Genomic DNA, 452,388 nt, shown 5'->3' with positions numbered 1-452,388 from the left:
GCCGGCATTGCCCGCAAGGGGGGCGACCTGGAGGCGTCCACGGCTCAGCTGGCGTTCACCGAGCCCCAGGAATGGGCCCTGGTGCGGGAGCTGCTGAAGTTCGATGCGGTGATCGCGGAGGTGGAGGAGGAGTTACTGCCCAATCGTCTGTGCAGCTATCTGTTCGAGCTCAGCCAGGTGTTTAACCGCTTCTACGACCAGGTGTCTGTGCTGAAGGCGCCAACCGAGGCACTGCCGTCTCGGCTGGCCCTCTGCCGCCTGACCGCTGACACCCTCAGACTGGGGCTCGGACTGCTGGGCATCGCCACCCTGGATCGCATGTGAGTCAAGCCGAGCGCCGCTTCACGCCGGCCGGTGCCCCTGCGGCCCGTCCTGCCGTTGAAAACCTGAAGGGCTACAGCGCACCTCTGGAAGGACGTCGTGATCTCCTGCGACTGGATTTCAACGAGAACACCATCGGTCCCAGCCCGCTGGTGGCCCAGGTGCTGCGGAGTTTCAGCAGCGAGGAGATCGCTGTTTATCCCGAGTACGACGGGCTGCAGGAGGCGGTGGTCCGCAACCTGCTGGAGACCGGTTGCCGTGCCGGACTGCAGCCGCATCAAGTCGGCGTGTTCAACGGCGTTGATGCCGCGATTCATGCGGTGTTTCAGGCCTATGGCGATGCCGGAGACCGTCTGCTGACCACGGCTCCCACCTTCGGCTACTACAGCCCCTGTGCGCGCATGCAGGGGATGGAGATCGAGGCGATTCCCTACGACGGTGCGGGGTTCTCCTTTCCTCTGGAGATGATTCGTGAGGCTCTCGAGGCACGATCGCCGCGGCTGCTGCTGATCTGCAACCCCAACAACCCCACGGGAACACGTCTGGAGCCGCAGCGGATTCTTGAACTGGCGACCGCAGCCCCCACCACGCTGGTGGTGGTGGACGAGTTGTATGAGGCGTTCACCGGCGACAGTGTGCTGCCGTGCGCTGATTTCTCGGCCACGCCGAATGTGCTGGTGTTGCGCTCACTGGCCAAAACCGCCGGGCTGGCGGGTCTGCGCATCGGCTTTGCCATTGGTCATGCCGATGTCGTCGATCGGGTGAGCCGCGTCACGGGTCCGTACGACGTCAACAGCGTGGCTGTGGCTGCGGCATTCGCGGCGCTGGCGGATCAGTCCTACGTGGATGCCTACGTCGCCGAGGTGCTGCGCGCCCGCGCCTTGACCCTGGAGGGTCTGAAGGCTGCAGGACTCCGTCATCACTGCGACGGCGGAAACTATCTGCTGATCTGGCCGAAGCGTCCTCCCCTCGAGGTGGAGGCGGATCTGCGCGCAGCCGGAATCCTGGTGCGTTCGATGGCTGGCAAACCGCTGATCGATGGCTCCCTGCGCGTCAGCCTCGGCACAAGCAGTCAGATGCAGCGTTTCCTGGAGGCTTTCCTCGCCATCGACCCGTGACGCGTCTGCTGCTGCTGGCCACCGGTGGAACCATTGCCGGGCGTGCTGCCGAGGCGACCCAGCTCAATGCCTACACCGCCGGTGTCATGGCCGGAGACGACCTGCTGGCGGCGCTTCCGCAGTTGCAGGGGTTTGCGGATATCACGGTGGTGCAGATCGCCAATGTCGACAGCGCTGACCTGTTGTTTGACCATTGGCGCGCGTTGGTGGGGCGCATTCGTGATGCCTTTGCGGCAGATCCAGAGCTGGCCGGAGTGGTGATCACCCATGGCACCAACACGTTGGAAGAGACGGCCTGGCTGCTTCAACTGCTGATCGATGACCCTCGACCCGTCGTCCTGGTGGGAGCGATGCGTCCGGCCACGGCCCTCAGTGCCGATGGGCCGCTCAACCTGTTTCAAGGCGTGCAGGTGGCGTTGAGCCCCGAAGCCCATGGCCACGGCGTGCTGGTGGTGATGGATGGCCAGATCCATGGCGCCCAGCGGGTCACCAAGGTGGCCACCCAGGGGGTGGGAGCCTTTGCCAGTCCAGGCAGCGGACCGCTGGGCTGGGTGGATGATGTTGGCGTGCATCTGTCAACGGCGAGCGGATCACGGCAAGTGCCCTTTGCAGAGCTCGCTTTACCGGAGCAATGGCCGCAGGTGGCCATCTTTTACGGGTGTGTGGAGCCCGATGCTCGTGTGCTGACGGCATTGCTCGAGGCCGGTGTTGAGGGGCTGGTGTTCACCGGTACGGGTGCCGGCCAGTTGTCCGCCGCTGAGCGTTCGGCGCTTCAGGCTTGGCAAGGGAAGCGGCCGCTGATGCTGCGTGCCAACCGCTGTGGATCAGGGCCCGTGCATGGGTGCCCTGAGGATGAACGGCTGGGGCTGCTGGCGGCAGGCCACCTCAATCCCCAGAAAGCACGGGTGCTGGTGTTGTTGTGTGTTGTCGCGGGTTTCGATCGCGCAGCGCTATCGGCACGGTTGCTCAAGCTCGAACCAGTGAACTGATTGCCTTCAGCACAATCAGCTGCCTCACCGAAGCTTTTGGTTGATTTTCTGATTGCCGATGTGAATCAATTCTGCACTTCCATGACGTTCTTGTTGGGTGCTTTTAGTTTGAAGAAATTGAAATGATTTCATGAGCAACCAGACAAAGCGACGCTTGAGGGGTCAGGGAAAAAAGAACTACGACATCAAGCTTAGTTTTGCGAGCGTTGATCAAGCGGGTAATGAAGGGGTTGCGATTCGCGGTTTCATACCTCCGTCTGAGCAGACCATTCCGGCCCATCCCGTGAATCCACCAGCAGTGGCACCCATTGCTATAGATACAACGTCGGAGCTTCTCTTCAACTACCAGGTCGTTGGAGGTGTTCCCTATGAGTATGATATTGGTCAGTTTGAAATTACTGCAGCTCAGTATTGCGCGTTTCTCAATGCTGTCGATTCTAAGGGTGAGAATCCAAAGCAGCCGTGGACCAAGGTTAAGCTTTGGAATGAAAAAAATAACCCCTTGGTGAACCACTTTCAGGGCCAGATTTTATATGTAGATCACGCTGATGATGGCCAGCATTATGCCGTGGCTGATCCGGTGTGGGCGGATAAGCCGGTGATGATGATCAACGGATTTCAATTCGCGTATTTTATCAATTCTCTTGTTAATGGAGAAGCGGTAGGGCATAAGCAGTCCAAGCGAAAGAGTCCTCTCGGATTTGATGTTGACGTGACAGATCGTTATTATAAGTTTTCCGAGACGATTGATACTGGTTCTTATGATTTGAGTGATTCGAATTATGCATTTCTGGCCCGTCAGAATGTCGATGGTCTGTTTTTCCCTTCCCAGGATGAGTGGATCAAGGCTGCTTATTATGCGGGCGAGGAGACGGGAAACGGAACGAACTACTTCTATTTTCCAACCGTTAGCAACGAGGCCCCGATTCCCCTGTTTACTCAGGAAGGTAAAAGTCAGGATCTAGCAAAGGGGGAAGCTGCTGACAGCTCTTTTGCTCGAGTGAATGTCAGCGATACAGGTGAAGTTCAGACTGAAGATCTTGAATCAATTGTAAAGAGTAATCAGGGCTATTCCAATTATGATTTTGGTGTTTTCTGGCAGCCTTGGTATGCGCCAGCGGGTCAGACCTATGGGAACGCAAATGTTACGGATGTTGGCGGCTCCGATAGTCCATCTCCCTGGCTTGCTTACGACATGGGTGGAAACGTTGTCGAGTATACCGACACCATTGCTGGTGCATTGGATATCCCCCATCTCTCGGAAGATCTTCAGCAGCTGCCTGTTGGATTTCGGGCCCATGGCGGCATCGCTAACGCAACGGGGTATCAACTCTGGATCACCGCAACTGGCGCCGGAGATCCTTACGGACAGATCATTGGATCTGCCTATGAATACGGTGGAGCCCGGTTGAGCTTTCTTGGCGATGATCAGTCGAAGAACAGGACTAAGAACCTAAGGCTTTCCAGTCGAGCTGATGTGATTACTGGTCAGAAAGTGGTCACGCGAGCTGATTCGATCGCCACGTTTGACACCCACTATTCCAAGAGTTTGGGTGAGACGATCGCCTTGCTTTCTGAGGAAGATGCTGGTTATGTGTCGATGCCCAGCTCTTTTTTCAATGTGTCCAAAAAGGATGGCGGTCGAAACTATTATTCCATGACCCACGATGCCACTGGAACGAGCCGGATCGTGCGTGGAAAACAACGGGCGAAGGACATCATGAAGGCCGGTGGGTATTCAGATTCTGATAAAGCCTTTCGGGCACTGCCACCGATGGAAGGGGATGTTCAATTCGTTGGATATTTCAATCCCAACACTGGTGCTTATGGGTATTCAGAGTTAGAGGCAGATGCAGTTGGATTTGCCGAGTTGGGATACATCTCTCAAGGACCAGTTTGGTCGGTTTGAGTGGCTCCAGCTACTGCATCACCGTGATCACGGTGGTGTCGTCGAGGCTGCCCGGCAGGGTCTGCGACTGGCCGACACGGCGCACTGCGGTTCCGCCCATGGCATCGAGGAATGGCTGCACACCCCCTTGATCACAGCCTTCAGGGGCGTCGCCGTTGACGTACTGCACCGGAATCACGCGCTTGGGGTTCAACTGCTTCACCACTGCGGTGGCTTCTTCAGCGTTGAAGATCTTGCTGCCGCCGCCCACGCCGATGATCAGCACATCCGGCCGGCCCAGCAACACCCGGTCGGCCCCGCTGAGTGGACCTGCCGTGGCACCGAGATGGGCAAAGTTGAGTCCTCCCTGCTGCCAGCGCCAGATGGTGGAATCGCCGAAGCGGCGACCATCGATGCGGTCGTGGGGGCTGGCGAAGCCCTCCAGCACCAGCCCGCCGACGCGATAGGAGCCCGGCGCCACCAGAAACCGGCCGCTGGCAACCCCACGGGCCCCTTCATCAGCCAGTTCGGAACTGGCCAGAATCACCCCGGCGTTGACCCGTGGTTCTCCGAGGCCCGCAGCGCAGCCAACCGCCCGATAGGGATTCAGCAGCACAGACTGCCCTCCTCCTCGGATCAGCAGCGCCCGCTGTCCATAACTGCTGATGGTGACGCCGGTACCGGCAAGAGCTGAAGCCTGAAGCCCCAGAGCCAGTCCGGTTGCAGCCATCAGGGTGGTGCGCAGCACGGGCATCGGGAACGACATGTGGCCAAGGACGTTAACAGCGATGCCCCTCGGCCTCCCGCAGGAAATTGGCCAGCAGCTGATGGCCGGCCTCCGTGAGCACACTTTCGGGATGGAACTGCACGCCCTGCAGGTGAGGGTGGTTCCGATGCCGCAGCCCCATGATCGTTCCGTCTTCGAGCCAGGCCGTCACTTCAAGGCATTCGGGAAGACTGTCCCGCTCAGCGATCAGTGAGTGATAGCGGGTGGCGGTGAGGGGCTGAGGCAGCCCGGCGAAGACGCCTTCACCCCGGTGCAGAACGGCGGACGTCTTGCCGTGCATCTGTTCGACGGCACGGACCACGCGCCCGCCGTGCACCTGGGCGATGGCCTGGTGACCAAGACAGACCCCAAGGGTCGGAGTCGTTGGCGACAGCTCCCTGAGAATCTCGAGGCAGACGCCGGACTGGTCCGGATCCCCCGGGCCTGGGGACAGCAGGATCGCGTCGGGCATGAGCTCTCGGATCGCCGTTAGATCGAGTTCGTCATTGCGGTGCACCCTCAGGTCAGCTGCGATCGGGTGCTGCGGAGCGAGCTCCCCCAGGTACTGGACGAGGTTGAAGGTGAAACTGTCGTAGTTGTCGATGACCAGCAGCATCGTCTCAGGGGGTGGGGATCAGAGCCCCAGACGGAGCAGCAGGGGGGGAAGCAGCAGGAACAGGGCGATCAGCAGTGAACTGATCGCAGCCACCAGCACGGAAGCGGCGGCACAGTCCTTGGCGATGCGGGCCAGCGGGTGGTAGCGGCGGCCGATGGCCAGGTCGACCACGGCCTCGATCGCCGTGTTCAGCAGTTCGAGCACCAGCACGGCGGCCACCGTCAGCACCAGCACCGCCATCCGGATCAGATCCAGCTGCAGCCAGGTCCCGAGACCGAAGACCACCAATCCGATGATCACGTGGATCCGGAAGTTGCGCTGACTGACGAAGGCGTAACCCAGCCCCTGAGCTGCGTATCGGAAACTGGCCGGCAGATCTCCGGCGATGCGCCAGGATCCCCGCCGGACACCGCGCTGTCCTGTACCAGGCATGGCAGCGACCTCCTCAGGCACCGGGATGGGGGTGTCAGTGGGCATCTCGCAGGGGATCGGTGACCACCAGGCCTTCACCTCGGGGCTGAACACTACCGCCAATGTCCAGGAGATGCTCCTGCAGTGCCAGCATCGCCGCCAGGGATTGATCATCCGGATGATCCCAGCCCAGCAGGTGCAGCAGTCCATGGCTGACCAGCCAGCGCAGTTCGCGCTCCAGGCTGTGGCCCTGCTCCTCCGCCTGGCGCTCAGCCGTCTCAACGGAAACGACGATGTCGCCGAGCTCGAGGCAGGGGGTGTTGGGCCAGCCGTCGCTGGGATCCAGCGCTGCGAAGGAGAGCACATCGGTGCTTTCCGCCCGATCCCGCCAGTGCTCGTTCAGTCCGGCGATGGTGCTGTCATCGGTGAAGCGCAGCCCGAGGCTCACCTCCTCGGCGGTGCGCACCGGTGCCGGGCAGGTCAGCTGGGCATCGGTTCGGACCGCTTCGATCCAGCTGATCAGTTGTTCAGGCCAGGGAATCAGGCCCGTCTGAAGGCCTGGTCCGAGATCCAGGGCCAGGTCGAGGGAGATCACGGCTGGCTTCCGGTCAGTGCGGCAGGGTCGGACGCCCCAGCCAGGCCACCAGAACGATGAACCCGAGGAATCCAAAGGCGGTGAGGCCGAAATGCACCAGGCTCTGACGACCCTTGCGCACCATGTTGCGCATCGCCTGTTTGGTGAAGCTGGGGGGTGACGAGGTTTCCGTGGCCATCGGATTCAGCTGTCGGCATCGTCGCCGGGACGGTCAACACCCTGCCGCAGGGAGGCATCGATGAAGGGGTCGAGTGCGCCATCCATCACACCCTGCACATCGTTGGTCTCCTCACTGGTGCGCAGGTCTTTGACCATCTGATACGGATGGAACACGTAGTTGCGGATCTGGTTGCCCCAGGCCGCTTCCACGATGTCGCCACGGATGTCGGCGATCTCAGCGGCTCGCTGCTCCTGGGCGATCACCAGCAGCTTGGCCTTGAGCAGCGCCATCGCCTTCTCCTTGTTCTGGAGCTGGGAGCGTTCCTGGGTGCAGCGCACCGCCAGGCCGGTGGGGATGTGCAGGATCCGAACCGCCGTTTCCACCTTGTTCACGTTCTGCCCGCCGGCGCCGCCGGAACGACTGGTGGTGACCTCCAGATCCTTTTCGGGGATGTCGATGTCGACCTCCTCGTCGATCTTGGGCATCACCTCGATGCCGGCGAAGCTGGTCTGGCGCTTGTCGTTGGCGTTGAACGGTGAGATGCGCACCAGGCGATGGGTGCCTTTCTCGTTGCGCAGATAGCCGTAGGCGTAGCGCCCTTCCACTTCGATCGTGCAGCTCTTGATGCCCGCTTCCTCACCCTCGGAGAGTTCGTCCACGGTCACCTTCATGCCGTGGTCCTCGGCCCAGCGGGTGTACATGCGCAGCAGCATCTGAGCCCAGTCCTGGGCATCGGTGCCACCGGCGCCGGCATTGATGGTGAGAACAGCGCCCTCCTTGTCGTAGTCACCACTGAGCAGGCGCTCCAGCTCCCAGCGGTCCAGGCCCAGGCGAAGACCGTCCAGGCCCTGCTGGGCCTCCGCGAGCATGTCGTCGTCGGGCTCAAGGTCGTACAGCTCAAGAGTGGCCTGAGCGTCCTCGATCGACGCGCGCCAGTTCTGCAGTTGCTGCAGCTGTGCTTTCACCTCGTCGAGGTTGCGCATCTGCTTCTGGGCGTTCTGCTGGTCATCCCAGAAGTCGGGCTGGGCAGCCAGCTGCTCGAGATCTCTCTGCCTGGCGTTCAGTGCGGGGACGTCAAAGACAGTCCTGGGCATGGCCCAGGCGGTCAGTGAGCTCGGAGAGATCGCGCTTGAAGTCGGTGAGGTCCAGCAAGGACGGGTCCTTGATCAGGGATCGACGCTACCAGCGCCTTCGCTTCATAGAGTCCGGAGATCGGTGTCATTCGAGCCATGGCCAAGGTCGAGATCTACACGTGGCGCACCTGCCCGTTCTGCATCCGGGCAAAGCATCTGCTGGACAGCAAGCAGGTGTCGTACACGGAGTACGCCATCGACGGTGACAATGCCGCCCGCGATGCGATGGCCGAGCGCAGTGGAGGCCGCCGCAGCGTGCCCGAGATCTTCATCGATGACCGTCACATCGGAGGGTGCGATGAACTGCATGCGCTGGAGCGGGCCGGCGAGCTTGATCCTCTGCTCGCCGCCTGAGCCATGCGTCAGCTGTTCGTTCTGGATCCCCTGCAGCAGGTCCGTCCGGAGAAGGATTCGACGGCGGCGTTGATGCAGGCGGCCCAGCGGGCGGGCGATGACATCTGGGCCTGCACACCATCGGATCTGATTGCCCGGGGGGACGAGCCCCTGGCTGTGGCGCTGCCGGTGACACCGGACCCCTGGATCGGTGTCGGATCTCCGGAGCGTCAGTCGTTGTCTGGATTCGACGTGATCTGGATGCGCAAGGACCCGCCGGTGGATGAGGCCTACCTGTACGCCACCCATCTTCTGGAGGTGGCCGAGCGCGCCGGTGTGCGCGTGCTCAACCGCCCCAGTGCCCTCCGCGCCTGGAACGAGAAGCTCGGAGCTCTGCGCTTCAGTCGCTGGATGGCACCGACGCTGGTGGCCGGCCGTGTCAGCGAGTTGACCCGATTCGCGGAGGAGCAGGGTGAGGTCGTTCTCAAACCTCTCGGTGGTCGGGCCGGGCTTGGTGTGATCCGGGTGTCGGCCGATGCGCCCGGGCTCAAGGCCCTGCTCGATCTGGTCACCGATCAGGAGCGGCTGCCGGTGATGGCACAGCGGTTTCTTCCGGCTGTGATGGAGGGCGATAAGCGCATCCTGCTGGTGGACGGAGAGCCGCTTGGAGCGGTGAACCGGCGTCCCAGCGCCGGAGAGTTCCGCAGCAATCTGGCGGTAGGTGGTCAGGCCGAGGCGACGGTCCTGAGCGAGCGGGAACGTCGCATCTGCGAGGCGTTGACGCCATCCCTGCGCTCGGAAGGTCTCTTCTTCGTGGGCATCGATGTCATTGACGGCATGTTGAGCGAGATCAATGTCACCAGCCCGACGGGCATCCGCGAGGTGGAACGGCTGATGCAGCAGCCGCTTGCGGATCAGGTGATCGAGCGGCTGCGTGGACTGCTCTGAGCGTCGGAGCTCCAGTCGAGCTGGTCGGCGAGGACGGCCAGCTTCAGACCCACTTCCTGGAGTTCCCGCTCAGCGATCGATCCCCGCACCAAACCGGCACCGGCGGTGAGATCCAGACGCTGGCCGCGGGCATGGCCGCAGCGGATGGCCACACGCAGCTCGGCATCTCCGGCGCTGTCGATCCAGCCGAACGGAGCGGCGTAGCCCCCCCGTTCGAACGGTTCCAGGGTCCGAAGCCAGGCCATGGCCTCCCGACGCGGCAGACCCGCCACAGCAGGTGTCGGGTGGAGCTGGTCCGCCAGCGCCAGAGCGGAGAGGCCGCCGGTCTCCGCCGTGATCGGTGTGTGCAGATGGGTGAGGCGGCCATGGCGTGCCAGCTGAGGCTGACGCCGTCGCCATGGCGTCAGGCCCGCCTGGCGCAGTTGATCGGTGATCGTCTCCACCACCAGTTCATGTTCTCTGCGGTCCTTGTCGGACTGCAGCAGCTGTTGACCGTCATCGCCATGACCGGCGGTGCCGGCCAGGGCATCGCTGCGCAGGCAGCCTCCCCGAAGACTCAGCAACCGCTCCGGTGAGGCTCCAAAGAACACATTCCCGGCTTCCCGCTGCCACAGAAACCGGCAGCTGCCCGCCTGCTGCCGCCTCAGGCGGCTCAGCAGAGGTAGCGGATCGAAGGGCTGCGTCAGATCGATCGACTGGCGCACCGCCAGCACCAGCTTGTGCAGATCGCCGCCGTTGACCAGCTCAAGGGCACGGTGGAGTGCACCGCTGTACTGGTCCTGCCAGGGCAGTGCGGCATGCCGGCTCCAGAGAGGTTCGGCCTTGTCCACGGGCTCGGCTGGCCGGGACTCCTCCAGATCCGTTGCCTTCAGCCAGAGCCGTTCGGCCAGATGACGGGCATCGGCGGCATCGGTGACGACGCCGTTGATGCGCAGCCAGCCGCGGCGTCCCTGGCGGCTCAGTTGCCAGCAGGGCAGTACCGCCTGGACCGAGGGCACCGTCATCGGGTCCTGCTGATGTCCGGTGGTCTGATCGAAGAAGCTGAAGCTGAGCAGCACCCGCGGTCTGGCCTGGGGCGGGCAGTCGGGCCGACCATCCACCAGCCGCCCCAGCGTCAGATCGGAGAAGCGCTGGGCCAGTTCGAAGCGGCGGCTTCCCGCCAACTCCAGCTGCTGGCAACGCCCAGCTGCCGCCAGACTCAGCCCCGGTGCACAGTCCCACAGCATCCGGAAGGTCTGCTCGCCGGCCAGCCCCGTCAGCGCCCACATGGGGTCAATGCCGTCGAGAGGCAGCGCCAGGCTGAGCAGGCCATCGTCGCCGCTCCGGTCCCTCCATCCGGACTCGGCAGCACTCAGCAGGTCATAGAAGCGTGAGTCAGCCGGCATCCGCGGCGAAGGCTGTGCAGGGGGACTGCTCAAATGTATGGGTCATCATCCGGACCGAGGCGGTCCAGTCCATGCCAGAGCCTCAGGATGTCGCATCCCGTTACGACAAGCGCCGTCGTCTGTGGATGGCAGCGATCAAATGGCCGATGTACTCGGTCGCTGTCATGCCGGTGCTGCTGGCCGCCGGCTGGCGGCTCGGGGCCGGTCTTGGCCTGCGCTGGGATCAGCTGCTTGGTTTCCTGCTGGCGGCGATCCTGCTGCTGCTCTGGGAGAACCTCAGCAACGATCTCTTTGATGCCGACACCGGCATCGATGAGCGGGGGAAGCCCCACTCGGTGATCAATCTCACAGGTCGTCGCGACTGGGTGGCCCTGCTCTCCAGCACGGCACTGCTGCTCGGCCTGCTGTTGATGGGCTGGCTGGCTCTGCGCAGCAGTCCTGCCGTTCTGCCGCTGGTGCTGCTGTGCTGCGGCATCGGATACGCCTATCAGGGGCCACCGCTCCGCCTGGGGTATCGGGGTCTGGGGGAGCCCCTCTGCTGGCTGGCCTTCGGCCCCCTCGCCACGTCGGCTGCCCTGCTGGTGCTGGCTCCCGAGGGAACCGCCGCGATTCCCTGGCGCATCGCGCTGACCCTCAGCGCGGGGCCGGCGCTGGCGACCACGCTCGTTCTCTTCTGCTCCCATTTCCACCAGGTGGAGGAGGATGCAGCCCACGGCAAGCGATCGCCGGTGGTGCGTCTCGGCAGCGCCAGGGCAGCGGCTCTGGTCCCATGGTTCGTGGCCCTCACCCTGGCCTTGGAATGGATCCCCGTCCTGCGGGGGCAGTGGCCTCCGACCGTTCTGCTGGCCGGCATCGGTCTGCCGGCAGCCACGGCGTTGATCCGTCTGCTGCATCAGCACCATGACCAGCCTGAGCGGATCGTCGGCAGCAAGTTCCTGGCATTGCGCTTTCAGGCCCTCAACGGTCTTGGTCTGAGTGTGGGACTGGCCCTCTCGGCGGTCAGGCTCTATTGATGAAGCCATGGACCTTCAGCTGCAGATCCGACCGTTCCGGTTTGCGCTGATTCAGCCGCTGCGCACGGCTGCAGGGGTGCTGCGGGATCGTTCCGGCTGGCTGCTGCGGCTCGAGAGCAGGGGTGGCCGAATCGGCTGGGGGGAGGTCTCCCCGCTCGATCAGGCACTGCTGCCCCGCTGCCGGCGTGAGCTCGAGACGCTGCCCAGCCCTCTGACGCGGGAGACGCTCGAGCCGCTGTTGCCACGACTCAGCGGCGCCATCGGTTTCGGCCTCGGTGGTGCGCTGGCGGAACTGGATGGGCTGGTTGGAGATCGCGCCAGGCGCGGCTGGCTGATGGCACCACAAGGGGCGGAGCTGCTGCCGGCCGGAGGCCTGATGCTGCCGCATCTGGATCGTCTGCTGGAGCAGCGCGGACGCCGTCGGGCGCTGACGCTGAAATGGAAGGTCGCGGCAGAGGCAGACGGGCTGGAGCGCCGCTGGCTTGAGCAGTTGATGGAACGCCTTCCGTCGACGGCGCGTCTGCGGTTGGACGCGAACGGCGGTTGGGACCGAACGACAGCGCTGGCCTGGATGCGCTCGTTGGTGGGAGATGCACGCTTCGCCTGGCTGGAGCAGCCCCTGCCCCCGGACGATCGGGACGGACTGGAATCGCTGGCGGAGCAGGGGCCGGTGGCATTGGACGAGTCCCTGATGCGCGATCCCAGGCTGCGGGAGACCTGGCCCGGCTGGCAGGTGCGCCGCCCAGCCGTGGATGGTGATCCGCGTCTGCTGCTGCGGGATCTGCAGGAGGGCATGCCGCAGCGGATGGTGAGCACCGCTTTTGAAACAGGGATCGGCCGCCGTTGGTTGCATCACCTGGCAGCACTCCAGATGCAGGGTCCGACCCCGGCGGCCCCGGGGCTGGCTCCAGGCTGGTGTCCTGCCGGCCCGCTGTTCTGCGATGACCCGCAGGTGGTGTGGGAGGCGGCGACCTGATGGAGGCCTCTGCTCTGCTCAGCCGTCCCGGGGAGTCCGAATGGCTGCAGCTGGGAGACCCGCCAGTCCCGGAGCGATTGTTGCCGAAGGGGCCCGGAGTGGTGATCGGCAGCGGGGGCAGCACCGGTGGACGGCGCCTCTGCCTGCAGCCGGCGGCGCACCTGGATCGCTCCGCTGCCGCCACGGCGGATTGGCTGCGGAGCATCGGCATTGATCCGGCGGCCTGTCTGACGCTCAATCCCCTGCCGATGCATCACGTCAGCGGGTTGATGCCCTGGTGGCGCAGCCACTGCTGGGGAAGTCCGCACGCTCCGCTGGCTCCCGATCTGATGAAGCGCCCCGAAGCGTTGGTGCGTCATTGCAGCGACCTGCCGGACTGGCAGGGGCGTGTGCGGCTGCTCTCGCTGGTGCCGACCCAGCTCGCCAGGCTGATGGGGCAACCAGCCGCAGAGGCCTGGCTGCAGGGCTTTGCTGTGATCTGGGTGGGCGGCGCTGCGCTGCCGGCAACTCTGGCCGCGCGGGCCAGGGAGCGGGGCATCCGGCTGGCCCCCTGTTACGGCGCCACGGAGACGGCCGCGATGGTGGCGGCGCTTCCCCCGGATCGCTTCCTTGCCGGTGCAGCGGGCTGCGGTGATCCGCTCCCGGATGTGGATCTGCGTCTCACGGAAGCCGGCGGCCTGCAGGTCAGAACGGACCGTCTTGCCTGGGGCTGCTGGTGCCCTGATCAACCGGATCGGATCGCCCCGCTGGCCGATGCCGACGGCTGGTGGAGTTCCGGCGACAGGGCCGTCCTCGGAGAGGGGGGGGTGCAGCTGATCGGACGGCTCGATTCAGCCGTTCAGTCCGGCGGCGAGACGGTGTTCCCCGAGCAGCTCGAGCAACGTCTGATGGAGGCGGCCCGCAGGCAGCGTCTGCCGCTTGCGGCAGTGCTGCTGCTGGGCGTCGACGACGGTGAGTGGGGGGCGAGGCTGGTGGCGCTGATCCGGCCGCAGGCGGGCTGCTCCGAGGTGGACCTGCTGGCCTCTCTGCAGGCGGTCACGGTTGATTGGATGGCCGCGGAACGCCCAAGACGCTGGGTGCTCTGTGCGGACCTGGCGGTCAGTGATGCGGGCAAATGGCGCCGTGATCACTGGCGGCGTTGGCTAGAGCGGGTTGATGCGGCCGAGGCCTGAGGCCTCCAGCCAGCGGTCGACGCCCTCCGGCAGGTTGCAGCGCCGGCGGGTCGTCGCCTTGATCGCGACATGGCGGAGCAGGCCGCGGGCCACGCTGGAGCCGGCATGCAGAAAGTTGCTGCTCACCTCGAAACTGCCGGGATCCAGTCGCCTGGGCTCGAGCGTCACCACCAGACCATCGCCTGCGTGGACCGGTCCGAGGAAATCGGTGCTGCAGTGCACCACCGGCAGGGCCACATCGGGGAAGCTGTGCTGGCCGCGGCAGCCGGGAAACACGTCCGTTGGCTGCACACCGAAGGACTGCAGGCTCTCCTCCCAGCTTTCATGACACCAACGCAGCAGCTGGTGAAAATGCATCACACCAGCAGCATCGGTGTCGCCGAAGCGAACCGTCCGTTCCAGGGTCAGCCAGGGCGGGATGTCCAGAGGACTCAGCGATCCACGGACCCCATGATCACGTCGATGGAACCAAGGATGGCCATGATGTCGGCCACCTTGTGTCCCTTGAGGATGTGGGGAAGGATCTGAAGATTGTTGCTGTCAGCGGCTCGGATCTTGAAACGCCAGGGCGTGACATCGTTGTTGCCCTGGATGAAGATGCCGATCTCCCCTTTTCCTGATTCCAGACGGGTGTACAGCTCACCGTCAGGGATCTTGAAGGTGGGCGCAACTTTCTTGGCGACGTACTGGTAATCGAAGCCTGCGGCCTCGCTCCCCTTGCCTTCGTTGAGTCGTCGCGCCTCGAGATTCTCGGTGGGACCACCGGGGATCATGTCGCAGGCCTGACGCAGGATCTTGAGGGACTGGCGCATCTCCTCGATTCTCACGCGGTAGCGCGCGTAGCAATCACCTTCCTTCTCCCAAGCCACCTGCCAGTCGAAATCGTCGTAGCACTCGTAGTGGTCCACCTTGCGGAGGTCCCAGGGCACACCGGAGGCCCTCAGCATCGGGCCGGACAGGCTCCAGTTGATGGCGTCCTGCTCCTCGATCGTGCCGAGCCCTTCGATGCGGCGTCGGAAGATCGGGTTGTTGGTGATGAGTTTTTCGTATTCGTCGATCTTCGGAGCGAACCAGTCGCAGAAATCGCGACACTTCTCCAGCCATCCCCAGGGGAGATCGGCTGCGACACCGCCGATCCGGAAGTAGTTGTTGTTGATCAGGCGCTGACCGGTGGCCGCTTCCCAGAGGTCGTAGATCATCTCCCGCTCCCGGAAGATATAGAAGAAGGGCGTCTGGGCTCCCACGTCCGCCAGGAAGGGTCCAAGCCAGAGCAGGTGGTTGGCGATGCGGTTCAGCTCCAGCATCAGCACGCGGATGTAGCTGGCACGCTTCGGCACCGGGATGTCCGCCAGCTTTTCCGGAGCGTTGACCACCACCGCCTCGTAAAACATGCCGGCCGCGTAGTCCATGCGGCTCACGTAGGGCACGAACATCACGTTCGTGCGGTTCTCGGCGATCTTCTCCATGCCCCGGTGGAGGTAGCCGATCACCGGTTCGCAATCCACCACATCCTCACCATCGAGGGTCACCACCAGCCTCAACACCCCATGCATGGAGGGGTGGTGAGGCCCGAAGTTCACCACCATCGGCTCCGTGCGCGTTTCCAGCTGCGTCATGGGAGCCACGGATCGATCGATGAATCAATCTTAAGGAGTCCACCTCGGGTCGTTGCTTGCCGATCGCGCCTCAGTTCAGCCACGTGCCGGTGCTGGCGGATGCCGTTGTGGCAGCTGCGCAGCCTCTGGCGGAATCGGCCGGTCTGCTCATTGATGCCACCCTCGGTGGAGGCGGTCACAGCGCTCTGCTCCTGGAGCGGCATCCGGGGTGGCGGCTGATCGGTCTCGATCAGGACCCCACGGCTCGCGCAGCAGCGGCCGAGCGACTGGCTCCCTTCGGAGAGAGAGTTCAGATCGTCGCCACCAACTTCGCGGACTTCACCCCTGACGAACCGGCCCTGATGGTGCTTGCGGATCTGGGGGTGAGCAGTCCCCAGCTGGATGTGGCGGCGCGGGGATTCAGCTTCCGCCTGGATGGGCCTCTGGACATGAGAATGAACCCGGATCAGGGAACGGAGACGGCGGCGCAGCTGATCGGGAGGCTTGAGGAGGGCGAGCTGGCCGACCTCATCTACGCCTATGGAGAGGAGCGACTGTCGCGCCGTATCGCCCGCAGGATCAAGGCGGATCTGGCTGCGCAGGGGGCCTACAGCGGGACGGCCGCCCTGGCCTACGCCGTGGCCGGCTGCTATCCGCCGAAGGTGCGGCGGGGACGCATCCATCCCGCGACCCGCACCTTCCAGGCCCTGCGGATCGCCGTGAACGACGAGCTGGGTGTGCTGGACCGACTGCTTCAGCAGGCCCCGGACTGGCTGGAGCCCGCTGGGCGGCTGGGAATCATCAGCTTCCACTCCCTCGAGGATCGCCGCGTGAAGACGGCATTCCTGCGTGATGACCGGCTGGAAAGGCTCACCCGCAAGCCCGTCGTGGCCTCCGCGGAGGAACAGGACAGCAATCCCCGCAGCCGCAGTGCCAAGTGGCGACTGGCTCGGAGGATCGATGCCGGTTGATCCGATCTGGTGGCTGGCGCTGGCCCTCCAGCTGGTGGCCCTGCCGGGAACACTGCTGCCGGTGCTGCCGGGACTGCTCTGGCTGCCGGTCGGTGCCGGGCTCTGGTGCTGGCATGTCGGCTGGAGTGCCGGCTGGCCGCCGCTGCTGCTGGCCACGGTGACCTTCGGCTTGGGGCTGATCGCCGATCTGCTGGCGGTGAGCCTGGCCACAGCGAGGCTGCAGGCTGGTCGCTGGTCTGCTCCGGCAGCGGTTGTCGGGCTCGGTTTCGGTCTGTTGGCCGGTGGATTCGGGGTGCTGATCGGTCCCTGGTTGATGGCAACCGTCGTGGAGGCATGGTCGCTGCAAGAGCGCTCTCCGGAGCTCGGTTGGAATGCCCGCGCTGTCCGCTCGATGCGGGTCGGCCTGGCGGTTGTGGCCGGACTGCTCGTCAGCCAGGTGGCTCAGCTGCTGCTGGCCTTGATCGGAGCGGTGGGGTTCGTGCTGCTCACCGCCCTTTGAGGAAATCGGCCCGGTCGTCGGAGCCGAACAGCTGGCGGTAGGCGGCACCGGTGATGCAGAAGACGAGGGGAACCGCTGCCAGCAGACCCAGAACCATCAGCAGAACGCCGATCAGAAGGATGATCGTCTGCAGCACCAGCAGGCCCAGCACCGCCCACCACTGACCCTTCACACGTTCAAAGCCGCTGCGGATCGTCGTGATCGGGCCACGACCATCGAGAAGTGCGATGAAGCCCAGGAAGGACTGGTTCACCTGCACGTACACCGCCAGAACCCAGCCGCTCAGCAGCGCAATGAGGGCCACGGGGCTCTGCATGAGCTTCATGACCATCGTCTGATAGCCCGGGATCAGCACGTTGAGCTGCTGCGGATCGCTCAGATCGCTCGTGAAACTGAGATTCAGCAGCCGGGCGGCGGGCTGGATGGCCTCGGCGGCGGTCAGGGCAACCCCGATCACGATCAGAGCGATCGGCAACAGCAGCAGAGCCAGCACCAGCTGACTGCTGAACAACCGCCAGATCGCCGGACCGTTCAGGGCGGCGAGATCCGCGAAGGCCGGTTTTCTTCCGTCGAGCGCGATCCAGGCACCACGCACCAGCCCGATGCTGATCCAGAGATCGATCAGCGTTGTGGCCAGAAACCCGGCGATTCCGGGAAGCAGATCCACCAGCGACGACAGGATCGTCGCGACGACCGCGAAGCCGACGAAGCTCCACGGGGAAAGCAGGAAAGCCCTCCAGCCATCCCGGATCGCCAAGCCCGCATCGAGAGAGTGCCCCGGCGTGCTGGTCATCATCGGTTTCAGGGATCAGTCGGAAGGTACTGAGTTCAAGGGGTGAGCGCACGCACTGCCTGCGTGATCACACGGATCGCCTGCTCCACGTCCTGCTCGGTGGTGCTTCGTCCGAGGCTGAGCCGCAGGGAGGCTTCCGCCAGCTGTCGGCTGCGGCCGAGAGCCTGCAGCACATGGGAGGGTGAGCCGTTGCTGCAGGCGGATCCGCTGCTGCAGGTGAGTTCCGGACGCAGAGCCCGATGCAGGCGATTGCCATTGACCCCGGGGACGCTGATGTTGAGGTTGTGAGCCAGGCGTGGTGCCTGAGCTCCGTTGAGCAGGATCTGAGGAAGCTGTTCCTCCAGACCGCGGAGCAGGTGATCCCGCAGCTTTTGCAGTCGCGCGGAACGGGCATCCCGTTCCGAGACCGTCAGCCGTGCCGCGGCAGCGAACCCGACGATCAGGGGAGCCGGGAGGGTGCCGGGGCGCAGGCCCTGTTCCTGGCCGCCGCCCCACTGAAGAGGGGTGAGATCGATCCCCGGGCGGATCACCAGGGCTCCGATCCCTTTGGGGCCGTACAGCTTGTGGGCGCTGAGGCTGACCAGGTCCAGTCCCAGGGCATCCGGATCGAGGGGAATATGTCCAAAGGCCTGGGCCGCATCGCTGTGAACCGTGATGCCCCGTTGCCGGCAGATCGCGGAGAGTTCCGCCAGTGGTTGCAGCACTCCGATTTCATTGTTGGCCGCCATCACGCTCACCATCACCGTGTCAGCGGTGATCGCATCCCTGAGATCGTCCGGGCTGATCAGGCCATCGGGTCCAGGCTTCAGCAACGTCAGCTGGAATCCCTCGCGCTGAAGCTGATGGAGAGGGTCGAGAACGGCGTGGTGTTCTGTGACCACGCTGATGAGATGGCCCGGCCGGTCTCCCGAACGCCTCCGGGCTCTGGCGTGGCCAAGCAGGGCGAGGTTGTTGGCTTCGGTGGCCCCGCTGGTGAACACCACCCGTTCGGGTTCCACCGCCAGGCATTCCGCCAGCTGCCGTCGCGCCAGGGAGACCGCGGCGGCGGCACTGAGCCCGAGCCGATGCTGCCGGCTTGAGGGATTGCCCCACTGCTCGCACCAGTACGGCTCCATCGCCTCCACCACTTCGGCAGCACAGGGCGTGGTCGCCTGGTGATCAAAGGCAAGTGGTGACGAGGTCAGATCAGAGGCGCGGGTTCTTGTCACCATGGTGCGCAGATTTCCGCCGCAACGCGCATGCGTTCTGTGCTGTCCAGGCTGATGTTGTCCGCAGCCGTTGCCTTGCCTGTGCTGCTGTGCACTGCGCCGATCCGCGGGATCGATCGTCAGGAGGTGCTGGAGCAGATGAAGAAATCCAGGCCTCAGGATCTGAAGGTGCTGATCGAGGAGCCCGATGCCGGAGGCCCGCGCATCATCGGCATCTATGCGGTGAGGACGCCCTCGTCCACGGACACCATGCGGCGTTATCAGATCTGGGAGGAATCCCCTTCCGATCTGAACATCTACTTCGAGTCGGTCGACTGCAGCGCCTCCAGCCCGGTTCGCGTCAAACGCACCGCGACGGCGGTGTACGTGCGGACGATCAATCCCGGGGGTCCGGTGAACGACACCAACCGTGAGGATCATCTGGTCTGGTGGGCGGCCTGTGTTCCGGAGCTGGCGGGCACCGATCCGGTCACGCTGAGGGACAAGGCCCTGTCTCTGGGGTATTCGACCCTGATTCCCGAACGTCAGGAGCAGTTACCCGCACTGGCTCCCTGAGCTCGTGCTTCATACATTGAACTGAGTGCGAGCCAGCCATGAGCGACGCCCCCCCACCCAGCACAGACGAGCAGGAGGTTCCGGCGCCGAGGCTGCTGCTGGTTGACGATGAGCCCGGTCTGCGAACAGCGGTTCAGGCTTACCTCGAGGACGAGGGATTCGATGTGACCACGGCCGTGGATGGCGAGGAGGGCTTCGTGAAGGCGCAGCAGATGCTGCCGGATCTGGTGATCAGCGACGTGATGATGCCGAGACTCGATGGCTACGGCCTGCTGAAGAAGCTGCGGGCCGACGAGCGTTTGGGAGGAACCCCGGTGATCTTCCTCACGGCCAAGGGGATGACGGCGGACCGCACCCAGGGGTACATGGCCGGCGTGGATGACTACATCCCCAAGCCGTTCGACCCGGATGAACTGGTGGCGCGGGTGCGCAACGTGGCGCAGCGCCAGCAGCGGTTGCTGCAGGAGGCGGCCCGCTTCGCTGACACGGACATGGGTCAGATGGCCAAGCAGATCACCGAAATCCGCTCCCTGCTGGCCCAGGCGGAAGCTCTGCCCGCGAAAGAGCCGGTGGTGCACAGCTTCACGCCGCGGGAGGCGAGCGTGCTGCAACTGGTGGCCGAGGGGCTGATGAACAAGGAGATCGCCCGCCAGCTGGAGACCTCGATCCGCAACGTCGAGAAGTACGTGAGTCGGCTGTTCAACAAGACCGGCACGTCCAGCCGCACGGAACTGGTGCGCTATGCCCTGGAGCACCGTCTGGTGACTTGAGGGCTGGCTGGCGCGAGGCGGCGCTCAATCAGGGCTGGACGTATCGCGACCGGGTGCCGGCTGAAGCGGCCGGCTCGTCCTTGATCGACTGGTTGGCGCAGCTCTATCGCCATTCGGATGCCGAGATGTGGCGTCAGCGCATCACCGCTGGTGAGCTGGATTGCAATGGGCTGCGCTTGTTGGCAGATCGGCAACTGCAGGGCGGAGAGATCCTCTGTTGGCGTCGCCCGCCCTGGCGGGAGGAGGCGATTCCCGATCAATGGCAGACGATCCATGACGACGGCGATCTGTTGGTGATCAACAAGCCCTCGGGCTTGCCGGTGATGCCCGGTGGGGGCTTTCTGCGCCACACGCTCACGGCCTTGCTCGAACCCACAGGTGCGCGGCCGGTGCACCGCCTGGGGCGCTTCACCTCCGGTTTGCAGGTGTGTGCCCGCACGCCGCAAACCCGTGCTTTCTGGTCGAAACAGTTCCGGCCGGAGGGCGGTTGCCGCAAGGTGTATCAGGCCTGGAGTCAGCGGGTGCCGGCTTTGGAGCGGGGGCAGTGTTTGACGGTGACCAGTGATGTGGTGGAACGGCCGCATCCGATCCTGGGCTGGATCTGGGGGCCGGAACCGCACGACGATGCGCCGATCCGCAAACGCCTTTCGGCCCACTCTGAGCTGGAGCTGTTGGAGCGCACGGCTGAGGGCGATCGCTTGCAGGTGACGATCACCACCGGCCGGCCCCATCAGATCCGCATCCATCTGGCGCAGCTGGGCAGTCCGCTGCTGGGGGATCCGTTGTATTTGCCTCATCGCGAGATTTCAGCAACCGCAACCCCCGGGGATGGGGGCTATCGGTTGCATGCCTGGCGGTTGGAGGGACTTGGCCGCCGCTTTCAATGTGATAGCGAGCGAGAATCATTCTTATTGAAAATGTGATAGCGAGCGAGAATCATTCTTATTCTTTTTGGTCTCAATCTTTTTGTCTCTTGTTGAGTCGCGCCCGCCCGTTATCGTTAATATGTATCAATTGAAGATTGAAAACGTTGGATAAGAAAGAAGCCGGTGTACAGCATTTTTCCGGTTTCTTTGTTTATCGCTTCGCTACTGCTGGTCATAACCGTCGCTCAAGCGGCAAGTCTCTAAAACGCATTCAACGGCTTGGTTTTTTGATGTTTTTTGCTGCTTTGTCGCAGCAGTTTCTCCATCAGCCTGTTGTTGCAGGTGAAACGAGTCCGAGTGATAAGTCTCAGATCTGGTTTGGTGAAGTCTCCGAGTTTCGATGGAATCCAAGCACGGGTAATGGTGTAAGCGGTGCGGATCCACTGAAATGGATTCGTCTGAAAAGTCTTGGGTCGAGAGGGATTGATCCAAGCGATACGGCTGATGGACAGCGGATGCGCATGGGTTGGAGCAGGATCCAATTTGAGGCATCCGGTCTTCAGCTTCAGAATGTATCGGGCTTGGACTGGGCTACAGAGCTCTTGAAATCCGGGATTGCGGATCGCAAGTATTCCATCCCGTGGGCTGTCCCAGATAAAAAAGATGGCGATGATATTTACAGAAATTGTTCAAAGCCAAGTCAAGGCAGTCACTGCATCGATGCCCTCTTTCAGCTCAATTCCAGTGGGAACAAATTAAGCAGTGGTCAGCGATGGTTTTTCGCACGAGCTGGTAAAAACGGCAATACAGATAGGGGCGCTGTTCAATCCACCACCACCATTCCTGTGGATTGGTCGCGGTTGGCAACATGGGGCGCTTTTGAGGGCTGGAAACGTGCCAATCCCACCGTTACGGCGAAAACCATTCGACAAAATGGTTCATCCAATTGGTGGAACGGTCGGTTCGAATTTTCGGGGTTTCAAAATCCCTATTGCTTTAAAACATCTGGTGGTGAGGGATCTTCCAAAAATGTGTCGTCCGGTGGCGGCTGTGTCATCAACAGCTCGTCCACTGGCACCAAGCAATTGTCGTTGGCGTCCAATGCCTGGGTGGATGCCCACAAGCTTGGAACGGGTGCCTACAACATCACGCTGAACAGTGGATCAGTGTTTGATCTGCATAGCAAAAATCTCAACTTCAGTGCGTTATCCGGCTCGGGCAGCCTTCGCAATTTTGGCCTTCTCTCCAAAACGGCTTCCGGCACAGCGATCTATTCCGGTGATCTCAAAGGTTCGGGTCGCTTGGTGATCAATGGGGGTGGTACCCAGACCTTGGCTGGAAAGAATTCTTATACAGGCACAACAACCATCGACAAGGGCACACTCAAAGTCACAGGCTCACTGAGTGACTCCACAGCGGTCACTGTTGCCAAGGATGCCACCTACGACGTTGCTTCCACTGACACAATCGGCTCGATTGCTGGTGCTGGCTCTATTCAACTAACAAGCGGCAAAACACTCACAGCTGGCGGCAACAACAACTCAACAACTGTCTCTGGTGTCATTTCAGGTGCTGGTTCGTTCACCAAAGCAGGCACTGGTACAACAATATTCTCTGGTAATAACACCTATGAAGGCGCAACCACTGTGAAGAAGGGAACACTGAAGGCTGGAAGTGCCAATGCGTTGAGCAGTAGGTCTGAAACCACCGTCGAGGGTGGTGCCACTCTTGATCTGGGAGGGAAAACCCAGACCATCAACAAACTCACCGTGAACGGGTGGAAATCCAAGGTTGAAAATGGCACGTTGGTGAACCGCGATTTGACCAATGAGGGTCAAATCTCTCTCACAGGCTTGAGTCAATCCCAGGGATCGATTATCAATCCAGGTGAGATCAACTTGGGCTCGGGAAGCCTGCAGGCCACGCGCGTCACCAACTCAGGCACTCTCGATGTCAAAGGATCGGCAGAAGTCGAGTCCTTGGTCACCAGCGGTAATGCAACCTTTGTCGACTTGACAGTCGACCAGACAGTCTCCAATCACTCCATTGAGAATTCTGCCAATCTCACAATTTCAGGCTCCCTTGAGACAGATGATTCTGTGCTGACGCGTGGTAGTTCCACCACCACCATCACCGGTGTGGCTGGGCAGACATCTGCTCAGGTGAGGGGCCTGCTGGTGGGCCAGGAGAGCAATCAATCCGGCAGGAGCAGTTTCACGCTTCGCAAGGGCAACTTAGATTCCGATTTCATTCGGATTGGCTCGGAAAAGTCTTCGTCACCATCGAGCGTCACCTTGAACAACGGTGATGTGTTCTCTCACAGCATCACCATTCAATCTGGATCGAGCCTGGATGTTGAAGGCACGATTGATCTGTTTGAGCAAGACAATGCCAACGGTGGTTCGCTTGAGCTGCATGGCACGGCCAAGGCTGAGGTTCTGCAAGGAAGCGATGGAGATGATCAGGTCAACCTTGATGCGGGTTCCGATTTAACCCTGAGTGGGTCAACATCCACCAATCTGGGCCAATGCAGAGGTGGTGGCTGTGATGCAGCGATCAATCTGGGGTCTGGAAATGATCTCTTGGTCACCAATCAAGCCAAGGTGTCGATTTCCTCTGGTTCAGTGATTGATGGTGGTGATCTTGGCACCATCATCAACGGAGAATGGGTGGGTGAGATCAATGTCTATGAAAACGAGTCTCCGGATCAATCCCCTGGTTTTGAACGCAGTGCTTTGCGTAACTTTGCTCTGATCAATTACGACGGTGATTGGGAAACACCTCAAGGCCTAAAGGCTTGCAATTTTGATGGTGATGGCAATTTTTTAGTTGCCGAGGATCGTACTTGTTTGTTGTTGGAAGCAGAGTCACCCAGAGGCAATACGCTGTCAATCGACAATGGCGCCACCTTGCGTGCTGGTGTGATCAGCTTTGATGTCGATGGAGATACTCCGTCAGCTCTAGATAATGTCATTCGTCTTGAGAATGGCAATCTTTCCGCTGTTGTGGTTGAGGGGCGTTCGGATGTTGATGATGATTTTTTGCTTGGCTCTGACCAAGGTGAATCGGGTGCTTTGTCTGTTCAATTGCTCTCAGGTTTTGATCGCCTCAAACAGCAAGGTGGCACGTGGACCTACGACATTAAGGGCTACGATTTTGGGGATGACCCTCTGGAACTTCAGGTTCAATCCGGAGATGTGATGATTGATAGCACCGCTGATGCCAGTGGAGCCGCTACTGGTGAAGCTACGTTCTCCTCTATCGCAATTCTTGGTGGCCAGGAAACACAAATCACCAACAAAGGTGAGCTCGCCGTCACTGGAGAAAGAGGTTCGGGGATCACAGGCAATGCAGCGTTGCTGACGACATCTGGTTCAACAACCTGGTTGGGAGGGTCAAGTAACTACACCGGTGACACCGTCGTCGAGGATGGGGCGAGTCTCATCGCTTTGAATGAGTTTGCTTTGAGTGATGATTCTAGTCACACCATTCGTGGTTTTCTTGACTTGGGTGAAGGAGGCGGTCGACAGCTGGTCAAAAAGCTGAATCTCGAAGATGGTGTGATTTCTGAAGGAATCTTGTCCACGAAGGAGGGTGTGGATTCAAGTGTTGGACTGATATTTGCGAGTCTCACTGGCGCCTCGCCCTCGGCCGGGTTAACCACAAGTGGTGGAATGACTACACTCTCTGGAGCCAACACCTATACAGGTGCAACCAGTATTAACGAAGGAACACTCCAAGTTACAGGCACATTGAGTGATTCCACGGCAGTTTCTGTCGCTAAGGGTGCCACTTATGACGTTGATGCAACCGATTCGATCGGTTCTATTGCTGGTGCCGGTTTCATTGAACTGTCAGATGGTGTTGTGCTTAGAGCGGGTGGCGATGATTCATCTACAGAAGTCTCTGGTGTCATTTCAGGTGCTGGTTCGTTCACCAAAGCAGGCACTGGTACAACAATATTCTCTGGTAATAACACCTATGAAGGCGCAACCAACATCAACGGGGGCACACTCGAAGTCACAGGCTCACTGAGTGACTCCACAGCGGTCACTGTTGCCGAGGATGCCACCTACGACGTTGCTTCCACTGACACAATCGGCTCGATTGCTGGTGCTGGCTCTATTCAACTAACAAGCGGCAAAACACTCACAGCTGGCGGCAACAACAACTCAACAACTGTCTCTGGTGTCATTTCAGGTGCTGGTTCGTTCACCAAAGCAGGCACTGGTACAACAATATTCTCTGGTAATAACACCTATGAAGGCGCAACCAACATCAACGGGGGCACACTCGAAGTCACAGGCTCACTGAGTGACTCCACAGCGGTCACTGTTGCCGAGGATGCCACCTACGACGTTGCTTCCACTGACACGATCGGCTCGATTGCTGGTGCTGGCTCTATTCAACTAACAAGCGGCAAAACACTCACAGCTGGCGGCAACAACAACTCAACAACTGTCTCTGGTGTCATTTCAGGTGCTGGTTCGTTCACCAAAGCAGGCACTGGTACAACAATATTCTCTGGTAATAACACCTATGAAGGCGCAACCAACATCAACGGGGGCACACTCGAAGTCACAGGCTCACTGAGTGACTCCACAGCGGTCACTGTTGCCGAGGATGCCACCTACGACGTTGCTTCCACTGACACAATCGGCTCGATTGCTGGTGCCGGTTTCATTGAACTGTCAGATGGTGTTGTGCTTAGAGCGGGTGGCGATGATTCATCTACAGAAGTCTCTGGTGTGATTTCAGGTACTGCTTCTTTCGTTAAAGAAGGATCGGGTACAACAACGTTTTCTGGCAATAATACCTACACAGGCACAACTACGATCAACGCGGGCATACTCCAGGTAGGCAGAGCCAACGCCCTCAGTGCTTTTTCTGACACGACCGTTGAGAGTGGAGGCACCCTTGACCTGGGTAAAGAGAGCCATACCATCCATACCCTTACCACGGATGCAGGTGCAACTGTACAAGAAGGCACTTTGGTGAGCCGTAATTTGACCAATGAGGGACAAATCAATCTCACAGGTTTGAGTCAATCTGAAGGGTCAATTGAGAATTCCGGTGAGATCAACTTGGGTTCTGGAGGATTGCAGGCAACGCGGCTCACCAACTCCGGAAGTCTGAATATTAGTGGCAATGCCATCTTTGAAGATCTCAGCGTCAAGACAGCATCCCGATCCAATCAATCGATTGAGAGCTCTGGTGAACTCACAATCACCGGTTCTCTCGAAACCAGCGCGCCTATGTTGATGCGTGGTAATTCCATCACCACCATCACCGGTGTAGTAGGGCAGACATCTGCTCAGGTGAGGGGCTTGCTGGTAGGCCAGGAGAGCAATCAATCCGGCAGCAGCAGGTTCACCATCGAGAATGGCAGTTTAGATGCCGACTTCATTCGGATTGGCTCGGAAAAGTCCACATCGCCGTCGAGCGTTGCTTTGAACAATGGTGATGTGTTCTCCCACAGCATCGCCATTCAATTGGGTTCCAGCCTGGATGTGGGAGGCACGGTTGATCTGTTTGACCGAGACCATGCCGACGGCGGTTCGCTTGAGCTGCAAGGCACGGCCAAGGCCAAGGTTTTGCAGGGAAGCGATGGAGATGATCAGCTCACCCTTGATGCCGGTGCAGACTTAACCCTGAGCGGTTCAATGACCACCAAACTGGGCGAGTGTAGTGATGATGGTTGTCAAGCGGCGATCAACCTGGGCTTGGGAGATGATTTATTCGTTACGAACCAAGCCACGGTAGAGATTCCCGCTGGTTCAGTGATCGATGGTGGTGATATTGGTTCCTTCAATGGGCGTGAGTGGGTTGGTGAGATGAATGTCTATCAAAACCTAATGCCAGACCAATTGCCTGGCTTTGAGCGAAGCGCTCTGAAGAACTTTGCACTCATTAAATACAACGATGACTGGGAAACTTCTGAGGAGCTCGAAGGTTGTAATTTTGATCGAGATGGTAACTATTCGGTTTCTGCAGATAAAACCTGTTTGTTGTTGGAGAGCGCCGGGCTGCAGAGCAATAATTTGCAAGGCAACACACTATCGATCTCTGAAGGCACGTTTCGTGCTGGTGTGATCAGTTTCAACAGCATTGCACCGGTTGCTGATGGCAATAACGAACTTGCCAATCTCTTGGCTGAAGAGAATATCGTTTCCTTGCAAAATGGCAATCTCGCTGCAGTCGTTCTTGAAGGTTCCCAGAGCCTTGATGATCATCTTGTGCTCGGAACGTCAGTTCTTGATTCCGGATCATTTGCTGTCCAATCTCTCACTCGGTTCAACAGCCTGACTCAACAAGCAGGCACATGGACTTATGACATCAAGGGCTATGGCTTTGAAAATATTCCTCAGGAACTTCAGGTTCAGTCTGGGGATGTGATTATTGACAGTTCTGCTGCCAGGAGTGAAGCCGGTACTGGCGAGGCGACCTTCTCCTCCATCACAATTATGGGGACTAAGGGGGCTAAGGAAACACAAATCACCAACAAAGGTGAGCTCGCCGTCACTGGAGAAAGAGGTTCGGGGATCACAGGCAATGCAGCGTTGCGGACGACATCTGGTTCAACGACCCGGTTGGGAGGATCGAGTAACTACACCGGTGAAACAGTCATTGAGGATGGGGCCAGCCTCATCGCTATGAATCATTCTGCATTGAGTGAAGCATCCAGTCATACCATTCGTGGATTTTTTGAATTAGGCGATGGAGATTGGCATCAGCAGGTCAAAGCTTTGAATCTTGATGGTGGTGTGATTTCTGAAGGTATTTTGTCGACGGAGGGTGGTCTTTTTTCAAGTGGTGGTGAGATTTTTGCCAGCCTGACTGGTTCTGGTGGCTTGGTTGCGGAAGAGGGAATAACGACTCTTTATAGCACCGGTAGTGACTATTTCGGTGCCACGACTGTTGAGGAGGGTGCAACTCTACGGGGGGTATTGAATGAAGGATCCGAACACACGATTGTTGGAACTCTCGATTTAGGTGGTGAGAGGCAACATGTGAATACGTTGATTCTGGAAGGTGGATCAATTGAGACGGGTTCTTTATCGACAGGTGAGGATCTGCAGTCAAGAGGCGGCTCTATTCGAACCAAGCTCACTGGTGATGGTGGATTGGTCGCCAAAGCTGGAACAACGACCCTTCATGGCACCGATAGTGATTATTCCGGCCCTACGAATGTTATGGAGGATGCAGTTCTACGGGCCGGTGCTGAAGGTGCATTGAGTGCGAGTTCGGAGCATACGATTGTTGGAACTCTTGATTTAGGTGGTGAGAGGCAACATGTGAATTCGTTGATTCTGGAAGGTGGATCAATTGAGACGGGTTCTTTGTCGACAGGTAAGGATCTGCAGTCAAGAGGCGGCTCTATTCGAACCAAGCTCACTGGTGATGGTGGATTGGTCGCCAAAGCTGGAACAACGACCCTTCATGGCACCGATAGTGATTATTCCGGCCCTACGAATGTTATGGAGGATGCAGTTCTACGGGCCGGTGCTGAAGGTGCATTGAGTGCGAGTTCGGAGCATACGATTGTTGGAACTCTTGATTTAGGTGGTGAGAGGCAACATGTGAATTCGTTGATTCTGGAAGGTGGATCAATTGAGACGGGTTCTTTGTCGACAGGTAAGGATCTGCAGTCAAGAGGCGGCTCTATTCGAACCAAGCTCACTGGTGATGGTGGATTGGTCGCCAAAGCTGGAACAACGACCCTTTACGGCACCGGTAGTGATTATTCCGGTGCCACGACTGTTGAGGAGGGTGCAACTCTACGGGGGGTATTGAATGAAGTATCCGAACACACGATTGTTGGAACTCTCGATTTGGGTGGTGAAAGACAACACGTGAATAAGTTGATGCTTGAAGGTGGATCAATTGAGACGGGTTCTTTATCGACAGGTGAGGATCTGCAGTCAAGAGGTGGATCAATTAATGTCAAAGTCACTGGTGCAGGAGGCCTAATTGTAGAAGAAGGGGAGACGACAATGAGTGGTTCCTCTAGTGATTACAGCGGCAACACAGTTGTGCAGAAGGAGGCAAGACTTGCCGTCTTGAAAGAAAATGCACTAAGCAATCAATCCATGCATATTGTTCGTGGTGCACTTGAATTGGGTGATAGTTCCCAAAGTGTGAAGAGTCTGAGGCTTGAAGATGGTGTGATTTCTCAGGGTACTTTGGCTACAGAGGATGACGTCTTTGCAAGTGGCGGAGTTATTGATGCCAGCCTTACTGGTAAGGGTGGTCTTGTTATCGCGGAAAAGACAGCCTTAACTCTCAATAAGCCTAATGATTACAGTGGTCGCACAACGATTCAGCAAGGTGCCACTCTGAAGGCTGGAGTTGATGGTGCGTTGAGCTCTCAATCTGATACGACGTCTATTTCTCAAGATGGTGCTCTGGATTTGAATGGGACAAATCAATTTCTCCGACTGATCCGATTGAATGGAGGGTTGATTGAGGGAAATGATGGTGTTCTCAGTGCTGAGAAAATTATTTCAAAAGGTGGTTCTGTTAAGGATTTGGGCAAAGGCCCTGGAGAAGATTCAGTTAACGGTTCGATTGGAGAATTCAGTGTTCAGTCAGGCGTAACTGTATTCGCCGGTCGTAACTTCTTTGAAGGAGCGCTTGATGTGGTGGGAGGCGAAGTAAGAGCCAATAATGATTTTAGTTTTAGTCAAAATATTAAAACCACAGCATCACGCGATGGTGTCTTGAATTTTCTGGGATTTGAGCAGCGCATTGTGGATGTGGAGGTTTTCGAAGCTGGGCGGATGTACGTCGAGCAGGAGAAGCCGTTTGAAGCTGACTACATCAGGCTGCGTGCAGATGTGATTAACTCCGGGAGCCCTGGTGGCATTGTTGTGAACTTGCAAGATAAGGCCAAAAATGCGCCTATTAAGGTGAACGAAAAATTCATCTTTGAGAGCGGTAGCTTGGTTGTTACGGCTCCTTCGGCAGAAGAGCCTGAGGGCGAATGGAAGATTATTGATGGTGTTGTTGATAGCGCTAATCAGCTTGCGCAAAACACTTATTTGGTCATTGCTGGTGTTGGCCGAGCTGGTTTCGGATTTAAAGGGCTCGGCGAAGACAATGCTGTGATGGGTCCTGCTCTTTATAAGGGCTATCTGACCGAAGGCTCACTCAATCTCATGATTGAGCCGAAGACGCAGGAAGAGCTTTTTTGTGGTCTGCATCCTGGAGACCCTGATTGCGATGGCTTGGACCTCAACTATCCAAGTCCTGAGCTTGAATCGAGTTCGCTTCTGCCTATAGTCCCTTGTTCTGATGATGAGTTTTGTCTGATTGGAACTGAGCAGCCGGAAGGATCGTTTTGTCCAGAGGGTCAAAGCTTTGTCGATGGTGAATGCTCGAAGCCCGGTAATGACGAGCCTAATTTGATTGGTAACGAGTTGCCGGATCTGATCGGCAATGAGTTGCCGGATCTCATTGGCATCGACTTGCCGAATGTTGGCGAGTTGCCAGACACTGATGGTGACGGTCTGCCGGATTTGATCGATCCGAAGCCGGATAAGCCCTGTGAGGGAGATGACTGTTTGGTGGGGAATGAGTTGCCGGACACCGATGGTGATGGCCTGCCGGATTTGATCGACCCGAAGCCGGATAAGCCCTGTGAGGGAGATGACTGTTTGGTGGGGAATGAGTTGCCAGACACCGATGGTGACGGCCTGCCGGATTTGATCGACCCGAAGCCGGATAAGCCCTGTGAGGGAGATGACTGTTTGGTGGGGAACGAGTTGCCAGACACTGATGGTGATGGCCTGCCGGATTTGATCGACCCGAAGCCGGATAAGCCCTGTGAGGGAGATGACTGTTTGGTGGGGAATGAGTTGCCAGACACGGATGATGATGGCTTGCCCGATATCCTTGACCCTGATGACGACAACGACGGCATTCCTGATAAGACTGATCCAGACGCGGATGGTGATGGCGAGCTTGATCAACTTCCGGGTTGTGAAGTGGGCGACGATTTGTGCGATGTAATCAGTGATATTCCTGGCGATGAAGATGAAGCTTGGGATGCAGAAGAAGAGGCAGCGACTGAAATCATTGATGCCCTGTTGGATGGTCTGCAGGGTGAACAGATCGATCTGCTGCTTGGTTTTGACTACGGCGAGTTGTCTCGGTTGGTGGCCAGCGGCCTAGCTCCTCGGAATGTGGATGCAGCTGGTCGTGGCCTGGCGCTGCATAACAATTTGTTGGTGGATGCAGTGTTTGATCGTCAACCGCTGCGTCAGTTTGAGGAGTCGCTCGTGAGGGAATCGCTTGTTCAGGAGGAACCCGTCTTTGAGGAAGAAGCAGCGGTGGTGGACCTCGATGGCGTCAGTCTTGTTGATCAGCAAGACGACGAGTTGAATCTGTCTAAGCACGATGGCGTCAGCGCCTGGGTGAGGGGATTCGGTGGCAACAGCCGAGCTGACGACTCATCGAGTTTGTATAACGACTACGACCTGAGCGCCTACGGCACCAGCTTTGGTGTGGATGTGGCGCTGAGTGAGAGCTTCCAGATCGGTGCTTATGCCAATTATGGCGATCTGAATGTTCAGCACCGCAGCGGTGATACCGGTGGCGGCAGCTGGAGCCCCGAGGGATGGGGCGGCGGTATCACTGCCGAGTACTCAACTCGCCATTTCTATGTGCAGGGTCTACTTGGGGCGAGTGAATTCACCGGTGAGCAGTCACGCAACATTGTGCAGATCAACAATGATCTGGGCGGCAACACTGCAAGGGGTGACAAGAGCGTGACCAGTTACCTCGGGGCATTGCGGATTGGTGCACCATTCAAGACCGGTGGAGTGCTTCTGGAGCCGCAAGGCCAGGTTGTGTGGACCCGTAACTACGAACAACGCTTTTCAGAAAGCCACGGTAGTGATAAGAATCTGCGGTTGAAGTACAAGAGTCGCACGACAAACTTTGCAGAGACAGAGTTGGGGATGAAGCTGTCGGTACCGATCCGCATCGGTGAACGTGGCTTGTTGGTGCCGAGTGTGCGTGCTGCCTGGCTTTCGGACTGGAACATGGCGAACGAAGGACAGGAAATTGGTTACAAGTTCAGTAAGAAGATGGCAACATTTGATTCGCAGCTTGGAACAGAGAATGGTGCATTGATGGAGGCTGGATTGGATTACACGATTCAGAGCTTCGACAGCACTTTTGTGAAGCTGTACGGAAGGGGAGGTGTGGAGCTTTGGGACAGCGAGCGTGGCACAGTTTGGCGTGCGAGCGCCGGTGTGATCTTCCAGTTTTGAGTAGCTATTGGGGGCCTCCTTGTTCACTCCTTTTATTGCCAAAGGTCGTGGTTGAGTTTTCTCGATACCGTTTGATCTGATTGCCTATCCAGATGGAGCACATGAGATCTGGATGTGTTGAGCGAAGACTTTGACGGTATGGGGAGCGATGGTTTGCAGGTCAGATTGTTTGTCCCCCAATTGGGGGGTAGAGCAAGGCGTTGGCATCCCTCAGTTCGGGGATGCTGTTTTGCCACTTGTATGTTAGGGGCTGCATATTGGCTTAAATTTGTATCAAGTTCACTGGCGTTTCTCAGCCGTTTTTAAGAGACGGCGTTGCTTGATTTTTTAGCTTTGTAGGCGAGTTGAGCATTGTTGTTTTGGCGCTTCAAGCATCTGTTTCCGGCAACCTCTATTGGGGTGGTATGTCAGGCCAGTTGACCCTTACCAATACTGGCGATACCACTCTCACGGATTGGTCCTACACCTTTCGCACCAGTCAAATCGATGTTCAGGTTTGGTCGTCCAGCTATGACGTTGTTGATTTGGGTGATGGCACTTTTGAGGTGACCATTCGTCCCCCGAGTTGGGGCGCTTCGATTCCTGCAGGTGGCTCCTTGACCCTGAGTTTCAATGCCGTCAGTTCAGATCTTCCCAACAGCGGAACATTGACGGACGAGATGTTCTTTGTTGATTCAGCTGCGGAAAGCCCGGGCCCTGCGCCGGAGTCTGATCCTGAACCCCAGCCTGAGCAAGAGGTACAGCCTGAGGCTGAAACGCCGACAACTGATGCGCCAGCCCGCGTCTTCGAGGTGGATGTTTATTCAGGGGAGGTCACCGACTTCCGCCCTGGCATCGATCGTCTTGATTTTGGCGGTCAGTCGGTTCACAACCTGATTCTCGGCAAAACGGAAGAGGGCTACGTCACCTTCTTGAGCCCCTGGAATGACGCTCAGAAGATGACCCTGGTGGGGGTGACCTACGACCAGCTGGCCCTCGAGGATTACGGTGTCGTCGGCAACGAACACCTCCGCCAAGACCTAGGGGGCGTTGTGTCCTGGGAGTTGGGCGTTGGCGAGAGGGACCCCAACACCACCTACATCCGTTCCCATGAGTACGGCAGGGTCGAGACCATCACCGACTTTGATCCGACCACCGACAAGATCAGCTTTCTCTATTACGGCACCCGTGAGCGTCTCTCTGTGACGCAGGACGGTGCTGACTTGGTCATTGCGACCGAACCCACTGGTCAGACCTTCATCTTCCAGAACACCAGCCTGGATGACATTCCTGGGGCCAGCCTGGAATTTCATTTCGATCAGATCGTCGAAGACAACCTCGAGATTCCCTTTGGACGCTCAGTGGAGTCGTTGACGCTCAAGGACCGCACCGCTCTGCTGACCCCCGCAGCTCCTGAGGGTGAGCTGACGGATGGTTTCCAGACCCAGTCTGGAGATGCGGCGGTGAATGAGCAGCCCCCTCATGACAGCCATTCCATGGGCGACCACGGCTCCACGGACATGGAGCCAGAGATGGAGATGGATGGCGAGATGGGCATGGAGTCCGGCATGGACATGCCCGGCGATTCCGAGCCATCAAGTCCTGAGCCTTCTGTTGAGGTTGACCCCTCTGCTTCCGGCTTGGTGGTGTCCGCCACGATCACCGGTGGTTGGTCGGGGACCTTCGCTGGAACCCTCACGGTGACCAACACCACCGGCACTTCGGTCGGCACCGACTGGACGGTGAGCTTTGTCTCCGATGCGCCGTTGAAGAGCGTCAGCAACTTCGAGTTCACCAACACGCTCCGTGACGATGGTCGCTACGCCATCACCCTGGCGCCCAAGTCCTGGTCAGCCCCCTTGGCCGCGGGTTCGGCTCAGAGCTCCTACTACCAGGGCTCTGGCGACTTTGTTGATCCGAATCAGGTGTTCGATCTTGCTGCCACGAGCGCTGAGGTGGCTCAGCCGGAGGCTCCTCAACAACCGGACGCCAGTGATGCTGTGGAGACACCCGATGGTGAAGCCACTGCCGGTGAAGACAGCACTGTTGTTGAAGACAGCACTGTTGTTAACGACAGCACGGTCACGGAAGACAGCCCCGTGACAGAGGGCGGCACCGTCACCATCGACTACGAACGACCCAACGGCACCACAGACAAGCGGGTGGTGACCTACTTCGAGGAGTGGGGCATTTACAGCCGCGACGTCAATCTGTCGGATGTCGACGGCCAGTCGATGACCCACATGAATTACAGCTTCTTTGATGTGAAGGCGGATGGGTCGATCACCCTGTTCGACGAATTCGCAGCTCTGCAGAAACGCTTCTCCCAGTCCGATCAGGTCAGTCGCACCTTCACCGCCAGCGACTACGCCGCCATGGCACCAGAGCTGCTCGACATCTACGAAAACTCAGGGCGCTACACCGTCACCCAAACCGGTGATGCCATCACGGTGACGTCGGTTCCGGTGGGCTGGAACGGCGTTGGCACCAACGATGCCGGCAACTTCGAGCAGTTGCGTCGCTTCAAGGAACTCAATCCGGAGGTCAACCTCGGCTTTGCCCTGGGTGGTTGGACGCTGTCCGATGAGTTCAGCACCGCCTACGCCACGCAGGAGGGTCGCGACAAATTCGTCAGCGAGACCGTGCGCATTTTCGAGACCTACGACTTCTTCAACGTGGTCGATTTCGACTGGGAATACCCCGGTGGCGGCGGTAAGGCGGGCAATGCGGTTTCCGCCAGTGATGGGGCCAACTTCGAGCTGGTGTTGCGCGACCTGCGTACGGCTCTCGATGATCTCTCAGCCCGGACGGGGCGTGACTTTGAGGTGTCGATTGCCACGGCGGGTGGCCAAGAGAAGCTGGCCAACCTCAATCTCCAAGGCATCGACCCCTACGTCGACTTCTACAACGTGATGACCTACGACTTCCATGGCGGTTGGGAGAACGTCACGGGCCATCAGGCTGCGATGACCGGTGACGCCAACAACTACGACGTCACCGGGGCTGTTGATGTTTTTGAAACGGCGGGCATCGAGCTGAGCAAGGTCGTGATGGGAGCCCCGGCCTACACCCGCGCCTGGGGGAACGTCTCGGATGGTGGAACCTTCGGCTATCAACAACCCGGCTCCGGTCGTGATGCCACCGGTTCGTTCGAGGCTGGCGTTTACGACTACAAGGATGTCCTCAACGATGTGGTGACGGGTCGGCGCAATCTCTACTGGGACGACGACAACAAGGCGGCCTTCCTCTACGACGGTGATGAATGGAGCTCGATGGAAACCACCGCGACCATTGCCGGCAAGGCGGCCTATGTGGAGGAGAAGGGGTTGGGCGGAATGATGTTCTGGGCCCTCAGCAACGATGCGGCAGGCGAGGCGAGCCTGGTGGAGGCTGCCGATGATCTGCTTCGCAAAGGAGCGAGTTACGCCGAGGTGATCGAACGCGCCCCAGATTTCAGCGCCATCATTGGCGGCAATGGCGATTTCAGCCTGTCGGATTTCACCGGTCTGGTTTGATCAGGAACTCCCTCATCTGAGGGAGGATTTTGTTCGGAACAGTGATGCTCCGATGTGATCAGGACTTGCGGAACTCGATCAAGCGCGAGAAGTAGAAGGGGGCCTTGTTCAGGCTGCGGCGCACCAGCTGGAAACCGCAGGCTTCCGCCGCTTTGACGATGCCGTCTTCCTTGAGGGTGTAGGCCCGTGTGGTTTTGCTGGGGCCGGGGAACAGCTGGCCGATGCCCTTCAGCAGCGCCAGCAGCGGCGTGTACGGCGCAAAGCTCACGATCAGGCGCTGTTCGGTGAGGCTGCAGAGGTGCTTCACCATCTCCTCGGCCGGTTGCTGGGGGTAGTGGATGAACACATCCAGGCAGCACACCGTGTGGAACGAGCCGCTCAGGCTTTCCAGGTCGCTGGCGAAGAAATTCAGTTTGCCCATGTCCAGGCCCGCTTCGCGGGCGCGGCGCTCCGCCTCCTGAGCCATGGCTTCGGAGATGTCGCTGGCGCTGATCGAGCCGGCCCCCATCTCGGCCAGCGGCAGGCTGAGGCTGCCGACACCACAGCCGGCATCACAGAAGCTCACATCACTGAGCTCACCGCTGGCCTGGATCCAGGACAGCACTTCATCCACGGTTTTCTGGTGACCGATGCGGATGTTGCGCTGCACCTTGTTCACGTCATCGCTTTCGCTGTAGATGCGGTTCCAGCGATCGAAGCCCGTGGTTTCGAAGTAGCCCTTCACCTCCTGTTTCTCGGCCTGTTTCTGCTCCAGCAGTTGATCGGGGGCCATCGAAGCAGGGTCGTGTTCGGCGGGATCTTAAGCAGCGCAGCCCCAGTGGAGTTTCCCCTCGCGTTGGCTCCAGCGCAGCAGGTTCGTCAGCTGCTGGCCCACCAACGCGTCGTTCAACGTCACAGCGGTGCCGATCACCCGTCGTGGTGCGACCGTCGCTCCCCAGATCGCAGCGCCCGGCTGCCCGCACCAGCCGGCCAGCCGTCTGACGCCCTCCAGCTGGGGCAGGGTCACCCCTGCCAGGGTGCCGTCCTCCAGTCGGCAGGTGCCGTTCGTCACCAGCAGCACCCGCTCATCCCAACGGTGTTCTCCATCGGCAAGGCCATAAGGAGCCAGGGCATCGCTCACCAGCACGATCTGGTCCGGTGCCAGCCGTTGCAGCAGCACCGCCATGGTGGGATCCACATGCACCCCGTCGGCGATCAGTCCCAGGGCGATGCCGCCCCGCCGACAGGCTTCACCCAGGGGCCCCGGGGCCCGGTGATGCAGACCCGGCATCGCATTGAAGGCATGGGTGAGCATGCCCACCCCCTGATCAAACCCCACAGCGGCCTGGTCCGCCTTCGCGGCGCTGTGGCCGAGAGCCACCATGATTCCCAGTTCCCGGAGCCTGGCGATCACGGCGCTCGCACCCGGGAGTTCCGGAGCCAGCGTCATCAGGGCGATCTCCGTTTCGAACCCGCCGATGCGTTCATCGAGCGCCTCAAGGCTGGGAACCGCCAGGTGTTCCGGCGGGTGGGCGCCGCGGCGCTCATTCGCCAGAAAGGGTCCTTCCAGATGGGCTCCCAGCAGGCGGCAACGGCCGGCCTGTTCGTGGCGGCGAGCCTCCTGCAGAACGCTGAGGGCCTGCCGGAGTGGCGCAATGCCGCAGGTGACCAGCGTCGGAGCGATCGCCTCCACGCCATCGGCCCAGAGCTGGTCCAGCAGATCGATCAGACGCGGCAGATCGCTGGGCTTCAGTTCTGGGAAGGCCAGGCCCAGCCCACCGTTGATCTGCAGATCGATGCCGCGGGGACTCAGCCAGTCGCCGTTCCACGACTCACCGGCTGTGAGGTCTCCGGTCGCCATCGGCAGGATCTGCCGGATGATTCCTTCCGAAGTGATCTCCAGCTGGTGGAGCTGATCCAGCTCCCGATCGAGCGGGGCCGGCAGACGCACATCGATGATCCGTCGCATCGGGTCGGGCCTGGCAGGGTCGTGCGGGACGATGGCAGTCTCGCCGGAATGCCCTGTGACAGACGATCTCCCCCGCGTGGCCGTGGTGATGGGCAGCGATTCCGACCTGCCCACCATGGAGCCCGCAGCCGCGATCCTGCGGCAGCTTGGCGTTGAGGTTGAGGTTCGGGTGCTGTCGGCCCACCGCACCCCTCAGGCCATGATCGATTTCGCGGAAGGGGCCCGTGGGCGGGGCATCCGCGTCATCGTTGCCGGCGCCGGTGGTGCCGCCCATCTGCCGGGGATGGTGGCATCGCTCACGACCCTGCCGGTGATCGGAGTTCCGGTGCAGAGCAAAGCTCTCTCCGGCGTGGACTCCCTGCATTCGATCGTGCAGATGCCCGGCGGCATTCCCGTCGCCACGGTCGCCATCGGCGGAGGTCTCAATGGCGGTCTGCTCGCCGCTCAGATCCTTGCGGTTGAAGATGAGCAGCTCGCCATCCGGCTGGCGGATCACCGCCGCGGTCTGCACGATGCAGTGGTTGCCAAAGATGCCCGCCTTCAGGAGCAGGGCAGTGCGGCGTACCTGATGTCCATGAACCAGCCCTCGCCCTGAATGATGTCCTGGCCCGGTTGGTTGCGAGTCGGTCTTGCTCTGCCGCTGTTGGGCCTCAATGCCTTTGTGCTCAAACGGGTGCTGGTGCAGTTCGCCCCGTTTCCAGGTCTGTTTCTCACAGCGGCTCTGATCGCTTTTCTGCTGGATCTTCCCTGCCGCTGGTTGATGGCACGGGGCTTCAGTCGCAGCCTGTCGATCGCGGCGGTGGTGCTGGTCAGTGTCGGACTGCTCGTGTTTGCGGCCGTGGAGCTGGTGCCGCTGCTGATCGAGCAGCTGAGTCAGCTGATCAGTGCTGCGCCGTCCCTGTTGGCGGCGGCCGAACAACTGATCAACAGGGGCCAGGCCTGGGCGGTGGACCGCGGTCTGCCCGCTGATTTCGCGGATCTCAGCAGCGACCTTGTCACCCAGCTGAGTCGGGTGGTCACCCAGCTCAGCCAGCGTCTGCTGGCGATCCTCGGTGCCACGGTCGGCACGACCATCAACACCGTGATCGTTCTGGTGCTGGCTGTGTTTCTGCTGCTGGGGGGGGATTCGATCACCCAGGGGCTCGCCCGCTGGTTGCCGGAGCGCTGGCGTGATCTGGTGATCACGACCCTGGAGCGCACCTTCCGGGGCTACTTCGCCGGGCAGGTGGTCCTTGCCCTGATCCTCAGCGCCGGTCAGCTGGTGGTGTTTTCCGTGCTGAACATCCCCTACGGCGTGCTGTTCGCCGTGCTGATCGGTTTCACGACGCTGATCCCCTATGCCAGTGCGATCACGATCGTGCTGGTCAGCGCCATTCTCGGAATCCAGGATCCGCGCACCGGTCTGGAGCTGCTGGTTGCGGCGATCCTGGTGGGCCAGGTGGTGGATCAGGTGATCCAGCCGCGCTTGATGGGAAGCATCGTGGGGCTCCAGCCCGCCTGGCTGCTGATTTCGCTTCCCCTCGGAGCGCGCATCGGGGCCATCAACGGGCTGGGAGAACTGCTGGGATTGCTGTTGGCGGTTCCCGTCGCCAGTTGCATCAAATCGCTGGCTGATGCGATGCAACAGGAATCACCCCCCGCGACTGCAGGGCGTTGATCACCAGGGCGACGGACTGGGAGAGCTCCTGAGCACCGGTGTCGATGGTCAGTTCCGGATGTTCCGGGGCCTCGTAGGGGCTGGAGATTCCGGTGAACTCCTTGATCACCCCAGCGCGTGCCTTGGCATACAGGCCCTTGGGATCGCGGGATTCACACACGTCGAGGTCCGCTGCGCAGTGGATCTCGAAGAAATCTCCGTCCTCGACCAAGGCGCGGGCCTTGTCACGGTCAGCGCGGAAGGGGGAGACGAAGGCGGTCAGAACGATCACACCGGAGTCGAGAAACAGCTTGGCCACCTCGCCGATGCGGCGGATGTTCTCCTCACGGTCGGCATCGGAGAAGCCGAGGTCTTTGCACAATCCATGGCGCACGTTGTCTCCGTCGAGGACGTACGTGGCCAGCCCCTGTTCGAACAGAGCGGCATTCACCGCGTTGGCCAGGGTGCTCTTGCCCGACCCGGAGAGCCCTGTGAACCAGAGGATGGCGCTGCGGTGCCCCCGCTGTTCAGCCCGGGCTGAACGGTCCACCGACGCCTCGTGCCAGACGATGTTGGAGGCCTTGGGGGTAGCAGCGGTCATCACCACGGGCTCAAGTGGCGGCCATTCTCCCTTAACCCCCCGCCCGTTTCGGCCGGTAGCCCTCGGCCTTTAGCAAGTCCAGTGCCAGGTCCACCTGATCGCCCTGCAGTTCGATTACGCCGTCTCTTGCTGTGCCGCCGCTGCCGATGCGGGTCTTGAGCTTCTTCAGCAGTGCCTTGAGGCCGCTCGCGTCCAGCTCCAGACCGCGGATCATCGTCACCGTCTTGCCCCCCTTGCCGCCGCGGGTCGGCTGCACCCGCACCATCTGATCGGCTTTCGGCCGGGGCTCCGCCGACGGACCACTGGGCCGCTGCAGACTGTCGGCGCTGCTGAATTCCTGCCAGCCGCCCTTCGGCATCCGCCTTTCGCAATCGCTCTCATTGTCGATGACCAATGCCGCCGCCACTCCCCGCTGGGCGGACTCCAGCCGAGGGCTGGGCCGTTTGATCGAGCTGCTGATCGGGATCGGGTTGCTGCGCCGGCCGCTGTTCTTTCAGGCCCGCCAGCTGATCATCCGCACCGCCGAGCGTAGCGGCATTCCCTGGCGAGCCCGTCGCGAGGAGCTGCGTCAGGCCGCTGCACCGCTGCTGGAGTCGAGCACCACCACTGGTCTCACGCCACCGGCCTACTACCGCGCCCGGTTCCACGCTTACGAGCAGGGCAATCTCTGCTGGCAGGCCGCAGCGGAGGCGGAGCAGGCCACCGATGCCATGGCCCTGCGGGTCTGGCCCGATGACGATCTCACGCCAGCTCAGGCCCAGACGCGTCTGCGGGATGCCATCCATGCTGCTGTTCAGCCCTTGCTGCAGGGCCCGATCCGCCGAGTCGTGGATCTGGGCTGTTCTGTGGGGGTCAGCACCCAGGCGCTCGCCATCTGGCTGAATCAGCGGGCTGATGCCGCCGGGTTCGATCGCCCGACTGTGATCGGTCTGGATCTCTCACCCGACATGCTCGCGGTGGCCAGGGTGCGCGACAGCCAGGGACTGGTGGCCGAGTGGTGCCATGGCGCTGCCGAGAGCACCGGATTCGAATCGGGGTCCGTCGATCTGATCAGCCTGCAGTTCGTCTGCCATGAGCTGCCGCAGCAGGCGACCCACGCCGTCCTCGCCGAAGCAGGACGGCTGCTGCGTCCAGGCGGGGTGCTGGTGATGGTGGATCAGGATCCTGCCTCCTCTGTTCTTCAGCGGTTGCCGGCGCCGGTGGCCACGCTGTTGAAGAGCACGGAGCCTTACATCGAGCAATATTTCGCCCTCGATATGCCGGCGGCGTTGCAGCAGGCCGGGTTTCGGGATCAGAGCATCCGTGCCTGCGACCCGCGGCATCGCGTGATTGCCTGCTTACGCTGACCCCACGCTCCACCGTGGATCCGTGACCAGCACCCTGCCCCCCACCAGCACTCCGGATCCATCCAGCCTGCAGCCATCGGTGCGTCCCGGAGCCCACGGTCGATTCGGTCGTTTCGGTGGCCAGTACGTTCCCGAAACACTCATGCCTGCTCTGGCGGAGCTGGAGCAGGCGGCCGCCCAGGCCTGGAATGATCCCGCCTTCACCGCCGAGCTGAACCAGCTGCTGAAGAACTACGTCGGTCGGGCCACACCGCTGTACGAGGCCGAGCGTCTCACCGCCCACTACCGACGCAGTGACGGTGGCCCTCGCATCTGGCTGAAACGTGAGGACCTCAACCACACGGGTGCTCACAAGATCAACAACGCCCTGGGTCAGGCCCTGCTGGCCCTGCGCATGGGCAAGAAGCGGATCATCGCCGAAACAGGCGCCGGTCAGCATGGTGTGGCCACAGCCACCGTCTGCGCCCGCTTCGGCCTGGACTGCATCATCTACATGGGCGCGGAGGACATGCGCCGTCAGGCTCTGAACGTTTTCCGGATGCGTCTTCTGGGGGCCACGGTGCAACCGGTGACCGCTGGCACCGCCACGCTCAAGGACGCCACCAGCGAAGCGATCCGCGACTGGGTCACGAATGTGGAAACCACCCACTACATCCTCGGATCCGTCGCCGGTCCGCACCCCTACCCGATGCTGGTGCGTGATTTTCATGCGGTGATCGGTCAGGAGGCCAAGCAGCAGTGCCAGGAGGCCTTCGGTCGCCTTCCCGATGTGCTTCTGGCCTGCGTCGGTGGTGGCTCCAATGCGATGGGACTCTTCCACCCCTTTGTGCAGGACACCTCCGTTCGGTTGATCGGCGTGGAGGCCGCTGGTGATGGCGTCGACACCGGTCGTCACGCCGCCACCATCACCGAGGGGCGGGCGGGCGTGCTGCATGGCGCCATGAGTCTGCTGCTCCAGGACGGAGACGGACAGGTTCAGGAAGCCCACTCCATCAGTGCTGGACTGGATTACCCCGGTGTCGGCCCCGAGCACAGCTATCTGCGGGAGATCGGTCGGGCTGAGTACGGCGCCGTCACCGATCAGCAGGCGCTCGATGCCCTGCGTCTGGTCAGCGAACTGGAGGGCATCATTCCGGCCCTGGAGACCGCCCATGCCTTCGCCTGGCTGGAGACCCTCTGCCCCACGCTTCCCGAGGGCAGCGAGATCGTGATCAACTGCTCCGGTCGCGGCGACAAGGACGTCAACACCGTGGCGGAGAAGCTGGGGGACCAGCTCTGAGGCCGCGGTCGCTCAGCTGAGCAACAGCTCAAGGTGGCGTGCCACCCGCTGGACAGCAGCTTTCGCCGTGGCGTAGGCCATTCGCATCGGTCCCACCAGGGCCACCTGTCCGATGCCCTCGGATCCACATCGGTAGGGAGCCTGAACGACCGAGCAGGTCTGGAGAGCGGTATGGGGATGCTCCTCACCGATCCAGACCCGGGCCTGACTTCCCTGATTGACCAGCGCTTCGGGACGCTCATCGATCAGTTCCAGAAGCGGTCGCAGATCACTGGCGCTGTGGAATTCGGGTTCTGCCGCAAGGCGCGAAAATCCGTGCACCACCGTTGGTTCGCCGCCGGTCGGCGTGGGTTGATCCAGGGCGCTGCGCAGCACGCCTCCGCTTCGTTGCAGCTGTGGCGGCAAGGCATCCCAGTTCAGAGTCCCCTGTTCCAGCTGCCGATCGGTCCAGCGCTCCATCGCCGCCAGTTCCTCGGCAGCTCCATGGGGAAGCCTCAGGTTGAGGTGGCTGGCCCGGCCGCTGTCCTCCACCAGCAGCACCAGAAGCCTGTCTCCGCTCCTCACCAGCCGCACCGCTTCCAGCTGATTGCGGGGAGGGGCCGGCCGGGTGATCAGACTCATCAGCCCTGTGAAGTCCGTCAGTCGTCGCGCCAGTTGCAGCAGCAGATCGTCGAGGGCCGCCCAGCGCAGGCTGAGGCCCGCCAGCTCCCGTTCCAGTAGCTGCACCGCTGACCCGGGTTCCGGCAGCAGGCAGTCGACGTAGTGGCGGTAGCCCAGCGGGCTGGGAACCCGTCCGGCGGAGGTGTGCGGCTGCGTCAGCAGTCCGCGCTGCTCAAGAACGCCCATCGCGGACCGCACCGTGGCGGAGCTTGCGGGAATGCCGAAGCGTTGCACCAGGGTGCGGCTGCCAACGGGTTCGATCGTGTCCACATAGTGGTGGACCGTCGCCTGCAGCACCTGTCGTTGTCGGGCGGACAGGGGCTTCATCAGTAACGGGGCACCTGCGAATCCACCTGCACGCTCCAGGCGTCGATACCGCCCTCAAGGTTCCACACCTCTCCGTGCCTCTTCTGTTCCAACAGCCACAGGCCGAAATGCTGACTGCGCACACCGGCATGGCACAGCACCACCACAGGGCGGTCGGCCGGAAGTCGCGAAGGAACCGTGTCGAGCCAGTCCCCGGAACGGCTCAGCGGCAGATGAACCACCGCAGCCGGGAAAGGCGCGATGGCCAGTTCGGCGTCTTCCCGCACGTCCACCAGCTGCGGAGGGTTGTCGCCACTTTCGATCCATCGCTGCAGCTCCGCAGCGGTGATCGGTCGGGGATGAAGGTTTGCCATGGCGCCATTCTGCGGCGATGGACAAAGATGAAGTCACACGATGTTGCAGGCCCATGAAGGCCCGCCCCTTCCTGAGTGCGCTGATCGCAGTGCTGCTCTCCCTGCTGCTGATCACGCTTGGCGTGCTGTGGGCCATGGACCGCCGCAGCCCGCTCCGCTTGGCGGAGGCGTCGCCGGAGCTGCCTCGTGCTGCCAGGTTTGTGCCACGTCAGGCGGCTCTTTCCCTTCATTGGCTGGCGGATCCGTCCCGTCTGCCGGCCTATGTCCAGGCGGTGGCTCCCGCATCGGAACGACGACAGGCGCGAGACGCCGCGCGGCGCTGGCGCGAGGGCGTCTTCGCTCTGGCAGGACTGGATTACGACTCTGAGCTGGCCTCCTGGCTCGGCTCGGATGTCAGCCTCACCCTGCTGGATGCCGACGGATCCGGATCCGATCCCGGCTGGATCCTGGCTCTCTCCAGCCGCAGCAGCGATGGCGCCCGACTGTTTCTGCAGCGTTTCTGGCAAACCCGCAGCTTGGCCGGGACCGACCTGCAGGTGACCAGCTACCGCGGCATGGGTCTGATCAGTGGCCGTGGGGCTTTGCAGGGCAGGGCTCCGGTTCCTCTGGCCACGACGCTGATCGATGACGATCTGCTGCTGCTCGCGTCCGGTCGCGGCGTGCTGGAACAGGCCCTGGATGTGTCTCAACTGCAGGATCAGCACCAGCTGGGGGATGCGCAGTTGCAGCGTCAGCTGAAGGAGCTGGGTCAGGGGGTCGCCCTGATGACCGTGTCTCCCGCAGCTCTGCAGCACTGGTTCCAGCTGCCGGCGGCCCTTGCCGACCGGCCTGATCTGGAGGGGCTCGTGGCCCGGCTGCATCCGGACGGTCGTGATCTGGCGGTGGATGGTCTGCTGCGTTTCCGCGGCCCTCTGGACAGTGCCTCCTGGGCACCGGCCGATGGGCTGATTCCCGCAGCGGTCGGACGCCCCGTTTGGCTGGCGCAGCTGCAGGATCCTGGTCGTCTGATCCGTGCCGACGATGACCACCCCTTGGTGCAGTGGGTGGGTCCCCTGCTTCGGCACGTCCTCTCCGATCAGCCCGCGGCGGGTCAGATCGCTCGCCTTGATGACGGACCGCTGCTGTGGTTGCAGCAGGCGGAGAGCTGGCTGCTGGCCACCCGTCCTGGCCATCCGACCCGGTCATCGCTGAACGAGCGATTGCAGGAGGAGGGGCTGGCCCGCTCCGAGCTCTCCGGAGACGGCGAAACGCTGCAGGTCTGGACGCGGCTGGTGCGTCAGCGAGGACGCGGAGAGGGGCTGGATGCCCAGCTCGCCGTCGCCAGTGCCGGTGAGGCGGATCTCGACTGGTGGGGAGATTCCCTGGCCGCGCTGGAGCGTCGCAGGGAATCGCGAGGCATCTCGGATCGTCAGAACCAGTGGCATGCCCTTCAAGGGGCCGAAGCGGCCAGTCAGTCCTTGCTGCTGGCGGATCAACCGGCCCGCAGCCTGCTGGGCCGCTGGTACCCGTGGAGGCTGGTGCAGGCACTCTCGGGTGATCCGCTTCAGGCGAGGGTCAAAGGTCTCGCCCTGGCGCTCGAGAGTGATCACAACGATGGGAACCGCTCCGTGCTGCCGATGCATGCCCGCCTCGAACTCGGTTGAGCTGCTGCTGTTGCGGCATGGCATCGCTGAGGAGCGTCCCGGTGGGCTGGATCATCCGGATCGGGCTCTCACCGCCCGGGGGCGCCAGCGGACCCGGGCCGTCATCGACGCACTCGTGTCCCGCGGCCTCTGTGTTGAACGCTTGATCACCAGTCCTTACCGGCGGGCACTGGAGACCGCGCAGATCGCCTGCGATGCCGGCCTCAGCCCTCAGCTGGAGCCGCACCCCAGGCTTCAGCCCGGTGGTGCGGCCGCCTCTCTGGTGCAGGCCTTGAGCGGGCGGGTCGGCTTGGTGGGCCATGAGCCTGATCTCAGCGATCTGGCCTGCTCCCTGCTGGGTCTGGTGCCGGGCTCTCTGGCGCTGCGCAAGGCCGGAGTCATCCAACTGCGAGGTTCAGGCGGGAGCTGGCAGCTGCAGGCCCTGCTGCGGCCTGGACTGCTACTGGGCTCAGACGCTCCGGCTTAGGTTGCCAGCAGCGGCATCGAGGCGTTGGCACAGCAGCAGTCCGGCGAACTGCGCCATGCGCGCACCGGAATCGAACTTCGGCCCGGCCTGGACGGTGTTCCGGCCACCCAGTCCGCCATCTGCGACATCGATGGTCAGAAGGGCCTGCTCACCTACCGGGGGATCCCGGTGGATGACCTGGCGGCCAACAGCAGTTTTCTCGAAACCGCGTTCCTGTTGATCTGGGGTGAGCTGCCCACGCGCGATCAGCTCGAGGCCTTCGAGCACCAGGTGCAGATGCACCGGCGGGTGAGCTTCCGGGTGAGGGACATGATGAAGTGCTTCCCGGCCTCCGGCCATCCGATGGACGCGCTGCAGTCGAGCGCCGCCTCGTTGGGGCTGTTCTATTCCCGGCGGGCGATCGATGACCCGCAGTACATCTATGACGCCGTGGTCAGGCTGATCGCCAAGATCCCGACGATGGTGGCGGCTTTTCAGCTCATCCGGAAGGGTCAGGATCCGATCCAGCCCCGGGACGATCTGGCCTACTCCGCCAATTTCCTCTACATGCTCACGGAGCGGGAGCCGGACCCCCTGGCCGCCCGGATCTTCGATCGCTGCCTGATCCTGCACGCCGAGCACAGCCTCAACGCCAGCACCTTCAGCGCCCGTGTCACCGCCAGTACCCTCACCGACCCGTACGCCGTGGTGGCGTCTGCCGTGGGCACCTTGGCCGGCCCATTGCATGGAGGTGCCAACGAGGATGTGCTCGCCATGCTCGAGCAGATCGGCTCAGCGGAGAACGCCGGCGGCTACCTCGATGAGGCGATGGCCGCGAAGCGAAAGATCATGGGGTTCGGCCATCGTGAATACAGGGTGAAGGATCCCCGCGCCGTGATCCTCCAGGTTCTCGCTGAGGAGATGTTCGCCCGTTTCGGCCATGACGGCCTCTACGACGTGGCACGGGGGCTTGAGGTGGCGGCCGAGTCCCGACTGGGGGCCAAGGGCATTTACCCCAACGTCGATTTCTATTCCGGGCTTGTGTACCGCAAGCTCGGAATTCCCCGGGATCTGTTCACACCGGTGTTCGCTATCGCGCGGGTGGCAGGCTGGCTCGCCCACTGGCGTGAGCAACTCGGTGCCAACCGTATTTTCCGGCCCTCGCAGATCTATTCAGGCTCCGAACCACGCTCCTGGACGCCCATCAGTGAGCGTGAACCGGCTGCGGCCGCCTAAGTTGCAGGCACTTCCGACGACACCATGGTGAGCCCGGGACTGGACCTGGAATCGAGTTTCAGTCAGGCCCTCGAAGGCCTGGGACTCTCAGCGGACGTGGCCCGTCTGCTCTGGCTTCCTCTGCCGATGCTGCTGGTGCTGATCGCAGCGGTGGTCGGCGTGCTGGTGTCCGTCTGGCTGGAGCGCAAGATCTCCGCCGCCGTCCAGCAGCGCATCGGACCCGAGTACGCCGGTGCCCTCGGTGTTCTTCAGCCGCTGGCTGACGGCCTCAAGCTGCTGGTGAAGGAGGACATCATTCCGGCGCGGGCCGACAGTCTCCTGTTCACGCTTGGGCCAGTGCTGGTGGTGATCCCGGTGATCATCTCCTGGCTGATCATCCCCTTCGGCCAGAACCTGCTGATCAGCAACGTCGGCGTCGGCATTTTTCTCTGGATCGCCTTCAGCAGCATCCAACCCATCGGCCTGCTGATGAGTGGCTATGCCTCCAACAACAAGTACTCCCTGTTGGGTGGACTGCGCGCCGCCGCTCAGTCGATCAGCTACGAGATTCCCCTGGCATTGGCTGTGCTGGCCATCGTGATGATGAGCAACTCGCTCAGCACCGTTGACATCGTCAGTCAGCAGACGGGGGCTGGCATTCTCAGCTGGAACATCTGGCGTCAGCCGGTGGGCTTCCTGATCTTCTGGATCTGTGCCCTGGCCGAATGTGAGCGACTTCCCTTCGACCTTCCTGAAGCAGAGGAAGAACTGGTGGCGGGCTACCAGACCGAGTACGCCGGCATGAAATTCGCCCTCTTCTATCTGGCCGGTTACATCAACCTCGTGCTCTCGGCAGTGCTGGTTTCAGTGCTGTATCTGGGTGGTTGGGGTTTCCCGATCCCCGTGGAATGGCTGGCTGGTTGGCTCGGGCAATCCGTGGATGCACCGGTGGTTCAGGTGATCACCGGTTCCGTCGGCATCGTGATGACCGTGCTGAAGGCCTATCTGCTGGTGTTCGTGGCCATCCTCCTGCGTTGGACCACCCCTCGGGTCCGCATCGATCAGCTCCTGGATTTGGGCTGGAAGTTCCTCCTGCCTCTCGCTCTTGTGAACCTTCTGGTGACTGCCGCCCTCAAGCTGGCCTTCCCCGTCGCTTTCGGCGGCTGACCTGAACCTCCTTAAAGGTCCTGTGCCGTCATCATGGGCGCAGGCTTTTCACATCCTTCCTTTTCACCAGCCCTCGATCCATGTTCGGATTCCTCAGACAGGTCGGCGACTACACCCGGGATGCGGTGGATGCGGCCCGCAATCTGGCCCAGGGATTCGCGGTCACCTTCGATCACATGAAGCGCCGTCCGGTGACGGTGCAATACCCCTACGAGAAGTTGATCCCGTCCGAGCGTTATCGCGGACGGATCCACTACGAGTTCGACAAGTGCATCGCCTGTGAGGTGTGTGTCCGGGTCTGTCCGATCAACCTGCCGGTGGTCGACTGGGTGATGAACAAAGCCACCAAAAAGAAGGAGCTGCGGAACTATTCCATCGATTTCGGGGTCTGCATCTTCTGCGGCAACTGCGTTGAGTACTGTCCCACCAACTGCCTGTCGATGACCGAGGAGTACGAGCTGGCGGCTTTCGATCGCCACAGCCTCAACTACGACAACGTCGCGCTCGGCCGTCTGCCCACCAGCGTCACCACCGATCCTTCGGTCCAGCCGCTGCGCGAGCTGGCGTACCTGCCCGCCGGTGAAATGTCCCCTCACGGTGTGGCGGCGGATCGCCCCAGAGCCGGTCGTCTGCCTGCCGAAGTGCTCGAATCAATGGCACCGCCCGCAGGCGAGGATGCGGGAGAATCCTCCGTGGATGCCAAGCAGGGGGACGCATGACCATCGCCGGAACCACTGAGCTGATCTGTTTCCTGGCGTTGTCCGCCGTCGTTGTGATCGGTGCGGTCGGAGTCGTGCTGCTTAGCAACATCGTTTACTCAGCATTCCTGCTGGGGGGCGTGTTCATGGCGGTGGCAGGCCTGTATCTGCTGCTTAATGCCAGCTTCGTGGCCGCCGCACAGGTGCTGGTCTACGTCGGTGCGATCAATGTGCTGATCCTGTTCGCGATCATGCTCGTCAACAAGCGCGAGGATCTCAAGGCGATCGATCGACTGAATCTCCGTCGCCTTGTCTCCGGCGGTGTCTGCGCGGCTCTCCTGGCTCTGCTGGTTCGGGTTGTGGTCACCACTCCATGGTCTCTGCCCGGCCCGCCGGCGATCGGAGAGGAAGCGACCGCACGCATCGGCGAACACTTATTCACCGATTACCTGCTGCCCTTCGAACTGGCTTCAGTGCTGCTGCTGATGGCCATGATCGGCGCCATCGTTCTGGCTCGGCGTGATGTCCTCGCCACCGATGTCGCCACCGGTGAGGTGGCCGATCAAGGCCTGATCGAAAAGGCCCGTACACCACTGCTGCTTGAGCGGCGTTCCTCCCCCTGATCCGAACCGAATGATGTCCGAGCTGCTCAACGGATTGCCATCTCTTCAGGCCTATCTGCTGCTGGCCGCGATGCTGTTCTGCATCGGCGTCTGGGGCCTGATCAACAGCCGCAATGCTGTTCGGGTGCTGATGAGCATCGAGCTGATGCTCAATGCGGTCAACATCAACCTGATGGCCTTTTCCTCCTACGTCGACGGTGACCTCATTCGGGGTCAGGTGTTCGCCGTGTTCGTGATCACCGTGGCAGCGGCCGAGGCGGCCGTCGGTCTGGCGATTCTGCTGTCGCTTTACCGCAACAGGGTTACGGTTGATATGGAACAGTTCAATCTGCTCCGCTGGTAACGGCGGACCACCGGTTCGATGCGTCTCGAGCGGGTCTGGGTGATCTATCGGGCAGAGAGTCAGCCTGCTCAGAGGGAAGCCCGTCAGTGCGCCCGAGAGCTCAAGGAGATGGGTGTCGAGGTGGTGACCGCCATGTCGGGAGCCCGGGTGAATCCCTTCCCGGGCCTGCTGGCCATGGAGGAGCCGATGCCGGACCTGGCCGTGGTGCTCGGAGGAGATGGCACGGTGCTTGGGGCAGCCCGTCATCTTGCGGTGCATGAGATCCCGATTCTGTGCATCAATGTGGGCGGCCATCTGGGTTTCTTGACCCACGACCGCCGGGTTCTGCGTGGGGATGAGATCTGGCAGCGGCTGCTGAACGATCAATACGCCATCGAGCGCCGGATGATGCTCCAGGCGATGGTGGACCGTCGCTGCGCGGAGGAGCGAGCTGATTCCCCGGCTCCTCTGCTTCAGCCGGATCTGGAGGATGACGAAGAGCATCACTGGGCTCTCAATGATTTCTACCTGCGGGCCTACCGGGATGAGATCTCTCCCACATGCACCCTGGAGCTGGAGATCGATGGTGAGGTGGTCGATCAGATGCGCGGCGATGGGCTGATCCTCTCCACTCCCACAGGATCCACCGGCTATGCGCTCGCGGCCGGTGGACCGATCCTGCACCCAGGCATCGACGCCATCGTCGTGGCACCGATCTGCCCGATGAGCCTCTCCAGCCGCACGCTGGTGGTGCCTCCGAGAGCCAGGCTGGTGATCTGGCCGCTGGGCCACGCCGATCACCGCGTCAAACTCTGGAAGGACGGGGTCGGCTGCACCGTGATCGAACCGGGTGAATGCTGTGTGGTGCATCAGGCCCGGCACCATGCGCAGATGGTGCAGTTGGATCAGAGTCCCTCCTACTACCGCACCCTCGCCCGCAAGCTGCACTGGGCCAGCAGTCTCACGGCCTCGCAGCCATCGCAGAACTGATCATGGGTCTGGAGATCGAGCGCCGCTTTCTGGTCACGGATGATGGCTGGACATCCCACGCCGGGCCCCCTCAGCCTCTGCGGCAGGGATATCTGGCCTCCAGTGCCGAGGGCATCACGGTGCGCATGCGTCTGAGGGGTGAGGATCAGGCCTGGCTGACCCTCAAGGCTTCAGCGGATCCAAGTGGGATCGCGCGTCATGAATTTGAGTACGGCATCCCCGTCTCTGATGCCGAGGATCTGTGGCGGCTCGCGCCTCATCGGCTCGAAAAAATCCGGTATGCCCTCGATCTTCCAGGTGGGGAGTGGGTGGTCGACTGTTTTGCAGAAGCCAATGCCCCCCTGGTGCTGGCCGAAGTGGAGCTGACGCGGGCGGATGACGCTCTGGAGATCCCGGCCTGGTGCGGCAGGGAGGTGACGGGACAGGCCCGTTGGTCCAATGCCGTCCTCGCCAGCGACCCGCTGCAGAGTTGGGGTGCTGAGGAGAGGCAGCTCTGGGGATTCCGCTGAAGGTCCTGGAAGTTTCTTTGGATTTCCTTTAGGTTCAGGGGAATCCGGGCCGTGTCCATGGTGGGCCTCTACGACAGGCAAGGAATGCTCCGCTTCGTCGGCAGCAGCATCGATGCCTGCCTGGATTACGCGGCCCTGTTCGAGATCCCCCTGATCCCCTGCTCGCTGCAGTCCTTACCGGAGCCGATGATTCCTTCCGTCAGGATCCGAGGGACTCGGCATCTGGAAGGGCACAGCAATTGAATCCATCGCGGCAGATCTTGCCGTTGTCCATCGCCCAGTTCAGCAGCGCCACGCGGTTCTTGGATCCGGTCTTCGTGAAGACGTTGCTGACGTGGTTGTCGACCGTGCGTTTGCTGATCGTCAGTCGATCGGCGATTTCCTGGTTTGTCAGCCCTTCCGCCACCAGTTCAATGATTTCGATCTCCCGACCGGACAGGGCGATCTTGAGGGGATCCGTAGCGTCGGCGGATGACATGGTCCGGTCCCCCGTTTCCGCCATGTTAGGTCCGTGAAAGAACCTAATCCTGCATAGTGGGGCGCGGAAGCGGATCAAGGTTTGACGACGGCGCTGCAGCGCACGCTCCAAGCAGGGAATCTGGCGATCACCGCTGAGGTGATGCCTCCCCGCGGTGGGGATGCCTCTCACACGCTGGCCATGGCGGATTGCCTGAAAGGGCGGGTGCACGCTGTGAATGTCACCGACGGAAGCAGGGCGGTGATGCGGATGAGCAGCCTTGCCGTGTGCAGGCTGCTGCTGGAGAAAGGCCTGGAGCCTGTGCTCCAGCTGGCTTGCCGGGATCGCAACCGCATCGCTTTGCAGGGGGATCTGCTGGGGGCCCATGCCCTTGGGATCCACAACCTTCTCTGTCTCACCGGTGATCCGGTGCGGGCCGGCGACCAGGCCGATGCACGTCCGGTCAATGAGTTCGAGTCGGTGAAGCTGCTGCGTCAGGTGTCCGCCTTCAACAGCGGAGAGGATCCGGTCCAGGGAACCCTGGCGGATGGAGCCACCCAGCTGTTCGCGGGCTGTGCGGCCGACCCCCAGTCGCGCAGCTGGAGCGGGCTGCAGCGGAGGCTTCAGCGCAAGCACGATGCCGGTGCCCGCTTCGTTCAGACCCAGATGGTGATGGACGCAGCTGCGCTGGAGCGGTTCCAGCGGGAGCTGGCTGGTCCGTTGCAGTTGCCTGTCCTGGCCGGGGTTTTCCTGCTGAAGTCAGCCAAGAACGCCCGCTTCATCAACCGCGTCGTGCCAGGTGCCTGCATCCCGGACGATCTGATCGCTCGCCTCGAAGCGGCGGCTGATCCGGCGATGGAGGGGGTGGCGATCGCCGCCGAACAGGTGAAGCGTTATCTGGGCATCGTTCAGGGGGTCCACCTGATGGCGATCAAAGCCGAGCAGCGGATCCCGCTGATCCTTGATCAGGCCGGCATCAGCATCAGCTCGCTGCCGGGGTGAGGTCGGTTCCGAGCAGTTCCGCCATCGCTTTCTGCTGCGGGGAGGGCTCCACCAGGTCCTGTCGGCGGGCATCGGTGATCAACCAGTCCAGGGCTGCTTCCTGCAGATCGAAGTGGTTGCCGTCCTTGCCGACGCAATAACGACCGAACACCAGCTTTTCCAACAACTGCACCCCAGCTCCGATGCGGGAGTAATCAAAGATGATCGAGTTATCGACCACAGCGCCCTCGCAGATGTGGCAGCTGGGCCCGATCATCGACGGCCCGATGATCGTCGCGCCATCCTCGATCTTGGTCATGCCCCCCACATAGACGGGGCCCTGAACATGAATCTTGTCCCAGTTGGCCGCCACGTTGAGACCGGTGTAAACCCCTGGGCTGACTTCCTTTCCGGGGATGCCCACCTGACGCACTTCACCCAGCAGCACGCTGCGGATCGCCTGCCAGTAGTCGGGGACCTTGCCGATGTCCACCCATTCGAAGTCCATCGGGATCGCGTAGAACGGCGCTCCGATTTCGGCCAGTTTCGGGAACAGATCCGAGCCGATGTCGAAGGACACACCGGAGGGGATGTGTTCGAAGATCTGGGGCTCGAAAATGTAGATGCCGGTGTTGATGGTGTCGCTGAGGGCCTCCTCGACCTTCGGCTTCTCCTGGAAGTGTGAGATGCGGTCCTTCTCGTCCGTCACCACAACGCCGTAGCTGCTCACCTGGTCCTTCGGCACCCGCTTGGTCACCAGGCTGGCCAGCGCTCCTTTTTCACGATGCCGCCGAACCGCTTCAGTGAGGTCCAGGTCGATCAATGCATCCCCGCAGAGCACCACAAAGGTGTCATCAAAGAAGTTCTGGAAGTCCTGGATCTTCTTGAGTCCTCCGGCGGAGCCCATGGCGTTGCCGATCAGTTCGCCGTCCTCGATGCAGCCTTCAAAGCTGTACGCGATCTCCACCCCGAAGCGTTGACCGTCCCGGAAATAATTCTCGATCTCCTCGGCCAGGTGCGACACATTGACCATCACCTCCTTGAAACCGTGCTCCTTGAGCAGTTCAAGCAGAAACTCCATCACCGGCTTCTGCAGGATCGGGATCATCGGCTTCGGGATCACATGGGTGATCGGTTGAACCCTGGTTCCCTTGCCAGCCGCCAGGATCATCGCCTTCATCGGCGTCGCGGACATCACAGGATGCTGAAGATTAAACCGTGTGTCAGGCGGCCACGACACTCCGGGTCGGCGATGTGGCTGGCACCTCGAGTCGACTGAGGGGCAGCTGGGTCATGGAGCCCGGTTCCGGGATCCTCCGCAGCCGCAGCGGACCGTGCAGCCATCCCGTCTGCTCCAGTTCCACCTTGCCCTGAGAGGACAGAAACAGCAGCGCCCAGAACACGCCGACCCGATCCGTGTCGAGGTCCGCAGCGGCCACGTCGCCCCAGTGCTCCACCAGTCGATCGAAGTCGACCCAGGCCAGGCAACTCTCCCACTTCTGCAGGGCCATGCCGAGAGCAGCCGTGGTCTCCGGCAGCTTTTCGCGGTGGGCCAGGCTTGCCACCTGGGCGATGGCTTCACGGTTGCTGTAGCGCTTCTGACGTTGACGGCGGCGTTGCAGCAGGTCATCCGATTCCAGCTGCTCGGCGATCGTCTCCAGCTGTTCGATCAGCTCTCCGAGGGTGACGGGCCGGCGCAGCGGAGGCGGTGCCACGGGGCGGCGCTGCAGATGGCGCTCCGGCCGACGCGGCAGATTGAAGGATGGATCCAGCCAGCCTTGGTCCTCGAATTCCGCCTCGAAATGGTCCTCCACCTCGGGTGGTGGAGGCAGCATGCTGATTTCCAGCATTTCCGCTTTCAGTCCCACCAGCACGGAAGCGGCCAGGAATGCTTCGCTGCTGTCGGCCAGATCCCGTTCGTAACTTCCGCCCCGCCCTGCGATCACGGCGGCGACCTGTCCTGGCACCTCGATGCGTTGACGCAGTTGATCCAGAAAGCCGTCCACGACGGCGATCACATCAACATCCCAGGGATCGAGATCCCCCCGCTCAGCAGCGTCCTGCAGCAGTCGGATCGCCAGACGGGCACCGGCATCGGCTCCAGTGGTCGGTCCAACCTGGGACAACAGATCACGATCGCTGGTTGAACCGTATCGATCAGCTGCTGCTTAGGCCAGTGGGCAGCGGCGATTCGCCTCAATCGGCAACGCCGGGCTCATCGTCCTGGCTGCTGCTGCTCACGGTGGTGGCAGGCAGCAGACCCAGCTGTGTTTCCACTGTTGAGCGGTAGCGGTTCAGATCGGTTTCCAGTTCCTGGATGCGCACCTGCTGGGCTTCGAATTCGCTGGCCTTGCTGAACTGCTCCACGTTGTTGAGCATTCCGGTCCAGGCAGCGAAGAACCAGGCGGAGATCGCTCCGATTCCGGCCACGAGCAGCAGGAGCCCCGCCAGAGGCAGGGTGTGATTCACCCCTGGAAGGATGTGGACTGTTGTTGGCTCGGTGTTCTCCAGGGTGAAGAACACCATCAGCAGGCCAAAGGCGAAGATCAGGCCGAAATTGATCTGGCGCATGGCGAGCGTCTGGCGGTGAACGGTCAGAACTTACGGACTTCCGGCGTCAGTGGTGCAGTCCTCGACACTTGTTCACGCAGCAGGCAGGGCAGGGGCCTGCAGCCGCTCGCCACCCGCCATGGCCGGGACCGCCAGGGGCTGATTGCGGATCAGCGGAGCTGATGGCTGGCTGATCCGTTCCATGGCACCGAGATCCCGGCTCACGAGCGCTTCGATCGAGGTGCGGTAGCTGTCGGTCATCAGCCGTGGGTAGAGGCCGATGCCGATGATCGGCACCAGCAGGCAGCCGATGATGTACACCTCGCGGGGCTCTGCATCCACCAGGTTGGTGTGCGAGGTGAGTTCCTGCTTCTCCTTGCCGAAGAAGATCTCCCGCAGCATCGACAGCAGGTAGATCGGCGTCAGGATCACGCCCACGGCCGCCAGGCCGCAGATCACCACGCGGAAGGGCAGGGTGTAGGCCTCATCGGTGGCGAAGCCCGCGAAGACCATCAGTTCGCTGACGAAACCGCTCATGCCGGGTAGCGCCAGAGAGGCCAGTGCGCAGACGGTCCAGAGGGCGAACATGATGCGCATCTTCTGACCGATGCCGCCCATCTCATCCAGCTGAAGCGTATGGGTGCGGTCGTAGGTGGCGCCGACCAGGAAGAACAGGCTGGCACCGATCAGGCCATGGCTGATCATCTGCAGCATCGCGCCGCTGGTGCCGAGGGCACTGAAACTGCCGATGCCGATCAGCACGAACCCCATGTGACTGATGGAGCTGTACGCGATCTTTCGCTTCAGGTTCCGCTGGGCGAAGGAGGTCAGCGCCGCATAGATGATGTTGACCACCCCGAGCACGATCAGCAGTGGTGCGAACTGGGCGTGAGCGGCCGGCAGCAGCTCGCAGTTGAAGCGCAGCAGGGCGTAGCCGCCCATCTTCAGCAGGATGCCGGCCAGCAGCATGTGCACCGGAGCTGTGGCTTCGCCATGGGCATCCGGCAGCCAGGTGTGCAGGGGGACGATCGGCAGCTTGACGCCGAAGGCGATCAGCAGACCGGCGTAACAGAGCAACTGGAAACCGGTGCCGAACTCCTTGGCTGCCAGGGCTGTGTATTCGAAGCTGGGAGTGCCGCCGCCGAAAAAGCCCATGGCAAGAGCCGCGAGCAGGATGAACAGCGAGCTGCCTGCGGTGTAAAGGATGAACTTGGTGGCGGCGTACTGACGTTTCTTGCCGCCCCAGATGGCCAGAAGCAGATAGACGGGAATCAGCTCCAGCTCCCAGGCCAGGAAGAACAGCAGCATGTCCTGGACGGCGAAGACAGCGATCTGGCCGCCATCCATGGCCAGGAGCAGGAAATAGAACAGACGCGGCTTGAAGGTCACCGGCCAGGCCGCCAGACAGGCGAGCGAGGTGATGAAGCTGGTGAGCAGGATCAATGGCATGGAAAGGCCATCAGCGCCCACCGCCCAGGTGAGTCCGAGATCCGGAAGCCAGTTCACCCGTTCGGAGAGCTGCAGACCGCTGATGCTCGGGTCGTAGCCGTAGAGATAGGCAGCCACCGTGATCAGGAAGGTGATCAGGGTGATGCCCAGCGCGTACCAGCGCACCTGCTTGCCATCTCCGGCATCAGGGATGAACGGGACCAGCAGGGCTCCAACGATCGGGAAGAGAATCGACAGGCTGAGCCAAGGGACAGTCGCATTCACGGGGTCAGCCACCCCGGCGACAGCAAACTCGATCACGGGCGTCCAGGACCACCACTGGATGGACTGTAGAAATCACATCGGTGCTGTCATCACCTCGATAGGCGATGACACACACAGTGGGCTCCGGTTCGGGTCGCAGACTCAGGCCGTTGGAGCTCCGAGAACACCGAAAAGCACCACCAGGGCGATCACTCCGGCGAACACGATCAGGGCATAGAACTGAGCGCGGCCATTCTCGAGATACTTCAGTCCCTCACCACTGCCCAGGGTGAGCAGGCCGGTGAGGTTCACAACGCCGTCCACCACCTTGGCGTCCACTTCCAGCACCTCACGGGCCAGTTTTCGGCTCCCTCGCACGAACAACTTCTCGTTGATCGCATCGAGATACCACTTGTTGGCCAGGAAGGCATTGAGGCTGGGCACCCGCGCTGCAACAGCTGATCCGAGATCGATGCGGTGCAGGGCGTAAGCCAGCACGGCGATCGTGATGCCGGCCGCGGAGATCGCCACGGAGGCTCCTGCCAGAGGCAGGAATTCCTCCCAGCTGAACTGTTCGGCCATCTCGGCCGCTTCCTCGGGATTGAGCAGTCCGGCGAAGCGGCTGTTCCAGGGAGTGCCCACCAGTCCGATCACCACCGAGGGCACCGCGAGCACGGCCAGAGGCAGCGTCATCGACCAAGGGGACTCATGCAGGCTGCCCGCATGGTGAGCGTGGTCCGTATCGAGGGACTGACCAGCGGCCGCCATCAGCTCAGCCTGCAACTGCTGATCTTCCCCGCGGAACTCCCCCTCGAAGGTGAGGAAGTACAGCCGGAACATGTAGAAGGCGGTCATTCCAGCGGTCAGGAATCCCACCAGCCACAGCACTGGGTAGCTGTTGAAGGCCTGACCGAGGATCTCGTCCTTGCTCCAGAAGCCCGCCAGAGGCGGGATGCCGCTGATGGCGATGCAGCCGATCAGAAAGGTGATCGCCGTGATCGGCATCTTGCGGCGCAGTCCGCCCATCAGTCGCATGTCCTGCGCCAGGATCGGTTCGTGCCCGACCACGTCCTCCATGGCGTGGATCACGGAGCCTGAACCCAGGAACAGCATCGCCTTGAAGAAGGCGTGGGTCACCAGGTGGAACATGCCGGCCACAGGGGCGCCGCATCCCATCGCCAGCATCATGTAGCCCAGCTGGGACACGGTGCTGTAGGCCAGCCCTTTCTTGAGATCCATCTGGGTGAGGGCGATCGAAGCCCCCAGGAAGCAGGTGATCGTCCCGACCACTGCCACCACCAGCTGGACACTCGGGAACTGGATGTAGAGGGGTTCCAGTCGGGCCACAAGGAAGACGCCCGCTGCCACCATCGTCGCTGCATGGATCAGGGCCGAGATGGGAGTGGGTCCCTCCATGGCATCCGGCAGCCAGACGTGCAGTGGAAACTGCGCCGATTTGGCCATCGGCCCCATGAACACCAGCAGGCAGAGCAGCAGAGCAGCCCATGGGGCGACGCTGCCGTTGGCCAGTCCCTGTTGAAGACCATCGGCGATGCCCTGGAAATCGAAACTGCCGGTGGCCCAGAACAAGCCGAGGATCCCGAGCAACAGACCGAAGTCACCGACCCGGTTCACCACGAAGGCCTTCTGCGCGGCGTGGGCTGCACCGTCGCGGTCGTACCAGAACCCGACAAGCAGATAGGAACACATGCCCACCAGCTCCCAGAACACATAGATCTCCAGCAGGTTCGGGCTGATGATCAGCCCGAGCATCGAGCTGCTGAACAGGGCCAGGTAGGTGAAGAAGCGGACATAGCCCTTGTCGTGGGCCATGTAGCCATGGGAATAGACCATCACCAGCAGAGCGATGGTGGTCACCAGGGCCAGCATCACGGCGCCGAGCGAATCCACCACGTACCCCATCGGCAGGCTGAAGCTGCCGGCGCTGGCCCAGATGAAGAGATGTTCCACCGGAGCGGCACCGGCCAGCTGATCGGCGAGAACGGCATAGCTGAGGACTGCCGCTGCACCGACACAGCTGATCAGCAACAGTGCCACCGGCTTGCGCAGCCTGTTGATGGTGCGGTTGAAACTGATCAGTCCGAGACCGGTGATCACAGCCCCCAGCAGGGGCAGAACAGGGATCAGCCAGGCGAGTTCGGCGGCCGTGGACATCCGCTCCAGGCAGGAATGACCGGAGTGTAGGCAGCTCAGCCCAGCAGACTCTCGAGTGCTGAGTTGCGCACCGATGCCGCTGCCGTGGAGATGAAGCGGTGGGCCCACCAGAACACGCCTACCGCGATCACGATGCCGAGCTGCGCGGGGCGGAGAAATTCGCTCCAGGCCAGAGGCTGGCGTCCGTCCAGCACAGCCAGAAAAGGCACCACCGACGTGCTGGCCTTCAGCTCCTCGAACGCTTCGCCGAAGCGGGCGCGCAGACGGCGATCGCCGTGCCAGACGGCGAATAAATGATGTCCGATCAGCCCGACGCAGGTGACAAGCATGAAACTGCTGCCGATCCACAGGGCATGGGTCACGCACCAGAGGATCTGTCCCACCGCCTGGGGGTGCCGGGAGATGCGGATGATCCCTGTGGCGTAGAGGCGAACCTGCGGTTTCAGCACCGCCGGAATCTCCAGCAGGTTGTACGTCGCGGGGTAGAGAAACAGGAAGCTGATGGCCGTGCCGATCCACACCAGCGGGACCATTCCAGGGACCCCCTGAAGATTCCAGAGGCGGATGCCGTCGTAGCGATGCGCCAGGAACCAGCCGATCACCACCACGGCGGATGGAATGCTCACGGCCGCGAAGATCAATCGCCAGGCCCGGGCTCCGATGCGCTCTTCCGCCCGGCTGCGGAGCGCAGCGCCGCCACTGTGGATCAGGGCGAAGAGCAGCAGCAGCACCAGCATCACCAGGCTGCTGTGGTGATCGGTCATCGGATCAGGCCGAACGGTCAGCGTTGATTCTGTGGGGTGGCAGGGCCGCCCCTACAGTTCCACCGCCGTTATCGGGCCACCATGGCCGATCTGCCGTTCACGCTTGATCAGCTGCGCATCCTGCGGGCGATCGTCAGCGAGGGCAGCTTCAAGAAGGCCGCGGACAGTCTTTACGTCACGCAACCGGCTGTCAGCCTGCAGATTCAGAACCTCGAGAAGCAGCTGGAGGTGTCTCTGTTCGATCGGGGCGGACGCAAGGCCCAGCTCACCGAGGCCGGTCACCTGTTGCTGAGCTACTGCGATCGCATCCTCAGCCAGTGCCATGAGGCCTGCCGCGCCCTCGATGACCTCCACAACCTCAGGGGGGGGTCGCTGATCGTCGGCGCCAGCCAGACCACGGGGACCTATCTGATGCCGCGGATGATCGGTCTTTTCCGTCAGAAGTATCCCGATGTGGCGGTGCAGCTGCAGGTCCACAGCACCCGCCGCACCGGCTGGAGCGTGGCCAACGGTCAGATCGACCTGGCGATCATCGGCGGAGAGTTGCCGCCGGAACTGAACGAGCTGCTGCAGGTTGTGCCTTATGCCAGCGACGAGCTGGCGCTGGTGCTGCCGGTGAAGCACCCCCTGGCCCGTCTCGTGGAGCTCACCAAGGAAGATCTCTACCGCCTCGGGTTCGTGTGCCTGGATGCTCAGTCCACCACCCGAAAGATGGTGGATCAGCTGCTGGCCCGCTCAGGCCTCGATGTGCAGAGACTGCGGATTGAGATGGAGCTCAATTCACTGGAGGCGATCAAGAATGCCGTTCAGGCTGGTCTCGGCGCCGCCTTCGTGCCTGTGGTGTCGATCGAGCGGGAGCTCGCCGCCGGAACGATTCACCGTCCGGTGGTGGCCGATCTGCAGGTGCGCCGTCAGTTGAAGCTGATCAGCCATCCAGCCCGCTACTGCTCGCGTGCCTCTGCGGCCTTCCGGCAGGACGTGCTGCCCGTGTTCGCCAGTCCGGACAGCCCGCTGAGGCAGATCAAGCAGCCTGCTGTTCCGGTGGTTCAGAACTGATCCGCCTCGGGGGTCAAGCCGACCGTGTCATCCGCCACACCCTTGGTGAGGAAACGGTTCTGGCTGATGTCTGTCTGGTAGACGCAACGGACGATGGGCTTGTCCCTGACCGAGCCGATGTAGGCGAACGTGTTCATCCGTTGTTTGCACTCCCGCTCCTGGTCAGAGGTGATCGCTCCCTCCTTGCGCAGCACGGACCAGTTCTCCCGACGGATCACGCATCCGGGCTGCAGGGTCGGCTGGGTGACGAAGCTGCTGGATGGGTTGAGAGTCGTGTACATCTCGATATCCATCACGAAGGCGCTCGCACCCCACTGACGGCAGAACTCCGGATCGGGCACGGCCATGTCCAGCTGCTGACTGCTGGCGATGTTGCCCTGATCTCCCTGTGTGGTGCTGGTGACGGCACTGCCGATGCCGATGCCCACGATCAGCACCCCGGCCAGAACAGCCGCGGTGAGGGTGTTGAAACTGAAACCCGGACCGCCGCCTCCAGGGCCGCCTCCCGGAGCGGGCGGGCGCCCGTAGCCGGCTCGGTCACGAGCCCCAGGCGGATAGCGGTCGTAACGGCTGTCCCGTGGATCGCGACTGTCCCGTGGCCCCCTGTCGTAACGCGACCGGTTCACAGGAGTTCGGGCGTGCGGGGCAGGCCCATCGAATAGTTCGTCACGCGTCCATCCGGGTTGTAGCTGAGCTCTCCTGCCTGCAGCAGCCGTCGGATCTCACCCTCCAGTTCCGTTCCGATGCGGCGGAGGCTGTAGTCGCTGAGTTCTCCTCCGGCAGAGGCATCCACAAGCCCCTTGAACCGCTGTTGAACGCACGTGAGGGCGCTGTCGCTCCAGATGAATTCATTGTCCGGATCGAGATCGAGGGTGAGCTGCTCGGGATCCGGCACGAGATCGTCGTTCTCCACCCGGGCCGTGAACAGACGCACGTGACGGGTGGTGCACTTCAGCAGGGTGTCAGCCATGACGCGCCGTCGGGTGGCATGACTTTAGGAAGCGACTGGACCGTCGGCCCTCTTAAGGTTGGTTTCAACTTTGAACCAGCCGCATGCGCGTCGCTATCGCCGGAGCCGGTCTTGCGGGTCTGTCCTGCGCCAAATATCTGGCAGATGCTGGCCATACCCCGATCGTGGTCGAGGCCCGCGATGTGCTCGGTGGCAAGGTGGCGGCCTGGAAGGACGAGGACGGTGACTGGTACGAGACCGGCCTTCACATCTTCTTCGGCGCCTACCCGAACATGCTGCAGCTGTTCAAGGAGCTGAACATCGAAGACCGGCTGCAGTGGAAGAGCCACTCGATGATCTTCAATCAGCCCGAAGAGCCCGGGACCTACAGCCGATTCGACTTTCCCGATCTGCCGGCCCCGGTCAATGGTGTTGCCGCCATCCTCGGCAACAACGACATGCTCACCTGGCCGGAGAAGATCAGCTTCGGCCTGGGTCTGGTGCCGGCCATGCTGCGGGGCCAGGGCTATGTCGAGGAGTGCGACAAGTACTCCTGGACCGAGTGGCTGAAGATCCACAACATCCCTGAACGGGTGAACGATGAGGTGTTCATCGCCATGAGCAAGGCGCTGAATTTCATCGATCCCGATGAAATCTCCGCCACCGTGGTGCTCACGGCCCTGAACCGGTTCCTGCAGGAGAAGAACGGCTCGCAGATGGCGTTTCTGGATGGTGCTCCGCCGGAGCGTCTGTGCCAGCCGGTGGTCGATTACGTCGAGAACCTCGGGGGTGAGGTGCACCTCGACAGTCCGCTGCGGGAGATCAAGCTCAATGACGACGGCTCCGTGGCGGCCTTCCACATCGGCGGCGTGAAGGGCAAGGACAGTTTCGATCTCACGGCTGATGCCTATGTGAGCGCCCTGCCGGTTGATCCCTTCAAGCTGCTGCTGCCGGAGCCCTGGAGGCAGATGGAGGTCTTCCAGAAGCTTGATGGCCTTCGCGGTGTCCCCGTCATCAACCTGCATCTCTGGTTCGATCGCAAGCTCACCGACATCGACCACCTGCTGTTCAGCCGCTCGCCTCTGCTCAGCGTCTACGCCGACATGAGCATCACCTGCAAGGAGTACGAAGATCCTGATCAGTCCATGCTGGAGCTGGTGTTCGCTCCTGCGAAGGACTGGATCGGCCGGCCTGACGAGGAGATCATCGAAGCGACCATGGGCGAGCTTCAGAAGCTCTTCCCGATGCATTTCGGGGGCGACAACCCCGCCACGCTGCGCAAGTCCAAGGTCGTGAAGACACCGCTGTCGGTGTACAAGACAACTCCGGGCTGCCAGCAGCTGCGTCCGGACCAGACCACCCCGATCAGGAACTTCTTCCTGGCTGGCGATTACACGATGCAGCGCTACCTGGCATCGATGGAGGGGGCGGTGCTCAGCGGCAAGCTCTGTGCCGGTGCTGTGGACCGCAAGCAGGATCAGCTGGCATCATCAACCTCTGTCAGCGAGCCGGTCGCGGCCTGAGTCATGCCCCTCGCAGCTCCGGACCTCGACGCAGCCTTCGAGGCCTGTCGTCTGGAGACGGCCGAGTGGGCGAAGACCTTCTACATCGGCACCCTGCTTCTTCCGCCGGAGAAACGGCGCGCCATCTGGGCGATCTACGTGTGGTGTCGCCGCACGGACGAGCTGATGGACAGCCCTGAAGCCCAGTCCCGTCCCGTGGAGGAACTGGCTGAGCGCCTGGATCGGTGGGAGGAGAGGACCCGCGCCATGTTCAACGGGGAGATCCGGGATGATCTCGATGCCGTGATGTGCGACACCCTCGAACGCTTTCCTCAGGACATCCAGCCCTATCTGGACATGATCGAGGGGCAGCGGATGGATCTCACCTGGACCCGCTATCCCCGCTTCGAGGACCTCAAGCTCTACTGCTATCGGGTCGCCGGCACCGTCGGGTTGATGACCCAGGGGGTGATGGGCGTTGATGTGGCGTACACCTCGGCCCCCTGGAGCGATCGCCCGGACACTTCCGATGCAGCAGTGGCCCTCGGCATTGCCAATCAGCTCACCAACATCCTCAGGGATGTGGGGGAAGATCGCGGGAGGGGTCGCATCTATCTGCCGCAGGAGGACCTTGACCGTTTCGGTTACACCGAGGACGACCTGATGGCGGGACGCCTCAACAATGCCTGGCGCGAGCTGATGGGCTTTCAGCTGGCCCGCGCCCGTGACTGGTTCGCCCGTTCCGAATCAGGTGTGCGCTGGCTGTCCAGAGATGCCCGCTGGCCCGTCTGGACGTCGCTCAGGCTCTACAGGGGCATCCTGGATGCCATCGAGCGCATCGATTACGACGTGTTCAACAACCGCGCTTACGTGGGCAAGGTCAGCAAACTGCTTGATCTGCCGCGATCGTTCGTGCTGGCTCAGGCCCGCTGAATCGAAGGTCAACAAAAAGGCCCCGGAGTGATTCACCCCGGGGCTGCGAAGACTGTTGTGATCCTGCTTGTCGATCAGACCGCGGTCTTCTGATCAGCCAGCAGATCCTTGAGCTTCGACAGCTCACCGGCCCAGCGGGGATCGGGAGCTGCTTCGCCGGGGGCATCGCTGTGAACCACCTTGTTCACGGCCTTGCGGGCGACCTGGGGCTGGCCGTTGCCGCCGATTCCACCGGAATCGTTACGACGCCTGTTGCCACCGGTATTGCTTTCCCGGCGCTCGGAACGCTCAACCCGAAGAGCGCTGCCACCGAAATCCTTGCCGTTGAGTTGTTCGATCACAGCATCAGCGAGCTTCGGATCGTCGAGGTTCGCGAAGCCGAATCCGCGGCAGCTTCCCGTTTCACGATCCAGCACTGCTTTGAACCGGATCCCCTCCCCCACGCTCTTGAGAAGAGCATCCAGCTCCTGCTCTTCAAAGGTCTGCGGCAGGTTGCCGATGTACAGGCGGATGCTCATGAAGGAAGGTGAGTGCGATCTTTCGGTGTCTGACCGTCATCGTTGACACCTAGAGAGTTAATCACAAAGCACCGCCTTGATGGGACTGCCAGCGGTTGGCTTCTTCCAGAGCGGCGGTCCGCCCGGTGATCCGTCCGAAGGCCCGTTCATGGCGCAGATGCTCGAGAAGCCGTCCCAGCTCTGGGCCGGGAGTGATCCCCAGCTCCTGCTGCAGCACGGTGCCGTCGAGGGGAGCGGCCGGGTGGAAGAGGGGATCGTCCTGGTCGCGCCAGCGTTCGAGCCAAGGGCCGCGCAGCTGATGGGGCAGCTGCAGGATCAGGGCCGGCAGGTCGGCTTCCAGGTCCCGGTGGAGCTGCAGGCGGTTCTGCTCGGACAGGGTCGAGAGCTCATCGCTCTGGTCCTTCAGGTGGATGCTCCAGCGCCGCAGGTTCCTGCAGCGCTGGCGCAGCAGGCGGCTGGCCCGCAGCTGCTCCAGGCCCGGATCGCCGATCAGCGCTGTCAGCCTTGCCAGGGAGAGAGCGGTCTGACGTTCCACGATCGTCATCTCCGCAGCCGCCTTCGGATCCGGGACCGGTGGCGCTGAGCAGCTGGCATCACTCCAGGGAGCCAGCAGTTTCAGCCTCTGCAGGCAGTCGAGGGCGGCATCGGCGTGGGGTCCGGCGACCAGGCGCTGCAGCTCCGCCAGGATCCGCTCCGGTGCAGCGTCCGCCAGTCGCCCGCGGTGGCAGTGAATCCAGGAGGCCGTGCGGTCCTCCAGGGTCAGGGGGATCTCCGCCATCAACCGCAGACCCCGCAGCAATCGCAGCGGATCATCGATGAGATTTCGCTCCCGCACAGCTGTCAGCAGACCCGCCTCCAGATCGCGGCAGCCACCGGTGGGATCCAGCAGGTCCCCTGGTGGGTTCAGGGGAAGCGCCATGGCATTGATGCGGTAGTCGCGGCGCTGCAGGTCCTCCGTGAGCGTTGATCCCTCCTGACGGGCGAGATCGATCGTCCATGCCCCCAGCACCAGCCGGGCCATGTCCCGTTCGGCATCCAGCACGACGCAGGTGCCCCCGAGCTCCCTGGCCAGCTCCCGCGTTCGGATCAGAGCATCGCCGGGCACGACGAGATCCAGATCAGGCTGATCCCGCATCCGGCCCAGAAGTGCATCCCGAATGGCACCGCCCACCAGGGCGGTGCCATTCGGCAGGCGATGCGGCTGCAGCGGCCACCGCTGCGGTGCCAGCCGTTTCAGAATGGCGTCCGAGGAGATCCCGGAAGGCATGTGCATCTGCGTGGATTGCCGCTGGGTCGACCGTTGCCAGGCCTATCACGCGGTCGAACGTCAGCACGGTGCGGCGCATCTGACCACGGCGCCGGATTTCGAACCCCGAGGTCCCCGGATTCATGTGTCGGTCCTTGACCTCAAGGACGGCGGCAGCGGTGTCGAGTGGGATGTGCGCTCCTGTGAGAGCTTCGATGCGGACCCTGGGCGATGGGTTCGGTTGCGACCCGGTCATGCGGTACCCACATGAGTCGTCCTCTGCTGATGGCGCTGCACAGCTCTTCGGAGACCTTCGGGGTGGCGGTGCAGGACCCCCTGTTGCCGCAGGAAGGGCCACGGGTGGCGGTGTTCGACGACGGTCGTGCCCTCTCCAACACGCTGATCGGCCGGGTGGCTGCGCTGCTGCCGCAGGAGCGATGGTCCGATCTCGAGGGTCTCGCGGTGGCTACCGGTCCGGGCGGCTTCACCGGAACCCGTCTTTCCGTGGTGATGGCCCGCACCCTGGCTCAGCAGCTGAACTGTCGTCTGATCGGCGTGAGCAGCTATGCCCTGATGGCCGCGCGACTGGTGGAGCAACTGCCGCCGGAGCAGCGACGGTCACCGTTCTGGATTCAGCGGGAGCTGCCCCGGCGGGGCTGGGTCGCGGGCTGTTACCAGCGTGTGGATGGCCGCATCGAGGAGATCCGTGCTCCCCATCTGCTGCCCCCTGGGCAGCGGGTGGAACCGGTTCTCGCGGCTGAGGAGGACGTTGCCGCCGACGTGGAGCGTCTGCTCGCATTGCTGGGGCAGGCCCACAGCCTGGAAACGGCCGCACCCTGGCAGCCAGTGCTGCCCCTGTATCCCACCTCCCCTGTGGGGCCGGTCTGATGGCGGGGCTGCGGGCTGGACTTCTGCTCGGTTGCGGCGTGGCCGTCTGGCTGGTCAGCACCGGACCGCTGGCCCCCTTCCGGCGGGCGTTCCTGGATCGCAGCCCACCCCAGCTGGTGATGGTGCTCGGGGGGGATGTGGATCGCGAGCGGGTCGGAGCAAGACTCGCCCGCGAACTCGATCTGCCGCTTCTGGTGAGTGGCGGCAGCAATCCTGAATACGCCAGTTGGGTGATGCAGCAGGAGGGGCTTGCGCCGGAGCGGGTTCAGCTCGACTACCGGGCCCGCGACACCCTCGGAAATTTCACCTCCGTTGTGGATGAACTGCAGACCCGCGGCGTGCGACACGTGCTGATGGTCACCAGTGAGGACCATCTGCCGCGCTCCATGGCGATCGGACAGGTTGTCGCCGGCAGCCGCGGCATTCACCTGACCGGTGTCCCGGTCTCATGCCAGCCGGACTGCCTGGAGGAGGGGGCTCTCAAGCGCTTCAGCGACTGGCTGCGGGCGCTTGCCTGGGTTGCCACGGGACGCGATCTCAGGGACGCGGCCCTGCCTGATCCAGCAGTGCGTTGATCCGTCGCTGCAGTTCGGCGGTGGTGGCATCCAGATCAGCCCGGCGACGGCCAGTGGGGGGCGGCACGAGATCTCCGATGCGCAACTGGATCGGCACCAGCCGGGGCCAGGTTCGACCGGTTCCCAAGGCTCGATGGCTGTTCACGATGGCCACAGGCAGCAGCGGCGCCCCACTGCGGGCCGAGAGCAGGGCAGCACCAGCTAGAGGCTGGTTGACCCGCCCATCCGGTTGGCGGGTGCCGTCGAGGAACACCCCGGTGGCCCAGCCCTCCTGCAGACGTGCTGTCGCGGTGCGGATCGCTTCGCGATCACTCGCCCCCCGGCGCACGGGGTAGGCGCCGCAGGCTCGGATCAGCGGGCCGAGCAGAGGCACTTCGAACAGTTCCGCCTTGGCCATGAAGGCCACTGGCCTTCCGAGGGCGTGGCCGAGCAGCGGCGGGTCGAGGTGGGAGCCGTGATTCGCCACCACCACCAGGGGGCCTTGGGCTGGAACCCGCTCATTGCCCTCGGTCGACCCACGAAACAGGCCTCGGAACACCGGGAACACCAGCAGATTGCTGACCAGCCTGTAGGTCAGGCTCGGCTTCGGCGCCAGAACGATCGGTGCGGGATTGTCGGAATTCACAGTCCGAGATCACCCGCGCCGGCGATCTGGGAGAGGGTCACCCCATCCATGGAGCGCTTGGCCAACCCGCTGAGCACATTGCCCGGGCCGATCTCCACGACGGTGTCGATGCCTTGATTCCCCATTTCAGTCATCGTTTCCCGCCAGCGAACACCGGTGGTCATCTGCTGCATGAGGCGGGTCTTCAGCAGGTCCCCCTTCTGGGTGGGGATGGGGTCGCTGTTGCTCAGCACCGGGGTGCGGGCATCGCGGAACGGGGTCGCTTCCAGCTCTGCGGCAAATCCTGCAGCGGCCTCAGCCATGAACGGTGTGTGGAACGCCCCGGAGACGGCGAGGGGGATCGCCCGTTTGCAGGTCAGGGCTTCCGTGACTGCCTGCACCGCCTCGGGCTGCCCTGAGAGCACCACCTGGGCACTGCTGTTGTCATTGGCGATGAAGGCCCCTTCCGTGCCGGCCACCAGATCCTCCAGCTGGCCACGGTCGAAGCCGATCACAGCGGTCATCGCTCCACCACCAGCTGCGGCCATCGATTCGGACCGGCGCTTCATCAGCGTCAGGCCTGTTTCGAGATCGAAGACCCCAGCGGCATACAGCGCCACCAGTTCCCCAAGGCTGTGCCCTGCCACCAGAGAGGCTTCCCGGCCCTGACGGATCAGCTCATCCACCAGCAGCGACTCCACGACGAACAGCGCCGGCTGAGTGTTGCGGGTGTCGTTCAGATCGGTTGGACCATCGTTCGATTCCCCCTCCCCTCGGCAGATCGCCAGCAGGTCACGGCCGAGCACCTCAGAGGCCATCGCGAAGCGCTCCTCGGCACCGCGAAGGGTCATCAGCGGGTCCGCCATGCCCAGCTTCTGCGATCCCTGTCCAGGGAAGACCCAGGCAATCGCCATCGTTCGAGTGCAAGACGAGGCGGAGATTAGGCGGGCCCGCTCCAGCGCAGCAGCGCAGCCCCCCAGCTCAGGCCGGCGCCGAAGCCACTGCTGGCGATGCTGTGCCCTGGCTGGATCCGGCCGTCACGCACCGCTTCATCAAGCATCAGTGGAATCGTCGCCGCCGAGGTGTTGCCATAGGACGCCAGGTTGCTCAGCACCCTCTCCGAGGGAATCGCGAAGCGTTCGGCGACCGCGTCGAGGATGCGCTGATTGGCCTGGTGCAGCAAAAGCCAGTCCAGCTGGTCGGCGGCTGTCCCCGTCTGCGCGAGCAGGTTGTCAAGGATCGCAGGCACCTCCCGAACGGCGAACTTGTACACCTCCTGCCCGTTCATCCGGATCGGCTGGAAGCCCCCGCGCTGATGGCTGACCTGCCCCACCAGCGGTGCGCGGTCCTCCACCTGCGGCAGCTGCAGCACCTCTCCACGGCTGCCGTCGGAACGCAGCAGAAAGCCGCCGAGGTCGTCCTGATCGTTGTCACTGCCCTCCAGTACAAGGGCACCGGCGGCATCGCCGAACAGCACGCAGGAGCGGCGGTCGTCCCAGTCCACCCAGCGGCTGAGCTGATCGGCTCCGACCACCAGAATCCGGCGCATCGCTCCCGTGCGCAGGTACTGGGCCGCGGTGATCAGCGCGAACAGGAAACCGCTGCAGGCGGCCGTGAGATCGAAGGCCACGGCCCGCTGCGCTCCGAGCAGCGCCTGCAGGCGAGGGGCAGAGCCGAACAGATCGTCCGGAGTGGAGGTGGCCAGCAGGATCAGATCGAGGCTGTTGGCGTCCCAGCCGGCCATGTCGAGCGCCGCTCGGGCGGCGTCACAGCTCAGCTGAGACAGGGATTCATCAGCTCCCACCACCCGTCGCGCAGCAATGCCCGTGCGGCTTTTGATCCAGCTGTCGCTGGTCTCCACCCGTTGCCCGAGGTCCTCATTGCTGATCGATCGGGCTGGCGCGGCGCTGCCGCAACCCCTCAGCAGCACACCACCTGACCTGTGGGGCAGCTCGACCAAGGCGGTTGATCCCGGAAGTGGCGTCAGTCAATCACAGTCACTTCGCGCTGCCCCCGACCTTCGGCCGAACGCGGCTCTCGAGCTGTGCCAGATCGTCCATCACACCGTGACTCGCAGCGGAATGGGCGAGGCGCAGGGCACTGACCACCGAAAGGGCTTTGCTGCTGCCATGGCCGATCACACAGATGCCGTTGACGCCCAGCAGCAGGGCACCGCCGTGCTCGGCATGGTCAAGACGCTTCTTGATCCGCTTGAGATTGCTGCGCAGAAAGGCGGAGCCCACCTTGCCCCTCCGGCCGCGGGGCAGCTCTGCCCGCAGGACCCCGAGCAGGACGCTTCCGACCGATTCAAGGAACTTGAGCAGCACGTTGCCGGTGAAGCCGTCGCAGACCACCACATCGAAGGCGCCGGAGAGCACATCGCGGCCCTCGCAGTTGCCGGCGAAGTGCAGGCGCGTCTCCTTGCGCAGCAGCTCATGGGTGCGCTGAGCCAGTTCGTTGCCCTTGCACTCCTCCTCCCCGATGTTCAGAAGTCCGATGCGGGGGCGCTCCACCTGGAGCACATCACGGCTGTAGATGTTGCCGAGCAGGGCGAACTGGTGCAGATAGGCAGGCTTGCAGTCCATGTTGGCCCCCACGTCCAGCACCAGCACCGGTTGTCCGGGGTCCTTGGTGGGAAACAGCGCACCGATGGCGGGCCGATCGATCCCCTTGAGCCGCCCCAGCCGGAAGATCGCTGATGCCATCACTGCTCCGGAGTTGCCAGCGGAGTACACCGCCAGCGCCTCTCCGCGCTTCACCAGATCCATCGCCACATTGATGCTGGCGTCGCGCTTGCGACGCACCGCTGTGGCCTCTTCCCCCATCTCGATCGAGGGGCCGCTGGCCACCAGATCCAGATGGCCGGCGCTGACGGCGGCATTCACCTGGTCTCCCAGTTGCAGGGCCGCCGCCGCTGCCAGCACCCGGTCGGTTTCACCGATGAAGCGGATGCGCAGGGGGAGGCGTTCGATGGCCTGAAGACAGCCTTCCAGGATCGGCCCCGGAGCGTGGTCTCCCCCCATGCCGTCAACGGCGACCCAGAGCCGGTCGCGGTCTTCGATCTCCGCGGTGTCGTCACCCCCCTGCAGGCGTCTCAGCGGATCGAACACCAGAGGTTGCAGAACGCTGCTGGCCACCGTTCCGGCGACGTTGCCGGCAGCGCTGGCGGAGCTGGTGGCTCCGTCCACAAGCGTGGTAACGGCGGCATTGCGCCGGTACCAGATCACCAGACGGCGGATTGCCCGCGGCCGGCTGTTCTTACTCCTGGGCCCTTCGGCCGGGGAGGAATCAGGACCCTTCGGAGCCAACGGAGTCGATGATGCGTTGGAACAGATACCCGGTTCCCCGAGCTGTGAGGATCAGCTCGGGATTGGCGGGATCGTCTTCCAGTTTGGAACGCAGCCGGGAGATATGAACATCCACCACCCGGGTGTCCACATGCCGCTCCGGGGTGTATCCCCACACTTCCTTGAGGATCTCGCCGCGGTTGAAGGGTTCGCCGGACCGGCTCACCAGCAGTTCCAGCAGGCTGAACTCCATGCCGGTGAGGCGGATCCGCTCGTCCCCGCGGAACACCTGCCGCTTGTTGGTGTCGATGCGCAGATCAGCCACCTGGATCACGCCCGAGTTGGGAATGCCCGCCACCTGCTCCTTTTCAACCCGGCGCAGCACGCAGCGGATGCGAGCCTCCAGCTCCTTGGGGCTGAATGGCTTCACCACGTAGTCATCGGCTCCCAGCTCAAGGCCGGTGATGCGGTCGGCCACATCACCCAGGGCCGTCAGCATCACGATGGGCACATCCGATTCCTTGCGCAGCTCCTGGCAGACGCCGTAGCCGTCCAGCTTCGGCATCATCACGTCGAGCACCACCAGGTCGGGGATGCAGTTGTGGAACAGTTCGAGAGCTTCGGTGCCGTCACAGGCTGTGACGACGTTGTACCCGATCATCGACAGACGGGTTTCCAGAATCCTGCGGATGGAAGCCTCGTCGTCGACCACGAGGATTGTTTCCTTGGTGGGGGCCGTGGTCGTCATAACGCCAGGGGCGCTTAGTGCTTCTGGACACAGATAAAAGGGCACACCCCCAATCTGTTCACCCAACAGCAACTTTCTTCATAGTTCTCAGTGCCCCGATCCAGCTCGATCTACGTCTGTCAGGCCTGTGGCGCCAAGGCGCGTCAGTTCTTCGGGCGCTGCCCGGAGTGCGGCAGCTGGAACACCCTGGTGGAGCAGAACCAGCCCAGCGGCGATGGCCGCCGCCGCCGTCAGGGTCCCGATCCGAAGCAGGCACCGGCAGCGCGGCGCTCAACCGCCATGGCCAGTCTCGACGACCAGCCTCTGCAACGGCTCGCCACGGGATCTCTCGAATTCGACCGGGTGCTCGGAGGCGGCCTTGTGCCCGGCTCTCTCGTGCTCGTGGGTGGAGATCCCGGCATCGGCAAGAGCACCCTGCTGCTTCAGAGCGCGTCGGCGATGGCCGCCCACAGCTCCGTTCTCTACGTGAGTGCCGAGGAGTCAGCTCAGCAGGTGAAGCTGCGCTGGCAGCGACTGGCCGGTGGTGCCTCCGATCTGCAGCTGCTGGCGGAGACCGATCTGGATCTGGTTCTTCAGGAGCTGGAGGCACTGCAGCCGAAGGTGGCGATCATCGACAGCATCCAGGCTCTGCATGACGCCGATCTCAGCAGTGCTCCGGGCTCGGTGGGTCAGGTGCGTGAGTGCGCCGCGGCACTGCAGCGGCTTGCCAAACGCCAGACCACGGCGCTTCTGCTGGTGGGTCATGTGACCAAGGAGGGGATGCTGGCGGGCCCGAAGGTGCTGGAGCATCTGGTGGATGCCGTGCTCACCTTCGAGGGGGATCGCTTCGCCAGTCATCGGCTGCTGCGTGCGGTGAAGAACCGCTTCGGGGCCACCCATGAACTGGGACTGTTCGAGATGCAGGCTCAGGGACTGGCGGAGGTGGGCAACCCCAGCGAGTTGTTTCTGAGTGATGCCCGCGCGTCAGGCGTGGCGACGATCGTGGCCTGCGAAGGCACCCGCTCTCTGGTGGTCGATCTGCAGGCCCTGGTGAACGTCACCAGCTATGCCAGTCCGCGTCGCACCGCCACAGGCATCGGAACCAACCGCCTCCACCAGATCCTGGCTGTGCTTGAGAAGCACATGGGCCTGCCGCTGTCGCGCTTCGACTGCTATCTGGCCGTGGCGGGCGGCTTGGATGTGGAGGAGCCGGCGGCGGATCTCGGTGTGGCCGCGGCCGTTGTGGCCAGTTTCCGGGATCTGACCCTGCCGGCCGGCACGGTGCTGATCGGGGAACTCGGCCTCGGGGGCCAGCTCAGGCCTGTCGGTCAGCTGGAGCTGCGCCTCCAGGAGGCGGCTCGTCTCGGTTTCCGGCGCGCGGTGGTGCCGAAGGGCAGCGGCCTTGGCGGCCTCGCGGCGGGTCTTGATCTGGCTCTGCTCGAGGCCGAGGGCGTCACCGAAGCGCTGGTGCTGGCTCTGGGTGACGCCGTGCAATCGGATGAGGCGCCGCCTCAGAAATAGACATCCACATTGCTGCGGCCGGTGGATTTCAGCCAGTTCTCGATGTCCAGGTAGCCACCGGGATTCAGGCGCACCGCCTGGGTCCAGACATCAGCCGCTTCATCAAACCAGCGGTCGGCCTCGTCTCTGCGGCCGTCCTCCTCGGCGATGCGGCCGCGCTTCTCGTAGATCAGGCCCATGTTCTTCAGGCAGGACGGCTGCTTCGGGTTCTCACTGAGGGCCTGGCGGTACGTGTCGATCGCCCGTTCCTCCTCACCGTTGGACATGTAGATGATCGCCATGTTCTTGAGGGTCTCTCCCCGGTCGGTGGGGTTCTCCTCCAGCTTCAGGCTCTCCTCGTAGTTCTCGAGAGCCTCGGCGTAATCACCATCGTTCTGAGCCGACAGTCCGTCCCGGTAGTAGACGTAAGCCTCCTTGGACCTGGGGTTGATCGGCAGCAGCTTGACGATCAGGTCCGCCATCACCGTGAAGCTCTTGTCGATGAAGTTGTCGTTGCGGTTGCTGCGGGGCACGGTGCACCAGCGGATGGCGTCCATCCTGACCTCGCCCGTGACGGACTTAGCGTTGACGTAACGATCGACTGACTGTGGGTACAGCACATCAGACCGTCGTTCTCGACGTGGAGGGGATGAAATGCGGTGGATGCGTGCGTTCGGTGGAGCGCACGCTTCTGGATCAGCCTGGAGTGCAGCGGGCGGATGTGAACCTTGTGAGCCGCGCCGCCTGGCTTGACCTGGCGGAGTCTGAGGGCAGTGTCGAGGCGGTGCTTCAGGCTCTGGCCGATCGGGGTTTCCCGGCGAGGGAACGCTCTCTCAACCAGCCTCTTGAAACGCCTGGTTCTGACGACTCTGCAGGTCAGAGCTGGTGGCGTCAGTGGCGGCAGCTGATGGTGGCTCTGCTGCTGCTGCTTCTCTCGGTGCTTGGCCACCTGAGTGAGGCCGGCCGACTCTCGCTGCCGGTGATCGGCAGCCTGCCGTTCCATGCCGCCCTGGCGACGGTTTCCCTGATCGGGCCGGGTCGCCCCATCCTGGTCGGTGGCGTGCTGGCGGCCCGTTCCGGAGCCCCAAGCATGGACACCCTTGTGGGTCTGGGGGTCGGCAGTGCCTATCTGGCCAGCATCGTGGCTCTGTTCTGGCCGCAGGTGGGCTGGCCCTGCTTCTTCAATGAGCCTGTGATGCTGCTGGGCTTCGTGCTGCTGGGTCGCTTCCTTGAGGAGCGTGCCCGCTACCGCACCGGTCAGGCGTTGAAGCAACTGGCGCAACTTCAGCCTGAAACGGCACGGCTGCTGCTGGACGATGGCGCCATCCGCGAGGTGCGTGTCGGGGCCTTGCGCCCCGGTGAACGGGTGCAGTTGCTGCCGGGGGACCGGGTGCCTGTCGATGGCGTTGTGATGCAGGGCCACTCGGCAGTGGACGTGTCCAGCCTCACCGGCGAACCGCTGCCGCTGGAGGCGGAACCGGGCACGGAGCTCGCCTCCGGCAGCCTGAATCTCGAGGCACCTCTGGCCATGGAGGTGCAGCGGGTGGGTTCGGAGACGGCTCTTGCCCGGATCATCCAGCTGGTGGAGCAGGCCCAGGCACGACGTGCCCCCATCCAGGGTCTGGCGGACAGGGTCGCCGGTCGTTTTTGTTACTTCGTCATCGGTCTCGCCCTGTCCGCCTTCCTGTTCTGGTGGCTGATCGGTGCCGACCTCTGGCCACAGGTGCTGGAGGCTTCCGCGCCGGGGATGATGGCGCATCCCATGCACCATGCCGGTCTCGGCAGCGGTGCCGAGACTCCGATCGGTCTGGCGCTGCAACTGGCGATCGCCGTGTTGGTGGTGGCCTGCCCCTGTGCTCTCGGACTGGCGACACCGACTGTGATCACGGTGGCCACGGGTCTGGCGGCCCGGCGGGGTTGGCTGTTCCGAGGCGGCGATGTGCTCGAGACGGCAGCTGGCCTGGACCAGGTGGTGTTCGACAAAACCGGCACCCTCACCCTTGGACGCCCCCTGGTGACGGCCATCCGGGCGGACGATCCCGAGCGGCTGCTTCAGCTGGCCGCGAGTCTCGAGCAGACCAGTCGTCATCCGTTGGCCCATGCGCTTCTGCAGGAGGCTCAGCGCCGGGAGATCCCCCTCCTGCCCGTGTCGCAGGTGCGCAATGTCACCGGCGAAGGCCTGATCGGCCGGCTTGAAGCCTGCGGTACGGAGGTGCGGGTCGGCAAACCCGAATGGCTGCAGGGAACGGGACTCTCCTGGGGTGAGGCGTTCACGACCTGGCAGGCCAAGACCGAGGGAACCCTCGTGGCCGTGGCCGAGGCCGACCGACTGCTCGGCCTGGTGCAGATCGAGGATCAGCTGCGTTCCGATGTGCTCACTGCGCTGCAGCAGCTCAGGAAGCAGGGCCTTCAGTTGGCGATGTTCAGCGGGGATCGGGAAGTCGCCGTCCGGCGTCTGGGCCAGCAACTCGGTTTTGCGGAGAGTGAGCTGGGTTGGCAGATGCGTCCGGAGCAGAAGCTGGCGCGACTGGAGCAGCTGGGGCGTCAGCGGCAGGTGGCGATGGTGGGAGATGGCATCAATGACGCGCCGGCCCTGGCGGCTGCGGATCTCGGCATCGCGATCGGCACCGGCACCCAGATCGCTCAGGACACGGCCGATCTGGTGCTGCTCGGAGATCGGCTCGACAATCTGCCGGAAGCACTGCGTCTGGCACGACGCACCCTGGCGAAGGTGCGTCAGAACCTGACCTGGGCCTTCGGATACAACCTGATCGCTCTGCCGATCGCGGCCGGGGCTCTGCTTCCCAGTCACGGCCTGCTGCTCTCCCCTCCGCTGGCGGCGTTGCTGATGGCCCTGAGTTCCGTCACGGTTGTGGTCAACGCTCTGGCGCTGCGTCCGTGATGCGGGGGCGTTTCATCGTCCTCGACGGCCTGGATGGCTGCGGGAAATCAACGCAGATGCAACATCTGTCGCAGTGGTTGCCGGCCAGCGGGCTGATGCCACCCGGCGCCCGACTGATCGGCACCCGCGAGCCGGGTGGAACCGAGCTGGGCCGGGCGGTGCGGGAGCTGCTGCTGCAGACCTCCAGGGAGCGGGCTCCGGCTCCGACAGCGGAACTGCTGCTTTATGCGGCCGATCGTGCCCAGCATGTCGAGACTCTGATCCGACCTGCCCTCGAGCGGGGGGACTGGGTGCTCAGCGATCGCTTCAGCGGCTCGACCATGGCCTATCAGGGTTACGGCCGCGGCCTGGATCGCCGGTTGATCGAGCAACTAGAGGCGATCGCCACCACCGGCCTGCAGCCGGATCTCACGCTCTGGTTATCGCTTCCTCTGGCGCAGAGCATCCAACGACGGGAGGGATCCAGGCAGGACCGGATCGAAGCGGAAGGCCAGGCGTTTCTGGGCAGAGTCGCCGATGGATTCGCTGCGGTGGCCCGGCAGCGCGGCTGGAGTGCGGTGGCAGCCGACGGAACGGTGGAGCAGGTCAGCCGTTCCCTGGAACAGCTGTTGCAGGACCGGTTCGGGTGAACGGGTTGTTCCAGGATCTGATCGGACAGCCCTTGGCCGTCAACCTGCTCGCGTCAGCCCTGGCTCAGCAGCGGTTGGCGCCGGCATACCTGTTCGCAGGCCCCGATGGGGTGGGGCGTCGCCTGGCGGCCCTGCGATTCCTGGAGGGGATGCTTTCGGAAACGGGCTCCAGTCCTCGCCAGCGCCGCCGACTGGAGGAGCGCAACCATCCCGATCTTCTCTGGGTGGAGCCCACCTTCCAGCACCAGGGACGTCTGCTCACCCGGGCGGAGGCTGAGGAGGCAGGAATCGGCCGCCGGACACCGCCGCAGTTGCGTCTGGAGCAGATCCGTGGAGTCAGCCGCTTCCTGGCTCGTCAGCCGGTGGAGGCCAGCCGGGGCATGGTGGTGATCGAAACGGCGGAGGCCATGGCCGAATCCGCCGCGAACGCCCTGCTCAAGACGCTGGAGGAACCTGGCCACGGCCTGATGATCCTCTTGTCGGCAAGTCCGGAGCGGCTGCTGAGCACCATCCGCTCACGCTGTCAGCTGATCCGGTTTCTGCGCCTCGATTCGGAGGCATTGGATCAGGTTCTCCTGCGCTGTGATGCCGTGGCGGATGATCCGCCGGAAATTACGGCGATGGCGGCAGGGTCTCCCGGAGCCCTGCTTGAGCATCGTCGGCACTGGCAAGCGCTTCCGGATGAGCTGCGACAACGGTTGCAGAACCCGCCCGATCAAGCCATGGATGCCTTGGCCCTGGCGAGGGATCTCTCAGAAGCTCTGGATGGTGAACAGCAGCTCTGGCTGATCAACTGGTGGCAGCAGCGTCTCTGGCGCGACGGCCGTGGTGCCGAGTCACTCGAGCGACTGGAGCGACTGCGGCGGCAGCTGCTGTCGTTCGTTCAGCCACGGCTCGCATGGGAGGTGGCCCTGCTGGATCTCGTCCAGCGGGGACCACGGCCTCCGGGCTGACTCAGGCGCTGGCCCGATCGCTTTCCTTCTTGCGATCCTCGCGAGCCATTGAAATCACATCCTGGAGCCCATCCAGCTGGCCACCGGTGGGAAGCTCCAGGCAATACCCGGCCCCATAAACGGTTTTGATGAACCGGGGCTTGCGGGGGTCGGGCTCGAGCTTGGTGCGCAGATGACGCACGTGCACGCGGATGGTTTCGATGTCGTCATCCGGCTCGTAGCCCCAGACCTCCTTGAGGATCAGGGAGGGAGCAACGGTCTGACCATGCCGCTGAAGCAGGCAGTGGAGCAGTTCGAATTCGAGGTGGGTGAGACGCACCGGGCTGTCGAACCAGATCGCTTCGAAGCGCTCGGGCACCAGGGTCAGGGGGCCGTAACTGAGAATTTCGTGGTGGTTGCCAGAGCCCACCGGTGCCCTGTCGCTGCGGCGAAGCAGCGCTTTGACGCGTGCTTGCAGTTCTTCGAGGTCGAACGGCTTGGTCAGGTAGTCGTCAGCACCCGAGTTGAAACCGCTGACCTTGTCCTTGGTGCCGCCCAGGGCGGTGAGCATCAGGATCGGGATACCGGCGGTTCGATCGTCCCGACGCAATCTCTGGCAGAGCGTCAGACCGTCCACTTTGGGGAGCATCAGATCCAGAAGGATCAGATCCGGGGTGTACTGAAGGGCAAGGGCCTGGCCTTTGATGCCATCGTCGGCCCGCTGCACATCAAAGCCGCTGTGTTCCAGATGGCCGCTGACCAGATCACGCATGTCGCGGTCGTCTTCGATCAGCAGGATGCAGGGCTTCATCGATTCGGCGGCGGCGGACGGAGGAACTGGTCGAGCGTGGGTCGTCTGGATCAACGCTGCGCCGATTCTCTCAAGGTTTTGAGGTGTGTGCAGATTTTGAGCTTCGGTGGAAGATCGCGATGAAATCCTGAAACTCTTCGCCTCTACTGGCTTTCCAGGGCTATACGGCGCATTTTTCGGTTCCGGTCTATTCAGGAAGTCTTCCGGTTCGGGCAACCCCGCGTCACGAAATTTCTCTGATTGTCAATAAAAAAGCCACAGCAGATGCTGTGGCTTCAAAGCTCCCCGGGCGGGATTCGAACCTGCGACCAATCGATTAACAGTCGACCGCTCTACCGCTGAGCTACCGAGGAATGGCTCCAGAAGAACTTACCTGCCAGACCTCCCGCCCTGCAACCGTCTGCGCAGCTCCTGGCCGGATGTCCAGGGACCGATCCGCCCTGCGTCCATGCGGGCTGCCGCATCGCAATGATCCAGCTCCTCGAGGCGGTGGGTGATCCACAGAGCCGTCAGGGGTTCGGGGCTGGATCGGCACAGATGCTCAACAGTGGTCAGCACCGTGCGCTGGCTTTCGGGGTCGAGAAGTGCCGTCGGTTCGTCCAGCAACAGCAGTCCGGCATCGCTGGCAAGGGCTCCGGCGATGGCCAGGCGCTGCTTCTGTCCGCCGCTGAGGGTGTGAATCGGGCGTGTCTCCAGTTCGCTCAGCCCCATCAGGCGAAGCAGGGAGGCCGCTCGTCGACGCTGATCGGAGACGGACGCCCCGGTCCGCATTCCCAGCAGCAGATCACTGCCGCAGCTGGGCAGCAGCAATTGATGATCCGGGTTCTGAAACACGAGGGCAGCATGTCGACGTCGCATGATCCGACCGTCCTGCGGCTGCTGCAGCCCGGCGATCAGTCGGAACAATGTGCTCTTGCCGCTGCCGTTGCTGCCCACCAGCATCCACAGTCCCGGTCCGGGGATCGTGAGATTGCAGCTGTCAAGGGCGAGTTGTCCTCCTGGCCAGCGGTAGCTGACCTGATCGAGGACGAGTTCAGCGGTCGCCGGGTCAGGAATCAACGGAAAATCCCGGCCGTTTGCTGCCTCCGGTGGCCGACGCCTTCTCATAAAGCTGAACGGCGAGAACCTCACTGATCAGCACGGTCACTTTCTTCCCTTCCACTTTCTCGCAGGTGAGCTCCATCAAGCGGGGCTGACCCTGCTCAAGGGCCTGACGCACCTGCTGGTAGAGGGCTTCCGCATCGGCTTGTTCCTTGCGCTGCACCGAGACGGGGACGGGGCTCATGCGAAGAGCCAATTCAACGAGATACACGGGATTCGGGCAGGACGGACCGCCATCTTTGCGGACCAATGGCGCCTTGTGCTGCAACGGATTGGGTAGATCTACTCATCATTCGCGCTCTGGTTCGGAGAGCCGCCCCATTTCAGGAATCAGCCCCTAGGCTCGCTTTGTAACGCTCCATGAAGCAGATCTCATGACGATCGCTGTAGGACGCGCGCCTCAGCGGGGATGGTTTGACATCCTCGATGACTGGCTCAAGCGCGACCGCTTCGTTTTTGTCGGCTGGTCCGGCATTCTCCTCTTCCCAACGGCCTACATGGCCATCGGTGGCTGGCTGACAGGCACCACCTTCGTCACCTCCTGGTACACCCACGGCATCGCCTCCTCGTACCTGGAAGGCTGCAACTTCCTCACCGCAGCTGTCTCCACCCCCGCTGATGCGATGGGTCACAGCCTGCTGCTGCTCTGGGGCCCTGAGGCCCAGGGCGACTTCGTTCGCTGGTGTCAGCTCGGCGGCCTCTGGGCCTTCGTGGCCCTGCACGGTGCCTTCGCGCTGATCGGCTTCATGCTGCGTCAGTTCGAGATCGCCCGTCTGGTGGGCATCCGCCCCTACAACGCCATCGCCTTCTCCGGTCCGATCGCGGTGTTCGTCAGTGTCTTCCTGATGTACCCCCTCGGCCAGAGCAGCTGGTTCTTCGCGCCAAGCTTCGGCGTGGCGGCGATCTTCCGCTTCCTCCTCTTCCTTCAGGGCTTCCATAACTGGACCCTGAATCCTTTCCACATGATGGGCGTGGCCGGCATCCTCGGCGGCGCACTGCTCTGCGCCATCCATGGCGCCACCGTGGAAAACACCCTGTTTGAGGACGGCGAGCAGGCCAACACCTTCAAGGCGTTCGAGCCCACTCAGGAAGAAGAGACCTATTCCATGGTCACGGCCAACCGCTTCTGGAGTCAGATCTTCGGGATCGCCTTCTCCAACAAGCGCTGGCTGCACTTCTTCATGCTGTTCGTGCCTGTGATGGGCCTGTGGACCAGCTCCATCGGCATCATCGGCCTCGCCCTCAACCTGCGCGCCTACGACTTCGTGTCGCAGGAGATCCGCGCAGCAGAAGATCCCGAATTCGAGACCTTCTACACCAAGAACATCCTTCTGAATGAAGGTCTGCGTGCCTGGATGGCACCGGCTGACCAGCCGCACGAAAACTTCGTCTTCCCTGAAGAGGTTCTGCCCCGCGGCAACGCTCTCTGATTCGGTCAGGGTCGAAATCAAATCAAGTCAAAGGCGCCGCAAGGCGCCTTTTTTTGTGGGTGTGTCGTGCGTGCTGCCGCTGTGGAACTGGCTGCGCAAGCCGACTCGGAAGGTAAAAGAATGGTTAAATCCGGCTTAACGATTGATTAGGCCCTCTGCTTGGCAGTTTCCTCCTCTCGAGCGTCTGTTCGCCAGGCAGCGTCGAACTCAGCGGTGCCGTCGTCGCTCAGGGTGGAGGTCCTGGCTCGGGGGGCTGACGTTTTCGGTGGGCTGATCGGTGCGGTCTTGACCGTTCTTGGCCTTGTCAGCGCGGTTCAAGTTGTTCTTGGGCAGTCGTCGTTCTCTGGGCCGCAGTCCATGCAGGGATTGCTGGGGGTGGTTCTGTTGATGTCGGCGCTCCGGCGAAGCCTGTCGTCGTGGTTGCGCGATTTCAATCTTGATCCAAGTCGCTTCAGGAAGGTGTTCATGCTTCCGCTGGTGATGGCGCCTTGTTTGTTTGCCTATCGGGTGATTGTGCTGGATACAAAAAAAGAATTCCAGTCTTATCTCCGTACGATTTCTGAAGGAAGTGTTGTTGAGTGGGCTGGTTTTCTTCTGTTGATCGCATCGGCGTTCCTTGTGTGGAGAACGGCTTTGGCATGGGAACGCTCAACTGCGAAATGGGTCCTCTCGTCGCTGGCGGCAGGGTTGTTCTTGGTTGGAATGGAAGAGATGAGTTGGGGGCAGATGATCTTTAACTGGCAAACGCCGAAGCTCATGAGTGACGTCAATGTTCAGGGTGAAAGCAGCATCCATAATCTTTGGTTCATTCACCACCACACATGGTCGATCGCGGCTGTTGTGATGTCAGTGCTCTTCTGCCTTGCGATCATTGGGGCATGGGGGCGTCATTCCGGCTGGGTGCGTTCCCGCTCGCTGGCTGACATCCTGCTCCCTGTCTGGTGCACGGCCAGTTATTTCCTGATTGCTGCGATCATCTACTGGTGTGTTGTTGCTGCCAAGGCTGGGGTCGATTTCGAGTTTTTTCATACCCGTGAGCAGGAGCTGGGGGAATTGCTGTTCTATTCCGGGATCTTTGTTCATTCGGTGTATCTCTATCTCAAGCCCGGTGGTGTGAAGCCTTCTCGGGGCGTGATGCAAAGCCTGAGTTCCGAAGGCCAACGCTGACACGACCAGCCCTCCAGCAAAGCCTTATCAAGCAACTGTTGCTGAGCGTCGGTCGAAGAGCCCCAGCCTGGGTCGTTCGGGTTTAGCAGGATGATGTCAAATGTGGATTCAGAATCAGCGATTCCCGCTTTGTTCTTGGGAAATGCCACCCGTTCGCGCTGGCTGAGGTGGGGCACGATGTAACTGGTGGTCAACACCTCAGCTGAAGCAGGAATCCTGTTGATGGCGGCGTCGACGTCGGAAAGCATGGCCAGCCGGTTCAGATAAGGACCTGTGAAGAACCAGGGCTTGGCCAGGGCCAGCCAGCAGAGCACGACCCAGCCCAGGAGGAAGGCGCGTTGGCGTCGGCCGACCTGAGGTGCGTGCGGCTGCCGGCTCACCGTGGCATCGATGGCCGCGACCACAGCCACCACCGCCAGCGGAAGACTGTAGTGGTGCAGCAGGGTGCGATAGCTCGCAGACGCTGACAGCAGGTTGACCAGCACCAGGGGCATGCCGATCAGCAGCGTCGGCAGCGATCGCCGTCGCCAGAGCCAGATGCAGGGCAGGCAGAGCAGGAGCAGGTACTGGCTTCCTCCGCTCCAGTCGAGGCTCTGGAGAATCTGGAGGGGGCTGCCGCTGAGGTGGCTGAACATCCGGCCGGCGGCTTTGGGCCCTTCTCCATCGCGCAGCCATGGGTACAGCCAACGGCTCAACATCAACAACCAGGCGAGAGACAGGGCCGCTGCAGTACCGGCCCAGCGCCAGCGCCGGCGCCAGGCCAGGTCCAGGGCCATGCCACCGCTGATCAGCACGAGCCCATCACGGGCCCCGAGCATCAGCAGCAGCAGTGCCAGCCACAGGCGTGGCCGTTCCGCCCGTTCGGCCCAGAGCGCCATGGCGAAGGCGGGCATCACCCAGGTCTCCGGGTGGAAATCGAACAGGTTGGCGTTGAACACCACCGGTTGCAGCCACCAGAGGCCACAGATCAACCAGCAGCGCCGTTCCGGGAGGCCCGCCTGTCGGGCGAGCCACCAGATGGGCAGTGCCGTCAGGCTGAGCGCTAGGGCTTGACTGGCCAGCAACCACTGCACCGATGGCAGCAGGCGGTAGGCGCCACCGGCGATGTAGAGCATCCAGGCACCGTGGTCCGCCAGCACATGCACCTGCTCCATCGAGGAGATCGGCGGCAGTCCCCGGCTGATCAGCCAGGCCCACTGATCAAACAGACCCAGGTCATAGGCATTGCTTTGCAGGAGGCCATGGCGAGCCGCAGCGCTGAGCCAGAACAGCAATCCCACGCCAGTCGCCATCACCACGAGGCGGGATGGAACCCTTCTGCTGGATCCCGGGCCGGCTTCAGGGACTGGCGCTGATGGCATCAAGGGGGATCAGATAGGTCTGGCTGACGTCATCCACCCAGGCTTCCTGGCTGCCGGCAGCCAGGTTTCGCAGGGCACGCTGTCGGCCCTCCGACATCGGCCGGTACATTTTCTCCCAGCGGAAACTGCCCGCCAGGTGGCTGGCTCCCTGCTCCCGCCAGCTCTGAAGGCGTTCCGGATTCAGTTGTTTGCTGGAGATCAGCCAGCCCTGTCGTCTGGCCAGGTTCAGCAGTGTTGGATCGGTGCTGGTGACGCTCACGATCCGGCTGCCCTCGGGCAGTTCCTGACGGATCCTCATGGCCAGTGGCATCCAATCCTGAACCTGGCGTTGTTCCAGGGCCCAGTAATCAAAGGACAGAACCGCCAGGCTGATGGCGAGCCAGAGGCTGATCAAGGCGGATGATTGCCAGCGTCGGCATCGCTGCTGCCACCGGTGCCAGCCCAGTCCCATCAAGGGGCAGGCGAACAGCAGCAGTGGCAACTGGTAGTACTCGTGAACACTGCTGGAGCGCATCGTGGCCAGGGTGCAGAGCAGAACCCCCAGCAGTCCGCTGATCGCCGTGCGTCCGTCTGGGCTGCGCCAGCTCAGCCAGATGCCGCTGAACAGGAAGGGCACCCCGGCGATGGCCAGCAACCGCAGCGCCACGCGCAGGCTCAGGTTGAACCAGTTGCCTGGATCCAGCAGCAGGCTGAGGCTGCTGCGATCGCTGCCGCCACCCCAGAACCCGAAGCTGAAGCCGCTGGTCAGGCCAAGTTGGTAAGCATGGGCGTACCAGGTCGCGATGGCGGCGAGGCTGGCGCCGACGTACAACCAGAAGCCGGGTGAGCGCAGCAGGCCCTTGGTGCGTCGCAGGATGTTCGTCTGTGTGGCTGCCTCAAGCTGCGGCTTGACATTCAGCTGCACCATCAGCAGCGGCAGTCCGAGCCACAGCAGTGGGATCACCTTGATCAATCCTGCGCATGTGAAGCACAGCCAGCTCAGCAGCAATGCCCAGACGGGCCCCTGGCGCCGCCAGTGGCTGTGAGCCTCGAGGCAGCCCGCGCCGCAGAGCAACAGCAGGGCCTCGGCCTGAAAGGTGCGTCCGTAATAGACCCCGAGCGGGGCGATGGCGAAGAACAATCCACCCCACCAGCCCGCTCGGGCGCCGAACCAGCGCCGTCCCAGTCGGATCACGAGCCAGATGGTCAGAGCGCTGCAGAGCAGCGAAAGCCCGCGACCCAGCCATTCCTGAACTCCGAACAGCTGATAGAGACGACTCACCAAGAATGGAAACAGCGGGAATTCCGATTCCACATAGCCCTCAGCGGCGCCGGCCCAGTCGATCTGGGGCAGCCAGATCGGTGTGTCTGACAGGGCGAAGTGGCGGGCCATGGCCGCTGTATCGGCCTGGCGCCAGCTGTGGACGCCGACAATCGGCATCCACAACTGAATCAGCCGCAGCAGCACACCGACCGTGATGGGCAGCCAGATCACGGCGTGTTCCAGACGAAGCGGGAGGACGCCGCGTAATTCCAGACGTAAACCACCACGATTCCCGCGAGCTGTGCCCAGATGGCGTGCTCATTCACCAGCGTGTAGAAGCTGGTGGCCAAACCGACGTTGGCCAGGGCGGGCAGCGAGGCGACCAGCAGGAACTTGAGCAGGCCGCGCAGCAGCCGGGTTCCCCTCTGGCGACGGTCCCGGAAGGTGAGGGCGTTGTTGATCAGGTAGTTCGAGCTGGCGGCGGTGATCACGGCGATCGGGAGTGCCTGCTGAAAGCTGAGTCCCGGCAGGCTCATCAGCAGAGCGGTGGTGATCAGCTGGACCAGCACACCGCTGGCGCCCACCAGTCCGAAGCTGATGGCGCGGCGCGGCAGCAACCGGAGGCTGGCAGTGTGCAGCAGGGACACCAGAAAATCCCAGAGGATGGCGCTGTCCAGTTTTGAGCTGCCGTGGCGTCGGGGCTGGAAGATCAGCGGGATCTCCCCGACCTTCAACCGCCCTCGGCTGATGGCCAGCAGTTCGTAGAGGAACTTGAACCCGTTCACATCCACCTGGCGCACCAGCGGCAGGCAGCGGCTGAGATTCAGGGCCATGAAGCCGCTCATGTAATCGGTCAGATGGCGGTAGCTGGCGGGCAGGCTTCGGCGCGCGAGGGCGTTGGCCAGGCTCGAGCCGTCGGTGCGTCGATCGCTGAGGCCGCGGATCTCCGACTGATCAAGAAAGCGACTGCCGGCCACCAGATCGAGATGCTGCTGGTCGAGCATCCGCAAGGCATCCAGCACTGAGGCGGGCTCGTGCTGTCCATCGCTGTCCATCACGATCGCCCGCGGGTGAATCGCATCGATCAGGCCCTCTTTGATGGCGCTTGCCAGCCCTGAACGCCCCAGTCGATGGATGATGCGGATGCGTGGATCCCGCAGGGCCATGGCCCGGACCGTTTCCGTGGTGCCGTCGCTGGAGTCGTCATCCACGACCAGAATCTCCAGGGGCTCCTGTTCACTGAGCGTCAGCAGTGAACCGATCACCGAGGCGATCGAGTCTCCTTCGTTGAAGGTGGGCAGAACGATCGAGAGTCCGGCGGGCGACGTGGTCTCGACGGTCTGCTGCGTGGACGACACAACCCGATGCAATCAGGGTCAGGCTACCGGCAGCGCGCCAGGGCCCAGTCGCCATCTCTGAAGGAAACCACGCAGTTCCCGCGTGATTTCCGGGTGAGGATCCAACCCGCATCACCGTTGCGTCTCCGTCGGATCCGCTGGCGGGCGTACCAGTTCAAGCTCGGCCGTTCGTCATATCCCTGCAGCTGGACCGGTTGCCCCGGGCTGAGACGACTCAGGGCTGCCACGGGGCGGACGGACCAGGTCTCATTCAGTTCCCAGAGCCACAGCGGCGAGCTGAACAGCAGAGCCAGAGCGATCACGCTGCCGCTCACCAGGCTGATCAGGCCGTGTTGCCGTTGCTGCCGCTGGGCAGACTGCAGCCACCAACCGCCACATCCCCAGCCCAGACCGGCTGCGATGGCCAGACCGCGAAAGGGAGCCAGCCCGGCCCCTGCCGGCGTGAAGCTCACAGCCGTCGCCATCAGCAGCAGCAGGCCCAGCAGCATCCACATCGCTGGAATGCGCAGCAACAGCCGGCGGAGGGGAACCTGCTGATCGGTGCGCTCCACCAGCCAGGTGAGCAGGGGGGCACTGACCAGGGCGAAGGGCAGCCAGAGGGGATGGCTGTACCAGGGGAGCTGGGTTTTCAGCGGCAGGATCGCTCCGGCCAGAACCACAAGGGTGGTGAGACACCAGCGTCCCCAACGGCTGCGACGCTGTTGCCAGGCCCAGAGCAAGGCAGGCGGAAACAGCAGCAGCCAGGGCCAGCCTCCTTCCAGCAGTTCGATCAGCGGGACGCGCCAGCGCAGGTCGCTGCCCTCACCGGCGTCGAGCAGCACCCGGCCAGCGCCGTCGCCCCCCCACATCCAAAGGGCGAGGGCCCCGCGGTTGTGGGCATGCCAGAGATGCCAGGCGATGCCGGGGAGAAGGCCAGTGAGAAGGCCGGTGACGGCGGCCCCGACCCGACACTGACGCCATTCCATTCCCAGGGCCGCTGCTGCCAGGGCGGCGGCGGCCATCGGTATCAGCAGAGGTGCCTTCAACAGCAGCATGGCGCTGCCCATCAGTCCGGCGGTCAGTCCCCACCAGCGGTCGCCGCTGCGACCGTTCAGGCTGGCGAAGGCCAGCCAGAGCAGAGCCATCGCCGAGAGCTGGCTGCCATCGAGCATGGCCAGACGTCCGTGGCGAGCGATCGGCAGCAAGGTGAGCAGGAGAGCCCCAGTGGCCAGGGCACTGCCGCGATCACCGGGGCGCAAGCGCCACTGCAGCAGGCCGCCGAGGGGCACCACCAGGCTGGAGAGCAGGGCCGGCATCAGTCGCACCAGGCCTTCCGGGGGAAGCTGGTCCCCTGGAGTCGACAGCTGGATCACTGCGCCGATCAGGCTGTGCAGGCCAGGGGCCTTGTTGAGATAAGGCTCACCCCAGAGGGTCGGCAGCAGAGCAGCTTCTCCCTGGCCTTGGCTGAGTTCCAGGGCCACCCGCGCCACGGTGCCCTCGTCGAAATCCCGCAACGGCTGATCTCCCAGACCGATCAGGGCGAGGCCGGCTGCCACCAGGGCCATCGCCAGCAGGCCGGGCCAGGGAACGCGCACGGAATCAGGGCATGAACGCATCGTCGCCCCGATGACAGGCCGATCTGGTTATTGTCTCAATGTTCGGGGTGCAGCTCTGTGAATGTGTCGGTCCTCCTTGAGTGACAGGCGCGTTCGAAGGCAGAGCCGGCATTCACAATCCTTCAGGAGGAGGTGTCCATGAGTTCCAGTTGTTTGACCCAGGGTCTGCTGATCGCGGAGAACGCCGGCTGAACGGCACCGTCCTCTGACTGATCATCCGGTTTCGCGGCAAGAGCGGACCCGGCGAGAGCCCCCGACCGGTTCACCGGTCGGGGGCATCGTTTTTTCAGAGATCGCGAGGATCTGCGGGCATGGCCCGGGAGAGGCGCTTGTCCAGAGCGGTTTCAAGGTCGGCTCGGCGCTGACCGTGCCGTTCCAGAACGACGACGCCATCGCTCAGAGCCTGCACGGCATAGGACGCGCGGTGATCGCTGATCCAACGCCGGCTGTTGCGCAGCTGACGCCAGTCGCCCCTGAAGGCCACGCCGTACCGCTCGAGCAGATCCAGATCAACGGCGATCCAGTCCACCGGATGGGCTGTCCTGTCGCGATCGAGATAGTCCGTCGTGAAGGGAAAGCGCACCAGCACTTCGCGCCTGGCCAGCAACGGCACCAGGGGGGTATTGGCGGCGGCGGTTGCCTCCGGCGGGATCACAGCCACGGCGGCCCGGGCTGCGATGCCGTGACGCCACTGCTGCAGCGGAGAGCTGTAGATCCAGGGGTGAATGCTGTCTGGAATGGCGAAAGAGAGGCTGCGGTGAGGGTTGCTGCTGATCGTGAGCAGCAGCGAGAGCGCCAGGCAGCAGCCCCAGGCCAGGCGGGTGCGGCGACCAGGCACCGGATCTCGGCGCCGTTGCCACCAGAACATGGATCCGAGCGCAAACCCCGGTACCACCAGCAGGGTGTAGCGGATGGTGATCGACAGAGGGTCATTGGCGCCCTGAGCCAGGAACAATCCCAGCAAGCAGGGCCCGGCCAGCAGAACGGTGTCGAGGCTCAGCAACGGGACGAACAGAAACGGCAGCGCATGCCCCAGCAGATACAGCAGTGTCTGACCTGGAGGGTCGATCAGTTGCTGCAGGAGCAGCAACGGCTGGCTGATGATCCGCTGGGCCACGCCGAGACTGCTGCTGCCCTCGTTGGCGCTGTCGCCGAGGTACTGGCCGAAGTTCTCGACCATGAACCGTTTGGCGTTGTCGTCTGAGAACAACGGCATCAGAAGGTTGGTGCAGATCAGAACCCATCCGCCGCCCCAGATGATCAGCATCAGCGCCATCGGCCAGCGTCCGCGGTGCCGGATCAGCACCCAGAGGCCCACCGCCACGAGCAGAACGCCCGTGTCCTCACGGATCAGTGGAATCAGCAGGGCGGACGTCGCGATCAACCATCGGCGTCGCTCGAGCACGCCCAGCATCAGGGCGAAGACGGCCAGGGGCAGCTGGCACAGATCGGTGAAATTGCCGAGTGTTGGTCCGATCAGGGCGTTGCCGGCGAAGTAGCCGTAGCCGATCCAGTTGGCGGTGCGTTCCGGGAGCTGCCGGCAGGCGAGGCGATGCAGCACCAGTCCTGCCGCTGTGATCAGTCCCACCTGGACGATGGGAAGCGCGGCACCGCCGATCAGTCCGAGCAGAGGAGCCCACAACAGCAGCGTGGGGGTGAAGTGTTGTCCCAGCCGTTCGTAATCCACGGATGGCAGCTCCCCGCCTTGCCCGACGCTGGCTGACAACTGAGACGACAGCGTGCTTTCAAAGGGATGCCCTTGAAGGGTGTTCCACAGCACCTGCTGGAAGATGCCTTGGTCGTAGCTGGCCAGCAGCACCTGGGATCTCCAGCCCTGCAGGGCCAGGCAGAGGAGGGCGAACAGGCCGGCTGCGATCTGGATGGAGCGCAGTTTTCGGGAACGGTTGATGGTGTCAGCGGTGGATGACGTGATCAGAAAAGCTGAAACGCAGAGTTTGTCTGTTCCCTAACACAAACATTTGTGAAGTTTTTGGTAGCGTGACGAACCATTTTTCGCAATTTCGGTAGCCGATTGCACATGTCGGCGTAAAGACCGGCACATTGTTACGTGGTTAACGCGAGGTAAACGGCACCATCCGTTCGGGACATTGTCCCCTTTTCCGTGTGAGGACCCACCATGAAGCTTTTCCAGCAACTGCTGGTGGCTCCGGCAGCTCTCGGCCTTCTGGCCCCGGTTGCCGCCCATGCAGCAGATTTCGATCTGGCCGCTGTTGACAACTATTCCTCTTCCAAAAAGGAACAGGTCACCAGCGTCACCCAGTTTTCTGACGTTTACCCCACCGATTGGGCTTACCAGGCTCTGAGCAACCTGGTTGAGCAGTACGGCTGCGTCGCCGGCTACCCCAACGGCACCTTCCGTGGCAACCGTGCCATGACCCGCTACGAGGCTGCAGCGCTTCTGAACGCTTGCCTCGATCGCATCACTGAAATCACCGACGAGCTTCGTCGCCTGATGAAGGAGTTCGAGACCGAACTCGCCATCCTGCGCGGACGTGTCGACGGCCTTGAAGCCCGCGTCGGCGAACTGGAAGCCACCCAGTTCTCCACCACCACCAAACTGAAGGGTTCGACCCACTGGGTGTTCGGTGCAGCCAAGTACCACGGCAAGGGCAGTGACTTCGCAGCTGCCACCAACGGTGGTACCTCCTTCAGCTATGACCTGCGTCTGGCTCTGGAGACCAGCTTCACCGGCAAGGACAGCCTGGTGACGCGTTTGCGCTCCGGCAACATGGACAACATCTACGGCGGTAACGGCGTCGGTTTGTTCGGCCAGGAGTACGGCGTGAACACCGACAACGCTGTGTTCATCGACCGTTTGTTCTACAGCTTCCCCGTCGGCGAAGATTTCACCGTCGTGGCTGGCCCTCGCGTCCGTATGGACAACATGCTGCCGGTGTGGCCCAGTGCCTATCCGTCTGACATGACGATGGACTTCTTCACCTACGCCGGTGCACCGGGTGCCTACAACCTGGCTCTCGGCGCTGGTGCAGGTGTGTGGTGGAAGCCCGGAGACTTCAGCATCTCCACCAGCTACCTCTCGGCTAACGGCAACAAGAGCTGCCCGAACACCAACATCTGTGGTGATTCAGCTGGCGGTATCGGCACCGATGCTGCAGCCTTCAGTGCCACCACTCAGATTGCTTACGCACCTGAGAACTGGGGTGTTGCTGCTGCCTACACCAAGGCTTCCGGCACCAATGGTGTTGGCCTGTATTCCGGCAACGGAACCAGGGGTGCTGTTGCCCTGTCCCTCACCGACGGTCAGACCAACTCTTACGGTCTGAGCGCCTGGTGGATGCCTGAAGAGTCCGGCTGGATTCCTTCCATCAGCGCTGGCTGGGGCCTGACCGACATCTCTGACAGCCAACTCGGCTACGTCAAGAGTGCGACCACCCAGTCCTGGTATGTGGGTCTGGAGTGGAGCGATGTCTTCCTGGAGGGCAACTCCTTTGGTATCGCCACTGGTCAGCCCACCTTCATCACCGACATCGACGTCAACAACAAAGATGACGAAGATGACTACCTGGCAGGTGGCGGCTACGCCTGGGAATTCTTCTACAAGTTCCAGGTCACCGACAACATCACTGTGACTCCCGCGATTCACTACCTGAGCAAGCCGTACGCCAACACCCAGCGCGGCGACAATGGCCTCAACGCCATGAGCGGCCTTGTGAAGACCACCTTCAAGTTCTGATCCAACGTCGCTTGGAGCAGACCTGCAAGGTCAACCCCACCCACCGCTTCGGCGGTGGGTTTTTTATTGCCATACAGCCAGAGTTAAAGGGTTAAGAGGTAGTAATGGACACAAACTTTGGCGGCCTCCTGTTCAGAGTTTTCTCCCGCAAGTATTTTTTTGGAGGACTTCCTGTCCAAATCCCTCAATTTTGGTGTGAGGAATCTCATGAAACTCTTCCAGCAACTGCTGGTAGCGCCTGCCGCCCTCGGCCTTCTGGCCACTGGCGTCAACGCCGCCGACCTGAACATCAACGGTGTGTCCGACTACTCGGATACCGAAGAGCAGGTCACCAGCATCACCCAGTTCTCTGACGTTTATCCCACGGACTGGGCTTACCAGGCTCTGGCCAACCTGATCGAGCGTTACGGCTGCGTCGCCGGCTACCCCAACGGCACCTTCCGTGGCAACCGGGCGATGACCCGCTATGAGGCGGCTGCCCTGCTGAACGCCTGCCTCGATCGCATCACCGAGGTGACCGACGAGCTGCGTCGTCTGATCAAGGAATTCGAAAAAGAACTCGCCATCGTCCGTGGCCGCATCGACGGTCTTGAGGCCCGCGTCGGCGAACTGGAAGCCACCCAGTTCTCCACCACCACCAAGCTGAAAGGTAAGGCCAACTTCGTTCTGGGTGCCACCAAGGCCAAGGGCGACAACTTCAAGACGTCCAAGGGAGCCGAGTACGGCGAGCGTGATGCCTACAACGCTGAATACGGTGCGTTCTCCTTCTCCTATGACCTTCGTCTGGGCCTGAAGACCTCCTTCACCGGCAAGGATCTGCTGTTCACCCGCCTGCGCGCTGGTAACCAGGGCGACGACAGCGTCTGGGACGGCAATGGTGTTGCTCTGAACAAGCTCGACACGGCAGCCCCCGGCGGCAACATTGTTGAGATTGATCGCCTGTACTACCGCTTCCCCCTGGGCAGCAACTTCAAGATCCAGGTCGGTCCTCTGACCCGGAACACTGAGATGATGGGCTACAAGGCTTCTGCCTACGCCAAGGGTGGTCAGAAAGTTCTTGACTTCTTCGGCGGCTCCCTGGGTGTTCCCGGTGTGTGGAACAAGGAGACCGGTGGTGGCTTCGGTGCCATCTACACCAACAAGAAGCAGGTCGAGAAAGGCGACGCCTACTGGACCGTTGCTGCCAACTACGTGGCTGACTCCGGTGAGGCCAATGACAGCAACCCCAACTCGGGTGGCTTCATGACCGACAATTCCGAAGCCAACTTCACAGCACAGGTGGCCTACGGCCACAAGAAGTGGGGTGCAGCTCTCGGCTACCGCTACGGCCAGTGTGGTGCCAAGTTCCGCACGGCTACCGAGTTCACCAAGGGCGACAAGTTCGGCACCCCTTGCACCGTGGACGATGCTGACGGTGTTGAGGTGCGCTCCGAAGCTTCCAGCAACAGCTTCTCCTTCAACGCCTTCTGGCGTCCTGAAGAGTCCGGCTGGATTCCTTCCATCAGTGCCGGTGTCGGCAAATCCTGGCTCACCGGCAACGGCGACTGGGAAGACGCCCAAGCCAAGCGCCGTTTCGCCAGCTGGATGGTCGGTCTGACCTGGAACGACGTGTTCCTGATGAAGAACGCCCTCGGCTTCGCCGTTGGTCAGCCTCAGTTCACCTACGTGGTGGACTACGACAACGACGACGACTTCGTGGCTGATGGCGGCTACGCCATGGAACTCTGGTACAAGTTCCAGGTGACCGACAACATCTCCGTGACTCCCGCCGTTTACTGGCTGTCTCGCCCCTGGGGTGATGACACCCAGAACTACAACGGCGACTACAAGTCCCTGGGCGTCTTCGGTGGCCTGGTTCAGACCGTCTTCAAGTTCTGATTCGCCGGCCTGATCTCGATCAGGCCTCGAATCTCTCCTCACGCAACCCAGAGCCTCCCGCCAGGGGGGCTTTTTTTGTGTGCCGCTCCCGGGCAAGCTGCCGTTGTATGGCCATCGCCCCTGACATCACCGCCCTGATCGGCGGCACTCCGCTGGTGAGGCTCAACCGCCTTCCGGCGCAGTTCGGCTGTCGGGCTGAGCTGCTGGCCAAGCTGGAAAGCTTCAATCCTTCGGCGTCCGTCAAGGACCGCATCGCCAGCGCCATGGTGCTGGAGGCCGAAGCCAATGGCACGATCCAGCCCGGCTACACGGTGCTGGTGGAGCCCACCAGTGGCAACACCGGAATCGCCCTGGCGATGGTGGCTGCCGCGCGGGGCTACCGGCTCATCCTCACCATGCCGGATTCGATGAGCACCGAACGGCGGGCCATGCTGCGGGCCTACGGCGCAGAGCTGCAGCTCACCGATGGTGCCGAAGGCATGGCGGGTGCGATCGCCCTGGCCCGCGAGCTGGTGCAGGAGATTCCCGAGGCCTATCTGCTGCAGCAGTTCGACAATCCGGCCAATCCTGCAGTGCATGAACGCACCACTGCGGAGGAGATCTGGCACGACTGCGATGGTGTGATCGATGGCTTTGTGGCGGGGGTGGGCACCGGCGGCACGATCACCGGATGTGCACGCCTGCTCAAGCAGCGATCTCCGCAGCTGCGGGTGGTGGCGGTGGAACCGGCTGCCAGTCCGGTGCTCTCCGGTGGGCCTGCCGGCGCGCATCGCATTCAGGGCATCGGAGCGGGGTTCATCCCCGCGGTGCTCGAGCGCGAACGGATTGATGAGATCGTCACCGTCTCCGACGATGAGGCGATGGATGTCGGCCGTCGTCTGGCCCGCGAGGAGGGGCTCCTCTGCGGCATCAGCAGTGGTGCCGCCGTCGCCGCCGCTCTGCGCATCGGGGCGCGCTCCGACATGGTCGGTTGCCGGATCGTGGTGATGTTGGCCAGTTATGGCGAGCGTTATCTGTCCACGCCGATGTTCAGTTCCGGTTCGGTGCTGCCGGCGCGCCGGGATGGTCAGCTGTGAGAGATCCCTACGACGAGCTGGGGGTGAGCAGTCATGCGAGCGCCGAGGAGATCAAGGCTGCTTACCGGCAGCTCGTGAAGCAGCATCATCCGGATGCCGGTGGGGACGATCAGCGCATGCTGGCTCTCAATGCCGCCTGGGAAGTGCTCGGCGATGCGGAGCGGCGTCGGGCGTTCGACCGCAGTCGGGCGTCGCGAACGACGGCAGCGTCGCAGGATCTCAGCCAGGCCAGACGGGCCCATGGCCAGGGAGTCAGTGCCGATGATGCGCTTGTGGAATGGCTGCGACGGGTCTACAGCCCGATCGACCGTCTGCTTGGAGAGGTGATCAATCCCTTTCCGGCACAGCTCAAGGCCCTGGCAGCGGATCCCTATGACGACGCGTTGATGGAGGCCTTCTGCGCCTATCTGGAGCGCAGTGTTCAGAAGCTGGAACGGGTCAAGACGCTGTTCCAGACCCTGCCCACACCGGTGTCGGCGCGTGGGTTCGGCCTGAGTGTGTATCACTGCTTCTCCGAGGTGGAGGACGCTCTGCAGGAGCTGGAGCGCTACACGATGGGCTACGTGGACAGCTACCTGCGGGATGGTCGAGAGATGCTGCGCGAGGCGAAGCAGCGGCGCAAGCGGCTTCAGGATGAGCGCCGTCGGCTCGAGATTTCATGACGGTGCGCTGGCGTTTCTGGGCTGCGCTGCTTCTGATCTGGCTTCTGGCCACCGGTGCTGACCGCCTCTGGTGGGAGCTGCAGACCGGGCTTCCCGCATGGGATCAGGCCGACTATCTCAACAGCGCGCTGGATCACGGCCGTGCCATCGGGGTGCTTCCCGGCGGTGGTTGGCAGGGCTGGAATGCCTTGCTGGATCTCTCCCCCAAGATTCCGCCTCTGGCCTCTTTGGTGAACGGCAGTGTGATGGCCCTGAGTGGGGATGATCCCGCGGCTGCCGCCTGGAGCCTCAGCCTCTGGCATGGTCTGCTGTTGCTGGCGGTGGCCGGCTGGGGGCGCCGTTTGCAGGGCGACGGGCTGGCGTTGCTGGCCTGCGGCCTCACTGCGATCGCACCGGCTCTGCTGGATCTGCGCACGGATTATGTGCTGGAGATGCCCCTGGCAGCGATGGGGACCCTTGCGCTGTGGCGGCTGAGCTGCTGGTGTGATCCCAGGCGGGGTGGTCGCTGGGGCCAGGCGCTGCTGGCCACGGTCTGCGCGCTGGCGGCGGTGCTGATCAAGCAGAGCGCGTTGTTGCTGCTGGTACCGGCTGGTCTGTGGGCGGCCGGTGTCGCCGTTCGTCGCCGCGGGCGCTGGTTGCGTCAGGGGGTGCTGCTGCCCGTGCTGACGCTGCTGATGATCGGCCCCTGGTTGCGCCACAACTGGATCACCAGCCTCGGGGGGACGAACCGGGCGGTGTTCGAATCCGCTGCCCGGGAGGGGGATCCCAACCCCTTCTCGATGGAAAGCCTGTCGTTCTACCTGCGTCTGCTGCCGGAGCAGCTGGGTGTTGTTCTGTTGGTGGTGGGCCTGGCGGGGCTTGTGCTGTGGTGGCTTCAGCGCCATCGCTCTGCTGCCGATGAGGGTGGTGCGGATGACCCCTGGAGCTGGCGCTGGCTGGTGATCAATCTTGTGGCCGCCTGGCTGCTCACCAGCCTCAGTCCCAACAAGAGTGACCGCTACATCACGCCGCTGTTGCCCACCCTGCTGCTGCTGCTGGCCCGGGGCTGGTGGCAGTGGGGCCGGCTGCTGCGCCAACGCGCGTCCTGGGCGGCACCCGTGGCTCTGATCTCAGGGCTGCTCGCCTGCCTGCCGGCGGGCATGGCCTTTCAGCTGGATCGCTTCGAGGATCGGCCGCGGGGTCCGCTCGAGGCTCTCGTGCAGGCCGCGGGTGGCGGTGATCCAGCGCAGTCAGCGCGCACGTTGATCGTGGTGCCCAGCACCTCCGACCTGAACCAGCACAACGTGAGCTACTACGGCAGACGCCATGGCGGGCAGCTGGTGGGCCGGCAGATGGGCAGCAGCCGAGATGACGTGGGGCCAACCCTGCGGGCGGCGCAGTGGGTCGTGCTGGCGGAAGGGGGGCAGGGATCGGTGCGCAAGTCGGCCCGTCGCCTCGACGAAGCGGTGCGAACCAGTGGCGTGTTCAGGCAGGTGGGTGCATTCGAGCGGCCCAAGGGAGGTAGCTACTCCCTCTGGACACGGAGCAGCGATCGACCGGAGGGAGTCGGTTTCGCGGCACGCTTTCCAGCTCTCGCTGCGGGGCTGGCGGCCGGACCGGCCGGGCTGGAACCGGTGTTTGCCGCGGTGGGCCAGGAACACATGCTCGATGGCCATTTCAGTTACCGCGCCACGGTGCGCCGGCAGGCGGAACAGCAGCTGGCGCAGGATTCAAGCGATCCTCAACCCCACTGGAGCCTGGCGCTGCTGGCGGTGCTGGCCAACCGACCGCAGGAGGCGGCTGCTCATTTCGCGGCTCTTCAGACGTTGCTTCCCGAGAATCCATGGCCGGCTGCCTATCGCAGTGTGGTGCTGCTGGCCGGCTGGGATGCCTGGGCGGCGTCGTCTGTGGCGGATGCCGCCCATCAGCAGACACCGGATCCGTTGCTGCTTGCCCTGGGAGATCTCAGCGCCGTTCTTGGTGGGGCGGTGTGGCGTGCACCCGCTGCGATGCAGTCCCTGCCCGAGGCCATTGATCGCGTGGAAGACGCCCTGGCGCCTGTCGATCAGGAACAGGCCTCCAGCTGATCCATGCGCAGCCAGGTGTCGGGCACCGGGCGGTTCCAGCGCACCTGGCCATGATCACCTTTCACGAGCAGCAGTTCCCCCGGCCCTTCGAAGATGTAGTCGGGCGCAATGGGGTCGCTGGCAGCTGCTTCCAGGCTGCTGTCATAGGCCTTCCGGTTCACCCGCACCAGGGCTCCCTTACGCAGGGCCGCCGGCTTGGCCTTCGCAGGGGCGGCGTCGGTGTCAGCCATCGTGAAGAGCAATGCTTGTCCAAGGCTAGAGCCCGTTCCCGCCATCACTGACGCGGGTCGCCCCACCTAGCCTCGCCGGGTTTCTCGCACTGCACCATGCGCCTGCTGCTTCTCGGCTGCACCGGTCTCGTTGGCCGGGAACTGGTTCCGATGCTGCGCCAAGCCGGTCATCAGCTGACTCTGGTGAGTCGTCAACAGCGCCAGGAGCCTGCTGCGGAGTGGCTGCAGCTGGATCCCGCCGACCCTCGATCCTGGCAGGATCAGTCGCTTCTGCAGGCTCTGTCGCAGGCGGAGGGCGTGGTCAATCTCGCCGGGGAGCCGATCGCTGAGAAGCGCTGGACGCCGGCCCATCAGCGCATCCTGGAAACGAGCCGTCTGGAGACCACCAGGCTGCTGGTGGAGGCGATTCAGGCGTCTCCCACACCGCCGCAGGTGCTCGTGAATGCTTCGGCCATCGGCTACTACGGCACCAGTGTTTCGCAGCGATTCGTCGAATCCAGCCCGGCCGGTGACGACTTCCTCGCCTCCCTTTGTCGCCGCTGGGAGCAGGCCGCCCTGGCTGTTCCGGATGGAACCCGCGCGGTGACCGTTCGCATCGGCATCGTCGTGGCCCCCGATGGCGGTGCCCTCGGCAAGATGCTGCCGGTGTTCCGGGCCGGCTTCGGTGGACCGATCGGCAGCGGCCGTCAGTGGATGAGCTGGATTCACCGCAGTGATCTGTGCGCTCTGATCCTTCGGGCGCTTGAGGATCCGAACTGGACAGGTGCTGTCAACGGTGTGGCGCCCCAGCCGGTGTCGATGACGGAGTTCTGTCGTGAGCTGGGCCGCAGCCTCGGGCGTCCCAGCCTGTTGCCGGTGCCAGCTCCGGTTCTGCAGGTGTTGCTCGGAGACGGAGCCTCGGTGGTGCTGGAGGGTCAGCAGGTCGGCTCCGAACGCTTGGAGACCCTCGGCTTCAGTTTCCGTTACCCCGATCTGCCGTCTGCACTCGCCGCTGCCACCAGCTGACGATCCCACTGATCAGCGCCGCCATGATCAGCAGGCTGATGGCTGGCGTGAACAGCGGCTGCCAGAGCTGCTGGAACAGATCCATGGCCTGATCCCGTCCCTGGCTCTGGGCGACCACAGCCACGGTGAAGAAAACGGCCCCGGACGCCACCAGCAGCACATTCAGCATCAGCAGTCGGTCGAGCCAGCGTTTCCAGAGCGGTTCCGTTGGGGCACTCATGACAGCAGCGCACTGATGGCAGCTGCCATCCTCCGACCACCGCCGGCCGCACCGAGGCGCCGTTCGGCCTCCTGCCTGCACTGGCGCTGCAGCTGCTGATCCGAGCGGCAGCGTTCGAGCAACTGCAACGCCAGCTGCGCAGACGCCTGGAGGTTGCCAAGGCTGCCGGCGTCCCCGGGGGCACAGAACACGGTGGGGCCCAGCAGACGCCGCTGCGCCTCCGCGAAGGCTGCGGTGAACTGCGGGCCGCGGCCCGGCAGCTGCAGCACCGGCCGGCCGAGCCCGACCGCCTGTTCCGCGGCGGTGCCCGCCATGCAGATCAGCAGATCACTGCTCTGCAGCAGCGCCTGAAAGGCATCGCGCCGCACGTGGATGGTGGCGCCATCGCGATGGATCAGTCGATCGCCGCTCTGCTGCCAGCCGGCGGAATCGGCGAGCCGGCCCAGGGCGTCCGCCTCCAGACTCGGCACCAGGGCCAGGTCCAGACTCAGCTCCTCTGACACAGGCAGCTGTTCGGCGACTGCCAGCAGCAGCCGCAGGTTCTCCTCCAGCTCCGGCCGGCGACTGCCCGGCAGCAGGCCGATGCGTTGCATTGCAGCGGGCAGCGGCGGCACCGGGGTCAGCACCGGATCCATGAAGGGATTGCCGAGAAAGCGCACCGGTCGTCTCAGCTGCTGACTGAGATCATCCGCCGTGAGCTGATCGCGGCTGAACACGGCCAGGAATCGAGGGGTCGCCAGCAGTTCAGCGCAGGGCCAGGGCAGTCGCAGGCGTCCTTCGTAATGGCTGGAGTACGCCACCAGATAGGTCGCCGCCGGACGTCTGCACAGCCAGGAGGCGATCACTGGAATCACATCTCCCACCACCACGATCAGATCGAAGCGATGAGCCCGGCGCAGCAGCCGCACTAACTGCTCCAGCAGGTGGAACAGTTGTCCCTGCATCAGTTCCGTCAACCGTCCGCGCAGGCTGGTGTAGCCGATGCCGCCGGTGCTGAATTCGCGGGTGCGCCCCAGCAGGGGAATCCCTGCTGTTCGGTAGGAATTCCCCTGGCCAACCAGAGGCAGGGCCTGAACCTCATGGCCCTGCTCGGACAGAGCACGGCCCAGCAGAGCACCGGAGAGATCCTCGCCATGGCCGTTGCTGAGCAGAAGAAGACGCGCCATTCACCGCAACCAGCTGATGGGGACGGGGAGGTCGTGAGTCAGAGATTCAGCCAGGTCTTCACCTTCTCGAGGGAGGTCCAGTTCGGGCGACGCTGCAGGCCGTCGTCCAGGGCTGTTCTGAGCTCGTCCGAAATCTGCGGTGCCATCGTCAGCACCTGCTGCACCACCTGCACGTGCTCCCGCACGCCTTTGGATTCCGTCTCCAGCAGCGCCAGACTCAGATTCACCCGGGCCTGTGGGTCCTGAGGGTTGAGCTTCACGGCGAAGCGGGCTGAGCGCAGGGCGTCCTCCGGCAGGTCGCAGAGCAGCTGCAGCCAGGCCAGACAGGTCCAGCCAGCGGATTGACGGGGTGCCGCCTCGGTGATCCGGAGAAAGTCCGGCAGGATTTCCGCGGCGCTGGCCCCCGCCTGATATCGGGCCATCGCCTGCTCGAACAGACTCTCCTGGCTGGATTCCATCGACGGGCAGAGGGGTGGTCCTGTTCAGATTCCCATGCGGCTCAGACCGTTCGGCTCAAACGGCGAAGGAGCTGCCGCAACCGCAGGTCTGGGTGGCATTCGGATTGGTGAAATTGAAGCCTCCGCCGATCAGTGCGGTGCTGAAGTCGAGCTGCATGCCGTAGATGTAAAGCAGACTCTTGGGATCGCAGATCACCCGGAAGCTGTGGCCATCGGGGGTCTCGTAGTCGTAGGACTCGTCGTCCTCGAGGGTGTCGGAGGCGGGCACGAAATCCATCGTGTAACTCATGCCGCTGCAGCCGCCGGAGCGCACGCCCACCCGCAGCACCTTGTTGTCGCCCTGCTCTCCGCAGAGTCTCGCCAGCTGTTGCATGGCCGTCGCCGTGATCAGGATGCCCTTGCCGTCCCGGGCGGTGTGGGTCGGCGCATCGGTGGGGGTGGTGGTCATCATCGCCGCGGTCGCGTGCCCTCACTCTATGGAGCCTCATTCATAGAGTCGCTTCAGTTGCGCGCAACCAGGTGCAGGTCGCGATAGTCGGTTCCGGTCTCGCGGGCCTGTCCGCTGCGGTGGATCTTGTGGAGGCCGGCCATGAGGTGAACCTCTACGAGGCCAGACCGTTCATGGGCGGCAAGGTGGGCAGCTGGGTGGACGAGGGCGGCAACCACATCGAAATGGGGTTGCATGTGTTCTTCTTCAACTACGCCAATCTCTTCGCGCTGATGCGCAAGGTGGGCGCGTTTGACAACCTGCTGCCGAAGCAGCACACCCATCTGTTCGTGAACAAGGGCGGCGACCTGCGGGAGCTGGATTTCCGCTTCCCGATCGGTGCACCCTTCAACGGTCTGAAGGCTTTCTTCACCACCCCTCAGCTCAGCTGGATCGACAAACTGCGCAACGCCCTCGCACTCGGCACATCCCCGATCGTGCGTGGTCTGGTCGATTACGAGGGGGCGATGCGCACGATCCGTGCCCTCGACTCCGTGAGCTTCCAGGACTGGTTCGTCGGCCACGGCGGCAGCCCGGAGAGCATCCGCCGCATGTGGAATCCGATCGCTTACGCCCTGGGCTTCATCGACTGCGAAGCGATCTCGGCCCGCTGCATGCTGACCATCTTCATGATGTTCGCGGCCAAGACCGAGGCCTCCAAGCTGAACCTGCTCAAGGGGTCGCCGCATCGCTGGCTCACCGGTCCGATCCTGGAGTACATCGAGGCCCGAGGCGGCCGGCTGCATCTGCGTCATCGCGTCAAGCAGGTGATGTTCAGCGAGGCGGAGCATCCCGAAGTCACCGGCCTGCAGCTGGGCACTCCGGAGGGCGACATCACCGTCGAGGCGGATGCCTATCTGGCGGCCTGCGATGTGCCCGGAATTCAGAAGCTGCTCCCAGAGGCCTGGCGCCGCTTCCCTCAGTTCGAGGCGATCCACCAGCTTGAAGCGGTTCCGGTGGCCACCGTGCAGCTGCGCTACGACGGCTGGGTCACGGAACTGGGCGAGGAGCACGAGAGCCGCCGAAGGGATGTGGGCCAGCCGGCGGGCCTCAACAACCTCCTCTATACCGCCGATGCGGACTTCAGCTGTTTCGCCGACCTGGCCCTCGCCAGCCCCGAGGACTACCGCAAGGAGGGAGAGGGTTCCCTGCTCCAGTGCGTGCTCACGCCCGGTGATCCGTGGATCCCGAAGAGTGTTGAGGAGATCGTCGCCCACACCGACCGTCAGGTGAGGGAGCTGTTCCCTTCGGCTCGCCATCTCCAGCTCACCTGGAGCAACGTGGTGAAGCTGGCCCAATCGCTGTATCGCGAGGCCCCGGGGATGGAGCCCTACCGGCCTGAGCAGCGCACCCCGATCGGCAACTTTTTCCTGGCCGGCAGCTACACACGACAGGACTACATCGATTCGATGGAGGGGGCGACGATGAGCGGTCACCTGGCTGCCGCCGAGATTCTGCGCAGACCGGCGCAGCTGGCCACCAACGCAGCGGTGGCCTGACGATGGGACGCTGGCTGGAACACACCGTCACCACAGAGGTCCAGGCTCCAGTCGACCGGGTCTGGGCCGTGTGGAGTGATCTTGAGGCGATGCCGCGCTGGATGCGCTGGATCGAATCCGTGAAAACGCTGGATGATCCGGAGCTCACGGATTGGACCCTGGCGGCCCAGGGCTTTCGTTTTCACTGGAAGGCGCGCATCACCCAGCGGGTGGAGGCTCAGCAGCTTCACTGGGAATCCGTCGGTGGTCTGTCCACCAAGGGAGCGGTGCGCTTCTACCCGGAGTCCGTCGATCGCACCGTGGTGAAACTGAGCGTCACCTATGAGCTCCCGAGGGTCTTGGCACCGTTGATGGAGCCCAGCATCCTGGGGGGAATCGTCACCAAGGAGCTGCAGGCGAATCTTGACCGCTTCCGGGACCTGGTGGAAGACCGCGCCTGAGGTGAGAGCTCCTGGTGCTGCCGCCTGCCTGTTGATCGGCCTGGTGCTCACCGGTTGCGCTGGCGGAGAACCAGCCGACGTGTCTGTCTCCGAGCCCCCACGCCGACCCGCCCAGCCTGCGGTGGAACCGGATCCGCCGCGGTCGATCCCGGACCTCGGTCTGACACCGCTGCCGACGCCTCAGCAGGTTCAGGCTGCCGGTGGTGGCGGCCGGGTCGATCCCTTCGCAGCGTCGCTGGTTCCAGGGGCATCGGTTCAGTCAGGTCTTGGCACGGAGGCATCCGGTCTCTCGTCGGAGTCGGCGTCTGTCGATGCTTCCGGGAACAGCTCCGGAGTCACCCTCACCGGTGTGTTGCGGGTCGGTGGTCAGCAGCGGGCCCTGGCCCGGAGCGCTCTGGGAAGCGGTGTGCTCTGCATCGGCCGTGAGGGGCGTTGCGAGGGAGATCGCGGGTCGCTGCTGCCTCAGGGCTGGTCGGTGCTGGCCATCGACGTACAGCGGGGGTGCATCCGGCTGGCACGCAACGGCGAGCCTCAGGCCCCGCTCTGCATGGCCTGAGAACAGGCTTCCACCAGCCCTTCGAGGTCGTGGCGTGTTGCCTCGGCATCCACGCGCCCGAAGTGCTTGTGGCAGCTGAGGCTTGTCTGGGGGCCGATGGAAATCAGCTTCACACCGTCGAGATGCCGCAACCAGGCTGCCCCCAGGTGCTGCTCCAGCAGCCTGGCCGTGTGCTGAGCGGTTTTACCGCTGCTGAAGGCGATCACTCCCACGGCCTGCTCGGCCAGAGCCCGGGCGGTGATCTCCGGCATCGCCTCCGGGCAGCGGGATTCATAGGCGGCCACCTCGACCACCCGAACACCCGCCTCGCCGAAAGCCTCCGCCAGAACGGTGCGCCCACCGCTCTGAACTCTCGGCAACAGGATCCGCAGGCCGTAACCGGAGACGGGGAAGTGCTCGATCAGGCTGTCGGCCACGAACTGGGGTGGAACGAAGTCCGCCGTTGCGCCCAGCTCCTCCAGCACCCGGGCCGTCTTGCGCCCCACGGCGGCGAGTCGCAGGCCGTCCGGCCGTCGCGACAGGCTGCGACCCAGCCGCTGCAACCGCTGATCCACCGCCTGAACACCGTTGGCGCTGGAGAAAACGATCCAGTGAAAGTTCTCCAGATCGGCCAACGCGTCATCGAGGGGTCCCCAGTCGTCGGGAGGGCCGATCACCAGGGCCGGCAGGTCCAGCACCTGCGCGCCGGCGGCTTCCAGCAGCTGACGGGCTTCTCCCTGCTGTTCGGCCGCCCTCGTCACCACCACGGTGCATCCCTGGAGTGGATCGCTCACGGCACGGGCTCCGCATCCAGTTTCACGATCGCGGATGCTTTGTCCCTCAACGTGCTGGCCTCCTGGCTGCGGCCCTGGTCCTGCAGCAGCCTCACCGCCGTCCGGAAGCCGTTGCGTGCCCCCTCGATGTCGCCTCCCATCAGAAGTGCCACGGCATTGTTCTGGTGGCACTCGGCGTTGTCGGGATCCAGGCTCAGGGCACGGCGGTAGGCCTCGAGGGCCGAGCCGATGTCGCCTCGGCGGCGTTGCATCAGGCCGAGGTTGTACCAGCCCAGGGCCACTTCCGGAGCGCGCTGGGTGGCGGTCTGGGTGAGGCTGATCCCCTCTTCCAGGTCTCCCTGCTCCATCAGCCGTGCCGCCAGGTTGAGTCGGGCTCCGAGGCTGATGCGGGTGTCGAGAGGAATCGCGAGCGCTTCGCGGTAACAGGTGATGGCGCCCTCAGGATCCGACGGGGTGATGGCAAGGCCCAGGTGGACCAGCAGCTCGTAGCGCTCGGCATCCTGCACGCCCTCCTGCTCCAGGCCGCGGCGCAGCAGAGGGATCGCCTCCTCATGACGTCCTTCGCTGATCAGCAGGCCGCCGAGCTTGGCGCTGGCATACGGGTTGCCGGGGCTGGCGTCCAGTTCGTCCTGCATCGCCTGCCGCAGACGGTTGGCCTTGTCGGTGCCCGCCAGCAGCTCCGGGCGGTAACCGTCATGCAGGATGGCCGGCTCGCTGCAGTCAGCGACGCGCCACTGAGGCTCCTCCTCCAGCAGCCCCTTGACGCTGTCGTCGATCATCGAGTGGTACGGCCGACTCCAGCGGATGGCAGGGTGGCGGCGGAACAGGCGGCTGACGCTGGAGTAAGGGGCCATGGCGGCACCCAGCTCGTAGCGCAGCAGGTTGATCACCAGCACATCGGGCTGGGCCATCAGCGCCCTGAGGCTCGGAATGACTTCAGGTCTCAGCTGTTCGTCGGCGTCCAGCACCAGCACCCAGTCGCCTTTGAGAAACTCCAGGGCCCGGTTGCGGGCCGGGGCGAAGTCACCGGGCCAGTCGATCCGCTCCACCCTGGCACCGGCGGCCTCCGCGATGGCGATGGTGGCGTCGGTGGAGCCCGTATCCACCACCACCATCTCGTCGGCCAGAGCGCTCACGGATGCCAGGCAGGCCGCGAGTCGGGCCTCCTCGTTGCGCACGATCATCGAGAGGCTGAGCATCACCGGCGGTTCGCTTGGCGCGAGGTTAAGGCGCTCAGTCGGTGAAATCCGCGCTGAATCCAGCCGCTGATTCCGGCAGCAGTTGCCCGAGGGCCAGTCGTTGCGCCACAGGCATCTGCCCCGGGCTGTAAAGCGCGGGAATCGTGGAATTCAGCAGGGGCTTCAGTTCCTCCCACAGATACGGGCTGCCATAGATGAGCAGACCCGCCAGCCGCTTCAACCGCTGCAGCTGGAGAACGGCAGCCCCCCAGGGTTCGCGGCTGTCGCGATCGCCTCGGAAGGGATTGCCGCGCAGGAACAGCTGCAGGAGCACCGGGCCATCACCAAGCCGTTCCAGGGCAAGGGGGCTTTCCGGTTGATCCTGCCAGGGGGAGACACCCTGCCCGTGGATCAGCACCGGACGGAACCCATGCGCCAGGGGCTGTGTGATCGCCGGGGCGCTGCTGTCGAGAGGCGGGCAGGGCAGAACACCATCCACCCGGATCAGATTGAGCCCCGCGGCAGGGCTGATCTCCCGAGCTGACAGGCGGATCAGAGAGCTCTCCACCAGTTGCTCCTCCAGAGCGAGGTCTGCGGCCGTGACCAAGGGGCCCTCGGATTCATCGCCGGGGGACACCCTGGCCAGCGCGGACCGTCGTCGTCGGATGGCGTCCTCAAGCCGCTGGATCGGAATGCGACCGCTGCGCAGAGCCTCCACCAGTCCATCGATGGCGGCGGAGGCATCGGCCGGCATCAGGATCAGATCGGCTCCGGCGGCGAAGGCGAGCACTGCCGCTTCGGCTGCACCATGGCGGGCCGCGATCGCCTCCATCACCAGGGCATCGGTCACCACCAGTCCGTCGAATCCGAGATCACGGCGTAAAAGATCCGTGAGCACCGCTCCGGAGAGGGTGGCCGGTTGCTGCGGATCCAGCTCAGGCAGCAGCAGATGGGCTGTCATCACGGCATCGATGCCGGCGACGATCAGCCGTTGGAACGGCGGCAGCTCGATCGCGTCGAGGCGCTCTCGGTTGTGGGGGAGCACCGGCAGGTCCAGATGGGAATCGCTGCTGGTGTCGCCATGGCCAGGGAAGTGCTTGGCGCAGCCCAGAACGCCAGCCAGGCGCAGCCCGGCCTGGAAGGCCGCTGCCAGAAGTCCGGCGGTCTCCGGATCCTCACCCCAGGCCCGCACATTGATCACCGGATTGGCAGGGTTGTTGTTGACATCGCAGACAGGCCCCAACACCCAGTTGAGGCCGCAGCGTCGGGCCTGATCGCCGGTGCAGCGGCCGTAGCGTTCCGCCAGAGCCAGTGCCACTGACGGACGTCTCTGGTGCAGGCGCCCCAGGGCGAGAGGCGGCACCAGCCAGCTGGCTCCTTCGAAGCGCTGACCGACGCCCTCCTCCACATCGGCGCAGAGCAGCAGAGGCTGTGGTGCCCATGCCTGGAGCTGGTGGGTGCGCTGCCGCAGTTCGGCGGCGCTGCCTCCGAGCAGGATCACCCCTCCCACTCCCTGCTTCAGCAATCGCTGCAGGTCCGCATTGGTCAGTTCCCAGCGGGGGTAGCGGCGCTGGCGGTCCTCGAGGTGACCGCTGGCCCGCACCACCAGCAGCTCGGCGACTCGCCGCCGCAGTTCCGCCTCAGTCGGGCTGCTGTTCATCGCTTCCCGGAGGAATCTCGCCGCGTTCCTGACGTTCCCCCTCAAGGCGGTTCAGCAGGCCCAGCACGGAGGTGCCCTTCTCGATGCCGCGATCGAGCTGGAAGACCACCTCCGGCGACCGGCGCATCTGCAATCGTCGACCCAGCTCACCGCGCAGATAGCCGCTGGCGGCCTGCAGGCCTTCCAGCACCTGATGGCGGTCCTCCGGTTCGCCGAAGATGCTCACGAAGATCTTGCAGTGCTGGAGGTCGCCGGACACCTCCACTTCGGTGATGCTCACCATGCCCTGATGGACCCGTTCGTCACGGATCCCGTTGATCAGCAGTTCGCTGGTTTCTTTGCGGATCAGGGCCGCCACCCGTTCGACCCGCCGCCCCTGAGCCATCACGCAACCGGTGCTGCGTTCACCATGGCACGCAGCACCAGGGAGAGGGTGATGAAACCGCTGATCAGGGCTCCGATCAGAGAGACCGCAGTGACGGGATTGCTGCGGCGACGGGCCAGAGGCTCGGCCACGGAATTCATCACTCCGAGGGTGAAGGTCACCATGTAACGGGGATAGCGGGTGACGTTGAGAAAGAATTCCTTCATGCCGGAGTGAACGTGATGGCTCTGGAGAGAAACTGAACCGACATCAGTATTGAAACAGCCTTCGCCTCAGGCCGCAGCAGCGGTGGGCTCGGATGCCAATGGTTTGTGCATCTCCCGGATGGAGGTCTTGATTTCCAGGTATTCGGCAAGCTGCAGGAAATCGGTGCGAGGAACACTGCGTCCGAGCACTTCGTTGAAAGCCAGTCGCGGCATGCTGCCATCGACGATGTGATAACCCCAGTACAGAAGATTGTCATTGCGTCGGATGCGGGCGTCCTTTGGATCAATCAGCTGACAGTTGGAATCTTCCTTCTGGTAATCCCGGATGTGAGTCTCGAGGGCTGAAAGCAGCAATCGATTGCGTTTCGCGAAGGCGCCGTCATCGATGTAGCAATTGATCAGGGTGTGCAGGGCTGCGGTGTGGTTGATGCTTCGGATATGGCGGAAGGTGCGGGTGATCACATCGCCATTCTTGGCGATTCCAAGAGGGCTGAGAGTGGTGGGGATGAGGCAATGATCAAAGCGCCGGATGAATCGTGAAGGGTTCTCGCTGAGAACAGGTGAACAGTCACAGATCACGATTTTGACGTCCGGATATTGGCGTTCGTCCCATTCCTCAGCATTCAGCACGGTGATTGTGCTGCCGATGAAGCCTTTGCGATGGGCGGGAACATAGAGCGAAGCTGTTTCATCGTCAGATGTTTGATCTTCGATGAACAGCTTGCGCAGATTCCTGTCGGGATCCAGGTCCACCAGGATCACGTCGTAGCCCTGCAGAGCAAAGGCTCCTGCCAGGTGGGCCGCAACGGTGGTCTTGCCGACACCTCCTTTGCAGGTGAACACACCGATGTAGGTGATGGGCTGTTGCGAGTGGCAGTCGGAGAAGCCGAAGGATTCGTCGGCTGCCAGATCGTCTTCACCCAGAGGGTCGTAGTTCCAGCGGATGCCGTAGGGCGTTGATGTGCCCAGGCGCAGGTTGGAGGGGCGTTCGGTGCGAACGTGGGTGAGAGCGGGCTTGCTGAAGCCGCTCGTGGAAATCAGCCAGCCACCGCTGAGGTGAGAACACTGGTCGAGGTCCAGGAATTCAGTGAACTTGCAGACCTCGGCAATGTTCGTTTTGGCGCGGTGATTCTTGATCTGAACGGAGATATTCTCATCGTTTCGGTTGATTTCGAAGCCGTCAGTTTTGTTCTGATCTGATTGGCTTGAAATCGTATAACCCAACACATCGCATTGCTGAATGACGTGCTGACGCAGGCTCTCAATGTCTGCGAATTTTCCAGAACCTTCAGCCGCCATGAATTTGTGGCGATATCGAGGAAATATAAGGCGTTTTTTAAAGCTTGCGACCGTGGTCAGTCGTTTCGCTCAACGCATCCCGCGTGGTGCTGGCGAACATCGGAAGACACTGGCTACTGTGCCGACTCCTTCCGGTGGCCGCGATGCTGGAACTGCACCAATTCCGCCATTCCGCCTTTTGTCTGAAAGTGCGCATGGTGCTTCAGGCCAAGGGGCTCAGCTACCGCACCGTGGATGTCAGTCCCGGCATCGGTCAGCTGGCTGTGTTCCGCCTCTCCGGTCAGCGCCAGGTGCCGGTGCTTGTGGACGGCGACACGGTGCTGGCGGATTCCAGTGCCATCGCTCGGCACCTGGAGCAGCGCGATCCCGAACCGACTCTTCTCCCCTCCGATCCGCAGCTGGCAGCGCAGGTGCATCTGATCGAGGACTGGGCGGACACGACGCTGGCGGCTGCCGGCCGATCGGCGCTGGTTCAGGCCGCGGCTCTGGATCCGGAGCTGCGGGTGGCTCTGCTGCCAGACGATCTGCCCGATCCGGTGCGTTCCGCGATGGGGGTGATCCCAGGTGGCTGGGTGAGCACCGTTTCCGAACTGGTGAACCAGGGTGACCGGGCTGATCTGCTGTCCAGCCTTGAGCAGCTGTCCGCCGCCGTTCAGCACACTCCCTGGCTGGTGGGCACATCCATGACCCTGGCTGACCTGTCGGTGGCGGCTCAGTTGTCGTTGCTCTGTTTCCCGCCTTCCTCGGGCAGTCAGCTGGCCGGAAAGGGTGTTGCCGGGCTGCTGGACCATCCCAAGCTGCAGCCTCTGTTTCACTGGCGCGATCAGCTGGAGCTCAAGCTGATGGAGCGGACTCTGGAAGAGGTGTGAATCGGAGCTGGTAGTGGTGATGGGCAACAGCCTGATCGCGCAGGCTCTCTCCGGGAGAGGCGTATCGCCCTTGCCATTGTTCGGCGCAGATCTCATCTCCGCAGAGGTGATACCTGCTCAGGGTTTCAATCCGACTCAGTCGCGGAGGTCCCGGCGCATGAAGGATCTGCAGCACCAGCTCGTCCGCCAGAAATGACGTCTGATCAGGGGTTTCCTGGCGTCGGCCGGTCACCGTGGTTTCCAGCCTCAGGTCTCCCTTGAGCCAGGCGATCTGGCGGTTGGCCGACTCCGGGTCGTCCTCCACCCGCAGCAGCTGCTCGCCGAGCAGGGCCCGACCGATGGCCATGGCATTGAAGCTGCGATCCCCCACCAGCCGATCGCGGGCATCAGGTGCAAACAGGGCCTGGTGGATCAGCGGTTCGTCGGCAGGTGCATCCAGATCGCGGCTCTCCACCTGCCACAGCCCTGAAAACCAGTCCGGATAGATGAGGTCGTCGCGGTTCGAAGGACGCGACAAGGGAGCCGGCAGACTCCAGTCCGGCCAGCTGTGGAGCCGTTCGTCCAGCGGCGTGGCCCATGCGGGTGAGTCGCTGAGCAGGATGGTGATGGCGATGATCAGGGCCAGAAGTCTCCGCAAATGTCCGACCCCCTGATTCGTGCCTGTGATGACTATGTGGTGCTGGAACCGGGCCAGCCGGAACGATTGCTCAGCGCCGCCGACACCCTGACATGGCTCACGGGCTGGTTGCGGCAGCTGGAATCGCTGCCAGCCGATCTGGCAGACCGTCCCGATCCGGCGGCGGCGGCGCAACGCCTGCTGGATACGGCCTGTGATCTGGAGATCAGCCCGGGCATGACGCTGCAGTGGTTTGCGGTGCGGTTGGAGCCGCCGGAGCGTTGATTCAGTCGTTGGATCGCTGGGTTGGATCTCGCAGCAGGCTTGGCAGCAACTGAAGAATTCCGTCGGCCACCACATCGGGTGGCTCCTCATCGATCACCACGGTGAGGTCGGCTTCGGCGTACAGCGGGCGTCGTTCATTCAGCAGCGCATCCAGGGCAGCCTCCGGGTTGGGGCGCTGCAGCAGGGGCCTCACGGTTGTGTCAGCCCGAAGCCTTTTGAGCAGCTGTTCGCGGTCCACGTCCAGCCAGATCACGATGCCGCTGTGAAGCAGGCCCCAGTTCGGCGATTGCGTCACGACACCTCCACCTGTGGCCACCACGAGCGAGTGACGCTGACTGATGGCATTGAGCACCTGGGTCTCGATCGCGCGGAATCCCGATTCCCCGTCCTGTTCGAAGATTTCAGGAATGGTGCAGCCTGCGGCCTGTTCGATCACCGCGTCAGCATCCACGAATCCGTAGCCAAGGCGTTCGGCGAGCGGCCTGCCGGTGCTGGTCTTCCCGGATCCCATCATGCCCACGAGGTACAGGCTGCGGCCCCCAAGACGCTGCTTCAGAGAGGGGACGGATTCCGCCATGGCTCGATCAAGGGCATTAGCTCATTAGGATGCCCTGCGGCCGGAACGTCACATGACTGAAACGAAGTCACCTGCACGCCACGGCCAGGGTCGTGGTTGTGTGATCACGCGGAGGGCCTGCTTCAGTGCCAGCCACCGCTACTGGTTGCCCGAACTCTCGGCGGATGACAATGCGGCCCGGTTCGGACCCTGTGCCATCTCACCGGGCCATGGCCATAACTACGAGTTGATCGTTTCCATGGCCGGTGGCCTCGATGCCGACGGCATGGTGCTGAATCTCTCCGAGGTGAAGCACGCCATCCGCAGTGAGGTGACCGGTCAGCTGGACTTCCGCTTCCTCAACGAGGCCTGGCCGGAGTTCGATCTCTCAACCCCCTCCGGCTGTCTTCCCACCACCGAGGCGCTGGTGCGGGTGATCTGGCAGCGTCTCAGCTCCCACCTGCCGATCACGGCGCTGCGCCTCTACGAACAACCGGGCCTCTGGGCCGACTACCTCGGACATCCCATGGACGCCTTTCTGACCATTCGGACCCACTTCGCCGCTGCGCATCGTCTGGCCCGGCCGGAACTGAGCCAGGAGGAGAACGAGCGCATCTACGGCAAATGCGCCCGTCCCCATGGCCACGGCCACAACTATCTGGTGGATGTGACGGTGCGCGGTGCCATCGATCCCCGCACCGGCATGGTCTGCGATCTCTCAGCGTTGCAGCGGTTGGTGGACGATCTGGTGGTGGAGCCTTTCGATCACACGTTCCTCAACAAGGATGTGCCGTTCTTCGCCGACTGCGTTCCCACCGCTGAGAACATCGCTCTGCACATCGCCGATCGTCTCAGCACGCCGGTGAAGGCGATCGGAGCGCATCTGCACAAAATCCGGTTGCAGGAGAGTCCGAACAATGCCGCTGAGGTCTACGCCGAGTCGCCTCAGCTGGAGATGACCCCTGCAACGCTCGAGTCGGTTGCCACCGTCTGATGCGGCGACCGGCCCGCAACGGCCGCATGTTCGGTTGGTGCTGGCGGTCAGTCTCGATGGTCGGTTAGCTCCCCCCCAGGGAGGAGCTGCCCAGCTGGGCGGTCCTGGTGACCGGCGAGTGCTGGAGGAGGCTCTGGTCTGGGCGGATGCCTGCCTGATCGGAGCCGGCACGCTCAGGGCCCATCGCTGCACGGCACTCATCCGTGATCAGGATCTGTTGGAGCAGCGCCTCAGCGCAGGCCGCCCTGCCCAGCCTGCGGCGGTGGTGGTGAGTCGTGGTCATGCCTTCCCAATCGAGTGGCGCTTCTTTCAGCAACCGCTGGAGCGCTGGTTGCTCGCCCCGTCTGCCGTGGAGAGGGGTTTTGATCGCTGGATTCCGTTGGGGCAATCATGGGACAAGCGACTGTTGACCCTGTCATCGCTTGGAGTGCAGCACCTTGTGCTGCTCGGAGGGAGCCGTCTGGCAGCTGATCTGCTTCAGGAGGACGCCGTCGAGGAACTTCAGCTGACCCTGGTGCCATCTCTTCTCGGCGGTGTTCACAGTTGGCTGCCGCAGGATGCACACGCTCTGCCAGGTTCACTCGGTTCGCCTCGCTCCTGGCGGTTGGACGAGGTCCGCCCGCTTCCAGGAGATGAGTTGCTGACGCGCTACAGGCGGATCCGTTGAAATCCGTGGCAGAGCTCCTAGCTTCCTTGAGTTGAAGTCCTGGTCTCATGGCCCGTAAGAATCGCCGCAAGATCCGCGGAACCGATGGTGATGACGAGCTGATCGGGACCAAGAAAAAGAACAAGCTGTACGGCTACGACGGTGACGATGTGATCGATGGCGGCGCCGGCGGCAAGAACAAGGCCTGGGGGGGGAATGGTGCTGACACCTTCGTGACCCGTGACTCCAAGGGCTACCTGAAGATCATGGATTTCGAAGTCGGCAGGGATCTGATCGAATTCTGCGGCTGTGCCTCCACCAGGATTGAGATGCGCGGTGACAACGCCTGGATCCTCAAGGGCAGCACTGTGAAGGCCGTGGTGGTGGGTGTTGATGAAAGCGACCTGACCATGGATTTCGCCAACGGCATCATTTTCTGAGCACCTTCCCGCGATCAGCGTTCCGGTCGGTCTCGTTAGCCTCACCACCATGGTTGCGCTCACCGCTCGCTGGCACCGGTCGATCCAGGAGATTCCGGAGCAGCACTGGCAGGCTCTGGTGGGGGCTGACGCCATCCCCTTCTACCGCTGGGGCTGGCTGGATGCTCTGGAAACCTCCGGCAGCATCGTGCCCGATCAGGGCTGGCAGCCGCTGCATCTCGCCCTTTGGCGCGGCGACACGCCCATTGCCGTCGCCCCTCTCTATCTGAAAGGCCACAGTTACGGCGAGTTCGTCTTTGATCAGACCTTCGCGCGCCTCGCCGCTGACCTGGGTCTGCGGTATTACCCCAAGCTGCTGGGGATGAGCCCCGTCAGTCCGGTGCTCGGTTACCGCTTCCATGTGCTGGATGGAGAGGACGCCGCGGAGCTCACCGCCGTGCTGATGCAGGCGATCGATGCCTTCTGCGAGCACAACGGAATCCTCAGCTGCAACTTCCTCTACGTCGATCCCGAGTGGAGGCCGCTCGCCGAAGCCGCCGGCTGTGCCACCTGGCTGAATCAGCAGAGCCTCTGGAGCCGTGGTGACGATCGCAGCTTCGATGACTATCTGCGGGGGTTCAATGCCAACCAGAGGCGCAACATCAAGCGCGAACGCAAGGCTGTCTCGCAGGCGGGTCTCACGGTGACCCCCCTGACGGGGGAGCAGCTGGACCTGCAGCTCATGAAGAGCATGCATGGTTTCTACGAGCAGCACTGCGCCCGATGGGGGCCCTGGGGAAGCAAGTACCTCGAAGAGCGCTTCTTCGAGACCCTGGCTGCCGACCAGCGCGATCAGGTGGTGCTGTTCTCCGCCCATCGCGGCGACCCGCATCAGCCGGTGGCGATGTCGATGTGCGTGCGGGATCAGCGCTCACTCTGGGGTCGTTACTGGGGCAGCGAAGAAGACGTCGACTGCCTGCATTTCGAGGTCTGTTACTACGCTCCGATCGCCTGGGCGATTGAACAGGGTCTGGAGAGCTTCGATCCCGGCGCCGGCGGAAGCCACAAGCGCCGTCGCGGCTTTGTGGCCCGCCCCCACGCCAGCCTGCACCGCTGGTATCACCCCCGCATGGACGCTCTGATCCGTGCCTGGCTGCCCAAGGTGAACGGCCTGATGCTGGAGGAGATCGAGGCCATCAATGCCGAACTGCCCTTCAAGACGGAAGCGCCGGGCCTGACTTTGTAAGTTGAAGGAATGGTCATGACATCTGAACTCCCTGCGGTGGCCGAGGCGATCGATGGTCTCGATGAGAGCCTCTCCCAGCGCTTCATCGCGCTCGATCCCAAGGGCTATTTCCTGATCAAGGTTGATCGGGGAGCCGCTGAGCTGATCCTCGAGCATTACGGCAACACGATCGATGCCAAGGGACTGGCCCATGATCCTGAGACGGGAGAGGTGCTGAGCTGCCGCGGTGGCAGCCGTTCCCGTTCCCCATCAGCGGTGTTCCGCGGTCGCAGTGCCAAGGAGATCGGCATCCAGCTCACCGAAGGCGAGGGGCCTCATCCCCTCAGCCGTCTTGATCACGCTCTTTATCTCGGCCGTGAACTGCAGAAGGCTGAGCACTGCCTTCGCAGCGGAGTCGACTACGTCCAGGACTGATGTCCTGTTGGATCAGTGGTTCGGATGCCGGCTCAGACCGTTTGGAGTGACCTGGTCGTGCTGGGCTCTTCGGGAGGCAGCGACTCCAGCTGCTCGCGGATCTCACGCTGCACGATCGAGCGGTACTCGAGGAAGTGCTCGTTGTGGGCAAGCACCACCAGGAACTGTTCCAGCAGGGCAGGATTCTGGCGGGCCATGCCCAGCATGTATTTCCAGAAGCGTCCGCGGGTGTCCCGCTTGATGCCCTGGCGCCAGATCACGATGCTGAGCGCACGAAGGTCTGTCCAGGTGGGGAGTTTGGGGGCGGCCTTCCAGCGGGGAGCTCCCATCTTCAGGTAGTAGCTGTAAACCCGGTCCATGTAGGCATTGGGCTCATACAGGGCGCAGAACGCTTCGACGTACTCGTTGGCGATGTCCCGGATCGGTCGGGTGGGCTTGAAGTTGAGCAGGTTGGTCTGGTTCACGCCCTTGGCGGCTTCTTCGCCCTGGATCAGACGACCTTCCTTTTCCAGACGGGCCCACAGGGCTGTTTTCGGCAGGGCCTGCAGCATTCCCATCATCGCGGCGGGAATGCCGGTGCGGGTCACGAAATCAACGATGCGGTGGCCGGCACCATCCTTCTCACCGTCGAAACCGATGATGAACCCGGCCATCACACGGATCCCGTTAGCGGTGATCCGATCCACAGCCGCATCGAGTGGATTCCTGGTGTTCTGCACCTTGCGGGCGGTTTCGAGGCTCGACTCATCCGGCGTTTCGATGCCGAGGAACACGCTTTCGAAGCGTGCGTCGTGCATCATGCGCATCATTTCATCGTCATCGGCGAGGTCCACGGAAGCTTCTGTCGCGAAGCTGAAGGGATAACCACGCTCCTCCTGCCAGGTGCGGATCTCGGGCAACAGCAACTTGGCGTTGCGCTTGTTGCCGATGAAGTTGTCGTCCACCAGGAAGATGGAACGACGCCAGCCCAGGTCGTAGAGCGACTGAAGCTCTGCCACCAGCTGCTCAGGCGTCTTGGTGCGCGGTTTGCGGCCGTAGAGAACGATGATGTCGCAGAACTCGCAGTTGAACGGACAGCCCCGGGAGAACTGCACGCTCATGGAGTCGTAGGCGTCGAGCTGCAGCAGATCAAAGCGGGGAATCGGCGTTGCCGTCACATCCGGCTTGTCACCGTCCGACGTGAAGCGGCCGCTGGTTTCACCGCGCTCGAGTGCCTCCAGGAACAGAGGAAGGGTGATTTCGCCCTCATCGAGGATCTTGAAATCCGCTTCGTCGAGTTCGGGTGCGTCCGGGGTGGAGCTGGCGAATGGCCCGCCGACGGCCACGGGCAGGCCGCGCTGCTTGGCGCGGCCGATCTGCACGGCCATGTCGTCCTTCTGAACGATCATCCCGGAGATGATCACCAGTTCCGCCCAGTCCCATTCCGCATCCGTGACCTCGCGGACGTTGCGGTCGACCAATTTCATCTCCCACTCCTGGGGAAGCAGGGCCGCCACCGTCACCATCCCCAGCGGAGGGAGCAGGACCTTGCGGTTCACCAGCTCCAGAATCTTTTCGTAGCTCCAGAAGGTTTTCGGGAACTCGGGATAGATGAAGAGGGTGCGCATGGCGTCGGACGGATAGGGGAAAGATCCGGTCGGCCCGGTCGAGGGTCAACGGTGATCCGATGACACGCGTTCGTTAACGAACCCTAAGCGCAATGCCGAGGACCCCGTCCAATCTCTGATCTAATGGTGGTCAGCTCCTTACTTGCACATGGGCATCGCCATCTATCTCGGTCTGGTCGGAACCGGTCTGGCCGTTGCTTTTGTGCTTACCAAGCTTCTGAAGGGGATCAAGCTGATCTGAGCGGTTCCAGCCGCTGGTCGGAGCGTCGCTGAATCCAGAGCAGTGCAAGAGCGGCACCGATCCCGCCGCTGATCGCGAAGGTGGTCGGCAGATCCGTGACCATCACGAGGGCGGCCGCCAGCAGTCCGCTCAACCCACCCCCGCCGAGAAAGGCGATCTGACTCAGTCCGGCCATGCGGCCGCGCATCACCTGGGGCGAACCGATCTGGCTGATCAGGTTGCAGCTGCTCAGCAACCCTGCCGTGCCGGCTCCGATCAGGAAGGCCATCGCCAGGCTGAACGCGACTCCCGGAGACCGGGCCATGCCCAGCTGGGCGATCGAGGTGACCAGTCCGAAGCCTCCCAGAGTCAGAAAAGGACGGCGGCAGAAACGGTCACTGTTGCGCTGCAGCACCACACCGCCGGCGATGCTGCCGGCAGCCAGCACGCTGGTGAACAAGCCGAGGTCCTGGGGCGAAGGACCGAGCACGCGCTCCGCAATCAGGGGAGCGAGTCCGGGATGGAAGAAATTCACCAGACAGAGCAGGGCGGTCAGGCTCAGGACTCCGCGAAGTGTGGATCCGCAGTCCTGCCAGGCATTGCTGAGGCTGGCCCGTTCACCCGGGGCGCTGCGCTGTTCCTGGTCACGCCTGGGCCGGAGCAGAAACATCACGCTGGCAATCGGCAGCAGATAGCTGGTGGCGTCGATGCCCAGGGCCCAGGCCGGCCCGGTCGCGGCCACCAGCAGGCCGCCGATCGGCGGACCCACCAGTTTTCCCACGTTGAACACCACCGAGAAGCTGGCCAGATAGCTCCCCAGCTCCCCGGGATGATTCACCAGCAGCGAGCAGTACTTGTTGCGGGCTGTCTGTTCGTAGGCACCGGCGATTCCCACCAGCAGGGTGCTGCCGAGGAGCAGCAGCACCTGGGCTGTGCCATCCAGCAGCGGGATCGCAAGGGCCCCCAGGGCTGCCGCTGCCAGCAGCGCCCACTGCGAGCGCACCAGCACCCGTTCGCAACCGATGCGGTCGGTGAGTACGCCGGCGGGTCCGCTGATCGCAAGGGTTGGCAGCGAAAGAGCCGCGAAATTCAGAGCCAGCACCAGCGGTTCAGCACTGCCGTGCATGAGGATCCAGCCCTTCGCGGTGATGCCGGCGAAGGACCCGGCAGTGCTCACGCCGGAGGCGACCAGGAACAGGCTTCGCTGCTGTTCCAGCCGCAGGGGAGGAGCGGTCAAGCGTCGGCTCTTGCTGCCGCCACCATCGCCCGGGCTCCCACGATCTGTCCGTTCAGGTCGTAGATGTCGGCCCCTGTGATCAGCACCGGCACCATCGATCCCGGCCGGGCCTGGCGTCCGTCGTCACCGGGAAGCACCTGCACCTCGCCGTCCACCTCGGGTGCGAAGCGGGAGCAGCGTCCGACCATGGCGCCGGTCTCCGGGTTGTGCTGTTCGATCAGGACATCCACCGTGCGACCGACCCAGCGTTGGTTGCGTTCCTCGGAAATCGGCTGCTGCAGGGCCATGAGGGCATCCTTGCGGGCCTGGGCCACGTCGGGATCCACGCGGTCTGCCAGATCCGCTGCTGCGGTTCCGTCCTCCGGCGAGAAGGTGAACACCCCCACGTGGTCGAAGCGCTGACGCTCCAGAAAGGCCATCAGATGCTGGAAGTGCTCTTCGGTCTCGCCTGGGAAGCCAACGATCAAGGTGGTGCGCAGCACCGCATCCGGCAGCTGTTCGCGGATCTGATCCAGCAGCCGGTCGTTCACATCCGCCTGCCAGGGGCGGTTCATCGCCCGCAGCACCTCCGGGTGGCTGTGCTGCAGCGGCAGGTCCAGATAGGGCAGCACGTTGGCCACCTCGCGATAGGCCGCCAGCACCTCCGGCGTCAGCCCGGTGGGATAGGCGTAATGCACCCGGATCCAGGGAATCTCCACCTCTCCCAGGGCCCGCAGTAACTCCGCCAGCTTCGGCTTGCCGTAGAGATCCAGGCCGTAGTTGGTGGTGATCTGACTGATCAGGATCAGTTCCTGCACGCCCTGCTCCGCCAGTTGGTGCGCTTCGGCGACGATCGATTCGATCGGCCGGCTGCGTTGGTCTCCTCGCAGCTTGGGGATGATGCAGAAGGCGCAGCGGTAATCGCAGCCCTCGGCCACTTTCAAATAAGCCACGGACTGGTCGGTGGTGCGCAGCCGCGGCAGGTGCTCATCCCCGACGAAGCTCGGGACTGCGCTCACACGGTTCACCCGCTCGCCCGCCTCCACCCGCTGCAGCACCTCAACGATGTGCTGGTAGTCGCCAGTGCCGACGATCGCCTTCGCTTCCGGGATCGATTCCAGAAGTTCGTCCTGAAAATGCTGGGCGAGGCAGCCGGCGATGATCAGTTCCTTCCCTTGTTCCGCGAGGTTCACCAGGGTGCGCACCGACTCCTCCCGGGCGTCCTGGATGAAGCTGCAGGTGTTCACCACCACGACGGCCGCATCGTCTTCATCGGCGCTCACGCCATAACCGGCGTTGGTCAGCAGCCCCAGCATGTGTTCGGTGTCGACCCTGTTCTTCTCGCAACCCAGATGCGCGAAGGCGACGGTCGGTTTCCGGGAGGTGCTCGTCATCACTGCGCCGCAGGGCCACTCTTCAGCCTACGGAGAGGCCTCTTCCCGGCGGAACTGTCAAACTTCCATCACCTGAAGTTCATGGATGGGAACCACCCGTCTCGTCAGCCGCCGCCGCCAGGACCCCGGCGCCAAGTGGGCCCGGATTGCCATGGCGGTGCTGGCCACCGTCGGTCTGATCGACACCGGTTCCATCACCCTCAAGCGCTGGGGGGTGATCGGTGATCTCACCTGCCCGATGGGGGCAGACGGCTGCGACAAGGTGCTCAACAGCCCCTGGGGCACGGTGGCAGATGGCATCCCGCTGTCGTTGATCGGTGTTCTGGCCTACGGCGCCGTGCTGCTGATGGCCTTGCTGCCGCTGTTGCCAGGTCTGCAGGAGAACAAAGCGGATCTGTCCCGCCGCACCTGGTGGGGGTTGTTCGCCGTGTCCGTTGGAATGGCGGTGTTCAGCCTGGTGCTGCTGGGCCTGATGGTGCTGAAGATCCAGGCCTTCTGTTTCTTCTGCGTTCTTTCGGCCGTGCTCTCGCTGCTGCTGATGGTGCTCAGCATTGTGGGTGGTGGCTGGGAGGAACCTGGTCAGCTGCTGTTCCGCGGCATCCTTCTGGCCCTTGCTGTTCTGCTCGGTGGCCTGATCTGGGCCTCGGTGCTCGATCCCGAGCGTCCGGAGGCGGTCGCCAGCGGTGGCCCTGGAACACCACCGCTCGTCACCACGGTCAGCAACCCGTCCAAGCAGGCTCTGGCGGAGCACCTCACCGCCGGTGGAGCGGTGATGTATTCCGCTTACTGGTGTCCCCACTGTCATGAACAGAAGGAGCTGTTCGGCAAGGAAGCCGCCAAGGCGCTCAAGGTGGTGGAGTGTGCTCCCGATGGCCAGAACAACCAGGTTGATCTCTGCAAGAGCAAAGGTCTGCAGGGATTCCCCAGCTGGGAGATCAACGGCAGCATCGATTCCGGCGTGAAGCCTCTGGACAAACTCGCCGATCTCAGCGGCTACGAGGGGCCCAGGGAGTTCTGATCCCGCCTCAGGGCCGCACGTCCCGGGTGCGGATCCCCTGCGCCCGGGACTGACGGGAATGCCGCTGCCACTGGGGCAGTGGCCTGGGCGCGTCGGTGCGGAAATGGCCACCGCGGCTTTCGCGTCGGAACAGGCAGGCCTCCAGTAAAAGACGGCTGGCCAGCAGACGGTGGCTGACATCCAGAAGCAGATTCAGATCGCGGCGGCTGCTGTCTTCCAGTGCAAGGGCCTGATCGCCTGAGAGCGTGCGCAGTCGCTCAAGCAGAGGTTGATGATCCAGCCAGCGACGCTGCCGCTGCAGCTCCGCCAGGGCGTTCGTCATGCCTCGGACGCTGCGGTCCACCCCCGCCCGTCGCCAGCACAGCTGACGCAGCTGTTCGATCTGATCCATCAGTCCAGCGCTGGTTTCAGCGTGGCCCAGGGCGGTGGCGCAGCGATCCACATGGGGGGCGGCCTGAGGCCCCGCGACGGGACCGAGCTCGATCGATGCCATGCGTCCGGCGAACACCAGACATTCCATCAGCGAGTTGCTGGCCAGCCTGTTGGCGCCATGCACTCCGGTGCAGGCCACTTCGCCCACGGCGTAGAGGCCGGGGAGGTCGGTGGCGGCCTGCAGATCCGTGGCCACGCCCCCCATCCAGTAGTGGGCAGCGGGTGCCACGGGGATCGGTCGTTCCAAGGGATTCAGACCGTATTCACCGCAGCGATCCAGGATCGTCGGAAACCGTGCCTCGGCCTGCTGTTGGGGGATCGCCGAGAAGTCGAGCCACATCTGCTCGACGTTCTGGCGCTGCATGGCATGCACGAGGGCCCGGCTCACCTGATCCCGCGGGGCCAGGTCCCGTTGCGCCAGGTCGGCGACCGGGCTGCCCCCCTCGGCGTCCACAAGGACGCCTCCTTCACCCCGCACCGCTTCCGAGATCAGGAAGCAGGGGGCATCGTCCAGGCGCAGAGCGGTGGGGTGGAACTGCACGAACTCGAGATCCTCCACAGCCGCCCCTGCCTGCCAGGCCAGGGCGATGCCTTCGCCGCAGGCCTGGGCCGGGTTGGTGGTGTTGGCGAACAGGTGACCACCGCCCCCGCTCGCAAGCACCACGGCGCGGCAGCGGATCCAGTGCAGCTGATGACCGTCCAGCACCTGGATGCCGCAGCAGCGACCGTTCTCCACCAGCAGCTGGGTGACCCGAACGCCGCGGCGATGCTCCAACCCCTGGCGCTGCTCCACCTGCTCGCGCAGCACATCCACCAGGGCACGCCCTGTGCGGTCCTGCACATGCAGCACCCGGCGATGGCTGTGGGCCGCCTCCAGCGTGGTGGCCAGTGCACCACCAGCTCGGTCGAAGGCCATGCCGAGCTGCTGCAGCCGCTCGACGCACCCTGGTGCCTGATCCACCAGCAGCCGCACGGCATCACCGTCGCAGAGCCCAGCTCCCGCCCGCAGCGTGTCTTCGCCATGACAGAGAGCACTGTCCTCCGGCCGGGTCACCGCCGCGATGCCCCCCTGAGCCCATCGGCTTGAGGAGCGTCGTCCGGTGTTGCGGTTGAGCAGCAGCACCGACAGGCCCTGCGGCAGTTCCAGGCAGCTCATCAGACCGGCCGCGCCGGCCCCGATCACCACCACATCCCAGGGACCGGGTGAGATGGGATCGACGCGTCGGGGATGCACCATCGGACAGGCAAAAAAAACCGCCGGGTCAGCCGACGGTGTCCTGGGGGAAAGTCTCGCCCGTCAGCGGGATCAGCGGTACTGACCGTCGTTGATCCGGTCGTCACCCTCGTTCAGGGCGATGGACGGAGGAGTGACCGTGAAGTTGTCGCGGTACTTGGCGAACAGTTCCCGCTGTCGCTCGCTCAGATCCAGATTGAGCACTTCATCGACGTCGCTGTAAGGGCCACCCAGCACGATCTTGCCGGCCATGGTCGGGTACATGCCGGGGAACTGCTGGAAGCGACGCACGGAAGAGTTGTTGAGGTCCACCTTCCCCTCTCGCTCAGCGATCTTGTCGTCCGCCACGTTGCGGATCACGCTGCCCGAATACTTCTCGAGCAGGTCGTCTTCGGCATGGACGCTCGCCGGAAGGGTCAACCCGGCGATCAGGCCTGCCATCACCACAAGGCCGGTCAGCCAGCTCAGCAGCCGCTTCATCACAACACTCCGGAGAAATTCGGAACGGTTCATCCGGCAGAGCCGGTCCGGGAAGACTACAAGTCGGATTCCTTGCCGATCCGTTTGCTCCCGGCAGCTTTTGCAGTTCGTTTCACTCGATCAGTCCGCTCATGCCCGGTTGAAGCACAGCGGCGAGCAGGAACAGTCCGTCCACCCAGAGGGTTGTGGTGAGCACAGCGGCAGCCATGGACCAGGTTTCCGAGGCCGGCACGGTGCTCTGGGATTTCCGATGCATCCAGCGGCCGAGCAGGAGCACCGTGATCGCCGCCAGAGAGAGAACGGTCAAGGGCAGCGGATGCATCAGCTGCATGCCGGCTTCATGAAGAAGGGCTGGTGCCAGATCAAGGGGAGCTGAGACAACAGCTGGCCAGAAGGGCATGACGCCGGTGATCGCCATGGTCAGGTCCGTGCAGGCGGTGCCGAGCAGGGAGGCGAGGTAGAAGCCGGATGCGAGATGCCAGCGGCTGTTCAGCCCGGTGATGGCCAGGGGCAGGGCGAAGGCCTCGATGGGCAGATGAAGAACGGGATGGGAGCGGAGCCAGCCCCAGAAGAGGCAGCCCGCCAGCCAGCTGCCGCTGAAGCCCACCAGCAGGGCACCGATGTCGGCACTTCGGCCCTGCCGACCGTGCTGCAGCGGGATGCCGATGGCCAGCAGCACGACGGTGAACAGCACGGCTGAGAAGGGATGCAGACGCACCCAGGGGGCCTGCAGAAACACAGGCAGCACCACCATCAAGGCCGCGATCCGCTGCGTCGCAGGAACGACGGCGGTTCTGTCGGAGGCTGTGTTCTGCCAGGTGCCTCCGATCAAGATCCGTCCCCGTTGTCTGTGAAGAAAGTCACGAAACCTTAGAAGACATCTTCAGAGCCTGCGTCGGACATAACGTCACCTCGTCTGCGATGCCGTCATGACCGATCCGGCTGCCCCTTTGGGGTTGCTCGAGGCCTGCTGGCGCGATCTGGTGCTTGGAATCGTTCAAGGCCTCACGGAATTTCTGCCCATCAGCAGCACGGCTCACCTCAAGGTGGTGCCGGTGATGCTGGGCTGGGGCGATCCGGGCGTGTCGGTCACCGCCGCGATCCAGCTGGGCAGCATCGTGGCGGTGATCGCCTATTTCCGGGAGGATCTCGCCGGCGTCCTGAAGGGGATCGCCAGGGCCGTCCGGCATGGTCAGTGGCGGGAGCCGGAAGCCCGGCTGGGGATCGCGATGGCACTGGGCACGATCCCGATCCTTGCGGTGGGTCTGGCGATCAAGCTGTTCTGGGATGAGGGCTACGAGAACTCACCGCTGCGCAGTGTTCCTTCGATCGCAGTCGTCTCCATTGTCATGGCACTGCTCCTGGCCCTGGCTGAACGGATCGGTCCACGCCGCAAACAGCTGGGTGAGGTCTCCGGTCGCGATGGGCTGGTGGTGGGTCTGGCACAGGTGCTGGCCCTGATTCCCGGGGTGTCCCGCTCTGGCAGCACCCTCACCGCCTCGCTCTTCGATGGCTGGCAACGTTCCGATGCCGCCCGCTTCTCGTTTCTGCTGGGAGTTCCGGCGATCACGATCGCCGGTCTTGTGGAGCTCAAGGATGCCTTCGCCGCGACGGGAGAGGCCGGCCCTCTGCCGCTGCTGCTCGGCATCGTCTCCGCCACGATCGTGTCCTGGCTGGCGATTGACTGGCTGCTGAAGTTTCTCCAGCGACACAGCACCTGGATCTTCGTGGCTTACCGGCTTGTGTTCGGTGTTGTGCTGCTGGTCTGGTGGTCCATTTACGGCGCACACTGAAGGAAACGCTCCCAGCTCCTTGTGGAATGAGCCCTCCGCCGGGATCGCGGTCTCGGCCCTTGATCCGGATTCCGTCTCCCGCCAGCCCCAGCCGGCGGTGGTGGATTCCGTCGAGCCCGGCTCGATTGGGGAGGAGCTCGGCTTCGAACCCGGTGATCAGCTGCTCAGCATCAACGGTGTGCGGCCGAGAGATCTGATTGATTACCGCTACCTCTGCGTCGAGGAGGAGCTTCATCTCGAGGTGCGTGACGCCGCGGGTGCGCTGCACCGGGTGGAGTTGGAGAAGGATGCCGACGACGGCCTCGGGCTTGGATTCACCGAAGCCCTCTTCGATGGGTTGCGTCAGTGCAACAACGGCTGTCCGTTCTGCTTCATCGATCAGCAACCACCGGGGCGGCGCGGCTCTCTCTATTTAAAGGACGACGATTTCAGGCTCAGTTTTCTCTATGGCTCTTACCTCACCCTGACCAATCTCACCGAGGCGGACTGGCAGCGGATCGAAGCGCAGCGTCTCTCGCCGCTCTATGTGTCCGTGCACGCCACGGAACCGCAATTGCGGGCCCGTCTTCTGGACAATCCTCGGGCGGGTCTGCTGCTGGATCAGCTGGCCTGGTTCGCCGAGCGGGATCTTCAGATTCACGCCCAGGTTGTGGTCTGTCCTGGCCTGAATGATGGAGCGGCTCTGGACCGCACCCTGAGCGATCTCTCCCGTTTTGCTGGCGGTGAGTGGCCTGCCGTGCTCTCCGCAGCGGTCGTGCCAGTCGGTCTCACCCGTTTCCGTCCTGCCGATGACGGCCTGGTGCCGGTGGACCCCGCCTGTGCGAGGGATGTGATCGCTCGGGTGGAAGCTCGGCAGGATCAGTACAGGACAGAGCTGGGGACGCGTTTCACCTGGTTGTCGGATGAGTGGTATCTGATCGCCGGGCTGCCGCTTCCGCCCCGGGATGACTACGAGGACCTTCCCCAGCAGGAGAATGGAGTCGGCAGCATCCGCGCCTTTCTGGAGGCCCTGGATCAGGCCACGACCGATCTGCCCGAGAGGGTGCCGCATCCCCGTCGCTGCAGCTGGGTGGTGGGCCGCATCGTCGAGCAGGCGCTCAAGCCTGTGACCGATCGACTGAACGGAGTCGACGGTGTCAGCCTGCTGCTGCACGGATTACCCAGTCCGTACTGGGGTCAGGATCAGGTGGTGACGGGATTGCTGACCGGCCGGGATCTGCTCGACGGTCTGCAGGGGCGTGACCTGGGTGAGGAGTTGCTGTTGCCGTCCGTGATGCTGCGTCAGGGGCAGCCGGTCTTCCTCGACGACATGGATCTGGACACCCTGCGTGCAGCCCTGCCTGTTCCGGTGCGCGTTGTGGAGGGGGCGGCTGACATCGTGGCCTCCGTTCTCGGCCCCTCAGGCGAATCTTCCTAAGCTCCGGCGAGAGTATTGACCGCTGTGCATCGGATTTCCGCAGGTCGTGTTCTCATTGCGGGCATGCTGGTCACAGTTGCACTTCCTGCCTTCGGTCAGGACAAGGCGAGTGAAGAGACATCCGCCGGTTATCTCGTCGATCAATCAACGCTTCCGGATGCGATCACGCTGAAGGGAGCACGACCGAAGGCTGATCCATCGGAGATCCAGCCGGCTGCCACGTCCCTGCCGGCGGATCTGCAACCCCTGCAAGCGCCTCCCAGCCTGGCGCTTCCCGATCAGACCGATCAGGTCAGCATCCATGAGCTGCGCCCGATCACCCTTGAAAATGCCCTCGAGCTCGCTGAAGTCAACAGCCCCAGGCTGAAGGCGGCAGCCAGTCAGGTGGACCAGGCCAAGTCGGCCCTTCGGGCGACGATTGCCTCCTGGTATCCCACCGTTGATTTCTCCGCCAACGGCCTGCCGGAGTACTTCAAGTCCTACACCTACCGGAACCCCGACTTCGTTCCGTCGACCACCATTCCCGAGGTGACCAATCCGCTCACCGGAGAGGTGATCCGTCCGGCACGGGAGCGTCGCGGCGAACCCCAGCGCTACGGGCGCGAATGGCGCGCTGACGTGAACCTGCGGGTTCGCTGGGACATCATCAATCCCTCCCGGGTACCGGACATCGCCGCTGCCCGTGATCGCTACGAGCAGGCAAGAGACAGCTATCTGATCGCTTTGCGTGATCTCCGCCTGGATGCAGCCACGGCCTATTTCCGACTTCAGGAATCCGACGAAGGCGTCCGTATCGGACAGGATTCGGTGCGCGCTTCGCTGGTCAGCCTCCGCGATGCCAGGGCCCGTTACAACGCTGGGGTCAACACGAAGCTTGAGGTGCTCGAAGCGGAGACGCAGCTGGCCCGTGATCGCAATCTCCTCACCGATCGCCTCGGAACCCAGGACTTCACCCGTCGCAACCTGGCGGCGCTACTCGATCTCCCTCAGGACATCACCCCCACAGCGGCGACGCCGGCCCGGCCTCTCGGGCTCTGGGAGCCCACGCTTCAGGAAAGCATCGTGGCCGCCTACAACTTCCGCGAAGAGCTGGATCGCCTGATCCTGGACATCTCGATCAATAACAGTCAGGCGAATGCCTCGCTGGCGGCCGTCCAGCCGGTGCTCAGCTTCGTGAACACCACCACCAGTTTCCGAAATCAAGGCCAGACCGGTCTGGACTCGCTCGGGTCCATCGACATGGACGATTACACCTGGGGTGTCCAGAACAGCTCCGCACTCACGGCGACCTGGCGCCTTTATGACGGTGGACGTGCCCGTGCCGAATACCGTCGCTTCAAGCAGGCGGCCGAGGAAAGCGCTTTCAATCTGGCGGCGACCCGCGATCAGATCCGCCTGGAGGTGGAGGACAGCTTCATCGGTCTGAGAACGGCGATTCAGAACATCCAGACCACCTCCAGCGAAGTGCTGTCATCACGTGAATCGCTGCGTCTGTCGCAGCTCAGGGTGCAGGCCGGTGTGAGCACCCAGCGTGAAGTGGTGGACAACCAAAGGGATCTCACCAACGCTGAGATCCGTTATGCCCAGGCCATCCGGGAGTACAACACCAGCCTCGCCGAGCTGCGGCGTCGAACCGGACTGGATGCTCTGATCGCCTGCCCTGAGTCCAACCTTTCTTCCTCGAAGCCCGATTCCGGTCGCCTGGTCATCCCGATCGAACCGACACCGCTGAAGGCCGCCTGTCCGGCTCTGGCTTCCACGGCTGCAGGGTCTGGCAACGCTGATCTTGAGGCGTCCCCGGTGCGGGCCCTCTGGTGAGCACGCTGCTCCGGGCGGATCAGCTCAGCAGCATCCATCAGTTGCTGGATCGTGTTGCCGAGCGGCAACGACAGGACTTCGGTCACATCGGTTCGGATGTGAAGCCTGACGGCACGTTGATCACCGCCTGCGATCGCTGGAGCGATGCAGCCCTGGTGGATGGTTTGAACAGGATCACTCCCGGTGAGGGGGTTCTCAGTGAGGAAGGCTCTCAGGTGGTGCCTGATTCGCCGGCTTACTGGGTCGTCGATCCCTTGGATGGAACCACCAATTTCGCGGCTGGAATCCCCTACTGGGCGATTTCCGTCGCCCGATTCTCTGCAGGACGTCCCGTCGAAGCCTTCCTGGACATTCCAGCGATGGGCCAGCGCATCGTTGCGATCCGTGGCTGCGGTGTCTGGCGGAACGGTGAGCCGCTCACGGCCCTGACCCGCACCACGGTCACCAGTGCCTGTGTCTCCCTCTGCAGCCGTTCGATCCGGGTGCTCCAGCGCTGCCCGCAGAAGCCGTTCCCGGGAAAGCTGCGTCTGCTTGGGGTCGCCAGCCTCAACCTTCTCAGTGTCGGCATGGGGCAGACCGTTGCGGCACTGGAGGCCACTCCAAAGATCTGGGATCTCGCCGCTGCCTGGCTGGTGCTTGAGGAGCTGGGCTGCCCGATCCGCTGGCTGGACGCAGACCCCGGACAGCTTGTCCCGGGTCAGGGTCTGGCGCAGGCCAGTTTCCCGATGCTGGCAGCTGGTTCCTGGTCTCAGCTGGCCCAGCTGCTGCCCTGGGGAGAGGCGCTGCTGCTGCCCTGAAGCTTGTTATTGCGTCGGGGCAGCGAGGGGTGTTATGGTTTTGTCTTGCGCAGGAGCCGAGAGGCGAGTGCGCAAGCCGAAGCGCTGAAGGCGAAAGCCTTGAGGTGTCTGAGGCGGCTTACAGGACCAGGAGGGAGAGATCCCACGGTGTTGTAAGTTTCACAAGCGGTCGCGAGACCGCGTTGATCAACACCCACCTTCTGAAAGGGAGGAGAGGATAGTTGATCGAACCTGGACAATTGAAAAGTTTAGGAACTGACGCTTTCATCGCGTTCAGATGAGCATTGAGCCGCAAGGTGAGGTGCACATTTGAATGAAGAAGCGATGAAGGTGTGAGGTCCCGTCAAAAGAACAAACGTGTTGCAGAGAAGCATTGTGCTTGCAACGGCGAGGTTTTCACGAGCCTTGCGGTTGCCGGTGTGCGCAATGTGGAGCAACAACCGGATCTGAGATCCTGGAAAGTCATTGAAAGAGAAATCTAGAGATGCACTCTTAAGAACCCTTTCTGTGTCAGCGGGAAGGAGGCCTCAACTGTTGCCGGCATTGGCTGAGTAATGGGTGACGCAAATCATGTTGAGCGATTCAGGTAAGCAATTATTTGAGTTGTAAGAGGACATGAACTACAACGGAGAGTTTGATCCTGGCTCAGGATGAACGCTGGCGGCGTGCTTAACACATGCAAGTCGAACGAACCTTCGGGTTAGTGGCGGACGGGTGAGTAACGCGTGAGAATCTGCCCTCAGGAGGGGGATAACAGCTGGAAACGGCTGCTAATACCCCATATGCCGCGAGGTGAAATGAATTTCGCCTGAGGATGAGCTCGCGTCTGATTAGCTAGTTGGTGTAGGTAAAGGCTCACCAAGGCATCGATCAGTAGCTGGTCTGAGAGGATGATCAGCCACACTGGGACTGAGACACGGCCCAGACTCCTACGGGAGGCAGCAGTGGGGAATTTTCCGCAATGGGCGAAAGCCTGACGGAGCAACGCCGCGTGAGGGATGAAGGCCTCTGGGCTGTAAACCTCTTTTATCAAGGAAGAAGATCTGACGGTACTTGATGAATAAGCCACGGCTAATTCCGTGCCAGCAGCCGCGGTAATACGGGAGTGGCAAGCGTTATCCGGAATTATTGGGCGTAAAGCGTCCGCAGGCGGCCCAGAAAGTCTGCTGTTAAAACGTGGAGCTTAACTCCATCATGGCAGTGGAAACTGTTGGGCTTGAGTGTGGTAGGGGCAGAGGGAATTCCCGGTGTAGCGGTGAAATGCGTAGATATCGGGAAGAACACCAGTGGCGAAGGCGCTCTGCTGGGCCATAACTGACGCTCATGGACGAAAGCCAGGGGAGCGAAAGGGATTAGATACCCCTGTAGTCCTGGCCGTAAACGATGAACACTAGGTGTCGGGGGAATCGACCCCCTCGGTGTCGTAGCCAACGCGTTAAGTGTTCCGCCTGGGGAGTACGCACGCAAGTGTGAAACTCAAAGGAATTGACGGGGGCCCGCACAAGCGGTGGAGTATGTGGTTTAATTCGATGCAACGCGAAGAACCTTACCAGGGTTTGACATCCTGCGAACCTCTTGGAAACGAGAGGGTGCCTTCGGGAACGCAGTGACAGGTGGTGCATGGCTGTCGTCAGCTCGTGTCGTGAGATGTTGGGTTAAGTCCCGCAACGAGCGCAACCCACGTCTTTAGTTGCCAGCATTTAGTTGGGCACTCTAGAGAGACCGCCGGTGATAAACCGGAGGAAGGTGTGGATGACGTCAAGTCATCATGCCCCTTACATCCTGGGCTACACACGTACTACAATGCTACGGACAAAGGGCAGCAAGTTCGCGAGGACAAGCAAATCCCATAAACCGTGGCTCAGTTCAGATCGTAGGCTGCAACTCGCCTACGTGAAGGAGGAATCGCTAGTAATCGCAGGTCAGCATACTGCGGTGAATACGTTCCCGGGCCTTGTACACACCGCCCGTCACACCATGGAAGTTGGCCACGCCCGAAGCCGTTACTCCAACCCTTGTGGAGGAGGACGTCGAAGGTGGGGCTGATGACTGGGGTGAAGTCGTAACAAGGTATCCGTACCGGAAGGTGCGGATGGATCACCTCCTAACAGGGAGACAAACAACGATTTTGATGCCTGAGTACTTTTATTCTTAGGCCGAAATCCTGTCACCTTAGGTCGATCGGTACCTCAGCGTTGAAGTAACTGAATCAGCAGCAATGTTGATTTGAGTTATGGAGATGATCAGTTCCTAAACTTTGTCTAGGTCACACCCCACAAGGGTTGAGTTTTTTTCCTGGGCCATTAGCTCAGGTGGTTAGAGCGCACCCCTGATAAGGGTGAGGTCCCTGGTTCAAGTCCAGGATGGCCCATTCGGTGTTGGGGGTTTAGCTCAGTTGGTAGAGCGCCTGCTTTGCAAGCAGGATGTCAGGAGTTCGAGTCTCCTAACCTCCACTGACCGAACTCAATCTCCATTTTCCGTGTAACGGGAAATGACTCGAAATGAGGAGTGTGATTTGGATAATGTCCGCTGGATGACCCCAGCTTCCTGTCATTCCAAGGATGAGTGAGAACTCATGATTTGGTTGATAAGATGCTGGGCTCAATTCAAGTTATTGAGCAATCAATGATTTGATTTGGAGTCTGGCAGAACCTTGACAACTGCATAGGTGAAGTCTGGAAAAAACAAAGCATCTCATGGATGCATTGTTTTGAGTCTGAGTATCCGAAAGGATGCCTAGAACCAGAGCAATGAAAATTCTTTTGAGCAAGAGCCGAGACTCTAAAATGTTCTTCTTATCGTGTCGAGCGATGAGGAGTTTGATTTTGTTTTCAGTGTCAGTGAAAACTGAGGTTGAAAACAGAAGAATCCGTCTCAACAACGGTAAGCGTTTTAGAGGTTAATTGGTCAAGCTACAAAGGGCTCACGGTGGATACCTTGGCACACAGAGGCGATGAAGGACGTGGTTACCTGCGATAAGTCTCGGGGAGCTGGAAGCACGCTTTGATCCGGGAATTTCCGAATGGGGCAACCCCTAGTACGGCCAGCTGAATCCATAGGCTGGCGCGAGCCAACCCAGCGAACTGAAACATCTTAGTAGCTGGAGGAAAGGAAAGTAAAAACGACTCCCTCAGTAGCGGCGAGCGAACGGGGAAGAGCCTAAACCGATGCTTTCGAGCATCGGGGTTGTGGGACAGCAACGTGGATCAGGAATGTTAGGAGAAGTGTTTGAATGACACGCCACAGAGGGTGAAAGCCCCGTAACTGAAAACTGAACTGACCTAGCTGTATCCCGAGTAGCACGGAGCACGTGAAATTCCGTGTGAATCCGCGAGGACCACCTCGTAAGGCTAAGTACTCCTGTGTGACCGATAGCGAAACAGTACCGCGAGGGAAAGGTGAAAAGAACCCCGGGAGGGGAGTGAAATAGAACATGAAACCGTGAGCCTACAAGCAATGGGAGCCCTACTCATAGGGTGACCGTGTGCCTGTTGAAGAATGAGCCGGCGACTTATAGGCACTGGCGGGTTAAACCGGAAATGGTGGAGCCATAGCGAAAGCGAGTCTGAATAGGGCGCTTGTCAGTGTTTATAGACCCGAACCCGGGTGATCTAACCATGGCCAGGATGAAGCTTGGGTGATACCAAGTGGAGGTCCGAACCGACTGACGTTGAAAAGTCAGCGGATGAGCTGTGGTTAGGGGTGAAATGCCAATCGAACCCGGAGCTAGCTGGTTCTCCCCGAAATACGTTGAGGCGTAGCGTCTGATGCTCCAGCAGGGGGGTAAAGCCACCATTTCGGTGCGGGCTGCGAGAGCGGTACCAAATCGAGATGAACTCTGAATACCCTGTGTGTAGTCAGGCAGTCAGACTGTGGGGGATAAGCTCCATGGTCAAGAGGGAAACAGCCCAGACCGCCAGCTAAGGTCCCCAAATCAACACTAAGTGATAAAGGAGGTGGGATTGCATAGACAACCAGGAGGTTTGCCTAGAAGCAGCCATCCTCAAAGGAGTGCGTAATAGCTCACTGGTCGAGCGATCCTGCGCCGAAAATGAACGGGGCTAAGTGTTGTACCGAAGCTGCGGATTTATGGTAGGGGAGCGTTCTATGTGGGGCGAAGCGTTAGCGTGAGCGGACGTGGACTGCATAGAAGTGAGAATGTCGGCTTGAGTAGCGAAAACATGGGTGAGAATCCCATGCACCGAAACCCTAAGGGTTCCTCCGGCAGGCTCGTCCGCGGAGGGTTAGTCTGGACCTAAGGCGAGGCCGAAAGGCGTAGTCGATGGATAACAGGTCAACATTCCTGTACCGGTTATGTTTTGGGAAGAGGGACGGAGAAGGCTAGCCAAGCCAGATGTTGGTTACTGGTTCAAGCGTTCGAGGCGTTGAGGAGCGGAGAAAACGTTCCGAGCTGAGGCGTGAGTACGAGCTGCTACGGCAGCGAAGTTGGTGACGTCATGCTTCCAAGAAAAGCTCTATACCCGTTAAGGCATAACTGCCAGTACCCGAAACCGACACAGGTGGGGTGGTAGAGAATACCGAGGTGCGCGAGGTAACTCTCTCTAAGGAACTCGGCAAAATGGCCCCGTAACTTCGGGAGAAGGGGTGCCACCGCAAGGTGGTCGCAGTGAAGAGGCCCTGGCGACTGTTTACCAAAAACACAGGTCTCCGCTAAGTCGCAAGACGATGTATGGGGGCTGACGCCTGCCCAGTGCCGGAAGGTTAAGGAAGCCGGTCAGCGTAAGCGAAGCTGGCGACTGAAGCCCCGGTGAACGGCGGCCGTAACTATAACGGTCCTAAGGTAGCGAAATTCCTTGTCGGGTAAGTTCCGACCCGCACGAAAGGCGTAACGATCAGGGCGCTGTCTCGGAGAGAGGCTCGGCGAAATAGAATTGTCTGTGAAGATGCGGACTACGTACACCTGGACAGAAAGACCCTATGAAGCTTTACTGTAGCTTGGTATTGTGCCCGGGCTCTGAATGCGCAGGATAGGTGGGAGACGTTGATCTCATGCTTGTGGGTATGAGTTAGTCACTGGTGAGATACCACTCTTTCAGAGCTAGGGTTCTAACGTTCACCCGTTATCCGGGGAGCGGACAGTATCAGGTGGGCAGTTTGACTGGGGCGGTCGCCTCCTAAAAGGTAACGGAGGCGCGCAAAGGTTCCCTCAGGCTGGTTGGAAATCAGCTGACGAGTGCAAAAGCAGAAGGGAGCTTGACTGTGAGACCAACAAGTCGAACAGGGACGAAAGTCGGCTTTAGTGATCCGACGGTTCTGAGTGGAAGGGCCGTCGCTCAACGGATAAAAGTTACTCTAGGGATAACAGGCTGATCTCCCCCAAGAGTTCACATCGACGGGGAGGTTTGGCACCTCGATGTCGGCTCATCGCAACCTGGGGCTGAAGTCGGTCCCAAGGGTTGGGCTGTTCGCCCATTAAAGCGGTACGCGAGCTGGGTTCAGAACGTCGTGAGACAGTTCGGTCCATATCCGGTGTACGCGTAGGAACATTGAGAGGATTTCTCCCTAGTACGAGAGGACCGGGAGGAACGCACCTCTGGTGTACCAGTTATCGTGCCAACGGTAAACGCTGGGTAGCCATGTGCGGAGTGGATAACCGCTGAAAGCATCTAAGTGGGAAGCCCACCTCAAGATGAGTGTTCCCATGGGGTAACCCAGTAAGGTCACGGGCAGAACACCCGTTGATAGGCTCTACGTGGAAGTCCAGTAATGGATGCAGCGGAGGAGTACTAATAGACCGAGGGCTTGACCAACTTCTTGGTTCTTGCCTGAAAGACAGACTTTGTTTGATTCAGACGCGCGACGAAAGTTGCAGATCCTATGCAGTTCTCAGGGTTCACAACCCATGAGAATGTTTAACTATCCTGGTGTCCATAGCGGTGTGGAACCACTCCGATCCATCTCGAACTCGGTTGTGAAACGCATCAGCGGCGACGATATTTGGGGGGTAGCCCCCTGAGAAAATAGCTCGATGCCAGGTAAAACATTCCATACGAAGAAACCACCTCGCAACGAGGTGGTTTTTTTGTGCCTGAACATATTGCTTGCCGTTGTAGCGTTTCGGCAGTGATGGCGAAGCCGTGGCCAGGCTTGTGTCTCGAATCCGTTGGATGAGTCGCAGGCTCTGGCATGCAGGACTGCGCTGGTCTCAGTGTGATTGTGTGGACCTCAGTGCTGCTTTCGCATACTTCACTCTGCAGTCGATCTTTCCTCTTTTGTTGATCGCCCTGGCGGTGGCTGCGAAAGTGTTCGGAAGCACCAGTGGCATGGATCAGGTGATCGATGCGATCACGCCTCTGCTGCCCCCTTCGGCGGTGGGTGTTGTTGAGTCAACGCTGCTCGGTCTCGTGGCACAGGGGTTTGGAGCCGGTTTGTTCGGCGTTGCCCTGCTGGTGCTGGCCGCTAGCAATGCTTATCTCACACTGCAGCGGGGAGCGGACCGGCTCTGGGAGGAGTTTCTTCCGCAGACAACAACTGTTGTGCCTCTGAAAACCCAGGCGATCGACTTCGTGCGGGGGCGTCTGGAAGCCTTCCTGATCGTTGTTTTGGCGGCGTCATTGATTGTTCTGGAGCAGATTGTTTTCAATCTCGGCAGGATTCCTGAAAGCCTGATGGCATCGTTGTTGTCCATGTGGCCCGATGCCGTGGTCGTACTGAAGACGATTCCATTTCTGAATGTCGGACATGTCATCGTGCCGACGCTGTGGCTGTCGTTGTTATCTCTGCTGCTTCAACGGGTTCTTCCCAGTCGTCGGGTTCCCTGGAAACCATTGATTCCAGGGGCTCTGCTGGTGGGTGTGGCGTTGAACGTTCTCAACAGTGCCTTCAGCTTGAGCATTATTTCCCTCGGTAATCGTTTTCAGGCTTATGGCGTGATTGGTGGTGTGATGGTGTTGACCTTATGGGTCTGGTTGATCGGTGTGATTCATTACTTTGGCCAGTGTCTGAGTGTTGAACTGGCGAGCGCACGATCCACGCGCTTGTAAGGGAAATCCGCCCTGCGAAGCATCTTGAATCCACGGCAACGGCTGCGATGCTGAAGCAAGGAGCCTGGAAGTGATCATGACGCGCCCCTCCCCCTTGGTCTGGCTGGCCATCGTGCTGTTGCTGCTTCTGCCAACGGCCGCAGGGCGCCTGCTGCTGGATCTGGCTGGCGGATTGCTGCTCATCCTGTTGGTTCTGCCGTTCCTGCTGACGGGGCTGGGCTGGATCGGCTGGAAGATTCTTCAGTCGCGCATGGTGACCTGTTCGGCCTGTGGCGCGGTGAACTTCGGGGGATCCAGCGTCTGCAGCGTCTGCGGAACCGCGCTTGATGGGATGTCAGGGCCTGATCCATCGGTCCCAGCCAGTGAGGTGACCATCGATGTAACGGCTCAGGATGCCGGTTCCGACTCCTGAGCCAGCAGGTGGCGCTCCCGCAGAAACAGAAACAGGGGGGCCCCACAGGCGAATGACACGCTGAAGCTCACCAGGATCGCCACCCACCAGGCGCGGATCTTCAGCCGTGGGCCTTCGGTGCAGATCCAGAGGCTCACGGCCGAAGCGCCGATCAGCAGGTCTGAGCTCAGTGAGCGGGCGGCGGCTGTGCTGGAGGCGTCGGCGATGAAACGCGGCAGATCAAAGGCCTGACCCCCGCTTTCCGCGATGAACTCCAGATTGGCGCGCCAGGGGAGCACAGCTCCGAGCAAGGCCAGGGCCAGATAGATCCAGGGCAGAACCTTACGCATCGTCTGAGGGCTCCAGGGTGTCGGGGTCGAGCTGAACCACCGCTTCTTCCATTGTCTTCAACAGGCTCTCGCAATGGTCGAGATAGACCTGTCCATGCAGCACATGCCGTTGCAGCTCCGCCATCGGAACGGCGTCATCCTGCAGCTCGGCCAGGATCAGATCCAAGGCCTGCAGTGCTTCCTCGTAGCTGAGTCCGGAGGCGTCCTTTCGCCAGTCCTTGATCCGGTCCTGAAGGGACTCGCTGTCGTTCATGGAGTCGATGCGTCGGAAGCGGGGCGGATGGCATCCACCCTGGTGTCGAGCAGACCATCACGGAGCTGCACAGTCAGCCTGTCACCGGGTTGCACATCGCTGATGCCGGTGACCGCGGCTCCGCTGGCGTCGTTCACCAGGGCCAGTCCACGCTGCAGCCATCGTTCAGGCGAAAGCGCCTGCAGCAGAAGCCGTTTCTGCTGTAGCTCCTGGCGCAGGCGTGGCAGGCGGGCTGTCGGTGCCTGTTGCTCCAGCCGCCGCCGCCGATCCAGCAGCCGCTGACGCTCACGGGCCAGCCGCCAGCTCGGCAGATCACGCAGCCGCTCTCGTCTCCGCTGCAGGTCCCGTTCCACCGTCTGGCGATCCGGCAGCAGCGCCACGATGGCGGCGGTGGGGGTGGCGGCGCGGTGATCGGCGACCAGATCGGCCACCGTGAGGTCATCCTCGTGGCCGAGGCCGGTGATCACCGGCACGGGAAAGACCGCCAGATCCCTGCAGAGCCCTTCGTCGTCGAAGACCGCCAGATCCTCGCGACTGCCTCCGCCCCTGGCGAGCACAAGAGCTTCCAGTTGCAGATGTTCGTGACGCATCGCGAGTGCGGAGAGCACGCCACGAATGCGTTCAGCCACCGCTCCCTGAACGGGAATCGGCACCAGCAGCAGCCGGGTCATCGGCCAGCGTTCCCGAGCCGTTCGCAGCATGTCCGCCAGCGCGGAACTGGGCACGCTGGTGAGGATGACCACCACGGCAGGTCGCAGCGGCAAGGGGCGTCGACGGGCAGGATCGATCACCCCTTCCTCGAGCAGCCGGTCTCGCACCTGCTCGAACTGACGCAGCACGGTGGTGAGGCTGGGCCTGATGTCCAGCACCTGCACCGACAGGCTGGCGCGGGCGATCCAGAAATTGAGCTTGCCCACCACGGTGACGCCGTCACCGTCCTGCGGATGATGGCTCAGCTGCTTGAGGCGGGAGGCCCAGACCACACCGGTGATGCTCGCGTCACCGTCAGTCAGGGTGAGCCACAGATGCCCCTTTTTCAGCTGCGGTCTCGAGACGCTTGCCTCGACCAGGAAGCGGGGGGCGAATCCGCGTTCCAGCAGGCTGCCGACGGCGGCATTCAGTTCACCGACCGAATAGGTCGGAATCCGATCAGCGCTCAAGGCGGCGGTAGGCGAGACCCCAGTAGAGACAGACCAATCCACTCACCATGGCCACGAATGCACCCCATGGTTGATGCAGCTGGGTCAAGGAGATGGAGAAGATCACAAGGGCACTGCTCAGGAGCCTCGATCCATCGCGGCGGTTCTGAACGTAGAGCGGTGCCAATGTCAGCCGTTGAGATTCGGTCCACTGTGAACCATGGTGTGGACATCCAGGCGAAGACAACAAAAAACCCCACCGACGATCGGCGGGGTTTTGTGAAGCCCTGAAGGGATCAGCCGAGGCCGATCTGGGACAGGATGCCCTGGCCGGTCAGCAGCTCGGTGCCGAGGCCGATGACGAAGCCGAGCATGGCCAGGCGGCCGTTCCAGGTCTCAGCGAAGTTGACGAAACCGAAACGGGATTGGGTGGAGTCGGACATGAGGAAGAACCGATTGGTTGGAAGCAATGTAACAAAGGATGGAGATTTGTTGCTTGTGCTTTCGGTGACACCGCTGAGTGATGCGCCGGCCTTTCAGTTCGGACGCGATGGCCGTCGTTTTGTTCGGGCGGTGGGGATCGCCTGGCGTGGATCCTCCGGCCAGGGGTGCTTCGGATAGCGCCCGCGCATGTCGCGTCGGACGTCGGCGTAACTTCCGCTCCAGAAGCCAGCCAGGTCGCAGGTCCGCTGCAAAGGCCGCCCGGCCGGGGAGAGCAGTTCGAGCGTCACCGGCAATCGTCCATCGAGCAGTTGAGGGCTGTCAGCGCAGCCGAACATCTCCTGCAGCTTCACGGCAAGGACCACTTCATCCTCTTCGTAGCGCAAAGCGGCGCACCGTCCGGACGGGATCGGAACCTGGCGGGGCAGCAGTGTCTCCAGTTGCTGTCGATGCCCCCACTCCAGGTCTGTCCAAAGAGCGTTCTCCAGGGTGGTGGGATCCAGGTCCTGCCAGCGGAGGCAGCCGATCAGGACCGGGCCGAGCCAGTGCTCCGCCGTGGCGAGCAATGCCTCAGGCGTTCTCTGCGGCCAGGGAGCTCCCAGATGGCGATGGGCCAGATCCTGGCGCCGACAGAGCTGTTGCAGGGCATCGGTCCAGGGCAGCCAGTCGAGGCGGCGCGACTCCGCCAGCAGACCCAGCAGCAGATCGCGGCACTGGAGTCCGTCCGGGGTCGGCAGAGCGTCCTCTCGGATCGTGAGATGCCCCAGCATCAGCCTTCGCCTTGCCCGGATCCGTGCTGCGGCGGCATCCCAGTGCGCGCTGTCCTGCCACTGCCCCTCCTGCGCGGCCAGGCTCTGCAGCGTGGCGTCGCTGATCGCCACGGCGAGCTGAATGCGGGTCTCGCGACTGCCGAGGTCCACCCGTGCCACCGCCAGCGCCTCGGCCCCTGTCAGTGGGTCATGCGGCACCAGATCGGCTCCGCGTCCCTGACGCAACCGGTAGCGGCCCGGCTGGCCGGGACGCTGCAGTGCCAGCCAGCCTGGAAACGCCGCCAGGATCAGCCGGGAAGCGTCCTGCTCCGGTTGGTCATGGGGAGGATCGAGCTTCAGCGCCTCCAGCTGGCGGCGCAGCTGACGGCTGAGCTGTCGCAGCGGGGCCAGCCGTCTCTCCCGTTTGAGAGCCTCGAGCCGGGCGTGCAGGTCGCAACCGCTGTCGCGTAGACGCAGCGGGTCCCGTTCGCTCAGCAGAGCCGCCAGATCACATCCGAGTTCGGGACAGCCCCGTCGGTGTGCCTCCAGCATCAGCACCCCCAGGCGCGGATGCGTGCCCAGCTGGCCCAGCAGCCTGCCGGAGGGGCTCAGCCTCCCGTCGGTGGTCAGGACCCCAAGGGCGATCAGCTGTTGCTGGCCCTCCAGCAGCGATGCCGCAGGCGGTGGCTCGAGCCAGGGAAGCTCCTCCCCGAGGCCTGCGCCCCAGGCTGCCAGTTCCAGCACCACGGGCTGCGGATCCGCCAGCTGCAGTTCCGGCGTGCTGAAGGCCGGCCGCCGCTGCTGTTCCGCTGGAGACCAGAGCCGCACGCAGCAGCCCGGTCCCTGGCGTCCTGCCCGTCCGCGGCGTTGATCGGCGCTGGCCAGGCTGGAGGGGACTGTCTCCAGGCCTTCCATGCCCTGCCCGGGGTCGTAGCGCAGCTGCCGGCTGAGTCCGCTGTCGATCACCAGGCGCACGCCGTCGATGGTCACCGAGCTTTCCGCGATGGCGCTGGCGAGGATCACCGTTCCGTCATGGTCAGCGCTGCAGCGCTGCAGGGCACGGTTCTGCTCCTCCAGGGGCAGCTGGCCATGCAGCGGCAGGATCCGCCAGCGCCGCAGGTATCCAGCTGTCTCCAGCAGTTCCTTGCACCGGATGATCTCCGCCAGGCCCGGCAGGAACACCAGCACACCGCTGCGTGCGGGCAGCTCGATGGCGTGGGTTTCGATCGCCCTGAGGACCTGACGAGGCAGGGCCTCATCGCGCCGGGGGAGCTGGTGAACGGTCTCCACAGGGTGAGCCCGCCCCTCGCTTTCCAGCACGGCGGCCTCCGGCAGACGGTTCCGCAGGTCGGAGAGATCGAGCGTGGCTGACATCAGCATCACCGCCAGCTCCGGTTGCAGCAGCGGACGGGCTTCCTGCAGCAGTGCGAAGGCAAGATCGGCGTCCCGACGACGTTCGTGGAATTCGTCGAACAGCACCACGGCCACACCATTGAGAGCCGGGTCGGCCTGCAGCCGTCGCAGAAACAGGCCATCGGTGATCACCTCCACCTGCGTCTGTGCCGAGCGTTGCTGCTCGCCGCGGACCGAGAAGCCGACCCGCTCACCGACGCTTTCCCCAAGGGTCTCCGCCAGGCGGGAAGCAGCGGCTCTGGCAGCCAGGCGTCGGGGTTCGATCATCCAGATCCGCCCCTCCCGGATGCGGTTGTCGCCCATCGGGCCCAGGGCGCCCAGCAGAGCCAGAGGCACGCGGGTCGTCTTGCCAGCTCCTGGAGGAGCCTGGAGCAGCACTGTGGATCCCGGTTGCAGCGCTTCGCAGAGCCGCGGCAACAGCGGATCGATCGGGTAGGCCGTCAAGCCGGGACTCAGTGAACGAGGTTCAGCACCCCGAGCAACAGCAGGCTGCTGACGGCACCGAAGGCGGCGAGCAGCTTCACCAGCGGCCCAAGGGAGGCGGTGAGGTTGGCCATAAAGACTTCCTTAAAGGCCGGAATAATTCCGGTCTAGCTCCGGTCGCCGCCGCTTGTGGTCGCTGTTCGCACGTTTTTACAGAGCGTTGGATTCAGCGCACATGGCGGGTGCCATCCACCGGGTGGTACTCCTCTCCCGTGAGCTCCTCGAACACGATCGCCGGCAGCCCGGTTTCGAACATGGTCTGAAGCGCTTCCTTGAGATAGGGATTCCATCCACCGGTGCTCACCTGGCCGTGGCGCACCGTCCAGTCCCAGGTCCCCTGCAGATCCCGGGGAATCCGGCCTTCGCGGTCGCGACGGGCCACCAGGTCAAGGGATTCCACCAGACCCACGATCACCGGTTGTTTGCCGTAGGCAGGCGTGAGGCTGAGCTCGAGTCGCACAGGATCTTCCTTCAGCATCCTCAGACGGAAGCGGGGCGGAAGTTTCACGCCCTTGATGACTGCAGCAACGATCCGTGTTCTCTGATCCACTCGTTCGACCCTCTCATCGATTCCAGAACGGTGCCGTCTGACGACAACCGATCCCTAACTTATTCAGCAGTGGTCCCTGAGGTATCTGAGCCGGCCTCCTCGTCGCCGCCGAAACGTACCGTCAGCAGATCCTCCTCGGTGATCCGCCCGTCGTTGTCGAGCAATTCCGGGTGCACGGTGACACGGCCTGTACGGTCAGCGGGCTCATCAATCGGACCGCTTGCCGCTCTGAATCCGCGGCTCATCACGCGGAACGCCTGCCACAGCAACGCCACGAACACGACGCCGTAGAGAACGGGGAACAGGGACGACAGCATCGTTGGGCCAAGCGTTCCAACAGCACCATCATGGCTGTCAGCAGGGACTGGACGCACTCGGTCACAGGTCTGACCGGCCGCCGTCTGGATTGCGCCAGACCATCTCCTTACGGTTTGAACATCTCTTCGTTAATCCTGCTGGTGAATCTGTCGAACTGGACCCCGCCCCGCGCCCTCCTTGTTCCTGTCGTCGCTGGTGGCCTGTTGATCGGCGGTGCTGCCGCCCAGCAGTTCGTCACGGCTCAGCAGATGGCTCAGGCCGCACCGGCCTCGGCGGCGCTTTCACGGGAATCCTTCGTGGCGGCGGCCGTGAAGCGCAGTGGAGCGGCCGTGGTGACCCTGGAGACCGCCCGCACCGTGCGCAGTCCGGGGGTGTCCGGCCTGCCTCGCGGACTGATGGCGGATCCCATGTTCCGTCATTTCTTCGGAATACCCGGTACGGCGACGCCCCGTTCACGCGTGCAGCGCGGCCAGGGCAGCGGGGTGATCTTCGATGCGGAGGGATTGCTGCTCACCAACGCCCATGTGGTGGAGGGTGCCGACACCCTCAGCGTGGGGCTCTCCGACGGCCGCCGGGTGTCCGGCCGGGTGGTCGGCAAGGACACGCTCACCGACCTGGCGGTCGTGCGTCTTGAAGGCAAGGGGCCCTGGCCCACCGCGACGCTGGGGAATTCCGATCAGCTCAATGTCGGCGACTGGGCCATCGCGGTGGGCAACCCCTTCGGTCTTGAGAACACCGTCACCCTCGGCATCATCAGCAATCTGAACCGCAACGTCTCCCAGCTGGGGATCTCAGGCAAGCGGCTGGATCTGATCCAGACCGATGCTGCCATCAACCCCGGAAATTCCGGCGGCCCCCTTCTCAATGCCGATGGGGAGGTCGTCGGGATCAACACCTTGGTGCGCTCCGGCCCCGGAGCCGGTCTCGGATTCGCGATCCCGATCAACCGGGCTCAGGCGATCGCCCGTGAGCTGGTGAAGTCCGGTCGGGTCCAGCATCCGATGGTGGGTATCGGTCTCTCGCCGGTCCCGTCCCCCAATCCTGGCGCTGCCGTGCCTCCCGGGGCTGTGATCCGTTCGGTGCAACCCGGAGGTCCGGCAGACAAGGCCGGCCTGAAGGTGGACGACGTGATCATCTCCATCGATGGCCGCACCATGAAGGGCCCGGCTGCCGTGGTCAGCGCCATCGAAAGCCGTGGAGTCGGGGAGCGGCTGCGCATCACGGTGCGACGCGGAGAGGACGAGGTGACGCTCGAGGTCACACCGGTCGACCTCTCCACACTTCAGCCGGCCTGAGAGGGCTAGCTCTCGGAATCCCGCAACTGTTCCACGCAGCGGGTGATGCAGTCGCCGTCATCCAGCGAGCAGGTCGTGATGCATTCGAAGTAGGTCTCCACGGCATCCCAGGTCTGCTCGTTCTGTCCGGACGGACCGCTGGACGAGGCAGCGAAACCTGGACGGGAGGCCTTCGTCATCACGGCTGGGAGCGGGTTTTGTCAGCCTATGCACACGTGATGAACAGGTAAAGGAGAATGAGTGGTCCTGCCTAAGTCTGTGTGAAGTCTGCTTAAGGCAGTGAGGCTCTTCGGTTGAGATCGCTGTTCAGGCCGTCTTCTTGCGGCGGGCCTGCCGGTCCTTCTGCTTCTGGCGATTCGCCTTCCGTTTCTCTTCCTGATCCGCTGCGAGCCGCTGCTGTTCCGCTGCAGCCCTTTCCTCCGCCTTCTTTTCGAGGTAATAGGCGTAATCGCCCCGGTACAGGATCAGGTCGCCATCGCGCAGCTCCACGATGCGATTGGCGACCTTGGAGATGAAATAGCGGTCGTGGGACACCACCAGCACGGCCCCCTCGAAGTGCTGGAGTGCCTCCTCGAGCATCTGCTTCGCCGGGATGTCCAGGTGGTTGGTGGGCTCATCCAGCACCAGCAGATTGCAGGGGCTGAGCAGCATCAGGGCCAGGGCCAGGCGAGCTTTCTCGCCACCGCTCAACTTGCCCACCTCCTTGAACACGGTGTCGTTGCTGAAGCAGAAGCTGCCAAGCAATGAGCGCACCTGAGTCTGGGTCCAGTCGGGCACCGCCTCGAACATGGTGTCGATCACGGTCTTCTCCAGATCCAGCGCTTCAGCCTGGTTCTGTTCGAAATAGCGCCCCACCACGTTGTGCTCACCCAGGCGGGCCGATCCGTCGTCGGGGGTCTCCAGGCCCATCACCAGCCTCAGCAGGGTGGATTTGCCTGCGCCGTTCGGTCCCACGAAGGCGATGCGATCCCCCCGTTCCACCTCGAGGTCGGCACCGAGGAACAGGATCTTCTCGCCGTAGCTGTGGGTGAGGTTCTCGATCACCGCCACCTGGGCACCGGAACGTGGGGCATCGGGAAAGCGGAAGCTCGGGCCAGCCACCGTCTCGATCGGTGCATCGACCATCTCGACCTTCTCGAGCAGTTTCTCGCGGCTCTTGGCCTGGGTGCTGCGGGTGGCGCTGGCGCGGAAGCGGTCGATGTAGGCCTGCTGGGTGGCGATCTCCTTCTGCTGGCGATCAAACGCCGCCTGGGTCGCCTCCTGTTCCAGCTGTTTCTGCTCCAGATGGGCGGTGTAGTTGCCGAGGTAGCTGCGGGAAATGCCCCGTTCCGTGGAAACGATCTGATTGCACACCCGGTCCAGAAAGGTGCGGTCGTGGCTGATCACCACCAGCGCTGCGGTCTGCTCCAGCAGGTAACCCTCCAGCCACTGGATCGTCTCGACGTCCAGGTGGTTGGTGGGCTCGTCCAGCAGCAGCAGGTCTGGTTCCTGGAGAAGGATCTTGCCGAGGGCGATGCGCATCTGCCAGCCGCCGGAGTAATCCCGCACCAGCTGTTCAGCGCCCTCAGGCGTGAACCCGATGGTGGGCAGAAGCTTGTCGATGCGCGCGTCGAGCTCGTAACCGTGGAGAGCTTCGAACCGGCTCTGGAGCCGGCCGAGCTCGTGGATCAGCTGGTCGAGATGGGCGGGATCCTCCGCTGCCTTCTCGGAGCCCATCTCATCCTCCACCTGCCGCTGACGGTTGAGCACCGTGGCCGCCTCTCCGAAGGCCTGAAACAGCTCCTGCCGGACCGAGCGGTCGGGATCCACATCGAACTCCTGCTGCAGGTAAGCGATGCGGGGTTCACCCTGGCGCACCACCTGGCCACTGCTGGGCTCTTCCTCGCCTGCGATCAGGCGCATCTGTGTGGACTTGCCGGCACCGTTCACCCCCACCAGGCCGATGCGGTCTCCGGGTTTCACCTCCCAGGTGACATTCCGCAGCACCTCCCCGGTGGGATAGATCTTGCTGACGTGCTCGAGTCGCAGCACCGGCCAAGGGGCGTTGAGCACCCATCATCCCTGCCGGCAGACTGAACAGTCTCTGGCTCACCGCTCGATGCCGAAACTGGAGCAGCTGGCAGCGCTGGTGGTGGCGGCGGGCCTCGCCCTGGTCAGTTACTGGCTGTTCTTCAGCTGGGCTGGTGGCGGCGGTTACGAGCGTCGTGCTCCCTCCCGGGATCAGGCTGCCCTCACAGACCGCCGCGGGCCTTGATCAACCAGCGGCTCGTGTCGGCGTCGTCGAGGCTGGCCAGGTGTGCCTTCACCTCGTCCGGAGTCACCGGCAGACCAAGGTCGTCTCCCAGCCGGCAGATGCAGTCCATCGCTCCGGTGGGATCCTGCAGGGCCTGACGGAACAGTGCCTGGGTCTGATCGGGATTGCTGCGGATCCGCTCATAGAGCGCAGCGGCATTGGCGGTCATCGGCCTCACGCGTCTGACGCAACGCTATTCAGAGCCGTGGAATCTGACCGCAGGCCTCAGGCGGCCCTGTCGATCCCTTCCTCCCGCTGACCGAGGGCGGAGGCGTCCTCCATGCTGCGGGCATCCATGCAGAGCACCTTGCGGAGCTGGGCGTAATTGGCGGCCTGGGAGCTGCGGCCCTCCTGGCTCGCTCCGTATTCCGCCCGCTGCAGCACGTGGTGCAGATGGGTCAGCAGGTAGGTGCTGATCACGGCGGACACCAGCACGTCGCTGTTGTCCGGGCCGCGCCGGTTCGGGCGGCGTCGGGGACGGCGACTCGGCTGGGATTGAGCCTTGGTGGTCGCTTTCGAGGCGGATTGCGTCATGGGGTACTCCGAGGAGGACCAGTGCCCTCACCATAGTCGTGGATACTACCCTTGCCCACCTCTGTACACTTTCGGGTAGCTGAGACTCCATCTGGAGATCCGGTCGTGCCCACCCGTCAGACCTCGACCAGCGGGAAGCCCAAGTCCCCGCGGATTCAGGTGGTCCTGCCCGAGGATCTCTGTGCCCGGCTGACGGCCTTGGCGGAGCAGGAATCCCGCACCGTCAGCAACATGGCGCGTGTGCTGATCCAGCAGGGGGTGCAGCGCCATGAGCAGGGCGATGCGGGGCAATCAGCTGCCAAGGAGTCTTCGCCGGCAGCCATGCGGCCGGAAGACAGGCTCCGCAACAGCCTCGAGGCTCAGCAGCCCAGGCGTCTGCGCGGAGCGCCGCGTCGCCTGAGGCTGCATCGGCCCGGCTGAGGCAGCCTCAGGCCGGTTCCACCCTCACCCCCAGCAGCGTCTCCCGTGCTGCGCCGGTGATCGCCGGCGCGTTGGCCGGGTGGCCTTTGTGGTGCCACCAGGCCAGCAGGGCGAACACGAGGGCTTCCCGGGCCTCCGCCGCCAGCCCCAGGCTGTCGGAGCTGCGCAGCTGCAGGCCATGGCATCGCCGGCGCAGGGCCGACATCAGGCTGGGATTGCGTCGTCCGCCGCCGGCCACCACCAGCTCGAGAGGCCGGATCCCCTCCCGCTTCTGCAGGCGGTCGAGATCCTGCCCCACCACGGCTGCACTGAAGCCGGTGAGGGTGGCGATCGCATCCTCCGGTCGCATCCCGGAGAGGTCACCCAGTCGCCGCTGCAGATCTTCGGCTCCGAAGCGTTCTCGCCCGGTGGATTTCGGCGGATCCTCCTGGAAGTAGGGCTCCGTCAGCCAGCGGCGGATCCAGTCATCCCGGCACTCACCGGCTGCAGCCGTCGTGCCGTCCCGGTCGAAACGGATCCGGCCTTCGCTGAATCGCTGCATCGCCAGATCAATCAGGGTGTTGGCGGGTCCGCAGTCCCAGCCCCGCACCGCGGCGTTGCGATCCGGACCGCATCGCGGCGGGATCAGCGTCAGGTTGGCGATGCCCCCGAGATTGAGCAGGGCCCGCCAGCCGTCGATGCCCCCTAGCAGCGCCGCATCGGCCCTGGGCACCAGCGGTGCACCCTGGCCTCCCAGGGCCAGATCCGCTGCCCGGAAGTCGTGCACCACCGCTCGCTCCAGCAGTCGGGCCAGCAGAGGCCCCTGCAGCACCTGCCAGCTGGCCCCCCGGCGTCCGTTTGCCGGCGGGCGATGCCACAGGGTCTGGCCATGACACCCCACCAGTTCGGCTCTGCTGTCCGGATCGCAGGCCCAGGCGGCAGCCGCCTGGGCTTCGGTGACCGCTTCCGCCAGCTCCAGCCAGGCTCCGGCTGTCAGCGGAGTGCCCTGTCCGGCGGTCACCAGCTGATGCTGCAGATCCTCCGGATACGGGCAGTGCTGATGCCGGATCAGCCGCCAGCGGGGACGTTCGGCCCTGCCCCGGAAGTCGGCCAGAACGGCATCGACCCCATCAGCGCTGGTGCCGCTCATCAGACCGAGGCAGAGCATGGGCGGGCGATCAGGTCTTGGGCAGTCGCTGCAGGTCGTCCACCAGACCCATCACCACCAACAGATGCCCTTCCTCCAGCACGTGGGAGGCCGGAGGGTTCACCGTGAGGCTGCTCTGGGGGCCCGCGGCCAGCACATTCACGCGGAAATTCTTGCGCAGGTTGAGGTCCCGCAGGGATCGACCCATGAACGGTTCCGGCACCTTGATCTCCTCGATGCAGTGCTTCTCATCCAGGGCCAGACGCTCCATCAGATTCGGACGCACCAGTTCAAGCCCGAGGCGTTCCCCCTGCATCCGGGAGGGGAAGATCACGCGGTCGGCTCCGACCCGCTTCAGCATCTTTTCGTGCAGATCGCTGGTGGCGCGCGCAATCACCTGCTTCACCCGCGTTCCCTCGCTGTCCTTGGCGATCAGGGTGGCGGTGATGCTGGCCTCGATCGGTTCACTCATCGCCACCACCACCGTGCCCATGTCGAGCACGCCGGCTTCGCGCAGCGACTCCTCGTCGGTGCAGTCGACGACCCTGGCCTCCACGGTGGGCTCCAGCTGCTGCAGTTCCGCGATGGCGCGTTCCGAGCGGTCCACGGCAAGCACCTCGGCCCCGTTCTGCAGCAGTTCGCGGCAGACGGCGATCCCGAAGCGCCCGACGCCGATCACCGCGAAGCCGAGCCGCTCACTCCCCTGGAGCGGGCTCCACTGCCACCATTCCTTCATGGCTGAAGGGCCCGGGGATCACGCTCAGACATACAGATCCTCCCGGGGGTATCCGATCCGATTCTGACGGTGCAGGTGATGGCCCTCTCGGCTGACCGCCTCCCAGATGGCGCTGAGCAGCAGAAACACCCCCAGACGACCCACGAACATCCCGATCAGCAGCACCAGCTGACCGAAACGACCCAGTTCCTCGGTCACCCCGAGATCCAGGCCAACCGTGCAGAACGCCGAGATGCAGGTGAACAGCATCTCCAGGAAGGTGAACGGGTCCTCGCCGTTGAGGTTGCTCCCCAGGCTGAGCAGCAGGGCCATTCCCAGAACGAACAGCAGCGAGGCGACGGTGATGCCCACGGCTCGCAGCACCACCTTGTCGGAGATCTCCCTGTTGCGGATCACCACGGAATCGCGGCCCCGCAGCGTCGAACGGGTCGCCGCCATCAGCGCCGCGACGGTTGTGGTCTTGATCCCGCCGCCGGTCCCGCCGGGACTGGCACCGATGAACATCAGCGCCATCAGCAGCAGCGTCCCCGAGTCGGTGATGTTCTCCAGGGAGAACGGAACGGTGGTGAAGCCGGCAGTGCGGGCGGTGACCGATTCGAACAGGGCGGTCATCCAGCGTTCGGGCCACGCCATCTCGATGAACACCTCCCCCCGGTTGAGCCATTCGGTCACCGCCAGCCCCAGGGTGCCGAAGGCGATCAGCAGCAAGGTGGTCCGCAGCACCAGCCGGGTGTGGAGGCTTGGACGCCGACGTCCCCGACGGAACCCGAGCCCGACCAGGTCACTGGTGACCCGCCAGCCCAGTCCGCCCATCACGATCAGCAGCATCACCACCGCGTTGACGACCGGGTTCGCGTGATAGCGCTCGAGGCTGTCGGACCAGAGACCGAAGCCGGCGTTGTTGTAAGCCGAGATGCTGTGGAACAGCGACGCCCAGATCCGCTCCCCCCGATCCGGGATATCGCTGAAGCCGAAGCCGTAGAGCACCATCGCGCCGATCAGGATCACCGCGGCTGCGGTCAGGGCGATGGCACGGAAGGTGGCGCCCACTCCGCCGACGCCGAATTCATCGAGGGTCCGCCCCCGGTCAAGCCGGCGGCGCAGAGCGGTTCCCTTCACCACGAACCCCTGCAGGAACGTGGTGATCGCCATCAGTCCGAGACCGCCAGCCAGGATCATCCCGGCCAGCACCAGCTGCCCGAAACCGGTCAGGTCCGTGCCGATGTCGATGATCGACAGCCCCGTGACGGTGATGGCGGAGGTGGCCGTGAACAGCGCTTCCCAGAGGCCGACACGTTCGTTGGAACAGAGCGGTGTGCTCAGCACCAGGGTCCCGAGCAGGATCACCAGCAGGCCTGTCACCACCGTGAACTGCGGAACGGTGAGCCGGCGATGCCAGCCCTGGCTGCGTTCGAGGGCCTGGCGGAGGGGCACGCGGTGCGGCTGGAGGATTCGACCAGTGTTGATCAGGTTGGGCCGTAGCGCCACAGGATCAGGGCCGGCACCAGCACGGTCATGATCAGCGTCAGACCGCTTCCGTATCGGGTGACGTCCAGGAACCGATAGCGTCCTGGGCCGAACACCATCAGATTCGTCTGATACCCCACCGGGGTGAGGAACGACTGGCTGGCCCCGAACAGCACGGTGATCAGCAAGGCGGTGGCCGGCAGATCCAGCCCCGGTGCCAGCTGCACCGCCACCGGCGCCAGCAGGGCCACCGAGGCAGCGTTGCTCATCACCTGCGTTACCAGCGTGGTGCCGATGAAGATCACCATCAGCGCCCCATAGGTCGGCCAGCCATCGAGGCCCTGCGACAGCCCGGCCGCCAGCCCATCAGCCAGACCCGTGGTCTTCAGGGCGACGCTGAAGCTGGTGAGCGATCCCAGCAGCAGAATCACATCCAGGCGGATCGCCCGCTGCAGCTCACCCGGTCGCAGGCAGCCGCTCGCCACCACCGCCACGGTGGCGAGCAGCACCGATGCCACCAGCGGAACCGGCGTCAGGGTCGGCAGCAGCAGCATGCCGACGGCGATCGACACCGCCAGCGGCTTGCGGCGCACCGTCGGCAGATCCTCCTCCAGCCGGTCGAGCACCAGAAGGTCGTTGCTGGCCTGCAGCCCGCGGATCGAATCGAGCGGTGCCTGAAGCAGCAGCACGTCTCCCTCCCGCAACACCACCTGGCCAAGCCGCTCCTGAACTGTTTCCTGGCCGCGTCGCAGCGCCAGCACCGTGGCGTTGTGCCGCTGACGGAAACGCAGTTCCCGCAGGCTGGCGCCGGCCAGGGTGGAGCCGGCTGGCAGCAGCACCTCCACCGTTTTCTGGCCGCCGGCGCTGCTGTCGAGGTTGACGCCGGCGTTCTGCCCCTGGGTGGTGAGCTGGATGGTGTGGTCCTGCTGCAGGCGCAGCAGGTCCTGGCGGGTGACCCGCAGCAGCAGGTGATCGCCAGCCTGCAGCCGTCGATCCGCCAGGGGGGGAAGCAGGCGTTCTCCGCCACGCTGAAGTTCCAGCACGTCCACGTCGAAGCGCCGTTGCAGACGGCTGTTGTGCAGCGACCGACCGACCAGTTCCGAATCCCCGGGAATCGTCACTTCCGTGCAGTAGGAACTGGTCTGGGGATTGATGGTGAGCTCGTCGCCGTTGCTGCCCCGATCCGGCAGCAGCACCCGCGGGGCGAGCACGAGATAGAGAGCGCCGGCCAGCCAGATCGGGATGCTGATCAGCGTGAAGCTGAACAGTTCCAGGGATCCGTAGCCGAGCTGCTCGCTGATGTCGCTCACCAGCAGGTTCACGGAACTGCCCAGCAGGGTCAGGGTGCCCCCCAGCACGGTGGAGAAGGACAGCGGCAGCAGCACCCTCGAGGGCGAGAGCCCCCGGCGGTGGCACCAGTTCTCCACCACCGGCAGCAGCGAAGCCACCACGGGGGTGTTGGGCACGATGCCGGACACCGGCGCGATCACGAAGGCCATCAGGGCGATCAGACGCCGTGGGGTCCGGATCCGCTCGGAGGCGATCAGAGCCCTCAGACGATCGAGGGCCCCGCTTTTGAACAGAGCAGCGGAGACGGGGAACAGGCCCAGCAGGGTGATCAGAGCAGGGCTCCCGAATCCCGCCAGGGCCTCCTGAGGGTTCAGAACGCCTGAGGCCATCAGCAGCCCGACGCTGAGCAGCCCGGTGAGTTCCGGTGCCAGAGCACCGGAGATGAACAGCACCACAGCCAGGATCAGCACGGCCAGGGTGATCAGGGCATGCGGGTCCTGGATCGCGCTGGTCAGCTCGGCCATTCCGGGGCCTGCCCGTTCACAGGTGCCTCCGATTCTGCCCCGGCAGGGAAGAACTGATCCCGGAGCCATTGCTGCAGCCCCCGAAGACCGTCCCCCCGCATCGCTGAGAGGAAGAGGCTGGCGGGCTCCCGGCAGCGGATCGCTTCGATGGCGTCCAGCGAGCAGCGGTCGATCTGATTGGCCACCACCTGGCGGAAGGCCCGACTGCCGAGGGAGTCCAGGAGCCGGTGCACGGTGCTCAGCTGACTGGGCCAGTCCGGATCGGCCAGATCCACCACCAGCAGCAGCACGTCGGCATCGAGGGCCTCTTCGAGGGTGGCGCGGAAGGCTTCCACGAGCGGGGCCGGAAGATCCCGGATGAAACCGACCGTGTCGGTGAGCAGCACCCGGTCGGGGCGTTGGCCCGGGCGGGGCAGATCCAGCTTGCGGGTGGTGGGATCGAGGGTGGCGAAGAGTTTGTTCTCCGCCAGCACGCGGTCGCTCTCCCGCCTGCCACAGAGGGCATTGAGCAGACTTGACTTTCCGGCATTGGTGTACCCCACCAGAGCCACCCGCGGCAGGTCCTGGCGCTGCTCCCGCAGACGGCTGCGGTGCTCCTGCAGTTGCTTCTGATCGCGCAGCAGCCGTTCGATGCGTCGGCTGATGGCGCGTCGATCCTTCTCCAGCTGGGTTTCACCCGGTCCGCGGGTGCCGATACCGCCGCCCTGACGCGAGAGGCTGCGGCCACGGCCCAGCAGGCGTGGAAGGCGGTATCGCAGCTGGGCCAGCTCCACCTGCAGGCGACCGGCAGCGCTGCCGGCCCGCTGGGCAAAGATGTCCAGGATCAGCTCGCTGCGGTCCATCACCGGACAGTCGAGCAGCCGTTCCAGATTGCGGGCCTGCACCGGAGACAACTCCCGGTCCGTGATCACCAGGGACGCACCGTTGCGGCGCACCTCGAGTGCGGATTCCTGCAATTTCCCCGTCCCCCACAGGGTCTGGGGGTTGGCGCTGCCCGGGCGCTGCTGGATCACGGCCACCGGTGTCGCCCCGGCACTGCGCACCAGTCCTTCCAGCTCTGCCAGCTCCCGTTCACTGCGGCCGGGATCGCGGGCCGCCAGGGTGAGCAGCAGGACGCGTTCAGCCGGGTTGTCGGCGGCGACAGGGGAGGGGGCGTCGCCGCTCGGCAGGCTCGGTGGCTCCAGCTGGCACAGGTCGCGAAGAGCCCCTTCCTCCAGGGTTCGCCATCCCAGGGGCTGCTTCGGATCCGGTTGCAGCAGTCGTGCCGGCCGGCTGCCATCCGATGCCGTGCAGGGGGCGAAGCACAGCCAGGATCGGGGCGCCAGATCCAGGGCCACCACGCTGTCGCGGGGCTCGCTGGACAGCCCCTGCCGACTGAAGGGACAGCTGATCAGTCTCCAACCACCGCTCTGCCGACGGGGTGCCTGAGGCAGATGCGTGAGCAGGGGGTCGGATCCGTGGAGCGGACCGATCCACAGCAGACGGCAGAGGCCGCGACCGTCCAGCACCAGATGCAGGGGCTGTTCGAGCTCCAGGGCCATGTCCGCCAGCCGTTCCAGGGTGAGAAGGTCGGCACCGCTGGACTCGGGATGGCGGCGGTGGCTGAGCCGTTCGAGCTGACGCTGCTGGGCAGGGCGAAGGCCCCTGGTGCGTCCGGCGAGGTGGGCCTGCTTCAACGGCCGAGCAGCCAGGCGCCGGCCGATCTCAGGCCTAGAGCAAGGCCCGGGAACCGCGTGAGATAGGCAGCACGGCGAATCTGAAAGGCCAGCGGCCCGGCCAGGGTGATGCCCATTCCGGTGAGGGTGGCGTCGCCGATGCCCAGGCTGAGCATCTCCCCGCGGTCTTCGAAACGGAACGGTGCGGCTGTGGACTGGTGGCGCACGGCAAGGATGGCTTCGGCCACGGCGGCTCCCTGCTGCATCGCCACCTGGGCGGTGCTTGGCCAGGGCTCGTCAGCGTTGCGGGTGGCATCGCCGATGGCGAAGATGCTTCTCGATCCCTTCACGCTCAGATCCGGCTGGATCTTCAGGCGTCCGGCCTCCAGTGCGGGGGAGGGATTCAGAGGTGGCCAGCTCGGCCGACTGCCGGCGGTCCAGATCAGTCCGGCATGGCTCAGGGATGTGCCGTTGTTCAGGTCCACCCGGTCGGCATGGACCTCGGTCACGGCCGTGTTGAGATGCAGGGTCACGTCACGCCGTTCCAGAGCCGCTGCGGCACGCTCTCGGTTGAAGGCCGCGTTTCCGGGCAGGATCGAGTCGCTGAGTTCGATCAGGTGAAGGCGCGCTGAGCCCTCGAGCAGATCGGCCATCTTGCAGGCCAGCTCAACGCCGGTGGGGCCGGCCCCGGCGATGACGAGGGCGGCATCGTCCTGGCGCTGGTGGCGCAGATCCCTGATCCAGCGGCGCAGGGTTGCCACGTCGGCGAGATCGCGGAAGCCGATGGCATGCCTCCGCACACCAGGGATCCCGAAATCAGCGGACTCTGCTCCGGTGGCGATCAGCAGCTGGCACCAGCGCAAGGTCTGACCGCCCGCGGTGATCAGGGTCCTGCCGTCGCCGTCGATCGACTGCACCGTGTCCTGCAGCCAGCTGATGCCCCGGCCGCTGAGCAGATCCCGGTAGGGAGGCGCCACTTCCCACAGCTGCAGCTCATCACTGAGCAGCTCATAGAGCATCGGCTGGAACAGGAAGCGCTCCCGCGGCTCCACCAGCACGATGGGGAGGGAGGGATCCCGGCTGCGAAGGCTCAGGGCCGCCGTCAATCCGCCGAATCCACCGCCCACGATCACCACGGCATCGCATGGTGACGAAGGTCCGGTCATGGGCGGTGTGAGTGTTCCTAAAACCATAGGCAGCGTCGACGGAACGGCGACGGGTGAAGATGGCGCTATGACCGACGGCTCGGACGCCATGACTCGCACTGCGGTCCCCCTGGAGATGTCCTCCCTGGATCCGCTTGCAGCAATGGATCTCGAGGCGGCGCGTCACGAGCTGGAACCGCTCGCCCCTGCGGAGCGACTGGCCTGGGCGCAGCATCGTTTCCCAGGAGCTTTCGCCCTCACCACCAGTTTCGGAATCCAGTCGGCAGTGCTGCTGCACATGGTCAGTCAGCTGGAGGGCGGTGAGTCCATCCCCGTGATCTGGGTGGACACCGGCTACCTGCCACCGGAGACCTACTACTACGCCCAGCAGCTGACGGAACAACTGGGCACCCGTCTGGTGGTGGCGCAGAGTCCGATGTCTCCCGCCCGCATGGAGGCCCTGCATGGTCGGCTCTGGGAGACAGGGCAGGTCAGTGACCTGGAGACCTACCACCGGATCCGCAAGGTGGAACCGCTTGAAGAGGCGTTCGCATCCCTTGATGTCCGCTGCTGGGCCAGCGGAGTGCGCAGCGGGCAGACGGACCACCGCCGTTCGATGACCTGGCTGGATCCGATCCGCACCCGACTGTCCCTGCGGCCGGTGCTCGACTGGACCCCCAGGGATGTCTTCTATTACATGCAGGAGCATGATCTGCCTCAGCACCCGCTGTTTGATCAGGGCTACTCGACAGTCGGGGACTGGCATTCCAGCGGTCCGGACAGCGGAGACCACAGCGGCCGCGGCACCCGTTTCGGCGGCCTGAAGCAGGAGTGCGGCATTCACCTGCCGCAGAACGCTGCTGAGGGAATGCTCGGGGACGGCATCTGATCGTGGTCGATCCGGCGGTCTGCAGCACCGGCCTGCTGATCGGAAACAGTCGCTGGCACTGGGCTGAGTTCCAGGCCGATCGCTGGCATTTCGACCACAGCCTCCCCGACCTCAGCCGGCTCGAGATTACGCCGCCTGTCTGGGCGGCTGTCGGCCCGGTGCCGGAGACGCCATTCCTGAACAAGGTGCGACGCCTCACCCTGGCAGACGTCCCCGTGGAGGGCTGTCCTCCCTGGCTCGGGGTTGACCGGGCACTGGGGGCCTTCAGTGCCTGGAACCGCTGCATCGAACAGCAACTGGATCGTCAGGCCGGTGTGCTGCTGGCGGATGCCGGCACGGTGCTCAGCCTCACGCTTCTGGACTCCGCCGGTGGTTTCCGGGGTGGTCAGCTGATTCCGGGCCTGCGGATGCAGCTGCAGGCCATGGCCGCGGGTGCATCCGCCCTTGATCTGCCGGCTCTGGATGTCGAATCCCCAAGCCTGTTCCCCCGGGAAACCGATGCAGCGATGTGGCGTGGCGCCCTGCAGGCTCTGGTGGGAGCTCTGGGGGAAGCACAGCGGCAGTGCGGGGCTCTCATCTGGCTCTGCGGAGGAGACGCGGCCCGGCTGGAACCTGAACTGATCCGGGCGGGGCTCCACGTCCGCTGTGATCCCGATCTGGTGATGAAGGGGCTGGTGGATCTGATGCCGATGATCAGCCCAGATCCAGATCACTGAGCAGGTCATCCGCCATCGAGGCGGATTTCACCTTTGTATAGATGCGTTCGAGTTTGCCTTCGGCATCCACCACGAAGGTGTGGCGCATCATGCCCATGTATTCGCGGCCCATGAATTTCTTCAGGCCGTAACTCTCGTAGCTGGTCGCCACGGCACAGGGCTCCTCATCCGTCAGCAGGGTGAAGGGCAGTTCGTGCTTGCTGATGAACTTGGTGTGGGAGGCAGCGTTGTCCTTGCTGATGCCGAGCACCTGGATGCCGTGTTCAGCGAAGCGCTCCCAGCGGTCGCGGAAGTTGCAGGCCTCCTTGGTGCAACCCGGCGTGTCGTCCTTGGGGTAGAAGTACAGAACGACCCGTTGTCCCAGAAATGAGGACAGCTTCACGGGTTCACCGTCCTGATTGGGGAGTGTGAAATCAGGTGCCGGATCGCCGATCTGGAGAGCCACAGGCGCAGTCGGAAGCAACTGGCGGCAGCGTAATGGCCCTTTGGCTGATCCCGAGGCGGGAGGTTCCCGATGCCCAGGTGAGGCTGACGGAACGGGAACGCTCCTGGGCGGACGCTCTCGGATCGCAGCGCGCGGAGCAGTTCGCCCATTCCCGTCGCTGGCTGCGCAGCTGTCTTGCGGATCGCTTCCGACTGTGTCCGGATCGCATCCCCCTGGATGCGCCCCCGGGGCATCCGCCGACCCTCGCTGCTGGATGGGGCTGGATCAGCATCAGCCACAGCCGTGATGCCCTGCTGCTGGGCTGGTCCAGCCAACGCATCGGGGTCGATCTCGAACGCCATGACCGAAGCTTTGCGGCGGAGGCTCTCTGCCGGCGCTTCTTCTGCCCCGATGACCGGGACGCTCTGCTCAGCCTTGCGGCCGCGGAAAGGCGCCCGGCGGTGTTGCAGCACTGGATTGCCAAGGAAGCGGCGATCAAATGGCAACGGGGAGGACTGGCAACCGATCTGGACCAATGGTCGTTGAGCGAGACGATCGGCATGGCGGTTCACCGCAGCCTGGGCCTGCGGTTGCAGGTGCACCACGTCAGTCTTGGGGACTGGCGTCTGGCCGTGGTCGGAGCTGATTTCGGCCCGGGACAGCCTCCCCCGATCTGCCGGATTTGAGCTCGAGTTGGTCCTGATCGAACCAGATCTGCGCGTTTGTGTTGGCGATTTTTCTACCTACAGCTATTTTTTTGGTGACGTCCCTCTCTGTCGTCCGTGTTTACTCGTCTCGCCGCCGGCCTTTTGGCTGGTGCTTCCCTCGCCACTCTGGCTGCTCCCGCAGAAGCCGGTACCAAGCGTCCTGTTCGCTGGAACACCGGTGGTGCTGTGTGGACCACCTCCTCCAAAGCTTTCAAAACGTTCTTCAAGACCGGTGAAATCACCGACCGTGCTCTTGAAGCTGGTATCAACAACTCCGGCTGGACTGCCGAAGAGATCCAGGAAGGCATGACCAAGACCTACTCGGTCGATGTGGTCGGTGTTGCTCGCTTCCTCTACTCCAAGGACGGCGTCAAGTTCCTCAAGGATCAGACCGCTTCCTACTTCCCTTACTGGAAGATGAAGAAGACCGCAGTTCCCGCTCTGCGTTCCGCCATCATCGCTGCTTCCGTGAAGGGCAAGCTGTCCTCCGCAGGCATCATGAAGAACCTGCCTGTCGACTTCCGTCTGGCCGACACCTGCGGCACCTACACCGGTGCTCAGAACGTCTGTGCTCCCGACAAGTGCGAAGGCGACGCCCAGTGCACCTCCCTGCTGTCCTGGTACGTCTTCCTGCCCGCTTGCGTCCAGGCCAACTCCGCACTGCCTGAGCCCGCTCCCCGCGCAGCTGCTCCCGCTCCCGCTCCTGCTCGTCCCCTGTGGTGATCAGGCCCTGAGCCGATTTCGTTCATCAAGCCCCGGCCTCGGCCGGGGCTTTTTCATGGTTTGACAAAACGTCCCTGCAGCAGGAGGTGCCGCATCGGCAACGCAAAGCCATCGCGTCCGACCCGGCGCAGCTCGCGGCGCAGCTGCTCGATCACGTCGTTCCCCACGTCCGAGATCATGCGTCGGTAGCTGGACCCCTCGGCCAGCCAGCGTTCCTCCAGATCGGCACCGCCGCTGAGTGACAGGGTCTCACCCCAGCTGCGCTCCTCCAGCTCCCAGCCGCAGTTCCGCATCACGTCGGTGCACACCTCGGTGCCAGCCAGCCACTGCTGTTCGCGTTGCAGCAGCGCTTCGAGACCATCCCCGATGGCTGCATCGGTTGCCTGCATCAGAGCGGTCGCCGGTCCCGCTGCCGCTGTGCTGATCAACAGGCGCAGGCCGCTCCCCGCCTTGCAGCGCTGCATCAGGATCTCCCAGAGCATCTGCCAGCGCTCCGGTTCCAGGTCAGCGGCACCGAGGCGGCCCCCGATCCATTCGAAGCGTTGACCGTCCGGAAGCTGGCAGAGCACTCCTGGATCGCCGCAGAGCAGCTGCGGTTGCAGGGACGCGTCCAGTAGTTCGAGTTGGGCGCTGATCCGTCTGTGGTCCCCCTCGGTGGGACTCAGCACGGTGACGCCGCCCTCCGGGACGGCCCGCAGCGGATCCAGGGCCCAGAGCAGGGAGCGCATCCCCACCAGCAGCACCCGGTCGTTTCGCTTCCATGGCACCGAACGCCAGAGCTGATCCCGCAGGCGATGCAGCCGGTCTCCCTCCTGGCCCAACTGCCGCTGGATCCAGCGATCCAGGGCCGGGCTGTCGGGCCCACTGCTCAGCAGCAGCGGCTGTTCCGCCGCCAGCTCAGCGGCCGCAGCGAGCTGGGCCGCGCGGCGCTCTGCCATGCGCTGGCGGCGCTGCCCTTCCCAGCCCTGGCTGCCGGGTTGCCAGAACACCTCCCCCTGGAGAGCGGTCGGCAGGTACTGCTGGTCCACCCAGTGCTCCACGTAGGCGTGGGGGTAGCGGTAGCCGACGCCATCACCGAAGGCTGCGCCGTCCCGGTTGCCGTCCCGCAGGTGGCTGGGCACGTCCTGTCGGCTGGCCGAGCGAACGGTCTTGAGGGCATCGAAGAACCCCATCACGCTGTTGCTTTTCTCGGCACCAGCCAAATACAGAGCGGCCTGCGCCAGCGGATAGAGCCCCTCGGGCAGGCCGACCCGCTCGAAGGCCGCGGCGCATGCCTCCACCACCACGATCGCCTGGGGATCCGCCAGACCGATGTCCTCCCCAGCGGCGATCAGCATGCGCCGGAAGATGAAGCGGGGGTTTTCGCCTGCTTCCACCATGCGGGCGAGCCAGAAGAGGGCGGCATCGGCATCGGACCCCCGCAGCGACTTGATGAAGGCGCTGATGGTGTCGAAGTGGGCATCGCCGTGCTTGTCGTAGAGCACCGCCCGCTCCTGGATCGACTCCTCGGCGATGGTCAGATCGATCCGGATCACACCGCCGGCGTCCGGTTCGGAGCTCTCCACCGCCAGCTCCAGGGCATTGAGCAGGCTGCGGGCATCGCCATTGGCGACATCCACCAGATGCGCAGCGGCCTCCGCTGTGATCTCCACCCTGCGCTCGCCGAAGCCCCGTTCGTCGTCGTCCAGCGCCCGGACCAGCAGCCGCTGCAGATCCTGCGGTTCGAGAGGCAGCAGCCGGAACAGCCGCGAGCGGCTCACCAGCGCCTTGTTCACTTCGAAGTAGGGGTTCTCGGTGGTGGCTCCGATCAGGGTGACGGTGCCGTTCTCCACCCAGGGCAGCAGGGCATCCTGCTGAGCGCTGTTGAAGCGGTGAACCTCGTCGATGAACAGGATCGTGCGCAGACCATGGCGCTCCAGCCGGGTGCGTGCCGCCTCCACCTCCTCTCGCAGATCCTTCACCCCTGCCAGCACGGCATTGAGGCTGCTGAAGTGGGCTCGTGTGTGATTAGCCACGATGCGCGCCAGGGTCGTCTTGCCGACTCCGGGTGGCCCGTGCAGGATCAGATTGCCGACGCGATCGGCGGCGATGGCCCGGCGCAGCAGTCGACCGTCCGCCAGGATGCCGCTCTGCCCCTCGAATTCCTCAAGGGTGCGCGGTCGCATCCGATCGGCCAGGGGCGCCAGCCTCCGACGTTGCTGATCACCGTGAAAGGCGAAGAGGTCCTGGCTCAATGGGCGCGGACATCTGGTGACAATCTTGCCGCTATCCCGAAGAATCGGGCCGTTGTTGGAATCTTCCGGATAATTCGACCAGACAAGGATTCTCAGTGCGCGCTCCGCAGCGATTGGTTCTGCCACTGATGGCCCTTGCCGTCGTCAGTGCCTGCAAGGGCGAGCCCCCGAAGCAACCGCCACCGCCCAAGGTTCAGGTGGCTCCTGCGGAGCTGGCGGTCTTCACCGATGGGGTGGACACGGTCAGCACCCTGGATTCCCTCAGCAAGGTGGAACTGGCGGCCCAGGCATCCGGACGGATCCTGCAGCTGGGGATCGATCAGGGGGATCAGGTGAATCCCGGTGATCTCCTCGTGGTGCTCGACCAGGCGCAGCAGCAGGCGCAGCTGGCGTCCGACAAAGCGCAGCTGATGGAGGAGGAGACCCGCTCGGAAACGGCCAAGACCAACTGGGAGCGCTACGAATATCTGGCCGCTCAAGGCGCCTCGTCCCAGAAGCAGCTGGATCAGTACCGCACCCAGTACCTCACGTCCGTTGAACAGGTCAATACCGCCCGAGAGAGGGTCAGGGCGACGGAAGCCAATCTCAGTTACAGCAACCTGCGCTCACCGGCCGGCGGCACCGTGGCGGATGTTCATGTGCAGGTCGGCGATGTGATTCAGCAGGGTCAGGTGTTCACAACCCTGGTTCAGAACGCCGAGCTGGAGGCCAGGGTCGAGATTCCTGCCGTCTTCTCCGAGCGGGTGAAGCTCGGTCTGCCGGTGCTGCTTAGCGCACCTGGCAGCGACAAGGTGATCAGCACCGGTGCCATTGATTCGATCGATCCGCAGGTGGATGCGACCACCCAGGGTCTGCTGGTGAAGGCCGTCTTCAAGAATCCGACCGGCCAGCTGCGCAGCGGTCAGCGCCTGCGCACCCGGGTGCTGCTCGACGAGACCGAGCAGCTGTCGGTGCCCTTCGCCGCTGTCACCCAGACCTCCGGTCAGAGCTTCGTGTTCCGTCTCGGAACCCTGGCGGAGCTGAAGGCGAATCCCGGCAAGGCCGATCTGGCCAAGCTCAGCAAGGCGATCGAAGTCGGCAAGCTGCCCGCGAATGCTCGCTTCGCTCTTCAGACACCGGTCATGGTCGGGGAACTGGAGAACAACCTCTACCCGGTCAGCAAGGGGCTGTCGTCGAACGCAACCGTGATCACCACCAATCTGCTGAACCTGAAGCACGGCATGCCTGTTCAGGTTCAGACGGGTGCGACACCGAACTGAAGCTGAACGATGTCCGCCTCCAATACCTTCATCACCCGCCCGGTCCTCAGCACGGTCTGCAGCCTGCTGATCGTGATCGTCGGGCTGATCGCCATTCCGATCCTGCCGATCGAGAACCTTCCGGACATCGCTCCCCCGACGGTGAAGGTGCGTGCCACCTATGTGGGAGCTGATGCCGTCTCCGTTGAACAAGGCGTCACCTCGGTGCTGGAGCAGCAGATCAACGGTGTGGAGGACATGGACTTCATCACCTCCAACAGCTCATCGGATGGTGTCAGTTCGATTGCGGTCTCCTTCAACAGCGGCACCGACGGCAACATCAACCAGGTGAACGTTCAGAACCGCGTCTCCCTGGCGGAGCCGCAGCTTCCTGAGGAGGTGCGCAAATCGGGCGTGACGGTGAACAAGGCCTCGAATTCGATCCTGCTGGTTTACAACTTCGTCAATGCACCCGATTCCGAGACCGACTACAGCGTTGAAACGATCAGTGGATATCTCGACAAGAACCTGACGGACAACATCAAGCGGGTGAAAGGCGTCGGCGATGTCACGTACTTCGGAAACCGCAAGATCGCCTTCCGTCTCTGGCTGGATCCTCAGAAGCTCACCGCCAGCGGGCTGTCCGCCTCTGATGTGGTCCAACAGCTGCAGAGCCAGAACCGCCTGGTTCCAGCCGGGAAGGTGGGTGGCGATCCGGCGCCGGAGGGTCAGGAATTCACCTTCACGGTGCAACTGCAGGGACGACTGACCACGGAGAGCGAGTTCGAGAACATCGTGCTCGCCAGGAATGCCAATGGCGGCCTGGTGAAACTCAAGGATGTGGGCCGTGTCTCCCTCGGCGGTGAGGTCTACGGCGTCGACGCCATCGACCTGCGTGGATCTCCCTCGGTGGGCGTGGCGATCTATCAGCTCTCCGGCAGCAATGCCATCGAGGTGTCCAACGGCGTCAAGGACGTGCTGGAGACCTTCGAGCAGACCCTGCCTGTGGGCCTCGAGGTGGAGAAGATCTACGACACCACCGATTTCATCAGCCAGTCGATCAAGGGGGTCACCAATTCGCTGCGCGATGCGGTGATCCTGGTGGTGCTGATCCTGTTCCTGTTTCTGCAGAACTGGAAGGCCACCCTGGTGCCGGCCATCGCCATTCCCGTGGCGTTGATCGGCACCTTTGCACTGGTGCTCGCCTTCGGGTTCTCGCTGAATCAGCTCACCCTGTTCGGGCTGGTGCTGGCTACGGGACTGGTGGTGGACGACGCGATCACGGTGGTGGAGGACACCTCCGCGAAGAAGGCGGAGGGTCGCACCGCCGTGCAGGCGGCGATGGAGACGATGGATGAGCTGTTCAGTGCCGTCATCGCCACCTCCCTGGTGAAGATGGCGGTGTTCCTGCCGGTGCTGTTCTTCCCCGGTGCGACGGGAACGATCTACAAGCAGTTCGCCGCAACGATCCTGTTCTCCATCGGGATCTCCACGTTCAACGCCCTCACGTTCTCTCCGATGCTCTCCGCGCTGCTGCTGGCGCGTGAAACCAAGGAGCTCAGCCGCCATCAGTACGCCACGGCTGGGGTGGTGCTCGGTTTCATCTACGGCCTGCTCAGCGCCGGTGACGGTGCTGTGCTGGCGGCGGTGCCGATGGCGGTGGGGGCGGTGATCGGCTACATCGCGTCGCTGCTGACGGGGCTGCCGCTGCGCTTGCCCTTCGCGGCCGGAGGCGCCGTGGTCGGCGTGATCATCGCCGGCATCAGCAAGCTCCCCCCCGTGTTGTTGTTCACCGGGATCGGTCTGCTGGTGGGCTGGTTCATCCCGTCGATCTTCACCAACTTCAACCGCTTCTACAGCGGCTTCGAGAAGCGCTACGCCAGCGTGCTCGACATGGTGCTCAAGGCACGTCCGGTGGTGATGGGCGTGCTGGCGATCGGGATTCTGCTCACGGGTCTGGCGTTCACCCGCGTACCGGGAGGATTCGTGCCGATCGAGGATCAGGGGTATGCGATCGGGGTGGTGCAGGCTCCCGACGGCCAGTCGAGCCAGAAGACTCTCGCCATCAACCGTCAGATCGCGGAGGTGATGAGCACCGAAGAGGACGTGAGGGCCGCGGCACTGTTCAGCGGAGCCAGCCTGGATGGCAATGCTCCCAACAAGGGTCTGTTCTTCGCCGGGTTCAAGCACTGGGATGAGCGTCCCGGGGAGGATCACACCGTCGGCGCGGTGGTGAAGCGCCTCAATCAGAAGTTCTACGAGCAGATCCAGGGCGCCCGGGTGATCGTCGTCGAACCTCCCGCCATTCCCGGCTACGGCACCGGAGGCGGCTTCGAATTCCAGCTGCTGGATCAGAGCAGCGGCGCTTACTCCCTGGATGATTTCTTCGCGGCCTCAGGCCGAATCATCCAGGCTGCCAACACCAATTCGATCCTGAACCGGGTGTACACCCTGTTCACGCCGCAATCGCCCCAGATCGAGATCAAGGTGGACCGGGAGCAGATGGCTTCCCTCGGGGTGGATTACGGCAGCGCCATGTCCACCTTCAGCGTCAATTTCGGAGGTGCCTATGTCAACGACACCTTCCAGGAAGGCAAGGTGCGCCGTGTCTATGTGCAGGCGGATGCGGACAACCGTGCAACACCGGAGCAGCTGGCCTCCGTCTACGTGAGCAATGCCGAGGGCCGCCAGATCCCACTGTCCGAGTTCTTCACGGTGACTCCATCCACGGGGCCGAGCGTCATCCCCCATTTCAATCTCTACCGCTCGATCAAGGTGGAGGGCACGCCGGCTGCGGGCAACAGTTCCGGTCAGGCGATCTCGGCGATGCGCCAGACGTTTGAACAGGGCAGCTTCCGGGGTCTTGATTACGACTGGACCGGCATCTCCCGGGAGGAAGTGAAGGCGGGATCCCTGGCGATCGTGATCTTCGCCCTCGGCATCCTGGCGGTGTTCCTGGTGCTCTCCGCCCAGTACGAGAGCTACACCGATCCGATCATCATCCTGCTGACGGTTCCCACCGCTCTGCTGGGCGCCCTGGTGTTTCTTGCCGGTGCGGGCCAGGTGCTGAACATCTATGCCCAGGTGGGTCTGGTGATGCTGATCGGTCTGGCGGGAGGGAACGCGATCCTGATCGTGGACCTTGCCAATCAGCGGATGGGCGAGGGGGATTCCGCCCTCGAGGCCGCCCGTTTCGCGGCTCAGTCGCGTCTGCGGCCGATCCTGATGACGGCGATCTCCTCACTCACCGGCTTCCTGCCGTTGATGCTGGCCACCGGTGCCGGCGCCCAGAGTCAGTCCTCCCTCGGGCTTGTGGTGTTCGGCGGTCTGCTGGTGGCCACCTTCCTCTCCACCCTCGTGGTGCCTGTGTTTTACGTGGTGATGAAATCTCTGCTGGGCGAGGCGGAGGGACGGGACGTCACAACTGAGCAGACGCCGACGTCATGACCCCGATGGATCAGCGACCGGAACTGGATCCGAGCCGTTCCTTCAGCGGCTGGAGGGTGTTGATGGCTGCTGTGGTGGGAGCGGCCACCGGCGCCGCTGTGAGTTTCTTCATCCAGGAACTGATCGAACACTCCCCTGCTGAGATCCCGCAGCGCAGCGTCCGGTTGTTCTTTCTGATGGTGATCCTGGCTGGAGCCCTGAGCAGCTTCGCGATTGAGGTGATGCGTCAGCTTCAGCAGGAGGCCACCGATGAGGCTTACCGCCACTACAACCCCCATCGGGGCCGCCGCTGAGCCGACGATCAGGTGATCACGGTTTAAGTGATCACGGTGGGACGGTCCATGCCGGTGCGCTCCTGGATCTCCGCCAGCGCATTGATGCCGCTGATCATGTCGGCCAGAGCGATCTGGGGATCCTGGTTGAGATCACCGGTGCTGGGCACGTAACTCTCGAGATACACACGGATCGTGGCGCCCTTGGTGCCTGTGCCGGAGAGGCGAACAACAACCCTGCTGCCGTCCTCGAGCTGGATGCGAAGTCCCTGGCCTTTGGTCACGGAGCCATCGACGGGGTCGGTGTAGCTGAAGTTGTCGGCCCCGCTGATGCTGCGACCCGCCAAGGACTGGCCGATGAGGCCGGGAAGCATGCCTTCGAGGCGGTCATAGAGACCATGGGCCGCGTCGCTGGGCACCGCCTCATAGTCGTGGCGGGAGTAGTAGTGGCGTCCGAAGCGCTTCCAGTGCTCGGCCATGATCTCGGCGACGCTGCAGCGGCGTTCCGCCAGGATCTGCAGCCAGAACAGCACGGCCCAGAGGCCGTCTTTCTCACGGATGTGATTGCTGCCGGTGCCGAAGCTCTCTTCACCGCAGAGGGTGATGCGACCGGCATCGAGCAGGTTGCCGAAGAACTTCCACCCCGTGGGGGTTTCGAAGCAGTCAATGCCCAGTTCCTTGGCCACCACATCAACGGCAGCACTGGTGGGCATCGATCGCGCCACACCCGCCAGGCCGGAGGCGTAAGCCGGCACCACCGACGCATTGGCCGTGAGCACGGCAAGGCTGTCGCTGGGATTCACGAAGCACTGGTGGCCCAGAATCATGTTGCGGTCGCCATCGCCATCGCAGGCGGCACCGAAGCGATGGGCATCACCGTTGAGCAGCAGATCGGCCAGCTCATGGGCATAGGTGAGGTTCGGGTCGGGATGACCACCGCCGAAGTCCTCGAGGGGGACGCCGTTGCGCACGCTGCCGGCCGGAGCACCCAGCAGACTCTCGAACACGCGGCTGGCGTAGGGACCGGTGACGGCGTGCATGGCGTCGAAGGCCAGCGGGAAATCGCCGCGAATCAGATCGGCGATGCGATCGAAATCGAACAGCTGCTGCATCAGCGCCACGAAGTCATCGACGCCGTCGATCACCTCCACCTGCATCGCACCGATGCTGAAGCTGCCGGGAGCATCGATGGGGATCGCCGGCGCTTCGAGGATCGTGTACTGCTCAAGGGTTTTGGTGCACTCGAACACCGCGTCGGTGAAGCTGGCCGGCGTCGGCCCGCCGTTGGCACCGTTCACCTTCACGCCGAAGTCCCCATCAGGGCCGCCGGGGTTGTGGCTTGCCGAAAGGATGATGCCGCCGATGGCCTGACGCTTGCGAATCAGGTTGGAGGCCGCGGGGGTGGAAAGGATGCCGCCGGTGGCGACGATCACCTTGCTGAGGCCATGGGCGGCCCCCATGCGCAGGATCACGTCGATGGCACGACGGTTGCCGTAGCGGCCGTCGCCCCCCAGCACCAGGGTTCCCCCCTGCACACCGGTGAGGGTGCGGAACACGGCCTCCACGAAGCTCTCGAGGTAGTGCGGCGCTTCGAACTGCTGGCTGCTCTTGCGCAGTCCGGACGTGCCGGGCTTCTGATCGGTGAAGGGAGTGTCCAGGCGCACCTGACGTTGCGTCGGTTCCACCGGGGCCGAGGTGGTCATCACGAAGAGTGGGACTACGCGGAACGTAAACACGGGATGACCGTGGCAGCGTGATGGACACGACCAGTTGCGGTCGCCAGCCACTCCCCGCGCGTTTTGGGCTCGGATATGCACAGAACATTGCTGCTGATGCTGCTTGGAGCCGGGTTACAGCTGGCTCCAGCCCACGCCACCCAGGCCTGGAAGCGGGCAAAGCCGTTCCCTGAGGCCTCGGCTGCTGCCAAGAACGCCGCTCAGGCCGTGATCCATGAGGCAGGTTCGGAGGAATGCCTGCGCGGCAAGCTCTCCAACGCCATCGTGCAGCTGTCCAACAGCTGCGACGTGTCCGGCCTCTCCTCGTCGGTCTGCGATCTGGCCTCCGATATCGCCGGTCGCGAGCTGGAACTGGACGTGGCTGAAATGCTCAGCACCTCTGAAACGCTGCTCCAGATGCTCGGCGACGGGGCATCAGCACGCTGAGCGTGATCAGGAGGCCCCGAACCCGAAGCCGCTGCCACCACCGCCGGGATTCGGTCCACCCTGAGGCTGGTTCTTCGGCGTTTTCTTCACTGGCTCCGCGCAGCTGATCGTGATGCGCCGGGCCTCGCTGTCGATGCTGTCGCGGCGTTTGTAATCGTTGCTGCCTGCGGTGGTGGATCGTTCGATCACGGCCCAGAGCACGTCCTTGCAGACCACGGGCAGGCGGGGATGGTCCATCAGCGGATCAGCCAGGCTGCGGGCTCGGCTGCAGTCAGCCGCGTCGTTCTCCCTGGAACAGCTGTAGGCGGCGAGCTGAATCTCGCGCAGCTTCTCCTTGCTCGGCCAGGGCACATACGGCTCTGCCGCCTGCACCGGCAGGGCGAGAGCCAGCAGCAGCAGAGCTGCGGTGGAGTGGAACGGAGTCATGGGCGCATTCTGACCTGATCGCTGTTCAGTTGATGCAGACCGATAACCCTCTGGTGATCCAGCAGGTCTTGTCATCGTCACGGCGCTCAGCGGGTGATTGGGTCTGGCTAGGTGACTGATCAAGGTTCAAGCCTTGGACGGTCAACCAAGCTTTGCTGGGTTCCGTGACACGGATGGTGAGGCGATTGATCCCGGGGATCAGATCAACATCGTGGAAGGCATTGCGCAGGTGAAAGCTCCCATCGCCAGCGAACGGTTGGACCATGCATCCGCCATCGAACTGGTGCCCGGACTCACGCTTGACGATGCAGTGAACCCATTCACCTTCTGCTCTGTTCTGCTTGAGAGGCGGATCAGCCAGGCTGTGAAATTCATTCAGCAGCAGTTGATTGAACTGCTGAAAGCAACCCAGCAGAACTTGGCCGTGAATGGATCCGTCCTTCAGCGACTCTTTGGCCAGGGAGCAGAAGCGGTCACGATGCTTGTTCCACGCTGAGAACGTTCTGTCGCCCAGGATTGCATTCAGCTTGGCGTCGGATTGTTCGACATTTCGTGTGGCACAGGCCTGAGCTTCCAGGGTTGTCTGCCCAGGGCAAATCAGCATGGCGATGAGCGGGAGCATGGCTTAAGGCGTGAGGGGCAAGTGTTCGTCAACCCAGCCATGCGGTCTGCTCAATGGCATGGAGCTGCTGCTCGAGGGTGAGAGGTGATGCCGTGCCAAGAGTGAGGGCAGATTCCGCCAGATCAGACGAAAGAGCATTGCCGGGGAAGGTGCCCATGGCAGAGCGGAGCATGGATTCAGCATCCTGGAGATCAACGATGCCGTTGTTGTTGCTCTCCAGGGATGAGCTGCTGATGGCGGAGGTGAGGTGTGCCTTGATCGCGGCTGATGTGGAGCGGTTGGAAGCCGGATGGATGACAGCGTCAAGCAGTGAGCCGTTGAAGGAAGCCGGTGCCGTCAGTGCTCCACTGGCAACTTCGATGGCGTAAGCAGCGGTGGTGAGGATCAGTCCATCGGTGAGGGGCTGAATCAGATTGTCTCCATCTATATCTGTAGGGTCTGAGCTGATTGAATTCTCGTTTCTGTTTCTGAATAGATCAAAGGTGGGATCAATGCTGAGAGAAAGGAGTTCAGAACTGTTGAATTGAGTGCGGTTGCCAGCATCATCAATGATGCGGAGGTAATCGACAGACCAAGTTCCTGTTTCGCTGCTTGGTAGGAAGGAGACGGTATCTGTGAATGTGGCGTCTAGATCATTACCAGAAGAGGATGCATAGAAAGAAGCATCAACGAATTGATTGCCAGAGGGACTCAACCAACGGATTTCAGCATGAAGTGCGGAATCATCTGCAAAGCCGCTGATGTCATCCGAGAGTTGGATGGAAGCTTGTAGGGACGTCTCGAGAGAGAGATCAAGGTTGTCAGATGAGAGCTGGAGAGATTGGAGTGTTGGAGGAGCGGTATCAGTATTGTTGTTGTTACCGTCGGTGCCAGCTGAAAGTGAAAAGGTGGGATCAATGCTGAGAGAAAGGAGTTCAGAACTGTTGAATTGAGTACGGTTGCCAGCATCATCAATGATGCGGAGGTAATCGACAGACCAGGTTCCTGTTTCGCTGCTTGGTAGGAAGGAGACGGTATCTGTAAATGTGGCATCTAGATCATTACCAGAAGAGGATGCATAGAAAGAAGCATCAACGAATTGATTGCCAGAGGGACTCAACCAACGGATTTCAGCATGAAGTGCGGAATCATCTGCAAAGCCGCTGATGTCATCCGAGAGTTGGATGGAAGCTTGTAGGGACGTCTCGAGAGAGAGATCAAGGTTGTCAGATGAGAGCTGGAGAGATTGGAGTGTTGGAGGAGCGGTATCAGTATTGTTGTTGTTACCGTCGGTACCAGCTGAAAGTGAAAAGGAGGGGTCAATGCTGAGAGAAAGGAGTTCAGAATTGTTGAATTGCGTGCTGTTGCCAGCATCATCAATGATGCGGAGGTAATCGACAGACCAGGTTCCTGTTTCGCTGCTTGGTAGGAAGGAGACGGTATCTGTGAATGTGGCGTCTAGATCATTACCAGAAGAGGATGCATAGAAAGAAGCATCAACGAATTGATTGCCAGAGGGACTCAACCAACGGATTTCAGCATGAAGTGCGGAATCATCTGCAAAGCCGCTGATGTCATCCGAGAGTTGGATGGAAGCTTGTAGGGACGTCTCGAGAGAGAGATCAAGGTTGTCAGATGAGAGCTGGAGAGATTGGAGTGTTGGTGGTGAAGTATCGGTTTTGTTTTCGGCTGGTGGCTTGACCTCAGGAATTTGAATAGTCAGAGAAGTTGTTTCGATCGATTCATTGAATCCCTGCTGGTCTGTATAACTTACAATTACTTTGATGTTAGCATCAGCATATGCTTCATCCAAGCGCAGGCTTTGAGAGGAACCAATGGATGACCAGTTGCTTCCATCAGATGAAAGTTGCCATTGATATGTAAAAGAGCCATCACCATCGGGGTCAGCTTTTATTTTCTCAATCAGCAGTTCACTACCAACGAGTGAGTTGCCTTGGATCTGAAACTCAGCTGCCCCATCATTTGAATACTCGATTTGACTCGGATCAGACTCCAGGAAGTAGACGGAGTTGCTTTCGTCGGTATAGCCCTCCGTGAGTTTAAGCAAGGCACCTTCGTGGGCATCCTCAATTTCAAATTCCGCAGACTGTGATACTGTCGCCCACTCAACGCCGTCATATGATATTTCCCACAGGTATTCAACTGCTTGTGTAGCATTTGAGTCGCTGCTGGCTTCTCCTGGGTCTTGGCTGATTGATTTGATTGTTTGCCCAGTGGAAAGAAATCCAGGAAGCGTTGGTTTATGTCTAGCCCTTGAGCTGTTGTCCTGTAGTAATGCAGCTTCCGTTAATGCTCCAGGGATGTCAAGATAGCTGCCAGCATCCACGACTGATTGAAGTTGCTTGAATTGTTGGGCTCCATCAACGATGGCCTGCTTAACTTCTGCTGCCGTAAGTTCTGGGTATTGAGCACGTATGAGGGCTGCTGCACCAGCAACCACAGGTGCAGCCATTGAAGTTCCTTGCAAATAATAATAGCCGTTTTTGTAAGTGTTTAAGATGCCCCCTTGGATATTGTTGTTGGTCTTCATGTCACCACCAGGTGCACCAATGGTGACCGTCTCTCCGTAGTTGCTGTAGTAGGCAAGATCTCCATTGTTGGCAATTGCCGCAACAGAAATCATTCCGGGAATGATTGAGCTGAATGATGCGGGAACTGAGATATGAGTAGTGTCTAAATCATATTCTTCGTTGCCGGCTGCTGCGATCACTACAACGTCGTTATCGCTCGCATAAGTGAGTGCATTCAACCAAAGATTATAATAATGCGGATTATCTTTCTTCAGTTCTTCAAGTGACGAATAAAGATGGTAGGCCCCTAATGACAGATTGATAACGTCAGCACCGTTATCGACTGCATATTTGATCCCATCCAATACATCTTGATTTGCAGATTTAGCACCATCCATATCAGGAAATACTTTGACAGGCATCAGCTGCACATCCCATGCAACTCCGGTTACGCCAATACTGTTGTTGCCTTCAGCGCCAATCGTTCCCGCGACATGTGTGCCATGCCCGCGATAATCCATGACATGATTTGATGCATAGGTAACATCAAAATGCCAGCCGTGAATATCGTCGATGTAGCCATTTTGATCATCGTCAAGGCCGTTCCCTGGTATTTCACCTGCATTGACCCAGATATTTGAGACGAGATCTTCGTGATTAATATTTACACCAGTATCTACAACAGCGACGACGATTTCACTGGCATCTTGAATGGACTTCCAGGCTTGTGCTGCCGACACGTCGTAATGTGCAATACCATCAGCTTGACCAGTATTTAGCAGATACCATTGATCATCGAATCGCGGATCATTTGGCAGGAGGCTTCCTTCTGCTAATAAACTCTCCGTTGTAAAGGTCAAGGAATATTGGCTAGGCTCAGAGGAGTCGTCTAAATCCTCATAGAAGCTGACCTCAAGAATGTAGTCTCCGGCTTCTAAAGCCTTTTCTAAAAGCTCAGGGCTCGAGGCAGCTGCTTCTGATTGCCCAATTAAGTCGAGTTTCTCATCCTTCAGTTTGTACAGATAAATATCAAGATCATCTTGAAAATCAGTGAGTTGTATCTCAGCCCTTAATGGATCATCAACGGAGAACCACCAATCAGCATACGATTGGCTCTTGACGGCCCCATGATGCTCGGAATCGTGATTCGATGAGAGCATACCCAGATCTTCATAGGAGTATGTATCGTCAGGACTGATATCGAGGGGCGAAGACTCACTGAATTGATAGGTGACTCCGTTATGAATGAAGGCAAGATTTTCAACATAGTCCGATATGTCATTTGCATGATATTGATAGATCTCTGGGCTTCTTGTTAAATACAACTTCTTGGAATATGAGTCATAATATTGATTCACAATCAATCCAGCATTCTCTTTCGCGTATTCTTTTTGTTCTTCCCCCACTTTCTCTAGAGTATCATAGATGTAAAAGCCGGACCCATCTAGAGAGTCAAATAAATCCAGTTCAGAGGTGTAATGATAAATATCTGATCCAGCCTCGTGATTCGCAGTATTTCCTTGAATGAAGCCACTGAAGGTGAAATAATCACTATCTTCATCTCCTGTGTAGTGGTATTTCCCTTGAGCTTTCCAGTATTCCTTTTCCTTGAGATTGGATGGGATGAATAAATCTTCCGCAGTGACTTTTTCTGCGAAGCCATCGTTGTCGACGTAAATAGCCTCAGCCCTGATATGGCTTCCGGCATCGCGAGAAGTTAAAGCATAGCTATAGTTATTGCTGACTGATGTCCAATTAAGGCCATCGTCTGACTTGTGCCAATTAACATTGTACTCTTGATAGCCATTGGGATCAGGAGCGACAACCTTAACTGTAAGAATTGAATCAATACCCTTGAATCCTTCTATCTCGATGGCAATTGATCCAAGGTTCTTGGCAATCCTTTCTGATTCATTTAGATTAATGCTACCGTCAAGGAGTGCTACTGCCTCAATGTTTTGAAGGTAAAGATGATTTGACGTGTAATGTGTTGTGTTTTGGAATCTTAAGATTGTTTCATTTGCTTGGCTGGAGAACACTTCAACGTCATCAACATTTAGATTGATGGAAACAGTATCATTGCCTGCACTTCCGTCAATAATGTCTGCCCCTGCGAGCCAAAGAAAGTGATCATCATGTTCTGTTCCATTGTCCCAGATATCCATGGAATACATGGAATCTCCTGGGTCAATCGTTGGAGAGAGCTTGAATTCGTCCTTTTCATCTATGGCTTCGAGCTTGTGGATCTTGTCCAAGAAAGCAATATTCTCTATGTTAAAGAAGGTGATCCATTTAGAGCCTAGTACTGAATTCTTGTCGTATTCAATTCTGCTGATTCCAAGAACATCCGTATGAACAGTTGCCTCGTTACTCTGAATAGAAACCTGGAGAGTGTCATTGCCGCCCTTGCCATCAATGATGTCATCGCCACCTAGCCAAACCAAGACATCGTCATCTTGTGTACCTGCCCACTGTGATCGTAGATAGTCTGAATTGCTAGGATCATCAATTGTGTTGGTATTGGCCTCAGGCTGAACGATCTCATATGTTTGATCTAGTAAATCGATAAACTCAATATTTCTGGTCTGAATATTTTTTGGACCAAGTACTGAATCTCTGTCAAACTCTATGGTTGCGTGACCTGGAGTTGTGTTGGAGAGGAGGACTTCACTATCTTTGAGGTTGAGGCTAAGAGTATCGACTCCATCGCCACCATCGATAATATCTTCCCCGCCCAGCCATATAAGGATATCGTGTTTATCGGTGCTGTTCTCCCATGTCGTTGAAATGTATTCTGAATCATCGGGATCAAGGGTAGGGACAAGGTCAAACCCAAGTTTGTCATAAGTGGTTTCTAAGGCGTTAACTGTGTCGAGGAACGCAATATTTTCAACATTGTAAATAGTAATCCATTTGGAGCCAAAGACCGAATCCTGATCGTATTCAATTCGGCTGATTCCATAAAAATCTGTATGAATTAATGCTTCGCTGCTTTTGAGTGCAACTTGGATTGTGTCATTGCCGCCTTTGCCATCAATGATGTCGTCGCCACCAAGCCAGACCAAGACATCATCATCTTCTGTACCTGCCCACTGTGATCGTAGATAGTCTGAATTGCCTGGGTCGTCAATTGTGTTGATGGCGACTTCTGGTTGAATGATCTCATAGGATTTATCCAGTAAGTCGATGTATTCAACATTCCTGGTCTTGATACTTTTTGCTCCAAATATAGAATCCTTGTTGAACTCTATGGTTGCGTGACCGGCAGTTTTGTTGGAGACAACAACCTCACTGTCTTTAAGGTTAAGGCTCAGGCTGTCAACTCCGTCGCCTCCATCAATAATATCTTCCCCTCCCAGCCAGATAAGGAAATCATTGTTGCTGGTGCTGTTCTCCCATGTGGTTGAGATATATTCTGAATCGTCGGGGTCAAGGATGGGTTCTAGGTCAAACTCCAACAGGTCATAAGTTGTTTCTAAGGCTTCAGTCTTGTCGAGGAATGCAATGTTTTCAATGTTGTATAGAGTGATCCATTTAGAGCCAAAGGCTGAATTCTGATCGTATTCAATTCTGCTGATCCTCGCAAAGTCTGTGTGAATGACTACGTTACTTCTTTTGAGTGCAACTTGGAGTGTGTCATTGCCGCCCTTGCCATCAATGATGTCATCACCACCAAGCCAGATCAAAACATCATCTTCTGTTGTTCCGTTCCATTGGGTTCGATTAATTTCTGATTTACTCGGATCCGTGATGGGAGCTAAGCCCTGGTCTGCGGAACTGAGGTCGAGGTCCTGATCAAGGAAGGCAATGGTCTCGACGTTGTAGACCGTGATGTTCTGTGTGGTGTAGGAGTTTTCCTTGTAATCAAGTTTGGTGATGCCTGTTGAGGAGGTATGAATGTCGACATCAGCAAAGTTGAGAGGGATCTGGAGGATGTCATCTCCTGCCATGCCATCGATCTGATCGGATCCATTGACCCAGAGGAGGAGATCATCCTGATTGGTGCCAGTCCACGCATTGCCGGATCTGTAGTCATTGGGATCCGTGATGGGAGCTAAGCCCTGGTCTGCGGAACTGAGGTCGAGGTCCTGATCAAGGAAGGCAATGGTCTCGACGTTGTAGACCGTGATGTTCTGTGTGGTGTAGGAGTTTTCCTTGTAATCAAGTTTGGTGATGCCTGTTGAGGAGGTATGAATGTCGACATCAGCAAAGTTGAGAGGGATCTGGAGGATGTCATCTCCTGCCATGCCATCGATCTGATCGGATCCGTTGACCCAGAGGAGGAGATCATCCTGATTGGTGCCAGTCCACTCATTACCGGATCTGTAGTCATTGGGATCCGTGATGGGAGCTAAGCCCTGGTCTGCGGAACTGAGGTCGAGGTCCTGATCAAGGAAGGCAATGGTCTCGACGTTGTAGACCGTGATGTTCTGTGTGGTGTAGGAGTTTTCCTTGTAATCAAGTTTGGTGATGCCTGTTGAGGAGGTATGAATGTCGACATCAGCAAAGTTGAGAGGGATCTGGAGGATGTCATCTCCTGCCATGCCATCAATCTGATCGGATCCGTTGACCCAGAGGAGGAGATCATCCTGATTGGTGCCAGTCCACTCATTGCCGGATCTGTAGTCATTGGGATCCGTGATGGGATTGGCGGACACGGTTACTTCTTACGTCAACTCGTCGAAGTTAATTCTATCATCGCCGTCCGTCTTTATGCTTTGATTAAGTTAACCGCTAAAAAGATTTTTTATGCTTAATTAAGTTTTTTGCTCTCTTGAAGATGAAGTATTGGAAGGCTTCCCTGGGTCATCAGGAACCCCATCCCCGCAGCGGATCTTCTGGCGTTCCAGTTTGCGGCGCAGGTGCGGTGTGATCCCCAGTTCGGCGGTGTCCCAGAGCCGATCCATCTCCCGGGTGAAATGTTTGGCGAGTTGGGGAGAGTGAATGGCGAGCAGGGTTTCATCGTTGGTGTGGGCAGCCGATGGCGACCAGTTGAAGGATCCGGTGATCACGGTGCGGTTGTCGATCACGGCGAACTTGTGATGCAGCTTGTCGCCGCGGGCGAGCCGTGGCGTGCCGACGCCGCGCAAGGGAGCCTCATAGGGCTGGTTGTTCCGCTCCAGCTTGCAGTTGTGATCCGGCAGGGCCACCCCCAGCAGATCCAGCACTTCCGAGAAGGAACGGCTGGCAAAGCCGGGATCAGCCACCAGCCGAATCTTCACGCCGGCCTTCACCCGCTCCTGCAGCACATCGGCCAGCTGCTGGGCCGAGAACACGAACAACGCCATATCGATCGAGCGGCGTGCTGCACGCAACTGCTGGGCCAGCCAGTTCAACCCATGTTCCGGGTTGCGTTTCGGGTGAGGTGCGAAGAGCACTTCCACCCGGGCATCGCCCACCATCACCGTCTGCGGGCCGGCGGATCGTTTCGCCAACCCGAAGCGACTGTCGTTGCGGCCGCCGGGTCCGTCCCCCCACATGCGCTGGAATTCAGCCCGGAACAGCTCCGCCAGGTCCTCACTTCTCAGATGCAGCATGTGATTGACGTTGCCGCGGGTGCTGTGGCGGCCGGCATCGCCATGGATGCCGGAACTGGTCAGATTGGCTGAGCCGGTGAGCACGCTGCTGCCGTCGATCACCAGGAATTTGTGGTGCATCAGGCCGCTGCCGCTGCTGCCGTCCTCTCGGTCGTCCACCATCGGGATGCCTGCCTCCTGCAGCAGGCCGACCGCGTCTCCGGCGGCAGCCTCCTCATCGCTGGTGACGCCGTCGCCATCAAGATCCGCCAGTTGCTGCAGGCGTTGCCAGCGCTGACGTTGATGCTTCGCCAGGTGGGTGGGCTGCTGCTCACTCCAGGGGCTGCTGTAGGTGTTCTCCAGAACCACCTGCACCGTGAGTCCGCGATCCCGGGCAGCGATCAAGGCTTTGGCGATCCCGGGCAGCGTCAGTTCCTGCACGGCCACCAGCACCTCCTGCTGAGCGCCCTCGATGGCCGCGATCAGGGATCGCTCGAGATCATCGCCATTCCGCCAGCGTCCCGTCAGCGGTGAGCGGTAGCTGCTGTTGTCACGGTGATTGAACAGCACCTCGATCTGAGGTGGCTGCGGCAGTTCGGTTGCCGTACTGCCGATCACGCGACCCTGCTGACTGCAGCCGCTGCTGACCAACAGCGCAGTGATCAGAGAGAGGGATCGGAGCACGATGCCGTATGGGGATCACGCTTCAAGCATTCCCCGGCGAGATCAGTGGGGCATCTCCGAGGTCTTGAGCATGGCGATGAACCAGAAACTGCTCAGCACCAGGGCAACGGCGACGCCGGCAGCGATCCCGACCCGGGCCATCACCAGCGGAACGATCAAAGGAAACGCCATCGCCCCCGCGAGGGGGGTGATGGCGACGAACCAGCGCAGGGAGGCCGGTGCTTCGTTGTCGTGGGAGTTCAGAACCACTCGGCGCGGGCTTCGCTGGCGGGGTTGCTGTTGTCCTCGGGGGTCTGACGAGCGAAGTTCAGGGTGATGTTGCGCTTCTGCTCGCCGTCTGCGGCTGTGGCTTCGATGGGGTACATCTGCTCACCGTCGCGGAAGGGCACCTGGATGCGGAAGGTGCCGTCGGTGGAGAGGGGCACGTCCTCGCCGCCGATGGTGAGACGGGCGGAAGGATCCGTGGCGCCGTAGACGATCAGCTCGGCGTCAGCCACCAGCCAGAAGGAGCGTTGGCGGGGAGCCACACCACCGAGGCCGGACTCATTGCGGCCGCTGGCCCAGAGGCCGATGCCGGAATCGCTCAGTCCGAAGCTGTCGGAATCGCCGGAGGAGTCGACACCCTCCTGGAACTCCTCGGAACCAACGCGGCGACGGCGGAAGTGCACCGTTGCGCTCTGATACAGACGCTCGTGCAGGCCACTGTCGCTGGGCTCAGCGGGTGTGACGGGAGCAGCAGGAGCTTCCGGAACCGAAGTGGTGTCGAGGCTGAAGGGGACGAACTGATCCAGGATCTGCTCGCTGGGGTGCAGAGCCGGGACGCGGGCCACGGAGGAGAAGGCCAGGGACATCCAGGTGGTGCCGATCCGGTAGCCGAGCTCGACGCGGTAGTCGCGATCGCAGAGGGGAACCGGCAGATACCACTCGGTGCTGTGGCTGTCGACGGGGACTTCCTGAAGGGTGTGAGGGTGAGCGCTGCCGTCCTGCATGCCGGTCACATCGGCAAGGCGCAGGCAGAGGCGGCTGGCGCCTTCCTTCTGAGCCCGCTGGCGGTCATCGTCGGAGATCTCCCAGAACACGTAGGCCCACTGGGGATCGCGAGGCAGGAAGACCACGCGGGTCTCGCTGGTGGAAATCGCGGGAGCACTCAGCTCAGCCTCGATCGCCTTGAGATCACCACCGCGCTGTTCCTGACGCTGCGCCACCTCGCCGACGAGGGCTTCCTTGCTCTTACGGCTGTAAAGAGGAACGCCCAGGTCGCTTGCGATCTGCCGAAGTTGGCGCAGTGTCAGACGTGCCAGAGAGGTGAGGGTTTGGGACACGTCCAAAAACTCCAGTTTTCATTCGGGATCATTGTGCGGCCAAACACCTCGATTCAGACCTTGCCTGGAGTCGGAGTCAGCATCCACTGACGGCAAGCCGTTGGAGGATTGGCGGGGATCACTGTTCAGCACACAAAAAAAGCGGGGCAGAGGCCCCGCTTTTGTGAGTGACCGGGCCGACGTTCAGCGGCCGATGCTGCGGAAGGGAACCCGTGACATGTAGTCGATGTCCGTGGTGGTGGCGTTCCCGCGCGGGTTGGGCATCGGCAGATCCTTGAGCCATTCGAGGTAGTCGGCGGGAGCGCCACCCCGCTTGATCTTGGCGCGTGCTGGCAAGGCCTTGCCGGGGCCTCCCATGAACACGATCTGAGGGAAGCCGAGGATCCCCCGGTAGTACTCGTCGTAGCGGGGGCTGGTGATGTTGAAGGGGGTGTCACCCAGGTCGCGTCCGGGGAGCACCCGGTTGCGCTGGGAGGGCACGGTGTCGTAGCCGAAGGCATCGAGGTATTCCTGGCTGTCGAGCAGCACATCAACGAGGCCCTCGACCCCTTTGGTGCCGATCACGATTGACCAGGCGATCTCCTCGGACTTGTTGCTCTTGCGGCCCAGCAGCTTCTCCACAAGGTGGCGAACCACCTTGTAGTTGCTGTTCATCCCGTAGAAGCTGCGCTTGAAGGTGTCGGAGAGCACCAGTCCACGGATGAAGTCCCGGACCGTGATCTGCCCGTCCTTCAGCTGGGATTCCAGGTTGACGTCGCGGTCGGATTCGAAGGCGTGGAAGAAGATCTGCCGATAGGCGCTCTCGATCACCGTGACGAGGTTGTCCCGGTCCATGGCGATTTCCATGGAGTAGGCCCGTGCCGTCTCATCCGAGTTCACGCGCAGGGCGGCGACCCGTGAGTTCTGGGTGATCGGTGCGTACTCCAGAAGGGGAATGGCCACGCGAGCTTCAGCATCCACTGCCGCAGATCGTAGAAGTGCCGACCTGTCCCCCTTCCTGCCGCAGGGGCACCGATTACATCCCGTAATAGAGAGTTGAGTACTTCTGCTTACCAGCCGAAGGGGGCCAAGGCCCCGGGCATGCCGGCACTGGCGGCCGCCGTCGCCGCTGCTGGGTCATCCAGCTGGCGGGTTTCCATGCAGAAGGAGGCATTGTTGGAGAGGCCCTGCACGGTGCTGGTGCGCAGCCGCAGATTCGGCCCTGCGAACCAGAAGCGCTCCAGCGAGCTCATCATTTCGTAGTCGGTGGTGAGGATCAGGCCGTTCTCCTCATCCATGCGGAACTGCCCGGCCACCGGTGCCTTCTCCGCATAGCCGCGATCCCTCAGCAGCAGGCCGTTGCGCCCGCTGTCGTCGGTGGGGATCAGCCCGAACATGGTCTGGTCTTCGTGGGATTCGCCGGCTCTGTCCCAGGCCATCGATCCGCTCCAGCGGACCCAGCAGCCGCCCACGATCCGTTCGGCGCTCTCCCCGTTGCAGGCGGCGATCTCCGCCAGCCGCGGGTCTCCTTTCGGCAGTTCCTCCACCACGATGAAGGAGGCTCCTGCCTCGGCCCGCCGATGCAGCAGATGATGCTGGCTGCGCTGGGAGCGCCAGCGGCCGCAGCTCAGCCGGAAGAAGCTGAGGGCATCAGGAATCTCAAGGCTCATCGGCGCGTCCCGGCTGAATCTGATGATGGCAGCGCGCCTCGGCGGCGCTGATCAGGTCCTCCAGAGACAGCTGCAGCGGGGGCTTGTTCAGGCTGTCGGCCAGGGTCTGCAGTTGCTCGGCGGCTCCCTCGAGCTGATGCAGCAGAGAGCGCAGGAAGCCCGGCTCCTCCGCGACCACCGGTTGCTGTTCACACCAGCGCCGTCTGCTGGCGGCATCAGGCAGCGCATCGCCTGCAGCGTTGTCCATAGCCCGGAAGCTCTCGAGGCAATGGGCCAGCAACCGCAGGTGATGCCGGTCCATCTGGGGCAGAAGCGTCGCGTCGATGCGCGCGATCACCGTCGCGTCGATGGCCATCAGCTTTCGATCGGTGTGATCCGGAAACCGCAGGCATGCCCCCCCTCCAGGCGCCAGTGCACCCGTTCGACCCGGCAGTCCGGAACGGTGCGGCGGATCAACAGCAGCTCCTGGTCGCACACGGCGGGGAATTCCTCGGCGATGCGTTGCACCGAGCAGTGCACTTCCTGCAGGCGCCAGCTGAGGCCGTCGTCCTCTGGGCTGCAGCTGGTGATGTAGCCCTCGTCGCGCCGCAGGCGCGTCAGCTGTTCCAGGCGCTGCTGCAGGCTGCCATCCCCCAGCTGCTGTCGGTACTGTTCCGCCTTCTCCTCAGCCTGCTGGTTGAGCAGCTGCTTCAGCGTCTCCTCGGGCAGGCTGGCGCGCATCGAGTCCAGCAGGCCGAGCGCGAAGCGGCGACTCCCATCGGGGAACCGTTCACGCCCGCGTTCGGTGAGGCTCCAGCGATTGCTGGGGCGCCCAGGCCCGCTGGCTGCGGTGCTGGATTCAGCAAGACCCTCGTCCGCGAGGCTGCGCAGATGACGCCGGATCACCTGAACGGAGAGATCCAGGGCGCCCGCCAGGTCAGCTGCCTCCGCATCCCCGCGCTCCAGAAGCAGGGACAGCAGGGCATCGCGGGTGCTGGCCTGAGCCGGGGCGGTCATGGAAGAGGGAACCTCATCACACGATGCCACTGGAAGGGGAGTGCTGGAGTTCACAATGGTGGGCCGCCGTGGGGCGATCGGCTGCCTTAGGCTTCCGATAAGGAAACCACGGTGTTTCGTAATCCGTCTTCGCCTCCATGTCCGACGCCGCTCCTGAGCCGACAGCTGAAAGTCTGGAGGTGATCCGCAAGTTCGCTGAGACCTACGCCCAGCGCACCGGTACCTACTTCTGTACGGAACCCAGCGTGACCGCGGTGGTTCTGAAGGGTCTGGCGCGTCACAAGGATGAATTGGGCGGCGCTCTCTGCCCTTGCCGCCACTACGAAGACAAGGAAGCGGAAGTGTCCCAGGCCTTCTGGAACTGCCCCTGCGTGCCCATGCGGGAGCGTAAGGAATGCCACTGCATGCTGTTTCTCACGGAAGACAATCCATTCGCTTCCCAGGAGAAGGTTCAGACGATCAGCACCGAGACGATTCACGCCACCGCCGGCTGACCTGCATGACCAGCACCTCCACGCGAGATCTCGTCAGCCAGCCGTACAAGTACGGCTTCGTCACCGAGATCGAGACCGACAAGATCGCCAAGGGTCTCAGCGAGGACGTTGTTCGGCTGATCTCCTCCAAAAAGGATGAACCAGCCTTTCTGCTGGATTTCCGGCTCAAGGCTTTCCGGCACTGGCTCACCCTTGAGGAGCCCGACTGGGCTGCTCTGGGCTATCCGGCGATCGATTACCAGAACATCATTTATTACGCGGCGCCGAAGCAGCAGGAGAAGAAATCGAGCCTGGAGGAGGTGGATCCCAAGCTTCTGGAAACCTTCGACAAACTCGGCATTCCTCTCAGCGAGCAGAAGCGGCTCAGCAATGTGGCGGTGGATGCGGTGTTCGACAGTGTTTCGATCGCCACCACCTACAAGGAAAAGCTGGCGGAGCACGGTGTGGTGTTCTGCTCCTTCAGTGAGGCGGTCAAAGAGCACCCTGAGCTGATCGAGCGTTATCTGGGCACGGTGGTGGCCAGCAACGACAACTATTTCGCCGCTCTGAATTCAGCGGTGTTCAGCGACGGTTCCTTCGTCTTCATCCCCAGGGGCGTCGAGTGCCCGATGGAGCTGTCCACCTATTTCCGCATCAATTCCGGCGACACCGGTCAGTTCGAGCGCACGCTGATCGTGGCCGAGGAAGGCGCTTCCGTGAGCTATCTCGAGGGTTGCACGGCGCCGATGTTCGACACCAATCAGCTGCATGCAGCGGTGGTGGAACTGGTGGCACTGGACGATGCCTCGATCAAGTACTCAACCGTGCAGAACTGGTATGCCGGCGATGAGAACGGCGTCGGCGGCATCTACAACTTCGTCACCAAGCGTGGTCAGTGCCGCGGTGATCGCAGCCGCATCAGCTGGACCCAGGTCGAAACCGGCTCGGCGATCACCTGGAAATACCCCAGCTGCGTGCTGCAGGGCGCGGATTCGGTGGGTGAGTTCTATTCCGTGGCCCTCACGAACAACCGCCAGCAGGCCGACACCGGCACGAAGATGGTTCACGTCGGTCCGCGCACCCGCTCCACGATCGTGAGCAAGGGGATCAGCGCCGGCCATTCCAGCAACAGCTATCGCGGCCTGGTGCAGATCGGCCCCGCGGCGAAAGGGGCCCGCAACTACAGCCAGTGCGATTCGATGCTGATCGGTGATCAGGCGGCGGCGAACACCTACCCCTACATCCGCTCCCAGCAGCCCCAGGCGGCGATCGAGCACGAGGCCAGCACCTGTCGCATCTCCGAAGACCAGCTGTTCTATCTGCAGAGCCGCGGCATCGGTTTCGAAGAGGCGGTGTCGATGATGGTGAGCGGCTTCTGCCGTGATGTGTTCAACCAGCTGCCGATGGAATTCGCCGCTGAAGCTGACAAGCTGCTGGCCCTCAAGCTCGAGGGATCCGTGGGTTGATCCCCCTGACCACTCCGTTCCAACCGTTCTTCTTATCCACGTGATCCGCCCTGACGCCGAGCTGCTTCTCGACATCACTGACCTGCATGCCTCCGTGGAGGATCAACCCATCCTCAAAGGGGTGAACCTGCAGGTGCGGGCGGGAGAGATCCACGCCGTGATGGGTCGCAATGGCAGCGGCAAAAGCACGCTGTCCAAGGTGCTGGCCGGCCACCCCGCTTACCGGGTCACCGCCGGTGCCGTCCGCTATTGCGGCAACGACCTGTTCGAGCTGGAACCGGAGCAGCGCGCCCGATTGGGGGTGTTTCTCGGTTTCCAGTACCCGGTGGAGATCCCCGGGGTGAGCAATCTGGAGTTTCTGCGGGTGGCCACCAATGCCCGGAGGCTCCAGCGGGAGCAGGAGGAGCTGGACACCTTCGATTTCGAAGACCACGTGCGCGACAGGCTCAAGGTGGTGCAGATGGACCCTGCCTTCCTCGAGCGCAGCGTCAATGAAGGCTTCTCCGGTGGAGAGAAGAAGCGCAACGAGATCCTGCAGATGGCGCTGCTCGAGCCCGTGGTGGCGATCCTCGATGAAACCGATTCGGGTCTGGATATCGATGCGCTGCGCATCGTGGCGGCTGGTGTGAATCAACTGGCGACACCGGAGAACGCCACCCTGCTGATCACCCACTACCAGCGCCTGCTCGATGAGATCACTCCCGATTACGTGCACGTGATGGCGGCTGGCCGCATCCTCCGCACCGGGGGGCGCGATCTGGCCCTCGAGCTGGAGAAGACCGGCTACGACTGGGTCGACAAGGAACTGGCCGCTCAGGGGGTGGCCTGACCATGGCAAGCAGCGTGCTGGAGCCGGTGCAGCAGCGGGGGCGGGAAGCCCTGCAGCGGCTCGGCCTGCCCACCCGCCGTCAGGAGGCCTGGCGGCTCACGGATCTGAAACGTCTGGCAGCGCTGGCTGATCTGCCTCTCAGCGCCTCGCCGGCCAAGGCGGAGCAACCGGCTGTGGCCACGGGAGTGCTGCGCCTGCGGCTGGATGGTCTCGGCGATCCCCTCGAGGGTGTGACCCTTCCGGAGGGAATCAGTGCTCTCACTGAAAGCGAACTCAGGCAGGCCCTCGGCCACACCCTCGATCGCTGCGGGTGCGCCGACGTGTGGCCGGTGGAGTTGAACCATGCCTGCAGCCGGCGGGTGCTGGCGTTGCGGGTGCGCGGTTCAGTGCCGCCTCTGGAGCTTCTGCAGACAGGTGCTGCGGGGCTGACGGCGACACGGGTGCTGTTGCTGATGGAAGAAAAGGCGCAGCTGGATCTGCTGCAGGTGGTGACGGCTCAGGCTGACGCTGCCCACAGCCACGTGCTGGAGGTTCATCTGGGTCAAGAGGCTTGCCTGAACCACGGTCTGCTGGCTCTTGGAGACGGCAGCGCCTCGCTGCTGGCCCACCTGGCGGTGGAACAGGAGCCCCGCAGCCGCTACGCCCTCACCTCTGTGATGCGGGGCTGGTCCCTTGGACGTCTCGAGCCCCGGGTCGTGCAGGTGGATGGTCAGGCCACCACCACCCTGCAGGGTCTGGCGGTGAGCGATGCGGATCAGCAGCTCGCCACCCACTCTTCTGTCCGTTTCGACGGACCGGAGGGGGAGCTCGACCAACTGCAGAAATGCCTGGCGGCCGGTCGCTCCCACTCCATCTTCAACGGGGGCATCAGCGTGCCCAGGGCGGCGCAACGCACCAATGCAGCTCAGCTGAGCCGCAACCTGCTGCTGTCGGATCGGGCCCGTGTCGACACCAAGCCTGAGCTTGAGATCGTCGCTGACGATGTGCGCTGCGCCCACGGAGCCACCGTCAGCCAGTTGCAGGAGGACGAACTCTTCTACCTGCGCAGCCGTGGGATCGCTGCTGGAGAAGCCACGGCCCTGCTGCTGCGCGGCGCCTGTCTGGAGGTGATTCGCCAGCTGCCGGATCAGGCCGGGATCTGGTCTCCCCTCGAGCGGGTGCTGGAGGGGCTGGCCGCATGACCAGCACTGATCTCAGGCTGGCACAAAATCGTGTCAATATCGATACGTTGGCGTCACGATATCGTGCCGACTTCCCGGTTCTGGAGCAGCGCGCCGCTGACGGTCGCCCGCTGATCTACCTGGATCACGCTGCCACCAGCCAGAAGCCGCTCCCTGTGCTCGAGGCCTTGCAGCACTACTACGCCTGCGACAACGCCAATGTGCATCGCGGTGCCCACCAGCTCAGCGTCCGCGCCACCGAATCCTTCGAGGCCGCCAGGTCCGCGGCTGCGGAGTTCGTCGGTGCAGCCAGTGCGCGGGAGATCGTGTTCACCCGCAATGCCAGCGAGGCGATCAACCTGGTGGCCCGCAGCTGGGGTGACGCCAACCTGCGCGCGGGGGATGAGGTGTTGCTCACCCTCATGGAGCACCACAGCAACCTGGTGCCCTGGCAGCTGCTGGCCCAGCGCACCGGTTGTGTGCTGCGCCACGTCGGCATCACGGAAACCGGTGCACTGGATCTCGACGACTTCCGCGCCAAGCTCAGCGACCGCACTCGTCTGGTGAGCCTGGTGCATGTCAGCAACAGTCTCGGCTGCTGCAACCCCCTCGATCAGGTGATCCCCGCCGCCCATGCCGCCGGTGCCCTGGTGCTGGTGGATGCCTGTCAGAGCCTGGCCCACAAGCCCACCGACGTCGCCGCGCTGGGTGCCGATTTCCTGGTGGCGTCCTCCCACAAGTTGTGTGGTCCCACCGGGATGGGGTTCCTCTGGGCGCGCGAGGCGCTGCTGGAGGCGATGCCTCCCTTCCTCGGGGGCGGCGAAATGATTCAGGACGTCTTCCTCGATCACAGCACCTGGGCGGATCTCCCTCACAAGTTCGAGGCCGGCACCCCCGCCATCGGTGAAGCGGTCGGCATGGGTGCGGCGATCCGCTATCTGCAGGCCGTCGGCCTCGAGGCGATTCAGGCCTGGGAAGCGCAGCTCACCCGCCATCTGTTCGAGCGGCTGCAGGCCATCGACGGAGTGCGCGTTCTGGGCCCCACCCCCGAGCAGCAGCCCGAGCGTGGTGCCCTGGCCACCTTCCTGGTCGAGGGCGTGCACGCCAACGACATCGCTGCGCTCATGGATGCCTCCGGTGTCTGCATCCGGAGCGGCCATCACTGCTGTCAGCCGTTGCATCGCCACTACGGCGTCACGGCATCCGCCAGGGCCAGCCTCAGTTTCATCAGCACCTTCGAGGAGATCGACCGTTTCGGTGAAGAGCTCGCCTCCACGGTCTCCTTCCTGCGGGAGCACAGCTGAGCCTGATCAGGCCGCCAGTTCGCTACGCCCAGTCGCCACCACCCCGGAGTCCAGGGTTTCGGGCTGATCGACGTTCAGCCCGGCACGTGGTGATGGCTGCTGTTTTCCACTGTCGGAACCATCACATGGTCTGAAGTGGGTTGCGTTTTCAGCGTGGATAGGGTGCCCCCGCCGCTTCAGATCCCCAGCCGCTCCCGGAAGAAGGCTTCCGTCTCCTCCAGCACCTGGATCTGCACTGCGCTGTCACGGAAGCCATGGCCTTCCTGCTCGAACAGCCGCACCTCCACCGGCACGCCGTTGGCTCTCAGTGCCGCCGCCATGCGTTCGGTCTGCTCCGGGGGCACCACCTTGTCCTGCAGCCCCTGAAAGAACAGCACCGGGCAGCGGATCCGATCGGCGTGCTGCAGCGGTGAGCGTTCGTCGTAGCGGGCCCGATCCTCAGGCCAGGCCCCCACCAGGGTGTCGAGATAGCGGGCTTCGAAGCGGTGGGTGTCCACAGCCATGGCGGTGAGATCACAAACCGCATAACGACAGGCTCCGGCGCGGAACACATCGGTGAAGCAGAGGGCCGCCAGTGTGGTGAAGCCTCCGGCGCTGCCCCCTTCGATGGCGATGCGTTCCGGATGGGCCCGTCCGGCCGTGATCAAGGCCTGGGCTGCGGCCGCGCAGTCGCTCACATCCACCACGCCCCAACCCCCGTTGAGCCGCTCGCGATAGGCCCGCCCGAATCCCGTGGAGCCGCCGTAGTTCACATCCACCACGCCCCAGCCGCGACTGGTCCAGTACTGGATGGCCAGGCTGAGGCCGCGGCGGGCCATGGCCGTCGGACCGCTGTGGCTCTTGACCAGCAGCGGGGCTGCGCCGCTGCTGCCGTCACTCGGCGGGTAGTACCAGGCATGGGTGCGCTGACCGTTGTGGCCGGCGAACCAGATCGGCTCCGCCACGCTGATCGCCGCGGGTGCCAGCACGGTCGGCACGGCGGAGGTATGGATCCAGGGCTCCGCGGCCTGCTGGCGCAGATCCAGCTCCAGCAGGCCGGCCCCTGTGCGGCTGTTGCTGGCCACCGCCACGGCCCGGCCCTCGAGGGCGGCGAGTCCGGCCAGGTCATCGAAGGGCTGGTTCACAGCTTCGATTCGTCCATCCAGTCGCAGGCGCTTCAGCTGCCAGCGGCCCTCGCTGCAGACCGCTGCCAGCAGGTGCTCCCCATCCCAGGCGGTGGTGCTCATGCCATAGATCCACTGCGGCATCGCGGTCTCCGCCGCCATCGGCCAGGGGCGCTCCCAGGTCGTTGCCCCCGGTTGCTGCAGCATCAGGTTCCACCAGCCACTGCTGTCCTCCGCCACCAGCAGCCGCCCGTCCGGCAGCCACTGGGGCTGGAACACGGCGGTGGCGTCTCCGCCGGCCAGGCTGCAGGGAGCGGCCAGCTCACCTGTTTCGCTGAGAGGCGACCACCACACCCGGCTGCTGTCCCAGGGCATAGCCGGTTGCTGCCATTCCACCCAGGCCAGCTGTCCGCCATCGGCGCTGAGGACGGCATAGCCGGCGAAGTCCGCCGGCTGGTGCAGCAGCTGCGGCTCCTGATCGCTGCTGTCGAGCGAGACCTGCACCAGCTGGTCACGTCCTGCCATCTCCCTGATCCCGAGCCAGCGACGGCGGCGAAGATCCAGCAATCCGTCGGCCAGATCCCACTCCCCAGGCAGCGTCAGCCGCAGGGGCTCCATCACGGCGGCAGCAGCCCCGGAGCTGTCGGGCAGGTGCCAGTGCTGCTGCCAGAGGCAGCCCGCCGCGATCCAGACCAGCAGCAGCTGACCGTTCTCGATCGCGGCTGTCAGCACCCCGCCGCCGTAGTCGTGCACGCGGCTGCGCAGGTTGATCGGAGCGGGAGTCAGCTCCACCGGCTTGGCGGCGGAGTCCGCGAACGGGCGGATCAGTGCTGTGGTGCGGCCGCGTTCCTGGGGACGCTGTTCCAGCCAGAGCAGCCAGAGACGTTGATCCGACCCTTTCAGCAGGCGGGGTTCCTTCAGCCCGGGCAGCCTGCCGACGGCGTGATCACTGGCGAGTGGTTGCCGGTGTGCAGCAGGTTCCATATCGCCTGGTTCGGGCCGCTTAACATGTTGAATCAACGCTCTGGAGTCCTTGGCGGGAAGCTTTGCCCAGTTGGCCCGGAATGCCGACAAGGCTCGGGACACCATGCTGGTTCCCAAGCAGGCGCTGGAAACGCCACCGCTGGAGATTCACACCCTCGGCGATGAGGTGCTGCGACAGCCCGCCCGTCGCATCGGCAAGGTGGATGAGCAGGTGCGGGAGCTGGCCCGCGACATGCTGCGCAGCATGTACACCGCCAAGGGCATCGGCCTGGCTGCTCCCCAGGTCGGCGTTCACCAGCAGCTGCTGGTGATCGATCTGGATCTGGAGAACGCCGCCACCCCGCCGCTGGTGCTGATCAACCCGGAGATCTCGGCCTCCAGTGCCTCGATCGACACCTACGAGGAAGGCTGCCTCAGCATCCCGGGCGTCTACCTGGATGTGGTCCGGCCGACGTCGATCGAGCTCAGTTACCGCGACGAGATGGGGCGTCCCCGCAAGATGAAGGCGGATGGTCTGATGGCGCGCTGCATCCAGCACGAGATGGATCATCTGAACGGCGTGCTGTTCGTCGATCGGGTGACCGATGCCTCAGGTCTGGAGAAGGAACTCAAGGAGAATGGCTTTCAGAGCCAGCACGTGCGGAGCGTCTCCTGATCCATGCCGATGAAACCTCTGGCGGGCGTGTTCCTCGCCCTGGCCTGCATCCTGGGTATTGCTTCCACCGGATGTGTCTTTGAGCTCGCTTACGGAGATCCCGATCTCGGTGTGAGCACCACCGGTTGGATCCTGGCTCTTGCAGCCCCAGGCACGGTCGGGACACTTCTTGTCGCCATTCGCCTGAACAAACCGGCCTGAACCGCTGGATCGACCCGGCCCGGGACTTTTACGATCCGGGGACTTCCGTCATTCGGCTGTGATCCCCCGTTCTCTGTCCATCGCCGCAGGACTGACTGTCTGCGGGGTTCTGGCCGCTCCCGTCGCCCTCGCTCAAGGGTCCGTGTTTCAGGCCGTGCCGGTGGACGAGGCCAATTTCATCCTGGTGTCGGCACCCATCGGCCAGGGTGAACGCTCCCAGCTCAACATCTACGAGCAGCGCACCAGCAAGCGCCCCTGCTTCTCGGTCAGCGGCGGTGCTCCCGCCATGGTGGACCCGCTGCTCTCCACTTTCGACTTCACCGGCATCTGCAGCCGCTACATCGACGGCAACGGCTATTCCCTGCGCATCGGCGGAGATGACCTGGGCACCCGCTACCGGCTCACGGTGGTGAACACCGGCAGCGACATGGAACTGCTGGCGGCCCCCACCCGCGATCGCTCCCAGCCCACCATGCTCGTGGCTCGCTCAGGCGGAGTGGCCTCTGGATTCCTGAAGCTCAGCTTCGAGCCCGGGTGGTCGCTGCGGCGCCGCGCCTATGGCAAGAAGGGGCTTGGCCACCTGTACATCTATCGCGACACGGCCCCGCAGAGCTGAAAAGGAGTGGAAACACCTGTTGCCGGCCTTTGTCAGTGTTCCCACACTGAAGGCAGTCGCAGCAGGTGCTCATGCAAGCCAAGGTTCTCCACTGGTTCCACTGGTTGGGTGAGGCCATGACCCATGCCCTCGGTTCCCTCACGGACCGTCATCTCGCTCCGCCGCCGATCGGTCCGCAGCCGTACAGCGACGTCCCGGTCCGCAGGGTGCGCGACTGACACTCAGGCTGCCGTGTCCACGACCAGTGGATCGGTGCAGCGATAGCAGCTCGCCTCGGCCACGGCGTTGGCGCACACCGTCTCCCTGCCGTTGAGGTCGGCGATCGTGCGAGCCACCTGCAGCAGTCTCAGGGCGCTGCGGGTGGTGAGCCGGCGGCTGGCGATCAGGTGTTCCCAGAGCTGCAGTCCATCGCGTTCCAACCGCCCGACCCGGCCGAACTCCTCGGCACTGAGATCCCGGTTGCAGCCACCACCGGGATTGCGCTCCTGCATTCTCTGGCGGGCGCTGTTGATGCAGCTTGCTTGCAGCCAGGGCTCGATGCCGGCTGACGGCGTCGGCTCAAGGCAGCGGCGCACACGGCTGGCCGCTGGACGTTCCAGGCGGAGCTGCAGATCGAGCCGATCCAGCAGGGGGCCTGACAAGCGTTGCCAGTAACGCTGACGCTGACTGAGGCTGCAGCGGCAGCCGTGCTCACGGTCGCCATGCCAGCCGCAGGGACAGGGGTTCGTGGCTGCCACCAGAGTGATCGCAGCCGGGAAGGTGGTTTTCAGGCGGCTGCGGCTGAGCCGCAGCACGCCCTCCTCCAGGGGTTGCCGCAGTTGGTCGAGCACGGCCCGGGAAAATTCCGCCAGCTCGTCGAGAACTAATACTCTCTAGTTGTCGCAACGGGTTTGACGGGTTATAGTGTCGTCATACCAACCACATTCCAACTTTTGAGTAGAACAGGCGCACTACCCGACTTCCATCTCTCTTCACCGCAACTCCCGTCTAACCACCTCTATGGCGTGGAACTTGCCTGCGATAGGGAGGAAGAGTGATGACTTACACCTATCTCGTCTCTTGTATTGACGATAGTGATGGAGGAACACCCATAGATAGTTTCTCAAACAAAACAGACGCAATCAAATGTTGGTTTGAATGTGTCGCGGAATATCCTCAATACACTTTTGATGTTGCGGTAGTGGATGAAGATGGTGAATGGATAGACATCATCTCTCCCTTTGATAAGGAGGAGGAAGAGTGATGGATGTATCTATCTTTCTAAAACATTCTGATGAAGTAAAGAGTGAGTTATTATCTTTGCTCGATAAAAAGGAGGACATACCATCTTATCGATTCAGGTCTTTCTGTTGTTCTGAATCTCACGAAGGATGTGATTGGACTACGGCGAGTTTGATTGAATATCATTGTGGTGTCTTCTTTCAAGGTGATATAGGCGAAGACCAAGATAGTGGTGTGTTAGTGGCGAAACATAAGTTATATAGGGTGAATAGAGATTTTGATTTCTTCAAATCACTTGATGCCGTATCTACAACTCTTGCGGAGATTGGAGGAGCGATAACAAGAGTTATGGGAGATGGTGAAGAACAGACAAATGATGAGTTATTTGATGATGATTGTATGATTAGCGGAGGACATCCATTTGTATTGGATGATTTCCGTGTTGAGAAAGAGTTCAGAGGTAAGGGATTAGGACATCTCTGTCTTCATCTGGGATTACAGGCGGCAGGAGTAGAAGGAAACTCTTTATTTATCTATCCATCTAAAGAGTCGGAACACTTTGATGAGTTCAAAAGGGAGACAAGGGAACATTCTGATTGGGAGTTCCTGAAAAGTTTTTATCTCTCTATGGATAAGGGAATGAAACTAATAGAGGAATACAACACTATCTATGCGTCTGTTTATAACTCTATGAATAGTGTTAGTAGGTATAGGGAGGAAAGATAGATGCCGAAGGTAATCGACAAACGCAAGGTTTTAGGAGGTAGAGGTTCTGTCGTTCTGTATGGAAGTGGAACTTCTGCGGGACATTACTTTTATCGAGAACTTATCAAGGGAACTAAAACCTATAAGACGAAGAGGATTGATGGTGTTTCCAATATGGATGAGGCAGAGACGGCGTGTGTAGATATTGCCTTTGAGTTGAACAAGGAACCTGATGTTTCAGTAGTGATAGAAGGAAGTCGTAATGAAAAACAGGCGCAACCAAAGGAGAGGAACTATAAAACAGGACTAATAACCAATAGAAGAAGGAGAGCGCAACCTATTGAGATTGCGGTAAATAGATGGTTAGAGGCGGAACAAGAGAAGGTTGATGCCGGACTAATGAAACAGGCATCGAAGGATAGGAAGGAGAGTATCTTCCGTCTTCACATCATCCCATTCCTACTGGGAAAAGGAATCACACTAACTTCTGATATCAACATCACCACCTTTGATGATTACCCTATCTATCGAAGTGAAACCACAACTATTTGTAGGAAACAAGAGATAGGTAAGTTTAGGGAATGGTGTCGTAACTACTTGGTAAAGAATAGGTTGATGGATAGTGAGTTGGTAATGGATAAGAGTTTCTTGCCGAAGACAATCGTCAAACAAACTGACTTATTGAGAAACCCTGCGATAACACCAGAGGATTGGAAGATTATTATTGACTTCGTTAGGGATGAGTGGAGACATAGACCTCTTTACCAAGAGAATCAAAGTGGATGGTATTTCCGTAATCTATTCTGGCACTACTTACTATTTAGTAAGAACACGGGAATGTCTCCTGAAGAAATACATAAGTTGAGGTGGAGACAGATTGAGATTATTGATGAAGGGAGAATCAATAGTGAAGGTAAGAGAGTGTCGTGGGAAGTCGCTTACATCAACACCATCAGAGCGAAGACACAACAGGCGAGAGAAGTTCCCGCGAATCAGGCGAGAGAGTTGAGGAGATGGAAGGAATGGTTAGAGGAATATATCGAATCAAATAATATGAAGAATGTGGAAATCAATAAGAACACTCTTGTCTATGGTGATGTGAGAAGGAACTGGACAGGTTTCTCACATAAGCACTATGGAGAAGTATGGAGAGACATAAGAGAGGAGTTGAAGGACAAACTAACTGGACATAGGTTTAGTCCTCATCCTTATACCCTTTACTCTCTTCGTTCTACTTTTATTGAAGACCAGTTGATGAAAGGAACTCCTGTGATGGAAGTCGCAGAGATGGCGGGACACGACATCAGAGAGACACAAAGAACCTATGCGAGGTTGAACCTACGAAGGAAGGGAAGAGAACTAACTATGCCGGAACTTGGTAAGAAAAGGATTGAGAGAAGTAAGGTTGATTTATTTGAGGATGATACGGACGAATGATTATTTATAACAGGCGCAACTAAACCTTTACCAAGTTGGTTCGCTGTATCCTTTTGCGAGTATGTGAAACTCGCAGTAGAGAGAGTTGGCGTCTGGATTCATATGTAACTTTCTCAACTTAAATACTCTTTCTTTCCACCAATCCCAAGTTTCGATAGGGATTGTTTGTTCCAACATAGGTTGGTATTTCTTCCATTCCATAGTGGAACATCAGGAAAGAACAGGCGAGCGAAGTGTAAGTAGGTGAATAACTTTGTCGATAGTTTAATCATAAGAAAAAAGAAACCAGTATCAACCGACACCTATGAAAACCAAACAACTATCACATGTAGAACTTGAAACGGCGAAACAAATGAATGAACAGGGTATTACTTGGTCTATTGTTGCGGCGTTTTATAAGACAACAACAACACGATTACGAGAACAAATCAAACACTATGAGAACACTAACGAATGAATATGTCCTGTTGATGGACAGAGCGGAACAGGCGCAAAGTCGGAAGGAAGCGAAGAAGATAATCAATCAGGCAACGAAGATAAGGGAGATGATGGATTTACCTGTTCGTTCTGAAATGGATGATTACACAGGGTTGCGCTAGTAGTAATACAAATGTATTAGTATTGGACGACTCGTCCAACATTTGGTATAAACACTACAGAGACAAGGAACCTCCTAATGACTTTATCCACGCAGGAACTCGGAATCTCTTCGGACAACATCATCCTTCCAAGTTCAGCGATTGAAGGATTGAAACCATTTCAGGTTTCGATGATGAAGGATTGTGTGTATCAGGTTCGTAATAATGCGAAGATTGCCGGAGAACTCCTTCGTTCAACCGCTGCCTCTCTTTATGAGTTGAAACAGAATCTTGTGAATAAAGAGTGGATGGCGTTTCTAAAATCAGGCGCTCTTCCTATTCCCGAGAAACAGGCGCGAGACCTTTGTGCGGCGTGGGAAGGATGGTTGAAGGACGCTGATGTGACGGATGGTGATTTGGTGTTCATCGGAACCAGAGCGATGGCGAAGATGAAACAACTGGAACCAGAAGACAAGAAGAAGGTAGTAAAGAAGTTGAAGGCAGGAGAGAAGGTGACGGAAAAGTATGTCGATACTCTCAAAGAGAAAACTTATACTCTTTTGAATGGAGTAGATAAGGACAACTGGGAGAGCGTCACCAAAGATTTAGGAGGAGTGAATAAGGAACTCATCGCTTCTAACTCTGGATTCAGGAGTGAGAACAAATCACTTCTCGAAAAGATTTCAACACTCACGAAAGAGAATGAGGAGTTGAAAAAGAAGATTGCCGAGTTGGAAAAGATGGTTGCCGTCTAATCCAATCAATCAAAACTAAACATAAAAGGGTAGTTGAATGACTACCTTTTTTATTGTCTACTTGTAAATGATTTGATTGATTATGACTCGTAAAACTTTTATTGCGTCTGTTGTATTAGAAGGTTATCAAGCGATACTCATACCATCCAAGTTTGGTTATTCTTTGGCGGGAACGATGGATGAGGATTTGATTCCACAACTCAAAGAGGATAGAAGAGAGTCGTTGGAATGGTGTAAATCTAAACTGAAAAATCCGAAGCGTTCTTCACTAAATCCTGAACCTTGGGAAAAGGTTAGTGAGAACAAATATAAAATAAAGTTCTCCTGGAATGAAGAAGTCAAACCAAAAGTAGTGGATACAGATTGTGTTGAGATAAAAGATACTTCACTTCCACTTGTTCCAGGTTGTAGGGTAAGAGTTGCGTTTTATCAGAAACCTTACATTCTCAAAGATGGAATAACTTATGGAACTTCATTCAAGTCGATTGGTGTTCAGGTTGTATCCTTATCTGAACCTTCTATGTTGGAGTTGTTCGGTAAGATTGATGGGTATAAGATAGGATGACTTCTACTTATGGAACGATGGTAAAGAGTTTATCCTTTGTAGTTCTTTCGCTATTACTTGTTTCTTGTTCCAGTAAATATGGTTCAAAGTATGAGGCAGAGGTTGCGAAAGATAAATGGATAGAGGAAGGTGGTTCTACAAAAGTAAAAAAACCAGTTAGTCCGGTATGCGATTACAAAGATGATATAGCGAAATCTATGATTGTAAGTGGGATGGTTGATTGTTCTATTGAATACACAACAAAGATAAATAGGAAATGTATCAACGAAAAGGAGACGAACCAGTATGTATGTATGGAGATGAAGGAGGATGGTTTTGATTACACCTACTTCAAATACTGATTGTCTTATTGAGAATGAGTTGGTTGATTTATTCTCAATAACACTACATCTGGTGTCTAACTAAACATCACACTATATCTATTATATTATCCACCTCAAAGAATGTCGTAATGAAATCGATTCCTCACTCCTTCGAGAATCGTCTGTAAGGTGTCTGAAATAGCGTGGATGAACTATCTATCACAGAACACCTTTCCATTCGTTGTGGCGTCTTTTAGAGGCGTTAGAGAGCGTTTATGGTTCGATGATTCACCTACAGATTTCACAAACTGACGAATGATGAGGATTCAAATCTCTTACAGACACATATAATAAGGACTGGGAAGGGAGGAACCATCTAAAGGAGGTGGGTAGGGATAAACCCAAAAGACAAACCATTACTAACTTCTCTAACTTGTCGGAAACACATCTCCGGAGCGAAGCGGAGGAGATGGTTTCTATCTTCACTAACCTGTCTATAACTGACTTTATCCTGTCTCTTTATCTTTTCTAACAGACGCAAAGGTAGGTTAGACAGATAAAACAAGATAAAGTAAGTGGTAGTAATAGGTTTAGAGGTCAGTCACCTGAATAGGATGAATAACAAAATCAAAAGTTAGTTGCGTCTGTGAAATGTAATGATAAAATCTATTCTCAACAGACACTAAATATGGTGATGATTAGTTCTCAATAACTAGAAGAGTCAATCTAAATAGGTAATGTTGTTGAATAATAATATAAACTTATGTAGTCAGACCTCAAATCATTACTAACTTCGTTGATACACAAAACATTCAGTCCTTCGAGGATGGTCTGTAAGGTGTCTAAAACTCATCGTATGATAAATCTATCACGCAACCTATAACTTTTCGATACAGCGCCTTCTAGACGCCTCTGGTGAGATGTGCGACTATTAGGGAGAGAAGAACGCCAGAATCAAACTTTCTCGCAACTACCCTTATTCATAAGTTTCTGTTATTGATTAGAGGTATTTGTTGTTAGTGTCTCTGTAATCCTTTGTGTTGGAAGGAGTTTCGCGGTGTGTTATCTATAAGAGAAATAGATGAAGTGTCTTCTGTTATTTCCTTCCCTGAAACCGACTGCGCCGGAAGGAGTTTCACGGTAAGTTATGTATAAGACAAATAGGTCTGTTGTTGATTGCTTTTATCGTCCTTGAAATCCCTTGCGCTGGAATGGATTTCCAAACCAGTTATGTATAAGACAAATAGGTAGGTTGTCGTTTGATTCTTTCTTCCTTCAAATCGACTGCGCTGGAACGACTCTCACGGTCCGACTAGTAGAGGAAGGAAAGAGAGGATGGTTTATGTTTCTGTCTTCCTTGAAATCAACTGCGCTGGAATGGGTTTCGTGAACCGACATGTAGAGGAAGGAAACCAGTCATCATTAGGACGAAATGAATCCCTATTGAATATGTCGAAACTATCTAATACTTCACCAGACCCTTCTGTATGACCCTGTGTCGAATGGAACATAGGGTGAAGGTAGAAACTACCACGCAAACCCTTTCATTCAATACAGCGTCTTCTAGGTGTCTCTAATCAAATGCGTTATGTAATAGAGAGAAGAGGCAAAGGGACACTACACAGGAATAAATCTAACCACCCTGTTTAGAGGAGATAATCTAACCACTTCCTTGAACAGGAACAGGCAACAGACGCAAAGAGATTGTGTCGGTGTAAGTCCTACATTTTTTATTTATTTTATCAAGACGTTATGGCGAACAAAGCGCAAAGAGGAACGAAGATGGAAGAGTATTTTATGTTTCGTTGTTCTCAACAGGATAAAGTCCAACTAAAAATGATGGCGATGGAAAAGGGTATGAGTGTCTCTGGTTTTATTAGGGACATCCTTATTCGCCAACGAATCCTACCGACAACTTGGGAGAACAAAGACGAACAACTTATTTGAATCTTACTTATTGATTGATTATGAAACTCACTATGAAAAACAGGAAAGAGGAAATCTATCTCGCCTATCAAAAACAACAACAACTTATTGATGAAAACAACGAACAGATGAAGGTTTTGATTTGCCTACTTTGTCTCTTTGTTGGATATATCTTTGTTATGGTTTAGTTGTAATGGTTTGTCTTATGAACGAAGATAGATTTATTGAATGGATGGAAGACAAGTTTCCAAATAGAAACTGGCGAATGTTCTATGGTGAATATAAGTCAGGTTGTAAAGTCCCGTATTCCATAAGGATTGCGATTGAACGGGAACTCAAATCTTTTTCCAAACTATAACTAAATAAAACACAGGCGCTATGCCGTGATGGTGAGACATCGAATGTCTCGCGTCTGTCTTTCCCAGTTGCGTTGTCTTCTGGGATTACCCTTACCCTTATAAATAAAATGAATGATAGAGAAACTGAACTCGCCGCTAAACAAATACAAAGAGAACAAGAACTAAACGACAGAGCGTATAAAAAGTGGAAGAGAGAACTTGAGGAACAAGAAAAGAAAAGTGATGGTTCTAATACTCCCTACGCTCGCAAGTTCAAACATATGTATTTTGACGAGATTGTAAAAGGATTACAGAGTGAGATAGATGAACCTACTCGTATTAGGTCTTCTCACGCAACCGCAGTAATCAAAAGATGTTTAGGACTAAACCTAACCTACAAGAAAAATAAATACACAGGCGAAAAGGAAATCCAACCAAGTGATGAGAGGTCAAACTATTTTGATTTAGACCTCGCTGTCTTCGTCGCACTTCAAATCATTTTGGATAACGCTATGTCTCCACCTATGAAAGAAAAGATGGTGGATAAGAAAACAGGACAAGAGAAGGTTGTCTATCCTGCGGTGGATAGGTCAAACCTTATAGATAAGATTGCGAAGAGAGTAGAACAACAAATCTATTTCAAGTATGTAGAAAAGTGTTTTCCTGAATACTTCGCAGACATCGATAAGTTCTGTTCTGGTGGTGATGATAGACCTCGCAGTTCTTCTTTCTATTGGCGATACAATATGATGAGAGCGTTGAAAAGGAAGGGAGAAGAACTACGGAAAGAAGGAAGGATTACAGAAGCGGAAGCGATGGAATGGAAACCATTTGGCGCTGATAGAAAACACATAGGTTCGTGGTTGTTGTCTGGTTGTCTAAAGTATGGAAGTGATTTGTTTGAGGAACATACGAAACAAATCGAAGGTAATCAAAAAGCGGTTTATGTAGTTCTTACAGACGCCGCAGAGAGATGGAAAGACCATTACATCGCACAACAAAAGAAATGGTGTTTCGATGATTTACCTATGTTGTGTGTTCCGGTTGAGGCAACAAACGAACACTTTGGTAGTTGGATACTTTCCGCAGACCTTCTTAAACCACAGGAACATAAAGGTGAGTTGAGAACAAGTCCCTTGTATCTGGAATACATCAACCGATTACAGAGTGTTCCTTACAAAGTCAATCCCTTTATTACTCAACTCCTTTCTTACCTTTACAACCGCAACCTCAAGTTAGGTAAGTTCGTTCCTCACATCTATCAGAAACCAATCGATTTAGCGCAAGCGATAGGTGTGGTTAGAAGAGGTGATTACGAACAGGAAGGAAAGGAACTGCGAGCGAAAGAAGAGGAGTTTAGACAAGCGAAAAAGAACTGGTCTAATGAACACGCTCGACAACTGATGAAGGTTGAGAAAGGAAGGAGGTCTCGTCAGGTTTATAACATTCTCAACGACTTACAAAAACTTGATAGGTTTTACTATCCTCATATGTGGGATTTCAGAGGCAGAGCGTATTGTCTTTGTAAAACATCACCAGAACCACAGGGAACCGATTATCAAAAGGCGGCGATTATGTTCGCTGAACCACAACCAATAGATGAACATACAAAGTTCTGGTTATGTGTAGAGATTGCGAATAATGCCGGTAAGGATAAGGTTTCGTTTGGTGAGAGAGTTGAGTGGGTTATTCAGAACATAGAAGACATCAAAATGATTGCGACTATGTTTGAGAAAGATAATGAACAACAGGCGCTGTCCTATTTGGAAGGTATTGATAAACCTTTCCAGTTCGCTGCCGCCTGCGAAGAGTTCTATCGAATCTTTATCACGAGAGAACGAACCACTACCACCATTCGATGTGGTGTCGATATGTCCTGTTCCGCTGCCGGTATTCACGCTGGTTGGAAGTTAGACGCCGCTGACGCAGAGGCGGTGAATATCACTCCGTCAAACACGCCACAAGACCTCTACCTTCGCGTCTGGAACCGATTGTTAGAGGTGAATAGGTCTTACCCTGTTCCACCGATTAGAACCACCCTGTTGGACGAATGGACGACACTTGGTTATGGACGGAATGTCGCGAAGAAGATGATTATGGTTTTTCAATACTCGGCAGGACTTCGAAAACAAATGAGTGAGTTCTACAAAATCCACGATGAGATAGATGAATCACTTCAAATGAATCGGGATGAAATCAAATCACTCTGGAAACTCTGGGAACAAACAACTCAATCATCTATGTCTGTTGATAGTGTTATTGGTTGGTTCCAGGATAGAGTAAAGGAAATCTATGATATGGGTAAGAAAGAGGTTCTTATCCCTAACGCTGCCGGAGCGGTTCAGGTTATGAAATATCCTGAATATGAAACACCGAAGCGGGTTGTCTCATTCCACAACGGAAGATTTACCGAGAGACAACCAACGGGAAAACCCGACTTGAAAGCGTGGAAGAGAGCGATTACAGCGAATGCGACACATATGACTGATAGCGCGATTATGGTTATCGCTCTTCACGACTTTGAATATTCCTTCTCCACCATCCACGACGCCGCTCATACTTACGCGACAGGAGCGATGAACACGATGTTGGACAGGTTGAAGGAAGGTTATATCCAAGCGGTAGGTATGGACATCTGGGATAGGTTCAGAGAACTGAATGGATTACCTATTGAACCGGCAACAGATTTTCCAAAGTCCAATACACTTGATTTAGAGGTTGTTAGAGATAGTCAATACATCTTTGCCTGATTATGAAAACCCTTACCCTGACTGACTTCTCCCGTATAGAAAATAAAAATCTATCTAAAGGGAGAAGGAATAGAAAATAAAAGTCCATATATAGGGTAAGGGAGACAACAATCTCTCTAAAGACAACAAAAATCCAGTCAGGATATACAGGTTATTCGCGGCAGCGAATGTTCTGTATCCCTACTGGTTAGACAGGAACTGAATCCTTACAATCCTGGAAACGAAGATTAGGTGAAACTAAAACAACAGGCGCACCGAAGGTGTGGCGTTGTTGGTGTTTCTACTGATAACACAGGTTTCTACCTATTGTATCTATACCACTTCCTTTGCGTCTGTATTCAGTTCTTACTAAACCCGTTTCTAAACCACTTTATTTTATCTAAACATAATGGTTTAGGAACACAACTAATCACTTTATTATCATTACTTTGATGAATACTTCTTTTGTTTCCGCTACATCATCAACCACCCATCAGCGACAAGAAAAGAAATACACCGCAGATTATGTCTTCGTGGTTCAACTCCACGACGGACGATTCTGTATAGGACAAGCGAACAATCCAGCGAAACGGATTGCCTCTATCAACTCTGGTTATAACTCTGCGATTCCTCAATCACTTCAAGTGAATCGAGTAGTAGGAATCAAAGAACAGAATGAAGAACGCAACCTTATTAGTGTTGTGAAAAGGTTCGCTGAAACCTATGGTGATGACGCCGTATTGTGTGTCTGATGATTTGAGTGAATAAACTGAATGATACTGACTTATGATGACTTATCAAAATGAACCTCTTTATCAGGAGGAAACACTTCTAGAACCGAGCGAAACACAAATAAGGTTCGAGGCGATATTACAGGATGCGGATTACCTTCTGAAACCTAATAGTAATAACGAGTTCGTCTCTACCTATATTCCACTTACTATGAATGACCATCAACTATTTATGGAGGTTGGTGAGAAGTCGCTGATGTTAGTGGATATGTTGAAGTCCTCTTATTCTCGCAAGGTGGCGACTAAACAATATGAGACACGAAAAGGTCTGATTGTCGCCTCTCAACTCTTTCCACCGAAACTAAATATTGATGTTGAATATCCTGACTATCTACCAAATCGGAAGGTAAGTGTATCTGGACATTTTCGAGACCTTGATAATGGAAGTGTTCTCTTCAATATTGATTATCTTGATTTCTACGAAGAAGACAGACGCACGCAGTTTCAGATAGAGGAAGAGGAGAATCCAGATAGTCCGTTTGATATTGACTTCTGACTAACAGACCAAAGAACCTTATGTCTCTAAAAGATAGTTCTTCTAGTAGTGAAGATGGACGACCATTTGAGGAAGTCGATAAACTCAACTCAACACTTCTTACTAATAACGCCGTCAGTAGGTATTTAGTTCTTTTTGCCTGATGTTATTAGTTCTCTACTTTTGTGGTTAGGTTTTATATGTTGTGCCTAACTTCTTTCCGGTGGTAGATAGGTTTCCATTCGCTTGTGGGTTTGCCTATCTACCTTCTAAAAACTATACCTTTCATATTAGGAATAATACTGATGTGATTGATTTGAACTGAGATTTACTATGCCGAACAGACCGATGACTTTTAGTCCATCAATCAATGATGATGGAACTTATGATGTGAATAATGGGAGTGTCTCTGTAGGACGCTCTGGTGGAAGTTATGAAAGTCCTTATCAAGAGGATGAGGCAACAGGACAGCGCCAGTATTTGATTGAAGAGCGAGACCTACAACAGGATGAAGATTATCAACCTGATAATGACGCAGAGTATGTTATCGCCTTGACGCAGGCATACCCTGATTTGATGGACGCTCTCGCCTACGCAAGGGATAACAAATCACCTGAATATATCCTTGATTTCAACAATAAAATAGATAGTGGTGATTACGGGAACTATGTCCCTTTGATTGAGGAACTTGTTGAAGAGTATCGTTCCCAATCTTCAGTTGCGCCTGTTGAAGAAGAACTAACAGACGCAGAGAATGTTTCACAAGATGAGATTGATTCTGCCGTTGATTACCTGAACTCACAGGAATCAGGCGGTGATGAAGTCGCTCTCTCTTGGATGGAACAGGCGGTTGAATACAAGGAATCTAATCCTATCTTTTCCGCTATCGCTCACCAAACCGCTCGATTTCATAGAGGCGAAATAGACCAATCTCAAGCGATAGGAGAACTATTGGAACGCTATTCACCAGCGCAACTCAAACCTTATTATGAACAACTAATCAGAGATTAGGAAACTTCTTTTAGTTTATGTTCTTCTATCTTTTCTAAAAAGTGGATAGCGATGGACAGGTATTTCTGATACTCCTCTTCCGTATCCGCAGATTTTGCCTTAATAATGTTTATCTGATATTCGGTTGATGGATTTACAACCATCTTCTTATTATTAGTTGTTTGTAATGTAGTGAGGCAAAACATTACCTGTGTCCCGAAACTACTCAACTTATCTAATCTTTACACGACTGAATAATGAAACTAAATCACAACAATAATGAAAATACACCCGAACTTGATTTGAGTGATGAAGAAACTCTCACTCAACTTCTAAACTCTGATGTTCTAAAACCATCTACGGATGTGGAGAAAGAGGCAACAGAGACGGCAATCAAGGAACTCAAACCAGCGAAGATTACTCTTACCTTGTCCGGTAGTGAAAACGCACAACTTACGAGAATGGCGTCTGTAAAAAACCAAAGTGTAAAAGAGTTTCTGTTGTCTAAAATCCAAGAGATGTTCCTAGAGTCGAATGTAGGACAACCTCTCATCTCCGCACCTTCTAACTTGTCTGGCGTCAAAGTCGCAGGAAAGAAGATTAACGCACCTACTGGAATGGCGAGGAGAGGATGATGCCGATACATCCGATTGATGAGAAATCATTTCTCAAGGTTGAAACTAACGTAGGCGGTGAGTGGGTAAATATGGAGGATACGGACTTTCGTAAGCGAGAGTATCAGCGTAACCAACAGACAGAACCACGCCGTAAGTATGTATTGGAACCACTTCCAAACACAGACGCAGAGGAATCTACGGAACCTGACTCCGCGCCTGTGGAAATGACTGATGAGATGGAGAAGGTAATCAAAGAGGACTTGCGTAAGCGCGGTGTATCTAACAGACCTTCCAACATCAAAATCCCTAAACCGAAATCTTTGAAATCACAGAACTTATAACATTTTAGAGAATGTCTCTGTATCTATGTCTTCTGTGTATTCCTCCTCAAACGCTCTTGCGTCATCATATCTACCTTCCTCTAACAGGTGATTGAGATGTTGAAACACATAGTCGATATCTCCCTTGTTTAGGAAATCAAATGTGTAGCGCAGATTTTGAGGTGGAGGATTCATAGAGATTACCGATTGACTCTTTCAAGGTAATCAGACACATTCCTCCTTTGATGTAGTTATCGCATCCTATTCTTGTCTTTGGAGTATCAACAACTCCATATTTATAATATACAAAGTATTCATTATTATTACCTTTTTGACTGATATGACTTATTCAAATAAATGGGTTGATAACCCTTTGCCTATCCTTCTCTCCGCTCGCATCCGACTCACTAACGAACAACGAAAAGCGGTAAAGGATTCTTATTACGCTCGGAAGAACTCCCTACAACCCGCAGAGAGTGTCGGTAGAGGAGGACTCGCCGTCTCTACTTCATATGGTGGGATGAATGAACTGGATGTGAAACTTGGTTTCTCCAACCTTGTGTTCAGCGACATCATCAACTCTCGCGATAGTATGAATCTCAATATCGCTCTCAAACTCCAAAATGTATTAGGAGTAGAACTGATTACCAAAGAGGAGATTATTGAGGCGTGTTCCCATTACTGCGATTATTCGTGGAGTAAGTCGGAAGAGGATTGTAAGTGAGATGACGAACCATCCTTACTCATCCAACTACAAACAATACAAACCACTCTCCTCTCGTCTTCGTGTTGAACAACCTCTAAATCAACCAACGAATGTGACGAGAAAGAAACCGATGAATAAACCGGAACCACCACCTAACTATATGAAACCAGTTAGGACATCTGGTAAATCACAAGGTATTGAAGAAGGTTCATCTGGTGAAGTCAAAGATTACCTTGCGTCTGTTGGTGAAGATAGTCCTTTGACTGGTTGGGAATCTCACGCCGCTCAAATGTTGGCGAGTGGTAATGAAGACGCGCTGGATTGTTTTTGATTGATTGTCGTTCTATTGCGACACTAAACAAGTATAGATTTCCCACTGGAAAGTTCGACAACACAGGCGCAGTTCTTTTACATCCTCTGCGTCTGTCCTTCGGAAGTGTCCGCTGACTATTTTTGAGTAAGGGTGGAACTCAAATGTATTGAGGTTGAACTCCTCTTACTTCCTTTTATCTAATCAATCAAATGTTGTATTACTATCGACTCTCATCTCTTTTGGGTGTTGTTTATTTCCCACTACTGGACGACTACGAACATCTACTCGATTTCCTGTATGACTGATAATCCATCCATCTCATATATCAATAAACCTGTCTTCCCTTATCCGAGTCCTAACCAGCGTTACAACCTTCGTTACCGCAACTGGATTGTTCCATTCTCCATTCCATCAGGACACAAGGTAAAGGTTCTAATCAACGATACAGAAACAACTGACTTTTTATTCTCTGCGTCTGTTGTTGTCCTGGATAAACCTTTAGAGGATGGACACAAAATAACCATTACTACTATTGAAGATGAAAGCGACGATACCCTATGACGCCGAAGTTATTCAGTTAGAAATCACCATTCCTTTCAACCCTGATTTACTGGTTCTCAAAGTCGATGGTGTAAAAACTACTGACTACACCATTACCGATAATGTCGTTCAACTGACGAACCTAAAAAAAGGTCAGGTAATCAATATCTACGAAGAGACACCTTCGATGAGATTGGAAGGTGAACCACCAATAGAAGTCAATACTTTTCCAACTCTTCAAACGATGAAGTTCAGGATTGGTTCGCTGGACTATCTACCTATTGATAGGGATGAACATCCTGTTACACGCAGGAGTGAATGATGACTGATAAGGACAGATATGACGAACTCATAAGGGAACTATCACATCTTCCTTCTTCAAAGGCAGATGAACTCTTTCAGTTCTCACAACAACTCCATAACCAACTAACCAAAGAACTCAAACAACCTACTGATAATGAATCGAACTAATCTCCGTATCCCTACAACTACTCAAACAAACGCAACCACCTCTGCGCCTGTTATTCCAAAGAACACGCCAGTAGTAAGACAACCCTTTACTCCTAAACCTGTTGTCTCTGGTGGTTCCGCTCGCCTTACCTTCTAATAGTTATGTCTAAACCATATAACAAACGCAAACCAACAGGACGCAAACCAAAACCTTCCAATAATGTCCGTAAGTCAAACCTGACTAAACCAAAGAACAACATCCGCAAAGCGCAGGGTAATAAACCCAATAGTCCTGTCCTTGAAACTAAACGGATAAAGGATGGTTTGAAGAACCTGAAACGAGACCTCGCAAAGGCAAGGAATAAAACCGCTACTCGCAATAGACGCACCTACATCGCCAGAACTACTTCCGCTGGTGTTGATGAGTTCAACGACACAAAGTTGCGAGCGAAGAAGGGTGGTCCCGCTCACTCTTCTAAAGACCTCGCCAAGTTCAACAAAGGTAAGAAAATCAAAGGTAGTGCGAAAGGTGTTGGTAAGGGACAACTCGCTACTACCGCTCTTGCCGTTGCCGAACACTTCATTTCTAACTCCGGCACGGACTACGGCAACAAAGTGAAGAAAGCGCGGGAACAGATGGAGAAGACACGACGAGACGCTTTGGAGTATGTCCGTAATCGTCTTCGCAGTAAGAACAAGTAGTAGGGATAGACAACACATCCACACCTTCCGTGCGTCTGTGTTGTCTTACCTGTTCGTCATAAATACCTCATTACTAACCACCTATGAAATACTCTTTATACCTTCACGAACTCCTTTATAGTGGTATCACTCTAAATGAAAAGGAGACACATATTGTTGAGGACTATATTCAGTCCCAATCAGAACCCGTGAAACCATCTCACCTCAACCATTACAAGTGTTTGTCTGCGGCGAGGAATAGAGGTCAATCTACTGGGATTTGAACCTGTTTTTTATCCTCTTTGCGCCTGTTTTTATTGTTAGGACTATTGGTATGGGTTTGTTCATCTACCTTGTTTTATGTAGTCAGAACCCAGTAAACCCGATAAAAAATGATAAAAATTTGTGAACCCTATTATCGATGCCTCAAGGACGAAAATCCTCCCTATACCCGGGTGCGCTTTTCCGCACGCGTGTTCCTTTGTATGCGAGTCGATAACAATATCTCTTTGTGAGTTTGTGTTATTTATTATTTCTACCCACCTCCGCGTTTTTCGCACCAAGGACGCTGACGCAAGGTGAGTTAGATTACCAATCTAGTCGAACTTACTGGTGTGTCCGTCAGATGCGTCTGTAATCGTCTGTATTGAACGATAGGATGTGTTAGATAGATTGGATGGTTGATAGTTCTTCCGTCCCTTACAGCGTTATCTGGTGAGAGTAGAGAGGTTGATACCAACTTATCCATTTATCCATACCAACCACGCTGGAAAAGTCCTGCCGTGATTGAGTGGTGTTAGTTCTGGTGTAATCAATACTCCGCTCATACTGACTTTGCGCCTGTTGTTAGTGAGTAGATTTACTTACAGACGCAGAGGATGTGGAGAAGGTTGTGGAAATGTTGGATGTTGAGTTGAGAAAGAATGATTAGTTGAGAGGTTATTGGTTCTCTTCTTTTGATGAAAGGACTGATTTGTAGTGGATGATTGAGTAGTTGGATATGAATGATTAGTATTCTTCTCCAACTAACACCACATATGGTGGTAAGAATGAGAACACACCATATCTAGTGTCCATCCATTTTTCACACACATCAGTTCGCGACAGAGCGAACCGGAGTTTGAATGGGAGACAAAATCAGGGTTTCGTCCAATACCAACCAAATACCAACCTCTATAACGAGATGTAAAGACCAGTCATAGCAAGGGATGTGGTAGGTAAAAACTGGAATCAGATACCTCGTCGAGAAACAGCACGCCGCCGTGGGCGAGGCTGAGCTCCCCCGGCTGCGGACTGATGCCGCCGCCGAGCAGTGCAGCGGCGGTACAGCTGTGATGGGGCGCCCGGAACGGCCGTGTTCTGGGAAGGGTGCCGGGATTGCGCAGCAGGCCGGCCACCGATTGGATCCGCGTGATGGTGAGGGCTTCGCTCCGGCTGAGGGGCGGCAGCAGCCTGGGCAGCTGATGCGCCAGGTGGGTTTTGCCGCAGCCCGGGGGGCCCACCAGCAGCAGGTGATGGCCGCCCGCCGCTGCCAGAGCCAGAGCCCGTGCGGCCAGGCTCTGTTCCACGCCGGGTTGCGCAGGCGGTTCCGGCTCGGGAGCCTCAAAGGCCGTGCTGCGGGGCATCGTGCGCAGCAGCGGGCCTCGCTGCTGCAGCTGCTCGACCACCTGGCGCAGGTCAGGAGCGCTGAGGACAGTCAGTTCCGGGATCAGGGCCGCTTCCTCGGCATTGGCCGGCGGCACGATCAGGGCCCGGGCCCCCTGATCCGATGCCAGTTCCGCCAAGGCGATCACGCCGCGGCAGGGCCGCAGGCTGCCGTCCAGTCCCAGTTCTCCGGCGCACCAGATGTTTCTCAGCCGTGGCTGATCCAGCTGGCCGCTGGCGGCCAGCAGTGCCAGGGCGATCGGCAGATCGAAGGCGGGGCCCTCCTTGCGCAGGTCGGCCGGCGCCAGATTGATCACGACCCGCACCAGCGGTCCCCGGAAGCCGCTGTTGCGCAGGGCTGAGCGCACCCGCTCGCGGGATTCCTGGATCGCCTTGTCCGGCAGCCCCACCAGCTGAATGCCCGGCAGCCCCGGTGCCATGTCCACCTCGACGGTGACCGGCCGGGCGTCAAGGCCCTGCAGGGAGGCGCTGAGGCAACGTGCCAGCATCGGGATCGATCCAAGGGTGCATGGCGTTCATGCCCCACCCGTCACAACACCAGTTCCATGGCGGACGACACGATCTTCGGAAAGATCCTTCGCGGTGAGATTCCCTGCGATGAGGTCTACAGCGATGACCGATGCCTGGCCTTCCGGGACATTGCGCCCCAGGCTCCGGTGCATGTGCTGGTGATTCCGCGGAAACCGATCGAGAGCCTGCGGTCCGCGGACGCCGAGGACGGGGATCTGCTGGGCCACCTGCTGCTGGTGGCGGCGCGCGTCGCCAAGCAGGAGGGCCTGGAGGACTGGCGCACGGTGATCAACAGTGGCGCAGCAGCGGGGCAGACGGTGTTCCACCTGCATGTGCATGTGCTCGGTGGTCGTCCTCTGGCCTGGCCGCCCGGCTGAGGTTTGCCTCGTCAGAATGGGCGAATGACAGTCACCGCCACGGCACCGCGCGCCGGTCTCCGCAGTCAGCTCAACAAGCTGAGGAATCTGGCCCAGCCTTTCTTCCTGCCCCTCGATCAGGCCACGGGCTGGCAGTTCGCCGGTCTGCTGGTCGCCCTGCTGTTCTGTGTCGGGGGTCTGGTTCTGGTGGCCCTCACGGGCCTGATCGAGCTGCTTCAGCAGCTGGTGCCGGCCCTGACCGAGAAGTACTTCGGCGGTGTGGCCGCCACCATCAGCGGCATCTGGAGAAGCTGGTGGGGGGTTGGCTTCAGCGGGCTGTTTCTGCTGGGGGCGTCCGCCTTCCTCGCGATGCGCCAGCAGCTGCGCGGCCGCCGCTGGCTGCACTGGCTGATGCTCGGCGTGATCGTGCTGATGCTGCTCACCGTGAACGGCATCAATGCCGGGATCGGTTTCATTGCCCGCGATCTCACCAACGCTCTGGTGGCGAAGCAGGAGGAGGGTTTCTACCGGATCCTGATCATCTACGCCTGCTGCTTTGTGGTGGCGCTGCCGATCCGGGTCTCCCAGATCTTCTTCACCCTCAAGCTCGGCATCATCTGGCGCGACTGGCTGTCTCGCAGCCTGATCGGGGAGTACATGCGCAATCGCGCTTACTACGTTCTCAACCCCAACGATGAACAGTCCACGGATGTTGATAACCCCGACCAGCGCATCACCGACGACACCCGGTCGTTCACGGCGCAGAGCCTGCAGTTCACCCTCGGGGTGTTCGATGCCCTGCTCACCTTCTCGCTCAACATCCTGATTCTCTGGAGCATCAGCACCACGCTGACGCTTTCCCTGTTCGGCTATGCCTCCTTCGCCACGGCGGTGCTGGTGATCTCCGGCCGCCGGCTGGTGCGGATCAACTTCGATCAGCTGCGATACGAGGCCGACTTCCGCTACGGCCTTGTGCACATCCGCAACAACGCCGAGTCGATCGCCTTCTACGCGGGGGAGGAGCCGGAAACCAGCGAAACCCGCCGCCGCCTCAGCTCGGTGGTGCGCAACTTCAATCTGCTGATCATCTGGCGGGTGATCATCGATGTGATGCGGCGCTCCATCGGCTACGCCGGCAACTTCTTCCCGTACCTGGTGATGGCGGTCCCCTATTTCGCGGGGGAGATCGACTACGGCGGCTTCATCCAGGCCAATTTCGCCTTCGGGATGGTGGAGGGATCTCTCTTCTATGTCGTCAATCAGATCGAGGAACTGGCCCAGTTCACCGCTGGCATCAGCCGTCTCGAGGGCTTCCAGAGCAAGGTGGAGCAGGTCAGTCAACAGGCTCCGCAGCAGGAAACCCTCCACGCTGGAACCAACGCGATTGTGGTGCGTCATGCCGATCTGACGCCCCCCGGCAGCAGCACGCCGATCCTCAGGGATCTGAGCCTCAGCGTCAGTGAGGCCGACCGACTGCTGGTGGTGGGACCCTCCGGCTGCGGCAAGACGTCACTGCTGCGGATGATCAGCGGGCTCTGGGCCCCGAGCCGGGGAGCGGTGGAACGACCCGCAACCGGTGAACTGCTGTTCATCCCTCAGAAGCCCTACATGCTGCTGGGATCGCTGCGCGAACAGCTCTGCTACCCCACCGATGAGAGCCGCTTCAGTGACGATCAGCTGCGGCACGTGCTGGAGGAGGTCAATCTGGCCACCCTCTCCGCCCGCTACCCCGACTTCGATGTGAAACAGGACTGGCCGCGGATCCTGTCCCTCGGAGAGCAGCAGCGGCTGGCTTTCGGACGGCTGCTGCTCAACGCTCCCCGTTTCGCGGTGCTGGATGAAGCCACCAGTGCTCTCGATGTGGCCACGGAGGATCACCTCTATGCGCTGCTGCGTCAGCGGGAGCTGGCGGTGATCAGCATCGGCCACCGCCCCACCTTGAAGGACTATCACGACACCGTGCTGGAGCTGAGCGGTGATGGGGGATGGCGACTGCTCCCGGCGACCAGCTATGACTTCGGGCGTCCCTGATCCGGCCGGATGACCTCCCCCAGCGAGACCACCACCCCGTCTACATCGGCGACGACCTCCGATGTGCCGGCTTTCGGCTGGAGCGGTTATGCCGAGCGGGTGAACGGTCGCTTTGCGATGGTGGGGTTCGCCGCGATCCTGCTGATCGAAGCCCTCAGCGGTGACACCTTTCTGCACTGGGCCGGTCTGCTGCCCTGATCAGGGCAGACGGATCAGGTCCACCTGCCAGCGTCCGTCGCGGCTCACCTGCACCGCCAGCCGGCGGCCGGAGCCATCGAGACTGACGGACCTGGGCACGCCGGGGGGGTCGAGAGGCAACCGCTGCACCGCCGCGACGCTGCGGCGGTAGAGCAGCAGTTCGGTGCGCCCGTCCCGCTGCTGTACCACGGCCAGCCGCTCGCCGTCGGCGCTGACGCTGGCGCTGATCGGTTGGGCATCGGCTCGGTTGAGACCTGGAAGTGTCACCGGTCGTCGGCGGGTCAGGTCAATCAGTTCCACCCGTTCGCGGCCGCCTCGCTCGCCCAGGCTGACCAGCCAGCGCTGTCCCAGATCCGGTGCCCGGCGGCTGTTCACCGATTGCCGCAACAGTCCGTTGAGCTCCAGCAGCGGTCTGGGCTGAGGCGTCCGGCAGCCCAGCAACAGCAGCGGCACGCCTGCCATGGCGATCCAGCCCAGCCATCGGCTCATCGCTGCGGCTCCAGTGGTGGGGTGGTGAGACCGGCGCCAGCAGGGCGGTCCGGTTCGAGCAGGTCGCTGAGGTCCAGCAGTTCCACGCGCCAGCGCCCCTGGTCGGCCACCTGCAGCGCCAGTTGACGCGCATCCGGGGAGAGGCTCACCCGTACAGGATCGCGGCCGCCCGGCAGCGGCAGGGGATGCAGGCGGTTGTTGAGACGATCGGCCACCACCGCCAGTCGGCGGCGGCCCCGCTGGGTGACCAGGGCCAGATAGCGGCCGTTCCAGCTCAGGGAGGGGGAGCTGTGGGGTTGATGCCGTTTCAGGCTGGGAAGCGGCAGCAGCCGTCCGTCCGACAGGGAGCGCAGCTGCACGGTGGGTCGCCCCCGCTGAGGGCTGATCACGGCCAGGAGGCGCCCGTCACCGCTGAGGGCTGGATCCTCCTGGCTGCGATCCATCAATCCACCAGCGGCCTGTTCCTGGCGGCTGCTGCAGGCACTGACGCAGAGCGCCAGCACCATGAGCAGCAGAGGGCCGACCTGGCGGCTCAGTCGTCGAAACGGGAGCTGTTGTCCCGTGGGCGGCTGGTCTGCTGTCGGCTGCTGCTTGAAGGAGGGGTGCTCCCGGTGCTGCCGTTCTGAACCGGGCCGCTGCCCTGCCGGGAGCTGCGCGGTGCCGAGCGGCTCCCGGCAGCTGCCGGGCGGCCGGAGGAACGGCTGCTCGGGGTGAAGGCGGCATCCTCCGCGGCTGATTTCGCCGGGGTGCTGCGTGGAGCCGACGGCGGCTGCGCCTGTTCGGAGGACGGTCGGCCTGAGGGACGGCTGCCACGCCGCTGATCCTGGCGTTCATTGCGACGCTCGCCGAAATCACTGCGACGCTCTGCGCGTTCCTCGCCGGCCCGGAAGCGGGCCATGCGACGGCTGCGTTCATCATCGGCGCCCCAGCTCTGATCCTGGTCGTCGTCCCGTCCCCGGGGGCGGCGACTGGCGGCTTCTTCTGGGATGGCGGCACGGCTGGTGCGCCGCGGACGGTAGAAGTCCTCTTCGGGGCGCTCCTCCCGCTCATCCTCGCGACCGCCGAAGCGCCGGCGCAGGGGCTGGGGCTCGTCGAAACGCTCGTAATCGTCATCCCAGCCGCCACGCAGTCCGCCGGAGGCGGGTCCGCCGCGGACGGGGGCCGGCTCATCCTCGAAGTAGGCGGAACGTCGCGCCTGCTCCGTGGCGACGCCGCGCAGACGAACGCTCTCGTAGGCGAAGAACACCGTGGTGCCCGCCAGTAGGAACTGACCGAACTGGAGGATCGGATCCAGCCGCCAGCCCTGGAAAAACAGAATGCCGCCGCACAGCAGCCCGATGGCTGCGAAGAACACGTCGTAATCGCGGGCAAGCGCTGGCTTGAACGACCGCATGAAGTACAGCATCGCCCCGCCGACGGCCAGCACGATGCCGACGATGCTGGCCCAATTCAGACTGGCGTTAACCAAGGGTGCGCCTCCGCGTGGAGTTCAGTCTACGAGTGGCGCCAGTGCGGATCAGAGCTTGCGGTCAAGCCGGTCGGTCTGGCTGATCAGGATCAGCGCGATCGTGGCGGGTACCACGACGATCACACCTCCCCAGATGAGGCTGCTCAGGAAGTTGGAGAGGGAGGGAGTCATGGCGGAGGGCCGTCTGCATCAAAGCCGCGATGATCCTAAGGATCAGGGCCTGGTTTCTACGATGCGCCCGTGAATGCGTTGAGCTTTGTGACGCCGCTGCTTCTGCAGGTTCTGCCGACGGTCCACCTGCTGCTGGGGTTGCTGCTGGCGGCATGGACCCTCGCCTTTCTGCTTCGGATCGTGCTCACCTGGTATCCCCAGGTGGATCTGAAGCAGGGGGCCTGGCCCCTGATCGCCTGGCCCACCGAGCCTGTGTTGGCCCTGACGCGACGGGTCGTGGCTCCGATCGGCGGCGTGGATGTGACCCCGGTGATCTGGGTCGGCCTGATCAGCCTGGTGCGGGAACTGCTGGTGGGGCAGCAGGGTCTGCTCTCCCAGATCCTGATGCGCGCTCAAATGACGGCCTGAGGTTCACCCGGTCTGGTTCAGCCGAGCATTTCCTGCTCGACGAACTTGGTGTGCACGTCGCCGTTGATGAATTCCGGCCGTTCCAGCAGTTGCAGGTGGAAGTCGACCGTGGTCGGAATCCCCGTGATGGCGCATTCGTTCAGGGCGCGCTTCATCCGGGTCAGTGCCATCGGGCGATCCCGCCCCCAGACGATCAGCTTGCCGATCAGGGAGTCGTAGAACGGCGGGATGTCGTAGCCCGTGTACACGTGGCTGTCGACGCGCACGCCGGGTCCACCTGGAGGAAGCCAGCCGGTGATGCGTCCGGGGGCGGGACGGAAGTTGTGGCTGGCGTCTTCGGCATTGATGCGGCATTCGATGGCATGCCCCTGCAGCTGCACGTCCTCCTGGCGCACGCTGATCGGCTCCCCGCCGGCGATGCGCAGCTGCTCGGCGATCAGATCGATGCCGGTGACCATTTCCGTCACCGGATGCTCCACCTGGATCCGGGTGTTCATCTCCATGAAGTAGAAGCCGCCGCTCCGGTCCAGCAGGAACTCCACCGTTCCGGCTCCTTCGTACTGGATGCTGCGGGCCGCGGCGACCGCGGCCTCTCCCATGCGGCGGCGCAGTTCCGGATCCAGCGCTGGGCTGGGAGCCTCTTCCAGCAGCTTCTGGTGACGCCGCTGGATCGAGCAGTCCCGCTCCCCGAGATGCACCACGTTGCCGTGGCGGTCGGCCAGCACCTGCACTTCCACGTGGCGGGGGCGGTTGATGAATTTCTCCATGTACAGCCCGGGGTTGCCGAAGGCGGCATCGGCCTCTCCCTGGGCTGCCTTGAACAGATTGTCCAGCTGATCGGGGCCGGGCACGAGCCGCATGCCGCGTCCACCGCCGCCGGCCGTGGCCTTGATCATCACCGGGTAGCCCATCTGAGCCGCCAGTTCCGCTGCCTCCTCAGGGCTGGACAGCAGCCCTTCACTGCCCGGCACGGTGGGCACACCGACAGCCTGCATCGTGGCCTTGGCGGTGGCTTTGTCCCCCATCGACCGGATCGCATGGGGGGAGGGGCCGACGAAGGTGATGCCGTGGTCTCCGCAGATCTCGGCGAACTTGTCGTTCTCGGCCAGGAACCCGTAGCCGGGGTGGATGGCGTCGACCCCGCGGGAGGTGGCGGCCGCCAGGATGTTGGGAACGTTGAGGTAGCTCTTGCTGCTCAGCGATTCGCCGACGCAGACCGCCTCATCCGCCAGCTGGACGTGCAGTGCGTCCTTGTCGACCGTGCTGTAAACCGCGACGGTGGCGATCCCGAGCTCCCGGCAGCTGCGAAGGATCCGGAGCGCGATCTCGCCACGGTTGGCGATCAGCACTTTGCCGATGGGCATCCTTCAGCACTTCAGGCCTGAGGGCGGATCGTATCAGTGCAGGCCAGGGATTCCGGTGCGAGGCCCCTCGGTCGGTATGATCTTTCTTCGACGAAGCCCGCGCGGTGGAGTCGACCACGCGGATGTGGTGGAATTGGTAGACACGCACGTTTGAGGGGCGTGTGGCTTCGGCCTTGCGAGTTCAAGTCTCGCCATCCGCACTCCATTCTCTTGGCCAGTCCCGCGACAGCTGACCCCGGACTCGCCATCGTTCTCGTCTCCAATGGCCCGGGCGAGCTCACGACCTGGGTCCGCCCCCTGGCGGAACGACTGCACGCGTCTCTGCTGCTGAGACCGCGTCAACCGGCGGCGACCGCCTCCCTGCAGCTGGTGCTGGTGCCCTGCCCGAACGCCACCGGGCTGGAAGCGGAGGCGGCCAGGCCCTGGGGGCAGTTCGACCGGATCCTGCCGGCCCGGCGTTTCTGGGATCTGCTGCTGCGGCCGCGCCGTTACGGCCCCTGGCCGCGCCGGGGCGTGGTGGTCTTCCTCGGAGGAGATCAGTTCTGGACGGTGCTGCTGTCGGCCCGCCTCGGCTACCGCCACATCACCTACGCCGAGTGGGTGGCCCGCTGGCCCGGGTGGAACGACCGGGTTGCCGCCATGTCGGAACAGGTCCGCCTGCAGTTGCCCCCGCGCCATCGGCATCGCTGCCGGGTGGTGGGAGATCTGATGGCTGATCTCTCGGGCTTCGCCCGCCGGGATGATCCGCTGCCTGAGGGCGACTGGGTGGCTCTGCTGCCCGGTTCCAAGGCCGCCAAGCTCTGCGTGGGCATGCCGTTTCTGCTGGAGACGGCGGATCGGCTGGCCCAGCTGCGGCCCGGTTGCCGGTTTCTGCTGCCGGTGGCCCCCACCACCAGTGCGGCCCAGCTGCTGCGCTTTGCCGGTGACGCCAATCCGATCGCCGCCCGCTATCGCGCTGTCGTTGCCGAGCATCGCGACGGTCTTCTGATCACCGCTGCGGGCACCCGCATCCAGCTGCTGGAGCAGCATCCAGCCCACGGGCCCCTGAGCCAGTGCGATCTCGCCCTCACCACCGTGGGTGCCAACACCGCCGAGCTGGGGGCGCTGGCCGTGCCGATGATCGTGATCGTGCCCACCCAGCACCTCGAGGTGATGCAGGCCTGGGATGGGGGGCTGGGGCTGCTGGCCCGGCTGCCGGGGCTGCGGCGTCTGATCGGTGCGTTGCTCACCCTGTGGCGGTTGAGGAACAACGGCCTGATGGCATGGCCCAACATCTCGGCCGGCCGTGCGGTGGTGCCGGAGCGTGTCGGGGCGATCACGCCGGAGCAGATCGCGGCGGAGGCGGCGGACTGGCTGGCAGCTCCGCAACGGCTTGAGGGCCAGCGTCAGGACCTGCGGGCCCTGCGCGGCAAGCCCGGAGCGGTGGAGGCTCTGGCGGAGGAGGTGCGTTCTCTGCTGCCTCGCGCGCTCGGATCTGCCTAAGGTTCCGGAGCTCCGATCAGCCCCGAGATGACCAGCTCCGATCGCATCGAGCGCAGCAGTGAGGACTGGAAGCAGACGCTCACGCCCGAGCAGTTCCAGGTGACCCGCTGCGGGGGCACCGAGCGGGCCTTCACAGGTGCCTACTGGGACAACAAGGCCACGGGGATGTACCACTGCGTCTGTTGCGGGGCGCCTCTGTTCAGCTCGCAGACCAAATTCGAGTCCGGCACGGGCTGGCCCAGCTTCTGGGACGGTGTAACCCCCGAGGCGATCACCACCAAGCGTGATCTGACCCACGGCATGGTGCGGGTCGAGATCAACTGCGCCCGTTGCGACGCCCATCTCGGTCACGTGTTTCCCGATGGTCCGGCGCCCACGGGGCAGCGCTACTGCGTCAACAGCGCCTCGCTCGACTTCCGGGCGGGTTGAGTTTCAGCGGCTCCAGTTCTGACGGCCGCTGCCGCCGTGGCAGAAGTTGGTGGCCTTGTTGCGTTCGCTGATGCGGATCGCCTCGGTGATCTGACCTTCCTTGAGCTGATGGCTGTCGAGCACCTGCTGATAGCGGCGATCGATGCAGCGCTCCACAGCCGTCGGTTTGGCGATGGCGTGGGCGATCAGACCCAGAAGCACCACCACGGTCCCTCGGTAGAGCCACTGAGCAAGGTCCGGAACCGGCCGCGCCGGCCTGGACACGGCCCGGAGCGGTCTGGCGGATCGGCGGAGAGGCGCAGTCGTCACGCGGGATCCGGGCTGTCACACCCGCGCATTGAACCGCATCACCAGGGATCGTCGAGGTCGCTCTCGGCAGGCGGTCTGACCGGATCCTCCAGCGGCTCCACATCCAGCGGTTCGCCGGGCTGCTGCACCGGCCGACGGGAGGCAGGCACGGGGCGGCGGGGCGTCCACTCCTCCGTGTAGGGCTCCGGGTAGTTCCCTTCATCGGTCTCGTCCATGTAGAGGCGCTGCGGCTGTGCCTCCTGCCGCCGCTCCTCCAGCTCCACGTACTCCAGTTCCTCGTCCACCTCGAGCCGCTGACTCTCGGAGGGTTGCAGACGCCGCTGCTCCTGCTCCACGGGCTGACCGGAGCTCAGCTGGTTCTCCACCGGCACCAGGTTCACCCGGTACCGCTCCCGCTCCTGCTCCTCCCAGCTCGGACCACCGACCCCGAGTTTCTCCAGCACTCCGCTGTTCAACTGCTTGAGCTTGTCTTCGGCTCCCTCGTAAACAATGATCCGATCGGGACCGCTGCTGACGATCTCCTCCACCGGCATCTCCCAGGTGCTCAGCACACCCTCTCCGAGCAGGGGAACACCGAGGGCCCCCATCACCAGCGTGGTGAGCTCACCGGTCTCGATGTCGAACGCGAAGCCCAGCACCCGCCCCAGCTGGCGGCCGGATTCGGTGATCACCTGGCAGTTGATCACCCGGCTGTAGCGCTCGGGGTTGAAGCCCTCGCTGAGGGAATCGGCGGAATCCACCAGGATCACGTCCCCCACCTGACGGATCCGGTCCAGGGGCATCCAGCGGGGCAGCCCGGGCAGGAATCGGGTGAGCGGGTTGTCGCGCAGGCCCACCGCCACCACCTCGCGGCGATCGATGTCGACGATCACCTCTCCCACCACACCGAGGCGACGACCCGTGTCACGGGTGATCACCTGGGTACCCATCAGTTCGGAGCGAAGCCAGAGGCGATCGCTCGGAATGGTGGCGAGGGCGTCGTTCGAGGAAGGGGTCGGAGTCATCAGACCATTCTGGCGCAAGGCATCTGCGGCGTCCGTTCAGGCGGCATCGGGAAGACCGACCACCTGGGTGTGAGCGCCGCGGGCCTGGGTGACGCCGATCGTGCGCTCGGAGGCGGCAATCATCGGCCGGCGGTGGCTGACCACCATGAACTGGGCGTCCTCGGCCTGTCGCGCGATCAGAGCAGCCAGCCGCTCCACATTCACGCCATCCAGAAAGCTGTCCACCTCATCGAGGGCATAGAAGGGGGAAGGCCGGAACCGCTGCAGGGCAAACAGGAAGCTGAGGGCGGTGAGCGACTTCTCTCCGCCGGACATGGCTGCCAGACGCCGCACCGCCTTGCCCTTGGGATGGGCCACCAGCGTGAGGCCCCCCTCCAGGGGGTCCTCCTGATTCTCAAGCTGCAGATGGCCATCGCCATCGGAGAGGGAGGCGAAGATCTCACGGAAATGCCCATCCACAGCGGTGAAGGCTTCCATGAAGGCGTCCTGACGCAGGGTGGCCACCGTTTCGATCCTCAGCAGCAGTTCCTCCCTTTCGTTGTTGAGCACCTCCAAGCGGTCGTTCAGTTCCGTCAGCCTCTGTTCGAGGGCTTCCAGTTCCTCCAGCGCCAGCATGTTCACCGGCTCCAGGGCCTCCATGCGGGCCTGGATCGCCTGAAGATCCGCCTGCAGCGCTTCCAGGCCGGCCAGACGCAGCGCTTCAGAGATCTCGGGGCGGGGATCGGGCAGGGCCTGTTCCATCTCCTGCAGCCGGATGGCGCCGCTGCGCTGCTCCTCGATCAGCCCGTCGCGCTCCTCCCGCAGGCGCTCGAGGTTCCACTCGGCCTGTTGCAGGGCCTGGCGCTGGCGGGCCACCTCGGCTTCCGCCGCATCGCGGGCCCGGCGCTGGGCTCCAAAGCTCTCCTGCAGCTCCTGCTGCTGCTGAGTCAGCTTCTCGCGCAGCTGCTGCAGGTCCTGCTGCTGCTGTCGCCAGGCTCCATGGGCGCCCGCCAGGGCCTGCACCGCCTCCTGCAGTCGGGTCTCTTCGTTGCTGAGGGTCTGCTGCTGATCACCGAGCCGTTCCAGCGCCAGCTGCCGTTCTCTCCGGGCGTTGAGCAGGGCATCCCGTTCGCTGCGGGCCGCTTCCAGCCGAGCATCGGCGGATTCCAGGTCCTGCTGCAGCTGCTTCCAGGCGGAGGCGTCGTCGTGTCCGTCGCTGCTGCGCTCCGCCGCGTCCAGCTGAGCCAGTTCGCTGCTGAGCGGTGTTAGCTGCTGGGCGATCAGCTCCAGCCGTTCCTGCTGCACCCCGCGGTCCTGCTGCAGGCGGCTGAGCCGCTCCTGACGCTGACGGCTGCGTTCCAGCAGGGGGCCATGGTTGCGACGGGCCGCATTGCGTTCCGCCACCAGGGCCGCCTGGCGCTGTTCCAGATCCCGCAGCGCGGGCCGCTGCTGCTCCACCGCCTGGGAGAGCTTGGCTTCCTCGCGCCGGCAGACCACCAGCGATTCCCCGAGTTCCAGCAGCCGCCGCCGCAGCGGTTCTGCTTCGTCCTGATCGCTGCTGCGACCGAAGCTGAGTCCGCCGCTGCGCTGGGAGAGGCTGCCGCCGGTCATGGCACCGCTCTTTTCCAGCAGTTCTCCCTCCAGCGTCACCGCCCGGGAGCGACCGAGCTGCTGGCGGGCGCTGCCGAGATCGCTGAACACCAGCGTGTCCCCGAAGACGTACGCAAACACCTGGTCGTACACCGGCTCGAAGCGCACCAGCTCGACGGCGCGACCGATCAGGCCCGCTCCAGCGTCCCCTGCACCGGGTCTGGCGCCGCGGGCGAATGCCGCCCCGCCAACACCACCGGGGGCCCGGATCTTGTTGAGCGGCAGGAAGGTGAGCCGGCCGGCGCGACGGCTCTTGAGCAGCTCGATGGCGCGGGCTGCGATGCGGTCGTCCTCCACCACCACCTGGCCGAGGCGGGCCCCGGCGGCCACCTCCAGCGCCAAGCGGTGCCGCTCCTCCACCTCGCCGAGCTGGGCCACCGGGCCGTGGATGCCGTCGAGTCCCGCCTCCAGCAGCAGCCGCAGGGCGCCGGTGCCCCGGCTCTCCTGCAGAGCATCGCGGCGGCTGTCCACCCGTGCGATCTCCCGTTCCAGCCGGGTCTGCTCCTGCTCCAGCCGAGTGCGGGTGCGCTGCTGCACAGCAAGGGAGTCAGCGGCCTGCTGCAGCGCCTGCTTGCCGCTGCTGATGCCCTGCAGCACGGTCTGCCATTCGCTGTCCAGCTGGCTGAGCCGTTCCTGCACCGCCTGTTCATCGGCGCCGTCCTGCTGTTGTTCCCCGCCGAGTTCCTCCAGCCGTTCCGCGTCCTGCCGCAGCCGTTCCTGCAGCTGCTGCTGCTCCTGCAGCAGAGGTGTGAGGCTGCTCTGCAGCTGCTGGCGGCGCTCGGTGCGCTGTTTCTGCTGCTCCAGCCAGGCTCCGGAGCGGCCGGCCACATCGGAGAGGCGGCGGCGGGACATCTCCACAGCGGCTTCAGCGCTGCGGCAGGTGGTCTCCGCTTGCTCCAGGGCCTGCGTGCCGGGGTCCTGCTCCAGCTCCCGCTGTTGCTGAAGCATCTGCTGGCGGCGATTGGCCAGGTCATGGCGCACACCCTGCAGCCGCTGTCCCTCCTCCTGGTGCTGTGTGGCCTGGCGATCCAGTTCGCGGCCGCGGGTCTCCAGTCCGAGCAATTCCGCCTGCACCGCCAGCAGCTGGTCCTCTCCGAGGGCCTTGACCTGCTCCTGCAGGGATTGCAGCTCGCCGGTGGCCTTCCCCAGGGTCTCGCGCGCGCCGGCGATGGCGGTGGCGTCGCGCTGCTCCTGTGCCTCGATCGCCTGTTGGCGGCTGCCGAGATCCCCCAGTGCCTGCCGGGCTGCCTCGAAGGCGAGCACCATCTCCTGCCGACGGCCGAGATGCAGGCGTTCCCGCAGCTCCTGGTACTGGCGGGCCTTGGCGCAGTCCTTCTCCAGCCGCTGACGGCTGGCCAGCAGTTCCTGCTCGATGATCCGGCAGCGGTCCTGCCGTTCCTGCACGTCATCGAGCTTGCGGCGGGTCTGCTCGATGCGGGTGTCGAACAGGGCGACACCGGCGAGTTCATCGATCAGTCCGCGCCGGTCGCGGTTGCTCATCGACACGATGCGGGTCACGTCCCCCTGCATCACCACGTTGCTGCCTTCCGGATCGATGCGCAGCCGGCGCAGCTGGGTCTGCAGCTGCTGCAGGTTGCAGGCCACCCCATCAGCGCTGTAGCTGGAGCTGTAGGAGCCCCCCGGCATCACCCGCAGTTTTCGGGTGACGGTCCATTCGGTCTGATCCGGGCGGATCCAGGGCCCCTCCTCCGGCGGCTCCAGACCCTCTTCGGCAGCGTCGGGGCTCCAGTCGCTGAGATCGAAGCGCACGCTCACGGTGGTCTCGGCCGACTTGCCGGCCTTGAGCACGCCGCTGTTGACCAGATCCGGCAGACGGTCGGCGCGCATGCCGCGGCTCGTCGCCAGGCCGAGGCAGAACAGAACGCCGTCAAGGATGTTGCTCTTGCCGGATCCGTTCGGCCCGGTGACCACGGTGAATCCCTGCTCCAGCGGGATCGTCATCGCCCCGCCGAAGGATTTGAACTGTGTCAGCCCGACCTGATTGATATGAACCAACAGGGTTTCGGGCTTTCAGCGAGCCGAAAGTAGCGGAGCTGTCCGAAAGCTCAAGGGGGCGTCAGCGAGCAGCGTCCTGCCGTGATCCGCAGCTGTCCTCTCAACGCGCCATCCACCAGGTCGAGCTGCACGGCCGCGTCGGGATCGGCGGGCAGGGTTCCCCGGTAGCGGCCGGCCATCACCCGTTCCGCCCAGCCCCGGTCTCCGGAGACGGCAGCGCTCCGGGGCTCCAGCCAAACCCGCCGGTGGGGAGCCAGAGGGGTGGCCTCCTGGGAGGTTCCGTTCAGGGGGGGAATGTCGGGCAGCCGCCAGCTGCGGCAGGTCTCGCCGTCCTCCAGGAGCAGGTCGTAGTGGCAGCCGCTGGGGTCGTCCGGGGCACCGGTGTGGCGCAACAGGCTGTAGCGGAGCAGGGGCGTCATGGGATCGCTCATCACCTCGGCGTCGTGGCGGTCAGCCGGCGGACCAGATCCCGGCTTTCCCACTCCACCCGCCAGCGCGGCCAACGTCCAAGCGGTGCCTGTGCGGATGGTGGATCGGCCGGAAACAGCTCGGCCCAGCTGGCAAGACCCCAGACAGCCTGGGCGAAGCGGTCGTTCATCGGCCGGTAGTGATCCCGGATGCGCTGGTAGAGCTCAGGCGTCAAACCGTTGAAGCGGTCCCGCTCCCAGCCATATCGCCGGGAGCGGCGCAGCAGGGCATGGGTGGCACCGCGTCTTGCCGTCTTGCTTGAGAGCCGGATGCCGCGGGCCTGCAGATGCTCCTGCACGCGGATTGATGTCGCCACCGCCAGGCGTCCGGACTGGGAATTCTCCGGGGCGATGGGCTGCCAGTCCGCCGCTGCGGGACCACCGACGATCTCGATGAGTTGCAGGAAGGGGTCGCCGCTGCAGTGGCCGCCGTAGGGCAGAAAGCGGGCCTCGAGCTGCGCGTGGTGCCGGATCCAGCCGAAGAGACGCTCCGGGTCGCATTGCCCACGGGGATGCCGGTGGTTCATCACCGCCTCGGCGTAGGCCTCGAACGGGCAGTGCAAGGCGAAATTGCGGATGTGCTGGGCGTAGTGGGAATTCAGGTAGCCCGGTTGATCGCGCAGGAAGGCGACCAGGGTGATCTCGCAACCATGGCGCTGGAACTGACGCACCAGCCAGTCACCGATGCATTCCTCGGGTCGCTCGTCGCGGGGCTGAGCCAGCAGATGGCTGAGCACCTCATTGGAGATCAGCAGATAGGCGTTGCGGTCCCTGGCCTGCTTCAACCTTGTCTTCCAGGGCTTGAAGTCGCTTCTGCGGGCAGCGATCTTGAGCCGGTTCTTGCTGTCGTCATCGAATCGGATGCCGTGCTGCCGGAGCAGGGGCTGATTCGCCTGAAGCCGTTTCTGGATGTAAGTGGAGGCGGTCTTGTGCATGCCGATGTGCAACACCACCCGGGTCATCGCTTCGTTCCCCATCCATGACCTGAGGTGAGTCTCGCAAGGCTGCAGCTGGTCTGATCGGCCAGCGTCCCTAACCTGAGAACACCTGATCCCTCAGACCTCATGGATGCGCCCTCGTCGCGGTCCAACGGCACGTCCGAGCATCGTTTCCGTGAGCGGTTCGAGAGCCTTCTGCCCACGATTCAGAAGCGCTGGCCTGATCTGGCGCATCACACTCTGGAGGCGACCCGGGGAAGCATGGATGAGGTGGTGCGCCTGATCGAGAAAAACACCGGCCTGACGCCTGAGGGTGTGCGGGAACAGCTGGAGGAGCTGATGCAGGCGGCTGAAGAGCATGGCCGCACCCTGGCGGACAACCTCGACCCCCTTGAGCAGCAGTTGGAGCAGCTGCTGGATGAACTCAACAGCACCCTGCGTCCGCGCATCGAGAAGCCGGTGCGTCAGCGGCCGCTGCTGGCCGTGGGTGTTGCTCTGGGCGTGGGAGTGCTGATCGGCACGATGCTCAGCGGTGGTCGGCGGGATCGATGAGCGACACGCAACGCCCCCGTGGGCTCGGTGCAGCGGCCCGGGCCACGGCTCTGGCGGCCTCGGTGATGGACCTGCATGTGCGCATGGCTCTGCAGGAGGTGGATCGCGAGAAGCGCCGGTTGATCAGCGGCGGTCTGTTTCTCGCGACAGGTGGCGTCGCGATGCTCATCGCCATGGCGGCCGGTGAGGTGGCTCTCGTGCTCTGGATTCAGCAGGCCTGGGAGCTTTCGCTGATGCAGGCGCTGCTGGCGCTGGCGGTGGCGAACCTGGTGCTGGCGGGCATCAGTCTCAGGATCGGTGGTCAGGTGCTCAAGGGTCCTTTCCTGCCTCAGACCCTCGAGGGAATCATGAAGACGGTGCGGGCGCTGCTGGGGCGCTGAATCAGCGGATTGCGTACTGCAACCAGCGGCAGTCAATGCCGCCGTTGCTCACCGGAATGCGTCGGCTCGCCTTCATGCGCAGGGCTCCAGTGAGGTTGGCGTTGCCGCTGAGCAGCCACAGCTGCCAGCCTGAGGCCTGGCTGCGGGTGAACCGCCCCAGTGCGCCGTAGAGCTGTTCGAGATCGGCCTCATGCCCGATGCGCTGGCCGTAGGGCGGGTTGCAGACCAGCACGCCCGGGCCTGGCGGCAGCTGCTGGCCTTCGAAGCTGCCGCTGCGGATCTCGATCAGCCCCTGGAGCCCGGCGGCCCGGACGTTGTCACGCGCCTGGTCAGCGATGTCGGGATCCTGCTCAAACCCGAGCAGCGCCGGCAGTTCAGCATCGGGTCGTTTCCGTCCGCGGGCCCGGGTTTGTTCCCGCTGCCAGAGATCGGGATTGAAATCCGCCCAGCCCTCGAGGGCAAAGGGGCGGTTGAGCCCGGGGGCCATCTCAAGCGCCGTGGTGGCGGCCTCGATCAGCAGCGTCGCCGATCCGCAACAGGGATCCACCAGAGGAACACGGCCATCCCAGCCCGTGAGCTGAATCAGTCCGGCGGCCAGGTTCTCCTTCAACGGAGCTGCTCCCATGGCAGCCCGATAGCCGCGGCGATGCAGGCTGCCGCCACTGCCATCGAGACTCAAGACGGCTTCACCGCGCGCCAGATGCAGATGCAGGGCCAGGTCCGGCGCATCGAGATCGATCGACGAGCGTTTTCCCCAGATGTCTCGTTGTCGGTCCACCAGGGCGTTCTTCACCTGAAGAGCGGAATAGTGGCTGTGATTCAGCCCCGGGGTGATGCCGGTGACATCCACCCGGAAGGTCTGGGATGGGTGCAGCCAGCGTTCCCAGTCCAGACAGTGCTGAATGCCGTCATACAGCTCGTCTCGACTGCAGCAGGGAAAGCGTCCCATCTCCCGCAGCAGCCGGAAGGGCAGGCGTGCCTGCAGATGCAGCCTGTAGAGACAGGCCATGTCGGCTTCGAAAGCGGCGGCGCGGCGCAGCGGCCGCACCGATCCGGCCCCGAGACGTTCCAGTTCAATGCTGCCGGCCTCTTCAAGGCCCTGGGGCAGAACCGCCACCCCGGGCATCCGGTTCTCACGACCCAAAGGTGGTTGTGCTCCAGGTCACCACTGCTGACAGAATGGCAGCGTCCGGTTCTCCGGACTAGGTGATCCACACCAGTGTTTCGGACAGCGGTTCGATTCCGCTCAGCTCCATTCCCCCATCCCGGGGCTGCAATGGTTTCGACGGGGCATGAGGAGGGTGACTGAAGCCTGCTCGGTGAGAGCAAACCCGTAACTGCGAACAACATCGTTCGTTTCTCCCGTCAAGCAGCCCCTGTTGCTGCCTGACCCTTAGGGGAGATGGGGTGAAGTCAGCCTTATCACCCAACTGACTCATGGGGGCTGGAAGGCCCCTTCAACCTTGGAACCGATGGCAGCGCCACCGTTTGTGAACAGAGGCGGCCAGACTCAACCGCATGCCAAACAAGGACGGCGCCACCAACGACCCTCCGGAGAAATCCGGTGGAGAAGGTTGGCTGGTGAGTGTTGACCAGCAGAAGGTCGTTCAGTTCAAGTCCGACACGCCAACCGCCCATGGTCAGTGGGTGATCCTGCGGACCTTTCACTGGCGGCCGCCTGACTACCCGATCCCCGAGACACGTCGGCGGATGCTTCGGCACAACGCCATCGAAGCCTGGGAGACGATGTTGAAAACAGGCTGGCGGAAGTGCTCGCCGCCGGTGCGATGACGATCACTCGGCTGTTGATTGCATGTCTCGAGTGACGCATTCCCTGAGTTGAGCCTCCTTTGTCGGGACCAGGTGGTGGGAGCTGACCCAACCGGTGGCGCAGATCTGATCGGCACAGACTCTGACCTCAACAGTGCCGCAGGGAAGGTTGGTCAACTGGGTCGTCATCTCAAGGCTCCGATTGGATTGATTGCAGCGTCTCAACGAGGCTTGGCAACCCTTCGATGACTCACTGGAGCAAGAGTTGTGTCAGGCAGCAGTCTGCTGATCACTGGTGCTGCGAAGGGCTTCCTCCTGCAACTGCTGAACGGCGCAGAGCGCTTCGTGAGCGGCCCACCCGTGGCGGTTCATCAGCTCCTCCACGAGGTAGTCGGGTGAGTTGGAGATTCGTGAATTCAGTTCAGCGACAGCCCTGTCATCGCGGGCAAGTGCAAGGAGACGAAGCGATCGGAGTTGCTGGACGTTGATCTGTTTCATGCCAGCACTCTGCATGTCGGCTGAATCTGGCTGTCGTTCCCCCCGTCTGTGATCAGGCACAACAGATCCAACATCAGACGGGTCGGGCTCAGAAGGCAATGAGCGTTAAGGCTGATTGCCGGGGTGCGTGTCCGCTGACGAGAGTGTGTCCATCGAGATCGGAGGCGTCCATGCGAGACGACGGTCCAACCGAGCAGGTCTTAGAAGTCGCCTGACTTTTAGGTCCCTGCTCCAACAGTTTCCACCCAACCGTGGGCTGCTCGTCTTTGACGACTCTCCTCAGCACCGTTCACAGGTGCCCCGCGGGAGACCAGCCCCACACCTGGACGTCAAGGCCCCAGGCACCTGAAAGCCCGACACTTCGCCCTGCGCCAGCAATGGCATGCGGCATGGCCCCTGTTCCCGTCATCACAGGGGTGTCGGAAGCGAGCAATAAGAGAGGTCACCCCATTCCTGTCGTAGGTGGGCTGGCCTCTCAACCCCTGATCCATTCACGGGTTGAGCAATGCACAAACGAGCGAGCTAGGCCGTCTCTCCAGCGGGAGGGGCGGCCTTCCTCTTTCTTGGACCGGCGTCATCCCGTGAACGATGGCAATGCTTAGTTCTCGCCTTTCAAGCGCTGCCAATGAAGTGGAAGCGCCCACCAGATGAAGGCTTCTTTTTTGTTGATGGTTCCTTCCCGTGCGCAACTGGCCTCCACGTCTTGCTGTTGTGCGAATGTCAATTCATCGAGTTGTTCCAGTTTGGAATATTCGCAGTAACAGTGAGCAGTCGCCAGATCCTCCATCAACTCTGCAACTTCACCCCACATTCTTAACTGAATGTCCATGCAAGAAGCATGATAAACCGAGTATTCAGGCAGGATGATCTCTGACTTGTCGTCAGAGATTTCAATGGCCTTCTCGTTGTCGAGACCCCCTCCGTCAAAGGCTTTCACAGGGCTTGTTAATCCCAGTGGAAGCAGCAGCAGTAGCGCAAGCCATCGTTTCACAGTTAAGGGTCCGCGAAGCATCAGCGCGTTGTCGTGTGAGCTGAAGGCAACCGATCGAATGATCAATGCTTTTGTTCGTGTGAAAGTGTGCCGCTTAATACCTTAAAGGTGCGAAAGCGATGCGGCGAACACATCAGCATCGAAAGCAGGATGACTACCATGAAATTGTAAAGAGGTAATTCCTGTGCCTTCTTCAAGTAATTCGCTTCGATTTTCGTTTGACTATCTGAACAAGGGAAATCTTGATTATGTCTATCAACACCTCAATCGACTGCTGGATGAGGGCAGGCTTGATGATGCCAGGGCATTCGAAAGTGAGTTTGAGGACCATGTAGAGACCAGGTATTTCTCCAAATGATTATTGGTTCCCTAAAGGAATCAGGTGATACTACAAATGACAGCCTCTTCGGCGAAGCTATGTCAGTCTGAAGTCTTGTTCATGAGAAGCCTTCACCGCAATTTCCATTTTTCGTTTGAAGGGCCAAGCCGGATCACGCACGGAATCATTCTGGAGAGAATTATCGATCTCATCAACGAAGAGAGATATGGCGATGCAGATGCGTTGGAGCGTGAGTTTGTGGAATTGGCAGACTATGAGTGACCTTCAGGCGCTGAGGTAAATCTTTCTACCCTTTTCGTTGAACCGATACTTGCCTCCTTTGGGGCCAACATAAACGGTTAACGTGTCGATTGTCGGCGTTGATTTGTCGGCTTTGAACGCAGGAGATGTCGCTTCCATCGCTGCGCTCATGGGTTGCGGCTGAGCATTCCGCTGGATCACCTCAGCAAACCATTTTGGGAAATCCATTGATGAACAGCAATATGATGCGCCGAAAATAACGAATGCTTTCCTGTTGTCAATCCTTGCGCTCCTGATCTTTCTGATTCTCTTAATCACTCCAGTGCGAACTTGATGCGGTCTGTCTTTGTTCGCCTTTCTGGTTTTGCTCAGCTCTGTTTGCACTGTTCTTCGCGCTCAAGTCGTTCTGTCGTGATTCGAGTCAGCCCCTTTCCATGAATGTCGTCTCGAAATCTCCCGTAACCAACAATCTTCTCAGTTTTTCTATGGATTGCGATTTCGTTTTGGTAGATCTGGTCTGATCGTTCCATGCAGTGTCCATGGAAGAAGATGGCAGGCAAGCTCTCTTCGGGGACCTCCGGAATGACAGCATCGAATCCTTCTCTTGAGCCTAGATACAAGGCTGCTGCACAAGCCAGCAGGATCAACGGCGGCAAGTATTCAAGTTTCGACAGTGACCTTCCGAAGCCAGATCGTGAGCGCCGTCTGCTGACGCTGTCTTCTTCTTGGTGCTCAGAGAGAGGGATAGGCGTTGGCGACGCCCCAGAGCACCAGTGCAGTGATCGAAGCGAAGACCACGGCAGTCCATGCTGCGAGATCTGAGGAATTGGCCTGGCTCTTCGGGAGTTGAAGTCTGCGTGCCATCGGTTGTTGGTGTGATCCCCTTTGTCGTGGCTCACCTCGTGGCCTGAAATCAACGGATGTCTGTGAGCCCTCACCATTCGCGGCTTCAACAGCTGTCTGCAGCACTGGCCAAGGCAACGGGCAAACCCGAGGCCTATGGGATGTCCCTGTTTGAAGGAGGCGTCCCCATGAGAACGCGATCGGGATTCCCCTTGGGGATGGAATGGCCGCACCTTGGGGTGAGGTCCGTTCCGATCATGCCGTTGGCTTTGCAGCAGCCTTGGATTTCTCCAGCTGCCGCATGATGAAATCCCGGTATTGGCTGGCCAATTCACTGAAGCCCTGCTCCACCAGGCCGGCAACAACATCAACGGCGTCTGTTTCCGTTTCAGGGATCAGCATCACCCCACGTTTGCGGCCCAGGATCATCTCCTGAATGAGAGGTTGCATTTTGCGTGGCGTGCCGGATGGGTCCTCCAGCACTTCAGCAGCAGGAATGAAACGAGATCGATGTTGATCATTGGAGTTGATCTGAGCCACGAAGCAATACAGATGTTTATCGACTGTCACCAGCCCTCGGAATTCAGACTGTTGTTCAGTGGCATCAACGCAGCAGTATTGATTGCCTTCCCACGGTGATTTCCCGTCAAAGCCTCGGATCTCCTCCACAGCGGCGTCCGCTCCGAATGACTCGTGCGCCAGAACGTCGATCAACCTCGTGCAGAAGCCGGCTTTATCGGTCATGGTCTAAGGGAAGCGTCGTTAACCCCATCACAGGGTCAGGGTGGGCCTCTGTATCCGTTGCAACATAAAAATAACCCAGGCATGGGCCTGGGTTATTGGATCCGAAGCCGCTGAAAGGCTGGAGTCGTCAATCACTTGACGTAGTTGATGCCTCGGTAGGTCAACACGATGTCACTTTGGGCAACCTGTTGTGCAGCCTGTTCCTGTCTTGCCCGGTAGGTCTTGCCCTGATATTTGAGTTCAACGTTTGGAGCAACGCGCAGGTCTGAGTTTTTGGTGTAGGTGTTGCCAAGAAACGTCAGCTGCATCATGAAGTTGAGAATTCATGAGTACATTTGCCCAGCTCTTCTGAATTAGCAACGTTCCTGGCGGCACAAAGTTATGGAGAAAATCTAAATTAGTTCGCTGGGCTACAGGATCCGGTGGAGTGCAGTGTCCTTGGTTGTCCTGTCTCCAATCTCAGCGGCGATCGATTCAATCGCTGTATGTCACCGTGCACTGGTAGCGGGTGTCGGCTGCCACATCAATGCTCTTGCAGGTGGTGTCCGTCACGGTGGCCCCTTTGGGGACCAGCCGCATGGCTTCCCCCGTTGCGAACATTTCGGTCACTCCCTGAGCCGTGGCTTTGCCTTCATGGGCGGCTGCGTGGCTGCCCATGACAAACATCACCGCCATCGCTGCCAGGAATCGCATGATCAGACCGGAAGGTTGTCAACGTTGGTCAACATCATGGTATCGATCCCTGATCGGCTCAGCTGCTGCGATGCGGGATCTGCAAGCTGGCTTCGTCCGATCGTCGGGTTCGCTGACAGGCCATGGTCAGTGGTCGTCGGAGGCTTGCTGTGGGGCTTGCGTCGAGCTGTTCCCCCAGTGCAATGGCTCTTGCATGCTCGTAATACATGCTGTCGATGTCGCCGGCGACTTCCAGATCGACAGCGATCTTGGCCCAGTAGTTGATTTCGACTTGATCCACAGAGGTTGAAAACAGATGCGGCCATCTCAGCGATGCGTTCGCCTTTGAATTGTTATCGAGGCAACGTTCTGTTGGCGTTGTCAGGGACTCAGCGTTTTTCGGGAGAATGCGGCAGGCTTTCGCTGGAAGCAGGCCTGCCATCGCCTCTACGGATTGGCCCGGAGCTACATGAACTCTCCATGGGTGAAGGCGATTTTTCGAGATGCCGTTTTTGTCATCAGTGATTTTTCGGCTTCGATCGCATCGCTTTCATCACCGGTCTCAATCTGATGAATCTCCTTGAGGGTTTTCAGATAGGCAAGGCAGTGCTGCCGGATCTCCATCAGTTCGAAGTAGCATCCTGCATAACTTGCATTGGCACGCAATTCGTAATCGGGTTTGATCACTGATTCTGTGAACAGATCAAGTGCCCGTTGATACGTTTCGGAGTTGTCAATCATGGTCACGATATTGCTTTGGTCATTCGAAGCAATTCGCTTCCCGGCTTCTGTTTCAAGAGTTACAGCTCATCGGATTGACTGCCGATCTGGAGCGTCATTCGCCTGGGCAGCAGCGCCAGACGCTGATGTTTCCGTTGGCGCTGTTGCGAGCGACACGCTTGCAGACCACGGCGTCGTTGTTCTGGCCGGGGTCGATTGGGCTCATCACCGTGGTGCACTCCGATGCCTGAGACGCAGCGCCGGCAATCAGCATGGTGAGAGCTCCCAGCAGAGTTGCAAGCTTGTTCACGGCACACCGATCAGGTCGCCTTTGAACTTAGACGCGATGCAGGGTTATTTCTGCTTGTAGAGGCTGATCAGTCCATGGTCCTCTCTGGCCTTGCGCGGCACGAGCGGGCATGCCAGGGCGCGGAACGGAGCGTGGGTTCCGTCATGGATCAGGGTTCCCATCGGTTCGGCATGGGCGAGATCCAGTTTCATCAGTGATGAGGTCTCTTAAAAACGGTCTAAATAGGTTTGTCGATGGGCTGCGGTAGCCGTTCTCTCCATTTGCTTCCCTCCGGTTGTCAGGGGCGACCCTTGCGTGGTGACACAACTCCACTGCGCCGGCAGAGTGATACAAGGTTGGGCTTCCGGGGGCCGGTGCTGGAGACCCTCGTCTGCACGCTGGCCCGAAGGGCTTCTCTCGGTTGAGCTGATGGCCATGCAGGAGTGGACGGACGACTTCATCACCAATGCTCAGCAGGACTTGGTGGCGATGGTGAAGGACTGGAAATATGACTACGGTGCCGATGACAGGCATTGCTCCGCGATGTTGCTGTGGATGGTCCTGAAGCTCCATCCAGATGCAGACATTGATCAGAGCTTCCTTTGGTCTGACCCCCCTTCCGATGGACTGACATGACGCTCGGTACGTTTCTGATCCTTTTCCTCATCGGTCTCGCCATGGCATTGACCTTCCAGTTGGCTTGGATGTACTGGATCCTTGCTGCCGCGGGGGCGTGGGTGCTGGTTCAGCTGATCAGAGGGTGAATATCATCGCCGTGATGCATGCGGAGTTTGTGGAATGGGTGCGACTCCCTCATGCCATTGATCTCGAATCTTTGAACGGCCTTGGTGGTGAGTTCAACAGTCGCGACAAAGCTCTTCGCTTCATCGCATCACTGGCAACGCGGCGTCAGCGTTTTGTCTCCAGCGACAGCATGGAACGCACCAATCAGCTGTTCAACCTTTCGATGACCATCCCTGGGGCGGTTTATTTTTTCTCCAAAGGGTGTTGGAATGAGATCAGGCAAGGTCGAGTCACATTGGGTGAACCGACCATCGACATCTGATCGAACGTCGGAAAACGATTGTGATCAGGGTGTGGCCATCAACTGCGGCGAACCCATCCCGGCGATCCTTGAAACCAGTCGCCGATGTCGTCACTGGACCTGTGGAAATGGTCTTCCGTGTCTTGTCCAGCCAGATTCAGGTTCTGCATGAATCCGGACATGGACCCCTGTTCGAGATGTCCTTCCCGTTGGATCGACCGTGCCTTGCGCAGCCAGGAATAGACGGTTGAGTTTCTGTCGGCATATTTCTGCACCAGAATTCTTTCTTTCAGCGAGACCTGCTCACTCCTGGAGAGGCGGGCCAGGATGTCCTGAAGCATCAGGCGGGTTTTCGGACTGAGCATGACAGCCGGGAATCTCGTTGCATGCTGGCGATGCTGAGTACTTTCTGCCGATGATTGCTGAAACCCGGATCGACGAGCTTAATTGGTTATCAAAAGCACGGATTGATGGGTCTTTTGGAATATCTGATACAGAACTGTTTCATCGGCTCACTAATTTTGCGTGGATCCTGCAGACGTTCAAAGCTTGTGATGGTGGGTTCTGGCATAAAACACCAAGCTCACTGTTCAGCTGCTTGAACAAGCCGAGATTGCCCTGCAGCAGCCCTGGTAGCAGGGATAAGAAGATCAGGCTATGCGGGATTACCATGGTTCAACGCGCCAATCGTCATTGCAAGCGAGCGCGGTACCCCCTGGCTGTATCAGCGATGACGGATCAGCTGGCCGCCTGGCGGGGGCCTGACGCGACATCCTGTGCAGACAGGCTCTGATTCACTTCGTCGAGCATCAGATCCAGCAGCTCGATGGCAACCAGTTTCTTTTCCAGTTGAATCGTGGACAGCAATGCGCGGTAAGCGTTCTGCTGGATCAGGGACGGCTGCCCCATGTCCCGGTAACGCCGCTCCAGCAGCTGGCCGAGTCGTTCACGAGGCGATGACTGTGCCACGGGGCCTGGACGATTGCTTACACGATGGTCGGCGGCCTTGCTGTTGAGAAGTGGCGCCTTTACAAATCAAAGTGGAAGAGATGGTGAATTATCGAGCAAACCTTACGTTCAATTCGGTTCCATAATTGATCAGGAAATCGGCTTCTGCTTGATCAGACAGCAGCAGGCAGGTGTGGTGGTTGTAGCCGGTCTGGTAGCAGTACACATCAAGGCCGTCGGGTTGGCGGCGTGAATGCACAACTTCTCCATTGCGTAGAACGTAACGCGTCATGGCCGGACAGTATCGACTTTCTTGCTAATCCTCCTGGGTGGCGCTTCGCCATCTTTGTGATCAGTACCAGATATTGAAGGGATGCTGTTGCTACCGATCTCTGATGGATTTCAGATCCCCCTGGATCAGATCCGATGGGCTTACATCGCCGTAGAACAGATCGAGATCCGTCTGATACAGCGATTGCGCCAGTCGCACCAGCCCAGGATCCTGAAAGTAGTGGCCCACATCGCTGCGGTCGCCGCTACGGCGGATGTTCTTCTTCGGAAGCTTGCCAAGTTCCGGCAGTCCTTCTCTCCTCAGCGTCCGATTCAGGAGATCCCAGTCGTTCTGCATGCTTTCCATCCGCCCGATGAAGCTGGGGACGAGCGTGCCCTCAACGCAGAGGATCATGCTCTGCGGCAGCAGGTGCACATCCAGTGCGGAGGCCGGGGTGTTCGCGGTGCATTCCAGGAAGTCCTGGAAAGGCATGTTGCGATGCAGTCCCATGTCCTGCATCTGAGGCATCAAGGTCTCCAGTTCCAGCAATTTGTTGTTGTAGGCCGACACCAGTCGGTCGTAGGGATTGCGCACAAAGCTGAAGCTGAAATGCGTCCCACGGCGCATCAGGGCTGTCCGCGCCGTGATCATTCTGGTTTCGCCATGGGTGGCCTCAAGCCAGAAACCATCTGAAGTGGAACGGAACCCCTCCTCCGCCTTCTGCTTCAACAGGGTGTGCAGAGCGGCTTTGATCGAAGTGTTCGCCACTTTCGGCACACGTCCGTACAGCAGCGGCAAGGTTTCAAAGGCGATGAAGTGGCGTGGGTTGCGCATTCTTGGGCCTTCCATCGCACACCTCAGAGCGTCCAGTAATCCCGTGGTTTGCCCATGTACTCCAGCATACGTTCAGCATCCGGCTGGATGATTCGGGTCACCTGCTGCCGGACCGATGGCGTCCATTCAGGAACGTCCACATGCCCGCGCCCTTTGGCTCCGGCTTGATTGTCCTTGGGGAGGGATCCATCGGCATCCAGCAGTTTTCTTGTTTTGGGCCGGGCTCCGATGAACTTCAGCATCTTGCGAAGACTGCTTCGCGGTGAATCGAGCAGGTCTTCAAAGGTCATGCAGTAAATCTGTTCGTCAGGGAAGAATTTTCTGTACTGATTCAGGCGTTTGTAATACATCGAACAGCCCACAATCAATGTTCGCAGTCGACGATCACTCATCAAGGCTGAGAAGTCGGCACAGTTGGGATGGCGCCCGGGGCTGCTGTAATGGCGCCATTGCGACACGATGCGCTCCAGAGGATGACGAACGATATAGATCAACTTCACATCAGGCAGGTAGATCGACATCAACTTCGGTGCTTTCCGGAAGCTGCGCAGCTGGCTGGCGTACATCGTGCTGGCTTCGCCGCGAAACTTGATGCCTTCCCCCTTGCGAAATCGTGAGATGTACCAATCCCATCCTTTGGCGTAATTGCGCCCGAAGAACTTCGGTTCCTTGGGTTTGCTGATGAAGATGTCGGGGTGACGCTTCAGTGCGTTGGCGAGCGTGGTTGTGGCCGACTTGGCGGCGCCGATGATGATGAAATTCGGCAGCACAGCTCTGTTTTCATCCACCACTGTCTGATGCCGGAGGTTGATGCCTTCCTTGATGCATTGGTTGATGATCTTTTTCATCTCAGGCGGGGATGCTGGCGGCGAGCTGACGGCGGTGGCGGCGCCTGGCTTTGCCGCGCCCCCGTTGCATGGGGCGGCTGGGTGGCAGCGCATCACCCTGCAGCAACTGCTCCACCGAGTAGTCGCGATAGAAGGTTTGAAAGTCTCTCTCGTACATGCACAGCACCCGGTCGATCAGGGCCGTGCTGGAGAACAGGCTGTGGATGTCGCTTCTCTCGCGACGCCGCACGTTCTTGAACGGCAGACGCCCGACCGCTGGCAGGCCTTCGAGGGTCATGCGGTGGCGGAGTTTGCGCCAATGGCTGCGCATGTGCTCCATGCGTCCCACGAATTTCGGAACAAGGGCGTTCTCGCAGAACAGCAGGTCCGCCTGCGGACGAACGTGGTTGTCCATCAGTTCGGGTTCGATGCTGCCGAGGCAGGCGATGAACTGCTCAAAGGCCATGCCATGGAACAGCCCCATCCTCTGCATCGGCTGCGGCACCTCCTGGATTTCGATCAGCTTGTTGTTGTAAGCCGCCACCAGCCGATCGAAGGGATTGCGAACGAAGCTGAAGCTGAAGTGGCTGCGGCGCAGATCCCTGGCCTGTTCCGGTGTCACGAGAGTGGTTTCGCCGTGAGTGTTCTCCCGCCAGAAGCGATCGGCCGACTTGCGCAGACCCTCCTCCGGCCGGTTGGACAGCAGCTTGCAGAGGGCGACCTTGATCGAGGAGTTCGCCACCTTCGGGACCCGTCCGTACATCAGCGGCAGATCCCGGAACAGGATGAAATGTTCCGGTGATGTGCTCATGCAGCGGCTTCCAGGCGTTCCAGCGCCAGCCAGGCGCCCTCGCCGCCGTTCTTGTGGCCCTGCCAGATCTCCGGAATGAAGGAGGCCTGCGGGCAGTGCTGATTGATCTGCTCGAACAGCTGCACCCAGTCGATCTCACCGTCCTGGATCTGAAGCCCCTCGCCATCCACATCTCGGGCATCCGCCAGATGCAGGTGCGCGGTGAAGGGAAGAATCCGATTGAGGAAGTCCCGGAAGGGCAGGTGCAGATGGTTGCAGGCGAGCTTGGAGTGCGACACATCCAGGCAGACCCGCATCCCCTGCTGCTCGCAGAAGCTGTGGATGAAGCCCGGGTCCACGAACAGGTTGTGGAAGCGCTGCCCACCGAAATGCCAGGGAAACGGCGGCATCGTCTGGGGGATGATCTCCACGTCTCCGCCGCAGTTCAGCCGTCCCAGGCTTTCGATCAGCCGCTGCTGCAAGGGTTTCCGTTCGTCGCGATCGAGGTGGCGATGTTCGGAGAAGCCCCCGACGTTGGTGACCAGCAGCACCGGGGCCGGGCAGCGGAAGCGACCCCGCAGATCCCTTGAGATGTCGATCACCCGCTGCAGTTCCCTGACGGAGTGATCGCGGTAGCCCTCATCGGCGGTGCACAGATCCAGGGTGTGATCACCGGCAAACAGCTCGGGAGCGTGCACCACCAGGCCGATCTCCTGGCGCTCCGGCAGCACCTGATCCAGATCCACTTCGAGATCCTTGTAGCTCAGATGGATCTCCACCAGATCGAGGTTGCTCACCTTGGAGAACACCTTGATGTCGTGATATCTCACCGGCAGTCCGAAGGGTTGGCGGAAGCGGTAGGTCCGGGGAGTCGCCGCGGGAGTTTCCAGGTCGGAGGGGAAGAACACCTCGCCCTGGGCCTTGGCCACCGGCAGCCGTCGCCCCAGCAGGTCGGGCAACCGGTTGGGCTGGAGCCCCTGCCCCGGGCTCTGGATGCGCACCATCGCTTCGGTGATCTCCGTTCCGGCCGGGACATCGCAGGCGGCAACCAGGCTTTTGGCCAGCACCTCGCGGTTCATCATCTCGCCCTGGCTGATGCTGCGTTCACCGCCCTGGCCCATGGATTCCTCCACCCGGCGGATGCCCTGGATCATCTGGGCGAATTCCTCCGGCAGCAGGCTCACCTTGTGGTCGTTGCCCTCCATGCCACGGTCAAGGGTGATGTGCTTTTCGATCACCGCAGCACCCATCGCCACCGCGGCGATCGGCACCTCAATGCCCCGTTCATGGCCGGAGTAGCCGACCGGTGCATCCGCCAGTTCCCGCAGCCGTTCCAGGTAGCGAAGGTTCACATCCTTGAACGGTGTGGGGTACGTGGAATTGCAGTGCAGCAGCACGTAATTCGCCCCCTCCTGCTGCAGGTGACGGATGCCGGAGCGGATCTCCAGTTCGCTGGCCATGCCGGTGGAACAGATCAGCGGTTTGCCCGTGGCCGCCAGCTGACTGATCAACGCGTGGTTGGTGAAGTCTGCCGAGGCCACCTTGAAGCCCTCCATGCCCCAGCGGTTGAGTTTCTCCAGGCTGGTTTCATCCCAGGGGGTGCAGAGGGGCACCAGTCCCTTGCCGGCGGCGTAGTCGAAACAGCGGAACAGTTCGTCGTCACTGAGCTGGAACCGTTCCAGCAGATCCAGGGTGTACTGCGTCCCCAGATCGGACGCCATGTCGTTGCTGTCGCCGGCGTTGCTGTACAGCTTGCTCATGTCCCGCATCTGGAACTTGGCGCAGTCGGCGCCGGCGGCATGGGCGGCATCGATCAGCTGCAGGGCGATGCCGATATCGCCGTTGTGGTTGTTGCCGATCTCGGCGATCACGAAGCTCGGTTCGCCGTCGCCGATGCGGCGGCTGCCCAGTTGCAGGCCATCGGTGGCGGGCAGGGCCACCGCCACGATGCGGCCGTGGCTGTCCAGCAGCGGCAGGGCGATGATCTTGGAGGTGAGCAGCCCCGAAAGCTCGGCCGGTGGCGTGCCCTCCGGGGCGCTGCGGCAGTTGGGATTCATCGCCGCCGTCACCGGGAGGTTCAGGTCGATGTCGCCGCAACTGGCGATCCAGCGGCGGAAATCACCATCGGTGAGCACCCCCTGGAGGATGCCGGCTTCCGACACCACGAAGATCAGCCGCGACTGGTTCGCGGTGATCTTGCTGAGGGCCGAGAGAATGCTGTCCTCGGCGAAGACCACGAACTGGGTGAAGTTCCGTTCGATCTGGATGCCCTTCACAGTTCGCCTTTGGCCAGTCAGCTGGTGAACCGTGAGACCTTACCCCACATCCCTGTAGGTGATGGCCACGAGAAGGCGCCTCATCAGTCGGTTGGGCCACTGCACCGCCCAGAGGCGCCGCGCCGCGTTGCGGTGCTTCGGGCGCAGCAGGGTGGCGAGCATCAGAAGGCTGCGGGCTTCCTCCCAGTTCTTCGCCACGATGGCCTCCTCAGCGCTGCGCCGCAGCTGGGTGAAGCTGAGATTGGCATTGCTCATGTGGCCAGGACTCTCGTTGATCACGGCAGGAGGGTCCTGCTTCAGCGCCTGCAGCGCGCGGATCAGCGCAGCCGGCCCCGCGTCGGTGCCGTAGCCCATCCAGGCCAGCCAGGTCGGGTCCGGCAGGGGCAGCTCCTGATCCAGGGCGTCGAGATCCTCCACCTCCGCCAGCGCCCGCCACACCCCACTGCCGGCGAACACGTGGCTGCCGCTGGAGGGAGCAATGCCGAAATCCGCCATCACCACCGGGCGGCACCCATGGTCGAGGGCATCGAAGAACGCGGTGGATGAAACGGTCGCCATCAACCGGGCGTGCCTGAGCAGCTCCGGCAGCGGGCGGTAATCCAGCTGCAGATTGGCCGGGGGGTGGCCCAGGGTCTGCATCAGGGTGCTGCTGATGTGGGAGTCGCTGGCGTGGAAGGTGGCCTCGTCGGGCGCGATGCGCGGTTTGATCAGCACCTCCCAGTCGGGGGAGCGGCGGGCCAGTTCGGCCAGGATCCGCACCATCTCGGCTCGGTCGCGCGCAGCAGCCGGCATCACCACCTGCTCGGCGAACACCAGGCGGCGGGGGCGGTCATCGTTGGGCAACGGCGATGTGGCTGGGGTGCTGCGTCCCAGGCCGGTGAGCACGGTCTGCTGCCGCAGGAACGGGGTGCTGGCCACCATCCTCTCCAGCGCCTCCCGGTCGCGTTCGCCGCTGAGGCAGATCAGGTCGTAGCCAAGCCGCCAGCTCATGCCTTCCATGAACTTCTCCAGCACCACGCCGTTGAAGCCACAGAACAGCAGCGGCCGCTCGCTGGCGGGGAGCAGCCCGAGGGCCAGACGGAAGTCGCTGATCTTGCTGCCCGTCAGGAACACCCCGATGGCATCGAACTGCATCAGCTCCGGATGGGTGAGCAGCTGACCCATCTCATGGCGCCACAGACGCCCCAGCGCCTGCGCCCGCTTGAGAATCGGCGCGGGGGTTCCATTCCGGGGGATGGCATTGATCGTGACCTCCACGGCGAGCTCGACCGGGAAGCGGCACAGCGATTCGCAGGCCAGCAGCTGGCTGTCGCTGTCACCGATCAGCAGAAGGCGGAACGGACGGCTCACGGTGTGATCTCCTTTAGGGCGCGGCGCAACCGCGCCGGCCCGTCGTGCACGGCCCAGCCCATCGATTCCAGCCAGCTCTGACTGGGCTTCGGCAGATCCAGCAGCTGGTCCAGCTGATGGATGGAGCGCAGCCGGTGCATGGCGCCACTGCCGAAGAAGCCGCTGGTGCCCTGACTGGAGTGGATGCCGAAATCGCCGATCACCATGGCGCGCCGGCCCCAGGCCATCGCCGTGAACAGCCAGGGGGAACTGACGCCGGCACAGGCGGTGCAGTTCGACAGCAGGGTCAGCATCTGGCCCGGTTCCCCGAAGCCCAGGTTGGGCGGCAGCGTCCAGTCCTCCGGTTCATAGAAGGGAATCCAGGGTTCGTCGTCGTTCCAGGCATGGTCGCGCTGGATCACCACACGCCATTGCGGGGATGCCTCCGCCCACCGGATCAGCTGCCGCAGCATCTGCGACTTGGCCCCGATCTGGGTGGGGATGCTCTGCTGTGCGAGCACCAGCAGGCTGTAGGGGGGGGTGCTGAGTCCACCGCTGAGGCAGCCCAGGTGCGGGCGCTCCGGCATGAACCAGAAGCCACCGCAGACCAGCGGTGGTGCCTTCAAGGACGCCGGCCAGTTGAAACGCATGGCGGCCGCTTCCTGCCGCTGCCGCTCGCCATGCAGCAGCACCAGGTCGCAGAGGTGGCGGCTGGAGAGTTCGCTGATCAGCTTGTCGCCCACCACGGGCGCCAGCGGCCCGCTGAACACCGGGGCCGGTTTCCTGCCTCGGTGGCGGCAGAGCTCTCGGTAGCCATGCACGAGCCGATCGAGCTGGTCGGTGTCCTGCAGAAACAGGCCGATGGCGGTCGCCTCTTCCAGCAGGGTGGTGCCCAGCAGGGCATCGGCAGGGATCTCCAGCTGGGGCCGCACCGCCGGCCAGGGGCTGTGCCATCCGGGTGCGGGAGCGCCGATGGTGAGGCAGGGCTGCCCCTGCTGTTCGAGACGGTCGGCCAGCAGGCGGCAGGCATGCTGCTCGGCGCCGCCGTCGCTGATCAGAACGATCGTCATCGTTCCCGCAGCAGTTTCGACAGCCAGCCGAAGCCCACCAACCCATCGCGCAAGCGTCGCAGGAGATTACGGGTCTGATGGCGTTTGCGCTGGCTGGAGCGGGCGCCGCCGCTGCTGAGCATGCGGCGTCCGCCTTCGCTCACGGCGTAGCGCTGCCAGCTGCGGCTGCCCCAGCTGGCTGGACCGGTGCCCCCCCTGGGCAGGGCGGGCAGGCCGTGTGCCAGGCGTTCCTGCAGGGCGTTGACGAAGCGGTCGGCGCCATCCGCCTGAAAGCCCTGCTGCTGGAGCCACAGGGGGTCATGGGTCACGCTGAAGGGGTCGCTGCGGATTGAGGCGAACTCCGCCACGGCGCCGGAGGCGGCAAAGAAGTGGTTGCCGAGGGTTTCGGTGACACCAAGGTCACCAACGATGCGCGTGCTTACCCCCATCGCCATCGCTTCCAGGGCCGCGGTGGACGACACGGTGATGGCACAGCCGCAGTGGCGCAGCAGGCGGGTGGCCGGTTTGAAACTGAGCTCCAGGTTCGGCACCGTCTCTGACATCCGGTCGATCACCCCCGCCATTTCGCCGTGGCGCCGATGCAGGGTGCTCTCGATGCTGGAGGTGCGCGGCTTGAAGATCACCGGATGCTCCGGCCAGGCCTCCGCCAGGTGTTTCAGCTCCTGGCACAGGAAGTGGCGCTGCAGCGGGTGCACGGGGATCGAGGGCTGCTCGAAGAAGACGATCGAGGGGCGATCCGGAGGGGGCTGATGCTGCGGCACTCTCCACAGGATCGGCAGTCCGGTGACCACGGCATTGCCGCTGTCCTGGCCCAGGGCGCGGCAACCCTGTTGGTAGAGCTCCAGATCCTGGTTGCTGTTGAGGCACAGCAGATCGACGCCGGAGCGGTCGAGCATGCCCTCGAGGGCAAAGCGGAACAGGATGCCGGGATAGGCACTCACCAGCAGGGGGCGACGGCTCGTCTCCTTCCACTCCGCAGCGAGCATCAGCAGGGCATCCCGGCTGCGGCGGCCATCCAGCCCCAGCACCAGCACATCGACGTTTCCTGCCATCGCACGGGTGAGCTGGCGGAATTCGTTCCAGCGGTGCTTCTCGATGCGGGTGCGCGGATCCGTGCGGCGGATCTCCAGACGCTGCCGTCTGGACAGGGCCCGGTTGTTGATCTCCAGCAGGTGAAGCGTCGTGTCCGCCCCCTGGCGCCGGCAGGCCGCCAGCAGGGTCATCGCCATCTTTCCGAACGAGTCGAAGCAGGCCACAGCAGCGACGGTGCGGCCGGCCAGGCGCTTGTCGGCTGCAGCGGCCATCGGCCTCGCTCGGGAACTCGGCAAAATTACCGTGGTGCCGCCTGAGCCAGTGCGCGGCAGAGCGCCAGATCGGCGGGTGTGTCGATCTCCGGGCCGGGATGCTCGAGCACAACCGGCTGCCAGGGGGGGCAGAACCGGCTGCCGACGGCGCGGAAGGCCGCCGTGTCCATGGCGTAGATCGCTCCGGTTTCCAGATAGGCGGGCTCCAGGTCCTGGCGGCGTTGGCGGGGTTGCTGCGGGTCATGGTTGATGCCACGGCCATCGCCCCGCCACAGGAAGCCGTGCCAGGGGGCGACGGCAAAGCTGCTGTTCACCGCTGGTGCATCCAGGGCCGCCAGCACCTGATCGATCTGCTCGCCGCTGGTGAACGGCGAGGTGCATTGCAGAAACACCAGCCGCGGAGGCAGCGGACCTGCCGTGGAGAGCTGCTCCAGGGCATGCAGCAGGGCCGACTCGGAACTGGCGGTGTCTCCGGCCAGATGCTCGGGACGCCGCACCACCTCCGCTCCATGGCTGCGGGCCGCGGCGGCAATGGCGTCGTCGTCGGTGCTGACCACCACCCGGCTCACCCGGGTGCTGGCCAGAGCCGCCTGAACGCTGCGGCCCACCAGCGGAACGCCCTCCACCTCCTGCAGGTTCTTGCCGGGGATGCCTTTCGACCCGCCGCGGGCGGGAATCAGAGCCAGGGCAGCGGCAGCGGCCGTCATCGGTGAGGATTCGGTGTGCCCCGTCTTACCCGATGAACGACCGGCTGGGGGTTCCAGAGACCGGGATGCTGGCGCATCGGACGCTGCCGGCCCTCATGGCTCCGGCGCAGCTGCTGCCGGGGCGGAGCCGGGATGTGGACGCGCTGCTGGCCTGGGGGCGGCGGCCCAGCGCCAGGCGTGTGGAGCGGCTCGCCCAGCGTCGTGGCCTGCCGGTCTGGCATCTGGAGGACGGTCTGCTGCGGTCGCTGGCCAAAGGGCGTCGCCATCCACCGCTCTGCCTGCTGGTGGATGATCTGGGGGTGCATTTCGATGCCACCGCCCCGAGCCGTCTGGAGCAGCGGATCGCTGCATCGCTCAGCGCCGAGCAGCGCGACCGGGCCCGGGTGGTGCAGCTGCTGTGGTGCACCCAGCGGTTGAGCAAGTTGAATCCGCCACGGGAGTCGCCGGCTCCGGAGCAGCCCTTTGTGCTGGTGGTGGATCAGTCCGCAGGGGATCTCTCGATCCCTCTGGGACTGGCGGGACCGCAGAGTTTCCAGCAGATGCTCCGGGCGGCCCTGGCGGACCATCCCGATTGCACCGTGGTGGTGAAGGTGCACCCGGATGTGATCCAGGGCCGGGCCCGTGGTCATTTCAGCCCTGACGCTCTGCAGCATCCGCGCATTCGTCTCTGCGCCGATGGGTGGCACCCCGCCGCCCTGCTGGAGCGTGCCGAGGCGGTGTATGTCGTGACCTCCCAGATGGGCTTTGAGGCGTTGCTGTGGGGGCGCCCGGTGCACTGCTTCGGTATGCCCTTCTATGCGGGCTGGGGGCTGACGCAGGACCGACTGAGGCCACCGGAGCGACGCACGGCCCGGCCGGGGCTGGAGGCGCTGGTGCACGCCGCTCTGATCGCCGGCAGCCGCTGCCTTGATCCCCACAGCCTTCAGCCTGCGCCGATCGAGGATCTGATGCGGGCCATCGGTCTGCAACGGCGTCTGCAGAGCCAGCCCGCCGCCCGGCTGGAGGCCTTCGGCTTCACCCCCTGGAAGCAGCGCAATCTGCGGCGGTTCCTGGCGGGAAGCACGCTGCGATTCCGGTTGCCTCGGGCACGTCCCGGTCGCTGGGCCGAGGCGGTGGCTGTCTGGGGCCGGCGAGCCCGGCCACGGCTGCTGGCGGCCGTCGAGGCCCGGGGGCTGCCGCTGTTGCAGGTGGAGGACGGTTTCCTGCGCTCGGTGGGCCTCGGTGCCGAGCTGATCGATCCGATCTCGTGGGTGGTGGATCAGAGCGGCATTTACTACGACGCCACCTCCCCCAGTGACCTGGAGGCGGTGCTGGCGACCGGCCATTGGACCGAGCCGCAGCTGTCGCGCGCGGCAGCGTTGCGGCAGCGGCTGGTGGCCGAGGCGATCACCAAATACAACCTCAGCGATGCCCCCTGGCAACGGCCGGCGGCGGCGCAGCGGGTGGTGCTGGTGGTGGGGCAGGTGGAAACCGATGCCTCGATCCGCTTCGGTGCTCCCGAGCTGCGCAGCAACCTGGCCCTGCTGCAGGCGGTGCGGCAAGCGGAACCGGAGGCCTATCTCGTGTACAAACCGCATCCGGATGTGGTGGCGGGGCTGTGCCGGGCCGGCGCCGGCGAGGACCAGAGCCGGAGCTATTGCGACGCCGTGCTCACGGGCGGTTCGATCCAGCAGCTGTTCAGCCAGGTGGATGCCCTGCATGTGCTCACCTCACTGGCTGGGTTCGAGGCGCTGCTGCGCGGGTTGGAGGTGCACTGCTGGGGGCTGCCGTTCTACGCCGGCTGGGGGCTGACGCAGGACCGCCTGGCCTGCTCTCGCCGGGGCCGTTTGCTGCCCCTCGACGCCCTCGTCCATGCCGCCCTGATCGCCTACCCCCGCTATGTGAGTCGCCGCAGCGGCTGGTTCATCGAACCGGAGCAGGCCATCGATGAGCTGCTGGCCTGGCGGGACGGCCCGCCGCCGCGTCAAACGCTGGTGCAGGCCCTGTTCCGCCACTGGGGGCGGCTGCGGCGTCGCTAGGGCGTGCCAGGATTCTTTGAGTGCTGGCCAGGGATTTGAGCAGGGGAAGGGCTCCAGCCCTGGTGCAGGTGCGCATAGACGGCCCGGTGCTGCTGCTGATGGGGCCGATCGGCCTGTTCTTCGCCCGCTTCTGTAGCTACCTGCGGGGCTGCGGCATTCCGGTCACCAAGGTGGCGTTTCCGCTGCGGGAATTCGGCTTCCCTTCCGAGGTGCGGGTGCCTTACGACGGCGACATGGAGGGCTGGCGACCGTTCCTGCGCCAGCTGCTGACGGAACGCGGCATCCGCCACATCTTCATGTACGGGGATTTCATCATTCCCCACCGGATCGCCATCGAGGAGGCCCGCGCCCTGGGGGTGGAAGCCTGGGTGTTCGAACTCGGGTACCTGCGCCCCAATTACGTGACCCTGGAACGGGATCGCGTCAATGCCCGCTCCAATCTCAACCGCCCGGTGGACTTCTACCGGGATCTGCCGCCGGCGGACCGACTGCCCGGCGGGATCATGCTGGATCCCGGCTGGCGCTGGCGGAAGGTCTGGAAGGCACCCACCTTCATCCAGCACGCCTTCACCCGTTACCCGATCATCGAGGGGGAGCACAAGCTGCAGCCTTCACCGGGGTTCCTGTGGTGCCAGCTACGCGGCAGCTGGCGCTACTGGCTGTACCGCTGGCAGGAGCGGGCGCTGAAGCGCCGACTGCTGGAGCATCTGTCGTTCTTCCTGGCGGTGCTGCAGGTCTCCAGCGATTCCCAGATCCAGATGGGATCGCCTTACCGGGGCATGCACGACTTCATCGAGGACGTGATCCGCTCCTTCGCCGGTCATGCCCACGCGTCGGATCACCTGGCCTTCAAGCACCATCCGCGGGACCGCGGATACAACAGCTACGCCACCCTGATCGCCCTGCTGGCACGCCGCTACGGCGTCAGTGGCCGGGTGCACTACTTCCACGACGGACCCTTGAGCCGTTACCTGCGCACCTGTCGCGGTGTGATCACCGTGAACAGCACCGTGGGGCTGCAGGCTCTGTTCCATGCCGTGCCCACCAAGACGATGGGCGACACCTTCTACAACCTCGACGGCCTGACGGATCAGAAACCGCTGGATGACTTCTGGCGCGATCCGCAGCCCAGCGAGCGGCCCCTGTTCTGGCGTTTCTACAAACACCTGGTGATGACGACCCAGGTGAACGGCAACTTCGATGGGGAGTTCCCCTTCCGCATCACCTTCCCGATCGGACCGGAGGCGCGGCGGTTGGAGCCATTGCCGCAGCTGCCGCCGCTGCGGCCGGCGCGACCCGCCAATCCCCTGGTGATTCCGGCGCGGGTGATGGCCAGGCTGGGCTGGGCATCCCTGGGTTTTGTGCTCTACGGCCTGCAGCTGCCGGCGTTGCTGCTGGGTCGTCCCAAGTGGGCGGCGCAGCTGATGACCTGGGCCTCCGAAGTGGCGCTGAGGGCGCTCGGGGTGCAGGTGGTGGTGGACGACAGCCAGCGCAGCGAGGAGCCGCAGGTGCCGTTGGTGCACATCTTCAACCACCGCAGCCCCTGCGATGGCCTGGTGATTCAGGGGGTGCTGAAGCTGCCGGGGATGACCACGGCCCAACTGCATCTCAAGTGGGTGCTGCCCGGTTACGGAGCGGCGGCCCGCAACGCCGGCTCGGTGGTGCTGGACCACCGCCAACCCCAGTCGCGCATGCAGGGGATGCTGCAGGCCTCCACCCTGCTGCGGGAGCACGGCCAGATCATGCTGGCTCCCAACGGTTCCCTGGTGACGCCGATCGAAGCGCGGGTGTCTCCCAGCGCCTGGATGCTGGCGCGTCACTACGGCGGCCGGGTGGTGCCCTGGGTGTTCCGCTACGACGGCATGGAGGAGGCCCTGGGGGCGCGCTACCGGCCCTGGCGGCTGTTGCTCAGCCGGCTCACGGCGCCGCTGGGGACGATTCACTGCCAGCGCGGGCGGTCCAGTGATCTGGTGCTTCCGGATGATCCCAGGGATCGCGATGGGTTCACCCGCGTGGTGCAGACCTACTACGCCCGGGCGCTGGGCTGAGGCGGTGCAGCCAGCACCAGGCTGATGTTGTGGCCGCCGAAGCCGAAGGCGTTCTTGAGCAGCAGACGTTCACGGTCGGTGTCGGGCAGGGCAACCGGTCCGCTCCCCGTCACCGCGAGCTCCACCTCGGGATCGAGGGGATCGGCGTTCATGCTGCAGGGAACCATCCCGGCCCGCAGGGACTGCAGCGCCAGGATCGTCTCAACGGCGCCAGCGCCCCCCAGCAGATGGCCCAGCTGCCCTTTGGGGGCATACACCGGCAGGTGATCGGCGGCGGAGCCGAGGCTGCGGCGCAGGGCACGGGCCTCGGCCAGATCGCCGAGGCTGGTGCCTGTGGCGTGGGCCTGCACGGCACAGAGATCATCCGGCTTGCAGTCAGCACGCTGAAGGGCCTCCTCGATCGCCCGGCTGGCCTGCAGCCCCTGGGGCTCGGGGGCGACGATGTGGTGCGCATCGCTGCTGCTGCCGCTGGCCAGCAGCCAGCCGAGGGCGTCGCCGGCTGGCACATCCGACTGACGCATCAGAGCCAGCACGCCGGCCCCTTCCGACAGCACGAAACCGTCGCGCGTCTGGCCGTAGGGGCGGGAGGCCTGCTCCGGCGCCTCATTGCGAAGGGAGAGGGCGCGCATGGCCGAAAAGCCCACCAGACCGAGACGGTTCACGGGCGCTTCGCTGCCCCCGGCCAGCACCAGATCGGCGCGGTCGTCCTGCAGCAACCATTGCGCCAGCATTAGGGCTTCGGCGCCGGAGGCACAGGCGGAAACGGGGGTGTGGGCGCCGCCCTGCAGACCGAGGTCGATGGCCACCTGGCCGGCTGCCGCATCGGGGATCAGCATCGGCACCGTGAGTGGATTCACCCGGCTGGGCCCTCCTGCACTGAGCTGGGAATGCTGCTCGTGCATGGTGGCCAGCCCGCCGATGCCGGTGCCGAGCACCACAGCGATGCGGGTTGGATCAAGGCCACGGCGGTTGTGCTCCGCCATTGCCCAGGCTTGCCGGCCGGCCAGCAGGGCCAGTTGGGCGCAGCGATCGGCGCGACGCCTTAGCAGGGGTTCCAGGTCCGCGAAAGCGGTTTCGGCCACACGGCCGGCGATGCGGACGTTCAGATCCTCGGCCCAGGTCTCCTGGATGGTCTGGATGCCGGACTGCCGAGCGCAGACCGCGGCCCAGGTGCTGTCGGCGTCCTCACCAAGGGGGGACAGCGACCCCCAGCCGACCACGGCAATGCGCTCAGGCGGTTTCGGCATGGGGAGGCCGCAGCTCCAGCGTTTCCAGGTGATCGAGGATGTCTGAAACCGTGCGGAATCGCAGCAGCTCCTCCTCCTTGATGCGGATGCCGAAACAGGTGTCGGCCTCGATCAGGATTTCGTAGAAACCGAGGGAATCAATGCCCACGTCCTCCATCAGCCGTGCATCCGGAGTGATGGCAGCCGGATCAGTGCCGGAGATGCGATGCAGGATCTCGATCAGACGTTCCTGCAGCTCCTGCTTGTCAGGGCACGCCTCACCCAAGGCCCAGCTCCTTTTTGGTCTGGTTAACGTACCAGCCACGCCTTGAGCGTTAGCCCCCTCGGTACCAGCTGAAGTGCTGGTAGATCGGCTCGTGGGGCACATCAATGAAGTAATTCAGACGTTCAAGGGGAATGCGGGAAAGATCGGCCGCCATCAGGATTTCGGTGATCTGGTTGAAATCTTTTGCCAGGGAGAGGCCGCAGACCCTGGCATCCATCAGGTTCACGTACTGACGCAGCAGCACCGGCAGCCGGAAGTTGTCACTGAGCTGCTCGCGGATGCTCAGTTCCAGGGATTGGATGTTGGCGATCGGGTTGGGTTGATCACTGCTCTGCACCGTGGTCAGCGGATGGCGCGGTGCGGGCAGGGTCGGCTCGCTCTGCAGGTAGGGCGGCCGCATCAGCCCGCTGAGAAAGGTCTGATTGACCGGTTCGCTGTGGGCGAAGTGGTTGTAGGAGACGAGTCCGTGCAGGGTGTCGTACCCGGAGCGGGCGGCGATCAGCAGGCCACCGCGGAACAGGGCCATCAGCGAATGGGGCTGCTTCTGGAAACGGCTGGCGAGGGCGACGCGGCCGATCTCCAGATGGTTCCCCAGGGAGGTGAGCCGGGCCTTGATGCCGGGATAAACGTGCTCGAGATAGGACTGGCTTCCGTCCGGCAGGTCCGACGTTCCGCACTGTCCGGGCAGGAACTGCAGGCGCGCGGCACCGGCCAGGGCACCGCTGCCGGGTTCGATCAGCAGCAGATGGTCGTAAGCGCTGTCCCGTCCGTCGAGGTCCCGCCGGTCTCCGGAGCCGGAGAGCTGTTGCCGGTAGGTGGCCTCCCGCAGCAGCCCCACCGCGTCAGCCACCGGGGCGAAACGTTCCCCGGGAAGCAGATGCAGCTCCAGCCCTTCGATCGAGAACAGACGCGACTGCAGCAGTTCGCGACCGATCAGCTCCGCCGAGAGGGTCACCTCGTGGATCTCCGGATCGGAGATGGACGGAGAAGGCAGTGTCATGGATGTCCCATTCCGTCTCAAGTTGAGGGAAGATTAATGCCGCTTTGACACGTCCCAGTCCTTCAACGCTCCTCATCCATGCCTTCCAACCTGCGCTCTGCCACTGGTTTTCGCCAACTGGTCTTGATGGGGCTGCTCACCTGCGCGGCTTTGGCTCCGGCAGAGGCTGTTCGTGCAGAGGCTGTTCGCTCTGAGGAGGCCACGCTGCTGAGCAGCAGCGCGCTGGGGCGCACGATCCAGGTTCCATCCAGCAGCGAGGTCTTCCGCTACCGACTGGGGCCTGGGGATCGGCTGTCGATGTCGGTCTTCAAGATGGAGGGTTACTCCGCCACCGTGGAGGTGCTGAGCGACGGCACCATCAACCTGCCGCGTCTGGGCACGGTGGATGTGTGGGGCCTCACGCTCGAGGAGGCCAAGGCCAAGATCACCGCTGGCTACGACGTGATCCTGCGGCGGCCGCTGGTGTATCTCGATCTGGTGGAAGCCCGTCCGGTGCGGGTGACGGTCACTGGCCAGGTGGCGCGACCCGGAGTGTTCTCGCTGCCTTCGAAGGGGCTTGTAGAGGGCCGCGGCTGGCCGACTCTGGTGGATGTGGTGCAGCAGGCGGGAGGCGTGAGTGCCTCGGCGGATCTCTCCAGCGTTGAAGTGCTGCGGCCTTCTCCACGGCCCGGCGGCAAGGCCCAGACCTACCGCTTTGACTACCTGACGGTGTTGCGGGAGGGCGGCCATGCTCCCAATCCGCTGATTTACGACGGCGACAGCATCCGCATTCTTCAGTCGGATGATCTGGAGAATGCCGATCTAATCACCACGGCGACCTCCAATTTTGCTCCGGCGACGATTCAAGTGAACGTGGTGGGCGAGGTGGCACGTCCTGGAGTGATCGAAGTGCCCTCCAATGCGCCCCTCTCCGGCGCCGTTCTGGCCGCCGGTGGCATCACCCGCCGCGGCAGCGAGAACACCGTGGACCTGATCCGCATGAACGGCGAGGGCGAGCCGAAGGTCACAAGCCTCAAGTTCGATCCCACCTCCGTGCTCAGCAGTGCCAGCAACCCGCCCCTGCGTTACGGCGATGTGGTGGTGGTGAACCGCAACCAGCTCGCCAAGGTGACCGACGGGCTGGAGGACGCCTTCCAACCCCTCAATCCGATCCTGAACGTGTCGTCGATCTTCCGGTTGCTAGGGCTGCCGATGACCGGCCTGCTGGGGCTCTGAGTCAGAGCCCCAGCCGCTGCCAGATCACCTCCAGATTGGCCTGATGCAGGGCGGTGCTGAAGCAGTCCGCCAGTTGATCGGCTGACAGCCTTGCGCTCACGTCTGGGTCTGCCTCCAGGTTGGCCCGGAAGTCTCCTCCGGTGGTGTTCCAGGCGTTGTGGGCATTGCGCTGCACGATCCGGTACGCCTCTTCGCGGTTCAGGCCGCTCTCTACGAGGGCCAGCAGCACCCGCTGGCTGAACACCACGCCGCCGTAGATGTTCATGTTGCGGCGCATGTTCTCCGGATAGACCCCGAGCCCCTGCACCACGGCGGTCATCTCCCGCAGCATGAAATGCAGGGTGACGGAGACATCCGGCAGCATCATCCGTTCGGTGGAGCTGTGGCTGATGTCGCGCTCATGCCAGAGCGCCACGTTCTCCAGGGCCGCCACCACATAGCTGCGCAGCACCCGGGCCAGACCGCTGATGCGCTCACTGCGGATCGGGTTGCGTTTGTGGGGCATGGCGGAGCTGCCCTTCTGCCCCTTGGCGAAGTTCTCCTCCACCTCCAGAACGTCGGTGCGCTGCAGATTGCGGATCTCGGTGGAGAAGCGCTCCAGCGAAGCCCCCACCAGGGCCAGGGTCTGCACATAGTCGGCGTGCCGATCGCGGGAGATCACCTGGGTGCTGGCCGTGTCGGGCGTCAGGCCGAGGATCTCGCAGGTGATCGCTTCCACCTGGGGATCGGTGTTGGCGTAGGTGCCCATGGCGCCGCTCACCTGGCCGACGGCCACATCGCGCTGCAGTCGTTCCAGACGTGTGCGGTTGCGTTCGGTCTCCGCCAGCCAGCCGGCCACCTTGAATCCGAAGGTGATCGGTTCGCCGTGGATGGCATGGGAGCGACCGATCATCTCAGTGGTCTTGTGCTCACCAGCGAGGTTGCGCAGGGCTGCGGCCAGGGCATCCAGCTCCGTGCGCAGCAGGGCGACGGAGCGCTTCAGCTGCAGGGCCAGCCCGGTGTCCAGCACATCGCTGCTGGTCATGCCCACATGGATGTGGCGGCCGGCATCGCCCACGTGTTCGTTCACGTTGGTGAGGAAGGCGATCACGTCGTGACGCACCTCCGCCTCGATCTCCAGGATGCGATCCACCGAAAAGCTCGCCTTCGCCTTGATGGTGTCCACGGCTTCCTGCGGCACCCTGCCCAGGCGGCAGTTGGCTTCGGTGGCGGCGATCTCCACCTCCAGCCAGCTCTGGAATTTCGCCTGCTCACTCCAGACGGCACCCATTTCGGGCAGGGTGTAACGCTCGATCAACGGCCTGCGCGGTTGCACAACCCGACGACTCTATGGAGTGGTGGTGGCACAAAAAAAGCCCCTCCCGCAGGAGAGGCTTGGAACACGATCCCGATGATCAGCCGCCGACGACGGTGCCGTCTTCGAACTGGATGGTGATGAAGGAGGGAGCTTCCTTTTTGCCTTTGTAGAGCTTGCTGCCGGAGAGTTTCTGGCCGTCGACCACCAGGCGATCTTGCTTGGAGAAATTACTGATGCCGATGCGGCCCCCGCCTTTGACGGTCTCAGGAACCTTGATCACGTCACGGCCATCACCCACGCGGATGCCGGTGTCGCCTTTCAGCTTGATGCCTTCGGAGAACTGGACGGTGTCCTTGCCGTCGCCCAGGCTGATGCTGGTTTTAACCACCTTGGTGTCACCGCCGAAGGCGATGGAGTCCTTGGCAGCACCAGAGGACAGGTCGATGGTGGATTTTTTGAAGGTGCCTTTCTCCACGTCCAGAGCAACAGCACCCTCGCCTTCGCTGACGATGGTGACGGACTCAACTTTGGTGGTTTCGAAGGTGATTTCAGCGGTTTCGCCAGCAGCAGCTGCCGGACGAACGACTGAATTCTTGACGGCCTTACCTTCAACCTTCACTGGAGCTTCACCTCCAACCTTGATGTTGATGTCGGAAACATTGCTGGTGACATCGACAAGCGCACCTTCGTCAGTGGCGCTGATAGCAACGCTGGTGACTGCATCATCTGGGATGACCAGGTCGTTACCGGCGGAACCCTCAATGGAGGTAGCCATGGGGAATGGAATAGAGACGCTTCCGCGGAAATGTAAGGCTTTCGGATGAAAGATGCACCTCTTGTGGCCACCTCACCACCTGACGCCCTTGCTTTTATGGCTTTTTCGGACTGATCAGGTGGCTGAACAGATCCTCATAGGCCTGAGCGGCAGCCGCGAGGTTGAAGGAGCGCTGCATGGTCTCGCGGGCCTGATCTCCCAGTTGTTGCGCTCGTTTTGGCTCCTGCAGCAGGGCCACCACGGCCTGAGCTAGTGCCTCCACATCGTTGAAGGGCACCAGCAGGGCGTCCTTGTTGTGTTCCAGATCGGCGGCGATCGGGCTGCCGATGTTGCTGATCAGTGGTGCCCCGCAGGCCATCGCTTCCAGCACACTCCAAGACAGGGTGTAGGGGTAGCTGAGGGAAAGATGGCAGCCGCTGCAGCGCAGCAGCTGCAGCATCTGGGGGTGGGCTAACCAGTTCAGAACGCTGATGCCACTGGCATTCATGCCCTCCAATGCATCCATGAGATGGCTGCTGCCCCGGGGCGGTTCCACGCCGTAGCCCTGCTCCTGTTTCCCCACCAGCAGCAGCTGTGCCTGAGGCAGGTGCTGACGCACAAGGGGCCAGGCCCGCAGTGCTTGGCGCAGGCCGCGCAGCGGCTCCAGGTTCCGTGAGATCAGGGTCACCAGAGGTTGGCCCGCCGCCAGCTCCAGCCCGTGCTCCGGCAGGCTCAGCCGTGCCTGTCGGTCCGGCTTGATCCGCTCCAGGTCCACCCCCTCGGGCAGCAGCATGAGCTGCCGTTGCAGCGGAGCCGGAAAGCTCGCCAACTGGCTGCGGCTGGCTACCACGGCTGCATCCGCCTGGGCCAGGGCCAGATCAGCCAACAGATTCTGGCGGCAGAAGCCGTCGCCCACCGGCGCCAGACCTGCCAGCGCATCATCGAAACCGAAGCCAAGGGCCCGGGGATGACCCCACAGCTCCGGGTACACCACGATCGGCATGGCAGATCCCCAGATGCGCCGCAGTTGCAGGGCCTCCCCCCAGGCGCTGTGGGCCAGCACCAGATCGGGTCGCACACCGCTCTCCAGCAGCTGGCGGCAGAGCAGGGCCACTCCGGCGGCGCGCTCCTTCAAGGAGGGCTCATCCCGATTCTCGAAGTGATAGCGGTGGTAGATCAGCCCCTCCCAGTGCTCACCGCGGGGGGGCTGCTGTTCCGAGCCGATGGCGCGCACCTGATGTCCGGCTGCCAGCCACAGGGGCGCGAGGTCGCGGAACTGCCCCGGGAAGTTCTGGTGGATCAGCAGCAGGTGCATGGTGAGGACCCTATGCCGATCGGCTTAATCTCCAGCTCCTGACTCGGATGGTCCCATGGGGCTGCGCAGCTGGATCCGTCAACGGCTGAACGGCGACCTGCACCGCATTGATCTGGTGGCACCCGGCCCGGTGGAGATTCCACCGCCTGCCAGGGCGGGCCTGCAGCTGGATCCTGTCGCCGCCCCCTGGTCCGTGGCCCGGCTCACGGATCTGCTGCGGGAGGCGGAGCATCAGCCGACCGTCACCACCCTGCAGGCGGCCCGTCTGGCCCGTCATCGGCTCTCGCGCTTCTGGTTGGACGCGCCCGTGGATCAGCTGGAGGCGCTGTACGCGGGTGAGCTGGGAACGCTGCAGCGGTTGCTGTTGCAGGGGCCGCTGGTGCAGCAGGATCTGGCCGGTGATGAGCAGCGCTGGCGTGATCAGCTGGCCCACGGCATGGCCAAACCCGGCGAGGAGGTGCGGCAGATCAGCTGGGTGCTGGCCCTGATGCCGTACACCCGGCCCGGAGCGTTGAAGGTGAGCCAGCCGCTGCAGGTTCTGCCCGACTGGTTGCTGGGGGATTACGTGGCCTACTGCGCACCGGAGCTGGAGGAGCAGCTGAACCAGCCGGCCGGTCTGTTGAAGGCGGGGGCGGATGCACCGGTACCGCTGACGCAACGCCGCGGTGAGCAGGCCATGGCCTGGTTCCGCGATGCCGAGGTGCTGGCGCGGATGCGGGCGCTGATCCGCCAGTACAAGCAGACGCCTCTGGATCAGGAGACCCTTGAGGAGTTGTGTGGCCTGCGGCGGGTGGTGGCCCAGCTGTGGCTGGATGTGGAGGTGGCCCAGCTGCAGACCTTGCATCAGACGGCCGTTGGTGCGATCACCCGTGCTCTGTTGCTGGCGGGCTTCGGTGATGAGCTGTTGGATGCCACCGATGAACGGGCCCGCCGGGAGCTGTTGCCGCTGGCGCGAGACCTGAGCCAGCCCAGGGCTGCGGGCTATCTGCTTGCCCTGCTGCTGTTTGTGCCGCTGGAGAGCGTCACGGTGGAGTCTGCCGATCAGCTGCCGGATTGGCTGACGCGCGACTTACGCGAGATCGCTGCTCAGCTCGCGGCCGAGCAGGTGGACCGGTAACGGGTCGGGCTGCTCGCCGTCGAGCAGCCGCATCACGCGTTGGTGCAGCCAGTCGTCGAAGAGCTCCTGCAGCAGCTCCGTGCGCGTGTCGTCGTCCAGGCGGGCTCCCTGCCAGGCGTCGAGGCGCAGGATCAGCCAGATGTCCACTAGAAAGAAGGGAGGCCAGAGCTGGCCGGGTTGGCTGATGCGCAGGGTCTCCACCACCCGTTGATGGGCCTGACTGAGGGGCACAGGCCCGACGCGACCACCGCTGTGGCGCTCATCGCCTTCGGAATAGCAGGCAGCCAGCTCCTCGAAGCTGGCTTCTCCCTCCTGAAGCCGCTGGTGCAGCTCGAAGGCCAGGTCGCCATTGCGCACCCGGATCAGGGAATAGTGGATCTGATCACGGTCCAGTTTGCTGGCCAGGAAGCGCAGCTCCACTTCGTCGGCGAACACCTGGTGGCGGAACCGCGCCACCCGCTCGCCCTTGGTGGCGAAGTAGCGGAGATCCTCGGCACTCCAGCCGCGTTGCTGCAGGAACTGCCGGCGCTGATCGCTGGTGTTGATGCCCTGGCCCGCCTCATAGGTTGTCACCAGGCGCTGCTCGATCTGCTCGGGCAGGTCGATCACCTGACAGATCTCGTCGTAGACGCTGGCCTGGGCCATCGCCAGGCAGAGCCCCTGCTGGCGCGCGATCCGGTTCAGTTCCGTCGCTGTGGTCCAGGGAACTCCCGGCCTGAGTTCGATCCAGTCCGTTTCGCTCATGCGTGGAACTCCTTCCACACCAGGCGATAGATCAGCAGGCCCACCGGCGGCACCAACAGCAGCGGCAGCAGTGCGAACACGGTGAGCAGCGGCTCCCCCAGCAGCAGCGGGATGGACCAAACCAGCACGTAGCCGATCAGCACCAGCGCGATGCGCTGACGCTTCTGCTTCAGCCAGGCCCACAGGCGGCGCAGACGCAGTCGCAGGCGCGCGAAGGGCGTCCTCGCCTTGGCCGGGCGGTAGGGCCAGAGGGGATGCAGCATCAGCGCATCCGCTCCAGGGCGCGCAGGCGATTGTCGAGCCCGCCGGCGATCGAGGAGATGAAGCGGCGGTTGCGCAGGTGCACATCGGCCACCAGGCTCATGCCCGGTTGCAGCGGCACCTGCCGCTGGCCGGCCTGCAGGGTCTGGCGGCTGAGCTTCAGCACAGCGGGGAAGAACAGGCCCGGTTCCTCGGTGCCCAGCACCCGGCGCTGTTCGGCTGTGGTGAGGGCATCGGAGCCAACACGCTCCACCGTGGCGGGGATGAAGCCGTAGTCGCCGCGGGGGAAGGAGTTGACGGCCACATCGGCCCGCTGCCCCGGCTGGATGAAGCCGATGGCGCTGTTGGGGATGTAGACCTTCGCCTGCAGCTGATCCTGGGGAATGATCTTCAGCAGCGGTTTCTCTTCGGAGGCGGTCTTTACGACGCTGCCGGGGCTGACGCTGAGGTCGAAGACCACGCCGGCGATCGGTGCCCGCACGTCGATCACCGACAGGCGCACCTCCATCTGACGGATTTCGCGGTCGAGGTCGGTGATGCCACGCAGGTTGGTTTCGATGGCACGACGCAGCTCCGATTCGCTGCCGGCGCTGGTGGAGCTGGCCTGAGCCTCCAGACGGGCCACCTCCCGTTCCTCCGCTGCGATCTGGTTGCGGAAGTTGTCGACCTGGGTTTGGGCCCTGAGGGCCTGCATTTCACTGGCGGCACCGTCCTGGAGCAGCCGGCTGAAGCGCAGGGTGATGTTCTCGGCGGTTTCCAGTGACTGACGCAGGCCTTCGAGGCGGGTGGTGCTGCGGGCGAGGGCCTCGCGGGCGGCGACGTTGTCGCTGTTGTACTTGCGGCGCTGGGTCTCCAGCTGCCGTTGTTGATTGGCCGTGAGGTCCGCTTCGGCTTGCTCGCCCAGGATCACCCGGTTGATGGCGATCTGGCTTTGCAGCTGGCCGCGTTTGCGGCGGGCCGCCTGCAGGCGGGTTTCGGCATCGCGGGGATCGAAGCGCACCAGCAGATCGCCCACCGCCACGCTGTCGCCCTCCTTCACGGGAACCGCAGCCACCAGACCATCCACGGCGGACTCAATGTCCTGCACCGGTCGGGCCGGCTGCAGCTTGCCCTGCAGAGCCACGGTCTCCGGCAGCGGTGCCAGAAAGGCCCAGGCTCCGGCGAAGGCGGTGGCCCCGGCGATGGTCCACACCAGCACCGAGCGGTTGCGCCGGGATTTGTTGAGCAGAACAGGCTGATTGAAGCTCCAGGGCTGCATCAGCTCACCCCCTCCTGGTGCTGACTCTGATGGAGCCCGTAATACCAGCCCTGACGCTGCATCAGCTCAGCGTGGTCTCCCACCTCCATCACCGCTCCCTGATCCATCAGCACGATCATGTCCGCCGGCCGCACGGTGGCCAGCCGGTGGGTGATGAAGAAAACGGTGCGGCCGCGGAAGGCGTCGAACAGGTTGAGGCACACCTGGCGCTCGGTGCGGGCATCCAGGGCACTGGTGGCCTCATCCAGAATCAGCAGGCGGGGGTTCTGCAGCACAGCGCGGGCCAAGGCCATGCGTTGCCGCTGCCCGCCAGACAACCCGGCACCCCGTTCGCCGACCGGAGAGTTGTAGCCCTGGGGCTGCTCCATGATGAAGTCGTGGGCGCAGGCGATCCGGGCGGCGCGGATCAGCTCCTCGCTGCTGGCATCCGGTTTCACCATCAGCAGGTTGTCCTTGATCGTGCCGTCGAACAGCAGCGAGTCCTGGGGCACCACACCGATCTGGCGGCGCAAGGAATAAAGCTCCACCTTGGCGATGTCGAGTCCGTCGATCAGGATGCGGCCGTTCTCTGGTTCGTAGAAGCGCGAGAGCAGCTTGAGCACTGTGGATTTGCCCGATCCGGAGCCGCCCACCATGCCCACGAAGGTGCCCTCCGGCACCTCCATCGACACGTTGTGGAGGATCTGAGGGCCGTCCTCGCTGTAGCGGAAGTCCACCCCTTGAACCGAAACGCTGCCGGCGATGGGTGGCATCGGGATGTTGGCGGCCTGAAGGTCGGACTGTTCGGTGGGGCGGTCGACGATGTCGGCGGCCAGTGTGAGGTTGTTGGACTGAACCTTGAACTCCTGCCAGGTCTGCACCAGCTGGATCATCGGGCCGGTGACCTTGTTGCCCATGATCCGGAAGGCGAACAGGGCCGCGATGTTGAGATCACCTCTCGACACCAGATAGATGCCAACCACCATCTGGGCGATCGAGCTCAGTTCATTGATGAACTTGGCGAGCGCCTGGATCGTCTCGCCGCTCACCTTGAGCTTGTAGTCCTCACCAATGAAGCTGGCGTAACGGGTCTGGAACTCCCAGCGGGTCTTCAGTTCGGCGTTCTGCGACTTGATCGTCTGAATGCCGGTGATCGCTTCGGTGAGGTAGCTGTTGGTCTTCACCCCCTCGGCCACGGTGCGGTCGATCTGGTGATCCACCAAGGGATTGGCGATGAAGGCCAGCACCACGAACAGGGGCAGGGCGCTGAGGGTGATCAGGGTGAGGGTGGGGCTGATCCACCAGAGCACCGCCAGGTAGAGAAAGCTGAAACCGAAATCGAGAATGCTGGTGAGGGCTTTGCCGATCAGGAAGTCCCGCAGCCGATCCAGCTGGGTGAAGTAGTAGGTGATGCGGCCGACGGGGCGTTCATCAAAGAAGCCCTGGGGCAGGCGCACGAGCCGGTCAAGGATCGTTTCGCGGGTGTCCATGTCCACCCGGTTGGCGATGCCGGTGAAGATCAGGCTGCGCAGGGCAGTCACGATCGCCTCCAGCACGCAGGCCACCACCAGGATCACGCCGATGCTGATCACGCCATCGATGGCGTCGGTGCCGCCGCCGATGGCCTGGATCATGCGGAAGATGCCGAGGCCGATCACGATGCCCAGCACCGACATCACCGCCGAGCAGGCCAGCACCTGGATCAGTTCCTGGCGGTGGGGCAGCAGGTAGGGGCCGTACCAGCTCCAGCTGAACCGCTTCTCCTTGCTGCCCGGGCGACGCCGGATCAGCAGCAACGGCAGCCGTTCCTGGCCCTCGGGCAGCAGATCCGCCGCTGGCACGCGCAGTGGCCCCAGCTCCGGTTCCAGCAGCCGCAGCTGGCCATCGGGGTCGATGCCGTCGATCAGGGCGATGCTGCCCTGGTGTTCGATCACCGCCGGAGTGGGAATGCGGGCCAGCTGGGGCAGGGGCAGCTGAATCAGGGCCACCGACAGATCCAGACCCGTCAGCAGTTGGCCGATGTTGTACAGATTCAGGCTCGGTTGCCGCTCCAGCAGGCCGTTGATCTGATCCCACAGGCTGTCTTTGTGGACTGGCACGCCGTGGACCTCGGCCACCGCCTGGCAGATGGCCATCGGGATGTCGCGGGGGCCGCTGGCCCGGTTCAGCTGCAGTGGCTGATCTCGCTTGGCTGATTCAGAACCCTTGGCAGGGCGCACGAGGTCGTCGAATTCCGCCTGAAAGGCGGCACGATTGGCTTCCAGCTCGGGATCCGGCAGCCAGATCAGCCGTTGCTGCAGCCGTTGATCGGAGGCGGGCTGGCTCCAGAGGCTGGCGTCCGGCCGGTACCAGTGGCCGGGGAGGTCCAGCTCAGCCAGGCCCGGGGGTTGATCCACCAGCCAGTGCAGCTGGGGCAGTAGTTGCTGCCATTGCTCCAGCTGCCGGCTGCGCCCCTGATCGGCATGAGCGAGTTGCTGCAACAGATGCACCGCCTCAATCGCGGGGGTCTGTTGAGCACACCACTGCCTGAGTTCCGGTTTGTTCTTGGAGAACTGTTGAAAGTCTGCTGCGGGCAGAAACAGCAGCTCGCTGGCCTCTGCGGCGCGCAGATGTTCAATCGGTCGCCCGTTCAGCAGGCTCAGCCATCCCACCAGCTCTCCGGGGCCATGGCGCTCGATCGTGCGCCACTGTCGGCTGGGAGGCACCTGGGCCAGGCTGCGCACGCTGCCGCTCTTGATCAGCCAGATGCCAGGAGGCGCTGTGCCGGGTTCGAGCAGGGTCTCTCCAGGCTGGAGCTGAATGATTTCGCCCTGTGCATCGAACAAATCCTCCAAGGTGAGGGTGGTGGAGGACTGACCCATGGCGTTGCTGCGTGCGCCTCGCGATCGCGTCGTCCCAAAGTACCCGCAGTGTCTTGAGGCCATGGATCTGCTGGAGCAGCTGCTGGAGGACTGCCATCGGCTGGGAATTGCGCCGCGGCACCTACAGGACGCCGGTGCAGAGGCCGCTCCCGTGAAGGGTCTGCTGAAGGAGGCCCAGGGGCTCTGGCAGGAGGGGCGGGCGGAGCTGGCTCTGCAACTTCTGGAGGCTGTTGAGGCTCGGGGGCTTCGTCACGGCTGGATTGCTGACCACCGGGCGCGGTGCCTGCTGCAGCTGCAGCGGCGTGAGGAGGCCGAGGCGATCTGGCAGCAGCTGGCTGCTGGCCAGGACGACGCTTTGAAGACAGCTGCTCAGGCCATGCTCAAGCGGCTGCAGTTGGAGGCTCAACAGCCTGCCTTTCTGGCAGCAGCGCAGCAGCTGGCGGCAAGCTTTGATTTGCGGCTGCAGCGGCTGACTGCTGAGCAGCAGCCTTCACCGGCTTTTGAACACGCTCTCCTGGAAGAAGCGATTGCGGCTCGGGAGGCGGATCAGGCTGAGTTCTCTCTGGCGTTGATGGATCTGGCTCTGGAGAAGGGGTATCAATCTCCATGGCTGCAGGACAACCGGGCTCGAGCGTTGGTGCAGCTGGAGCGCGCAGAGGAAGCCTGTGACGCCTGGCGGGGGATGGCCGCGGCGAGTGATGACACTGAGATCCAATCGATGGTGGAGGGGCTTTTGGGGCACTACTACTACGCAGCGGAACGTCAGCGGAATCAACGTCTGGCGCTGGAACGGGTGCGGCAAGCAGAGGCGATGGCTCGGTCTGGTCAGCTGAATCAAGCCGTGAGCTCGTTACGTGACGCGCTTCTGATGGATCCCGACAGTGATGTGATCGAAATGGGTTTGTTGTCTGTCTTGCAGAAGCGGCGGAGCTTGGAGGATTCTTCCTGGGGGGCTATTCCAGATTGGTTGCAGTACCAGGAATTGTCCGTAGAGATATCAGAAATCGTTTTTTCAGAAATCAGCGCACAACTTGGTGCAACTCCTACTGGCCGTTTCCCTTCAGTGAAATAAGCAGTCGAAGGATACGGCGTTGCTGATCTCTTTGTTGTTCCATCAGCGACTCAATCCTTGAATGGATTGATCGCTGTTTCTCGAGTTGGCTTTGTACGGAAAGCCACTGCTGCAGTACGGATTTGGTGCTTGCTGATGCTTGTTTGAGTCGCTGATAATAGGCCGGATCAATGTCTAAATAGGTCTTGATCAGTTCGGGCAATTGAAGCAGGAGAAAGGCGATATAGCTATCAGGTTCCTTGGCATTTTTGGTTTGCTTGCCGAGGTGATTTGGTATTTGACATTCAGCTAGAACCTTGTGTCTTCCAGCCTGTTGAATTACGCGAACCTGGTCCAGTCCTTGTTCGAGTTGTTGCAGCAAGTCAGTTGTAACCTTTGTCTCGTCTGCCCAAATTCTTAAGACATCATCCGGTCTGGGTACCACGATCAGGGAATTCGGAGGCCCTGGAAATTCAATATTTTGTATATCAGCATCTTCAAGCTGCTGTCTGATCAGCTGGTTGCAGGGGAAGGGTGAACTCCAAGAGGTCATGTAGGGGCGTCGACCGGTTCTGGCATCATGATCGGCCTAATGTCAGGGCATGGCACGTTGGCTTTGTCGTCTGCCCCTTGTGGAGGTTGCTCAGGCCTCTGAGTCGCTCGAGGCCGCAAGATGCCTTGGGGTCGCTGGCTGGTTGGTTTCATTGAGGATCCAGTCGGATGGATCCATTCCTTTGGACGAGGCATCCTCACTATTTGCGATTGACGCAGGTTTGCCTGTGGCACTCGAGTTGGAGATCACAACCTCTGTTCATAAAGAGCAGCTTAAGCAAATCATTCAGGATCTCTTGCCTTGGTTGCTTCACCCCAAAGCTTTCCGACTCAACACAAGAACGCTTCTGTTTGTGCGTGAATGTTTAGGCCTTGATTCTGAGACTAGCTGCTGCTCCATGCTGCGAGAGTGTTTTGAACAGCTTGGTTGTTCTCAGATTCCCTTGTTATTTGGTCTGGTTGGTCATTCCCCTAACCAGTTCGATGGATGTTATGAGCGAGTTTTATTGCCCAATTTTTCCTCGATAGAGCATCGTGTCAATTACGAGATTCATCTCCATGATGCGCATTGGCGGGATAGTGGAGTTGATTGGCAAATTCCTGCCGTTCGGGCTCTGAGCGCAGAAGAACGCAGTAGATACATCAACGCCAACGCTCTGCGTTATAGAGAGTGGCTGCAGCACTTAAGTCATTGGGCTGACTTGCAGCGAAATGGTGCCTCTGATGCGCTGGTGATTCTTGAAAGCTGGGCTGGTCATTGCGACTGGTGGGAACCTCAAAGCAAGGCAGCATTCAAGATTGATCAAGACATAAAAGTGTTACCAATTCAGGCACGCAAATGGGGACAACCAGTCAATCACCATGTGGCTCTTTTTCTCCATGGTTACTATTTAGATGGCCTGGCTGCTTTGTTAAAGCGATTACGTCCTGACATGAGCTCGGGCCTCGATCTCTATGTGAGTACGCCGATCTGGCAACTTCCTGCAGTCGTCGAGTTGTTACGCCGTCAGAGCTGGCCATGCGTTCGCCTATTTGGCGTTCCGAACAGAGGGCGTGATTTGGCTCCGTTCATACTTCAACTGCTCCCTGAGGCTTTGCGTCATGAGCACCAGGCCTTCATCAAGCTGCACACGAAGTCATCACCTCATCTCGTTGATGGCGGTGACTGGGGGGAACATTTAATTTCATCCCTCATCAATTTAGAGCAGTTGGAAGCTCTGCCGTCGAGGCTTGCTCAAGAACCAACTCTTGGGCTACAAGCACCTGCAGGAACTTTGGTTCCGATGAGTTTGCTGCTACAAAATAATGGAAAACATTTGCTTGATTTACAACGTCAGTCGGGATTGAATGGGAAAAGCATTTTGTCAAGTCGATTCATTGCTGGGAGTATGTTTTGTGGTCGCTTAGCTTCGCTGAGTCCTTTATTAGATCTTGGATTAACGCTCAATTCTTTCGAGCCTGAGAGTGGTCAAACCGATGGGACGATGGCGCACGCCATGGAACGTTGGATTGGCATGGTTGTGACTCAACAGGGCTACTTCCTAGAGGAACTCCCAGGGGATCCCCATGCTGTGCCAGAATTTGGATATAGGTCCAGATCAATTGATTAGGGCTATTATCACCTTCTACTATCAAAATAATCTGTCGTGATTGATCCCAAGGATGTTATTCGACACACGTCAGTCGAAAGATTGAATCAATCGGCAGATAATTATTTTTCCTCGGTAACAGACTTGACGCATCTGTTGAGTAAACCATTCAGTGATATTCGGGAGGTTCCTGATTTGTTAATGAATATAGGTCTTTTGATCAAGGGGCTGCGCCTTGGGAAATCAATGACTGTTTTAGAAATGGCAGCTGGATCGTGTTGGCTTAGTCGTTATCTTTGTGAGTTGCGCTGTCACGTGATTGCTTGTGATGTTTCGCCAGCTGCTCTAGAAATTGGGAAGCAATTATTTCAAAAGCTACCATTGGTTAGGCAGCCGATCGCAGAACCAAGCTTTTTACTTTTTGATGGTCACCAACTTGAGCTTGAGAGTGATTCAATTGATCGTGTGATATTTAATGACGGTTTTCATCATGTTCCAAACATTCATCAGGTTTTATCCGAGATTTATCGAGTCTTAAAGCCTGGAGGCATTGCAGGTTTCGCTGAACCTGGTCGTCATCACTCCCGCTCTGCCCAGTCTCAAATTGAGATGAGCAGCTACAGCGTTCTGGAGAATGATATCAATCTTCAGGAAATCAATGATGTCGCTAAATCGGTTGGGTTTGGTGATTTAAATACAGCTATTCTCAGTGATGGATACGTACAGCCTGATCAGCATCGGCAGATTTTAAACAATGCAATGAGTATTGAAACTTCAGGTCAAATACTGAAAAGCTGTACCCAGACAATGTCGAATAAAACAATATTCTTTCTTTCAAAGGGGGAGTTTGTTCCGGATAGTCGTTCGGCAGAAGGTCTGGCTTGCGCTATTGAGCTATTGCGCAGGGAGGAGTTCGAATACAAATTAAAGCTGTCGATGAAGATCTTAAATACAGGTTCCTCTAAATGGCTCTGTAGAAATTTTGCGGATATTGGAATTGTCAAGGTTGGAGTTCAGCTCTTAAGCCTCGATCAGTTGCTTATCAATGATTCCTATAAGCGGTTTGATTTAGGTCAAGACGTTTCCCCGGGTCAGCAGTTATTCATTGAGCTTGAAATTCCTTTGCCGGCCGATCATGGCTCAAGATTGTTGCGAATTGATCTTGTCTCAGAAGATGTTTGTTGGTTTGGCCATCTTGGAAGCACACCTATGCTGGTTACTTTGTGAGAAGCTAAATGATGAATTAGATCTAATTGTCTTGCCAGTAAAGAGTTTCTTCTAGGGATTTCTTTTTGCTCCAGATCTGTTCAAGTCGCTCTGCATACAGCCGTCCAATTCGCTGGATTGAAAAGCGCTCTCTGTAGGTTTCTCTGTCTCTGTGGAGTGAACTTGTAGTTGCCAAAGATTTTGATCGCTTCTGATAAACTTTCTGCATCGCAATCGCGGCATCATGTAAACTCGGTTCAGCCCAGATCTGGCCTTCGCCATGAGGGTAATGACTTCTAAGTAATTCGGTTTTTTTGAAATTAATTGGATGATATAGAGGCCCATCGCAAAAGTCTAGATTTCCAGAGTAATTAGTAGCAATCACATCGAGGCCAGCAAGAAAAGCCTCAGCAAGGTTGCGTCCAAATCCTTCTGCACGATGAAGAGAAATTAGCGCGTCACAGCATCCGTATAATCCAAGAAGATTTTCTCTGGAAAGCTTGGAGTTAATTAACAGAATGCGAGAGTCGGATGCGCAGATTCTTCCTAGCTCTCTTAAAGCATTTTGGTCAATTTTACCATGCATGCACTTAATCACAAGCTGAACATTATTTTGAGCACCTTCTAGTGATTGTTGATTGGTTGGGAAGGCCAGTTGAAATGCTTTGACAGACCCCCAGGGGTTTTTGCGCCAAAATCCTGAGCGACCATCAAAAGAACAGATAAAGACCACAGTATCGGTATTTATATTGAATAATTGTCGCCATTTCGCCTTCTCTTGCTGTGATTGTGGTTTATCTGCAATAACGCTCAGTGGGAGATGCTGTAATGCAGGTCTGCTTCTGAACTTGATCTCAGGTTCAAGGCTGTTGTATGTGTGAAGGCTTGATGACCAAATTTCATCAACCAGGCTGATCATTGGTCGCCATTGCTTGGGCCAGCGTTCTAATTCCCAAGGCCAATACCCAATATTGTAACGATTGGCAGACACCCCTTTGCCAAGCTCAAGAAGAATCCGCGCATGTTCTTCGCAGTTTATGCAAAAGAGATTGAATGCAAAGGGGGCTATGTCGTCAGGCTGATCTAAAAAGGCTTGTTTTAATTCTTTTGGACATTGCTTTGTAGGGATGTCATTGATTTTGGTGGGGATGCCAGCCATTTCAAGCGCCGCATGAGCAGTGCGGCAGTCCTCTCCAATGCCTAAAGCTTCACTGTAGTAGCCAAATAAATTAACGCCAAACATTCGTTGGCTCCACAATTTGCAATTTGGTGATCGAATTTGAAGAATATTTTTTTGTGGCCTGATTGGGAGCCTATGATCTTCATGGCTGTGGTTGCTTACCCAGCGGTCGAAGTCTGGATTGTTGATTGTCGAAAAGCTGCTTTGCACATCCGATCGTGCGTTCCATAGATAACATTCAAATCGACGATGCTTTTGTATTGTGCCGATGAGCTGATTCAAAGAGTGAATAGCTTCTTCGTCTTGGTGAAGGTAGTTATATTCTTGGAATCCATGAATGCATGCCCATTGCAGGGCGTCGTCGCGATTTTTCATCGGTACGTCTTTTCTTATTGTTTTCATGATTTGCCATGGCGATATATGTTCTGACGCTGATATTTTTGTTATTTTACAGCTAGCGCCTGGGTGGATTGCCAGGTTGATCAGTTCTGGAATGACGGAATCTTGCCAGAAGAGTCTGTACTGAATGTTGTAAGTCTGTGACTTATTGTCAAAGATGGCGACTCCATTTGTGCTTGCTCCTTCGACATACATTGAGCAACTGATCTGATCAGCCCGCAAGGCTGATGTCTTGACAGTGATCTCGGTAATGCTCCAGCTCGGTGTCTGGACCGAAAGGTAGAGATCTTGATCAAGTGGCGAGCTGAGCTGGTCTTCCAGCTTTTGATTGAGTGATTCAACTGATTGCCCCATCAGCTCGAGAAGGTTGGCCATGCCTTTTTAGTTGGCTAAAAGCCCATGCTTGTTGTGAGTTGTCGCTGCATTCGTTCTGTGGAGCGAGGATATTGTGTCTCTCAGCCTAAATGTCGACTGCCGATACCTGGTGTGATAGTTTAATAGCATTGATTGGATGGATTAAGGGCAGAATAGAGGTAAGATTGTGCTTCCATTATGTCACTTGTTCAGAGTTAAGGATTTTTGGGATTGCTCTCTAGTCTTAAAAGGAAAGATTATAGGTAAGATTGAACGACCACTTAATTCTATCTGTAGTCAGGTCTTCGTCGATTGGTGCGCCGCCTTTTAGTCCTGGTATGGAAACATTGCACCCCCAGTCACAGTTTTTCAGTAGCGAGCCCCACATAGATGTGAAGATGAGTCCAGCATTTTTAAAGGGGCGAACGCTAAACCCAGCCTTAAGATTGCCTTCGTTCCATTCCCCAATTAGATTGAAGCCGGGATAAACTTCAAGCGCAAGGGCGCCAATGGGGACTAATTCACCATAGCTGAAGTATCGTCCTCCGATTTTGTTCAAGGTTTCTGTAGAGCACGCTTTCCCTTTGGGTGCTCCATAGGTGATGCAACCCTGAGCACGTTGCCCTGCAATGACGGCTTTGAACTTTTTATCGACGGGTCGAAATTCACCATTGCCCAGGCCGGCTGTGAGGTAAAGGTTCGGGAACCAGTTGGATTGCTTTTCTCTTAATCGAAAGCGTTGGCTGATTACGCCATAACTACTTTTGGGACGCATGCCCGATTGATCTTCGTCTCGTACATCGATCCAGTTCTTGATTCCAACCCGTACTGATGTATCGTCGCCGATGCTTCTGGAGAGGTGCATGCCAACGTAATAGTTGTCTAAAATTCCACGCGGATTTTCAGTTTCGTAATCATTTCTGCCTCCCAATGGTAGATTTGTTTCTTCAAACATTCCCGTCACTGTTAGGCCTAGCAATTGTCTTGTGTCTCCTATACCGATGGATCCCTCCCATTCTGCTTCGCCCCGTTGCTCTACTTCCTCTAAATAGTCATTTAGGTCACTTGGCTGCCTGCACGGTCCAGCAGTGGTTGGGATGCAATCCCAGCCATACATCCCAAAAGACACCATGGTGCCTTTAGGACCGAAGCCAACGGGGACCAAGCTGCTGATCTGGGGATGCCAAGTGTCGTCCCTCCAGATGGCTTTGTCGTTAGCAAAGGTGGGTCCGCTTGGTTCGGTCGTTACCAAAACCTCATCAGGGTCTTCTTCTACTTCAAGTTCCTCGGCCGTGATGACCTCTCCCGGCTGAATCGGCTCCCAGACGACCGCACTATTGATGGAGTCGGATTCGGTTTGGTCTGTCTCAGATACGGCTGTCCAGTTCAACCCCTGCTGCTCTTGGGTCGTTGCGTCTGATGAGTCAACTGATGTCCAGGTCAATGCAGTGCCGTGCTGAGTGTCTTGCTTGATCGGCTCAGGTTCGCTGATGTTTTGCTGGGCACCCTCCACCGGTTCCCACTCCAGCGCTCCGGTACTGCGCATCTCAAGCAGCCCGCCGAACAGAGCCAGTGCTGCCAAGGCACAGCGAATCCCGGTTTTGTTCAACCTGCGGCCTTCACTCATGAAATCAGGCTGCAGTTGGTTGAACCCGCAGCTCATGCAGCAAGGCCAACTGGCCCGGCAAGGGGTTCGTGCCGGGATGCTGCTGCATTAGGTAATCGAGGGCTCGTTCTGGGCTCATGCGGTGCTGGCGCACCAACCAGGCCAGGCAGACCAGGGGCGATCGCTCCATCGCTGCTACGCAGTGAACGAAGACCGGACCGTGCTGCTGCAGCTCGGCCAGATGACCCAGTGCTGTTTCCAGTTCAGCCAGAGTGGGAAGACGGCCGGCACGGTGATCCGGCAAAACGTAACGACTGGTGCGGAACCCGTCGTCCAAGCCTGCAGGTGGTGAGGCTTCGTCGGGGGCGCAGAGGCTGAGCACACATTGGATGCCGGCTTCACGCAGGCGATCAAGGTGGCGTTCGGCTCGAGGGGCTGGGCCAATGGCGAGTTGATCGACCAGCACCCAGTTGATGCGGAAATAACGGGAGCGTTGCATCAGTTGTCCAGCCACTTCATCAGCCGCTGACGCTGGGCCCGCCAACGATCGCGCAGGTTTGGCGCTTTGTCGTTGACTTTTCCATTGCCATTGCTGGATGGCTGCAGGCTGCGGCGTTTGCGGGTTGTCACGGCTGCGGGTGAATCGCCGTTGTCACTGGACTGGGTGTCGTCCTCATCATTGGCGTAATAGGCGTAGGCGGCGGAGGTGTCGTAAGCGGCGTAGCCATAGCCGCCGTAGCCATAACCCCCGTAACCGCCATAGCCGTATTTGCCGTAGCCGTACTTGCCATAGCCGTATTTGCCGTAGCCATAGGCAGCGCTTTGCTTTTCAGGCTTGAGGGCGTTGGTGACGATGCCCAGCAGCGGCGCGCCGCTGCTGCGGATGCGTGAGACGGATTCCTTCGGAAGGGAGCGATCCACGCGATCCAGGCTGACAAGCAGCATGAGACCGTCGCAGTGCTCAGCCACCAGGGCGGCATCAGCCAGGCCGAGCACAGGTGGCGTGTCAAACAGCACCAGATCGAACTGGCCTGATGCCTCAAGTTCGTTCACCAGCGAGCGCATGCGGTTGGAGCTGAGCAGGCGGGTGGGGTCCGGTGGCCTCCTGCCGGCGGTCAATACGCTCCAGTTCTGGTAACCGGGAACGGTCTGAACGGCATCACGCCAGGTCTGGTCGTCTTCTGTGAGCACGTTGCTGAGGCCACTGAGGTTGTTGAGGCCGAGGCGCACGTGCATCTGCGGCTTGCGCAGGTCAGCGTCAATCAGAAGGATTCGCTGGCCCATTTCCGAGAGGGTCTTGGCCAGCAGTACATTCACGAGGGACTTGCCTTCTGCCGGCAATGAACTGGTCAGGGCGATGGAGCGCAACGGCTGGTCGCTGTTGAGGAAGCGGATGGATGTGAACAAGTTGCGGAAGGCTTCCTGATATAAAAATCGCTGGTAGCGACGCTGTTTGGCGGCTTCGGGGTCGTCTTCGCCGGTTACGGACCTGTCCAGTTCTTGAAGCAGGAAGCGTTTGTCTTCCCGGACGCCTTTGAAAAACTCCACGTGCGGGATGTGACCAAGCAGGGGCAGGCCGAGGTCGTCTTTGACTTCACCGGCGTGGTGGAACACATGGTCCATGCGGTCGCGCAGCAGCCCGGCAGCTGCGCCGGCGACCAAGCCAAGAACGGTGCCGAGGGCCAGGTTGCGGGGAACCGATGGTTTGATCGGTTTGGGGTTGATCGTGGGCTCGGCAATCACGCGCCAGGGCACGCTGCGCTGGGCGATCTCCAGTTGAAATTTCTCGCGGGCCGACACCAAACCAGCGAGGTTCTGCTTGGCGATCTCCAGGCGTTGCTGAAGGGCTTCGTATTGCTTGATCAGGCCCGGCTGCTGCAGGAACTGCTGGTTGAGGGTGGCCTGTTGCATGCGGGCGGTGGCTAAGCGGCCGGCATTGAGGCTTAGGGCCGCATCGGCAGCCTCCAATTGGTTTTGTCGGAGCAGCGGCCTGAGTTGGTTGAGCCGTTCCTCCAGACCCAGCACCATCGAGGAGCCGGGGTTGTAGCGGGAGCGGGCTTCCGCCAGCTCCGTTTCCACCTTGAGCAGTTGTTGCAGCAGGCTTTGGTCCACATCGCTCACGGTCAGGCCGCTGTTGGCCTGCCCGCCACCATTGTTCTGGCCGATGGCTTCCTGAAAGCCACGGGCAGTGAGGGTGCCGCTGGCGATCTCCCCGCGCACTTTCAGAAGCCGGTTGCGATCAGCCTCCAGTCCAAGCACCTGGGCAGCCATGGCGGTTTCGCGTTTCTTCAGCGCTCCACCTTCTGCTGTGGGCTCCAGCAGCGAATAACGGGTGCGGAAGTCCGCCAGTTCGCCCTGCAGTTGATCGAGCCTGGTCTGCAGCGAAGGGGCTTGTTTGTTGAGGAATGCGAGGCCATCAGCGAGGCGTTGCTGGCGCTGCTGCAGGGCTGCCTGTAAGTAGGTGTTGCTCAATGCATTGAGCAGCCTCTCGTCTTCAATCGGGTTGCGGCCGGTGAGACGCACGTTCAGAACGCCTTCAGCTTCCTTGCGTTTGGCGCCACCCGTGCTGATGTCGACGCGCGACCTCAGTGCATCAGTAGTGAGCTCAAACTTGTCGGCAACCGGTTGAAGCAGCACTGGGCTTTGCAGCACTTCGATCAGGGTGGGGATGTCGTTGCTGGTGGTATTACGGGCCAGCTGTTCGAACATCGTGCCTTCCACGTTGGCCATGCCTGATCGACCGCCACCTTCATTGCTGATCGGGTCTGTGATCAGCAGGGAGAAAGAGCCCTCATAGACGGGCCGGAACAGGCGTTGATAGGTCGTGAACAGGGCTGCCAGCACGATGATGCTGCCGGCGGTCACCCCGACGAGCTTTTTGCGGCGTTGTAGGGCTCGCCACAGTTCGCGTAGATCAATTTCGTCTTCGGTACCAATGGGTTCGTTGGTGCCGACCTCGTGCACTCGCACCGTCTGAACGTTGCGGGCATCAAAATCCGGTGATTGCCCCGGCGCGGCCACCAGATTCGACATTCACCCCCCGTGACAGAACAGCAACTTAAATGCCAGCGCCAGACTGACCAGAGACGCGTGGGACACTTGCGACCTTGTTTCGGTCCGTGCGTCGCTCCGATGCCCCTGTTGCGTTCTCTTGCGTTGTCACTGGCATTTGGATGGGCGGCAGCGGTTCCAGCGCTGTCGGCCGAGACGGTTCTCTCACCCGAAGAGCCCCTACAGGAGGACGTTTACATCATTGGACCCGGTGATGTACTTGATTTGAAATTGTTTGATGCGGCTGAGTTGTCCGGCCCTCTGGAGGTGCTGAACGACGGAAGTGTGCCGTTGCCACTGGTGGGAAGTGTGCGGCTCAGCGGGCTGACCTTGCAGCAGGCCACTGTGTGGGTGCAGCAGCTGATGAGCAAGGAACTGCTGCGGCCGGATCTGCAACTGCGGGTGGTGAAGCCCCGCCCGATTCGGGTGGCCTTGGTGGGGCAGGTGGAGCGCCCGGGGATTTATTCGCTCACCTCCAGCGAAACAGGTCAAACCGAGGGTGGTCCTGCAATTCGGTTGAGCGGCTTACCAACGGTGGTGGATGCGATCCAGAAGGCGGGGGGCATCACGCAGCAGGCCAACCTGCGCGGTGTGGTGCTGCAGCGGCGCCTGCCTGGCATGGACAAGCCGCTCAGCTATAAGCAGGCGGAGCTGGATTTGCTGGATCTGGTGCTAGAGGGCAACCAGAGCCAGAACCCATTTCTGTTTGATGGCGACACGATCCGGATCACCCAGGCGGAGGAGACCCCAAAAGAGGCGGTTGAGTTGGCCGCGGTGAATCTTTCGCCCCAGGTGATCACGGTGAATGTCATCGGCGAGGTGCTCAAACCAGGTCGGGTGGAATTGCAGGCCAACACGCCTTTGGTTCAGGCGGTGCTAGCTGCTGGTGGCCCGAAGAACTGGCGTGCGAGCAAAGGCAATGTGGAGCTGGTGCGGATCAACCGCAATGGCAGTGCCACGCTCAAAAAATTCAAGATCAACTTGGGGGAAGGGGCATCGAATGAGAAGAATCCGCCGCTGCGGGATGGGGATTCGGTGAAGGTGAATCGCAGCCCATTGGCTCGAGCTAGTGATGCGATCAACGCGGTGAGTCAGCCCCTGGGCGGGCTGGTGCAGATCTGGACCTTGTTCCGCTTGATCAACACCAACTGAATCTGCTCACATGTATCCCTCGCGGTTTTGCTGCTGCCAGGCCCAGCCGTCTCGGCAGATGACTTCGGGGCTGCGCTGGGTGCGCCAGCCCAAGCGCTGAGCGGCTTTGCTTGGATCGGCGACGCTGATGGCGGCATCGCCAGACCTGCGCTTAGTGATCGCGTAAGGGATCGAAAGACCGCTGGCAGCTTCCATGGCCTGCACCACCTCCAGGACGGACTGTCCCTGGCCGCTGCCCAGGTTGAGGGTGAGCAGCTGCGGTGCTTCCGCCAGCAGGCAGTTCAGGGCTGCACGGTGGCCTTCGGCGAGATCCATCACGTGGATGTAATCACTCACGCCCGTTTCGTCGGGGGTGGGCCAGTCTCCGCCGAGTACCTGGAGCTGTGCTCTGCGGACAACGGCCACCTGACTCACGAATGGAAAGAGGTTGTTGGGGATGCCCAGTGGGTGTTCTCCAATGCGGCCGGACGGATGGGCGCCAACCGGGTTGAAATAGCTGAGGCAAGCGATCCGCCATGAGTCCTGGGCACTGACATGCAGGTCGGCCAGCATCTGCTCCACAGCGGCTTTGTTGTGGCCGTAGGGATTGATCGGATTGATCGGAGCTGTCTCTGGGATCGGAACGGCTTCTGGATAGCCGTAGAGCGTGGCGCTGCTGCTAAACACAAGGGTGAGGCAGCCATGGGTCTGCATGGCCTCCAGCAGGCAGCGACTGCCATTCACATTCACATCCCAGTATTGCAGCGGCTTCGCCACAGACTCTCCAACAGCCTTGAGGCCAGCGAAATGGATCACCGCATCAACCCCGGACGGCGCATTGGTGAAGGCTTGCTCAAGATCCATGGGGTTGCGGATGTCGCCTTGCATCTGCCGCAACCGAGGCGCGGCAGCAGGCCCAGCGAGCTCGCGCACACGGTCAAGCGATCGGGCTGCTGTTGCTGAAATCATCGAACACTAGTAGCTCGTGGCCCGCCTGCCCCCAGCAGTAACAGCGCTGTGTTGTTACCGATAAAGCCTGCCCCACCGGTTATCAACAGTTGTGCCACCGGATTCGCAGACAGTGAGCACCCATCATCCAACGGGTTGATCAGCGTGTTGCGACAACTCCTTCCATAGGATTGACTCTCCTTCCCTGAGTGAGAGAACTCTGGACCTTACTGGCTGTAGCATTAGACGCCTTGGCGAGCAGAACGACTTCCATGGCACAATCAACCATAAACTTGTCATAGCCGAGACGGTTGAGCCCTGCTCCCGTTCGCTCTGACAGCTGGAAGAACTTTTTGTGCTAAGCAACGTTCTAAGTGCATAACGACACTCCATCGGTAATCCCAGTAGAATTAGCTTCAAACACCTGGCATGATGCTGGCGAATTAGGGGAGTTCCTCCTTTCGGAAAGCAATGTGGTGCATGGCATCAATCGCAGGGGCAGCAGTTAGTGCCTCCGGTCCGCTTCGCAAACAACACCATCCGGATTGATTGGGTTGGTGAAGCCCAAACGATCACTATGCAGATCCTTCGTAAGAAGCTCCTTTATAAGTTGTACAGGTTTTGACCGTTTTTCATCCTACGTTTCTCTATCTTCCAGCTCTGAATGACTGTTTTGGTAACCGGCGCCGCCGGCTTCATCGGCTATCACCTAAGCCGTCGGATTCTGAAGCAGGGAACACCTGTGGTGGGCTTTGACAACGTCAACCCCTACTACGACCCATTCCTTAAGCGCGCGCGCATCGCCCAGTTGGAGGCTGCAGCCTCAGCAGCCGGTACTGCTTTCCAGCTGATCGAGGCTGACCTGGAAGATCGGGAGGCTGTGGAATATGCCTTCCAGCAGCACATGCCTCAGAAGGTAGTGAACCTTGCGGCCCAAGCCGGGGTTCGTTACTCAATCGAGAATCCTGCGGCCTATATACAGAGCAACCTGGTGGGCTTTGGCCACATCCTGGAGGGCTGCCGCCACCATGGCGTGGAGCATCTTGTGTATGCCAGCAGCAGCTCTGTGTATGGCGGCAACACGCGGATGCCCTTCTCGGAGCACCACAGCGTTGATCATCCAGTGAGTCTGTATGCAGCCAGCAAGAAGGCTAACGAATTAATGGCTCACACCTATAGCCATCTCTATGGTCTCCCGGCTACTGGTCTTCGCTTTTTTACGGTTTATGGTCCGTGGGGCCGGCCAGATATGGCGTTGTTTTTGTTCACCAAGGCGATGCTGGCTGGTGAGCCGATTCAAGTGTTCAACAACGGTGAGATGGTTCGTGATTTCACCTATGTAGATGACATTGTAGAAAGCCTGGTGCGCTTGCTTGATAAGCCTGCGAGAGCTGAGACTGGCTTTGATCCCTTCCATCCAGATCCGTCCACCAGTTGGGCACCGCATCGCGTGTTCAATATCGGTAACTCCACCCCAACTCCGCTGATGGATTACATCGAGGCAGTCGAGAATGCGTTGGGTGTTAACGCAATTAAAGAGTTTTTGCCCATGCAGCCTGGTGATGTGCCCGCTACAGCAGCCGATACCTCAGCTCTCGAAGCTTGGACGGGCTTCAAGCCAAACACTCCTGTGAAAGTAGGCGTCTCGCATTTTGTGAGCTGGTACCGCGAATTTTACGGGGCCTAGATGTTCCACCATGAATAATCCATTTCTCAGCTTCTGATCGGGCCCTTTTGATGACGACAAACCTTCCTTCTCTCAATAATTGCACGGTCGCGGTCATTGGCTTGGGTTATGTCGGCTTGCCGCTTGCAGTGGAATTTGCAAAGCCTCAGGCTTGCCGTCGTACTGGTTATTCACTGAACCGTCGGGTTATTGGCTTTGATATCAATATTCGGCGGCTAGAGCAGCTTCGCCAGGGGGTTGACAGCACAAACGAAATTTGTGCTGCGGAGCTGAAAGCGTCGCAGTATCTTCAGTTCACCAACGATCCTGCTCAGTTGGCAGAAGCAGATGTTTTTATTGTGACGGTGCCTACGCCGATCGATAGTGCTAAACGACCAGATCTCACACCACTAGAGAAAGCTAGTGCAACTGTTGGTCGAGCACTGATGCAACGCTTCTCAGCCAGCATGCCAGTGGTTATTTACGAAAGCACGGTATATCCAGGGGCGACTGAAGAGGTGTGTGTGCCAATCTTGGAGCGTGAATCAGGCCTTGTTTTTAATCAGGGTTTTTCTTGCGGCTATAGCCCTGAGCGAATTAATCCGGGTGATAAAGAGCATCGACTCACCATGATCACTAAAGTGACCAGCGGCAGCACAAAAGAGGCTGCGGTCTGGGTTGATGGCTTATATGGTTCGATCATCGAGGCAGGTACCCACTTGACTTCGACTTTGAAGGTGGCGGAGGCTGCGAAGGTGATTGAAAACACTCAGCGCGACTTGAATATTGCCTTGGTCAATGAGTTAGCAATTATGTTTCGTCAAATGGGAATAGATACTCTTGATGTACTGAAAGCTGCAGGAACTAAGTGGAATTTTTTACCATTTACCCCTGGCTTAGTGGGTGGTCATTGTATCGGTGTAGATCCTTATTACCTCACTTATAAAGCGGAACAGTTGGGTTACCACCCCCAAGTGGTTTTAGCTGGTCGCCGAATCAATGATGGTATGGGTCGTTGGATTGTAGAACAGCTCGTTTTAGAAATGGCTCGTAGGGCTAAGGTAATTGCCGGTGCTAAGATATTGGTTTTGGGATTTAGCTTTAAGCAAAATTGTCCGGATCTGCGTAATACTCGTGTAGTTGACGTTGTCAGGGCTCTCAATTGTTATGGTATGGAGCCAATTCTTGTTGATCCATGGGTGAATGCGGAGGAGGCACAGCATGAATACGGGCTTTTTGTTTCTGATTCAATTCCATCGGATGAACGATACAGTGCTGTTATTGCAGCTGTGGCACACAAGCAGTTTATAGAGTTTCCAGTTGAGAGATGGCAGTCTTTTATTGGAGATGAGGGTATTTTGCTTGACCTTAAGGGAGTAATCCCCCGTTCATTGCAACCTCTGCGTATTTGAATGTATTGATTTCCATTGAATTAATTTTTTATGTCTGCACAATTAAAACCAACATCTGATTCCTCAACATGGTACTTGCTAAGCGGTATCTGGCTGCATCTAAGTAAACGCCGACGATTTCAGTTTGTCTTTCTCTTGATGGTGATGCTTTTTAGTGGTGCATCTGAGCTTCTCTCTTTGGGCTCAGTGCTTCCCTTTCTGGCAGTCATTAGTGACACTGATCGAGCCTGGAAGTATCCGATAGTTCAGCTCTTCGCTGGCAAATTTGGCTTAACTGACTCCAGTCAGTTGCTATTACCCGCAACCTTGAGCTTTGCTTTGGCAGCTTTAATGTCCGCGCTCATTAGGCTCTTCAATCTTTGGCTCAATGGTCAATTTGCAGCTCGAGTAGGATCTGATTTGAGTTGCGAGGCTTATCGGCGAACTCTATATCAAAATTATATAGTACATTTACAACGTAATAGCGCAGCTGTAATTACGAGTATTACTACTGAGATCAGTAGAACTGTTCGGGCTCTTACATCTTTCCTCCAGATGCTCACATCAGCAGTAGTTGCGTTAAGCCTTTTTATCGGTCTTCTCCTAATTGATTGGAAAGTGGCTCTCGGTACTATTGCCTTGTTTAGTGCAATTTATTCATTGCTTGCTATTACTGCAAAACGAGATCTGCAAAGAAACAGTCAGAGAATAGCTGTGTTTGCAAAGCTTCAGATTAAGGCGTTGCAAGAAGGTCTTGGCGCAATTCGCGATGTTTTGCTGAAAGGAACACAAAGTACTTATGTAATGGTGTATAGACAAGCAGACCTGCCTCAGCGACAACTCTTAGCTAAGAATCAGTTTCTTGCAGCTTTTCCAAGATATGCCGTTGAATCGCTAGCAATGGTAGCGATTGCTTTTCTTGCAGCTTTGCTTGTTTTTCAGCAGGGATCTGGTGGTGTAGTGATCCCGCTTCTGGGGGCATTAGCTCTTGGTGCGCAGAGGTTGTTACCTGCCTTGCAACAGGTCTACAGCGGTTGGGCAGTTTTAAAAGGTGCAAACGCCAGCATCTCAGCAGTTCTTTCTATGCTCAATCAGGAATTACCTCAGATTCTGGCACCAGTTAAATCACTTCCTTTAAAATACAATATTTGTTTCGAGGATGTTCATTTTAGTTATTCTTCAGATCAAGTTAGCATACTTGATGGTGTTAATTTTGAAATAATGCGAGGTGAGCGCATTGGCTTGGTCGGCATGACTGGCGCTGGCAAAAGTACAATTTTGGATCTCTTGATGGGTTTGATTGCACCTACTCGCGGAAAAATTTTAATAGATGGAATGGATTTGCACGATCCTGATCATCCAGAGCGTCTTGCTGAATGGCGTTCTGCAATTGAACACGTACCACAAAATATTTATTTAGCTGATAGTTCATTCTCAGAGAATATTGCTTTTGGCATCGAGACTCAACGTATTGATATTTCCAAAGTTCAACAGGCTGCCAAGAGTGCAATGATTGCTGATTATATAGAATCTACTCCTAATAGTTATAACACTTTTGTTGGTGAGCGAGGTGTACGACTCAGTGGAGGTCAGTGTCAACGTCTAGGTATAGCTAGAGCTCTCTACGATCAAGCTCAACTCCTAGTTCTTGATGAGGCAACTAGTGCGTTAGACACTGCAACTGAAGAGTCTGTTATGGCTTCTCTGGATTCCTTGAGCAAGGATACCACTATCATTATGATCGCTCATAGATTAACTACTCTTGAAAAATGTGATCGCATTCTTGAGCTAAAAGACGGTAAGGTTTTGCTACAATCCTCTGACAATCAAATAAAGCTAACTGACTATAATTATCTCCAATGACTTTACTTGGTTGGTTGATCTTTTTAATCCAAGAATCTCTGATTTCCAAATATTGTAATTTTAAGCTTTAACAGTTATTGGCGGATGCCCTTTTCAACTTTCCCTTGTTCTAAGTAGTTAATTGCTTCTTTTTTCATTTGTTTCTCATCTCACCTAAGTTCTTTGGTTGGTAAAAAGGCAGATGTTCACATTATTTATCCCTACTACTTCCTATGTTGTTCCCTACTTCGTAATTCTTGTTTTTGAAGCTTACCACTTAATTAATAGCAGAAAATATCTTCGTCGTATCGCTTACGATAACTTACTTGTAATGTCTATATTGCTATTGTTAGTGATAGTTTTTCAACTCATTAGCTACCAAGATTTCAATGATAACATCATAAGAATTTTGCCACTGTTGCTGCTCTATCCTTGTTTGTCAACGCAGAGTGCAACTTTCGCTAGATACAGTGATAGAATCCTAAGCGGATGGATATTGTTAAACTTTACCGTAGCGTCTCTACAACTTTTAAGAATAAAATTAGGCTTCTCAGATGCACTAAGTTCAATTTACAATAATTCGAATCATTCTGAAAACTTTAATAGAATTATCGTTAGAGTCGCCGGACTTTATCCGGATCACTCTGCACTAGCTGGTGCAGCATCATTATTTACTTTTTATTATGGATTTAGAATTCTGAACTCTTCGAAATTTAATTCTAATAAAAAATTTGATGCTTTTATGATTTTTGTGAGCACAGCTCTCCTTCTTTTGACTATCTCTAAATCCATTATATTAGCAGTTTTCGCCTCTTTCGCTGTTGTATTCATTCTCATTTCACTTAAATATTTAAATCTAAGGTCTACAATCAAGAAAAAAAATATTTTAAATTACAAAAGCTTGTTAGCTTTTCTTAGCCTTACAACTGCCATCGTATCATTCTTTAGATTTTCCAGTTCATCTATGATTGGTCTCTATACTCGGCTTTCAACTTTAGTAGTCTTACAAAAAGTAGATTCTTCTGTTTACGCTAGAATTGAAAATTGGAATACAATACTTTCTTCATTTGAAAGAAATCTTTTAGCACTATTTTCTGGTGTTGCGCCTCGAATTATGGACGTCTTTCCTTCATTTGATAATGATTACCTCTTTTCAATCGCAAATTATGGATTAATTGGAACGATATATGTGGCATTTCTTCTAATTCTTACGGCACATGTCTTTTACCATAATAACAGGTTAGAATATTCTTATTTTTCCGAGTTTATGGTGGGCATTATTATTATGCTTCTTATTTCATCTTGCTTTGTAAGCATGCTTTCTAAACCCTCAGTTTTAATACCGTTTATTTTGATAGTCTTACGCATCAATAATAACTGTCAAAATCGCTTCTTTTATTCATGAGCCACGTTATTTATGTTGTTGGTCAAGGTCGATCCGGCACATCGCTCCTACATGTAATTTTATCCTGCCATAATGATTTTTATGGAATACCTGAGGAGAAATTTACTAAAGATAAATTATTAACTAAAGGATTGCCGGTATATCTTGGCAAATATATTGATATCAATGGTTCCACTCCAGATAATTTTGTCATTAAGTCACCCCTATTAATAAGTTGCATACCAACGCTGTTAGCTTCTTCAAAAGGGTTTAAAATCTCTATTGTCCAAACAATAAGGAATCCCTGCAATGTATATAATTCCAGAATACGCGCAGACTGGTCGCGTAGTCAGCATTTGATGCGCCATTTTATTGCCATATATTCTCAATATTCTGCCCACTATATGAATAGATTTTTCTTTCCACATCTTATGACGTCTGTAAAATATGAGCATCTAATTGAAAAGCCTGAAGATACAATAAAACAAATATTACTAGATCTTAATCTTGATTTTGATCCGAAGTGTTTTTGTCATCATCAACATTTCCCCGAGCAGCTGCGGCCACGAGTAGATGAATTGCAATGGAAAAAAAATATTTCATCGCAAATCAAGAGCTTTGGGACTAATGATCAGACTTTTCGCTGTACTCCACAGTGCGAAAAAAATTCTGATAACAGGCTAGAGCAAAATATGTTAAAATTAAAAAAGGCGTTGATTTTTATCTTGTTTCCAAAAAATCACGGCCTTATGACTACTGCCTGGTCCTGCCTCTTCTTTCCATACATTTTCATAACATGGATTTTGACCTACTTGAAATACAGATAAAAAGAGATTATAAGCTTCTTGATGCAAGTAATTCGCATATAATATTCTCGAGAGGTCGACGTTTATTTGTTTATGCCTCTAATACTTCGACTTTAATCACAAGAAGTCTTAAGGATTCAATCCACTTTTCTCTCCCTGTGATTAATCGAGTTTTGAGGCTAGAAGTGCTACATGCTCGAATCTGCAATAAGTATCTTATTGTTTTTCTGCCATTTCAGATTTTGTCATTATGCCTGAAAACATTGCAAATAGTTTCTTCTCAAAAGCTATATTTTAAGGCACCATTATTAGTCGTTCGTTCTTCTAGCAATCCAATATCTCTGTTGTTTGGTGAGTATACATCTTCTTCCTCTCGAGGCCTTCGCTCTTCATTTCAGCTTGATGTGCAACCCCTAAGCGGCGAGCTAATGCTTTATAAACTTATTGATGTTCCTTGTTGTAGGCATATTCACTCAATACATCCTGTACCTAACGCGCGGGATTTACTTATCTGTACAGGAGATATGGACGAAGATTGTTCTATATATAAACTCGATCACCGCACTTCTAAACATCATTCCTTAATTACTTTGGCTCACGGTTCACAGTTACACAGGTGCATAGCTTTAAGTTTTGTTGATGATGTGAATTTTTTCTATGGCACCGATGCGCCTTGCAATCAAAATTTCTTGGTTCATCATTCGCTTGATAAACATAAGTCTCCTCGTGAGATTCTTGATTTGCCTGGCCCTGTTTTTCGGATTGAGCGCTTAGCACAACAACTTCTCATTTCAATTGCAGTTGAACCATCTAGCTTTAGACTATATCCTTTTGCCAGTCTTCTTCTATATGACATTAGTTCCCATACTTTGACTATGCTGGATTCATCAAGGCCTAGTCAATACTACAACCTTAAGTATATGCAGTATTTATTTCATGATTTAATTATACCTCCACTTCAGGAATCATTTTTTCTTGCTACCCTCCGTAACTTGCACACAACGAAAGTCATCACAAATTCATCGTCTTATTATTTTCATCTCAATAAAGCTTTTGCTCTAGCCCAATGCTCCATCTAGTATCTGCGGCAACATCTTTACCCTATCTGAGGGAATACCTTTCAAATTTAGTTAGTCTGTCAGGCATCAATCTGACCTTTAAGAGGGTATTAGTGGTGCCTGAGTCTTTATCCCGACACTCTATTACGGAGGCTTTATTAGAAAATCAAGTTCACATCATATCGAGCCCTGATGGTTTTAATCCTGTTAAGCACAGCCGTTATATTAAAACGCATTTGTCTCAAATACTTGATTGTGACGCTGAAGACAATAAAATTGTCTATCACGACACTTCCATTTCGTTCAAATCCATACCAGCCTGCGATAATATGAAGGATATCTTTTATGCTTGCGATCACCCGAAAAGGCGAAGCGCATTGTTGGAGGTGTTTTATTTAATCTACAATGGTAAATATTCTATATTAAGGGCTTTAAAAATACTTTTAAAATATCCATGTCTCATATCAAATAGAAGTTTAACATTAGGAGGGGTTTTTGGCTTTGACATTAATAATGGTGCAGTCAACTCGTTATTAAGTGATTGGTATCACCTGCTTTCTGATCCAATCTTTTTGGGGCGAGATCAACTTGCTCTTTCAATGGTAATTGAAAAATATCAAAGAAAGATATGCATCAAAGATTTTAGCAATGTATTCGACTGTATAGAATATACACCTCATAATAACAAGTCGAAAAAATCACTTGCTTCTATCATTGGTTTTTTTAGGAGAATTAAATGTTGATACGCATTATTATCGTGAATTTTCATAGTGATTCCTATGTTATTAAAAGCATAGAATCCTTGTTTTTTAACGATTTTCCTGACAATGCCAGCTTATATATTGATATTGTCGATAACAGCAGATCTTTTGATCCTGAGTCAATCCCCAAGAATAACAAAAAATCAAATATTTTCATAAGACACATTAAACCTGTGTTTAATCTGGGATTCTATAATTCTGCGCATCAAGTTGTGTCTTCTTCACTCGTTGCTGATTTTACAGTGGTAGCCAATCCAGACATAGAATATGCCTCTGATTTCGTTCGTAATTTAATATCTAATCCCCTTCTTGATAATCCAATAGTAATTGGCCCTTCAATTTATTCAGGCGGAGCAGACCAAAATCCCCAAATACTTAAAAGACCATCGAAGACCTATCATGAATTCATGAAAATTATCTATGCCTTCAATATGTTTTATGCTGTCTATGATTTACTTTCCAAGATCAAGTCTTGGATGGTGGGCTTTTGTTCTAATAATTGCCCAAAAGCCTTGAATCTTAAATCTCAAACAAATGCTTTACTTAATACGGATGTTGCTACGCCTATCTATGCTCCACATGGCTCTTGTGTTATAGTTAATAAATGCGCACTGCAGCATGGTATAGATTTTAAACATTTCTCTTTCCTTTTTGGTGAGACTATTATGCTTGCTGAGAAATGCTTAAATTTTGGCGTCCCTATTTATCACATCTCCCGCCTCAGAGTTTTTCATTCACGCCATGCTTCTACTGGATCAGTTATACGTGATTCACGCATAGTTAGGCATCAGTTCTACGCGTGCAGTCATATTCTTAAGCTTTATTATTAGTCGTATTTTACCCACCACCTTCCTTTCATAATGAATTTTACTACCTCCCTCGCTGCAAAAAGTCAAAAAGCCGACTTTTTACTCTCAAGGATCAAACTCTTATATCGTACCTTTTTTAGGCCAAATCGTACTGGAGGTATTTCTGGAGAGAGGTATGCACTAGAGCTTATTAATCGGAACCTTAATCTTATCTCTTTGCATATGGATATAGATGATCCTAAATCTTTGGCTGTTTGTGAAATTGGTCCCGGTGATTCTGTTGCACTTGGTTATTTATGGTTAGCCATGGGGTTTTCTTCATACGATGCTTTTGATGCATTCCCTTATGCAAGTATTGATAAAAGCAGAGAGCATGCGAATTCAGTCGTGAATTATTTAATTGACAATTATTCCAAGAGCCCGGTGTTGCCATATACTGTGCGTAATTTACGCTCATTTTCGCCCACAATAAATCCTTTACTCAAGAGACTGTCCTTCGATCATACTTTTGAGAAGCATATCTCTTACCAAGCTCCCTATTCTTTTGATCAGATTCAAGCTAACTCCTATGACATTATATATTCACAAGCCTGCTTTGAACACGTTGGAGATTTAGATGAATTATACGCTAGTATCTATAGGGCTTTAAAGCCTAATGGAGTTCTTCTTACACAAATAGATTTCAAATCTCATGGCTTATCTCGTCTCTGGAATGGACACTATCGAAATACAGCGGAGCATGTTCGAAATCTAAGTAAATCCTCTCATGTATATCAATGGATCAATGGTGTAACTCCCACGCAGCATCTTAAAATTGCCTTGTCAGAATCCTTTGAAATTGAATATCAGCATCGCGAGTACCTAGATTCTTCTTTTGAAGTATCAGATATTTCAGAAAATGCCTTAGGGTCCGGCATATCAATCCAAGATTTACTGACCGAGTCAATGACAATTGTTGCCCGTAAATGACAGCAATTAGTCTGAATACTCAGCTTATTAGGTAGTGTGTCGATTTGATTTGGTAGTACTGGAATTAAAAATGAAGGGCTTTCACCTAGCTCATCATGCAATAACTTATTTCAGTACTTTACCTCTATCTTAACTATAGAAGTCCCTGTGCCAGTCTGACTTATGAGCTCGGCTCACGCGCGTAGCGCGTCCATTGGCTATAATATTGATGTAACGATGTCTCGACCCATGTTAATTGATTTTGAAAAGGTAGAGTCTCGAATTGAGCACATCTGTGATTCTCCCAAATACAACGCTTTAGTTGAGTCCGTCCAAGAAGCGGAGGACGTTTTCGTTGTTGCTAACGGTGGTTTGCATTACGTCGGTAGTCATTTGGCAACCGACATGTGCAGGTTAATACCTAATAAATCTTTTTATTCTTTTGATAGCTTCGGTTTTATTACTTCTTCCGCGAATGATTATGGCTACGAACAAGTTTTTGTCCGTTGGTTAGAAGCAACTGTTGGCCACAAGGATCTTTCCCGAACATTAGTATTAGGTCTGAGTTGCTCAGGGTCTTCAAAAAATGTTGTTGATGCGTTGAGGTGGTCTATCAATAAGGGTGGTAACGCATTTATGATTGCTGGAGCAAATAAAAAACCCGAAGATATTCCTGGCTTACAAATGGGTTTTGATTATTTTCATACTGTTGAGGTTGCGTGTATGTTTCTTCTTTATGAGTTGATTCATAGAGTTGGCCACGACTGTCCAAGTATTAAGGCTGAAAATTTGAGAAATGTTAATTCACCTTTGCGCGTATGAATGAATTGTTAAGTATAACAACTCACAGACATCAAACCAATGTTCGCTTTTCAAGTGTAAAATCTAATTTATTTGTTGGTTATTCTCTTGATTCAACTTTATTTGTTATAGATAGTTATTTCAAATCCTCTCAAGTCGCTCCTCCAAATAGTAAAGTAATATACGTTTACTCTACTGAAGAGGCAAAAGAGTTTGGTTCTTTTGTTGATTATTTTCGGCAAATCCAATCACTTTTTTCTATGCCTCCGACAACAGTCGTGGCTATTGGTGGTGGAGTTGTCCAAGATACTGCAAGTTTTATCGCTGGTCTGATAAGAAGAGGAATTCATTTTGTACTCGTTCCAACTACTTTCGCTGCACAAGCGGATAGTTGTATTGGTAGTAAAGTTTCGATTAATCTAAATGGCCTAAAGAATCAACTTGGATTCTTTTATCCACCTAATGATGTTTTTATTGATACTTCGTTTCTCCAAACTCTTCCTTACTATGAGTTTTATACTGGTGCAGGTGAAATTATCCATTATCTTGCCCAAAAATTTAATAGTTTGGACCCTTCTGTTGTAGATCTGTTGAGATTATTTTCGTCTAATCTAGTTTCTAAAAAAGTGCCTTCAAATGATGTCATCTCAGGTTTAATTCTTGCCTCTCTCAATATCAAAAAAAAATTCATAGAGATTGATGAATTTGACTCAGCTTTAAGAAAATGTTTGAATTTCGGGCATACTTTTGGCCATGCAATTGAAATGGCTACAGATTTCAAGATCTCTCATGGTGTTGCAGTATTGATCGGAATGGAGATGTCACTTCAATTTAGTTCTTCTATTCTATTAGAAAATACATCCCAGCTTCTTTCGGAAATTATTCAAACTTTGCTCGCCTCTATTCCGTCAAATATAAATTTGTCTGGAGTTAATATAAGTTTTTCTAAATTTAAATCCTCTATTCAGAGCGACAAGAAAAATCGTAGTATGTCTCAAGTAGGTCTTATTCTGTTTTCTCCTTCAATGTCTTTAAATTCAAGCTTAACAGATATGGCTTTACTGCCAACTGAGACTCTAGCAGTAGCCAATTTTGCAACAAACTATTTTAACTCTAGCACTATTTTGAACCTCCAGCCATGAAAATTTGCGCTATTGTTACTGCACGTGGTGGCAGCAAATCTATTCTTAAAAAAAATATAATATTGATTAATAATATACCTCTTCTTCATTATCCATTGACCGCACTTGCTGAGAGTAAATATGATATCGATACTTTTGTCAACACTGATTGCCCTCAGATAGCTTCCTCTGCGCTTAAGTTAGGTGTACAAAATTTGCCAAGACCTGACTTCTTGGCAGGTGACACCGTTAATCATGGTGATGCTATTAGAGATGCTGCATTGCAGTATTGTAATAAGTTTGGCACCCCTGATTTCTTTATAGTACTAATTGGTAACACGGTTATGATCGATGGCCAATTAATTAATCAATGTTTGGACAGTCTCATTGATCAACCCGATTTTTCTGGTTTAATGACTGTCTGGGAAGCAGCTGATGATCACCCTTTTAGGGCTTTAAAGATTGTAGATGGTTCTCTTGAGGAATTTTCTCCGAGAAATGTTAATACTGATAGGCATACTTATGAACCTGCTTATTTTTATGATCAGGGTGTTTGGTTGGTCAGATCTGAATATATCTTTCTACATGAGGGACCATCTCCTTGGACCTGGATGGGTCCTAAGGTTCTACCTATTGTGAGGCCTTGGATTACTGGTCGTGATATTAATGGCCCTTTTGATGTCCCCTTTCATTCAAATTGGGATCACTTAAAAAATACTCCCACTTCCTTTACTTATTAAGGGCTGTGAATGTTCTAATTTTTGGCTCTAGTGGAGCCCTTGGATCTCAAATTTGTTCCGTTTTTCAAGAGAATAAATATAGGGTATTTACTCATCCTCATGATTCTCCCCTAGATTCATTGTCCCTTCCCCCAAGTTCTCTTGATGTTGTCGTCTGGGCTCAAGGTGTTAATTTAAAAGATTCAATATTAGATTACTCTAGATCAGATTGTCTTTCCGTTATAAATGCAAATGTTGTTTATGTCTTAGATTCTTTAAATTTCCTTTTAGCCAATAAATCGATAAAAAATGGCGCTAAGTTGTGTATACTAAGTTCTATATGGCAGTTTCTGTCTCGCACTGAAAAGCTTTCTTATACTATTTCTAAATCATCTCTTTCTGGATTGGTAAATTCGTTGGCGATTGATCTTGGTTCTTTTGATATCAAGGTTAACTTGGTGGCTCCAGGTGTTGTAGATACTCCTATGAGTCGACAAAATATGTCACCAGACCAGCGCAATAATGTTCTCGAGCAAACTCCTCTTTGCCGTTTAGCCACTACTTTAGATGTAGCCAATGCTGTCTTTTCTTTATGCGGTCCGCATAATACGTTTATTACAGGTCAAACATTAGTAGTTGACGGTGGATTTAGTACGTCAAGGATTTATAAATAATGCCATTTTCATCTCTTTCGGATGTGTTAGTTGTAGTTCGTTACACCAACGAACAGTCTTATGATTTATGTGTTGATAGTTTGCTCCAAATCGGTTTTTCGTCTGATCAAATTAAAACTGTTTCCGAGGTTCCTTTTTCATTAACTCTTAGAAAAGGATTTGAGTTGCTGATTGAAAATATCAGCTATCAATGGCTTTTCTGTGTTGATGCCGACATCATATTTCATTCTACTTATGCACGTCAATTTCTTGTAAGTCGTACTCGTTGGAATGGCAAGATTGCAGTAGCTCTAGCTTTTGTTGCCGACAAAATCCTTGGCCAAGTTCGCGTTGCTGGCAACCATTTGTATCGTAGGTCGTGCGTAGGAGATGCATTATCATTCATACCAGAAGAAGGCTTGGATATTCGGCCTGAAAGCTATGTCATCAACAGGCTTAAGCATAAGAATCATCAATTACTTGTTTCACCGGCTATAATTGGTTTGCATGATTATTTTCAAGCCCCCGCTGATTTATTTCGTAAAGCATGGATTCATTCTTATAAATATCTTGATTCAGGAACTCCTCATTACATAAATTATTGGCGTGAATCCTCAAAAAGCGATTCTGACTTTAAAGCAATTATGCATGGGTTTGCTGCAGGGTTCACCAATCCAATGCCTCCATTAATAAACTCCCAAGTTGCAAAAGTTGTTGCCGCAGAGTCTAATTTTTTTATGGAGCCTTCTTCGCCTCCATCATCACTCACGCTGGATCAAATTCAAATTATTATCGCCTCCTCCATTCATTTGCACCTTAATGTAGTTGGTTATCCTTATTATTGCAAATTATCCCGCCCTTCACGATTGCTCTCTATCTTGACAGTTTTTAAGCTTTCATTTGAGCGCCGAAACGTTCCCCGTGTTCTTTTTTATTATATTAATTCTTTCCTTTCTAGGTTTTCCTGATTATGCCTATCAAGTCTCAGCAGAAGCAACATCTGCAGTACTCTTTCCCTTATCATTATATTCCCTCGCTCGATTCTTCGTTTAGGTATGCTAAATTCTATCCTTTTGCACCTTCTTATCATGCGGCCTGCACCCTTATCCTTAATTATTTCACTTCATTCTTTGGAGAGTCTTCATTTTTAAAATATGCTGACGTTGGTTGCGGAGATGGTGCTCTTTTAAACTTTTTGCTTAGTCAAGATACTCCTTTTGATGTCGACCCCTATGGATTTGACTATGATTCCAATGCATTAAGGTGGGCATCTCTTTTTTCTCCTGGAACCTTCTTTAGCAATCAAGATTTTATTTCTTGTGCACCTTATGATGTGATTACATGCATTGAAGTTCTAGAGCATATACCTCCTGATCAAATCCTTTCTTTCTTAAGCAAGCTTTCCAATTCTTTATCCAAGGACGGTTTGTTAATATTAACCGTACCTTCCATTAATAAGCCCCTTGAGAATAAGCATTTTCAACACTTCTCAGAGTCATCATTGGTTTCTCTGCTTGAGCCATATTTTAATATAGTATCCATTATGGGTTTCGAGCGTTATCCTTTTGGGTATTCAGTTATCAAAAAAATTTTTAACAATAAGTTATTCCGACTCGATATTCCTGTTTTTAATTCTTTTCTTTATGACTCATGCCTCCGGCTTTATCCTGCTTCTTGTGATAAATGTGGTAGGTTGATTGCATGTCTTTCTTTACTCTAAAATTTTTTTCATTTTCGCTTTTTAGGCAATTACTTGTTTATTCTGCTTCGCAAGAAGAAAAAAAACAACGTATTTATGGTTATAATTTGCGCCGCAAGAAGTGGTATGGTTCGTCATCGAACAAAATTCTCCTTTCTAGGCTCTCGCCACATTTATATATTTTCGCAAGGGCTGTAGTCTTGCCTAATAGGCTTAATATTTCTCTTTCTAGATATAGTATTGATCGCAATATTGCCTTAGTTTTCGACCATTGCTTTAAGTTTAAAAATACTTATAGTGCTTGTTGTAATGCTTCTTTTCAGTGCGACTTTTCTTTGAGTTTACGGCATAATATGTTGTTTAGGCTATACTTTTGTGCTTTATTTTTGTATGTCTCTATAACTTCCCCTGTATCTCTTCTCCGATATCCCGCTGTTGTTGGGGACTTTATTCTCTACGTGTCTTTTCTGTACTCATTGCCTCGATCTGCTTTTTCTGCTGATGATCTCTTTTTGCCCGAAGATCAGATGCCCATTCACCTTGCTCTGCTTCTTCGCTGTTCTTCATTAGGTGCAAATGTACATCTGTTTAGGCTCAGCTTTGAGCAATCTTGGTTGCCTGCTATTTCTTGGTATAAATCTCTTCTGATTCTAGATAAATGTTGTTTGGATTTTCATTCTAAGTTTTGTTCTTCAATACTCTTCCCGGTTAATGTCTCCCTTAAGAGAAATCGCATCAGCCTTCCTCTGTCACTTACAGTTGGTATAGCCTTGCCTTCCGATTTGGCTGTCTTGAGTCAGCTTTTCTCGAATATTGCACAAATTAAATCTGATCTGCCTCTTTGTTTTTCTGTGCGCCTGCACCCAACCCATTCTAGGTCAAGTTATATTCCTCTTTTGGTAGAAGCTTCTCGAGCTCATAGCATCTGTTTTAGTATCGATTCTTCTGGAACCTTTGAAGAGTTTCTGTGTGGGGTAGATTTGCTTATATCTGGCAATTCAGCATCAACCTTGGAGTGTGCCTTGTTTAATATTCCTGTCCTATATGTCAATTGGCTTGATAATTCCCCTTTTGATGTGTTTGGCTATCTGTCTCATCCTGGCATTCATCAACTACCTTCATCATTTTTCCTCTCTACCCAATTCCTTTCCCATTTGCTGTTGGATCATCAATGACTTATAACGTTCTGGTTCTTGGTGCAAAGCCTGATGCTCTTCTCCCATGTGTAGAGCCTTCCTATGTTTATTGTGCTAATGCTGCAATTGCACTCTCCATTTATTATTCCGATTCCAGGTATTCGCTGTCTCTCAATCCTCCTCAAAAGGTTCAATCTGTCATCGGAAGTGGCGAGTTCCTTGATCGTGCTCAAATACATCGAGCTTTACGTTTATCTTGTCCAGATGTTATCTGCCTGATGGGCGAGAAAGCAGAGAATCCTGTCGAATTCTGTTCTGATATTATTGGCTTGAATCCTGTCCCGCAATTAGTGTGTTACTCATTTTTTGAGCGTTATATGTTGCTTTACCGAAGAGTTGGCCTTTTTGCCCCGTTTGTGGGTTTAGGTGGGTTGCGTAAGCTTAAGGTTGCATTAAAAGATTTGCTCTTTAAGCGATCAATGCATTGGTGTCACTCTAGTACTGGTCTCGCTGCACTTTGTCTGGCGATGGATCAGCACCCTAATGCGAACATTATAGTGTCTGGTATAGGCTTAAGAAAAGGTGGGCATTTTTATGGTGGATCACTTCAATATTCTGAAATTCGTTCTCGGTCTGATAGATGGTTAATGAGATTGTGGAGGCGTTCGTCCCGTCCAGAGTTGTTGACAACTGATCCCCAATTTGCCAGTTTGGCAGATGTTGATTTGTTCTCTGGGAATTCAATTCCCCTTTCCTCTTTGCCTCCTATCGACCTTGTTTGATTTTGAATTTTCCCATTCTCTTCAAATTTCTCGACATTTGCGGTAACTGTCTGTGATGTTAGCGTAAAGAAGCTTTGCCTTTTTGCGGTCTTTTCAGCTTCTTTCTCTCTCGCCCTTCCTCCGCTCGACTTAGTGTTTATTTTCTTAATTGTTGATGTGTATTGGTCGGTGGGGTAATTTGTCTCGCTTTTTGAGTTTTGTTTCCCATTTGCTTTGTCTTCCCTGAACTTCGTTTTTTGATTTGACTTTTACTTGTTGCGTTATAGGGCTCGGTTACATCGGCCTCCCCACTGCGGCGATGCTCGCTCGATCCGGTCACGTTGTAGCGGGTATTGATGTCAATGCTCAGGTTGTAGCCACCGTGAGCCAGGGCCAGATCCACATTGTGGAGCCCGATCTTGAGCTAGCCGTAGCCGAGGCTGTCGCTTCTGGTCATCTAGCTGCTTTTACCACACCTGTGCCGGCAGATGTCTTCCTGATCGCTGTGCCAACGCCCTTTCGCAGCGGCATAGATGGCATCCCCCAGCCCAACATCGACTATGTACTGGCGGCGTCTCGCGCGATTGCTCCGGTTCTGCGGCCGGGTAATCTTGTACTGCTCGAATCAACCTCACCTGTGGGCACGACCGAGAGGCTCGCCCAGGTCATCGCAGAGCTTTCTGGTCTCAGCATCGAGCAGCTGCATATTGCCTACTGCCCCGAGCGAGTTCTGCCCGGCCGCATTCTGCAGGAATTGGTGAGCAACGATCGTGTGATTGGTGGACTCACTCCTATGGCGGCAGAAGTAGGCAAGGCTTTCTATTCCAGCTTCTGTCAGGGCGAATTGCATACCACCACTGCCCGCACCGCTGAGCTGGTCAAGCTCACTGAAAACAGTTTCCGCGATGTCAACATCGCCTTCGCCAACGAGCTTTCGCTTGTGTGTGATCGCCTTGGGATTAACGTCCGCGAGCTGATCCGCCTCGCCAATCACCACCCCCGTGTGAGTGTGTTGCAACCTGGCTGCGGTGTGGGTGGCCATTGCATCGCCGTCGATCCCTGGTTCATTGCTGCAGAAGCACCCGACTGCACACCCCTGATCCAAACGGCCCGCCGCGTGAACGACGGCAAGAGCCGCTGGGTGATTGAGCAGGTGCAGGCTCGTGCTATGGCCTTGGAAGACCAGCTCGGCCGACCTGCCCGTATCGGCTGCTTGGGCCTGGCCTTCAAGCCCGATGTTGATGATTTGCGTGAGTCCCCAGCCCTCCACATCACCACTGAGCTTCTGGTGGCCGGCCTGGATGTGCTCGCTTGCGAACCCAATCTCCAAGACCACGCCACCATCAAGCTCCACAGCCTCGAGCAGGTGCTCGCCGATGCCGATCTGTTGGTCTTCCTCGTGGCCCACAGCCCCTTCCGCAGCCTGGTTCTCACCGGGCGCATGGTGTTTGACCTTTGCGGTGTGACTGAACCGACATGAGCTTGGCCAGCAAGCTGGTTTCACTTGGTCGAATGAGCCGCACGCTTGCTGACATCGGCCCAATCCGGTTGCAGCGGAGGTTCCGCTACGAACTAAGGCAGAGGATCGACCGTCTTTTACCGCCCAGGATCTCTTTGGCCTGGGCCGGAGCCCAGGGGCACACTCCCAGGTGGCGCACGATTCACCCGCCGGCATCTGGTGATGATGTGCTGGCGCTGCCTCTTGCGGCTTCCAGCCTGCAAGTCATCAGCTTCAACTTCCTCAATCAGGAGCGCCAACTGCCATGGCCGATCGAATGGAACGATCCACAGTGGCCCCGCCTCTGGCAATTTAATCTCCACTACTTCGGCTGGACTCGCGAATGGCTTAATGAGGCCTTGAAAACTGGGGATTGGCCTGATCAGGCAGCAGTCCTCCAGCCTCTTTTGGATTCTTGGATTGCCTCTAATCCACCAGGCCGAGGTGATGGCTGGCACAGCTACACCCTCTCGCTAAGGACCCGGAACTGGATTGCTCTCTTCCAGCGGTGTCCATCGTTAGCAACACCCGAGCGGCTGCAGTCGCTCTGGCAGCAGTTGTGTTGGCTGCAAGCCCATTCCGAGCACTGCCATGGCGGCAATCACTGGCTCGAAAACCTCACAGCCCTGGCCGTTGGCGGGGTGCAGTTTGATGGCCCCAAGGCCATTCGCATGCATCACCGAGCGATGCGCCAGCTGCAGCGTGAGCTCAGCCAACAGGTGCTTGGCGATGGCGGGCATGAGGAGCGCAGCGCCAGCTACCACCTGCTCATGCTCGATCGCCTGGCTGAACTAGCCCAGACTTTGCAAACTATCACTGGTGATCAGCCTTCATGGTTGATGGAGGCGATCGGCGCTATGGCCCACTGGGCCGAAATGATTCGCCTCGAAACCGGGGCGTCCCCACGCTTCAACGACAGTGCCGCCGATGCAGCACCACCCCTCGATGCGGTGTTGGCTTTCGCCACAGCTGTGGTGCCACAGCTCACCCCATCGGCCGAGCATCGGCGGGCGCAAGCAGTTGTGACGGACCTGCCCGACACAGGTTGGACCTTGTTGCGGCCTGGGCACGGTTGGGAACTCATGTTCAAATGCGGCGTTCCCTGCCCTAACCATCTGCCGCCCCACGTCCATTCCGACCAACTGAGCTTCGAGCTATGCCGTCATGGCCGCTGGCTCCTCAGCGAAGCCGGCACCAGCATCTATGGCAATGGCCCTGAGCGTGCCTACGAACGTTCAGGAGCTGCTCATAACGTGTTACAGCTGGGATTGGAAAGCACACCTGGTGCCATTCGTTGGATCGAACCAGTTGATGTTTGGGGTGGTTTCCGCGCAGGCCGCAAGGCTCAGCCGCGCGACCGCACTTTCGGCCAAATAGCCCAGGGCATCTGCTTTGCTGGTGGCAGTCATAACGGCTTTGATCACATCGGCGCGAACCACCACCGCCGCGTCACTCTCAGCGATCCTCAGCACAGTCGAATCAATCTCGATGTAAGCGACACGGTGATCACGCGTATTCCGTTGCACGTGCGCCAGTGGTGGCATCTCGGGCCGACGATCAATCGTGAGCTGCTCGATCAGCTTGTGCTGAATGCACCCACCGTCTTGGGTGCTGAATTCACTTGGCATTCCACCTGGTTTTCCACGGGCTTCGGCCAGCGGTTGCCAAGAGAGAGCTTCTGTATTTCAGGCCGTTTGGCTGCAGGTGAGCATCAGCTGCGTTGCTCTCTTCCTCTTTCCCATCGCGTTCGATAAGTATGCCCCGCCTCTGGCTGATCAATCAGTTCGCGAATACCCCTGATCTGCCTGGTCATACTCGTCAATTCGAGGTGGCTGCCGGTTTGGTGCGTCTGGGTTGGCGTGTTGGTGTTTTCGCCTCTGATTTCAATCTCACCCAACGGCGATACCGCCGTCTGCACTTCCCATCGCTTTCCTCAAGCGAACGCCCAGTCGGCATCCATTGGACCTGGCTCTGGGTATCCCCTTACCGCCAGAACAATTGGAGGCGCCAGCTCAACATGCTGAGCTTTTGCCTTCACCTCCTGCTTCGCCTAATGCCGGCCGCTCTATTCGGCCGACTGACAAGTCGGGCTCCCAATGTCATCCTGGCCAGCTCACCGCAGTTGCCCGCGGCTTTTACCTGTCTATTGATCGCCCGTCTGAGCGGTCTTCCCTTCGTGCTGGAAGTGCGGGATCTTTGGCCCCAGGTGCTGATTGATCAGGGCGGAAAAACACCCGACAGTCCGATGGTGCGGCTGCTCGGATGGATGGAACGCCAGCTCTACAGCAACGCTCATACGGTGGTGGTCCTGGCCAAGGGAGCGGAGCGCTATGTGCGCGAGCGTGGCGCCCGCCGCACCGCCTGGCTACCAAATGGCCCAGATCTGGAGATGTTTTCACCTCAGCCCCTCCCCCCCGATCAACCCTCGTTCACCGTGCTGTATGCCGGCGCCCATGGGGATGCCAATGCTCTTGAGAATGTGATTGAAGCGGCTCGGCTGTTGGAGCAGCGCAATAGCCCGGTGCGCTTTCAGTTCATTGGTGATGGTCCTGAAAAGCACTCCTTGATCCAACTGGCTGCAGGTCTCAAGACGGTTGTCTTCAACGACCCAGTTTCCAAAGCTGAGATCCCAGATCGCATGGCTCAAGCCGATGCCATTCTTCTCTCTTTGCGGGATGTTCCTCTCTTTCGCTACGGGGTCTCACCCAACAAGCTCTACGACGCTTATGCCATCGGCCGTCCTGTGGTCACCACAGTGGCTGGTTCGATCAATGCAGAAGTTGAAACACACCGCCTAGGCGTTACAGCCGATCCTAGCGATCCTCAGGCTCTTGCGGATGCGATCCTTCGCTTGGCCGAAACCCCGCGACCGGAGCGCGAGGCAATGGCTGTACGCGCTACTCAATTGGCTCACTCCACCTATTCGCGTCAGCGCATCATTGCTGAATACAACAACCTTTTGCATGAGGTGAATGCTTAATGACGGTAGCTGTCTCCGGTGCCAATGGATTCACGGGTCGGTTTGTTTGCGCCGAGCTGCAACGTCGCAAGATCCCTTTTGTTGCCTTGTTGCGTCCAGGGAGTGATGTATCTTGGATGGCGGCGCGTGAAATCCCGGTCCGTTTTGCTGACCTCACGGAGTCGCACCAGTTAGCTGAGCATCTCCGTGGTTGCCGGGCCCTGCTCAATGTGGCTTCGATCGGGTTTGGCGCCGCTCCCTCCATTCTCCAGGCGTGTCATTCCGCCGGAGTGCGCCGTGCCGTGTTTGTGAGCACTACAGCGATCTTCACCCAGCTGAATGCCGGCTCCAAGACCGTTCGCCAAGCAGCAGAAGCAGCAATCCTCGCCAGTGGCCTCCAGACCACCATCCTGCGCCCCACGATGATTTACGGCACTCCAGGCGATCGCAACATGATTCGTCTGGTGCAGTGGATCAATCGCTGGCCTGTTTTGCCGGTGTTCGGAAATGGCCGATCGTTTCAGCAACCCGTCCATGTGACAGATGTTGCCTGGTCCGTAGTGCAGGCCCTTGAGTCGCCAGCCACGATCCAACGTCAATTCAACATTTCTGGTGCTGAACCACTCACTTACAACGAAGTGGTGCGCATCACTGCGCAAGCTCTGGGCCGCCGCACCAGGCGTCTGCATATTCCCGCTCAACCGGTGGTGAGCCTGCTGAACTTCACTGAAGGTTTGGGTATCACTCTTCCAGTCAAGGCTGAGCAGATTCTTCGCCTGAATGAGGACAAGGCCTTCAGGCATGCTGAGGCCCAGGAGACCTTCGGTTATGCCCCTATTGCTTTTCAGGAGGGAATACGCCAAGAAGTGTCTTTATTTAGAGCGGGCCGCGACGGATTGAGCGACTGATGCCTGTCGCTGCACCCATGCCTTCGTTCCCCACCAATGCAGCCTTGGCGATGTCACTCGCCGGCATGTGTTGCTGGCTTCTGCTCGCTGCTTTGATCCCTCAGCTGCGTCGCCGCCTGCTCGATCAACCCAACGCCCGCAGCTCCCACAGCCTCCCCACGCCTCGCGGTGGAGGTGTGGCCTTTGTGTTGGTGTCCTGCGTTGCCAATGTTCTGGCTTGGGTTATGAGCGCCAGCTCCGCTTCCTTGCCTTTGCCCTTGGTTGCCGCGCCCTTGTTGGCCTTGCCCCTTGCTGTGGTGGGTTTTCTCGACGATCGCGACAACCTTCCGGCAAGTTGGCGTTACGGCGTGCAGCTCGCCACTGCTTTCTTGTTGATACTGGTAAGTCCGTTGGTTGCTTTGTCTGTCGGATTTTTGCCCGTAGTGGTGTTGTTGGTCATTGCCGTCACTGCGGTGATCAACTTCACGAACTTCATGGACGGCCTCGATGGCCTGGTGGCTGGTTGCATGGTCGTCGCAATCACTTCGGCTGCCATCCAGCTTGCGGCTCCCTGGCCCATCTGGGCTCTGGTGGGTGCCTTGCTGGGTTTCCTGCTCTGGAATTGGAGCCCCGCCAAGGTGTTCATGGGTGATGTGGGCAGCACCTTTCTAGGTGCCGTGTTTGCCGTCCTCGTGCTTCAGTCGTCCTCATGGACTGAAGCGCTCGCCTTGCTGCTGGTCGCCACTCCACTGATGGGCGATGCCTGTTTGTGTGTGCCGCGGAGATTTATTGCTGGTCAACGGGTCTTGCAGGCCCATCGCCTTCACTTGTTTCAGCGATTGCATCAGGCAGGCTGGCCCCATGCCCGCGTCTCCAGTCTCTACATCGCCGCCACCGCTTTGCTTGCCTTTGCCCTCATGTGGGGTGGCTTGACCTGGGTGATCGCTCTTTCTGCCCTTGAGTTGTTGTTGGGCATCTGGTTGGATCAACAGGTGGCTGTTCCCTTTGTTGTGGCATCTCGCTCTTGAAACCAGGTGTCGCATTCCTATCTGATCAAAGTCGTTGAGCGAGCTGTTCTCTTTTCGCCCAGGTGCCGCCGTCTGTTGCTGATCGGCATCGACGCCCTGCTTCTCCCAGTAGCGGTGTGGCTCAGCTTTTGGCTGCGACTGGCCCATCCGCTACATCCCAGCTTTCAGGCTGCCGGACTGTGGTTGCTGCCAGCGGTGCTGCTCATTGGTCTGCCGCTGTATGCACTCACCGGGCAATACAAAGGTCTCACGCGCTACGTCGGCAGCCGGGCTATCTATCGCCTCGCCGGCCGCAATGGCCTGTTGGTGCTGCTCCTCGCTGGTATCGGCCTCATGTTGCGCCTGCCGATGCCACCCCGCAGCAGTTGGATTCTGCTCTGGTTGCTGCTCACCGGTTTCACCGGAGCGGTGCGGTTTGCCCTGCGGGATCTGCTCCTGTCGCTGCGGTCGGTGAGCCAAAAGCAGATCGTGCGTGTGGCCATCTATGGCGGCGGTGAGGCCGGTGCCCAGCTCGCGGCTGCCCTGCGTTTGGCCGGCAACCATCAGATCGTCACCTTTCTCGATGATGCGCCGAGTCTCTGGCGGCGCACGATCAACGGGATTCCGATCCAGCCGCCCCAGGTGCTGAGTGAGATCCAAGGTCAGCTCGATCAGGTGCTGCTGGCGATTCCCTCGCTGCCCCGCAGTGAACGCCGCCGCATCGTGGCTGAGTTGCAACACCAGGCGATCCCGGTGTTGCAGATCCCCTCGGTGGATGACCTCACCTCCGGCCGGGCCCGCATCGATGCGCTCCGCCCTGTGGCCATTGAAGACCTGCTCGGCCGTGATCCCGTGCCGCCTGTGCCGGAGCTGCTCGGTCCTGGCCTGCATGATGCGGTGGTGTGCGTCACCGGCGCCGGAGGCTCGATCGGCTCGGAACTCTGCCGGCAGATCCTGCAGCTGTCTCCCAAAACGCTGATCCTGCTGGAGAGCAGCGAACCGTCGCTCTATGCCGTGGAGCAGGAGCTGAGCCAGCAACTGCCCGCCTCGGTGACGCTGGTCCCGGTGCTCGGTAGCGCCGCCGATCCGGCGCTGGTGCAACGGCTGTTTGCAAATCATGGCGTGCAGACGGTGTTCCATGCCGCCGCCTACAAGCACGTGCCTTTGGTGGAGGCCAATCCTCTTGCGGGTCTGGCCAACAACGTGGGCTCCACCCGGGTGGTGTGTCAGGCCGCCACGGCGGTTGGCGTGAGCGAATTGGTGCTGATTTCCACCGATAAGGCGGTGCGTCCCACCAATGTGATGGGGGCCAGCAAGCGCCTGGCGGAGCTGGTGGTGCAGGCGTCGGCACTGGAGCTGTCCCAGAGCACAAAGGGCGCTGGCCAGCCCTGCACCCGACTGGCAATGGTGCGTTTCGGCAATGTGTTGGGCTCGTCGGGCTCGGTGGTGCCCCTGTTCCGCCGCCAGATCGCTGCTGGTGGTCCGATCACCCTCACCCACCCCGAGATCATTCGCTACTTCATGACGATTCCGGAGGCGGCCCAGCTGGTGCTCCAGGCTTCAACCCTCGCCAAGGGTGGCGATGTGTTCCTGTTGGATATGGGAGAGCCGGTGCGTATTAAAGACTTGGCCGAACAGATGGTGCGCCTTAGTGGACTATCACTCCGCGATGCCCGCAATCCCATCGGCGATATTGAAATTGTTTGTACTGGTCTTCGGCCGGGTGAAAAATTGTATGAGGAGCTGTTGATCGAAGCTGAGAGTGAAGCCACTCCCCATCCTTTGATCTATCGAGCTCAAGAACGATCGCTCCCACCTCACGAGCTTTGGCCACAACTTGATGCCTTGGAAGAGGCAATCGTCGTACAGGACGTCAATGTTGCTTTGGAGTTGCTAACGGAGTTGGTGCCGGAGTGGCAGCGGGACGGCTCTCATGCAAAGCCTGCGTCTTCAGAGAATTCCAGCGCTGCTGCTCAGTGAAACCAGTTACTCCAGTAGCTCACGGTCTGCCACAAAGCGCGCGTGCAAAGTCTGCTGCCCATGCACGCTCATGACGCCATTGTGGTGATGGTTTGAAGCCATGGCCTGGTTCATGATTGCTGGGATGGCCCCCCATTGGGCGGCCACGATCGAACGGCTGGCGGATCTGGACCGCAGCCATGCCTTTGCAGAGCTGGACATGGCGCTCAAGGCTCTCCCCCCTGAAGTACCAGATGCGCATCGGGCTGTGGTCGCCCACTGGCGCGGCAAGGTTGCGCTCCTATATAACGTAATCGCTGAAGCGATCCCGCCGCTGGCGCTTGCTGTCTCCTTGGAGTCGGAGCGTGCTGCCAACCATTACCTGCTCGGCGCGGCACTGGTGCGCCAGAAGCAGTGGCTCGATGCCCGAACCTGCCTCGAGCGAGCTGTGAAGTTGCAACCGGGCCTCGAATCAGCGCGGCTTGAGTTGTCGACGGTGTTGCTGGCCACCGGCGAATCGGCCTCAGCGTTGTCGGTGTTGCAGCCACTGCAGCATGGCTCAAATCCCCCTCTGATTGCCAAGCGTGCACAGATTCAAGTTCAGCTCGCTGAATACGGTTCAGCTGCAGCCCTAGTTGCAGCCCTCGCCCTTCAGGCGCCAGTTCGCCTTCCCGAATCGCTGTTACGGGAGTGGCTGCAGATCGCTGGCGGCTTGCTGCTGGCCGAGAAGTTCATGGCAGCCCGTGCTTGGTTGCAGGCTCTCACCACCGTCATCCCGGATCCTGCGGCTCTGGCCAATCCGATCCCTCGCCGCATCGCCTGGATTGCCCTGGTGGGGCTGGAGTTGATCGAGCCACCCCTCACTCCTCTCAATTTCCAATTTCACGCCAATCTGCCGGAGCTCCAGAATCTGCACTGGCAGCAGGTTTCCCTCACCGAGCGCAGTCTCTGGGGCAGCTGGTTGGAGCCGTTCCTAAAGCAGCTCGCATCCCGCCTTGAGCGTCAGCCCTATCCCGATCAGCAACGTTGCGGTCAGCTGTTAACAGAGATCATTTCCGCCCTGCTGTCGTTGTTGCCCGCTCAGCAGCGCCAGTCGTCCCTCGTCAAGCGATTGGAGCAGTGTCGGGATGGCCCCCGGCCCTTCGTTGACAGTGACGGTGGTAGCGACCGTGCTGCGAGGGCGCGCCTGCAGCAAGCCAGCGATGCCCTGCTGAACCACCTGCCGCTGTTGGTGGTCCATCCTGCTGCCGAGTTGCTGGCCGAAGCCCAGCAAAAGCGATATCAGGGTCTCGATCAGTTATGGCGGGACACCCAGCGGCTCACGGCGATCGCTGATCCTTTGCCGCTGCATCAGCGGCCCCGGCGCCGGTGGCTGCTGCTGGCGAGCGACGACCTGCCTCAGTGTTTCCTCTACCGGGTGGAGCAGAAGCGTCAGCAGCTGGAAGCTCTCGGCTGTGGTGTCCGCATCGTCCTGCTGGATGCTCTAGAGGATCAGGCCTGGAGCGAGGCGATGCTCTGGGCTGATGCCCTGATCGTCTGCCGCCTCCCCGCCACCGCACCGGTGCTCGGGTCCATCGCGGCGGCACGTCAGGCCGGCATCCCGAGCTGGTACGACCTCGACGATCTGGTCGTTGATCCCGAGCACGGCATCCCTCCTCTGGCCAGCTACGGCGGCACGGTCTCGCCACTGCAGCACCGCCTGTTGCAGTTGGATGTGCCTCTGTTCGCGGCAGCGATGCGCGCTTGCGATGGGGCGATCGTCAGCACGGCATCGCTGGCGGATCGCTGGCGGCAGTTGAACCCCGGGCAGCCGGTGCTGCAGCTCGCCAATCTGATCCCTCCAGATCTTCAAGCCGCCCAGCGCTCCCCCCGCCGCAACCCCCGCACTCCCCGCCTGGTGGTGGCCAGCGGCACCAGCGCCCACAAGCAGATCTGGATTGAGGAGTTGGCCCCTGCTGTGGCGGAGTTGTTGCGTTCCCACCCCCAGCTGCAGCTGGATCTGCTCGGGGAGCTGCAGTTGCCGCTCGTGTTGCTGCCCTTCGCTGAGCGCATTCGCTGCCATCCCTTCAGCGACTACGCCACCTATGTGCAGCGGGTGGGGGAGGCCGACATCGGCCTGGCTGCCCTGGAGCCTGGTCTGCACACCGATGCCAAGAGCGCCATTCGCTGGATGGAGTTCAGCCTCTGTGGTCTGGCCAGTGTGCTCAGCCCCACCGCGACTTATACCGAGCTGCTGGAGGACGGTATCCATGCCCGTTTTGCCCGAGGGACAGACCAGTGGGTGGAGGAGGTTGAGCAGCTGTTGGCCGATCCATCTGGCCGCCGCGCCATGGCCAAGCGGGCTCAGCAGCACGCGCAAGAGCTGTTCGGTTCCCATCAGGCGGCGCGCTTCTGGGGGCCTCTGATCGAGCCGACTGATACCCCCCACCCATCACCACAGCGCAACAAGCTGCTGGTGCTCAACGTCTTTTTTGCTCCCCAGTCCATCGGTGGTGCCACCCGAGTGGCGCAGGATCAGGTGAAGGCCCTGGCCGAACAACTGGGCGATCAGTGGGAGATCACCGTGCTCTGCTCGGAAGATGAGCCCTGGCAGTTGCCGGAATCTCCTCACGATCCAGAGGCTTGGTTGCAGCCGGGGCCGATCCCCTTGCAGATCCACAGTTGGAACGGCGTGCGTGTGGTGCGCTTGGCACTGCCGGAACGCCCCTGGAGCGAGCACTACGACCCACGCGTCGAGCAGCTCTGCCGCTGGTGGTTCGCCCAAGAGGGCTTTGATCTGGTCCACGCCCATGCCATCCAGGTGCTGGGTGTGGGCCCCTTGCGCGTCGCCGCTGAGCTGGGTGTCCCCTACGCCGTCACTCTCCACGACGGCTGGTGGCTCTCCCCCCGCCAGTTTCTGCTCACGCCCATGGGCCGGCAGGTGGATGTGCGCGATCCGATCGGTCATCACGATGTGCCTGAGCGCATTTCACCGGAACAGCTGGAGGGCGAACGCCAGCGCCGCCTGGATCTGGAGCAGCTGTTGCGGGGGGCTGCGGCACGGATTGCCGTGTCGGACTCTTTCGCGGAGCTGCATCGTCAGGCCGGCATCGAAGCGGTCACGGTGATGGAGAACCGCTGGCAGCCGATGCCTCCTGGTAGCCCTCGCCAGCGCCGTCCTATTGATCAGCCGCTGCGCTGCTGCTACGTGGGAGGCCTCTGTCTGCACAAGGGCTATCACGTTCTTCAGGCAGCACTGCTGCAGGCTCAACCGGCCGCACCCGGCCTGGAACTCACCGTGCTCGACGGCAGCCTGGAGAACGATCAGGGCTACCGCTTGCAGTGGGGCTCAACGCCGGTGGAGGTGCGGCCAGGCCTGCCGATGCAGGCGATGGCGGATTTCTACGGCAAGCACGATGTGCTGATCGCCCCCTCGATCTGGCCGGAAAGCTATGGCCTGGTGTCGCGAGAAGCTTTGTCTGCGGGCCTCTGGGTGGTGGCCAGCGACGCTGGCGCCATGGCCGAACCGATCCGGCACGGGCAGAACGGCCATCGGGTTGCAGCTGGCGATGCCCAGGCTCTGGCCGCTGTGCTGGAGCAGTTGGCGGCCGATCACCCCACGCCCCAGCCCCTGATCGCCTTCAGCGGCGAGCGGCCACCGCTGCACCAGGAATTGGATCAGCTGTACAGGAGTCTGCTGAACGCATGAGCGACGCCCTGCGCCAGGACTCCGAGCTGGCGGCCGCCTCCTGGCTGCGGGATCCGCTGGAGGCAGACCATCAGGATGAGTTGGTGGCCTGGCACGGCCGTTTTGCCGAAACCGCCCACCAGCGCCAGCCCCTCAGCGCCCTGTTCGATCAGCTGCAGGGTCTTTACCCCACGGATCTGCTGCCTCCACCGCAGCTGCTGGAGTTCCGTGACCTGCTCTGGCTCAAGGGCAGCGGCGGTCTGTTTGATGGCCGCAGCGGCCGCGTGGTCCAGGCCAGCTGCGTTAGCCGTTTCCTGCGCCAGCGTCAGTTGCCGTTTCTGCGTCGGCACCGCATCGAATTGAGCCAGCCCCTGGGCCGTTTCCCCCGTTTGGAGCAGGTGGTCTGGTTGCCCACGGCAGGCTCCTCACTGTTCGGGGAGTTGTTCAGCGAGGTGCTCGGGTTTCTCTGGCCGTTTCTGCTGGAGCCTGCCGAGTCGCTGCTGGGTTGGCCGGTGCTGCTGCCGGGTTGTGATCCGCAGGACGCCTACAGCGCTGTGCTGCATCAGCTGCTGCGGGAGGGCCACACCTTTCCTCTGCTGGAGCAGCACCTGCCGGAGGCCCTCCACCTCGAACGGGTGCTGATCCCAGAGCCCGGCTTCCGTCTGCATGCCGCTTGCACACCGTTGTTTCTGCAGGCTGCTACGGCCCTGGCTGATCGTCTGTCTCAGGGGGCTGTCGCTGAACCGATCGAGCGCTTGTACCTGGCCCGCAGTGATGACGACCCGTTGGCACCTGTCCTGGCCGAGAACGGCTGGGCGGTGCTGGAGCTGCTGGCCCAGCCGTTGCCCGTGCAGGTGGCGGCCATCCGAGCGGCTGAGACGATCGCCGGCTTCGGAGGAGAAGCGCTGCATGCCCTGGCCTGGCTGGGAGAGCTGCCGCCGGATCAAGGGCCGCAGCTGCTGTTGCTGGGGACACGCCCGTCGCTGGACCTGCTGCTGCAGTTCCGCGCCCAGGGGCTCATCGGTTGTTACGTGCCCTGCGCGGATGATGCAGGCCTCGAAGTGATCGACGAGCTCAACGCCTGCGTCGGGTAGCGACAGGAGCGTCAGCCGTAGAAGCGTTTGCCGTCGGCCCGCTTGTGCTGATGCCGTCGTGCTTCGCGGCGGGTGTATTCACTCACGGTGGGATTGGCCACGCTGGGGTCCACATGGGCGACCTGTTCCCAGAGCTCCCTCGGCGCCCAGCGCACCGTGTGCTCGATGCGGTCGTGTTTGATCACGTGGCACCAACGGCTGGTGCCGCACTCCGGGCAGAACAGCTCCTCGAGCCATTCGTTGCTGAGCACCAGCACCGGATAGGCGTTGATGATCAGCTGCGCCTTCTTGGCTGAAATGCCCCGCTGCTCCAGCTGTTCCGGCTGCAGGAGGTGCAGGTAGTACTTCTTGCCGTTGCCCTGGATGCGTTGCTCAGGGTGGGCCGGACAGAACAGCTCCCGTTTCTTGGGACGGCGGTTGCGGCGTGGAGCCGGTTGCGTCGCAGTCATCTCGGGACACCACCCCATCTCCTTGAAACCTATCCGAAGAGCCGAAGGGTTCCGATCAGAGGGCGGAGCTGTCGCGATCGCCTGTGCGGATGCGCACCACCGACTCCACAGGGCTGATGAAGATCTTGCCGTCGCCGATCTCGCCGGTGCGGGCTGCATCAGCGATGGCGCTGACCACGTCCTCGACGCGGTTGTCTTCCACCACCACTTCGATTTTCAGTTTCTGCAGGAACTCCACGGTGAATTCCGACCCGCGGTAGCGCTCCACCTGGCCCTTCTGCCGCCCGAAGCCGCGCACTTCGCTCACGGTCATGCCGATGATGCCGGCCTCCACCAGGGCGACTTTCACGTCTTCCAGCTTGAAGGGTCGGATCACCGCTTCGACTTTTTTCACGGTCCAGATTCGTTGCCTCTGAACAGCATGGCGCTGGTGGCCCCTGGAGGTGTGCTGAGCTTTACAGAACAGCGCTGAAGCTGGCCTTTTAGGGTCTGATCAACGCAGCAGCGCTTTCCTTGACCGCCACCGATCAACAGACCCTCACTCCGCTCTACGGCGAGCGGGCGATCGCGGAGGCGGAACTGATCTGCTTTGACAATCCCAGGCCCGGCCGCCCCTATGAGGTGTCGATCGAGTTGCCGGAGTTCACCTGCAAGTGTCCCTTCTCGGGCTATCCCGATTTCGCCGTGCTGCGCCTGATCTATCAGCCCGGTCCCCGGGTGGTGGAGCTGAAGGCGATCAAGCTGTATGTGAACAGCTACCGCGATCAGTCCATCTCCCATGAGGAGGTGACCAACCGCATCCTCGATGACCTGGTGGCGGCGACGGACCCGGTGTGGATGCAGCTGGAGGCGGATTTCAATCCCCGCGGCAATGTCCACACCGTGGTGCGGGTCAGCCACGGCAGCCGTCAGCCCTGCTGAGCCTCCGCCAGCAGCCCGGGTAGCTCCTGGGCGAATGCCGCCAGGTTGCGGTTGCACAGGCCGCCCACATGCAGCTGGCCGTCGTCGGCGATGGCCCACAGCTGACGGGTGGCCACCAGGCTGAGGCCACCTCCCAGCAGCGTCACGGCAAAGCCCAGATACACCAGTGGCACGCCGGGATCACGCTTGAGCAGAAGACCGCTGGCCGGCAGCACCGAGGCCACTCGCAGCGGCAGCCCGCGCACCTCCTCTGCCGGGCCGCCAGGCCGCAGCAGCGCAATCCGCTCGCCGTTCTCCCCGAACACCTGCACCGGCCCCTGCTCGCTCTCGAGGCTCAGCAGCACCGGGGCCGTGCCGTCCGGGCGGGTGGGCAGCACGATGCCCCACACCTGATCCCCCAGTTGCGGGAAGGTTTGCAGCGGCAGTTGCAGCACCGGGCTGCCGCCGATCTGCAGATCGATCGCCGCCAGCGACCAGTCCGCCTGATAGATGGTGATGCCGCGGTGCCGCAGCGGGTGGTTCACGCTGATCTCCCGTTCCAGCCGTTCGCCGGGCCCTTCCAGCAGCAGATCGGATCGGAACTGTTCGGGCCGTCCGGCTGTATCCCGCTCCACCTGGAAGTTCTGCAGGGTGATCGTGAGCTGGTTGTCGCCGTTGCGGGCCAGCAGATCCAGGGAGCGCTCCGGCGCCAGGAAGCGCTCCAGCCGGTTGCCGGCCAGGGCGCCCCAGACGGCCCCCAGCATCAGCAGCACCATGCCGGTGTGCACCAGCAACGGGCCCACCCGACCGGCCACCCCCTTGCGGGCCGCCAGGCGCTGATCTCCTGGCTGCAACTGCCAGCCCCGCGCGCTCAGCACCGCCCGCAACCGCTCGAGGGACGCCGCAGGGTCCGGGCAGGGGCGGCTCTCGGCGATCGCCAGCTTGCTCAGTTGCCGCGGCGTTCGGTAATCGATCCAGCGGCGTGCGGCCTGCAGCGCCGGCCATTGCCGCCGCCAGCTGCAGAGGATCAGAGCCAGCCCCAGCCAGGCCAGCAGTGCCAGGAACCAGCCGCTGGAATACACGTGATCCAGCTGCAGCTGCAGTACCTGCTCGCCGTTCAGCAGGCCCAGCCACGGCGTGTCGCCGTAGGCCTCTACGTAACTGGCGGGTGGATCCCCCTGGGGAATGCCTGTGCCCACGGCGCTGGCCAGGGCGATCAGCAGCAGCAGCACGATCGCCACCCGCAGATCCGAGAGCCAGCCGGCCAGACGTCTCATCGGCGCCTCTGCATCAGCTCCAGCGCGCCAGCAGCATCACCAGCCCGGTGGCCAGCAGCACCACGCCACTCACCGGCGGCACCCAGCGGCCGATCGGCCGCAGCGCCAGCAGCTTGGGGACGCTGGCGGCGAAGGTGCCGGCCATCAGCAAGGGCAGCACCTGTCCGAACCCGAAGCTGCTCAGCAGCACGATGCCCACCAGCGGCCGGCCGCTCTGGGCGATCCAGCCCAGCAGCACCGCCAGCACCGGGGTGGTGCAGGGGGATGCCGCCAGCCCGAAGGCCAGGCCGGCGGCCACCGGCGCAAGCGGGGCGGGCACCTTCTGGCGCCAGCTGTCGGGATCGGGGCCCGCGGGCAGGGGGATCTTCAGCACCCCCAGCAGGTTGAGGCCCATCACCACCGCCAGCACGGCCACCAGGGTGGGCACCAGGGCCGGCACCTGGCCGTAGATGCGGCCCAGCAGGCCGCTGAGGCTCCCCAGCAGCACCAGGGCGCCGACGATGCCGCCGCAGAAGGCCAGGCTGCGCCGCAGGGGGGTCTGACCATCTTCGAAGCCCGCCAGGTAGGCCAGGGTCACTGGCAGCAAAGACAGGGAACAGGGCCCCAGGCTGGTGAGCGCGCCGCCGGCGAACACCAGGGCCAGGGTGAGTGGACCGGGCTGCGCCAGGGCACTGCTCAGCAGCTGCTCACTGCGTTGCGCCAGATCCGAGAGCAGCAGCAGGTCCAGGGGGGCCGTGTTGTTAGGAGGTTCAGCCTATCGAGGAGCACCGCTGGCCCGGCCGCCGATCAGGCCGGTGGATTCCAGGGAGCAGCGGATCAGCAGCCCCAGGATCACCAGGCTCGACATCAGCGAGTTACCGCCATAGCTGATCAGCGGCAGGGGCAGGCCGGTGGTGGGCATGGCGCCGGAAGCGACAGCGATGTTCAGGATCGACTGGCCGACGAGGATCGTGCAGCAGCCGATCGCCACCAGCCGCGCCTGGTTGCTGCGGCAGCGCAGCGCCACCCGCAGCCCCAGCCAGGCCATCAGCATCAGGAACAGCAGCAGCATCAGCGATCCCACGAAGCCGAATTCCTCGGCGAACACGGCGTAGATGAAGTCCGTGCTCTGGATCGGCAGGTACTGCAGCTTCTGGGTCGAGAGGCCGTAGCCCTGACCCATCAGACCGCCGGAGCCGATCGCCAGCAGGCTCTGCACCAGCTGGTAGCCATCCCCCATCGGGTCCTTCCAGGGGTCGAGGAACGACACCACCCGCAGGCGCTGGTATTCGTTGATCAGGATGCTGGCGGTGCCGAGTGCGCCGCCGGCGATGGCCGTCCCCAGCAGACTGCGCCAGCGCAGACCGGCTGCCAGGGCAACCATCCAGAGGGTGAGGCCCATCAGGGCGGCGGTGGACAGGTTCGGCTGTTTGAGAATGAGCAGCAGCAGCGCGCCGAAGCTCGCCAGCCAGAGCAGCTTCTGATCCAGGCCGATCCGTTTCCAGGGGGCGAACAGATTGGCGGCCTGCAGCACCACAAAGGGCTTCACCAGCTCCGAGGGCTGAATCTGCAGCGGACCGAGCACCAGCCAGCGGCTGGCTCCGTTCACCGTGGTGCCCATCACCAGCGTGGCGGCGATCATCACGCAGCCGATCCAGAGGGCAGGGCCGGACCATTTCAGGCAGCGACGCAGGTTGGTGGTGAGGGCGAGGCTCAGCAGACTCCAGCTGGCGATCAGCCACACCGCCTGCCGCTTCACATAAAAGGCGCCATCCCCCATCTCCCGCAGGGCCACCCACCAGCTGGCGGAACCGAGAATCACCAGTCCAGCCAGGCTCCAGCAGGCGGCCAGACCGATCAGCAGCCGGGCTTCCGCCGGCCATAACTCCCACGGCAGCGGCATCAGGCGTTCGAACAGCCCCGGACGCTGTCGCACCCGATCACGGGCGGAACGTCGGCGTGAAACGGTGGCCGTGACCAAGGGCTCCTGCTGCATCATCGCTGCCCTATTGAGCCGCGTGAATGTCGCTTTGCCAAGCCATTGAGTGAAGAGAATGAACCGCGTTCAACCCTTGGTGGAGCAGCTCTCAGGCAGCTCTGAGGCGTTCGTGTTCCACTTCCCAGTGCACGTACTGGCCCCAGGCTTGCTGGCGCACCCAGCAGCGTCCACCTCGGCATTGAATCAACTGAAACGGCGGCAGGTCGGCGGGTTGGTTCTCCAGGGTCACGAAGGTGCCCGGCCGCAGCAGCGGCACCACCTTGGCTGAAGTTGGAAGGTGGTCGGACACGTCCTGTCGGGCGAGTTGGAAAGATCCTCCCGGCAGAAACGGATCCGCCGGCCGGATCCCCGGTTTTCTTCGGGATCGGCTCTGCTTGTATGACGGAATGGCGTCAAAACAGCGGCTTGATCTGCAGCTCCTGACGCGCGGTCTGGCGGTCTCGCGTCAGCAGGCGCAGCAGCTGATCCGCGCCGGCAAGGTGCGCGATGGAGCCGGACAGCTGCTCGACAAGCCTGGAGTGGAGGTCTCGGACGACCTGGAGCTGCAGGTGGAGCAGCCGCCCCGGTTCGTCTCCCGCGGCGGCGAAAAACTGCTGGCCGGGCTGGAGGCTTTCCCGATCGTGGTGGATGGGCGCGTGTGCCTGGATGGCGGCATCTCCACCGGCGGCTTCACCGATTGCCTGCTGCAGCACGGAGCCAGCCGGGTCTACGGCGTTGATGTGGGTTATGGCCAAACCGCCTGGAGCTTGCGCACCGATCCACGGGTGGTGCTGCGGGAGCGCACCAACCTGCGCCATCTGGAGCCGCCGCAGCTCTATGGCGAGACCGATCCCTGGCCTTCCTTGGCGGTGACCGATGTGTCGTTCATTTCGCTGCGGTTGATCCTTCCGGCCCTGCGGCGGTTGCTGAGGCCCGCAGCCGAGCGGGCACCGGAGGCACTGGTGCTCGTGAAACCTCAGTTCGAGGTGGGTAAGGAGCGTGTGGGCAAGGGCGGGGTGGTGCGCGACCCGGCGGCCCACCGCGATGCGATTGAGCTGGTGATGGCCGCAGCCACAGAGCTGGGCTGGCACCCCCAAGGGATCGTTGCCTCGCCGCTCACTGGCCCGGCCGGCAACCACGAGTACGTGCTCTGGCTGGCGGAAGCGGAGGCACCGCCGTTGCCGGATCTTGATGCGCTCGTTGAGGGCACGCTCGCCAAGCACTGACGATGGCCTGGGTGCCAACAAAAAAGCCCGACCACAGGGGCCGGGCTTTTCAGGTGATCGTTGTGGTGATCAGTTGCCGACGTTGACCTGACGGCCGCCGGTGCAGAGCTCGACCTTGATGATGCGGCCTCCCTGCTTCTGAATGCGCTGTTGCTCAGCAAACCAGCTGTCGTAAGGCACCCACTTGGTGAAGAAGGTGTTCTGCAATTCGCGCTGCGTCCGCACCTTTTCAGGGCTGGGGATGCAGGCGGTGACTTTGAACAACCGCATGGGCCTCAATTGCCGAGGCCGGAGCAGATGTAGTCGAAATACACGCCCATTTCCTTGCCGGCGTCAGGGCCGACCAGGCCAGCGGTGACTTCCTTCATGGCCTGGATGGCCTGAACGGTGGCGCCGATGGGCACACCCAGGGAGTTGTAGGTCTCCTTGAGGCCGTTCAGCACACGTTCGTCGAGGATCGAGGTGTCGCCGGCGAGCATCGCGTAGGTGGAATACCGCAGGTAGTAGTCCAGGTCGCGGATGCAGGCGGCGTAGCGGCGGGTGGTGTACATGTTGCCGCCCGGACGGGTGATGTCCGAGTACAGCAGAGCCTTGGCCACGGCGTCGCGGATGATCGCGGAGGCGTTGGCGCTGATGGTGGCGGCGGCGCGCACGCGCAGTTCACCGCTGGCGAAGTAGGACTCGAGATTGCTCATCGAAGCCGTGTCCAGGTACAGGCCCTGGACGTCGGACTTGTTGATGACGTTGGTGATGGCGTCTTGCATGGATCCGTGTGAGGGGCGGGAAGTCGGGAGAAGGGCTTGCGATCAGGACAGAGCGCCCACCACGTAATCGAAGTAGGTGCCGGCTTCCTCGGCGTCGGCGCCGGTCAGCAGACCCATGGCGGCGGTCTTCATCTCACGCACGGCTTCGGCCATGGCTTCGAGGGGAGTGCCCAGGGAGCGGTAGAGCTCCTTGGCGCCGATCACGCCGATCTCTTCGATCGGGGTCACGTCGCCGGCAACGATGCCGTAGGTCACCAGGCGCAGGTAGTAATCCATGTCGCGCAGGCAGGTGGCGGTCATCTCTTCGCCGTAGGCGTTGCCGCCGGGAGAGATGACGTCAGGGCGCTTCTGGAACAGCTGGCCGCCGGCCTGCTTCACGATGCGCTCACGGCTCTCGCTCAGAACCTGGGCGACGCGAAGACGACGTTGTCCGCCGGTCACGAAGGCCTTGATCTGGTCGAGTTCGCCAGGGCTGAGATAGCGGGCTTCGGCGTCCGCGTTGATGATCGAGTTGGAGACGATGCTCATGCAGTTCTGCCTCGAAACAAGCGGCCGCCCGTAGGAGACCGGTATCCGGTGAATAAGGGGTGATCCCGAAGGATCGCGTCACAGACTAAAGGCTGAGACTGGGGAGCGAAGCGTCAGGAGCGAGAGTTGTTCACAACGGTCAACACTGACTGTCGTGAGCTCGTTCCGTCGGAGTCGGCTGTGGCATTCTGCGCTGCCAACGCCCCGGTATTTTTGCTCGGGTAACAGTTCTTCACGGCGGCTTCGGCGTGAACAGATCCATTGCTGCAGCAGCAGTCTTGCTGGGCCCTTGCGGCCGGATCCGCAGCATAAAGAGTAACCCGGCGAAGTGAAACTTCATCCGGGAAAGTTGAGAACAACGGCCGCCTGATTGGCGGCATTAAGTATCAGTCACGCGTCGGGCTGTGTTCAGATCGCGCCATCGGTGGGAGGGGTCATGCCGGCGCTGCCCCGATACAGTGCGGCAGTGCGCTGAAGGGTGGCCTGGCTGACGCCGGATCGGGTGTTCATGCCGTCGGTGCGAGGAACCTCGTCCCCATCAGGCCGTTGCTCCACCAGCTCCATCACGGCAGTGGGTTGGCCGGATTCGGCGCGAACCGTGAGGAAGCGGCTGACTTCCGAGGGGGTGGCGGCCCGTCCGAGCAGGGCCAGGCTGGCTGCCGATGCCGCCCTCAGCGGGGCCATGCGGTACAGGCGGTCCTGGAAGGATTCACTCAGGGCGACCGCCTCGATGAAGCCATTCAGGTTGATGTCGTCATTGCGCAGTCGCGATTCGGCCTCCCGGAGTCGTTCGCTGTCCAGCGGGACGCGATTGAGCAGCTGCCGGTAGGTCGCGTCGATCACCGTGAGCAGCTCGCTTTCATCGCAGGGCCTGGTCAGGGTCAGGTTGGCGGGAAGACCGCCGCGCAGCTTGTAACCCTCCGCTCCCTGCATGGCCAGCGCCCCGGTCATCGGCGTCAGCGGAGCGGCAGCCTTGCTGCGGCTGCGGGACGCTCGGCTAGGGATGGATTCGCCCAGGCGGATCTGCCGCAGGCTCTTCGCCAGATCGGGGCCCTGGCTGAAGCGGCTCGCCATGGTGGACCAGCCCTGAGGAGCCCCCTGGGAACGACCCTTGAGGTTGCGCTTGGTGACGCTGCCGCTGCTGCGGAACTGAGTGGCTGCCGTCGGTTCCGGGCGATTGCCAAGCACCAGGCCGGAGCTGTCGTAACCGAAGGTCTTCACCTCCTGCTTGAAGGTGGGCGTCCGGCGGACGGAAAGATCTCCGGGGGTGATGAAACGTTCGAAGGGAACGGTGTCCTCACCGAAGCTTTCGTTGTATTCCTGGCTGTTGATCAGGGCATCGACCACGCCGTAGAAGCCCTTTCGGGCAGCGGTATCGAACAGGGAATCGATTTCCCAGCGGCCGAAGGTGGGCCGGCCCAGCAGGCGGCGATGCATCACCTCGATTGCCTTGACGATGTAGAGGCCGCTCCAGTAACGGCGGCGGAACGCATCGGAGCGGGCGACGCAGCGCACGAAGTCGCGCAGGGAGATGTCGCCGTTCTCCAGCCGCGCCTCGTCCGAGCCCATGCGCTCACCGGCGTAGCCGGCGTTGCCCAGCACCTGCACGTAGACGGCATTGATCACCGCCTGGGTGCTGGATTCGGTGTTGCGAACGCTCGGTTGGCCGCCGCGGCTCGGATTGACGTTGCCGCCGGTGGCGATCTGCTGCAGGCGCACCACCCGTGGCCCCACCTTGCGGGGACGGCTGCTGCGGAAGCTGGCGCTGTCCAGCTGTCCCGGGCTGTTCAGACCGTTGCTCACCAGCAGGCGACGGCTGTCGTAGCCGTAGGGAGCCGGACGGGTGCTCACCGACGCCGTGGCACTGGGGAAGATCGCGCCGTACTGATTGGCCACCGGATCGTTGCCACCGCCGTAGACGTGCTGATCGGCGAAGGGTTGCCGGTAGGAGGCGTAAAGCGTGACGTACTGCGGCGCTCCGTCGAAGGGGGCGCTGAAGTTGAACAGCTTGCGGTTGGAGCCCCAGCCGGCGCTTTCCTGGGCTTCGGTGCCCAGGTCCCGCAGGAAGGGAACGGTTTCTTCACCGAAGGTCTGGGCGTATTCGGCGGAGTTCACCAGCACATCCACCAGACCGTTGAGGCCCTGGTCGCTGAGGATGGCGAAGGATTTGCGGAATTCCTCCAGCGAGCTGATGCCGCGGCCGAGGAAGTGGCGATAGGCCAGCTCCACCACCCGACTGTTCACGAATCCGTCGTGGAACTGCTGGCGGTATTCCTTGCTGCGGCCGAGAGCGCGGATGAATTCGCGCATGGAGATCTGCCCCTGGGTCACCTGGCTGGCCTTGTCGGGGCAGGGGCTCTGGGAATAACCCTTGACGATGTCGCGCTCGAACACCTGGCGGTAGGCGGCGCGGATGATCTCGCCCTTTTCGGCACCGGACAGGCCGGGACGCATCTCGAACAGCTGGCGGCCTTCGGCGGCGAGGGCATAGATGGCCGGCAGCTGCAGACCCTGCTGCACGCTGCTGCCCTGCCGCTGCTTGGTGCTGGGGGTGGGGATCGCCAGCTCCTGGAGCAGCACGTTGAAGCAGTCGATCGTCAGCTGCCGGGCTTCAGGGCGGTCCCGCAGCAGCTGAGCGGAGGCGGCTCGCATCTCCTGCAGCGCCACATTGGTGGCGGCCAGGGAGCAGTTCTCCAGAAGGATGTCCCGCAGCCCCCGGGTGTTCACCGCCAGGATGCTGGGATCGCCGGCCACCAGGGCGTAGCCGACGTAGCGCAGGAACCAGCCCATGTCGCGCACGGACTTGCGCATGAAGGCAGGGCCGTACTTGGCCACACTGATGGCGTTGAAGCCTGTGGGCAGCACCACCCGCACGTCTGCGTCGCCGCCGGCGCCGTCCAGCAGGCGGGTGAGGAAATTGCCGCGCTTGGTGGTGCCGCCGTCGCCGGTGAAGGTGCGTACCGACTGCTCGAACGCCACCTGGTCGGCCGCCAGTGGTGTTCCCTCCTCTCCACTGGGACGTCCGCCGATCTCGCCGGTGCTCAGGGGAGCCTCCAGGAACGACAGCGGCGTTCCGCCCACAAAGATTCTGTTGGCCGCGCGGGCCACGATCGTTTCGGCGTTGGCGGCAATGATCCGCGAGGCCTCGATCCGGTCCTGACCGCTGCGGAAGAAATTGACCAGGTTCTCGAGCTCAACCCGCTCGGGGAAGCGGTCCTGCTGCTCGGCCTGACGGACGCTGGAGAGCGGCAGGGTGTCGAACAGCTGGGGAGACACGCGCGGGCTGCCGCTGCTGGCGGTCACTGTCATCGACGGATGCAAGCCGGATCGGGCCACGTTACGGCTGTCGGGATGAAGGCCTGCGGACCTATGAACAAAAGTTGTGAAAAGCTCTGGATCACGCGAATGACCAGGCATGGCCGACTCCGGGCCCAGTGATGCCGCCACCCCGATGGTGAGCGCTTTCTACGACCGCTTTCCCTTCCCCGGGGATCCGCTGCAGGACGGTCCACCTCCGGGATACAACTGGCGCTGGTGCCACCGCAGTGTGCTGGCAGCCGTCCATGGGGGCATTCCGGCAGGCAGCGAGGCCCCGCGGATCCTGGACGCCGGTTGCGGCACCGGTGTGAGCACCGATTACCTCTGCCACCTCAACCCCGGTGCCCAGGTGCTCGGCATCGACATCAGCGACGGCGCCCTCGCGGTGGCTCGGGAACGGCTGCAGCGTTCCGGTGCCGAGGCGCAGGTCGCGTCCCTTCGCCAGGAGCAGCGCAGCCTTCTGGATCTGTCAGGGGAAGGCCCCTTCGACTACATCAATTCCGTTGGGGTGCTGCACCATCTCGATCAACCGGAGGCGGGGTTGCGCTCCCTGGCCGCTCTGCTGGCGCCCGATGGTCTGCTCCACCTCTTTCTGTATGCGGATGCAGGGCGCTGGGAGATTCACCGCACCCAGACCGCGCTTGAACTGTTGAATGCCGGCACCGGGGCCGAGGGCCTGCGGCTGGGACGGCAGCTGCTGGAGACGCTCCCGGAGGGCAACCGCCTGGCCCGCCATCACCTGGAGCGCTGGGCGGTGGACTGTGCCGCCGACGCGAATTTCGCTGACATGTACCTGCATCCGCAGGAGACCAGTTACAACCTCGATCGTCTGTTCGCCTTCATTGAGACCGCTGGTCTGCAGTTCGCCGGCTTCTCCAACCCGGAGGTCTGGGATCCCGGCCGCCTGCTGCAGGGAGAGCTGCTGGAACGGGCCCGTTCCCTGCCGCAGCGGCAGCAGTGGGCTCTGGTGGAACAGCTGGATCCCGACATCAGCCATTTCGAGTTCTTTCTCTCCGCCGCTCCGCTGCACCGCACGCTGTGGACCGATGACGCCCTCCGTGCGGCGACGGCACTTCGGCAACCCTGTCTCTGGGGGGATCCCGATCCGATCCTGGGCCGCAACCTGGAGCCGATTCAGCTCAGCGAAGCCGGCCTCAGGCTGCTTCGCGCCGTGAGCGAACAACCCGAGACTCCCCTGGGACAGCTGGCCGATCCTGCTGTGATCAGGGATCTCATCGATCGCCAGCTGCTGCTGCCGCGAATCTGAGCGCCGAAGACGCGTGATAGATTCCGCGCGCCATTTCAGGCGTCGCTTGGAGGATTTCTACCGTCTTCAGCGTCGCCTGCTGCTGGCCACCGTTCTGGTGTCCCTGGTCACGGTTCCGATCGTGGCCTTCACCATGAATCTCTCGGTGGCCGGCAGTGTGCTCGTGGGTGCCTGCGCCGGACTTCTGTACGTGCGTCTGCTTGCCCGCAGTGTGGCCAGGCTCAGTGACCAGTCCCGCGGACTGGGGCGCTTTCAACTCGTGGTTCCGACTCTGCTTGTGGTCGGCGCTGCCAAGCTCCCCCAGCTCGATCTTCTGCCTGCCTTCCTGGGATTCCTTCTCTACAAGCCCGCCCTGATTCTTCAGCACGTCTTCGACGACCGCTGAAGCTGAGCACTCCTCTCTGCACCCATGGCTTTGCTGCCCTTCCCACTGCCGTTCGCTGAACTGGAAGTGGGCCACCACCTGTACTGGCAGATCGGCGATCTGTACCTGCATGGCCAGGTGTTCCTGAGCTCCTGGATCCTGATCGGCATCCTGCTGGCACTCGTTCTGGCCGGTACCCGCAACATGCAGCGCGACCCGCTGGGTCTGCAGAACCTGCTGGAGTTCCTCTGGAACTTCATTCGCGATATCGCCCGCGACAACATCGGCGAGAAGTACTACCGCGACTGGCTGCCGTTCATCGGCACTCTGTTCCTGTTCATCTTCGTGAGCAACTGGGGTGGTGCGCTGATCCCGTGGAAGATCGTCGAACTGCCGGAGGGTGAGCTCGGCGCACCGACGGCCGACATCAACACCACCGTGGCCATGGCCCTGCTGGTGTCGCTGGCCTACTTCTATGCCGGCCTGAGCCGCAAGGGACTGCGCTTCTTCGAGCTGTACGTGGAGCCGACTCCGATCATGCTCCCGTTCAAGATCATCGAGGAATTCACCAAGCCGCTTTCGCTCTCGTTCCGTCTGTTCGGAAACATCCTGGCCGACGAACTGGCCGTGGGCGTTCTGGTGTATCTGGTGCCTCTGATCGTGCCCCTGCCGGTGATGCTGCTGGGTCTGTTCACCAGCGCCATTCAGGCTCTGATTTTCGCAACCCTCACCGCTTTTTACATCGGTGAAGGTCTGCACGAGGCGCACTAATTGCCTCCCATGCCTTTCGCCTTTTGAGGGCGATCTGCTAAACACATCCGCGCGCAGGTCCGGACGACAACCGGGCCCGCTCCTTCCAGGAGTGTCCCTGCGCGGGGGGAACCGATCCCCAAGCCCATTCAGTTCAGCGCGTCTCAGCGCTTCCCCTAACCCCACTCAACATGGATTCCATCACCTCCGCCGCTTCCGTTGTGGCTGCTGGCCTGGCAGTCGGCCTCGCCGCCATCGGTCCTGGTATCGGTCAGGGCACCGCATCCGGCGGCGCTGTTGAGGGCATCGCCCGTCAGCCCGAAGCCGAAGGCAAGATCCGCGGCACCCTGCTGCTGTCCCTGGCGTTCATGGAATCGCTGACCATCTACGGCCTGGTGGTGGCTCTGGTGCTCCTGTTCGCCAACCCCTTCGCCGGCTGATCAGCGGGAGGGGCTCCGGCCCCTCCATCTGAACTCCACGTTTCGATCCTTTTCCAGCGCACCCTTCCATGACCTGGCTTCTGCTCGCTGAAGCAGGTGTTCCGGAGGGAGGTCTCTTCGACCTCGATGCCACCCTGCCGCTGATGGCGGTTCAGGTGGTTCTCCTCACCTTCCTGCTCAATGTCCTCTTCTTCCGTCCGGTCGGCAAGGTCGTGGAAGACCGAGAGGGCTACATCTCCACCAGCCGCGCCGACGCCAAGCAGAAGCTGGCCCAGGTGGAACGGCTTGAAGCCGATCTGGCTGAACAGCTGAAGGGTGCGCGACAGGCGGCCCAGACCCTGGTCGTTGAAGCGGAGCAGGAGGTCGACCGTCTCTACCGCGAAGCGCTGGCTGCGGCTGAAGCCGAAGCCAACCGCACCAAGGAGGAGAGTCGACGCGTGATCGAAGCCGAACGCGAATCCGCCCGATCCCAGCTCAAGGGGCAGGTGGATCAGCTCAGCAACAAGATCATTGACCGTCTGCTGGCTGCCTGATGACTCTGAACTTCAATCCTCTCGAGACCAACCTGGTCAACCTGGCCATCGTCATTGCGGTGCTGGTCTGGTTCCTGCGCGGTTTCCTGGGCGGCATCCTCGAGAGTCGCCGCACCGCCATCCTTCAGGACCTGCAGGATGCCGAAACCCGTCTTAAGGCGGCCACGGCCGAGCTGACCAAAGCTCAGGCCGATCTGGCTGAAGCTCAGCAGAAGGCCGACAAGATCCGCCTCGACGGCAAGACCCGCGCCGCGTCCATTCGCGCCGAGGGTGAGCAACGCACCATCTCCGCCATGGCGGCTGTGAAGCAGGGTGCCGTCGCTGATGCGGATTCCGAAGCCAACCGCCTGCGGGAGGCTCTGCGCCGTGAAGCCGCCCTCGAAGCGGTCAGCAAGGTGCTCAATGATCTGCCCGGACGGCTCGATGACCAGGCTCAGGCCCGGTTGATCGATGCCTCCATCGCCAACCTGGAGGACAGCTGATGCCTCTTCTCAATTCCCTGGCCACGCCCTACGCCGAAGCTCTGCTTCAGGTGACCGAGGCCCGCGGCGAGTCCGAGACCGTCGCCGAACAGTGCAAGCAGCTGCTCGTGATCTGGCAGAGCTCCAAGGAGTTCCGCGAGGCCATGATGTCGCCGGTTCTGGAGCCTGAAGCCAAGAAGAAGGCTCTGAAGACCCTGGTCGGCGACCAGGTGACCCCCTCCGTTCTCAACCTGCTCAAGGTGCTGGCCGATCGCCAGCGCCTGCAGGCCTTTGATGCCGTGATGCAGCGCTTCCTGGAGCTCTACCGGGAACAGCAGGGCATCACCCTGGCCCACGTCCGCTCCGCCAAGGAGCTTTCGGACGCCCAGCAGGCCGCTCTGGCCGGCAAGGTGCAGGCCATGGCCGGCACCGGCAAGGTCGACATCGACCTCAGTGTTGATCCCAGTCTCATCGGCGGTTTCGTCGTGAGCCTCGGATCCCAGGTGATCGACGCCAGCCTGGCCGGACAGGTGCGTCGCCTCGGTCTGGCGCTCGCCAAGGCGAGCTGAGCCCACCTCCTTTCTCTCCGCTCTTACCCCAACCACTCCCCGCTGGGATCACACGCCATGGTTTCCATCCGTCCCGACGAGATCAGCGCCATCCTCAAACAGCAGATTGAGGATTACGACAAGTCCGTCTCGGTCAGCAACGTCGGCACCGTTCTGACGGTGGGCGACGGCATCGCCCGCGTCTACGGCCTGCAGCAGGCCATGGCCGGTGAACTCCTCGAATTCGAGGACGGCACCGAAGGCATCGCTCTCAACCTCGAAGACGACAACGTCGGTGCGGTGCTGATGGGTGAGGGCCTCGGGATTCAGGAAGGCAGCACGGTGAAAGCCACCGGCAAGATCGCTTCCGTTCCCGTCGGCGACGCCATGCTCGGGCGTGTGATCAACCCGCTGGGTCGCGCCATCGACGGCAAGGGTGACATCCCCACCACCGAGACGCGCCTGATCGAATCCATGGCGCCCGGCATCATTCAGCGCAAGTCGGTGCACGAGCCGATGCAGACCGGCATCACCGCCATCGACGCGATGATCCCCGTCGGCCGTGGCCAGCGCGAACTGATCATCGGCGACCGCCAGACCGGCAAAACCGCCATCGCGATCGACACGATCCTGAACCAGAAGGATCAGGACATGATTTGCGTCTACGTGGCCGTGGGTCAGAAGGCCGCCTCCGTGGCCAACGTGGTGGAAGTGCTGCGTGAGCGCGGCGCCCTCGACTACACCGTGGTCGTGGCGGCCAACGCTTCCGAGCCGGCAGCCCTGCAGTACCTGGCTCCTTACACCGGTGCCTCGATCGCCGAGTACTTCATGTACAAGGGCAAGGCCACCCTGGTGATCTACGACGATCTCTCCAAGCAGGCCGCCGCTTACCGCCAGATGTCGCTGCTGCTGCGTCGTCCGCCCGGTCGTGAGGCCTACCCCGGAGACGTCTTCTACTGCCACAGCCGTCTGCTCGAGCGGGCCGCCAAGCTCTCCGACGAGATGGGCAAGGGCAGCATGACCGCTCTGCCGATCATCGAGACCCAGGCCGGTGACGTGTCCGCCTACATCCCCACCAACGTGATCTCGATCACGGATGGTCAGATCTTCCTCAGCTCCGACCTGTTCAACTCCGGCCTGCGCCCCGCCATCAACGTGGGTGTGTCCGTGAGCCGGGTGGGTGGTGCCGCCCAGACCAAGGCGATCAAGAAGATCGCCGGCAAGCTGAAGCTGGAGCTGGCCCAGTTCGACGAACTGGCCGCGTTCTCCCAGTTCGCATCCGACCTCGACGCCGCCACCCAGAAGCAGCTGGGCCGCGGCAAGCGTCTGCGGGAACTGCTCAAGCAGCCTCAGTTCAGCCCGCTGATCCTGGCTGAGCAGGTCGCCATCGTTTACGCCGGCACCAAGGGCCTGATCGATGACGTCCCCGTTGAGAAGGTGGTGGATTTCTCTCGTGAGCTGCGCGAGTACCTCAAGAACAGCAAGCCCGAGTTCATCACCGAGATTCAGGAGAAGAAGGTGATGAGCCCGGAGGCTGAGGCGATTCTGAAAGACGCCATCAGCGAAGTCGTGTCCACCCTCGTGGCCTGAGGGGCCAGCCGACATGGCGAATCTCAAGGAAATCCGAGACCGGATCAAATCGGTCAAGAACACCCGCAAGATCACCGAGGCCATGCGCCTCGTGGCTGCGGCCAAGGTGCGACGAGCTCAGGAACAGGTGCTACGCAGCCGTCCCTTCGCGGATCGGCTGGCTCGGGTGCTGGAGAATCTCCAGTCCCGCATGCGCTTCGAGGATGCCGATGCACCTCTGATGGAGCAGCGCGACGTCGAGACCATCACCCTGGTGTCGGTCACCGGCGACCGCGGTCTCTGCGGCGGCTACAACGCCAACATCATCAAGCGCACCGAACAGCGGTTCGCTGAGCTCAAGGGCAAGGGCTTCGAGGTGAAGCTGGTGCTGATCGGCAACAAGGCGATCAACTACTTCACCAACCGCAGCTATCCGATTCAGGCCACCTTCTCCGGCCTGGAACAGGTGCCCACGGCTGATGAGGCCAACGGGATCGCCACCGATCTCCTGGCTGAGTTCCTGGCGGCGGCCACCGACCGCGTGGAACTGATCTTCACCAAGTTCATCAACCTGGTGAGCTGCAAGCCGGTGGTGCAGACCCTGCTGCCCCTCGACCCCCAGGACATCGCCGATCCCGAGGATGAGATCTTCCGTCTCACCACCAAGGACGGCCGCCTGACCGTCGAGCCCGGTGCCGGTCCTGTCAACACCGAGCCCAAGCTGGCCTCCGACATCGTGTTCGAGCAGAGCCCGGAGCAGTTGCTCAATGCCCTGCTGCCCCTGTATCTGCAGAACCAGCTGCTGCGTTCGCTGCAGGAGGCTGCCGCCTCTGAGCTGGCCAGCCGGATGACGGCCATGAACAACGCCAGCGACAACGCCAAGGCGCTCGCCAAGACCCTGACCTTGGATTACAACAAGGCCCGTCAGGCCGCCATCACCCAGGAGATCCTGGAAGTGGTCGGCGGTGCTGCCGCTATGGGTTGAACCTCCCCCGGAGGTTGTTCGAGCCGGTCCTGCGGGACCGGCTTTTTTAATGGAGTGATGACCCTGAAGCTCCATCAGCTCTTCCCCAGCGCCGTCGCGACGGTGCAGCTGCCGCTGGATCCCCTGGATCTGGCCGGCCATCTGCAGACGCTGCTGAACCTGCGCGGCGAGGCGGAGGGGAATCCATCGCCCGGCTGCGCCTGGACCGGTGATCTCAACGGCATCTGGCAGCTGCATCAGCGGGCGGAGTTCCGCGACCTGGCCGGACGGGTGGTGGAGGCGGCCTGGCACTACCTGGATGCCGTCGGTTTCGATCGCACCCGGGTGGCGCTGCATCTGCAGCGCAGCTGGCCTGTGCTAAGCGACTGGGATCAGCTGGTGGGACGTCACCACCATCCCAATGCGCACCTCAGTGCCGTCCTGTATCTGAGTGGTACAGGGTCAGGAGAGGAGGGGATGCTGCGGCTGCATGCGCCGCTGCGTCCCAATGAGCTCGTGCCTGGGCTGGCCGTGGGGCATGGCGGACCGATCGCGGAAGGACATCCCTTGAATGCGGACCACTGGGACCTGGCGCCGCAGCCCGGTCTGCTGGTGCTGTTCCCCTCCCGGATGGACCACAGCGTGCTCCCGAACGCGGATCCCGAGGCGCTGCGCAGTTCGATCAGTTTCGACTTCGTGCTCACGGCACCGGCGGAGGGGGATCCGCCGGAATATCTCTCACCCCATCCGGCGACCTGGGAGCAGGCCGCGCGGCAGTCCACCTGAGAGAATCCGCCACAGCAGCGATCCCGCAATGTCCGACACCGCAGCGGCTGTGGCCACGTACAACGTCAGCGCTGAGTTTGAGGGCGCAACCCACAGCTTTCCCTGCCGGGCGGATCAGACCGTGCTCAACGCCGCTGAAGCGGCTGGGGTCACCCTGCCCAGTTCCTGCTGTTCCGGGGTCTGCACCACCTGCGCGGCGGTGATCAGCGAAGGCAGCGTCGAGCAGTCGGATGCGATGGGGGTGAAGGCGGAACTGCAGCAGCAGGGGTATGCGCTGCTGTGCGTGTCGTTCCCCAGGGCTGATCTGATCCTCAAGGCCGGTCAGGAAGATGCCCTCTATGAAGCCCAGTTCGGTCAATACCAGAAGTGAGCGGGCTGCGCCGCGTTGCTCTGGAACGGCCATGGCCCGCTGACGTGGCTCCGCGGCAGCTGCACGGCTGGCTGAAGCAGCAGCTGGAGTTGGAAGGAGAGCCGCTGCGCTGGGCCATCACCGCTGTTCAGACCCTGCCCGACGGGACGCGGCGGCTGCAGCTGGAGGCTGTTCTGCTGGTTGGCCCATGACCGCAGCGCCCATGCCCACGCTGATGCTGGTGCCCACGGGCATCGGCTGTGCCATCGGCGGCTACGCCGGTGACGCGCTGCCCAGTGCCCGGCTGCTGGCCGCCGCCAGCGGTTGCCTGATCACCCACCCGAATGTGTTGAACGGTGCGTCGCTCTACTGGAGCGATCCCCGCATCCATTACGTGGAGGGATATGGCCTGGATCGTTTCGCGGCTGGGGAGTGGCTGTTGCGGCCGGTCCGGCGGCAGCGCATCGGCCTGCTGCTGGATGCCGGCATCGAGCCGGAGCTGGCCCAGCGCCAGATCCAGGTGGCGGAGGCCTGCCGGGCGACGCTGGGGCTGGACATCGGTCCGGTGCTGAGCACCGATGTGCCACTGGGAGTGCATCTGGAGCAGGGCGCCAGCGGAGCCAGCTGGGGCAGCCTGGAGCGCCCCGATGCGCTGCTGCGGGCGGGCGAGCGTCTGCGAGATGCCGGGGCGACGGCGATCGCCGTGGTGGCCCGTTTCCCCGAGGATCCGCAGAGTGCTGAGCTGGCGGCCTACCGCCAGGGGAGCGGCGTGGATGCCCTGGCAGGAGCGGAAGCGGTGATCAGCCATCTGCTGGTGCGCCACCTGCAGATCCCCTGCGCCCATGCACCCGCCCTGGGGCCGTTGCCTCTGGATCCGCATCTGGATCCCCGCGCCGCCGCGGAGGAGCTGGGGTACACGTTTCTGGCCTGTGTGCTGGTGGGCCTGAGCCGGGCGCCGGATCTGGTGACGGATCGGTTGACGGCGGCGGCCGGTTGCCGGCAGGCCGATCAGGTGGCTGCCGATCAACTGGGGGCGGTGGTGGTGCCGGAAGGGGCGCTCGGCGGCGAGGCGCTGCTGGCCGCTGTGGCGCGGAACGTTCCGGTGATCGCGGTGGCCAATCCCTCGGTGCTGGCGGTGACCCCTCAGGCGCTGGGGCTGGCGGAGGCTGTGCTGCCGGCCGCCAGCTACAGCGAGGCGGCCGGATTGGTGCTGGCCCTGCGGGAGGGGCTGGCCCCGGTGTCGCTGCAGCGGCCGCTGCCCCGGCTGCGCTGATGCCTGGAGGATTCGCCAACGCCACTGCCAGCGATCAGCAGCCCTGTCCCTGCGGCGGAGGGTGCTATGGGCGCTGCTGCGCCCCCATGCACCGCGGCGAGCGTCAGGCTCTGACGGCAGAGCAGCTGATGCGTTCCCGCTATTCCGCCTTTGTGCGCGGAGAGGTCGACTATCTGCTGGCGACCCACCCCGAGCCCGGGCTCGGGGTGGTCAGGCGCCGCCGGGAGTTGCAGCGGAGCTGCCGCCAGCTGCGCTGGCTGGGATTGACGATCCGGGAGGTTCGCGCAGGCGGGCCCCAGGATCTGGAGGGCATCGTGCGATTCGAGGCGCGTCATCAAGGGGGTGTGCTGCGGGAGACCTCTCTGTTTCAGCGGCGCGACGGTCGCTCCGATGGCGCGTGGCTGTATATCCGCGCCCTCGAAGAACCGTTTGAGTAGCACGATATCGTGAGTATATTGTTCCGATTTAGTGTAAATATCGTGCTGCTTCAGCGCAGGCAGGCCATCGGGTGGCGCGGCGGCACCCCCAGGGCCCTGGCCACGCCGGGGTGGCAGACGGCCCCCTGCACCGTGTTCAGGCCCGACAGCAGCTCCGGTTTCTCGGTGACCGCTTCCTCAAGGCCGCGTCCTGCCATGCCCAGGATGTAGGGGAGGGTGACGCTCACCAGCGCCTCGGTGGAGGTGAACGGCACGGCCCCGGGCATGTTGCCGACGGCGTAGTGCTGCACGCCGTGGATGTTCACGGTCGGATCGGTGTGGGTGGTTTCGCGGCTGGTGGCGACGCAGCCCCCCTGGTCGATCGCCACATCCACAATCACCGACCCCGGCCGCATCTGCTCCACCATCCCTTCATCCACGAGGGTCGGAGCGCGACCGCCGGGGGTGAGCACGGCCCCGATCACCAGGTCTGCCGTCGGCACCAGGCGCTCCAGTAGCCCGCGGCTGCTCACCACGCTCGTGAGCCGGCCGCGGCGATCCGCCTCCAGCCGTCGCAGCCGAACCGGTGAGCGATCCAGCAGCAGCACCTCGGCGTCCATCGCCGCCGCCAGTCGGGCCGCATTCCAGCCCACCGTGCCGGCCCCCAGCACCACCACCCGGGCTGGCTGCACCCCGGTGCAGCCCCCCATCAGCACCCCGCGGCCCCCGTGGGGGCGCTCGAGCAGATGGGCTCCCACCTGGGCGGCCAGTCGACCGGCGATCTCACTCATCGGCGCCAGCAGCGGCAGGCTGCCGTTCTCCAGCTGCACCGTTTCGTAGGCGATGCCGGTGGTACCGGCGCTCAGCAGCGCTTCACCCACCTCGGGATAGGCGGCCAGATGCAGGTAGGTGAACAGCACCATGTCCTCCCGCAGCAAGCCGAATTCCTCCGGCTGGGGTTCCTTCACCTTCACCACCAGATGGGCGCTCCAGGCCTGGTCCCGGTCGACCACCTGAGCGCCGGCCGCTGCGTAGGCGTCATCGCCGATGCCCGCCCCGGCTCCGGCACCGCTCTCGATGCGCACCTCCAGTCCGTGGCTGGCGAGATCCCGGACGGCATCGGGCGTGAGAGCCACCCGCTGCTCGTCGGCTTTGATCTCCTTCGGCACGCCGATGCTGGCCATCGGGGCGGTCAGAACGGAGGCTGCCATGGACGCGGTGCCCTCAATGGGACGGTCCCTTCAATGTGGCTCAGCGGGCAGCAATCGGCAGCCGCCAGCCGCTGCCAAATGCCTGTGGGCTCACTTTCAGAAGCGGTGCAGCCTGTCGCCGCTTGAATTCGGCCCGCTGCAACAGCCGCTGAACCCGTTCCACCAGCTGCGGCTCATGGCCGGCCTCCACCAGCGCCTCAGCGCTGATGCGCTCCTGGATCAGTGCCCGCAGCAGGGCATCGAGCTCGCTGTAGTCGGGCAGCGAGTCACTGTCCTTCTGATCTGGCCGCAGCTCGGCGCTGGGGGGTTTGCCCCGGATCGCCCGTCCCACCAGCTCCCCCTGCGGCGGCAAGCCCAGGTCGCGGCGGCAGGGGCCTGCGGCTTCGCTGTCCAGCCAGTCGCAGAGCGCGAAGACGCTGGTCTTGTACAGATCGCCGATCACCGCCAGGCCGCCGTTCATGTCGCCGTACAGGGTGCAGTACCCCACGGCCAGCTCGGATTTGTTGCCGGTGGTCAGCAACAGCTGCCCCTGCTGGTTGGCCACCGCCATCAGCAGGGTTCCGCGGATGCGTGACTGCAGATTTTCGGCGGTCACCCCTGCCGGTTCCTGTCCCAGGGCCGGGGTGAGGGTGGCGTCAAACCCCTGCATCAGCTCTGCGATCGGCAGGGTGCTGGTGCTGAGCTGCAGGCGGTCCGCCAGGGCCGTGGCGTCATCGATCGAGCTGGCGGAACTCCATGGCGAGGGCATCAGCAGCGCGCTCAGCTGCTCCGCCCCCAGTGCTGCAGCGGCGATCACCGCCACCAGGGCGGAATCGATGCCGCCGCTCAGCCCCAGCAGCGCCTGGCGGAAGCCGCACTTGGCGGCGTAGTCGCGCACGCCGAGCACCAACGCCCGGAACAGCTGCTCCGGCTCCTCCGGCAGCGGCGCCGGGGGCGCGGCCGGGGTGCTGGTGTCCCAGACCATCACGGTTTCCATGCAGCTGGGCAGGTTCACAAGGGCCTGACCATCGGCGGAGAGCACGAAGCTGGCCCCGTCGAACACCAGTTCGTCATTGCCGCCCACCTGATTCAGATACAGCACGGGGCAGTGCAGCCGCCGGGCCGCCTCCGCCGCCAGCTGACGGCGCAAGGCCGGTTTGGCCGGGTCAAAGGGGGACGCCGCCAGGTTGATCAGCAGATCCGGCCGTTCCGGTGCCAGGGCGGCGATCGGATCCGGGCCCACCAGCCGTTCCCGTTGCAGGGCGTCCTCCACCCAGAGGTCTTCACAGATGGTCAGCCCCAGCCGTTCGCCGCTCGACAGGGTCAGCAGACAGGGGCCGTCCCCGGGGCGGAAGTAGCGCCGTTCATCGAAGACGTCGTAGCTGGGCAGCAGCTGCTTGCGGGCCACCGCTCGCCAGCGGCCCGGCTCCACCAGGGCGATGGCGTTGTGCAGTGCAGGAGCGCGTCCGTCGTCGGCTTCCAGGGCGATGCCCACCAGCAGGCCCAGCTCGCCGCTGAGCTGCTGGCTGAGCCAGTCGAGCACCTGCCGCTGCCGGTTCAGGCGGGCCGGTTGCAGCAGCAGATCTCGTGGCGGGTAACCCCACAGCGACAGTTCCGGCGTCAGCAGCAGCCTTGCCCCGTCCCTCTGGGCCTGGTGTGCGGCCTCCAGGATGCGGCGGGCATTGCCGGCCAGATCGCCCACCAGGGGATTGAGTTGGCCGAGGGCGAGGCGCATCAGCAGCGGCTTGGGGTGAGGCCGTAGAGAGTGTGTTCCAGCAGCAGCGGCCAGACGGAGGTCGGCACTTGTCCGGGCTCCGGTGCCTGCCGCAGCTCCGAGCTGGCGCTGGCAGGCACCGTCAGATCGAGAAGATCCATCTGGGCTCCCAGGCTTCTGAGGGCATCGAGCGCGGCCGGTTGCAGCGGCCAGCCCTGGCGGGGGGCGATCGCCAGGCGGCAGAGGCGGAGCCATCGCTCAGCCTGCCGCCAACGGGGGATCTGACCGGCCAGATCGCTGCCCACCACGAAGATCAGATCCCTCCCGGGCCAGAGGGTGTGCGCCCGCTCCAGGGTGGCGAGGGCAAAGGGGCTGCTCAGCTCCTGGCACAGCCTCAGGCGGGGATCACCGATCTCGTTCACCAGGGCCTGAAGCAGCTGGGCCCGCAGGCGCAAGGGGGCCCCGTGCTGTTTCATCGGGTTGTCGCTGGCCCAGGTGGCCACCTCTCCGTAAAGCCCGAGCAGGCCTTCCAGCAGGGCCTGGTGGCCGCGGGTGGGAGGGTCGGCGCTGGTGCCGAGCAGGGCGATGGGGTCGGCCATGGCGGATCAGGGCAGCAACGGCTGCAGATCGGAGGCTGCGGATGCTGGCCAGCGCTGCAACCAGTGGGCCACCACCGGATCGGCCTGGGCAAGGCGCTGCAGCAGCGCTCCGGGCTGACCACCGCGGCGGCGCAGCAGTTGTTCGGCCACCAGCACGCCGGTGCGGCGGGTGCTGTGCACAGCCACCGCTGCCTGGGCGAGAGCCACCGGCGCCGCTGGCGCCAGGCTGGCTCCGCCGCTGAACGGCACCAGCAGCAGCAGCAGTTGCTTCAGGGCACTCAGACCGAGCTGGACTCCGCCCAGCAGTGCGTTCTGGGCCGTGACTGAGCGCAGCAACCTGCGGGCTGAGTTGGGCGCCATCGGCAGGCCATAGAGCTGGCAGAGCTGCATCACCAGGGCGGTGTCGCAGGCCAGGCCGCCCGCCAGATCGATCGCGATCAGGGGATTCATCGCCACACCGGTGGCCTTGGCGGCGGCATAGCGCCCGATCAGCCCCTGAGCGGAGCGGCGATGCTGGCGCAGCCGCAGTTGCTGGTGGGCCTGCTGGAAGCGATCCGCCAGCCTCAGGGCATGCAGGGCGAGCAGCAGCTCCCCTTCCCCGCTCAGTTGCCGGATCAGACGCTGGCTCAGCGTCGCGATGCGTGGCGGCGCCTGCTCACTGCGGGCGCGGCCTTCCCCATCCAGCACCGGCCGGCGCGGGGCGGCGGCCACGGCGGTGAGCGGCAGCTCCTTGGACAGACGCTGCTGGATGCTGCGCAGCAGAGCCGGCAGCTCCTGTTCCGACCAGCGGTCACTGCGGTTGAGCACCAGCTGCACCGGTTTGCCGCAGTTCAGCAGGGTGTCGAGGGCGTCGCGGTCGATGCGGGTGAGATCGCTGTCGATCACCAGCAGCACCAGATCGGCGCCCATCGCCACCCGGGTCGCCAGGCGGGCACGCCCGGCGGTTTCGATCTCATCGATGCCAGGGGTGTCGACCAGTTCCACGGCCGCCAGCCCGTCGATCGCCTGGGGCCAGGGGACGGCCCGCTGGCGGCGGGTGCAGCCGTGGGCCACATCGGTGGCCAGCAGCTGCTCGCCGATCAGGGCGTTGATCAGGCTGGACTTGCCGACGCCCACCCGGCCGAAGAAGGCCACCCGCAGGGTGCGGCTCTCGAGGCGCTGCAGCTGCCTGTCGAGCTGACGCAGTTCACCCGCCAGCAAGGCCTGCTCACGGGCGCCGAGACACAGCTCATTGCGCCAGCGCTGCAGCAGCTGGCGGCAGCGGACGGTGCTGGAGGGCGGTGTCGGAAGGGCCTGGCTCATCCCCCTCATGCTGCCGGCTTGCGCCACCACCCCGCCAGCACGGCGAGCACCGATTCCGCACCGATCACTCCCACGAAGCCACCGAATTCATCCACCACCACCCGCACACCGCCGCTGTCGCGGCGGAATCCGGTGAGCAGCCGGTCGGCACGGATCATCTCCGGCACGTATTCCACCGGCTCGCACAGATCCACCGGGGTGAGCAGGCCACGGTTCTCAAGCAGGGCGGTGAGCAGCCGCTCGCGGCTGGCCACCCCGAGCACCTTGTCCACCTGATCGCCGAGCACCACCCACCAGTCGGCGTTGTTGCCCAGCAGCACCGTCCGCTGTGCTTCGAGGCTGAGGCTGCCATCGAGGGTCGGTGCCGCCACCCGCGGTGTCATCAGATCGCGGGCGGTGAGGTCGTTCAGCTGAAACACCTTGCCGATCATCGCCGCTTCGTCGGCTTCGATCTGGCCTTTCTGGGAGCCGAGTCTGGCCAGCAGCCGGATCTCCTCTTCATTGGTGGTGATCTCCGCTTCGGCCGTGATCGCCGGCAGCAACCGCTCCAGCAGCAGCACCAGCGGGCTGAGCAGCAGTCCCAGCCAATGCAGCAGCGGCGCGGCCGCCAGGGAAACCGGCAGGGCGAGGCGACTGCCGAGCGCCTTGGGCAGGATCTCCCCCAGCAGCATCACCAGCACGGTGAGGCCCACTGAAAACAGGGGCAAAGCGATGCCGCTGATGCCCCGCTGCTCGAACACCCAGGCGGCGTACCCCCCCAGCATCAGGCTGCCGAAGATGTTGAAGCCGTTGTTGGCGATCACCAGCACTGACAAGGTGCGTCCCAGCCGTTGCCGCAGCTGGGCCAGACGGCGGGCTCCGGCCAGCGGACGGCTGCGGGCCGCCAGTTCATGCACCCGGATCGGGTTGACCGTCAGCAGGGCTGCCTCCACGCCGGAACAGAGGGCTGAGCCGAGCAGCACCACCACCACCAGAAGCAGCAGCACCAGCAGGTCGGAACGCATTGAGGCATGACGTGGCGATCATCGTATCGGCGAAGTCCGATCCGGTCGCTGAACTGCCATCCTGATTGGCCTGAGCAACCGCAGGTGTGATGGCGTTCGACCCCAGCATTCATGCCGTCCGGCGCCAGCGTTTTCTGGAGCATCTGGGGGAGGCGGCAGCCGTGATTCCCGCGGCACCGCTGGCCACCCATCACGCTGACTGCGAGTGGCCGTTCCGGCAGGACAGCGACTTCTTCTACCTGACCGGCTTCGACGAACCCGATGCGGTGGCCCTGCTGCTGCCGCATCGGCCCGAGGGGGAGCGGTTCGTGCTGTTCGTGCAGCCGAAGGACCCTGCCGCTGAGGTGTGGACGGGATTCCGCTGGGGAACGGAGGGGGCTGTCGAGCGATACGGCGCCGACATGGCCTATCCGCTGGATCAGCTCCCGGCCCGGTTGCCCGAGTTTCTGGCCGGTGCCGAGGCGATCGCCTTCCGGGTCGGCCGCCATCCGGCGGTGGAACCGCTGGTGCTCAGCACCTGGGGCCGTCAGCTGGACAGCTATTCCCGCAGCGGAGAGGCCGCCATGGGATTGGTGGCGCCGACGCCGATCCTGCATCGCCTGCGGTTGCGCAAGGAGCCCCATGAGCTGGAGCGGATGCGTCAGGCTTGCGGGATCTCCGCTGAAGCCCATGAGCTGGCCCGGCAGATGACCCGGCCGGGTATGAACGAAGCGGAGGTGCAGGCGGCGATCGAAGCCCATTTCCGCGCCCGCGGGGCCCGTGGACCGGCCTATGGCTCGATCGTGGCCGGCGGCGACAACGCCTGCGTGCTGCACTACACCGCCAACACCGCTCCGTTGCAGGACGGTGACCTGCTGCTGATCGACGCCGGTTGCTCGCTGGAGGACTACTACAACGGCGACATCACCCGCACCTTCCCGGTGAACGGCTGCTTCTCCGGAGAGCAGCGGGAGCTCTACGCCCTGGTGCTGGAGGCCCAGGAAGCCGCGGTGGAGACCGTGCAGCCCCAGGGAACGGCGGAGGCGGTGCACGCCACCGCTCTGCGGGTTCTGGTGGAGGGGCTGGTGGAGCTTGGACTGTTGGCAGGAGACCCCGACGGGATCATCGAGCGCGGCGACTACCGGCATCTCTACATGCACCGCACCGGCCACTGGCTGGGGCTTGACGTGCACGATGTGGGGGCTTACCGCCTCGGGGAGCAACCCGCGACGCTCGAACCCGGGATGGTGCTCACGGTGGAACCGGGGCTTTATGTGAGCGACCGGTTGGCGGTGCCGGAGGGTCAGCCGGCGATCGAAGCGCGCTGGAAGGGCATCGGCATCCGCATCGAGGACGATGTGGCGGTGACCGATGAGGGCCATGAGGTGCTCACGGCTGCGGCCCTCAAAAGCGTGGCGGCCATGGAACGTCAGGCCACCTGAAGCAGGATCCAGAACAGGAAGATCACCAGCTTCATCATTCCCTCGATGCCGGTGAGGCGGGCACGGGGATTGAGGATCATCAGGGTGAGCACCAGCAGCACCATGTTGAGGGGATCCAGGCCGAGGATCACATCCGTGCCGGTGATGGCTCCCAGCAGCAGCACCGCCGGCACCGTGAGGCTGACGGTGGCCACCACAGAGCCGTAAAGGGTGTTGATCGAGCGCTGCACCTCCCCCTGGGAGGCGGCCCTGATGGCATTGAACGCTTCCGGCGCCAGGATCAGCAGGGCCACCAGCACACCGGCCAGGGAGCTGGGCAGTCCCAGATCGTGGATACCGGTCTCGATCAGGCGGCCCATCGACTCGGCGATCAGACAGACCACCAGCAGCCCCGCCGCCAGCAGAAGCGTCGCCTGGCCCAGCGGCAGGTCGATCGGCGCCTCCGCCTTGCCGCTGCCGGCGTTCCCGTCCTGCGCTCCCTCCACTTCCGTGTAGAGGTCGCGGTAACTGCCGACCTGGGCCGTGATGAACACGATGTAGACACCGAGGGCGACCACGGCGAGCACCGCGTTCTCAGCCGGACTGAAGTTGGCCTCCGATGTGCTCGGGCTGAAGTTCGGAATCACCAGCGCCAGCACGCACATGGTGGTGATCAGGTCGAAGTAGGTGAGGGCTCCGAGCATGTTGGGGGCCGCCAGCTGGCTGGAGTCGAGGCGACCGTTGACGAAGAAGCTGCGGCTGCGCAGGGCGGCGATCACATTGCAGAGGCCTGTGACGCCGGTGAGCGCGATCATCACCACGGAGAACATCGAGTCCCGCGCCAGGGTGGGGTTGGCCTCGCCGGTGAGCATCGTGCTGGCCACCAGGGCCAGTTCGATCGTCATCACCGCCCCGGTGAGCACCAGGGTTCCATAGGGCTGGCCCACCAGTTCGGCCACCCGGTCCGCCTGGGCGGCCACACTGTTCGACAGCAGCAGCACCACGCTGCTCAGCAGCACCAGGCCGGAGAGAACCGTCGCCGTCGGCTGCACGAGCAACCAGGTCATGGTTCCGCCGAGTTCGATCGCAGCCAGGGCTCCCAGGCCGATCAGCAGCGGCAGCAGCAGGGTCAGCAGGCTGCCGGAGCGGTCGCGGCGCGCGGCCGCCTCAGGCATGGGGCAGGTCCTTGATCAACGGCAGCACGGCCCGGCTCGCCTCAAGGATGTGGTCCGCCCCGGCCTGCCGCAGTTGCTCGTGATACGCGGCGCGCTCCGTCACATGCGGTGGTGCCACCGCCAGGCTGCACCAGGGCCAGTCCGGACGCTGCAATCGTGCATGGACAACCGTGCGCACGTCGGCCACCGTGTCGCCGAGGTAGGCGATCCGTCCGGGCCGCTCGCCGGCAGCCAGTCGGTCGGCGAGGCGGATCAGGCCGGTCGGATCCGGCTTGTCCGGGGCGTCGCCCATGGCGATCAGAGGGGGATCCACCAGCCCCAGCCGTTGCTGCAGCACGAAGCGGGCGGATGGTGGTTCGGCGCCACTCACGAAGCCCCAGCGGATGCCGGCGGCGCTGAGGTCTTCGAACAGCTGCGCTTCCACCAGCAGGGGCTCATCGCCGATGAAGCCACGCCAGTTGCCCGGGTCTCCCTCTGGATCCCCACCGAAGTAGAAGCCGCTGAATCGTTCGATCAGGGCGTCGCGGTCGGGCACGCTGCCACCGCGGCGGCGCAGCAGTTCGAGGCTGGCATCCCAGTCGTTGTTCCAGGACCCCTCGGCCTTGAGCCGGTCGATGTCGCTGGCGTCCGGCCGCCAGCCGCTGTAGTGGGCCACCGTCTCCTGCAGGGCACGGCGGTAGCTGCCCGCCACATCGCGGATCACCCCGTCGATGTCGAACAGCAGGATGGTGAACGAACCCAGGGCCTGCAAGGGAAGAGCGGCTGGTAGGTTAGTTGTTTGTACTGATCTTTTGAGCGCTGACAGCATGACGGTCACCGAAGGCGCCGCCACCCCTGAACAGGACGTCGAGACGGCCGCGGTTGAAACGGCTGCTGTCGAGACGGCCGCTGCTGCGGAGGCAACGACAGAGAAGGAACCGACCGGCGAGAACGAGGGCGAGAGCCGGCCTGTGCTGCGGGGCGGGCATGCCGCGCTGGCATCCGCCACCATCGACGCCGATGGCGTGCCCTCCGGCTACACCCCCAAAGCGGATGAAGGACGCTTCCTCCTGAAGATTCTCTGGTTGCCGGACAACGTCGCCCTGGCGGTCGATCAGATTGTGGGCGGTGGTCCCAGCCCACTGACGTCGTATTTCTTCTGGCCCCGTGAGGATGCCTGGGAGACCCTGAAGACCGAACTCGAAGGCAAGAGCTGGATCACCGACAACGAACGCGTTGAGGTGCTCAACAAGGCCACGGAAGTGATCAACTACTGGCAAGAGGAAGGCAAGGGCAAGAGCCTTGATGAGGCCAAGCTCAAGTTCCCTGATGTCACCTTCTGCGGTACCGCTTGATTCTTTGCAATCAACGATCTTTCACCGGTCTGCTGTTGCAGTGGACCGGTTTTTTTGTGCTCTTTTTTGTTCTTGGCATCTTGGCCAATAAAAAAACCCGGAAGCAACGCTCCCGGGGACAAGATCAATGAACGCAAGGACGATCAGCCGGCAACTTTGCTGGCCTGCATGCGGGCGCGGGCGACATTGAGCTGCTGCTGGGCTTTCAGCTTCTCGGGAGATGCGGGCTTCCCTTCCATGCCGGCCACCGCGCTGCTGGCGGACTGGAACTCTGCCTCGGCGGAGTTGCCGTCGATGTTGCTGCCCAGTTCGGCGCCGTTCACCAGAACAGTGACCTCGTCGGCATCCACCTCAGCGAAACCTCCCATCAGGGCGATGGAACTCCAGCCGCTGTTGGTACGGACGCGAAGAACACCGACATCAATCGCCGTCAGCAGAGAGATATGGCCGGGCAGGATGCCGAGCTGGCCTGTGGTGCTGGGCAGAATCACTTCATCAGCGCTGCCGTCAAACACGTTCTGGTCCGTGGCCAGAACGCGCAGGGTCAGAGAACCGCTCATCAGTTGGCCTCAGCAGCGATCTTCTCGGCCTTGGCCTTGGCCTGATCGATGTTGCCCACCAGGTAGAAGGCCTGCTCGGGCAGGTGGTCCAGCTCACCGGAGAGGATCTGGTTGAAGCCGGAGATGGTCTCCTCCAGCTTCACGTAAACGCCGGACATGCCGGTGAAGATCTCGGCCACAAAGAAAGGCTGGGAGAGGAACTTCTCCACCTTGCGGGCCCGGTTGACGGTCTGACGGTCCTCCTCGGAGAGTTCGTCGAGACCGAGAATCGCGATGATGTCCTGAAGCTCCTTGTAGCGCTGCAGGGTCGACTGCACAGCGCGGGCGGTGCGGTAGTGGTCATCACCCACAACGGCCGGCTGAAGCATGGTGCTGGTGGAATCCAGGGGATCCACAGCGGGATAGATGCCTTTGGATGCCAGGGCGCGGTTGAGCACCGTGGTGGCGTCCAGGTGGGCGAAGGTGGTGGCGGGAGCGGGGTCGGTGAGGTCGTCAGCAGGGACGTAGACGGCCTGGATCGACGTGATCGAACCTTCCACGGTGGAGGCGACGCGCTCCTGCAGGGCGCCGACGTCGGTGCCGAGGGTGGGCTGGTAGCCCACAGCAGACGGCATGCGGCCCAGAAGTGCGGACACCTCGGAGCCGGCCTGCACGAAGCGGAAGATGTTGTCGACGAACAGCAGCACGTCCTGCTTGTTTACGTCACGGAAGTGCTCCGCCATGGTCAGTGCGGAGAGGCCCACGCGCATGCGCGCGCCGGGGGGCTCGTTCATCTGGCCGTAGCAGAGAGCCACCTTCGACTTGGAGAGGTCGTCGGAGTTGATCACTCCGGACTCCTTGAATTCCTCGTAGAGGTCGTTGCCCTCACGGGTGCGTTCACCCACGCCGCCGAACACGGACACACCACCGTGTTCCTTGGCGATGTTGTTGATCAGTTCCTGAATCAGAACGGTCTTGCCGACACCGGCACCACCGAACAGGCCGACCTTGCCGCCCTGGCGGTAGGGAGCCAGCAGGTCGATCACCTTGATGCCGGTCTCGAACACCCGGGGCTTGGTCTCCAGCTCGGTGAGCTTGGGAGCTTCGCGGTGGATGGGGGCTGTGGCGGAGGCGTTGACGGGGCCTTGCTCGTCAACAGGCTCGCCGAGAACGTTGAAGATGCGGCCGAGAGTGGCTTCTCCGACGGGCACGGTGATCGGGGAGCCGGTGTCGACGGCTTCCATGCCGCGCACCAGACCGTCGGTGCCGCTCATGGCAACGGCGCGGACGCGGTGATCGCCCAGCAGCTGCTGAACCTCGGCGGTCAGAGCGACGTCCTGACCGGCGGTGTTCTTCGCCTCGATGCGCAGAGCGTTGTAGATCTTCGGCAGTTTCCCGGCTGGGAATTCCACGTCCAGAACCGGGCCAATCACCTGGCGAACCACGCCCTTGGTGCCGGCGGATGCAGGAGCAGAAGCGACCATAAGAAGAAGGGATTCGGGAGCAGGCGCAGCGCGCTCGGGCCCATTCGGAGCGGCGCAACCATACCACTGCTGTGGTGGACCCTCCCCGGTTCGGTCACCCGCACAGTCAGGGTGCTGGTGGAGGGGCAGGGCGAATGAATACGTTGGCACTCGTTGGCATCGAGTGCTAGCTCGTGTCGATGTGTGGCGCTGCGGCGCCCTGTCCCTGCCCCTGCAAGAACCCATGGCAGCTGTTTCCCTCAGCGTCTCGACCGTCAAGCCTCTCGGTGATCGCATCTTCATCAAGGTGTCCGCCTCCGAAGAGACCACCGCCGGCGGCATCCTTCTGCCCGACACCGCCCAGGAAAAGCCCCAGGTGGGCGAAGTGGTCCAGGTGGGTCCCGGCAAGCGCAACGACGACGGCAGTCGTCAGGCCCCCGAGGTCGGCGTCGGCGACAAGGTGCTCTACAGCAAGTACGCCGGTACTGACATCAAGCTCAGCGGCGACGAGTACGTGCTCCTGTCCGAGAAGGACATCCTGGCTGTCGTCAGCTGACGCGGTTGTCCGCTGACGCCCAGCACTTTCCGATCACCCCACTTCATTCATAAGGACACGCCTTCCATGGCCAAGCGCATCATTTACAACGAGAACGCCCGCCGCGCTCTCGAAAAAGGCATCGACATCCTGGCCGAGTCCGTTGCCGTGACCCTCGGACCCAAGGGTCGCAACGTCGTGCTGGAGAAGAAGTTCGGCGCTCCTCAGATCATCAATGACGGTGTCACCATCGCCAAGGAGATCGAGCTCGAAGATCACATCGAGAACACCGGTGTCGCCCTGATCCGTCAGGCCGCCTCCAAGACCAACGACGCCGCCGGTGACGGCACCACCACGGCCACCGTTCTGGCCCACGCCATGGTCAAGGCGGGTCTGCGCAACGTGGCTGCCGGTGCGAACGCCATCACCCTCAAGAAGGGCATCGACAAGGCCTCCGATTTCCTGGTCGGCAAGATCAAGGAGCAGGCCAAGCCCATCGCTGACAGCGGTGCCATCGCCCAGGTGGGCACCATCTCCGCCGGCAACGACGAGGAAGTCGGCCAGATGATCGCCGACGCCATGGACAAGGTCGGCAAGGAAGGCGTGATTTCCCTGGAAGAGGGCAAGTCCATGGAGACCGAACTGGAGGTCACCGAGGGCATGCGCTTCGACAAGGGCTACATCTCCCCCTACTTCGCCACCGACACCGAGCGGATGGAAGCGGTGCTCGACGAGCCCTACATCCTCCTCACCGACAAGAAGATCGGCCTGGTGCAGGACCTGGTGCCTGTTCTGGAGCAGATCGCCCGCACCGGCAAGCCCCTGCTGATCATCGCCGAGGACATCGAGAAGGAAGCGCTCGCCACTCTTGTGGTGAACCGCATCCGTGGTGTGCTGAACGTGGCTGCCGTCAAGGCTCCCGGTTTCGGTGACCGCCGCAAGGCCATGCTCGAGGACATGGCGGTGCTGACCAACGGTCAGCTGATCACCGAGGACGCCGGCCTCAAGCTGGAGAACGCCAAGCTGGAGATGCTGGGCACGGCCCGCCGCATCACCATCAACAAGGACACCACCACCATCGTGGCCGAGGGCAACGAGGTGGCTGTCGGCGCCCGCTGCGAGCAGATCAAGAAGCAGATGGATGAGACCGACTCCACCTACGACAAGGAGAAGCTGCAGGAGCGTCTGGCCAAGCTGGCCGGTGGCGTTGCTGTGGTGAAGGTCGGTGCAGCCACCGAGACCGAGATGAAGGACAAGAAGCTTCGTCTTGAGGACGCCATCAACGCCACCAAGGCGGCTGTCGAGGAGGGCATCGTCCCTGGCGGCGGCACCACCCTGGCCCACCTGGCTCCAGCTCTCGAGGAGTGGGCCAACGGCAACCTCTCCGGTGAGGAGCTGATCGGCGCCAACATCGTGGCTGCGGCTCTCACCGCTCCGCTGATGCGCATCGCTGAAAATGCCGGCGCCAACGGTGCCGTCGTGGCCGAGAACGTCAAGTCCCGCTCCATCAGCGAGGGCTACAACGCTGCCACCGGTGATTACGTCGACATGCTGGCTGCCGGCATCGTCGATCCCGCCAAGGTGACCCGCTCCGGTCTGCAGAATGCCGCCTCCATCGCCGGCATGGTGCTGACCACCGAGTGCATCGTGGCTGACCTGCCCGAGAAGAAGGACGCAGCTCCCGCCGGCGGCGGCATGGGCGGCGGCGACTTCGACTACTGATCCAGTCGATCAACCTGGTGATCATCCGGCCCCCGCTTCTGCGGGGGCTTTTTTCATGGCTGCGGCCGTCAGCGCCAGCCCGTGGGCACGCGTGGGCCGAACCGTCGGCGGGCCCAGTCGTAGGTGGGGGCGAAGAAGGCGCGCATGTCGTTCAACACCGCATCCAGTCCCTCCACTGTTTCGCTCTGCTTGGGTGAGGCATGCACGACGCGGTTGAACTGAGGCGTCAGGGCAGGAGCCTCGAGAAAGTCGGTGAGCCGGTTGATCTCGCTCTGTTGGAACAATGTTTCGTAGAAGCCGTAGAAGATCTCCTCCGAGGAAAAGACCGCCTCGAGGGTCTCGGCCATCCGCTCGTAGGTGGTGCGCGACCGGCAGTTGGGTTTGCGGTAGAAGCTGCGCAGCTGGCTCACTTCCTGCTCGGCTGTGACTCTGGCTGCGTTCTGCCGTTCATGCCGCAGCCGGTTGCGCATGCGCAGTTGTGACCAAGCCCGTTCGACGGGATCGCGCATCAGCAGGATCACCCGGATCGTGAATCCCCGGGCTGTCAGCCCTTCGCGAATGAGCTCGAAGCTGCTCTGAGGAAGCATCGAGTAGGCCGGGGTGATATCGCCGACATGGGTGACTGCGGCCTCCCGCAGATGCAGGTAGTCGAAATGGTCGAAGTACAGCTCCGGTGAGAGGCGCATCGCCTCCTGCAACCGGATCAGGTCCAGCTTTCCCTTGCGGCGTCGCCGGATCATGGCCTTCGCCGGATTGTTCCTGCGCTGGGCGACCAGCTTGTTGAACACGTGGAATTCCTTGATCCCGCCGTTGCTGAACCAGGAGGTCCCCGACAGTTCCGACTCCAGCCAGGTGGTGCCGCATTTCTGGGCTCCCACCCCGAGCAGGAAGATCTTGCCGGCTTCGCAGCGGCTCAACCCAGCCAGCCGGCGCTGAGGATCACGGCGAGGCTCAGGAACACCGCCAGGCAGGTCCAGGTGGCGCGGTTGAGCGTGGCTTCGGCGCTGCTGGCGCTGCTGAACATCGAGCTGCCGCTCGCCGCCAGCCCGCCCATGCCGCCCCCTTTGGGACTGTGCAGCAGCACCAGAAGGATGAGCAGCAGGCCGGTGCCGATCCAGGTCCAGGACAGAATCGTGATGAGCATCGCGTTCAGACGGTCAGGGGGAGACGGGCGGAGATGGCGTCGCGGTCGACCCCAGCCATCGGCTCGATCAGGCTGCGGCCTGTCATCGCTTCCGGTTGAGGCAGGCTGAGGATCTCCAGCAGGGTGGGGGCAATGTCGGCCAGGCCACCATCACCGCGCAGCTGGATGGAATTGCCATGGCCGGGCAGCTTGCGCCGTTCCCCCTCCACCAGGATCACCGGCACCGGGTTGGTGGTGTGCGCGGTCCAGGCGGCACCGTCAGGACCCTGCATCAGTTCGGCGTTGCCGTGATCAGCGGTGATCAGCATCGTTCCTCCCATGCGGCCCACAGCGTCGAGCAGACGGCCGATGCAGCGATCCACCGTGGCGATCGCTTCGGTGGCGGCCTCCATCACACCGGTGTGCCCCACCATGTCGGGGTTGGCGTAGTTGATCACCACCAGGGTGTAGATCCCCTTCTCGATGGCGGTGATGCAGCTGTCGGTGAGTTGATCGGCGGACATCGCCGGTGAGAGGTCATAGGTGGCCACCCGGGGGGAGGGCACCAGGTGGCGATCCTCACCCGCCAGCGGTTTCTCGATGCCCCCGTTCATGAAATAGGTGACGTGGGGGTATTTCTCCGTTTCAGCCGTGCGGTACTGGCGCAGCCCCTGGCCGGCCACCACCTGACCCAGTAGGTCGTCGAGGGGTTCGGGGGGGAAGGCCACCACCACGGGCAGGTCCTGCTCCACCTGGGTGAAGGTGACCACATCGAGCTTCGGGGTGTGGCGGCGCTGGAAGCCGTCGTGGGAGGGCAGACACAGGGTCTGAACAATCTGACGGGCGCGGTCGGGGCGGAAGTTGAAGAGCAGCACGGCATCACCGTCCTGCATCACCACGTCCTGCAGGCGCACAGGCTCGAGGAATTCATCGGTGGTTCCGCCGGCATAGCTGGCGCTGAGCACTTGTTCCGGGCTGCTGTCGGTCCGAGGGCGATCGGGATCGGTGTAAAGGTCGTAGGCCTTTTCCGTGCGCTCCCAGCGCTTGTCCCGGTCCATGGCCCAGTAACGGCCGCAGAGGCTGGCGACGACCCCGACACCCGCGGCGTCGATCGCCGCCTGCACCTGGTTGATGTACCCCAGAGCGCTCTGAGTGGGCGTGTCGCGGCCGTCGGTGATGGCGTGAATCGCCAGGCGGCTGATGCCGCTGTCGGCGGCCCAGCGAATCAGGCCGCAGAGGTGATCCACATGGCTGTGCACTCCACCGTCGGAGCAGAGACCGAGAAGATGCAGGGTGCCGCCGTTGCTCTTCACCCGCTCGGCGAGCTCCTTCAGGGCCGGGGTGTGACGAAGCTGGTCATCGCGAACGGTGTCGCTGATGCGCACCAGCTCCTGGCGGATGATCCGGCCGGCACCGATAGTGAGGTGCCCCACCTCGGAATTGCCCATCTGCTGGTCCGGCAGTCCGACGTGGGAACCGCTGGCCTGGATCAGAGTGCTGGGATAGGCATGGCGGAGGGCCTCCATCACCGGCGTCTCAGCCGAGCGGATGGCGTTGTTGTCGGAGTCCTCCCGATGGCCCCAGCCATCAAGAATGGTGAGGACCACCGGAGCGACTGTTCCGGTCTGGCCTGAACCGCTGGTAGAGCTTTTGTTCACGTTCACCCGTGACGGTGGGTTCTTAAGACCTTTTGCAGAATCAACCTAACGCTCCATCCGTCTGCAGGCCTCACTTTCCCGGATTCACCACAACGTCACCGTTTCATGTCTTCCACGGCCGACAACGAACGGATCGAGATTTTTTCCGAGCGGGAGCTGGGGCGGACCCTGGCACGGCTGGCCACGCAGATCCTGGAGACGGTGGAGGACAGCCGCACCCTGATGCTGCTGGGGATTCCCACCCGCGGAGTCCAGCTCTCCCGTGTGCTGGCCCGCGAGCTGGAGCGGCTCAGTGGCCATGCCATCGCCCAGGGCGCGATCGATCCCACGTTCCATCGGGATGATCTGGAACGGATCGGCACCCGTTTGCCCCAGCTCACCACCCTGCCCAGCAGCGTTGAGGATCGCCAGGTGGTTCTGGTGGACGATGTGATCTTCACCGGACGGACGGTGCGGGCGTCCCTGGAGGCGTTGCAGAACTGGGGACGTCCGCAGCGGGTGATGTTGCTGGCGCTCGTCGACCGGGGCCACCGCGAGCTGCCGATTCAGCCCGATTTCTGCGGTCGGGTCGTGCCCACCCGACGCAGCGAGACGATCGAGCTGCGGTTGCGGGATGTGGACGGGGAAGAAGGGGTGTTCCTGCGGCGGCTCAGCCGGCCGACTTGAGCTCGTCGGCGCGGAAGTGGGCCTTGTAGCGACCGAAGGCCACGATCACCGGAAGCGTCGGGCTGATCACACGCCCCTTCCAGTCGTTCAGCACATTCACCACATCGCCGCTCTGGCCCTGCATGTCGAAGGCCTCGCCGCGATGTTCAGGGTGGTTGAAGACCACGACCGATGTGTCGACCGTCACCTTGTCTCCCACCTGCATGGTCGTCGCGTCGTCAGTTCGTGCATTTTGTCACGGTCCCTCCGCAGGGCGTCGCAGGCAGAAGCTCTCCGGTCCGTCCTCTTCCACGGCTCCGCCCAGGTTGCTGCAGCTTTCCTGGAACGCTTCCCAGGGATCCATGCCGCTCACGAGGCGGTCGCGCACCGCTTCATCGAGTTCGGCGCCGGCGATCACATCGGGATCGGAAGCGCCATGCTGCTGGTGTTCCTGGGTGCTGCGCAGGGCGTTGATGGCGCTTTCGATCGTGCGCCGGCTGCCGCTGGCCTGGTCCTGCCACCAGGGGTGATCGAGACGGTTGAGGCTGTCGAGGGCTTCCCACCAGCGTTGATCGGCCATCAGCTGCTCCAGCCGATCGTTCTCGAGACGGTTGCGGTTCCAGACCTCCTGCAGTTGCTCACCCAGGCGTCCGCTGCCGGCGGGCCTGCCCTGGTCGAGGGGGGCCAGCAGAGCGATGGCCGACTCCAGCTCGCCGTCGCGGAACAGCTCCAGTGCCTGTTCACGCAGGTCGTCGCGCCAGCGGTTCAGGGTCTTGCGATCCAGGCTTGCATCGCCGTGGCCTGACTGCACCAGCTGCTGCTGCAGGGCCAGGGCAGCGTGACGCTCGCCCCGATCCCACAGCCGCTGAGCCTGCTCACGGCGGCAGAGGGCCTGTTCCTCCGGAGCACCCTTCCCCAGCCAGCGCAGGGCTGCCAACTGCTCGCTGTAGCGCAGGCAGGCGTTCAGATCACCATCACGGGAAGCCTGTCGAAGCTTTCCGGGCAGCTGACCCTCCCACCAGTACGCACCGGCCGCAATGGCCATCACGACACCGGCGGTGGCAACGACCCAGAGCCGAAGCAGCAGGTGGCGTCGGGGCGCCAAGGATCTCAAGGTCACGCACTGCCACTGTTCTATGGATCTCCTGGCGTCGCTCCCATCTCCTGTGGACGGCGTGATCAGCGGACGGTTCCCAGTTGCAGGGCCGGGAGCTCGCGACCGCTGCGCAGATCGTGGATCTCGGCGATCAGTCCCGCATCCGCGTCGATGCTGATGCGCAGGCGCAGGCAGTCCTGGCCCGTTTCCCCCGGTGGATCCAGGGGCAGCACCGCAGGGTTGCCGGGCCATGGCTGGTGCCGGACCTCCCCGGCGTCGCTGCTGCGCAGGGTGGGAATCCCCTCCACGAAGACCACGTCATGACGCCCTTCGGTCTGGGGCTCCGCCAGCACCAGTTCCAGCTGCTCCTGGCCGCTGCGGCTGGCCGCCATCACCAGTTCCAGGGGGTCTGAACTGGGCCAGGGCTGACCGGCCACGAACAGGGGGTGCCAGCGGTGCGCCCCACTGCGTTGATCCCAGGTCCGCATGGACACGCCGTGTTGCAGAACATCCCGCACCTGCACCCCCGGGGTGAGCTGCAGGGCTCCGAGGGCGACCGCCTCCACCGGTGGCGGGGTGAGCAGCGGAGCCGGGGCCGTGTGTTCCTGCAGCCAGCGGCGCAGCCAGGGCAGCTGTGCACCGCCGCCCACGGCCACCACCCCCTGCAGATCCTCCAGATCGCAGCCGTTGCGGCGCCCTCCGGTCAGGGCCTCCTCCAGCAGCCGCTTCAAGGCGTCGTCCATCCCCCGCTCTTCCAGCAGCCTGTCGAGCTTCCGCCTTGAGAGCTGCAGGCTCTGTTCATCAGCGGGCTCCTGCAGGTCCTGATCCAGGCCGAGATCCGGATCGCTCAGGCGGCATTTCAGCCGCTCGGCGGCATTCAGCAGGGTTGTGGTCGGCGCGGATGAAGGGCAGCAGGCGGCCACGATCCAGCGGTCGATGTCCCGGCCGCCCAGGCGCAGGCCCGCCTTGCCCAGCACCCTGGCGGTGCGGAGTTTCTGGCGGCTGCGATCCCCGAGGCTGCGGCCGTGGAGCCGCAGCAGCTGGGCGATCGGGGCAGCCCGGCCTTCGCCCCCTTCCAGTGACACCAGCGCCAGGTCGAGGGTGCTGCCGCCGAGATCCACCACCAGCAATCGCGATCCGGCCGGCAGGCCCGCCCCGAGGGCCGCTGCCGTCGGCTCATCCACCAGGGCGATCTCCTGCACAGGCAGGGCTGCGCAGGCCTGCAGCAGCCAGTTTCGGTACGGCTGGTAGGTCTCCACCGGAGCGGTGAGCACCAGGCGTTGAATCGTCAGGGTCGGGGGCAGGCGGTCCCAGATCTGCAACAGCAGCTGTTCCCCGGCTCGTTCGGCAGCGCCCGGAACCGCTCCGGCGCCGATGCCGCGTTTGAAATCACGGGCCAGCTCCGGCTCGTTGCTGTCCGCCAGGCCAGCCTCCAGCACCTGCCGGCCGATCAGGGGCGTGGGCTCACCCGCCCACACCAGGCTGGGCACCTCACCGGGGCGAAGGCTGATGGGTGGCAGGTCCAGCAGCTGCGGGCGTGGGTCGTCCTGACGCTGGATGGCCACCACGGTCGTGGTGCTCCCCAGATCGATGGCCAGGGTCGCGAGGATTGAATTCTGAAGCTTTTCTTCTCCCACGCAGGCGAGAGCCGTGCTGATGGGCACGTTGAAGTGAGAACGAGATTACGGGGATCGGGTCAGATGGACCGTCTGCAGCAGCTGATCTTCTCCTTTTATCGCGAAGATCCCCGTGTGGAGGAGCTGCTGGAACCTTTGCGGGACTGTCGCATGCGTCGCAGCTGGGGCAGCATCCGGATCGAGTGTCTTGACATGGCCCATCTGGAGGAGGTGAGTGATCTGCTGACCTACCTGCGGTTGCCGTTGGCTGCCCTCGGGCTGGGACGACAGATCGTGCTCAGGGTTCCCGGCTCCCGTCAGCGCAGTTACCCGATGCACGTTCCGTTCACCAGCGATCAGCTGGCTTGAGATCAACCTTTAAAATCATTCATTAACTCGTGGATCAGCTGTGATTTCTGCAGGAGTGGATTCCCAGGACCTCGCCAAGCGGGGAGAAAGCCTGATCCGTCAGTCCAGCAACCGCTATCTGACCACCGTTCGGATCGCTTTCCGGGCCAAGCAACGCCGTTTCGATGACTTCGACGGGCTGCTGGAGGAATCGAGCGTGAAGCCTGTGCAGCGCGCCATTGTCGAGCTCAGCGACGAGCAGGATCAGCCCGACCTGCTGCCTGGCTGAGGCGATGGTTCAGCAGGAGGGACCCGGCTGGCGACTGGCCAGGGATCCCTCCCGGGGCACCTACCCGGTGCTCATCGGAGGAGAGGGGTGGGCGATCGAGCTCACCGAATCGGAGTGGCGGGATCTGGGGAATCTCGTGTCGGATCTGGAGCGTCAGCATCGCGAGCTGGTGGACCAACTGATGGAGCAGGAGGCCATCGAGCTGGAGCTCGAACGCGGCGTCTGGTGGGGCTGCCTGAGTGGTAATCGCCACAGCTGGGCGCTGACCGTGCTGCTGTCACCGCTACAGAACCGCGGGGCGGAAGGCCATTGGCCCGCGCCGGCGGCCGCGGCGATGGTCGCGGCCATGAGAACCCTGTTGGACACCATGGCTTGATCAGCGGGGCTTATGGAAAACGCTTCCATTGATTGCTCCACGGCCTCGGCGCACGCTCTGCACAGGTTTTCCACAGGGTTTACCGCGAAAGCGGCTCGCTCCCTTGAAGCTGTGGAAAGTGGCGATGTCCTGCGGCTTCCTCTTGACGCGCGGCCCTGGGGCCTGAGTTGCCGCCTGGTCGCCTGAGTTCCCTGTGCAGGAGTGCGGTCAGAGCTGGAGTCTCATGGGGAGATCGGTTGGACTGGTGTTGTCTGGGACACCCTTGACGCGCTCTCCGAGTTGTGGAGAAGTAGTGGACGTTCCGGAGAGGGGTGATGCAGACAACGCTCGATTCAGTTCAGGTGAGCAGCGAAAGCGTGGTGAGTTTTCAGTCGGAACTGCCGCTGCCCCTGCAGCAGGCGATGCTCCACTTCATCGAGCAGCACCCCAACTGGGACCAGTACCGCCTGGTGCAGGCCGCGCTCGCCGGCTTTCTTGTGCAGAACGGTGTCGATTCCCGCGAGATCACCCGCGTCTACGTCGGCAACATGTTTCGCCGGGCATCGCTGCTGCCGGGCGTCTGAGCCCTGCAGCAGGCCATCATGACGAGCGCGCTCAAGGGCAGGGTGATCAGCAGCCCGACACTGGCCACCAGCAGACCCAGCAGATTCAACCCCCCGAGCAGGCCGAGCAGAGCCAGCACCTTGAGCCAGTTGCTGCGGACCAGTTGAAGGCTCTGATCCATGGCCTGCAGGGCCCGGCAACGGCGGTGCACCAGCAGCGGCAGGGCCAGCACCTGGCTGAACAACCAGCTCAGCAGCAGCAGGCCACCTCCGATCACCACCAGTCCGGCCAGGGTCGTGCTGATCCGCCCCATCACCCAGCTGAGGCTCTGAATCAGGGCGATGCCTCCCAGAGGCAGCAGGATCTCCATCAGCAGCAGTGCCAGGGACTGCCGCAGCAGAAAGCTGCGGCGACCCGCTGGACGCTGCGGTTGCTGGGGGGGCAGCAAGGTATCGGCCAGCTGCAGCAGCCCCAGCAGGGGCAGCAGCGGCAGCAGCAGGCTGAGCACCACGGCGAGATCACCCAGCTGTGCCAGCCCCAGTCGTCTCAGGTCCTCGCCGATCACCGCCAGGCCGGCGCCGCTGAGCAGCACCAGGGAAGCCAGGCCGACGCAGCGCCACGGTGCTCGGCCGAAGGCGACCCAGGCCCGGGGCAGGGCCCGCAGCAGTGGCAGCTCAGTGGAAGGGGCCAAGCCGCTCCAGCAGGTCGAGGGCCGTCTCCTCCGGCACCGGCAGGATGGACAACCGATTGCCGCGTCGGATCACCGGCAGCTGATCGACGTCGTAGAGCTCCCGCAGCTGATCGAGACTGAGCATGGTCTCGAAGGCGCCGAGAAAGCGCAGCCGGGCGCAATCCCAGCGCGGAGCGTCCGGACTGGACTTGGCGTCGTAGTACTTGGCGGCGGGGTCGAACTGCGTGGGGTCCACCAGAGCTGTTTCGGTCACCTCCATCAGCCCCACGATTCCCGGCGGCTTGCAATTGGAGTGATAGAAGAAGGCCCTGTCACCAGCCGTCATGGTGCGCATGAAGTTGCGCGCCTGGTAATTGCGGATGCCATCCCAGAGGGTGGTGCCCTCCCGGCGCAGGTCGTCGATGCCGTAGGCATCGGGCTCGCTCTTCATCAGCCAGTACGCCACGACAACCGCGTCGGTGACGACATCATCGGATCGAGAGGGGGGACCTGCTGAATTTCTGGTCGATCCGGCTCAGTTCACCCCGGTGGATGCCTGAATCAGGTGGCGGAAATGGTCGCCGCGCGCTTCGAAATCGGTGTATTGATCAAAGCTGGCGCAGGCCGGGGAGAGCAGCAGGCTGGCGGCTTTCAGGCGGCAGCCCTCCGCCAGGGCGAGCGGAACGGCCTCCGGCAGGTCGCTGCACCGGTGCACCACACCGGGGAATCCACTGGCGTTGATCAGCTCGTGCAGCTCCTCGGCTCCGGCTCCGAACAGCACCACGGCGCATGCTCTCCGCTTCAACTGCTCCAGCCAGCCCGCGGCTTCGCCCCGCTTGGTCTCGCCCCCCGCCAGCACCACCACCGGCGCCGTCATCGCCCGCAGGCCCACCTCCGCTGCGTCGTAGTTGGTGGCCTTGCTGTCGTTGAACACGCTCAGGCCGTTCACGGTTCCCAGCAGTTCGAGGCGATGGGGCACACCGGGGAACCGGCGCAGTGCAGCCTCGATCTCGGTGGCAGGGAGGCCGATGCGCCGGGCGGCCGCCGTGACCATCAGCAGGTTCTGGCGGTTGTGCAGCCCCGGCATGGCCAGTGCTGTGGCGGGGAAGAGCGGTCCGTCTGGAGCGCGAACCTGATCCTGGGCATCTATCCAGAGATCGGCGTCCTGTCCATCGGGACGGGGCCCTGCGGCGCTCACCCAGATCCCCCGCTGCTGCCAGCTGTCGCGCTGCTGGCGCAGGTCGGGGTCATCGGCGTTGAAGATCGCTAGTTCGGAGCGCTCCAGCAGGCCGCGCTTGATCGCCCGGTAGGCGTCGAGGGTGCCGTGGCGTTCGAGATGGTCCGGTGTGAGCGTCGTCCAGAGACCGATCCGGGGGGCCAGGTCCGGTGTCGCTTCAATCTGATAACTGCTGAGTTCCATCACCATCCAGTCAGGCTCCGGCCCGGATGCCTGCTTGAGCTGCAGGGCCATCTCGGCGGCGGAGACCCCCATGTTTCCGCCCATGGGGGCGCGCAGCCCGGCGCACTCGAGCACGTGGCTGAGCAGATGGGTGACGGTGGTCTTCCCGTTGGTGCCGGTGATGCCCACCCAGGGCAGGTGGCGCAGGGCCTGCCAGGCCAGGTCCATCTCACCGCGCACCCGGATGCCCTGCGAGCGCAGGTTGTGGAGGGTGGGGTGATCCCAGGCGATGCCGGGGCCGATCACCACCGTGTCGAAACGTCCGTGCCAGGGCTGGAAGCTCTCCGGCTTCAGCGGCAGCCCCAGAGTCACCTCGATTCCCTGCTGACGCAGCGGTGCAGCCCGCTCCTCATCCTGCGGGGTGTTTCCCCGCTCCATCACGCTGACGGGAATGCCGTTGTGGTGCAGAAGACGAGCCGCACCGATGCCAGAGCGTCCCAGCCCCACAACGATCGTGCGATCCATCAAAAACGTTTCCCTGACTGGGGAGTGGGCGATACTGGATTTGAACCAGTGACTCCTACAATGTCAATGTAGTGCTCTACCCCTGAGCTAATCGCCCGCAGCTGATCAACAATTCGTCCCTGTTCGGATCGACGTTTGATCGAGTTAGGAGAGTAGCAGTCGGTCCGCAGTCCTCAGCTCAGGTGCGCTTCAGTTCAACGCGCCAGCGCTCCCGTTTGGTGAGCGTCAGGGAGAGCACCTCGACCATGCCGCGGTCCTGAAGCTGCAGCCGGTCCCCCACCACCAGCTCACGGCTGGCGAGTCGGATGGGCTGCCAGTTGTGCCGCAACCGGCCGGCCTTGATCTGACTGATCACCTTCGAGCGGGAGATGCCAAAACCGGCGGAGGCGATGGCGTCGAGGCGACAGGAGGCCTCCACGCTGCTGAGCGTCCGGGGCGCCCGGATGGCCGGCAGTTGCAACTGCTCCAGCGGACGCCGCTCGCACCGGATCGGCACGTCCCGCACCTGGCCGTGGCCAGCATCCAGCAGCTCGGCGCAGGGGGGTGTGCACAGCCCCTGTCCACCGCGGTCACCGCGCACCCAGAGGTCCCCAAGTCCCTCCGCCGGTGCCCCCATCGCCTGCAGGGCCTGACGCAGATCGGCGGGGCTGAGGGGGTCGAACAGGAAGTTGCCCTCGATCAGCAGCCCCTCGATCGGCAAGGGCTCGTCCGGAGCGGCATCGCGGCGGTGACAGAGCAGACGGCAGCGCTCGGCGCCGGCATGGCCGCCCTGGCGCTCCCACTGCAGTTCACTCAGGTGGCCGAGCCGTTCGAGCGCCTCCTCCTGCAGCGGGGCGGAGAGAAATCCACTCCACCGGGGTTGCCAGGTGCGCAGCACCTCCTCAGCCAGGTCGAGCAGAGGCTCGAGCCCCTCCGGGTCCTGACTTCCCTCAAGCAGTTGGTCGCGCGGCAGCGTCACAGCTCGCTCAGGCGCACCACCTGCAGCGGCCGGCAGCGCTGCACCGTCTGCCAGGGCAGATCGATGCCGGTCGGTGTCTCCAGCAGCAGCAGCCAGCGGCCTTCCTCGCGGCGGTTGCGCAGGATCCGAACACCGTCCTCGTTCTCGGAGTTGACGCTGGCGGCGGCCGCATAGCTGCCCATCAGGCCGGATCCCATGCCCAGCAGCCCGCCGATCAGGGTCTCGCCCCAGGGACCGAAGCTGGCGAACGTGGTCAGGTTGGTGATCTTGGTGAAGGTCACCCCCGCCAGGAATCCGAAGGGCATCAGCCAGCGGGCCATCGTCTTCTGCCGCCGCTGCCGCGTGAGGTTGGGACTGAGCAGTTCGACCCGGTCGATGCTGTCCCCCTCGGGCGGGATGGTGATGCTCCTGCTCAGACGGAGCTGCGGGTCGTTCAGCTGCTCGGTCAGCTGATCCGCCGCAGCCTGATCGGCCAGCACCACCACACAGATCGCCATCCCCTCACACCGGAAAGCTGAATTCTGAACCCTGTCCTTTGAACGACTGGGGGTGTGGGTGCTGATCACTACAGTTCGGCGCGGCTGTTCAGCGCCCTTTCATGACGAAAGTTCTGGTTTCCGATCCCATTGACAAGGCCGGGATCGACATTCTCAGTCAGGTGGCGCAGGTGGATGAGCGCCCCGGCATGTCGGCCGAGGAGCTGAAGGCCTGCATCGGCGACTACGACGCTCTGATGATCCGTTCGGGCACGCAGGTGACGGCCGACGTCATCGCCGCGGCGTCCAGGCTCAAGATCATCGGCCGTGCCGGCGTCGGTGTCGACAACGTCGATGTGCCCGCGGCCACCCAGCGGGGAGTCCTGGTGGTGAATTCGCCGGAGGGCAACACCATCGCGGCCGCGGAGCATGCCCTGGCGATGATGCTTTCGCTGTCCCGGCATGTACCCCAGGCCCATGCGGGCATGCGGGCCGGCAAGTGGGACCGCAAGAAATACGTCGGCAACGAGCTCTACAAGAAGACGCTCGGTGTGGTGGGTCTGGGCAAGATCGGTTCCCATGTGGCCCGCGTCGCCAGGGCCATGGGCATGGAGGTGATCGCCTACGACCCCTTCATCGCCGCCGACCGCGCCCAGCAGATGCAGGTGCGGCTCACCGATCTGGATGAGCTGTTCCGCACAGCGGACTACGTGACCCTGCACATTCCGCGCACCAAGGACACCGAGAACCTGGTGAATGCGGAGCTGTTGCGCACGATGAAACCGACGGCCCGCATCGTGAACTGCGCCCGCGGCGGCGTTGTCGATGAGTCGGCCATCTCCGAGGCCATTCAGAACGGTGTGATCGCCGGCGCCGGCCTGGATGTGTACGCCAGCGAGCCCCTGGCGGAGGATTCGCCGCTGCGGGCGGTGGAACGCGGCCTGGTGCTGACGCCCCACCTCGGAGCATCCACGGAGGAAGCCCAGGAGAACGTGGCGGTGGATGTCGCCGAGCAGATCCGGGATGTGCTGCTGGGGCTGCCGGCTCGCAGCGCCGTCAACATTCCGGGCCTGAGTGCCGAGATCATGGAGCGGCTCAAGCCCCACCTGCAGTTGGCGGAAACCGTCGGCCGGCTCGTCAGTCAGCTGTCCGGCGGTCAGGTGCAGGAGCTGGAGCTCCGGCTCCAGGGTGAATTCGCCAGCCATCCCTCGCAGCCCTTGCTGATCGCATCCCTGAAGGGACTGCTGGGAGCGGTGCTGGGGGACAGCATCAATTTCGTGAATGCCTCCCTCGAAGCCAAGGCCCGTGGCATCCGCGTGCTGGAGGTGAAGGACGAAGCCAGCCGCGATTTCGCCGGCGGCTCACTGCAGATCACCAGTCGTGGTGATCAGGGCAGCCGCAGCGTGACGGGAACCGTGTTCGCCGATGGAGATCTGCGGATCACCAGCATCGACGAATTCCCGGTGAACGTGACCCCAAGCAGCCACATGCTGTTCACGCGCCACCGGGACATGCCCGGCATCATCGGCCAGCTGGGATCGATGCTCGGCGAGCACAACGTGAACATCGCGGCGATGCAGGTGGGACGCAAGATCGTTCGCGGCGATGCGGTGATGGTGCTCAGCATCGATGACCCGATTCCTGCGACGCTGCTGCAGACGATCACGGCGATTGAGGGCATCCAGGAAGCCCATCCGGTGACGCTCTGATGTGGTGGCGTCTGTCGCTGCCCTGTCCTGCGGAACTCGAGGAATCGCTGCTCTGGAAGCTGGATGATCTCGGGCTTCATCGCCATGCGGTGCAGCATGCTCCGGAGACTCCGGAGCAGCGCACGCTGCTGCTGTGGTTGCCGCAGCCGGAATGGCCGGAGACCGATCGACACGAACTGCTGGCGAGCCTGGCGCCCCTGGCCCATCCCTTCGGCCTCAGCCTGCCGCAGGGACACTGGGATGAGGTCGACGACGAAGACTGGAGTCTGAGTTGGAAGCAGCACTGGCAGCCCGATCCCGTGGGCCGCGCTCTGCTGATCCTGCCGGCGTGGCTGGAGGTGCCGGATGAGCACCGTGAGCGTCTGGTGATCCGCATGGATCCGGGCAGCGCCTTCGGCACCGGCAGTCACCCCACCACCCGCCTCTGCCTGGAGGCCCTCGAGCAGCAGCCTCCCCAGGGTGCCTTGGTGGCAGATCTCGGCTGTGGCAGCGGTGTGCTCGGTCTGGCGGCTCTCCACCTCGGGGCGCAGCGGGTGGTGGCCGCCGACACCGACTCCCTGGCGGTGCGAGCCACGGCAGAGAACCGCGATCTGAACCAGCGCAGGCCGGAGCAGCTGGCGGTCGATCTCGGCTCGGTGGAGACCCTGCAGCAGTTGCTCGGCAGCCAGCGGGCCGATCTGCTGCTCTGCAACATCCTGGCGCCGGTGATCGAGGCACTGGCACCGGGGTTCGAGAGCCTGATCGCTCCCGGTGGCCGGGCCCTGCTCAGCGGCCTGCTGGTGGACCAGGCGCCACGGCTGACGGAAGTGCTGGCAGCGCTGGGATGGCAGGTCACTGAAAGCGCCTCTCAGGGCCGCTGGGGGCTGCTGTGCATCCGCCGCCGGAGCCCGGAGACGCCATAAGCCTGGCTTATCTGTGTATGGCCTCCCATTGGACCTTGCCCCGCCGAGTGGTTCAAGCGGCTGCAAGAGGCTCCGTTTGCAGTAAAAACGTCTGGTCCTGCAGGCTCGGATCTCCGGGGACCTGTACGCATTCACCAATCATGGCTTCCTACAAGGTCACCCTGGTCAGCGAGAGCGAAGGTCTGAACAAGACCATCGAAGTGCCCGATGACCAGTACATCCTCGATGCTGCTGAAGAGCAGGGCATCGACCTGCCCTATTCCTGCCGCGCCGGCGCCTGCTCCACCTGTGCCGGCAAGCTGACCGCCGGTACCGTCGATCAGTCCGACCAGAGCTTCCTGGACGACGACCAGATCGAAGCTGGTTTCGTGCTCACCTGCGTGGCTTACCCCACCTCCGATTGCACCATCAAGACCCACGCCGAGGAAGAGCTCTACTGAGCCCTTCACCTCCATCGGGATCCGATGGAAAACCACCCCCAAGGGGGTGGTTTTTTGTTGCCTGTCCGTCTTCCATGAGTTCATCGCAGAGCTGTCGACTTGAGCCGTTCTGAAGCCCAGGAGCTGCTGGCCTGCGGCAGTGTTCACACCAGTCCGGGAGGCCAGTACAGCTTCCGTGTGATCGGGCCCTGCTGCCGTCTGTTCGATCGCGAAGAACTGCCCTGGCCCTGCTGCCGCCTGGCGTGGCGCAGCAAGGAGCCGAGCTGGCGCCGCGTCGGCAGGCGTTTTGTCCCCGATCTGGCGGCCCGTCGCTGCCCCTCCTATGCCGTTGAGCTGCTTCAGCCGGGCTCGCGCCCCACGGCCACCGTTCTGACGCTGTTCTCCCAGACCTTCAGCCGCGAGCTGCAGGAGTGGTGGTACAGCCGTCTTCCCCGCTCGATGCAGGCGGACAACTGCATCCCTGCTGAGCCATCAAAAACCCCAGCGGCCTGAGGGCCACTGGGGTCAGCCGATCAGCTTGAACGCAGCCGGATCAGAAGTAGATCTTGCCGCCGCCCCAGGCAGTTCCCTGAACCTTGGGAGACACGAGGATGTAGCCGGCCATCAGGCGCAGATCCTCGTCGTCGAGGTCGCGCATGGCGGGGTACAGCTCGGCGCTGCGCATGCTGGGGTGCAGTTCCGAAATGCTGTATTCACCGTCGTAGGAGGTGGGGTCCTTCATGTAATCCACCAGCGCATCGACGTTGTCGCGGGCCGGGGTGGCCAGCGCGAGGGTCTCGGGATCGAGGCCGACGTTGTGGTTCGTCTTGGTGATGCCGCCGGCGTGGCAGGTGCCGCAGCTGGTGTTGAACACCTTGCGGCCGGCGTTGATCTCCTGCTCGCTGAAGGTCACCAGAGCTCCGTCGGGGCTGCTGGGGACCGTGAGGGTTTCTGCATCCCAGCGGGCCGCTTCAGCAGGTGCCGCGACAAAAAGGCCGATCAGCACCGGCACCAGGATCAGCAGTCCGCTGAGGGACCGTCGGAGAGAGGAGAAAGGAGAGGCCATGAAGGATGCCGGGGACTGACGGATTCACCGCACCAAGCCCTTGTATCACGGGGGAGAGTCGCTCCGTGGCGGAATCACGAACTGTTGCAGCGGGGCTTCACGTCCAGGGTCATGAAATCCTTGGCGACCAGGGTCTCCGGGAAGATCGCCCTCGCCTCCGCCAGCAGGTCGTCCGGTGTGACCGGATTGCCATGGGCGTAGCGGGGACTCAGGTGGGTCAGCACCAGCTGGCCGACCCCAGCCTCTGCCGCGGTCTGGGCGGCCATCGTGCTGGTGGAGTGCTGTTTCTGAAAGGCCATCTCCGCTTCGGCGTGGGCGAAGGTCGATTCATGGATCAGCAGATCGGCGCCGCGGGCCAGCTCCACGGCGGCCTCACAGAAGACGGTGTCGGTGCAGTACACAACGCTCACCCCAGGGCGGTCCGGGCCGCAGAGGCTGGTGCCGTCCATCACCCGACCGTCCTCGAGGGTGACGGTCTCACCCCGTTTGAGCCGCGCGTAGACCGGGCCGGGAGGAATCCCCAGGGCACGGGCCCGTTCGATGTCGAAACGGCCGGCGAGTGGCTTCTGCTCGACCCGGTAGGCATAGGCCGGCACCCTGTGGGTGAGCGGTGTGCAGCGCACCGTCAGGGCGTCGTCTTCGAACACGAGGGTTCCCTGCTCAGCCGCCGGGCGCACCCGGTGAATCTGGAGCGGATAGCCGATGCGGGTGGAGCTGCTGCTGAGGGCCCCCTGAAGAAAGGTCTCCAGGGGATCGGGGCCGTAGAGGTCGACTCCCTCGTTGCAGCTGCCCGACAGCCCGAGGCTGGCCAGCAGGCCAGGCAGGCCGAACACGTGATCCCCGTGCATGTGGGTGATGAACACCCGGCGCAGCTGGGAGAGCCGCAGGTCACTGCGCAGGAACTGGTGCTGGGTGCCCTCACCGCAGTCGAACAGCCACATTTCAGCCCGCTGAGGCAGCCGCAGCGCAACCGCTGAAACGTTGCGGGCCCTCGTGGGGACGCCGGAACTCGTACCGAGAAAGGTGACCTGCAAGGCCGCTGATCCTCAGTTGACATGCTGCCATCTGGCAGCGCCGGGGTGATCGGGGCACACTGGGCTGCCTCTGAATCGATCCGTGCGATCCGCTCCAGTCTTCGGCGCCGCCGCCCTGTTAGGCCTTGCCGGACTGTCGCTGCTGCATCCGCCGGTGGCCGTGCCGCGGATGATGGAGCCGCGCATGCGGGTGCTGCTGCATGAAGGTCCGCGCCTGCTTCTGCGGGCTGATGGCGAGCAGTTGCTGCGGGTGCGTGGTCTGCCTGGTGGTGAGGGAAGCTGGAGGCGTCTGGAGGTGAGCCTGCGCGGGGGGCGCCTGCTGATCGACTGTGATGGCGACGAGCGCTGGCTGGGTGCTGCTGCTGTGTTGTCGGTGATGAACGATGACCCGCGTGGCATCTGGCTCGGTCAGCGTCGCTACCGGGGCGAACTTCGCATCAGTGGCCGCGGCGGCACCCTGCGGGCGGTGAACGAGCTTGGGATCGAGACCTATCTGGCGAGTGTGGTGGGCAGCGAGATGCCCCATGCATGGCCCCTGGCCGCTCTGCAGGCCCAGGCGGTGGCGGCTCGGACCTATGCCTTGAAGCAGCGCAGCCGCGGCGGTGGCTGGGATGTGAAGGCCACCGTGGCCAGCCAGGTCTACAGCGGGGTGGAGGCGGAGACCGCCAGCACCCGTGAAGCGGTGGCCAGCACCCGTTCCCTGGTGCTCGTGCACGGCGGCAAGCTGATCGATGCGGTGTTCCACAGCAGTTCCGGCGGCGTCACGGAAGCCAGCGGCATGGTGTGGCGAAACCAGCTGCCCTATCTGGTGAGTGTTCCCGATCACGACCAGCACAGCCCTGTCCACCGCTGGCAGGAACGCTTCGATCCGATGATGCTGCGCCGCACCTGGCCGGAGACCGGCGGCCTGGATGGTGTGGAGGTGCTCAGTCGCAGCCGCAGCGGCCGGGTGCGTCAGGCCAGGGTGCGTGGCCCCCGCGGCACGTTGATGCTCACCGGGAACGAGCTGCGCCGACGCCTCGGCCTCAAGAGCACGCTGGTGAACTTCGAGATGGTCGCTGCCAGCAGTCGTCCGGCTCCTGTTTCGCTGCCGGCGGTCGCCAGCCCCGATGCAGAGTCGGGTTCCGGTCGCTCCCGCATCGATCGGATCACCGCCAGCGTCGCTCGTCAGCCGACGGGCTTACGCCCACGAGAGTCACACCCACAAGAGTCACGTCCACAGCCGAGGCGGCAGCTGAGGGCCTCGACTCCGGACCTGCTCGGCGCCGCCGCCCGCTCCCGTCCTGCTGCGGCCGGCCGCCAGTTGCTGGTGCGCGGTCAGGGCTTCGGGCACGGCGTGGGGATGAGTCAGTGGGGAGCCCATGGCCTGGCGGAGCAGGGTGCGGATTTCCGCGCGATCCTCGGGCACTACTACCGGGGGGCTGATGTGGTGCCCTTCCAGCCGTATCACGATCCCGCCATGGCGCAGCTGGTGCCATCAGCGCCACTCTGGAGAGGTTGAGCCAGGCCCCCAGGCGTGTCGGGATTCCCCCATCAGCTGGAGCAGCGCTCCACCGCGGAAGCCCTGTGTGACGCTCTGGCGGAACGGCTCGAGGATCAGCTGCGGGCACGGCGCTGCGGCGATCGCCCTCTGGGCCTGGCCACTGGACGCACCATGGAGCCGCTGTACGCCGCCCTGGTGCGGCGTCTGCAGGGTTGGCGCACGGACGAGCTGGCCGCTCTGAAGGCCTGCTGGAGCAGTTTCAACCTGGATGAGTACCGAGGCCTGGCGGCCTCGGATCCGCGCAGCTACCGCCGCTTCATGGCCGAACAGCTCGGGGGGCCGCTGCAGATCCCGGATGCCGCCTTACGGCTGCCGGATGGCTCCGCCGCCGATGGCGATGGAGCCGCTGCCGCTTACGGCGCCGCACTGGCTCGCTGCGGTGGCATCGGCGTGCAGCTTCTGGGGCTGGGCAGCAACGGTCATGTGGGGTTCAACGAACCCCCCTGCGAAGCGGATCTGCCCTGTCGGGTGGTGTCTCTCTCCAGCGCCACCCGACAGCAGAACGCCGGGATGTTCGGCGGGGATCCCGCAGCGGTGCCGTCGTCGGCGATCACCCTGGGGTTGCGGGAGATCCTCGCCGCCGAGGAGATCCATCTGGTGGTCACCGGAGCCGCGAAGGCGGCGATCCTGCGCCGGCTGCTGGCGGCGACACAGCCCGATCCACAGCTGCCGGCCTCCTGGCTGCTGCGTCACTCGCGGGTCTGGCTGTGGGCAGATGCACCAGCCCTGGCACCCCCCCTAGCTTGATCGGGCCGTTCAGACCTTGGCCTGGCAGCCCTGACATGAGCATCGAACCGCTGGAGCCTCGCCTGGAGCAGAGTTTCGAGATGGAGCGGTTCAACCGCTTCATCCTTGACTGTCAGGACATCGAGCAGCTGCGGGAGGCCGCTCTGGCTCTCGTGCAGCAGCTGTCGCAGCAGAAAGCCGCCAACTCCTGGATGGCGAACCGGGCCTCGGAATCGGAAAACTCCAAGCTCGAGATGTTGGCGACGATGATTCGCCAGCGTCCGGCGGAGGAGTGATGATCCCCCATCTGAGCGATGTGAATCGGCGGCGGCGTCGGGAGATTGCAGAGATCAGCCCGTCTCTGTCATGAACGTCTCCACCTTTGCCATGTACCTCGACATCCTCGATCGGATGGAGGACCTGCTCCCGTGCCGGCAGGAGCGTCGCCTGAAGGCCGTGCTCAATGAGGCCAGGATTCACCTGCTCACGGTGGAACCGGAGGAGTTGCGAGCGATCTGGCAGGAGTTCCGCTGAGGCCCCTCAGCTGCTGCAGGGTCCGTTGGCGGTGATCTCGACTTCGTCGCCGATGGAGAGATTCTCCAGCAGCACCTTCAGATCCTTGTCGCTGACGTTGAGGCAGCCACCTGTGTCCTTGGTGCCGACACGGCGTTCGTCGTTGGTGCCATGGATGGCGAAGCTGTACCAGCGGAACTGACCGGCGTACTCGTTGAATTCGAAGGGCTGCGGCGTGGCCGGGACCGGCGCGAGACTGATGTAGCCGTTGCCGTATTCGCCGGTTTCACCATCGCCCTTGAAGTCGATGGCGCTCATGTTGCGGAACAGCGTGCTCTTGAGATTGTCCCGGGTGCGTCCGGATTGTTCGATCAGCTCCGGTTCCATCTCAAAGATGTCGTCGCTCAGCACGGCGTTGACGCGAAAGGTGCCGAGCGGTGTGACGCCCTCCTCAAAGCGCGATCCCTCACAGGCGATGCCGTATTTGCCGTAGCCGACGTGGAAGGCGTGGTTGAGACCGGCACCACTGAGAATCCCTGTGCTCTTCGCCGGGGCATTGACGTCGAGTTCGATCCGGACCCTGCTGATCGGATCAGCCTGTTCCGGAGGGGAGGAGGGCTCGGACTGGCATCCGGCCAGGCTCAGCAGCGCTGCGGCCAGCGCGATCGTGCGCGATGCACCCATGACGGCGACGACATTGCGCGCATCATGCCGCTCCCGCACCGATCTGCTCAGGGATCTCCCCGAGATTGCAGCTGACGCTGCGCACGTCGTCCAGACCATCGAGGGCATCGAGCAGCTTCAGACACTGACCTGCGGTGTCGACATCAGCCATGTCGATGCTGGTGCTCGCATGCCAGCTGTGGCCCCAATCGCGCACGGTCCAGCCCTGCTGCCGCAGGCCATCCTGCAGGGCTTCGAGCACCGTGAAGGGGCCGTGCACCACAACACCGTCGTCGATCAGGTCGTAGCCGTCGGCGTCGAGCTCCAGCAGGCTCTCCAGCAGAGCTTCCTCGACGTCGCCATCGGCGCTGATCGTCACCTCGCTGCGGTGTTCGAACAGGTAGGCAACACAGCCGCTTTCCCCGAGGTTGCCGCCGTTCTTGCTGAAGGCCAGGCGCAGATCCGCCGCTGTTCGGTTGCGGTTGTCGGTGAGGGCTTCCACCAGCACCGCGACACCGCCGGGCCCGTAGCCCTCGTAGCGGACCTCCGCCAACTGGGCCGCCTCAGCACCCTGCCCCGAGCCCTTGGCGATCGCCCGCTCGATGTTGGAGGCCGGCACCCCGGCCGTCTTGGCTTTGCTGATCGCCGTGCGCAGCTGGAAATTTCCGGCCGGATCCGCCCCGTCCCGCGCCGCCACCATGATCTCCCGCCCAAGCCGGGTGAACACGGCGCCGCGTTTGGCATCCACCACGGCCTTGGTGCGCTTGATCTGTGACCATTTGCTGTGGCCGGCCATCGCTGCAGAGCAGGAGCGTTCGCTGGTTGCGCAGGGTACTCAGGGCTTCGGCACGTTTCTAGCCGGCAGCGCCGAAGACCACCTTTGGACGCAGCTGCTCCCCCGGCTCCCGCAGGCCGATGCCGACGATCTCCCCGTCGGCGTCGCAGACCACGATGGACTCCCCCGGGCCGTCCGGCATGCACAGACGGCGGCCGCAGCGCCAGTCGGTCAGTTCCGCGTCGGTCAGATCGCGTCGGGGCAGATGGGCAAGCGCCTGCAGCGGTGAGAGAGGCGCAGGGGGGGCGTCGTCCGGCTCAGGCAGCGCCACGGCCTGCCGGTCATGGAAACCGAGCGCCTGGGTGCGGCGCAGCTGGGCGAGGCAGCCGCCGCAGCCCAGGGCCTCTCCCAGATCACGGGCCAGCGAACGGATGTAGGTGCCGGCGGAACAGTGCACCTCCAGCTCGAGTCGGCCGTTCGCCGGATCCCAGGCCAGCAGCGTCAGGCGATGGATCGTCACCGGACGTGCTGGCAGGTCCATCACCTCCCCTCGCCGGGCCCGGTTGTGGGCCCGTTCCCCGTCGACGTGCACCGCCGAGACCTGCGGGGGGCGTTGCCGGATCGCTCCGCGGAAGGGCGTCAGGGCCGCGTCCAGGGCCGCGATCGGCAGCTCCGGCCAGGCCGTCTGATGCAGCGGCTCGCCCTGCAGGTCATCGGTGTTGGTGGTGATCCCCAGCTGGATCTGGCCGCGGTAGGTCTTGTCACCGGGCAGATACGGCAACAGGCGGGTGGCGGGTCCGAGGGCGATCGGCAGCACGCCGGTGACGGCGGGATCCAGGGTGCCGCCGTGGCCGATGCGTCGGAGGCCGTAGCAGCGGCGCAGGCGACCGACACAGGCATGGGAGGTGAGACCGGCCGGCTTGTCGATCACCACGAAGCCGAAGGGACCATCCACAGGGGCCATCCGAGCTGCAGGTCTGCGTGACTCCAGACTGTTGCATCCAGCCGGTGCGCCGCCCCCATGCCTCAGCTTCGTCGCAGCCGCGATGTGGACGTCAGCTCCTTTCTCCAGGACGCCCTGGCCGTGAAGGAGCATCTGAGCCGCTACCTGGATCTGTCGCTGGAGGTCGTGGAGCAGCGGCTGCCGCGCAGCACGGATGACCTGGCTGATCTGCATCCCGGGGCGTTTCGAGCCGAGGATGCGACGACGTTCTACGAGGACACGGTCGGCACCGGTCATCTGCTGGAACTGGCGGCCTGGCATCTCTCCAGTGCGGACTACATCGCCGACACCCTGCGGCTCCAGGGGATGGCGGCCAGGGGGCAGGTGCTGGATTTCGGAGGCGGCATCGGCACCCATGCGCTCTCAGCGGCTGCGTTGCCCCAGGTGGAGCATGTGTGGTTCGTGGATCTCAACCCCCACAACCAGGCCTTTGTGCAGCAGCGGGCCGAAGCGCTGGGGCTGGCGCACAAGCTCTCGGTGCACCGGGACCTCAGCGGCACCGGTGACGTGGCGTTCGACACGGTGGTCTGCCTCGACGTGCTGGAACATCTGCCGGATCCCTCAGCGCAGCTGCTGGAATTTCACGGGCGTATGGCACCCGACGCGATCGCCTTGCTGAACTGGTATTTCTTCAAGGGGAACAATGGTGAATACCCCTTCCACTTCGATGATCCGGAGCTGGTGGATCGCTTCTTCCGCACCCTCCAGGCTCAGTTCCTCGAGGTGTTCCATCCGCTGTTGATCACCGCCCGTCTGTACAGACCGGCTTGACACGACGAAGCCCCAGTCACCGGCTGGTGCTGGGGCTCTTCGATCCGGATATCCGCTCAGACAGCCGCGGTGATGTTGATGCGCTTGCGGTTGCGCAGGCCGCGGCGGATGCTTTCGAACTTCACCACACCGTCGGTCAGGGCGTACAGGGTGTCGTCCTTGCCGGTGCCGACATTCACGCCGGCCAGAACAGAGCTGCCGCGCTGACGGATCAGGATCGAACCGGCCGTGACGGTCTCGCCGCCGTAGGCCTTGACGCCGAGGCGTTTGGAGTTCGAGTCGCGACCGTTGCGGGTTGAACCTGTGCCTTTCTTATGTGCCATGGGGTGGGGAAGCGGTGTTGGGCGGGGGGTGTCGTTGGAGCGTCAGCTGATGGACTTGCCGCCCACGGAGATGGATTCAACCATCACCCGGGTGAGCTCCTGTCTGTGACCATTCTTGCTACGGGTTTTCTTCTTCGGACGCATCTTGTAGACGATCACCTTGGGGCCGCGGCGGTGGGCCATGACCTTCAGGGAGACACTGGCGTCCTTCACGTAGGGCGTCCCGAGGGTGGTGCCCTTGGCGTTCTTCACCAGCAGGACGTTGTCCAGGGTGATGGTCGCGTCCACATCGGCATGGATGCGGTCGAGGTCGTAGTAACGGTTGGCCTGCAGCCACACCTGAGTGCCCGACGCCTCGACGATCGCGTAGGCATCGGATGAGGAGGGAGCGACCTCGGCATCGGCGGATTCCGCCTTCACCTTGGAAGCAGCCTTCTTGGCGGTGGGTTCCGTCTGGATCTCAGGACGCTCTGCAGAAACCGGTGCTTCTTCAGAGGTGGTCGTCGCAGCTGCGTCGGCAGCAGGTTTGGTCTCGGCCATGGAGTGCAGGACGCGGTCAGGCTCGGCCGAAGCCGATTCGGCCTGAGCCGCAATCGAAAGACAAACAAAGATCCTCGTGCTTGGAGGTCCCCTCCGTCAAGATTCCGATGATGAAATGATCCTGACGACGAATGGCCGGGCCGGCCCTCACCATCGCACTGCTTCTGAAGACCTCGGAACTGGTCGATGTCTGTCGGCAGTGGCTTCCCAGCAACCGTTACGAGTTGATGGTGCTGCCGATGGAGGGTGAGGCCGATCTGGTCTCCCGACTCGAGCAGCAACGGGAAGCGATTGATGCCGTGGTGGTGGAGCAGCAGCTGCTCGATCCCGATACCCGGGACCAGCTGATGAGCACGGGGCTGCTGTTCCCAGCCGTGGTGGTGGGTGAGTTGAAGGGGGGTGTGGATTACCACTCCGAGGAGCTGCATCTGGCCAGTGATCAGCTGGCGCAGCTCGGTTACAACATCGATGCCGCCATCTCCCGCTATCTGCGCCAGGCGCGGGTGGATGGCCGGCCCGATGAGGCGGCTTCACGGGCGGTGGGAACGCTGTCCCGTCGCCTGCAGGAGCGGCTCGGCTATCTGGGGGTCTTCTACAAGCGGGATCCGGCCCGCTTCCTCGGCAGCCTGCCGCCGGACGAACGGCATGAGCTGCTGGAGTCGCTGCAACGCACCTACCGGGATCTGCTGATCAGCTACTTCAGCGATCCGGCAGCCGCCAACCAGGCCTTGGAAAGCTTTGTGAACACCGCGTTCTTCATTGATCTGCCGATCACCCGCACGGTGGAGATCCACGTGGATCTGATTGATGAGTTCTGGAAACAGCTGCGGCTGGAAGGCCACAAGAACGACTTTCTACAGGATTACCGCCTTGCGCTTCTGGATGTGATGGCCCATCTCTGTGAGATGTATCGGCGCTCCATCCCGCCGGACATCCCTCTCAGCGGTACGGGATCCTCCCGCTTCCGTCGGGAGCCTGATCTCCCTGAGGCGCCGGAGGTGTCGACATGAGTCCCCGCAAGACCTACATCCTCAAGCTCTATGTCGCCGGCAACACGCCCAATTCGATGCGGGCGCTCAAGACGCTGCGCAACATCCTCGAAACGGAATTCCGCGGTGTCTATGCCCTGAAGGTGATTGATGTTCTGAAGAATCCGCAGCTGGCGGAGGAGGACAAGATCCTCGCCACACCAACGCTGTCGAAGATCCTGCCGCCACCGGTGCGTCGCATCATCGGTGACCTCTCCGACCGGGAGCGGGTTCTGATCGGACTCGATCTTCTGTACGACGAGCTCACCGACAACGCGCTCGGGTCCGGATTGATCGACACCGTCGATGAGAACGACGTCACATCCGGCGTGGATTCTTAAGCGAGATGGTGATCACTCGCCTTCGCCGGTTGGATCTCACTACGTTCTGTTCATAAGTCCCAGCCATGCAGTTCCCTCCAGCCAGCGGCTCGACTCAGATGCAGGTTCAGAAGCTCCCGACAGGGATCGAGGGCTTCGATGATGTCTGCCAGGGCGGTCTCCCCATCGGACGCAGCACGCTGATCAGCGGCACCTCCGGTACCGGCAAGACCGTTTTCTCGCTCCATTTCCTGCACAACGGCGTCAAGCACTTTGACGAGCCGGGCATTTTCGTCACTTTCGAGGAGTCGCCCCTCGACATCCTGCGCAACGCCGCCAGCTTCGGCTGGAACCTGCAAGAGATGGTGGAGCAGGACAAGCTGTTCATCCTCGATGCCTCCCCCGACCCCGATGGTCAGGATGTGGCGGGCAGCTTCGACCTCTCCGGTCTGATCGAACGGATCAACTACGCCATCCGCAAGTACAAGGCGAAGCGGGTGGCGATCGATTCGATCACGGCTGTGTTCCAGCAGTACGACGCTGTGTTCGTCGTGCGTCGTGAGATCTTCCGGCTGATCGCAAGACTCAAGGAGATCGGCGTCACCACGGTGATGACCACCGAACGGATCGATGAATACGGCCCGATCGCCCGCTATGGGGTCGAGGAATTCGTCTCCGACAATGTGGTGATCCTGCGCAATGTGCTGGAGGGTGAGCGGCGGCGGCGCACGGTGGAGATCCTCAAGTTGCGTGGTACCACCCATATGAAGGGTGAATTCCCCTTCACGATGGGGACCCATGGCATCAGCGTCTTCCCGCTCGGGGCGATGCGGCTCACCCAGCGCTCCTCGAACGTGCGGGTCAGTTCCGGCGTGCCGCGGCTCGACGACATGTGCGGCGGCGGCTTCTTCAAGGATTCGATCATCCTCGCCACCGGTGCCACAGGGACCGGCAAGACGCTGCTGGTCTCGAAATTCATCGAGGATGCCTGCCGGAACAAGGAGCGGGCGATCCTGTTCGCCTACGAGGAATCCCGGGCTCAGCTGCTGCGTAACGGCACCAGCTGGGGCATCGACTTCGAGCAGATGGAGCAGGACGGTCTGCTCAAGATCATCTGCGCCTATCCCGAATCCACGGGCCTGGAGGATCACCTCCAGATCATCAAGACCGAGATCAGCCAGTTCAAGCCCTCGCGGATGGCGATCGATTCGCTCTCCGCTCTGGCTCGGGGTGTCAGCCACAACGCCTTCCGCCAGTTCGTGATCGGCGTGACCGGTTACGCCAAGCAGGAGGAGATCGCCGGCTTCTTCACGAACACCTCCGAGGAGTTCATGGGAAGCCATTCGATCACCGACTCCCACATCTCCACGATCACAGACACGATCCTGCTGCTGCAGTACGTGGAGATCCGCGGTGAGATGGCCCGGGCCCTGAACGTGTTCAAGATGCGCGGCTCCTGGCACGACAAGGGCATCCGCGAGTTCGTGATCACGGGCAACGGCCCGCAGATCAAGGATTCCTTCTCCAACTTCGAGCGGATCATCTCGGGTGTCCCCCATCGGGTGAGCACCGATGAGCGCAGTGAGCTCTCCCGCATCGCCCGCGGCGTCTCCAGCGAGGACTAGACCAGCTGCTCCATGCTGCTGCGCCGATCGGCCTGCAGCTGGAGCTCGTCGAGATCCGACTGCTGCAGGGGCAGGTCGAACCAGAAGGTGGTGCCCACCTCAAGCTCGCTGGCCATGAACACGCGGGCGCTGTGCTTTTCGAGAATGCCGCGCACGATCGAGAGCCCCAGCCCTGTGCCCACCTCTGTGTGAACGGCGTTCTCCACCCGGAAGAAGCGATCGAAGATGCGCACCTGGTCGGCATCGCTGATGCCGCAGCCCGTGTCGGCCACTTCCACCCGCAGCCGTGGCAGTGGGGAACTGAGCGGGCATGTGGGCCCGTCATCGGTGACGCCGTTCAGCGCTCGCACCTGACAGGTGTCGGGCCATAGGTAGGCGCGCATCGCCAGCACACCACCGCTGCGGCTGAATTTCAGGGCGTTGCCAACCAGATTGTCGAGCACCTGCAGCAGCAGATCCCAGTTCCCGACCACCTCCGGCAGGTCGGCTCGGGCGTCGAGCTCCAGCTTGACGCCTTTGTCGTCGGCATTGAGCCGGTAGGTGCGCAGGGTCTGCTCCATCGCCGGACGGATGTTCACCGGTTCGAGTTGGATGGCCCGGCCCGATTCCAGACGGGAGAGGTCGAGCACATCATTGACGAGGCGGGTGAGGCGATCGGTCTCGGCATTGGCAACACCGAGGAATTCCTTTTTCTCCTCCTCAGTCAGCTGATCGCCGAGGTCATGCAGGGTCTCCACATAGCTCTTGATGTTGAACAGCGGTGTCCGCAGTTCGTGGGAGACGTTGCTGATGAAACGACTCTGAGCAGCGTTCAGCTCCACTTCGCGGGTCAGATCCTGAACGGTGACGGCGATGCCCTTGAGGCTTTCACCGCTGGCATCGCGCACGGCCTGCATCACGATGCGCAGGGTGCGGGCCGGCTCCCCGACGCTGCAGCGCAGATCTTCGCTGTCGACGTTGCCGGCGAGCAGTGCATCGAGGGGTGAGTGCAGCTCGATCGCCAGAAGATCCGGAAGCTCCGCCACCAGCTCCCGGTTCTCCAGGTTGCGGCCCTCCCAGCGGAACAGGCGGCGGGCGGTGGGATTGGCGAGCACGATGCAGCCGGCGGCATCCAGCAGCACGGCCCCATCCGCCATGGTGGCGATCAGGGATTGCTGCTTCACCTGAGCGGCTGTGAGCTCTTCGATGTTGGCTTCGTCATAGGCCTCCAGCTGGGAGGCCATGGCATTGAATCCGGTGAGCAGTTCCCCCAGCTCGCCTGCCACCGGCAGATCGATGCGGGCCTGGAAGTTGCCGGCGGCCACCGAGCGCACGCCGCGCAGCAGCTCCTTCACCGGGCGGGTGATGGTGAGGGCGTTGAACACCGCCCCGAGGATCACCAGCACCCAGATGGAGATGAACACCGCCACGGTCACTTCGCGGGTGAGGGCCGCGCTGGCGAGGGCCGTCTCGTTGGGGTTCACGCCCAGCCCCAGCACGCCGTAGTAGTGGTTGTCGCGGATCAGCGGAACGAACACATCGGTCACCCGTCCCTGGGGGGTGAGGTGCTGCCTGACCAGCGGGTTCTGAGGGCGACGGCGCAATTCCTCCGGCAACTCCAGCCGACGGCTCAGCCTGAGCTCCCCCTCCCCGCTGGTGGGCGTGGCACTGATCGGAATGCCGAGGTAGATGACCCCATCAGGGTCGGCGAAGAAGATGTAGCGGACGCTGCGGCTGGACCGCCAGAACTTCTCGGCGACATTCGCGAGTTCCCGGTCCTGCTCCTGCGCCACCAGTTCGGTGACGTTGCCGGCGAGCAGCAGACCGAGATCGCGGGCGTAGCGGGTGTCGTTCATCACGGCGTCCCGCTGGATGCCGTTGAGGGCCAGAAAGGTGATGCCGGTCATCACCAGGCTCACCACCAGGGTGGCGATCGCCAGCAGCTTGGTCTGCAGGCTGAATTCATCCCACCAGTCGGACATGCGCCGCCAGAAGGTGTCAGGACCCTTGGGAGGCCCACCTGACGGGGGAAGGGCCCAGTCCGCGATGGCTGCGTTGCCGTCGCTCATGCGTCCGTTCGCACCTGATGACCGATGTCCCGACGGTAGGTGATTCCCTCGAAGTCCACTTGCTCCAACCCGCTGTAGGCCTTCGCGAAGGCCGCATCGAAGCTGTCGCCCTGGGCCACCACCGCCAGCACCCGGCCGCCGGAGCTGTGCAGGGCACCGGCGGCGTCGCGGCTGGTGCCGGCATGAAACAGCTGGCGCTGCTCATCGGTGATCAGATTCAGCCGGATCGGGTCGCCTTTGCGTGGCGACTCCGGATAACCAGCAGCGGCAGCCACGACGCAGGCGCTGCAGGCGGCGGAGATGCTCAGTTCGGGGGCCAGGTCGAGACGACCGAGGGCGCAGGCCTGCAGCACCCGAGCCAGCTCCGGTCCCAGCAGCGGCATCAGCGTCTGGCATTCGGGGTCGCCGAAGCGGCAGTTGAATTCGATCACCTGCGGTCCGTCGTCGGTGAGCATCAGTCCGGCGTAGATGACGCCGCGGTAGTCGATGCCGCGCGCGCGCAGGGCAGCGAGGGTGGGCTCGAGCACGCTGCGGCGCACCTGCTCCAGGCCGGTTGCATCCAGCAGCGGCGCCGGTGCATAGGCCCCCATGCCGCCCGTGTTGGGCCCCTTGTCTCCCTCCTCGAGCCGTTTGTGGTCCTGTGCCGTCGGCAGCAGCACCAGACGCTCGCCATCGCTGAGAGCGAACACCGACACCTCCGGGCCGCTGAGCCGCTCTTCCAGCACCAGATGGGAGCCGGCGTTGCCGAAGCGGCCGGCGAAGGCCGCACGGATCGCCGCCTCCGCCTCCGCCACCGTCTCCGCCACGGTCACGCCCTTGCCGGCGGCGAGTCCATCGGCCTTCACCACCAGCGGACGATTCACCTGTTCCAGCACCGCGAGGGCCTGCGCTTCGCTGTCCACCGCCCAGTGGCCGGCGGTGGGGACGCCCGCGTCCTGCATCAGCTGTTTGGCCCACGCCTTGCTCGCCTCCAGCAGGGCGCCGTCGGCCCCGGGACCGAACACCGCCAGACCGGCTGCCCGCAGGGCATCGGCGACACCGGCCGCCAGCGGTGCCTCCGGCCCCACCACCACCAGATCGATCGCCTGCTCCCGGCAGTGCTGGATCAACCCCTCCGCGTCGTCTTCGGCCACCGCCGCCTGATGGGGGCCGCTGCCGCCGTTGCCGGGGCTGACCCAGACCGTCTCGATGCCCGGGCAACGCCCCAGGGCCCAGGCGAGCGCGTGTTCCCGACCGCCTCCACCGACAACGAGCAGGCGCTGCAGCTCGGGGAGTGTGCTGGGACGGGCTGTCGACATGGCCATGGGCGCTGGGGGGACGAGAAGGGCCTCGTAGGTTTCCTTTGTAAACCGCAGCCCGCCATGGGGATGCCCGCTCTGCCGCTGGTTCTGACGCTGATGGCGGCCGTGCCTGCTGTTCCGGCGGCGCCTGCCGCTCCGATGGCGGAGCCGGAGTTTCAACAGCTGCTGCTGGAGGGGGATCTGATCGCTCTGGAGCAGGCCTGTCGTGATGCCCTGGATTTCGGCCTCGACCAACGGCTGCAGCAGCTGCGCGACCGACTGCTCGGGCTGCATCCCACGCCCGAGACGCTGGAGTTGGTGCTGGCCAATGCCGGTGCCCTGATGACCTGCCGTTCGCCGCAGAGCGCCGGGGTGGTGCTCAACCGCTACAGCCCTGGCCAGGGAGACGAATGGCGACCCTGGCTGCTGCTGCGCTGGCAGGCGGCCTCGGCCGCGCTGGATCACCGCCAGGCGGCGCTGGCACTGCGGCGGCTGGTGAAGGGAGACCTGGCTGCTCTGGAACGCGAGACGCTTCCCGGCGGCAATGGCCTGGTGCAACTGGCTGAGCATGAAGCGGCGTCCGGACGTCCGCAGGCGGCGGTGGATGTGCTGCTCAGCGGCAGCAGCACAGGTGTGGCCGGAGCACGGCGGCTGGCCCGCGCAGCGGAGTTGCTGGCGGAAACGGAGTCGCTGGATGAGGAGGCCAGCCAGGCCGACCAGCTGCTGGAGCAGGCGATCGAACTGGCCGCCACGGAGGAGGCCTGGAGCCTGGCGGTGGAGCTGCTGCAGTTGCAACTGAGGCTGCAGCTGGCGGGTGGTGGGGATGGAGCCCGTCCCCGTCAGCGGCTGGAACAGCTGACGGCACGGTTGGATGACCACGAGGGCTATTGGCGCCGCCAGAGCGGTGGTCATGCTGCGGTAGGAGACACCAGCGATGCCCCCGCGCCATGACCCCTGATCACGGAGATCTGCTCTATGAGGGCAAGGCGAAGCGGGTGTATGCGGCCTCCCAGCCGGACCGGGTGCTGGTGGAGTTCAAGAACGATGCCACCGCCTTCAATGCTCAGAAGCGGGCCCAGCTTGCGGACAAGGGCCGACTGAACTGTCAGATTTCAGCCCGGCTGTTCGAGCGACTGGAAGCCGAAGGCATCCCCACCCATTACCTGGGTCTGGCCTCAGAGACCTGGATGGTGGTGCAGCGGGTCGCGATCATTCCGCTGGAGGTGGTGCTGCGCAACATCGCCACCGGCTCCCTCTGCCGTGAGACCCCGATCGCCGAGGGCACGGTGATCGATCCAGCCCTGCTCGACCTCTACTACAAGGACGATGGCCTCGGGGATCCGTTGCTCAGCGAAGCCCGGGTGCGACTGCTGGGGGTGGTTGAACCCGAGCAACTGTCAGCGATCGAACAACTCGCGCGCCGTGTGAACGATGTGCTCCAGCCGTTTTTCGCCGATTTGGATCTGCAGCTGGTGGACTTCAAGCTGGAGCTGGGCTTCAACGCTGCGGGTCAGCTGCTGCTGGCGGATGAGATCAGCCCTGACACCTGCCGGCTCTGGGACCGACGCAGCAGCGATGCCCAGGACCGCATCCTCGACAAGGATCGATTCCGACAGGACCTCGGCGGTGTGATGGAGGCCTACGGGGAGGTCCTCAAACGGGTCCAAGCCTCCTGCGCCGACCCCCGCAACTGCATGTAAGTTCGGCGGACGTTTTTGTGGCTCCAGCCCGGAACCCGCCTCGATGATCCGACGCCTCCCCCGCCACTCCTCGGTTTCCGTCCGGAAGGGTGTGGTGGGATTGGCCCTGTTGCTGCCGCTGCTGTCGGCCCCTCTGCAGGCCCAGGAGACTCCGGTAGAGGAGTCCGTGCCTGTCGCCGAGGATCCCGTCACCTCCGTGGAGGTTGAAGAGACGACGGTGATCGAGGAGCCACGGGTGCTGATCTCCGAGGTGCTGATCGTCGGCCTCAGCGAGCATCCGGAGGAAGAACGCCTGCAGGTGGAGGCCTACGAGGCGATGCAGGTGCGTCCCGGACGTCGCGTCACCCGCGCTGAACTGCAGCGCGACCTGAATGCGGTGCAGGCGACGGGCTGGTTCTCCGATGTTCGAATCACCCCGGAGAACAGCCCTCTGGGTGTTCGGGTGGTCGTGCAGGTGGAGCCCTTCCCCACCCTCAGCAGCGTGGTGCTGTCGCCCGACTTCGAGGGCCTGCCGGAGTCGCAGATCGAGGACACCTTCGGGGCCGATTACGGCCGCACGCTGAACCTCAACGATCTGCAGAAGCGGATGAAGGAGCTCCAGAAATGGTTCTCCGATCAGGGCTACTCCCTGGCCCGTATCTCCGGTCCGGAGCGGGTGAGTCCCGAAGGCGAAGTGACCCTGAAGCTCACCCAGGGTGAGGTGGCCGGCATCGAGGTGGAGTTCGTCAACAAGGAAGGCGAAACCACCGACGAGAACGGCAACCCGATCGGCGGCAAGACCAAGGACTGGGTGGTCACGCGGGAGATCTCGATCAAGCCGGGAGACCCCTTCAACCGCAACCTGCTGGAGAAGGACATCAAGCGCCTCTACGGCACCCAGCTGTTCAGTGACATCAAGGTGTCTCTGCGTCCTGTGCCAGAGCAGCCCGGCGACGTCGTCATCGTGCTCGGCATTGTCGAGCAGTCCACCGGCCAGGTCTCCGGCGGTCTCGGCTACAGCCAGAGCCAGGGCGTGTTCGGTCAGGTGCAGCTGCAGGACACCAACCTGCTGGGCCGAGCCTGGAATCTGGGCCTGAATGTCACCTACGGCCAGTACGGGGCACTGGCCAACGTCAACTTCACCGACCCCTGGATCTACGGCGACAGCCACCGCACCTCCTTCCGCGGCTCACTGTTCATCAGTCAGCAGGTGCCCCAGGTGTTCCAGAGCGAGGACAGCGGCAACATCCGCACCGTTGACGGTTACGCCGATAACGGAAACAAGTACGCGTACAACATCAACCAGGACAACAATCCGGCGGACGACACGTTCAACTCGGTCAACAAGGCTGAGAAGGAGTTCCCCGACCGCAGCTGGTTCGATTACGAAGGTGATGCGGTCGCCCTGCGGCGGATCGGCGGCAGCTTCTCCTTCAGCCGTCCGCTGAACGGTGGAGATCCCTTCAAGTCGACCCCATGGCGTGCCCTGGCCGGACTGTCCATCGCCAATGTGCGGCCGATCAATTTCGCCGGAGAGTCCCGCCCTTACGGCGTTTCGACCAGCAACTTCAAGAACGGAAAGGTCAAGAACAAGGACATCATCTGCGTTGGTTTCAACTGCGCTGATTCCAATGATCTGGTGGGCCTGCGCCTGGCTACCACCTACAACAACCTCAACGACGCCCGCAATCCAACCGAGGGCAGCTTCTTCACCCTCAGCACCGAACAGTTCATCGGTGTCAATGAAGACTCCCCCACCTTCAACCGGCTTCGGGGCAGCTACACCCGCTTCTTCCCGGTGAACTGGCTGAAGCTGCACAAGGGTTGCCGTCCCAAGCCCGGTGAGCAGGCCGACTGCCCGCAGGCGATCGGTTTCCAGGTGAAGGGGGGCAAGATCCTTGGTGAAGCGCCCGCCTACGAAGCCTTCTGCATGGGCGGATCGAACTCGATCCGTGGTTGGTACGACTGTGATCTGGCCGTCTCCAAAGCCTTCGGGGAAGTCACCCTCGAGTACCGCTTCCCGATCATCAGCATCTTCCAGGGTGAGGTGTTCGTGGACGCCGGCACCGACTTCGACACCCAGAGCAGCGTTCCCGGCAAGCCCGGACTGCTGCTGGGCAAGGACGGTTCGGGTGTTTCGGTGGGCACGGGCGTGATCGTCAAGACACCGGTGGGCCCCCTGCGGATGGAGGTGGCCAGCAAGGACTTCACCGGCGACTGGCGTTTCAATCTCGGAGTCGGCTGGAAGTTCTAGTGACCAACTGGCCGCAGGACTACACGGGAGCCTGGACCCTCGCTGCTGAGACCGGTCGTTCAGGCATCGGTCTGCACAGCGGCGGAGACAGCGTCGTGGAGCTGCGTCCCAGTGAACGGCCTGGATTCCATCTGAGTGTGGACGGCGATGAGCCGATCCGTCTGCGTCCGGATCAGGTGCTCGACAGTCCGCTGTGCACCACCCTGGTGCTCGGCGAGCGGCGTGTGGCCACGGTTGAGCACCTGCTGGCGGCCCTGGCCGGCTGCGGCCTCAGCCATGTGGAGATCCGCGTGAACGGCGAGGAGGTGCCGCTGCTGGATGGTTCAGCTCTGAACTGGGTGGAGGCGATCGCCGAAGCCGGCCTGCAACCCGCGGCCACCCCACGCCCGGCTGCCCCGACTCTCGACGCCCCTCTTGTGCGCCATCGCGGCAGCAGCGTGATCACGGCCACGCCGGCGGAGCGGTTCAGCCTCGTGGGCATGATCGACTTTCCTCAACCCGCCATCGGCCGGCAGCAACTGGCGATCGAGCTGACGCCGCAACGCTTCGTGGAGGAGATCGCCCCGGCCCGCACCTTCGGCTTCCGAGACCAGGTGGAGCAGCTGCGGGCTGCTGGCCTGATTCAGGGTGGGGCCCTCGACAATGCCCTCGTCTGCGATGGCGATCACTGGCTGAATCCACCGCTGCGGTTCGAGGATGAACCGGTGCGCCATAAGCTCTTGGACCTGATCGGCGATCTGGCCCTGGTGGGCTTCCCACAGGCACAGGTGCTGGTCTACCGGGGCTCTCACGGGCTCCATACCGAGCTCGCCGCTGCCCTGTGACTGATTCCCCCACCTCCGCCGTCGTGCTCAGCAGTGAGCAGATCGCCGGGCTGCTGCCGCACCGTTACCCCTTTGCACTGGTGGATCGGGTGATCGCCCATGAACCGGGTGTTTCAGCGACGGCGATCAAGAACGTGACGCTCAATGAGCCGCAGTTTCAGGGGCATTTCCCAGAGCGGCCCCTGATGCCGGGGGTGCTGATCGTTGAGGCGATGGCTCAGGTGGGTGGGTTGATCGTCACCCAGATGCCCGATCTGCCCAAGGGCCTGTTCGTGTTCGCCGGCATTGACGGGGTACGCTTCCGCCGCCCTGTGGTGCCTGGCGATCAGCTGTTGATTCACTGCGAACTTCTCAGCCTCAAACGCAAGCGCTTCGGCAAGGTGAAGGCCGAGGCGACGGTGGAGGGTGAACGGGTCTGCGCCGGTGAGCTGATGTTCTCCCTGGTGGACTGAGAGAGATGAACGAAACCCGGTCGGTGCAGATTCATCCCCAGGCAGTGGTCGATCCCAAGGCGGAGCTGGCCAGTGGCGTGGTGATCGGACCCGGTGCGGTGGTGGGACCGGACGTGCAGATCGGCGCGAACTGCTGGATCGGTCCGAATGTGGTGCTGGAGGGTCGGCTGACCCTCGGCCGCGACAACCGCATCTTCCCCGGGGCCTGCCTCGGCCAGGAGCCGCAGGACCTCAAGTATCGCGGTGCCCCCACCGAGGTGGTGATCGGAGACGGCAACACGATCCGCGAGTGCGTCACGATCAACCGCGCCACCGATGAAGGGGAATGCACCCGCATTGGTGATCGCAACCTGCTGATGGCCTACTGCCATCTCGGGCACAACTGCGAGCTGGGCAACAGCATCGTGATGTCCAACGCCATCCAGGTGGCCGGGCACGTGATCATCGAAGACCGGGCGGTGATCGGCGGCTGCCTCGGCATCCATCAGTTCGTGCACATCGGCGGGATGGCGATGGTGGGTGGCATGACCCGGGTTGATCGCGATGTGCCGCCGTACTGCCTGGTGGAGGGGCACCCCGGCAGGGTGCGGGGGCTCAACAAGGTGGGTCTGCGCCGCAGAGGACTGGCTGATCTTCACGACGGTCAGGAATTCCGGCAGCTGCAGGAGATCTGGACCCTGATCTACCGATCGGACCTGGTGATCGCCGAGGGGCTGAAGCAGGCCCGGACCCACACCCTGTTGCCTGCCGCGGAGCATCTCTGCAGCTTCCTGGAAGCGTCGATCGGTCGAGGTCGTCGGGGACCGATGCCCGCCCTGACAACGCGCTGATGGTGCGACTGCTGATCAGCACCGGAGAGGTTTCCGGTGATCTGCAGGGCAGCCTGCTCATCGCTGCGCTGAAGCGGGAGGCCGAGCGGCGGGGCCTGCCCCTGGAGCTGCTGGCCCTGGGGGGATCGCGGATGCAGGCCGCCGGAGCGGAGCTGCTGGCGGACACGGCGCCGATGGGTGCGATCGGGCTGTGGGAGGCCGTGCCCCTGATCCTGCCGACCCTGCAGCTGCAGGCCCGGGTGGACCGCTTGCTGCAGGATCGCCCGCTCGATGCTGTGGTGCTGATCGACTACGTGGGCGCCAACGTGCGCCTGGGTCGCAAGCTGCGGCATCAGCATCCTGACCTGCCCATCATTTATTACATCGCCCCGCAGGAGTGGGCCTGGCGCTTCGGTGACGGCAGCACCACCGAGCTGCTGGGTTTCACCGATCGCATCCTCTCGATCTTTCCGGCGGAGGCGGAGTTCTATGCGGCCCGCGGCGCCGAGGTCACCTGGGTGGGCCATCCGCTGCTGGACAGTGTCACCAACCTGCCAAGTCGCTTCGAGGCCCGCCAGCGGCTCGGGCTGGATCCGAAGGGGTCGGTTCTGCTGCTGCTGCCCGCCTCCCGGCCCCAGGAACTGCGCTATCTGATGCCGCACCTGGCCCGGGCGGCGGCGCTGCTGCAACAGCGTGATCCCTCGCTTCAGGTGTTGGTGCCGGCAGGACTGGACCGCTTCGAGCAGCCCTTGGCCGAGGCCCTGGAGCAGGCGGGAGTGCGCCGCGGTCGGGTGATCGCGGCTAAGGAGGCGGACGCTCTGAAGACGACCCTCGGAGCGGCAGCGGATCTGGCTCTGGGCAAATCCGGAACGGTGAATCTGGAACTGGCCCTGATGGGGGTTCCTCAGGTGGTGGGTTACCGCGTCAGCCGCATGACGGCGTTCGTGGCCCGGCACCTGCTGCGCTTCCAGGTGGACCACATCTCCCCGGTGAATCTGCTGCTGAAGGAGCGGCTGGTGCCGGAGCTGCTTCAGGACGAACTCAGTGCCGAAGCCCTGGTGGCCCAGGCGCTGCCCCTGCTGGAGGGCGGGGCTGAGCGCCAGCGGATGCTGGATGGCTATCAACGGCTGCGCACCACGCTGGGCCAGCCGGGCGTCACGGACCGGGCGGCGCGGGCGATCCTGGATCAGGTGAGCGAATGAAACGGATGCTGGCGTTGGTTCTTGTGCTGCTGCTGGCGATCGCGCCGTCGGCAGCTGTGGCGGCGGAGATCGAGACCGCGGTGCTGGCCGGTGGCTGCTTCTGGTGCCTGGAGCACGATCTTGAGCATCTGCCGGGGGTGGTGGAGGCCACCAGCGGTTACAGCGGTGGCCACGTGGACCAACCGACCTACCGCCAGGTGAGCAGCGAAACCACAGGCCATCAGGAGGTGGTAGAGGTGCGTTTTGATCCGGCCAGGATCAGCTACAGCACCTTGCTGCGCAGTTACTGGCGCAACGTGGATCCGCTGGACGGGGGCGGTCAGTTCTGCGATCGCGGCGATTCCTACCGGCCGGTGATTTTCACCGCCGATGCGGCACAGGCTCAGGAGGCCGAAGCCAGTGCCCAGGCCGCAGCGCGGGAACTGGGGCAGCCCCGATCGGCCCTGAAGGTGGAGCTGCGTGACGCAGCCCGCTTCTGGCCTGGGGAGGGCTACCACCAGAACTACGCCGAAAACAATGCGTTGAAGTACAACTTCTATCGCCTCAGCTGCGGCCGGGACCGTCGCCTGGATGCGGTGTGGAACAGCGCGGCCCGGAGTGGAGTTCCGTGGCGATCGCAACGGAATTCCGAATGAAATCCTTAAGAAGCCGATCATCAACCTGAGAAAAAGATTAAGAGACCGGCGGCGGTCGTTTCAGGAAGTTCTCAGTGAACAGAAGGGTTCTGGGGGGGTTGTGTCATCATCCGGCATGCGTACCATCTGTATCGAGATGGGGGGAAGATGTATGTATCTGCTGACCATTAAGGATGGTTTGGGGACTCGCCATATCGGTCCCTACCCGTCACCGAAGCACGCGTCCGACGATCTCGAGCGCGTGCTTCAGACATGTTCCGAGCGTGCCCGTTGGCAGATTCACGCGCTGGAGACCCCCGAGCGGGCCGGCAAAGCCTCCCGCTTCCATGCCATCGCATCCTGAGCGGTAGGGCGCTGACGTCCGATCAGGAGGAGCGCTGCCGGCCTGGAAAACCCCGACTCATGCCGCTGTCGATCATCAGGCCGATGCCGGCGTTGATGCAGATCAGGCTGAGGGTGCCCGTCCAGAACCAGGGGCCACCGTCCTGCCCCAGCAGCTGAACGACCCGGCGGCTGACCGCCTCCCCGAACAGGCAGAGGCCGACAGGGAGCAGCAGCACGCCGATCTGGGCCTTGAGGTACCAGCGGGTGGGGGAGCTGCTCATCGATCAGGCGGCTTGCTGACAGACCCAGTTGACCAACGTGCGCACCCCATAGCCGGTGGCGCCGGCCGGATCGAGTCCACGGCCCTTGTCACTCCACACCGGACCAGCGATGTCGATGTGGGCCCAGGCGGTGCCGCTGGCCACGAATTCCTGCAGGAACAGGGCAGCGGTGATCGACCCTCCCGGACGGGGACCGGTGTTCTTGGTGTCGGCCAGCAGCGATTTGAGCCCGTCCTTGTAGGACTTGCGCAGCGGCATGCGCCAGAGGCCTTCCCCAGCCGTGCCGGCAGCGGTGTCAAGCGCTGTCGCCAGATCATCGTCGTTGCTCCACAGGCCCGCCATCTCATCGCCCAAGGCGATCACGCAGGCGCCGGTGAGGGTGGCCAGGTCCACCACGGCATCGGGCTGCTGCTCGCAGGCGTAGAGCAGGGCATCGGCCAGGGTGAGGCGCCCCTCGGCATCGGTGTTGTTGATCTCGATCGTGGTGCCGTCAGCCGCGGTGACGATGTCGCCCGGATGCACCGCCGAGCCGTTCACCATGTTTTCGCAGGAGGCCACGATCATGTGCACCTCCACGCCCTCGGGCTTGCGTTCAGCGATGCTGCGCATCGCGCCCAGCACGGCGGCGCTGCCACCCATGTCGAACTTCATCATGTCGATCTGGGCCGCCCCCACTTTGAGGTTGTACCCACCGGAATCGAAGGTGAGCCCCTTGCCCACCAGGGCCAGCCGGCGTTTCACCTCACCGGCGGGCCGGTAGATCAGATGCAGGAATTTGGGGGGCAGATCGGAGCCCTGACTCACCGCCAGGAAGGCACCCATGCCGCGGGCTTCGCAGTCGGCCCGCTCCAGCACGGTGAGTTCGAGCCCGTAGTCACGGGCCAGTTCCGCTGCGGTGTCCGCCAGGGCGGCCGGGGTGACCACATTCGGGGGGGCAGCCACCAGCTGACGGGCCAGATCCACCCCGGCGCAGTTGGCCGCCACCGGTGTCAGCCCCGAGGCGGCTTGCTCCGGCAGACCGAGCAATTCGAGGGCTTCCGGCACACGGCGTGGTTCCGGGTCCTTGCGAAAGCGCTGATCCTTGTAGCTGGCGAGCAGCACAGCTTCGGCGGTGGCCTGCGCGACCGCTTCCGCCTCCAGATCCCCCCAGGGCAGCAGCAGGCCGAGGCTGCCGCTGCAGCCGATGGAGGCCTTGGCCGCCCGGGCTGCCGCTGCTCGCAGACCATCGAGGCTGAGGGCGGCGGCTTCTCCCAGTCCGAGCACGATCAGTCGGCTCGGGCCGCTTTCCTGCAGGGGATGCAGCACCACCTGATCGGAGGGCTTGGCCTGGAACGCCTGCTGCTCCAGCACCGCTTCCAGCCCTGGAAAGCGTTCACTCAGTTCGGCGCGATGCGGTTCCGACTCCTCCTTCAGCAGACCCACCACAAGCACATCTCCGTCCCAGTTCTTCAGGCCGGAGGAAGAGAGGGAGAGCCGCATCAATCGCCCGCTGCACAAAGATTGATCGTAGCGATCCCCTTTATGCCGGTACCGTTTCAACAGGTGGGCTGCTGATGTGATCGCCAATGTGGCCTTGCTCGCCCTTGCGGCGCTGATCGGGGTGACGCCGCTGGTGTGGGTGATCCTCTACCCCCCGGGACCCTGACAGCGGCGATTGAGAGCGTCGATGATCAACGCCACGGCATTGGGCTGGGCCTGCACCTGAAAGGCCTCTTCCTCGAGCACCACCTGACTCTGGGCGTAGTGATGCGTCAGCAGGTAGCGAATTCTGCTTTCCACGGCCGGTGCTGCCGAGAGGGTCAGCCCGAGGGGTCGCAGCTGGCCGCTGGGACAGCTCTGGGCGGCATGAACAGCTTCATGAAGCAGCACCGCCCGGGCGACGCCGAGTTCAGTCGCCAGCGGTGAGATCAGCAGCAGTTTGCGTGCGGCGATGAACTGCCCGTAGGCCGTCCGGTTCGGGGGATGGCGCTGTTCGATGCGGAAGCCGTGCCGTTGCAGGGTCTGCAGCAGCGCGTCGATCGTCGCGGCATGGGCGATCGCGTGAAACGGCAGCAGCAGCAGGCCCGTGAGCGGGATCAGGGCCCGCATCAGGCGATCACAGCGGCGCATTCGTTCAGACCTCTGCGGTGAAGGGGGTGCTCCAGCGCTGGCGGGTCTCCTTGTTGAACGGGGGAAGCCAGCGCTGGATCAGTTGCTGCTCGAGGGCGCGACGGGCCCGGGTGCTGCGGGGCACATCGCTGCTGAATCGGATGCTGAGGCAGGGGCTGAGCGAACAGCGCTGGAGAGCTTCGCCGTAGGCGGCCAGGTAGGCCTTGCAGTCGTGCTCCCCCTTCCAGCGGCGATCGGCGGCCATCGTTTCGCCCACGTAAAGCAGGAGCGGCTGCTCAAGGTTGGCGGGACGGTCGAGCACCAGATAGATCGCAGCCCCCTGATGGGGGCTGACCGGCCAGCGCCAGAAACTCAGCGGCAGCGGTGTGAGGGCCAGCGGATCGAAGGCGGCGGCGTTGTCTGCGGGGGCGTCCGGGAACAGGCTCACCTGCCCGGCCGCTGCCGGCTCCCCACGGAACAGGGGGGCCTGATGGGCGTGCAACTGCTGCTGCCAGCGCAGCAGTTGATCCTGCTGAAGAGGCAGATCCGGATCGGGGCCAGAACCGCCGAGGGCGGTGGTGGCAAACAGATCCCCCTGCATCAGTTGAGGGGCAGGGAGGGGCCGGATCGGCGCGCCGTGAAGCAAACCCGTCCGATCAGGGCTTCCACAGCGCTGGCGGGAAGGCAGAGGCGCTCCTGCAGATCGGCCAGATCGCGGAAACCGGCGCGGCGGCGCTCCCGCAGCAGGCCCTGCAGACGTTGCTCGGGCCAGTGGAGGCTGTGAAGTTCCTCGGTTGATGCGTTGTTCAGATCCAGTGGGGCGGCTGCGGGCTGGGGCGGAGCGTCGCCATGCCAGCGGAAGATCAGGTGGGGCTCCCAGAGCCTGCGCAGCTCATCGGGAAGTTCGAGCAGCTGAAACAGATCGGCTGCGGCGCTGAACTGAACGCCGCCCCGCTGCAGACGCACCAGGAGATCGGCGGTGTCCTCAGGGCAGCCAGGCAGCTGACGCCACTCCTCGCGGCTGGCCCGGTTCACATCCATGGTCCAGGCCGGAGCAGGAGGCGGGGCCGCAGGCGGCTTGGCGGGCAACTGACCGGTGGCCTGCAGCACCTTCCTCGCCAGTGGATCCAACCAGTGGCTGCGGGGCATCGGGCCGTTCGGACTCGAGACGTGCGCCGACCTTAACCAGCGCCCATGCGGTCGTCACCGCTGCAGAGCCTCCACCAGCGCCGAGCATCCGCCCTGGTCGGCGATGTAGGCGTTCATCAGATCGCTGAAGCCAGCGGTGTTCTTGACCGCGTCACTGGCCTGAGGACTGATCTGTTGCTGAGCCAGGAACCCATCGGCGATGGACTGGGCTTTCTCCGGTTTCATCGTGCCGGTCTTGATCAGGCAGTGGGCATTGCCCTGGGCGACGGCGACGGAGATGGTGGTGGCATCCGGCTGCTGGGCCCTGACGGAAGCGCCCGCCAGCCCGGCGATGGCCAGGGCGGTCAGCAGACCGATGGCTGTGAACCGAAAAGCTGTGCAGCGCATCAGGAGCTCCAGCGGGGCATCGGGGTGGGCAGGTCCACCAGATCATTGCGGAAGGCGATCAGCACCGCCTGGGTGCGATCGCGGGCGTCGAGCTTGCGCAGCACCGCACTCACCACATGCTTCACCGTGTCGATCGCGAGGTGCAGCTGCTCGGCGATCTCCTGGTTGGTGAGGCCGCGGCAGAGACCGCGCAGCACATCCTCTTCGCGCACACTCAGCTGATCGGAGAGGGGGCTTGGGGTGCCGCGGCTGAGGCGGCTGTGGCGCAGCACGCCGCTGATGGTGGGATCGATCACCATGCCGTCGCTTTCCATCGCCTGCACACTGCGCAGCAGATGGCCGTTGCCCACCAGTTCGCGGCTGCAGAGTCCGTTGCAGCCCGCGGCGATCGCCGCCTCGATCGTGCTGAGCAACGGGCGTTGAATCAGCATCAGGCAGTGCAGCTCCGGCTGGAGGGTCTTGGCGGCTGCGACCAGCGATGGCCCGCTGCCGCTCTCGAGCAGATCGCTGCAGATCAGCAGATCGGCCTGGCTGCTGTCGAGGCAGGCGAGGGCGTCCTGTTCGCTGGTGGTGGCCCCCACCAGCGGGCCGATGTCATCAAACAGATGCACCAGACCGGCGATCAGCACCCGATCAGCGCTGGCGATCACCGTGCGCCGTCGACGCAGGACAGGGCGACTGCGGTGAAGGTGCTCACGCATGAGCGGCAGCTGGCCGGTGAGATTCACAACGTGGGGCGATCCGCACTTTCTGCAACCTGCCCATGGAGTGAAACCGAACTGCCACGGACTGCCGGAAGTCTGCAGAATTCTCCTCTAAAGAATGAAATCTGCGGGGATGGCTTTCTTCGATTCCGACATCGTCCAGGACGAGGCCAAGCGGCTGTTCGGCGATTACCAGCAGCTGATGCAGCTGGGCAGTGATTACGGCAAGTTCGATCGCGAGGGCAAGAAGAAGTTCATCGACACCATGGAGGAGTTGATGGAGCGCTACCGGGTGTTCATGAAGCGCTTTGAGTTGTCGGAGGATTTCCAGGCGAAGCTCACCGTGGAGCAGCTGCGCACGCAGCTGAGCCAGTTCGGCATCACCCCCGAGCAGATGTTCGAGCAGATGCACACCACGCTGGAGCGGATGAAGGCTCAGATCGAATTGCCGCCCTCCAGCTGAAATAGCCCCAGCTGAGGCCAGCGGCGCAGCACCCGTACGATCGCCAGCGCACGCCCTCAGCGCCCCATGCCGGAGTCCACCCCGTCCCTGCCGAGCTGGCTGGCGCGCGGCATGGCCGATCTGTTCCCGGCGGGGGATCCCAAGGATGCCGACCAGGCCCTGGAGGCCAGGCTCGCCGCAGCCGAGCGCGAGGGTCGGCCGCTGCGGGTGAAGCTGGGCATCGACCCCACCGGCAGCAACATCCATCTGGGGCACAGCATTCTGTTCCGCAAACTGCGGGCGTTTCAGGACGCAGGCCATACGGCGGTGCTGATCATCGGTGACTTCACCGCCCGCATCGGCGATCCCACCGGTAAGAGCAACACCCGGGTGCAGCTGAGCAAGGCGGATGTGGCCGCCAACGCCTCCACCTATCTGCGTCAGCTGGGGCAGGACCAGCCCAAGGAAACGGCGCTGCTCGATTTCGAGACCCCCGGACGCCTTGAGGTGCGATACAACAGCGAATGGCTGGAGGGGATGGATCTGCCGGCGGTGATTGGACTGCTGGGCACCGGAACGGTGGGGCAGATGCTGGCCAAGGACGATTTCTCCAAGCGTTACGGCAGCGGTACGCCGATCGCCCTGCATGAATTCCTTTATCCGCTGCTGCAGGGCTACGACTCGGTGGCTGTGAATGCTGATGTGGAGCTGGGGGGCACCGATCAGAAGTTCAACGTGGCCATGGGCCGCGATCTGCAGCGCCATTTCGGCAAGGGAACCCAGTTCGGGCTGCTGCTGCCGATCCTGGTGGGTCTGGACGGGGTGCAGAAGATGAGCAAGAGCCTCGGCAACACGGTGGGTCTGGAGGAGGATCCTCTGTCGATGTACTCCAAGCTCGAGAAAGTCGGCGATGCGGCGATCAACGACTACGTGACGTTGCTGACGGATCTGGATCTGGCGACGTTGCCGGAGAATCCGCGCGAGAAGCAGAAGGCGATGGCCCTGGCGGTCACCGCCAGCCGCCATGGGTTGGCCGTGGCCGAGAAAGCCCAGACCGATGCCGCCACCCTTGTGGGGGGAGCTGCTGACGCGGCGGCGGAGGTGCCGGAGGCGTCGCTGGCGGAGGTGAATTTCCCGGCCAAGGCCTTCTACCTGCTCAGTGCCGTAGGCATCTGTGCCAGCAGCAGCGACGCGCGGCGTCAGATCAAGGGTGGTGCCGTGCGGCTGGGGGGAGAGAAGATCACCGATCCCAACCAGGAGTTCACCGCCGCAGCGGACCTGGAGGGCAAGGTGCTGCAGCTGGGCAAGAAGACGTTCCGTCGCCTGGTGGGCTGAGGATCAGGCTGCGCGTGCGCGCTGCAGGGTCTTGCGGGGGAGCTCTCCGAACATCAGGCGGTAATCGCGGGCGAAGTGGTTCGGGCTCTTGAAGCCATGCAGTCCGGCGATGATGCCAACGGAGGCTTGGCCGTTGAGGTGGGTGCGGCGGCGCGGATCGCGCAGGGTCTGATGCACCTCGTGCAGTCGGATCTGCTTGAGCAGGGTCGTCGGGCCGACGCCGAAGGTTTCACGACAGGCCTGAACGATCGACGAACGTGAGGCGAACAGGGTGCTGGTGAGCTGATCGAGGCTGATCGGTGTGTCGGAATGCTCGAGGCCCCACGCCAGCAGATCGCGCATCAGGGCAGCACGGGTGGACAGCGTCACGCCTTGGCTTTGAAAGTGAGCATCGCGGCTGAAGCACTCCACCAGCAGCGCATCCAGCAGTTCCGGGGGCGGCGGCTCCTGGTTGGGATCCAGCAGGTTCATCAGCCGCTGGAACTGCTCCGGCAGCAGGGTGAGCGAGTTGTTGCTGTTGATCGTGTCCGGCAGGCGGCTGGCGGAGTCCAGTGCGATCAGTTTGAGGAATCGCTCCAGGCCCATCATCAGGATGGTCATCTCGGCCCCTGCCGAGATCTTGAAGAAGCTTTCGGTGATCGAGGGCGTGAAGCCGTGAATGCTGAACGGGATAACGGGTTCGCCGCGGATGGCGTGATCGCTCAGATGGTTGGTGCGTTCGAGGGCGATGCAGGTGATGGAACTGGGTCTGGCCCCCAACACCGTGATGATCTGGTTGGTGCTGAGCTGCAGCACGGCGATGTCGCTGCGGCGCTGCAGCGACACGGTGCCCAACAGAGGCCCCCTGCTGATCTGGGCCACCTGCCAGTGAATGCCGAATCGCTTGACGATGTCGACCAGTTCGCCTGCGGAGCGAAAGCTGAATCGTTGTTGTGGATTCACCTGCTCCGGCTTTCAACACTCGGACTTTATTCATTCCTTAAGGAATGGATTGATGCGTGTCATGGAAGTGTCATCGGCCCTTTGCCAGGATCAAGGCAAGGGCTGAGGTGCGGTGGATGGACCTGCGTTGTCGCTGATGGGGGGCTCTGGCGATCCCGCTGATCGGATCATCGTGGCCCTCGATGGCATGGACCCGGACCAGGCCCTGGCCTTTGCGGCTCAGGTGGAGGGGTTGCGCTGGGTGAAGGTGGGCCTGGAGCTGTTCGTGCAGGCGGGGCCTGAGGTGGTGGCCCGGTTGCGCGAGCAGGGGTTGCGGGTGTTTCTGGATCTCAAATTTCACGACATCCCGGCCACGATGGCCGGGGCCTGCCGGCGGGCGGCGGCGCTGGGGGCGGAGCTGATCACCGTGCATGCCTGCGCCGGCAGCGAAGCGCTCAAGGCAGCCCAGGCCGCGGCGATGGAAGGTGCGCAACGTGCCGGTCAACCCTCCCCCACTCTGCTGGCGGTGACGGTGCTCACCAGCTGGCAGGAGCAGCGACTGCAACGGGAACTCGCCATTGCTCAGGGCATCGGCGAACGGGTGCCGGCGTTGGCGCAGCTATCGGCGAATGCCGGCATCGGCGGCTGTGTGTGTTCACCGCTAGAGGCCGCGGCGCTGCGGGCCCAGCACCCCGTGCCGTTTGCCTTGGTGACGCCGGGGATACGCCCCAAAGGAGCGGCGGTGGGCGACCAGGCCCGGGTGATGGGGCCGGCGGAGGCGATGGCTGCTGGGGCGAGCCAGCTGGTGATCGGGCGGCCGATCACCAGGGCGGATGATCCCAGCGCTGCGTTTGCCGCCTGCTGCGCTGAACTCAGAACCGGAAGTTGAGTCCGCCCTGCACCTGCCAGGAGGTGCCGCGATCACCACCCCAGAGCACCACTCCGCTGCGGGCGTAGACGCCCATGGAGGTGTCGGTGAAGTTGAAGGTGGTGTAGTCGAGGCCGAGTTCGATCAGGGCGCCGTGATCGGCATCGCCGTTGATGCTGATGCGGTCACTGTCACCGGATTCCAGGAAGGTCACCTTCTGGCTGTCGCCGCTGCGGCCCCAGTCGGCGACCCAGCCCAGCCGCAGGGATGGCATGAACAGGGAGGCCTGGCCATCGCGGATGGGATGGGTGAATGTCACGGTCAGTTCGGACCCGAACTGGTCGAGTTCCATGGCGTGGAACTGGAGCCGCTCGTCGCGGTCAGCGCCGTGTTCGCTGAAGCGATCGAGGCTGGTGTTGGTGTAACTGAGCTGGGCCTGGGGTTCGATGATCCAGTCGCCGGAATCAAACGGTGCGCCGAGGCTGAGCACACCGGTCCAGGAGTTGCCGCTGCGGTCACCGCGGGCGCGGTCGCCGTTGATGGAGCGGCTGTGTTCACCGTCGAAACCACCGGCGCTGAGCATGCCGCGCAGGTAGAAATTGTCGGTCCAGTACTCGGCATAACCGCCACCACCCCAGCCGTCGGCATCCCAGCTGCCGCGGGAGCCGTCGTTGCCATTCATCACGGCATAGGTGCCGAACAGGCCGATGCGGGTGGAGCGGCTGAGGGGGATGTCAAAGCCAAGTTGGGCACCACCGTTGCTGAAGTCGGCGTAACGCCCGCGGCTGGCGCCAACGGAGTCTTCTCCGCCGAAGCCGCGCACCCAAACGTTGAAGCCGGGCTCATTGCTGCTGCCGGAGAGCAGGGCGGTGTTGGGTTCGAGGATCTCGAGGTAGCGCACACCGTTGAAGATCACGACGGGAGCGTCGTTGAAATCAACCGTGGGGTTCTGACTCTGGGCGAGGTAGTCGTTGCGCAGCTTTTGCTCGAGATAGGCCTCGGCGGTGGCCTGATCGAGGGCATCGCTCTTCAACCACAGCGGCCGGATCGGCTCCACAGGCGCCGGGGTGGGTTCCGGCGTGGGTTCTGGAGTTGGTTCTGGAGTGGGCTCAGGCTCGGGCTCGGGTTCTGGCTCCGGGGTTTCCTCGTACTGGCGGTAGGGCGGTGGAGGCGGGAACTGTGTGCAGGCCCCAAAGCACGGGGGAACGATGACGGGTGGCGGCCCTGAGGGATCGACGGGGGGGGCTGGCGGATCGTCAGGATCCGATGTCGGCAGACACACCTCCGCCCCGAAGGGATCCGTGATGCAGGTCTCGGCAAGAGCGCTCTCCGCTTGGGTCACCGTGAGCGCCAGCAGGATGGCGCCGCTGGTGGGCAGCAGCGACAGACAGCGCAGTAAACGATCGGGAACCCGCATCAACTGAGAAGTACCTTTCTGATTTTGAGGATCTTTGACGGGGTTGGTGCGTTGGTTGAACCGATTGTGTGATTGGCTATTGCATAACCCAAGGCTTGATGATCAATGAATTGACCATTGTTGGCGGTTGAGTGGTCGTATCGACAGCTGAAAAGCTCGTCCAGACAAGGCTTTCCAAGCCAAATGTTTGATAAACGATTAGTGCCTCTTGGGTCGTTGTCAAGTTAATTTCCTGGAAGATGCTCGATCTGTACTAAACGGGTTGTGTGTTGATGTAAAGCCGTAATCAATTGGTTGGTGTTGTTGGGATTGGATGAAATGCCATGGCTCTATTGCTATCAAAAGCAAGACACAGTGAAGTCTTGTGATGGTTGCTCTGCAGCGCGCCGTGTTGGCAACGCATCAGCTGCTGGTGGGCGACAGCCATTGCCCGCAGATTGCAGGGCTGCTGCAGGGAGCCAAGCCGCCGCTGCTGGCGATCAGAGCTGCCGCTGACGATCCCCTGGCAGCGATCAGCCGGGGGCTTCAGGAACAGCAGGAGGCTGGGAACCCCGTGCGGACCCTGCACCTGATCGCCCACGGCCGGCCGGGGGCTTTTCGGATTGGCGATACCTGGATTGATGCTGAGGCGTTGAAGGCCCACGCCGCCGAGTTGGCGCGTTGGGGAGTGGAGACGATTGCCCTGTGGAGTTGCCATGTCGGCGCCGACGCCGATTTTGTGGCGTTGCTGGCGGAACTCAGCGGTGCGCAGGTGCAGGCCAGTGCCGATTGGCTGGGGCGTGATGGCGATGGCAATGAGCAGCTGCAGTTGGGGGCGTGGTCTCTGGCGGATGTCAGCGATGCATCGGCATGGCCGCCAGCGTTCCGTTTGGCCACTGCTGCCTACGACGAGATCACGACAGAGCTGTTGCGTCAGCGCCTGAGCTCACGGCCGGATGACCTGCTGCTGTTGGATGTGCGGCCTCTGGAGACCTCCGCAGCGGATGCGATTGACGGGGCCGTACGCATCCCCTGGCCAACGATCGAGAGCGGTGAAGCGCTGGAGCAGGTGCGTGCCTTGGCTGCTGGCAAGGATGTGCATGTGATCTGCCAATCGGGTGGTTGGTCAGCGGCATCCAGCCAGTTTCTGGTGGATCAAGGCATTGAGGTCACCAACGTGGCCGGTGGCATGAATGCCTGGTCGTTGGATCAGGCCGATGTGCAAGCTGCTTCTGATAGCTCGTTTTCTGGTGCAGAAAAATCGGATTCAATAACAGGAAATTGGAACGGTTTAGACCCTAAGGATTTGACCCCTGGCATTTATTTTACGGCTGACAACGGGTCTCACGTTTATCTAAATGGAGAGCAGCTTGGTTATACTTGGAATTGGATTAATGGCTTTTTTATACCTCTTGACAACGCTGTCTTAAGCCCCGGCAAGAATGTTATTGCTATTGCTGGCTGGGACAGCGAAGAAATTGCTGGCATCAATGGTCTTTTTAAGTTTTCGGATACAGTAAGTTTTGGTACATCAGGCCTTGATGGTGAAGGTAAAGGTGAAGGTTGGAAGGTTTGGAATGCGGAGAATAAGGACTTAGTGGATGTCGGGGAGACCAATAGCTGCATCGGTGATCGATCAAAAGATGGAGACCCTAAAAATGCCTGTACGGGGCTTCAGTCCTATGAAAGAAAGTTTGACGATAATAGTGGCGAGCATATAGGAGATTTTGAACACCCTTTCTTTCCTGAAAACGAAGACGATCTAATAAAACAGTATTATTTAGCAAATGAAAACAAATTTCCCAACATTCCCACGGATCCTGCGGATCCTGAACTGCATTGGACTGATATTGATTTTGACGATACGGGATGGGAAAAACCAGGATCGAGCGTAAGATCTGATAGTGATAATAAACTTTATGGTCCGGGTCCTTGGAAAGGTACCACTCCAGACCCTACCTGGCTCTGGTACGGAACAAGGTCGGGTACGTTCAATAACAAAAATGAGAACGATAGCGATAAGGACGAAACAAACCCTTGGACCAAATATAATTTATCTCTCTTCAGGTTTAGTTTTAATTCTCTTTTTGCGATAACCGGAACAGGGATGTGCGAAGAGGAAGCCGATTTTGGAAGTACGTCGCAGGTCGTGAAGGCAGGTTTTACGATTGAGTTTGATGGGCCACTAGGCAGCGATAAGACGTTCGATTATGAGCTGACTGGTGATGCAGGTGATGTTGAATTTGGAATTCCGGATGGGGGGGTATATGCGTTTGACGCAGATGGTCCTGTTAACGGTGTCGAACTGATTACAGGTCCGACGTATGACCCGGATACGAACACCTACAGCGGTCAATTGAAGGTTGATAAAGGCGTTGAGAGTGTGGTGTTGGGAGCAAGATGGGAGAAGAAGAGTGGAGATCTGACTGGACAAGAGAGCGTCACGCTGACCTTCGCTGAGGGGAATGGACAAGAGGGCGGAGTGATTACGACTGATACGAAGACGGTGGTTTTAGATGAAAATGGTAATGGAGATTTTAAGGAGAATTGCCCACCCAAGGATCTTGGATTTTCGATAACAGGGGAAGGATTCTGCGCGAAGGAAGATTTAAGTGGAGCGCAGATTGCGGAGGCTGGATTTGGGATCGAGTTTGCGGAGGAATTGGAGAGCGATGAAATATTTAGCTTTACGTTGGTTGGAGATGGGCCAGGAGGAGATTTTGATCTGTTGCAGCAGGGTTTGAAGGCGGAGGCTGCGGACGGGGCCCCAGTGGTGCCGGGCGTGGAGTTGATTGAAGGTTCAGTGGCGGGGAATGGATCGAGTTATTCGGGTCAGATCAAGATCAATCAGGGAGTGAAGCGAGTCGAGCTGGGAGCGAGCTGGCGATCGAACAGTGGCCTGACTGGCAAAGAAGAGGTGACGCTGTCGCTGACACGATCGGAGGGATTGTCAGGAGAGGTGACGACAAAGAGCGGGACGGCGACGTTGGATCACGATGGTGATGGTGAGTTTATTGACGAGAATTGTCCGCCGGATGAGGCGTTGCCGGAGCTGAATTTTGATGTTGAAGGTAGTGGATTCTGTGCGACGGACTTTGGTAATCAGATTGCAGAAGCGGCATTCACGATCACGTTTGATGGCGATGATGGATTAACGAGCGCGGGGCGATTGCGTTATGTGCTGACGGGAGATGGAGCAGGAGGAGATTTTGATGTCTTGCAGAAGGGACTGGTGGCGTATGACGCGTCTGGTGTGGTTGTTGAGGGCGGGGTTACGCCAGATGGCGTGCCTTCCTATGACGCAGAAAGTAATACATATGAAGGAACGATTGTTGTTGCCGCTGACGTGAAGCGTATTGAGCTTGGAGCGAGCTGGAAGAAGAGTAATGGTGAATTAACGGGAGAAGAGAGTGTGTCGCTGACGGTGATTCAGGACAACGGGTTGAGCACGGTGAGCAAGACAGGTGTTGCGAGGTTGGATGCGGATGGTGATGGTGAGTTTATTGACGAGAATTGTCCGCCGGATGAGGCGTTGCCGGAGCTGAATTTTGATGTTGAAGGTAGTGGATTCTGTGCGACGGACTTTGGTAATCAGATTGCAGAAGCGGCATTCACGATCACGTTTGATGGCGATGATGGATTAACGAGCGCGGGGCGATTGCGTTATGTGCTGACGGGAGATGGAGCAGGAGGAGATTTTGATGTCTTGCAGAAGGGACTGGTGGCGTATGACGCGTCTGGTGTGGTTGTTGAGGGCGGGGTTACGCCAGATGGCGTGCCTTCCTATGACGCAGAAAGTAATACATATGAAGGAACGATTGTTGTTGCCGCTGACGTGAAGCGTATTGAGCTTGGAGCGAGCTGGAAGAAGAGTAATGGTGAATTAACGGGAGAAGAGAGTGTGTCGCTGACGGTGATTCAGGACAACGGGTTGAGCACGGTGAGCAAGACAGTTGTTGCGAGGTTGGATGAGGACGATTGTTTGCCACCACCACCACCACCACCACCACCGCCGCCACCGCCACCGCCACCGCCGCCACTGGAGAATCCCGAGTTGTCGGTTGAGGGGTTCTGTGCGGTTGAGGATGGAGACACCCTCAGCGATAAGGACGCCACCTTCAGCTTTGTGGTGACGGTGTCTCCGGGCTACAGCGAGCCCACCACGCTCGACTACGCGTTCAGTTCCAACAAGTCTCTTGAGGGATACACCGTGAATTCGGCTGTCATTCGTGACAGCAGTGATGCGACTGTTCTCACCCCTGGCCAGTCGCAGGGCAGCTTCGAGTTGGCGGCGGGTGTGGAGCGCTTCCAGGTGGATGTCACGGTCACGGCCGATGAGGCGCTGACGGGCGATGAACGGCTCACGCTCACCGTTGCTGATCAGGAGCTGACCTCAGCAACTGGCAGTGCCAGCCTTGCCGATGAGGCTTGTCTGCCTCCGCCCTCTCCTGAAGATGAGTGCCCCAATCCGGGCGGACGCCTCTATCTGTTGATGGATCAGTCCACCTCGATGCTGGGCACCGATCCCTCCACCGAGAAAGCGGATGTGAAAAACCGCCTGGAAGCTCAGAACCGGGTGGCCTTCCATTCCTTTGTTCGTGCTGCCACGGAGGCCGGTTGGGGGTTCCGCCTCAAAGGCGAAACCGACAAGCAAAACTTCGGGCCGCAGACCACGGCCAACATCATCAACAACTCAACAAATGATCTGGCTTCTGCGCTTGCGAACTATGAGTTGATCGACAACCCCACCGACGACTGTGAGGCCAGTGCCTTCACGGTGCACCTGATCAAGTTCGGCTATGTGGTGGATCACGGCGTCCGCACCTTCACCCCCGGTGATCCCGTGGATGGTTCGGTGATTGCCGATTCCATCCTGCTCACCACCACGCCGGATCAGATCTACGGCAACAGCATTGAGGGCAACAGCACCTGGGATGAACGAAAGCTCCCAGATCCGGATCGCTTTGATTTCTTCCGCGGCGACGACACCCTCAGCTCCAATCTCTACTCTGGTACCGAGATGCTGGGAGCTCTCAAAGGTCTGCAGAAACTGCTCAAGAAGCAGCGCAAGCAAGGCCTCACGGATGCGGATGATTTCACCTACGTCGCCATGGCCACCGATGGCCGGCCGGAGCGGCGCAGTTGGTGGGACAACCGCAACTGGGAGATGAGTGATGACGACGTGACTGGCGAGCCGATCCCCCTGCCGAAATCACTCGGCGGCACGAAGATCAGCTCCTCTGGACTCAACTACGACGCCGAGGGCAATCCTGTGTTCGTGCTCGACAACAAGGGCAAGGACGTCTGGAGCAAGACCCAGAAGAAGCTCAACAAGGCCCTCAACAAGCTGGCCAAAGGAGTGGATGATCCCTACGAGCAGCTGCAGGTGCGAGCCATCGGTATGGGCGATGGCTCGCGCAACGTCGATTTCCCGAGGATCTACGAGGATCTGTACGGCGACAAGACGTTTGATCCCAGCAAGGGCAACTGGTCGTACGCCTACGAAACCAGTTTCGGCTTGCCGGACTTCCTCGGTTGATCGCTTGAGGCAGCAGGAGGCCTTCAGGCTTTCTGCTGCTGCCCGATGCGTGGTTCATTGCCGGCGATCAGCCGTTGGATGTTGCTGCGGTGCCGCCACAGCACCATCAGGCTGGCCACCAACGACACCACCACGTAGGCGCTGCTCTGCTCCGCCGCCAACATCAGCAGCGGCAGCCCAAGGGCGGCCACCACGCTGGAGAGCGACACGATCCGGAAGATCGAGATCACGGCCATGAACAGGCCGAAGCAGGCCAGTCCCACCGGCCAGGCCAGCCCCAGAAACATCCCGAAGCCGGTGGCCACCGCCTTGCCGCCCTTCCAGCCCAGCCACACCGGCCAGATGTGACCGGCCAGGGCCGCCAGGCCCGCCAGCACCTGCAGCCAGTCGCTCAGCCCGAAGGTTTTGGCCAGCAGCACCGCCAGAGCACCCTTGGCCACATCCACCAGAAACACCACCAGCGCCGGGCCTTTGCCGACGTTGCGCAGCACGTTCGTGGCGCCGGTGCTGCCGGAGCCGCAGTCGCGCAGGTCAATGCCCTTCAGCCACTGGCCGGCGAGATAGCCGCTGGGGGTGGAGCCCAGCAGATAGCCGATGGCGAGCAGAAGCAGGGCGGTGAGGATCACAGGAACGAGACAGGCTGCGGGATCGCGCAGAAATGGAAGCACAGCGACCGGCGGGATGCCTCGATGCGGTTCATGCTGGATCCACTGCATTGGACGCGTTGAGCTGATGGGAGAGCAGGGAGTGGTTCCTCAGGCCAAGTGCTCACGTCATCAACGCTGCTTAGGCGTAGTGGCTCCACAGCCGCAGCACTTTCACCAGCTGTTGATCTGCTTCGACGCTGTAGACGAGACGATGTTGGATGTTGATTCGGCGGGAATAGGCCCCTCGCAGGTCACCCACCAGCGCTTCGAAGGGGGGTGGGCTGCGCCATGGGTCTTCAACCAGCAGGTCGATCAGCTCCTGGGCCCGCTGTTTCAGGGCCGGTGAAGCGGAGGCGAGTTTTCGGGCATCTTTTTGAGCTTGTCGGCTGAAAACCACCCGCCAACTCACCAGCCAGGCTCCTCACTCATCGCATCGGCTGGCGTGGCCATCCCTTCAAGAATGGAGTCGCGCATGCCCGGAATTGAGGTGAGATAAAGCGTTTCCTGGATCGCGCGCCAGTCCTGTTCCGAGAGGAGAACTGCGCTGCCCCGTTTGCCTTGAATCTCAATCGGTTCATGGGATTCGCGCACTTCGTCGATCAACGAGAACAGGCGTTTGCGCGCCTCCGTCACAGAGATCGATGCCATCACCCCAGACTCTTGTACGCAATAGCGTACCGGTAATCGCCTGAGGCGTCAGGGGTCTATCGCTTGCCCCCTACAGCAGATCGTCGTCGTCGAGGCGTTCACCCGGTCCGGCCGCGAAGGCCAACCAGAGGGGGAACTGAAGCACGGGGATGTCGACACTGCGTTCGGCCGCATCGATCAGGATCAGCGGCACTTCGCCCCGTTCTTCCAGCCGGTCAGCCCGTTCCACCAGGGCTTCGGGGCGCTCAAACAGCACGATGCCACTGCTGGGGCCGAAGTCCTCGCGGCCCAGGCCGAGGGCGTCCTGCAGCCCCCGCCGCCACTCACCCAGGCGTTCGGGGCCGCCGGCCAGCACCAGGCACTGGAACTGGTCGCCGTAGAGCTCGCCGATAATCGCGATCAGTGCCGCGCTGGCCAGGATGTTGCGGGGCCGTGTGCCGCGGCTGGGCTGAGCGCCGCGTCCGCCTTGGTTGAAGAACCAGTCCTCCAGCAGGGCGATGTCTTTGGCATCGATGCTGCGGCGCAGGTTCCAGGGATCGGCATACACATCCGGCTGCTTGAGGAATCGCTCGAGGGCGGCGCGGATCAGATCTTCATCGGGGCGGAAGGTGTCGGCCACAGCCGCGGCAGAGGCTGTGGGGGCTTCCACGCTCTGGTTCGGATCCGCCGGCTTCTGATCCAGCGGTGACGGTTGCACCACCATCGGCTGCACCACCAGTTCGAGGCTTTCCACGCTCTGCACCAGGTCCTGCAGGGCGCCCCCCAGGTATTCCTGAAAACCTTTGACGCGGCGCGCGATCGCGTCCGACTGGCCGGCAAAGGAGGTCTTCAGGTCGGCTTCCAGCTGCTGTTTGCGGTTGGTGAGCTCCTGGATGTCGCGCTCGAGGGCGTCGCGGCGCTCCTGCAGATCCTTCAGCGCCAGTGCCATCAGGGGATTGGCGTCTGTTTCGGCGGTCGTGTCGGTGGACGTCTCAGTGGTCGTTGCTGCCGGTTCGGGCTCTTGCGGTGTCAGATCGGTGTCGTCAGGCATTGCGTCAGCGGCCGTGCGCTCCATCACTCCATTCCAGCTGACAGAGCAACCGCCGCAACATGGCGAACGGATGTGCGCCCGTTTGGCACGATTTCGTGTCGATATTTATGTGATATTTTCACGATATCGTGTCTATTGCGTGATGGTGGTCTGAGCAAATGCCATCACCTGCGCGGCGGCGGTTCGGGCCAACGCGCTGTCTTCGGCGTCGAAACGATCGGCGGGTGCTTCGCTATCGCTCGGATATCGCGTTTCAGTGTTCATGCGACTCAAAGCCTTGAGCCGCATAGTGCGGATGGGGGTCACGTCGACCCCTCCTGCTTCCAGGCTGTCGACCAGTCGTTCTGCCCTTAGTGATAACAAGCCTGGCTGTGAAAGCCTTGCTGGGCGGTGAGTTCGGCCACAGCCCAGTCGCTGTTGGCTTGTCGCATCCAGGCTTCAACGCGCGGTGTCATGGCTGACTCAGGCGCAGGGCATCTCTGCCGATGGCGCGCCAGTAAGGGTCATCCCCCGTCCGGCGTTCCTGCCATTCCTGATCGCTGAGAGCCAGCACGTCGTCGGCCATTCCAGCCTCGAGGACAGCCTCGGCCAGGCGATTGGCCTCCCCTCGGCTGGGGGCAATGGCCAGCAGGTCAACATCGGAGAATGCATCCCAGTCACCACGGGCCCAGGAGCCGAACAGCCAGAGATGGGCGTTGGGGTGATCCATCAGCAGCGCGCTGGCCTGCTGCCGCAGCAGGACGATCCGTTGATCACGCTTGCGTCGCCGGATGGCGGCGACCGTGGATGTTGTTGGCGGGCACGAACCTTCCATGGCGAAACGCTATGGGTTGGTTCAAGCCCTTGCAAGCCGGCTGGCCATCAGCCAAACACCCGCACACAGGATCCGTAGGCCGCCAAGGCTTGGTCGCAGGTGAACAGCAGCAAGGGTTCAACCCTGCTTTGGCAGACCAACAGCCGGCCCAGGTTCACGTTGATCGCCAGTTTCCAGAACGAGGCCTGACTGATCCACACCGTGTGGCGATCGGTTTGCAGCTCGTAGACGAGGACATCCGGCAGGCGCTGATCATCCTTGAGCCACCACAACAGCAGATGGGTGTCGAGCAGAACCCGACTCATCGATCGCGGCTGCTGTCGGGCTCAATGGCGGCGTCAAACAACAGATTCAGTGGGGCGTCAAAGTCCTCGCCGATGCGGATCTGATCTCGCATGGCCCCCGGTGGCTTCAATCCTTTGCGCTTTTTGTCGATCGGCACCAATTGGGCGGAGGGTTTGCCGGCGCGAGCAATCACAACGGTTTCTCCTGCCTCCGCTTGGAGGAGAAGGCGCGACAACTGGGTTTTCGCCTCAAGCACATTCACCGTGGTCATGGCGCCCCGCTAATCCTTAGTCAGGCTTAGCTAGGTGAGCTGGCGTCCTCTGCCTTCGGCACTTCAAGGTCGCCCACCCGCTGCTCCAGTTGGTCCCGCAGTTCGCCGGGGCTGAACAGGATCGGCAGGAAGTGGATGCTTTTGGTCTCGCGGAAATACAGCAGTCCTGGAAGCCAGGGAGCGAACAGCCGCCAGGCCAGCCACTGGTCGTAGGGGAAGCGACGCAGTTCGCGGCCGTTCTGCCACACGATCAGGGCCCGCTCCTCGAACTCCAGTCGCAGGCTGGCGGTTTGCAGCAGCAGGAACAGTCCGAACAGGGCCACCACCAGCGTGGGCCAGGGGTGCAGCGGCAGCGGCAACAGCGCGGCGCCGAGGGCCACCACCAGCAGCGGCAGCCGCACATCCGGTTTGAGGGTGACGCTTGATGGGGTTGAGCTCATGCGCCGAACAGCACCTGGGTGAGAACCACATCCATCATCGACACGGTGACCAGAATCATCACCACGGCTCCTGTGGTGCTGGTGCCCACCTCCTTGGGGCCTCCGCGGGTGGTGAGCCCCCAGCCGCAGGCCACCGTGGCGATGATCAATCCGAAGACCAGCGCCTTCACCAGCATGAACGGCAGGTCCTCTGGATTCATCCAGGTGCGCACCGAGGTCCAGAACACCTGAGGCGGGATTCGGTACAGCAGGGTGCTGGTGATCTGGCCGCTCCAGACCGCCATGAAAAAGAAGAAGAAGCACTGCACCGGTGCCATCACCACCATGGCGATGATGCGCGGCACCACCAGATACTCCACCGGATCGGTGCGCAGCATCGTGATCGCATCGATCTGCTCAGTCACCTTCATCGTGCCCAGCTGGGCCGCATAGGCGGTGGCCACCTTGCCCGCCAGCAGACAGGCAGTGAGCAGCGGGGCGATCTCACGGGCCAGACCGATCGCCAGGATGCCGCCCACGGTGGAGCCGGCCCCCATGCGGGTGAGTTCCGCGGCCACCTGGATGTTGAACACCGAGCCGGCCGCCACGGAGATGATCAGCACGATCAGAACGCTGCCGGGCCCTGCCTCCATCAGCTGATCAAACAGCTCCACCCGGTTGATGCGGCCACGCAGGGTGGCGGCGATCGCCTGTCCGCCGATCAGCAGGCTGGTGCCCAGTCGTTTCAGCCAGCGAGGCGAGGTCATCCGGCGGTGCTCTGCAGGTGGGCGCCACGGTCGGGCCAGCCTCGCATCACCAGCAGGCCGCAGATCACCAGTACAGCGGGCAGCAGTCCCATGCTGAAGCGGATGGCCAGCAGCGCTGTGGCTGGTTGCTGGATGAAGGCCAGCGCGCCGTTGCAGCTGCCGGCCGACCCGGAGATGTAGCCGGTGAGCGTTAACAGGCTGCCGAACACCGACATGGTGAGGCCGATGATCAGCTTCTGGCCGAACACCATCCAGGCGGTGTACATCCCTGCCGGTTTGCCGGGGTCGGCATCAATGGCATCCGGCAGCAGCGACCAGGGAATCAGATAGGCGGTGGCGGCACCGACTCCCACCAGCACGATCAGGGCCACCAGGGGCAGCAGGTCGAGCAGCCCCGGTTCAGCGGGCAGCGTGGGAATCAGCATCGAGAGCAGGCAGGCGGCGATCCACAGCCCGGCCCCCAGGCGCAGGGTGTGAATCCGTCCCTGACGGTTGCTCAGCACGCTCCAGAGCTGCAACCCCAGCAGGGCCGCCACCTGGAAGGGCAGCAGCAGCCAGGGGGCCAGGCCGGCCGGCACCTGCACCACCTGCACCATCCAGATCAGAGCCACCACCTGCATCAACTGCAGGGCGAACCAGAGCAGCAGGTAGAGGCCGAGCACCCGCAGAAAGCGTGGGTTGGCCATCACCCGTTTCAGTTGCTGGCGCGGTGGATCGCTGCTGGGCACGGGGCGCTGCGCTGTCTTGGCGAAGGGCGCCAGACCCCAGCAGCAGGCGAGGGTGGCCACTGAGGCGATCGTGCCGGTGATGCGCCCCATCACCAGATAGCCATCGGACCCCTGGCCGAGCACCACCGAGGCGACGATCAGGCCGCTGAGGCCCGAGAGGATCGAGCCGGTGAAGCGGGCGGCGTTCAGGCGGGTCCGCAGGGACGTGACCGGCGTCAGCTCCGTGGAGAGGGCCGAGTAGGGCAGGTTCACGCTGGTGTAGGCGCTCATCAGCAGGATCGCCATCACCACGTAGTAGCCGGTGCGCTGCCAGAGGCCCCCGGGGGGGACCCACCACATCGCCGCCAGGCTGATGCCGAGGGGCAGTGCTGCGCTCAGCATCCAGGGCAGCCTCGGGCCCCAGCGGCTGTTGGTGTGGTCGCTCAACCAGCCGATCAGCGGATCATTAAGGGCATCCCACACCTTGATCACGGTGAGCAGCGAGCCCGCGATGAAGGCGGGCAGGCCGGCGGCGCAGGTGAAGAACGGGAAGAGGTAGAAGCCGAGTTGGGTGGCGGCCAGTCCGGTGCCGGCATCGCCGAGGCCGTAGGCGACCATCAACCTGCGGCGTGAGCCTTCCATCGGTGCAGCAGACGGTGTCAAGCGAAGGCAGCGGTCCGGCGGACCGTCATAATGAATGTGTGCTGAAGCACTGGCCACTCCTTCCTGGGTGGTTCGGATGTACCAGTGCGGGTGTTGTGTAATGGTAAGACCTCAGCCTTCCAAGCTGATGACACGGGTTCGATTCCCGTCACCCGCTTTTCCACCCTTCAGGGTTACCGAAGCGCTGTTCTCTTCAGCTGTAACTGCGACCGAATCGTTCGTACAACCAGCTGTAGCGCCTGCGAATTTTGTCGCATAGAGACTTTCCGAGGATGTCCAGGGCTTGGCTGGGTTCCAGGGAGACTTTGCTGTTGATCTTGTGGTCGCCAAAGATTCCATAGACCCGGTCATCTTCTTGGGTGATTTGCTCAACGTTGTTGAAGTCGTGATGTGGGTAGCTCTCAATGCCGAGGTAGGCGTAAAACCTGTCGAGCTCTTGCTGGGGATGAACGCAGAGGTCTTCGTAGCGAATGAAGAGCATTTGTTGGTCGATCCCCTGGCGCAGAATGTCTTGCAGGTGTTCGAGTGCAAGGCCCACCGGATCTGAATTGGACCAGTAGTCCAGTCGTTTTTCCAGGCTCGTGTTCAACATCTTTTCCGGTTTGACCAGTCCGGGATTGCGTAGTTTCGCCTTGCGGAGATTGCGCTCCATGGAGCAGAAAATATCCACTGGATCACGAACCATGCAAATGATTTTTGGGTCGGGATAGAAGGCGTCCAAAAATGGATAATGAATTCCCCAGCCGCGGCTCTTATCAAGAAGCCAGGGCTTGTCTGTCAGCCCTGCGGCATATCCCTCGAGGCCACCGCGGCAGAAGCCTGCGAAGGCCTTGTCCATCAGCTGTGGTTCCTGGGCTTGAAATTCGATTCCCTGGCTGAAGTAGTGGCGTGCACCTTTGAGAAGATCCAGCAACCCAGAGGTGGGTGTGACGTCAAAGACAGGGTTCTGGCCCACGATGTTGCTGAGCAACGTCGACCCCGAGCGCGGCAACGACGATTGAAAGGCGATTCGGGGCGGCATCAACGGGCGAGTGCTGCAGGAAGGCTTAGCAGGTTTGCCGCGTTGATTTGGGCATGCGTTGCCAATTGCTGTGGTTGATGATCCGAGGCTGTCCTCAGTACTTGGCGTTACAGGCCCGGGCTTCTGGACTCATCATCAGATTGACGATGGCTGGGCCTTGTTCCCCCAGGTTGCCGGCAAACTGGCTGATCGCGCGCAGTTCAGCCCCGGAATAGCGAGCCTGATAACTGTTGGCCATACAGGTGCAATAGCCCTTCTGGTTGTTGACATCCGGGGTTTTTCCCTGTCGGCAGCCTTGTTCAAACCCATCGCGGAATTCCTTCACCAGTTGAGCGTTGCTGGGTTGTTGTTGTGCGCTGGTGCTTGCAGGAAGCACGACGCTGGCCAGGACGGCCAGCAGGGCGGTGCGAAGGGCCATGACGTTTGAATCAGTGGTTGAAGAGTGGCATGAATTGAGCAAAGTCAGCCGGGTTTGATGCGGCTGTTGTTGATCGCTGATGTTCAGAGTTTCACCATGGATTGAATGCGTTTCATCATTTTCTCAAACCGCGATTCCTGGTCGGCCAGTTTCTTCTCAAGCGCTTCGATCTGAGCATTCTGGCGTTGATCCTCCTCTTCGGATCTCTTCTTCTCCTCCTCCAGTTCCGCAATCCGTTGCTTGAGCAGGGCGACGATGTCGTCACTGGCCTGAGAGGCAGCCCCATTTGTTGGGGGAGCTTGCATCAGTTGCTCGAGGCGTGTTTTGAGATCTTGAATCTGCTGATCGCGGTTTTTGACGCCTTCATTGAGCTTGGCGATTTCCTGCTTCACCTCGGTGCGATACCAGAGCGGTTGCACCGGGGGTGCTGAACCATCTGTGGGTGCGAGATCAAGCGAGGTTTCGGTTGGCTCTGCCTCAACAGCTGCAGGCTTTGTGCTGGCGGGTTTCGAGCCGCCGATGGGGAAGGAGATGCCGACTCGTCCAGCCAGGGAGCTGGTGGAGCCGTAGCTGTAGTCAATCGATGGTGCGTAGGCGATGGCGCCGTTGAGATGGATGCTGTCTTTGATGCGAGCCGCGCAGCCACCGGCGATGGCGTACTGGGAGCCGTAGCCACCACCAGCGAACCCGCAGCGCATCGGTTCCTCAGGCAGCAGTGAGAGTTCGGGAACGCCGGAGAGAGCAGCCCCCATGGCGCCGGCGGCCTGGGCTGCATCGCCAAGCGCGCTGGCGGCACCCTCGAGCTTGTTGATCTTCTTTTTGTTCCTGCGGATGTTGCTGGTGTTGTCGGCAATGTTGGTGATGTTCTGGTCGATCTGCTGGGTGTTCTGATCAATCTGGCTGTTGTTCAGATTCACCTGATTGATGGTGTTGATGACGTCGGTTTCGTTGAAGCGTGAGGTGCCGGCGTTGCCCTCACCATCCACGGTGAGCATGCGCTTTTCACCCAGGAGGTTCTGATCGCGTGCGCCGGCAAAGTTGCCGTTGCTGGCCATGCCTGAGAAGCGCATGGAGCTTTCGGTGTCAAAACGCTGCTTGGCGGTGGTGTTGCTGTTGAGCAGGATGGGCTTGCTGCCGCCGTTGATGGAGACGGCGGTGCTGTCGGCGGTGACGACATTGGTGCGCTTGAGGCTGCCATCGGCATTGGTCATGACCATGCCCATGGATTCGTTGATGGCGTCAGCGTTGATTTGGTTGGTGGCCTGGAGGCTGGGGGTGGTGACCGATGTGGAGGCGGTGCCGAGAACGAGTTGATCGTTGCGGGTGGTGGTGGCGCCGGCACCGACGGCGGTGGAGCGTGTGCCCGTGGCGCGTGCCCCGGCACCGAGAGCGGTGACATCGGTGCCATCCGCGAAGGCCTGGGTGCCGATGGCGAGGCTGTTGGTGTTGAAGCCGAGGGCCTGTGCCCCGGCACCGATGGCGATGACGTTGCGACCATTGGCGATGGCGTTGCTGCCCATGGCAACGGCATTGACGCCATTGGCGGTGGAATAGGCGCCCATGGCGGTGGCGTTGGTGCCGGTGGCTTTGGATTCACCGCCGTAGGAGGTGGTGGCGGTGCCATCGGAGAGGGCGTTGGTACCGAAGGCGATGGGATCGGTGTTGAAACCGAGGGCCCGTGCACCGGCACCGAAGGCGATGGCGCGGCGTCCATTGGCGACGGCACCAGCACCGATGGCGACGGAGTTGTCGCCGTTGGCGGAGGCAAAACCACCCATGGCCATGGTGTTTTCCGCCGAAGCATTCGCCCCGAAGCCATAGGCCAGGGCACCACGGCCGGTCGCCGACGAATTCATACCGGAGGAGATGGAGCCTTCTCCGGACGCATCGGCTCCGGTGCCGAGAGCAGTGGAGCCGGCACCGGTGGCTTCTGTTCTGGCACCCAGTGCCGTTGCCGCAACGATTTCATCGGCTCCGGCACCGCTATCGGCAACGCTGTTGGCACCCATGGCGGTGGTGCCAGATCCCTGGGATCTGGCATTTTCGCCGTAACAGGTGGACTCCTGCCCGCTGCCGACGCAGAAGGTGGTGTCATTGGGCAAGCTGCCGAGGTTCAGGGCACCGAGAACACCGGTCTGGTTCGTCACGACCAACGAATAATCCTGGCCGCTGACAGATCTGAGGCCCGGGGTTTGATAACTGGTGTCTTCGGTGCCAAGGGTGATGCGGTCATCAGCTGTAGTTGCTGCGCCAGGTCCGATGGCAACAGCATCGATGTGAGTGGCTTGGCTGCCATCGCCCAGCGCTACCGCCGAGGTACCAGACGCTTTTGTTCTGGCACCCAACGCCACGGCGTCAGTTCCAGACGCATTAGCCAAGGTGCCGATGGCAACGGTTCTGGTCTGGGAAGCCTGTGCTCCAGCACCTAAAGCCGTTGATGAGTTGGCTGTCGACTTGGCCATAGCACCAACGGCGACAGATCCAGAGCCATTTGCTTCTGTCTCTTTTCCCAACGCTGTTGAGGTGCTGCCATTTGCTATGGCTCTGTAGCCCAGTGCCGTGGCGCGGTATCCACTTGAATTGGCATTCGAGCCCAGAGCGGTTGAACTCTCACCAACCGAGGTGGCCCTGGATCCCAGAGCTATGGATTCGATACCACTGGCATCCGCCCCAGCGCCGATTGACGTGGTCAAGTTGGCAGTGGCCTTCGCCGCCTTTCCCAACGCGATCGAGCCTGTGCTGTTGGCGCGGGCATCACTGCCTAGCGCAGTAGCGAATTCACCAGATGCGTTTGTCGCGACGCCTATCGCGGTGGAGCCGCGGGAGCCGGCATTGGAGCCATAGCCAACAGCAGTGGCACCGGCGATGGCATTTTCGACATTGGTCGTGATGGCTGATGATTGTGCGCCGATGGCAGTGGTGAACTTGCCCGTGGCCTTGGCGCCTTTTCCGTAGCATTCCGCGCCCTCTCCATCTCCTTCGCATGTGAGTGCATCGAAAGCACGATCAGAGATGTTGATTCCGACGGCGTAATCGGTGGTGAAGTTGTTGGCCTGATCAAAACCACCTGTTGTGGTGATGGTGACCTTTTGATCAGCTGGAGAGACAGTTGTTTTGAGAGCACTGAGTGAACCATTGGGGTTCACGATGATGTTGTTGCCGCCTGTGTTGACTTCAAGTTGGCCGTTGTTGATGGTGATGCCATTGCCTGTGACAACTTCAACGCCGTAAGCAGTGGTTTGAGTTTTTGAATCGTATTTGGAGGTCACTTTGACACCACCACCGGTGCTGTTCGTGGTTGCACCTGTGATGGGACCTGCGGTGGTGGTGGCGTTGTAACCACTGACGCTGTAAGTGGTGATGCGTCCGTCATTGCTGGTGCTGGCTGAAACGGCAGTGTTGTCGCCAGCCGTGACGACGGCTTCATTGGCCTGAAGGGCACCGTTGGTATCAATGCTGATGCCATGACCTTGACTGACATTGACTTCAACTTTTCCGTCGTTGATGGTCAGTCCATCACCTGTTGCTACGGCAACGCCGTAGCGGGCTGTGGAGGTGGCGTTGTTCCAGGCCCCGGTGACGGTGGTGCCTCCGGATGTTGTTGCTGTTAACTGAGTTTCACCATCCTCTGCTGTGGCCGTTCCAGCAGCCACAGTTGTGTTGGCAGCACTGAGTGAACCATTGGGGTTCACGATGATGTTGTTGCCGCCTGTGTTGACTTCAAGTTGGCCGTTGTTGATGGTGATGCCATTGCCTGTGACAACTTCAACGCCGTAAGCAGTGGTTTGAGTTTTTGAATCGTATTTGGAGGTCACTTTGACACCACCACCGGTGCTGTTCGTGGTTGCACCTGTGATGGGACCTGCGGTGGTGGTGGCGTTGTAACCACTGACGTTGTAAGTGGTGGTGCGTCCGTCGTCGCTTTTGCTGGCTGAAACGGCAACGTTGTCGCCAGCCGTGACGACGGCTTCATTGGCCTGAATTGCACCGTTGGCATCAATGCTGATGCCATTGCCTTGACTGACATTGACTTCAACTTTTCCGTCGTTGATGGTCAGTCCGTTGCCTGTTGCAACCGCAACGCCATAGCGGGCTGTGGAGGTGGCGTTGTTCCAGGCCCCGGTGACGGTGGTGCCTCCGGATGTTGTTGCTGTTAACTGAGTTTCACCATCCTCTGCTGTGGCCGTTCCAGCAGCCACAGTTGTGTTGGCAGCACTGAGGGCACCGGAGTTGTTGATGAAGATGTTGTTGCCGGTGTTGATTTCTACGCCCCCACCACCAATGGTGATGCCATTGCCGGTGTTCACCGAGAGGTTGAGATCACCTGTGGATTGATCAACTTCAACCTGCAGTCCATTGCCGATGCCGGAGCGGATGAGGGTGCCATCGCCATTGGCCATGACCGCCCCGAAGCTGGAAGGATCCTGTCCACTGACCGAGGTTGTATTGGCGAGGTTGGCAACGGTGACTTGGGCAGAAGCAGCGCCCAGAGCGATCTGGCCGGAACGGGTGGTGGCTGTGTTGGGGCCTATGGCTACCGATGAAGCCTCGTTAGCTGTGGCTTTGAAACCAATGGCTGCGGAGTAGTGCCCCTGTGCCGTTGATGAGGATCCAAGTGCAACGGATTGTTCGCCAGAAGAGGCCGAGAGATCGCCGATGGCGATGGCCCTGTCTCCGGTGGACTGACTGAGTGCACCGACTGCAATGGATTTGTTGCCAGACGAGGAGGTGTTGACACCGAGTGCAACCGAGTCATGGCCTGTTGCTTTGGCCAAGGCACCGACAGCTGTTGACCCAACACGTGAATCTGTAGCGTCAGGTGCTCTGCCAGCAATTGTGTTAGCTCCAATTGCGGTGGTTCGATCACCTGCGGCCGTCGCATTTTGTCCGTAACAGGTTGCATTGGGTCCATCCTGTTCACACACAAATTTGTCTGGTACTTGTATATTAACTTCGGGAATTTGAATGGCTTCACCGACAGACACAACACCTTGGCCATCCACAACCAGATACTGAGTACCACTTTCTGGCTTGTTAGCGAGGCCGGGTAAGATCAGATCTGCTGTTCCATTCCCTTTTGTTCCGATGGTGATGGCATTTTTCGCTCCACCGGTTCCATATTCGGCTGTTGTGTTGGTTCCGATCGCGATGGCATCATTCAACTCAGATCTTGCACCTGTACCAATGGCAAAAGAATTTTGCCCTGTAGCGATTGCATCATGACCAACGGCGAATGATGAACGACCAGTGGCACTTGTATTGGATCCAATTGATGTTGATTGTTCGCCAATGGCTTGTGTTTTATATCCGAGAGCGATCGCATCAGTGCCATTGGCACGCGTTTCGGTTCCGATCGCGATACTTCCCAAACCATCGGACTGAGACTTGAAGCCAATGGCAATCGCGTCTTTTCCTGAAGCGTTAGAGCTTGTTCCAAGCGCGGTTGATTGGTTCCCACTGCTGATCGATGAATGCCCCAGTGCCACGGATGACTGCGCCGTTGCTTCAGCCCCTTTGCCCAGTGCAGTGGAGTCGTTTGCACTAGCAATGCTCCGATCACCGAGGGCCGTTGATGAACGACCACTTGCATTAGATTCTGCACCCATTGAGATGGAATAAATGCCTGAGGCTTTAGCGGTTTTACCGATGGCGATCGCGTCGATTCCGCTTGCTTTGGTTTGATAACCGAGGGCGATCGAATCAGTGCCATTGGCAAGCGTTTCGGTTCCGAGCGCGATACTTCCCAAGCCATCGGACTGAGACTTGAAGCCAATGGCAATCGCGTCTTTTCCTGTAGCGTTAGAGCGTGTTCCAAGCGCGGTTGATTGGTTCCCACTGCTGATCGATGAATGCCCCAGGGCCACGGACGACTGCGCCGTTGCTTCAGCCCCTTTGCCGAGTGCAGTCGAGTCGTTTGCGCTAGCAATGCTCCGGTCACCCAGGGCCGTTGAAGATCGGCCACTTGCGTTGGATTCTGCACCCATTGAGATGGAATAGATGCCTGAGGCTTTTGCGGCTTTACCGATGGCGATCGCGTCGATTCCGCTGGCATCAGCTGCTATGCCTAACGCTGTTGCATTGGTTCCGCTCGCTGTTGCTGAATTGCCCAACGTTGTTGCACCAGCGGCAGTGGATGTCGCGCCTGACCCGATCGCTGTTGTTGCATCTCCCGTGGCCTGAGCACCAGTGCCGTAGCACTCGGCACCATCACCTTCACCGGCGCAGTTCAATGCATCGATGTTGACTTCAACTTTTCCTTCGTTGTTGATGGTGAGGCCATTTCCGGTGGCAACTTCAATGCCGTAGGCGGTGGTTTGAGTTGTTGCGTCGTACTGGGAGGTAACGCTGACGCCATTGCCGGTGGTAGAAGAACCAGCGTCGGCGATGGCTCCAGCTTGAGTTGTGGCGTTGTAACCACTCACGGTGTAAGTGGTGACACTGCCATCTGGTGATGGGCTGACTTCGGTGTTTAAGCCACCAGTGACGATCGAGGTGTTAGCGGCGATGGTGTCTCCATCAATGGTGATGCCGTCACCGATGTTGATGCGAGAAAGAGTGCCATCTGCGTTGGCGGTGACAATGGCGATTCGTTCTTGTGAGCTATCAGCATCAGCAAGGTTGGCAACGGTGACTTCCGTCTCCGCCTTGCCCAGCATCAGTTGATCGGCGCGTGTTGTGGCTGATCCAGCACCAATCGCGGTTGAATTGGCGAAAGCAGCAACGGCCTGACGACCAATCGCCGTGGAGTTGGATCCACCTGCATCAGCTGCTATGCCTAACGCTGTTGCATTGGCTCCGCTCGCTGTTGCTGCATCACCCAGTGACGTGGAACCAAGGCCACTTGCAATGGCATCAGAACCCAGGGCAACGGCATTCTCCTTTGTGGCTTGAGCGCCTTTGCCGACTGCGGTGGAGTCAATGCCAAGGGCTTGGGCTTGGAAACCAATTGCTGTGGCGTCGCCCTTAGTTGCTTGACCCAAGGTTCCAAACACACTGGCGTTGGGGCCAGAGGTGAAAGCAGATGTGCCAAAGGCCAGATCGTTCTTGCTTGTGGCCGTGGATGCCGCGCCAAACGACATGGAGTTCTCGCCGGCGGAATTAGCACCAGCTCCATAGGCGCTGGCATTGACTCCAGTCGCTTGGGCGGCTGTGCCCATGGCTGTTGTATTTGTGTCGCTGGAGATTGAGCCAGCACCAAAGGCCATGGAACGTTCACCCGTGGCGGCGGCTTCTGTTCCGTAGGCACTGGCCGATTCCTGGCTGGCGACGGCTTCGGTGCCAACCGTGGTGGTGTTGGCTGCGGACGAATTCGAGAGAATGCCGATGGCGATGGCATCGGCTTTGGAAGCCGATGCATTGGTTCCAATCGCTAGAACGCTGGTGCCTGTCGCCCTGGAGAACTGACCAATGGCAACGGCGCAGATTTGATTCGAGAGGCTGCCAGCACCAACAGCGATGGTGCGATCTCCGTCAGCTTGTGCAAAATGACCAACTGCTGTTGCTCCCTGGCCGGTGGCTCTTGAGGCTTTGCCAAGACTGGTGGAATCGTTTCCACTCGCTTTCGCGCGCTGGCCAAAGGCTGAGCTGTTCACTCCAGTGCTCGATGAGTTGTGACCAATCGCTGTTGAATCAACGTCTGATGCTTTGCTTGTTAATCCAATTGCGATGGAATTATTGGCTGTCGCGTTTGCACTATCACCGATAGCAATTGAATTTTCAGCTGTGGCATTAGCTGTAAAGCCAATGGCCATGGAACAGACGCCTGTGGCATTCGCGTAAACACCAACGGCAATCGAACGTTCGCCAAAAGCATTGGAGCAGGCCCCTAAGGCGGCTGTTCCAAATTTGTCTGCCACCGCTCCGCGTCCAATCGCAATGGACTGGCCGCGTGTTGCTTGAGCGTTATGACCCAATGCTGTGCTGTTCGGTCCAGTGCTGGAGGAGTTGAGGCCTATTGCGATTGAATTGTTGGCGGTAGCACTGGCATTCCAGCCCACAGCCATGGCACATTCTGCAGTTGCTGTGCTGCCGGATCCGATGGCAATGGTTCTGACATCATCAGCGTTCGCCAGATGGCCAATGGCAATTGATCCTGATCTGTTCGCACGAGAAGAATTTCCAATACTGGTTGAGGATGCTCCAGATGCATTGGCATTCGATCCAATCGCAGTAGCAGCAAATTCAGCCGTGTTGGAAGAGGCAGCTGCACTGGCATAAGCACCAATCGCTGTTGTGTTTTTGCCTGTGGCATTGGCTCCAGGGCCATAGCAAACGGCGTTGTCGCCGTTGCCTTCACAGCTCAATGAATTGAAGGCACTGCCACCAACTTCATAACGGCTGAGGGTGCCATCTGCGTTGGCGGTGACGATGGCGTTTCGTTCTTGTGAGCTATCAGCATCAGCAAGATTGGCAACGGTGACTTCCGTCGCCGCCTTGCCCAGCATCAGTTGATCAGCGCGTGTTGTTTTAGCGCTTACACCAATCGCGGTTGAATTTGCGTATTGAGAATTGGATTCATATCCAAGGGCAATGCTATTTTTTCCTCCGCTTTTGGCTTGGTGTCCAAGTGCGGTGGAATTTTGGCCGCCCGAGCTGGCAGCAAAACCAACTGCCTGAGAGTAACCACCTGTGGCCTTGGCCTTGTAACCAATTGCCAGAGCGGCACGTCCACTGGCTGTGGCGTATGGAGCAATCGCTGTGGTGTCAACGTTTGTGGCGTTAGCTTGAAAACCAATAGCTGTGGCCCACGTTTGCGTGGCGTTGGCCTTTAGGCCAATGGCAGAGGAATTGTGGGCGGAGGCAGTGGCTAAATCACCCAATGCAATGGAATTGATTCCTGTTGCACGAGCACCAGAACCGATTGCTATTGCGTTGATTTTGTTGGCGACGGCTGTGTGGCCAATCGCGACGGCATCTTCTTCGGTGGCTTGAGCTTCTGTACCAAAGGCGGACGAATTGGCTCCTAACGCTGTGGAGTTAACGCCCACGGCAATAGCCGCAGTCTCGTTGGCATTGGCACCAGCACCAAAAGCCATGGAAGCAATTCCACTAGCGTTGGCTTGTGAACCCAATGCCGTGGAGTAAGTGCCGCTGGCGTTGGCCTGACGCCCTATCGCCGTGGAGTTAGCTCCGCCGGCGTTGGCGCTGTAGCCAAGAGCTGTTGCTCCAAAATCAGTACTATTTAAACTTATTGCTGCTGTTGCGTTAGCGCCAATCGCTGTTGTGTATTTGCCTGTGGCATTGGCCCCTGGCCCGTAGCAAACGGCGTTGGTTCCGTTGCCAACACAAGTCAGTGAATCGAGGGTGCTGCCGCCAACTTCAAAACTGCTCAGCGTGCCATCACTATTGGCAACAACGATGGCTTGGCCGCTGGCTCCTCGGCTGGTATTAGCAAGATTGGCGACGGTGACTTGCGTTGCTTCCTTGCCGAGCATGAGTTGATCGTCTCGGGTTGTCGCCGCGCCGGTCCCCAACGCCGTGGAAGAAGCATTGCTGGCTGTTGCGCCACGTCCCAAAGCGGTAGAGGAGTCGCCGCTGGCGTTGGCTTCATAACCCAATGCCTGGGAGTAATTGCCGCTGGCGGTGGCGTAAGTACCCGATGCCATGGAAGCAACTCCACTGGCGTTGGCTTGAGAACCCAATGCCGTGGAGTAAGTGCCGCTGGCGTTGGCCTGACGCCCAATCGCTGCGGAGTTAGATCCGCCGGCGTTGGCGTTGTAGCCAAGAGCTGTTGCTCCAAAATCAGTACTATTTGAACTTGTTGCTGCTGTTGCGTTAGCGCCAATGGCTGTTGTGTATTTGCCTGTGGCATTAGCACCTTCTCCATAACATTCAGCTTTGTCACCGTTTGACTCGCAGGTGGAGCCGCTCACGATTTGATCCAGCCCTCCACCAGTGACGTTTAATCTGAAAAGGGATCCGTCACCGTTGGCGATGACCAAACCAATCTTGGTTACGTCAGCATCATCAGCTCCAACTTCCCAATCACCCTCTTCTTCGTTCCATTCAATTTGACGTCCATCACTGACACTTTCGTAATGCTCCAGTGAGCCAATGGTGACTTCTCCGTTATTCCAACTTCCGTCTGGTTTGCCAATGGAGATCTGACCTATCCGAGTTGTACTGGCCTGAGTGCCAATGGCGAATGAATTTACTGCAGTAGCTTCGGCTTGAACGCCGATGGCATAGGAATTCGTGCCAGTCGCTTCAGCTTGTTCGCCGATGGCAACGGCTCTATCTCCACCCGAAGCACTTGCTTTGCATCCAATTGCAATGGTGGCGGAACCACTGGCATCGGCTTGGAAGCCAATGGCAAGACCGTTTGTTGCGGACGAAGTCGAATCAAGACCAATTGCAATGCCTTGGTCACTAGCGGTGGCCTTTTGTCCAATGGCAATGGCCTTTGCATCTGTTGCCGAGGCTTGACAACCAATGGCAATGGCGGATTCCTCTTGGGCAATTGCAGAGGCACCAATGGCAATTGATTGTTTGCCTAGTGATTTCGCTGAGTAACCGATTGCTAATGCGCAGCCGCCGTCTGCGCTTGCGCTTGATGATTTGCCTATGGCAATAGCGTAGGTGCCCGAAGCGGTTGCGCCCGCTCCAATCGCAAAGGCTCCAGCGCCGGTGGAAGTGGCTGCTTTTCCAGAGTCATCACCAGCCATGGGTGGGTTGGCTTTCGCCAGTTGAGGCTCGAAGGCTTCGCCAACGAGCACACCGATCGCGCCCATCTGGCCAATCACCGCCCAACTGGCGAAAAGGGTCTGAGCCGAACGGCTCCAGCGACGGCTACGGCTGCTGCGACGTGTCTTGGTGCCACGGCGGTGGCCGCCCAGCTTCAGAACAATGCTCAGCAGCAGCGAAGGGCCCACAACGACCGAAACGGGACTATTTCATGACTTTGTTGAGATCGACTTGATCTGGCATGGCTTTGTGAATGTGTCTCGCTGAGATGCGGACGTATCGGCCCACTGTCATTTTTCTGCTGTGAAAACAAGGCTGCTGCAGGCTTTTCGGGTGTCAGCAGCTGCTGATGGTCTCGCCATGAGATTGCAATGTTGGCGCTGTGTCTTGTCGAAACGCTCTTAATCTCGACTGAACTGTTTTCCCTCAGCGGATGACGGCTTTCGGTGCACTGGAGCGCAGCCTCGTCCTCGTGATTGCTGAGGTGCGCTGGTGCGTCGCGCCAGTTCCCAAGGTCGCTTCCACCTTGCTCAAGCGTCTGGCCGTGATCGCCTCGGGGCGAGAGCCAGGGGAAAGGGCGTCTGTGGGTGAAACCCGCCCAGCTCTGGCCATCCACCGTTCCGATGTGCACCAGCTGCCGGCCTTGGCGCAGTTGTCGCAACAGCAGCAGGAGCAGCTGCTGGCCGATCCCCATGGGCTGCGGCTGGCGGTGACACGCCACCCCGCAGAGCGCCTGCTGTCGTTCTGGCACGACAAGTTGCATCTGGCCGATCCGTCCTATGCACCGCTGAATGCCTCAGTGCAGTCGGTGCGTGGACGTGATCGCCTTGAACCCTGCCGCTTCCAGGATTTTCTGGCCTATCTGGAGGAGCATTGGCAGCTGCTGCAGAGCGATGGGCACCTGCGTCCGCAGCGGCAATGGCTTGGTGAGGCTGAGTTGTTCAACCAGCGGTTGGATCGTGATCAGTTGATCAAGGATCTGCCGCCTTTGCTGGAGCCGTTGCTGCCCGCCGAACGTCTCCAACGGATCCAGCAGGAGTTGCAACGCTACGACGATCAGTTCCGCCAACGGCTCGCCAAACGCTGGCAAGACGCCTACAGCAAAGACGCTCTGGCTCGATTGGAGCGCTTGTATGGAGTCGACCTGGAGGCCTATGGCTATGGGCTGCCGCGCCGACGGGGCGACAAGGTCCGCCCCCTTGCCGCCTTGGACACGGATGCTCTGGTGGATCCGCTGCAGCAACTGCGTGATCGTCACCTCCAGATCGCCGGGTTGCAGCAGCAATTGCTCGAAGCCCAACAGCAACTCAGCGTGGCCCAACAGGCCTTGCAACGGCCACCGCTTCCTTCCATTGATCCACCGCAAGGCCAGTGGCCTCCCCACAACAGCCCTGAGGCTGGTCTTGCCCATCTGTATGAGGCCATCAGCCAGAACCGCTCCCAGGAGGTGCTGGATCAGGTGGCCAGCCTCCACGGTCATCCCCATGCCGGTGAGGTTGCGTACTTGGCAGGCCTGGCCCATGCCCAGCTGGGACAGCATGAGTTGGCGCTGCGGGCCTACGAGCGGGCCCAGGCCGCTGGCTTTCTCACGCCCTACGTGCTGTTCAACGGCGGGAATGCCTGCAGGGCTGTGGGCAACAACGTGGAAGCGATTCGTCTCTATCGAGAAGCCCTTGAGCCATTCCCCAGCTTCCATGAAGCCCACATCAACCTGTCGCAGGCCTACCTGAATGCAGGGGATCGCGATGCGGCGGAACGGCAGCTGCGCCTGCTGCTGCGGGATCAGCCCACTGCCTATCAGGCCGCTTTTGCACTCGGCAACCTGCTGCGGGAGCTCAAACGCGATGCCGAATCCGTGGAGGCGTTCCGGCTCTGCCTTGAGCATGCACCGAATTACGCCGATGCCTGGAACAACCTCGGCCTTGCCTACGGAGCCCTCAAACAATCGGCAGCGGCGATGGCCAGCTACCGCCAGGCGCTGGCCATCGATGCCAATTTCAAACCCTCACGCCAGAACCTGGCCCAGGGGCTGATTCAGGAGAAGCGCCACGCCGATGCGCTTGAGCAGTTCGAACAGTTCAGTGGCCTGGCCTCGCTCACGCCGATGGAAACGGTGATCGGTCTGCAGGGTCGCATCGCTTGCCTGATGGAGCTGGACCGATATCAGGACGGGTTGTCAGTGGCTGATGCCGTCAGTGACGACAAACGTCTTCAGTTGATGGCTCGGCTGCATGTGCTGCCGGTGCTCTATCGCGACGACCAGCAGGTTGCTGAGGTTCGCCGGCGCTGGAGCGATGACGCTCACCAGCTCTATTCCCTTCTCGAAGGCATCAACCAAGACGATGCTGCTTGGCCCGAGCTGTATGCCCATGCCTGGTCGCTCACCAACTTCTATCTGGCCTATCAGATGGACAACGACCGGCCGCTGCAGGAGCTGTATGCCGGCATCCTCGATCGCATCCTGCGCCCAAAACTGGCTCAGTTCATGCAGCCTCGGCCTCAACGCGATCCGGCTGATCCCCGCCCCCTGCGCGTGGGGGTGATCTCACCGCACCTGATCAATCACAACGGCTCGATTTGGGCGCTGGGTTGGCTGGAAGCCATTGCCGGGAATTCCGGCTACGAGATCTTCAGTTACAACATCGGCGAAAGCGAGGATTCCGGCAGTGAGCGCTTTGCCGCCTTAGGCACCTATCGCCATCTACCGCTGAAGCCCGACAATCCTGAGCCGATGCTGCAGCAGATTCTCGACGATCAGCTCGATCTGCTCCTGTTCACCGACATCGGCATGCATGCCGCCAGCAAGGTGACCTCGGTGCTGCAGCTGGCGCCGGTGCAGGGCCAGGGCTGGGGGCATCCGATCAGCAGCGGTTCCCGCACGATTCACTACTACTTTTCCGGTGAGGGGATGGAGCCTCCTGGCAACGAGGCCCACTACAGCGAAACGCTCTACAGGCTGCCGAAAACAGGCCTCAACTACGAGACACCGGCGGCGATTCACGATGGACAGCTGCTCTACGACAAATTCGATTTACCCCGCGACCGGCCGATCCTCAACTCGCTGCAGAGCACGTTCAAATATCTGCCCCGCAACGACTGGACCTATGCCGAAATCGCTAAACGACACCCCGAGGCCTTCATCGTGCTCGTGGGACACATGGGCAGCAACAGCATCTGTGATCGCCTCTATGAGCGCATGCGTCCCCACTTCGAGCACCGCAACCTGGTGATCGAGGAGCATCTGCGCATCCTGCCGCGGCTCGACTACGGCGACTTCATGGGCCTGTTCGCCATCAGCCACCACACCATCGACACGATCGACTGGAATGGCGGCAACAGCTCCATGCAGTCGTTGTCCCTCGACTGTCCCGTCGTCACCCTGCCCACCGAATTCATGCGCGGTCGCCACACCGTGTCGATGCTGGAGGTGCTGGAGTTGCCGGAGCTGATTGCCAAAGACGTCGACGACTATGTCGCCATCTCGGTGCGCTTGCTGCAGGAAGCGGCTTTCTATGCCGAGATGAAGCAGGCGATTGGCGAGCGCAAGCAGCGCCTGTTCCACGACAAATCAGTGGCCGTCGCCTTCCAGACCGCGGTTGAAACGGTGTGCCGGCAACGACCAGCAGTGGGCCAGCTGCCCCTGGAGAGCCTGGACCTGGCGGCATGAACGCGGCATTCCCATCGCTGTTGCGTGAACGCCCAGAAGCGGAACGCCAACTTTGGGCCCGCTGGGTGTTGGGTAGCCACAGCGATCAGTTCTTGCCGGAAATGGTGGCGGCGGTCGAGCAGCTTGATCGTGAAGATCCGATTGCCTACGGCAAACCGGTGATCAATCCCGGCCCTCGGGCAGACGACTTGCTTGTTATCACTTCAGCAAGAGGGCGGCATGGCTTCGTGGTGGATTGCCCCCTGCCCTGCCGGGTGGTGCTGCTTGATTTCACCGGGGAAGGATTCGAACCTGGTGGCAATCCCCACGGTTTTGAAGAGCTCAGCACCCCATGCGAAGGCATGGGGGAGGCGATGAATGTGGTTTGGCGTGAACTCGAGATGCCTCCCGAGGATCACTACATCAGCGTGATTTGTGATGACGTGATGCTGACGGCCAGTGATGTGGTCAAGCTGTTGGCCCTGGCGAGGCTTCATCAACTCTCGGCGATTCAACCCGCTGTTGCCCTCAATCATGAGCTCAGCCGCGAGTACGGATTTCTGCGTCAACGGCCCTGCGTCTCGATGCATCGGGTGCCATTTGTGGAAATGATGGCTCCATTCATGCGTCGCGATCTATGGGATCTGGTGCTTCCGTTCAATCGAGGCAAAGGCAGTGGATATGGTCTCGATCGGTTTGCGCTCACAACTTGCGGAGCGCATCTGAATGCATGGCGATTCGCAGCTGCTGACTGTGCACCCATGACCCACATTCGCCGCGGACGCACGATTCAGAAGCGTTATCGCAACGGTCTGCTGAGTAAGGAGGAGGAATATCTCGTGCGTTTGCGGGTGATGCTCGCCATGGGTTTTGATGTCGATCGTGAGATCTACGAACGCCTGGAGGCGGCGGTATCCTCTAGAACTGCCGTCTGATACCAGTAAACCTGATCCATCAAAAGCTCTGGCAATCATAGATTGAGGCGCTCTCAAAACACCTTTTTCTTGAGGCTCAAATTTCTCAGCATAGCAACAGAAAATGGTGACAACGAACCAAAGAAGAAATAGCCAATTACCGTGGGACAGAGCAAAACCCCACGAAGAAACTCAAAAGAATGATTCGCGCTGTAACATGCCGGGCTAAAAGCGAAGGAGATCAGATTTGAGCGAATAAATATGGAGTAAAAATGTCCAGGAAGCTTTTAATTTGAGAGATGTCTGCAGGAGGGTGAAGATCAAAGAAAGCAGTCCTATCAATAAACTCTGAAGGCTTTAAAATATTCTCTACAACATGGTAGCACTGCCTTTCTCGATAATCATCAAAAACTATGGTGCAAGGCCTGGACGCATTTAAATAAGCAGCAAGAAATGACGCGACTCTAAATCGGCCGTCAAGAAAAACTACATCAGGGCTCACCCCATGCTTCTGCATCATCCGCCAAGGCAGAATGGGTGCTTGCGCAAATTGAATTCCTCTCTTCTCGTCGTAAGACTGCTTGTCTAGGCACGGGTACCCCCACTCCCTGGTCTGGCCGACGTCTTGAAATACAGGAAAAAATCGATGGCTTAGCTTGCGAAAAGCAATTTCCGTGGATAGTTCAGACAACCACCTGGCATCTGTCTCGCAAGAATAAATTATATTTTTTTCATTTGCCTCTAGCGCTAAAAACGTGCTACCACCAGATCCATATTCAAGGACAACGACACCTTTCGAGTAAATAGCCTTTAGAGAGTCTGCAACCTCTCTCGGTAAGGTCAGTTGGAACACAAGTCGCTCAACAAGTGCTTCCTAGCCTACTGAAGAAATTAGTCCAGGAACACCTGCTAGGCCTCTCTTGAGGCTTCTCGAGCCGTATGAACTATTTGACGATTGCCATAGGAAAGCTTCCTTTAAGTCGCCGTCTTTATGGTGTTAATGATTGTCGAATCACTAGGATTTGCATTGTTTCTGAGCGCTAGATAAATCGCGCCATTAAGAGTAAGTGAGCAGAGTTTTGTTAATCGATCTGGAGCCGAGGCGTGCATAAAACAAGCTGTAGCGCTGCCATATCCAGCCGCATAATCCAGGCCCAAAAATGTCTATGGCCTTGCTGGGTTGCGCTTCCACCTTGTGGCGAATCATGTGATCGCTCAGCTCTTAATGGGTGTGCGATAGTGGTCGAGCTTCTGGCGGGGGTTGGTGCACAGCTCCAGGATGTTCACGCTTCGGTGGTGCTGAAGTCATGCAAAGGCCTGGCTCGCCGCGCGCCCAAGTGAGAGTTAGCGCTTCAGCAGGGTCACGCTGGGGCCGTCTTCACTCAGGCTCTGATCACAACTCAGCAGTTTGATCTGCTCATGCTGAGCCTGGCTGATCAGCAGCCGAACATGGTGTTGATGTCGTCGGCGAAGTCACCTTTCAGGTCAGCGCTGGCGATACCTTTCGTGCGCATGAACCCCAGTTGCCGACGCCGCTGTGTGGTGCTCACCGGCACCACCTCATCTCTATTGAGGGACTGTTCCACATAGCGGGAGAGGTGAGTCTTGGCGTCGTGCAGATTCACTTGCATGGATTCAACTTTGCCGGGTTGGCGGCGCAGTCACCCGCTTCCTCAGAGCTTCAGGCCTGAGCCCACTTCCCGCGCCAGCAGCAGCACGAAACTGCGGCTTTCCAGCGGAATGGTCACGCCGTTGAACGGCACCGCTTCCGCCGGCAGATCCTGCGGGCTTGGCAGCGAGGTGTCGATCATCCGCATCCAGGGGGAGGCGGGCACCGGCAGCTCGAAGCTCAGCCCTTCTTCGTAGGCGTTGAAACCCATCCACAACAGTGCACCGCGGCTGCCCATGTGCAGGCTCGTGGCGGTCGTGGATGACCAGGCCGCCCAGTCGGGCTTGCTCAGTTCCACGCCATGCCACTGGCGCCATAGATCGCTGTGGTCGTTCGGTTTCCGGCTGGCGCTCTCGCGCGGTGGAGCCAGGGGATTGATCAGTTGCGTCAGGGCACGGCGCAGGCTCAACAGCCGTTGCAGGAACTGCTTCAGCTCCAGATCGCACTGGTCGTCGTTCCACACCATCCAGCTCAGGGGGCTGTCCTGGCACCAGGTGTTGTTGTTGCCCCCCTGGCTGCGGCCCACTTCATCGCCCATCAGCAGCATCGGCACACCGCGCGCCAGCAGCAGCGTGCTCAGCAGGTTCCGCTGCTGGCGTCGTCGCAGCTTCAGCACCTCAGGATTCGTCGTCGGTCCTTCGACGCCGTGGTTCCAGCTGTTGTTGTGGTTCTCGCCGTCGCGGTTGTCCTCACCGTTGGCGAGATTGTGCTTGCGGTTGTAACTCACCAGATCCGCGAGGGTGAAGCCGTCGTGGGCGGTGATGAAGTTCACCGAGCGGCCCAGCTGCACCGGCTTGTCGTTGTAGAGATCCGGGCTGCCCTTGAACCGCTGCGCCAGGGTCCAGGTGCTGTGATCGTCTCCTTTCCAGAAACGGCGCAGCCCATCGCGGAAATGACCGTTCCAGGTGCCGATGCGCTTGGCCGGGAAATCCTCCAACCGGTACAGCCCACCGCAGTCCCACGGTTCGCTCACCAGCTTCAGATCGCTCAGCATCGGGTCGGCTTCCATCGCTTCAAACAGCGGTGGCTGATCCAGCGGCTTGAGCGCTGCGCCGCGGCTCAGTTCAATGCCGAGATCAAAGCGGAAGCCATCCACCCCCAGTTCCAGCGCCCAGCAGCGCATCGATTCCAGGATCAGTTGGCAGCTGATCGGGTCGTTGGCGGCGATGGAGTTGCCGCAGCCGCTCACATCCAGATAGTCGCCGCTGCTGTTCTGGTGGTAATAGTGCTGATCCGCCAGACCGCGCCAGCTGAGGGTCGGCCCCTGCCGGTTGCCTTCGCTGGTGTGGTTGTAAACGACATCCAGCAACACCTCGATGTCGGCGTCATGGCAGGCGGCCACCAGCTGCCGCACCTGATGGCGCAGCTGCAGCGGATCGTCTCCACTGGCGTAGCCGTGGTGGGGCGTGAACCAGTTGAGGGGGCTGTATCCCCACACGTTGTCCCGCCCCGGAGGGGCATCGGCCGGATCGAAGGCGAACACCGGCAGCAGTTCGATCGCCGTGATGCCGAGGCTCTTGAGGTAGGGCAGCTTCTCGATCAGCCCCAGATAGGTGCCGCGCTGCCCCTCCGGGACACCGGAATCACCGCGTCGGGTGAAGCCCCCCACGTGCAGTTCGTAGATCACCGAGCGCTGCCAGCTGTGGCGCGGTCTTGGGTGCGCTTCGAAATCGAATCCGTCGCGTTCACACACCACCGCCTTCAGGCAGGCGTGGGCGTTCGGCGACGGGCCGGTGGCCAGCACCCGGTCGTAGACGTCCCAGCCGGTGATCGCGCGTGCTGCCGGATCCAGCAGCACCTTAGAGGGGCGGAATCCGTGCGCGCCCGGCGCCAGCGGTCCGAAAACGCGGTAGCCGTAGCAGCAGCCCTCACTGAGGCCTTCAACCTCCACATGCCAGTAATCACCGGAGCGGTGACGGCGGCCATCCAGTTCGATCACCCGCTCTGGGGCCTGGGCGGAACCATCGGCGAACAACAGCAGCTCAATGCGATCGGCGGCCGGTGCCGCCACCGAGAAGTTCACCCCGCGTCCGGTGAGGCTGCTGCCGAGGGGCCAGGGCGTGCCTGGATGGATGGCGCTCACGGCTCCCTGGCGTCACGGCCTCAAACTAATGGTTTGGCCTGGGTCTGAACGTCATGACCATGACCACCGCCCTGGAGGCGGGCCGGCCGCCGCAGCAGTTGCGAGCCGATCTGTGGCTGTTTCCCCCCAACCGCGACAGTCAGGGCGGCAGCTCCTGGTGGCTGGAGGCGGCGGAGGAGCCGGTGCTGATCGACTGCCCACCCCTGACGCAGGCCACGCTCGATGCCTTGCAGCAGCTGGCGGCCGGCCGCACGCCGCGCATCCTGCTCACCAGCCGTGAGGGCCATGGCCGCCTGCGCCGTGTGCAGGAACGCTTCGGCTGGCCGGTGCTGGTGCAGGAGCAGGAGGCCTACCTGCTGCCGAATGTGCAGCCGATCGACACCTTCGCCGAGGAGCACCGCACCGCTGGAGGCCTGCAGTTGCTCTGGACCCCTGGGCCGACTCCGGGCAGTTGCGTCATCCACGCCCCTGCTGCGGATCTGCTGTTCTGCGGGCGTTTGCTGACGCCGCTGAAGCGCGGTTGTCTTGGACCATTGCGTCATGGCCGCACCTTTCACTGGCCCCGTCAGCTGCGCAGTCTTGAGCGTCTGCGCGAGTGGCTTCCTCCAGAAGCCAGTCCTGATCTAGCTTCTGGGGCGGCGCTTGGCGCCCTCCGAGGCGAGCGGTTGGTGCCCTTCCAGGGCTGGTCCGATGGGGACGAATTGAGCTAATGCGTTGCGGCACGGGACTTGTCGCTTGCAGCACCGGGACACCCTCCATACGATTGGCCGGACTGGGGAAGGCATCGGCGCTCCCCATCGCCCTTACAGAGCCATCTCCGCCTCCTGTCTCTTCCTCAAATGAACAAAGCTGATCTGGTCAACCTGGTGGCTGCCCGCACCGAGCTCACCAAGACCGACGTCTCCATGGTTGTTGACGCCGCTATTGAAACCATCATCGACTCGGTCGTTGAAGGCAAAAAGGTTTCCATCCTCGGGTTCGGCTCCTTCGAGCCCCGCGAGCGCTCCGCCCGTCAGGGTCTGAACCCCAAGACCGGCGAAAAGATCGCCATCCCTGCCAAGCGCGTGCCCGCCTTCACCGCCGGTAAGATGTTCAAGGATCGCGTTCAGGGCTGATCGCTTCCGCAGCAATCTGATCGAATAGGCGGTCTTCGGACCGCCTTTTTGATGGCTGTTCCTGGTTGATGGCTGTTCCTGATCATCTGCAGCGGCATCTGGATCAGGGAAAGCGCCTGCGGCAGGGCCGTCATGGTCGCTTCGCGCCCTCTCCCACCGGCCGCCTGCATCTGGGAAATCTGCGCACCGCCCTGGCCTCCTGGTTGCAGGCCCGCTGCGAAGGCGCCACCTGGCTGCTGCGCATCGACGATCTCGACACGCCACGCAATCGCCCCGGGGCGATCGAGGCGATCGAGGCGGATCTGCAATGGCTTGGGCTGCACTGGGATGGACCGGTGATCCGTCAGAGCCGGCGGCGGGGGCAGTACGGCTCATGGCTGTCGTGGTTGCGGCGCAGCGGCGCCCTGTTCCCCTGCCGTTGTTCCCGGCGGCAGCTGGAGGGGCAGCCGATCTACCCGGGCACCTGTCGCGATGGCGATCGGGGCTGGGGTTGGCAGCAGCAGCGCCTGCCGAGCTGGCGGCTGCGGGTGCCGCCCCAGGATCCCTGCGGCAGCGGTGATGTGGTGCTGCGGCGTGCCGATGGTTTCGTGGCTTATCAGCTGGCCACGGTGATTGACGACATCAGCTTCGGAATCACCGATGTGGTGCGTGGCGAGGACCTTCGCGTTGCCGAAGCGGCCCAGCGCAGTGTGTTCGCGGCCCTGGGCTGGATGCCGCCCCGGTTTCATTACGTGCCGCTGCTCTGTGATGAGCGGGGCGAGAAGTTGTCGAAACGTGAAGCGAGTGCGGGACTGGCCCCGCTGCAGCAGGCCGGTCTGGATTCAGCTGCCGTCGTCGGACAGCTGGCGGCGGGATTGGGGTTAGTGCCCCGGGGCAGCCGCCTGTCCGCTCAGGATCTGCTGGCGGACTTGACGCACCGGGGCTTCCATGCATCGCTTTCTTAAGGAAGGCTTCGGGATCGAGATCAGCAAAACGGCGCACACTATTTCCAACGGTTTTCAACCTCTCATGACCATCTGCACCGTCTGCGGTGGCAGCGGCATTCAGCGCGTGAGCAGCCAGCGCTTCCGCACCTGTCTGGCCTGCCTCGGCACGGGCGTGATCAGCGCCGCCGTCCAGTCCGCTCCCCTCAATCAGCTGGCCACAGCCACCGTTGCGGCCAACCGCGTTGGTTGTCTGCCGCATTCACGGGGCTGACTGATCAGCTCAGGGGTGCTTTCTGCTTGTTGCGGAGCACGAAGAAGGTGGCGGTTGCCACCACCACAGCCAGGGGCACAGCGGTGAACAGCAGCAGGGCGATGGCGGTCCAGTCGGTGTACACAGTGAAGCGGCGAATCCAAGGCATCATCTCAGCAAACCGCTGTTGCATGCCGTGAACGGTTCCAGGTTCACAGTTGCCGTCTCTCTCCTGCTGGGGCCTCTGATCACCGCTCCGGTGTCCGCGTCCACCATGGCCACGCTGCGTCCGCAGGCTCTGCAGTGTCTGCAGGCCGGACAGGACGCGGCCTGCCGCAGTGCCCTGCTGGTCGCTGAGACGCTTCAGCGCCGGGCGGCGGCCCGCAACGCCTTTCCGTGTCAGACGCTGCTGCTGGGGTTGCAGGCGGATCTGATCATGCAGCAGCTGGGGGAGGGGCGCGGTGATCAGGCCGTCGCCGATGTGGGTGCCACCAGTCGCGGTTGCGCCGGGCTGTGAAGGCTCCCACCGAACCTGCGCATGGTTTTGTTCAGAACAGATAGGTCAGCTGCAGCGAGGCTGTTGGGAACACCACTCCGGCAGCTTGGATGTCACGGTTGATCCGGCGCACTGCGGTTTTGATTTCCTGCTTCGCGAAGTAGGGAAGATGTTTTGGGGCGGTCCAGATCGCCTTGGGGGGTTGATAGAGCTGCACTCCGGCATGAAGTCTGAGCAGGATCTTCTTGCCAGCTCTGATCTGCCAGCCCAGCCCTGCGCTCGGGATCACATTCAAGGGAGGGTGATCGCTGATCAGCCGGATCGATCCGCAGGTTCGGCAGGTGATCGTGAGACCGGAAAACTGATACGACAAGTCGTTGAGCTGGATGTCAGACCTCCCAGACATGTGGTGGAGGTTCAGGCCGGCTTGCAGGAACAGCCCCTGGCTCTGGCTGTTCCCGGTGAGGAATCGGTTGTAGGCCATGCGCAAGCCAGCGCTTTTGACCTCCAGCACAAGCGGTTTGGACAGGCCCGCATCGAAGTCGAGAAGAGGGCCGTTGAAATATTGAAGACCCAGTTCCAGTTGGTCTTTGGCTGAGATGTTGGATTGAATTCCCACCATTCCGCCTTTGTCGCTCACGCCTACTGACAACCCGGAAATCGGGATGGCGCGGCCTGGCGTGGCATACAGCGAAATCACACCTGCCAGCAGCCATGCGAAATGCTGCCATTGTTGTGTAGGCAATTCTTGACAGCTTTTAGAGGTAAACCAGTGTAGAGTAGCGAAAATTCCCTCAGAAATGCAAAATTTTAAATCGATACCTAATTCTATTGTTTCGTATTATCTGGGCATTGACTTCCTTGATTCGGTTCCAAGTGATTATGTTGAGTATCTGAATCCCTCCAGACATCGTTATCGGCTTGATGAGGGGCGGGTTGATATTGCTTATGCTTCCGATAGTGTTTCATTCGATATTCAGGATTTAATTTTTCAGTACGAAGTTCCTGCCTATGGGGGGTTGGAGAGATCGTTTGTTGATGGTGAGTTGGATGTTCTGATTGAAATGTCTGGTGATGAGGATGATGTGAGTGAGGGGCGCTACGACAGGTTGTCATTCAGCGGCTTTATCGATCTTGAGGCGGATGCGCTTGGAGAGGTGATCGACCTCCAGGAGGACTTCTCCTCCGGGTCTCTCGATGTTGATGTGATTGGTGCCTTCCGTTTCGACAGGGGTGATGAGATTTTCAAGGTTGATCGGGTTGATGTGACCCTTCGGGAGTCGGGGACTGCATGGGAGGCAAGGGTTTTTCCTGAAGCGCGTCGGCAGGGAGGAGTGCTGGCCAAGATTTTCGAGGATGGTGATCTGCTTGGCCGAGTGGTCAAAGACGGCCGCGGTCGTTACGGCGTTGAGGTCAACCGTGATTTGATGTCGCGTTTTTCGATCACGGATCAGTCCGTTAACGCTCTGCTGGCGAGCCAGAACATTGTTTATCGAGATCTTGATCCAGAGGATCTGAGGGTTTCTCTCGGAGGCTCCGAAAATGGTCTGGATATGGATCCCTATTTGGAATTCAGTCTTAATCAGGAATTTGGTGTTTATTCGGTTGAGCGATATCTTGAAGATTGGACGGGTCTCAATCGCGTTGATCTACGCTTCCTGCCATCAAACAGGTTGGACAATGCGACTCATGGGCTGCGGTTGAATCGCTCCTATCAGTCTGTTTTTGATTTGAGCTATGAGGATGCCCTCGTTCGTGGACGCCTCGTTGAGCCTGTTTTGATCAATGCTGAGGAATCTCACGATGTGCTCCTGGGAACCTCCTCTCGTGATCATCTGATTGGTTCCAATGATGGTGAAATCATTGCCGGTGGTGGAGGTCGTGATCGTCTTGTCGGCGGCCGCGGTGCGGATGGATTCCTGATGGATGTGGTACGGCGTTTCGGGCGGCGGAAAATGACGAAGATTGATGATTTTGATGCTCAGGAAGGCGACAGGCTCTTGCTCTCCTCTGCGCTTCTCACTGATGTTGACGATCTGAATCTGGCTTTGGTCAGCGGCAATCGGGAAGCACGCAGTGCTGCACTGACCGAGAGCAATCTGGTGTATGACCTCGGGAAAGGGCGTCTGTATTTCAACCAGAATGGCGATGAAGAGGGTTGGGGAGAGGGTGGATTGTTCCTGAAGCTGAAGGGAGCACCCCAGCTGGATCTCGAGCATCTCTCGCTGCAACGGCAAGCGGTTTCGGAGCAGCTCCCCGAGCCTTATCTCATGGAGCCCGAGGATTACGACTTTGATGAGGATGGCTCGGTGTCATTGCAGACCGATGCAGTGATCGGTGTGCGAAAGATGCTTGGCACGTTCCCCGGAGATGCCTTGTTCGAAGGATTAGGCCCCGTCGCTGACGCGGAGGGTCGAACACAGATCGACGAAACGCTCAATCAGTTGGTGACTCAGAACGCTCTTGATCTTGACCGTGATGGAACTGTGTCGACCCTGACGGATGTCCTGATGCTGATCATGAACATTCAGGACCTGTCCTGAAGGGCGGCATTCAGCTGGTTGCCTCTCGGTGCATCCAGCTGATCCAGTCCGCTGAGATCTCCTGGGGGCAGACCGCCTCGCACTCGAGGTTGCTGCTGCAGCTGCCGAAGCCCTCCTGTTCCATCCGGTCCTGCATGCTGCGGGCCCGCTTGGATCGCTCCGGTTGCCCCTGCGGGAGTTGGCCGAGATGCGCCAGTTTGGCGGCCACGAACAGGCTGGCTGAGGCGTTGCGGCAGCTGGCCACACAGGCGCCGCAGCCGATGCAGGTGGCGGTGTCGAAGGCGCTGGTGGCCTGGTCACGGCCCACCGGCAGGGCGTTGCCATCCGGTGCCTGGCCGGTGCCGGTGGAGCAGTAGCCGCCGGCGGCGATCAGGCGGTCGAAGGCGGAACGATCCACCATCAGGTCCTGAATCGGCGGGAAGGCCCGGGCGCGCCAGGGCTCCAGGGTCAGCTCCGCACCGTCCTGGAATTCGCGCAGGTAGAGCTGGCACACCGATGTGGCCCCGCGCGGACCGTGCGCCTGGCCGTTCACCAGGAAACCGCAGCTGCCGCAGATTCCCTCGCGGCAGTCGTGTTCGAAGCCGATCGGTCGCTGCCCGTTGCTGATCAGCTGTTCATTGAGCTGATCGAGGGCTTCCAGCAGCGACAGATCCGGGGAGACGCGATCGAGGGTATGGCTTTCGTAGCCGCCGGGTTGGTGGCGGTCTGTTTGCCGCCAGATGCGCAGGGTGAGCTTCATCGGTAACTGCGGGTGCTCGGTTGCAGGGCGGTGAACTGCAGCGGCTCGCCGTGGCGGATCGGTTCCCCGTCATCCTGGTGCTCCCAGGCGGCGATGTGCGCGAAGTTGGCGTCATCGCGCTGTGCCTCCCCTTCCGCGCTCTGGTGCTCCTCCCGGAAGTGAGCGCCGCAGGATTCCTCCCGGGCCAGGGCATCCCGCAGCATCAGCTGGGCCAGCCCGAAGAAATCCCTCACCCGCAGAGCCTTCTCCAGCTCGGCATTGGGCCCATGGCCCTCACCAGGCACCCGCACCTCCTGCGAGAACCGCTGCTCCAGGGCCGATACCCGGGCCAGTCCATCCCGCAGATCCTCGGCGCGGCGACTGATGCCGCAGCGGTCGATCATCAGGGCCCCCAGATCGCGATGGAAGCTGTCCACCGGTCGCTCCCCCCTGGCGCCGAGCAGGGCCTCGATGCGGCGGCGGGTGCTGTGCAGGGCCTCCTGGCAGGCCGGATGGTCCGGGCTCACCGCCTCTGAGGGTGTGCCCGCCAACCAGGCGGTCACCGTGGAGGGGGCGATGAAGTAGCCATCGGCCAGGCCCTGCATCAGGGCACTGGCACCGAGGCGGTTGGCGCCGTGTTCGGAGTAGTTGGCTTCCCCCAGCACGAACAGCCCCGGGATCGAACTCATCAGCTGGTAGTCAACCCAGAGCCCTCCCATCGTGTAGTGGGGGGCGGGATAGATGCGCATCGGCGTGCGATAGGGATCGTCGCCGCTGATCCGCTCATACATCGTCATCAGGTTGCCGTAACGGGCGGCAATGACGTCGCGGCCCTCGGTTCTGATCGCGTCGGTGAGATCCAGGTACACCGAGCGTCCGCCTGGACCGACGCCGTGACCGGTATTGCAGAGTTCCCGGGCGCGGCGGGAGGCCACATCTCGGGGCGTCATGTTGCCGTAGGTGGGATACATCCGCTCGAGGAAGTAATCCCGCTCCTGCTCCGGGATGTCCGCGGGCGCGCGCTGATCGCCGGGCTGCTTCGGCAGCCAGATGCGCCCGTCGTTGCGCAGGCTTTCGCTCATCAGCGTCAGCTTGCTCTGGAAGGCATCACCGCTGGGGATGCAGGTGGGATGGATCTGGGTGAAGCAGGGATTGGCGAACAGGGCTCCCTTGCGGTGCGCCCGCCAGATGGCACTGGCATTCGATTTCAGGGCATTCGTCGACAGGAAGTAGACGTTGCTGTACCCACCGCTGCACAGCAGCACCGCCCGCGCTGTGTGCACCTCCAGTTCGCCCGTCACCGTGTGACGCGTCACCACCCCCCGGGCCACGCCATCGACGGTGATCAGCTCCAGCATGTCGCGCCGTGTGAGCAGCCTCACCCGGCCCAGCTCCACTTGACGCATCAGAGCCTGATACGCGCCATACAGCAGCTGCTGTCCGGTCTGGCCGCGGGCATAGAAGGTGCGGCTCACCAGCGCCCCCCCGAAGCTGCGGGTGGCCAGGCTGCCGCCGTATTCGCGGGCGAACGGCACCCCCTGGGCGACGCATTGATCAATGATGCCGCTGCTGATTTCCGCCAGCCGCTGGCAGCCGCTTTCCCGGGCCCGGAAGTCGCCGCCTTTCAGGGTGTCGGTGAACAGGCGGCTGACGCTGTCGCCATCCACCGCCATCGCCCGGGCTGCATTGATGCCGCCCTGGGCCGCTACCGAGTGGGCCCGCCGCGGACTGTCGTGATAGCTGAGCACCGTCACCCGGTAGCCCTGCTGGGCCAGGGTGGCGGCGGCTGAGGCGCCGGCCAGGCCGGTGCCCACCACCAGCAGGTCGATCTGGCCTTTGCGCAGGGGGCTGATCAGCGGCAGGGATTCCCGGGTGCGTCGCCAGGCGTCGGCGATCGGTCCTGTCGGAATGCGTGGATCGGGCAGTCCGCTCATGCGGCACCTCCCAGAGCCAGGCTGAGGCTGATCAGCAGGAAGCCCCCACCGATCAGGGCCGCCAGCAGTCGTCCACCCGTGCGAAGGGCGGAGCTGTTGGTTGGGCTCAACCAGCCGAGGCTGCGGTGGGCGGCCTCGGCACCATGCAGGAGATGCAGCGCCAGCACCAGCGCCGCAGCGGCGTAAACCACGGCATTCAGCGGTTGCTGCAGCACGGAACTCAGCACCGCCCCCTCCTGCCCGGCTGCCGGTCGCGGCCAGCGCAGCTGATTGAGATGCACCACCAGAAACGCCAGCGTGAGCAGGCCGGCGATCCCTTTGCTGCGACTGGCCAGTGCGGCCAGGGGGGCATCGCGGCGGCTGCTGAGCTGGGCACTGTTGCCGGCCCGGCGGTTGGAGATGGCTTTGCTGATCGTGAGACTCACATGCAGGCCGGCGATCCCGGCCAGCCCGATCTCAAATGGCCTCAGCCAGGGACTGGTGTGCAGGGCGCTGGCGTAGGCCTCGAACCGCTCAGGCGCCAGCACCGCAGGGATCAGTCCGCCCAGATGCACCAGCGTGAACAGCACCAGCAGCAAGCCACTCAGGGCAGCTCCGGTGCGGACGACAGCTGAGGGCAGCGCGATCATTCAGGACCTGTCGGTCAACGCCGCAACACATCATGGTGGAACGGAGTTGTCATGGTGAGGCTGCGTTGATCCCGTGAAGGACGTGCCCGTTGTGCCGCGTCGGCGTCGCCTCTGGATGGCCCTCGCCGCCCTGGCGTTCGCGTTGACGCTGCAGATCGGCTTCTGGCGTGCCGCCGCGACGCCGGAACCCGCACCACCGGCCGTGGACTGGGGAAGACCAGAGGCACCAGCGGCTTCGCCACCGCTGCGTCAGCCAACGCTGCCTCCGCTGCAGCTGGGTGCCTACATCACCAATGTCAACGACATTGATCTGCTCAATGACCAGTTCTCCATCGAGCTGCTGCTCTGGACCATCTGGCAGGGGGATCCGGATCAGAACCCCAGCGATCAGCTGCGCATCCTCAACGGCGTCTACAACGGCGACACCCAGCGGTTCGAGCGCATCCGCCGCGATCAGATCAACGGCAGCAGCTGGAGTCTCTACACCGTGCGCTCGCCGGTGGTGAAGCGTTGGCGGCTGCAGCGTTACCCCTTCGATGACCAGCTGCTGCATGTGCAGATCGGTCTGGAGGATCCGTTGCAGCCGGTCAACCTGGACGTGGTGCCCACCGATCCCAGCACGGTCAGCCCTGGGCTGATTTTGCCGGGCTGGATTCTCAAGCCCCCCAACGGCTATGCCTCCAGCATCAGCCTGATGAGTGATCTGGGCAGGCCCATGGCCGAGGTGGGGGCCGTTCGGCGTCAGCCCACGGTGTCCTTTGATCTGCCGATCCAGCGCCGCAGCCTGCTGTTCGTGGCGCCGGATTTTCTGGGCTACATGCTGGCCGTCGGCCTCTGCTGCATGAGCCTGCTGATCACCCGCAGCCGGGACGATCTGATCCTGGCGGCCGTGGTCTCCGCCGGAGGCAACTATGTGTTCATCGCCGGCCAGTTGCCGGTGACGGCGATGACCGGATTCATCGGCACGCTGCAGCTGATCATCTTTCTGGGAATCCTGTACGTGGTGGCGGCGGATGAATTGATCGACAACCAGCTCAGCCTGGTGAATGCCCGGTTTGCGCGGGTGTTGAAGGTGTTCCTGCTGCCCAGTTATGTGGGGATGACCCTGCTGGGAATCTGGTGGATCATTCCATGACCTCCGCAGCATCTCCTCAGCCCCGCCCCCCCGAGGTGGCTAATGGCTTCTGGACACTGTTGACCTCGGCGATCACCATCGTGATCGTGCTGGTGGGCACGCTGCAGATTGAGCCGCGTTTGAGTGAGCGGCGCCTCAGGATTGATGAGCGTTACATCCTCACCTCCGAGGAGGTGGCGGCGCTGCCGCCTGAGACGCTGGCGGTGGTGCTGGATCGCTCGCCGGGTCAGGACCAGACCGGTTTCAGGTATCGGCTTCTGCAACTGGTGCTGGAGCGCAGTGGTCGCCCCTTCGCTCTCGGGCTCAGCGAGCAGATCCAAAGCCAGGATGAAGCTGTCGCAGCCCTCCAGCAGGGGCCTGGGTCCTCACGCAATCCCTTCGCCATCAGCGTTGGTGTGTACGGGGCCGGGCTGGAGCTGAACCGGCGCCTGCGGGAGATTCCCATCCCCGTGACCGGCGGAATTCTTGGCCTGAGAGTCGGATGGAGCCACCGAAGCCAGCACGAACGGCTGGCTTCAGTGGGTTCCGTTGAAGACCTGCGCAGCGTTGTGCTGCTGCAGGGTCTGGGCTGGAGTGATGTGGAGATCTTCGATGCATCCGGGCTGCGCACCTTCACCGCCCGATCCGAGGATCTGTTCCGTCTTGTGGACAACCGCCGCGTGCAGCTGTTTCCGCGCGGCATTGATGAACTCGAGCGTGAAGCGACGATCGTGGCTTCCACCGCTGCGGGCACCGACCTCGATCCGAATCTGCTGATCACCTATCCCTTCGCCGGTTTCTTCTATGTCAGCCCTGACAATCACTCGCTGGCCGATGCGATTCAGCTCGGTTTTGAGCGGGCGATCGCGGATGGTTCCTATCAGCAGTTGCTGGAGGAGCTGATCCTCACCCCTTGGCTGCGTCGCCATCTCGCCCTGGCGGACCGTCGCGTGATTGCCCTCCCCAATCCAGTGGCAGCTGATGTTCTGGCTGATGTGGATCCTCGCCACTGGATCGTTCCCTGGACTGATCTGCTGCAGGGGCGGATTCGCACTGGGGCTCAGTTCTGCACGGAGCAACGCCTGCAGGTGCTCTGCCCCTGACGGATGTTGCTGGAGCAGCAAGAGGGTGTGTATCCGCCTGAACGACACAGCGGTTGACGTTTCCCTTATAAAGGACTTGTAGCAACAGCTACCAACAACGTTCACCTCACTTCTGTGAGGCGCAGATCAACCAGGCCAAGGAACGGGGACCTGGATTTCTGAGGAACCACAGATGACCCTGACCTATCGCGGCCAGAAGTACGACCAGCAGACTGTTGCTGTCGCTCCTAACAAGCCTGCTCTGAAGTATCGCGGCGTTTCCTACGCCAAGTGATCAAGGGCTAATCACAGCGCACCCCCTGCCTTTGGTAGGGGGTTTTTTTATGGCAGAAGCAGGAAAGGTCTGCGCGATTGGGGCGCGGGCGCATAAGTGCAAATACCTATTAGAAATGCATATGGCCGCATGGTCTCTGTTGAAACATAAGGATGAATCAGGGCTGCTAAGGATGCCGAATAATCACCTTGTTTCTTGCGAGCGGGATGGCGACCTCTATCGTTATCGCCTTCCTGTTGCTGATGAGTTTTTATGTTATTTACGCCGCGGTAAGAAGGCAGTACGTCATCAGAAAAAGGCAGCGGCGGTTGTTCCGCAGCAATCTTTATCAATGGCGTAAAGAGATGAAGGACAGTGTCCATTATCGAAAATATCGAGACAGAGGATAGGCAAGAAGCTCAAGCAGAAAAGGGTTGATGGCTGGCACCTTCCTTCAGCGGCGAAAGGTCAAAAGGCAGCAACGATCGATGGCGTGTGTGCCGACAGCTGCAAGGAAGCATTGAAGGCACTGGCTGTGTCCTCAAATCACAGCAGGGTTCCGAAGGGAATCTGTTGAGATTCCTTTGCCTGGAGCGTGTTGGTCCATAATCATTCCGGAAGAACTGCGTGAAGGTGGACTTCCAGGCTGGGCTCGCTGAGGTTGACGGTGCTGGACACACCGTCGACTGAGAGCCCTCATGGGAGAACCCTCCCAACGAGGCCAGTGACGTTCTGGACGTCTTGGCATGGACGTGTTGAGTGGATCGGTGCACTGGATCTGAGGCGTGCTCCTCATCGTCTGCTTTTGGTAGAGCCCCTGAAAAGCACCATCATCAAAGTTCGGATGCAATGGCTTTCGATTGATTGTTTGGATTGGACATACTTAAGGCTGTTAAGTGGCTGGTTGATTGTGAGGCTTTCGCCTCAGGCAGGTCTTCTATCAGCGTTCTTATTCGCAACAAATCAGGGCAAATCACCCGATCGGGGGATTGATGCAAAGCCTGCATTCCCCCACTTGGTGGGATCAGCGCGTCCACGGGCACTGGCTGGCATATCGCCAGAAGATCTCGGCGTGGCCGCTGGCGACCATGGTCTGCTGGACGTTCGCCCCGTTGATGAACAGCTCGGCCACGGTCCTGCCATATCGGTCAGTCGTAATGCGGCGAATGCCCACCTTCTGGCTCATGAGCATTCCGTTGAGGTGATACTTCGCCGCCATGGCTGGAGCCGGCTTGGCGTTCTCCCCCTTCAGCTCAGGGGTGTCGATGCAAGCCAGCCGGACCTTTTCGCCTGTGGTCGTGGTGCAGGTATCGCCGTCGTAGCAGCTCTTGATGGTGACAGTGGGTAGGGCCGCGACGGGAGCTGAAGCCCCCAGCAGCATCACGGACATAAGTCCGATCGCAGTGGATCGAAAGCGCATCAGAACAGCTCCCTGTTTCAGATGTATCCGTAACAACTGATGAACTCGCGTAGATTCTAAACATTTCATTGATATTTTCCATGCGCTACCTAATCCAGTGGACTTGCCCCGATGCAGGTTCATCGCCGGAACTGAACCAAGGCTTTAAGGACTACCTCACAGGTGGGAAAGCCATGGACGAGTTCGAAGGTTTCAAAATTCTGGCTCGCTTGATCATGCCGCAAAACGGCACCGGCGCTTTTATCGCAGAGGCTGAAAGCCTTGCCCACGTCTATAAACACACCGGGCCTTGGACCCGAGCTTTCAAGATTTCGGTGCAAATAACACCCGGACTTTCTGATGAAGAATGGGTGCAATCAGAGACAGACCTTTTTGGTTGATTCAAGGTTAAGGATAAGGATTTGTTCAGATACACACCCCCCCAAAAAAATGGAGGGTAAGTATGGTTCCTGTTTTTTGTGGTCTAGGCGGCACCCATCTGTAGGTCCGTACCACCACCCACTGCGCATTTGCGGTCGCTGAGTCGGGCTTGAACTGAACGACCTTCTGCTGATCTTCAATTCGCCAGCCATCTCTCGTCGCCGGGCTTCTACGGGGGGTCATGCATGGCAAGATCCTTGCTCGGCATATCAATTAGCGGTCATTGCGGTCGCTGTTCCAACCCTTCGGATCAAGGCGTTTCAAGAGACTTTCTTGCCTTCTACGAAACTGCTCCCTTTCTGTCAGCACAGGCCAACGCTCAAGCCGCAAAGCTCTACGGAATGGTCTGAGGCAGCGACGCATACGGGACATACGAATGTTTTACACAGACCACTGAGCGAAATGTGACCTCACAGGACAAAGCCATATGAGCGAATCCATCGGCGTCAACCCTTGCTCTCATCTGGTTAGAGGCTCACCCCCAGGTGCCAACCCACAAGCCTGTCCGCGTCTTCTTGGGTCAGCAGCGGGGTCATCCAGTCCGTCATCAGCTCAGCCACAGCAGGCGTTCCTAGGTCTTAGGTACCGCCAGACAGCTACCGCTTGAAGGTGTCAGGGTCATTAGCCATTAGCGCGTAGTGCTGTGATGAGCTGTCCCAGCAGAAGCAGGGAGATGCGGGTTCCTTGGGTCATGGGTCAGACGTAGCTGTCTGAAGTATTCCCCGCTCGGCTCAAGCGCCGAAGTTGTAGAGCAATTCCTTCCATTTTTGCAACTGAATTCCAATGGATTGCGAGAATCTCAAGTAGCGCAAGCCAAGCAGAACAATTTCTTTTAGCCATCTCAGTGAATCTCACCAAGTACAAAGCGATCAGAACGAGACAGCTTGGAGTGACAAAGGCAATCCATGGACTACAGCGGTCGCGAGGCCCAAAACAAGCTGTGAAAAATTCCCAAAGAAGGGCGACTTAGGCATTGATCGACCTTCCTAACACATGTAGATTAAATGGCCGAGAGACAGCGGACGTTGAAAGCTGGATATGCACCACCACTCATTCTATTGGCTATAGCCGCTTGTTTTTACATGGCCGACGTCAACAAGAGCTTCACTACAGACAAGTCATCTTCAAAGATTCAAAAAAACAAGACATCACTGATCAAAAAAGACTGGAACAAAATCAATCAATGCATCGCGCGTTCCGCCAAGCAACTAAATGATGAAGCGATGAAAACATATCGACTGATTAATTGGGACACAATCACCCCCGAGCAGAGCGAAGAGCGCCGAAAGCTATTATCAGAATTAAACGTTGAAAAGCTTGATCGAGACAAAGAGTGCAGAGAAAAGGGGTCCTTCTAAAGCCTGTACATCGTTATGCGCTTATGCCAAGCAACCCTGATCGCAAGGCGACGAAGCGTGCGACATGATTGCAAACCAAATCGACGGATTCCGAGAAGTTATCTTCACGAAAATGTGCTCAGAACCAATCAAGGTATTTACACCTTCCTGTCTGCAGTACATAGTGGGTGAACCCAATGGAATAGACTAAGGATCATGAGCGGCCTGATTGCATTTTCTACAGGCATGTGTGCCATCGCACTGGGTTCAATTGCTTTGTCATTGAGACCCATAGCCGAGTCAGCCCGCAGTTTCAATTACTGCGTAGAGGAACGAATTTCATACTGGACAAAGCAAGACGATGAACAAGTAGAGCGACCCTGGACACGATCAAACCAGGTCGCCTTTTGCAATGGCAAAGTTTACAAGCTTCGCGTCACCAATCTCAATTCCAATAAAACCAAGGAGTAGAGAATTGCTGGGCTGTCCCAATCGGCCGTTTCGGTATCGACAGTCATAATGATAGCCGATCGTTCATCATCAGCATTCAGCTTCTCGAGCCAATCGATCTTTCGTGATTGCATGAAAACCCTTGCCTTATCTATCATCCCGCATTCTGAAATAGCCAACCTTTCTTTCGATCGCTTCAAATTCAGAGACCTCTTCGGCATAAATCGCATTCGAACGCTTCAGGCATTTCTCACTGAAAAGCAGGGTTTGATCATCTAATTGATTTGGAACTACAACGTCAGAGGTGCTATCAGCAGGAGCAATAGAAGGCTCACTGAGTCTAGGTTCTCTGGCCTCTTCCATCAAAAAGAATGCTGCAGCAGTCAAAAGCAATAACGGGACTAAAAACGGAGATTTCAGGCCCACAGTCGCTGGACAGCCACGCACTTGTTCCAAGTATGCAGGGGCCCCTGCTTTGTCCTTGCGGGTTTTGTATTGCTTTCAGCCTCTCTGCTGTGGCATCAGACTTCCCCAGGTCTTCCACTCCGCCCACAGGCCACCGCTTGAAGGTGTCAGAGTCATTGGCGCGAAGTGCTGTGATGAGCTGTCCCAGAAGAGGCAGGGAGATGCGGGTTTCTTGGGTCATGGGTCAGACGTGACTGCCATAAGTGTTCCCCTGTGGATGGAGTGGAGAGATGCTATCCCTGTTGTCGTTGTTGCTAATTCTCTCACTCTTGCCTGTTTCTTCTTTGAAGGTACAGTCCATCAAAATGCAAGGAAACGAGATGAAAACAATGCAGAGAGTCTCTAACGTTGTTGCCTTCCCTGCCTTCTTCTTAGGTTCTGTCTCGGTCAGCATCTATCTCACCATCAACCTGTTCTTGAAGTTTGGTTGGTTGCTCTGCTTCTCCTTTATCGCCTTTCTTTCCTTAACTACGCTGCTCTATTGCGGTAAAAGAGCTGACACTTAAGGGCTTAAGTGGCTAGCTACCGACAGCGAATTCTTGAAGCTGTCAGGGACATTGGCTCGCAATCAGTGACCAGCTCATCCATCAGGAAAAAGCAGCGCAAAGAAAAACCCAGTTGCAGGAAGAAGTCCTCACCACAACGGGGTTTTATTGATAAGCCGATGACCTGACTTGAACAGGCGACCCACGCTTTACGAAAGCGTTGCTCTACCAGCTGAGCTACATCGGCGGACAATTCAATTTAACATTGGTACTTGAAGCGTGTAATGGCCTTGACCGACGAGCGGCCTACGGGAAAAGTTCTGGACCCGGAGTTGCGGGAGCGGTTGATCCGGGAATCACAGACCCCCTGGCGTGGGCTCCGGCGTGCCCTCTGGTTCGCTCTCTTCGCCTCGGCCGGGCTCGGGCTCTTCACCATGCTCTTCCGTCTCTCCGCCGGCAGTGCTGTCGAGCTCGGAGATGTCGGCATCCAGGGCGGGGCTCTGGTCCTCTTCGCCTCCCTGCTCTGGTTCGACCGCAGTCGCTCCAGGGACTGACTCGGGTTCTGGTTCTGGTTCTGGTTTTGGTTCCGGTTCCGGAGTTGGTCCTGGCGTTGGTTCTGGCGTGGCAGTGGGTTTCGGTGCCGCTTCCGGCCAGTCCAATGGGGCTAACTGCAGCAGCTGCAGTCCGAGGCTGCTGCGCTCGCTGTTGAGTTGCTCAGCTGAGTACGCAGCGGTTTCACCCGCCCCCATCAGCAGCAACAGCACGGCCTGAACAAGTTGCTGCAGCTGCCAGACGATCGTCGCCAGCAACGGCATGCTCAGCAGCAGGCAGAGCAATCGGGAGCTGCCGTTCAGCGGCGAGAACTCGCTGATCAGCCCCGCGGAGTCATCCAGCCACCACAGCAGCGGCAGCAGCAGCACGGCTGCTGCGATCAGGGGCACGGAGGATGCAGCCCCGCCCTGGCGGGCGCTCAGGGTCTGCTGATCCGGCGTGCGGCCACGGGTTGGGACGCGAACCAGCAGCAGGGATCCCCAGTCCGCCGGCTGACGCCAGAGGGCCACTGTCGGGGCAAGCACCGCGACGCCCCAGGTGAGCAGACGCTCCACCGACGGCACCGGGCCTGGATCCGCTCCCGCCAGTAGCAGACGGATCAGCAACAGCTCCAGGGGGATCACGCCGAGGGCGAGACACTGAAGCCAAAGCAGGGGCTCGCGGCGGGAACGCACGGCAGAGGGGAGCGTCAGGTGCTGAGTTTGCGGCGCTGGGTGACCATCTTGAAGGCTGAGATCCGGTCGCCGTCCTCCCAGTTGGCGAAGCGATCGCAACCGATTCCGCATTCGAAGCCGGTTGCCACCTCCTTGACGTCGTCCTTGTTGCGACGCAGCGAGTCGAGGTCTCCTTCGAAGACGATCTCCTTGCCGCGATGCACCCGCACCTTGCAGTTGCGCTGCAGCTTGCCGTTGGTGACATAGCAGCCGGCCACCGCGCTCTTGCCGATGGTGAACACTGCGCGCACCTCGGCTTCGCCGAGATCCTCCTCCACCAGCTCAGGATCCAGCAGACCTTCCATGGCCAGCTGGATGTCCTCCAGCAATTTGTAGATGACGTCGTAATCACGAACATCCACGCCGGAGGCGTCCGCCGCTTTCTTGGCACCGGAGGCCATCGAGGTGTTGAAGCCCACGATCACCGCACCGGAAGCCGCTGCCAGGTCAACGTCCGTTTCGGTGACCTCACCCGGAGCAGAGAGCAGCACCCGCACCTGAACCTCAGCTTTGGGCAGCTGTTCCAGGGAACCGAGGATCGCCTCGACACTGCCCTGGACATCGGCCTTGAGGATCAGATTGAGCTCCTTGAGCTCGCCCTCGGTGGCCTGTCCAGACATCGCCGTGAGCGACACACGGCGGGACGCCATCTGCTGTGCCAGACGGGTGGCACGGGCATCGGAGGCGCGATCGCCGACCACAGCACGCGCCGACTTCTCATCCGCGTAGACCTCGAACTCGTCGCCGGCGGTCGGCACTTCGCTGAAGCCAAGCGCCTCAACGGCATACGAAGGACCGGCCTCCTTCATGCGCTGGCCGCCGTCGTCGACCATGGCCCGCACCTTGCCCAGCACGGGGCCGGCCGCCAACACATCGCCGGTCCGCAGGGTGCCGTTCTGCACCAGCAGCGTGGCGACAGGGCCCTTGGCCTTGTCCAAGTGCGCCTCGATCACGGTGCCGCGAGCCATCCGTTCCGGATTGGCCTGCAGGTCTTCAACTTCCGTGACCAGCAGGATCATCTCCAGCAGCTTGTCGATGTTGTCGCCCTTGATGGCGCTCACCGGCACCATCACCACATCACCGCCCCACTCTTCAGCGAGCAGGTTCTGTTCGGAGAGCTCCTGCTTCACCCGATCGGGAGACGCCCCTTCCTTGTCGATCTTGTTGATCGCCACCACGATCGGCACCTCGGCGGCGCGGGCATGGCTGATGGCTTCCAGGGTCTGGGGGCGGACGCCGTCATCGGCTGCCACCACCAGAACAGCCACGTCGGTCACCTTCGTGCCACGGGCACGCATGGCGGTGAAGGCTTCGTGGCCGGGCGTGTCCAGGAAGGTGAGCTTCCGGGATTCGTTCTGGTGCTCGACCTCCACCTGGTAGGCACCGATGTGCTGGGTGATGCCGCCGGCCTCGCCCGCCGCCACCCGTGCCTTGCGGATCGCATCGAGCAGGCTGGTCTTGCCGTGGTCGACATGACCCATCACCGTGACCACCGGTGGGCGACGGATCAGGTGAGCGAGGTCGTCGTCCTCGATCATCTCCACCGTCTTCTTGGCGGCTTCCTCAACGTCGTCCTGGAGCACAGGCACGCCGAATTCCTCGGCCACCGTCTCGATCGTCGGCATGTCCAGGGTCTGGGTGACCGTGGCGATGATTCCTTTGAAGAAGAGGGATTTGATGATCTCCGAGCTCTCGACACTGAGCATGTCGGCGAGTTCCTGAACCGTGAGGTTGTCCTCCGGAACGATCAACATCTCCGGCCGCACCTGCTTGGCTTCGCGGGCGGCGCGAAGCTCCATCGCCCGGCGGCGCTGCCGCTGACGGGTGGTTTCCTTCTTGCGCTTCCGCATCGCCGCCATCGGCTTCGGTGCGGTTCGCTGATGGACCTTCGGCTTGGCGGGGCGGGCGAGGCTCGCGGAGAGCACCATCGCCTGCTGTTCTCCGGCGAAGCCACCGGTTTCCGCGGTCAGGGCATCATCGTTCTCGCCGATGATGTGCACCTTCTGGCGCTGTTTCTGAGGCGAACGGCTGCGCAGGGCCTCCAGCTTGGCGCTGTCGTCCCAGTCGGGTCGACCGGGTCGACGCTGACCGGGAGCTGCTCCGGGACGGAGTCCCGGACGGCGTGGCGCCGTGGGAGGTGTCGGCCGCGCCACCGGTGGGGTGGCCTGTTCGCCATCACCGGTTTTGGTCGGGGCGTCTGGACGCCGTGGCGGCGGTGTTGTCGGGCGACCATTCGGCTTCTGGAGCTGCATGAGCTCGCCGGGTGCCACAGGCTTTCGCATGCCACCCGGCATCCCCGGACGGATGGGAGGTGCCGGTCGGCCGGGGCCGCCGGCGCCGCGAGGACCGCCTGCGGTACTGCTGCCGTCACGGCGGATGGGCTTACCGACGAGTTCGAGGGTGCTGCCACCGCTGCGTGCCGGCGCTCCGGGGCGACTGGGGGCTCCCCCCGGTCGGGTGGGACGTGCTGGGGCACTGCCACTGGGGCGGCCAGGGCTGCCGGGCCGCTGGGGAGCTCCGGTTCCCGGTCGCTGGGGCATGGTGGGCCGCTGGCTGCCGGTTCCTGGCCCGCTACCGGCAGGACCTGCTGCACGGCGTGGCTGGGGTTTGCCCACCAGTTCCGGGCGGGGGGTCGGCCGGGAGGGCATGCCCGCCTTGGCGGGGGCACCGGGTTTGGCCGGTGCGCCGGGCCGCGGTGGAGCCCCCGGTCGGCTGGGGCTGCCGGGCCGCGCAACGATCTGAGGTTTCTGGCCCGGAGCTGGCGCCGGTCGGCCGGGGGTGGCTGCGGGGCGTGGTGCGGGCTTGGCGGCAGTCGGTTTCGGAGATGTCGGCTTCGGAGCTGTGGGAGTCGCCGCAGCCGGCCTGGCCGGAGCCTGGGCTGGTTTGGCCGGTGCCGGTTTGGCGGCGGCAGGGCGAGCCGGTGCGGGTGGCGAGGTCGGTCGCGGTGGCGGTGCTGCTGCCGCTGGCTTGGCCGCCTTGGCGGGGGGCATCACCTCGGGCTTGCTTACCACCTGAGGGCGCGCCGGTGCTGCCGGTTTGGCGGCGGCAGGACGGCTCGGAGCCGGTCGTGCCGGGGTGACCGGTGCTTCCGGCTTGGCACCGACCGGTTTGGTTGGTGTTGGTGGTCGTGACGGCGGGGCGGACGCACGGGCCGCTGAGGGTGCCGCTGGCTGTGCCACCGGAGCCGGCTTGCTCGCCAGCTGCGGCTTGGCTGGGGCCGGCTTGGTCGCTGATGCCACGTCCTGGGCCGGAGCCTGGGCGGGTTTGGCCGCTGCCGGTTTGGCGGGCGGAGCCGCTTTCTTGACCGAGAGAATCGCCTTGCCACCGGAGGGTTTCGCAGCAGCCGCCGACTTCGTCGGTGCTGCCGATTTCCCTGATCCCGCAGCGCCGTTTTTCAGCAGGTTGCGGATCTTTCCGGCTTCGTCATCACTGATCGAGCTGCTGTGGCTCTTGGCTGCGATCGAGAGCTTCTCAGCCGCATCCAGCACGTCCTTGTTCTCAAGGCCGAGGTCCTTGGACAGCTCATAAATTCTGACTTTGCCGCTGCTGGTCATTCAGTTGGAATCTCCTGTCGGGCCGGGCACGGAATGCCACGGTGGCCACACGCATGGCGGGGCCAATGGTCAGTTTGCCTCAGCGGATACACCAGTCCCGGGACTGAACCGCTCCTGCAGCACCGTGATCACCGCATCAGGCACCTGACAACGCAGGGCTTTCTGCAGTCGCTTGCGACGGCGTGCTTCCTCCAGACAGTCCTCCGTGGGACACAGGTAGGCCGAGCGACCCATGCCTGTGTCGAGAAGGACCCCATCCCTGTGGTCACGGACCACCCGCCAGAGTTGGCGGCGGTCCAGAAGCTGCCGGCAGGCCACGCAGCGACGCAGGATGGGACGCTCGTTCACCGGACGGCCTCACTCTCGGTCTCGGGGTCCTCGGCGGGGCTGTCCTGCATCGGGACCTCCTCGTCCGTCGGCATCGCGTCCTCCGCTGAAGGCTCCTCCTGCGCATACTCCTGCTGAGGAAGTTCCTCCTGAGGGAGTTCGTCCTGTGGAAGCTCCTCGACGTAGTCCTCCTCGTCCTCCGGAAGCGGATACAGCTCTCGCAGACGTGCATCCTCTTCAGCGCGGGCAGCCTGTTCCGCCGCCAGTCGTTCCTCGGCCTCCTGCTGAAGGGCCTCCTCCTGTTCCCGCTGCGTGATCAGCTCGGCCACCGTGGCGTCTTCGGTTTCCTGGTCGTATTCCGTGGAATTCTTGATGTCGATCTTCCACCCTGTCAGGCGTGCCGCCAGTCGGACGTTCTGCCCTTCCCGGCCGATGGCCAGACTGAGCTGATCGGGGGGCACCAGCACGTGGGCGTGCTGACCGACGGGATCCACCAGCCGCACCATCTCAACCCGAGCAGGACTCAGGGAGTTGGCGATGTACTGGCCCGGATCATGGGACCAGCGAATGACATCGATCTTCTCGCCGCGCAGCTCGTTCACCACCTGCTGAATCCTGGATCCGCGGGCACCGATGCAGGCCCCGACGGGATCCACCTCCCGCTCGATGCTGTCCACAGCCACTTTGGTGCGGGGGCCAACGGAGCGTGATGGCGGGTTGGCTTCCCTGGCCACGGCCACGATGCGGACGGATCCTTCCTGAATCTCCGGCACCTCGTTCTCGAAGAGGTACACCACCAGACCGGCATTGGAGCGGCTGACGAACAATTGCGGGCCGCGGCGGGGCACCTCGCTCACTTCCTTGAGGAACACCTTGAAGGTGGCGTTGGCGCGGTAGTTGTCGTTCGGGAGCTGATCGCGGCGGGGCAATTCGGCCTCCACCTCAGGGCGGCCCAGGCCTGAGCTCACCGCCATGATCACGGACTGCCGCTCGAAGCGGATCACCCGTGCCGTGAGCACCGGGTCTTCCAGATCCGCGAACTCCTCCTGGATCATGCGGCGCTGTTGATCGCGCAACTTCTGAGCCAGCACCTGCTTGGTGGTGGCAGCGGCCATGCGGCCGAAGTCGTCTTTCTCCGGAGTGACATCCAGCACCACGGTGTCACCCACCTGGGCATCGTCGGCCACCTGCATCACCTCGGCCAGGGCGATCTGGTGGTCTTCGCTTTCCACCTCGTCGACGATGATCTTGCTGGCCAGCACCCGGTAGCCCTCTTCTTCGAGGTCGAGGCCCACATCAAAATTGCTGAAGTACTCCTCTTCGAAGGGGTCTTCACTGATGCCCAGATAAAGCGTGCGTCGGTAGCGCTCGTAGCCCTTGAGCAGGGCTTCCCGCAGAGCGGCCTCCACTACCTGTGGCGGCAGCTTCTTCTCGTCGCTGATGTCGTCGATCAGGTTGCTGAGTCCGGGGAGAAGAACGAGAGCCATCGAAGAGGGTGAGGAAGACGGAAGGAGGGGGTCAGGCGCTTGGAGAGGTGAGTCGGACGCCGATCACCCGATCGCGGGAGATCCGTTTGATCCGTCCGCGGATATTGATCTGGAGCTCGTCATCGCTGCGCTCGAGAAGCAGACCATCCAGGCGCTGTTCAGAGTCGTCCTTGTCGCGGTGGATCACCTCCACGGGGAAGCCGCGGAAGGTCTGGAAGTCGCGATCTTCGATCAGCTGATCTCCGATACCGGGACTGCTGATCTCCAGAACATACGCCTCGGTGAGCAAGGTCGACGTCTCGAGGGCGTCTCCGAGGACTCCGCTGAATCCGGCGCAATCATCAAGACTGACGTCTGTTCCAGTGCTGTGACGGATCTGCACCTCCAGCGTCATGGGGCTCATGTGGGTGAGCATCTGAATCCCGCACAGCTCAAAACCTTGAGCTGCAGCGACCGATGAGGCCAGCGTCTCGAGATCGGGTAGAAGCGGGTGCGGCAAGGCGTTGATGGGTCAGGCGCAGGCCCGACGTGCATTCAGTTGTGACCTGGCTCCCGAAGGAGTTGCCCGCCGGACACCTCTTCAATGTATCCGACGACCCTCCGAACGTCAGCTCTTGGTCAAATCGATGCTCGGGGCATCGGGGAAGGCATCTCCCATTTGTTCAACCCCCCTGAGATCGGAGTCCTGGTTGATGCACTGACGTTGTTGATCAGGGGTTTTCAGGTACTGGCAGACCCGGCTCCAAAGCTTGCTGCGGGTTCCCTTCGGACCGTTGCTGAACTGCACGGAGTCCAACGCTCCGCCATTGGATTCAATCGACACCTGGCAGAGAGGGCAGCGAAGGATCTCAGGGGAGGCGGTCACAATTCGGGTGAGAACGACGTCGGGACACTAATCAGGGGCCTGTCTGCTGTGCTGGATGATCAGTCACAACCCTGGACGGAAATCCGGTAGCTGAATCCCGTGGCTGTCGGGTCGTCGTTAGCGCCGATCCGGAAGTTCACCTGGCTGATGCTCTTGCCTGCCACCTGTTGATAGGGGCCGAACATTCGGCCGGTTCCCACGGGGGGCTTGAGTTGTTCATCGGCCACCTTGAGGTTGCTGCCGTCGCTGAATTTGAGGAAGGCTTGGATGGGATAGCTGCTGGGATCGCTGGAGTCGGCGGTGAAAAACAGCTTGAAACTTCCATAGGGCCGATCCACCACAAAATCGGTGTTCCAGTTGGTGCGACCCACGGCTTTGCCAATCAGGCCCTTGGGACGCTCCACCTTCTTTTTCACGATCGTTTCCCCACCGCCAACCGGTTGGAGAAACGTGCAGGCCGCCTCTGCTCCGGCGGGAGTCAGCACCACAGATGCAGCGAGGCTGAGCAGGGAGATCAAACGAGGCATGGATCGCTTCAGTGGGTTGGTTGGGGGGTGAGTGGCGGCCCTGACTCAAATCGCTCCAGCAGCACCTGAACAGGAATCTGGGTGCCGAAGCGGCAGGCGTTGGTTTCGCTGGTGGCGAGGCTGCCGTGTTCCCAGAACTTGTTGCTGCCGTTGCCGCCGCCACAGAGGCCGAAGTACTCACAGCCTTTGTGGCAGGTCTCCACACCGCGGGTCATGTCCTCCAGCAGGCGCTGGAACTGGGCTGTCTGCGTGGACTCCACCAGGGAAAGCTCACGGAGGTTGCCCAGGTTGAAGGTGCCGTAGCGGTCGCTGGCGACCGAGAGCAGTTCCGGGTCAAAGGTGGAGAAGTTGCCCTGCCAGTCGACGCTGAGGATCGAGAACGGACGGTTGAGCTCGTTCTGCGTCATGCGCTGGTTGCCCTGGATCAGGGTGATCACCTGATCGAACTCCCTCAGAACCACCGGGTAGCCGTCCTGTTCACTCAGGCGCCAGAAGGCCCGCAGGAAATCGCGGTACTTGGCTTCCATGGCAACACCCTGCATGGAGGAGGAGGTGTTGATCCCTTCCTGTTCCTCCACGTTGAAGCCGACATCATTGATGCCGTTGTCGCGGAAGAAGCGGTACATCCGCTCCGGCTGTTCCATCGCATCGGCGGTCACCACGGAAATGCAGTGGAAGGGCACCTCATTGCGATGCAACGCCTCAATGCCTTTCATCGCCATGGCGTGGGAGCCGCGACCGTTGCGGAAGCGCCGATGGGAATCGTGGATGTCCTCCGGCCCATCCACGCTGATGCCCACCACGATGCGGTTGCGGCGGAAGCAGTCGCACCAGGCGTCGTTGATCAGGGTGGCGTTGGTCTGAACGTGCTGGGTGAACTCCAGCTCCTCGGCACCGTGCTCCTTCAAGCTGCGCTGAAGGATCGCTGTGGCCTGGTCGTACCAGCTCGTCGGCAGGGTGAGAGGCTCGCCCGCATGCCACACCAGAGAGAACTCAGGGCCGGCATACGGACTTTCCAGAATGCGACGCACCAGAAGCGGCAGCAGATCCAGGTCAAAGACCCGTTTCTTCTGCCGATCGGGCAGGTAGCAGTAGGAGCAGTCGAGGTTGCAGAGCGATGTGGACTGAACCACTACGAGGCCGATGGGCCCGAACCGGCTGAGGTCGGGCCCTGCTTCCGTGGTACTGATCACCAGTTGACGAAGCCGCCGCCACCGTTCTTCCAGCCGCCGCCGCCATTGCGCCAGCCACCGTGATAGCCGCCATTACCCCAGGTGTTGCGACTGTTGCCCCACTTGTTGCCGCCCTTGCCGTTCTTCCACTTACCGGATCCACGGCTGTTGCTGAACTTGTGGCCGCCACCGTTGCCCCATTTGCTCTTGGCGACGAGTTCACCCTCGACGTCGGAGGGATTCAGCAGGTTGCTCCAGTCGCCGGACCTGGCTGCCTCGATGCGAGTCTCGAGGCTGCTCTGCACCTCATCAGGAGCGTTGTAGGTCGAGCTGGCCTCAGCGGTCTGGCAGAGGATGGCGCTGGAGGCGAGCAGGGCCTGAAAAGCGAGCAGGGAGCGTTTCATGACAGAAGAAAAGTGGATGGATGAAGGAGTTGGGTGTTGGTTCAGCTGCCGGGGTCAACCGAAGTGGAGATTTCGGCTGTGGTGCTGAGAATCAGGCCGTACAACGATTTGATCGCTTGCTGGGTGAGGCCGACGTTGCTGTCGGGACCGATCCAGCGGTCGATCATTCGACGGGTGCCTGCGTCTCCGTCCATGTAGGCCTGCATCATCTGGCCGATTGCCACGTTGGTGGAAGACAGCAGCTTGCCGTTCTTCTGGTTCACGATGCAGCCGATGCCGGATCGTGCATAGGGGCGGAAAGGAAGCAGAGCGCTCTCGTTCGGGCTGCTGTTGGCAGCCAGCCACAGGGTCCCGCCACCGAGGATTGGAACTTCACCTTTGTTGTAGGCATCGAGTGCCTCATCAGGTCTCTTGAAGGTTTTGAGCGTCACGCCTGGAGCCACGCTTTTCAGCACATTCGCCGCAGGGGTGTCTTGCACCACTCCGACGGTCTGTCCCTTCAACGAGTCCGGTGTCCCATCGACGGTGGTGTCGAAGGCCGTGAGAAGTCGTGTGCCCCCGATGGCGAAGGGCAGGCTGTAGCTCAACTGGGTTGCTCGACCCCAGGTGAAGGCCACACCGCAGGCGATGTCAGCTTTGCCGCTGATCACCGCACCGACGCCGTCCTTCACCGAGGAGGCCACGCGATAGCTGACGTTTCGTCTCCTGGCCTGGATCCGGATCTGCTCGAGGATGTCCACGCCGAGCCCTTCGTAACCGCCGTCGGTCTTCCGGTAGAGGGGGTTGACCTCCTCGAAGATCACAGCTTTGAGCGTTGTGCTCTCCGCTTTCGCTGTTGGCGAGAAGGCCAAGGGAGCAACCATCGCGAGCATGGCCGCCGCTGGTGCCAGGGCCGTTAAAGCACGCATGCAGACACATCGACTGAATTCTTCTTTAGCGAGAGTCGCTGCATCTGGCAGTCATCCGGCCGCCGGCTTGACGATTCACGCTCGATTTGGATCAACGTCACCCCGTCGCGAACTCGGATAGAACACCCCACAGTGATGGGCCTCGATTCCTGAGCTCCTTGATGCGGCAGGTTCTGACTTTCCTTCTGGCTGTCGTGCCGTTCCTGTGGATGGCGCCTCAAGCTCCGGCCCTCGAGCACAGCTTTGTGGCCCGAGCTGTGGAGAAGGTTGCTCCTGCGGTGGTTCGGATCGACACCGAACGTGCCGTGGAGCGGCAGCCCTTTGATCCAACCCTGATCGACCCGTTGCTGCGAGATCTGCTCGGCGACCCGCCGCTCGGTCAGGAGCGGGAGCGGGGTCAGGGCTCCGGGGTGGTGATCGATCCCGATGGACTCGTGCTCACCAACGCTCATGTCGTGGAGCGTGTCGACACGGTGAGCGTCACCCTGGCTGATGGGCGGCAGCTGGATGGTCAGGTGGTGGGCACCGATTCCGTCACCGATCTGGCTCTGGTCCGGCTGCAGGGGCATGACCTGCCCCCGAAGGCTCCCCTGGGTGATTCGGAAATCATGCAGGTCGGTGACTGGGCGATTGCGCTCGGGACCCCGTTCGGTCTTGAACGCACGGTGACCCTTGGCATCGTCAGCAGTCTTCACCGCAACATCAACAGCCTTGGTTTCGCCGATAAGCGACTGGATCTGGTTCAGACCGATGCCGCGATCAACCCCGGCAACTCCGGGGGCCCGCTGGTGAATGGGGAGGGAGACGTGATCGGTATCAACACCCTGGTCCGCTCAGGCCCGGGTGCCGGGCTCGGCTTTGCGATCCCGATCAACCTGGCCCGCCGTGTTGCCGATCAGCTCGAGCAGCAGGGCGAGGTTGTTCATCCCTACATCGGTTTGCAGCTGGTGGCTCTCACGCCACGCATGGCCAGGGATCACAACCGCGATCCCAATGCCCTGGTGCAGCTGCCTGAACGCAGTGGCGCCCTTGTCCAGAGCGTGATGCCCGATGGCCCGTCGGATCGGGCCGGGCTGCGTCGCGGCGATCTGGTCATCGCCGTCGACGATCGGCCGGTACCGGATCCTCAGGCGCTGCTCGAGGTGGTTGATGCGGCCAGCCTGGGAACACCCCTGCCCTTGAAGCTGCTACGTAACGGCCGGGAGCTCACCTTGTCTGTCAAGCCAGCGCCGCTGTCGGAACTCGCCTGAAACCCTTGCTACGGTCGCGTCCTCAAGTTTCGGCTCGATGGCGGATCTCCAGACCCAGATGAAGCAGGCGGTGGCCGACGCTGCCGTTCAGCAGATCCGGGACGGCATGGTGCTCGGTCTGGGTTCCGGATCCACGGCGGCTCTGATGATCAAGGCGCTGGGCGCCAAGCTGGCCAGCGGCGAACTCAAGGACATCGTCGCCGTCACCACCTCGTTTCAGGGAGAGGTGCTGGCGGCTGAGCTGAACATTCCCCTGCTCAGCCTGAATGCGGTGCAACGCATCGATCTGGCCATCGATGGTGCCGATGAAGTGGATCCCGGTTTTCAGCTGATCAAGGGCGGTGGAGCCTGCCACGTGCAGGAGAAGCTGGTGGCTGCCAGAGCCGAGACGTTCGTGGTGGTGGTGGATTCCACCAAACTGGTGGACCGTCTCAACCTCGGTTTTCTGCTTCCGGTGGAGGTTCTGCCCGGTGCCTGGCGTCAGGTGCAGCAGCAGTTGGCGTCGATGGGAGGAAGCGCTGAGCTGCGGATGGCGCAGCGCAAGGCCGGTCCGGTGGTCACCGATCAGGGCAATCTCGTTCTCGATGTCCGCATGGATGGCGGCATTGCGGATCCCGTCGAGCTGGAACGCGCTGTTAACAACATTCCCGGCGTGCTCGAGAACGGCCTGTTCGTCAACCTGGCCGACGAGGTCCTCGTGGGTGAAATCACCGATGGCACAGCTGGTGTGCGCAGTCTGGAGAAGCGCCTCAGCTGAGGCGCCTCCTCACCGAGTCGGCGTGGCTGTGAAGGCCTTCGCTCACGGCCAGCTCCTGAACCGCTGAAGCCGTCGCCTCCAGGGCGGCCTTGTTGAACCCGATCAGAGAGGTGTGGCGCATGAAGGTCTCCACACTCAGTGCACCGCTGAAGCGGGCTGCACCGCAGGTGGGCAGCGTGTGGTTCGGACCGGCGAGATAGTCGCCCACGGCTTCGGGGGACCAGGGCCCAAGAAAGATCGCTCCGGCATGGTGGATGCGATCGGCCAGAGGTTCCGGTCGCTCCACGAGCAGCTCGAGATGCTCCGGCGCGAACCCGTCGCTGAGCCGCGCGCAGGTTTCCAGGTCATCGCAGACCACCACCAGCCCCCAGTTGCCCAGGGAGGCTTCGCAGATCTCCCGGCGGGGGTGCCCCTCGAGCTGGCGTGCGATCTCGTCTCCGATCGTCTCGGCCAGAGCTGCGTTGGTGGTGATCAGAACGGCGGCCGCGAGGGGGTCGTGCTCCGCCTGGGCCAGCAGATCCGCAGCCACCTGCGACGGCACCGCGCTCTGGTCGGCGATCACCAGCACTTCGCTGGGTCCTGCCAGGGAATCGATGCCCACCTGGCCGTAGACGGCTTGCTTGGCCAGGGTCACGTACAGATTCCCGGGGCCGCTGATCACATCCACTTTCGGCACGCTTTCGGTGCCGTAAGCCATGGCGGCCACAGCCTGGGCGCCGCCGATCCGCATCACGGTGCGCACGCCGCTGAGGTGTGCTGCGGCGAGAACCACCGGGTTCACCTGACCGTCGGGTCCCGCCGGCGAACAGATCACGATGTCGTTCACACCGGCGACCTTCGCCGGGACGGCGTTCATCAGAACCGTGCTCGGGTAAGCCGCCCGACCCCCTGGCACATAGAGCCCGGCGCGTTCCACGGGTCGCCAGCGTCGACCGAGCTTCTCGCCATGCACTCCCGTGACGGCGATGTCCTGCGGGCGCTGCCGTTGGTGGAATTCCTGAATGCGACGGTGTGCCAGATCGAGGGCATCGCGCAGGTTCTCCGGCAGCTCCTGCCAGGCGCGGCCCAGATCGTCCTTCGGCACCGCGATCGGAACGGGGCGAAAGCGGTCGAAGCGTTCGGTGTACTCAGCAACGGCGGCATCTCCGCGCTGGCGGACATCCTCGAGGATTCCGTCCACCAGAGAGCGGGCCTGCTGCTGACTGCTGCTGACGTTGCGGCTCGCCACGCGAGCCAGCTCCTGCCGGGCCTGCTCCGGGTCCTGCAGAACACGCAGGGGGAAGGGTGCCGGACGGCTCTCAGGCAAGGCTGGATCTCAATGCGCGCAGATCAAACTAGAACCCCATTCCGTGTTGGCTGTGCCTGCCGGAGAGTATGTTGTTGGATTGTTCGCGACTTCTGCGCCTCAGTGGCCAATAACAACTCATCAAAGAAGCGGATTGAGATCGCCGAGCGCAACCGTCTGCGCAACCGCACCTACAAATCCTCGCTGCGCACTCTGATGAAGCGGTGCTTCAACGCCTGTGATGCCTACAGCACTGCGCCTGGCGACGATGCCAAGGCCAGCGTGCAGGAGTCGATGCGTGCTGCCTTCAGCAGGATCGACAAGGCCGTGAAGGTGGGTGTGCTGCACCGCAATAACGGTGCCAACCAGAAATCCAGAATCAGCGCTGCGGTCCGCAAGGTGCTCGAGCCGGCCAACTGAGCGTCATCACCCTCTTCGGAGACCGGCAGAATGGAGCTGAAAGCGAGATTCAGCTCCTTTGTCTTCCCCGACGCTGATTGACAGTCACTGCCACATCGTCTTCCGGAACTTCGATGAGGATCTGGATGAGGTGGCGGCACGTTGGCGTGAAGCCGGTGTCGGCGCTCTGCTGCACGCCTGCGTCGAGCCGGCTGAAATCCCAGCGATCCGAGCCCTGGCCGATCGTTTCCCGGAGATGCGCTACTCGGTGGGTGTCCATCCCCTGGATACCGAGCACTGGGGCGGCGACACGGTGTCGACCCTGCGCCGAGCCGCCCTTGAGGACGATCGTGTGGTGGCGATCGGCGAACTCGGACTTGATCTGTTCCGGGACAAGAACCTCGAGGAACAGCTGAAGGTGCTGCGCCCGCAGCTGGATCTGGCGGTCGAGCTGGATCTGCCTGTGATCATTCACTGCCGCGATGCGGCCGAACCGATGCTGGCGGAACTGCGAGGCCGCCAGAGCGAGGGGCGCTGCCCTGCCGGGGTGATGCACTGCTGGGGGGGAACGCCCGAAGAGATGCATGGGTTTCTGGATCTGGGCTTTCATATCAGCTTCAGCGGCACGGTGACCTTCCCCAAGGCCGTTCCGACCCACGACTGTGCCCGCCAGGTTCCTGAAGACCGTTTTCTGGTGGAAACCGATTGCCCGTTCCTGGCGCCGGTGCCCCGTCGCGGCAAACGCAATGAGCCCGCATTCGTGGCGGCTGTCGCGGCTCGGGTCGCCGAGTTGCGAGGCGTCGACCTGGAGGTCGTGGCGGCCCAGAGCACGGCGAACGCCCGCCGGTTGTTTGGCCTTCCCTGACAGACCGAAGCTGTTTCGTGACGCAGGCCCCCCGATATGTAAGATGTTGTATTGGCCTGGTCAGGGAGCGGCTTGCCGTCTCCACCGACCCCGAAGCGTCCATTTCCCTTCCGGTGAACTTGTCGTCGTCAGCTGATCTGACCCGCGATCTCTGAGCTCAACTGCGGCGCTGTCGGCCCTCTGCGGAGGGGCGGCAGCCGCCGCTTTTGCTGTCTCGGATTGCTTGTTGTCTGCTGCGACGGTCTGTCCAGGCCTCTTGTCCATTCGTCCTCTCTGCCGGTCCCCGCATGAGCAGCAGCGCGATTCAGGTCGCCAAGACCGCCACCTACCTCCCTGATCTGGTGGAGGTGCAGCGGGCCAGCTTCAAGTGGTTTCTGGATCAGGGACTGATCGAGGAGCTTGAGAGCTTCTCTCCCATCACGGATTACACCGGCAAGCTGGAGCTGCATTTCATCGGCAGCGAGTACCGCCTGAAGCGCCCCCGCCATGACGTGGAAGAGGCGAAGCGTCGCGATGCGACCTTTGCCTCACAGATGTATGTCACCTGCCGCCTGGTCAACAAAGAGACCGGCGAGATCAAGGAGCAGGAGGTGTTCATCGGCGAACTGCCGTTGATGACCGAACGCGGCACGTTCATCATCAACGGCGCCGAGCGGGTGATCGTTAATCAGATCGTGCGCAGTCCGGGTGTCTATTTCAAGGATGAAATGGACAAGAACGGCCGCCGTACCTACAACGCCAGCGTCATTCCCAACCGTGGTGCCTGGCTGAAGTTCGAAACTGATAAGAACGATCTGCTGCACGTTCGTGTTGACAAGACTCGCAAGATCAACGCCCACGTGCTGATGCGTGCGATGGGGCTGTCGGATAACGACGTTCTCGACAAACTGCGTCACCCCGAGGCTTACAAGAAGTCCATCGATGCCGCGAATGATGAGGGCATCAGTTCCGAGGATCAGGCACTCCTCGAGCTCTACAAGAAGCTGCGTCCCGGTGAACCGCCGTCCGTCAGTGGTGGTCAGCAGCTGTTGCAGACCCGCTTCTTCGACCCCAAGCGCTACGACCTCGGCCGGGTCGGCCGCTACAAGATCAACAAGAAGCTGCGTCTCACCATCCCCGACACGGTGCGCACCCTCACACATGAGGATGTGCTCTCCACCCTCGACTACCTGATCAACCTCGGGCTGGATGTCGGCGGCGCCGTGCTCGATGACATTGATCACCTCGGGAACCGCCGCGTCCGCTCCGTTGGAGAGCTCCTCCAGAACCAGGTCCGGGTCGGACTCAACCGCCTGGAGCGGATCATCAAGGAGCGGATGACCGTCGGCGAGACCGATTCGCTCACCCCCGCCCAGCTGGTGAACCCCAAGCCGCTGGTGGCGGCGATCAAGGAGTTCTTCGGCTCCAGCCAGCTGAGCCAGTTCATGGATCAGACGAATCCGCTGGCTGAGCTGACGCACAAACGACGCATTTCCGCCCTTGGACCCGGCGGTCTGACCCGTGAGCGGGCCGGCTTCGCCGTTCGCGACATTCACCCCTCCCACTACGGCCGTCTTTGCCCGATCGAGACGCCGGAAGGGCCGAATGCCGGACTGATCAACTCCCTGGCCACCCACGCCCGGGTGAACGAGTACGGCTTCATCGAAACCCCCTTCTGGCGGGTTGAGAACGGTGTCGTGCGCAAGGACGGCGATCCCATCTACCTTTCCGCCGACCGGGAAGATGAGGTGCGCGTCGCGCCTGGTGACGTGGCCACCGACGACGACGGCCGGATCAAGGCCGATCTGATCCCGGTGCGCTACCGCCAGGACTTCGAGAAAGTTCCGCCGGAGCAGGTCGACTACGTCGCCCTTTCACCGGTGCAGGTGATCTCGGTTGCTGCCTCGCTGATTCCGTTCCTGGAGCACGACGACGCCAACCGCGCCCTGATGGGATCCAACATGCAGCGTCAGGCCGTGCCGCTGCTGCGTCCTGAGCGGGCCCTGGTGGGAACCGGTCTGGAGACCCAGGTGGCCCGTGACTCCGGCATGGTGCCGATCTCCCGGGTCAACGGAACGGTCACCTTCGTCGACGCCACCGCGATCGTGGTGCAGGACGAGGATGGCAACGACCACAACCACTTCCTCCAGAAGTATCAGCGCTCCAACCAGGACACCTGTCTCAACCACCGTCCGATCGTCCGCTGCGGTGATCAGGTGATCGTCGGGCAGGTGCTGGCGGATGGTTCCGCCTGTGAGGGCGGTGAGATCGCCCTCGGTCAGAACGTCCTGATCGCCTACATGCCCTGGGAGGGATACAACTTCGAAGACGCGCTGCTCGTCAGCGAGCGTCTGGTCACCGACGACCTGTACACCTCGGTGCACATCGAGAAGTACGAGATCGAGGCCCGTCAGACGAAGCTCGGACCGGAAGAGATCACCAGGGAGATCCCCAACGTTGCCGAGGAGAGCCTGGGCAATCTCGATGAGATGGGCATCATCCGGGTTGGAGCCTTCGTTGAGAGCGGCGACATCCTGGTCGGCAAGGTCACTCCGAAAGGGGAATCCGATCAGCCTCCGGAAGAGAAGCTGCTGCGCGCGATCTTCGGCGAGAAGGCCCGTGATGTGCGCGACAACTCTCTGCGGGTGCCGGGCACCGAGCGCGGCCGCGTTGTGGATGTGCGGATCTACACCCGCGAGCAGGGCGATGAGCTTCCGCCCGGCGCCAACATGGTGGTGAGGGTCTATGTGGCGCAGCGCCGCAAGATCCAGGTGGGCGACAAGATGGCCGGCCGCCACGGCAACAAGGGCATCATCAGCCGCATCCTTCCCCGGGAGGACATGCCTTACCTGCCGGATGGCACCCCGGTTGACATCTGCCTCAACCCTCTGGGTGTGCCCAGCCGCATGAATGTGGGCCAGGTGTTCGAGCTGTTGATGGGCTGGGCCGCGTCCAATCTCGACTGCCGGGTGCGCGTGGTGCCCTTCGATGAGATGCACGGTGCTGAGATGTCTCAGCAAACCTGCGAAGCCTTCCTGAAGGAGGCCGCCAAGCAACCCGGAAAAGACTGGGTCTATGCCCCCGATGATCCCGGCAAGCTCGTGCTGCGGGATGGCCGCACCGGTCTTCCCTTCGATCAGCCTGTGGCTGTGGGCTATTCCCACTTCCTCAAGCTGGTGCACCTCGTGGACGACAAGATCCACGCCCGCTCCACCGGCCCCTACTCCCTGGTCACGCAGCAACCCCTGGGCGGCAAGGCTCAGCAGGGTGGTCAGCGTCTGGGCGAGATGGAGGTGTGGGCTCTGGAGGCCTACGGCGCCGCTTACACCCTCCAGGAACTGCTCACCGTCAAGTCCGACGACATGCAGGGTCGCAACGAGGCGCTCAACGCGATCGTCAAAGGCAAGCCGATTCCCCGTCCCGGCACGCCGGAGTCGTTCAAGGTGCTGATGCGCGAGCTTCAGTCGCTCGGCCTAGACATCGCGGTGTACACCGATGAAGGCAAGGAGGTGGATCTGATGCAGGACGTGAACCCGCGTCGCAGCACACCGAGCCGCCCGACCTACGAATCCCTCGGCGTCGCGGATTACGACGAGGACTGACGGACCGACCTGATCAAACCGACTGACAGCCCTTCCTTCCCCCTCCGTCCATGACCAACAGCAACCTCCGCACCGAGAACCACTTCGACTACGTCAAGATCACGCTCGCGTCACCTGAACGGGTGATGGAGTGGGGCCAGCGCACCTTGCCCAACGGCCAGGTGGTGGGCGAGGTCACCAAACCGGAGACCATCAACTACCGCACCCTGAAGCCCGAAA

Annotated in this window: 448 protein-coding genes, 7 tRNA genes, 3 rRNA genes and 4 pseudogenes (2 of these 462 running past the window's edge); 229 read left to right on the top strand and 233 right to left on the bottom strand. The window is 61.1% G+C overall.

The window, feature by feature from the left end; translation table 11 throughout:
- The 4 genes from argS to KR49_RS07110 form a co-directional block, all read left to right on the top strand.
- Positions 1–324, top strand: partial view of an arginine--tRNA ligase gene (gene argS, locus KR49_RS07125; protein ID WP_043693386.1) — the 3' portion only. It extends 1,449 nt beyond the left edge of the window; the window shows 324 of its 1,773 coding nt (coding positions 1,450–1,773); its start codon lies off the left edge, out of view; its stop codon occupies positions 322–324.
- A complete protein-coding gene (locus KR49_RS07120) occupies positions 321–1,439 on the top strand; it encodes a histidinol-phosphate transaminase (protein WP_043693383.1) in 1,119 nt (372 codons plus the stop codon). Before argS ends, KR49_RS07120 begins: the two co-directional genes overlap by 4 nt.
- Positions 1,436–2,428, top strand: a complete 993-nt coding sequence (locus KR49_RS07115; RefSeq protein ID WP_043693376.1) for an asparaginase — start codon at positions 1,436–1,438, stop codon at positions 2,426–2,428. Before KR49_RS07120 ends, KR49_RS07115 begins: the two co-directional genes overlap by 4 nt.
- 130 nt (positions 2,429–2,558) lie before the next feature.
- Positions 2,559–4,337 (top strand): hypothetical protein, encoded by a 1,779-nt coding sequence (locus KR49_RS07110; RefSeq protein WP_043693373.1) that lies wholly within the window; start codon positions 2,559–2,561, stop codon positions 4,335–4,337.
- A gap of 10 nt (positions 4,338–4,347) precedes the next feature.
- On the opposite strand, the gene KR49_RS07105 is transcribed toward KR49_RS07110, so the two are convergent.
- The 6 genes from KR49_RS07105 to prfB form a co-directional block, all read right to left on the bottom strand.
- Entirely contained in the window at positions 4,348–5,070 is a 723-nt protein-coding gene (locus KR49_RS07105; RefSeq protein WP_043697056.1) for an MBL fold metallo-hydrolase, read from the bottom strand.
- 25 nt (positions 5,071–5,095) lie between these two features.
- The gene (locus KR49_RS07100; RefSeq protein WP_043693370.1) at positions 5,096–5,698 is read right to left on the bottom strand and encodes an aminodeoxychorismate/anthranilate synthase component II; all 603 of its coding nucleotides are present in this window, start codon (positions 5,696–5,698) and stop codon (positions 5,096–5,098) included.
- A gap of 18 nt (positions 5,699–5,716) precedes the next feature.
- On the bottom strand, positions 5,717–6,130 hold the full coding sequence (locus tag KR49_RS07095; RefSeq protein ID WP_253912860.1) for a diacylglycerol kinase family protein: 414 nt from the start codon (positions 6,128–6,130) through the stop codon (positions 5,717–5,719).
- Between the two features lie 34 nt (positions 6,131–6,164).
- On the bottom strand, positions 6,165–6,701 hold the full coding sequence (gene ybeY, locus KR49_RS07090; RefSeq protein ID WP_052378315.1) for an rRNA maturation RNase YbeY: 537 nt from the start codon (positions 6,699–6,701) through the stop codon (positions 6,165–6,167).
- Between the two features lie 16 nt (positions 6,702–6,717).
- Complete coding sequence (locus KR49_RS13320) at positions 6,718–6,882, bottom strand: DUF3285 domain-containing protein (protein ID WP_071839706.1); 165 nt, start codon at positions 6,880–6,882, stop codon at positions 6,718–6,720.
- Positions 6,883–6,887: 5 nt separating this feature from the next.
- Positions 6,888–8,016, bottom strand: a protein-coding gene (gene prfB / locus KR49_RS07085) for a peptide chain release factor 2 (protein WP_156957149.1) whose coding sequence is annotated in 2 segments (ribosomal slippage) — positions 6,888–7,940 and positions 7,942–8,016 — 1,128 coding nt in all. Because the reading frame shifts where the segments join, the coding sequence is not laid out codon by codon here.
- A gap of 77 nt (positions 8,017–8,093) precedes the next feature.
- On the opposite strand from prfB, the gene grxC reads away from it, so the two are divergent.
- Positions 8,094–8,351, top strand: coding sequence for a glutaredoxin 3 (gene grxC, locus KR49_RS07080; protein WP_043693359.1), 258 nt, complete (start codon positions 8,094–8,096; stop codon positions 8,349–8,351).
- A 3-nt stretch (positions 8,352–8,354) separates the two neighbouring features.
- A complete protein-coding gene (gene gshB, locus KR49_RS07075; RefSeq protein WP_043693356.1) occupies positions 8,355–9,278 on the top strand; it encodes a glutathione synthase in 924 nt (307 codons plus the stop codon).
- Here the strand turns inward: gshB and KR49_RS07070 are convergent.
- The gene (locus KR49_RS07070; protein WP_043693352.1) at positions 9,245–10,663 is read right to left on the bottom strand and encodes an isochorismate synthase MenF; all 1,419 of its coding nucleotides are present in this window, start codon (positions 10,661–10,663) and stop codon (positions 9,245–9,247) included. The two genes, gshB and KR49_RS07070, sit on opposite strands and share 34 nt — an antisense overlap.
- A gap of 71 nt (positions 10,664–10,734) precedes the next feature.
- Here KR49_RS07070 and menA point away from each other — a divergent pair, with 71 nt between their 5' ends.
- The 3 genes from menA to KR49_RS07055 are packed head-to-tail and all read left to right on the top strand — an operon-like array spanning position 10,735 to position 13,824.
- Positions 10,735–11,676 (top strand): 2-carboxy-1,4-naphthoquinone phytyltransferase, encoded by a 942-nt coding sequence (gene menA, locus KR49_RS07065; protein ID WP_043693349.1) that lies wholly within the window; start codon positions 10,735–10,737, stop codon positions 11,674–11,676.
- Between the two features lie 7 nt (positions 11,677–11,683).
- Positions 11,684–12,652 (top strand): o-succinylbenzoate synthase, encoded by a 969-nt coding sequence (locus KR49_RS07060; RefSeq protein WP_043693345.1) that lies wholly within the window; start codon positions 11,684–11,686, stop codon positions 12,650–12,652.
- Entirely contained in the window at positions 12,634–13,824 is a 1,191-nt protein-coding gene (locus KR49_RS07055) for an AMP-binding protein (protein ID WP_253912726.1), read from the top strand. Before KR49_RS07060 ends, KR49_RS07055 begins: the two co-directional genes overlap by 19 nt.
- Here KR49_RS07055 and KR49_RS07050 read toward each other — a convergent pair.
- Together KR49_RS07050 and KR49_RS07045 are read right to left on the bottom strand one after the other, a co-directional pair.
- The gene (locus KR49_RS07050; protein ID WP_043693342.1) at positions 13,795–14,250 is read right to left on the bottom strand and encodes a thioesterase family protein; all 456 of its coding nucleotides are present in this window, start codon (positions 14,248–14,250) and stop codon (positions 13,795–13,797) included. The genes KR49_RS07055 and KR49_RS07050 overlap by 30 nt on opposite strands.
- Positions 14,251–14,255: 5 nt before the next feature.
- On the bottom strand, positions 14,256–15,440 hold the full coding sequence (locus KR49_RS07045) for an NAD(P)H-quinone oxidoreductase subunit H (protein WP_043693339.1): 1,185 nt from the start codon (positions 15,438–15,440) through the stop codon (positions 14,256–14,258).
- Positions 15,441–15,496: 56 nt separating this feature from the next.
- Here KR49_RS07045 and rsmH point away from each other — a divergent pair, with 56 nt between their 5' ends.
- Together rsmH and KR49_RS07035 are read left to right on the top strand one after the other, a co-directional pair.
- Complete coding sequence (gene rsmH, locus KR49_RS07040) at positions 15,497–16,390, top strand: 16S rRNA (cytosine(1402)-N(4))-methyltransferase RsmH (protein WP_043693336.1); 894 nt, start codon at positions 15,497–15,499, stop codon at positions 16,388–16,390.
- Positions 16,380–16,889, top strand: a complete 510-nt coding sequence (locus KR49_RS07035) for a DUF456 domain-containing protein (protein ID WP_043693333.1) — start codon at positions 16,380–16,382, stop codon at positions 16,887–16,889. The genes rsmH and KR49_RS07035 overlap by 11 nt, the downstream gene beginning before the upstream one ends.
- On the opposite strand, the gene KR49_RS07030 is transcribed toward KR49_RS07035, so the two are convergent.
- Together KR49_RS07030 and KR49_RS07025 are read right to left on the bottom strand one after the other, a co-directional pair.
- Complete coding sequence (locus KR49_RS07030; protein WP_043697048.1) at positions 16,876–17,682, bottom strand: hypothetical protein; 807 nt, start codon at positions 17,680–17,682, stop codon at positions 16,876–16,878. The genes KR49_RS07035 and KR49_RS07030 overlap by 14 nt on opposite strands.
- A 35-nt stretch (positions 17,683–17,717) precedes the next feature.
- On the bottom strand, positions 17,718–18,893 hold the full coding sequence (locus KR49_RS07025; RefSeq protein ID WP_043693331.1) for a cysteine desulfurase family protein: 1,176 nt from the start codon (positions 18,891–18,893) through the stop codon (positions 17,718–17,720).
- Between the two features lie 27 nt (positions 18,894–18,920).
- Between KR49_RS07025 and KR49_RS07020 the strand changes: the two genes are divergently transcribed.
- From KR49_RS07020 to KR49_RS07000, 5 genes are all read left to right on the top strand, one after another.
- Positions 18,921–19,445, top strand: coding sequence for a hypothetical protein (locus tag KR49_RS07020; RefSeq protein ID WP_043693329.1), 525 nt, complete (start codon positions 18,921–18,923; stop codon positions 19,443–19,445).
- A gap of 38 nt (positions 19,446–19,483) precedes the next feature.
- A complete protein-coding gene (locus KR49_RS07015) occupies positions 19,484–20,215 on the top strand; it encodes a response regulator transcription factor (protein ID WP_043693326.1) in 732 nt (243 codons plus the stop codon).
- Positions 20,212–21,138, top strand: a complete 927-nt coding sequence (locus KR49_RS07010) for an RNA pseudouridine synthase (protein WP_043693323.1) — start codon at positions 20,212–20,214, stop codon at positions 21,136–21,138. Before KR49_RS07015 ends, KR49_RS07010 begins: the two co-directional genes overlap by 4 nt.
- Positions 21,139–21,236: 98 nt before the next feature.
- The gene (locus KR49_RS07005; protein ID WP_156957148.1) at positions 21,237–32,357 is read left to right on the top strand and encodes an autotransporter-associated beta strand repeat-containing protein; all 11,121 of its coding nucleotides are present in this window, start codon (positions 21,237–21,239) and stop codon (positions 32,355–32,357) included.
- Between the two features lie 404 nt (positions 32,358–32,761).
- Positions 32,762–35,851: a glycosyl hydrolase family 18 protein gene (locus KR49_RS07000; protein ID WP_052378204.1), complete on the top strand. Its 3,090-nt coding sequence runs from the start codon at positions 32,762–32,764 to the stop codon at positions 35,849–35,851.
- Between the two features lie 58 nt (positions 35,852–35,909).
- On the opposite strand, the gene bchM is transcribed toward KR49_RS07000, so the two are convergent.
- Complete coding sequence (bchM, locus tag KR49_RS06995; protein ID WP_043693317.1) at positions 35,910–36,623, bottom strand: magnesium protoporphyrin IX methyltransferase; 714 nt, start codon at positions 36,621–36,623, stop codon at positions 35,910–35,912.
- A 27-nt stretch (positions 36,624–36,650) separates the two neighbouring features.
- Complete coding sequence (locus KR49_RS06990; RefSeq protein WP_043693314.1) at positions 36,651–37,799, bottom strand: N-acetylglucosamine-6-phosphate deacetylase; 1,149 nt, start codon at positions 37,797–37,799, stop codon at positions 36,651–36,653.
- A gap of 31 nt (positions 37,800–37,830) precedes the next feature.
- Between KR49_RS06990 and purE the strand changes: the two genes are divergently transcribed.
- Together purE and KR49_RS06980 are read left to right on the top strand one after the other, a co-directional pair.
- Positions 37,831–38,394 (top strand): 5-(carboxyamino)imidazole ribonucleotide mutase, encoded by a 564-nt coding sequence (gene purE, locus KR49_RS06985; RefSeq protein WP_043693311.1) that lies wholly within the window; start codon positions 37,831–37,833, stop codon positions 38,392–38,394.
- Positions 38,395–39,456, top strand: coding sequence for an AI-2E family transporter (locus KR49_RS06980; RefSeq protein WP_043693307.1), 1,062 nt, complete (start codon positions 38,395–38,397; stop codon positions 39,454–39,456).
- On the opposite strand, the gene cysC is transcribed toward KR49_RS06980, so the two are convergent.
- Entirely contained in the window at positions 39,398–40,036 is a 639-nt protein-coding gene (cysC, locus tag KR49_RS06975) for an adenylyl-sulfate kinase (protein ID WP_043693304.1), read from the bottom strand. The two genes, KR49_RS06980 and cysC, sit on opposite strands and share 59 nt — an antisense overlap.
- A 31-nt stretch (positions 40,037–40,067) precedes the next feature.
- Complete coding sequence (locus tag KR49_RS06970) at positions 40,068–40,394, bottom strand: translation initiation factor (RefSeq protein ID WP_043693300.1); 327 nt, start codon at positions 40,392–40,394, stop codon at positions 40,068–40,070.
- Positions 40,395–40,422: 28 nt separating this feature from the next.
- Between KR49_RS06970 and KR49_RS06965 the strand changes: the two genes are divergently transcribed.
- On the top strand, positions 40,423–41,382 hold the full coding sequence (locus KR49_RS06965) for a class I SAM-dependent methyltransferase (RefSeq protein WP_043693296.1): 960 nt from the start codon (positions 40,423–40,425) through the stop codon (positions 41,380–41,382).
- 22 nt (positions 41,383–41,404) lie between these two features.
- Positions 41,405–42,661 (top strand): tryptophan synthase subunit beta, encoded by a 1,257-nt coding sequence (gene trpB, locus KR49_RS06960; RefSeq protein ID WP_043693293.1) that lies wholly within the window; start codon positions 41,405–41,407, stop codon positions 42,659–42,661.
- Positions 42,662–42,673: 12 nt separating this feature from the next.
- Here trpB and KR49_RS06955 read toward each other — a convergent pair whose 3' ends face one another.
- Together KR49_RS06955 and KR49_RS06950 are read right to left on the bottom strand one after the other, a co-directional pair.
- Complete coding sequence (locus KR49_RS06955; RefSeq protein ID WP_043693291.1) at positions 42,674–43,648, bottom strand: heat-inducible transcriptional repressor HrcA; 975 nt, start codon at positions 43,646–43,648, stop codon at positions 42,674–42,676.
- The gene (locus KR49_RS06950) at positions 43,648–44,001 is read right to left on the bottom strand and encodes a rhodanese-like domain-containing protein (RefSeq protein ID WP_043693288.1); all 354 of its coding nucleotides are present in this window, start codon (positions 43,999–44,001) and stop codon (positions 43,648–43,650) included. Before KR49_RS06950 ends, KR49_RS06955 begins: the two co-directional genes overlap by 1 nt.
- Before the next feature lie 53 nt (positions 44,002–44,054).
- Between KR49_RS06950 and KR49_RS06945 the strand changes: the two genes are divergently transcribed.
- The 10 genes from KR49_RS06945 (at position 44,055) to KR49_RS13315 (ending at position 51,856) form a co-directional block, all read left to right on the top strand.
- Positions 44,055–45,644, top strand: coding sequence for a DUF3352 domain-containing protein (locus KR49_RS06945; RefSeq protein WP_253912725.1), 1,590 nt, complete (start codon positions 44,055–44,057; stop codon positions 45,642–45,644).
- Entirely contained in the window at positions 45,622–46,110 is a 489-nt protein-coding gene (locus KR49_RS06940; RefSeq protein ID WP_043693281.1) for a histidine phosphatase family protein, read from the top strand. The genes KR49_RS06945 and KR49_RS06940 overlap by 23 nt, the downstream gene beginning before the upstream one ends.
- Before the next feature lie 24 nt (positions 46,111–46,134).
- Positions 46,135–47,325 carry a citrate synthase gene (locus tag KR49_RS06935; RefSeq protein WP_043693278.1) on the top strand — a complete coding sequence of 397 codons (1,191 nt, stop codon included), beginning with the start codon at positions 46,135–46,137 and terminating at the stop codon, positions 47,323–47,325.
- 27 nt (positions 47,326–47,352) lie between these two features.
- Positions 47,353–48,471 carry an NADH-quinone oxidoreductase subunit NuoH gene (nuoH, locus tag KR49_RS06930; protein WP_173402162.1) on the top strand — a complete coding sequence of 373 codons (1,119 nt, stop codon included), beginning with the start codon at positions 47,353–47,355 and terminating at the stop codon, positions 48,469–48,471.
- 80 nt (positions 48,472–48,551) lie between these two features.
- Positions 48,552–49,190, top strand: coding sequence for an NAD(P)H-quinone oxidoreductase subunit I (gene ndhI, locus KR49_RS06925; protein WP_043693271.1), 639 nt, complete (start codon positions 48,552–48,554; stop codon positions 49,188–49,190).
- Positions 49,187–49,792 carry an NADH-quinone oxidoreductase subunit J gene (locus KR49_RS06920; protein WP_043693268.1) on the top strand — a complete coding sequence of 202 codons (606 nt, stop codon included), beginning with the start codon at positions 49,187–49,189 and terminating at the stop codon, positions 49,790–49,792. Before ndhI ends, KR49_RS06920 begins: the two co-directional genes overlap by 4 nt.
- A gap of 13 nt (positions 49,793–49,805) precedes the next feature.
- Positions 49,806–50,135 (top strand): NADH-quinone oxidoreductase subunit NuoK, encoded by a 330-nt coding sequence (nuoK, locus tag KR49_RS06915; protein WP_043693263.1) that lies wholly within the window; start codon positions 49,806–49,808, stop codon positions 50,133–50,135.
- A gap of 18 nt (positions 50,136–50,153) precedes the next feature.
- The gene (locus tag KR49_RS06910; RefSeq protein ID WP_043693261.1) at positions 50,154–51,104 is read left to right on the top strand and encodes an NAD(+) kinase; all 951 of its coding nucleotides are present in this window, start codon (positions 50,154–50,156) and stop codon (positions 51,102–51,104) included.
- Positions 51,105–51,106: 2 nt separating this feature from the next.
- Positions 51,107–51,613: a CYTH domain-containing protein gene (locus KR49_RS06905; protein WP_043693259.1), complete on the top strand. Its 507-nt coding sequence runs from the start codon at positions 51,107–51,109 to the stop codon at positions 51,611–51,613.
- A gap of 57 nt (positions 51,614–51,670) precedes the next feature.
- Positions 51,671–51,856: a hypothetical protein gene (locus KR49_RS13315; protein ID WP_071839702.1), complete on the top strand. Its 186-nt coding sequence runs from the start codon at positions 51,671–51,673 to the stop codon at positions 51,854–51,856.
- Here KR49_RS13315 and KR49_RS06900 read toward each other — a convergent pair.
- Positions 51,813–52,091: a helix-turn-helix transcriptional regulator gene (locus KR49_RS06900; RefSeq protein WP_043697044.1), complete on the bottom strand. Its 279-nt coding sequence runs from the start codon at positions 52,089–52,091 to the stop codon at positions 51,813–51,815. The genes KR49_RS13315 and KR49_RS06900 overlap by 44 nt on opposite strands.
- Before the next feature lie 81 nt (positions 52,092–52,172).
- Between KR49_RS06900 and KR49_RS06895 the strand changes: the two genes are divergently transcribed.
- On the top strand, positions 52,173–53,072 hold the full coding sequence (locus tag KR49_RS06895) for a methylenetetrahydrofolate reductase (RefSeq protein WP_043693256.1): 900 nt from the start codon (positions 52,173–52,175) through the stop codon (positions 53,070–53,072).
- Here KR49_RS06895 and KR49_RS06890 read toward each other — a convergent pair.
- From KR49_RS06890 to KR49_RS06865, 6 genes are all read right to left on the bottom strand, one after another.
- On the bottom strand, positions 53,053–54,231 hold the full coding sequence (locus KR49_RS06890; RefSeq protein ID WP_043693253.1) for an NDP-sugar synthase: 1,179 nt from the start codon (positions 54,229–54,231) through the stop codon (positions 53,053–53,055). The two genes, KR49_RS06895 and KR49_RS06890, sit on opposite strands and share 20 nt — an antisense overlap.
- A gap of 43 nt (positions 54,232–54,274) precedes the next feature.
- On the bottom strand, positions 54,275–55,177 hold the full coding sequence (locus KR49_RS06885) for a segregation/condensation protein A (protein WP_043693250.1): 903 nt from the start codon (positions 55,175–55,177) through the stop codon (positions 54,275–54,277).
- Between the two features lie 70 nt (positions 55,178–55,247).
- Positions 55,248–55,622: a lipopolysaccharide assembly protein LapA domain-containing protein gene (locus KR49_RS06880; RefSeq protein WP_043693247.1), complete on the bottom strand. Its 375-nt coding sequence runs from the start codon at positions 55,620–55,622 to the stop codon at positions 55,248–55,250.
- A 72-nt stretch (positions 55,623–55,694) separates the two neighbouring features.
- Complete coding sequence (locus tag KR49_RS06875; RefSeq protein ID WP_043693245.1) at positions 55,695–57,350, bottom strand: NAD(P)H-quinone oxidoreductase subunit 4; 1,656 nt, start codon at positions 57,348–57,350, stop codon at positions 55,695–55,697.
- Positions 57,351–57,455: 105 nt separating this feature from the next.
- Entirely contained in the window at positions 57,456–59,468 is a 2,013-nt protein-coding gene (locus KR49_RS06870; protein ID WP_043693243.1) for an NAD(P)H-quinone oxidoreductase subunit 5, read from the bottom strand.
- A 35-nt stretch (positions 59,469–59,503) separates the two neighbouring features.
- Positions 59,504–60,232 carry an NnrU family protein gene (locus tag KR49_RS06865; protein WP_043693240.1) on the bottom strand — a complete coding sequence of 243 codons (729 nt, stop codon included), beginning with the start codon at positions 60,230–60,232 and terminating at the stop codon, positions 59,504–59,506.
- 81 nt (positions 60,233–60,313) lie between these two features.
- Between KR49_RS06865 and KR49_RS06860 the strand changes: the two genes are divergently transcribed.
- Positions 60,314–61,288, top strand: a complete 975-nt coding sequence (locus KR49_RS06860) for a LysR family transcriptional regulator (protein ID WP_043693236.1) — start codon at positions 60,314–60,316, stop codon at positions 61,286–61,288.
- Here the strand turns inward: KR49_RS06860 and KR49_RS06855 are convergent.
- Positions 61,279–61,914 (bottom strand): DUF3172 domain-containing protein, encoded by a 636-nt coding sequence (locus KR49_RS06855; RefSeq protein WP_043693233.1) that lies wholly within the window; start codon positions 61,912–61,914, stop codon positions 61,279–61,281. The two genes, KR49_RS06860 and KR49_RS06855, sit on opposite strands and share 10 nt — an antisense overlap.
- Positions 61,911–62,258, bottom strand: a complete 348-nt coding sequence (locus tag KR49_RS06850; protein ID WP_043693228.1) for an NAD(P)H-quinone oxidoreductase subunit M — start codon at positions 62,256–62,258, stop codon at positions 61,911–61,913. Before KR49_RS06850 ends, KR49_RS06855 begins: the two co-directional genes overlap by 4 nt.
- Positions 62,259–62,341: 83 nt before the next feature.
- On the opposite strand from KR49_RS06850, the gene pds reads away from it, so the two are divergent.
- Together pds and KR49_RS06840 are read left to right on the top strand one after the other, a co-directional pair.
- Complete coding sequence (gene pds / locus KR49_RS06845) at positions 62,342–63,760, top strand: 15-cis-phytoene desaturase (protein ID WP_043693225.1); 1,419 nt, start codon at positions 62,342–62,344, stop codon at positions 63,758–63,760.
- Between the two features lie 3 nt (positions 63,761–63,763).
- Complete coding sequence (locus KR49_RS06840; RefSeq protein WP_043693222.1) at positions 63,764–64,672, top strand: phytoene synthase; 909 nt, start codon at positions 63,764–63,766, stop codon at positions 64,670–64,672.
- A gap of 74 nt (positions 64,673–64,746) precedes the next feature.
- Here KR49_RS06840 and KR49_RS06835 read toward each other — a convergent pair whose 3' ends face one another.
- Both KR49_RS06835 and KR49_RS06830 read right to left on the bottom strand, forming a co-directional pair.
- Positions 64,747–65,190 carry an RNA-binding protein gene (locus KR49_RS06835; protein WP_043693219.1) on the bottom strand — a complete coding sequence of 148 codons (444 nt, stop codon included), beginning with the start codon at positions 65,188–65,190 and terminating at the stop codon, positions 64,747–64,749.
- A 61-nt stretch (positions 65,191–65,251) separates the two neighbouring features.
- Positions 65,252–66,463 (bottom strand): CCA tRNA nucleotidyltransferase, encoded by a 1,212-nt coding sequence (locus KR49_RS06830; protein ID WP_043693216.1) that lies wholly within the window; start codon positions 66,461–66,463, stop codon positions 65,252–65,254.
- Here KR49_RS06830 and KR49_RS06825 point away from each other — a divergent pair.
- Genes KR49_RS06825 through KR49_RS06815 form a run of 3 tightly spaced genes read left to right on the top strand, consistent with a single transcriptional unit; the run spans position 66,456 to position 67,899 of the window.
- Entirely contained in the window at positions 66,456–66,707 is a 252-nt protein-coding gene (locus tag KR49_RS06825) for a Ycf34 family protein (RefSeq protein WP_043693213.1), read from the top strand. The genes KR49_RS06830 and KR49_RS06825 overlap by 8 nt on opposite strands.
- Positions 66,704–67,324, top strand: a complete 621-nt coding sequence (gene tsaB / locus KR49_RS06820; RefSeq protein ID WP_043693210.1) for a tRNA (adenosine(37)-N6)-threonylcarbamoyltransferase complex dimerization subunit type 1 TsaB — start codon at positions 66,704–66,706, stop codon at positions 67,322–67,324. Before KR49_RS06825 ends, tsaB begins: the two co-directional genes overlap by 4 nt.
- Positions 67,324–67,899, top strand: coding sequence for a YdcF family protein (locus tag KR49_RS06815; protein WP_043693208.1), 576 nt, complete (start codon positions 67,324–67,326; stop codon positions 67,897–67,899). The genes tsaB and KR49_RS06815 overlap by 1 nt, the downstream gene beginning before the upstream one ends.
- Here the strand turns inward: KR49_RS06815 and KR49_RS06810 are convergent.
- From KR49_RS06810 to rpaB, 5 genes are read right to left on the bottom strand one after another with little or no spacing between them, the layout of a single operon-like run.
- Positions 67,862–68,524, bottom strand: coding sequence for a 1-acyl-sn-glycerol-3-phosphate acyltransferase (locus tag KR49_RS06810; RefSeq protein ID WP_043693205.1), 663 nt, complete (start codon positions 68,522–68,524; stop codon positions 67,862–67,864). The genes KR49_RS06815 and KR49_RS06810 overlap by 38 nt on opposite strands.
- Entirely contained in the window at positions 68,521–69,417 is an 897-nt protein-coding gene (gene fabD / locus KR49_RS06805) for an ACP S-malonyltransferase (RefSeq protein WP_043693202.1), read from the bottom strand. Before fabD ends, KR49_RS06810 begins: the two co-directional genes overlap by 4 nt.
- A 26-nt stretch (positions 69,418–69,443) precedes the next feature.
- Positions 69,444–70,463, bottom strand: coding sequence for a beta-ketoacyl-ACP synthase III (locus tag KR49_RS06800; RefSeq protein ID WP_043693199.1), 1,020 nt, complete (start codon positions 70,461–70,463; stop codon positions 69,444–69,446).
- Between the two features lie 37 nt (positions 70,464–70,500).
- Entirely contained in the window at positions 70,501–71,811 is a 1,311-nt protein-coding gene (gene plsX / locus KR49_RS06795; RefSeq protein ID WP_052378202.1) for a phosphate acyltransferase PlsX, read from the bottom strand.
- On the bottom strand, positions 71,792–72,538 hold the full coding sequence (gene rpaB / locus KR49_RS06790) for a response regulator transcription factor RpaB (RefSeq protein ID WP_043693196.1): 747 nt from the start codon (positions 72,536–72,538) through the stop codon (positions 71,792–71,794). The genes plsX and rpaB overlap by 20 nt, the downstream gene beginning before the upstream one ends.
- Before the next feature lie 90 nt (positions 72,539–72,628).
- Here rpaB and radA point away from each other — a divergent pair, with 90 nt between their 5' ends.
- Entirely contained in the window at positions 72,629–74,038 is a 1,410-nt protein-coding gene (gene radA / locus KR49_RS06785) for a DNA repair protein RadA (protein WP_043693193.1), read from the top strand.
- Here the strand turns inward: radA and KR49_RS06780 are convergent.
- Positions 74,029–74,574 carry a photosystem I assembly protein Ycf3 gene (locus tag KR49_RS06780; RefSeq protein WP_370594000.1) on the bottom strand — a complete coding sequence of 182 codons (546 nt, stop codon included), beginning with the start codon at positions 74,572–74,574 and terminating at the stop codon, positions 74,029–74,031. The genes radA and KR49_RS06780 overlap by 10 nt on opposite strands.
- A gap of 92 nt (positions 74,575–74,666) precedes the next feature.
- Between KR49_RS06780 and KR49_RS06775 the strand changes: the two genes are divergently transcribed.
- Genes KR49_RS06775 through KR49_RS06765 form a run of 3 tightly spaced genes read left to right on the top strand, consistent with a single transcriptional unit; the run spans position 74,667 to position 78,501 of the window.
- Positions 74,667–76,919: a heavy metal translocating P-type ATPase gene (locus KR49_RS06775; protein ID WP_084187999.1), complete on the top strand. Its 2,253-nt coding sequence runs from the start codon at positions 74,667–74,669 to the stop codon at positions 76,917–76,919.
- Entirely contained in the window at positions 76,919–77,548 is a 630-nt protein-coding gene (tmk, locus tag KR49_RS06770; RefSeq protein WP_043693188.1) for a dTMP kinase, read from the top strand. The genes KR49_RS06775 and tmk overlap by 1 nt, the downstream gene beginning before the upstream one ends.
- Complete coding sequence (locus KR49_RS06765; RefSeq protein WP_043693185.1) at positions 77,545–78,501, top strand: DNA polymerase III subunit delta'; 957 nt, start codon at positions 77,545–77,547, stop codon at positions 78,499–78,501. The genes tmk and KR49_RS06765 overlap by 4 nt, the downstream gene beginning before the upstream one ends.
- Before the next feature lies 1 nt (position 78,502).
- Here the strand turns inward: KR49_RS06765 and KR49_RS06760 are convergent, their stop codons facing one another.
- The 4 genes from KR49_RS06760 to KR49_RS06745 form a co-directional block, all read right to left on the bottom strand.
- A complete protein-coding gene (locus KR49_RS06760) occupies positions 78,503–79,291 on the bottom strand; it encodes a response regulator transcription factor (protein ID WP_043693183.1) in 789 nt (262 codons plus the stop codon).
- A 281-nt stretch (positions 79,292–79,572) separates the two neighbouring features.
- Positions 79,573–79,644, bottom strand: a tRNA-Asn gene (locus tag KR49_RS06755).
- 16 nt (positions 79,645–79,660) lie between these two features.
- Complete coding sequence (locus KR49_RS06750; protein ID WP_043693180.1) at positions 79,661–80,350, bottom strand: ABC transporter ATP-binding protein; 690 nt, start codon at positions 80,348–80,350, stop codon at positions 79,661–79,663.
- Positions 80,340–80,603 carry a hypothetical protein gene (locus KR49_RS06745; protein ID WP_043697040.1) on the bottom strand — a complete coding sequence of 88 codons (264 nt, stop codon included), beginning with the start codon at positions 80,601–80,603 and terminating at the stop codon, positions 80,340–80,342. Before KR49_RS06745 ends, KR49_RS06750 begins: the two co-directional genes overlap by 11 nt.
- 163 nt (positions 80,604–80,766) lie before the next feature.
- Here KR49_RS06745 and psbD point away from each other — a divergent pair, with 163 nt between their 5' ends.
- On the top strand, positions 80,767–81,822 hold the full coding sequence (psbD, locus tag KR49_RS06740) for a photosystem II D2 protein (photosystem q(a) protein) (protein ID WP_043692195.1): 1,056 nt from the start codon (positions 80,767–80,769) through the stop codon (positions 81,820–81,822).
- Positions 81,823–82,107: 285 nt separating this feature from the next.
- On the top strand, positions 82,108–82,989 hold the full coding sequence (locus KR49_RS13915; protein ID WP_156957145.1) for a hypothetical protein: 882 nt from the start codon (positions 82,108–82,110) through the stop codon (positions 82,987–82,989).
- Here the strand turns inward: KR49_RS13915 and KR49_RS06735 are convergent.
- The 6 genes from KR49_RS06735 to KR49_RS06715 form a co-directional block, all read right to left on the bottom strand.
- A complete protein-coding gene (locus tag KR49_RS06735) occupies positions 82,917–84,350 on the bottom strand; it encodes a DUF2079 domain-containing protein (RefSeq protein WP_084187997.1) in 1,434 nt (477 codons plus the stop codon). The two genes, KR49_RS13915 and KR49_RS06735, sit on opposite strands and share 73 nt — an antisense overlap.
- On the bottom strand, positions 84,328–85,824 hold the full coding sequence (locus KR49_RS06730; protein WP_253912724.1) for a glycosyltransferase family 39 protein: 1,497 nt from the start codon (positions 85,822–85,824) through the stop codon (positions 84,328–84,330). The genes KR49_RS06735 and KR49_RS06730 overlap by 23 nt, the downstream gene beginning before the upstream one ends.
- Positions 85,821–86,951: a glycosyltransferase gene (locus tag KR49_RS06725; RefSeq protein WP_043693174.1), complete on the bottom strand. Its 1,131-nt coding sequence runs from the start codon at positions 86,949–86,951 to the stop codon at positions 85,821–85,823. The genes KR49_RS06730 and KR49_RS06725 overlap by 4 nt, the downstream gene beginning before the upstream one ends.
- A 23-nt stretch (positions 86,952–86,974) precedes the next feature.
- Positions 86,975–88,525 carry a glycosyltransferase family 39 protein gene (locus tag KR49_RS06720; protein WP_253912844.1) on the bottom strand — a complete coding sequence of 517 codons (1,551 nt, stop codon included), beginning with the start codon at positions 88,523–88,525 and terminating at the stop codon, positions 86,975–86,977.
- 143 nt (positions 88,526–88,668) lie between these two features.
- Positions 88,669–88,812, bottom strand: coding sequence for a hypothetical protein (locus tag KR49_RS13910; protein WP_156957144.1), 144 nt, complete (start codon positions 88,810–88,812; stop codon positions 88,669–88,671).
- 20 nt (positions 88,813–88,832) lie between these two features.
- A complete protein-coding gene (locus KR49_RS06715) occupies positions 88,833–90,365 on the bottom strand; it encodes a DUF2079 domain-containing protein (RefSeq protein ID WP_253912843.1) in 1,533 nt (510 codons plus the stop codon).
- A gap of 318 nt (positions 90,366–90,683) precedes the next feature.
- On the opposite strand from KR49_RS06715, the gene KR49_RS06710 reads away from it, so the two are divergent.
- The 5 genes from KR49_RS06710 (at position 90,684) to KR49_RS06690 (ending at position 97,943) form a co-directional block, all read left to right on the top strand.
- The gene (locus tag KR49_RS06710; protein WP_043693163.1) at positions 90,684–92,261 is read left to right on the top strand and encodes an iron uptake porin; all 1,578 of its coding nucleotides are present in this window, start codon (positions 90,684–90,686) and stop codon (positions 92,259–92,261) included.
- Positions 92,262–92,468: 207 nt separating this feature from the next.
- Entirely contained in the window at positions 92,469–94,139 is a 1,671-nt protein-coding gene (locus tag KR49_RS06705; RefSeq protein WP_043693160.1) for an iron uptake porin, read from the top strand.
- A gap of 107 nt (positions 94,140–94,246) precedes the next feature.
- On the top strand, positions 94,247–95,215 hold the full coding sequence (gene cysK / locus KR49_RS06700) for a cysteine synthase A (RefSeq protein ID WP_043693158.1): 969 nt from the start codon (positions 94,247–94,249) through the stop codon (positions 95,213–95,215).
- On the top strand, positions 95,212–95,877 hold the full coding sequence (locus tag KR49_RS06695; RefSeq protein WP_043693154.1) for a J domain-containing protein: 666 nt from the start codon (positions 95,212–95,214) through the stop codon (positions 95,875–95,877). Before cysK ends, KR49_RS06695 begins: the two co-directional genes overlap by 4 nt.
- Positions 95,874–97,943 carry a phospholipid carrier-dependent glycosyltransferase gene (locus KR49_RS06690; RefSeq protein ID WP_043693151.1) on the top strand — a complete coding sequence of 690 codons (2,070 nt, stop codon included), beginning with the start codon at positions 95,874–95,876 and terminating at the stop codon, positions 97,941–97,943. The genes KR49_RS06695 and KR49_RS06690 overlap by 4 nt, the downstream gene beginning before the upstream one ends.
- Here the strand turns inward: KR49_RS06690 and KR49_RS06685 are convergent.
- Positions 97,922–98,173, bottom strand: a complete 252-nt coding sequence (locus KR49_RS06685; RefSeq protein WP_043697033.1) for an NAD(P)H-quinone oxidoreductase subunit O — start codon at positions 98,171–98,173, stop codon at positions 97,922–97,924. The two genes, KR49_RS06690 and KR49_RS06685, sit on opposite strands and share 22 nt — an antisense overlap.
- 96 nt (positions 98,174–98,269) lie before the next feature.
- Here KR49_RS06685 and KR49_RS06680 point away from each other — a divergent pair, with 96 nt between their 5' ends.
- Positions 98,270–99,178 (top strand): TIGR01777 family oxidoreductase, encoded by a 909-nt coding sequence (locus KR49_RS06680; RefSeq protein ID WP_043693148.1) that lies wholly within the window; start codon positions 98,270–98,272, stop codon positions 99,176–99,178.
- On the opposite strand, the gene KR49_RS06675 is transcribed toward KR49_RS06680, so the two are convergent.
- From KR49_RS06675 to KR49_RS06660, 4 genes are read right to left on the bottom strand one after another with little or no spacing between them, the layout of a single operon-like run.
- The gene (locus tag KR49_RS06675) at positions 99,126–99,398 is read right to left on the bottom strand and encodes a hypothetical protein (RefSeq protein ID WP_043693145.1); all 273 of its coding nucleotides are present in this window, start codon (positions 99,396–99,398) and stop codon (positions 99,126–99,128) included. The two genes, KR49_RS06680 and KR49_RS06675, sit on opposite strands and share 53 nt — an antisense overlap.
- The gene (locus KR49_RS06670) at positions 99,395–100,564 is read right to left on the bottom strand and encodes a lipid-A-disaccharide synthase-related protein (protein WP_043693141.1); all 1,170 of its coding nucleotides are present in this window, start codon (positions 100,562–100,564) and stop codon (positions 99,395–99,397) included. Before KR49_RS06670 ends, KR49_RS06675 begins: the two co-directional genes overlap by 4 nt.
- A 38-nt stretch (positions 100,565–100,602) precedes the next feature.
- Positions 100,603–101,022 carry a hypothetical protein gene (locus KR49_RS06665; protein ID WP_043693138.1) on the bottom strand — a complete coding sequence of 140 codons (420 nt, stop codon included), beginning with the start codon at positions 101,020–101,022 and terminating at the stop codon, positions 100,603–100,605.
- 55 nt (positions 101,023–101,077) lie between these two features.
- A complete protein-coding gene (locus KR49_RS06660) occupies positions 101,078–101,470 on the bottom strand; it encodes an iron-sulfur cluster assembly accessory protein (RefSeq protein WP_043697030.1) in 393 nt (130 codons plus the stop codon).
- A gap of 71 nt (positions 101,471–101,541) precedes the next feature.
- On the opposite strand from KR49_RS06660, the gene zds reads away from it, so the two are divergent.
- Genes zds through KR49_RS06645 form a run of 3 tightly spaced genes read left to right on the top strand, consistent with a single transcriptional unit; the run spans position 101,542 to position 104,004 of the window.
- On the top strand, positions 101,542–103,008 hold the full coding sequence (gene zds / locus KR49_RS06655; RefSeq protein ID WP_043693134.1) for a 9,9'-di-cis-zeta-carotene desaturase: 1,467 nt from the start codon (positions 101,542–101,544) through the stop codon (positions 103,006–103,008).
- Positions 103,009–103,010: 2 nt separating this feature from the next.
- Complete coding sequence (locus KR49_RS06650; protein WP_043693131.1) at positions 103,011–103,448, top strand: SRPBCC family protein; 438 nt, start codon at positions 103,011–103,013, stop codon at positions 103,446–103,448.
- Entirely contained in the window at positions 103,411–104,004 is a 594-nt protein-coding gene (locus KR49_RS06645; RefSeq protein ID WP_162176157.1) for a hypothetical protein, read from the top strand. The genes KR49_RS06650 and KR49_RS06645 overlap by 38 nt, the downstream gene beginning before the upstream one ends.
- Here KR49_RS06645 and KR49_RS06640 read toward each other — a convergent pair.
- The 6 genes from KR49_RS06640 to KR49_RS06615 form a co-directional block, all read right to left on the bottom strand.
- Positions 103,980–104,777 carry a uroporphyrinogen-III synthase gene (locus KR49_RS06640; RefSeq protein WP_043693127.1) on the bottom strand — a complete coding sequence of 266 codons (798 nt, stop codon included), beginning with the start codon at positions 104,775–104,777 and terminating at the stop codon, positions 103,980–103,982. The genes KR49_RS06645 and KR49_RS06640 overlap by 25 nt on opposite strands.
- Positions 104,774–105,976, bottom strand: coding sequence for a glycosyltransferase (locus tag KR49_RS06635; protein WP_043693124.1), 1,203 nt, complete (start codon positions 105,974–105,976; stop codon positions 104,774–104,776). The genes KR49_RS06640 and KR49_RS06635 overlap by 4 nt, the downstream gene beginning before the upstream one ends.
- Positions 105,977–106,010: 34 nt before the next feature.
- Positions 106,011–107,615 carry a glycoside hydrolase family 3 N-terminal domain-containing protein gene (locus KR49_RS06630; RefSeq protein WP_043693122.1) on the bottom strand — a complete coding sequence of 535 codons (1,605 nt, stop codon included), beginning with the start codon at positions 107,613–107,615 and terminating at the stop codon, positions 106,011–106,013.
- The gene (rbfA, locus tag KR49_RS06625) at positions 107,596–108,000 is read right to left on the bottom strand and encodes a 30S ribosome-binding factor RbfA (RefSeq protein ID WP_043693119.1); all 405 of its coding nucleotides are present in this window, start codon (positions 107,998–108,000) and stop codon (positions 107,596–107,598) included. Before rbfA ends, KR49_RS06630 begins: the two co-directional genes overlap by 20 nt.
- Positions 108,000–108,206 (bottom strand): DUF751 family protein, encoded by a 207-nt coding sequence (locus KR49_RS06620; protein ID WP_043693116.1) that lies wholly within the window; start codon positions 108,204–108,206, stop codon positions 108,000–108,002. The genes rbfA and KR49_RS06620 overlap by 1 nt, the downstream gene beginning before the upstream one ends.
- A gap of 66 nt (positions 108,207–108,272) precedes the next feature.
- Positions 108,273–109,505, bottom strand: coding sequence for a ParA family protein (locus KR49_RS06615; RefSeq protein ID WP_052378199.1), 1,233 nt, complete (start codon positions 109,503–109,505; stop codon positions 108,273–108,275).
- Between the two features lie 143 nt (positions 109,506–109,648).
- On the opposite strand from KR49_RS06615, the gene KR49_RS06610 reads away from it, so the two are divergent.
- Positions 109,649–110,374 (top strand): glutathione S-transferase family protein, encoded by a 726-nt coding sequence (locus KR49_RS06610; RefSeq protein WP_043697021.1) that lies wholly within the window; start codon positions 109,649–109,651, stop codon positions 110,372–110,374.
- On the opposite strand, the gene KR49_RS06605 is transcribed toward KR49_RS06610, so the two are convergent.
- On the bottom strand, positions 110,340–111,011 hold the full coding sequence (locus tag KR49_RS06605; protein ID WP_043693113.1) for a DUF6816 family protein: 672 nt from the start codon (positions 111,009–111,011) through the stop codon (positions 110,340–110,342). The genes KR49_RS06610 and KR49_RS06605 overlap by 35 nt on opposite strands.
- Between KR49_RS06605 and KR49_RS06600 the strand changes: the two genes are divergently transcribed.
- The gene (locus tag KR49_RS06600; RefSeq protein WP_043693109.1) at positions 111,012–111,275 is read left to right on the top strand and encodes a chlororespiratory reduction protein 7; all 264 of its coding nucleotides are present in this window, start codon (positions 111,012–111,014) and stop codon (positions 111,273–111,275) included.
- A 1-nt stretch (position 111,276) separates the two neighbouring features.
- On the opposite strand, the gene KR49_RS06595 is transcribed toward KR49_RS06600, so the two are convergent.
- A complete protein-coding gene (locus tag KR49_RS06595) occupies positions 111,277–111,852 on the bottom strand; it encodes a shikimate kinase (RefSeq protein WP_043693106.1) in 576 nt (191 codons plus the stop codon).
- A gap of 52 nt (positions 111,853–111,904) precedes the next feature.
- On the opposite strand from KR49_RS06595, the gene KR49_RS06590 reads away from it, so the two are divergent.
- From KR49_RS06590 to KR49_RS06570, 5 genes are read left to right on the top strand one after another with little or no spacing between them, the layout of a single operon-like run.
- Complete coding sequence (locus tag KR49_RS06590; protein ID WP_043693103.1) at positions 111,905–112,825, top strand: 6-carboxytetrahydropterin synthase; 921 nt, start codon at positions 111,905–111,907, stop codon at positions 112,823–112,825.
- On the top strand, positions 112,812–113,492 hold the full coding sequence (locus tag KR49_RS06585; RefSeq protein WP_253912842.1) for a RibD family protein: 681 nt from the start codon (positions 112,812–112,814) through the stop codon (positions 113,490–113,492). Before KR49_RS06590 ends, KR49_RS06585 begins: the two co-directional genes overlap by 14 nt.
- 47 nt (positions 113,493–113,539) lie before the next feature.
- Positions 113,540–113,911, top strand: a complete 372-nt coding sequence (locus KR49_RS06580) for a hypothetical protein (protein ID WP_043693100.1) — start codon at positions 113,540–113,542, stop codon at positions 113,909–113,911.
- A gap of 49 nt (positions 113,912–113,960) precedes the next feature.
- The gene (locus KR49_RS06575) at positions 113,961–115,136 is read left to right on the top strand and encodes a GNAT family N-acetyltransferase (RefSeq protein WP_052378198.1); all 1,176 of its coding nucleotides are present in this window, start codon (positions 113,961–113,963) and stop codon (positions 115,134–115,136) included.
- Positions 115,137–115,145: 9 nt separating this feature from the next.
- A complete protein-coding gene (locus KR49_RS06570) occupies positions 115,146–115,550 on the top strand; it encodes a DUF4346 domain-containing protein (RefSeq protein WP_043693097.1) in 405 nt (134 codons plus the stop codon).
- Positions 115,551–115,582: 32 nt separating this feature from the next.
- Here the strand turns inward: KR49_RS06570 and KR49_RS06565 are convergent, their stop codons facing one another.
- On the bottom strand, positions 115,583–117,157 hold the full coding sequence (locus tag KR49_RS06565; protein ID WP_043693095.1) for a B12-binding domain-containing radical SAM protein: 1,575 nt from the start codon (positions 117,155–117,157) through the stop codon (positions 115,583–115,585).
- 148 nt (positions 117,158–117,305) lie between these two features.
- Between KR49_RS06565 and KR49_RS06560 the strand changes: the two genes are divergently transcribed.
- Positions 117,306–117,398 carry a hypothetical protein gene (locus tag KR49_RS06560; RefSeq protein ID WP_043693092.1) on the top strand — a complete coding sequence of 31 codons (93 nt, stop codon included), beginning with the start codon at positions 117,306–117,308 and terminating at the stop codon, positions 117,396–117,398.
- Here KR49_RS06560 and KR49_RS06555 read toward each other — a convergent pair.
- Both KR49_RS06555 and rimO read right to left on the bottom strand, forming a co-directional pair.
- Positions 117,385–118,614: an MFS transporter gene (locus tag KR49_RS06555; protein ID WP_043693089.1), complete on the bottom strand. Its 1,230-nt coding sequence runs from the start codon at positions 118,612–118,614 to the stop codon at positions 117,385–117,387. The two genes, KR49_RS06560 and KR49_RS06555, sit on opposite strands and share 14 nt — an antisense overlap.
- Positions 118,611–119,987: a 30S ribosomal protein S12 methylthiotransferase RimO gene (rimO, locus tag KR49_RS06550; protein WP_043693085.1), complete on the bottom strand. Its 1,377-nt coding sequence runs from the start codon at positions 119,985–119,987 to the stop codon at positions 118,611–118,613. Before rimO ends, KR49_RS06555 begins: the two co-directional genes overlap by 4 nt.
- A gap of 85 nt (positions 119,988–120,072) precedes the next feature.
- Here rimO and KR49_RS06545 point away from each other — a divergent pair, with 85 nt between their 5' ends.
- Positions 120,073–121,005 carry a vitamin K epoxide reductase family protein gene (locus tag KR49_RS06545; RefSeq protein ID WP_043693082.1) on the top strand — a complete coding sequence of 311 codons (933 nt, stop codon included), beginning with the start codon at positions 120,073–120,075 and terminating at the stop codon, positions 121,003–121,005.
- Positions 121,006–121,012: 7 nt separating this feature from the next.
- Here the strand turns inward: KR49_RS06545 and nadB are convergent, their stop codons facing one another.
- From nadB to KR49_RS06530, 3 genes are all read right to left on the bottom strand, one after another.
- Entirely contained in the window at positions 121,013–122,674 is a 1,662-nt protein-coding gene (gene nadB, locus KR49_RS06540; RefSeq protein WP_043693079.1) for an L-aspartate oxidase, read from the bottom strand.
- 69 nt (positions 122,675–122,743) lie between these two features.
- The gene (gene psbU, locus KR49_RS06535; RefSeq protein ID WP_043693076.1) at positions 122,744–123,151 is read right to left on the bottom strand and encodes a photosystem II complex extrinsic protein PsbU; all 408 of its coding nucleotides are present in this window, start codon (positions 123,149–123,151) and stop codon (positions 122,744–122,746) included.
- Between the two features lie 112 nt (positions 123,152–123,263).
- On the bottom strand, positions 123,264–123,983 hold the full coding sequence (locus KR49_RS06530) for a DUF3120 domain-containing protein (RefSeq protein WP_043693072.1): 720 nt from the start codon (positions 123,981–123,983) through the stop codon (positions 123,264–123,266).
- A 97-nt stretch (positions 123,984–124,080) separates the two neighbouring features.
- On the opposite strand from KR49_RS06530, the gene KR49_RS06525 reads away from it, so the two are divergent.
- The 11 genes from KR49_RS06525 to KR49_RS06475 all read left to right on the top strand — a co-directional run bounded on the left by KR49_RS06525 (position 124,081) and on the right by KR49_RS06475 (position 136,392).
- Positions 124,081–124,944, top strand: coding sequence for an undecaprenyl-diphosphate phosphatase (locus KR49_RS06525; protein WP_043693068.1), 864 nt, complete (start codon positions 124,081–124,083; stop codon positions 124,942–124,944).
- A gap of 19 nt (positions 124,945–124,963) precedes the next feature.
- Positions 124,964–126,361 (top strand): TIGR03279 family radical SAM protein, encoded by a 1,398-nt coding sequence (locus tag KR49_RS06520; RefSeq protein ID WP_043693066.1) that lies wholly within the window; start codon positions 124,964–124,966, stop codon positions 126,359–126,361.
- A 63-nt stretch (positions 126,362–126,424) separates the two neighbouring features.
- Positions 126,425–128,179 (top strand): TolC family protein, encoded by a 1,755-nt coding sequence (locus tag KR49_RS06515; RefSeq protein ID WP_071839698.1) that lies wholly within the window; start codon positions 126,425–126,427, stop codon positions 128,177–128,179.
- Positions 128,176–128,976, top strand: coding sequence for an inositol monophosphatase family protein (locus tag KR49_RS06510; RefSeq protein WP_371257662.1), 801 nt, complete (start codon positions 128,176–128,178; stop codon positions 128,974–128,976). The genes KR49_RS06515 and KR49_RS06510 overlap by 4 nt, the downstream gene beginning before the upstream one ends.
- A 622-nt stretch (positions 128,977–129,598) precedes the next feature.
- Positions 129,599–131,084 (top strand): 16S ribosomal RNA (locus tag KR49_RS06505).
- Between the two features lie 189 nt (positions 131,085–131,273).
- Positions 131,274–131,347, top strand: a tRNA-Ile gene (locus KR49_RS06500).
- Between the two features lie 9 nt (positions 131,348–131,356).
- A tRNA-Ala gene (locus KR49_RS06495) sits at positions 131,357–131,429 on the top strand.
- Positions 131,430–131,881: 452 nt separating this feature from the next.
- Positions 131,882–134,747 (top strand): 23S ribosomal RNA (locus KR49_RS06490).
- 110 nt (positions 134,748–134,857) lie between these two features.
- Positions 134,858–134,974: ribosomal RNA gene (rrf, locus tag KR49_RS06485) — 5S ribosomal RNA — on the top strand.
- Together the 16S, 23S and 5S rRNA genes with 2 tRNA genes alongside form the textbook arrangement of a ribosomal RNA operon.
- 130 nt (positions 134,975–135,104) lie before the next feature.
- Positions 135,105–135,980: a YihY/virulence factor BrkB family protein gene (locus tag KR49_RS06480; RefSeq protein WP_052378197.1), complete on the top strand. Its 876-nt coding sequence runs from the start codon at positions 135,105–135,107 to the stop codon at positions 135,978–135,980.
- Positions 135,981–136,056: 76 nt separating this feature from the next.
- Positions 136,057–136,392, top strand: coding sequence for a hypothetical protein (locus tag KR49_RS06475; protein WP_043693055.1), 336 nt, complete (start codon positions 136,057–136,059; stop codon positions 136,390–136,392).
- On the opposite strand, the gene KR49_RS06470 is transcribed toward KR49_RS06475, so the two are convergent.
- From KR49_RS06470 to KR49_RS06440, 8 genes are all read right to left on the bottom strand, one after another.
- Complete coding sequence (locus KR49_RS06470; RefSeq protein WP_043693052.1) at positions 136,368–136,721, bottom strand: DUF2834 domain-containing protein; 354 nt, start codon at positions 136,719–136,721, stop codon at positions 136,368–136,370. The genes KR49_RS06475 and KR49_RS06470 overlap by 25 nt on opposite strands.
- Entirely contained in the window at positions 136,714–136,974 is a 261-nt protein-coding gene (xseB, locus tag KR49_RS06465; RefSeq protein WP_043693049.1) for an exodeoxyribonuclease VII small subunit, read from the bottom strand. The genes KR49_RS06470 and xseB overlap by 8 nt, the downstream gene beginning before the upstream one ends.
- The gene (gene xseA, locus KR49_RS06460; RefSeq protein WP_043693046.1) at positions 136,971–138,134 is read right to left on the bottom strand and encodes an exodeoxyribonuclease VII large subunit; all 1,164 of its coding nucleotides are present in this window, start codon (positions 138,132–138,134) and stop codon (positions 136,971–136,973) included. Before xseA ends, xseB begins: the two co-directional genes overlap by 4 nt.
- Positions 138,124–138,300: a hypothetical protein gene (locus tag KR49_RS14295; protein WP_173402138.1), complete on the bottom strand. Its 177-nt coding sequence runs from the start codon at positions 138,298–138,300 to the stop codon at positions 138,124–138,126. Before KR49_RS14295 ends, xseA begins: the two co-directional genes overlap by 11 nt.
- A gap of 109 nt (positions 138,301–138,409) precedes the next feature.
- On the bottom strand, positions 138,410–138,556 hold the full coding sequence (locus tag KR49_RS06455; RefSeq protein ID WP_043697009.1) for a chlorophyll a/b-binding protein: 147 nt from the start codon (positions 138,554–138,556) through the stop codon (positions 138,410–138,412).
- A 93-nt stretch (positions 138,557–138,649) separates the two neighbouring features.
- Positions 138,650–141,160, bottom strand: coding sequence for an ATP-dependent helicase HrpB (hrpB, locus tag KR49_RS06450; RefSeq protein WP_043693041.1), 2,511 nt, complete (start codon positions 141,158–141,160; stop codon positions 138,650–138,652).
- Positions 141,161–141,365: 205 nt separating this feature from the next.
- Positions 141,366–141,749: a hypothetical protein gene (locus KR49_RS06445; RefSeq protein ID WP_043693038.1), complete on the bottom strand. Its 384-nt coding sequence runs from the start codon at positions 141,747–141,749 to the stop codon at positions 141,366–141,368.
- 59 nt (positions 141,750–141,808) lie between these two features.
- Entirely contained in the window at positions 141,809–142,066 is a 258-nt protein-coding gene (locus KR49_RS06440) for a DUF2973 domain-containing protein (protein WP_043693035.1), read from the bottom strand.
- Between the two features lie 249 nt (positions 142,067–142,315).
- Between KR49_RS06440 and KR49_RS06435 the strand changes: the two genes are divergently transcribed.
- Positions 142,316–143,362 carry a trypsin-like peptidase domain-containing protein gene (locus KR49_RS06435; protein WP_253912858.1) on the top strand — a complete coding sequence of 349 codons (1,047 nt, stop codon included), beginning with the start codon at positions 142,316–142,318 and terminating at the stop codon, positions 143,360–143,362.
- A gap of 5 nt (positions 143,363–143,367) precedes the next feature.
- Here KR49_RS06435 and KR49_RS14290 read toward each other — a convergent pair whose 3' ends face one another.
- Both KR49_RS14290 and KR49_RS06430 read right to left on the bottom strand, forming a co-directional pair.
- A complete protein-coding gene (locus KR49_RS14290) occupies positions 143,368–143,541 on the bottom strand; it encodes a hypothetical protein (RefSeq protein ID WP_173402137.1) in 174 nt (57 codons plus the stop codon).
- Positions 143,542–143,668: 127 nt separating this feature from the next.
- On the bottom strand, positions 143,669–145,393 hold the full coding sequence (locus KR49_RS06430; protein WP_043697003.1) for an ATP-binding cassette domain-containing protein: 1,725 nt from the start codon (positions 145,391–145,393) through the stop codon (positions 143,669–143,671).
- Between the two features lie 67 nt (positions 145,394–145,460).
- On the opposite strand from KR49_RS06430, the gene KR49_RS14285 reads away from it, so the two are divergent.
- Positions 145,461–145,616, top strand: a complete 156-nt coding sequence (locus KR49_RS14285; protein ID WP_173402136.1) for a hypothetical protein — start codon at positions 145,461–145,463, stop codon at positions 145,614–145,616.
- Here KR49_RS14285 and KR49_RS06425 read toward each other — a convergent pair.
- A complete protein-coding gene (locus tag KR49_RS06425) occupies positions 145,594–145,824 on the bottom strand; it encodes a hypothetical protein (protein WP_043693032.1) in 231 nt (76 codons plus the stop codon). The two genes, KR49_RS14285 and KR49_RS06425, sit on opposite strands and share 23 nt — an antisense overlap.
- A 56-nt stretch (positions 145,825–145,880) precedes the next feature.
- Complete coding sequence (locus KR49_RS06420) at positions 145,881–146,189, bottom strand: hypothetical protein (protein WP_043693026.1); 309 nt, start codon at positions 146,187–146,189, stop codon at positions 145,881–145,883.
- 105 nt (positions 146,190–146,294) lie between these two features.
- Here KR49_RS06420 and KR49_RS06415 point away from each other — a divergent pair, with 105 nt between their 5' ends.
- A complete protein-coding gene (locus tag KR49_RS06415) occupies positions 146,295–146,609 on the top strand; it encodes a hypothetical protein (protein WP_043693023.1) in 315 nt (104 codons plus the stop codon).
- 7 nt (positions 146,610–146,616) lie between these two features.
- Here the strand turns inward: KR49_RS06415 and KR49_RS06410 are convergent, their stop codons facing one another.
- From KR49_RS06410 to KR49_RS06385, 6 genes are read right to left on the bottom strand one after another with little or no spacing between them, the layout of a single operon-like run.
- Positions 146,617–147,756, bottom strand: a complete 1,140-nt coding sequence (locus KR49_RS06410) for an anhydro-N-acetylmuramic acid kinase (RefSeq protein ID WP_043693018.1) — start codon at positions 147,754–147,756, stop codon at positions 146,617–146,619.
- A gap of 10 nt (positions 147,757–147,766) precedes the next feature.
- Entirely contained in the window at positions 147,767–148,471 is a 705-nt protein-coding gene (locus KR49_RS06405; RefSeq protein ID WP_043693016.1) for a TrkA family potassium uptake protein, read from the bottom strand.
- 24 nt (positions 148,472–148,495) lie between these two features.
- Positions 148,496–149,905, bottom strand: a complete 1,410-nt coding sequence (locus KR49_RS06400) for a TrkH family potassium uptake protein (RefSeq protein WP_043697000.1) — start codon at positions 149,903–149,905, stop codon at positions 148,496–148,498.
- Positions 149,906–149,937: 32 nt separating this feature from the next.
- Positions 149,938–151,752 carry an SLC13 family permease gene (locus KR49_RS06395; protein WP_043693014.1) on the bottom strand — a complete coding sequence of 605 codons (1,815 nt, stop codon included), beginning with the start codon at positions 151,750–151,752 and terminating at the stop codon, positions 149,938–149,940.
- On the bottom strand, positions 151,740–153,428 hold the full coding sequence (hflX, locus tag KR49_RS06390) for a GTPase HflX (RefSeq protein ID WP_043693012.1): 1,689 nt from the start codon (positions 153,426–153,428) through the stop codon (positions 151,740–151,742). Before hflX ends, KR49_RS06395 begins: the two co-directional genes overlap by 13 nt.
- A complete protein-coding gene (locus KR49_RS06385) occupies positions 153,425–154,573 on the bottom strand; it encodes an NAD(P)/FAD-dependent oxidoreductase (protein ID WP_043693010.1) in 1,149 nt (382 codons plus the stop codon). Before KR49_RS06385 ends, hflX begins: the two co-directional genes overlap by 4 nt.
- A gap of 67 nt (positions 154,574–154,640) precedes the next feature.
- On the opposite strand from KR49_RS06385, the gene KR49_RS06380 reads away from it, so the two are divergent.
- The gene (locus KR49_RS06380; protein ID WP_043693007.1) at positions 154,641–155,441 is read left to right on the top strand and encodes a phosphoadenylyl-sulfate reductase; all 801 of its coding nucleotides are present in this window, start codon (positions 154,641–154,643) and stop codon (positions 155,439–155,441) included.
- Between the two features lie 2 nt (positions 155,442–155,443).
- Positions 155,444–156,157 carry a type III pantothenate kinase gene (locus KR49_RS06375; RefSeq protein WP_071839696.1) on the top strand — a complete coding sequence of 238 codons (714 nt, stop codon included), beginning with the start codon at positions 155,444–155,446 and terminating at the stop codon, positions 156,155–156,157.
- On the opposite strand, the gene bcp is transcribed toward KR49_RS06375, so the two are convergent.
- Positions 156,135–156,602: a thioredoxin-dependent thiol peroxidase gene (gene bcp, locus KR49_RS06370; RefSeq protein ID WP_043696997.1), complete on the bottom strand. Its 468-nt coding sequence runs from the start codon at positions 156,600–156,602 to the stop codon at positions 156,135–156,137. The genes KR49_RS06375 and bcp overlap by 23 nt on opposite strands.
- 32 nt (positions 156,603–156,634) lie before the next feature.
- Here bcp and KR49_RS06365 point away from each other — a divergent pair, with 32 nt between their 5' ends.
- Both KR49_RS06365 and KR49_RS06360 read left to right on the top strand, forming a co-directional pair.
- Positions 156,635–157,267: a 4'-phosphopantetheinyl transferase superfamily protein gene (locus KR49_RS06365; protein WP_052378196.1), complete on the top strand. Its 633-nt coding sequence runs from the start codon at positions 156,635–156,637 to the stop codon at positions 157,265–157,267.
- A 96-nt stretch (positions 157,268–157,363) separates the two neighbouring features.
- Complete coding sequence (locus tag KR49_RS06360) at positions 157,364–158,011, top strand: alpha/beta hydrolase (RefSeq protein ID WP_043693002.1); 648 nt, start codon at positions 157,364–157,366, stop codon at positions 158,009–158,011.
- Between the two features lie 53 nt (positions 158,012–158,064).
- Here the strand turns inward: KR49_RS06360 and KR49_RS06355 are convergent, their stop codons facing one another.
- Positions 158,065–160,245 (bottom strand): AAA family ATPase, encoded by a 2,181-nt coding sequence (locus KR49_RS06355; protein ID WP_043692999.1) that lies wholly within the window; start codon positions 160,243–160,245, stop codon positions 158,065–158,067.
- 95 nt (positions 160,246–160,340) lie between these two features.
- On the opposite strand from KR49_RS06355, the gene KR49_RS06350 reads away from it, so the two are divergent.
- The 3 genes from KR49_RS06350 to KR49_RS06340 are packed head-to-tail and all read left to right on the top strand — an operon-like array spanning position 160,341 to position 165,223.
- Positions 160,341–161,504 carry an efflux RND transporter periplasmic adaptor subunit gene (locus tag KR49_RS06350; RefSeq protein ID WP_253912841.1) on the top strand — a complete coding sequence of 388 codons (1,164 nt, stop codon included), beginning with the start codon at positions 160,341–160,343 and terminating at the stop codon, positions 161,502–161,504.
- 9 nt (positions 161,505–161,513) lie between these two features.
- Positions 161,514–164,930 carry an efflux RND transporter permease subunit gene (locus tag KR49_RS06345; RefSeq protein ID WP_043692996.1) on the top strand — a complete coding sequence of 1,139 codons (3,417 nt, stop codon included), beginning with the start codon at positions 161,514–161,516 and terminating at the stop codon, positions 164,928–164,930.
- Positions 164,927–165,223, top strand: coding sequence for a hypothetical protein (locus KR49_RS06340; protein WP_253912840.1), 297 nt, complete (start codon positions 164,927–164,929; stop codon positions 165,221–165,223). Before KR49_RS06345 ends, KR49_RS06340 begins: the two co-directional genes overlap by 4 nt.
- Positions 165,224–165,246: 23 nt before the next feature.
- On the opposite strand, the gene KR49_RS06335 is transcribed toward KR49_RS06340, so the two are convergent.
- The gene (locus tag KR49_RS06335; protein WP_043692993.1) at positions 165,247–166,905 is read right to left on the bottom strand and encodes an alpha-D-glucose phosphate-specific phosphoglucomutase; all 1,659 of its coding nucleotides are present in this window, start codon (positions 166,903–166,905) and stop codon (positions 165,247–165,249) included.
- Positions 166,906–167,013: 108 nt separating this feature from the next.
- Here KR49_RS06335 and KR49_RS06330 point away from each other — a divergent pair, with 108 nt between their 5' ends.
- On the top strand, positions 167,014–167,364 hold the full coding sequence (locus tag KR49_RS06330; protein ID WP_043692990.1) for a hypothetical protein: 351 nt from the start codon (positions 167,014–167,016) through the stop codon (positions 167,362–167,364).
- 6 nt (positions 167,365–167,370) lie between these two features.
- Here the strand turns inward: KR49_RS06330 and KR49_RS06325 are convergent, their stop codons facing one another.
- Entirely contained in the window at positions 167,371–167,790 is a 420-nt protein-coding gene (locus KR49_RS06325) for a hypothetical protein (protein ID WP_052378195.1), read from the bottom strand.
- A gap of 133 nt (positions 167,791–167,923) precedes the next feature.
- Between KR49_RS06325 and KR49_RS14400 the strand changes: the two genes are divergently transcribed.
- The gene (locus KR49_RS14400; protein WP_253912839.1) at positions 167,924–168,286 is read left to right on the top strand and encodes a hypothetical protein; all 363 of its coding nucleotides are present in this window, start codon (positions 167,924–167,926) and stop codon (positions 168,284–168,286) included.
- Positions 168,287–168,440: 154 nt separating this feature from the next.
- Here the strand turns inward: KR49_RS14400 and KR49_RS13000 are convergent, their stop codons facing one another.
- From KR49_RS13000 to sufR, 8 genes are all read right to left on the bottom strand, one after another.
- Positions 168,441–175,580 (bottom strand): S8 family peptidase, encoded by a 7,140-nt coding sequence (locus KR49_RS13000; RefSeq protein WP_052378194.1) that lies wholly within the window; start codon positions 175,578–175,580, stop codon positions 168,441–168,443.
- A 99-nt stretch (positions 175,581–175,679) separates the two neighbouring features.
- Positions 175,680–177,122: a phosphatidylserine/phosphatidylglycerophosphate/cardiolipin synthase family protein gene (locus tag KR49_RS06310; protein ID WP_253912838.1), complete on the bottom strand. Its 1,443-nt coding sequence runs from the start codon at positions 177,120–177,122 to the stop codon at positions 175,680–175,682.
- 42 nt (positions 177,123–177,164) lie between these two features.
- Positions 177,165–177,371, bottom strand: a complete 207-nt coding sequence (locus KR49_RS06305; protein ID WP_043692983.1) for a hypothetical protein — start codon at positions 177,369–177,371, stop codon at positions 177,165–177,167.
- Positions 177,362–178,444, bottom strand: coding sequence for a DUF4912 domain-containing protein (locus KR49_RS06300; protein WP_043696977.1), 1,083 nt, complete (start codon positions 178,442–178,444; stop codon positions 177,362–177,364). The genes KR49_RS06305 and KR49_RS06300 overlap by 10 nt, the downstream gene beginning before the upstream one ends.
- 183 nt (positions 178,445–178,627) lie before the next feature.
- Positions 178,628–179,386 (bottom strand): phycobilisome rod-core linker polypeptide, encoded by a 759-nt coding sequence (locus KR49_RS06295; protein WP_253912837.1) that lies wholly within the window; start codon positions 179,384–179,386, stop codon positions 178,628–178,630.
- Between the two features lie 107 nt (positions 179,387–179,493).
- The gene (locus tag KR49_RS06290; protein WP_043692977.1) at positions 179,494–180,093 is read right to left on the bottom strand and encodes a phycobiliprotein lyase; all 600 of its coding nucleotides are present in this window, start codon (positions 180,091–180,093) and stop codon (positions 179,494–179,496) included.
- The gene (locus KR49_RS06285; RefSeq protein WP_043692975.1) at positions 180,083–180,448 is read right to left on the bottom strand and encodes a hypothetical protein; all 366 of its coding nucleotides are present in this window, start codon (positions 180,446–180,448) and stop codon (positions 180,083–180,085) included. Before KR49_RS06285 ends, KR49_RS06290 begins: the two co-directional genes overlap by 11 nt.
- On the bottom strand, positions 180,448–181,089 hold the full coding sequence (sufR, locus tag KR49_RS06280) for an iron-sulfur cluster biosynthesis transcriptional regulator SufR (RefSeq protein WP_043692972.1): 642 nt from the start codon (positions 181,087–181,089) through the stop codon (positions 180,448–180,450). The genes KR49_RS06285 and sufR overlap by 1 nt, the downstream gene beginning before the upstream one ends.
- A 137-nt stretch (positions 181,090–181,226) precedes the next feature.
- On the opposite strand from sufR, the gene KR49_RS06275 reads away from it, so the two are divergent.
- The 5 genes from KR49_RS06275 to KR49_RS06255 are packed head-to-tail and all read left to right on the top strand — an operon-like array spanning position 181,227 to position 186,321.
- On the top strand, positions 181,227–181,583 hold the full coding sequence (locus KR49_RS06275) for a ferredoxin-thioredoxin reductase catalytic domain-containing protein (RefSeq protein ID WP_043692969.1): 357 nt from the start codon (positions 181,227–181,229) through the stop codon (positions 181,581–181,583).
- Between the two features lie 5 nt (positions 181,584–181,588).
- Positions 181,589–183,028 carry a Fe-S cluster assembly protein SufB gene (gene sufB / locus KR49_RS06270; protein ID WP_043692965.1) on the top strand — a complete coding sequence of 480 codons (1,440 nt, stop codon included), beginning with the start codon at positions 181,589–181,591 and terminating at the stop codon, positions 183,026–183,028.
- A 40-nt stretch (positions 183,029–183,068) separates the two neighbouring features.
- A complete protein-coding gene (sufC, locus tag KR49_RS06265; protein ID WP_043692962.1) occupies positions 183,069–183,857 on the top strand; it encodes a Fe-S cluster assembly ATPase SufC in 789 nt (262 codons plus the stop codon).
- Positions 183,858–183,859: 2 nt separating this feature from the next.
- Positions 183,860–185,038: a SufD family Fe-S cluster assembly protein gene (locus KR49_RS06260; protein ID WP_043692958.1), complete on the top strand. Its 1,179-nt coding sequence runs from the start codon at positions 183,860–183,862 to the stop codon at positions 185,036–185,038.
- Complete coding sequence (locus tag KR49_RS06255) at positions 185,035–186,321, top strand: SufS family cysteine desulfurase (RefSeq protein WP_052378192.1); 1,287 nt, start codon at positions 185,035–185,037, stop codon at positions 186,319–186,321. Before KR49_RS06260 ends, KR49_RS06255 begins: the two co-directional genes overlap by 4 nt.
- Before the next feature lie 176 nt (positions 186,322–186,497).
- Here KR49_RS06255 and KR49_RS06250 read toward each other — a convergent pair whose 3' ends face one another.
- Positions 186,498–188,408, bottom strand: a complete 1,911-nt coding sequence (locus KR49_RS06250) for a prolyl oligopeptidase family serine peptidase (RefSeq protein ID WP_043692957.1) — start codon at positions 188,406–188,408, stop codon at positions 186,498–186,500.
- A gap of 49 nt (positions 188,409–188,457) precedes the next feature.
- Here KR49_RS06250 and def point away from each other — a divergent pair, with 49 nt between their 5' ends.
- The 4 genes from def to KR49_RS14280 all read left to right on the top strand — a co-directional run bounded on the left by def (position 188,458) and on the right by KR49_RS14280 (position 190,098).
- Positions 188,458–189,063, top strand: a complete 606-nt coding sequence (def, locus tag KR49_RS06245) for a peptide deformylase (protein WP_043692953.1) — start codon at positions 188,458–188,460, stop codon at positions 189,061–189,063.
- A gap of 3 nt (positions 189,064–189,066) precedes the next feature.
- On the top strand, positions 189,067–189,264 hold the full coding sequence (locus KR49_RS06240) for a hypothetical protein (protein ID WP_043692952.1): 198 nt from the start codon (positions 189,067–189,069) through the stop codon (positions 189,262–189,264).
- A gap of 73 nt (positions 189,265–189,337) precedes the next feature.
- Positions 189,338–189,880: a DUF3747 domain-containing protein gene (locus tag KR49_RS06235; protein ID WP_052378309.1), complete on the top strand. Its 543-nt coding sequence runs from the start codon at positions 189,338–189,340 to the stop codon at positions 189,878–189,880.
- A gap of 71 nt (positions 189,881–189,951) precedes the next feature.
- The gene (locus KR49_RS14280; RefSeq protein WP_173402135.1) at positions 189,952–190,098 is read left to right on the top strand and encodes a hypothetical protein; all 147 of its coding nucleotides are present in this window, start codon (positions 189,952–189,954) and stop codon (positions 190,096–190,098) included.
- Between the two features lie 3 nt (positions 190,099–190,101).
- Here KR49_RS14280 and KR49_RS14500 read toward each other — a convergent pair whose 3' ends face one another.
- Complete coding sequence (locus KR49_RS14500; RefSeq protein WP_256381038.1) at positions 190,102–190,455, bottom strand: hypothetical protein; 354 nt, start codon at positions 190,453–190,455, stop codon at positions 190,102–190,104.
- A gap of 24 nt (positions 190,456–190,479) precedes the next feature.
- A pseudogene (locus KR49_RS14495) lies at positions 190,480–190,737 on the bottom strand (ATP-binding protein); the annotation flags it as partial.
- A 179-nt stretch (positions 190,738–190,916) separates the two neighbouring features.
- Here KR49_RS14495 and KR49_RS13905 point away from each other — a divergent pair.
- The 17 genes from KR49_RS13905 (at position 190,917) to KR49_RS06165 (ending at position 206,340) form a co-directional block, all read left to right on the top strand.
- Positions 190,917–191,123: a hypothetical protein gene (locus tag KR49_RS13905; protein WP_156957142.1), complete on the top strand. Its 207-nt coding sequence runs from the start codon at positions 190,917–190,919 to the stop codon at positions 191,121–191,123.
- Positions 191,123–191,827, top strand: coding sequence for a hypothetical protein (locus tag KR49_RS13900; protein ID WP_156957141.1), 705 nt, complete (start codon positions 191,123–191,125; stop codon positions 191,825–191,827). The genes KR49_RS13905 and KR49_RS13900 overlap by 1 nt, the downstream gene beginning before the upstream one ends.
- Positions 191,828–193,243, top strand: a complete 1,416-nt coding sequence (locus KR49_RS06225; protein ID WP_084187991.1) for a tyrosine-type recombinase/integrase — start codon at positions 191,828–191,830, stop codon at positions 193,241–193,243.
- A 676-nt stretch (positions 193,244–193,919) separates the two neighbouring features.
- On the top strand, positions 193,920–194,576 hold the full coding sequence (locus KR49_RS06215; RefSeq protein WP_043692949.1) for a hypothetical protein: 657 nt from the start codon (positions 193,920–193,922) through the stop codon (positions 194,574–194,576).
- 82 nt (positions 194,577–194,658) lie between these two features.
- Positions 194,659–195,141, top strand: coding sequence for a single-stranded DNA-binding protein (locus KR49_RS13305; protein ID WP_084187989.1), 483 nt, complete (start codon positions 194,659–194,661; stop codon positions 195,139–195,141).
- Entirely contained in the window at positions 195,138–195,482 is a 345-nt protein-coding gene (locus KR49_RS13895; protein WP_156957140.1) for a hypothetical protein, read from the top strand. Before KR49_RS13305 ends, KR49_RS13895 begins: the two co-directional genes overlap by 4 nt.
- Before the next feature lie 1,713 nt (positions 195,483–197,195).
- Positions 197,196–197,390: a hypothetical protein gene (locus KR49_RS14560; protein WP_043692948.1), complete on the top strand. Its 195-nt coding sequence runs from the start codon at positions 197,196–197,198 to the stop codon at positions 197,388–197,390.
- Positions 197,391–197,835: 445 nt separating this feature from the next.
- Positions 197,836–200,457 carry a DNA-directed RNA polymerase gene (locus tag KR49_RS06200; protein ID WP_043692946.1) on the top strand — a complete coding sequence of 874 codons (2,622 nt, stop codon included), beginning with the start codon at positions 197,836–197,838 and terminating at the stop codon, positions 200,455–200,457.
- Positions 200,458–200,888: 431 nt separating this feature from the next.
- Entirely contained in the window at positions 200,889–201,188 is a 300-nt protein-coding gene (locus KR49_RS13890; RefSeq protein ID WP_156957139.1) for a hypothetical protein, read from the top strand.
- A gap of 37 nt (positions 201,189–201,225) precedes the next feature.
- Positions 201,226–201,723 (top strand): hypothetical protein, encoded by a 498-nt coding sequence (locus KR49_RS06195; protein ID WP_156957138.1) that lies wholly within the window; start codon positions 201,226–201,228, stop codon positions 201,721–201,723.
- A 312-nt stretch (positions 201,724–202,035) separates the two neighbouring features.
- Positions 202,036–202,713: a hypothetical protein gene (locus KR49_RS06190; protein ID WP_156957137.1), complete on the top strand. Its 678-nt coding sequence runs from the start codon at positions 202,036–202,038 to the stop codon at positions 202,711–202,713.
- Positions 202,714–202,949: 236 nt separating this feature from the next.
- Positions 202,950–203,327, top strand: coding sequence for a hypothetical protein (locus tag KR49_RS13885; RefSeq protein ID WP_156957136.1), 378 nt, complete (start codon positions 202,950–202,952; stop codon positions 203,325–203,327).
- A 642-nt stretch (positions 203,328–203,969) separates the two neighbouring features.
- Positions 203,970–204,353 carry a hypothetical protein gene (locus KR49_RS13880; protein WP_156957135.1) on the top strand — a complete coding sequence of 128 codons (384 nt, stop codon included), beginning with the start codon at positions 203,970–203,972 and terminating at the stop codon, positions 204,351–204,353.
- A gap of 1 nt (position 204,354) precedes the next feature.
- Positions 204,355–204,666, top strand: a complete 312-nt coding sequence (locus KR49_RS13875) for a hypothetical protein (protein WP_156957134.1) — start codon at positions 204,355–204,357, stop codon at positions 204,664–204,666.
- Between the two features lie 279 nt (positions 204,667–204,945).
- The gene (locus KR49_RS13870) at positions 204,946–205,209 is read left to right on the top strand and encodes a hypothetical protein (RefSeq protein WP_156957133.1); all 264 of its coding nucleotides are present in this window, start codon (positions 204,946–204,948) and stop codon (positions 205,207–205,209) included.
- Positions 205,187–205,510, top strand: a complete 324-nt coding sequence (locus tag KR49_RS06170) for a hypothetical protein (protein ID WP_043692924.1) — start codon at positions 205,187–205,189, stop codon at positions 205,508–205,510. Before KR49_RS13870 ends, KR49_RS06170 begins: the two co-directional genes overlap by 23 nt.
- A 290-nt stretch (positions 205,511–205,800) precedes the next feature.
- On the top strand, positions 205,801–206,340 hold the full coding sequence (locus KR49_RS06165; protein ID WP_156957132.1) for a hypothetical protein: 540 nt from the start codon (positions 205,801–205,803) through the stop codon (positions 206,338–206,340).
- A 1,208-nt stretch (positions 206,341–207,548) separates the two neighbouring features.
- Here the strand turns inward: KR49_RS06165 and KR49_RS06160 are convergent.
- Positions 207,549–208,472 (bottom strand): annotated as a pseudogene (locus tag KR49_RS06160) (magnesium chelatase domain-containing protein); the annotation flags it as partial.
- A 57-nt stretch (positions 208,473–208,529) separates the two neighbouring features.
- On the opposite strand from KR49_RS06160, the gene KR49_RS06155 reads away from it, so the two are divergent.
- Genes KR49_RS06155 through KR49_RS06145 form a run of 3 tightly spaced genes read left to right on the top strand, consistent with a single transcriptional unit; the run spans position 208,530 to position 211,079 of the window.
- On the top strand, positions 208,530–208,871 hold the full coding sequence (locus tag KR49_RS06155) for a histidine triad nucleotide-binding protein (protein WP_043692918.1): 342 nt from the start codon (positions 208,530–208,532) through the stop codon (positions 208,869–208,871).
- A gap of 24 nt (positions 208,872–208,895) precedes the next feature.
- Positions 208,896–210,881 (top strand): ABC transporter ATP-binding protein/permease, encoded by a 1,986-nt coding sequence (locus tag KR49_RS06150; RefSeq protein ID WP_043692916.1) that lies wholly within the window; start codon positions 208,896–208,898, stop codon positions 210,879–210,881.
- Between the two features lie 9 nt (positions 210,882–210,890).
- Positions 210,891–211,079: a chlorophyll a/b-binding protein gene (locus tag KR49_RS06145; protein WP_043692913.1), complete on the top strand. Its 189-nt coding sequence runs from the start codon at positions 210,891–210,893 to the stop codon at positions 211,077–211,079.
- Here the strand turns inward: KR49_RS06145 and KR49_RS06140 are convergent, their stop codons facing one another.
- Genes KR49_RS06140 through psbX form a run of 4 tightly spaced genes read right to left on the bottom strand, consistent with a single transcriptional unit; the run spans position 211,080 to position 213,207 of the window.
- Positions 211,080–211,568, bottom strand: a complete 489-nt coding sequence (locus tag KR49_RS06140; protein ID WP_371257661.1) for a TolB family protein — start codon at positions 211,566–211,568, stop codon at positions 211,080–211,082.
- Complete coding sequence (locus KR49_RS06135; protein WP_043692905.1) at positions 211,565–212,074, bottom strand: hypothetical protein; 510 nt, start codon at positions 212,072–212,074, stop codon at positions 211,565–211,567. The genes KR49_RS06140 and KR49_RS06135 overlap by 4 nt, the downstream gene beginning before the upstream one ends.
- 26 nt (positions 212,075–212,100) lie before the next feature.
- Positions 212,101–213,036: a Ycf66 family protein gene (locus tag KR49_RS06130; protein WP_043692902.1), complete on the bottom strand. Its 936-nt coding sequence runs from the start codon at positions 213,034–213,036 to the stop codon at positions 212,101–212,103.
- A gap of 48 nt (positions 213,037–213,084) precedes the next feature.
- Entirely contained in the window at positions 213,085–213,207 is a 123-nt protein-coding gene (psbX, locus tag KR49_RS06125; protein WP_043692900.1) for a photosystem II reaction center X protein, read from the bottom strand.
- Between the two features lie 78 nt (positions 213,208–213,285).
- Here psbX and KR49_RS06120 point away from each other — a divergent pair, with 78 nt between their 5' ends.
- Positions 213,286–213,615, top strand: a complete 330-nt coding sequence (locus KR49_RS06120) for a YggT family protein (protein WP_043696957.1) — start codon at positions 213,286–213,288, stop codon at positions 213,613–213,615.
- Positions 213,616–213,632: 17 nt separating this feature from the next.
- On the opposite strand, the gene accC is transcribed toward KR49_RS06120, so the two are convergent.
- Positions 213,633–214,979, bottom strand: a complete 1,347-nt coding sequence (gene accC, locus KR49_RS06115; protein WP_043692896.1) for an acetyl-CoA carboxylase biotin carboxylase subunit — start codon at positions 214,977–214,979, stop codon at positions 213,633–213,635.
- 118 nt (positions 214,980–215,097) lie between these two features.
- On the opposite strand from accC, the gene KR49_RS06110 reads away from it, so the two are divergent.
- From KR49_RS06110 to msrB, 3 genes are all read left to right on the top strand, one after another.
- Positions 215,098–215,179 (top strand) — tRNA-Leu (locus tag KR49_RS06110).
- A gap of 10 nt (positions 215,180–215,189) precedes the next feature.
- Complete coding sequence (locus KR49_RS06105) at positions 215,190–216,461, top strand: hypothetical protein (protein WP_043696955.1); 1,272 nt, start codon at positions 215,190–215,192, stop codon at positions 216,459–216,461.
- Positions 216,462–216,488: 27 nt separating this feature from the next.
- A complete protein-coding gene (msrB, locus tag KR49_RS06100; protein WP_043692892.1) occupies positions 216,489–216,890 on the top strand; it encodes a peptide-methionine (R)-S-oxide reductase MsrB in 402 nt (133 codons plus the stop codon).
- A 3-nt stretch (positions 216,891–216,893) separates the two neighbouring features.
- On the opposite strand, the gene KR49_RS06095 is transcribed toward msrB, so the two are convergent.
- Genes KR49_RS06095 through KR49_RS06075 form a run of 5 tightly spaced genes read right to left on the bottom strand, consistent with a single transcriptional unit; the run spans position 216,894 to position 223,292 of the window.
- Entirely contained in the window at positions 216,894–217,199 is a 306-nt protein-coding gene (locus tag KR49_RS06095) for a hypothetical protein (RefSeq protein ID WP_156957131.1), read from the bottom strand.
- Positions 217,200–217,237: 38 nt separating this feature from the next.
- Complete coding sequence (locus KR49_RS06090; protein WP_043696953.1) at positions 217,238–218,203, bottom strand: PRC-barrel domain-containing protein; 966 nt, start codon at positions 218,201–218,203, stop codon at positions 217,238–217,240.
- 36 nt (positions 218,204–218,239) lie between these two features.
- Complete coding sequence (gene smc, locus KR49_RS06085; protein WP_043692887.1) at positions 218,240–221,848, bottom strand: chromosome segregation protein SMC; 3,609 nt, start codon at positions 221,846–221,848, stop codon at positions 218,240–218,242.
- A 50-nt stretch (positions 221,849–221,898) separates the two neighbouring features.
- The gene (locus KR49_RS06080) at positions 221,899–222,258 is read right to left on the bottom strand and encodes a hypothetical protein (protein WP_043696950.1); all 360 of its coding nucleotides are present in this window, start codon (positions 222,256–222,258) and stop codon (positions 221,899–221,901) included.
- Between the two features lie 20 nt (positions 222,259–222,278).
- The gene (locus tag KR49_RS06075) at positions 222,279–223,292 is read right to left on the bottom strand and encodes a hypothetical protein (RefSeq protein WP_043692882.1); all 1,014 of its coding nucleotides are present in this window, start codon (positions 223,290–223,292) and stop codon (positions 222,279–222,281) included.
- Positions 223,293–223,379: 87 nt separating this feature from the next.
- On the opposite strand from KR49_RS06075, the gene KR49_RS06070 reads away from it, so the two are divergent.
- Positions 223,380–223,805 (top strand): hypothetical protein, encoded by a 426-nt coding sequence (locus KR49_RS06070; protein WP_043692879.1) that lies wholly within the window; start codon positions 223,380–223,382, stop codon positions 223,803–223,805.
- On the top strand, positions 223,802–224,185 hold the full coding sequence (locus KR49_RS06065) for a phage holin family protein (RefSeq protein WP_043692876.1): 384 nt from the start codon (positions 223,802–223,804) through the stop codon (positions 224,183–224,185). The genes KR49_RS06070 and KR49_RS06065 overlap by 4 nt, the downstream gene beginning before the upstream one ends.
- A 1-nt stretch (position 224,186) precedes the next feature.
- Here KR49_RS06065 and KR49_RS06060 read toward each other — a convergent pair whose 3' ends face one another.
- The gene (locus tag KR49_RS06060; RefSeq protein WP_084187985.1) at positions 224,187–225,329 is read right to left on the bottom strand and encodes a class I SAM-dependent RNA methyltransferase; all 1,143 of its coding nucleotides are present in this window, start codon (positions 225,327–225,329) and stop codon (positions 224,187–224,189) included.
- Positions 225,330–225,703: 374 nt separating this feature from the next.
- Between KR49_RS06060 and KR49_RS06055 the strand changes: the two genes are divergently transcribed.
- Positions 225,704–225,976 (top strand): DUF1651 domain-containing protein, encoded by a 273-nt coding sequence (locus KR49_RS06055; protein ID WP_043692871.1) that lies wholly within the window; start codon positions 225,704–225,706, stop codon positions 225,974–225,976.
- Between the two features lie 249 nt (positions 225,977–226,225).
- Here the strand turns inward: KR49_RS06055 and KR49_RS06050 are convergent, their stop codons facing one another.
- On the bottom strand, positions 226,226–226,453 hold the full coding sequence (locus KR49_RS06050) for a hypothetical protein (RefSeq protein ID WP_253912836.1): 228 nt from the start codon (positions 226,451–226,453) through the stop codon (positions 226,226–226,228).
- A 598-nt stretch (positions 226,454–227,051) separates the two neighbouring features.
- Positions 227,052–227,465 carry a hypothetical protein gene (locus tag KR49_RS14395; protein WP_253912835.1) on the bottom strand — a complete coding sequence of 138 codons (414 nt, stop codon included), beginning with the start codon at positions 227,463–227,465 and terminating at the stop codon, positions 227,052–227,054.
- A 418-nt stretch (positions 227,466–227,883) separates the two neighbouring features.
- Here KR49_RS14395 and KR49_RS06040 point away from each other — a divergent pair, with 418 nt between their 5' ends.
- Positions 227,884–228,045 (top strand): hypothetical protein, encoded by a 162-nt coding sequence (locus KR49_RS06040; protein ID WP_156957130.1) that lies wholly within the window; start codon positions 227,884–227,886, stop codon positions 228,043–228,045.
- A 347-nt stretch (positions 228,046–228,392) separates the two neighbouring features.
- Here KR49_RS06040 and KR49_RS06030 read toward each other — a convergent pair whose 3' ends face one another.
- The 9 genes from KR49_RS06030 to KR49_RS14275 all read right to left on the bottom strand — a co-directional run bounded on the left by KR49_RS06030 (position 228,393) and on the right by KR49_RS14275 (position 231,504).
- Entirely contained in the window at positions 228,393–228,680 is a 288-nt protein-coding gene (locus KR49_RS06030) for a hypothetical protein (protein WP_156957129.1), read from the bottom strand.
- Between the two features lie 76 nt (positions 228,681–228,756).
- A complete protein-coding gene (locus KR49_RS14490; protein WP_255475487.1) occupies positions 228,757–228,888 on the bottom strand; it encodes a hypothetical protein in 132 nt (43 codons plus the stop codon).
- Positions 228,889–229,122: 234 nt separating this feature from the next.
- Positions 229,123–229,581, bottom strand: a complete 459-nt coding sequence (locus tag KR49_RS06025) for a hypothetical protein (RefSeq protein ID WP_156957128.1) — start codon at positions 229,579–229,581, stop codon at positions 229,123–229,125.
- Positions 229,582–229,742: 161 nt separating this feature from the next.
- Positions 229,743–229,922 carry a DUF4278 domain-containing protein gene (locus KR49_RS06020; RefSeq protein ID WP_043692853.1) on the bottom strand — a complete coding sequence of 60 codons (180 nt, stop codon included), beginning with the start codon at positions 229,920–229,922 and terminating at the stop codon, positions 229,743–229,745.
- A gap of 163 nt (positions 229,923–230,085) precedes the next feature.
- Entirely contained in the window at positions 230,086–230,304 is a 219-nt protein-coding gene (locus tag KR49_RS06015; protein WP_043692848.1) for a hypothetical protein, read from the bottom strand.
- Positions 230,305–230,362: 58 nt separating this feature from the next.
- Complete coding sequence (locus tag KR49_RS06010) at positions 230,363–230,584, bottom strand: hypothetical protein (RefSeq protein WP_043692843.1); 222 nt, start codon at positions 230,582–230,584, stop codon at positions 230,363–230,365.
- A gap of 164 nt (positions 230,585–230,748) precedes the next feature.
- Positions 230,749–231,024 (bottom strand): hypothetical protein, encoded by a 276-nt coding sequence (locus KR49_RS06005; RefSeq protein ID WP_043692840.1) that lies wholly within the window; start codon positions 231,022–231,024, stop codon positions 230,749–230,751.
- A gap of 94 nt (positions 231,025–231,118) precedes the next feature.
- Entirely contained in the window at positions 231,119–231,313 is a 195-nt protein-coding gene (locus tag KR49_RS06000; RefSeq protein ID WP_043692837.1) for a hypothetical protein, read from the bottom strand.
- A gap of 44 nt (positions 231,314–231,357) precedes the next feature.
- Positions 231,358–231,504 carry a hypothetical protein gene (locus KR49_RS14275; RefSeq protein WP_173402134.1) on the bottom strand — a complete coding sequence of 49 codons (147 nt, stop codon included), beginning with the start codon at positions 231,502–231,504 and terminating at the stop codon, positions 231,358–231,360.
- Positions 231,505–231,721: 217 nt separating this feature from the next.
- Between KR49_RS14275 and KR49_RS05995 the strand changes: the two genes are divergently transcribed.
- From KR49_RS05995 to KR49_RS05990, 3 genes are read left to right on the top strand one after another with little or no spacing between them, the layout of a single operon-like run.
- The gene (locus tag KR49_RS05995; protein ID WP_371257660.1) at positions 231,722–231,928 is read left to right on the top strand and encodes a hypothetical protein; all 207 of its coding nucleotides are present in this window, start codon (positions 231,722–231,724) and stop codon (positions 231,926–231,928) included.
- A complete protein-coding gene (locus tag KR49_RS14485) occupies positions 231,925–232,056 on the top strand; it encodes a hypothetical protein (RefSeq protein WP_256381036.1) in 132 nt (43 codons plus the stop codon). The genes KR49_RS05995 and KR49_RS14485 overlap by 4 nt, the downstream gene beginning before the upstream one ends.
- The gene (locus KR49_RS05990) at positions 232,053–232,358 is read left to right on the top strand and encodes a hypothetical protein (RefSeq protein ID WP_043692834.1); all 306 of its coding nucleotides are present in this window, start codon (positions 232,053–232,055) and stop codon (positions 232,356–232,358) included. The genes KR49_RS14485 and KR49_RS05990 overlap by 4 nt, the downstream gene beginning before the upstream one ends.
- Positions 232,359–232,396: 38 nt before the next feature.
- On the opposite strand, the gene KR49_RS05985 is transcribed toward KR49_RS05990, so the two are convergent.
- From KR49_RS05985 to KR49_RS05945, 11 genes are all read right to left on the bottom strand, one after another.
- Positions 232,397–232,702 carry a hypothetical protein gene (locus KR49_RS05985; protein WP_043692831.1) on the bottom strand — a complete coding sequence of 102 codons (306 nt, stop codon included), beginning with the start codon at positions 232,700–232,702 and terminating at the stop codon, positions 232,397–232,399.
- 373 nt (positions 232,703–233,075) lie between these two features.
- Positions 233,076–233,306: a hypothetical protein gene (locus KR49_RS13865; protein ID WP_156957127.1), complete on the bottom strand. Its 231-nt coding sequence runs from the start codon at positions 233,304–233,306 to the stop codon at positions 233,076–233,078.
- Positions 233,307–233,394: 88 nt separating this feature from the next.
- Positions 233,395–233,577, bottom strand: a complete 183-nt coding sequence (locus tag KR49_RS13860) for a hypothetical protein (protein WP_156957126.1) — start codon at positions 233,575–233,577, stop codon at positions 233,395–233,397.
- A 90-nt stretch (positions 233,578–233,667) separates the two neighbouring features.
- The gene (locus KR49_RS05980; RefSeq protein WP_253912834.1) at positions 233,668–234,405 is read right to left on the bottom strand and encodes a sulfotransferase family protein; all 738 of its coding nucleotides are present in this window, start codon (positions 234,403–234,405) and stop codon (positions 233,668–233,670) included.
- 8 nt (positions 234,406–234,413) lie between these two features.
- Positions 234,414–235,238 carry a sulfotransferase gene (locus KR49_RS05975; protein ID WP_043692825.1) on the bottom strand — a complete coding sequence of 275 codons (825 nt, stop codon included), beginning with the start codon at positions 235,236–235,238 and terminating at the stop codon, positions 234,414–234,416.
- 1 nt (position 235,239) lies between these two features.
- Positions 235,240–236,028, bottom strand: a complete 789-nt coding sequence (locus tag KR49_RS05970) for a sulfotransferase family protein (RefSeq protein WP_043692822.1) — start codon at positions 236,026–236,028, stop codon at positions 235,240–235,242.
- Entirely contained in the window at positions 236,025–238,283 is a 2,259-nt protein-coding gene (locus KR49_RS05965; protein ID WP_173402133.1) for an N-acetylneuraminate synthase family protein, read from the bottom strand. The genes KR49_RS05970 and KR49_RS05965 overlap by 4 nt, the downstream gene beginning before the upstream one ends.
- A gap of 39 nt (positions 238,284–238,322) precedes the next feature.
- Complete coding sequence (locus KR49_RS05960; RefSeq protein WP_043692819.1) at positions 238,323–239,633, bottom strand: DUF6716 putative glycosyltransferase; 1,311 nt, start codon at positions 239,631–239,633, stop codon at positions 238,323–238,325.
- Positions 239,630–240,682, bottom strand: coding sequence for a DUF6716 putative glycosyltransferase (locus KR49_RS05955; protein WP_043692816.1), 1,053 nt, complete (start codon positions 240,680–240,682; stop codon positions 239,630–239,632). The genes KR49_RS05960 and KR49_RS05955 overlap by 4 nt, the downstream gene beginning before the upstream one ends.
- Entirely contained in the window at positions 240,679–241,986 is a 1,308-nt protein-coding gene (locus KR49_RS05950) for a DUF6716 putative glycosyltransferase (protein ID WP_043692814.1), read from the bottom strand. The genes KR49_RS05955 and KR49_RS05950 overlap by 4 nt, the downstream gene beginning before the upstream one ends.
- Positions 241,987–242,012: 26 nt before the next feature.
- Positions 242,013–242,693 carry a cytidylyltransferase domain-containing protein gene (locus tag KR49_RS05945; RefSeq protein WP_043692811.1) on the bottom strand — a complete coding sequence of 227 codons (681 nt, stop codon included), beginning with the start codon at positions 242,691–242,693 and terminating at the stop codon, positions 242,013–242,015.
- A 32-nt stretch (positions 242,694–242,725) separates the two neighbouring features.
- On the opposite strand from KR49_RS05945, the gene KR49_RS05940 reads away from it, so the two are divergent.
- A complete protein-coding gene (locus KR49_RS05940; RefSeq protein WP_043692808.1) occupies positions 242,726–244,711 on the top strand; it encodes a capsular polysaccharide biosynthesis protein in 1,986 nt (661 codons plus the stop codon).
- Between the two features lie 62 nt (positions 244,712–244,773).
- A complete protein-coding gene (locus KR49_RS05935; protein WP_253912833.1) occupies positions 244,774–246,759 on the top strand; it encodes a 1-acyl-sn-glycerol-3-phosphate acyltransferase in 1,986 nt (661 codons plus the stop codon).
- Here KR49_RS05935 and KR49_RS05930 read toward each other — a convergent pair.
- Genes KR49_RS05930 through KR49_RS05920 form a run of 3 tightly spaced genes read right to left on the bottom strand, consistent with a single transcriptional unit; the run spans position 246,738 to position 249,271 of the window.
- Positions 246,738–248,006, bottom strand: a complete 1,269-nt coding sequence (locus tag KR49_RS05930; RefSeq protein ID WP_043692805.1) for a beta-ketoacyl synthase — start codon at positions 248,004–248,006, stop codon at positions 246,738–246,740. The two genes, KR49_RS05935 and KR49_RS05930, sit on opposite strands and share 22 nt — an antisense overlap.
- Positions 247,990–248,271 (bottom strand): acyl carrier protein, encoded by a 282-nt coding sequence (locus tag KR49_RS05925; RefSeq protein ID WP_043692802.1) that lies wholly within the window; start codon positions 248,269–248,271, stop codon positions 247,990–247,992. The genes KR49_RS05930 and KR49_RS05925 overlap by 17 nt, the downstream gene beginning before the upstream one ends.
- A 49-nt stretch (positions 248,272–248,320) precedes the next feature.
- Complete coding sequence (locus KR49_RS05920; RefSeq protein WP_043692799.1) at positions 248,321–249,271, bottom strand: GNAT family N-acyltransferase; 951 nt, start codon at positions 249,269–249,271, stop codon at positions 248,321–248,323.
- A 78-nt stretch (positions 249,272–249,349) separates the two neighbouring features.
- On the opposite strand from KR49_RS05920, the gene KR49_RS05915 reads away from it, so the two are divergent.
- A complete protein-coding gene (locus KR49_RS05915) occupies positions 249,350–250,486 on the top strand; it encodes an SLBB domain-containing protein (protein ID WP_043692797.1) in 1,137 nt (378 codons plus the stop codon).
- Position 250,487: 1 nt separating this feature from the next.
- On the opposite strand, the gene purB is transcribed toward KR49_RS05915, so the two are convergent.
- The 3 genes from purB to KR49_RS05900 all read right to left on the bottom strand — a co-directional run bounded on the left by purB (position 250,488) and on the right by KR49_RS05900 (position 253,852).
- Entirely contained in the window at positions 250,488–251,783 is a 1,296-nt protein-coding gene (purB, locus tag KR49_RS05910) for an adenylosuccinate lyase (RefSeq protein ID WP_043692794.1), read from the bottom strand.
- A 97-nt stretch (positions 251,784–251,880) separates the two neighbouring features.
- Positions 251,881–252,558, bottom strand: a complete 678-nt coding sequence (locus KR49_RS05905; RefSeq protein ID WP_043692791.1) for a hypothetical protein — start codon at positions 252,556–252,558, stop codon at positions 251,881–251,883.
- Positions 252,559–252,652: 94 nt separating this feature from the next.
- On the bottom strand, positions 252,653–253,852 hold the full coding sequence (locus tag KR49_RS05900; RefSeq protein WP_043692788.1) for a glycosyltransferase: 1,200 nt from the start codon (positions 253,850–253,852) through the stop codon (positions 252,653–252,655).
- A 55-nt stretch (positions 253,853–253,907) separates the two neighbouring features.
- Here KR49_RS05900 and KR49_RS05895 point away from each other — a divergent pair, with 55 nt between their 5' ends.
- Entirely contained in the window at positions 253,908–254,969 is a 1,062-nt protein-coding gene (locus KR49_RS05895; protein ID WP_043692785.1) for a hypothetical protein, read from the top strand.
- Here KR49_RS05895 and KR49_RS05890 read toward each other — a convergent pair.
- From KR49_RS05890 to KR49_RS05875, 4 genes are read right to left on the bottom strand one after another with little or no spacing between them, the layout of a single operon-like run.
- The gene (locus tag KR49_RS05890; protein ID WP_052378190.1) at positions 254,922–255,713 is read right to left on the bottom strand and encodes a peptidylprolyl isomerase; all 792 of its coding nucleotides are present in this window, start codon (positions 255,711–255,713) and stop codon (positions 254,922–254,924) included. The two genes, KR49_RS05895 and KR49_RS05890, sit on opposite strands and share 48 nt — an antisense overlap.
- Positions 255,710–255,976, bottom strand: a complete 267-nt coding sequence (locus KR49_RS14095) for a hypothetical protein (RefSeq protein WP_043692783.1) — start codon at positions 255,974–255,976, stop codon at positions 255,710–255,712. Before KR49_RS14095 ends, KR49_RS05890 begins: the two co-directional genes overlap by 4 nt.
- Positions 255,976–257,232 carry an HlyD family secretion protein gene (locus KR49_RS05880; protein WP_043692780.1) on the bottom strand — a complete coding sequence of 419 codons (1,257 nt, stop codon included), beginning with the start codon at positions 257,230–257,232 and terminating at the stop codon, positions 255,976–255,978. The genes KR49_RS14095 and KR49_RS05880 overlap by 1 nt, the downstream gene beginning before the upstream one ends.
- The gene (locus KR49_RS05875) at positions 257,232–260,072 is read right to left on the bottom strand and encodes an ATP-binding cassette domain-containing protein (RefSeq protein ID WP_043692777.1); all 2,841 of its coding nucleotides are present in this window, start codon (positions 260,070–260,072) and stop codon (positions 257,232–257,234) included. The genes KR49_RS05880 and KR49_RS05875 overlap by 1 nt, the downstream gene beginning before the upstream one ends.
- Between KR49_RS05875 and KR49_RS05870 the strand changes: the two genes are divergently transcribed.
- Positions 260,071–261,144, top strand: a complete 1,074-nt coding sequence (locus KR49_RS05870; RefSeq protein WP_043692774.1) for a hypothetical protein — start codon at positions 260,071–260,073, stop codon at positions 261,142–261,144. The two genes, KR49_RS05875 and KR49_RS05870, sit on opposite strands and share 2 nt — an antisense overlap.
- On the opposite strand, the gene KR49_RS13855 is transcribed toward KR49_RS05870, so the two are convergent.
- Entirely contained in the window at positions 261,116–261,676 is a 561-nt protein-coding gene (locus KR49_RS13855; RefSeq protein ID WP_156957124.1) for a hypothetical protein, read from the bottom strand. The two genes, KR49_RS05870 and KR49_RS13855, sit on opposite strands and share 29 nt — an antisense overlap.
- 49 nt (positions 261,677–261,725) lie before the next feature.
- On the opposite strand from KR49_RS13855, the gene KR49_RS13295 reads away from it, so the two are divergent.
- Positions 261,726–263,285, top strand: a complete 1,560-nt coding sequence (locus KR49_RS13295) for a rhamnan synthesis F family protein (protein ID WP_071839694.1) — start codon at positions 261,726–261,728, stop codon at positions 263,283–263,285.
- Between the two features lie 36 nt (positions 263,286–263,321).
- Entirely contained in the window at positions 263,322–264,491 is a 1,170-nt protein-coding gene (locus tag KR49_RS13290; protein WP_156957123.1) for a class I SAM-dependent methyltransferase, read from the top strand.
- Between the two features lie 22 nt (positions 264,492–264,513).
- Here KR49_RS13290 and KR49_RS13850 read toward each other — a convergent pair whose 3' ends face one another.
- The 4 genes from KR49_RS13850 to KR49_RS05850 form a co-directional block, all read right to left on the bottom strand.
- Positions 264,514–266,424 carry a glycosyltransferase gene (locus KR49_RS13850; RefSeq protein ID WP_156957122.1) on the bottom strand — a complete coding sequence of 637 codons (1,911 nt, stop codon included), beginning with the start codon at positions 266,422–266,424 and terminating at the stop codon, positions 264,514–264,516.
- Positions 266,425–266,647: 223 nt separating this feature from the next.
- Positions 266,648–268,030: a hypothetical protein gene (locus KR49_RS05860; RefSeq protein ID WP_043692769.1), complete on the bottom strand. Its 1,383-nt coding sequence runs from the start codon at positions 268,028–268,030 to the stop codon at positions 266,648–266,650.
- Positions 268,031–268,034: 4 nt separating this feature from the next.
- On the bottom strand, positions 268,035–268,508 hold the full coding sequence (locus KR49_RS05855; RefSeq protein WP_043692766.1) for a dual specificity protein phosphatase family protein: 474 nt from the start codon (positions 268,506–268,508) through the stop codon (positions 268,035–268,037).
- Complete coding sequence (locus tag KR49_RS05850; protein ID WP_043692764.1) at positions 268,508–271,042, bottom strand: polysaccharide biosynthesis tyrosine autokinase; 2,535 nt, start codon at positions 271,040–271,042, stop codon at positions 268,508–268,510. The genes KR49_RS05855 and KR49_RS05850 overlap by 1 nt, the downstream gene beginning before the upstream one ends.
- Positions 271,043–271,141: 99 nt before the next feature.
- Between KR49_RS05850 and KR49_RS05845 the strand changes: the two genes are divergently transcribed.
- Positions 271,142–272,212, top strand: a complete 1,071-nt coding sequence (locus KR49_RS05845; RefSeq protein WP_084187979.1) for a polysaccharide biosynthesis/export family protein — start codon at positions 271,142–271,144, stop codon at positions 272,210–272,212.
- 6 nt (positions 272,213–272,218) lie between these two features.
- Here the strand turns inward: KR49_RS05845 and galE are convergent.
- A pseudogene (gene galE / locus KR49_RS05840) lies at positions 272,219–273,258 on the bottom strand (UDP-glucose 4-epimerase GalE).
- Positions 273,259–273,803: 545 nt separating this feature from the next.
- Here galE and KR49_RS05835 point away from each other — a divergent pair.
- The 25 genes from KR49_RS05835 (at position 273,804) to KR49_RS05780 (ending at position 303,765) form a co-directional block, all read left to right on the top strand.
- Positions 273,804–274,826 (top strand): NAD-dependent epimerase, encoded by a 1,023-nt coding sequence (locus KR49_RS05835; RefSeq protein WP_043692761.1) that lies wholly within the window; start codon positions 273,804–273,806, stop codon positions 274,824–274,826.
- 50 nt (positions 274,827–274,876) lie between these two features.
- Positions 274,877–276,217 (top strand): nucleotide sugar dehydrogenase, encoded by a 1,341-nt coding sequence (locus tag KR49_RS05830; protein ID WP_043692758.1) that lies wholly within the window; start codon positions 274,877–274,879, stop codon positions 276,215–276,217.
- A 30-nt stretch (positions 276,218–276,247) separates the two neighbouring features.
- Positions 276,248–278,059: an ABC transporter ATP-binding protein gene (locus KR49_RS05825; RefSeq protein WP_043692755.1), complete on the top strand. Its 1,812-nt coding sequence runs from the start codon at positions 276,248–276,250 to the stop codon at positions 278,057–278,059.
- Between the two features lie 181 nt (positions 278,060–278,240).
- On the top strand, positions 278,241–279,443 hold the full coding sequence (locus tag KR49_RS13845) for a hypothetical protein (RefSeq protein WP_156957121.1): 1,203 nt from the start codon (positions 278,241–278,243) through the stop codon (positions 279,441–279,443).
- The gene (locus KR49_RS13840; protein ID WP_156957120.1) at positions 279,440–280,249 is read left to right on the top strand and encodes a sulfotransferase; all 810 of its coding nucleotides are present in this window, start codon (positions 279,440–279,442) and stop codon (positions 280,247–280,249) included. Before KR49_RS13845 ends, KR49_RS13840 begins: the two co-directional genes overlap by 4 nt.
- On the top strand, positions 280,219–281,307 hold the full coding sequence (locus tag KR49_RS13835) for a hypothetical protein (RefSeq protein WP_156957119.1): 1,089 nt from the start codon (positions 280,219–280,221) through the stop codon (positions 281,305–281,307). Before KR49_RS13840 ends, KR49_RS13835 begins: the two co-directional genes overlap by 31 nt.
- Positions 281,308–281,402: 95 nt before the next feature.
- Positions 281,403–282,029, top strand: a complete 627-nt coding sequence (locus KR49_RS13830) for a hypothetical protein (RefSeq protein WP_156957118.1) — start codon at positions 281,403–281,405, stop codon at positions 282,027–282,029.
- Positions 282,030–282,043: 14 nt separating this feature from the next.
- Positions 282,044–282,877: a hypothetical protein gene (locus KR49_RS13825; protein WP_156957117.1), complete on the top strand. Its 834-nt coding sequence runs from the start codon at positions 282,044–282,046 to the stop codon at positions 282,875–282,877.
- Between the two features lie 30 nt (positions 282,878–282,907).
- Entirely contained in the window at positions 282,908–283,825 is a 918-nt protein-coding gene (locus KR49_RS13280; RefSeq protein WP_084187977.1) for a methyltransferase domain-containing protein, read from the top strand.
- 162 nt (positions 283,826–283,987) lie between these two features.
- Positions 283,988–284,626 carry a hypothetical protein gene (locus KR49_RS13820; protein WP_156957116.1) on the top strand — a complete coding sequence of 213 codons (639 nt, stop codon included), beginning with the start codon at positions 283,988–283,990 and terminating at the stop codon, positions 284,624–284,626.
- Complete coding sequence (locus tag KR49_RS13275) at positions 284,623–285,747, top strand: 3-dehydroquinate synthase family protein (RefSeq protein ID WP_071839686.1); 1,125 nt, start codon at positions 284,623–284,625, stop codon at positions 285,745–285,747. The genes KR49_RS13820 and KR49_RS13275 overlap by 4 nt, the downstream gene beginning before the upstream one ends.
- Positions 285,744–286,466 carry a cytidylyltransferase domain-containing protein gene (locus tag KR49_RS13270; protein ID WP_071839684.1) on the top strand — a complete coding sequence of 241 codons (723 nt, stop codon included), beginning with the start codon at positions 285,744–285,746 and terminating at the stop codon, positions 286,464–286,466. The genes KR49_RS13275 and KR49_RS13270 overlap by 4 nt, the downstream gene beginning before the upstream one ends.
- Before the next feature lie 5 nt (positions 286,467–286,471).
- Positions 286,472–287,119 carry an SDR family NAD(P)-dependent oxidoreductase gene (locus tag KR49_RS13265; protein ID WP_071839682.1) on the top strand — a complete coding sequence of 216 codons (648 nt, stop codon included), beginning with the start codon at positions 286,472–286,474 and terminating at the stop codon, positions 287,117–287,119.
- A complete protein-coding gene (locus tag KR49_RS13815; RefSeq protein ID WP_156957115.1) occupies positions 287,119–288,066 on the top strand; it encodes a hypothetical protein in 948 nt (315 codons plus the stop codon). Before KR49_RS13265 ends, KR49_RS13815 begins: the two co-directional genes overlap by 1 nt.
- Before the next feature lie 2 nt (positions 288,067–288,068).
- Entirely contained in the window at positions 288,069–288,818 is a 750-nt protein-coding gene (locus KR49_RS13260; RefSeq protein WP_071839680.1) for a class I SAM-dependent methyltransferase, read from the top strand.
- On the top strand, positions 288,800–289,972 hold the full coding sequence (locus tag KR49_RS13810) for a hypothetical protein (protein WP_156957114.1): 1,173 nt from the start codon (positions 288,800–288,802) through the stop codon (positions 289,970–289,972). Before KR49_RS13260 ends, KR49_RS13810 begins: the two co-directional genes overlap by 19 nt.
- Positions 289,969–290,715 carry a hypothetical protein gene (locus tag KR49_RS13805; RefSeq protein ID WP_156957113.1) on the top strand — a complete coding sequence of 249 codons (747 nt, stop codon included), beginning with the start codon at positions 289,969–289,971 and terminating at the stop codon, positions 290,713–290,715. Before KR49_RS13810 ends, KR49_RS13805 begins: the two co-directional genes overlap by 4 nt.
- Positions 290,716–290,956: 241 nt before the next feature.
- Positions 290,957–292,174 carry a UDP-N-acetyl-D-mannosamine dehydrogenase gene (wecC, locus tag KR49_RS05815; RefSeq protein WP_043692752.1) on the top strand — a complete coding sequence of 406 codons (1,218 nt, stop codon included), beginning with the start codon at positions 290,957–290,959 and terminating at the stop codon, positions 292,172–292,174.
- Between the two features lie 206 nt (positions 292,175–292,380).
- Positions 292,381–293,946: a heparinase II/III family protein gene (locus tag KR49_RS13255; RefSeq protein ID WP_162176155.1), complete on the top strand. Its 1,566-nt coding sequence runs from the start codon at positions 292,381–292,383 to the stop codon at positions 293,944–293,946.
- Positions 293,913–295,172 carry a glycosyltransferase family 4 protein gene (locus tag KR49_RS05805; RefSeq protein ID WP_156957112.1) on the top strand — a complete coding sequence of 420 codons (1,260 nt, stop codon included), beginning with the start codon at positions 293,913–293,915 and terminating at the stop codon, positions 295,170–295,172. The genes KR49_RS13255 and KR49_RS05805 overlap by 34 nt, the downstream gene beginning before the upstream one ends.
- A complete protein-coding gene (locus KR49_RS05800; protein ID WP_071839674.1) occupies positions 295,172–296,059 on the top strand; it encodes an SDR family oxidoreductase in 888 nt (295 codons plus the stop codon). The genes KR49_RS05805 and KR49_RS05800 overlap by 1 nt, the downstream gene beginning before the upstream one ends.
- 224 nt (positions 296,060–296,283) lie before the next feature.
- Positions 296,284–297,066: a glycosyl transferase gene (locus KR49_RS05795; RefSeq protein WP_253912832.1), complete on the top strand. Its 783-nt coding sequence runs from the start codon at positions 296,284–296,286 to the stop codon at positions 297,064–297,066.
- 6 nt (positions 297,067–297,072) lie between these two features.
- Positions 297,073–299,025, top strand: coding sequence for a nucleoside-diphosphate sugar epimerase/dehydratase (locus KR49_RS05790; protein ID WP_253912831.1), 1,953 nt, complete (start codon positions 297,073–297,075; stop codon positions 299,023–299,025).
- Between the two features lie 100 nt (positions 299,026–299,125).
- Positions 299,126–302,692 carry a glycosyltransferase gene (locus tag KR49_RS05785; RefSeq protein ID WP_043692746.1) on the top strand — a complete coding sequence of 1,189 codons (3,567 nt, stop codon included), beginning with the start codon at positions 299,126–299,128 and terminating at the stop codon, positions 302,690–302,692.
- Positions 302,689–303,765 carry a DUF563 domain-containing protein gene (locus KR49_RS05780; protein ID WP_043692743.1) on the top strand — a complete coding sequence of 359 codons (1,077 nt, stop codon included), beginning with the start codon at positions 302,689–302,691 and terminating at the stop codon, positions 303,763–303,765. Before KR49_RS05785 ends, KR49_RS05780 begins: the two co-directional genes overlap by 4 nt.
- An 11-nt stretch (positions 303,766–303,776) precedes the next feature.
- On the opposite strand, the gene KR49_RS05775 is transcribed toward KR49_RS05780, so the two are convergent.
- Both KR49_RS05775 and KR49_RS05770 read right to left on the bottom strand, forming a co-directional pair.
- Positions 303,777–304,214 carry a hypothetical protein gene (locus KR49_RS05775; protein ID WP_052378183.1) on the bottom strand — a complete coding sequence of 146 codons (438 nt, stop codon included), beginning with the start codon at positions 304,212–304,214 and terminating at the stop codon, positions 303,777–303,779.
- A 55-nt stretch (positions 304,215–304,269) separates the two neighbouring features.
- On the bottom strand, positions 304,270–304,608 hold the full coding sequence (locus KR49_RS05770; protein ID WP_043692739.1) for a P-II family nitrogen regulator: 339 nt from the start codon (positions 304,606–304,608) through the stop codon (positions 304,270–304,272).
- Between the two features lie 119 nt (positions 304,609–304,727).
- On the opposite strand from KR49_RS05770, the gene queF reads away from it, so the two are divergent.
- Positions 304,728–305,135, top strand: a complete 408-nt coding sequence (gene queF, locus KR49_RS05765) for a preQ(1) synthase (protein ID WP_043692737.1) — start codon at positions 304,728–304,730, stop codon at positions 305,133–305,135.
- On the opposite strand, the gene KR49_RS05760 is transcribed toward queF, so the two are convergent.
- From KR49_RS05760 to KR49_RS05745, 4 genes are all read right to left on the bottom strand, one after another.
- Positions 305,123–306,391 (bottom strand): cytochrome c biogenesis protein ResB, encoded by a 1,269-nt coding sequence (locus KR49_RS05760; RefSeq protein ID WP_043692735.1) that lies wholly within the window; start codon positions 306,389–306,391, stop codon positions 305,123–305,125. The genes queF and KR49_RS05760 overlap by 13 nt on opposite strands.
- A 13-nt stretch (positions 306,392–306,404) precedes the next feature.
- Positions 306,405–307,118, bottom strand: a complete 714-nt coding sequence (locus KR49_RS05755) for a cytochrome c biogenesis CcdA family protein (protein ID WP_043692733.1) — start codon at positions 307,116–307,118, stop codon at positions 306,405–306,407.
- 27 nt (positions 307,119–307,145) lie between these two features.
- Positions 307,146–308,366 carry an FtsW/RodA/SpoVE family cell cycle protein gene (locus KR49_RS05750; protein ID WP_253912830.1) on the bottom strand — a complete coding sequence of 407 codons (1,221 nt, stop codon included), beginning with the start codon at positions 308,364–308,366 and terminating at the stop codon, positions 307,146–307,148.
- Between the two features lie 91 nt (positions 308,367–308,457).
- Complete coding sequence (locus tag KR49_RS05745) at positions 308,458–308,658, bottom strand: hypothetical protein (RefSeq protein WP_043692727.1); 201 nt, start codon at positions 308,656–308,658, stop codon at positions 308,458–308,460.
- A gap of 97 nt (positions 308,659–308,755) precedes the next feature.
- On the opposite strand from KR49_RS05745, the gene KR49_RS05740 reads away from it, so the two are divergent.
- Positions 308,756–309,574: a TlyA family RNA methyltransferase gene (locus KR49_RS05740; protein WP_043692724.1), complete on the top strand. Its 819-nt coding sequence runs from the start codon at positions 308,756–308,758 to the stop codon at positions 309,572–309,574.
- A gap of 69 nt (positions 309,575–309,643) precedes the next feature.
- Here KR49_RS05740 and KR49_RS05735 read toward each other — a convergent pair whose 3' ends face one another.
- The 4 genes from KR49_RS05735 to KR49_RS05720 form a co-directional block, all read right to left on the bottom strand.
- Positions 309,644–309,844, bottom strand: coding sequence for a phycobilisome linker polypeptide (locus KR49_RS05735; RefSeq protein WP_007098856.1), 201 nt, complete (start codon positions 309,842–309,844; stop codon positions 309,644–309,646).
- A 5-nt stretch (positions 309,845–309,849) separates the two neighbouring features.
- A complete protein-coding gene (gene apcB / locus KR49_RS05730; RefSeq protein WP_028952778.1) occupies positions 309,850–310,338 on the bottom strand; it encodes an allophycocyanin subunit beta in 489 nt (162 codons plus the stop codon).
- A 42-nt stretch (positions 310,339–310,380) separates the two neighbouring features.
- Positions 310,381–310,866: an allophycocyanin gene (locus tag KR49_RS05725; protein WP_043692714.1), complete on the bottom strand. Its 486-nt coding sequence runs from the start codon at positions 310,864–310,866 to the stop codon at positions 310,381–310,383.
- 408 nt (positions 310,867–311,274) lie between these two features.
- Positions 311,275–314,175, bottom strand: coding sequence for a phycobilisome rod-core linker polypeptide (locus tag KR49_RS05720; protein WP_043696915.1), 2,901 nt, complete (start codon positions 314,173–314,175; stop codon positions 311,275–311,277).
- 106 nt (positions 314,176–314,281) lie between these two features.
- Here KR49_RS05720 and KR49_RS05715 point away from each other — a divergent pair, with 106 nt between their 5' ends.
- From KR49_RS05715 to KR49_RS05650, 14 genes are all read left to right on the top strand, one after another.
- Positions 314,282–315,451, top strand: a complete 1,170-nt coding sequence (locus KR49_RS05715) for a class I SAM-dependent methyltransferase (protein WP_043692710.1) — start codon at positions 314,282–314,284, stop codon at positions 315,449–315,451.
- A 46-nt stretch (positions 315,452–315,497) separates the two neighbouring features.
- The gene (locus KR49_RS05710; RefSeq protein WP_043692706.1) at positions 315,498–315,836 is read left to right on the top strand and encodes an ATP synthase; all 339 of its coding nucleotides are present in this window, start codon (positions 315,498–315,500) and stop codon (positions 315,834–315,836) included.
- 24 nt (positions 315,837–315,860) lie between these two features.
- The gene (gene atpB, locus KR49_RS05705) at positions 315,861–316,586 is read left to right on the top strand and encodes a F0F1 ATP synthase subunit A (RefSeq protein WP_043692703.1); all 726 of its coding nucleotides are present in this window, start codon (positions 315,861–315,863) and stop codon (positions 316,584–316,586) included.
- Positions 316,587–316,756: 170 nt separating this feature from the next.
- Positions 316,757–317,005: an ATP synthase F0 subunit C gene (gene atpE, locus KR49_RS05700; protein ID WP_006851467.1), complete on the top strand. Its 249-nt coding sequence runs from the start codon at positions 316,757–316,759 to the stop codon at positions 317,003–317,005.
- A gap of 68 nt (positions 317,006–317,073) precedes the next feature.
- A complete protein-coding gene (locus KR49_RS05695) occupies positions 317,074–317,538 on the top strand; it encodes a F0F1 ATP synthase subunit B' (protein ID WP_043692698.1) in 465 nt (154 codons plus the stop codon).
- Complete coding sequence (locus KR49_RS05690; RefSeq protein ID WP_043692695.1) at positions 317,538–318,020, top strand: F0F1 ATP synthase subunit B; 483 nt, start codon at positions 317,538–317,540, stop codon at positions 318,018–318,020. Before KR49_RS05695 ends, KR49_RS05690 begins: the two co-directional genes overlap by 1 nt.
- Positions 318,020–318,568 carry an ATP synthase F1 subunit delta gene (gene atpH, locus KR49_RS05685; protein ID WP_043692692.1) on the top strand — a complete coding sequence of 183 codons (549 nt, stop codon included), beginning with the start codon at positions 318,020–318,022 and terminating at the stop codon, positions 318,566–318,568. The genes KR49_RS05690 and atpH overlap by 1 nt, the downstream gene beginning before the upstream one ends.
- Before the next feature lie 57 nt (positions 318,569–318,625).
- Positions 318,626–320,137, top strand: coding sequence for a F0F1 ATP synthase subunit alpha (atpA, locus tag KR49_RS05680; RefSeq protein WP_043692689.1), 1,512 nt, complete (start codon positions 318,626–318,628; stop codon positions 320,135–320,137).
- Positions 320,138–320,150: 13 nt separating this feature from the next.
- The gene (locus KR49_RS05675) at positions 320,151–321,101 is read left to right on the top strand and encodes a F0F1 ATP synthase subunit gamma (protein ID WP_043692686.1); all 951 of its coding nucleotides are present in this window, start codon (positions 320,151–320,153) and stop codon (positions 321,099–321,101) included.
- 57 nt (positions 321,102–321,158) lie between these two features.
- Positions 321,159–321,866, top strand: a complete 708-nt coding sequence (locus tag KR49_RS05670; protein WP_173402132.1) for a putative 2OG-Fe(II) oxygenase — start codon at positions 321,159–321,161, stop codon at positions 321,864–321,866.
- 28 nt (positions 321,867–321,894) lie between these two features.
- Entirely contained in the window at positions 321,895–322,236 is a 342-nt protein-coding gene (locus tag KR49_RS05665) for a 2Fe-2S iron-sulfur cluster-binding protein (RefSeq protein ID WP_043692683.1), read from the top strand.
- The gene (locus KR49_RS05660) at positions 322,233–322,427 is read left to right on the top strand and encodes a hypothetical protein (protein WP_253912829.1); all 195 of its coding nucleotides are present in this window, start codon (positions 322,233–322,235) and stop codon (positions 322,425–322,427) included. The genes KR49_RS05665 and KR49_RS05660 overlap by 4 nt, the downstream gene beginning before the upstream one ends.
- On the top strand, positions 322,424–323,488 hold the full coding sequence (locus tag KR49_RS05655) for a DUF3326 domain-containing protein (protein WP_043692679.1): 1,065 nt from the start codon (positions 322,424–322,426) through the stop codon (positions 323,486–323,488). The genes KR49_RS05660 and KR49_RS05655 overlap by 4 nt, the downstream gene beginning before the upstream one ends.
- Positions 323,488–323,925, top strand: coding sequence for a YchJ family protein (locus KR49_RS05650; RefSeq protein ID WP_043692676.1), 438 nt, complete (start codon positions 323,488–323,490; stop codon positions 323,923–323,925). The genes KR49_RS05655 and KR49_RS05650 overlap by 1 nt, the downstream gene beginning before the upstream one ends.
- A 50-nt stretch (positions 323,926–323,975) precedes the next feature.
- Here KR49_RS05650 and ald read toward each other — a convergent pair whose 3' ends face one another.
- From ald to KR49_RS05625, 5 genes are read right to left on the bottom strand one after another with little or no spacing between them, the layout of a single operon-like run.
- On the bottom strand, positions 323,976–325,115 hold the full coding sequence (gene ald / locus KR49_RS05645; protein ID WP_043692672.1) for an alanine dehydrogenase: 1,140 nt from the start codon (positions 325,113–325,115) through the stop codon (positions 323,976–323,978).
- 40 nt (positions 325,116–325,155) lie between these two features.
- Entirely contained in the window at positions 325,156–326,829 is a 1,674-nt protein-coding gene (locus tag KR49_RS05640) for an NAD+ synthase (protein ID WP_043692669.1), read from the bottom strand.
- Positions 326,829–327,407, bottom strand: coding sequence for a nicotinate-nucleotide adenylyltransferase (locus KR49_RS05635; RefSeq protein WP_043692666.1), 579 nt, complete (start codon positions 327,405–327,407; stop codon positions 326,829–326,831). Before KR49_RS05635 ends, KR49_RS05640 begins: the two co-directional genes overlap by 1 nt.
- 6 nt (positions 327,408–327,413) lie before the next feature.
- Complete coding sequence (locus KR49_RS05630; protein ID WP_043696910.1) at positions 327,414–328,709, bottom strand: GTP-binding protein; 1,296 nt, start codon at positions 328,707–328,709, stop codon at positions 327,414–327,416.
- A 5-nt stretch (positions 328,710–328,714) separates the two neighbouring features.
- Positions 328,715–329,713 carry a CNNM domain-containing protein gene (locus KR49_RS05625; protein WP_043692663.1) on the bottom strand — a complete coding sequence of 333 codons (999 nt, stop codon included), beginning with the start codon at positions 329,711–329,713 and terminating at the stop codon, positions 328,715–328,717.
- A gap of 89 nt (positions 329,714–329,802) precedes the next feature.
- Between KR49_RS05625 and KR49_RS05620 the strand changes: the two genes are divergently transcribed.
- A complete protein-coding gene (locus KR49_RS05620; RefSeq protein WP_043692660.1) occupies positions 329,803–331,134 on the top strand; it encodes an aminopeptidase P N-terminal domain-containing protein in 1,332 nt (443 codons plus the stop codon).
- On the opposite strand, the gene KR49_RS05615 is transcribed toward KR49_RS05620, so the two are convergent.
- Positions 331,122–332,288, bottom strand: a complete 1,167-nt coding sequence (locus tag KR49_RS05615; RefSeq protein WP_052378181.1) for a calcium:proton antiporter — start codon at positions 332,286–332,288, stop codon at positions 331,122–331,124. The two genes, KR49_RS05620 and KR49_RS05615, sit on opposite strands and share 13 nt — an antisense overlap.
- Entirely contained in the window at positions 332,281–333,039 is a 759-nt protein-coding gene (locus KR49_RS05610) for a TIGR01548 family HAD-type hydrolase (protein ID WP_253912828.1), read from the bottom strand. The genes KR49_RS05615 and KR49_RS05610 overlap by 8 nt, the downstream gene beginning before the upstream one ends.
- Before the next feature lie 55 nt (positions 333,040–333,094).
- On the opposite strand from KR49_RS05610, the gene KR49_RS05605 reads away from it, so the two are divergent.
- Positions 333,095–333,622: a 30S ribosomal protein PSRP-3 gene (locus tag KR49_RS05605; protein ID WP_043692658.1), complete on the top strand. Its 528-nt coding sequence runs from the start codon at positions 333,095–333,097 to the stop codon at positions 333,620–333,622.
- Between the two features lie 143 nt (positions 333,623–333,765).
- Here the strand turns inward: KR49_RS05605 and atpC are convergent, their stop codons facing one another.
- Together atpC and atpD are read right to left on the bottom strand one after the other, a co-directional pair.
- Complete coding sequence (atpC, locus tag KR49_RS05600) at positions 333,766–334,182, bottom strand: ATP synthase F1 subunit epsilon (protein WP_043692655.1); 417 nt, start codon at positions 334,180–334,182, stop codon at positions 333,766–333,768.
- A complete protein-coding gene (gene atpD, locus KR49_RS05595) occupies positions 334,182–335,645 on the bottom strand; it encodes a F0F1 ATP synthase subunit beta (protein WP_043692652.1) in 1,464 nt (487 codons plus the stop codon). The genes atpC and atpD overlap by 1 nt, the downstream gene beginning before the upstream one ends.
- 223 nt (positions 335,646–335,868) lie before the next feature.
- On the opposite strand from atpD, the gene groES reads away from it, so the two are divergent.
- Positions 335,869–336,180 carry a co-chaperone GroES gene (gene groES, locus KR49_RS05590; RefSeq protein ID WP_043696901.1) on the top strand — a complete coding sequence of 104 codons (312 nt, stop codon included), beginning with the start codon at positions 335,869–335,871 and terminating at the stop codon, positions 336,178–336,180.
- Between the two features lie 66 nt (positions 336,181–336,246).
- Positions 336,247–337,881, top strand: coding sequence for a chaperonin GroEL (gene groL, locus KR49_RS05585; protein WP_043692649.1), 1,635 nt, complete (start codon positions 336,247–336,249; stop codon positions 337,879–337,881).
- A gap of 68 nt (positions 337,882–337,949) precedes the next feature.
- On the opposite strand, the gene KR49_RS05580 is transcribed toward groL, so the two are convergent.
- The 3 genes from KR49_RS05580 to gpmI are packed head-to-tail and all read right to left on the bottom strand — an operon-like array spanning position 337,950 to position 340,668.
- A complete protein-coding gene (locus KR49_RS05580; protein WP_043692645.1) occupies positions 337,950–338,798 on the bottom strand; it encodes a sulfotransferase domain-containing protein in 849 nt (282 codons plus the stop codon).
- Positions 338,795–339,025: a preprotein translocase subunit SecG gene (gene secG / locus KR49_RS05575; RefSeq protein WP_043692642.1), complete on the bottom strand. Its 231-nt coding sequence runs from the start codon at positions 339,023–339,025 to the stop codon at positions 338,795–338,797. Before secG ends, KR49_RS05580 begins: the two co-directional genes overlap by 4 nt.
- Before the next feature lie 5 nt (positions 339,026–339,030).
- Entirely contained in the window at positions 339,031–340,668 is a 1,638-nt protein-coding gene (gene gpmI, locus KR49_RS05570) for a 2,3-bisphosphoglycerate-independent phosphoglycerate mutase (RefSeq protein WP_043692640.1), read from the bottom strand.
- 99 nt (positions 340,669–340,767) lie between these two features.
- Between gpmI and pyrR the strand changes: the two genes are divergently transcribed.
- On the top strand, positions 340,768–341,328 hold the full coding sequence (pyrR, locus tag KR49_RS05565; RefSeq protein ID WP_043692637.1) for a bifunctional pyr operon transcriptional regulator/uracil phosphoribosyltransferase PyrR: 561 nt from the start codon (positions 340,768–340,770) through the stop codon (positions 341,326–341,328).
- Here the strand turns inward: pyrR and KR49_RS05560 are convergent.
- From KR49_RS05560 to KR49_RS05550, 3 genes are all read right to left on the bottom strand, one after another.
- Positions 341,312–341,533, bottom strand: a complete 222-nt coding sequence (locus KR49_RS05560; protein WP_043692634.1) for a ferredoxin-thioredoxin reductase variable chain — start codon at positions 341,531–341,533, stop codon at positions 341,312–341,314. The two genes, pyrR and KR49_RS05560, sit on opposite strands and share 17 nt — an antisense overlap.
- 30 nt (positions 341,534–341,563) lie before the next feature.
- On the bottom strand, positions 341,564–342,412 hold the full coding sequence (locus KR49_RS05555; protein ID WP_043692632.1) for a hypothetical protein: 849 nt from the start codon (positions 342,410–342,412) through the stop codon (positions 341,564–341,566).
- Between the two features lie 74 nt (positions 342,413–342,486).
- Entirely contained in the window at positions 342,487–344,040 is a 1,554-nt protein-coding gene (locus KR49_RS05550; protein WP_043696898.1) for an Hsp70 family protein, read from the bottom strand.
- Between the two features lie 63 nt (positions 344,041–344,103).
- On the opposite strand from KR49_RS05550, the gene KR49_RS05545 reads away from it, so the two are divergent.
- The 4 genes from KR49_RS05545 to KR49_RS05530 all read left to right on the top strand — a co-directional run bounded on the left by KR49_RS05545 (position 344,104) and on the right by KR49_RS05530 (position 345,595).
- Positions 344,104–344,388: a hypothetical protein gene (locus KR49_RS05545; protein ID WP_043692629.1), complete on the top strand. Its 285-nt coding sequence runs from the start codon at positions 344,104–344,106 to the stop codon at positions 344,386–344,388.
- 40 nt (positions 344,389–344,428) lie between these two features.
- A complete protein-coding gene (locus KR49_RS05540) occupies positions 344,429–344,656 on the top strand; it encodes a DNA-directed RNA polymerase subunit omega (protein WP_043692626.1) in 228 nt (75 codons plus the stop codon).
- 4 nt (positions 344,657–344,660) lie between these two features.
- Positions 344,661–345,032, top strand: a complete 372-nt coding sequence (locus KR49_RS05535; protein WP_043692622.1) for a DUF1818 family protein — start codon at positions 344,661–344,663, stop codon at positions 345,030–345,032.
- Positions 345,033–345,346: 314 nt separating this feature from the next.
- The gene (locus KR49_RS05530; RefSeq protein WP_043692619.1) at positions 345,347–345,595 is read left to right on the top strand and encodes a DUF2811 domain-containing protein; all 249 of its coding nucleotides are present in this window, start codon (positions 345,347–345,349) and stop codon (positions 345,593–345,595) included.
- Here the strand turns inward: KR49_RS05530 and KR49_RS05525 are convergent.
- From KR49_RS05525 to KR49_RS05500, 6 genes are all read right to left on the bottom strand, one after another.
- Complete coding sequence (locus tag KR49_RS05525; RefSeq protein WP_043692615.1) at positions 345,547–346,266, bottom strand: hypothetical protein; 720 nt, start codon at positions 346,264–346,266, stop codon at positions 345,547–345,549. The genes KR49_RS05530 and KR49_RS05525 overlap by 49 nt on opposite strands.
- On the bottom strand, positions 346,250–346,696 hold the full coding sequence (locus tag KR49_RS05520) for an EVE domain-containing protein (protein WP_043696895.1): 447 nt from the start codon (positions 346,694–346,696) through the stop codon (positions 346,250–346,252). The genes KR49_RS05525 and KR49_RS05520 overlap by 17 nt, the downstream gene beginning before the upstream one ends.
- An 84-nt stretch (positions 346,697–346,780) precedes the next feature.
- On the bottom strand, positions 346,781–348,169 hold the full coding sequence (murD, locus tag KR49_RS05515) for a UDP-N-acetylmuramoyl-L-alanine--D-glutamate ligase (protein WP_043692611.1): 1,389 nt from the start codon (positions 348,167–348,169) through the stop codon (positions 346,781–346,783).
- 25 nt (positions 348,170–348,194) lie between these two features.
- Positions 348,195–348,266 (bottom strand) — tRNA-Val (locus tag KR49_RS05510).
- A gap of 81 nt (positions 348,267–348,347) precedes the next feature.
- Complete coding sequence (locus KR49_RS05505) at positions 348,348–349,127, bottom strand: photosystem II S4 domain protein (protein WP_043692608.1); 780 nt, start codon at positions 349,125–349,127, stop codon at positions 348,348–348,350.
- On the bottom strand, positions 349,124–349,624 hold the full coding sequence (locus KR49_RS05500) for a hypothetical protein (protein ID WP_043696892.1): 501 nt from the start codon (positions 349,622–349,624) through the stop codon (positions 349,124–349,126). Before KR49_RS05500 ends, KR49_RS05505 begins: the two co-directional genes overlap by 4 nt.
- 101 nt (positions 349,625–349,725) lie before the next feature.
- Between KR49_RS05500 and serA the strand changes: the two genes are divergently transcribed.
- The 4 genes from serA (at position 349,726) to KR49_RS05480 (ending at position 353,146) form a co-directional block, all read left to right on the top strand.
- Positions 349,726–351,312 carry a phosphoglycerate dehydrogenase gene (serA, locus tag KR49_RS05495; RefSeq protein ID WP_043692606.1) on the top strand — a complete coding sequence of 529 codons (1,587 nt, stop codon included), beginning with the start codon at positions 349,726–349,728 and terminating at the stop codon, positions 351,310–351,312.
- The gene (gene prmA, locus KR49_RS05490) at positions 351,312–352,214 is read left to right on the top strand and encodes a 50S ribosomal protein L11 methyltransferase (protein ID WP_043692603.1); all 903 of its coding nucleotides are present in this window, start codon (positions 351,312–351,314) and stop codon (positions 352,212–352,214) included. The genes serA and prmA overlap by 1 nt, the downstream gene beginning before the upstream one ends.
- Positions 352,215–352,354: 140 nt before the next feature.
- On the top strand, positions 352,355–352,654 hold the full coding sequence (locus KR49_RS05485) for a ferredoxin (protein WP_043692601.1): 300 nt from the start codon (positions 352,355–352,357) through the stop codon (positions 352,652–352,654).
- 99 nt (positions 352,655–352,753) lie between these two features.
- Positions 352,754–353,146 (top strand): hypothetical protein, encoded by a 393-nt coding sequence (locus KR49_RS05480; RefSeq protein WP_043692597.1) that lies wholly within the window; start codon positions 352,754–352,756, stop codon positions 353,144–353,146.
- Positions 353,147–353,186: 40 nt separating this feature from the next.
- On the opposite strand, the gene psbV is transcribed toward KR49_RS05480, so the two are convergent.
- Complete coding sequence (gene psbV / locus KR49_RS05475; protein WP_043692594.1) at positions 353,187–353,699, bottom strand: photosystem II cytochrome c-550; 513 nt, start codon at positions 353,697–353,699, stop codon at positions 353,187–353,189.
- Between the two features lie 74 nt (positions 353,700–353,773).
- The gene (rnz, locus tag KR49_RS05470; RefSeq protein ID WP_043692591.1) at positions 353,774–354,733 is read right to left on the bottom strand and encodes a ribonuclease Z; all 960 of its coding nucleotides are present in this window, start codon (positions 354,731–354,733) and stop codon (positions 353,774–353,776) included.
- Positions 354,734–354,815: 82 nt separating this feature from the next.
- Here rnz and KR49_RS05465 point away from each other — a divergent pair, with 82 nt between their 5' ends.
- The 4 genes from KR49_RS05465 (at position 354,816) to KR49_RS13800 (ending at position 357,536) form a co-directional block, all read left to right on the top strand.
- Entirely contained in the window at positions 354,816–356,234 is a 1,419-nt protein-coding gene (locus KR49_RS05465) for a SpoIID/LytB domain-containing protein (protein WP_043692588.1), read from the top strand.
- Positions 356,235–356,249: 15 nt separating this feature from the next.
- Positions 356,250–357,023, top strand: a complete 774-nt coding sequence (locus tag KR49_RS05460) for a glucosamine-6-phosphate deaminase (protein WP_052378180.1) — start codon at positions 356,250–356,252, stop codon at positions 357,021–357,023.
- 35 nt (positions 357,024–357,058) lie between these two features.
- Entirely contained in the window at positions 357,059–357,298 is a 240-nt protein-coding gene (locus KR49_RS05455) for a hypothetical protein (protein WP_043692585.1), read from the top strand.
- 70 nt (positions 357,299–357,368) lie between these two features.
- Positions 357,369–357,536 carry a hypothetical protein gene (locus tag KR49_RS13800; protein ID WP_156957110.1) on the top strand — a complete coding sequence of 56 codons (168 nt, stop codon included), beginning with the start codon at positions 357,369–357,371 and terminating at the stop codon, positions 357,534–357,536.
- Between the two features lie 6 nt (positions 357,537–357,542).
- On the opposite strand, the gene KR49_RS05450 is transcribed toward KR49_RS13800, so the two are convergent.
- From KR49_RS05450 to truB, 3 genes are read right to left on the bottom strand one after another with little or no spacing between them, the layout of a single operon-like run.
- A complete protein-coding gene (locus KR49_RS05450; RefSeq protein ID WP_043696887.1) occupies positions 357,543–358,199 on the bottom strand; it encodes a L,D-transpeptidase family protein in 657 nt (218 codons plus the stop codon).
- Between the two features lie 22 nt (positions 358,200–358,221).
- Positions 358,222–358,974 (bottom strand): YebC/PmpR family DNA-binding transcriptional regulator, encoded by a 753-nt coding sequence (locus KR49_RS05445; RefSeq protein WP_043692582.1) that lies wholly within the window; start codon positions 358,972–358,974, stop codon positions 358,222–358,224.
- Between the two features lie 58 nt (positions 358,975–359,032).
- On the bottom strand, positions 359,033–359,917 hold the full coding sequence (gene truB, locus KR49_RS05440; protein ID WP_043692580.1) for a tRNA pseudouridine(55) synthase TruB: 885 nt from the start codon (positions 359,915–359,917) through the stop codon (positions 359,033–359,035).
- 57 nt (positions 359,918–359,974) lie between these two features.
- Here truB and KR49_RS05435 point away from each other — a divergent pair, with 57 nt between their 5' ends.
- Entirely contained in the window at positions 359,975–360,727 is a 753-nt protein-coding gene (locus tag KR49_RS05435) for a bifunctional 2-polyprenyl-6-hydroxyphenol methylase/3-demethylubiquinol 3-O-methyltransferase UbiG (RefSeq protein WP_043692579.1), read from the top strand.
- A 56-nt stretch (positions 360,728–360,783) separates the two neighbouring features.
- On the opposite strand, the gene rpmA is transcribed toward KR49_RS05435, so the two are convergent.
- The gene (gene rpmA, locus KR49_RS05430; RefSeq protein ID WP_043692578.1) at positions 360,784–361,050 is read right to left on the bottom strand and encodes a 50S ribosomal protein L27; all 267 of its coding nucleotides are present in this window, start codon (positions 361,048–361,050) and stop codon (positions 360,784–360,786) included.
- Positions 361,051–361,092: 42 nt separating this feature from the next.
- Positions 361,093–361,470 (bottom strand): 50S ribosomal protein L21, encoded by a 378-nt coding sequence (gene rplU, locus KR49_RS05425; RefSeq protein WP_043696884.1) that lies wholly within the window; start codon positions 361,468–361,470, stop codon positions 361,093–361,095.
- A 251-nt stretch (positions 361,471–361,721) separates the two neighbouring features.
- Between rplU and KR49_RS05420 the strand changes: the two genes are divergently transcribed.
- From KR49_RS05420 to kaiC, 3 genes are all read left to right on the top strand, one after another.
- Entirely contained in the window at positions 361,722–362,600 is an 879-nt protein-coding gene (locus KR49_RS05420; protein ID WP_043692577.1) for a circadian clock protein KaiA, read from the top strand.
- The gene (gene kaiB, locus KR49_RS05415; protein ID WP_043692576.1) at positions 362,597–362,959 is read left to right on the top strand and encodes a circadian clock protein KaiB; all 363 of its coding nucleotides are present in this window, start codon (positions 362,597–362,599) and stop codon (positions 362,957–362,959) included. The genes KR49_RS05420 and kaiB overlap by 4 nt, the downstream gene beginning before the upstream one ends.
- 65 nt (positions 362,960–363,024) lie before the next feature.
- Positions 363,025–364,563 carry a circadian clock protein KaiC gene (gene kaiC / locus KR49_RS05410; RefSeq protein ID WP_043692575.1) on the top strand — a complete coding sequence of 513 codons (1,539 nt, stop codon included), beginning with the start codon at positions 363,025–363,027 and terminating at the stop codon, positions 364,561–364,563.
- Here the strand turns inward: kaiC and KR49_RS05405 are convergent.
- Together KR49_RS05405 and purD are read right to left on the bottom strand one after the other, a co-directional pair.
- Positions 364,560–366,611 (bottom strand): ATP-binding protein, encoded by a 2,052-nt coding sequence (locus tag KR49_RS05405; RefSeq protein WP_043692574.1) that lies wholly within the window; start codon positions 366,609–366,611, stop codon positions 364,560–364,562. The genes kaiC and KR49_RS05405 overlap by 4 nt on opposite strands.
- A complete protein-coding gene (gene purD / locus KR49_RS05400; protein ID WP_043692573.1) occupies positions 366,608–367,915 on the bottom strand; it encodes a phosphoribosylamine--glycine ligase in 1,308 nt (435 codons plus the stop codon). Before purD ends, KR49_RS05405 begins: the two co-directional genes overlap by 4 nt.
- A 57-nt stretch (positions 367,916–367,972) precedes the next feature.
- Here purD and KR49_RS05395 point away from each other — a divergent pair, with 57 nt between their 5' ends.
- The 9 genes from KR49_RS05395 to KR49_RS05355 all read left to right on the top strand — a co-directional run bounded on the left by KR49_RS05395 (position 367,973) and on the right by KR49_RS05355 (position 376,089).
- On the top strand, positions 367,973–368,842 hold the full coding sequence (locus KR49_RS05395) for a hypothetical protein (protein ID WP_043692571.1): 870 nt from the start codon (positions 367,973–367,975) through the stop codon (positions 368,840–368,842).
- A complete protein-coding gene (gene purC, locus KR49_RS05390; protein ID WP_043692569.1) occupies positions 368,839–369,591 on the top strand; it encodes a phosphoribosylaminoimidazolesuccinocarboxamide synthase in 753 nt (250 codons plus the stop codon). The genes KR49_RS05395 and purC overlap by 4 nt, the downstream gene beginning before the upstream one ends.
- Positions 369,592–369,634: 43 nt before the next feature.
- A complete protein-coding gene (locus tag KR49_RS05385; RefSeq protein ID WP_043692566.1) occupies positions 369,635–371,824 on the top strand; it encodes a BamA/TamA family outer membrane protein in 2,190 nt (729 codons plus the stop codon).
- Positions 371,824–372,648, top strand: coding sequence for a UDP-3-O-acyl-N-acetylglucosamine deacetylase (gene lpxC, locus KR49_RS05380; protein ID WP_043692563.1), 825 nt, complete (start codon positions 371,824–371,826; stop codon positions 372,646–372,648). The genes KR49_RS05385 and lpxC overlap by 1 nt, the downstream gene beginning before the upstream one ends.
- Positions 372,645–373,100, top strand: a complete 456-nt coding sequence (fabZ, locus tag KR49_RS05375) for a 3-hydroxyacyl-ACP dehydratase FabZ (RefSeq protein ID WP_043692560.1) — start codon at positions 372,645–372,647, stop codon at positions 373,098–373,100. Before lpxC ends, fabZ begins: the two co-directional genes overlap by 4 nt.
- A 5-nt stretch (positions 373,101–373,105) precedes the next feature.
- Positions 373,106–373,930, top strand: a complete 825-nt coding sequence (lpxA, locus tag KR49_RS05370) for an acyl-ACP--UDP-N-acetylglucosamine O-acyltransferase (RefSeq protein ID WP_043692557.1) — start codon at positions 373,106–373,108, stop codon at positions 373,928–373,930.
- Positions 373,930–375,111 carry a lipid-A-disaccharide synthase gene (lpxB, locus tag KR49_RS05365; RefSeq protein ID WP_043692554.1) on the top strand — a complete coding sequence of 394 codons (1,182 nt, stop codon included), beginning with the start codon at positions 373,930–373,932 and terminating at the stop codon, positions 375,109–375,111. The genes lpxA and lpxB overlap by 1 nt, the downstream gene beginning before the upstream one ends.
- On the top strand, positions 375,108–375,746 hold the full coding sequence (msrA, locus tag KR49_RS05360; protein WP_043692551.1) for a peptide-methionine (S)-S-oxide reductase MsrA: 639 nt from the start codon (positions 375,108–375,110) through the stop codon (positions 375,744–375,746). The genes lpxB and msrA overlap by 4 nt, the downstream gene beginning before the upstream one ends.
- A gap of 151 nt (positions 375,747–375,897) precedes the next feature.
- Complete coding sequence (locus tag KR49_RS05355) at positions 375,898–376,089, top strand: hypothetical protein (protein WP_043696880.1); 192 nt, start codon at positions 375,898–375,900, stop codon at positions 376,087–376,089.
- Between the two features lie 22 nt (positions 376,090–376,111).
- On the opposite strand, the gene KR49_RS05350 is transcribed toward KR49_RS05355, so the two are convergent.
- The 7 genes from KR49_RS05350 to KR49_RS05320 all read right to left on the bottom strand — a co-directional run bounded on the left by KR49_RS05350 (position 376,112) and on the right by KR49_RS05320 (position 380,676).
- Positions 376,112–376,351: a hypothetical protein gene (locus KR49_RS05350; protein ID WP_043692549.1), complete on the bottom strand. Its 240-nt coding sequence runs from the start codon at positions 376,349–376,351 to the stop codon at positions 376,112–376,114.
- A 3-nt stretch (positions 376,352–376,354) separates the two neighbouring features.
- On the bottom strand, positions 376,355–377,830 hold the full coding sequence (locus tag KR49_RS05345) for a leucyl aminopeptidase (protein ID WP_043692545.1): 1,476 nt from the start codon (positions 377,828–377,830) through the stop codon (positions 376,355–376,357).
- A 147-nt stretch (positions 377,831–377,977) separates the two neighbouring features.
- Positions 377,978–378,460 (bottom strand): hypothetical protein, encoded by a 483-nt coding sequence (locus KR49_RS05340; protein WP_052378179.1) that lies wholly within the window; start codon positions 378,458–378,460, stop codon positions 377,978–377,980.
- Between the two features lie 4 nt (positions 378,461–378,464).
- A complete protein-coding gene (locus KR49_RS05335) occupies positions 378,465–379,040 on the bottom strand; it encodes a hypothetical protein (RefSeq protein WP_043692542.1) in 576 nt (191 codons plus the stop codon).
- Positions 379,040–379,588, bottom strand: coding sequence for a hypothetical protein (locus KR49_RS05330; protein WP_043692539.1), 549 nt, complete (start codon positions 379,586–379,588; stop codon positions 379,040–379,042). Before KR49_RS05330 ends, KR49_RS05335 begins: the two co-directional genes overlap by 1 nt.
- A gap of 54 nt (positions 379,589–379,642) precedes the next feature.
- Entirely contained in the window at positions 379,643–379,975 is a 333-nt protein-coding gene (locus tag KR49_RS05325; protein ID WP_052378178.1) for a hypothetical protein, read from the bottom strand.
- Positions 379,975–380,676 (bottom strand): response regulator transcription factor, encoded by a 702-nt coding sequence (locus KR49_RS05320; protein WP_043696870.1) that lies wholly within the window; start codon positions 380,674–380,676, stop codon positions 379,975–379,977. Before KR49_RS05320 ends, KR49_RS05325 begins: the two co-directional genes overlap by 1 nt.
- A 136-nt stretch (positions 380,677–380,812) precedes the next feature.
- On the opposite strand from KR49_RS05320, the gene KR49_RS05315 reads away from it, so the two are divergent.
- Positions 380,813–381,142: a DUF1825 family protein gene (locus KR49_RS05315; RefSeq protein WP_043692536.1), complete on the top strand. Its 330-nt coding sequence runs from the start codon at positions 380,813–380,815 to the stop codon at positions 381,140–381,142.
- A 66-nt stretch (positions 381,143–381,208) separates the two neighbouring features.
- The gene (tyrS, locus tag KR49_RS05310; protein WP_043692532.1) at positions 381,209–382,456 is read left to right on the top strand and encodes a tyrosine--tRNA ligase; all 1,248 of its coding nucleotides are present in this window, start codon (positions 381,209–381,211) and stop codon (positions 382,454–382,456) included.
- Positions 382,457–382,459: 3 nt separating this feature from the next.
- Here tyrS and KR49_RS05305 read toward each other — a convergent pair whose 3' ends face one another.
- Positions 382,460–383,398, bottom strand: coding sequence for a helix-turn-helix domain-containing protein (locus KR49_RS05305; RefSeq protein WP_043692530.1), 939 nt, complete (start codon positions 383,396–383,398; stop codon positions 382,460–382,462).
- Between the two features lie 136 nt (positions 383,399–383,534).
- Between KR49_RS05305 and pyrF the strand changes: the two genes are divergently transcribed.
- Positions 383,535–384,266 (top strand): orotidine-5'-phosphate decarboxylase, encoded by a 732-nt coding sequence (pyrF, locus tag KR49_RS05300; RefSeq protein ID WP_043696867.1) that lies wholly within the window; start codon positions 383,535–383,537, stop codon positions 384,264–384,266.
- Here pyrF and KR49_RS05295 read toward each other — a convergent pair.
- Positions 384,250–385,662 carry an autotransporter outer membrane beta-barrel domain-containing protein gene (locus KR49_RS05295; RefSeq protein WP_043692527.1) on the bottom strand — a complete coding sequence of 471 codons (1,413 nt, stop codon included), beginning with the start codon at positions 385,660–385,662 and terminating at the stop codon, positions 384,250–384,252. The genes pyrF and KR49_RS05295 overlap by 17 nt on opposite strands.
- A gap of 367 nt (positions 385,663–386,029) precedes the next feature.
- Between KR49_RS05295 and KR49_RS13250 the strand changes: the two genes are divergently transcribed.
- On the top strand, positions 386,030–391,180 hold the full coding sequence (locus KR49_RS13250; protein WP_071839672.1) for a DUF4347 domain-containing protein: 5,151 nt from the start codon (positions 386,030–386,032) through the stop codon (positions 391,178–391,180).
- 23 nt (positions 391,181–391,203) lie between these two features.
- Here KR49_RS13250 and plsY read toward each other — a convergent pair whose 3' ends face one another.
- The 12 genes from plsY to KR49_RS05235 all read right to left on the bottom strand — a co-directional run bounded on the left by plsY (position 391,204) and on the right by KR49_RS05235 (position 397,410).
- Positions 391,204–391,848, bottom strand: a complete 645-nt coding sequence (gene plsY, locus KR49_RS05280; RefSeq protein ID WP_371257659.1) for a glycerol-3-phosphate 1-O-acyltransferase PlsY — start codon at positions 391,846–391,848, stop codon at positions 391,204–391,206.
- A gap of 118 nt (positions 391,849–391,966) precedes the next feature.
- On the bottom strand, positions 391,967–392,236 hold the full coding sequence (locus tag KR49_RS05275) for a Txe/YoeB family addiction module toxin (protein ID WP_043692516.1): 270 nt from the start codon (positions 392,234–392,236) through the stop codon (positions 391,967–391,969).
- Complete coding sequence (locus KR49_RS05270; RefSeq protein ID WP_043692513.1) at positions 392,233–392,475, bottom strand: type II toxin-antitoxin system Phd/YefM family antitoxin; 243 nt, start codon at positions 392,473–392,475, stop codon at positions 392,233–392,235. Before KR49_RS05270 ends, KR49_RS05275 begins: the two co-directional genes overlap by 4 nt.
- 70 nt (positions 392,476–392,545) lie before the next feature.
- Entirely contained in the window at positions 392,546–393,529 is a 984-nt protein-coding gene (locus KR49_RS05265; RefSeq protein ID WP_043692509.1) for a DUF3086 domain-containing protein, read from the bottom strand.
- A gap of 108 nt (positions 393,530–393,637) precedes the next feature.
- Positions 393,638–393,769: a hypothetical protein gene (locus KR49_RS14480; protein WP_256381035.1), complete on the bottom strand. Its 132-nt coding sequence runs from the start codon at positions 393,767–393,769 to the stop codon at positions 393,638–393,640.
- A gap of 86 nt (positions 393,770–393,855) precedes the next feature.
- Positions 393,856–393,960 carry a HEPN domain-containing protein gene (locus KR49_RS13795; RefSeq protein WP_156957109.1) on the bottom strand — a complete coding sequence of 35 codons (105 nt, stop codon included), beginning with the start codon at positions 393,958–393,960 and terminating at the stop codon, positions 393,856–393,858.
- A complete protein-coding gene (locus KR49_RS05260) occupies positions 393,957–394,319 on the bottom strand; it encodes a nucleotidyltransferase domain-containing protein (RefSeq protein ID WP_043692506.1) in 363 nt (120 codons plus the stop codon). The genes KR49_RS13795 and KR49_RS05260 overlap by 4 nt, the downstream gene beginning before the upstream one ends.
- A 47-nt stretch (positions 394,320–394,366) precedes the next feature.
- Positions 394,367–394,624, bottom strand: a complete 258-nt coding sequence (locus tag KR49_RS05255; RefSeq protein ID WP_043692503.1) for a hypothetical protein — start codon at positions 394,622–394,624, stop codon at positions 394,367–394,369.
- The gene (locus KR49_RS05250) at positions 394,621–394,875 is read right to left on the bottom strand and encodes a type II toxin-antitoxin system Phd/YefM family antitoxin (protein WP_043692500.1); all 255 of its coding nucleotides are present in this window, start codon (positions 394,873–394,875) and stop codon (positions 394,621–394,623) included. The genes KR49_RS05255 and KR49_RS05250 overlap by 4 nt, the downstream gene beginning before the upstream one ends.
- Before the next feature lie 26 nt (positions 394,876–394,901).
- Complete coding sequence (locus tag KR49_RS05245; RefSeq protein WP_043692497.1) at positions 394,902–395,315, bottom strand: DUF3119 family protein; 414 nt, start codon at positions 395,313–395,315, stop codon at positions 394,902–394,904.
- Positions 395,312–396,061: an ABC transporter permease gene (locus KR49_RS05240; RefSeq protein ID WP_043692494.1), complete on the bottom strand. Its 750-nt coding sequence runs from the start codon at positions 396,059–396,061 to the stop codon at positions 395,312–395,314. Before KR49_RS05240 ends, KR49_RS05245 begins: the two co-directional genes overlap by 4 nt.
- Positions 396,058–397,410 (bottom strand): MFS transporter, encoded by a 1,353-nt coding sequence (locus KR49_RS05235; RefSeq protein WP_371257658.1) that lies wholly within the window; start codon positions 397,408–397,410, stop codon positions 396,058–396,060. Before KR49_RS05235 ends, KR49_RS05240 begins: the two co-directional genes overlap by 4 nt.
- Before the next feature lie 107 nt (positions 397,411–397,517).
- On the opposite strand from KR49_RS05235, the gene KR49_RS05230 reads away from it, so the two are divergent.
- Positions 397,518–397,588 (top strand) — tRNA-Gly (locus KR49_RS05230).
- A 36-nt stretch (positions 397,589–397,624) separates the two neighbouring features.
- Here KR49_RS05230 and KR49_RS05225 read toward each other — a convergent pair.
- The 3 genes from KR49_RS05225 to KR49_RS13790 all read right to left on the bottom strand — a co-directional run bounded on the left by KR49_RS05225 (position 397,625) and on the right by KR49_RS13790 (position 409,741).
- Positions 397,625–398,452: a sulfotransferase gene (locus KR49_RS05225; protein WP_084187965.1), complete on the bottom strand. Its 828-nt coding sequence runs from the start codon at positions 398,450–398,452 to the stop codon at positions 397,625–397,627.
- A gap of 94 nt (positions 398,453–398,546) precedes the next feature.
- On the bottom strand, positions 398,547–398,870 hold the full coding sequence (locus KR49_RS05220) for a hypothetical protein (protein WP_043692488.1): 324 nt from the start codon (positions 398,868–398,870) through the stop codon (positions 398,547–398,549).
- An 83-nt stretch (positions 398,871–398,953) separates the two neighbouring features.
- On the bottom strand, positions 398,954–409,741 hold the full coding sequence (locus KR49_RS13790; protein WP_071839668.1) for a YadA-like family protein: 10,788 nt from the start codon (positions 409,739–409,741) through the stop codon (positions 398,954–398,956).
- A 245-nt stretch (positions 409,742–409,986) separates the two neighbouring features.
- Between KR49_RS13790 and KR49_RS05200 the strand changes: the two genes are divergently transcribed.
- A complete protein-coding gene (locus KR49_RS05200; protein WP_043692477.1) occupies positions 409,987–413,220 on the top strand; it encodes a sulfotransferase family 2 domain-containing protein in 3,234 nt (1,077 codons plus the stop codon).
- The gene (locus KR49_RS05195; RefSeq protein ID WP_043692472.1) at positions 413,217–414,134 is read left to right on the top strand and encodes a hypothetical protein; all 918 of its coding nucleotides are present in this window, start codon (positions 413,217–413,219) and stop codon (positions 414,132–414,134) included. Before KR49_RS05200 ends, KR49_RS05195 begins: the two co-directional genes overlap by 4 nt.
- A 220-nt stretch (positions 414,135–414,354) precedes the next feature.
- Here KR49_RS05195 and KR49_RS05190 read toward each other — a convergent pair whose 3' ends face one another.
- The 3 genes from KR49_RS05190 to KR49_RS05180 all read right to left on the bottom strand — a co-directional run bounded on the left by KR49_RS05190 (position 414,355) and on the right by KR49_RS05180 (position 417,865).
- Positions 414,355–414,966, bottom strand: coding sequence for a hypothetical protein (locus tag KR49_RS05190; protein WP_043692469.1), 612 nt, complete (start codon positions 414,964–414,966; stop codon positions 414,355–414,357).
- 583 nt (positions 414,967–415,549) lie between these two features.
- A complete protein-coding gene (locus KR49_RS05185) occupies positions 415,550–415,744 on the bottom strand; it encodes a type II toxin-antitoxin system Phd/YefM family antitoxin (protein ID WP_043692466.1) in 195 nt (64 codons plus the stop codon).
- A gap of 42 nt (positions 415,745–415,786) precedes the next feature.
- A complete protein-coding gene (locus KR49_RS05180) occupies positions 415,787–417,865 on the bottom strand; it encodes a glycogen-debranching protein (protein WP_043692463.1) in 2,079 nt (692 codons plus the stop codon).
- Positions 417,866–417,918: 53 nt separating this feature from the next.
- Here KR49_RS05180 and KR49_RS05175 point away from each other — a divergent pair, with 53 nt between their 5' ends.
- The 4 genes from KR49_RS05175 (at position 417,919) to KR49_RS05160 (ending at position 420,177) form a co-directional block, all read left to right on the top strand.
- Positions 417,919–418,575, top strand: coding sequence for an MBL fold metallo-hydrolase (locus KR49_RS05175; protein ID WP_043692460.1), 657 nt, complete (start codon positions 417,919–417,921; stop codon positions 418,573–418,575).
- Positions 418,576–418,593: 18 nt separating this feature from the next.
- Positions 418,594–418,980: an HU family DNA-binding protein gene (locus KR49_RS05170; RefSeq protein WP_256381033.1), complete on the top strand. Its 387-nt coding sequence runs from the start codon at positions 418,594–418,596 to the stop codon at positions 418,978–418,980.
- Between the two features lie 68 nt (positions 418,981–419,048).
- Positions 419,049–419,924, top strand: coding sequence for a tRNA glutamyl-Q(34) synthetase GluQRS (gene gluQRS / locus KR49_RS05165; protein WP_043692456.1), 876 nt, complete (start codon positions 419,049–419,051; stop codon positions 419,922–419,924).
- A complete protein-coding gene (locus KR49_RS05160; protein WP_156957108.1) occupies positions 419,908–420,177 on the top strand; it encodes a hypothetical protein in 270 nt (89 codons plus the stop codon). The genes gluQRS and KR49_RS05160 overlap by 17 nt, the downstream gene beginning before the upstream one ends.
- 4 nt (positions 420,178–420,181) lie before the next feature.
- On the opposite strand, the gene KR49_RS13785 is transcribed toward KR49_RS05160, so the two are convergent.
- Positions 420,182–420,325: a hypothetical protein gene (locus tag KR49_RS13785; RefSeq protein ID WP_156957107.1), complete on the bottom strand. Its 144-nt coding sequence runs from the start codon at positions 420,323–420,325 to the stop codon at positions 420,182–420,184.
- Positions 420,326–420,352: 27 nt separating this feature from the next.
- Here KR49_RS13785 and KR49_RS05155 point away from each other — a divergent pair, with 27 nt between their 5' ends.
- A complete protein-coding gene (locus KR49_RS05155) occupies positions 420,353–420,673 on the top strand; it encodes a hypothetical protein (RefSeq protein WP_253912827.1) in 321 nt (106 codons plus the stop codon).
- Positions 420,674–420,704: 31 nt separating this feature from the next.
- Here the strand turns inward: KR49_RS05155 and KR49_RS05150 are convergent, their stop codons facing one another.
- A complete protein-coding gene (locus KR49_RS05150) occupies positions 420,705–421,397 on the bottom strand; it encodes a hypothetical protein (RefSeq protein WP_156957106.1) in 693 nt (230 codons plus the stop codon).
- A 55-nt stretch (positions 421,398–421,452) separates the two neighbouring features.
- On the opposite strand from KR49_RS05150, the gene KR49_RS05145 reads away from it, so the two are divergent.
- On the top strand, positions 421,453–423,195 hold the full coding sequence (locus KR49_RS05145) for a calcium-binding protein (RefSeq protein ID WP_156957105.1): 1,743 nt from the start codon (positions 421,453–421,455) through the stop codon (positions 423,193–423,195).
- A gap of 10 nt (positions 423,196–423,205) precedes the next feature.
- On the opposite strand, the gene KR49_RS05140 is transcribed toward KR49_RS05145, so the two are convergent.
- From KR49_RS05140 to KR49_RS05130, 3 genes are read right to left on the bottom strand one after another with little or no spacing between them, the layout of a single operon-like run.
- Complete coding sequence (locus KR49_RS05140; RefSeq protein ID WP_043692447.1) at positions 423,206–423,934, bottom strand: succinate dehydrogenase/fumarate reductase iron-sulfur subunit; 729 nt, start codon at positions 423,932–423,934, stop codon at positions 423,206–423,208.
- A complete protein-coding gene (locus tag KR49_RS05135; protein ID WP_043692446.1) occupies positions 423,931–425,847 on the bottom strand; it encodes a fumarate reductase/succinate dehydrogenase flavoprotein subunit in 1,917 nt (638 codons plus the stop codon). Before KR49_RS05135 ends, KR49_RS05140 begins: the two co-directional genes overlap by 4 nt.
- Positions 425,844–426,476 (bottom strand): succinate dehydrogenase cytochrome b subunit, encoded by a 633-nt coding sequence (locus KR49_RS05130; protein ID WP_043692444.1) that lies wholly within the window; start codon positions 426,474–426,476, stop codon positions 425,844–425,846. Before KR49_RS05130 ends, KR49_RS05135 begins: the two co-directional genes overlap by 4 nt.
- Positions 426,477–426,549: 73 nt before the next feature.
- Here KR49_RS05130 and KR49_RS05125 point away from each other — a divergent pair, with 73 nt between their 5' ends.
- The 4 genes from KR49_RS05125 (at position 426,550) to KR49_RS05115 (ending at position 429,356) form a co-directional block, all read left to right on the top strand.
- Positions 426,550–427,611, top strand: coding sequence for a hypothetical protein (locus tag KR49_RS05125; protein ID WP_253912826.1), 1,062 nt, complete (start codon positions 426,550–426,552; stop codon positions 427,609–427,611).
- Positions 427,608–428,693 carry a hypothetical protein gene (locus KR49_RS05120; protein WP_253912825.1) on the top strand — a complete coding sequence of 362 codons (1,086 nt, stop codon included), beginning with the start codon at positions 427,608–427,610 and terminating at the stop codon, positions 428,691–428,693. Before KR49_RS05125 ends, KR49_RS05120 begins: the two co-directional genes overlap by 4 nt.
- Positions 428,694–428,865: 172 nt before the next feature.
- Entirely contained in the window at positions 428,866–428,967 is a 102-nt protein-coding gene (locus KR49_RS13240; protein ID WP_071839666.1) for a DUF4278 domain-containing protein, read from the top strand.
- 206 nt (positions 428,968–429,173) lie between these two features.
- Positions 429,174–429,356, top strand: coding sequence for a hypothetical protein (locus KR49_RS05115; RefSeq protein WP_156957104.1), 183 nt, complete (start codon positions 429,174–429,176; stop codon positions 429,354–429,356).
- Positions 429,357–429,779: 423 nt separating this feature from the next.
- On the opposite strand, the gene KR49_RS13780 is transcribed toward KR49_RS05115, so the two are convergent.
- Both KR49_RS13780 and KR49_RS05110 read right to left on the bottom strand, forming a co-directional pair.
- On the bottom strand, positions 429,780–429,983 hold the full coding sequence (locus KR49_RS13780) for a hypothetical protein (RefSeq protein WP_156957103.1): 204 nt from the start codon (positions 429,981–429,983) through the stop codon (positions 429,780–429,782).
- Positions 429,971–430,336 carry a thermonuclease family protein gene (locus KR49_RS05110; RefSeq protein ID WP_043692438.1) on the bottom strand — a complete coding sequence of 122 codons (366 nt, stop codon included), beginning with the start codon at positions 430,334–430,336 and terminating at the stop codon, positions 429,971–429,973. Before KR49_RS05110 ends, KR49_RS13780 begins: the two co-directional genes overlap by 13 nt.
- A 110-nt stretch (positions 430,337–430,446) precedes the next feature.
- On the opposite strand from KR49_RS05110, the gene KR49_RS05105 reads away from it, so the two are divergent.
- Together KR49_RS05105 and KR49_RS05095 are read left to right on the top strand one after the other, a co-directional pair.
- Positions 430,447–430,746 (top strand): DUF3303 domain-containing protein, encoded by a 300-nt coding sequence (locus tag KR49_RS05105; protein WP_052378176.1) that lies wholly within the window; start codon positions 430,447–430,449, stop codon positions 430,744–430,746.
- A 1,122-nt stretch (positions 430,747–431,868) separates the two neighbouring features.
- Positions 431,869–432,144 carry a hypothetical protein gene (locus KR49_RS05095; protein WP_156957102.1) on the top strand — a complete coding sequence of 92 codons (276 nt, stop codon included), beginning with the start codon at positions 431,869–431,871 and terminating at the stop codon, positions 432,142–432,144.
- 576 nt (positions 432,145–432,720) lie between these two features.
- Here the strand turns inward: KR49_RS05095 and KR49_RS13775 are convergent.
- Positions 432,721–433,029: a hypothetical protein gene (locus tag KR49_RS13775; RefSeq protein WP_156957101.1), complete on the bottom strand. Its 309-nt coding sequence runs from the start codon at positions 433,027–433,029 to the stop codon at positions 432,721–432,723.
- A gap of 668 nt (positions 433,030–433,697) precedes the next feature.
- A tRNA-Thr gene (locus tag KR49_RS05080) sits at positions 433,698–433,770 on the bottom strand.
- Between the two features lie 37 nt (positions 433,771–433,807).
- Here KR49_RS05080 and KR49_RS13235 point away from each other — a divergent pair.
- Complete coding sequence (locus KR49_RS13235) at positions 433,808–434,077, top strand: DUF3493 domain-containing protein (RefSeq protein WP_156957248.1); 270 nt, start codon at positions 433,808–433,810, stop codon at positions 434,075–434,077.
- A gap of 117 nt (positions 434,078–434,194) precedes the next feature.
- Here the strand turns inward: KR49_RS13235 and KR49_RS13515 are convergent.
- The 10 genes and pseudogenes from KR49_RS13515 to grrP all read right to left on the bottom strand — a co-directional run.
- Positions 434,195–434,860: pseudogene (locus KR49_RS13515) on the bottom strand (low-complexity tail membrane protein); the annotation flags it as partial.
- Positions 434,764–438,342 carry a translation initiation factor IF-2 gene (gene infB / locus KR49_RS05070; RefSeq protein WP_043692422.1) on the bottom strand — a complete coding sequence of 1,193 codons (3,579 nt, stop codon included), beginning with the start codon at positions 438,340–438,342 and terminating at the stop codon, positions 434,764–434,766. The gene infB and the pseudogene KR49_RS13515, both read right to left, overlap by 97 nt.
- A 69-nt stretch (positions 438,343–438,411) precedes the next feature.
- On the bottom strand, positions 438,412–438,690 hold the full coding sequence (locus tag KR49_RS05065; protein ID WP_043692418.1) for a YlxR family protein: 279 nt from the start codon (positions 438,688–438,690) through the stop codon (positions 438,412–438,414).
- Positions 438,687–440,156 carry a transcription termination factor NusA gene (gene nusA, locus KR49_RS05060; protein WP_043692415.1) on the bottom strand — a complete coding sequence of 490 codons (1,470 nt, stop codon included), beginning with the start codon at positions 440,154–440,156 and terminating at the stop codon, positions 438,687–438,689. The genes KR49_RS05065 and nusA overlap by 4 nt, the downstream gene beginning before the upstream one ends.
- Before the next feature lie 31 nt (positions 440,157–440,187).
- Positions 440,188–440,655: a ribosome maturation factor RimP gene (gene rimP, locus KR49_RS05055; RefSeq protein WP_043692411.1), complete on the bottom strand. Its 468-nt coding sequence runs from the start codon at positions 440,653–440,655 to the stop codon at positions 440,188–440,190.
- Positions 440,656–440,763: 108 nt separating this feature from the next.
- Entirely contained in the window at positions 440,764–441,021 is a 258-nt protein-coding gene (locus KR49_RS05050; protein ID WP_253912824.1) for a hypothetical protein, read from the bottom strand.
- Between the two features lie 59 nt (positions 441,022–441,080).
- Positions 441,081–441,548, bottom strand: coding sequence for a hypothetical protein (locus KR49_RS05045; RefSeq protein WP_043692401.1), 468 nt, complete (start codon positions 441,546–441,548; stop codon positions 441,081–441,083).
- 8 nt (positions 441,549–441,556) lie between these two features.
- A complete protein-coding gene (grrM, locus tag KR49_RS05040; RefSeq protein WP_371257657.1) occupies positions 441,557–442,741 on the bottom strand; it encodes a cyclophane-forming radical SAM/SPASM peptide maturase GrrM/OscB in 1,185 nt (394 codons plus the stop codon).
- Entirely contained in the window at positions 442,738–443,124 is a 387-nt protein-coding gene (gene grrA, locus KR49_RS05035; RefSeq protein WP_043692395.1) for a GrrA/OscA1 family cyclophane-containing rSAM-modified RiPP, read from the bottom strand. Before grrA ends, grrM begins: the two co-directional genes overlap by 4 nt.
- A 41-nt stretch (positions 443,125–443,165) precedes the next feature.
- Positions 443,166–444,032, bottom strand: coding sequence for an extracellular substrate binding-like orphan protein GrrP (grrP, locus tag KR49_RS05030; RefSeq protein WP_043692392.1), 867 nt, complete (start codon positions 444,030–444,032; stop codon positions 443,166–443,168).
- A 161-nt stretch (positions 444,033–444,193) separates the two neighbouring features.
- Between grrP and KR49_RS05025 the strand changes: the two genes are divergently transcribed.
- Both KR49_RS05025 and rpiA read left to right on the top strand, forming a co-directional pair.
- On the top strand, positions 444,194–445,282 hold the full coding sequence (locus KR49_RS05025; protein ID WP_084187963.1) for a trypsin-like peptidase domain-containing protein: 1,089 nt from the start codon (positions 444,194–444,196) through the stop codon (positions 445,280–445,282).
- Positions 445,283–445,319: 37 nt separating this feature from the next.
- The gene (rpiA, locus tag KR49_RS05020) at positions 445,320–446,039 is read left to right on the top strand and encodes a ribose-5-phosphate isomerase RpiA (protein ID WP_043692389.1); all 720 of its coding nucleotides are present in this window, start codon (positions 445,320–445,322) and stop codon (positions 446,037–446,039) included.
- Here the strand turns inward: rpiA and hisD are convergent.
- Positions 446,032–447,345 carry a histidinol dehydrogenase gene (gene hisD, locus KR49_RS05015; protein WP_043692386.1) on the bottom strand — a complete coding sequence of 438 codons (1,314 nt, stop codon included), beginning with the start codon at positions 447,343–447,345 and terminating at the stop codon, positions 446,032–446,034. The genes rpiA and hisD overlap by 8 nt on opposite strands.
- A 102-nt stretch (positions 447,346–447,447) precedes the next feature.
- On the opposite strand from hisD, the gene rpsT reads away from it, so the two are divergent.
- The 4 genes from rpsT to KR49_RS04995 all read left to right on the top strand — a co-directional run.
- Entirely contained in the window at positions 447,448–447,744 is a 297-nt protein-coding gene (gene rpsT, locus KR49_RS05010; RefSeq protein ID WP_043692383.1) for a 30S ribosomal protein S20, read from the top strand.
- A 58-nt stretch (positions 447,745–447,802) separates the two neighbouring features.
- A complete protein-coding gene (locus tag KR49_RS05005) occupies positions 447,803–448,588 on the top strand; it encodes a TatD family hydrolase (RefSeq protein ID WP_043692378.1) in 786 nt (261 codons plus the stop codon).
- Between the two features lie 287 nt (positions 448,589–448,875).
- Positions 448,876–452,169, top strand: coding sequence for a DNA-directed RNA polymerase subunit beta (rpoB, locus tag KR49_RS05000; RefSeq protein ID WP_043692375.1), 3,294 nt, complete (start codon positions 448,876–448,878; stop codon positions 452,167–452,169).
- A 50-nt stretch (positions 452,170–452,219) separates the two neighbouring features.
- A protein-coding gene (locus KR49_RS04995; protein ID WP_043692372.1) for a DNA-directed RNA polymerase subunit gamma crosses the window boundary here: on the top strand, positions 452,220–452,388 show its beginning. The gene runs 1,736 nt beyond the window's last position; only the first 169 of its 1,905 coding nucleotides appear in the window; the start codon lies at positions 452,220–452,222; the stop codon falls past the right edge of the window.

The sequence above is a fragment of the Synechococcus sp. KORDI-49 genome (genome assembly GCF_000737575.1).
Taxonomy (GTDB): Bacteria; Cyanobacteriota; Cyanobacteriia; order PCC-6307; family Cyanobiaceae; genus Parasynechococcus.
The sequence above is the reverse complement of the archived record's forward strand: the minus strand, read 5'-3'. Positions and strand labels throughout refer to the sequence as shown.

Excerpts from the sequence above, each read along its gene's own strand:
- KR49_RS14490 (WP_255475487.1), bottom strand. The coding sequence starts at position 228,888 with ATGGCACGCAGACTTCAACTCCCGAAGAGCCAGGCCAATTCCTCAGAT.
- grrA (WP_043692395.1), bottom strand. The coding sequence starts at position 443,124 with ATGAAACGCTCCCTGCTCGCTTTTCAGGCCCTGCTCGCCTCCAGCGCC.
- KR49_RS13785 (WP_156957107.1), bottom strand. The coding sequence starts at position 420,325 with ATGCCTTGGATTCGCCGCTTCACTGTGTACACCGACTGGACCGCCATC.
- KR49_RS06150 (WP_043692916.1), top strand. The coding sequence starts at position 208,896 with ATGACAGTCACCGCCACGGCACCGCGCGCCGGTCTCCGCAGTCAGCTC.
- KR49_RS06570 (WP_043693097.1), top strand. The coding sequence starts at position 115,146 with ATGGTCATGACATCTGAACTCCCTGCGGTGGCCGAGGCGATCGATGGT.
- KR49_RS05250 (WP_043692500.1), bottom strand. The coding sequence starts at position 394,875 with ATGACCACGGTGAATGTGCTTGAGGCGAAAACCCAGTTGTCGCGCCTT.
- KR49_RS06240 (WP_043692952.1), top strand. The coding sequence starts at position 189,067 with ATGCCGATGAAACCTCTGGCGGGCGTGTTCCTCGCCCTGGCCTGCATC.
- KR49_RS06325 (WP_052378195.1), bottom strand. The coding sequence starts at position 167,790 with ATGACTCCGTTCCACTCCACCGCAGCTCTGCTGCTGCTGGCTCTCGCC.
- KR49_RS06225 (WP_084187991.1), top strand. The coding sequence starts at position 191,828 with ATGCCGAAGGTAATCGACAAACGCAAGGTTTTAGGAGGTAGAGGTTCT.
- KR49_RS05130 (WP_043692444.1), bottom strand. The coding sequence starts at position 426,476 with ATGATCGCGCTGCCCTCAGCTGTCGTCCGCACCGGAGCTGCCCTGAGT.
- KR49_RS06595 (WP_043693106.1), bottom strand. The coding sequence starts at position 111,852 with ATGGCGGAATCCGTCCCCTCTCTGAAGCAGCGTCTTGGGGGCCGCAGC.
- KR49_RS05265 (WP_043692509.1), bottom strand. The coding sequence starts at position 393,529 with ATGGAGCGCACGGCCGCTGACGCAATGCCTGACGACACCGATCTGACA.
- KR49_RS05620 (WP_043692660.1), top strand. The coding sequence starts at position 329,803 with ATGGCGTTCGACCCCAGCATTCATGCCGTCCGGCGCCAGCGTTTTCTG.
- KR49_RS05445 (WP_043692582.1), bottom strand. The coding sequence starts at position 358,974 with ATGGCCGGCCACAGCAAATGGTCACAGATCAAGCGCACCAAGGCCGTG.
- KR49_RS07035 (WP_043693333.1), top strand. The coding sequence starts at position 16,380 with ATGCCGGTTGATCCGATCTGGTGGCTGGCGCTGGCCCTCCAGCTGGTG.
- rimO (WP_043693085.1), bottom strand. The coding sequence starts at position 119,987 with ATGACGAGCACCTCCCGGAAACCGACCGTCGCCTTCGCGCATCTGGGT.
- rpiA (WP_043692389.1), top strand. The coding sequence starts at position 445,320 with ATGGCGGATCTCCAGACCCAGATGAAGCAGGCGGTGGCCGACGCTGCC.
- KR49_RS13850 (WP_156957122.1), bottom strand. The coding sequence starts at position 266,424 with ATGGCCAACCTTCTCGAGCTGATGGGGCAATCAGTTGAATCACTCAAT.
- KR49_RS05240 (WP_043692494.1), bottom strand. The coding sequence starts at position 396,061 with ATGACCTCGCCTCGCTGGCTGAAACGACTGGGCACCAGCCTGCTGATC.
- KR49_RS06165 (WP_156957132.1), top strand. The coding sequence starts at position 205,801 with ATGTCTAAACCATATAACAAACGCAAACCAACAGGACGCAAACCAAAA.
- psbU (WP_043693076.1), bottom strand. The coding sequence starts at position 123,151 with ATGAAGCGGCTGCTGAGCTGGCTGACCGGCCTTGTGGTGATGGCAGGC.
- KR49_RS05825 (WP_043692755.1), top strand. The coding sequence starts at position 276,248 with ATGTCTGCACAATTAAAACCAACATCTGATTCCTCAACATGGTACTTG.
- KR49_RS06870 (WP_043693243.1), bottom strand. The coding sequence starts at position 59,468 with ATGTCCACGGCCGCCGAACTCGCCTGGCTGATCCCTGTTCTGCCCCTG.
- atpC (WP_043692655.1), bottom strand. The coding sequence starts at position 334,182 with ATGAGCGGTTCTCTGACCCTGCGCGTTCTGGCCACGGACCAGAACGTG.
- KR49_RS13235 (WP_156957248.1), top strand. The coding sequence starts at position 433,808 with ATGGCCTTGACCGACGAGCGGCCTACGGGAAAAGTTCTGGACCCGGAG.
- KR49_RS05775 (WP_052378183.1), bottom strand. The coding sequence starts at position 304,214 with ATGACTGCGACGCAACCGGCTCCACGCCGCAACCGCCGTCCCAAGAAA.
- grxC (WP_043693359.1), top strand. The coding sequence starts at position 8,094 with ATGGCCAAGGTCGAGATCTACACGTGGCGCACCTGCCCGTTCTGCATC.
- KR49_RS06290 (WP_043692977.1), bottom strand. The coding sequence starts at position 180,093 with ATGAGCCTTGAGATTCCTGATGCCCTCAGCTTCTTCCGGCTGAGCTGC.
- KR49_RS13250 (WP_071839672.1), top strand. The coding sequence starts at position 386,030 with ATGGTTGCTCTGCAGCGCGCCGTGTTGGCAACGCATCAGCTGCTGGTG.
- KR49_RS05855 (WP_043692766.1), bottom strand. The coding sequence starts at position 268,508 with ATGCAACGCTCCCGTTATTTCCGCATCAACTGGGTGCTGGTCGATCAA.
- KR49_RS06880 (WP_043693247.1), bottom strand. The coding sequence starts at position 55,622 with ATGCGCCAGATCAATTTCGGCCTGATCTTCGCCTTTGGCCTGCTGATG.
- KR49_RS05140 (WP_043692447.1), bottom strand. The coding sequence starts at position 423,934 with ATGAAGCTCACCCTGCGCATCTGGCGGCAAACAGACCGCCACCAACCC.
- KR49_RS05315 (WP_043692536.1), top strand. The coding sequence starts at position 380,813 with ATGGCTTTCTTCGATTCCGACATCGTCCAGGACGAGGCCAAGCGGCTG.
- KR49_RS06980 (WP_043693307.1), top strand. The coding sequence starts at position 38,395 with ATGATGTCCTGGCCCGGTTGGTTGCGAGTCGGTCTTGCTCTGCCGCTG.
- KR49_RS06170 (WP_043692924.1), top strand. The coding sequence starts at position 205,187 with ATGAAAGCGACGATACCCTATGACGCCGAAGTTATTCAGTTAGAAATC.
- KR49_RS07105 (WP_043697056.1), bottom strand. The coding sequence starts at position 5,070 with ATGCCCGTGCTGCGCACCACCCTGATGGCTGCAACCGGACTGGCTCTG.
- KR49_RS05985 (WP_043692831.1), bottom strand. The coding sequence starts at position 232,702 with ATGCTCAGTCCGAAAACCCGCCTGATGCTTCAGGACATCCTGGCCCGC.
- KR49_RS05045 (WP_043692401.1), bottom strand. The coding sequence starts at position 441,548 with ATGCCTCGTTTGATCTCCCTGCTCAGCCTCGCTGCATCTGTGGTGCTG.
- KR49_RS05245 (WP_043692497.1), bottom strand. The coding sequence starts at position 395,315 with ATGAGCTCAACCCCATCAAGCGTCACCCTCAAACCGGATGTGCGGCTG.
- KR49_RS14480 (WP_256381035.1), bottom strand. The coding sequence starts at position 393,769 with ATGAACACTGAAACGCGATATCCGAGCGATAGCGAAGCACCCGCCGAT.
- KR49_RS06425 (WP_043693032.1), bottom strand. The coding sequence starts at position 145,824 with ATGACCGCCAATGCCGCTGCGCTCTATGAGCGGATCCGCAGCAATCCC.
- KR49_RS06685 (WP_043697033.1), bottom strand. The coding sequence starts at position 98,173 with ATGGCTGACACCGACGCCGCCCCTGCGAAGGCCAAGCCGGCGGCCCTG.
- KR49_RS05355 (WP_043696880.1), top strand. The coding sequence starts at position 375,898 with ATGTATCTGCTGACCATTAAGGATGGTTTGGGGACTCGCCATATCGGT.
- KR49_RS05330 (WP_043692539.1), bottom strand. The coding sequence starts at position 379,588 with ATGCCCCGCAGCCACTGGTTGGATCCACTGGCGAGGAAGGTGCTGCAG.
- KR49_RS06710 (WP_043693163.1), top strand. The coding sequence starts at position 90,684 with ATGAAGCTTTTCCAGCAACTGCTGGTGGCTCCGGCAGCTCTCGGCCTT.
- KR49_RS06345 (WP_043692996.1), top strand. The coding sequence starts at position 161,514 with ATGTCCGCCTCCAATACCTTCATCACCCGCCCGGTCCTCAGCACGGTC.
- KR49_RS06475 (WP_043693055.1), top strand. The coding sequence starts at position 136,057 with ATGACGCGCCCCTCCCCCTTGGTCTGGCTGGCCATCGTGCTGTTGCTG.
- truB (WP_043692580.1), bottom strand. The coding sequence starts at position 359,917 with ATGGCCCCTGTGGATGGTCCCTTCGGCTTCGTGGTGATCGACAAGCCG.
- KR49_RS05835 (WP_043692761.1), top strand. The coding sequence starts at position 273,804 with ATGACTGTTTTGGTAACCGGCGCCGCCGGCTTCATCGGCTATCACCTA.
- KR49_RS05420 (WP_043692577.1), top strand. The coding sequence starts at position 361,722 with ATGGCCGGGCCGGCCCTCACCATCGCACTGCTTCTGAAGACCTCGGAA.
- KR49_RS07015 (WP_043693326.1), top strand. The coding sequence starts at position 19,484 with ATGAGCGACGCCCCCCCACCCAGCACAGACGAGCAGGAGGTTCCGGCG.
- KR49_RS05225 (WP_084187965.1), bottom strand. The coding sequence starts at position 398,452 with ATGCCGCCCCGAATCGCCTTTCAATCGTCGTTGCCGCGCTCGGGGTCG.
- KR49_RS13815 (WP_156957115.1), top strand. The coding sequence starts at position 287,119 with ATGCCATTTTCATCTCTTTCGGATGTGTTAGTTGTAGTTCGTTACACC.
- KR49_RS06285 (WP_043692975.1), bottom strand. The coding sequence starts at position 180,448 with ATGGCCATCGACGCGACGGTGATCGCGCGCATCGACGCGACGCTTCTG.
- grrP (WP_043692392.1), bottom strand. The coding sequence starts at position 444,032 with ATGCGTGCTTTAACGGCCCTGGCACCAGCGGCGGCCATGCTCGCGATG.
- KR49_RS13240 (WP_071839666.1), top strand. The coding sequence starts at position 428,866 with ATGACCCTGACCTATCGCGGCCAGAAGTACGACCAGCAGACTGTTGCT.
- KR49_RS05800 (WP_071839674.1), top strand. The coding sequence starts at position 295,172 with ATGACGGTAGCTGTCTCCGGTGCCAATGGATTCACGGGTCGGTTTGTT.
- KR49_RS13820 (WP_156957116.1), top strand. The coding sequence starts at position 283,988 with ATGAGCTCGGCTCACGCGCGTAGCGCGTCCATTGGCTATAATATTGAT.
- atpA (WP_043692689.1), top strand. The coding sequence starts at position 318,626 with ATGGTTTCCATCCGTCCCGACGAGATCAGCGCCATCCTCAAACAGCAG.
- KR49_RS05870 (WP_043692774.1), top strand. The coding sequence starts at position 260,071 with ATGGCGTTGCTGCGTGCGCCTCGCGATCGCGTCGTCCCAAAGTACCCG.
- pyrF (WP_043696867.1), top strand. The coding sequence starts at position 383,535 with ATGGGGGGCTCTGGCGATCCCGCTGATCGGATCATCGTGGCCCTCGAT.
- KR49_RS05625 (WP_043692663.1), bottom strand. The coding sequence starts at position 329,713 with ATGCGTTCCGACCTGCTGGTGCTGCTGCTTCTGGTGGTGGTGGTGCTG.
- KR49_RS13845 (WP_156957121.1), top strand. The coding sequence starts at position 278,241 with ATGTTCACATTATTTATCCCTACTACTTCCTATGTTGTTCCCTACTTC.
- fabD (WP_043693202.1), bottom strand. The coding sequence starts at position 69,417 with ATGGCGATTGCCTGGGTCTTCCCTGGACAGGGATCGCAGAAGCTGGGC.
- KR49_RS06680 (WP_043693148.1), top strand. The coding sequence starts at position 98,270 with ATGCGCCTGCTGCTTCTCGGCTGCACCGGTCTCGTTGGCCGGGAACTG.
- KR49_RS06565 (WP_043693095.1), bottom strand. The coding sequence starts at position 117,157 with ATGCGCACCCTCTTCATCTATCCCGAGTTCCCGAAAACCTTCTGGAGC.
- KR49_RS06365 (WP_052378196.1), top strand. The coding sequence starts at position 156,635 with ATGGCCCTTTGGCTGATCCCGAGGCGGGAGGTTCCCGATGCCCAGGTG.
- atpH (WP_043692692.1), top strand. The coding sequence starts at position 318,020 with ATGCCTCTTCTCAATTCCCTGGCCACGCCCTACGCCGAAGCTCTGCTT.
- KR49_RS13315 (WP_071839702.1), top strand. The coding sequence starts at position 51,671 with ATGGTGGGCCTCTACGACAGGCAAGGAATGCTCCGCTTCGTCGGCAGC.
- atpE (WP_006851467.1), top strand. The coding sequence starts at position 316,757 with ATGGATTCCATCACCTCCGCCGCTTCCGTTGTGGCTGCTGGCCTGGCA.
- KR49_RS05185 (WP_043692466.1), bottom strand. The coding sequence starts at position 415,744 with ATGCAAGTGAATCTGCACGACGCCAAGACTCACCTCTCCCGCTATGTG.
- KR49_RS05740 (WP_043692724.1), top strand. The coding sequence starts at position 308,756 with ATGGCGTCAAAACAGCGGCTTGATCTGCAGCTCCTGACGCGCGGTCTG.
- kaiB (WP_043692576.1), top strand. The coding sequence starts at position 362,597 with ATGAGTCCCCGCAAGACCTACATCCTCAAGCTCTATGTCGCCGGCAAC.
- KR49_RS05485 (WP_043692601.1), top strand. The coding sequence starts at position 352,355 with ATGGCTTCCTACAAGGTCACCCTGGTCAGCGAGAGCGAAGGTCTGAAC.
- KR49_RS05325 (WP_052378178.1), bottom strand. The coding sequence starts at position 379,975 with ATGCGCTGCACAGCTTTTCGGTTCACAGCCATCGGTCTGCTGACCGCC.
- prmA (WP_043692603.1), top strand. The coding sequence starts at position 351,312 with ATGTGGTGGCGTCTGTCGCTGCCCTGTCCTGCGGAACTCGAGGAATCG.
- KR49_RS05880 (WP_043692780.1), bottom strand. The coding sequence starts at position 257,232 with ATGCAGCCCTGGAGCTTCAATCAGCCTGTTCTGCTCAACAAATCCCGG.
- bchM (WP_043693317.1), bottom strand. The coding sequence starts at position 36,623 with ATGGCCCCCGATCAACTGCTGGAGCAGAAACAGGCCGAGAAACAGGAG.
- KR49_RS06335 (WP_043692993.1), bottom strand. The coding sequence starts at position 166,905 with ATGACCACCTCGGCCCCGGTGGAACCGACGCAACGTCAGGTGCGCCTG.
- menA (WP_043693349.1), top strand. The coding sequence starts at position 10,735 with ATGCCAGAGCCTCAGGATGTCGCATCCCGTTACGACAAGCGCCGTCGT.
- KR49_RS07000 (WP_052378204.1), top strand. The coding sequence starts at position 32,762 with ATGTCAGGCCAGTTGACCCTTACCAATACTGGCGATACCACTCTCACG.
- murD (WP_043692611.1), bottom strand. The coding sequence starts at position 348,169 with ATGGATCGCACGATCGTTGTGGGGCTGGGACGCTCTGGCATCGGTGCG.
- KR49_RS13860 (WP_156957126.1), bottom strand. The coding sequence starts at position 233,577 with ATGACGCGTTACGTTCTACGCAATGGAGAAGTTGTGCATTCACGCCGC.
- KR49_RS06965 (WP_043693296.1), top strand. The coding sequence starts at position 40,423 with ATGACCAATGCCGCCGCCACTCCCCGCTGGGCGGACTCCAGCCGAGGG.
- KR49_RS05720 (WP_043696915.1), bottom strand. The coding sequence starts at position 314,175 with ATGACAGTGACCGCCAGCAGCGGCAGCCCGCGCGTGTCTCCCCAGCTG.
- KR49_RS05200 (WP_043692477.1), top strand. The coding sequence starts at position 409,987 with ATGACGGCTTTCGGTGCACTGGAGCGCAGCCTCGTCCTCGTGATTGCT.
- KR49_RS06560 (WP_043693092.1), top strand. The coding sequence starts at position 117,306 with ATGGGCATCGCCATCTATCTCGGTCTGGTCGGAACCGGTCTGGCCGTT.
- KR49_RS05145 (WP_156957105.1), top strand. The coding sequence starts at position 421,453 with ATGCAAAATTTTAAATCGATACCTAATTCTATTGTTTCGTATTATCTG.
- nusA (WP_043692415.1), bottom strand. The coding sequence starts at position 440,156 with ATGGCTCTCGTTCTTCTCCCCGGACTCAGCAACCTGATCGACGACATC.
- KR49_RS14395 (WP_253912835.1), bottom strand. The coding sequence starts at position 227,465 with ATGCTTCGCGGACCCTTAACTGTGAAACGATGGCTTGCGCTACTGCTG.
- KR49_RS05650 (WP_043692676.1), top strand. The coding sequence starts at position 323,488 with ATGCCTGGAGGATTCGCCAACGCCACTGCCAGCGATCAGCAGCCCTGT.
- KR49_RS06760 (WP_043693183.1), bottom strand. The coding sequence starts at position 79,291 with ATGAAGCCCTGCATCCTGCTGATCGAAGACGACCGCGACATGCGTGAT.
- KR49_RS05235 (WP_371257658.1), bottom strand. The coding sequence starts at position 397,410 with ATGGAAGGCTCACGCCGCAGGTTGATGGTCGCCTACGGCCTCGGCGAT.
- gshB (WP_043693356.1), top strand. The coding sequence starts at position 8,355 with ATGCGTCAGCTGTTCGTTCTGGATCCCCTGCAGCAGGTCCGTCCGGAG.
- KR49_RS05735 (WP_007098856.1), bottom strand. The coding sequence starts at position 309,844 with ATGCGGTTGTTCAAAGTCACCGCCTGCATCCCCAGCCCTGAAAAGGTG.
- KR49_RS05195 (WP_043692472.1), top strand. The coding sequence starts at position 413,217 with ATGAACGCGGCATTCCCATCGCTGTTGCGTGAACGCCCAGAAGCGGAA.
- KR49_RS05135 (WP_043692446.1), bottom strand. The coding sequence starts at position 425,847 with ATGAGCGGACTGCCCGATCCACGCATTCCGACAGGACCGATCGCCGAC.
- KR49_RS06145 (WP_043692913.1), top strand. The coding sequence starts at position 210,891 with ATGACCTCCCCCAGCGAGACCACCACCCCGTCTACATCGGCGACGACC.
- rpoB (WP_043692375.1), top strand. The coding sequence starts at position 448,876 with ATGAGCAGCAGCGCGATTCAGGTCGCCAAGACCGCCACCTACCTCCCT.
- KR49_RS13895 (WP_156957140.1), top strand. The coding sequence starts at position 195,138 with ATGACTTCTACTTATGGAACGATGGTAAAGAGTTTATCCTTTGTAGTT.
- KR49_RS06850 (WP_043693228.1), bottom strand. The coding sequence starts at position 62,258 with ATGGCTGACACCCTGCTGAAGTGCACCACCCGTCACGTGCGTCTGTTC.
- KR49_RS06920 (WP_043693268.1), top strand. The coding sequence starts at position 49,187 with ATGACCATCGCCGGAACCACTGAGCTGATCTGTTTCCTGGCGTTGTCC.
- KR49_RS14560 (WP_043692948.1), top strand. The coding sequence starts at position 197,196 with ATGGCGAACAAAGCGCAAAGAGGAACGAAGATGGAAGAGTATTTTATG.
- KR49_RS06200 (WP_043692946.1), top strand. The coding sequence starts at position 197,836 with ATGAATGATAGAGAAACTGAACTCGCCGCTAAACAAATACAAAGAGAA.
- KR49_RS13875 (WP_156957134.1), top strand. The coding sequence starts at position 204,355 with ATGACGAACCATCCTTACTCATCCAACTACAAACAATACAAACCACTC.
- pyrR (WP_043692637.1), top strand. The coding sequence starts at position 340,768 with ATGTCTTCCACGGCCGACAACGAACGGATCGAGATTTTTTCCGAGCGG.
- KR49_RS14285 (WP_173402136.1), top strand. The coding sequence starts at position 145,461 with ATGCCGAAACTGGAGCAGCTGGCAGCGCTGGTGGTGGCGGCGGGCCTC.
- KR49_RS05920 (WP_043692799.1), bottom strand. The coding sequence starts at position 249,271 with ATGACACTGCCTTCTCCGTCCATCTCCGATCCGGAGATCCACGAGGTG.
- KR49_RS07025 (WP_043693331.1), bottom strand. The coding sequence starts at position 18,893 with ATGGTGACAAGAACCCGCGCCTCTGATCTGACCTCGTCACCACTTGCC.
- KR49_RS06480 (WP_052378197.1), top strand. The coding sequence starts at position 135,105 with ATGAGTCGCAGGCTCTGGCATGCAGGACTGCGCTGGTCTCAGTGTGAT.
- KR49_RS06385 (WP_043693010.1), bottom strand. The coding sequence starts at position 154,573 with ATGACCGGACCTTCGTCACCATGCGATGCCGTGGTGATCGTGGGCGGT.
- KR49_RS05955 (WP_043692816.1), bottom strand. The coding sequence starts at position 240,682 with ATGACGATCGTTCTGATCAGCGACGGCGGCGCCGAGCAGCATGCCTGC.
- KR49_RS06515 (WP_071839698.1), top strand. The coding sequence starts at position 126,425 with ATGCTGGTCACAGTTGCACTTCCTGCCTTCGGTCAGGACAAGGCGAGT.
- KR49_RS06635 (WP_043693124.1), bottom strand. The coding sequence starts at position 105,976 with ATGCTCAGCCTCTCGATGATCGTGCGCAACGAGGAGGCCCGACTCGCG.
- KR49_RS06580 (WP_043693100.1), top strand. The coding sequence starts at position 113,540 with ATGGCCCGTAAGAATCGCCGCAAGATCCGCGGAACCGATGGTGATGAC.
- KR49_RS06590 (WP_043693103.1), top strand. The coding sequence starts at position 111,905 with ATGACTGAAACGAAGTCACCTGCACGCCACGGCCAGGGTCGTGGTTGT.
- KR49_RS07045 (WP_043693339.1), bottom strand. The coding sequence starts at position 15,440 with ATGACGCAGCTGGAAACGCGCACGGAGCCGATGGTGGTGAACTTCGGG.
- KR49_RS05535 (WP_043692622.1), top strand. The coding sequence starts at position 344,661 with ATGGTTCAGCAGGAGGGACCCGGCTGGCGACTGGCCAGGGATCCCTCC.
- KR49_RS06945 (WP_253912725.1), top strand. The coding sequence starts at position 44,055 with ATGAAGGCCCGCCCCTTCCTGAGTGCGCTGATCGCAGTGCTGCTCTCC.
- cysK (WP_043693158.1), top strand. The coding sequence starts at position 94,247 with ATGGCCATCGCCCCTGACATCACCGCCCTGATCGGCGGCACTCCGCTG.
- KR49_RS05160 (WP_156957108.1), top strand. The coding sequence starts at position 419,908 with ATGCATCGCTTTCTTAAGGAAGGCTTCGGGATCGAGATCAGCAAAACG.
- KR49_RS06545 (WP_043693082.1), top strand. The coding sequence starts at position 120,073 with ATGGGAACCACCCGTCTCGTCAGCCGCCGCCGCCAGGACCCCGGCGCC.
- apcB (WP_028952778.1), bottom strand. The coding sequence starts at position 310,338 with ATGCAAGACGCCATCACCAACGTCATCAACAAGTCCGACGTCCAGGGC.
- KR49_RS06910 (WP_043693261.1), top strand. The coding sequence starts at position 50,154 with ATGCGTCTCGAGCGGGTCTGGGTGATCTATCGGGCAGAGAGTCAGCCT.
- KR49_RS05630 (WP_043696910.1), bottom strand. The coding sequence starts at position 328,709 with ATGAGCCAGGCCCTTCCGACACCGCCCTCCAGCACCGTCCGCTGCCGC.
- KR49_RS14485 (WP_256381036.1), top strand. The coding sequence starts at position 231,925 with ATGACGCTCGGTACGTTTCTGATCCTTTTCCTCATCGGTCTCGCCATG.
- KR49_RS06050 (WP_253912836.1), bottom strand. The coding sequence starts at position 226,453 with ATGAAACAGATCAACGTCCAGCAACTCCGATCGCTTCGTCTCCTTGCA.
- KR49_RS13275 (WP_071839686.1), top strand. The coding sequence starts at position 284,623 with ATGAATGAATTGTTAAGTATAACAACTCACAGACATCAAACCAATGTT.
- KR49_RS05655 (WP_043692679.1), top strand. The coding sequence starts at position 322,424 with ATGACCGCAGCGCCCATGCCCACGCTGATGCTGGTGCCCACGGGCATC.
- KR49_RS06675 (WP_043693145.1), bottom strand. The coding sequence starts at position 99,398 with ATGAGTGCCCCAACGGAACCGCTCTGGAAACGCTGGCTCGACCGACTG.
- KR49_RS13890 (WP_156957139.1), top strand. The coding sequence starts at position 200,889 with ATGAATACTTCTTTTGTTTCCGCTACATCATCAACCACCCATCAGCGA.
- KR49_RS07110 (WP_043693373.1), top strand. The coding sequence starts at position 2,559 with ATGAGCAACCAGACAAAGCGACGCTTGAGGGGTCAGGGAAAAAAGAAC.
- KR49_RS06775 (WP_084187999.1), top strand. The coding sequence starts at position 74,667 with ATGAAATGCGGTGGATGCGTGCGTTCGGTGGAGCGCACGCTTCTGGAT.
- KR49_RS05690 (WP_043692695.1), top strand. The coding sequence starts at position 317,538 with ATGACTCTGAACTTCAATCCTCTCGAGACCAACCTGGTCAACCTGGCC.
- KR49_RS13880 (WP_156957135.1), top strand. The coding sequence starts at position 203,970 with ATGACTTATTCAAATAAATGGGTTGATAACCCTTTGCCTATCCTTCTC.
- KR49_RS05640 (WP_043692669.1), bottom strand. The coding sequence starts at position 326,829 with ATGCGCCTCGCCCTCGGCCAACTCAATCCCCTGGTGGGCGATCTGGCC.
- KR49_RS05635 (WP_043692666.1), bottom strand. The coding sequence starts at position 327,407 with ATGGCCGACCCCATCGCCCTGCTCGGCACCAGCGCCGACCCTCCCACC.
- KR49_RS06905 (WP_043693259.1), top strand. The coding sequence starts at position 51,107 with ATGGGTCTGGAGATCGAGCGCCGCTTTCTGGTCACGGATGATGGCTGG.
- KR49_RS13280 (WP_084187977.1), top strand. The coding sequence starts at position 282,908 with ATGAATTTTACTACCTCCCTCGCTGCAAAAAGTCAAAAAGCCGACTTT.
- KR49_RS13270 (WP_071839684.1), top strand. The coding sequence starts at position 285,744 with ATGAAAATTTGCGCTATTGTTACTGCACGTGGTGGCAGCAAATCTATT.
- KR49_RS06455 (WP_043697009.1), bottom strand. The coding sequence starts at position 138,556 with ATGTCCGACTCCACCCAATCCCGTTTCGGTTTCGTCAACTTCGCTGAG.
- KR49_RS06900 (WP_043697044.1), bottom strand. The coding sequence starts at position 52,091 with ATGTCATCCGCCGACGCTACGGATCCCCTCAAGATCGCCCTGTCCGGT.
- KR49_RS05115 (WP_156957104.1), top strand. The coding sequence starts at position 429,174 with ATGGCGACCTCTATCGTTATCGCCTTCCTGTTGCTGATGAGTTTTTAT.
- KR49_RS07020 (WP_043693329.1), top strand. The coding sequence starts at position 18,921 with ATGCGTTCTGTGCTGTCCAGGCTGATGTTGTCCGCAGCCGTTGCCTTG.
- KR49_RS13260 (WP_071839680.1), top strand. The coding sequence starts at position 288,069 with ATGCCTATCAAGTCTCAGCAGAAGCAACATCTGCAGTACTCTTTCCCT.
- KR49_RS05905 (WP_043692791.1), bottom strand. The coding sequence starts at position 252,558 with ATGGCTACCTCCATTGAGGGTTCCGCCGGTAACGACCTGGTCATCCCA.
- KR49_RS06470 (WP_043693052.1), bottom strand. The coding sequence starts at position 136,721 with ATGCGTAAGGTTCTGCCCTGGATCTATCTGGCCCTGGCCTTGCTCGGA.
- KR49_RS06135 (WP_043692905.1), bottom strand. The coding sequence starts at position 212,074 with ATGGTGCTGGCGCTCTGCGTCAGTGCCTGCAGCAGCCGCCAGGAACAG.
- KR49_RS14290 (WP_173402137.1), bottom strand. The coding sequence starts at position 143,541 with ATGACGAAGGCCTCCCGTCCAGGTTTCGCTGCCTCGTCCAGCGGTCCG.
- KR49_RS06090 (WP_043696953.1), bottom strand. The coding sequence starts at position 218,203 with ATGACTCCGACCCCTTCCTCGAACGACGCCCTCGCCACCATTCCGAGC.
- purD (WP_043692573.1), bottom strand. The coding sequence starts at position 367,915 with ATGGCCATGTCGACAGCCCGTCCCAGCACACTCCCCGAGCTGCAGCGC.
- KR49_RS05895 (WP_043692785.1), top strand. The coding sequence starts at position 253,908 with ATGGGGCTGCGCAGCTGGATCCGTCAACGGCTGAACGGCGACCTGCAC.
- KR49_RS05095 (WP_156957102.1), top strand. The coding sequence starts at position 431,869 with ATGGCCGACGTCAACAAGAGCTTCACTACAGACAAGTCATCTTCAAAG.
- secG (WP_043692642.1), bottom strand. The coding sequence starts at position 339,025 with ATGCTCATCACGATTCTGTCCTGGACCTGGATCGGCACCGGCCTGCTG.
- KR49_RS06610 (WP_043697021.1), top strand. The coding sequence starts at position 109,649 with ATGCTGGAACTGCACCAATTCCGCCATTCCGCCTTTTGTCTGAAAGTG.
- pds (WP_043693225.1), top strand. The coding sequence starts at position 62,342 with ATGCGCGTCGCTATCGCCGGAGCCGGTCTTGCGGGTCTGTCCTGCGCC.
- KR49_RS05970 (WP_043692822.1), bottom strand. The coding sequence starts at position 236,028 with ATGAGCACATCACCGGAACATTTCATCCTGTTCCGGGATCTGCCGCTG.
- KR49_RS05270 (WP_043692513.1), bottom strand. The coding sequence starts at position 392,475 with ATGGCATCGATCTCTGTGACGGAGGCGCGCAAACGCCTGTTCTCGTTG.
- KR49_RS13840 (WP_156957120.1), top strand. The coding sequence starts at position 279,440 with ATGAGCCACGTTATTTATGTTGTTGGTCAAGGTCGATCCGGCACATCG.
- KR49_RS13800 (WP_156957110.1), top strand. The coding sequence starts at position 357,369 with ATGAACGTCTCCACCTTTGCCATGTACCTCGACATCCTCGATCGGATG.
- KR49_RS06950 (WP_043693288.1), bottom strand. The coding sequence starts at position 44,001 with ATGGCAAACCTTCATCCCCGACCGATCACCGCTGCGGAGCTGCAGCGA.
- KR49_RS13855 (WP_156957124.1), bottom strand. The coding sequence starts at position 261,676 with ATGACCTCTTGGAGTTCACCCTTCCCCTGCAACCAGCTGATCAGACAG.
- KR49_RS06275 (WP_043692969.1), top strand. The coding sequence starts at position 181,227 with ATGTCCGACGCCGCTCCTGAGCCGACAGCTGAAAGTCTGGAGGTGATC.
- KR49_RS05350 (WP_043692549.1), bottom strand. The coding sequence starts at position 376,351 with ATGAGCAGCTCCCCCACCCGCTGGTACCTCAAGGCCCAGATCGGCGTG.
- KR49_RS05220 (WP_043692488.1), bottom strand. The coding sequence starts at position 398,870 with ATGGCCCTTCGCACCGCCCTGCTGGCCGTCCTGGCCAGCGTCGTGCTT.
- KR49_RS13305 (WP_084187989.1), top strand. The coding sequence starts at position 194,659 with ATGACTCGTAAAACTTTTATTGCGTCTGTTGTATTAGAAGGTTATCAA.
- KR49_RS06865 (WP_043693240.1), bottom strand. The coding sequence starts at position 60,232 with ATGACCGATCACCACAGCAGCCTGGTGATGCTGGTGCTGCTGCTGCTC.
- nadB (WP_043693079.1), bottom strand. The coding sequence starts at position 122,674 with ATGGTGCATCCCCGACGCGTCGATCCCATCTCACCCGGTCCCTGGGAT.
- KR49_RS06970 (WP_043693300.1), bottom strand. The coding sequence starts at position 40,394 with ATGCCGAAGGGCGGCTGGCAGGAATTCAGCAGCGCCGACAGTCTGCAG.
- KR49_RS07060 (WP_043693345.1), top strand. The coding sequence starts at position 11,684 with ATGGACCTTCAGCTGCAGATCCGACCGTTCCGGTTTGCGCTGATTCAG.
- KR49_RS06620 (WP_043693116.1), bottom strand. The coding sequence starts at position 108,206 with ATGAAGGAATTCTTTCTCAACGTCACCCGCTATCCCCGTTACATGGTG.
- KR49_RS06650 (WP_043693131.1), top strand. The coding sequence starts at position 103,011 with ATGGGACGCTGGCTGGAACACACCGTCACCACAGAGGTCCAGGCTCCA.
- KR49_RS05385 (WP_043692566.1), top strand. The coding sequence starts at position 369,635 with ATGATCCGACGCCTCCCCCGCCACTCCTCGGTTTCCGTCCGGAAGGGT.
- KR49_RS13295 (WP_071839694.1), top strand. The coding sequence starts at position 261,726 with ATGGCACGTTGGCTTTGTCGTCTGCCCCTTGTGGAGGTTGCTCAGGCC.
- KR49_RS05335 (WP_043692542.1), bottom strand. The coding sequence starts at position 379,040 with ATGCAGGGGGATCTGTTTGCCACCACCGCCCTCGGCGGTTCTGGCCCC.
- ald (WP_043692672.1), bottom strand. The coding sequence starts at position 325,115 with ATGGCAGCCTCCGTTCTGACCGCCCCGATGGCCAGCATCGGCGTGCCG.
- KR49_RS06670 (WP_043693141.1), bottom strand. The coding sequence starts at position 100,564 with ATGGCGCGTCTTCTTCTGCTCAGCAACGGCCATGGCGAGGATCTCTCC.
- KR49_RS05850 (WP_043692764.1), bottom strand. The coding sequence starts at position 271,042 with ATGTCGAATCTGGTGGCCGCGCCGGGGCAATCACCGGATTTTGATGCC.
- KR49_RS05395 (WP_043692571.1), top strand. The coding sequence starts at position 367,973 with ATGGGGATGCCCGCTCTGCCGCTGGTTCTGACGCTGATGGCGGCCGTG.
- KR49_RS05120 (WP_253912825.1), top strand. The coding sequence starts at position 427,608 with ATGACCTCCGCAGCATCTCCTCAGCCCCGCCCCCCCGAGGTGGCTAAT.
- KR49_RS07070 (WP_043693352.1), bottom strand. The coding sequence starts at position 10,663 with ATGCCGGCTGACTCACGCTTCTATGACCTGCTGAGTGCTGCCGAGTCC.
- KR49_RS06040 (WP_156957130.1), top strand. The coding sequence starts at position 227,884 with ATGAGAAGCCTTCACCGCAATTTCCATTTTTCGTTTGAAGGGCCAAGC.
- rpaB (WP_043693196.1), bottom strand. The coding sequence starts at position 72,538 with ATGACGACCACGGCCCCCACCAAGGAAACAATCCTCGTGGTCGACGAC.
- KR49_RS13870 (WP_156957133.1), top strand. The coding sequence starts at position 204,946 with ATGACTGATAATCCATCCATCTCATATATCAATAAACCTGTCTTCCCT.
- KR49_RS06055 (WP_043692871.1), top strand. The coding sequence starts at position 225,704 with ATGCCAAACAAGGACGGCGCCACCAACGACCCTCCGGAGAAATCCGGT.
- KR49_RS06255 (WP_052378192.1), top strand. The coding sequence starts at position 185,035 with ATGACCAGCACTGATCTCAGGCTGGCACAAAATCGTGTCAATATCGAT.
- KR49_RS06815 (WP_043693208.1), top strand. The coding sequence starts at position 67,324 with ATGGCGGGGCTGCGGGCTGGACTTCTGCTCGGTTGCGGCGTGGCCGTC.
- kaiC (WP_043692575.1), top strand. The coding sequence starts at position 363,025 with ATGCAGTTCCCTCCAGCCAGCGGCTCGACTCAGATGCAGGTTCAGAAG.
- KR49_RS06860 (WP_043693236.1), top strand. The coding sequence starts at position 60,314 with ATGGCCGATCTGCCGTTCACGCTTGATCAGCTGCGCATCCTGCGGGCG.
- KR49_RS06600 (WP_043693109.1), top strand. The coding sequence starts at position 111,012 with ATGTCCGACCCCCTGATTCGTGCCTGTGATGACTATGTGGTGCTGGAA.
- KR49_RS06155 (WP_043692918.1), top strand. The coding sequence starts at position 208,530 with ATGGCGGACGACACGATCTTCGGAAAGATCCTTCGCGGTGAGATTCCC.
- KR49_RS13900 (WP_156957141.1), top strand. The coding sequence starts at position 191,123 with ATGGATGTATCTATCTTTCTAAAACATTCTGATGAAGTAAAGAGTGAG.
- atpD (WP_043692652.1), bottom strand. The coding sequence starts at position 335,645 with ATGGTCGCTTCTGCTCCTGCATCCGCCGGCACCAAGGGCGTGGTTCGC.
- KR49_RS14280 (WP_173402135.1), top strand. The coding sequence starts at position 189,952 with ATGCAAGCCAAGGTTCTCCACTGGTTCCACTGGTTGGGTGAGGCCATG.
- KR49_RS05980 (WP_253912834.1), bottom strand. The coding sequence starts at position 234,405 with ATGGAAGGCCCAAGAATGCGCAACCCACGCCACTTCATCGCCTTTGAA.
- KR49_RS05560 (WP_043692634.1), bottom strand. The coding sequence starts at position 341,533 with ATGCAGGTGGGAGACAAGGTGACGGTCGACACATCGGTCGTGGTCTTC.
- KR49_RS05320 (WP_043696870.1), bottom strand. The coding sequence starts at position 380,676 with ATGCGTGAGCACCTTCACCGCAGTCGCCCTGTCCTGCGTCGACGGCGC.
- KR49_RS05875 (WP_043692777.1), bottom strand. The coding sequence starts at position 260,072 with ATGGGTCAGTCCTCCACCACCCTCACCTTGGAGGATTTGTTCGATGCA.
- KR49_RS13320 (WP_071839706.1), bottom strand. The coding sequence starts at position 6,882 with ATGGCCACGGAAACCTCGTCACCCCCCAGCTTCACCAAACAGGCGATG.
- KR49_RS07100 (WP_043693370.1), bottom strand. The coding sequence starts at position 5,698 with ATGCTGCTGGTCATCGACAACTACGACAGTTTCACCTTCAACCTCGTC.
- KR49_RS13905 (WP_156957142.1), top strand. The coding sequence starts at position 190,917 with ATGACTTACACCTATCTCGTCTCTTGTATTGACGATAGTGATGGAGGA.
- KR49_RS06215 (WP_043692949.1), top strand. The coding sequence starts at position 193,920 with ATGACTTTATCCACGCAGGAACTCGGAATCTCTTCGGACAACATCATC.
- KR49_RS05995 (WP_371257660.1), top strand. The coding sequence starts at position 231,722 with ATGGCCATGCAGGAGTGGACGGACGACTTCATCACCAATGCTCAGCAG.
- KR49_RS06660 (WP_043697030.1), bottom strand. The coding sequence starts at position 101,470 with ATGACCACCACCCCCACCGATGCGCCGACCCACACCGCCCGGGACGGC.
- KR49_RS06195 (WP_156957138.1), top strand. The coding sequence starts at position 201,226 with ATGACTTATCAAAATGAACCTCTTTATCAGGAGGAAACACTTCTAGAA.
- KR49_RS06575 (WP_052378198.1), top strand. The coding sequence starts at position 113,961 with ATGGTTGCGCTCACCGCTCGCTGGCACCGGTCGATCCAGGAGATTCCG.
- KR49_RS13835 (WP_156957119.1), top strand. The coding sequence starts at position 280,219 with ATGGATTTTGACCTACTTGAAATACAGATAAAAAGAGATTATAAGCTT.
- KR49_RS05530 (WP_043692619.1), top strand. The coding sequence starts at position 345,347 with ATGCAGACAACGCTCGATTCAGTTCAGGTGAGCAGCGAAAGCGTGGTG.
- KR49_RS05760 (WP_043692735.1), bottom strand. The coding sequence starts at position 306,391 with ATGAGACGTCTGGCCGGCTGGCTCTCGGATCTGCGGGTGGCGATCGTG.
- rpmA (WP_043692578.1), bottom strand. The coding sequence starts at position 361,050 with ATGGCACATAAGAAAGGCACAGGTTCAACCCGCAACGGTCGCGACTCG.
- KR49_RS06065 (WP_043692876.1), top strand. The coding sequence starts at position 223,802 with ATGAGCGACACGCAACGCCCCCGTGGGCTCGGTGCAGCGGCCCGGGCC.
- KR49_RS05405 (WP_043692574.1), bottom strand. The coding sequence starts at position 366,611 with ATGAGCGACGGCAACGCAGCCATCGCGGACTGGGCCCTTCCCCCGTCA.
- KR49_RS05520 (WP_043696895.1), bottom strand. The coding sequence starts at position 346,696 with ATGAAGAGCGAGCCCGATGCCTACGGCATCGACGACCTGCGCCGGGAG.
- sufB (WP_043692965.1), top strand. The coding sequence starts at position 181,589 with ATGACCAGCACCTCCACGCGAGATCTCGTCAGCCAGCCGTACAAGTAC.
- msrA (WP_043692551.1), top strand. The coding sequence starts at position 375,108 with ATGAAACGGATGCTGGCGTTGGTTCTTGTGCTGCTGCTGGCGATCGCG.
- KR49_RS05900 (WP_043692788.1), bottom strand. The coding sequence starts at position 253,852 with ATGCACCTGCTGCTGATCCACCAGAACTTCCCGGGGCAGTTCCGCGAC.
- infB (WP_043692422.1), bottom strand. The coding sequence starts at position 438,342 with ATGACCAGCAGCGGCAAAGTCAGAATTTATGAGCTGTCCAAGGACCTC.
- KR49_RS06890 (WP_043693253.1), bottom strand. The coding sequence starts at position 54,231 with ATGAAGGCGATGATCCTGGCGGCTGGCAAGGGAACCAGGGTTCAACCG.
- KR49_RS14095 (WP_043692783.1), bottom strand. The coding sequence starts at position 255,976 with ATGCTGCATCCCCTCTGGCCCTACCGCCCGGCCAAGGCGAGGACGCCC.
- cysC (WP_043693304.1), bottom strand. The coding sequence starts at position 40,036 with ATGACCGCTGCTACCCCCAAGGCCTCCAACATCGTCTGGCACGAGGCG.
- psbD (WP_043692195.1), top strand. The coding sequence starts at position 80,767 with ATGACGATCGCTGTAGGACGCGCGCCTCAGCGGGGATGGTTTGACATC.
- KR49_RS05675 (WP_043692686.1), top strand. The coding sequence starts at position 320,151 with ATGGCGAATCTCAAGGAAATCCGAGACCGGATCAAATCGGTCAAGAAC.
- xseB (WP_043693049.1), bottom strand. The coding sequence starts at position 136,974 with ATGAACGACAGCGAGTCCCTTCAGGACCGGATCAAGGACTGGCGAAAG.
- KR49_RS05785 (WP_043692746.1), top strand. The coding sequence starts at position 299,126 with ATGGCCTGGTTCATGATTGCTGGGATGGCCCCCCATTGGGCGGCCACG.
- KR49_RS06840 (WP_043693222.1), top strand. The coding sequence starts at position 63,764 with ATGCCCCTCGCAGCTCCGGACCTCGACGCAGCCTTCGAGGCCTGTCGT.
- KR49_RS06705 (WP_043693160.1), top strand. The coding sequence starts at position 92,469 with ATGAAACTCTTCCAGCAACTGCTGGTAGCGCCTGCCGCCCTCGGCCTT.
- KR49_RS06990 (WP_043693314.1), bottom strand. The coding sequence starts at position 37,799 with ATGCGACGGATCATCGATGTGCGTCTGCCGGCCCCGCTCGATCGGGAG.
- KR49_RS05345 (WP_043692545.1), bottom strand. The coding sequence starts at position 377,830 with ATGCGGCTCTCCCTCTCTTCCTCCGGCCTGAAGAACTGGGACGGAGAT.
- KR49_RS06955 (WP_043693291.1), bottom strand. The coding sequence starts at position 43,648 with ATGAAGCCCCTGTCCGCCCGACAACGACAGGTGCTGCAGGCGACGGTC.
- accC (WP_043692896.1), bottom strand. The coding sequence starts at position 214,979 with ATGCCCATCGGCAAAGTGCTGATCGCCAACCGTGGCGAGATCGCGCTC.
- KR49_RS06615 (WP_052378199.1), bottom strand. The coding sequence starts at position 109,505 with ATGGCGGCTGAAGGTTCTGGAAAATTCGCAGACATTGAGAGCCTGCGT.
- KR49_RS06020 (WP_043692853.1), bottom strand. The coding sequence starts at position 229,922 with ATGATGCAGCTGACGTTTCTTGGCAACACCTACACCAAAAACTCAGAC.
- KR49_RS06825 (WP_043693213.1), top strand. The coding sequence starts at position 66,456 with ATGTGCATCTGCGTGGATTGCCGCTGGGTCGACCGTTGCCAGGCCTAT.
- purE (WP_043693311.1), top strand. The coding sequence starts at position 37,831 with ATGGCAGTCTCGCCGGAATGCCCTGTGACAGACGATCTCCCCCGCGTG.
- KR49_RS06665 (WP_043693138.1), bottom strand. The coding sequence starts at position 101,022 with ATGGAATCCAGCCAGGAGAGTCTGTTCGAGCAGGCGATGGCCCGATAT.
- KR49_RS05615 (WP_052378181.1), bottom strand. The coding sequence starts at position 332,288 with ATGCCTGAGGCGGCCGCGCGCCGCGACCGCTCCGGCAGCCTGCTGACC.
- KR49_RS06735 (WP_084187997.1), bottom strand. The coding sequence starts at position 84,350 with ATGCCATCAGCGCCAGTCCCTGAAGCCGGCCCGGGATCCAGCAGAAGG.
- groES (WP_043696901.1), top strand. The coding sequence starts at position 335,869 with ATGGCAGCTGTTTCCCTCAGCGTCTCGACCGTCAAGCCTCTCGGTGAT.
- KR49_RS06830 (WP_043693216.1), bottom strand. The coding sequence starts at position 66,463 with ATGCACATGCCTTCCGGGATCTCCTCGGACGCCATTCTGAAACGGCTG.
- KR49_RS06420 (WP_043693026.1), bottom strand. The coding sequence starts at position 146,189 with ATGACGCAATCCGCCTCGAAAGCGACCACCAAGGCTCAATCCCAGCCG.
- KR49_RS05455 (WP_043692585.1), top strand. The coding sequence starts at position 357,059 with ATGAGCATCGAACCGCTGGAGCCTCGCCTGGAGCAGAGTTTCGAGATG.
- KR49_RS05665 (WP_043692683.1), top strand. The coding sequence starts at position 321,895 with ATGTCCGACACCGCAGCGGCTGTGGCCACGTACAACGTCAGCGCTGAG.
- KR49_RS14275 (WP_173402134.1), bottom strand. The coding sequence starts at position 231,504 with ATGAAACTGGATCTCGCCCATGCCGAACCGATGGGAACCCTGATCCAT.
- ndhI (WP_043693271.1), top strand. The coding sequence starts at position 48,552 with ATGTTCGGATTCCTCAGACAGGTCGGCGACTACACCCGGGATGCGGTG.
- KR49_RS05975 (WP_043692825.1), bottom strand. The coding sequence starts at position 235,238 with ATGAAAAAGATCATCAACCAATGCATCAAGGAAGGCATCAACCTCCGG.
- KR49_RS05715 (WP_043692710.1), top strand. The coding sequence starts at position 314,282 with ATGGCCGACTCCGGGCCCAGTGATGCCGCCACCCCGATGGTGAGCGCT.
- msrB (WP_043692892.1), top strand. The coding sequence starts at position 216,489 with ATGACCAGCTCCGATCGCATCGAGCGCAGCAGTGAGGACTGGAAGCAG.
- KR49_RS06070 (WP_043692879.1), top strand. The coding sequence starts at position 223,380 with ATGGATGCGCCCTCGTCGCGGTCCAACGGCACGTCCGAGCATCGTTTC.
- KR49_RS05260 (WP_043692506.1), bottom strand. The coding sequence starts at position 394,319 with ATGGAAGGTTCGTGCCCGCCAACAACATCCACGGTCGCCGCCATCCGG.
- KR49_RS05670 (WP_173402132.1), top strand. The coding sequence starts at position 321,159 with ATGACCCTGAAGCTCCATCAGCTCTTCCCCAGCGCCGTCGCGACGGTG.
- KR49_RS06940 (WP_043693281.1), top strand. The coding sequence starts at position 45,622 with ATGCCCGCCTCGAACTCGGTTGAGCTGCTGCTGTTGCGGCATGGCATC.
- KR49_RS06260 (WP_043692958.1), top strand. The coding sequence starts at position 183,860 with ATGGCAAGCAGCGTGCTGGAGCCGGTGCAGCAGCGGGGGCGGGAAGCC.
- atpB (WP_043692703.1), top strand. The coding sequence starts at position 315,861 with ATGGCTTTGCTGCCCTTCCCACTGCCGTTCGCTGAACTGGAAGTGGGC.
- KR49_RS06525 (WP_043693068.1), top strand. The coding sequence starts at position 124,081 with ATGACCGATCCGGCTGCCCCTTTGGGGTTGCTCGAGGCCTGCTGGCGC.
- KR49_RS05695 (WP_043692698.1), top strand. The coding sequence starts at position 317,074 with ATGACCTGGCTTCTGCTCGCTGAAGCAGGTGTTCCGGAGGGAGGTCTC.
- KR49_RS05945 (WP_043692811.1), bottom strand. The coding sequence starts at position 242,693 with ATGACGGCCGCTGCCGCTGCCCTGGCTCTGATTCCCGCCCGCGGCGGG.
- KR49_RS05795 (WP_253912832.1), top strand. The coding sequence starts at position 296,284 with ATGAGCGCCAGCTCCGCTTCCTTGCCTTTGCCCTTGGTTGCCGCGCCC.
- KR49_RS05725 (WP_043692714.1), bottom strand. The coding sequence starts at position 310,866 with ATGAGCATCGTCTCCAACTCGATCATCAACGCGGACGCCGAAGCCCGC.
- KR49_RS06340 (WP_253912840.1), top strand. The coding sequence starts at position 164,927 with ATGACCCCGATGGATCAGCGACCGGAACTGGATCCGAGCCGTTCCTTC.
- lpxA (WP_043692557.1), top strand. The coding sequence starts at position 373,106 with ATGAACGAAACCCGGTCGGTGCAGATTCATCCCCAGGCAGTGGTCGAT.
- tmk (WP_043693188.1), top strand. The coding sequence starts at position 76,919 with ATGCGGGGGCGTTTCATCGTCCTCGACGGCCTGGATGGCTGCGGGAAA.
- KR49_RS05915 (WP_043692797.1), top strand. The coding sequence starts at position 249,350 with ATGCCTTCCAACCTGCGCTCTGCCACTGGTTTTCGCCAACTGGTCTTG.
- KR49_RS06630 (WP_043693122.1), bottom strand. The coding sequence starts at position 107,615 with ATGAACAGCAGCCCGACTGAGGCGGAACTGCGGCGGCGAGTCGCCGAG.
- KR49_RS05295 (WP_043692527.1), bottom strand. The coding sequence starts at position 385,662 with ATGCGGGTTCCCGATCGTTTACTGCGCTGTCTGTCGCTGCTGCCCACC.
- rbfA (WP_043693119.1), bottom strand. The coding sequence starts at position 108,000 with ATGGCTCAGGGGCGGCGGGTCGAACGGGTGGCGGCCCTGATCCGCAAA.
- KR49_RS06440 (WP_043693035.1), bottom strand. The coding sequence starts at position 142,066 with ATGCTGTCGTCCCTGTTCCCCGTTCTCTACGGCGTCGTGTTCGTGGCG.
- KR49_RS06250 (WP_043692957.1), bottom strand. The coding sequence starts at position 188,408 with ATGGAACCTGCTGCACACCGGCAACCACTCGCCAGTGATCACGCCGTC.
- KR49_RS06690 (WP_043693151.1), top strand. The coding sequence starts at position 95,874 with ATGACGGTGCGCTGGCGTTTCTGGGCTGCGCTGCTTCTGATCTGGCTT.
- serA (WP_043692606.1), top strand. The coding sequence starts at position 349,726 with ATGACGAAAGTTCTGGTTTCCGATCCCATTGACAAGGCCGGGATCGAC.
- KR49_RS05025 (WP_084187963.1), top strand. The coding sequence starts at position 444,194 with ATGCGGCAGGTTCTGACTTTCCTTCTGGCTGTCGTGCCGTTCCTGTGG.
- KR49_RS07030 (WP_043697048.1), bottom strand. The coding sequence starts at position 17,682 with ATGACCAGCACGCCGGGGCACTCTCTCGATGCGGGCTTGGCGATCCGG.
- nuoK (WP_043693263.1), top strand. The coding sequence starts at position 49,806 with ATGTCCGAGCTGCTCAACGGATTGCCATCTCTTCAGGCCTATCTGCTG.
- KR49_RS05500 (WP_043696892.1), bottom strand. The coding sequence starts at position 349,624 with ATGGCGATCTGTGTGGTGGTGCTGGCCGATCAGGCTGCGGCGGATCAG.
- KR49_RS05435 (WP_043692579.1), top strand. The coding sequence starts at position 359,975 with ATGCCTCAGCTTCGTCGCAGCCGCGATGTGGACGTCAGCTCCTTTCTC.
- sufR (WP_043692972.1), bottom strand. The coding sequence starts at position 181,089 with ATGACCGCCCCGGCTCAGGCCAGCACCCGCGATGCCCTGCTGTCCCTG.
- KR49_RS05105 (WP_052378176.1), top strand. The coding sequence starts at position 430,447 with ATGCGCTACCTAATCCAGTGGACTTGCCCCGATGCAGGTTCATCGCCG.
- KR49_RS05255 (WP_043692503.1), bottom strand. The coding sequence starts at position 394,624 with ATGAGTCGGGTTCTGCTCGACACCCATCTGCTGTTGTGGTGGCTCAAG.
- KR49_RS13885 (WP_156957136.1), top strand. The coding sequence starts at position 202,950 with ATGAAACTAAATCACAACAATAATGAAAATACACCCGAACTTGATTTG.
- purC (WP_043692569.1), top strand. The coding sequence starts at position 368,839 with ATGACCCCTGATCACGGAGATCTGCTCTATGAGGGCAAGGCGAAGCGG.
- KR49_RS05940 (WP_043692808.1), top strand. The coding sequence starts at position 242,726 with ATGAACGACCGGCTGGGGGTTCCAGAGACCGGGATGCTGGCGCATCGG.
- KR49_RS05860 (WP_043692769.1), bottom strand. The coding sequence starts at position 268,030 with ATGAGTGAAGGCCGCAGGTTGAACAAAACCGGGATTCGCTGTGCCTTG.
- KR49_RS06140 (WP_371257661.1), bottom strand. The coding sequence starts at position 211,568 with ATGAGCCGATGGCTGGGCTGGATCGCCATGGCAGGCGTGCCGCTGCTG.
- KR49_RS06015 (WP_043692848.1), bottom strand. The coding sequence starts at position 230,304 with ATGCGATTCCTGGCAGCGATGGCGGTGATGTTTGTCATGGGCAGCCAC.
- KR49_RS05450 (WP_043696887.1), bottom strand. The coding sequence starts at position 358,199 with ATGGGTGCATCGCGCACGATCGCGCTGGCCGCAGCGCTGCTGAGCCTG.
- KR49_RS06835 (WP_043693219.1), bottom strand. The coding sequence starts at position 65,190 with ATGAGCATCCGCCTGTACATCGGCAACCTGCCGCAGACCTTTGAAGAG.
- lpxB (WP_043692554.1), top strand. The coding sequence starts at position 373,930 with ATGGTGCGACTGCTGATCAGCACCGGAGAGGTTTCCGGTGATCTGCAG.
- KR49_RS06330 (WP_043692990.1), top strand. The coding sequence starts at position 167,014 with ATGCACAGAACATTGCTGCTGATGCTGCTTGGAGCCGGGTTACAGCTG.
- KR49_RS06075 (WP_043692882.1), bottom strand. The coding sequence starts at position 223,292 with ATGGGGAACGAAGCGATGACCCGGGTGGTGTTGCACATCGGCATGCAC.
- KR49_RS05780 (WP_043692743.1), top strand. The coding sequence starts at position 302,689 with ATGAGCGACGCCCTGCGCCAGGACTCCGAGCTGGCGGCCGCCTCCTGG.
- KR49_RS05890 (WP_052378190.1), bottom strand. The coding sequence starts at position 255,713 with ATGAGCGAAACGGACTGGATCGAACTCAGGCCGGGAGTTCCCTGGACC.
- groL (WP_043692649.1), top strand. The coding sequence starts at position 336,247 with ATGGCCAAGCGCATCATTTACAACGAGAACGCCCGCCGCGCTCTCGAA.
- KR49_RS07095 (WP_253912860.1), bottom strand. The coding sequence starts at position 6,130 with ATGCCTGGTACAGGACAGCGCGGTGTCCGGCGGGGATCCTGGCGCATC.
- KR49_RS05930 (WP_043692805.1), bottom strand. The coding sequence starts at position 248,006 with ATGCCGAAACCGCCTGAGCGCATTGCCGTGGTCGGCTGGGGGTCGCTG.
- KR49_RS06435 (WP_253912858.1), top strand. The coding sequence starts at position 142,316 with ATGGCTCAGGCCGCACCGGCCTCGGCGGCGCTTTCACGGGAATCCTTC.
- KR49_RS06780 (WP_370594000.1), bottom strand. The coding sequence starts at position 74,574 with ATGGACGCCATCCGCTGGTGCACCGTGCCCCGCAGCAACCGCAACGAC.
- KR49_RS13805 (WP_156957113.1), top strand. The coding sequence starts at position 289,969 with ATGACTTATAACGTTCTGGTTCTTGGTGCAAAGCCTGATGCTCTTCTC.
- KR49_RS13810 (WP_156957114.1), top strand. The coding sequence starts at position 288,800 with ATGTCTTTCTTTACTCTAAAATTTTTTTCATTTTCGCTTTTTAGGCAA.
- KR49_RS06410 (WP_043693018.1), bottom strand. The coding sequence starts at position 147,756 with ATGCTCTGCCTCGGTCTGATGAGCGGCACCAGCGCTGATGGGGTCGAT.
- KR49_RS05340 (WP_052378179.1), bottom strand. The coding sequence starts at position 378,460 with ATGCGCCGCTGTGATCGCCTGATGCGGGCCCTGATCCCGCTCACGGGC.
- KR49_RS05950 (WP_043692814.1), bottom strand. The coding sequence starts at position 241,986 with ATGGCCGCTGCAGCCGACAAGCGCCTGGCCGGCCGCACCGTCGCTGCT.
- KR49_RS13795 (WP_156957109.1), bottom strand. The coding sequence starts at position 393,960 with ATGACACCGCGCGTTGAAGCCTGGATGCGACAAGCCAACAGCGACTGG.
- tsaB (WP_043693210.1), top strand. The coding sequence starts at position 66,704 with ATGAGTCGTCCTCTGCTGATGGCGCTGCACAGCTCTTCGGAGACCTTC.
- KR49_RS06380 (WP_043693007.1), top strand. The coding sequence starts at position 154,641 with ATGACCGACGGCTCGGACGCCATGACTCGCACTGCGGTCCCCCTGGAG.
- KR49_RS06395 (WP_043693014.1), bottom strand. The coding sequence starts at position 151,752 with ATGGCCGAGCTGACCAGCGCGATCCAGGACCCGCATGCCCTGATCACC.
- KR49_RS05605 (WP_043692658.1), top strand. The coding sequence starts at position 333,095 with ATGACGGTCACCGAAGGCGCCGCCACCCCTGAACAGGACGTCGAGACG.
- KR49_RS05110 (WP_043692438.1), bottom strand. The coding sequence starts at position 430,336 with ATGTCCGTGATGCTGCTGGGGGCTTCAGCTCCCGTCGCGGCCCTACCC.
- gluQRS (WP_043692456.1), top strand. The coding sequence starts at position 419,049 with ATGGCTGTTCCTGATCATCTGCAGCGGCATCTGGATCAGGGAAAGCGC.
- psbX (WP_043692900.1), bottom strand. The coding sequence starts at position 213,207 with ATGACTCCCTCCCTCTCCAACTTCCTGAGCAGCCTCATCTGGGGAGGT.
- KR49_RS06005 (WP_043692840.1), bottom strand. The coding sequence starts at position 231,024 with ATGATTGACAACTCCGAAACGTATCAACGGGCACTTGATCTGTTCACA.
- psbV (WP_043692594.1), bottom strand. The coding sequence starts at position 353,699 with ATGGCCTCTCCTTTCTCCTCTCTCCGACGGTCCCTCAGCGGACTGCTG.
- tyrS (WP_043692532.1), top strand. The coding sequence starts at position 381,209 with ATGCCGGAGTCCACCCCGTCCCTGCCGAGCTGGCTGGCGCGCGGCATG.
- KR49_RS06405 (WP_043693016.1), bottom strand. The coding sequence starts at position 148,471 with ATGAAGGAATGGTGGCAGTGGAGCCCGCTCCAGGGGAGTGAGCGGCTC.
- KR49_RS06190 (WP_156957137.1), top strand. The coding sequence starts at position 202,036 with ATGCCGAACAGACCGATGACTTTTAGTCCATCAATCAATGATGATGGA.
- KR49_RS05545 (WP_043692629.1), top strand. The coding sequence starts at position 344,104 with ATGGACCGTCTGCAGCAGCTGATCTTCTCCTTTTATCGCGAAGATCCC.
- KR49_RS05175 (WP_043692460.1), top strand. The coding sequence starts at position 417,919 with ATGACCATGACCACCGCCCTGGAGGCGGGCCGGCCGCCGCAGCAGTTG.
- KR49_RS05845 (WP_084187979.1), top strand. The coding sequence starts at position 271,142 with ATGCCCCTGTTGCGTTCTCTTGCGTTGTCACTGGCATTTGGATGGGCG.
- KR49_RS05750 (WP_253912830.1), bottom strand. The coding sequence starts at position 308,366 with ATGCAGCAGGAGCCCTTGGTCACGGCCACCGTTTCACGCCGACGTTCC.
- KR49_RS05830 (WP_043692758.1), top strand. The coding sequence starts at position 274,877 with ATGACGACAAACCTTCCTTCTCTCAATAATTGCACGGTCGCGGTCATT.